The organism is Parapedobacter sp. ISTM3 (assembly GCF_016533505.1).
In the GTDB taxonomy this organism is placed as follows: Bacteria; Bacteroidota; Bacteroidia; order Sphingobacteriales; family Sphingobacteriaceae; genus Parapedobacter; species Parapedobacter luteus.
Genome location: NZ_JAENGN010000003.1, coordinates 1 through 457862 on the forward strand (window position 1 = coordinate 1; position 457862 = coordinate 457862).

Genomic DNA, 457862 nt, shown 5'->3' on the forward strand with positions numbered 1-457862 from the left:
CCTCTTCCCCGTTTTTTTTTGTATTTTGAGCCAAAATAGCAGCAACAGCGTCGAATGTTGGGGTAAAACCAGCGATAAATTATCAATGCTGTTCGGCTTAATTGTTAAACTATTAAATACATACATGATGAGTATGAACGACAACACAAAAATCGTAACAGCCCTGCTGGCCGGACTGGTTGCCGGGGCAGCCGCAGGGCTTTTATTGGCACCAAAAAAGGGATCGGAAACCCGTGATGAATTAAATACTTCGGTAAAGAAGCTCACCAAGGCACTCAAAGAAAGCTCCGCCGAGCAAACCGAACACCTGCGTGAGTTCAAGGAAAAAGCGCTGGCAGCGTTGAAAACCAAGCTCAGCAAGGCCGCAAAACGCGTAGAACAAGACGCGGACGAACCTGCTTCCGTATAATGAGCTGACGGCCCACGGACGTTCCCAGTCCGGCAAAGAGGGCTTCCCAGAAACATATATCGATTGTCGTACAGGCTGCATAGCCTGGCGATGAAAGTTTATTTGTTATTTTTTGGCCATAGGCCAAATCCATTAGCCAAGCACATGCAGAAAGAACAAGCTACAGAAAGCAAATTTCCACTGAAAGGCATATTTCGAAAACTTGCGGATTACCGGGATACCCGTTTAAGGATATTTCGGCTCAAGGCTGTTGAGCGCGCGGCAGGGTTAATCGCCCGTGTGACCATCGATGTGACAAAAGTGGTTTTAAGCGTGTTCGTGCTGTTCTTTCTCAGCTTGGCCTTGGGATACTACATAGGTGAACTATTCGGACGCGTTTCTTTTGGCTTCCTTGCGGTAGCCGGTTTGTATTTGGTCCTGTTGGGCCTTGGGGTTTGCTTTCGAGATCGTATTAAAAACCTATTGACAAACCTTTCCATTAGACGGTTGGCACAAAGGAAGGCTGATGAAATGGATTGAGTACGATTATTCAAAGGACTGCAATGGAGCCCATAGGCTGGATGTAACGATTAAAGAACAAGGATACCGCGGAAGTCAAAGTCTTGTTAATCAGCGGAATTTTTCATAAAGGTTCTTAGTCTGTTACGGCGAACTTCTTTGTCCAGTCTTTTTATTTCGCGAGATTCGAAATCCATCTTGTGGACGGATTGTTCAACCAATTTACCGTTTCTTTTTAGGGGATCATGCAATGCAACAAAAAACACCCAGCAGGATTAAACACAACCTAAACAACATACATGACAGATTTATCATTCGACCGCAAATTATCGGGGTATCCGCTATGTATCTTTGATGCGGTTTCATTGCCGCGGCCGACGATTGTTCCTAAACCAAAGTTAGCCGAAAAACTGTTTTTGGGCAAATGGCCGTCCAAATGTCCTGCCGAACAAATACACCCCTATACCTTTGAAGGATTTTTGGCGATCTCCTGTAATCCTGACCGGTCATAGCCTTCCGCGCCTTTCGGCATCGGTAGTGACCGCTTTGTTTCTTGTTTTTATGTTATTGCTGAACGTATAGGTAAACATGAGCGTAAACGACCGGGTAATGCGTTTCTGGTAGAAATCGTGGGTGAAAAGGCGGTAGGTGGAGAAGCTTTTGTCCCTGAGTGTGTCGAATACGTCGTTCATCGCCAGCTTCAGCATCCCTTTGTCCGCAAATAGATTTTTTTGGACGGACAGGTCCAGGTAATAGATATAGGCAGCTTCAGTAACGTAGTTCTGAAAGCCCGAGTTATAGCTACTGTTAACGTCAATGTACCATTTCTTCGGCAAGGTAAACCGCAGGTACGTGTTGTTGTAAAAGGTAAAGCGGGAGGCTACATGGTCCATATCCGGATAATCGAACGCATTCCGGTATATGCCGTTGGACATATTCATGTACAGCCATTTGCGGAGATCACCGTAGAGGCTGTGTTCTGCACCGGTCATCAGCTCCTTCCCGAAGTTAACTGTCCGGTAATAGGTGACATTTCCTTCGGACTGGTAAATTCCGGCCATGACATCGGTGGTACGGTTTGCATATACGGAAAGCGAATGATTACCTTTCTTGTAAGCAAGTTCAAACCGCTGCGTGTATTGTGGCCGCAGGTAGGGGTTGCCCATGATGTACGAGAAATCATTGTCTTTCCGTACGAATGGGTTAAGGTCGCGGAACGACGGCCGTTGTATGCGTCTGGAATAGGTGGCTGAGAGCACCGATTTGTCTTTCAGTGTGTACCCATAAAACAGACTTGGGAAAAAATCGGTATAGTGCTGGCGGATTTCCTCTCCTGTCATGCGGTTTTCGCCGCGTAGGTATGTGTTCTCCACACGCATCCCCGCACGTACTGAGTGGGCCCTGCCGTATTTCGCGGAGTAGGTGAAATAGCCAGCGAGGATATTCTCCCTGTTACCGAAATCCTCCTGCCCTTCGGGCGTAGGCATCCATGCACCGTTGTCCAGCCGGGCCGTGGTCAACAGGTTGTCCCGGCCTACCGAACCGAATTTAAAGCCTGTGGTAAACTGCCAGTTTCCCTGATAGCGTTGCGACCAATCGCCCTGGAGGGTATAATAGTTGGTAGCGGGAAGGGCGTGGAACCGGAAACTGTTATCCTGCATTTCTTCTCCGAATGTGTACACGGTATTGGACGTATTCAGGTTATTTCCGTTATTGGCGCCAGTCTCGGCAATAAACCGGATAACACTGCCCAGGCTATCTTTTCGGTAAAGGTAATTGAATGCCGTATACCACAGGTCTGTCCCGAAATCTTCCAAAGGTGTGTTGTTACTTATGGAGGACAGCCCGGGAGTGTGCGTGGAAAGCTCGTTGCTGGTGGCGTACAGTCCATCCATGTCGTTGTAATAGGCCTCAAGAGCAAGCTCGTGCTTGTCCGAAGGGTAGTATACCAACCCGCCTTGCAGTGTGAGGTTTTTGCGGTAGCCGTCGAAAAATCCTGTGCTGCGGTTTGTGGTCGAGAGATCCGGAAACACCTGTTCTGTCCTGAAATCCCCGTAGTCGTTGTCGTCGCGGTAGTCAGCCTTACCATATACATTCCATTTGCCTGATCCGTAATTTGCCGAAATCCCGCCCCATCCGGACATGACGTCTTCCCTTCGGTAGGTATAGGAACCCGACACCGTCGAAGTAAATCCCTGCGGGACGCCTTTTAGTACGATGTTCACGACGCCACCGCTATTTGCTGCGTCCGTATCGGCGGATCCCACACTCTGCACCTCGATGCGTGCGATGCGTTTAGGGTCCAGGCTCCGGAAGTAGTTGGTCAGATCCTGGCCGGAGAGATTGAGCCTACGACCGTTGACCATGACCAACGGTGCCTGATTCAGCAGTCGCAGTTCGCCGGCACTGTTCACCTGTAGCCGGGGCGTCCGCGCAAGCACTTCCAGGCCGTTCATGGCATCGGCCAGCGGACTGCGGTCCACATGAAACAGTAACTTATCAAAGTCGTGCTCAATGACGGGGCGGCTTCTTTCCACCGTGACGGTTTCGAGCACATTGGTGTTGTCCACGGTTATCGTGCCGATATCCCTGATTTCGTCGAGGTCAACGGTTACGGCATACAATTCCCTGCCGAGGAAGGCGATACGCAGGACGAGTTCGCCGCCGGCTGCCGTAAGCGCGAAGCTACCGTCTTTTTCGGTAAGGGTATGGGCCATGATGGTGGTATCGTTCAAAAGCTTGATTTCAGCGAACTCCACAGCATCGCCGTTTTGGTCAAGGACTTTACCCTTCAGCGTTGCCTGCTGGGCTATGGAGGTAAATGGTAAGAGTAGATAGTTAAGTAAAAGTAGTCTCGCAATCATGTTGAATAATTAAAGGTTAAGCTTTTGCTTGGCGGCTGCAAACAGATGAAGAGTCCATTGAGCCACACTCAAAATAAAGGAATAGGCACCGTAACGCCAGTTAATGTGCGGTTAAAGACGGGTTAAAGCCCGGTTAATGAGTCGTTAATGAACGGTTAATGGTTTAGGCCTTGCTTTCTCCTTTTATTATATTTGGCATATAGTGAAGGATTTCAAGAAAAAGACCAGGGTGTTACTGATCGGCTGTGTGCTGATGATCCTCGCGGTGGGAGGCATCCAGTATTACCTCATCGGCAACACTTATCGCCTTACCCGCAATGAGTATTTCCGTGATGTAAGGAATGAAATGAACAGTGTGCTTTCCACGCCGGAAGTAAAAAAGCACATTGACAGCTGCCTGCCCGCGCTTAAGGAACACCTGGCCCTCGTGTTGCGCGACAGCTTGGATCGGGAAGCCTCGCTGGAGCGTTTCAGAGGGCAACGTCTTAGCTATCTGTCTATCTATAATAGCGTGCTGGACAGTATCATGCAATACCGTTCATTGCTCAGAGATGTTGCCTTTCAGGTCCGTTTTGACGAAATCATTCTCTATGCGGATGGTACAGTGGACACACTACTGCGACGTGTTGATGCTCCGATCGTCATGCTGGGAACGGATGCGGAAGACAACGGCTCCTTTCAGATCAGCCAGGGCAGGCAGCGTGAAACAGGCCAGATTGTGGGGGAGGGCCGACTGCTGGATTTCGAGGTGGCCGTTTCCACGGGGCAGTATCTTGATATATCCGGTTGGGAAGGCGTTGTCCTTGGCAGAATGGGCTTGGTCTTTGGATTGGCATTACTCATTATGGGCGCTATGATTGTGCTTTTCTATCAGATGATGAGCACAGCCATCCGGCAAAAGAAGATTGCCGATATAAAGACGGATTTTACAAACAATATTACCCATGAGTTAAAGACGCCGCTGTCTTCATTGAAGATCATTACCAAGCGACTGGAAAAAAAGCATGGGAGCGAAGATTTCGGTAGGTTACTGCAAACGCTTGAACGGCAACATAACCGTATAAACGGTATCATTGACCAAGTGTTGGAAAGTTCCATGACAGACCGGACCGACCCGGTGATGAAGGATGTCGACATCGTCATGGAACTCCATAACTATCTGGATAATCTATTTATAGAGAGCCACAGGGTGGTACGTGATATCATGGGGCATGGCGTTATGCTGAATACGGACATGCAGCGACTGGAAACCATCCTTAATAACCTGACAGAGAACGCTGCCAAATACAGCGAAAAGGGAAAGGTTATTACGGTAAGGGGATACCCGGAGGGCAATTTTTATTACATCCAGGTCGTCGATCAGGGCGAGGGTATGGAACGTGAACATGTGAGTCATGCCTTTGATAAATTTTACCGTGTTCCGAAGGAAAACAGGCACGAGGTAAAAGGTCTTGGATTGGGACTGTATTTTTGTAAACAGGCCGCAACGGAGCTCGGGGCGGATTTGAGCGTGTCGAGTAAAGTGGGTGAAGGTAGTTGTTTTACGCTTAAACTGCGGATCAGGCAGGCACGGTACGGTGTTTTGGAACTATGATTTTTAGCGTATGAACAGAATATTGATTATAGAAGACGATGACGATATCAGTATGCAGTTACAGGGGTATCTCCATGATGAAGGCTTTCTGGCCGATGTCGCTTCTAACGGCATTGAAGCAAGGGAACGCCTGCGGCGGGACCGTTATGATGTGCTGGTTGTTGACATCATGATGCCGTATGAAGACGGTTTTACATTTGTGGAAAAGTTAAGACAGACAGAGACGAAAATACCTTTTGTGTTTGTAACGGCGAAAAACCAGAAAGAAGATGTCATTAAAGGATTGATGCTTGGGGCAGACGACTATATCCGGAAACCGTTTGACCCGGATGAGCTTGTGCTTCGCGTCAGGAATCTTCTTGCCCGTACACTGAACCCGACCGGCATAAATAAGGAAGACCGCCAGGTCAGGATTGGTGACTATCTCTTTGATCTGGAAAACCTTAGCCTTACCTACAAAGGAAAGCAAAGCCTGCTCACCGAGAAAGAGGCTAAGCTGCTGGCATATTTATGCCAGAACGAGGGGCGGGTCATCCGAAGGGACGAAATCCTGCAGCGGATATGGAAAGAAAATGATTTTTTTTCGGGAAGGAGCATGGACGTTTTCATGACGCGCTTGCGGAAATACCTTTCGCACGATAAACGCATCCAGATAGAAAGTGTCCGAGGCGTCGGCTTCCGATTTGTCAAGAACCGGAATAATTAAGGGTAATGAACAATCAGGATGCATTTTAACACAATCTTGTCGATCGGGTTGTTAATGAATATTCTTATTTTTGTGCACATATTCAATTGCGCAGCCATAACCCTGGCGCATTCACAACCCTTTACAACTGAAATGGGGGTAGAACGTCAGACATCAAGCAAAATATGAAAAACATAGACTACAAAATTGACGACAAGTTGAATTACAGGCCTTGGGTATGGGGGCTAACAATAGGTATAAACAGCCTCATTGCATTAGCTTTTTTCCTGCCAAACATGGAGAAGCTTCGACATTATGATTTCAGTTATTTGCCGAAAGTAAATGCAGTTTTGAACAGTTTGACGTTCATTGCATTACTACTTTCCCTGTTGGCTATAAAAAACAAGAAGATTACACTTCACAGGAACCTTGTGTTTTTGGCCTTTGGATTTACCTCCATATTTTTGGTTACTTATCTGGTATATCATTTCTCGACCCCGTCGGCGCAATATGGGGGCGAGGGAATCATCCGTTACATTTATTTCTTTGTTTTAATTACGCATATTGTACTTGCGGCCCTTATTGTTCCATTAGCTTTGATTTCTATCGGTCGCGGATTGAATATGGAGGTAACGACCCATCGCAGAATCGCCAGATGGACGATGCCTATTTGGCTTTACGTGAGTCTCACGGGGGTGGTGGTTTATTTTATGATAGCTCCCTATTATTAAGAATAATCATTGCTAAGCAAGGCTTATCAGCCGGATAAATACATACAGCGTGCTTACCATAAGTGGCCGCTAAGTCACGGTGGTTGCATAACCGCAATTATCTGCGTTGCCCGACAGGTCAAATTGAATTGGCTCAGCCCACGGTAATATAACAGGCTCGCGCCAGGTATCACCATCTTCGATTGCCTTCACACCCGAAAGTTACCTAAAAACACTGCTTATCGAAGAATGCAGTTTTCCCACAAAAAATTTGCATCTGAACTTATTATCCTATAAATTTGCTATGCATGCATAATAATTTGATTGCTGGCCAACATGAATGATGATAATACCATTGATTACTATTTAAAGGCAGCATGGCAATCCGCAGCCAATAAATACAACCAGATTGCGGCCCGTTTCGGGATTACCCAGGCGACGGGTTACGTGCTAATCAATATACATAAAGAGGGGACGCCGGTGTCGCAAATTGCTTACCTCTTGGGCGTGAAGACGACAAGTTTATCACGTATCCTCAACAATTTGGAGGCCATGGGGTTGATATACCGAGAGACCAACCGTGCCGACAAGCGCTCGGTAAAGGTTTTTTTAACGGAACTGGGGAAAGCAAAAAGAGAACAAGCTAAGGACGTGGTGCGGAAATTCAATGCATACCTGGATGAGCACCTGTCTCAGGAAGAACGAACGGCTGCCGTCCATTTGTTGAAACGCATCAATCAATTGGCAGCACAATACAAACCAGAAGAATAGATAATCATGAGACGCATCAAAAAAGTAGCGGTACTGGGTTCGGGCGTAATGGGCTCGCGCATCGCCTGCCACTTTGCCAACATCGGTGTAGAAGTATTACTTCTTGACATCGTGCCCCGTGAACTGCTTCCCGTTGAAGAGGCAAAGGGGCGGACGTTGGAAAGTAAAACGGTACGCAACCGCATTGTCAATCAATCGCTCGAAGCGGCTATAAAAGGCAACCCGTCGCCCGTGTTTAGCAAACACCTTATCAAACGGATTACCACCGGAAATTTTGATGATGATATGGCTGCAATTGATACGGCAGACTGGATTATTGAGGTGGTTGTGGAGCGGCTGGATATTAAAAAGCAGGTCTTTGATAGGGTCGAGCAGTACCGCAGGCCCGGCACACTTGTTACTTCTAACACTTCAGGTATCCCTATCCACCTGATGGCTGAAGGGCGAAATGACGATTTCAAAGCCCACTTCTGTGGCACGCATTTCTTCAATCCGCCGCGTTACCTGCGTCTGCTTGAAATCATTCCCACAATGGATACCAAACCGGAGATTGTGGAGTTCCTCATGCATTACGGCGACAAATTCCTTGGTAAAACGACCGTGCTTTGTAAAGATACGCCCGCATTCATCGGTAACCGTATCGGTGTGTATTCCATGCTGGCCCTTACGCACTTGGTTGATCAGCTCGGTCTCACTGTTGAGGAAATAGATAAATTCACCGGCCCGGCGATGGGGCATCCCAAATCTGCGACGTTTCGTACGGCTGACGTTGTCGGGTTGGATACGCTGGTGAACGTAGCCAATGGACTGGCTGAGAATGCAAAAGACGATGAGGCCCGCGGAGTATTCCAGTTGCCAGCTTATATCCGGCAAATGGTGGAAAACCGATGGCTGGGTGAAAAAAGCGGCCAGGGTTTTTATAAAAAAATTAAGGACGACAAAGGAAACAGCGAGATATTGGCGCTGGACCTGAAGACGTTGGAGTATCGCCGGCAGGAGAAGGTAAAGTCTGCCACATTGGAAACGACCAAGCCGGTAGACGACATCCGCAAACGCATGAAAGTATATGAGCAGGGGACGGATAATGCAGGTATGCTTTTCCGTGCTATGCATTACCCGCTGTTTGAATACGTATCACGGCGTGTGCCGGAAATTACAGACCAATTTTTCCGCATAGACGATGCGATGCGTGCTGGTTTCGGGTGGGAGCTCGGTCCGTTTGAGGTATGGGACGCGCTTGGCGTGAAAGAAACGCTTGAAAAAATCAAGGCCGAAGAAAAACGGATACCGGGCCAAAGCGGCGAAGTGGCTACGTGGGTTCATGAGATGCTGGCGGCTGGGCATGAATCGTTTTATAAGACTGAACAGGGGATAAGGCATTACTATGACATCCAAAGCAAGTCGTACAAGCCTATCCCCGGTACAGAGGTTTTCCTGATCTTGGACGATCTCCGCGGGCAAAAGACGGTATGGAAGAACAGTGGGCTGACCATTGTCGATCTGGGCGATGGTATCCTCAATGCAGAGTTTCATACCAAGATGAATACGATAGGCGGGGATGTTATCCAAGGATTGCATAAGGCCATAGCGTTGGCCGAAAAGGATTTCCGGGGCCTGGTCATCGGCAACGATGGTTCCAACTTTTCTGCGGGCGCCAATATCGGTATGATTTTCATGATGGCGGTGGAGCAGGATTATGACGAACTCAATCTTGCCGTGAAAACTTTTCAGGATACGTCCATGCGCTTGCGCTATTCGGCCATTCCGGTAGTCGCCGCACCATTTGCGCTCACGCTGGGCGGGGGGTGCGAATTTTCCATGCATGCCGATTTTGTACAGCTCCATGCCGAAACGTACATGGGCCTCGTAGAGTTCGGTGTGGGCGTCATTCCTGGTGGGGGCGGATCCAAGGAGTTCGCACTTCGAGCGTCTGACGAGTTTAAAGATGGGCAGATTGAGCAGAACGTACTGCGTGAGCGCTTCCTCACGATTGGGCAGGCCAAGGTATCGACCTCGGCGGCAGAGGCAGCCGAACTTGGATACTTACGGGCCGGCCAATATGCCATCAGTATGAACAGAAGCAGGCTGCTCGCTGATGCCAAGGCCAAAGCCATTGAACTGGCTGAGGCAGGTTATACACAGCCTGTACCACGTACGGACATTAAAGTGCTGGGCAAACAGGGGTTGGGCATCGTTTATGTAGGGGCCAATTCGATGCGATCGGGAAATTACATTTCTGAACACGACCAAAAGATTTCTGAAAAATTAGGATGGGTGCTGTGTGGCGGTGACTTGTCGTCACCTACCGAAGTATCCGAGCAATATTTGTTGGATTTGGAGCGCGAAGCATTTCTGTCATTGTGCGGCGAGAAGAAAACGTTGGAGCGGATCCAACATATGTTAACCAAAGGTAAACCATTAAGAAATTAGATATGGAGGCATACATCATAGCAGGGTTTCGTACGGCGGTGGGTAAAGCGCCACGTGGTGTGTTCCGCTTTACGCGGGCGGATGACCTCGCTGCCGATGTGATTAAGCATCTGGTGGCTTCGGTACCCAACCTGGATAAAGAACAGATAGACGACGTCATCGTAGGCAACGCAACGCCGGAAGCAGAACAAGGCCTTAATATCGGCAGGTTAATCTCATTAATGGGCCTGGATACCGACAAAGTACCCGGTATGACGATCAATCGCTACTGCGCTTCTGGTTTAGAGACGATCGCTACGGCTGTCGCTAAAATCAGGACAGGTATGGCCGACGCTATCATTGCGGGTGGCGTAGAGGTGATGTCGGGAATGCCTATGGGTGGCTGGAAGCTGGTGCCCAACCCGGAGGTGGCTAAGCATCACCCCGATTGGTATTGGAATATGGGGCTTACCGCTGAGGCCGTGGCAAAAGCATATCAAGTGAGTCGTGAGGATCAGGATATATTTGCCTTCCAATCACATCAAAAAGCGTTGGCAGCCATCAAGGATGGCAGGCTCAAGGAAGGCGTAGTGCCGATTACTGTTGTGGAGCGCTATCTTGACGATGGAAGCAAAATAAGCAGCCGGCAATATGTCGTAGACACCGACGAAGGTCCCCGGGCGGATACCAGTACCGAAGCGCTGGCTAAGCTGAAGCCGGTTTTTGCGATGGGGGGCAGCGTTACCGCGGGCAATTCTTCCCAGACATCAGACGGTGCGGCATTTGTGCTGGTCGTATCCGAGCGGAAACTGAAGGAATTGGGCGCGCAGCCCATTGCCCGGCTGGTCAGCTATGGCGTGGCCGGTGTGCCACCCCGCATGATGGGTATCGGCCCTATCGTTGCGATCCCGAAAGCGCTTAAAATGGCGGGGATGGCATTAGACGATATCAATCTTATCGAATTGAACGAAGCTTTTGCCTCCCAATCGCTGGCTGTCATCAGGGAGCTTGGCATCAACACGGATACCCTCAACGTCAATGGTGGAGCGATTGCTTTAGGCCACCCGCTGGGATGCACCGGAGCGAAATTGTCGGTACAGTTGTTCCATGAGTTGAAGCGGCGGAACCAACGATATGGCATGGTGACGATGTGTGTGGGTACAGGACAGGGTGCAGCAGGGATTTTTGAGGTGTTTTGAGGGGCTTAGGGAATAAGGAGCAAGGATTTGAGATTGAAGCCAGCCCCGTCCTTGCTCCTTAATTTTTTCATCCTTAATCAATAAAATCACCCTTAATCAATAAAAACATGGAAACGAAAAACGAAACAACCATCAAAGGCGGTGAGTTCATCATCAAAGAAACACCGGCAACGGATATTTTTATACCCGAAGACTTCGACGAAGAACAAATCATGATTCGGCAAACCTGTCAGGATTTTCTTGAAACAGCGATTTTTCCGAATCTTGATCGCATCGATGCACAAGAAGAAGGATTGATGCAAAACCTGCTTGACAAAGCAGGCGAGTTGGGCTTGTTAGGCGTGTCCGTTCCTGAACAATACGGTGGGTTTGGCAAAAATTTCAATACGTCTATGCTTGTCGCTGATGTCATCGGCGCGGGCCACTCCTTTGCTGTGGCCTTCTCTGCGCATACCGGTATCGGCACGCTGCCCATCCTGTATTACGGCGATGCTGTGCAAAAAGAAAAATATATTCCCCGATTAGCGACAGGTCAATGGAAAGCGGCCTATTGCCTGACCGAGCCGAATGCGGGCTCCGACGCTAATTCCGGCCGTACCCGTGCCACACTCAATGCCGAAGGAACGCATTACCTGCTCAATGGGCAAAAGATGTGGATCACCAACGGAGGCTTTGCGGATGTATTCATTGTTTTTGCCAAAATCGACGAAGACAAAAACCACACAGCCTTCATCGTCGAACGGGGATTCGGTGGCATCACCATGAATCCTGAGGAACACAAATTGGGTATCAAGGGATCTTCCACCCGGCAGGTGTTTTTCAACGATTGCCCTGTGCCGGTAGAGAACATGCTGTCGGAACGCGGGAATGGATTCAAGATAGCAGTAAATATCCTCAATGTAGGGCGTATCAAACTTGGAGCTGCAACCATCGGCTCTTCGCGCCGCGTCATTAATCAAGCCATTAACTATGCCAATGAACGTGTGCAATTTGGCTTGCCGATTTCCAAGTTCGGTGCAATTCGCCATAAGCTGGCCGAGATGGCCGCACGTAATTTTGCCGTAGAAAGCGCGGCCTATCGCGCAGGGCAACATATCGATGAGGCCTATGAAGCCTTGATTGCTGACGGTATGGATGGTGTAGGGGCGAAACTGAAAGCTACCGAACAATTTGCCGTTGAATGTGCCATTTTGAAAGTTTGGGGGTCAGAGATGCTGGATTATGTGGTGGATGAAGGTGTGCAAATCTATGGTGGCATGGGGTATTCTGCGGATGCTCCCATGGAGCGCGCGTATCGCGACTCACGCATCAACCGCATTTTTGAAGGAACCAATGAGGTAAACCGCCTCCTTATTGTAGACATGCTGCTCAAGCGTGCGCTTAAGGGCGAGCTCGACCTCCTGGGGCCCGCTCAGGCCGTAGCTGCCGAGCTCTTGGCGATCCCCGATTTGACGGAAGCTGAAACATCTTTTGCGTATGAGAAAAGAATCCTTGCTAACCTAAAAAAAACAGGGTTGCTGGTGGCTGGCGCCGCCGTACAGAAGCTGATGATGACGCTACAGAAAGAACAGGAGATATTGATGAATATTGCTGACATCATCGGATCGATTTACCTGGCTGAATCTGCACTACTGCGAGCTGAAAAACTGGTGAACCAGAAAGGTGAGGAAGCGGTACTCGGCCAGTTGGATATGGCGCGAATATATTTGCATGCGACCATCGACAAGGTATTCCTCGCAGGCAAGGATGCGCTCAACGCTTTTGCTGAGGGCGATGAACTGAAGATGATGCTGATGGGCCTGAAGCGCTTCACTAAAGCCGAGCCTTATAATGCCAAGGACGCGCGGCAACGGGTGGCAAAACAATTGATTGACGCAAATGGGTGGTGTTTTTGATCACTTGCAGTTATCGAGGAGTAGGGTAAACGCCACGTCAAACTGGTCTTTCACTTTGACCAGCCCTCCGACCTTTTTCGGGGGGGTAAGATTGAAATCAGCGAACGAGAATGTGCGGCTGCCTTCAAGCTTATAGCCGGTGTTCGTCTTTGAAAACGCGTACCTGAGATTGAGAGGTTTACGCTGCCCGGCAAGTTCAATAACAACACTGCCGGATATAAAGTCTTCCCCGCCATCGCACAAGGGCATCCGCTCCAGCGACACAAACCGGATGGTCATCTGTGGATGTTCGTCTGCTTTCAAGGTCTTCCGGAGATCGGCATTCAGCATCCGGTTATGACAGTCAAACTGGTTGATGGCGATGGTGATGGCGCCCTTCATGTTCACGCGTTTACCATCTTTTGAAACGCTGCCTTGGAGGCGGTCCGCTTTGAAGGTGCCGGAAGCTTCGCATCCGAATGTGTTGATATTGGAACTGCCGTTGATGGTGATGAAGCTGCTGGGCAGCACGGTCCAGTGCAGTTCGCCGCTAGCGTGTGTAGCATATTGCGGATTAGCGTACTTGAAAGAAACAAACGTACATAACATGCCGATAAGTGGCAAGATAGCGTGTCGTCGGATGTAATTTGTTGCTTCCATCATATGGTGTGTTTCGAATAAATCCAGAAAACCTCAGCAGGGAGGTTTTCTGGACTGCTCCTGCACGTGTTAGAAGCTGATTGCCGCCTCCAGCACAACCCCGTTGAATTTACCGTTGTGGCGGAAGTCGGTATTCGGGAAGTCCTTGTAGCTTTGGGTTACATACTCGGCTTTCACCAAAATATTGCGGCTGATAAACCAGCCCCCGGCCACGGCAAAGCGGTCGATTTTTACATCCTCGATGATGGTACCGTAGGGCATTTCGGCGTTGACTACGTTATAGCGTAAGCCACCGTATAGGTTTTCATTTTTGCCGAAGCGGTACAGTCCTTCTATGGCGTACTGTGTGGCCACCCGGTTTTCGGTTTGGTTTTTCGCATATCCGGTGGCATATTCATACGTGCCGAAGAATTCGAATCCCTGCACCTTGGCAAATCCGTTGATCATCACGGCGTCTATTTTGCCGTTGAAATTAGGGTTAAAACGCCCTGATGAGTACATCGCCGTATACCCCTTGAGTGTACCGTCCGCGGTGTACCCTTGTTCCATCACATTCTGGTAATTGGAACCCGTACGGTCACCGCTATACAGGGTGAGCCCGCTGCCATTGGTGCCGCTGTTGTGATACCAGCTACCGGTCAGACGAAGCCGTACATCTTCGGTTACTTGTTTGTCATATCCGCCTTTTAGGTAGATCGAGGGAGCCCGCTTATCAGTGCCATCTGCGTTGGCGGCGGCGGAGTCTACATGTCCCTTGATCATCCCGTTGCTTATCCCTATCATTCCCAGCCATCCATCTTTCTTCAGGTATACCTCAGCGCCGATTTCGGTAGCAAAGGCATCCATGATGTTGCCTTCCATGAAGGGGCTATAAAATGTCTGGCCACCATCAGGCCTCCTGAAGTGTGCATCGCCATAGTTGATTTCCATGTGGCCCGCTTTGATGGTTATGATTTTACTCAACTCATCCCAAAACTGACCCTCAAAAGGGAATTTATCGATTTGCAGGTATCCGCCTTTGACCCAAAATTCATTATGGTGGCGGGAAGATAGGTAGTTTGTCAGGTTCATCGTGATCCCCTCCAGCAATTGCACATCGAAGTACAAGTTGGCTTGGGACGTCATGAAGCCGGGTTTTAGGGGAAATAGATGGTTGGCCAGCTGACTGTGGTTGTTCAGTGCGCCGGGATTTTCATGTTCGATGGATTGAAACTGCATGGTGAAACCAGCGCCGATATTAATCCGGCGGCCGGTATAGGGTTTGTTGACGTCATCCTTTGTGGTCTCAAAGACGTTAATGCCCTTTTTGTCATAGCTTCTAAAGAAGTCGGGCTTTCCGTATGAAATGATTGGATCGTTGTCATCCTCGCTTGTTTGCGCAAATGTGGTTGCGGGGATGGTCGAGACCATAAATGCAGCTATGGTCGCGAGGGTGGTAAATGTCGTTTTCATGATTGTTGTATTAAAAAAGAAAGTAAAAGACTTGTTGTTCAATTTATTGGGGGGTCAGTTTTAAACTGTAGTCAACGGAAATTTCATCACCCGTTTTAATAGTCCCCATCATGACCGTCGGCGGTTTTACGTTGTATCCGGTCATTTTAAACGCGGTTGCTCCCTTTACGGTGATGCTTTTATCCGTAGGACTGTATTGCCCGGTTGCCGTGATGGTTGTCGGTCTTGTGGTGCCGGCGATGGTGAGGTTGCCGGTAGCCCTTACCTGAAAGGTGTTTTTGCCTGTCGGGGTTAGTGTACCGGACGTCATCGAGAAGCTTATGGTTGCATGCTTGTCGGTAGCCAAAGCCTTATAAGCATTTTTGTCTAACCCACTTTTATCGCTTTTTAGCGATTCGGCGGGTAGGGTAAAGGTCAGTGCGGTAATTCCACTGACCTGGTCGCCTTCGATCGTGAATGTCGCTTTGGTTTGCCCTTTGGCGGATGTCATATTCCAGTCATGCAGGGTGGATGTTCCTTTTATTGTCGTTTGTGTAGCACTTGACTGGTACGTTGTCTGTGCCTTCGCTTGGCTGAAAGAAGCGACAGCGATCATCAGCGCGGTAGCTCTTAAGGATGCCAGATTTATTGTTCTTTTCATGGTCGTTATTTTATTTTGCACTTCGTTTACTTGGGTAATCCTCTTGATTACATCACAAAACTATGGCAAAGCTTTGGCCTGCTACGTGGCCTTAAACAGCCAAAAAAGTAATCTTCGTTAAGTTTTTCCGGTTGATTCCAGGGGGAGTGAATGCGTTTTTTTGCCTATCGACGCGGGTCGTCGTCTTTCTGCCACATCGATTGGTGACATTGATCACATTTGGGTGGACGTGTCATTATGGAAAACGGGGATTGCAAGCATCTATCTTATGGCTTTGGCGGAAAAAGGATCTTGAGCTTTCCCAAACCCGTAAGAATTTGTATGTTTGATACAAGGTAGGCTGATAACGTATTACCTAAGGATAGATTTTACATTGTGCTTGACGAACGGCGTCTTTTGGAAGAATATCGAAAAACGGGGGAATTACAACTTTTAGGCAGGTTGTATGAGCCCTACATGCCGTTGGTTTATGGGTTATGTTTTAAATATTTTAAAGATGAGGCAAAAAGCGAAGACGCTGTCATGCAGATCTTCGAGTCTTTAATCACGAAACTACGCGTACACGAAGTAACCAACTTTAAAAGTTGGTTATATACGTTGGCAAGGAATCATTGCCTGATGGATTTGCGGACTGCCAACCGCGTCAGTACCGTTGATATTGACGACTATATTGTGGAAAGTGATACGTTTTTGCATCAACAACATAGTGGAGAGCAAATCCCGGAAGAACGGCTCGCACTGATGGAGTCATGCTTAAAGGAGCTGAACGAAGAACAGCAGCGCTGCATAAGGTTGTTTTATCTCGAGCAGCGCTGTTATAAAGAGGTCGCGGAACTTACCGGATATGACCCCGGCAAGGTGAAAAGCTATATCCAGAACGGCAAACGTAATCTGAGAATTTGTATGGAGAGAAAGCAAGGATGAACAACAATTACAACATCATACGCATACAACAGTATCTCAACGGTGAGTTAAGCAGCGACGAAATGTATCGGCTCGAACGAGAAGCACTGGACGATCCGTTGCTTCAGGATGCCATTGACGGATACCGAATGCAAAAAGAAGTCAGTCATCGCCAGTTGAGTCTCCTGCAGCAGCGTCTCGCTGCCCGTATTGCGCAGCAGGCTAAAGAGCGAAGTACCTTCTACTTCAGTTGGCAACGACTGGCTATCGCAGCAACCGCCTGTGTATTGATGGTACTGGTGCTGGTGCTATTGTGGATGCGCAACCAATCTTTGCAGCCCAAAACCACCGAGAAAGAAGTGGAAGTAGCGTTGGCACCGGTAGCCGGAGGAGCAGTGCATGTCCGTGCAGAAGCCGTTAATGAAGCTGGCTTCGATGCCCAACCAGAAGGCGGGTGGGAGCAACTTAATGCACACCTCGCCGAAAACGCAGGTAGGATTACAGTAAGCGGCGAGGTGATACTGATGTTTGAGATCGACGCCGAAGGGAAACCAACGGCTATCCAACATGTTGGCAAGGCAGACCCACTATTATTAAATGAAATACGACAGGTATTGACGGAAGGGCCGATTTGGAAAGGTTCGAAGGGAAAGCTGGTGCTGACCCGTGAATAGTCTATGCATAATCTGACGGGTTAATCAATCTTCCCACCTTATTTTTTCGGCCACGGCCTTCCGGTTTGCTTTGCGGGCAGGGTCTTCGTGATAGCCCATGTAGAAGAAGCCAAGACATTCCTCATTGTCCGCTATCTGTAAAAAGCCCCCCATGTGCTTAACGGTTCCGGGGCTGCTCCAATAGCCGCCGATATTTGCAGCGGAAGCCGCAAGCCAAAGGTTTTGCACGGCACAAGCTGTAGCGGCAAGTTCTTCCCATTGCGGCACGGCACCACTGTAGGAGACCAGAATGGCGATGACTGCTCCGGATTGCAAGACTTTTTCGCGTGTGTTTTCGTACTTTTTTTGTAAGAACTGCTCAGCTGGCGTGTGAGCCTTATACAGGCTTGCCAGCTGGTCGGCTAACCGCATAAGGCCTTCTTCCCGAAATACAATGAACCGCCAAGGTTGGGTAAGCTTATGCGTTGGAGCCGCATTGGCGCAATCCAACAATTGCATCAACGTATCTCTGGTTATTTCCCTTTTCACATAACTCGCGGGGAAAATGCTCCTCCGGTGGTGGATGATATGCTGGATGGTATTAAAATCGTTAAAGGACATGGTGTCTAATTTGAATAAACTCACGCTTGTTCTTCCCATAATGCCGCGATGTGCAAGATGGTTCGCACGGCTTTTTCCATATCTTGTACGGATACCCATTCTTGTTTGCCATGGAATGCATGCCCCCCTGCAAAGACATTGGGGCAGGGAAGTCCCATGAAGGAAAGCCGTGAGCCGTCCGTTCCACCCCGTATACTTCGTCGGATAGGCTGCATGCCAGCGCGCTCGATGGCCTCCAAGCCGATAGCCATGACTTGGGGATGTTTGTCGAGCACCTGCTTCATATTGCGGTACTGTTCTTTCACTTCGAAGTGGTAGGTGCATCCCGGATAACGGGATAGGGTTGATTTGACAATGGCTTCCAGTTCGGCTTCGTGTGTATGGAGGCGATCATCGGTAAAGTCCCGCACAATGAATTCGATAACCGCTTGTTCAACATGGCCTGTCAATGATACCGGATGCACAAAGCCTTCCCGTCCTTCCGTGCTTTCCGGCGATAGCCTGTCGGTAGGCAATCCAGCGATAATTTCGGCAGCAATCTTGATTGCACTTTGCAGCTTGCCTTTGGCGAAACCCGGATGTACGCTTACGCCGCTGATGGTTACAGTAACCCCATCGGCGGAAAAGGTCTCGTCTTCAATGGAACCAGCAGTTTCCCCGTCGATAGTATACGCATAGTCAGCCCCCAGCTTGTTCAGATCCACACGATCCACACCACGGCCGATTTCTTCATCGGGCGTGAAGAGTATCTTGATGGTGCCATGCTTGATTTCAGGATGCGTCATCAACAGCTCGGCGGCGGTCATGATTTCAGCTATACCAGCTTTGTCATCTGCACCCAGCAGGGTGGTCCCGCTTGCCGTGATGATATCGTTGCCGACTTGGTTTTTCAGGTCAGCGTGGTCGGTGGGCTTAATCACTATCGAAGGATCGTCAGGAAGAACCAGGTCTTCACCCTGATAATCGCGATGTATGATTGGCTTCACACCCGCTCCCGAGCAATCCGGGGAAGTGTCCATATGCGAACAAAAACAGACAGTCGGTACATGCTTGTCGCTGTTAGCCGGTATGGTCGCAAAGACATAGCCGTGCGCATCGAGATGCGCGTCAGTGATGCCCATTGCTGACAGCTCTTTCACCAGCAGTGTCCCCAAATTTTTTTGTTTTTCAGTGGAGGGGCATGTCTTCGATGCAGGATCCGACTGCGTATCCACTTTCACATATCGGAGGAAGCGTTCTTCAACGCCAAGCACGCGCAATGTATTTATTGTCAACATAAGCGGTTTACCCGGTCGGTTTATTCTTTAGCAGTACGACCGGCACTTCGGCAATGTTGAGTAGTTTTTTGCTAACACTGCCGTGGAAGAGCTTTTCAAAAAAACCGTGATTCCGCGACGCCATAAGAATGAGGTCTATGTGATGTCTCTTGACATAGTCAAATATTCCATCGGCTTTGTCCTTGGGTTCACTGATCACTTCAAATCCTGGGTTTAGCGGTTCCAGCATGCGGAGCACTTGTTGCTTGCCCAAAATTTTTTCAGGGGTTTGTCCCTGTGTCGCCGGGTCGACATGCACGATGTGGGTTTCTGCCCCAAGCTGACCCGCTAAGCGGATAATGCTTGCCGCGGGAGTAATGTATTCCACATCTTTAAGATCCGTGGCATAGACTACTTTTCGTATAGGCTTGAAGACATGATTACGGGGCACAATAAGCAAGGGGGCAGCGCCGGATTTCGCAACATCCATCGTATTCCGGCCGATGAGTGTATTCTCGATATCGGATAGGCCTGCAATACCCATAACAATGAGTGATACGGCATGCTCAGCCACGATCGCTTCTACACCCGCCTTTACCGGCTTGTCATCTGCTATGAAGACAAACTGATCTTTGGGTAGGGCGGCGGGGATGTATAGCTTAGCCGTCATTTTCTCCAGGTGCCGGAGGGTGGCTTGCTCATACGTCGCATGCTCACCATAGCCATCCGAAGGCCTGTGGGCATACGAATGGTAAAATATCAGTTTACTCGCATGAAGGTAAGTAGCCATGTCTACGGCATATTGGGCTGCGGTGTAGGCAACGTCAGAAAAGTCCACCGGTATCAAAAATGTCTTCATATCACAATCTATCCTTTCTGTTTATCAGCGTATCCAAATACTTTCTGCAACAAAGGAGTGGTGCGTGTACCACCCAGGTTGTTCCGTATTTTCAATTCTTCCTGTGCTACTTGGTAAAAGAGACCATCGATGGCTTTCTGAGTAACGTATTTATTCAAATCCGTTTCTATTTTCTCATTAACCAGGGGTATTTGATTATAACGGGTAACCACGGCGTTCCAGTATTGTGCGACGTTATGCTTGCCGAGCGCTCCCTGCACAATCGGGCTGAACCGCTTTGTCAATTCGTTGGTGGTGGTCCGTTTAAAGAAGTCGGTAGCGGCATCCTGCTGGCCACTGAGGAGGATGTTTGTCGCATCCCGGATGGTCAACTGGGAGAGTGAAGACACAAAGACGGGAGCAGCTTCGCTCACGGCACTTTCCGCTGCGCGGTTGAGACTTTGGATGAGGTTGTCACAGAGCGAGCCAAGCCCTATCCCGCGGAGGGCGCTTTCCACTTTTTGGGCCTCGGGCGGCATCAGTATCTTCACGGCGGCATTGCCCAAAAAGCCATCTTGTACGGCCAACGACTTGATGCTGCGATCTAGTCCCTGGCTGAGGGCCTGCTTAATGCCGGAAGCGGCTTCGCCGGCACTTATCGAAGAAGAAGCCGAAGAAGAAGCCGGCTCACTTGTCCGACCGGAGGTGGCCACCTGGTTAAGCGTATCGCATTGTGTAAACAACAGTAGGCACAAGGCCGCAGGAAGTGTTTTCAAACCACTCATCAATAACTAATAATTTTAAAAAACGAATATCGTCCCAAACATAGGCAACTTACCCTGTATATGCAAGTTTTAAGCCATGGCTTTGTTATTGTTGATAACGGACTTCTGCCATTACCGGGAAATGATCGGAAGGCACCTTTCCTTGATAACTGTCTGTGAGTATTCCATAGCGCAGTACCGTAAACGGCTTTGACAGGAAAATATGATCAATACGGCTGTCTCCTGTTTTCTTGATGTCAAAGCCGTTATATGTGCTACTTGGTGCATATTTCAGTGGCGACAACACATACGCATCGGTCACCTCGCCGCTATTATTGAGCACCTCATAACTTTCGTTACGCTGGTCTACATTGAAATCGCCCGTGATAATCATCGGAACGCCACTGCCCAGCTCATGGGCTTTTTTCACAATGAGTTTTGCACTTTCCTTACGTGCTTCGACACCTACATGGTCGAAATGGGCATTGAAGAGGAAAAATTCAAAACCGGTATGTTTGTCCTTGAAAAGCCCCCAAGTACAGATGCGGGGTAATGCAGCATCCCATCCTTTATTGGGCACTTCCGTATTTTCGGCAAGCCAGAAATTGCCTTGTTTGAGCGCCTCAAACTTGGCGGTGTTGTAAAATATCGCAGAATGTTCGCCACCATCCTTGCCGTCATCACGGCCTACCCCAATGTAGGTATAACCGGGTAGATTTTTTTTGATATCCTCCAATTGGTGCTTGAGACCCTCCTGGGTGCCGAAAATATCGAACCCATGAAACCGGATAAGCTGTACCAAGTGGGGGTGCCGGTCTTTCCATAAGTTGCCGACATCGCCGGAAGCATCATACCGGATGTTGTATGAGGCTACGATGAATTGCTGCGCAATGCAGATGGTGAGACTGAAAAAAAGGAGTGTAATGGTGCTTAAAATCCGTTTCATGTGTTATTTTTTTTGTTTTTTGATGACATCAAGTAGCAATGCCGGTTCGTCTGTCGTGATGAACTCTACATGTTGGTTGAGCAGGAGGCGCATTTCGTCTTCGGTATTGACAGTCCATGCGTTGATAACAAGCCCCAAGCTCTTGGCTTCCCTGATCCAGGTCGGGTTTTTCTTGTATACGCTGAAATGATAATCCAGGCCATATAGCCCATCTCGCTTTACTTGCTCGGGATCGATATCTCCATTGAGGTAGTAAACCTTGGCATTGGGGTCACGCTTGATGAATTGTTTGCAGGCGTCGTAGTCAAAGGCGATGTATTCTACCCATGCTTCGGCTCCCAACTTTTTAACTAACTGCACAGCCAGATCGGCAGCGTACAGGGTACGTTCTTTACCCAGCTTAGACGTTTTTAGCTCAAAGATAAGCTTGGTGTTTTGCTGTTTCATACCCGCGCGTAGGTATTCTTCGGCTGTAGGGATGGATTCGCCGTTGGGGTGCTTTTTGTTCAGCAGCTCGGCATAAGTAGCCGTGGCGATATCGATGTCGTAAAATTCAGCGTCGTGATTAACAACCAATACATCATCTTTCGTAAGATGGACGTCGAACTCAGAGCCTGCACATCCCAGTTCAATGGCTCGCTGTAGTGATGCGAGGGAGTTTTGCGGCAGGCCATCGGCCTTCCATGCTCCTCGGTGGGCGATGACTTGATTGTCAATAAACTGCGCAAAAGAAATGTGCGGCATGGCGTATACCGTTAGCATAAAAAAAATCCGTGTCAGTTTGTTCATGTTCTCAATTTTGGCCGCTAGTTAGCCTATTTGTATTAGCGTAATGTTGGTTAAAGGTAGTCATTTTGTTAAAAATGCGATACAAATATCAGTTTTTTAGCGGCCTGCCATCACTGATTTCACTGAGTAAATTGGTATCTTTGCTGAAAACTAATTTGTTATGGCTTATGCTTGGCGGCATGCTGGTAGGACTTTTTGGCTTGCTGGAGCTGAGTTAACTATATTTGTCTGACCAAATGTAACATCATGAACCATCGGTTGTCATATTTTTAATGAGTAGTACGAAAAGCATACTGCGCAGATGGTGGCACGCGCTTCCAATCGAACTGATAAGCTGGATGGCGGCGTTGGTGGTTCTTTATTGTTCGGCCGGGCATGGCCATCATTTTACATTATGCCCATTGGAAAATTTAGGGTTTGAGTGGTGCCCCGGGTGTGGCATCGGACGGGCCATCGGTCTATTTATGCACGGCGAAGTCATGGAATCCTTTCGTATGCATTGGCTTGGTATACCAGCCTTTTTTGTCATTGTTCATCGAATATACACCTTGTCAAAAAGAATTTATTTTAACAGGATAACATATCACCAATATGAGCAACCGCAATATATTAATGACCATTAGGGGCATTTCTCCGGAAGAGTTGATGTACCTCGAACACGCGACGAAGACATTTACTGAGGAGCAAGTGAAGCATTTCGTGTTTATTTATCATAGTAAGCGGAAAAACGCCCAGGATGTCTTGTTGTTTACCTTACTGGGATTTTTGGGTTTTGCAGGTATCCAACGATTTATCCTGAATCAGGTAGCCATGGGCATCATCTATTTCCTTACGGTAGGCTTCTGCTTTATCGGCACGATTGTAGACCTGATTAACCATAAAAGCATGACCGATGAATACAACCAGCGGATGGCCCGCGAGTCGGCTATGATGGTGATGGGCGGATTTTAAGCCCCGTGCCATTCCCGGTAGAACTGCTCCAGGTATTGTTCCATGAAGGCATGCCGTTCCTCCGCAATCTGCTTGGCTTTGGTCGTATTCATTTTGTCCTTTAATAGCAGGAGTTTTTCATAGAAGTGATTGATGGTCGGCGCCGTGCTGTTTTTGTAGGCTTCTTTATCCTGATGGATGTTTGGAGCGACCTCAGGATCGTATAATTCGCGGTTTTTGAATCCGCCGTAGTGGAAGGCTCGCGCGATGCCTATAGCGCCTATCGCATCCAAACGATCGGCGTCCTGCACAATTTCGAGTTCTTTGGAATGAAAGGCGATATGGCCTAAACTGGCTTTGTACGACATATTCAGGATGATCGCTTGCACATGTTCTATGATATCCTGCCGGACCTTGAGGCTTTGCAGGAAGTCGCCGGCAATCTTTGGCCCCAGTGTTTCATCCCCGCCGTGGAATTTGCTGTCTGCGATATCATGCAGCAGGGCAGCCAACTCACAGATAAGGCGGTCGGCCGATTCTTGCTGAAGGATAAGCTTCACGTTGTTCCACACCCGTTGGATGTGCCACCAGTCATGGCCGGCCTCGGCATGGACAAGTCGTTGGCGGACAAAGCCGGCTGTTTGCCGGATCAGCGATTCGTCAGCTTGGCTCATCAGTGGTGTGGCGTTTTGTTCCTGTATATAGTTCATATTCCAGCAGGCGGCAATCCAGCCTGCCGTTGTAAAATTCGATCCGACGCGATGCGCGGAGGCCGATTTTTTTGGCAAGGTCCGGATTGCCGGTAAATACGTAGCCGCGTTTGCCGGCTCCCTGTTGTTTAAGGAAGTCGCCGATACGGCCATATGTTGCTTCAAGCTTACTGTGCGTGCCCATACGGTCTCCATATTCGGGATTGAACACGATTACTCCCGGGCCATCGGGTAGTGGCGTTTCCGCAAAATCGCAGACTTGGAAGTCGATGAGTTGATCGACACCGGCCGTCTTGGCATTCATCCGGGCAATTTCCACGGCTTCTTTTGCAATGTCGGAAGCAATGATTTTGGCCGTCATCTTTTTATCCACCTGCTCTTTAAGTCTCCGCCGTTCCGCAAAAAACACTTGCTCGTCATAACCCAGTATGTGCATGAACCCGTAGTTCATACGGAAAAGGCCCGGTCTGCGGTTGGTGGCAATAAGTGCTGCCTCGATAGCCAATGTGCCGGAACCGCACATGGGATTAATGAATGCCGACTGCCCATCCCACGCAGTGGCGTATACCACCGATGCGGCCAATGCCTCTAACATGGGCGCTTTACCGGGATATTTGCGGTAACCATGTTTGGCAAGCACCTCGCCTGAGGTATCGAGAAAGACTTCGGCTTGGTTGTCCTGCCAGTATAAATGCACAACCGTCTTGTGCAAATCTGGACCGCTATCGGGGCGTAGCCCTTTTTTGCTTTTAATGCGATCAGCAATTGCGTCCTTTACTTTCAGGTTTGCAAACAACGGCGTGGTAATGGTTGGATTATGCACGTTGGATGTGACCGAAATATAGCCATCAAAAGCGATGAGATCTTCCCAAGGAATATCCGATAATGCTTCGTAAAGTTCATCCGGATTACTGGCCCGGAAGGCTTTTAGCGAGTAAAGCACCTGGCTGGCGCAGCGTAAATTGAGGTTGAGCCTGATGCAATCGTTCCCTGTGGCTTGCAGTTCTATGCCGGTAGCAAAGGTACGCTTGGTAGCAAACCCGAGCTCTTGTACTTCGTTTTGCAGGTAGGGCGACAACCGTCGATAACAGGTGATGATGATTTTACTGGGGGTGTTGAAAACTTCCATAAGATTTTGGCAAAGTTAGTTATTATTGTTCGCTAAAAAATATGTAGTTTTACCGTTTTAATAAACGAGGCAAGTAATGGAAATACGAGGAAAAGTACACGAAATTGGTGATGTGCAACAGGTTACCGATACATTCAAGAAAAGAGATCTAATAATCCAATATGCGGAAAACCCTCAATTTGTCGAATATATCCGTTTCGAGGCAACGCAGGATCGGACGACGTTGTTCGACAACCTGAGTGTGGGCGATGAGGTAGAAGTTTCATTCAATCTACGTGGACGTCCCTGGACCAATAAAGACGGGGTAACCAGTTATTTCAACTCACTGGTTGCATGGCGTGTAGCCAAGGTTACCACCACTCCGGTGGCAAACGCGGGCCAAGCAGCTTCCGGTCCTCAGGCATTTGATGCCCCTCCTACGGTAGATATTTCTGCAGATGATGGAAAAGACGACGATTTGCCCTTTTAATCCGAATATAGTTTTAGTTGATAATAAATCAATAAAGGTAGTGCGATGAGTGCTGCCTTTTTTATTTCTTTTTACTCCCAGCGTTTTTTCGGGGTACAGGTCATGTCGGCAATTTTCCGCAGCAGGATCGGCCGCTGGTCATAGCGGTTTTCGAGCACAAGGGAGTCGGCACTATACCGGACAATTTTGAAACGCGGTAGATACTGCCCAGTACGGTGGCACCCGGAGGTTTTCCGGCGCCAGTCCGGCTTGGTATAAAGCCCATCTACCAGAAGGCTATCGCCACGTACCACATACACACCTATGGCGTATTCAGTCCATTGCCCCGCATTGTAGCAAGAATCTGCTACATTCTTGACTTTGGATCTCGTCCGCAGCGTTGCATAAATGGAGTCGCACGTGAATTTTAATTCGTGCAGCGTATATTGTAAAAGCGCATGTTGCATGGGTACGCTGTCCTGTATCCAAAGGCCTTGCAGGTAATCCGCTCCTTCACTTTGTACATCCGGATTGAAGTGGCAACTGCTCATGCTTAGAAAAAGCATACCGGCCAAATGTAGCCGGTATACTATGCTGTGCGATTTATGTCGTACTAGACGGGTCACAACCACGATCTACTTCAGCCCGCCAATCATATCTTCTGGGCGAACCCATTCGTCAAACTGCTCGTTGGTGAGCAAGCCCAATTCCAATGCCGCTTCACGCAAGGACTTGTTTTCCTTATGGGCTTTCTTAGCGATTTTGGCTGCATTTTCGTAGCCAATGTGAGGATTGAGCGCAGTGACGAGCATCAGCGAATTTTCGAGATGTTTCTTGATGCCGTCGTAGTTTGGCTCGATGCCGGTAGCGCAATGCTCATTGAACGAAATGCAAGCGTCGCCAATCAATTGGGCGGATTGCAGAAAGTTGGCCGCCATAACCGGTTTGAAGACGTTAAGTTCGTAATGGCCGTTAGCGCCACCGAAGGAAATGGTTACATCATTGCCAATAACTTGTGCAGCCACCATCGTAAGCGCTTCGCACTGCGTTGGATTTACCTTGCCAGGCATAATGGATGAGCCCGGTTCGTTCTCTGGAATCAGGATTTCGCCAATGCCCGAACGCGGGCCGGAAGCGAGCATACGGATATCATTGGCAATTTTGTGCAGCGATACGGCCAATTGCTTCAATGCGCCATGACTTTCTACAATCGCATCGTGAGCCGCCAACGCCTCAAATTTGTTGGGTGCCGTGCGAAAGGGTAATCCCGTAAAGTCGGCGATATACTTGGCTACGGTTTCTGCATAACCTTTTGGTGTGTTGATGCCGGTGCCAACAGCGGTGCCGCCCAGGGCCAGCTCAGCGAGGTGAGCCAACGTATTTTTAAGCGCTTTCAAGCCATAGTCGAGCTGGGCCACATAGCCCGAAAATTCCTGTCCGAGGGTCAGGGGGGTTGCGTCCATCAAGTGGGTGCGACCTATCTTGACAACATTGGCGAACGCTTCGGCTTTTGCTTTCAGCGTGTCGCGTAGCTTTTCCACGCCGGGGATGGTCACTTCCACTATTTTTTTGTAGGCTGCGATATGCATGGCCGTAGGGTAGGTATCGTTGGATGACTGTGACTTGTTTACATCATCATTGGGGTGAATGAAAGGCTTGCCTTCCCCCAATTTGTTGCCCTGGATGACATGAGCGCGGTTAGATACCACCTCGTTGACGTTCATGTTTGATTGGGTCCCGGATCCGGTTTGCCAAACAACCAGGGGAAATTGATCGGCCAATTGCCCTGCCAGAATTTCATCACACACCTGCGCAATCAGATCACGTTTTTCAGTAGGCAGTATGCCCGCGTCTGCATTGGTGTAAGCCGCGGCCTTCTTGAGGTATGCAAAGGCCTCGATGATTTCCGCGGGCATGGAAGCTGCAGGTCCGATTTTAAAATTGTTGCGCGAGCGTTCGGTCTGGGCGCCCCAATACTTGTCGGCAGGTACTTGCACCTCGCCCATGGTATCGTGTTCTATTCTATATGACATGGAATTGTTGTTTTGATTATGCTTACAAAGTTACGAAGATATGGGAGATGTGGAAATATCGAAAGCATTGAGTCAGCGAAAAGGTAGAAAACCTGTTTGACACCCATTACCTCGCCACCTCGATATCATGAAGATTTCCCGGCCGGGCAGGAATTTCATCGTGCTAGGATATATTATATGCAAAGCCACCCAAAACCAACATGGTATATTGGGTGGCTTTATTTTCGTTGCGCCTCCCGGGGCCTACGGCATGAGGAAAACTCCGCTGTTCTATCGGGTGTCTTCCTACCAGCCGGGATTCTGTATCAGCGCACGGTTTCGGTCGATCTCAGATTGAGGGATCGGCCATAAGTAATGCCGCTCTTGGAATACACGGGTCTCGAATACCGTACGGCGATAGAACTCGGGGTCATCGAAATCTGATACGGGCGCCTCTACGTTCATCCCTTCGAATGGCCCACCGTCTGTTTCCATAGCGATTTTCCATCGTCTGGTATCAAAATAGCGGTGGTTTTCGAATGCTAATTCCACCTGTCTTTCCTGTTGGATGCGCTGACGCATCTCTTCTTGGGTGTATTCGCCCTCAAGTTTTGGGATACCGGCCCGCTCACGTATCAGGTTGATATAACGAAGGATATCCGGATTCCCGGGATCATACTCGTTCAGTGCTTCGGCATAATTGAGATAAACCTCGCCCAGCCGAAACATGACGTACGGCCTCCTGACAAAACGGTTCAGCCGTGGATTACTGTTCGGGTGAATGTTCTTTCGGATTAAATAGCCGGTGCGTGAGAAATCCCAGGTGCCCTCCATGCCGGTATTTCCATAACGATGCATCCCAACCCTGATATCACCTTCGTCGCGATGAATCCAATACGAACCGTTATAGACAATCGATGCATAGAAACGGGGCTCCCGGTTTACATACATGTTATACGTTCCGGCCGTGGTGTACCGCGTATCCGCTGTGGAAAATCCGGTTTCGACATACCCCGAGCCTTCTTCATCAATGGCTTTGCCATTAGCCATAAAATAGGCGTCCACTTGTTTTTGCGTAGCGCCAATACCCGACCATCCGCCACCAAAGCGGGGAGAAGCGTGTCGCTCCCAATCCCCGTCATTCCACGCTGGACGGACAAAAATCTGCTCCCTGTTCCAAGGCTCCAAAACTACGCCGGAATAGGACGCAATGGGCTCAATATTCCCCTCGCTGTCCGTCACCTTATACAGGTCGAAATGATTGAGGTCAATAATCGCTTTTGCCGCATCAGCAGCAAGCTTCCATTTGTTTTCGTCGTAGCTTTGGCTGATCAACGGTGTTCCGCCTTCATTGGTAAACGAGGCGTAGTCGGTATTTCCGTTGTAAAGGGGGCTTGCCGCATACAGCAGCAGACGCGCCTTTACAGCCATGGCCATTGACCTGGTGGCGCGGCCTTCTTCCCTTGCATTGGTCTGCGCAAGTGGCAGGGCTTGTCCTGCTGCATCCAATTCACTGGCGATGTAGCTGACGCATTCATCAAAGGTATTTCTCGGAATCAATAGGTTGTCAAACGGCGTATCGGGTGGAATTACCTCGTCACCCAGCAGAATGACAGGCCCGTATTGCCGCAATAGGCAAAAGTAAAAATAGGCCCGCAAAAACCGGGCTTCCGCCCAATACTGGTCAATCAATGCCTGGCCGTTTGGTAACTTGAGTATTTCCGCATTTCCGCCAATATGCTGCATGAAATAGGTAGCCGATCGGATGCCGCGATAGTAATGTTCCCAGAATTGGAAATATCCGGAGTTCGGGTCCCAAGCGCCCAGATTGATGAAATAGGTGTTATAGCCGCTCCGGGCCCAGGTCATATCCGCTTCATCCGCTACGCCCATCCACGGGTTTTCCGACCATTGGTTATTTTCTTCCCGTATACGGGCGTAGATGTTTGCCAGGTACTGTTCCGATTCCAGGCGCCTATTAAATACTTCCTCAATAGTGATGCGATCATCCGGAACCTGATCAAAGAAATTTTTTTGGCATCCAAAGGTGGTGAGTAAAAGGCACAGTCCACTGACAAGCGCTGTAATGTATGTCTTTTGTTTCATGGTTGACGAAGCTTAAAATGTTAATTGAATACCCAAACTGTATGTCTTGTGCTGCGGGTAATTTGTTCCGCGCCCGTTTCCCATCTCCACATCCCAGATCTTAAATTCCGATAGCGTGAATAAGTTAAATCCTTGGAAGAAAATCGTAGCAGACTCCAGTTGGAATCGATTGGTAAAGCGCTTATTGAGCGTGTAATTCAGGTCCAATGTCTTCAATCGCAGAAACGAACCGTTTTTGACCCACCATGAGCTTGTTCGATAATTCATGTTCTCGTCACCGAACGTCAAGCGGGGGTAGAACGCGTTGAAGTTTTGATTTTCCGCTGTCCAACGGTCTTCGATAATGGTCAATAAATTCCCTCTCGTACCTCCCTGCTGAAATGGTACAAGGCCTTCTCCGTTTAATAGGATGTCTACATTGCCGATTCCCTGAAAGAATGCCGCCATGGAGAATTGCCCCCATCGAAAGCCGGCACGCAGGCCATACACCAGCTGCGGCGTATCGCCGTAACCGATAGGCGCCTCATCATTGGAGTCAATCATTCCATCGCCATTGAGGTCGCGGTACCGGATATCGCCGACGCGCACATCGCCTATCTGCGTCGCGCTGTTTTCGATCTCCTCCTCACTCCTGAATAACCCTTCTGCTATCAAGCCGAAGCGCTGGCCAATACGTTGGCCCTTCCGCTCGCGCCAGGGATAGTTCCAGGGAGGCAGGTCGTCGTCAATCACGACATTCCGGTTGTATGTGACTGTTCCCTGGAAGTTGACACTGAAGTTGCCGGATAATGCTCCGTCATAGGTCAGTGAGGCGTCTAATCCTTTGTTTTCGGTTATTCCCAGGTTGCCATATGGGTTATTCAGCAAGCCCACGAATGCGGGGACAGAACTTCTGCGCAAGAATGAGCCTTCGCGGCGTTCATGAAACAGATCGAATTGTATATTTAACCGATTACCCGGCGCAAAGCGTGTGTCTACGTCGATGCCGATATTCGTTTTGGTCGCCTTTTCCCAGCTGACGTCGACCGCGTATTCGGCGATATCCAATCCGCTGAATGAGTTATTCCAATCCCTGCCGAAGGTGTATCCTCCCGCTCCTTCGCCCACCGTGCCGATATATGCAAAACGGCGGCCACCGATGTCGGCGTTACCGACTTGGCCATGTGAGAAGCGGAATTTGGCCATTGGAAAGACATCGCTTAATGACCCGAAGAATGGTTCATTCGATATAACCCAGCCCAGACCGACCGACGGAAAGAACCCGTATCGGCGGTTGGGTAAGAAATTCTCGGACCCATTGTAGCCAAAGTTTACCTCCAAAAGGTATTTTTCCTTAAAGCCATAAGTGGCGCGTCCTGCAAGGCCACGGAGCCGGTAGGGTAAAGATCCGATGAAGTCTCCGGAGAAATTGTCGATGTAATCGCTTTGATTAAAAAGGAGCATACCCGTTGCCTGGTGATTACCGAACGACCCCGTGTAGTTCAGCGCGCTCTCGGTATAAAAATTACGGTTGCTGGTTTGATTTGTTCTTTCAAACCCCAGATAGGGACTGCCGACATACGTTTGCTCAAAAACCAGCTCGCCGTTTTCATCCCGTTGCGTAGCCAGATATGTGTCGGGCCGTTTTAGTCTTCTGGCAGCTGTTTCGTTATACGAATCGAATGAAAACATCGACGTTAACGATAGGCCGGGGATCAGCATGTGGAGATCCTGAGTGGCTCGGATATTCGAATTGATTCGGTTGCGCCACTCCGTGACATATCCCGTTTGTGTCAGCATAGCATAGGGATTTTGTAATTCACCGCCACGCTGGTCGCCAACATATCCATTGCTGTACAAAACAGGGAATGCGATCGGTGTGGCTTGCATGGCCATCCCGAAAATCCCTCCGGTAGAAGAGCCCGGAAAGTTGCCATCCATGATGTACCCTTGAACACCCAGATCAATTTTTGTTGTAGCGGTTGCCTGCATAGAAAGGTTGGTGGTGAAATTATAGCGGTCCAGCTTGATTTGCGAATTGTAGTTCTGGAGTTCATCACGCTTGAATAGTCCGACCTCACTAAAGTATGCTGTAGAGACATAAAAATTCACACGATCCGATCCGCCCGTCATATTCAAGTTTGCGCGGCGATTATGGCCGAATTTATTGAAAACTTCATCGTACCAGTTGACGTCCGGATAAAGATCAGGGTCTTCGCCGCTGGCTGTTTTCGCAATGATGTCCTCCGAATAACGGGCTGCCTTGCCTCTTGTTGTATGCGCTTCGTTGACGATTCGCATATAGGTGGCCCCATCAACCAGCGACGGGATACGTGTGAATTGGTTGATGGCTTCATTATAACCTGCGGTGATATTGATGCGGCCGGGCTTGCCCTTCCGGGTGTTGATAAGGATGACACCGTTCGCGCCGCGAACACCATAGACCGCCGTTGCCGAGGCGTCCTTTAAAATGGAAAAGCTTTCGATGTCTTCGGGGTCTATATCGGAAAACGGACGTTGCACACCATCAACCAGCACTAAGGGGCTGCTTGACCCCGTTAACGTGGAGACACCCCTGATCCAGACATTTGCGTTATCATATCCCGGTTCGCCGCTCCGTTGGACGGCCACTATTCCCGATAGTCTGCCCGCCAATACCGTTGAAAGATTCCGTACCGGGGTTTTCAGTTCCTCTGGTTTTACCGTGGCCTGAGAGCCAATGTTGGTGATTTTCTTCTGTACGCCAAATCCCACCACGACGACTTCGTCCAGACCGGTATTATCCTCTTGCAAAACCACGTCGAAAACGGATTGCGTTCCAACGGCAATTTCTTGGGTGACATAGCCGACGTAAGAGAAGATTAGGGTGGTAACAGGGCCCGACGGCGCGTCCAATACGAATTTGCCATTGATATCCGTACTGGTGGTCGCCTTCGATTCCTTTACCGCCACCGAAACACCAACCAATGGTGCGCCAAGGCTGTCCGTCACCGTACCCGTAATGGTTCGTTGCCGAGTTACGATTGCCATTTTTTCGGGCTGTATATCCGTTCGTGAGTTGCTCGAACGCTTGATGACAACCGTATTTTCCTGGATATGCCAGTCGAGGTTCTTGTTTGCGAGAATGGCCGTCATCGCATCAGCCAACTCCAATTGTTCGATATTCAAACTGATGCGGGTTGACGCAATCTTATTTCCGATGAAAAAGAACGAAACACCCTGTTGCCGTTGTACACTGTTCATCACTTCTTGTAGCGTTGCATTGCGGACATTCAGCGTGATTTTTTGAGCGTTACTCTCAGCGAAGGATTGCAAAACGAACACCGCAATCAAAAAAGTCGTCAGTTTCATTATTCGTATATATTGGTAGATACAGGAATAGATATCCTTGTTCACACATCGTGAAAAACTCATATATTTGCTTTGTTTGGGTGGTTATAATTTTGGTTATTTCCATGTAGCGATACGTCAGGAGTACTATCCAAACGTATATGCCGGGTGGTGTTGTGAGCATCATCCGGATTTTTCGCTGTAAATGAGGCCTCAACTCATTCGGGTGCTGGTTTTATCATCGCTTTTCAGTTTAATTGGTTATTTAATCGGTCGTGTTTAATTCATGTTATTCGGTACCCACAACGAGCTGAAGTCCGCTCTTTTTAGCGATGACTTCGAAGTCAAGCCCGGCTTCCTCCAATATGCTCAAGAACGCTCCAAGCGACATATTTCGCTCAATCTTTCCATAGAACTCAATCGTATGCAGGTCGTTTCGGTAAACCACTTCGATATCGTACCATCGTGCCAATTGGGCAAAAGCCTCCTGTGGCGAATCGCCGTCGAAATAGAAAAACCCGTCTTTCCATGCGGTGTGCTGGCTGACATCCACCCATTCAACCCGAACGGATGATGTGTCGACAATCCCTTGCTGGCCCGGGCGGAGTGTGAACGGCGCATGCGCGTGATTAATGCGCGAGTTGTCAAGCCCTATCTGCACCTTTCCTTTTACCAACGTGGTTTTCGTTTCGGGCTCGTCTGGGTACGCACTGATGTTGAATTCGGTACCCAGCACGTTGATCGTCTGCCTGCCGGAAATGACCTTAAAAGGTCTGGAGTCTTCCGCAACAACAAAATACCCTTCGCCCGTGATTTCAACAACACGTTCATTACGGTCAAAGGCTGTCGGATACCGTAACGACGAGGATGCGTTTAGCCAGATTTGCGTACCATCTTGCAATACGATTTGGTATGTTCCCCCTCTCGGTGTCGTGAGTATAACATACGGCGGACCGGTGTGGCCTGTCGGTGCAGCTTCGTATTGATCCAGTAGTCTGCTGCCATCAGTATAGGAAATGTTCTGATCTCTGAAAATTATCCCATGTTGTGTTTCATCGAGCGTGATTGTCCGCCCATCAGTGAGTGTTAAGGTAGCCCGGTTTCCACCTGGTTGGATGTTCTCTGCACGTACGATATCCGACCGCGTATGGCCGGGTTGTTTTTCAAGAAACCACCAAGCCAAGGTAGCCGCTGCGATGACCATCGCTGCAACATACGGCAGCCACTTGTTCAACCGACGTTTTGGACGACGTGCGATGGATCGCCGGATATGTTCATTCATGCGTTTGAGACGGACAACACCCACTTCCGTGTCAACGAGGAAAAGCAATGTACGTAGATCTTCCCGGAGCGTTTCTTCGGAATCCAACCGGGCAAGCGTTGCGCGATGTTGGACATCTTCATCTGCCCATTGCTCGATTTGTTGGTTTTCTGTATCGGTGGCAATCCCCTGTAGCCTGCGCACAAGCAATTGCTCGATGTCTTTTCCGGTTCTCAATCTAAGGGTCTTTGGACGCTATTACGATATTTCCAATGAAACCTTTCCGATTATTACAAAAAAACTGTATCCGGAAATGCTCACGTTTTAGGAGCACGACAATTCAAATTGCCGATTCGCTAACGACAAAAAAGCGACGTAGATTAACAGGTCTTTTCCTTTAAATAACTTTTGAAGCCGTGCTAATGCTTTGGAGCGTGCGATGAATACGGCGTTTGAATTCATGCCCAATTCAGCGCCTATTTCTTCCGTGCTCAATCCATCAATGAAAGTGAGTTTAAAAACCCGTTGTTGCGTAGGCGAGAGCCTCTTGATCGCTGCGTAGATGAGTTGTAAGGTTTCCGCATGTATCATCCGTGCGAGCAAGTCGCTGTCTGCCTGTAGCAACTCTTCCTTAAGTTCGCCGGATGCCGCCCGTAGGCGATTTCCAATTCCTTTAAGGTAGTCTATGCAAGCATTGCGGGTGGTTAGGTAGAGGAACGATTTCAGGTGTGCTTCGCTCTCCAACCGTTCACGGGCTTCCCAAAGCTTCAGGAACGCATCCTGGACGAGCTCTTCGGCTATCGAATCGTCACCGACCATACGGTAAGCAAACAGTAAAAGGCCCCGGGCATACCGGTCGAAATACGCGGAAAGTATCCGCTCATCTCCCGACTTGAACTGTTCGAATGACATCTATTTATACCGTTGGTTGCAACAAGTATAGCAAATTTGAACAATACCGCAATTTAAAAAAGCCCCCGGAACCGAAATGGCGCCGGGGGCTGTATGAGGGCTGGGAATACTTCCTTATTTACTTAGGTACATCGACTTTTTGGCGTACATCTCGCGGAAGAACGGATCATCCAGATCTTTGATAAAGCGAATTGCCTCGCCCGTCGATTTCATTTCGGGACCCAGCTGTTTATCCACATCCGGGAATTTGTCAAACGAGAAGACCGGTACTTTGATGGCATAACCCGTAAGCTTGCGTTCGATGTTGAAGTCTTTCAGTTTGTTTACGCCAAGCATGATCTTGGTGGCAATATTGATATAAGGCACGTCATAAGCCTTGGCAATAAAGGGCACGGTGCGTGACGCCCGCGGATTGGCTTCGATGACATACACTTTTTCGTCTTTGATGGCAAATTGTATGTTGAGCAAGCCCTTTACTTTGAGAGCCTTGGCAAGCTTGATGGTGTATTGCTCCATTTGGCGCTGCACGTTTTCAGGCAGGCTGAATGGCGGAAGTACGGCACTTGAATCGCCCGAGTGTATGCCTGCAGGTTCAATGTGTTCCATCATGCCGATGATATGAACGTCTTCACCATCGCAAATAGAATCAGACTCTGCTTCCTCGGCGCGGTCAAGGAAGTGGTCGATAAGAACACGGTTGCCCGGCAAGTTGCGCAATAGTTTTACCACAGCTTTTTCGAGTTCTTCATCGTTGATGACGATGCTCATACGCTCGCCCCCGAGCACGTAGCTTGGGCGTACCAGTACCGGATAACCCACTTCGTTCGCAACCTTGAGTGCCTCCTCGGCACTTTCAGCTACGCCGTACTTCGGATAAGGGATGTCGAGCGATTTCAGTAAATCCGAGAAACGACCGCGATCTTCCGCCAAATCCATATCTTTGAAGGAGGTTCCGATGATTTTGATGCCATTGGCTTCGAGTTTCTCCGCCATCTTCAAGGCAGTTTGACCCCCCAACTGTACGATTACCCCTTCAGGTTTTTCCAATGCTATGATTTCGCGGACGTGTTCCCAATAAACGGGTTCAAAATACAACTTGTCGGCCATATTGAAATCGGTGGACACCGTCTCAGGGTTGCAGTTGATCATGATAGACTCAAATCCGGCCTCCTTGGCTGCCAGCAGGCCATGCACACAGGAGTAGTCAAATTCAATGCCTTGTCCGATACGGTTCGGACCAGAGCCAAGCACGATGATTTTCTTACGGTCGGACACCACCGATTCGGTTTCTTCCTCGAAGGTTGAATAATAGTAGGGAGTTTGTGCCGGAAATTCCGCTGCACACGTATCGACCATTTTATATACCCTTCGGATGCCGAGTTCCGTGCGGCGGTGGTATACATCATCTTCCGTGACGTTGCCCAGCAACCAGGCAATCTGTACATCCGAATAGCCTTTTTGTTTCAATGCGAGGAAAAAGTCGCGCGGGATATTATTCAGTTGATACCGGCGTAGCTCGGCCTCAAGATGCACCAACTCTTGGATTTGTAGAAGAAACCACTTGTCGATGTGCGTCGCTTTCCGGATGGATTCCAACGGAACGCCCAGCTCAAACGCATCTTTGATGTGGAATATGCGGTCGCTGCTTGGGTGTTCGAGGCTGTGCATAATCTCCTCAAGGTTGCGCAGTTGCTTGCCGTCAGCGCCCAGCCCATGGCGTCCGGTCTCCAAGCTTTGGCAAGCTTTCTGCAACGCTTCGATGAAGGTACGGCCAATGGCCATGACTTCGCCTACCGATTTCATTTGTAGGCCCAATTCGCGGTTAGCCCCCTTGAATTTAGCAAAGTTCCAGCGAGGAACTTTCACGATGACATAATCAAGCGTTGGTTCGAAATACGCGGAAGTCGTCTTCGTGATTTGATTTTCGATTTCATCGAGGTTATAGCCGATGGCTAACTTCGATGCAATTTTGGCAATGGGATATCCAGTGGCTTTAGAAGCTAATGCCGACGAGCGAGATACGCGCGGGTTGATTTCGATGGCGATGATTTCCTCGTTTTCCGGATTGACAGAAAATTGCACATTACATCCGCCCGCGAAGTTGCCAATGGCCCGCATCATTTGGATGGCTTGGTTGCGCATCTGTTGGTAGCAACGGTCGCTGAGCGTCATACCGGGTGCTACCGTTATCGAGTCGCCGGTGTGGATACCCATCGGGTCGAAATTTTCAATGGTACAGATGATAATGACATTATCATTGTTGTCGCGAAGCAATTCCAGCTCAAACTCTTTCCAGCCCAATACGGCCTGTTCTACCAATACCTCATGCGTAGGAGAGGCTTGCAGTCCGCGGCTAAGCGCAGCTTCGAAATCTTCTTTCTTGTGTACAAAACCACCGCCCGTGCCACCCAAGGTATAAGACGGCCGGATAACCAGCGGAAAGCCGATTTCCTGGGCAGCTTCTTTCCCTTCGAGGAAGGAGTTGGCGATTTTCGATTTGGCGATACCTACCCCGATGTCAACCATCAGCTTGCGGAATTCTTCGCGGTTTTCCGTCTTTTCAATCGCGGCTACATCCACGCCGATAACCTGGACATTGTATTTTTTCCAAAGGCCGCGCTCATCGGCTTCGATGCAAAGATTGAGCGCTGTCTGCCCACCCATGGTTGGTAGGACGGCATCGATGCGGCGTTCCTGGAGGATTTTTTCAATGCTTTCACACGTCAGCGGAAGCAAGTAAACGTGGTCGGCAATGACCTTATCGGTCATGATGGTCGCGGGGTTCGAGTTAATGATGGATACCTCAATCCCCTCCTCTTTGAGCGACAAAGCCGCCTGCGAGCCGGAATAATCAAATTCGCAGGCCTGTCCAATGACAATGGGGCCTGAACCGATAATCAAAACAGAATTGATGGAAGTGTTTCTGGGCATTATATGGTGAAAAACGTTAACAATGTTTCAACGATACCTGGTGTCAAAACAGCGAGAATGCCTGAGAAAATGAGGTAGGATATTCCGACTGTTTTGTCGGAGTGCAAAGGTATACTTTTTTTGTGGAATAATCCGTGAAATATTTTCATTATCTGATCACGGCGCGGATAGGTTTGTTTTGCGGTATTATTGGCTTATTTTAGGAATTTTTTTCGCTATTGTCATTAATATTTTACCTTTGACGCCGGTAAAAGGATTATTTAAATTCGAGGCCGTTAAGAATAAATTTATTTACAAATGAAACTGTCATGGTTTTTAAAAATCACAAAGTGGAATAATTAAACCATGACAGCTTTATCGCCACTGAAAAAAAATAAAATAGATGAAAATCAGATTGTTATTATCAGCTCTTTTTTCTGTTTGCGTGATGACATCCTTTGCGCAAAGCGAGTATAACCAGTCGGTTGGGTTGCGATTCGGTGCCGGTCATTATGATTGGATAGCCGCGTCTTACAAGATGTTTATTGCCCGGCCTGCGGCCGTGGAATTTAATCTTGGCTTTAGCGGAGCCGATAGGAGATGGGGCGGAAATGACTGGAATTGGTCATCCCTTGCGCTGTCAGGCACATACCAATATCATTTCGATATCCCCGAAGTGCCGGGATTAAAATGGTTTGTCGGTGGCGGACTTTCACTATATACCGCATTTTCGGATTTAGATGATTTTCAAGGCTTCGGCGTGGGTATTTACCCGACGGGTGGGGCAGATTACAAATTTGATAATATTCCTTTAAATCTGTCGGCCGATTTAAGGCCTACCATTTATATCGACGGATTAAAGCAACGGGGGAATTTCTTTCCTAATCTAGGCATCGCTGCGCGGTACACATTTTAGCCGGCTTCAGCTAAAGACTTTTCAAAGGCATTGCCATTAGCTGATGGAGCTGATGGCAATTTTTATTTGTGTTAACTTGGAAATGAGACCAGATAGCAGCCGATTGGTTAAAATAGCAGTGGTAGGGCCCGAGTCTACCGGCAAGTCGACTATAGCCGAACAGTTGGCCAGAGCGTACGGTACCATATGTGTACCGGAATATGCGCGGGAATATTGCAAATACCTTAACCGTGAATATACATTGCAGGACGAATTGAATATGTTTTACGGGCAATTGGCGCTCGAACGCAGCTTGGTGCCGCTTGCAAAAAAAAACCGCTTAATCTGCGATACCATGATACTCACGATTAAGGTCTGGTGCGACCATCTCTTTGGTTATACACCAGCCGTTGTTCTTGAGACACTCCGATCTACGCATTATGATTTTTACTTATTAATGGATATCGATTTGCCGTGGGTGGATGATCCGCTGCGTGATTTCCCGCACCTTCGGGAGCATTTTATGGAAGTGTGGCACCAAGAATTACAGGCAATCCAGGCAAATTACGCGGTAATTTCCGGGCAAGGTGAGGACCGGTTTGCAAACGCCCGGAAAGCCGTGCAAGCCTTCCTCGAAAGGCCGCTTTAAAATGGAAGCGCGAAGACGCCAAGTAAAGGTACTGTGCCGCCCATAGCGTCTCCGTACGGCGAGGAAAATTAATACCGGTAATGATCCGGTTTGTAAGGGCCTTCGACGGGTACACCGATATACCCGGCCTGGTGTTCGTCCAGCGTATCCAGTTCGACGCCAATCTTAGCAAGGTGAAGCCGGGCTACTTTTTCATCGAGATGTTTGGGCAGCGTGTAAACTTTATTTTCGTAGTTCTCGCTGTTGGTCCACAATTCAATCTGTGCGAGCGTCTGGTTTGAAAATGAGTTACTCATCACGAAGGAAGGGTGTCCGGTAGCACAGCCGAGATTGACCAGCCGGCCCTCGGCCAACAGGATGACATCCTTGCCGTCAATGGTGTATTTGTCTACTTGCGGTTTGATTTCCACCTTTGTGTCGCCGTAGTTAGAGTTGAGCCACGCTACATCGATTTCATTGTCGAAATGGCCGATATTGCACACCACAGCCTTATCTTTCATCGTCCTGAAATGTTCTGGGCGGACAATATCCCGGTTGCCGGTGGCCGTTACAATAATATCGGCTTCCTTGACGGCGTTGGCAAATTTCTTTACTTCATAGCCTTCCATCGCTGCTTGCAATGCACAGATGGGGTCGATTTCAGTGACGATGACGCGTACTCCGGCGCTGCGCAATGATTCGGCAGAGCCTTTACCCACATCGCCATACCCCGCTACCACAGCTACTTTGCCGGCCAGCATCAGGTCGGTCGCACGGCGGATAGCGTCGACCAACGATTCGCGGCATCCGTATTTGTTGTCAAATTTGGATTTGGTGACCGAGTCGTTTACATTGATGGCAGGCAGGTGGAGGGTGCCGTTCTTCATGCGCTCATAAAGACGGTGCACGCCCGTAGTGGTTTCTTCGGATAAACCTTTAATGCCACTAATTAACTCAGGGTATTTATCAAACACCATATTAGTGAGATCGCCACCGTCATCCAATATCATATTGAGTGGCTTACGTTCCTCGCCGAAAAATAAGGTCTGTTCGATACACCAGTTGAATTCATCTTCTGTCATGCCTTTCCAGGCGTATACCGGGATGCCTGCTGCGGCAATGGCAGCAGCGGCATGATCCTGGGTGGAGAAGATATTACAGGATGACCATGATACTTCTGCACCCAATTCAATAAGCGTTTCAATCAGTACAGCCGTTTGAATGGTCATGTGCAAGCAACCGGCGATGCGAGCCCCTTTCAACGGTTTGGAGGTGCCGAACTCTTCACGGATCGCCATGAGACCGGGCATTTCGGCTTCTGCCAGCTCGATTTCTTTGCGGCCCCATGATGCGAGGCTGATATCCTTTACTTTGTAGGGTATATAGGAGGTGTCTATTGATGACATATTCGTGCTACTTTAATGTAAATAAAACGGAAACAAAGATACGGTATCCCGATGTGATTTTCAAATCTGGATAAACACAACGCGCTGATAACCCGATGGGCGGTTCTTTTGTAAAAGGAACGACACTGTTTCCTATATTAGAATAGCTTTGAATTTGATATAAAAGTAAACTAAAATTGAGTAATAACGTACGATAATGGTCATTTTATTATAATTTCATCGAATAAAATACGATGGAAATACGATGGATTTACGATGAAATGAAAAAGTAAAGCAGTTATTAAATAAGTTTTAATCCGGTTTCATCGGCCAGCCTTCATGGATATTGTGGCGGTGCATTGGCCACGCCCTTTAGGATGAATTCTGACATTGGGGTGAAAGTGTAGAGTTGTTTAAGGCGAAACGGAGCCGTATCTTTGCAAAGATTTTGTATACGAATTGATTAAATTAAACAATAGAAAGGAATAAACACATGTATCCTGAATACTTAGTAGCGCCGATGCGCAAGGAGCTGACTGACGTTGGCTTTGAAGAACTGAAAACCCCCGAAGAAGTTGATGCGGCCATTAAGCAAGAAGGGACCGTATTTGTGGTGGTAAATTCCGTATGCGGTTGTGCCGCGGCGAATGCCCGTCCGGCAGCGATTGCCGCTGTCAAGCATGAAAAGCATCCCGACAAGACAGTCACGGTATTCGCGGGTATGGAAAAAGACGCGGTAGATAAAGCTCGTTCTTACATGCTGCCTTATCCGCCGTCATCGCCGGCTATGGCATTATTTAAAGATGGCAAACTCGTACACATGATTGAGCGGCATCAGATTGAGGGACGCCCCGCGCAGATGATTGCGGATAATCTGGTGGCCGCATTTGATGAATATTGTTAATGATTGTTGGTGGTTGATAAAAAGGGGCCGTCTTCTATGTGGAAAAACAAGTTTATCGGCGAGTTTTTTTACGTAGAAGGCGGCTTCTTGGTATTAACTATATTTTCTTTTTGGTAAGCTCAGAATTTTGAGCTACTTGTTCCCTCTATCATTGCTCTTTTAGCTTTCTGAACATAGACCATCCTCCGTTTCCGATGTAAGCAAAATCAGTGGGAAAATAGGCGTCAATAGGACTACGTTGCTTTCCTATTTGCACAATCTACAAGAGAGCGGGCGTACCCTGAACCTGCTCCGGTCTGCCAAAGGTACCAGCCGGTTGCAGAAGCCGGAAACTTTTTCACCAATCAGTTTTTCTCGGTTCATTAACCCGTATCTGCGGCCCGATGTCTGCGAATGTACGGACCGTGATGAAAAAACTGTCTAAAAATACTCACTATTGGGTATTCTATTCGACTGGAAACACCGTTAGATTTGTCAAGGTCTATCAAACAGCTTTAATAAAATGAAAAGGAAGATTGCAACAATGAAGACTTTTTTGTCATGGAATAACCTTGCACTGATCACGTTGGTTTTGGTCGTATCGGCCTGTGCGAAAAATGAATTGCCGGAGGTTGACGAAGGTGAGGAGGATGGTTATTATGTGACGATGACCGTCAATGGCAAGCGTGTTGACTATAAGTCGGGTGTAACGGCTGCGCTGAGCAAAGCTCCCGATGAGACTATCGATTACCAGCAGTTCAGTTTGACGGTGGAGGGTAGTGAGGGTATCAGGAGAGGTATCATAGGAAAAGAGGCCCTTTTCCTGAATTGTTTTGTGTACGATACCTGGAAACCAAACAAAAAATACGAAAACACGTTCGAGCCAGACGAAACGACGGGTATCGCTGATAAACAAGATCAAATAAGTGTGCAATACCTTACCGAGGCGCTGGCGAGCCAGTATGTCTATGTGACGAATAGCTCGTTTCAGACCGGTTCGGCTCACGTTATTTTGAAAGAGGTTACCTCAACTTACTTTAAAGGAACATTCCACGGTGTCTTGAGTCAAGCGGTATTGCCTTACATGACGCCCTTAGGCAATATCGTTGAATTGGAAACGCCCCTTGTAATCGACGGGGAATTTTATGCGCGGAGATAAGTAGTATAAAAAATTTACGCCAACACTCCCCGGCTGCTAAACATAATGGCGAGCATCCCCGGAATGAAAATGTTCCGCAGAATACCATCAACCAGAAAACCAAAAAAAACCGGCTCGCATTAAACGAGCCGGTTTTTTTGGATGTTAGTCCGATATCTCTGGCTAACGTCTGTCAGTCCTCAGTACTCAATGGGCACATTCAATTCGACCCGACTGCCCCGTTGCGGTACGCCGACAATGCGGACGATACCCCGCTCGGAATTTGCCAATGCTGCTTCAACATCATCAGCGCTGTTTACCGGTTTACCATTGATATGGGTAATTACCAGGCCGCGCTGTACATTGAAGTAGTCAAAGAGTCCTCCTTGGTGGACTTGCGTGACCACAACACCTGACGAAACGCCCAGTTCTTTCTTCCTGGCGTCGGTAGCAGGAACAAACCCGGCACCTAACTTGTTATAGATCTCCGTGGCACTGCGTTTTGCTTCGCTTTCCGCTCTGCTGCTTTCGGTGGCACGTGTGTCTTCTTTCAATGTAACGGTGACATCACGTTCCTTGCCATCTCGTTTATAGGTCAGTTTCACCTTATCGCCCGGGCGTAACCGGTAAATCCGTTCCTGCAAATCCGAAGACGAGGTAATAACCCGACCGTCGAGCTTGGTAATGATGTCTCCTTTTTTAAGGCCAGCTTCCTCAGCTGCACCCTTGGAGACAATTTCCATGATGTAGAGGCCGTTTACATCGCTAACTTCCAGTTCCTTTGCTGCCGTTGGGTTGAGCTCCCTGAACGTGACGCCTATCAAACCGCGTTTCACCATGCCAAATTTGATGAAGTCATCGGCAATTTTCTTAACCAGGTTGACAGGAACCGCAAAACCATAGCCTGCGTAAGTACCTGTTGGGGTCATGATATTGGAGTTGATGCCAATTAGTTCGCCATTGGCATTGACCAGGGGACCGCCACTGTTTCCTTTATTGATCACGGCGTCGGTTTGGATAAACGATTCAACAGCAGTATTGAGCATGGGCTCGTCGTCTGACTGCGGATAACCTCGCTGTTGATACTGCCGTTGCTGCAATTCGCGGGCGATGATGCCTGTGGAGCGCCCAGTGGCGCTGACGATACCTGCTGTTACCGTTGATTCCAGTCCAAGCGGGTAGCCCACTGCCAATACCCATTCACCGATGCGGACATCATCCGAATCGCCGAACCGCACGAAAGGCAGCCCTTTTTCGTTGATTTTGATCAACGCAAGGTCCGTGTTTGGATCGCGGCCGATGATTTTTGCTTCCACTACACGTTTATCCGTGAGCTGCACCTCAATTTTATTGGCATCTTCTACCACGTGATTATTGGTGACGATATAGCCATCTTCGGAAATAATTACGCCTGAGCCGGTCGCCTGAGCCGGTGGTTGCGAGCGCTGTGGCCGTTGCCTTGGTACACCGAAAAATTCCTCAAACAAGTCAAGCGGAGCCGCGCCACCGGAGCTTCTCGTACGCCCTGGATAAGTCGTGGTGATATGCACAACTGCAGGAGCAACCGTGGCGGCTGCTTGCGTGAAATCTGGATTTCCTGTAGACGAAACTACATTTGGTACCGGGTTATTGGCGTAGTGCAATTGTTGCCGTTCCTCAAAAGACATTTTACTTTCCTGTTTGTTTTCAAACAGTTTATAACCGCCCACAGCTATCAAGCCTCCTACAAGTGCGGTCAATAATGTTAATCCTAATTTTTTCATCATAATTCCAATCGTTATAAGTCGAAATTTTGTTTTTGCAAAAAGCTGTTCAAATGTAATACCATTTCATGATCCAAAGCAAACGAGGGGCGGCACTTTTCTGTTAAATAATGTTAAAGCAAAAAAAGACCGGATTGCAGGAAAACCACCTAAAATCTGCCAGCATATGACTACCTTTGGCTGGTTAAAGGGTATATCATGGAAACACACATATTCTACAAATACCAGGGAGCGGGTAATGACTTTATTATTTTCGATAATAGAAATGAGCTATTCGACCGCGCAAACGTGGATTTGGTGCGAAAGCTTTGCGATAGAAGATTCGGTATCGGAGCTGATGGGTTAATGCTATTGCAGGACGTAGAGGGGCATGATTTCGAAATGATTTATTACAATGCGGATGGTCATGAAGGGAGCATGTGCGGCAATGGCGGTCGGTGCATCGTGGCGTTTGCTCAAGATCTGGGGATTACCGGAAGCCAGACTGACTTTTTGGCAGCTGATGGCGTGCACCATGCCCGGATCCATGCCAATAACGTGGGTTGGATAAGCTTACAGATGATCGATGTCGATGCCGTCCAACAAGACGGCGAAGCCTATATATTAAATACCGGTTCGCCACATTACATCAAAATCGTGCAGCATCTGGATACATTTGCCGTGTTTGAGGAGGGGCGTAAAGTTCGTTATAACGATACCTACCGCGACGAAGGAATCAATGTGAATTTTGTACAAGCTGAGAACGGAGGCTACTACGTGCGCACTTACGAGCGCGGTGTGGAGGATGAAACGTTGGCATGCGGTACGGGCGCTACCGCTGTGGCCTTGGCGATGGCATGGCGCCAAGGGGAGGACGGCGAGTTTGAGACGCCGATTCGCGTAGCGGGAGGGAAACTTACTATCCGTTTTTCCAAGGCAGGTGATCATTTTACGAATGTTTTCTTAGAGGGCCCGGCCGAGTTCGTTTTTAAAGGTGAGATTTCGTGGTAATGGGACTTGGGCGTTTTATCCTGTATTACCATCTCTTCGCATTGTTCGTGGCTTTGCTGGCTTTGGCATTACAACGGCTATTCGGTGAGAGCGACCTGCTGAGCCCTCATTTCTGGTTGCTTTTTGTCGTGGTGTTCACCTTTACCCTGGCTGCTTACCTAATGAGTGATTATGGTATCCGCAAAGGGGGGGAATTGTCCATTTATAGTCTAATAGGCGGGCTTTTTATTAAGCTGTTCGCGTGCTTGGCCGTCGTCGCGTTCTTGATAATAAAATTCCCTGAAAATAAGATGCTTACGGCATTTAACTTTTTTTCATTATATTTATTGTTTACCCTCTTTGAACTTATATGTTTGTTACGTAACTTGCGCGACCAAAATCAGACGTAAAAAATTGGGAATAGATGGATTTTAGGCACTTTTTCGATTCAAAAAAAATAAGCTTTATAGCAATTTTCGCCGTTTTAACGACCTTTTCAGTCGCTAAGGCCACCACCACATACGCTGCATCGGATACCGCTGCAGCAACGGGTTATGAAGCGCATGCTGATGAAGAATTTGAGCCGACCAAAGTAATCATGGAGCATATTAGCGATGCGCATGACTGGCACCTCTGGGGCCACACTTCGATCCCACTTCCGGTTATTTTATATACAGATAAAGGCTTTGAGTTTTTTCTTTCCTCCGCATTTCACCATGGGGAACATGACCACCCCGGCAAACACTACACGTATCGACTGGTCGACAAAAAGAAAATTAAAGTGGTGAACGCTGCGGGGGCAGTGGATGAAGAGGCTTCCAAGAACGTATGGGACTTTTCCATTACGAAAAATGTAGCTTCCATGTTCCTGTCAGTAATCGTCTTGTTGCTGATTTTTACTTCCGTGGCAAGGGCTTACAAACGGCGGGAAGGCAAAGCGCCCAAAGGACTGCAATCCTTTTTGGAGCCGATTATCCTCTTTGTGCGGGATGATATTGCACGGCCGAATATTGGCCATGGCTATGCCCGGTTTATGCCGTTGTTGCTCACCATTTTCTTTTTTATCTGGGTTAATAACCTGCTGGGGCTGATACCGATTTTCCCGGGAGCAGCGAATGTCACCGGGAATATTGCGGTGACGTTTGTGCTGGCGCTTATCGTGTTAATCGTAGTCAATGTCAACGGTAATAAATATTATTGGAAACATATCTTAATGCCCGATGTGCCTTGGTGGTTGTATCCTATCATGATACCGGTGGAATTGGTCGGGGTGATTTCCAAGCCATTTGCGTTGATGATCCGTTTATTTGCCAACATTACGGCAGGGCACATCATCATCCTTAGTTTGATTTCGCTCATTTTTGTGTTCAAATCGCTGGCGATAGCACCGGTATCGCTCGCCTTCGTATTGTTTATGAATGTGCTGGAGCTGCTGGTGGCTGCGTTACAGGCTTTTATATTTACTTTGCTTACCGCGCTGTTCATTGGTATGGCGGTAGAGGAGCATCATTGATTTGCAAATCCTTATATTAAATATACATTAAATTAAATTTGTTATGGTAGGTTCAATTGCGGCAATTGGTGCCGGATTAGCAGTGATCGGTGCCGGACTTGGTATCGGACAAGTAGGCGGTAAGGCAATGGAAGGTATTGCTCGCCAGCCTGAGGCTGCTTCCAAAATTCAGACCGCTATGATTATCGCTGCTGCCCTTATCGAAGGTGCTGCGCTGTTTGCAATCGTAGTGTCTTTGATGGGATTGTAATCCTTCGCAAAGAAGCTGAATTAGAAGCCGGACACCTGACGGTTGGTCTGGTGTCTGGCTTTCATTTAAACGAAACTAAATTTAAAAGGATATATGAGTTTTGATATTGGTAATCCGAGCATCGGATTGGTATTTTGGACACTTATCGCGTTCCTGTTATTGCTGTTGCTTTTGCGGAAATTTGCGTGGAAGCCTATTATGGAGGCTATCGGTGAACGTGAGAAGTCGATCGAGGACGCGCTGACGTCTGCCGAAAAAGCAAAAGCGGAGATGGCTCGCCTGACCAACGAAAATGAACAATTGCTAAAAGCAGCGCGCGCGGAGCGCGACGTTATCCTGAAGGAAGCCAAGGCATTGAAAGACCAAATTGTAGCAGATGCAAAGAATCTCGCGCAAGCCGAGGGGGCCAAACTGATTGAGCAGGCACGGAAGGAAATAGACGATCAGAAAAAAAGGGCATTAGCAGACGTGAAAAACCAAGTTTCATCCCTTTCGCTTGAGATTGCCCGCAAAGTCCTCCAAAAAGAGTTTGAGGATGAACGCAAGCAAGAGGCGTTGGTGACTGATTTGCTTAAAGACGTGAAGTTGAATTAAAGTAGCCCGCAGCTAACCGCATAAGGATATGTCAGAATTTACAGTTGCATCACGGTACGCTAAATCACTCATCGATTTGGCCCAGGAACAAGGGAATCTGGAAACCGTGAAACAAGATATGGAACGTTTTATAACGGTATTGCGAGCCAATAAAGCGTTACAGGCCGTATTGCAGAACCCTATTATAAAGCAGGATAAGAAAAGCGGCATCCTGGACGCGCTATTTAGCGATAAAGTCCATCCAAGTATTACAGCTTTTTTCCATATCATGGTACGGAAAGGCCGCGCCGGTATTTTATACGGGACCGCACAGGAATTTATCCGTGCATACAATGGAGTGAAGGGTATCATCCATGCAAAGGTCACTTCGGCAGCGGCGCTTTCGGCAAAGAACCTGGATGCCTTACGCCAGATAATTGCCGGCGAAGTGAATGCTGAGGTGGTGTTGAAAAACAGCGTGGACCCCTCATTGATTGGCGGCTTTGTGGTGACGGTAGGTGATAGGCAAATTGACACAAGCATCGCAGGCAAGTTGAAGAAATTGGAACTTCACTTCAATTCACAAGTTGTAAAAATATAAGAAACCCCTAATAAGACAGAAATGATAGAGGTAAGACCCGATGAAGTATCGGCAATTTTAAGAGAACAGCTGTCGGGCTTCAAATCAGAAGCCGAGCTTGAAGAAGTGGGTACCGTATTGCAGATTGGCGACGGTATAGCACGGATATATGGTTTAACGAAAGTCCAGTCTGGCGAGCTGGTTGAATTTGAGAATGGCTTGCAAGGCATTGTGTTGAATCTTGAAGAAGACAACGTGGGTGTCGTATTGCTTGGCCAGTCAGATGAGATCAAAGAAGGAGATACTATCAAACGTACCCGCCGTATCGCCTCCATCAAGGTAGGGGAGGGTATGTTGGGCCGTGTGGTAAATACGTTGGGACAACCAATAGATGGCAAAGGCCCCATCCTTGGCGAGACCTACGAAATGCCTATCGAGCGCAAAGCTCCGGGGGTTATTTTCCGCCAGCCGGTAAATGAGCCGCTACAAACCGGTATTAAGGCGATTGACGCGATGATTCCAATCGGCCGTGGCCAGCGTGAGTTGGTTATTGGTGACCGCCAAACTGGAAAAACAGCGGTGTGTATCGATACCATCATCAATCAGAAAGAATTTTACGATGCAGGTGAGCCGGTATATTGCATTTATGTAGCTGTTGGTCAGAAGAATTCAACGGTAGCAAACATCGTGCGCACCTTGGAGGAACATGGTGCAATGCCCTACACGATTGTGGTCTCCGCTTCGGCTGCTGATCCTGCGCCGATGCAGTTCTATGCACCCATGGCCGGGGCGGCCATCGGTGAATTTTTCCGTGATACGGGGCGTCCAGCACTGATTATCTATGATGATTTGTCGAAGCAAGCGGTCGCTTACCGCGAGGTTTCGTTGCTGCTCCGCCGTCCGCCGGGCCGGGAAGCATATCCCGGTGACGTATTTTACCTGCATAGCCGGCTTTTGGAACGTGCGGCAAAAATTAATGCTTCGGATGACATCGCAAGGCAGATGAACGATTTGCCTGACGCCATCCGGCCGTTGGTCAAGGGAGGAGGCTCACTCACGGCGCTTCCTATCATCGAGACCCAGGCGGGTGACGTGTCGGCGTATATTCCTACCAACGTGATATCCATCACAGACGGGCAGATTTTCCTGGAGTCTAACTTGTTTAACGCAGGTGTTCGCCCAGCGATTAACGTCGGCATCTCGGTATCACGTGTAGGTGGTAATGCCCAAATCAAGTCCATGAAGAAAGTAGCCGGTACATTGAAGCTTGACCAAGCGCAGTACCGCGAACTGGAAGCATTCGCTAAGTTCGGTTCGGATCTTGACGCGGCGACGAAGGCAGTATTGGATAAGGGCGTACGTAATGTGGAAATCCTGAAACAAGGACAATTTTCGCCCGTGCCCGTAGAAAAGCAGGTGGCCATCATCTATGCCGGTACAAAAGGACTGTTTCGAAATGTCCCGGTGGACAAGGTGAAAGCGTTTGAAGCCGAATACCTCCAGCAGTTGGAGCTGCGCCACCCGGAAGTGCTGAAAGCACTTAAGGAAGGTAAATTTACGGATGAGCTTACTGGTGTATTAGAAACCGTGGCTAAAGAATTGGCCGGTAAATATTAGCGAGTTTACGATTTGCGATTCAATTTGAAGTCGTAGATCTAAAATCTAAAAGTAGATATGGCAAATTTAAAGGAAGTACGAAACCGAATTACATCGGTCACTTCTACACAGCAAATTACGAAGGCTATGAAAATGGTCTCCGCGGCGAAGCTGAAGCGGGCAACCAATGCCATTGTGCAGTTACGTCCTTATGCGGAGAAGTTGCGGGAGATTCTGGTCAACGTATCTGCCAGTGTGGAAGGCGGAACTTCTCCCTACACGGTGGATCGTAAGCCAAATAGGGTGCTGGTAGTTGTCATCGCTTCCAACAGGGGATTAGCGGGTGCGTTCAATACGAATGCCATCAAAACTGCGAACCAGTTGATTGCCGAACGTTATAGGGAGCAACTGCAGGCGGGTAATGTGCGCATTATCGCTATCGGTAAACGGGCACAGGACTACTACCAGAAACGTAAATATCAGGTTATAGGCGACCACAATGATTTGTTTGCCGCGCTGAATTTCGAAAACACCTCAACGATCGCTGAAACCATTATGAAAGGGTTTGTGGACGGCGAATACGACAGGGTTGAATTGGTATATAACCGGTTTAAAAATGCGGCTGTCCAAATCCTAACAACCGAACAACTGTTGCCGCTGTTGCCGGCTACGGTAGCATCGGACAAGCCAACGGTGGAAGCGGATTATATCATTGAGCCATCTAAGCGCGAGATAATCGAGGAATTGATACCGAAAGCGATAAAAGTACAGCTTTATAAAGCGATATTGGATTCGCATGCTTCTGAACATGGGGCACGGATGACCGCGATGGATAAGGCGACAGACAATGCAGGCGAATTGTTGAAGTCGCTTAAATTATCCTATAATCAAGCGCGTCAGGCTGCTATTACGACTGAACTCACCGAGATTGTGAGCGGAGCAGCCGCGCTGTCCAATGGATAGTCGATCATACAACGTTTGATAAAAAGGGCACTTGTGCCCTTTTTGTTTTTTTGGCGAATGAAGAATACCTATTATTGGGTATATGTTTTGATAAACAATTCGCATACTTTTGTGTTATTAATCCTGAAAGTGGCCAACATACCCTTTGGCAAGGTTATTGAGCGAGTAGCAGGATAGGTGATGGGGGCTTTTGAGGTTAATAATTTGCTATTGTTGTACACATGTTGTAGCAAAAGGTAGATTACACTCGTTGCAATGAGTGAAGGGTGGGAGCGGCTACAATTATCAAGCTTACATGAAAGAACTTATACTTCGCTTCAAAACCGTACCTCGTTGGGCAATATTATTGCTGGATCTTTTGGTTTTAACATGGTCATTCACGCTGTCTTATCTTATTGCTAAGCAATTTAATTTCCATGACATTACCCGGGGGCATTTCTTCGTCCATACGGCGGTTTATAGCGGCCTGGCTTTACCGGTATTTTTCCTTATGCGGATACACACGGGCCTGATCCGTTACTCGGATACGCGGGATATGCTCAAGATTTTCTCCGCCATGCTGATCACTTCTGTGACGTATGTGATCGTCGCCTATTTAATCCTTGCAACGTTGTGGAATATTAAAGACAGCCAATTAGGGCTGGTCTTGTTGATTAATTTCTTTATCGCCACCTCTTTTCTGATCATGCTGCGTATTACGGTGAAGAGCATTTACTTTATGCTGATGCGGAAAGTGCGTGATGTAGACACCGTGAGGGTGCTGATTTACGGTGCTGATCAGAATGCGATTATGGCTAAACAAGCGCTGGAGAACAGTACGGAGTCGAAATTTATTATTATCGGTTTTATCGATACGAATAGAAGCAAATTAAATAGCTATATCGAACGGAAGCGGGTTTATCATGTAAAGGATCTGGCAGCGTTGAAAGACCGGTATGCCATTGACCAGATGATTTTTGTAAAGGACCACTTGGGCAGTAGGGATAAAAAGGTCATTGTAGAACGTTGTTTGCGATTGGGTATCAAGGTATTGACGGTGCCTCCTGCGTCAGAATGGATATCGGGCAGACTGCGATTGCAACAGATAAAGAATCTGCGCATAGAAGACCTTCTCCAGCGGGCGCCTATACGGATAAATAATGATAAAGTTTGCGATGATTTATGTGGCAAGCGCATTTTGATTACCGGTGCTGCTGGTTCCATTGGGTCGGAGATCGTTCGCCAGGTATTACGCTACGAGCCGCAGATGCTTATCCTTTGTGATCAAGCCGAATCGGCTATGCATGACATACAGTTGGAGATCGAGGAGAAATTTCCGTCGAGTAATGTGGTTGTTGCCATAGCGGATATCCGCAATCTGGAACGCATGCATCAGATATTCAACGACTATCGGCCTGAATTGGTGTACCATGCAGCGGCGTATAAACATGTGCCGATGATGGAACGGAATCCTGGGGAGGCCGTCAGCACCAACGTAGGTGGGACAAAGAATGTCGCTGATCTGGCCGTTCTTTTTGGCGTGAAGAAGTTTGTGATGATTTCTACAGATAAGGCGGTCAATCCAACCAATGTGATGGGGGCGTCCAAACGGATTGCAGAGATTTACACGCAAAGTTTGGATAGGGAACAGTCGCTTCAATTGGTAGACACGGCTACCGGAACAACCAAAACAGTAAAAGGAACACGGTTTATCACCACCCGTTTTGGAAATGTATTGGGCTCAAATGGGTCGGTCATTCCACGGTTCCGGGCGCAAATCGAAAAAGGGGGGCCAATCACCGTAACACATCCGGACATTACCCGGTATTTTATGACCATACCGGAAGCCGTCCAATTGGTATTGGAAGCGGGTACCATGGGCAACGGTGGAGAAATCTATGTGTTTGATATGGGCAAACCGGTGAAGATTATCGATCTGGCCCGGAAGATGATTCAACTCGCTGGATTGAAACCCGATAAAGACATTGAGATCATTTATACCGGTTTGCGTAGCGGCGAGAAACTGTATGAAGAGCTGTTAAATGACGGAGAGAAAGTACTGCCAACTCACCATGATAAAATACACATAGCTCGTGTCAATCCGATGGACTACGAACGGGCTAAACGTGTAATTTACGAACTGATCTCAATAAATGAGCGAAAGAACAGCAGCGGTGTCGTTCGAAAGATGAAAGAGATAGTTCCCGAGTTTGTTAGTAAAAATTCACCGTTTGAAGCCTTGGATTCGGTAGGATAACTACGTTGGATAATCACCACCTAATCAGTGCACTTGCCCAGGTGAACCCTGATCCGAAAGCAGCAAGGCATACCAAATCATGTTCCTTGATTTTTCCGGTCTCCCAAGCCTCGCATAGCGCAATAGGTATTGAGGCCGCCGTTGTGTTGCCGTATCGTTGAATATTGTTGAAAACCTGATCATCACGCAACCCCAATTGCCCTTGTATATGCTGGCTGATGCGGAGGTTGGCCTGATGGGGTATGAGTAGATCAATATCTTTTTCCGATAGGTTATTGGCGGCCAAGGCTTCTTTTATTACCGCTGGAAACTTAACCACTGCTTTCTTAAATACAGCGGGTCCATCCATGTAAGGTAGCGCTGCTCCGCTCTCCAATTGCTCCGTGGTGAGGAAAAGCCCGCCAAGTTCCTGATTTGGAAACGGCGGCTTGCCGCTTATCCACTTATTGGCATGAGCACCGGGATAATACATAGCCAGGAGCTCGGCCTCACTGCCATCACTGTGTAAATGCGTACTTAAAATACCTTTGCCACGTTCTTGAGTAGGTTGCAGTACCACTGCACCGGCACCATCCCCAAAAATGACCGAAATATTGCGGCTGCGGGTATGGAAATCCATGGCAAATGAATGTTTCTCACTCCCCACGACAAGTACGTTTTTGTACATGCCTGTCTTGATGAATTGATCCGCTACAGACAAGGCATATACAAATCCTGAACATTGATTCCTTACATCCAATGCGCCGATCTCGCGCATACCCATTTCACGCTGTAGCAGTACACCGCAACCGGGGAAGTAGTAGTCTGGGCTCAATGTGGCAAATACAATAAAATCGATTTCCTGCGCGGTGGTGCCCGCACGTTTGATGGCTATATTAGCCGCCTCGATGGCCATTGTGGTGGTGGTTTCGTTGAAACGGTCGGCAAAGCGGCGTTCCTTGATGCCTGTGCGCTCTTGTATCCATTCGTCGCTTGTATCCATGAAACGGGTTAAATCCTGATTGGTGTAAACCTGTTGGGGGACATAATATCCCATGCCGGCTATTCTTGACTGGTACATAAATCACGCCTTCGTTTTAAACTTACCTAACGCAATTGTACGGAAATTTTTAGAAAAGACGTAATTTCAGCTGTCAGGCCTGTCTTCCTGGCAGATGAGCGATCGATAACTTGCTTTTATATGCAAGTTTAGCTAAGTTTGCAGTCATGACGGTCGAAACGCAAGAAGAAACCTATACGCTTGACGAGGTGTTGGCCGCTATCTCGCCCACCCATCGGCTCATCCTTTGGAATGATGATACCAATACATTTGACCACGTAATCAATTGCCTGGTGAAACACCTGCAATATACCGAGGCAGAGGCCGAAAAAATCGCCTGGAAGGTACACACCGAAGGTAAATGTGCCGTGCTCGAAGGTACGTATACGGAGGTTGATGTGTATCGAAAAATACTCAAGTCAGAGGGGTTAACCGTTAGTATCGAATAAACGCCCCATTAGGTAACAATGTAGGTGAAGCAGCTCCAGAGCTGTAATAATGCGGTTACCATATCCATATCGTTTCGATAAAAGCACAATCTTTGCAGCGGTAATTCCTCAGATACTATATTATTCAGATACTATATTGTACGAACAGATGGATTTGGCGTTTAAAATAAGGAATAGGTATATCGTTCTATTGGCAATTTTTGCTTGGCCTTGGGCCGTGATAGCTCAGGAGAAAAATTCGGTTATAACTGCTGTCGTGATGGATAGTACGTCTAACGAGCCGGTAGGGTTTGCAAGTGCGGCGTTATTGAGACAGGAATCGAAAGCGTATGTGAAAGGCATGCAGACGGTGGATGATGGCAAAGTTCAGTTTGCTGATGTGCCTCCCGGCCGGTATGCCGTACGAATCACCTATGTAGGATACGAGGATTACCTGAAAGAAAACATCGTCGTTGAAACGGGGAAGGACATTAACCTGGGGAACATCTTGTTAAAACCTTCGGGTGAATTATTGGAAGAAGTCGTGGTGCAGGGGACTCCTGCTGCCATGGAATTGGGCATCGACCGGAAAATATTCAACGTGGCCCAGAGTACTATCAGCGTAGGCGGGACAGCATCGGATTTGCTTGCTAATGTGCCATCTTTGCAGGTCGATGTCGATGGAAGTGTGAGTCTACGGGGGTCAAGTAGTGTGCGAATTTTGATCGACGGACGGGAATCTGCCATGGCAGGAAGCGATATAACACAGCTCTTGCAAGCCATGCCCGCCAACTCCATAGAGCGTATTGAAGTGGTAACGAACCCGTCATCGCGATACGACGCGGAGGGCCAGTCGGGTATCATTAATATTGTGTTGAAAAAAGAAGCAAGGGCTGGATTCAATGGGGGAGTAAACGCTTCGGCAGGGTCATATGACAATTATAATGCAGGGTTTAACCTGAATCTGCGGAACGAAAAATTCAATTATTTCGGCAGCTATAACTTTAACCGCCGTAACAACGTAGGCGACGGATTAAACAGTACCCGGCAGTTTTCTAACAACAGCTTGACGGAAAATTGGACCGAAAGCAGGCGACTGGGGTTGAATCACAGTGTCCGGTTGGGGGCCGACTATTACATCACCGAGAAGACAATGGCTGGTTTTTCCGGAAACTTGAGCCTTCGGGGGAATAACCGTAATGAAGATATGTTTTATTCGTATTTCGGCCATCCCGAGTTGACCGGCACGAGTAACCGGTTTTCGCGACAAGATGAAGATGACCTCGGATTTGACCTCAATTTTGATTTGAAGCATGGGTTTGCCCGAGAAGGCGAGGAGCTGGTGGCCAATGTGGCTTTCGGGCGCGATAGTGAAGAAGGCGTAAACGTATTTGACCAAACGTTTACCGATCCGTCGACAGCGCAAGATCTGAGGGTGAATAACACCGGTGAAGACGGCAGAAACCTTAACCTGCAACTGGATTATGTGCGTCCATTAGGTGACGAAAACAAATTCGAAGCGGGCTATCGTTCGATTATCAGAAGGTCTGAAGATACTCAGCGGTCAGAATACCTTGATGTAGGACAAGGCACGATGCTCCCCGACTACGACATTAGCAATGATTTCAGTATGGAAAGCATTGTACATGCGTTATATGCTAATTATCAGCGTAAGCTCACCGAAAAATTGGGCGTCCAAGCGGGGCTTCGTGCAGAACAGGCTTATTTGAATACGGAATACCTTTCGTTTGATCCGGATGTGCCGCCATCGGACCGGACAGCTACCGGACGGCTGGACTATTTTCGGGTGTATCCCAGTATATTCCTGACCCAGGAGTTCGGTGAAGGCAACCAGTTGCAGGCGAGTTATACGAGAAGGGTCAACAGGCCCCGTGGTTGGCAGGTCAATCCGTTTATCGACGTGTCTGACCCCATGAATATCCGGCAGGGTAACCCTAATCTGTTGCCGGAAGATATTCATTCCTTTGAATTGAGCTACGCCAAATTCTGGGACGCCGTGACGTTTACGTCTTCCGCTTATTATCGGCGAATGAACGATGTGGTACAGCCGATTATTACAACAGTCGAAGGAATGGACGGCGTCACATTCTCTCAGTGGCAAAATATCAGCCGTAACGAAGCAGCCGGTTTGGAATTAATTTCGAGGGTTGATTTCAGTAAGAAGGTCGACGCTATGTTTAATGCCAATTTTTTCCATACCCGATTCCACGGCAGTGAGGCATTCAATATTGCGCCGGCAGAGGGTTTCAACTGGAATGCCAATGTCACAGCGAATTACCGGGTTATGCCCGGCCTATCGGCCCAGGCGCGCGCGGAATACCAAGCGCCGAGAGTTATGGCACAAGGAAAAGGCATCGAGCAGTTTGTGGTAGATGCCGGTGTCCGGTGGGATGTTTTGGACCGGAAAGCGAGTGTGATGTTCAATGTACGAGATCTGTTTAACCAGCGGAGATGGGGGGGATACACGCAGACCCACCAGTTTTACCGCTATTTCGAGAACCGCTGGATGCGGCGCATGTTTATGGTCTCAATCAACTACCGATTTGGAAGGCAGGATTTTGAACGTGAGGACCGTCGTCGGAATCGTGGAATGGATGAGGACTTCAATGGGGGCGGTGAGCAGTTCTAATCTGCAGCGGAAGTTTGCGGAAAATCAGAGAAGGGCTTTCAATTCGTCCAATGTGGTTATGCTCTGTTTGACGTCTGTTGGTACCTCATTTTTCTTGGGATTAAAAAATATCGCATCCATACCGACATTCAGCGCGCCCCGGATGTCCGCATCGAGACTATCGCCAATCATCACACTCTGGGGAATCGCTGTCTTGGCATTAGCAACAGCATAATGGAAGATTTGGGGATGAGGCTTGTGGACACCTACTGTTTCAGAGATCACGATGGTCGTGAAGTACTTTTTCAAATTGCACTTCGTCACTTTCGTCTCCGCGGCATCGCCAAAGCCATTTGAGATAAGATGTAAGGTGTATTTCTCCTGCAAATATCCCAGGGTTTCATGAACGTGGGGGAAAAGGTTGGTTTTTTGCGGGCATAGCCGCAGGTAATCGGTTTCGAAGGCTTTCGGAAATAAACGGGGGTCTACGCCCAATTCGCTGAATGTGTCGGCGAAACGGGCTTCCCGGAGTTCAGCTTTGGTTATCTTGCCATGATGATAGCTTGCCCAGAGCCGGTGATTGTTTCGATTGTAAGTTTCGATAAATAACTCAGCCGATCCGAAACCGAACGCACTGAAACGATAGGTGTCAAACAATTCCAGTAAGGTCTCTTCAGCATTTTTTTCAAAGTCCCAGAGGGTGTGGTCTAAATCAAAGAAAATATCCTTTTTGTTCTTGATGCCCATGGCGCAAAGATACGGATTTTGTGCCAGTCGGCGGCTGGAAGCCGGGGGTAAGGCGCCGGAATCGCGGCGAGTTTCGTATTATTGTCATAATGTCTCCCCCAATTTGTGATTAACGGATGTAAATCAATACTTTTGTGTTTTGCTTTTCGAGAGGTTGCTATGCGGAAGCCGTTGGTACTGTTTTATTTTCTTGTTTTTTATGCCACTGCGCAATTGATTTGGTGGGGGGTGTTGCTTATTGAGGCACAACCTAGCCGGAAGATCATGATTATCGGCGAGGGGATTTTTTTTATGCTTATCTTCGTAGTAGGAGCGCTCAAGCTAAAAAAGGCATTTGTCCGCGAGCATAAAATACAACAACAGCAGCAGAACTTCCTGCTGGCAGTTACCCACGAGCTGAAATCGCCGTTGGCAGCTATTAAGCTGGCTATCCAAACGATCATTAAGCGAGATCTCAGTAAAGAACAGCGCGACCAATTCCTCTCCAATTCCCTGAAGGATATTGAACGCTTGGATGATTTGGTCGGCAATGTATTAATTGCAACCAAGCTGGAAGATTTGCGTTACAACTTCCCCAAAGAGCAAATCGACCTTACTGAGCTGGTTAAAAATGTGGCTGGCAGGCTTCAGATTCATTCCTGTACGACGCAGGTCATTAAGACCGAGTTGCAACCGAATATTCGGATTGAAGGCGACCGGTTTGCTATCACCAACGTGGTGACCAACCTCATCGAAAATGCTGTTAAGTATTCACCGCCGTGCGCCCATGTGTTTGTGAAACTGGAGAAAGATAATGGACAGGTTGTGTTCAGCGTGGCCGACCACGGCATTGGGATAGCGGACAATGAGAAAAGACTAATCTTCAATAAATTTTACCGGGTGGGAAATGAAGATACCCGGAAAACCAAGGGTACCGGACTTGGATTATATATTGTAAAAACGGTATTGGAGAAACACCGCGCGCAGATCAAAGTGAAAGATAACACACCGTCGGGAAGTGTTTTCGAAGTTATATTTAGCAACCATTATGCAACAAACTAAGCATCGGATTTTATTGGTGGAAGACGAGGAGCACCTTTTAGACGCCATCAAGCTCAACCTGGAATTGGAAGGGTACCGGGTATCGACAGCGACGGATGGGAAGAAAGCGCTGAAAATATTCAAAGAGGAGCGGTTTAACTTGGTCATACTGGACGTCATGATCCCTGAAATCGATGGATTTCAAGTGGCTGAAACCATCAGGTTACAAAATACGGAGGTGCCTATCATGTTCCTTACGGCCAAAAATAGCAGCGAGGACCGAATTACGGGGCTTCGTAAAGGTGCCGACGATTACCTCGTGAAACCATTTAACCTGGAGGAGCTCATTTTGCGCGTAGGTATATTGGTAAGACGGGGAATGAAGGGCGACGAACTTAAGGAGCTTAACTCGTATACCATAGGGGATAAAACTATTTATTTCAATTCGTTTGAACTACACCATGCGGATGGCACGGTGACGTCTTTGACGAAGAAGGAGACGATGTTGCTCAAACTGCTGATTGAACGGCGTAATGAAGCGGTTTCCCGTGAACAGATATTGGAAACCGTGTGGAACTATGACGTATACCCGTCCACGCGTACCATCGACAACTTCATCCTGACCTTCAGGAAATATTTTGAGCCCGACCAGAAGCACCCGGTGTATTTCCATTCCATCCGCGGCGTAGGCTATAAATTTACCGACAATCCGCAAGCCTCATGATGACATCCAGAGCTCGTGCCGTGGTGTTGGCGCTTGCGTTTTTATTGTTGGTTTGGGCTGTGTATGAGCAAAGTTATCAGCTCGCATCGATGATTGCTGGAGCAATGGGTTACCTGACGTGGAGCCACTACCGTGAAGGCACGGTATTCATTGCTACCCAAGCATTTCAAAACCACGATTACGATAAGGCCAAGCGTTTATTGGCGGACATCAAAAAGCCTCAATACCTCCGTAAAGGACGCCGCAATTACTATGAGTTCATGAGCGGTAATCTCGCTTTGAAAGCGGGGGATTATGAAACGGCTGAACGGCATTTCCAGATTGCTTCACGACTGCCATTCCGGCGACCGAATGACAAAGCAATCATTCTGATAAATTTGGCCAACATCAACCTTCGGAAACGAGATTTCGAACGGGTGAAGGCTTATACCGCCCTCGCAAGGAAACTTGAAGTGACTTCGCGTGTGGCGCAAATCATTAATAAAATCGAAAACGAAATACCCAAGGATTAATTAGTGACACCTGATTTGAAAAACGACTTATTTATACGGGCAGCATTTTCGCAGCCCACTGAGCGGCCTCCCGTGTGGATGATGCGCCAGGCAGGCCGATTTATGAAGGAATATTGGGATATCAAGAACAGATATTCGTTTCTTGAAATGTGTAAGACCCCTGAAATTGCGGCAGATGTGACGATGCTTCCGGTCGATTTGCTTGGAGTGGACGCCGCTATCCTGTTTTCGGATATCCTGGTGACTGCGGAAGCCATGGGCGGACAGCTTAGCTTTGAGCAGGGCGTGGGACCTCAGTTTGCCAACCCGGTGCGTAATCGGGCAGACGCGGAAGCGCTGCAGGTGGACGTAGTGGATAAGCTGCAATACGTGGCGGGAGCCATCCAAGTGATTCAGCAACGTTTGCAGGGACGTATTCCATTGATTGGCTTTGCAGGGGCGCCCTTTACCGTATTGAGTTACCTCGTAGAAGGTGGCTCATCGAAAGATTTCAAACGTACGAAATTGCTGCTCCATAACGAACCCGAGCTTGCCCATATGATCCTCCAGAAAATAGCCGACGTGACCGTCGACTATCTGAATATGCAAATTGCAGCGGGAGTAAATGCACTACAATTGTTTGACAGCTGGGCACTGGCCCTGGCATGGGACGACTACAAGCGGTTTGCCCACCATTACAATGCGTATATTTTCTCGAAGCTCGCAAGGGAGGGGGTGCCCGTAATCTCGTTTTGTAAGGGAAGCTCGGTATTTGCTCCAATCATGGCAGAGGCTGGACCGGATGTCGTTTCAGTGGACTGGAATGCGGATTTGCGTATGGTGAAAGACAGCCTTCCCCAGGGTATGGCGGTACAGGGCAATCTTGACCCGTTTGTACTGTATGCTGATAAAAGGGTAATCAAGGAAAGAATTTTGCACCTGTTTGATCGCATGCGTGGGCAAAATGGCTTCATTTTTAACTTGGGGCACGGCATTATGCCGGATATTCCGTTTGACAACGTGAAGTATGCAATTGAGGTGGTGAAGGAGTTTAGCTATTAGATTTTACGATTTTAGCTTTGCGTATTGTATAGCGACTTGTTTGGGAGTCTCCATATACGCAATACGCAATACGTGATGCCATGTTATATCTTTACGCCAAAGCGGTACACATCATATTCGTCATCACTTGGATGGCGGGATTATTTTACATGGTAAGGTTATTTATCTATCACACCGAAGCGAGGCAAAAGTCCGTGCAGGAATATCAGGTACTGCACAGGCAATTTATGCAGATGGAAAGCAAATTGTGGTGGATTATCACTACACCATCCATGTACTTAGCCATCGCGGCCGGGCTGACCATGCTGTATGTGGTGCCTGGTTTGCTACAAGCTGGCTGGATGCACGTGAAGCTTACTTTCGTCCTTGGGTTGGTCGGCTATCATTTTACCTGCCAGCGCATCATGTTCAAGCTTAGGAGCGAAACGAGCAAATGGACGTCGACGCGCCTTCGGATGTGGAATGAATTGGCCACGGTTATCTTATTTGCTATCGTCTTTGCAGTAGTGTTAAAAAGCGCTGTCAATTGGATATACGGGGTTTTGGGACTGCTCTTACTATCACTTATGCTGATGCTGGCGGTGAAGATATACAAGAAAATCCGGGAGCGTGGTTAGCTTCCAAAGCAAAAGTACTTGATCGCTGTATATTCATCAATGCCGTGTTTGGAGCCTTCGCGGCCGATACCGGATTGCTTGACGCCACCAAAAGGTGCTACAGCATTAGATAGCAATCCGGTGTTGATGCCCACCATACCGGCTTCCAGTTGTTCGGCTACGCGCCAGCAGCGGTTTACATCGTTGCTGTAGAAATAGGAAGCAAGGCCGAACTCCGTGTCATTGGCCATCGCAATGCCGTCTTCTTCAGTGCTGAACCGGAATAATGCGCAAACGGGACCAAATGTTTCTTCGCGAGCAATCAGCGCTGAAGGGCTGACGTCGGCCAAAACGGTCGGTTGAAAGAAAAGCCCTTTCTTCGGTTTACCGCCCGTGAGCAGCTTAGCCCCTTTATCAACGGCATCTTTTACGTGGGTTTTTACCTTTTCCAGCCCTTCTTGGTTGATCAATGGTCCCACTTGTACCCCTTCGTCTAAACCATTGCCAACTTTTAGTTTCTTTACCGCCACAGTCAACTGTTTGGCAAAGCTGTCAAACACACTGTCTTGCACAAAAAAACGGTTGACCGATACACAGGTCTGGCCGGAGTTACGGAATTTGCCAGCGATTGCTCCCTGCACTGCGGCATTGATGTCGGCATCGTCGAAGACAAGGAAAGGGGCGTTGCCCCCAAGCTCGAAAGATACCCGTTTAATGGTCGCTGCCGCTTGCGCCATCAGCGATCGACCTACTTCCGTTGAACCGGTAAAGGAGATTTTGCGAACTTTCTCATTGGTGGCCAATTCCGTGCCCATGCCTTTACTGTCTTTGCCGGTGATGACATTGAGTACGCCCGCTGGGAATCCCGCTTCATGCGCTAATTTGGCTACCGCGAACGCCGTTAACGGCGTCTGCGAGGCAGGCCGGAGCACGACCGTGCATCCGCAGGCCAATGCGGGAGCTACCTTGCGCGTAATCATTGCTAATGGAAAATTCCACGGTGTAATGGCTGCAACCACTCCAACCGGCTGGCGGATAGTAAGCAGTCGTTGACCCGCCTTAGGCGAAGGAATGGTTTCGCCGTAAGCGCGCTGTGCTTCTTCGGCAAACCAGGCTACGAAAGAGGCACCATAGTCCACTTCGGTGAGGCTTTCTGCCAATGGCTTTCCGCTTTCCATGGTCATGATACGGGCAAGCTCCTGCTTATTGGCCATGATGAGGTCGTACCACTTGCGCACAGTGTTTGCGCGTATGGCGGCCGCTGTATCACGCCACGAGGGCCAGGCATCATAAGCATGGTCAATGGTCGTATGGCAGTCGGCTATCGTAAGGTCAGGCACGGCCGCGATGATCTCACCCGTGGCCGGGTTGACGACATTGAAGGATCGACGGCCTTTGACAAATTGGCCGTTGATGTAGGCTTTTTCAACCAGAATCTGTCCGTTCATTAAAAAAACTTTATCTATGGTTACCAACAACCGATGATATTGGTAGGTTTGTTCGAATTGTCAACATTATCGCTAATATGGACAAAATTATTATCTTTCTTGTACTTTTGTGCGATACGTGCAAGAAGGAGTAATCTGGCACCATAAACATTGACGAGCTCTTGGCCACAAATACCATCAAGAAAAATGCGCTGTACAATATTGTCTTATCTGCCAGCCAGGTATTGTTTCCCGTTATCGTGTTTCCATATGTATCGAGGGTGTTGGGGCCAAAGGGAATGGGGAGTATTGGTTTTGTAGAGAGTTTTACGCAGTATTTTATCCTGCTTGCAGCATTGGGGATACCCATTTATGGGGTAAGGGAGATTGCTAAAGTGCGGTCAAATGAGCGCGATCGCTCGGCGATTTTTAGTGAATTGTTATGTATTCACTTGCTTTCAACACTTGTCATCTCGTTGATATTCATCGGATTGTTTTTATTTACGCCTCAGCTATCCGAATATCGCACATTGTTTTGGGTTGGGTTGGGAGTTTTGGTTGGTCAGGTTTTTCTTATTGAATGGCTGTTCCAAGGGTTGGAAGCGTTTAAGTACATTACCTGGCGTTCATTGTTGATTAGGACGATGTCCATTGTGTTGATATTTCTTTTGGTCAAAGATGAAAGTGATACACTGGTTTATTATGGAATATCATTGCTTACGGTTTGGGGAAACTTATGCATGAACGTATTGTATGCTCAGCGGTTCGTCAGTCTACGATTTAAGGGCCTGAAATTAAGCCGTCACTTGAAACCTTTGGTAAATTTCTATGCATTCGGCATCGTTGTCAGTGTGTATACGCTTTTAGATACGGCGATTTTGGGGCTATTCAAGGGCGATTTGGATGTTGGATATTACACAACGGCGGTCAAGCTCAACAAATTGGTCATAACGGTATTGACTGCATTAACCTTGGTAACCATCCCCGCGCTGTCCCAAGCCTACCACCAGTCGGATATGCAGCGTGTCATTGGATTGCTGCATAAGTCTTTTGGGTATATCGTATTGATTGGAGTGCCTGCGTGGGCGGGGATTACAATCTATGCCGAAGAATTCATTACGCTTTTTGCGGGAGAACAATATTTACCAGCGATTCTTTCGCTACAGATTATGGCTCCCACCATATTTGTCGTTGGTTTAAGCAACGTCTTTGGCATGCAAATATTGAATCCGTCTAATCACGAACGATTTTTCCTGAGGGCCGCACTCATTGGCATGTTGGTCAGTGTGACGACGAACTTATTGCTTATTCCTCTTTTCGGCCATTTCGGAACAGCAGCGACTACATTGCTGACTGAACTGGTGGTATTCTTCTTTTTATACCGCTATTCGAAACGAGTGGTGACGTTTGCGCCCGACTGGACATTGATCTTGCAGGCCCTCACATCTGCATTGGCCTTTTTGCCTATTTACTGGACTGTCAAGAGGTTGGATGGCCATCCGCTAATGATACTGTCATTAGGTATTTTGTTTTGTATAATCGGTTATTTTCTAATTCAATATAACTTGTTTAAAAACGTTTTGATAAAGGATTTTGCCACTCAGGTTCGCCGGAAATTCAGTAAACATCCATGAATACGGATTATGAAGAATAAGGTTTATCTGCTCTATTATGATTTTAAGCATACTTCCGGCAATCATGCGGGGATGGCTTACTTTTCGCGGCAATTGGCAAACCAAGTGCCGCAGATCGTATTGGTTAAACATATTAATCAAGAATACAGGGGGGGAAGGTTTGTTGCCTATATTTACGCGATCTGCATTTTCATCTATCTTCTTTTCGTGCTAAAAAAAGGTGACAAGGTAGTGTTTATGGAATATTTGAGCAAATATTTTGCCCATCAAAATGTGATAGCCAATCTACTACGCCGTGTTGGATTGAAGCAACGGTTAGCAGGCCTTGTTCACCTTGGGGGGAAGCACTTATTGTCGTTATATGGAAGTAAACAGGAGATAAAGAAGCAGTTGGCCGTACTGGATCAGGTCATTGTGTTTGGCGGTAGCTTAGCTGAATTTATAAGGGAAGTCGGTTATGAAGGCGAAGTCGTCCAGACATTTCATTATGTAGACACCGCGTTCTATCAGCCGGATATGCGGAAGAAGCAGGATGATAACCGGTTACATGTGCTTTTCATGGGGAGTTTGCTGCGCAATTTTGCACAACTGGAGAAAATAATAGCTGCTTGTTCGGGGCAGGGTATTGTATTCCACATTGGGATGGGGAAGTCAAAGCGTATGCTACTTAGCCACAGCGACCATGTGCGTATTTATGGTTATTTGACAGAGATGGAGATGCTAAAATTGATGCAATGCTGCGACGTTAATTTGTCTGTTTTAGAAGATACGATAGGTAGCAATGTGATCACCAGCACTTTGGCGGCCGGACTGATTCAGGTCGTTACGGAAGTAGGATCCATCAGAGACTATTGCGATGAGCGCGACAGCTTCTTCTGCCGTGAAACGGTTGATTACATCAATGCACTGAATCAATTGGCAAGTTCCTCCCAACTGAGAGAAGAAATGCGGACAGCAGCCATCAATAAAGGAACTTCTTTCGATTTGATGAAATCGATTCAGGCATTTCACCGGCTAATAACGATAGATTAAGCGATGCAAAACAACCGATATCCAGAGATTACGGTTTTGATGCCGGTTTTTAACGCTGAACGATATATCGGTTCGGCCGTTGCGAGCATTCTTAATCAGACGTTTATGGACTTTGAGTTGTTGATTGTTGATGATGGCTCGACAGATGCCACGATGGAGACGCTTAGCAGGTTTGACGATTCAAGGATCAGGATAATCAAAAACGAGGGCAACCGGGGTATTGTGTATTCATTGAACAAAGGCATTTCATTAGCTCAAGGCAAGTTTATTGCTCGCATGGATGCGGACGATATATCTGAGCCAAGCCGCTTGATGTTGCAACATCGTTATCTGACCAATCATCCGCATGTGGATTTATGCGGTAGCGGGATGATTCTCTTCGACGACGAGGGGATAATAGGCAAGGTTTATTATAATCTCGACTGGGATACGTTAAAAGCAGAAACACTTTTTAACAGCCCTTTCCCTCATCCGGGTGTCATGGTGAGACGGGAGGTACTCCTTGCTAACCCTTATCGTGCCGAAGCGCTGCATGCGGAAGATTATGATTTGTGGAGTAGGTTGTTGCGTACCCACCGGGGAGTGAATCTTCCCGGGTTTTTGCTTCATTATCGTATTTCTTCAGACGATATTACGGCCAAGGCGAGCAAACGCATCGACGAGCGTAAGCGGATAATTTCGCGCATACACCAGGATAATTTTGCCTATCTCGGCTACACTCCCACGGTTGACGCGCTCAACATCCACTATCAATTGTCGAGTACAGAAGGAATAAAGCGTATGGAGCTGGGGGACATAAAAATGGAGGTTTTACGTGATCATTTTCATGAGCTACTGAATAGCGTCAGGAACACTGGATATTGCCGCGCAGCATCTTTTTACAGTGTCTGTGGAAAAATATACTTAAAATTGCTGCTGTACCGGGGAAAGGATATGGGCGTGTGGAATTTTATTGTCCTCCTGAGTTCATTTCAGCTATGGATAGGCATAGGAGCGGCCGCATTGTTAAGGGCATCATATTTTTTAAGGAAAGTTCATCAACTAACAGCGCGAGGGTAGGTATGAAGAAATTAGGTTTATTCCTATTTTATTTTTTGTACATCTTTAATTGTTCATTCAATCCCCTGCCTTATTTTTTGCGTACACGAGTCATATTTGGCATTTTAGGACTGGTTTTGATCGTGTTTTTAGGTAACTTTATAAAAGTCAACAAATATATCATTCGCTTATCGGTCGCGTTTTACCTGTTGTTATTGCCCATATTTATTTCCAGTTTATTGAATAGCACATTCGATGTCTGGATGTCCCAATATTTAGTGCTTTTAACACTCCACTTTACCGGCGCTTATTTGGTTGTGTGGTTATCCAAACGCTGCTATCCCATGTTTTCAGTCGAAAAGCTGTTCAAGTATATTTTTGCCGCGATTATCGCGAATAGCGTACTTGCGGTAGCGATGTATTTAATGCCTTCACTCAATGCTTTTATATTTTCCATCCAGAATTTTGATGACCAGGCGGACATGGTCATTGAGGAGGTACTCAATTTGAGGTTGATGGGGATGGGTATAGGCATGTTTTTCATGGGGGGAATTATTTGGGGGCTTGCTTTGCTGTTCGTGGCCTATCTTATACGGGTACATTCGGAGCAGGGGAGGGGGATTTTGGGTTTGACATTTTTGTATTTCTTTATCATGCTGGTGGGTACATTTATAGCGCGTACGACATTAGTTGGTGCGTTATTGGGCTTTGTATATATCTGTTGGCCCAGGGATTGGCGCTTAACACTGAGCAAGCCCGGGCTCAGGCGAATGTTTTTCTTTTACGGTACCTTACTGCTTATTATCGCCATGGCAGTCGCATTCGTATTTTATCGTTACCCACAAGTTTTCGATTCGGAAATCGTAGGGTGGGCATTTGAGATGTTTATCAATGCAAGTGATAACAGTGAAGTGAGTACAGGATCCACGCAACATCTGGGTACGATGTTTATTTGGCCGGATAACGTGAAGACATGGTTGATAGGCGACGGATTATTTAACGTTCAGGATGGCTATTACATGGGCACGGACGTCGGATATTTGCGGCTGATTTTTTATTTTGGCATTTTTGGTGCGATTATTTTTTTTGGGGGGCAATTTTACCTTTTTAAGGTCATCTCCTTGCTGTATAAAACGCCCTTACTGCGGTTGAGCATGTTATTTATGGCTGTTTATGTGCTGGTGCTAAATATTAAGGGCTTTGCCGATGTTAACGCTTTTATATTTTTATTGTTTTGGGTAGCGGTTTTACCAGATAAAACTCATGCCAATCGAAACGAAATGTACACACGATAATGAGTGAGCCGTTGATTACTATTGGCATTCCATTTTACAACAATGAACATACGATTGTAGATACGGTGAAATCTGTCTTTGCGCAGACTTATCAACACTGGGAGTTGATACTCATCAATGATGGTTCAAGCGATCGCTCGGTGGAAGTTTTAGGAGATATCGATGATCCACGGGTACAAATCATTGATGACAGAACGCACCGGGGGCTGGTCTATCGATTGAATCAAATCACCGCTTTAGCAAAGGGAGAATTCATCGCAAGGATGGACGGCGATGACATGATGATGCCAAAGCGATTGGAAAAGCAACTTGCGCTCATTTTGTCTGATAGCCAGATTGACGTTGTTGACACAGCTGCTTATACCATGGATGAACATTGCCAACCCGTAGGCAAGAGAGGTGCGCAGCCGATTAGACGGGGAGCACAAAATGTAGTTACCTCAATGATGTTATTGCATGGTTCTATCCTCGGCCGGAAGAAATGGTTTGCTCAACATCCGTATGATCCGGTTTATGTGCGTGCTGAAGACTATGAACTGTTTTGTAGAACACACGCTGTTTCTGATTTTCAACGCGTGCCTGAATACCTATATATCATCCGAGAGGGTAACGTCAATATAGCTAATTACTTGAAAAGCAAAAAGACGTTAAGAAAAATTTTAAGGGTATATGGAAAGGGGATATTGCCACCTGCGGTGTATTGGAAACAAGTGGCGGACACCTACCTCAAATCATTTTTATATTTGGCTGCGGGCATAGCCAAGCTGCAGCGTCACCTGTCTGCCCGAAGGAATGAACAATTAGACAGCGACGAGCGGAGGCAGCTGTCCGATGTGATTACAGCAATAAAATGTGTTCAATTGCCGCGGCGAATCGGTATGAAATCATGAAAGGAAGGAGAATAGCGTTTTTAGCAAATACTGCCTGGAGTATGTATAATTTCCGGATGAGCACATTGACGATGCTTCAAAAGCTTGGTGCAGAGGTAATCGTCATTGCGCCTCCCGATGATTATTCAGTACGTTTTTCGTCGTTCGGCATCCGATTTGTTCCGCTGTACAGACTGAAGGCCAAAGGTACAAATCCATTAGCTGACTTTAGGTTATATCAGGAGTTTATCGCTGTTTTTAAGCGGATTGAGCCTCATTTGCTGATCTCCTACACCATTAAACCGAATATTTACGGAATTCTGGCTGCCCGATCGTTGCACATTCGTTCCATTGCGGTGATCACAGGATTAGGGTATGGGATCGCGAAAGGCGGGATAATGCGGGCTATGGTCGAGCGGCTTTATCGGTTTTCGCTGAGGCATGCGTCCAGTGTATGGTTTTTGAACAAAGATGATCATGCATATTTCACGGACAGGAGAATGTTGGGGTTGGCCGCCTCAAAAGTTATTCCAGGCGAGGGAATATCCGTGGAACATTTTAAGCGTAAGGTGGCTTATCCCGATGGTGAAACGACTAAATTTATCTACTCCGGCCGGTTATTATATGACAAAGGCGTCGCGGACTTTGTAGAGGCGATTCGTGTTTTAAGAAAGGAAGGTCTGGCTGTAGAAGGTGTGTTGCTGGGCTTCACGGACACCTTAAACCCATCAGCGATTTCATCGGACACCGTTGAGGCATGGGAAAGAGAAGGTGTTATTCGCTATTTAGGTAAGACATCTGATGTTCGCCCGTTTATCGAACAGATACATTGCATGGTATTCCCTTCATATTACAGTGAGGGTATTCCGCGCTGTTTGCTGGAAGCGGCAAGTATGGAGGTGCCTGCCATCACGACTGATCATGTCGGGTGTAGGGAAGTTGTCATTGATAATACTACTGGATTTTTGACGACGCCCAAAGACATTGCATCGTTAGTTGCCGGTATGCGGAGGTTTGCCCAGTTGCCGACAGAAGAACGGGTTAGCATGGGAAAAGCCGCCCGCGATCGGGTAGTTCAACATTACAGGGATCAATTCATACACGCGATTTATGTTCAACAGATTAATGAAATCCTGCAATCGCCGGCCCAATAGGGAATAAATGATTTGGTTATCGTTTTATCCCTTATATTTGAACTCGAATGAAGTACTGACAAGCGTATACGATGATTAATAAACCCATAATATCGCTTATTGCCATAGCGTCATTGTTGGCTGGAATGGCTGATAGTTCCAAGGCGCAAACGATACCCGTCGGAACCCCTTTGCTTGAAGACTATTATCGGAGGCAACAATTGCTGGGGAAACTGGATTCGACCATTTCATTTTCTATTAGACCACTTACGCATGTTGCGTTGCAGCCATCAGGTCAGCTCTTTGCGGTGGAAGAGGAGTCGGATTACAACGGAAAAGAAACGTTGCTTTCCCGGGATAAGTTACGGGTTTCCGTGTTGCCAGTACAGTGGAAGAACCAACTTAATTCTACGTTGCCTGAAGGATGGAATGACGGTGCGATGATACCTTCAGCAGGCTACCAAACCATGATGAGTGCCGGTATTTACGCGGAATATGCGTTTTTAAGCGTGCAATTGAGACCGGAATATGTTTTGGCTCAAAACGGGGATTATCCTGGGTTCAATGGGAAAACGCAGCGCGAATGGTATGAATGGTACCGGCGCATCGGTAACCAGATTGATTTACCGGAGCGATTTGGGGATGGTTGGTATTCGAGATTACTGCCCGGGCAGAGCAGTGTGCGGCTGAACGTTCATCCGGTTTCCATTGGGATTTCTACCGAAAATCTATGGTGGGGACCTGGTATTTATAGTTCGCTGCTCCTGTCCAACACCGCGCCGGGGTTTCCACATTTGACGATAAATACAACGCGGCCCATACGCACACCGATTGGCTCCTTCGAGGGACAAATGGTGGGTGGCCGGCTGGAGGGGTCTGGCTATCCACCCAAGCAAATGGGCAATCCCAATCATTATGACCAGTACTACCGCCGGAAAAGCGATGATTGGCGGTATTTTTCGGGTCTTACGTTTACTTACCAGCCGAAGTGGCTCCCAGGGCTGTCATTGGGGATGGCCCGCTCGTCGATAGCCTATTATGAAGAAGTCAAAGGCAATTTCCGGAATTATTTGCCCTTTCTGGATCCCGTAAGTAAATCGGGCTATTCCAGCGGGTCCGACAGTGCGAATGCTGATGAAGGTTACGGACGCGACGAGTATATTTCGGTGTTCGCAAGGTGGGTAATCAAGGAGGCGAATGCAGAGGCTTATTTCGAATATGGACGAAACGACCATGCATGGGATATGCGCGATTTGTTTGTACAACTGGAGCATTCACGGGCCTATACAGTTGGCTTCAGGAAATTAACGGCGTTAAATTGGTGGGGAAATGACTACCTGAGCGTCAACGTAGAGGTAACACAATCGGAAGGCCCTAAAGACGAAACAATTCGTCCAGGTGGTCCTTGGTATAGGCATCACCAAGTTAGGCATGGATATACACATTTAGGGCAAATGGTGGGATTGGGAATCGGGCCGGGGAGCAATTTGCAGACGTTATCCATCAGTTGGGTTCAAGGGATAAAACAATTGGGGGTTCAATACTATCGCTATGTGCATAACAACGATTTCTTTTATTTCACCTATGGCGATATGAGGCGCAATTGGGTGGATATGTCCATGGCAGTTTTCGGGGAGTGGAACTATAAAAATTTTTTAGCGCACGGTAAGATGGGACTTACCCGGGCATTTAATTACCAATATGAGTTGGAGGAAAAACCTGATTTACAAAATTTCTGGCGTTTTGACGAACAGGATAAGTTTAATTTTCAATTACAACTGGGCGTTTCTTATCGGTTCTGAAGCCACTTAATAACTTATATATGAAGATAAAGTTCGTGTTGGCCACGGCCTTTCTATTATCATCAGTGTTGCATATAACAGGACAGACCCTCCCGTTAGGGACGCCTGTATTGGAACAAAAAATACGTCGGGATCAATTATTGGGCTTGATCGATTCCAATATCTCTTTTACTGTTCGTCCCCTGACTTACGAATCTATCATTCATCCTGATAATCAAGCAAAAAGACCCGATTATTATCTCAACAAAGAAATTATCTCATCGGTAGACAGTGGTTTTTCCCTGCAATTGATGCCGATAGTATGGGAGCATCAGTATAATTCCAAATTGCCGTATGGTTGGAATGACGGAGGCATGATCCCTTCGGTCGGTTACCAAACAATGATTGGCGCAGGAATATATGCCAAGTACAAATGGTTTAGCCTGCAACTCCGTCCGGAACTGGTCTTTGCGGAAAATAAACCCTTTATGGGCTATAATGGCGACAACACCTATGCGTGGGCCGCCTGGTATGAATTTGCAAATAATATCGATATGCCGGAGCGGTTCGGCGATAAGGCCTATACGAAGCTGTTACCCGGCCAAAGTAGCTTCAGGGTCAATTATGGCCCGGCGTCAATCGGAATATCGACCGAGAATCTTTGGTGGGGGCCCGGTATATACAATTCGCTATTGATGACCAACAATGCGCCAGGTTTTCTGCATCTAACACTCAATACTACGCGTCCGATTTCGACACCGATAGGGACTATCGAAGGCCAACTCATTGCAGGCAGGCTAAAGGAATCGGGCTTTACACCGACACTACTTGGGAATCCGGCCCGCTTCGATGAGCATTATGTTCCGAAAAGAGACGACTGGCGGTACATTTCCGGTATTACAGTTTCCTATCAACCCAAATGGCTGCCCGGACTCTTTGTTGGATTGTCTCGAAGTTTTGTCGTGTATAGTGAAGATTTAGGAGGGGGGCTCAAAGGCTACTTACCCTTATTGGGACCGGGTTCAAACGATGTCGTCCGTAGACCTGACGAATTAGAAGGACGGGAAGATAGAATGAATAGAGACGTATACGCATCCGTGTTTGCTCGATGGTTGATGCCGAAAGGCAACGCCGAAATCTATTTTGAATATGGGCGAACCGATCCACCCTGGAACCAACGGGATCTGGTGGTGGAATTAGAGCATTCGCGGGCATATGTATTGGGCTTTCGAAAACTTGTGCCGTTGAATTTGGCTAATGAAGAGCTTTTGCAGGTTGGATTTGAACTTACGCAGCTTGAAAAATCGCGAACAACCACCATACGGACGAGCCCCTCTTGGTACACAGATAGCAGGGTACGCCATGGGTATACGCATCTTGGGCAGGTAATTGGTGCAGGAATCGGTCCGGGGAGCAATGTCCAGCTGCTAAATGTCAGTTGGGTGAAGGGGATTAAAAATATCGGGCTTCAAGTAGAACGACACGTGAAGTTCAACGATTTTTTTTATAGAGCTAGTGTAGATTACAGGCGGATGTGGGTCGATTTGGCTGTAGGAGCAATTGGTGAGTGGGGGTATAAAAATATGGTTTTTAACGGGCGGCTGTTTTACATAAAGTCCCATAACTACCAATACGAGCAAGGCGATACGTCCGGAGACTTTTGGGATTTTACGCCGATTGATAGAAATAATTTTCAATTCAGGTTAGGCGTACTCTATCGGTTTTGAAAAATAGATAAAGAAAAAAACATATTTGCAGATTGAAATGGAAGTGTTAGTGTGATGTATTAAAAGGTTAGGATATAGGTAATGGCAAAAAGATATTTTTATTTCCCGGCAGTTCTTTTTCTTGTTTTGACGAGTCTATTCGGGGGAATGGGATTTGCGCAAAATCTCAACGCTACTGATTTGTCCCAGATTCGTGTCGAGGATTTATCGGACGACCAAATCCGCTCCTATATGCGGCAAGCTGAGGCTTCGGGGTTGTCTGAAGCAGAGATGGAAAGGCTGGCTTTGGAGCGCGGAATGCCGCCTGCCGAAATCGATAAGTTGCGTGAGCGGGTTGAACGGCTGGGGGGAGGAACAACTTCATTGAATAAACCAGGATTATCGGGTAGAAATACCGAGCGTCAATTTTTAGACTCTTCACATGCTGCGGTGGAAGAAAATACCCCACGACTAGATACGGTAAACGAAGCGGAGAAATCCTTTAATGAACTTCGATTGCGGATATATGGAGCGTCCTTGTTTCAAGGTGTTACGCCGGTGTTCGAACCGAGTCTGCAGATTGCAACACCCCGGAATTACGTCATTGGTCCGGGTGACCAGCTGTTAATCGATATATATGGACGGTCAGAAGAAAACCATTCGCTGATGGTCACGCCCGATGGGACGATTAATATTCCTTATGTGGGTGTGCTTGCAGTCGCCGGCATGACCATTGAGCAGGCGACCGAGCGGATTCGTAGCCAAATGGCAACAGTGTATTCCGCTATTCGCACGGGCGCCACAAAGGTCAATGTCGCGTTAGGTAACATTCGCAGCATTAAAGTAACGGTAACGGGTGAAGTTGTGAAGCCAGGTACGTATACCTTGCCTTCCGTAGCGAATGCATTTAACGCATTGTATCATTCCGGTGGGCCGTCGGTAAACGGATCGTTCCGGAACATAAGCGTCATCCGGGATGGAAAAGTTATCGCCTACTTAGATATTTATGATGTATTGGTTAACGGTGCCTTTACGAACAATGTTCGTTTAGAGGATCAAGACATTCTGATGGTCCCTCCGTATGAATCGAGAATTGAATTTAATGGCCGAGTGAAGCGGCCTGCTATATTTGAACTGAAGGAAGGCGAAACGTTTGAGGATTTGCTGCGTTATGCGGGAGGTTTTACAGAGGACGCATATAAGGCCAGGGTAAAAGTCGTGCGATATACGGATAAAGAACGAAGGATTGAAGACGTGCTCCAAAGTCAATTTGGGCATTATTTGCCCCAGACAGGCGATAAATATATTGCAGAACGCGTACTCGATCGATTTGAAAATAGGGTAGCTATCGAAGGTGCGGTGTTCAGGCCGGGTGAATATGAGCTAAGTCCAGGGCTGACACTTTCGATGTTGATTAAAAAAGCAGAGGGGTTAAAAGAGGATGCTTTTTTAAACCGTGGCTATATCGTCCGTTTGAAGGACGATATGCAAACAGAGCAATTGGCGTTTAATGTAGCAGGAGTTATCGCGGGAACAGTACCCGATATCGAACTGAAGCGCGAAGATGTAGTTGCCATATCGTCAATCTTCGATTTGCGTGAAGAATACACGGTAGCTATCGATGGGGAAATCCGCTCACCGGGTCAATTTATTTATGCCGAAGGGATGACGTTGCAAGATTTGATTATGCAGGCCGGTGGTTTTAGGGAAAGTGCGACAGGTACGCGGATCGAAGTGTCAAGACGGGTGAAGAACGCAGACGCATTATCTCAATCCGCTCAAATTGCGGAAGTGTTTCAGGTGGATGCACATAGAGGATTGACTAAAACCGAGCGGGATTTTGTGCTGATGCCATTTGACAAAGTGGTCGTCCGTACGGCTACGGGTTACGAAACGCAGAAGACAGTACGGATCGAAGGGGAAGTGCTCTATCCGGGGATTTATACGATAACACGCAAAGATGAGCGGATTTCGGATCTCGTTAAGCGTGCCGGGGGGTTCACACCGTTTGCGTATGTAGCAGGGGCGTCGCTAAAACGGGGATTGGCTGTAGATGCAACGAAAACCGCCGAAACCACTGCCGAAATGGCAGAAAAGGAACTTCGCTTACAAGAAGAACAAAGCCGGATGCTTGCGCTGAAACAGTTGCAAAGTGATGCTAACATCGTGGGGGATATGAACATCAACAAAAGCATAAACAATGGCTTTGTGGGTATTAATCTGGAGCGGATTATAAAAAGGCCCGGACAACAAGGAGATTTGATCTTGGAAGACGGCGATATTATTCGGGTACCCAAAGAATTGCAGACCGTTAAAATTTCGGGGGAGGTGTTGGCTCCATCAACAGCGGTCTATTCGCCGTCGAAAGGCTTTAAACAATATATTTCTCAAGCAGGTGGCTTTTCTGCTCGTGCGCTGCGAAAGAGTTCGTATGTGTTATACGCCAATGGATCAGTCAAGAGTACCAATCGGTTCTTGTTTTTTAATAATTATCCGCCGATTAAACCGGGGGCCGAGATTTTTGTGCCTCAGAAAGAGGTGAGGCCGCCAATGAGCCCGCAGCAATGGTTGGGACTTGGAACCGGGATAGCCTCGCTTGCGGCGATTATTCTGACAATGATCCGATAACAACTTGTGACGTGTTCTATTTCGTTTGAAAGTAATACTATGGCAGAAAACAAAGTTAGCATCGCTCAACGTCCGCAGCCACAGGATGATGACATTAGCTTGAAAGAATTAATCACAAATGTGAGAGAATGGTTCAGGTATTTCTTAAATAAATGGGCGATTATTTTAATCGTTGGATTACTTGGTGGTGTCGTTGGGCTTGTATATTCAATAGCAAAGCGAACTAATTACACGGCAACGCTTAACTTTGTCATGGAGGAACAGGGGGCGTCGCAAAGCAGTTTAGGTGCGGCGGCAGGTATTGCAGCCCAGCTGGGCTTCAATTTGGGCGGGATTGGTGGTTCTGGCGGTTTCTTCCAAGGAGATAATATCATTGAGTTCCTGAAATCCCGTTCGATGATTGACAAGACCTTGCTTACGGAGGTCGAAATTGAGGGAAAAAAGGATCTGTTGGTAAACCGCTATGTTGAATATAACAATTTTAGAGAAAAGTGGGCCGAAAAGGAGCGATTAAAGGGTTTCCAGTTTGCTGATACTTCAGGTGTTTTTCTACAGGATAGCTTGATGTCTCGATTCTACAAGGCGATTTTGAAAAAAAATCTGGTAATTGACAAACCCGATAAAAAACTGAACATCATCGCCATCAAGATGGAAACCCCCGATGAAGCTTTTTCAAAGGCGTTTGCCGAAACGTTGATCGAAAACGCATCGGATTTTTATATCAAAACGCGTACGCAAAAAGCGGAGGAGAATTTGGCTATTCTTACCCATCAGGTAGACTCCGTACGTAGGGAACTTAATGAGGCGATTGGTGGTGTGGCTGCAGCGGCGGATGCTAACCCGAACCCCAATAGGGCTTTCCAAAGCTTACGCGTGGGGTCACAGCGGCGTACGGTGGATGTACAGGCCAATACGGCGATATTAACAGAGCTGGTTAAAAATCAGGAGCTTGCCAAGATAACGCTCCGCAATGAAAAGCCTGTTATTCAAGTACTGGACAGGCCCATACTCCCGCTTGAAAATGATAAGCTTGGCAAGGTCAAAGCCATCATCATCGGTGGAGTCCTAGGTGGTTTCCTGGCTTGTTTAGTTCTGTTGATCAGGCGGATATACCGTCAGATTATGGAAGCGGATCCTTCATGATCGTATGCCCCATTCTATCCCGTTTAGCCCTTAAATAGCGTTCATTGTACGGATTTGGCTCGATTTCTATAGGGACATTTTCGACGATTTCCAAGCCATAGCCAATCAAGCCAGCTCGCTTGGTGGGGTTATTGCTCATCAAGCGCATTTTGGTGACCCCCAAATCTCTTAGAATTTGTGCGCCGACACCGTAATCCCGGTGGTCTGGTTTGAAGCCCAGTTCAAGGTTGGCGTCTACCGTATCAAGGCCATTTTCTTGCAGGTTGTAGGCGTGTAATTTATTGATAAGCCCGATTCCTCTGCCTTCTTGATTCATGTAAACAACGACCCCTTTTCCCGCTTCTTCAATCATCTGCATCGCCCGGTGAAGCTGCGGTCCGCAATCACAGCGGCACGAGCCGAAAATATCGCCGGTAACGCACGAGCTGTGCACGCGCACGAGAATAGGTTCGTCTGGTGTCCATTCGCCTTTATAGATTGCGATATGTTGCTCTCCGGTGTTTTTTTGCGTGTACGCCATCAAGTTAAATTGGCCCCATTCGGTCGGCAGGTTTACGGATACTTCACGGGTGATGAGCGTATCCTTCGCTAACCGGTATTCAATCAAATCTTTGATGGAAATAATTTTTAAATCAAAATGGTCAGCGACTTGAAGCAGATCGGGCAAGCGAGCCATTTCGCCGTCATCTTTAAGAATCTCCACTAATACGCCTGCTGGCTCGAATCCGGCGAGCCTTGCCAAGTCGACAGCTGCTTCGGTATGCCCCGCACGGCGCAATACACCGCCGTCTTTTGCAATTAAGGGGAAGATATGGCCCGGTCGGCCGAATTCTTCAGGCTTTATAGCCGGATTTATTAATGCTTTAATTGTTTTCGAACGATCTGATGCTGAGATCCCCGTCGTGCAGCCATAACCTTGCAGATCTACGGATACAGTAAAGTTGGTTTCATAAACTGCGGTATTATTCCCGACCATCAGGTTCAAGTTAAGTGCCTTGCATCGTTCTTCACTAAGCGGGACACATACCAAACCCCGGCCATGGGTAGCCATGAAATTAATTATTTCAGGTGTAGCGTTTCGTGCAGCGGTGACGAAATCACCCTCATTTTCGCGATTTTCATCATCGACCACGATAACCACTTTTCCTAGCTTAATATCGCTAATTGCTTCTTCGATTGTATTTAGCCTGATGCTCATTTGGGTCTCCTAATAAACCACACAAAAGTACGTTACTTATGACGATAATGTATAATCGTCATGTAAAGATTTCCGCGCTTGCACGACTTTGCGGCTGCGGGCGCCAAACCTGTTTTTTATCCAGGTTATGGCCTTTTCTGCTTTTAGCCTGTATTGCTCAATATCAAATAACGCAGAATCCGTAGCGGCTTTATAAGCGAGGAAGACGGCAAGGGGAGATAAGGTGAAAATGGCCATCCACATCCCCCAGAAGGTGTCTATATTTCCTTCCTTCGCTGACTTTTCACTTACCGTGGATATGATGTGGTAAATCAAGAAAAAGATGATCGCCATAACGACAGGAAGGCCAAGGCCGCCCTTACGGATGATTGCCCCTAAAGGAGCACCTATACAAAACAACAATAGGCAGGAAACGGCTAACGTGAATTTGCGTTGAAATTCGATATTGTACCGAATGTCCTTGTCGCGATAAAACGTATCCTCGTTGGCTTTAATATTCAGCACATCTTTGATATATCGAACCTGATTCATGGCGCTGTTGATTGCCATGGTACGTTTGTCATTAGGTATAGCCTCTATAAATCCATGCTGGTAAGTAACTACAGGAACGGATGGGGATAAGAGGGTGTCTTTAGCTTTGTAATAGTCATTAAAATGGTAATAGTAGGATTGTACTTCTTTGAATACGGTGCGTCTAAGGCTGTCCATTTGCACGGCATTTGAATCGGTGTACTGCCTTAATTGTTTTAAATTGAGCATCATGTGATGGCTTTTAAACAGGTTTTCGTCAGTACGCTTCATTTGGAATGCCGACATATCAAACTTTTGTTCGGTTTCATCGAAATAAAACCGGGTGAATTGTTGACGGGGATTATATACCTTGGCGTTCCTGGCCCTGCTGTCTTCATAACGCACACCATCTTTAAGTTTTAGAATCATGGTGTTGTTGTCCGGGGAATTATAAATATACCCTTCTTTAGCCAATAGGACATTACTTGCTGTGTTGCTCGACTTATGGTCGTATATCATTAAATCATATAGAATTTTTCCATCTTTGCTTTTGCCTTTTGCCCTGATGGAATATCCGGGAATAGTATTGTTGAAGATGCCGGGCTTGATGAGAAAGTCAGCCTGTTTAATCCGGACATCGTATAGCAAAGCACCCATTTTGAGGTTAACTACAGGTAGTATGTAGTCGCTGAACAGGAAAGCACCCCCACTGAATAGGCCTACCAGAATAAACAGCGGCGTCATGGCTTTTCTAAGCGAAATTCCAGCAGCCTTGATGGCAACCAATTCATAGCTTTCTCCTAAATTGCCAAACGTCATAATGGAAGAAAGTAGCATGGAGAGTGGCATCGCCATGGATATCTGTACGGCAGATTGATAGGCTAATAGTTCAAGGATGACATACCATTCAAATCCTTTTCCAATCAAGTCATCAATATACTTGAAAAGAAAAAGCATCAGCAAGACAAACATCACAATAAAAAAGGTGACGATGAACGGCCGGATAAATGCTTTAAGGATAAGAAGATGGATTTTTTTCATTAACAAGCGCCCCTAAATGACCTCTATACAAAGGTAGTATTTTTTAGGCACCAATTACGCTTTGAAGGTATTCAATTTGGTTATTCCAGATTAGTTTGCGGTCGTTGAGGTTTTCTTCCCGAGCAAAATCCGTGATGGCCAGTGCGACATCATTGGTGAGCTCGTCTTGAACGATTTCCATTTCAAAATGATAGGGTTCGTCGTCCAACCATTTGTATTTAACCAATTTATTTTCTTTAAGACTGATAAGCTTAGCAATGTGTTGTTCATCATCCCAGCTGAATTCGTAGACACCATCTTTGTATGTCACGTCGTCTGCAAACCATTGTGCTAATGCATTGGGTTCATGCAGGAAGGAGAATAGAATTTTTGGTGAAGACTTGATTTCGTATTCCAGCTGGAATTTGATTTTTTCTGTCATGCCAATGGTGATGGTTAAGCGTTTAATTTATCCTATTTATACTTTCTCAACTTTTTTTCTAAAGAAAAGGAAAATAAACTATATTTGCAAACTAATTTTTTGGCGGGGTAGCTCAGATGGTTAGAGCGTAGGATTCATAACCCTAAGGTCGGCAGTTCGATCCTGCTCCCCGCTACCGACAAAAAGGGCCGTAAATCGCGGCCCTTTTGCTTTTTACACAGTTTATGGCTGGGCCCACTTGTTTCAACGCCATGGGATGCCAGCGAGACGTCGCGGCGAAGATACGCTCGAAGAAGTCTGATTACCTGCTGGCCGTCAAGGGCAACCAGGGGGGAGCTGCTGGAGCAGGGGGAGGAGAAAACAGTTAGCATGGTGGATTTTTATAACGATCAAATGGGAAGCGCTCCAGGCGGTAAGCACATTTCGATCTTGATCCGGCCACTTCCCAAAGCTGTTGTAAGGATTCAAAAAGCTGAGGGCAATTACATTACGCTGGTCAATGACCTGGATGAATTTTATACACTGGCACATGAAGTGTCACACACGTGGTGGAACAGAGGCAACCATCACAGCATGGAAAAATGGTTGACTGAATCTTTCGCGGAATACGCTTCGTTGATGTATCTGCGATTTTCGGAAGGGGACGAACCTTTCAATACAAAAATACAGAAGCTGAGGGAGAAAAGTGTGGATTTGCCTTCGTTGCTCCTTTCTGACCGATTCGGAAGATTCGGAAACGACCTTCTGTACGTAAAAGACGGCCTCTTCTTGTTTTTTAAAATTCCTGATGTCATGTCACTTTTCGTTCTTTATCTTGGCGGCACAATAGGATGAGGGACTATGGAATTTAATTTTGAATATAAGAAAGAAATTATTTTATTAAATAGATTGCGTTTAATTTATTATTTTTGTAAGGGTACGCTTGAATTCATTTCATGTCTTTAATTTTAAACGAGGAACATCCTGTTGTAAGGCTAAGAGCCTTTCGGGCTATCGATGATCCTAAAACTTGTGAGCTCTTTTTGAAGGGGCACGAACAAGTATTAACCAATATCGGTGTAAAGAAGGTCACCTCATCCAAAAACGAGTGGATGTTTAATCCGGCGGCTTTCGTGTTGATCGTTGAATCCCTGGATAAGGAACGGGTGTTTGGAGGCGCGCGGATACACGTTGCTGGAGGTAGCCAGCCATTGCCGATTGAAGAAGCGACCGGAAGAATGGATCCGAAAATTTTCGACCTGGTGTGGCAATATGCACAGCAGGGAACTGGTGAAATTTGCGGACTGTGGAACTCGCGTGAAATTGCCGGCTATGGAGTTGGAAGTATTTTCTTGACACGGGCGGCCGTTGCAATCTCTACGCAAATTGGTTTGAAGTCTCTTTTCGCCCTCTGCGCGCCATATACGGTGAAGATGGCTGAGAGTGTTGGGTATATGATAGAACGCAGTGTGGGCAACGACGGGACATTTTATTATCCCAAGCTGGACTTGTTGGCGACGACCATGCTTTTGAAGGATGTGGACGGCTTGGAGCGTGCAGATGAGGAGAACCGCAACGCCATATTCAGCATCCGGCAGCACCTAAACCTGGTCCGAGTCGAACGGCTAAGGCGCAAGGAAATAGAAATACACTACGAAATCCTATTGCCAGAAATGGAAGGATGGGATTTGCAGGAAGTCATACGTAACTATAAGGCTACTCGTCCTAACCATCTGGAAAACAGAGATAATGTGGTTAATGTAATCTAAACAAGATATATCAATCGTAACCTATATGGAACCGGATAAAATGTATCGTCCCGAGTTGTTAAGGCTTGAATCACCAACCGACAGAAAACGCTATAACGAGCTAAGAAACGGTGAAGCATTGTTTGTTTATGATACGGTCATGCATCAATTACAGGAGCTGCATAAGATACGCTACCCATCTGTTGATGTGTCTACCCTGGATCAGCCGCATTTGACTGAACAGTACTTGGATGGTAAAGATTTAACATCGTATGGTGTTTGGGTTTACTATCCTTGGAGTAGGAAATTAGTGCATTTGGTGCCTGATACCGAATTTTATGAGTTAAGAACCAATCGTAATCAGCTCAAGATATCTGCGCAGGAGCAGCTCGTACTGAAAGAGAAGGTGATCGGCATTGTTGGGCTGTCGGTGGGACAATCTATCGCGCTTACGATGGCTATGGAACGCGTTTGCGGGACCTTGCGGCTCGCTGATTTTGACACTGTCGAATTGAGTAACCTGAATCGTATCCGGACCGGCGTACATAATTTAGGCCTAAACAAAGCGATCATCGCAGCGCGCGAAGTTGCCGAACTGGATCCGTTTATAAACGTGGAAGTGTTTTCTGAAGGCTTACATGCGCATAATATGGTGGACTTTTTAACGGCGGGCGGATCTCTTGATCTACTGATTGAAGTATGTGATAATATGGAAGTCAAACTGAAAAGCCGGGTAGAAGCACGAAAATGTAATATGCCCGTTATCATGGAGACCAACGATCGCGGGATGCTGGACATCGAGCGATTTGATCTTGAGCCGGATCGGCCCTTGTTGCATGGGTTTGTGGATGAAAGAGATGCTGAAAACGTTGGGTCTATGGCAAATAGCGAACGGATGAACATCGTCAAAAAAATCGTAAATGCTGAAATGCTTTCTCCGCGAATGAAACAATCATTTGCTGAAATCGGAAAAACGTTGCGGTCATGGCCGCAACTGGCATCATCAGTTGTTTTGGGAGGCGGGGTTGTTACCGATGTTTCGCGTAAAGTGCTGTTGGGCGAACACGTAAAATCAGGCAGGTATTACTTTGATATTGACCAACTATTAGATGGACATTAAATTCATTAGCAGTATTTTTTTTTTGTTTCAGTGCTTACCTTGCCTGTTTGCCCAACCGGTTATACACGTTGCAGACGGCTATTCGGCCAAATACATAGGGCGTGAAGTCGAAATATTTCAGGATACGAGCAATCGGCTTACCGTTGAGGATATTCTTGCTGGCCGAGGGGTTTTTGAAAGAAGCAATTCTGAAGTATTGAACTTTGGTACCAGTGAGGTCAACAATTGGATTCGGTTTACGATTTTCAACGATACAGACTATCCGCAGCTCATACTCAGCATCAGCAATCCGACGATAGAGGAAGTTGCCCTTTTCAAGCTGGCTGGAGCGATAGTGGACAGCGTGCCCATTACTACGGCTACGCCTTATGTAGAAAGGGATTACCATCACCAGTTTTTTGCGCACAACCTGGTGATTCCACGGGGCGACTCGGCCACGTTCTATTTGAGATTAAGAAGCACGACACAATTGCTCGTGCCATTGATGATTAGCGATTCCAGAAGCTTTATTAAGGCGGTAGGCGGATTCGATATACGTTCGGGGATCTACATAGGTGTTATGCTGGCGATGTTACTGTATAACCTTTTCTTATACTTCTCGGCGCGTGATCGGCACTACTTGATCTATGTTCATTATATTTTTTGGGTTACAGCTGCGCAGGTTGCCTTACTGGGTTATTTTGATCGCTTTTTCCAGTGGATTGAGATTCCAAATGGATATGTCGTCACGTTTTTCGGCGCCATGTCTGGTATCGCTTCTGTCTTTTTTGTAAAGTCGTTTTTGAACATAAAAAATTATAGCAAGTATTTTAACGGCTGGTTGAACTTGATTATTATCGGCGATTTAATTGCCATCGCTCTCCTCTTTCTACAGGGACCTTCCGTAGGTTACAGCGCGGTCAATTTGGTTGCGGGTTCAGGATCCTTGATTGTATTGATAATAGCTTATATTACATATAGAAGGGGTAACCGTCCTGCTAAATTGTTTCTGATTGCATGGGGTATTTTCCTTGGTAGTGTAATTACGTTTGTCCTGAAGGATTATGGTATGCTCAGCTATAGCCTGTTGACGGTGCACGCTGTTCAGATTGGATCGCTGGTCGAGGCATTGCTGCTGTCGTTTGCGCTTGGGGACAAGATCAACTTGTATAGAAAAGAAAAAGAAGATTCGCAGGCGAGGGCCCTGCTGATGTCCAAGGAAAACGAAAAGCTGATACGCGAGCAAAATATTATTCTTGAACAGCGGGTTGAAGAACGCACTCATGCCCTGAAAGAATCCAACGAGTCGTTGCAGAAGACGCTGACCTATTTAAAAGAAACCCAGGCCCAACTGGTTGAAGCGGAAAAGATGGCTTCTCTTGGCCAATTGACCGCCGGCGTCGCACACGAAATCAATAATCCAATTAACTTTGTCACCTCTAATGTGGCACCGCTGAGACGGGACATTAATATGATATGGGATACGCTGAGCGAAATTGAACGGATTGCGTGTGCAGACTCGTCGATTGAAGAAAAAAAGCGGTATATCAACACATATAAAGACGAATTGGATTTTGATTACCTTAAAGAAGAAATCGATTTCCTGCTCAAAGGCATGCACGAAGGGGCGAATAGGACGGCGGAAATAGTAAAGAGCTTACGGATTTTCTCGCGGGTCGACGAAGATTCGTTGAAGTTTGCAGACATCAACGAAGGGTTGGAGTCGACGTTAGTGATTTTGAATAGCGTGGTCAAAGAGGGCGTGCATGTCGCTAAACACTATGCCGACCTTCCTCATATTGAATGTTATCCGGGAAAGCTGAATCAGGTGTTTCTCAATATTATAACCAATGCGCTCTACGCGATTAATAAGAAGTTCGAAGGAAGACCGGGTGGCCTTTTAGAAATAAAAACGGAGGTAGATGCCGTGAATGTATACATATCAATCAAGGATAACGGAATAGGAATGCCGGCGGACGTGCAGGAAAAAATATTTGAACCTTTTTTTACCACCAAAGAGGTTGGTGAAGGAACAGGGTTGGGTATGTCGATAGCCTATAACACCATTAAAAAGCATCAAGGCGAGATAAAGATTGAGTCTGAAGTAGGTGAAGGGACAAACTTTATACTAATCATTCCGCTTAGGCAACAAATGCATTAAGTGTTTTTCTTTATTCAAATCATTTATGTTTATTTTTGTTTTTTAGCTTCATTGGCCATATAAACGTTCCAAAGCTTTATGCTCAAGTCCCCGGAAATACTGTACATCGATGACGAGGCCAACAACCTAATCAGTTTCAAAGCTACGTTTAGGTATCGTTACCCCGTATACACGGCAATCAATACCGATGAAGCTCGCGAGATACTGCGTTCAAACCCCAACATTAGAATCATTTTTTGCGACCAGCGGATGCCCGGAGAAATGGGGATTGACTTTTTGCACAAAATAAAGCATGATTTTCCGAGGCCGATCCGGATTCTACTGACGGCATACGCCGATATGGAAACAGTGGTGGACGCTGTGAATAAAGGGCATATTTTCCGATTTGTGCGAAAGCCGTGGGTTGAGGAAGAAATTATATCTTCCATCGAGGAGGCCAACAAGTTTTACATTACTAACTCGATGTTGGATATTAGGAATGAAGAACTTCAGAAAGCATATGATGAACTGGATAAATTCGCCTATAGTGTGAGCCATGATCTTCGGGATCCTTTGACAGGCGTATTGTCTGCTATAAAATTGGCGCTGGAATTTGATTCCGTAGACAGAATTCACGAGATTCTGGCGTTAATGGAAAGTTCTGTGCTAAAGTTAAATTCTTACATAAACAGCCTCCATGATTATTACTTGTTGAAACGTGGAGAACTGACAATTTCCGAAATAAGCTTTGAGTCCTTATTTGAATATTTACAAAATTTTTATAGTATATATACGCGGAACCACAACGTCGAATTCGTGATCAGTAGTGACCAAAAGGAAGTGTTTAAGGGCGACGAAACAGCGTTGAAGCTTATTTTGCATAATTTGTTGTCCAATGCTTTCAAATATCAAAAGCGGGACAACGACCATAAAATGGTGAAGTTGTCTGTTGTTGTCGAAGGCAGCAAAGCTACTATACAAGTGAGTGATACGGGAATCGGTATCGCGGAGCAGGATATCGGGGAGATTTTTAAGTTGTTTTTTAGAGGAAGCGATCAGGCAGAAGGAACAGGTTTTGGGTTATACAATGTGAAAAGTGCGTTGGCTAAACTTCAGGGAGAAATAGCGGTGACCTCTGTAGAGGGCGAAGGAACCACCTTTACGGTCGTTATCCCGAGCAAATAAGCCGGTGCTTATCGGCCATCCTTATAGGTTTGTGTCATGAAAGCAGCTTTTGTCTGAGTAGGAATTCAAGTTGCTCGTTCGTTACTTCAAGTTTCGAAAAAGACTCTTTTATCCGTTCTCTTTCGGCGTAAATTTCATACGCCCGCTGAATGGTATCATCTAATTCTTCTTCGCTCCACGGTTTGCTCAGGTAATGGAAAATTTTGCCCTTATTGACCGCGTCAACCACCGCACTCATATCGGCATATCCTGTAAGGAGTATTCGCATCGGGTCCGGGTTGACTTTGATCACCTCTTCCAGAAATTCAACCCCCGTCATTTGCGGCATCCGTTGGTCGGTGATAATGACGTTAATTGGTCTTTCCTTGATCAGTTGGATAGCTTCTCTACCACTCAAGGCCGTATATACCTTATACTTTAGGCGGAATGTGGCCCGGAAAGAGATTAAGTTGTTCTCCTCATCATCCACATATAAAATTGAAATTTTCCTTTCCATGTTTTCACAGTTTTAATCCAAAGGAATATGCACGAGCTACCTAACACAGCCTGGTATCGAATTTTTTAACTTCACGTTAATAAGGTGTATGCCAATTCAAATTCCAAGTTAGTAAACTTTATTGTTAAAATGGCAATAATAATTAATAAATTGACGCTAGTGTGTGTTAAAACCAATAATGTGCAAAAAGATGGCAATATTTAAGATAAAATTATCCTATTAGTTACTAATTTTATTTGTAGATGGTTTGGCGGAAAGAAAGGTGCAATGAACACCTCCTTATCATGTGAATAATAAGGAGGTGTTTTATTTTGCCCGGCATGAGATGATATAATTTGCGGGGCACTGTGCTGTTAAGCGCCCAGTTGTACCCGTTTAAAAACGGTGACGGTTAATCCTTTGGAGACGCTGTCTAAGAACTGAGCAATGTTCTTGGAAGAATCTTTTACAAACTCTTGATTGAGCAACGTGGATTCTTTGTAGAATTTATTGAGTTTGCCCTGCGCAATTTTTTCAACCATCTCCTCGGGCTTACCTTCGGCCCGAATTTGTTCTTTTGCAATTTCCAATTCACGCTCGATAGTGCGGGCGTCTACATCACCTTTGTCAATGGCAACAGGGTTCATCGCTGCAATTTGCATGGCAACGTCTTTGCCGGCCTCGTCAGCGCCCTCAATAGCTTGATTAAGTCCTACCAATACGCCCAATCGATAATTGCCATGTATATAAGCAACTATTTTTTCGGCTTCGACAGTTTCATACTTGGAGACATCTATTTTTTCTCCAATTTTCCCAGTTTGATCAAGCAGCAAATCGGAAATCTTGATACCATTTATTTCCAATTGTTTTAGCGCGTCCAACGATGCAGGGGCTTGATTTACGGCGACATCTGCGATGCTTTCTGCAAAGGCAATAAAATCGGCATTCTTGGCAACAAAATCCGTTTCGCAATTCAATTCAATAATGACGCCTTTCTTGCCATCGGCTGTTGTTTTCGCAATCACGACACCTTCGTTTGAATCACGATCTTGACGGCTTGCGGCTACTTTAGCACCTTTTTTACGTAAATAATCGATAGCGGCCTCAAAATTACCATTGGCTTCAATGAGTGCCTTCTTGCAATCCATCATGCCCGCGCCGGTCTGTTGGCGCAGCTTATTTACATCCGATGCTGAAATTTGTACTGTGGACATGTTATTTTCCTTGTTTTGTGTATACGTAAATATGTTTTTGACTACTGCAAAGTACCTATAAAAAAGCCGGAAGGCAACCGGTTAACGGAAAAATAATGCTTCCGAAACCTGCTGTTTACCATCCGGCTTCTGTAGAGATTATTCTCCGTCTTGCGTTTCGTCGTCTGTTTCTGCTGAAGCCTCTACTTTTGTTTTACGGGGGCGTTTTCCTGACGCGTCCGCGTCGGCTTTTGAATCTTTAATTTCCGTGTCAGGCTCCTCACCGCTGTCAATTTTGGCTTTAGCGGCAGCGGCTTCCCGCTCAGCTTCTTCCTCTTTGTCGCGTTTCCGCTCTTCAAGACCTTCCTGGATTGCCTTTCCTATAATCTCTGTGATGAGACTAATGGATTTCGTCGCGTCATCATTGGACGGAATAGGAAAGTCGATATTGGTAGGGTCCGAATTGGTATCCACCATGGCGAATGTGGGGATGTTTAGCTTCAGTGCTTCACTTACCGCGATGTGCTCTTTTTTCACATCGATGATAAAGAGCGCTGCTGGCAGGCGGTTCAAATCAGCAATACCACCTAGCAGGTTTTCCAACTTGATCCGCTCGCGCTGTATCATCAGCTTTTCTTTCTTGGACAAGACATCGTAAGTGCCATCTTTGGTCATCTTGTCGATGTTTGACATCTTTTTGATGGATTTACGTACCGTAGCGAAGTTAGTAAGCATTCCGCCTAACCAGCGTTCGGTTACAAAGGGCATGTTTACAGCTTTAGCTTGAGCGGCTACGATGTCTTTGGCTTGTTTCTTAGTTGCTACGAATAAGACTTTCCGGCCAGACTTGACAACTTGTTTAATTGCTGACGCCGCTTCTTCGAGCTTGGTAAGGGTTTTATTTAAGTCAATAATGTGGATGCCATTACGTTCCATGAAAATGTACTTAGCCATTTTCGGATCCCATTTACGGGTAAGGTGGCCAAAGTGCACACCTGCATCCAATAACTCTTGATATGTTGTTCTTGCCATTTTTTGTTCTCCTTAAAATTAACGTTTACTGAATTGGAATCTCCTGCGTGCTTTACGGCGTCCGGGTTTCTTTCGTTCCACCATACGGTCGTCACGAGTTACCAGGCCTTTAGCCCGTAATGCAGGTTTCACCTCGGGATTAAGCTCGATGAGCGCTTTGGCTATTGCCAAACGGACGGCCTCCGCCTGACCTTTGATGCCTCCTCCGGCTACGTTAACTTTTACATCGTAATTACCGGCAGCGCCGGCCACTTCCGTGCTTTGGGTAACGATGTATTGCAATGGCAATGTTGGGAAATATTCTTTATAATCTTTACCATTCACGGTAATATTGCCGCTGCCAGCGGAAAGATAAATGCGGGCAACAGCAGTTTTTCTTCTTCCTGAAGTGTTAGTTGTTGACATTTCTTTTCTCCTTAGAATTTAACAGTTTTTGGATTTTGTGCTGCATGAGGATGCTCGTTGCCTGCGTATACATACAGGTTTTTGAACAACGCGCGTCCCAAACGGTTTTTGGGCAGCATGCCGCGTACGGCTTTTTCCAGAATGCGCTCCGGATGCTTGGCCAACAACTGCTTTGGAGAGGTGAAACGCTGACCGCCTGGGTAACCGGTGTAACGGCTGTACACCTTGTCCTCAAGTTTATTGCCGGTCAGTCTAACTTTGTCTGCGTTGATCACAATTACGTTATCGCCGCAGTCTACGTGTGGGGTGTAAGAAGGCTTGTGCTTTCCCCGGATCACTTTAGCAATCTGAGATGACAAGCGCCCCAAGATCTCGCCCTCAGCGTCAACAACAATCCACTCCTTGTTGACGGTGCTTTTGTTGGCAGAGACAGTTTTGTAACTTAACGTATTCACTTGCTTTGTTTTGAAATAATTAATAAATATATTTAGCCCCTTGTTTAAGGGTCTGCAAAGGTACGATAATAAAATTGATTTTTCAAAGTTATGTGGCAAGTAATAATAAAGGTGCGTTGTTTTGGGCAATTGGTAGCATTCGGATGGTTGATGGTAGCGGGAGGCGCTGTTCAAGCCCAGGATGAAGTTGCTGTACCTAAAGTGCTCAGTGTCGGTGATAGCCTATTGATAAAGGAATTATATTTCAAAGGTATACAGCAAAAGTCATCCGGCCAGCTCGCGGCCGCAGAAAACACCTTTGACAAATTGGTAAACCTGCAGCCGGACAACGATGCGGCTCATTTCGAGTTAGCAAGAATTTATTTTGAGAATGAGGACTTCGCGGCTGCTGAGCGGTCCGCAAAGCGTGCCGCAGCGCTGCATCCTAAAAATGAATGGTACTGGAACCTGCTATTGGATATTTATAAAAAGACGACAAATGTACGGGAAATGCCGATGGTGTTTGATGAGCTTATCAACCTCAATCCTGACAAGCTATCCCATTATCAGGATAAGGCATACACGCTATACCTGGATAAACGGTACAATGATGCGCTTGCGGTATGGGAGACAGTGGCTGAGAAATTTGGAGAAACCGACGATCAGTATTTAGCTAAATATCAGATCTATTTGGCGCAGGGCAATACGGCTTCGGCGATACGGGAATTGGAGCTGCTTGTCGCAAAAAAGCCTGAAGAAAGCAAAAGCTACATATTACTGGCTGAATTGTATACGAATGCAGGAAAATCCAAGAAAGCCTTGGCTTTGCTGGATCGTGCGGCGGATTTGTTTCCGAATGAACCGCTCGTCTTACTTAGTAAGTCGGACACTTATTTGGTTATGGGCAAACAACGGCAGGCATACGATTTTCTCCGTCAGGCCTTCCTAAGTGACCAATTGGACATAGATGCCAAAGCCGGTATATTATATACTGCTATTGGCGAACAAGAACATCCGATCGAGGGCAAGTATGTGGCTGACTTGGCCAACCTGTTGGCTGAGTCTTATCCGGGAGAGGCTAAGGCTCACGCCGTGAGAGGGGATATATATATGCAGCTGCAACAGTTGGAACAGGCGCGCGAAGCGTATCTGGAAGCGTTGGATAAAAATAAATATATCGAAGGTGTCTGGCAACAATTGCTTCAAGTGGAGCTTCAAATGGGACGATATCATGATGTGGAAACGCATGGCAAAGAAGCTTTGCGTTTATTTGCAAACCACCCATTGTTTTTATTTTTTACGGGGCATGGTTTTCTTGGTAACAAAAATTATCAGGAAGCCCGTACTCATTTAGAAGCGGCTCTGAACAATGCCAATGAAACACATATACCCTTGCTGACTCAACTATATAGCAACCTTGGGGATATCTACCATGTGCTGTCGATGCATGCGGAATCCGATGTTGCTTATGAAGAGGCCATCGCATTGGACAGTACAAATGCCTATGCGCTCAATAACTATGCTTATTACCTGGCGATCCGTAATGAGAAATTGGCGCTTGCTGCTGAGATGTCAAAAAAGTCAAACGAAATTATGCCCAATTATGCGTCATACGAGGATACCTATGCCTGGGTACTTTTCCAACAGGGAAAATATGAAGAGGCGTTGATTTGGATAGAACGGGCCATTAAGCACTCGGAGAAGGCTTCCGACACATTACTGGAGCACTACGGTGATATTCTTGCCAAGTTGGGAAATATCGATGGCGCGGTAACGCAATGGAAAAAGGCGCGAGCCATCTCCCAATCCGTTGGCAAGGACATTGATAAATTATCCAAAAAGATCGATGCGAAACAATATATTGATTAAAGGCGCCGTTGTCCTGGTGTTGTTGATAACGGTGCTTTCATGTGCGCCCAAAAAACGATTGGTTACTGATGGAGAAGGAAACGAAAGGCGTTTGTCCGACACCGAACGATTGGATGTCATGAACAGTATCATACAAAATGAGCCGCAGTTCACGACATTTAGCGGACGTGCTAAAAGCCGAATAGTTATCAATAAAGATAATTACGATGTTACCGCGAATGTGCGGATGGAAAGGGGGAAGGCTATCTGGATCTCCGTTACCGCGTTGATGGGCATTGAAGCAGGCCGGATGCTAATTACACCGGACAGTGTCCAAATCATCAATCGTTTGAAAGCCGAATATCTAAAGAAGCCATTTAGCTATATCCACCATTTTACCAACAAAGCGCTGGATTTTACCAATCTGCAGCAACTTTTGGCGGGGCACATCATTGGACAAGCGGTTGAAGGAGATACCAAAGTTTGGGCGGTGGACGGTGGCCATATTCTGCGTGGTCAGACCAATGAATTGGTTTATACAATACACGTGGATGCGGCGTATCGTATGATGAGCACGTTGTTGGATGAAGCAGTACATAATCAACGGCTGGAGGTGCGTTATTCCGCGTATCAGGAATCTGGACGGATGGCATCACCTTACCAGCTAACGATCTCAGCCGTTGCAGACGGATTCAATCTACAGGCCGAGATGAGTTACAGCAGGGTTGCGTATGACGAGGCGTTAGCTATGCCTTTTAGCATTCCTGCACGGTACAAGGAAATCCATTAGCAGTTTGATTATCGGTCTGGTTTTATTACCTTCGCGAACGATATCTGGCTGAATGACACGATTTACAGGTGTAGGAATTTACTGGTGTTCCTACCGCAGACAAAGCAGCATGTTGATGAATTTTATGAGGGTTATTTTAAGTGCATTCGTTGTTTTCCTGGCGTCGGCTACTGGTTTTGCCCAAAGTAGTGCCGAACTTAAAAAGCAGCGGGAACGCCTAAATCGGGAAATAGAGCAGCTAAATCAAAGTCTTAAAACGACATCAAGTGATCGAAGCTTATCCCTTAAGCAGGTGAACGCATTGAATATGCAACTTCGGCTGCGTGAACAGAAAATCAGTACCATTAATAGCGAGATTAGACTGATTAACAGCCAGATTGCTTCGCACAATAAAACCATCCAAAACCTGCGCAACCAACTGGCCAAGCTGCGGAAGGATTATGAAAACATGGTGTTGTTTGCTTTCCGTAATCGAAATGCTTATAATAAGATGATGTTCATCTTTGCGTCGAAGGATTTCAACCAAGCATTCAAACGGGTAAAGTACTTACAGCAGTTTAATGAATCCCGTAAAGAACGTGCGAAAGAGATTGAAGACACGCAGAAAGCGATCGCATTGAAAGTTGCACAATTAGAGGCGAATAAAAAGGAACAGGCAGCCCTACTCGCAGAACAGCAGGAAGAACGTAAGGTGATTGCACAAGAACAAGGAGCCGAATCCAAAATCTTGCAGGCGCTTACTCAACAGGAAAAGCAATTTAAACAAGAACTGCAAAAGAAGCAACAAGAAGATGAACGCTTAGCAAGGGCAATACGGACGGCTATCCAGCGCGAAATCGAAGAACAACGAAGGTTAGAAGAGGAAGCACGTCAAGCGGCCCTGGCATTGGAAGCCGAGCGGACGGGCAAGACCGTAAAAGAAGTGGAGGCTGAAAACCCCGCCGTCCGTAAGAGCGATACCGAAGTATTGGCCAATACACCGGCAGCGGCGAAACTTTCCGCCGACTTTGCGGGCAACCGTGGCCGGCTGCCATGGCCGGTGCAACAAGGGTTTATCACACAAGGGTTTGGACGGCATACTGTCGGAAGAAATGTCACGGTAAATAATTCGGGGATTAAGATTCGGACATCCAATAACGCGCCGGTACAAGCAATTTTTGATGGTACCGTACGAACGGTGGGCAATATGACCGGAGTTTATTTTGTTCTCGTACAGCACGGCAAGTATTTTTCGGTTTACCAAAACTTGGGCAGTTTAGCGGTTAAGCGCGGACAAACCGTTCAACGGGGCCAAACTTTGGGGACGGCTTCGGTGGATCCGACGGATGGGACATCAGAAGTGCATTTTGAGCTTTGGGAGGGCGCAACACCTATCAATCCTGAACCTTGGTTGGCGAAATGATTATCACCACAATGAAACGGCATGAGCGATGCTCTTGAAAAAAGGAGGGAGCGATCTCAATAAGCTTCAAACCATTTGAAAATAAATTGTTCGGATGAAAATATTATATGTACATTTGTAAATCCACTGTGCTTAGGCGGGGTGGAGTAAGTAATTTAAAATGACTATTATGCTTGATTCAGTGTTGTTATTTCTTGGGACACCAGAAATTATATTGATTGTGGTGGCGTTGCTTTTGTTGTTCGGCGGGCGCAAGCTTCCTGAGCTAATGCGTGGGATGGGACGTGGTATCCGGGAATTCAAGGAAGGACAAAAGGAAAGTCCTAAAGAAAAAGTAGAAGAGAATAACTAAGGTAGTATGCCCGATATCAAGCGAGACGTTATGCCAACACATGGGATTTGGCATAAAGCTCCTTCGTTACATGGGCGTCATTGGGCTACAACTTTTATTTTTCAATCGTACAATAAAAAACCTAATCTACACGTTTTTCAACGTAGAATATACTTAACCAATGGTACTTAGTTGTTAACTTGGATAGCTATGAGTATGTCGTGAGAAGGCCTTATGGCATAGATACCTACTAACGAAAACATGAAATTAAAACAGATTTCGGCAGTAGCCGTGAGTAGTGTTTTGTGTGCACAATTGGCATTTTCGAAGAATACCTCCCTGGATTCACTTTCGGACACATTATCGCAAACCGATATTGCCAGCCAAATCAGTGCGCAACTCGATCTAATAGCGGACAGCGTGCATTTTGTTCACCTTGAAGAGGGGTTGGGTACTTCCCCGATTTTAGATTTTGTGCCCGCAACTGTAGAGGGGCGGCTTGCCTATCTTCAGCGAACTGTTCCGCTTACATACAATGCTCAAGTGCAGTCTTATATTGATGTGTACAGTACAGAGCGATACCGGAGATACCTGTCTCGGATGATGGGGCTTGGGCAGTATTACTTTCCGATATACGAGCAGGTTTTTGCAGAGATCGGTGTGCCGGATGAAATTAAATATTTGTCCATTGTCGAGTCGGCGTTAAACCCGCATGCCATATCCCGGGTTGGGGCCACGGGCTTATGGCAATTTATGTATGCTACCGCACGGGTATACAACTTGGCTATGGATAGCTATGTCGATGAACGAAAGGATCCCGTAGCGGCAAGTTACGCAGCTGCAGCGTATTTATTGGATGCTTATAACGAATTCGATGACTGGTTATTGGCTATAGCCTCATACAATTGTGGAAAGGGAAATGTATTGCGGGCGATACAGCGTTCGGGATTAACCAACCCCGATTATTGGGCTATCAGTCCTTATTTACCCCGCGAGACACGTAATTATGTACCAGCATTTATCGCGATGACTTATATGCTGGGTTATCATGAAGAGCATGGTATCATGCCGGATAATTCAGACGATTTGCTATTGACTACGGAAACCGTATGGGTTCAGAAGTTTGTGTCATTTGATAACGTAGCTAACGCGTTAGGTGTTGATGAAGGCATCATTAAGTCACTAAACCCTGCGTATAAAAGGGGGATTGTAAACGGCAGTCCGGAATTCCCGAAAAGACTGATATTGCCGGAGGTGCCGCCGCAAGCCTATTCCGCATTATATGCTGCGCTAAACACCCAAAGCGGGATACCGACCGTAATGAATGCATCCGATAATACAGGAGGGGATAAAACGTTTATCCATCGGGTGCGAAAAGGGGAAACGCTGGGTGGTATAGCCAAACATTACGGTGTTACTGTGCAGGATTTGCGTGCCTGGAACAACATCAAAAAGAATATCATTGTGCCCGGTCAGCGACTAAGCGTCCGGCGGCAAACGGCACCGGCCGCTTCTGGAAAAGAAGCCTCAGGATCGTATATTTCCTATAAGGTAAAACGTGGAGACACGCTATCGGGTATTGCGCAACGTCACCGCGGAGCCAGTGTGTCAGCCATTAAGACCGCGAACGGCTTGACGAACAACAATATAAAGCCAGGTATGACATTGAAAATAAAAGTCGATTGATAGTGTTCTTTATAGGAGCCAAGCTGCGTCTTCCCCTCCATCAAATTCATGGAGTGTGACGGTCACATGCTCTTTTAGGATAGTGGACAATTTCAGGCCGGAGAAGTCGCTAAAAATTGGGAATTTATGATGGCTCCGGTCAATTAATACCGCCGTCCGCATCTTTTTAAGGGGTACATCGAAAAAGACGCCCATTCCGTAAGCCAAGGTGCGGCCACTGTTTAATACATCATCTACCAGGATAACCACCTTGTTCTCCGCTTGTTCTATCGGGACGTCCGTTTTTGCGTCCAGTATGCGGCTTGTCTTATCAAGCGAGACTTTGATGAGTTCGATATTGAGTGAGGAAATTTGTTCAAGCACTGCCTTAATTCGCTGAGCAAATACATACCCCCTGTCGGCTATGCCCACTAATACAAGTGAATCTTCTTCGAAGTTGTCTTCAAGTAGTTGGTAAGCAATACGGATGGTCTTTTTCCGTATTTGCTCCTGGTTGAGAATCAAAACTTTTTTTTCGGACATGCCTGAATTTTTACAGTGAAATGGTTGGTAAAAATAGGGAATATTAACGAAGGCTTCAAGCCCGGAGAGGTGTAAAAATCGATATGGAACACAAATAAAATCCGCTTTCCAATGTTTCAACAGGAATTGATGGACTTTAACGAGACGATGCTGGGCAATTTTACGCGAAGCGCTATATTTAGTTTAATGCTGGTTGCCGGCCGCCGTCTTGTTTATCATCCGCAGTATTTTCAGCTGCCATCGCTGTAAGCATTCGGCCGCCGTTATAATAATAACGTTTCCAGTAAGCTTCATTAAGATCGCTGATCATTACGCCGCGGCTTGAAGACGCATGGGCAAACTTGTCATCGCCAATGTAAACCCCTACATGCGTAATATTGCGGCTCCTGATTTTGAAAAACACCAAATCTCCGGGTTTCAATTCTTCTTTCCGGATGGGATTCACTTGTGTGTAGATGTTACGACTATTGTGGCCCAATGTGGTGTTAAAAACTTTATCGTAGAGCTCGTAAGCAAATTTCGAGCAGTCAACGCCTTTTTTGGTGGTGCCTCCCAGACGGTAAGGCGTGCCTATCCATTCATAGATAAATTGGTAAAGCTTTGTATTCGTGGTCGCTGAAACAGCAACACCCATTATCTGAGAAAAATAGTCTTTTGCTAAATTATCCGGATCGGATGGGTTTGTAGTCGGCTGTTCGGTTAAGGTTTGGGCTTGCGATATGGCAAACATGCAAGCAAATAGTATACACGCTACTGATGTTTTCCTCTTCATTAATTTGCCTTTTTATGGAACATACAGACGTTGATTGTTTATAGCGGGCACAACACGTTATGCCCATTGGTTCGCAAAGCTATGGTAAAAATTTCATTCAGGCAAGAGAAAAATGACGATCGTTTATTTGTTTTGAATTTCTATAAAAATATAGGAATCATAAAAAAACGACTTTTTCCTTGATAATTTGAAAATAAAAACTTTCCTTTGTCGCGGAAATTATAAAACAATGGAAAGATACGTGACCATTACAACATCCATTACATCCACGGGGCGGAAAACCCGGGGGAAGTGATTATATGTTGTAGTTGTTGACAATAGATATAAGCGCCTTCCTCGAATACAGGAAGGCGCTTTTAATTTCAGCGGTTTGAATGCCCAATTGATTTTATGCAAGGAATGAATGCAAATGCTATAGACACTTTATCGTACAAATGAAAATACTCAAGTTTGGCGGTACATCCGTTGGTTCTGTTGATGGCATCCGGGCGGTGCTTGAAATCGTAGGAAAATCTAAAACGTCAGGTGAGCGGCCATTGGTTGTTTTGTCGGCAATGAGTGGAATAACCAATTTGCTGGCCTACCTTGCAGAGGAGGCCGCGGAGGGACGGGACTTCGTTCAGGGTTTACAGGAGATCGAAGGTCGTCATTTTACGGTAGTCAAGCAGTTGATTCCTGTGAAATGCCAAAATCCGGTGTTGACCAAACTGAAGATTTTTTTCAACGAGTTGGAGGATCTTTTACAAGGTGTTTGCAGCTTGCGTGAGCTAAGCCTGCAAAGCAGGGATCTGATATTGAGCTATGGGGAACGGTGCTCGACCTTTTTGGTCAGTAAAGCCGCTGAGCAGCAATTTTCAGAGTCGCTGTTTGTGGATGGAACACAACTTATCCGGACTGACAGCCACTTCGGAGGTGCGCACGTCAATCAAGCGCTATCCGAACAGCTTATACGGGCATTTGTAGCGGCGAACCGGGGACGCTTACTTTTTGTCACAGGTTTTATTGCGTCCAGTGAGCAGGAAAGAGTCACCACGTTGGGTAGGGGAGGCAGCGATTATACCGCTGCAATCATCGGATCGGCCATCGATGCCGAAGCGATTGAAATCTGGACCGATGTCGATGGCATGCTTACCGCCGATCCACGGATTGTAAAGAAAGCATTTTCACTGCCGATACTGTCATACACCGAGGCTATGGAATTATCTTATTTCGGAGCCAAGGTTATTTATCCGCCAACAATGGTTCCGGCTTTTCTAAAGAAAATCCCGATTGTAATCCGCAATACGTTCAATCAAGATTTCGTAGGCACGACCATCCAGCATGACGGCGGTAAGGCGGCACTGCCAATCAAAGGTATTTCCTCCATTCCAACTATCAGTGTCATCAATTTAGTGGGCAGCGGCATGGTTGGCCGTGCCGGCTTCAGCGGCCGGTTATTCACGCTACTCGCAAGGGAGCAAATCAATGTGGTGCTGATTACACAGTCTTCTTCCGAACACAGCATTACATTTGCCATACACCCGGCTGATGCACTGCGTGCTAAATCGCTGATTGAGAGCGAATTTGAATTGGAGTTGAAAGCAAACAAATTGTCGAATCCAGAAATCGAAAATGGGTTATCTGTGTTAGCCATTGTCGGTGAGAACATGAAGCAGACTCCCGGTATGTCAGGCCGGCTTTTTCATGCGTTGGGCCGAAATGGCATTAACGTCCGTGCTATTGCCCAAGGGTCTTCGGAATACAACATCTCGGTTATTATCGCCCAAACCGATCTGGCCAAAGCACTGAATGCTGTACATGATGCTTTCTTTGCCCAGTTAAATAAAACGTTGCATGTTTTCAATGTTGGCACAGGAAACATCGGTTCGACGTTATTCAGGCAGATTCAGGAGCAGTATGGCTTCCTGCTGGACAATAATGATATAGAAATAAAGATAATCGGTCTTAGTAATTCACGGAGGATGCTTTTTAATGCGGATGGAATTGACTTAGCTACATGGGAAGTGCAATTACAGGAATCGGGAGAGCCGGCTGATTTGGATACGTTTGTGGCAAGGATGATGCAGATGAATCTTCCAAACTGTGTGTTTGTAGACAACACGGCGAGTGAGCAGCCTGTCCGTTATTATGAAACCATATTCCGATCTAACATTTCCATTGTCACTTGCAATAAGATAGCCAACTCGGGCAAGTACAGCCAGTATCAGACGTTAAAGGATACTGCCCGCAGGCACGGCGTCGATTTTTTTTATGAAACCAATGTCGGAGCTGGACTACCTATCGTGCGTGTACTGCGGGACTTGATGATGAGTGGGGATCGGATTATACGTGTGGAAGCTATATTGTCAGGCACGATATCCTATATCTTTAATAACTTCAACGGAACAGCTTCCTTTCACGATGTGGTCCAAACCGCGCAACGATTGGGTTATACAGAGCCAGATCCACGTGACGATCTTAAGGGTACGGATTTCATGCGTAAGATGCTGATTTTGGCACGGGATGCCGGATATAAGCTTGAACCCGAAGATGTCCAGTTGGGGGCAATATTGCCGGAAGCCTGCATCCAAGCTGCTTCGGTCGGAGAATTTTACGATGAATTAAAAGCGGCTGACGCGTATTTTGACGATTTGAAGGCAAAAGCTCAACGAGAAAATAAGGTGCTTCGCTATATTGGCAAGTTAGAAGCGGGGCAAGTTTCTATCGCTTTAGAATTGGTCGATGCTAACCATCCCTTTTTTGCACTTTCGGGAAGCGACAATATTATTTCGTTTACCACCGAAAGGTATAAAGAGCGGCCGCTTGTGGTTAAAGGGCCGGGGGCTGGGGCAGAGGTCACGGCTGCAGGTGTTTTTGCGGATTTGGTAAATGTTGGCGCATGAATTTCCTACGACGAGGTAAGCATGTAAATGAAGCCGAGGTGTAATAAATGGTGACACGGCAATTATTATTTACAGCGAGCGCTCATCAGCCACAAAAGATAATAATTAGATGAAAACTATCATGGAACAACAAGAGACCACCAAAACGGGTGTGGCTTCAGGGGAACGGGACAAGGTGCATGTATTTGCGCCAGCCACCGTCGCCAATATGGTTTGTGGTTTTGATGTGTTGGGTTTTGCATTACACGAACCGGGGGATGAGGTGGTCATTCGAAGAGCCGGCGAACCGGGTGTGCGGTTAGTAAACATAACGGGAGATGAAGGCAGGTTGCCTCGCGAGGTGTCGAGGAACACCGTAAGTGCAAGCGTAATATCGTTTTTGCAGTACATCGGGCGGTGCGATATCGGGATTGAAATCGAATTGCATAAGCATATGCCAATCGGTAGTGGTTTGGGATCAAGTGCGGCAAGTACCGTGGCGGGATTATATGCTGTCAACAAGTTGCTAGGCAGTCCACTGTCACGGCGGGAGCTGCTGCCCTTTGCCATGGAAGGTGAGGAACTGGCTTGTGGCCATGGCCACGCGGACAACGTGGCTCCTGCCTTGTTGGGGGGCATTACGTTGATTAGAGGGTATAATCCCTTAGATGTGGTAGCGCTTCCCGCCCCCCCTGCATTGCATGCCTCCGTGGTGTTCCCTCATGTAGACGTTCCAACGCGCGATGCCCGGCAAATGATTCGCACAAAAGTAGCCCTCCAAGATGCGGTGACCCAGTGGGGTAATGTGGCCGGATTGGTGGCAGGGTTGTTTCGCAATGACTACGAGCTGATTGGGCGAAGTATGCAAGATGTGCTTATCGAGCCTACACGGGCAATTCTCATCCCTGAGTTTTATGAGATGCGCCGCTTGGCTATCGACGCTGGAGCGCTGAGTTTTGGTATCTCTGGCTCGGGGCCGTCTGTCTTCGCCTTTGCGCAAAATGCGGAGCAAGCCAACGGTATCACCTCGGTTATTCAGGCACACCTGACAGCGCAGGGGATCGGTAGCCATGGATATATGTCGAAAATAAATATGGAAGGACCGAAAGAAATTACCAATAAACATGCAGTTATATAGCACAAACAACAGCGACTTACGTGTATCGTTTAAAGAGGCGGTTTTTGACAGTCTGCCTGCGGATAAAGGGCTTTATATGCCAGCGTTGATTCCTCAGCTGGACAGTTATTTCATACGGAACCTTCCGCAGTACTCACTACACGATATTGCCTTTTTTGTAGCAACGGCGCTTATTGGCGACGACATCCCGGAAGCAGACCTCCGTAGGATAGTAAGCGATGCGATCAACTTCGAAGCGCCCATCCGTCCGTTGGACAGCGGTTTAGCGGTGCTTGAATTGTTCCATGGTCCCTCATTGGCCTTCAAAGATTTTGGCGCTCGCTTTATGAGCAGGGTAATGGCCTTTCTCTCGGCCGGTGATGATCGTGTATTAGACGTGTTGGTGGCTACTTCGGGTGACACGGGGGGAGCTGTAGCATTGGGATTTCTGGGCGTACCGGGCACACGGGTTACCATTCTCTACCCCAAAGGGAAGGTAAGTCCCGTGCAAGAGCTGCAACTGACCACCCATGGACAAAACATCCGGGCTATCGAGATCGACGGTACCTTTGATGATTGCCAGGCGTTGGTCAAAGAAGCGTTCAATGACCAAACGTTAAAATCGGCATTCCGGCTCACATCGGCTAATTCAATCAACATAGCCAGACTGATCCCCCAGACGTTTTATTATTTTTATGCTTATGCCCAACTGTTGGTGCAAGGCATGGAAGAGGTGGTGTTTTCGGTGCCCAGTGGCAACTTCGGCAATATCGGCGCCGGTCTGCTGGCGCATAAAATGGGGTTGCCTGTCAGGCGTTTTATTGCGGCCACGAATGTGAATGACACGGTTCCACGCTTTCTCGAAACCGGCCGTTTTGAGCCACGGCCGTCTGTACAGACGTTAGCCAACGCAATGGATGTAGGCAACCCAAGTAATTGGGTGCGTATCATGGATTTATTTGGGTATGACAATGCGCTCGTTAAGCAGGCGGTCACTGCTTTCACCTTTACCGATGCAGATACCCGTAGGGCTATCCAGACTATTTTCGATCGGTATCATTACGTGGCATGCCCCCATACAGCTATTGCTTGGTTGTCTGCAGAAGCCTATCGCCGTCAGTACCCGGGTTCGTATGCTACTGTATTTTTGTCGACGGCGCACCCCTGTAAGTTTCCAGACATGTTCGCCCCGGAAATTGCTGCTCGCATTACGATACCGGACCAGGTTAAGCTACTGGCAGGGCGTAATAAAGAGATAACGGCATTAGGTAACGATTTTTCGGCATTTAAAAGTTACCTGTTGGCGAACTCCTGATTTATTGCCATTCAAACCTCATCCAGGCATCTTCATCCCGACCAAACACGAAATACTTTGGATGGATGATTTCAGCCAGTATTTCGGCATCATCAGCGATTAGCGCACCAGGCTGGTGCAAATAATTGCTGTTGTGAACGATATATACCTGGTTGTTGGCTAAGGCGTTAACTTGCCGCCATGCTGGATCGGAAAATGTCGCCGGCAGTTCATCAAGCAACCGCGGCATTGGTTTGTCATTAATGACGATGATAATATCAGGATTCCAGATCGAGGCGGTGATGTCTCCGGGATAACTGATGCCAGCGCAAATTTGAACAAGACTGGCAAGGTATTCGTTATGGGCTATTTTTAAGGGGTGTACATCATACAGGGCGAGCACCCGCGGTTTGTTGTCGTTAGCAATGAATTTGAGCTTGTGGATAATGATATCAATGCGCTCTTCGAGATCTTCAGCCATTTGATTGGCCGGTTGTTGAACGTTCAGTGTCTCCCCGATTTCGCGTATTGCAGCGTAAACGGATTGCGGCGTAACCGCATGGATAAGCTTTTCATATAAAGGAGCCTGCTCAATCAGGGGAGTGCAAGCCGAATCAAGATTCAATGCTGTCAATACACTCTGCAGCGATAAACGTGGATTTTGCATGACAGCAAAGGTACGTAAGTCGCCCCATTATCGCCATAATAGCACCTTAAAAACATTGATGTCCGGCAATGAAATGAATGAGGCATTTAACTGGATACGTTCTTGGATGATTTCGCTGCCTGCTTGCCCCGCTACCAGTATCAAGGCCACAAAAAAAGGAATTATGAGTAGCAGAAAAGGCGAAATGTTGCCAATAAACTTTTTCATTTTCTTAATGTTTATAAAGTTATACAATCACACCGACCCAATGCACGATACAAAGAAACCAATTCCTGATTCCGGATAGAAAAGTTTTAGACCAACGGTCGGATTTTGTAGACCAACGGGAACCGGGGAGTTCATCCGTCGGAACAGGGCGTTGGCCGAGCGAAGCAAGGCGTTTGTCTATCAGCGGAGCGGATATTAATTGGCTAACGTTATATTTGCGATTATGCTTAAAAATAAAGCTATTCTTATCCATGCACTTGTGTGGGCGGTTATGTTGACCGTTTTGTTTTTTGTGAGCGCCAGGGAACATCCTGGGGAGACGGCGGTTTTGATTCTGCTATATGGCGCGTTGAATATGATTATCTTTTACGTCCATTATTTTCTCGTCACCCCGCTTTTTATCGGAGACAACCGTTATAAACGTGCTATATTGTATGTTATTCTTGTGTTGTTAGCATCTATTGCCCTGAAATACGCCATAGCTTTGCACTACGAAGACGTTATCTTAAAATATCGCGATCAAGAGAATACGGAAAAACTATTGACGCCTGTGCAATATACCGTTGCGGCGCTTATCACTGGATTGTTTTTCATGTTATTAAGCACGGCGGCGTATATTATTTCAGCTAATTTCAAGCTCCGTGAACATCGCAAAAGTTTAGAAAACGAGAAATTGAATGCCGAATTGGCGTTTCTGAAATCACAGATTAATCCCCACTTTCTATTTAATTCGCTGAATAATATCTACTCTTTGGCTTACCAAAAGTCCGAAAAGACACCCGAAGCCATCCTCAAATTATCCGAAATCATGCGATACATGCTTTATGAGAGCAATGAAGAGTTTGTATTGCTGGAGGAAGAAATTAACTACCTGAAAAACTATATCGAATTACAGAAATTGCGTTTCAAGGAAAAGGTTTATGTCGATCTTTATGTGGATGTGGATGAGCCCGGCCACCGCATCATGCCATTGTTGCTGATTTCATTCCTCGAAAACGCTTTCAAGCATGGTGTATCTACTAATGCGAGCAAGCCAATCCGTATCGATATCGAAGTGCACCATGGCCGCTTGCACTTTAAGGCTGAAAACGCTAAAAGTCAGCTCAATAAAGACCAAACCAAAGGTGTCGGACTGACCAACCTCAAGCGGCGGCTCCAGCTTGGCTATCCCGGCAGACATACTATTAATATTGTTGAGTCAGAAGATTACTACAGTAGCGAACTTTTCATATATTTATAAGCCCGAATAATGATTCCGCCCATGGTAAGATGTATAGTTGTAGATGATGAACCGCTGGCATTAGATATAATAACGGATTATGTATCTAAGGTGCCAGAATTGAAACTTGTAGGTAGCACTACCAATGCCATAGAAGCACTCACGTTGGTGCAAAATGGAGAAGTCGATCTGGTGTTTTTGGATGTGCAGATGCCTGAACTGACGGGTATACAGTTTCTGAAGATCATCAATGGCAAATGCGATGTCATTCTTACCACGGCCTATCCACAGTATGCCTTGGATGGTTATGAGCTCAATGTGGTCGACTATTTATTGAAACCGATTGCCTTTGACCGGTTTTATCGTTCGGTGCAGAAAGTACTTAATAATAAGCCACCCAAGGTACAACAGGCAACGGCGCAGCCCACGCAAAGCGAGGCTGTAGATTTTATTTTTGTTAAGACGGAACACAAAATTCAGCGGGTCGATCTCGATGACATTTTATATATTGAGGGATTAAAAGACTATATTTCCATTTATACACCCGATGAGCGTATCGTGACACTTCAGAACATGAAGAAAATGGAAGATATCCTACCCGTTAATCGTTTCGTGCGTGTCCACCGGTCGTATATCGTGGCGCTTGATAAAATAGCAAGTATAGAACGAGGGCGAATCTACATCAAAGATAAGATAATCCCTGTAGGTGATACATACCGTGATTCGTTTTATAAGTATATCGGCGATAAAAATGGCTGACGCATTCCGTGCGTTAGATTCGATTTTTATAACTTGCATATAAATACAATTTTATCTAAGTTTGCACCCCCGTTCGGGATGTAGCGTAGCCAGGTATCGCGCCAGCATGGGGTGCTGGAGGTCGTGGGTTCGAATCCCGCCATCCCGACCAATCAAAGAAGCTCTTGCCAAAGCAAGGGCTTTTGTTGTTTTTAAAGTAGGTGGCGGGGCTTCCAGCGATCGGCAGAATGAGCAAAAAGACGGCTGTACGTTAGCGGCGCGGTTAGTCGATTTTTCAGTTTGAGGATGGCGTTAGCACGACCAATAAACACTGCGCCAAGTTTTTGATGATAACAAATAATAATGTAGCTTTGAAGCAAGTTAATGTTCTTTAACCCCCAAAAATCACATCAATATGCAAACTACACAAACGGAAAACATTCAAGGGTATTGGAATAACTTTTTGACGGCAGTCGCCGAATGGGCGCCGAGATTGATATCTGCGGTTATTTCGGCGTTATTGATTTACCTGATTGGTTCGTGGCTCATCAAAGTGCTCAAACGCTTCATGGCGAGGGCTTTTGAGCGCAGGAACTTGGATATTTCTCTTCAGCGGTTTCTCAACAATCTCATCAGCTGGGTGCTGAATATTCTGCTCTTTATCGTGGTGATCACCCAACTGGGTGTGCAAACTTCCGCATTCGTTGCTATCATCGGTGCAGCCGGTCTGGCTATTGGATTGGCATTGCAGGGGTCGTTGGCCAACTTCGCCGGCGGCGTACTGATATTGGTGTTGAAGCCGTTCCGAATCGGTGATTTCATTCAGTCTAGCTCCGGGGTATCAGGTACAGTCAAAGAAATCGATATTTTCAATACCAAATTGAATACTCCCCAGAACCAATTGGTGGTGGTGCCCAATGGCGATTTATCAAACAGTAGTATTACGAATTACACCCAATTGGGTACACGCCGGACCTGGTTTGATATCAGGGTGGCCTATTCCACTGATTTGAGGCAGGCAAAGGAGATTTTACTGGAGGTTGTAAAAAACAATGAATTTGCTTACGCTGATCCGGCGCCGCAGATTGTGGTGACTGAACTTGGAGACAGTGCGGTTAACCTTTCCGTACGGGTGACCACATCCAACGAAAACTTCTGGACCATGCAAGAGCAGTTGATTATCGATTGTAAGGCGGCGCTTGATCGGGCAGGTATTGAAATACCTTTCCCGCAGCGGGATGTGCATCTCTATCAGAAAGGTTAAACTTCCGCGGCTCGAACGATTGTTTTCATAGCAGATGTGCTACGGTGGATTGAACGCCCATTCCAACAAATAGTTGCTTTTGTCAACTATTTGTTGGAGATTTGTCTGCATGGACGGAAAAATAAGCCAAATACGGTTGTTTAATAGGTTTTATACAGCGCAGCTTGGCATACTCAGTAACCGTTTTCTTGATAGCCCATACTCGCTTTCAGAGGTGCGCGTACTTTACGAAATTGGGGAACACGGTTGCATCACCGCTCACAGACTGAGTGAGTTACTTCAGTTGGATAAAGGATACCTCAGTAGAATACTTAAGTTATATAGACGTGATGGCATTATTGAAAAAAAGCCATCTGACGCGGATCGTAGGGCTTACGATATTCGGTTGACGGATAGGGGTAAAGCCCAGTTGGCCGAGCTCCAGCGTAAGCAAGACGAACAAATCAGGCGATTTATCGGCTCACTTCGTTCGGCTGAATGTGATCGGTTGATAAGTGCGATGCAGACGATAAAGCGGCTTGTGTCGATGGCGAGCGATAATAAGGCGCTCGGGGACCGTGTGACCTATCGTGCGGAGTTGTATCCGGGTGATATTGGTTACCTGATTCACTTACACGGGAAACTCTATGCTGAGGAGTCAGGTTATTCGCAAGCGTTTGAGTGCTACGTAGTCAAGACTTTTTACGAGTTTCTTGAACGCTATAAGCCTGATAAAGACAAAGTGTGGTTAGCGCTGTACGACGGTGAAATTGTTGGCTGCATCGCTATCGTGGATCGCCCGGGGAATGAAGCCCAGTTGCGTTGGTTTCTTGTTCATCCGGGGTTCCGCGGCGCAGGTATCGGTAGGAATTTGTTGGAGATGGCTTTAGCACACTGCAGGGAACGGCGATATACATGCGTATATTTATTGACAACGGATATTCAGCAACGGGCTATTGCCATGTATAAGTGCATGGGCTTCCGGCCAACGGCTGCTGTAGAGGTAGTGCAATGGGGTAAGGTGCTTCGCGAGGAGCGTTACGATTTGCTATTGGATTCATCCGAAGAGCGCTAACGTAATTTTGCCGATTCTTTTAGGTGTAACTTTTTAAAATAGTTGTTCTATTCGGAGATAAATAATACTTTTGCTCGGCTATTTTTTAACGGATGGTATGATGACAACGACGGGGTGTAGCGCAGCCCGGTAGCGCGCTTCGTTCGGGACGAAGAGGCCGTGGGTTCGAATCCCGCCACCCCGACTAACTAAAATGAAGCCCTTGCGAAAGCAGGGGTTTTTTATGTAATAGGCCCGCCAAGCTTGCTTGAGCGGGCCTATTACATAAAAAACCAAGGCACGGAGTGCCGGCTTCATTTTAGTTAGACGCCCCACCCCTTCACGGGATGGCTGCGGCAAACGAGCGCGGGGCAGCGGGATGCAGCCAATCCCGCCACCCCGACTAACTAAAATGAAACCCTTGAGAAAGCAGGGGCTTTTTCGTTTAAGGCGAACTAAAGCCCATTTGTGAGAGCCTGAAACGGCAAAAACGGCTGCGCGGTACAACCGGTACGACCTTTGCCCAAGAGTTAACTTCCTCCAGCAAGTTTTTTAAAAAACAAGTTTTTCATCCGGGGAAACGTAAACTTACAGCCAAGAACTTTACCATCGTGCGCCCTCACAAATTCAACAATACCTCCAAAAGCACCCTGAAAGGTATCCCTGCTCTGCGGGGTCAACGTCATGTCGGAGAGGTAGCCGGGTCGTATGACCAGCTGGCCTCCAATTAATTCAAAAGAGTAAGTGGTCGCTGCCTCATCGCTGTAATACTTGCCTGTATACTCAACCAGCTTTAACGTAGACTTGTCCCATGCTGGCTTGGGGTCTTCAACAGCGTTTGCTGGTACAACGGAAACCAGCGCCTGCCTCGTACGCTTCGGTGGGGCATTAAAATAAAGTTCGGCGATTTGTCTGGCTACCGGCCGGGAATAGATGTCGTTCGTATTGGCCAGAACAATTACCGCCAGATCATCGTCCGGAAAAATCCCTACGTGTGCTTTAAAACCACCTGTGGCACCGGAGTGGCCGATTTCAAGGTGTCCCTTATGATCCGACACCATTAGCCCTGGCCCGAACGTCGTTCTGGTTCCATCATTGAGCTTTCCTGGCGTACTCATTTTTGCAACGATGTCTGCATCATCCTTGGGATGAAGCAAATGATTTGCCCAGATCGCCATATCCCGTGCATTGGAAATGATTCCGGTTCCGCCAACCAGACTTCCAAGTACGTACATCTTTTTCGGACCGTCCACGGTCCGGTCATAACTGTCTGCAACCCCTGGCAGGATCATCGACTGATCGTCCTGGACCGTACTTGCATTCATTCCAAGCGGATCGAATATATTTTCCTTCACAAACCTTGAGTACGACTTTCCTGACACCCGCTGTATGACCTCGGCGAGCAGCACGCAGCCCGTATTGCTATAATCGCAATTCTCACCTGGTATAAAATTCAGATCATGCTGCCGGGCAAGCATTTTAAAAAACATCTCTCTGGTATCGATCTCATATCTGGCCATACCGCGCAGAGCTGCATAATCACGCATACCACTGCTGTGCTCAGCAAGGTGACGAAGACTGATCTTGTATCCGAAATCGGGCACTTCAGGTACATACTTACGAATGTCATCATCCAGTTTTAACTTTCCCTGCTTTTCCAGCAGGAAAATGCAGTAGTTGGTAAAGGATTTAGTAACTGAGGCAACATGAAGGGGAGTAGTTGCCCGTAAAGGAATGCCGTGCTCAAGGTTGGCCATGCCGTAGCCTTTCTCAAAGAGCAACCGGCCACCGCTAACAACGGCCACCGACGCGCCGGGTGACTGGTTACTATCAAAGGCTGCCATCAATTCGTCAATCTTTCCTTCCGGCTGCACAGCTTTCGGGCTGACCCTGTCAAGAGTTAACTCATAACTGGCATGCTCTCGGTCAGTTGATTGCGCCTGAATTTCAAGTATATATATGCCTTTGCCGGAAGAGTAGAGTGCCGCGCTTTCAGGGCCGCTCGTGTAGTTAGGACTATCAAAATCACCGGCTATTTTGCCATTTGCGTCATAGGTGACTACTTTGACATCGACTCCTTTTTGTAGGATATTGAGGTGAGCGAACCGGTCCTTTTCCAGGGTGATTTGATAAAGATGCTTTTCTCCGGCGGAAATTTCTGCAGTCACAGTTTTCCCCTGAATCAGGATGCCCATTTGCCGCTGGGCAAAAAGCGGAAGACTCAGCGTTAAATTAAGCGCTACGCTCGACACGGTATTTAAACATTTTCCCATAGCCTAATCATTTGATGGCCAAAGATGAGTATACCGGTGCTGCAAAAATAGTACGGGATTAGCCATCCTGAATAGCGGATAAAAACCGCAAATGTTTAGGCAGCATGCCCGTACCTGCCTTGAATGATTTAATGAAATGACTTTGGTCAAAAAAGCCGCAGGCACAGGCGACGGAAGTCAGCGAGCTATTACCCGAAGCAATAAGTTCAACGGCGCGCTCGAGTTTGATTCGTCTCCTATAATCACCCAGACCACAACCAAAATACCGGTGAAAGCTTTTTGATATCGTGACCGGGTGTACGCCCGCAGCTTCAGACAGCTGCTGCAAGCTAAGTTCCTTGTCCCAATTGACATTCAGCAGGTCGCGAAGGATAACCACCCAGCTTGGCGGCGCAACTTTGCTTAGTTTGTTTCGATCTTGCAGGAGACTGAGTACCAGGAAGTCGATGTGGTCGGTGAAGCACGGATTAGCTTTTTGTAATTCATTGTAAAAACGAAGCATCATGAGCATGGCCCCCGGCGACCGGGCCATTTGCGTCACATGGCACTCGTTAAGATCGTATCTTCTCAGAAAAGCGGGTTCTATTTCCAGGTTGATATTTTTCCCGCTCGAAGTACCAAGACGGGTCTGATGCTGTTCGCCCGATTGTATATAGGAAAACCGTTCAGCGGCGGTTTGAAGCCCCGAGTGCCGTTTGCGCCCGACAACCATCGTTCCCTTAAGCACAAGGCTGAAATGAGCATTTTCATGCGCATGCAAGGGAGAGTGACTTTGACCGGAACGGTAATCCGTTATGCCGATAATCAAACCGCCGGCCGCAATGGATTTGCTTACAGATCCCAGATATTCGCCTTTTGTTAGATTCAACATTTGTCCTCCTCTCCGCGAAGTTACCCATTTTTAGTTATTTAGACGCTTCGGATGACTTGCAAAGATCGGCAATAAAATCATCCACCTGGTTTTCCGGTGTGGGCCATGAAGTGATAAGTAGCAGGGCAGCGTTGTTTTCATCTATTTTCTTCCATACGGAAAACGAATATTTCTTTTCTAACTCACTGATAACCGGTACGGGTGGTACAGAGAACAACTGGTTACTTTCCGGCAGATATAAAAAATCATACCCGCGATGGCAGCGGCAATCAGCGCTGCCTGTGCGTTACCTTGGGGCTGTCAGCCTGGTATAAAGATAATTTTTAAAAAGCGTCAGAAACTGTATTCCCAATAACCTGACTTTAGCTATAAGCGCGCCTTTTTGCTTGATGATGTAGTCCAAATGCAGGTCTGCTGATGGTCGGGGCACCACGATGGCCTCCCCGAGTATAGCCCCGCACTTTGTCCAGCCTGGCGCCGTCCAGAAGCAACAAGAGGTTTTTGTCGCGGCAATAATAATCCGATAAGTTATGTAATTCTGAGGCGCGGTAAAACGTACCCGGTTTCGGTAGAAATAGAAATACATGCCAAACGCGGCCTTACCACATGCGGACGCATGCTATGTGCAGCAATCACTGGCTTCGCGGTTCAGCTTCCCGTCCGGGGTGTCCAGTGCCAGCACCTTATGTCCGGTGCTGGCACTGATGATAGCTTCATGGGGTCTGAGGAGCCCCGAAATTACAATCAGGTTGGCTTGCGTTCCCCCGGCAAGTAATGCTTTCAGTCTATCTTTCCATACCTCAAACGGAGAATGAACGCGGTTCTTCTAACGTATTCGTCGGAATGAGAAGGCCGGAAGCAGGGGGGACGGTCGGCTGGGAGGGATAGGGATTATTCAGCTCGTCAAATTTTATAGGAGCGCACATGAAATGATGGTGGTTGACACAATCCGCCAGGATTAATTTAGAGGCAGCTCTGCGGCTCAATGCCGAACCACTCAACAAATCCTCTTCTAGAGCCATAGCGTTCAAGCATGAGATCAACGCTGAACCGGCGACCTGACTGCTATCTTGGAGGATAGCTCCTTGGCCCTGCCGCCCCAGCGGGCAATTTCGCGAAGCACGGGGGCCAGGCTCTTGCCAAATTCTGTTAAGGAATACTCTACCATCAAGGGAGGCTTGGTTGTATACACTTTTCTGTCGATAAGGCCGTCGGCTTCAAGCTGCTTAAGTTGTAAGCCCAGCGTACGTTCTGTGATCGTGGGCATCAGCTTTCTGAGCTCGTTGTAACGCTTGCTTCCATCAACAAGATAGATTAAAATCACCGCTTTCCATTTTCCTCCGATGAACCGCATCGTCACACTCGTGCGGCATGGGTACTCCTTGTCGTCTATAATATACATCATACTATCCTTTTTGACCGTTATTGCATAACCGGATAACACTACTTAGTTTTGCAACTATCAAATGTATAGTTTAAAATTAAACAACGCAACATAAACATGAGCAATTTTCTGAAAAAGATGCAACAGCGGTATACCGTAAAGCAATATAAGTCCGACGGTGAGCTGCCGCAGACCGTGCTTGACGAGCTGAAGGCAATCCTTCAACTTAGCCCGTCATCCATCAATAGCCAACCTTGGAAATTCACTTTCGTCACGGATAAGGAAACTAAAACGCGGCTGGCTCCATTCTCCTACCATAACAAGCAGCGTGTGCTGGATAGCAGCTGCGTCGTGGTATTTCAGGTGATAAAGGACGTGGCCGCTTTTGAACAGCAGATTAAGGGTCATTTGCCTGAAGGAGCGGTTAACTACTATTACAATATGATCAAGCCCAGCGGTGATGAGGAAATCAGCCGGTGGCTGGTCAACCAGGTGTACATCGCGCTCGGCGTGTTGCTTTCAGCCTGCGCACAGATGGATATCGGCTCTACACCGATGGAGGGTATCGAGCCTGACAAATACGACGGTATCTTAGGTGACGACAAGTACAGAAGCCTCTTCGCTGTGGCGCTGGGCGTGCAAGACGAAAACGATACGAACCATCCCGACAGGAGACCTAAGTTACGCCTCGATCGTGAAAAAATTGTTCAGGACATCTGATCTGGGCTGTCTATTTAGGAATAAATTATCGATAAATCGAAAACGAGATGAATATGTCAGAAACAATAACAACGGCGGCTAAAGCCTTCGGTACACGGGAGGCCTCGGCTCCTTTACAGCCTTTGACCATTGAGCGTCGCACACCTACCCCACGTGATGTGGAGATAGATATTTTATATTGTGGGGTATGTCATTCCGACCTGCACACTGCCCGCAACGAGTGGCACGGAACGGTGTATCCCTGTGTCCCTGGGCATGAAATAATCGGAAGAGTCATCAGTGTCGGTGCGCATGTCGCTAAGTTCAAAGTGGGCGATATGGTAGGTGTGGGCTGCATGGTAGATTCCTGCCAGGACTGTGAGCACTGTAAGCAAGGCCTGGAGCAGTATTGCGAAGCCGGAAACATCCAGACCTACAACTCGCCGGACAAGCATCTCAGCATACAGACATTCGGAGGATATTCGGAGCGCGTAGTGGTTGATGAGAATTTTGTGTTGCGTATACCCGAAAATCTGGACCCTGCCGCAGCAGCGCCGCTACTGTGTGCGGGCATTACCACCTACTCGCCATTACGTCATTGGAAGGTCGGCCCCGGCAAAAAGATCGGAGTCGTTGGAATCGGCGGATTGGGCCACATGGCTATCAAACTTGCCCACGCCATGGGCGCCCACGTTACCGTTTTTACAACGTCTGAAAGAAAGAAAGAAAGCAGACGCCCTGCGGTTAGGGGCGGACGAAGTGGTTCTGTCGACGGATATCGAACAGATGAAGCTATCGCGTAAGCTGGACTTTGTTTTAGACGCCGTGTCGGCAGATCACGATATCAATGCTTACCTGCATCATGTGAAGACAGATGGGACGTTAGCATTGGTCGGCGCTCCTGAGAAGCCGCTACCGGTAGCTGCATTCTCATTGATCCCGGGGAGAAAGAACTTCGCCGGTTCGATGATCGGCGGTATTGCCGAAACACAGGAGATGTTGGACTTCTGTGGCGAGCATCAGATTACCTCGGATGTGGAGATTATCAATATCCAGGAAATAAATCAAGCCTACGAGCGTATGTTAAAAGGCGATGTGAAATATCGCTTCGTTATCGATATGATGTCACTGAAAGATGCTTAAATCCAAGAGCAAGCTCCTCGGGAAGGCTGTTTGCTTAGACAGACCCCTACCAAGGTTACGCTGGATAAAGGCGTATCCATTGAAACGGTGAACCACATCATCGGACACGGCGATCGCCCGGGCAACGCAGCTTTGTTTTAAAGTCAAAGTCAAAAAAGTAGCCTTTTAGTGTTCACTTTTTGCTGACGATTTATGTAATTGTGATCGGAATTTTTTAGTTTTGGGTGTGGCTAATTAGGGGAAGATTGCCATATCATTCCCTTGGCGGAGGAACATTTGGAAAAGCTCAGGAATACGGACGAACAATGATATTGAAGGAAAGGAACGGCTATAGCTACCTGAAATACCTGCTTACCGGGGTCTTTTCAGCCTTGCTGGCTATGGGGTATGCACAAGAAAAGGAGGAACAGCAGGAAGATATACGGCAATCCAGTGAGCGGCGGGACGAAAGGCAACCTACGCTTATGGACTCCATCGATGTTGTACGTGATTACCGGCCGATGCTGGCCGATGCCGTAAAGATCCGCCGGAGTCCCGATATGCGTATCGACCGGGAAGCGCTTGAGATCGAGCTGCGCCAGATCGCCGCGGCCACGTATTTTGCAAAGAACGAATTCAAACAAGCTTATTACGGTAGGTTGCTGGAACGGCATCCGGACGCTTCACGCAGCAATATCGATAATTACCGGATCGGTTTCCTGGCCTACCAAGCAGGCGAATACGAAAGAGCAACCGCTATTCTGGAGAAGTTGGCGGCTTCGGATGCCTTTTATCAGAGCTCGATAATCGCTTTAGGCCATATTGCCCTAGAAACCGGTGATAAGCAACGTGCACGGAGTGCATTTGTCAACGCGTCCAGACTGGATTTTGATCAGGCGTTGAAAGCGGATGGGCTGTTTAACTATGCCAAAATCTTATATGAATTGGATTCCGCCCAGATAGCCCTGAAAGTCGCCCAGGAATATATCGCTCAGCAATATGGGGATAGTAATCCGGATGCAAGTAACACAGAGAATCCGGAAACACTGTTGGCGGAGATCTTGTTGGGCACGAGCAATTTTCACGCAGCGGTAAATATGCTGGAATCGTTCAACAACAGGGAGCGGAAAGCCGATATGGCTTATCAAAAGGTAACGTATTACCGCGGACTGGAGTTTTATAACGAGCGCGCTTTCGAAAACAGCATATCCATGTTCATGCGATCGGAAAAATTTCCGATCGATGCGGAAATGGCGGCATTGGCCACGTATTGGAAAGCGGAGGCGATGTATGAGGTGCGCAAGTACAGGGAGGCGGTGGAAAACTTTTCCCGGTTCCTCCAGTTGCCCGCAGCGCGAAACACCGATGTATACAGTTATGCGAACTATGCCTTGGCTTATGCGGCGTTCCGCAGCAACAGCTTTGGCGTGGCTGCCGATTATTTTGAACGTTTTTTGGCTAGCGAGGGAAGTTCGATGGAGGAAGATGTACGTCATGACGTAATCGCACGTTTGGGCGATTCGTATTTGTCCATGCGCGATTACGGCCGAGCCAACCAATATTATGACCAGCTGATCAACAGCGAGGCTCCCAATGAGGACTATGCGTTGTTCCAGCGCGGTATTATCCATGGATTGCAGGGCGACAATGAAACCAAGCTCAGCACCCTGCGATCCGTTGCTGAACAATTCCCGGGTTCGAACTATGCAGATGACGTGGCCTTTGAGATTCCATACACGTATTTCACTGCCGGGGATTACGAGACGGCCATCGAAGGGCTGCAGCAGATGATCGAACAATACCCCCGCAGCAGCTATGTCCCACGGGCGTTGATGACCATCGGGCTTGTCCAGTACAATAAAGACGACACCGAAGCAGCGAAAGCCACCTTCCAGAAGGTGGTGGAGGAACATGCCACAACCGACGAGGCTCGGCAAGCGATGCGTTCCATTGAAAACATCTACCTGGATCAAGGGGATGCTTCGAGTTATATTAATTACGCGACCAGCACCAATATTGGTGATCTGAGTGCCGCAGAGCAGGATAACCTGGCTTTCCAGGCGGCCCATTCCTTGTTTGCCAGAGGGCAATACGGACCGGCTGTGGAAGCAATCAATGCATATTTTGATAAATTTCCGAAACCCATACAGGAAAAGCATGCCCGTTATATCCGCGGGGTGAGCTTGTACCGTACCGGGCACCCGAAGGAAGCGCTGCACGACTTGAACATTATCCTGAACGACTGGACGAGCCAATATACGGAGAACACCTTGTTGACCGTGGCCGCGTTATACTTGAGCTTAGAGGAATACAACGAGGCCATCGTTCACCTCAAAAAACTGGAGCTCACTTCTGAGCATAAAGAAAACTATGGCTACGCGATAACTAACCTGATGATTTGTTATTTCCAAATCGGTGACTTGGAGCAGGTGGCCAAGTATGCGAAGTTGATAAAGAATTACGATCGGTCATCTGAGGAGGACATTGCCAAGGCACACTTGTACGGTGCGCGGGCCATGCTGCGGCAAGGAAAAGTGGAGCCCGCCATGAAGGAACTGAATCTGGCGGCGCTGAAGAGCCAAACGGCAGTCGGCGCAGAGGCAAGGTACCGCGTGGGGCAACTGCAGTACGAAAACAAGGAATACGACAAAGCCCAGGAAACGGCGTTTGATGTAATCAACAATATGGGGTCACATGACTATTGGGTGGCCAAGAGCTTCATCCTGCTTGCGGATGCCTATGCAGGCAAAGGCGATGACTTCCAGGCGAAGAGCACGTTGGCAAGTGTGATCGAAAATTATGAAGAAGAAGATGACGTCGTCCCTTCCGCGAAAGAGCGTTTACAGAAATTGACCAAAAAGTAGCAGGAGTTTTTTAGCTGCGATCATGCCAAAATCAATGCACAATAAGTATTCAATATCTGCGAATGCTGGGGATTTATTTTAAGGTTCACAAGATAAAACCAACCTTATGAACCTTAAAAATGAAGCACATCGTATTGATTTCGGATCGAAACGCCGTTCCTGAGACTACGGTCGAGGTATGCGCCACGGGTGCGACAAAGCTTGCGCCTGGTAGGCAGTTGTTAGCTAAAGCCAAATATTAAAGGAAATATGAAGGTGACAACGATTGTCCATAAACAGTAAATAGGCAGGTAAAAGGAGATGGCATTTCCAATTTGAGCTACATTGGCCTTCTTGGAAAGCACCCTGAAAAGCTGCACGGCTACGGATAGGAGGTTCGCTAAAATCAGAACGTTGGCACCTAAGACCGCAGCTCTATTCGGCGTAATTCCCCATTCCGAAATCCGGAACAAAATAGCAGAAAGCGCAATGCCATTCACAATGATGGTTGTAATTGCCAATAAAAAGAGGATCCATAGTTCAGCACGGCTTTTAGTCATCCCCGATGTTTCTGCGATAGAAAAGAAAATGATAGCCATAACGCCAACCAGGAGCACATTGAAAATGAGCAAAAATTCTCGGTCATTATAGGGATTTTTGCCTGAATAAATGATGGCAATAAGATAGGCGATTTGCATTGCCAAGACTATCGGGCTGAACAGTTTAGCAATTACGGGGGAAACCTTACTGACCAGCTGTGGGTTAGTTTGTGTGAGATGAGTTGCCACAATCGGGGCAGCGGCAAGCCCGACAACTCCGATATGCTGAAAATAAAATTGCGCTATATGGAAGCCTATCAGGGAGAAGAGTCCGATGGTTATGCCGGTCAGGACGACACCGGCTATAACGATCAGCGTAGTCATGACGATCAGGTCGCCGTTATATTTTAAAAAGCCAAGCCGTTTTTCATTGTCATTCTCTTTTTTTCCGACAAAAGCTAACCCAAGTAAGGACCATAGCAATAGGGGTAGGTGAAGACACGATAACGTTAAGGTGTCGCTCTTGTTTACATCAGGAAAGGAATTGATGAAAACCAAACTTGCAATGCTCGCACCTGCGAGGAACAGAATGCTGCCCCGCGATGGCTTATTTTTGCATGCAAAATACGTCGTTAACAACGGAAAAATGACAAAGCCGATGTTTCTGGAATAAAAAAACTCTTCATCTATTGCTAGAATGGCTGGCAACTTAGCGATAATTCCGGCAAGCAAAGAGGCCGTTATGACGAATAGAAGCTCGCTGTTTGTGCCTCGATTAATCTCTTCGTTTTCGTAGTTCAATCTTTCGTTCCAGTAATCAGCAAGTGTATTGCCTTTCAGCTGCGGAAGCAGTGCATTGAACGCCTGTTTAAATGAAGACTTATTGGCCCTATACAACTTCTCAAGTTGCCGGGGGTCGTTCAGATGGGTCAGTATTTCGTCTTTCATGAGTTTATCTTATTAAGCATTTTTTAATTTGGATGTTGTTTGAGTAGCGTCTTAATTCCACCAAGTGCCATCCAGTCCCAAAACGGTGCCGAGCCAGAGCACGATGACATAAACCACCAAGCTCAATAGATTCGCTGATAGCTTTTTCCAGCCACCCCGGTAGCGCATGGGGTTCATAACGTAATAAAATATACCGCCCATTGCGCCGGCAGAAGGAACGATCAGGAGCGGCCGGACCATCCATAGCTTTCCCCAATCCGGATTTGGATCGCCAGCGGCAAACAAGAAAAGCGAAATCAGGATTAGCGCAATACCTGCGCCCCATAACATACATTTAGCTAACGCGGTAGCACGAATTGGCTGTGTTGTTAATTTTTTTTGCTGTACCATGAGAAAATTATAATTTTTAAATGTCGAGCTTTGTTGTGAATTAAAAGTGCTTTGCTTTTCAAAGTTAATAGGTAAAAAAATACGCGGTGCTGTTTCTGTGTTTATTACTTCTGTGATTTGATGAGTTGTTCTAATGCTCTTAAGTGATTATCGAAAGCTTTTTTGCCTTCTTTGGTTATGAAATATTTTGTGTTTGGTTTTCTCCCGACAAATGATTTTTCCAGGCTTATAAAGGCCTCTTTTTCCAGTGCTTTGAGATGACTCGCCAAATTGCCGTCGGTCACTCCCAGAAATTCTTTCAGTGAATTAAAATCAAGCGTATCATTGACCGCTAAGGCCGACATGATGCCCAGTCTGATTCTGCTTTCGAACGCTTTATATAATCCGTCGATTGATACTTTCACTGTTCGTACTTGTAATGAATGTAAATGCCGTAAATGATGTGAAGTACCCCAAAACCTATCGCCCAGCATAGCAGTCCAGTACCGGTGAAGTATGCGCCGATCAGACCAAGTCCAATCTCGATAAGACCCAATACTCGAACTTCTCCATAGGTGAATTTGCCTGCGTTATACAACGCTAAGCCATAGAATAGAAGCGTGAATGGTGCAATCAAGTCAAGTAAGGCCTTCGAGATTAGTATTAAGGTCAGCACTCCGCCTGTTACGAGCGGAATGGCCATGTTTACCAGTAATCGTCTCGAGGTAGGATTCCACAATTTTTCGTTCCGCTTATTTGCTTTATTGTAAGAAAAGAAAATAGCCGTTCCTATCGCCAGTATCAGCACAGATAGCGCCAGGCTGAAAACGTTCGTGAAATTGTCCGGCCAACTTCCTGGCGTTGTCGAGGTATACGCTGTTTCCCCGGGATTGAAATGGAAAAGTTTATGTGCAATGTAGACACCTATGATTGCATAAATGCCGGCCATGACACCCGCCCAACCAGAAAGTGACAGAAATTTTGAGGAGCGCTCCATCATGGAGCGGATCTCCGCGATATCCCGAATATAGTCCTTTTCCTTTTTCATTTAAAAGTACTTTTTTTTTCAAAGTTAAATAGAATTTTTAAATTTGCAAGGACTCATAAAATTTATTTATGAAATCACCGTGGCATGGAAGATAAAACTGAGGGGATAGCAAGGCAGGGAAAGCTTACAACGTATTTTGTGAGCAAAGATTCTATAGTCCGCAGAATTTGGGGAAACGGCGATACCATTCTACTGATTTTTGCAGGGGCATCAGCAGAGTTTGCTCTGAACAAGGCGGTTGACTGGCTTTATTTCACGGGACGTCTTCCTTCCGAGCCACTTAAGCGGCTGTTCTCGACAGTTTCCTATGCGCGTCAGATTGTATTTGCTGAGCAGGAGAATGCGATGTGTGCCATCGATAAAATTTCTGCCATCCATAAGGAGGTGGAAGATAAACGTGGCCAAAATATTCCAGATTGGGCTTATCGAGATGTATTGTCAATGTTGATCGATTATTCAATTCGATCGTATGAACTGTTGGAAAGAAAGTTAAGCATAAGCGAAAAAGAAGAGATATACCATGTGTTTAAACGGGTCGGTGCGCGCATGCGACTTAAGGAATTGCCAGCTGATTACGACCATTGGTTACTTATGAGGGCATCAGGCTTGCACGAAAACATGACGAATGGTCCGTTCACCGGTGATCTTTACCGACAATACCGGCGGCATTTGGGCTGGTTTAGGTTTCTCATTTTAAAGCACGTCCAAACAATTTTGGTTCCAGAAAAAGTAAATGAATTGCTGGGCCTCCGGAAAAGTCCTTTTGCAACTGCGATGCTGGGTATATATAAATTCAGCGGGGTCATTGGGGTAAAATCATGGCTTAAAAATGCAATATTACCGTCAGCTTACAGAAAGGAGGTTAACGCGCTGGATGGCTATTCTCACAGATCGTCGTAAAACGCTACCAGGAGTGTACGTTATATTTCGCCGGATTATCCAGCATCGGGTGGTTGGTTGCTGATGTTCAAGCAACAACGCATTAGTGCATGAGCCAATGTAACAGCAAAATTTATTGGATATTACTGGTATTTGTAGTAGGTTAGCGTCCCATGCGAGTAACGAATAGTTTAATAACGATTAATGTCTTTTTTATCTTGATATCCTATTGCTTTTTTAGTTGTTCAGGCGAGGGGAGAGGTGACGAGGATCCAAGAAAACCGTCCTTTGTCCCGATCGTGGGTATCGATTTTTATGAAGTGCGGCGTTCGTTTGACAACGGACTGGCTTACGATTCTATCGGTTTTGTGCAAGAACCGGAATGGCATATCAAGTTTACCCGTGAAGATGCTGTTCAGATTTATGTGCCGGGAAGCGATTCGTCCTTCAATTTTCAGATTACGCATGATCATGACTCCTTTTTCCATTTCGCGCGCGAGAGCTGGAAGGTAATTGATCTGCATCCGGACAGCATGATGCTCCAGCGCCTCAGTCTCGATGGCTTAAAGGTAAATAAGATTCGTTCGAACGTATACATGCGCTTTTATTCCAAGGACTACCTCAACCAACTGGCTACGCCCTTGGCCGAGCTACGTAAACCACGTAAGTACGACAGTCTATTTGTACGGAAGATGGTACAACGAGCCAACAACAATCCAGCCAATGTGGATAGTTCATTCTCTTCTAAGAATTATCCTAAGCTGGTGAGCAAAAGCCCATTGTTGGAAATCAAGCGCAGGCGGTACGATAGCCTTGAAGTGATGGGGCGATCGCCGGCTTATGCGTATCTATATCCGGAATACGATATTGTTATCCACAGAGCATATAAAGATTTCGACTATACGTTCTCGATGTTGGTCGGTCCCGATGGAAAGCTTCGTTTGGGTAAATTTTTTGTCATGCCTGAATTTGAAGAATCACGAAGGCGAGTATTGTCTGGTATCATCGATGTGTATCTTCAAAACCTTTTGGATGTCACGCCGGCTACCACGTTGGGCCTGCCGCATAATAGTGTGGTTTACCTCAGGGTGCAGGGAAAGGCATCATAAACGATAGAGAGATTATGCATACGATTAAGTATGGGATACTTTTTGCATTAGCCATCTTTTTGTGGGTGGTGATTGAATGGTTGGTAGGCCTCCACGATCGGTATATCCGCTACCACGAGTATTTGTCTTATTTTTTTGCTGTACCGTCGGTTTATATCCTGTACCGTGGAATACGGGGCGGTGCAGACCAACCTAATGGCCGGTTGAGTTTTCGGAGGGTATTTGCAAAAGGGTTGGGTATCAGTTTGGTGGCCACATGTTTATGCCCCCTGGTATGGTATGTGTACTGTGTGGTGATAAATCCTGCCTTTTTAGAACATATGACACGATTTTCAATTGAGGTCAAGGAGGTAGACAGTCATCTGGCCAGCGAGCGTTTTTCGCTGCCTGTTTACTTGTCTACAACTACCGTCTCCACGGCATTGACCAATGTCATTACATGCTTCGTCATTGCTGTCGTTGTCGCAGAACGGAAAAGATAAAAACAAAGTTTGCCTTATTCTCGTTTCCTTTAGAAGCGCGGTGTCTTCCGTATTTATATTTACATAAGATTCCGTATTTTTAGGGCCATAAATTAGATTAAGATGTTTGATAAACTGTTGGAAGCCCGGCAGAAAGCCGAGGAGATCAAAAAACGATTGGATAATATCATCGTGACGGGAGAAGCTGAAGGGGGACTTATTAAAATAACTGCAACGGCGAATAAGGAAGTTACGGAAGTGAGTATTGATCAGGTATTTCTATCCAATGCGAATAAGGAAGAGCTGGAAGAGTTGCTTGCCGTAGCCATGAACCATGCAATGCGGCAGGCTGATAACATCAGCCAGACGGAAATGCAAGCCGCGACCAAGGATATGCTGGGCGGACTTGGCGGATTGTTTGGCCAATCGTAGTACATTTTATTGAATTTATAATCGAGAATAGCCATGAAAGCAATTTATTACGGACATTCCAGTGTAGCACTTCATTTGGAGGGGGCGACGGCATTGTTCGATCCCTTTATCAGTCCTAATCCAAATGCGCGCCACATTGACATTAACAGTCTGAAACCCGACTATATTATCCTAAGCCATGCTCACGACGACCACGTAGCCGATGTGGCGGCTATACAGAAAAACAGCGGGGCCAAAGTGTTGGCGGTAGTGGAAACAGCTATGTGGGCCAGCCGTCAGGATATTCCGGAGTCGGATATTGTTCCGTTCAATTTTGGCGGCACCGTCCAGACCACGTTTGGAAGCGTCAAGATGGTGTATGCTTTACATACAAACATCGCCCCCGACGGGCAGTATGCGGGCGTTCCGGCGGGGTATGTGCTGCAGAGCGGTGGAAAGAAAATATATTTTGCGGGGGATACGGGATTAACTATGGAGATGAAACTGCTGGCACATGTAGGACTTGACTGGGCCTTTTTGCCAATAGGAGGACACTTTACCATGGATGTAGACGACGCCATCATAGCCAGTCAGTTTATTAACTGTAAAAATATCATCGGTATTCACTACGATACATTTCCGCCTATTACCATTGATAGGGAGGCAGCCAAGCAGAAATTCGCGGATGCAGGTCTCAATCTGCACCTATTGGCAATTGGCGATGAGCTCGTATTATAGGTCCCTTACCGGCGGTACCTATGTGCGTTGCGCTTGCGGCGGGTAAGGTGGTTGTACAAAGAAGGCTGTCCACACTGTGTATTTTCAGCCTTCTTCGTTTTAAGATATCTTTCGTGCTTATCGAACGGACTTATTGATGTGATACTGCACTAAGTCATCTATCGGTGAACGTACGATTCTGCCCACCTTCATGCCGTATTGGATAGCTGTCTCCTCCAGTACATTTCGGAAATTGTATCCAACGGAGCCGATACAATTAAATGTGTAGCTTTGATAATCGGGGTAGCGAGACACCAGATTGCGGAAAAAGTCATCAAAGGATGCTTGTACGATGCCGCGCGAATAGTTGATATTCACCGTAACATCATACACAAATTTACTGAAACTGGCACAAAAACGGTTGGCTAATGGTTTGGTATATACGGCATCCATGACATCATCGGGGGTTAATTTATAGGTTTCCCAAAAAATTTCCCGGACGTCTTCGGGCATATACCCTCGGATGTAATCAGTAAGCAATTTTTTGCCGATATAACAACCACTGCCTTCATCGCCTAAAATGTAAGCTGCCGAATCGATATTATGGATGATTTCCTCGCCATTGTATACACAGGTATTGGTACCTGTACCCAAGATAGCCGCAAATCCCGCTTTATCACCGAGCAGCGCCCGGGCAGCGGCCAACAGATCATGCCCGACAAACACATGAGAATTAACGAACACTTGTTTAAGTGCTTCGACGACAACGCTGGCCTTTTCTTCGTTGTGTACGCCAGCGCCATAGTAATTTACTTCGGCGATTTGGTCATACGGCAAGTCTTTAGGGAGGCCCTTTTTTAGTGAATTTACAATATACTCACTATTTACAAAATACGGGTTATAGCCTTCAGTGTTGAAATACACCTTTTTTCCAGCGTTATCCAGCAAGCACCAATTGGTTTTGGTTGATCCTCCGTCTGCAATAATAATCATTTGTTGGGTCTTAGTTTGTTGGTGTTTTAGTTAATGATATCCATCCAAATTATATGCGCCGAAAATACAGTTTTCCCCGAAAAAAAAAACATTATCGCCCCGCTTATTTGAAAATCTTTTTCCGCCCGCCTGCAGCTGCCTTACTAATGGCCACCCTCTGCATTGATGTTTTCAATGTCGTGTCCCTGTTTTTTGAGGATATCCGAGACTTTCCAGGCAAAGAATGCAAGATACGCGAAGCACACCACCGGTACCCAATATGATAAGTGGATATCATGTAAAACGTCGGCAATGCTTCCCTGCAAAGGAGGGATTATAGCACCGCCTAAAATCATCATGATAAGCAACGCCGAGCCTTGGCTGGTATATTTTCCCAGGCCGGTAATACTTAGCGCAAAAATACTTGGCCACATGATGGAGCAGACGAGCCCTCCGCTGATGAAGGCAAATATTCCTATTTCTCCGTCAGTATACAGCCCAATCAGCATGGCTACTACCCCCAATATGCCCAACGCCATCAATAATTTGGCTGGTTTTGCCTGCGCCCAGAAATTAGCCCCTATCATCACAGCAATGCAGACCGCGTAGATGTATAAATCAGACACATCGCGACCGCTGATACGGTTTACAGCCAAAATTACCCCAAACGCCAGATAAGGAACGGCTACACTCAACAACATACGCATGCGCTTGCTCATTTTAAAAACGGTGACCGCTCCCATCCAACGGCCAATCATTAAACTTCCCCAGTAAAGGGAAATGAAATGCGAAATTTGGGATTCATCGTATCCGCCAAATTCGGGTGTTTTTAATAAAGCGCCTAAATTGCTTTGTATGGTTACTTCCACGCCTACGTAAACGAAAATTGCCAGCATGCCTAACGTAAGCTGAGGATATTTCATTGCACCCCAGCCACTACCATCCTTTTGTGCGGCACTGTTCGAAAAGAATAATATTATAACCACCGATAATAGCGCTATGATAAGCAATGCTAAGGTGCTGTTATGTCCGAAGTGTTCAGGAAGCGTGAAGCCGATAATTATCAGTGCCAATAGCGACACGGTAATGGCCAACAAAGCTCTGGTGAGTTTACTGCTGTGTTCGGGCTCTTCATCAGAAGTAACCCTGGGCATATCCTTGATGGCAAAAAATGCGGCGACCAACAAGAATACACCGGCCAATATGATATATAAAATATTAATCGAGCTGATGGGCGCATTAGCCACCTGTTCAGGTGTTGCTACGACGGTACCAAACAGGATCAGTGTAATAATGATAGGGCCGATCGTGGTGCCAAACGAATTAATCCCACCAGCTAAACTTAAGCGGTGCGCTCCGGTAGCTGGATCGCCCAATGCAACAGCAAACGGATTTGCTGCGGTCTGTTGCAGGGAAAATCCCAAAGCAATCACAAAAAACGCCATCAATATGAAGATATATTGCGAGCTATTTACTGCTGGAATCATGCATACTGCGCCAATCACCGATATCAATAATCCATAAATGATACCCTTTTTATAGCCGATTCTATTCAGGAAATCGTATCCTACACGGCTTGAGTAAAGATATAACAACAGGGAGCCAATGTAATAGGCACCGTAAAACGATGAATCGATTAACTGAGACTCGAATTGGGTAAGATCGAAATGTGATTTACAGAACGGAATAAATACGCCGTTGGCTCCAGCCAAAAATCCCCAAAAGAAAAATACCATCGTCAACGAATACAGTGCTGACGCATAGCTTTTATTGGATGCAGTAGTCATATCAAATACAGGTAAACCAAAAAATTTTGACTAACATAGGGCTTTTACAGGCAATTATTCAAACTTTTTCGGTATTTTTACGTTGTTCCTTTTAATAAATCGTTTTACCTGATTGATAGACAGCTCGTTACTTTTGAATGATAGGCTTAGTAAGAATTGGACGGCATACAGGATAATTTTATTCCCGGAATAGGCGTTTTTTATTTTAAAATATTTTTTTGAAAATCCAAATGTATTCCTTTACTTTGCGCAGTATTCTCAAAATTTATCCTAACACTTCATCGAAAATCTTTGATTTCTGAAGACCAAAATGCTGAATCATTGTTATTTAAAGATGTGTGGCTGGGCAAAGTGGATAATTTTCTGTGTAAAACAGCAAAACCCTTTTTTATTAAAAAATCCTTATATTATATAATAATAGTTGATGAATATTAATGAATTAAACGCGAAGCTCGTGTCCGAGCTACGTGAGATAGCGAGGCTAATTGGCATCCCCGATGCGGATAAACTTCGAAAGCAAGAGTTGGTTAGGAAGATTGTAGAAACAGGCGAGGAGGAAGCGAGGAAGGCGGCAAAGGAAGAAGTTAGTACGGGCAATGATGAAAAAGAGGCCGATGACAGGCCGCGGAAACGGGTACGCACCGTAAAGGCTGCCGAACCTGTAAGTGTCAGAAGCACTAAAGAGGAGTCCTTAAGCGATGAGCGGGAAACCGCGGCGCCTGTGGCGAGTGAATCTCGGACTGATCAATCTCCGGTGCAGAAACCGGCCAACGGAAGCAAGATTGAAGGACCTACAACTAGCCTCGACTTTGATAATGTCATCGTTAATGAGGGCGTGTTGGAAATCATGCCAGATGGTTATGGTTTTCTCCGTTCATCGGATTATAATTACCTGACTTCGCCTGACGATATTTATGTCTCCCAATCTCAGATTAAACTTTTTGGACTAAAAACAGGTGATACCGTGCGGGGGAGCATTCGCCCGCCGAAAGAAGGAGAGAAATATTTTCCACTGGTAAGAGTTGAGGCCATTAACGGGCAAAACCCGGCAGATGTACGTGATCGTGTACCGTTTGATTTTCTTACACCGTTATTTCCGACAGAACGGTTAAAGCTGTTTACGGGACCGGGTAATTACTCCACCCGAATCATGGACTTATTCACGCCCATTGGTAAAGGGCAACGCGGTCTCATTGTGGCGCAGCCTAAAACAGGTAAAACCATGTTGTTGAAGGATGTGGCAAATGCCATCGCTAAAAACCATCCTGAAGTCTACTTGATTATTCTCTTGATTGACGAACGTCCCGAGGAAGTTACCGACATGGCACGGAGTGTCCGCGCCGAAGTGGTCTCCTCCACCTTCGATGAGCCTGCGGAGAGGCATGTGAAAATTGCTAATATTGTGTTGGAAAAAGCAAAACGGATGGTTGAATGTGGGCATGACGTGGTTATTTTGCTGGATTCGATCACCCGTTTAGCGCGGGCTTATAACACGGTGGCGCCAGCTTCTGGAAAAATCCTGTCGGGTGGTGTAGACGCCAACGCGCTTCACAAACCGAAACGCTTCTTTGGCGCAGCGCGTAATATTGAGCATGGCGGATCATTAACGATATTGGCGACAGCGCTGATTGATACCGGCTCCAAGATGGATGAGGTTATCTTCGAAGAATTCAAAGGTACAGGCAACATGGAGCTGCAATTGGATCGTAAGCTGTCTAACAAGCGGATATTCCCTGCCATTGATCTTATCGCATCGAGCACGCGTAGGGACGACTTGCTTAATGACCGTGAAACCCTTCAGCGGATATGGGTGCTACGCAACCACCTTGCGGATATGAACTCAACCGAAGCGATGGAATTCCTCTTGGCTCAAATGCGGGGGACTAAATCCAATGAAGAGTTCTTGATTAGTATGAATAGCTAAATAGCTCAATGGCTGTAGCACCATGGCATGTTACAGCCATCCACTATGAAGAAACACTTACCCAATTCTATTACCTGCCTGAACCTTTTCAGCGGTTGTGTTGGGGTTACGTTCGCTTTGGACGGCCGGCCTGATGTGGCAGCGTATTGTGTTTTACTATCCGGGGTTTTCGATTTTTTTGATGGGTTAGTAGCGCGAGCGTTGCATGTGCGGTCGGCCGTAGGCAAAGAGCTGGATTCGTTGGCCGATGTCGTGAGCTTCGGCCTTGTGCCCGGTTCAGTGCTTTATTATATGCTCGGTGTAGCACTTCCTACCGCCGAATACCTGCCTTACCTGGGATTTCTTGTTACCCTGTTTTCGGCAATCCGCTTAGCCAAATTTAACGTTGATGAACGCCAGTCGACAGATTTTATTGGACTTAACACACCAATGAATGCCTTTTATGTGGTGTCGCTGCCATTCATCGGAGAGGCTTACAGCGGTAGCGTTTATCACCCGTTGTTTTTGCTGGGTAGCATCGTTGTAACGAGTGCGCTACTTGTGAGCAATATCAGGCTGTTTTCATTAAAATTGGAGTCCTTGTCTTGGCGGAAAAATCGCTGGAAATTCATTTTTATAATTTTGAGCGCAGTATTGGTTGGTTTATTTAACTTTGCGGCTATTCCGGCAGTGCTGGTATTGTATTTTTTGTTTTCTTATATTCATTTTAAGCAAATGGCATGAAATACCCGCGGCAGGTCATGTTGCGCGGGTCATCGTAGCCTTCAAAATTATTTAGTCTATGAATTTTTTGGCAGAGATCAATGTGATGCCCTTAAAGGAAATTTTGGATCCTCAAGGAAAAGCGGTGACCGGAAGTATGAAAAACTTAGGATTGACCGAAATAAGTAATATAAGAATTGGTAAACGCATCACATTGGAAGTGGAGGCGCCAGATGAGGACACCGCTCGCCAAAAAGTAGATGAGGCATGCAAAAAACTGTTAGCAAACTTGATTATGGAAAGTTACGACTTTGAAATCAAGGCAATTTAGTCACTCTAAGGTTTCCAGATACGTTTTCAATTCCTGATAGAGCGTTTCCAGCCTAGGTAGTAATGCGTTAAATTTTTCGGGTATTAAGTCGAGGCCTTGCCTGTTTTTGGCAAGGTTTTCTATTTCCTGCAATTCCTGGCGCATGCCGTTTGCACCGACATAAGCTAGCGTGGGCTTAATATGGTGGGCCTGTCTGTATACCTTTTCCCAGTCGTTCTGTTGGATATATGAAGAAAGGAGTTCAATGTCGGGCGGCGTCTGTTTGATGAAAAGCTCAAGGATTTCTTTGATAAGTTGCGTATTGCCTCCGGATAGATCCTCCAGATAGTCCATGTTGGCTTGTTCAAAGTTCATGTTGTTCATATGTATCTATTGTTTATAAAGATGTACGGGTAATCGGTCAGGGGAATCGTTCAGCATTTCGGTGACCGTTTTTTTTGATGCAGGGTGAATCAGTGAAGGGGCAATTTCTTGCAGTGGGATTAATGCGAACCTTCGGTCTGGGAGGTGCATGTGAGGTACTTGCAAATTAACCTCGTCTATAAGTTGGTCCGCATACCATAAAATGTCGATATCTATCGGTCTTGATTCCCATTTCTTAACGCGTTGCCTGCCCAATTTTTTCTCAATTGCATTTATTTTTTCCAACAATGGATGCGGTTGCAGTGGCGTAGTCACAAGTACGACTTGATTAAGGAAGTTCGGTTGGTCCTCATTGCCCCAGGCTGCGGTTTCATATATCGAAGACATTTTTGCAATACTCCCTATTTCTTGGGCAATTTCATTACGGGCTTGCTGCAAAAGCAATATTCTGTTGCCCATATTTGTGCCCAATAAAAGATATGTGTCTGCGTCAACCGGCATTGGCATGTTCTAAAAACTGATGTTGTTAGGCCCTATCCGGCAAAAATAATGAAAAGATCAGCAATTGTAACTATCTTTCCGTTGCATGGTCAAATCCAAGGGCTTACTGAACAGGTATGTTTGTATATCCGGTCAAGTTTGGCTAAGTTTGACACAAGAATTTCAAAGCATGAGAGCATTTTTTAAGTACGTATTGGCTACGGTGACAGGGATTATCCTATCATTTGTCTTATTGTTTATTATTGGTTTGATCATCATTGGGGGGATGATAAGTAGTGTGGGGGCCGACAGAGAGGTGAAGATTCCCAACAACTCACTACTCATTATAAATTTGAATCATGAGATTACTGAGCGTACAATGCCGGATCCGTTCGATGGATTCAATGTGCCCGGATTTATTTTTACAAAAAACTTAGGGTTGGATGACATTCTGAAACGGATTGAGGCGGCCAAAAGCGATGATCGCATCAAAGGCATCTATTTAGATATTTCCGTGGTATCGGCTAGTTTCGCATCGTTGCAAGAGATTCGGGATGCGTTGTTGGATTTTAAGGAGTCGGGTAAATTTATCATAGCCTACAGCGAACTTTATACGCAGCGGGCGTATTACTTGGCATCGACTGCTGATCGGATTTATGTTAATCCGGAAGGGACGATTGATTTCCGAGGGCTTGCTTCCCAGACGATGTTCCTGAAGGGGATGTTCGATAAACTCGGTATTGAGGCGCAAGTGGTCAAGGTGGGTTCCTTTAAGAGTGCGGTAGAACCGTATACATTGGATAGGATGAGCACCGCAAACCGCGAGCAGGTCGAGTCGTTTATAGGCAGCATCTACGATCATTTCCTTGGTGAAATAGCGGAGAGCCGAAAGCTGAGCCCCGATTCATTGCGTGCCATTGCCGACCAGTACGCTGTTCGCAATGCGGATGACGCGATAACGCGTCGATTGGCCGACGGCAAAAAATACAAAGACGAAATACTAAGTGAGTTGAAGGTATTGTTGGACATCAGTGAAGACGCAGACATCAGCGCGGTTTCGCTTACAAAATACAAACCCAAACCGCAGGTGGCGAGCGCATCAATACGGGATCGCATAGCCGTGGTTTATGCTGTCGGTGAAATTGTTTCCGGCGAAGGGGGAGATGAAATCATCGGTTCAGAACGGATTTCTCGTGAACTGCGCAAAGTGCGCCGCGACGACAAAGTGAAGGCTGTTGTGTTTCGCATTAATTCACCGGGAGGCAGTGCATTGGCGTCGGACGTGATTTGGAGGGAGGTCGAACTGTTGAGACAGGAAAAACCGATTATTGTTTCGATGGGGGATGTAGCCGCGTCGGGTGGATATTATATCGCTGCTGCTGCCGATTCGATTTTTGCGCAGCCCAACACGATTACAGGATCTATCGGGGTCTTTGGTCTGATACCTAATTTACAGGGACTGTATAACGACAAATTGGGTATAACCTATGATAAAGTCAAAACGAGTAAATATGCCGATATGCTGACCACGTTTGATCGGCCACTCTCCAACGATGAATTCAATATTCTTCAACGGGAAGTTGAACGGATATACGACACTTTTCTTCAACGGGTGGCCGACGGCAGGGGCTTATCCAAAGCGCGGGTAGACAGTATCGGACAGGGCCGGGTGTGGAGCGGACAGCAAGCATTGGCCATTGGGTTGGTAGACCGTTTGGGAAGTATTGACGATGCCATCGCTGCTGCGGCTAACAAAGCAGGGCTAAATGATTTCCGGATAGTCACTTATCCGGCCATTAAGCAGCCCTTTGAATCCTTGTTAGGCAACACTACGGATCGAATCGGTGCATGGTTCGCCCGGCACCAACTTGGTGAGCAATATCGGTTTTATGAGCAAGTGAAGTCAGCACTTCAGCTGCGGGGTATACAAGCCCGGCTACCGTTTGAACTAGAAATTTACTGATGAAAAACATTGCGATAACGGAGTGCCCGCGCGATGCAATGCAGGGAATACACCGCTTTATTCCAACATCGGTGAAGGCAACGTATATACAATTGCTGCTGAATGTGGGGTTCGAACGATTGGATTTCGGTAGTTTCGTTTCGCCGAAGGCCATCCCACAACTGCGTGATACCGCGAAGGTACTTAGCCTGCTGGATACCACCGGCAGTACGACTGACCTGTTGGCTATAGTGGCCAATATACGGGGGGCCGAAGCAGCTGTTAGCCATGATGCGGTTGGTCTGTTGGGATTCCCTTTTTCGGTGTCCGAAACATTTCAGCTTCGCAATACGAATAGCACCATTGTTCAGGCATTGTCAGTCGTAAAACAGGTTGTAGCGATTTGTCACGTCAATGGTAAAACTCCACTGATATACCTTTCCATGGGATTTGGCAATCCATATGGGGATGCCTGGAGCCCCGCTATTGTAGCCGATTACACGGACCAACTGGTAGCGTTGGGGGTGAGGCACTTTGCGCTTGCCGATACAATTGGCAATTCTACGCCGGCCAGCATCGCTGCTTTATACACCTATATCGCCGAGGCATTTCCGGGCGTGCAACTGGGATTGCATTTACACAGTACACCGGATACCAGTCGTGACAAGCTTCGGGCTGCGCTGGATGTCGGGTGTAGACGTTTTGATACGGCATTGCGTGGATTCGGAGGGTGTCCAATGGCCGAAGACAAGCTTACAGGTAACATCGCCACGGAGACTTTGCTGGAAGTGCTATACGAGCGAGGTATAGCCACCCAGTTGGATATGGACGCCTGGGCCCAAGCGATACAATATAGCACGAACGTGTTTGCATAGGTGGCGGATTTAAGAGCGCAGAAACAAAAACTCGCAATTTCTTGAATTTTTGCCGATACTTATATTAGCTTTGTTAGCCCAAATACTTTGAACGATTAATATGAAAACCATAGACAATTTAGATTTCTCCGGCAAGAAGGCATTGATACGGGTGGATTTTAATGTTCCCCTAGATGAGCAGTACAACATTACTGACGACAACCGCATTCAAGGGGCGGTGCCCACGATTAAGAAGATTTTAAACGACGGCGGTGCAGCCATCCTGATGTCTCATCTTGGTAGGCCTAAGGATGGCCCTTCGGAGAAATTCTCTTTGAAGCATATTGTTGGCCACCTCTCACATGTATTGGGGGTGGATGTACAATTTGTTAATGATTGCATCGGTGCGGAAGCTTACTCAAAGGCGGAGGGACTAAAGCCTGGAGAAGTACTGCTTCTTGAGAATCTTCGTTTCTACAAAGAAGAGGAAAAGGGCGATGCGGCCTTTGCTGAAAAGCTGGCGAAGCTCGGTGATGTTTATGTAAACGACGCATTTGGTACCGCTCATCGCGCCCATGCCTCCACGGCGGTAATTGCACAGTTTTTTCCCGAAGCTAAATATTTTGGATATTTAATGGCCGCCGAGATTGGCAACGCCGAAAAAGTATTGAATGACCCAAAACGTCCATTTACAGCCATCATGGGAGGCGCAAAGGTGTCCGATAAGCTAGAGCTTATTGAGGCATTGCTGGAAAAAGTCGACAACCTGATTATTGGCGGAGGCATGGCGTATACTTTCGTGAAGGCCCGCGGTGGAGAGATTGGGAAATCATTAGTCGAACTGGATAAACTGGATCTAGCAAATGATTTGGTAAAAAAAGCCAAAGAAAAAGGTGTTAATCTGGTGTTGCCCACCGATTCGCAGATTGCTGACGAATTTTCACCCGATTCGCCGGCTTACGATGGCCGGAATGACCGGATTCCTGCGGACAAAATGGGGCTGGATATCGGTAAGGAATCGGCAGAACATTTTGCCCAGGTTATTCAGGCCTCCAACACCATATTGTGGAACGGTCCAATGGGTGTGTTTGAAATGGATAAGTTTGCGAAAGGTACCAAGGCCGTGGCTGACGCGGTGGTGGCAGCTACAGAGCGAGGGGCTTTTTCGCTTATCGGTGGTGGGGATTCTGCTGCCGCCGTGAGCAAGTTTGGGATGACGGAGCATGTCAGCTATGTAAGTACCGGCGGCGGTGCGTTGCTGGAATACATGGAGGGTAAAGAGCTCCCGGGAGTAAAGGCAATAAACGAATAACTGAAGCGGCGCAAGCCGCTTTTTTAGTAACTATATCCGATGCCATACGTTGCAAAAACACGTCGCCTCGGATTTGGTTCATTGGCATAGACCAGTTTAATGCCAATGTCAAAATTTGGCAGGTAGTAGCGCAATAAATTCATATCCGATCGGAATTCAATGCCAAACGTACGAGGCTGGAATGCGTTTCCGGCCCGTACATTTTGGAAATCGGCAAAGAAGCCGCCCTTGAAACGTTTGATATAAGCCAAGGGACCGATAGACCAGTCCGGGTAAGCTATCGGAAATCGATAGCTTACCAATAACGTGTTGTCCACCGGTAGCGGGCGTAATTGGTCATAGCCGCTTACCAACGGAATATCATTAGCCATTTGGTACGTCCCATTTCGTTGCTGGTAATTAAATCGAGCCAGTAGCGAGTGATTGCGCCAAAGTCCAGGAAAGTAAAACGCCGTGCGCAAAGACAGAAGCTGCCCTGAAACCCGGTTGTCAAAAGGGAAATGCCGATAAGTAATGCTGAGATGTTGCCCCCAGCGAGGAGCGAGGTCCAGCATGCTCTGTCTGGTGCTATGATTGAAATACACTTGATAGTGCATCGGGAATTGGATGCGATCGATAAAGCGGTTCTCAAATTGCGGTTCGTTTAGGTTGTAGCGTTGTGTATAAGAGGTGGCGGTGCTGAAGCCGGAGGCGATTACATGGTTGCGTTGGTAGAAAACGAACGGAATATCCATGGTCAGTGTTGCCGTATTTTCGCGCCACCGCAGGCCGATCACATCTTCCTGGCCGCCCGAGGTAATCCTCGCTGCACCTACCTGTCCCCGATTGAGGTATTCCAACGAGAACTTCGGAAAGAAGCGTTGGTAGGTCACCGAAGCAAGGTACTCACTGCTGCGGATATCACCATCGTAAACATAACCCAACCGGAGTTGTGTAGTATTCAGCAAATCATCGGAAAGCCAGTAAACACCGGGCTTCATGTCATCGAGGTTGTCGAAATTGTCATTGTCTACCGAGAGACTATGAAAGTTGAATATACTTTTCAGCCCTTTATAGGGCTTTGAAGCCCATTTCTCAAAGTAGGTGGTGTCATTGTCCGTGTAGGTGTGGTTTGGCTGCGCTAGCGGCTTAAAATCGCTATATTTCGAGGTAATTGGCTCCACTTGGCTAATCCGGTACCCGTCGAGTTGGTAATTGTTGAACAATATTCGGTTGCTCGAGGTATCGACAGACGGATTAAAAGCCCCGAATCGGGCGTTTGTAAGTTGGTAAATCGTATTGGCCGCGGTATCGAGGGCATAGAGGTTATCAATGCCGTTGTAGTGCGCCTTGAAGATAATCCGGTTGTCTGCGTAGGTTGGCCGTTCGATCTGCTGGGCTTGCCAGGGGAGCGCCATGCGGTATGAGCCGGAAGGCAGGTCCAGCTCAATCAAGGCTGCGCCCTGCCGGGATACGCCCGTGACAATAACCTTGGTGCCTGTTTGGTCGAAAGCTGGTGTCTGTAGTTGGATGTTTTCAGGTGATGGAAACCGAGCGATTCTCTGGCCGCTTTCGGTGTCCAGGAGGACGAGGCTTATGGCATTATCCTCATCTACCGAGACTGCGATCAGCTGCTTTGCATCAGGGCGCAGGGCGGGCGAGAAATAACGGCTTTTTCGTGTAAGCTGTTTGTACGACCGCGCCTCAAGGTCATAAAGATTAATGACGTTATAGGTACGTTTGCCATAACGCTTGTCGCGCCTGAGTTCATCCCAGACGACCTTTCCGGAAGCATACGAAAAATGAGGGTCCGTCTGCCGGCCGGTTTTTGCGACTTCATCCTGCCGCCCGGCGGTGTCCAGTATGACGATGGCTGGCACCCGGTGTACATCCTGATGGAGGGCTATGACGCGGCCATCAGCTAACCTTCGGGGCAGCAGCCAGCTTGCTGGTTTGCCTGCTTGCTTGTCGGGAAATACGGGGTAATCCTCGGGAGCATTTTCGATTAGTTGTTGTTCCCATCGTTGGGTCAGTTCCTCTCTTGTTTTTTCGTGCCACTGCCTGGTGTTATAGCCCGTGTATTTCTTAAGTGAACTGCTGAAATTATATGGGCGGATGGGAAGCTTGGCGGTACGGGTGATCAGGCTGTCGAGTATATCGGCACCATACGCTTTTTCAAGTTGCCAGGTAAGGAAATAACCAAGCTCGTAGAAACCCGGCGTGATATTCTTCAACGATCCCAGATAGTCCTTCTGATAGCTGTATTTTTTGCCGCTCAGCAGATTTGTCCGGAAGGGCATTTCCCAAGAGGGCAGGCGTCCCCGGCCGGCAAGGGAAAGCTTGGTCTCGGTTAGGACGGCATCGCCTTCAAAAAACCAAGCTGGTAAGTTGGCACCGTAAATGGCAAGTGCGAGTTGCTCAAAAAAAGGTGCGCGCAGGTAGCCTGTCAATTTGTCAAATTGCGCAACGTGTCGAAGCTCGTGGATAGCCAAATTATTGAGCCAATCTTGGAAGTCGCTATGCTGGGGAGGGGTCGTGTAAAACTCCGAACGGCGGGGGGCTAGCTGGACGTTTCCGTTGGATTCTACAGTTTGGTTCTGCAAGATGATGGAAATTTTCCGGGGTTTTACTCCCAACGATTCGCTTACCCGTTCTCGAAGAATTTCCAAGTCATTAGCCAACCGTTGGGCGCCAGCTTCGAAAATGGACGGATATATCACTTGGAAGTTTTCGGTATTGATTTGCCTCCACTTTACACTTGGTGGGTATTGGTCGGCGTTAAAAACCTGAGGAAAACCATTATGTGAATAAAAACATAATGTTAATAAACATAAGATATTGATTGTAAATACGTACTGGTGATTTTTCATTGGATTTATTGCGGGTTGCTAATTTTTTTGGTATAAATGATTGTTGAGCTAGTGTTCGTAATTAATTTATTTCTTTATATAGTTTTAGTTAAATACTGATTAATAGTTGTTAATGCTGGCTATCATATTTGCAATATTATCGTTTTTCATGTATGTAAACAACGAAGAAAATCCCCCAAAACCGATGCCTGAAGCTCTGTGGGCTACATGATGTGGAGGACATGCTAATCTACACTATCTTTTCGAGTAAGTGGTCAAAATTTTTAACGGTGTGCCGGTGCAAGCGGGGAGATTGCCGATAGGTGTTGATACATTGAGCAGCCGCTTAAGCAGCACCTGCGGGTGTTGCCCTGTAATTATAAGTGGGTGGCGTCGCCGGTTTGCCGCAGGTTATTTGGGACTTTTGCCCAAGGCCGCAAAGGCTCACTAAATGCATTTAAAGCTCACTCGATATCGGGGCGATTCGTGCTGACACTTTGTCTTGTTCGCGGTTGTTTTTTTATATTTTAATCATTGGATTTCGGGCGTTTTTTTAACGTCCACTTGTTCGTTCTTTTCATTTAAAAAGACGACTTTTGCAAGCAAAATCATTCACCGATGTAGAATACCGTTAACTTAGGAGGGCCCATGGACGAATTGGATACGCTGGTAGAACAAACCGAATTGCTTTTGGCCGAAGGCAACGAACAACAGCTCAAAGAACACCTTGATGGGTTAAATATTTCGGAGGTGGAAGCGTTGATAGATGAGCTGCCGGAATATGGTCCAACGTTCATTGAAACATTGAGTATCAACCGGGCGGTAAACGTATTCCGTATCCTCGATTTTCCTACCCAAGAACGCATTCTTAAGAAGCTTTCCGGTCCTAAGATTTCGGAGATCATTAACGAGATGCCGCCGGATGACCGAACGGCTTTTTTTAGTGAGCTGAAAGGCGATGTGGTGAAGCAGCTAATCATCCTTCTTCCACCAGCTGATCGCAAAGAGGCACTGGCGTTATTGGGCTATCCGGAGGACAGCGTCGGACGGCTGATGACGCCGGATTATATCACCGTAAAGCAGCATTGGGACATCACCCGCGTATTACACCATATACGCAAGTACGGGAAGGCATCCGAGACCATCGACGTGCTCTATGTCATTGATAAGGACGGCAAACTCCTTGATGATATCCGGATTAAAGACATTTTATTAGCAGACCCTGCAACCACGGTCGAAGATCTAATTGATAATCGGCTTATTGCGCTCAATGCGAATGATCCGCAAGAAGAAGCTATCAATGTATTCCGGATGAATAACCGGGTGGCGCTTCCTGTTATCGACGAACAGGGGATCATGTTGGGTATAGTCACGGTAGACGATATTCTTTGGGTGGCTAACGAAGAATATACCGAAGACATGCAGCGGATAGGGGGTACTGAGGCGCTGGATGAGCCTTACCTGGACGTGTCTATTTTACACCTGGTGAAAAAGCGGGCTGGGTGGTTGATTGTACTGTTTCTTGGGCAATTACTTACGGCAACCGTGCTCGAGCATTACGAGAGTCAATTGGCAAGCGCGGTATTGATTTTGTTTATGCCGTTGATTCTTTCCAGTGGTGGCAATAGTGGTTCGCAAGCTTCCACATTGATTATTCAAGCGATGGCCTTGGGCGAAGTGACTTTGCTTGATTGGTGGCAGGTCATGCGACGCGAAATCCTCTCTGGCTTGTTGCTTGGCTTGATACTTGGTGCGTTGGGCTTTATTCGGATATGTACTTGGCAAGCGTTTTCTCAGGAATACGGCGAATATTGGTTGCTCGTAGGCACAGTTGTGAGCTTGTCGCTCGTTGGTGTCGTGCTGTGGGGCTCTTTGGTTGGTTCGATGTTGCCTTTTATTCTCCGCAAACTCGGGGCTGATCCGGCATCTTCATCGGCGCCGTTCGTGTCTACACTTGTGGATGTGACCGGCTTAATTATCTATTTCACCGTGGCTACGCTTGTCCTTACAGGTGTTTTATTATGATTTGCTTCACCAAGTACCGAATAGGATGGGCGTGGTTGCTGTTTTTTATAAGCGAGCTCTCTGCCCAGGAAAAATCGCCTGTTTTCTTGGAGTTGGAAGGCGGGGTCGAAAGGTTCAGCGATGCACCCCTGCGATCGGTATTCCCTGGGGGGATAAATTTGACGCTCGGTCCGGCATTCTCCGTGGCGGATCAGGGGCGGCTTCGGCTACGGCCACAGACCGGGATAAAGCTGTTCTTTAACGAATTGGATGAGTGGACTACCGAGCATTTGCGTGTCATACGCTTAGGCGGTCAAGCAAGTTACGATGTGTTTTTTGTCGGCCAAACAACCTTTTTCCCTTATTTTGCTATCGACTTCAACTGGGTGGCAAATTACGATGCTGAAAGCGCGGCTGCTGGCGATGGAGAACGTGTATCTTTTTCGGATAATTACCTGAAAGGTTCAGGCATTTCACAAGCGCTGGGGCTACGGATGCAGTATCGGGAGTTTTACGTAAAGCTGGGCTACGAGTTTTTTTATCCCCGGCTAAAGGTTGAAAAAAAGGTCATGAATGACGATGTGGCTGCTGGTTATATCACGCCGACTTCGTATCCCTTCAATTTCAATGTTATTAACCTTTCTTTGGGCATAATTCTGGAGTTATGATAAGCTCAGGTAAAACGATTGGGATAGGTTTCTTGGTGGCGTCCTTGCTGTTTAGCTGTAAAGGCGACGGTACATTGTTGGGATTGTATCCTGCAGAGCCTACTGTGAACCCGGACGTCCGCGCGTTGATACAGGGTAATCGTATAGTCTATGCATGTTTGGATGAACGTAACCAAATCCGAGGAATCACGGAAAAGGGCAGTTTTTCGACAAGCAATAGATTCAAGTCGTTTAGTTTCAATCCGTCTTCATGGCTGTGGGACGCGCATACGGCAGCGTTTGGGGAAGGTTTGCTTGTGTATGCCGCGGCGGAAGGCACATCGGTTGTGTTGCGTCATTCAAGTGATATGGGGGCTACATGGCAAGTGCATGAGATGTCCATTGGCGAGGGTGACGATTTGATATCAGGAACATTTTCTGTTGTCCAACTGGTCGTTGGTCCCGATGGCGCTTTATGGGTCTTGGCCGAGTACCGTGCAGGAATGGATATACGGATGTTACTTTACCATGTAAACTTGGATGAAGCGAGCCATGAATTGGTGTTGAAACGCAATAATGCTATCGCGCTTGCCATTGATTTCGCGGATTATCACAGCGGTTGGTTGCTCTACAGGGAACGGTATGGACCGCACGATGCAGTTCGTGTACTGAAGACGGTAAACGGAGGGCAGGCTTGGTCGGAGGGAGCGGTATTAGGTCATCTTAATCAACCAGCCATCGAAGCCATAGCCAGTGATGTGCTATTGGTATACCCTCAAACCGGACAGCCGCTTTATTCAACCGACGGTGGCGATTCGTTTGTACCTGTGCCAATTGGCGAAAACGGCATCAAGATGTGCTACGCCGCATCCCCGCGCGTGGTGTATGCCTTACTGGCCGATGGGGTAGCCAAGAGTACCGACGCAGGCCAAACATGGATCCGCTTGGAGGGTCGTACCCACGGGATTGACGTGTCGGGGATGGCGATGGATTTTTATAACGAAAGGCGAGGGATAATTTATGACTGGAATAAGCTGTTCATTACGGATGATGGTGGGGAAAGCTGGGATATACTTGTTTATCCTTATGATTATCTGTTTGAGTAGCTGTAGGGAAGCCGTATTGATAGTTAGTGAGTTGCGGATTTTTTAAAATATTTTTTGTTTATTCGGTAGAAAGTTCCGAATATTGCAGTCCCGAAAACGGGGATATAAAAACACTCCTCAGTAGCTCAGCAGGTTAGAGCATCTGACTGTTAATCAGAGGGTCGCTGGTTCGAGCCCAGCCTGAGGAGCGGAAACTTAAAAGGCCTTTCTAAAAAGAGGCCTTTTTTGCGTATACGCGTAGTCCGTCCGTCTTTCCGTCCTTTTCCAAATCGGGCTTTTCTATTCCTTTCGGGCCTTACCAAAAACGTTGTCAGATAGCTTCCGGCAGTGGCTATTGCATGTTGGCAGTGCATATTAAGAAAAAGAAATCGACGAATTTTTTTTGCGATGTGGGATTTCGGCACAAAAAATGCTTATCCTTGTGACGTTAATACATTTTCTACCCTCTAACACAAATATTAAATGGAAAAGTACAGTGAACTGAAATCGCTAATTGCATCCATCGAGGAAGATGCGGTTAAATTTTTTGAAAAAGGAAACAACGCAGCCGGCACGCGTGTGCGTACAGGTTTGCAAAAAGTAAAGGCGTTAGCTCAGGAAATCCGTAACGCAGTGACCGAAGCTAAGAACACAAAGTAGTTTCGGGTATCCGAATACATTTTGAAGCCCCGGAGCCAAGATAGGTTCCGGGGCTTTTCGCTGATTAGATTTTATCCGTGTTTTTATCGTTCTCCGGATTTAGCGAAGATTGATTCAACGTCTTTGCCAGGTCTTTCTTGTCCTTCTTATTTCGCCGGAGCAGCCAGCCTATCAATATGATGACTGCTAATAATACCAGCGCCACGATCCAAAAGCTCATCATCGTCGTTATTATACTCATTCATGCTTGAATATCAATAGGGGTAGGCGGGTGTGATGAGCCAGCTTCTTGGTCACACTTTTGTGAAACAGGTTGTCGAAAAAACCATATCGTTTAGGAACAGTCATCACCAGATCCGCTTGCTGGGTTTCGGCAAAGTTCATGATTCCTTCAACAACGTCATTGTATTCAACATAGTGATATTCAGGGTTGAGCCGGTCCAACAATCCATGGAGCTTGTACTGTTCGGGGATGATACCCGGATCGAATCCCGCTTCGGGTTTTACAATATTAAGCACCAACAGTTTAAACGCAAGGGTGTCGGCAAGTTGTGCCAAAGTTCCGACAGGCATGGTATCGTCGACCTTGTCAAGATCGCAGGCAAATACAGCCTTCGCGATTGGTTTGAATTCAACTTGCTCGGGCACCACCAATACGGGAGCGGTGCATGCATCGGCTATGGCTATCGTATTGCTGCCAATCAGAAATTTTTCCAAATTACTTTTTCCTGTTATTCCGGTGACGACCAATCCGACTCGTCGTTCATCCAATAAACGTTGGATGCCGACGACAATCGGAAGTTCGTTGGCTATAATTTCTACGGATGTATGTTTGCTGATAAACGGCTGCATCTTGGCTTCGGTCGCTTCTAATGCGGTTAAACTGCTTTCATGCGCCAGCGCGGCATCTTTAGACTCCGGCAACGGGATTTCGGTAGCTTGGGGCGCTGAGTCATAGGAGTGGTAGAGAATGATGGTATGGACACGCAGCGGCCCACTCAAATAAGCTGCATATAGAGCAGCATTGGTCGCTGATTCCGAAAAGTCGGTAGCAATGATAATTGTTTCCATTAGCGGGATTACTTCGTATTGATATAAAGATATGGATACTCCTTACTAGCGAACCATGGCGATAGCATTTTCATGTTATAGTAACAGGCATTCCCCCTGTTTTGTTCGGTTACTTATCTCATCGGCATGAATGATAGCAAGCAAAAAACGCCATGGAATCCACGGCGTTTTATGATAAGAAGATGTTGTTGCCGGTAGGCTATTTGTTGACACTTAGTGTCCTGCCGGCTATATCTTCCCAGCGGTAATACTGAAACGTTTTGTCGTCACTCATGGCCACGAAGAGTCCATGTTTGAAATCTGCATTTAGCGGGATAGAGACTACGTCCGAGCCATCGCTTTGATTGGTCGAGGTTTTTATATCGGCAATCAGGCTATGGGTGTGGGGGTTTTCGGCGGTGCCTTCGCGGCTGTACACCTTAAACCGGTTGGCCGATTGGTCGGAGACGAGGATATACCCTGTACTGTCTGAGGTTTTGTAGATGCTGATGCCTTCATGGTCATCTTTAAATCCTTCGGTAGCAAACAGGGCCAGCTCTTCATTGCCTTTTTGGGGGTCGGCATAATATTTCCGTACGCCTACCTGTTCATCGGAATAATAGACAAAGCCAAGCTCGTTATCCACGGCTATAGCCTCGATTTCCTTCCGCCCGCTGAAATGACCGAACTTGCGTACCAACGTAGCCTTTACCTGGCCTTTGCCATCGTCTTCCAATAGGTATTGCCATAGGTAAGTGCCGTCGGTGGGACCGTTTTTGCGGCCCACAATGGCATAAATGGCACCCGTAGGGGCCTTGTAGAGTGCAATGCCCATCAGGTCGCGGTACTCTGGGCCTGTTTGACCGGCAAAAACCGGTATACCTCCGTTATCCACGGGTTTCATATGCGGCAAGGTAAAGATGCGAAGGCTGTGGGTCATCCGTTCCGTAATTACGGCGATGTCCACGGTGGTGTCCCCCAACAAAAGGCCGTAGGCTACGTCCACATTGTTAGGCCGTTTTAAGCCTTTAACCGTCTTGTCGTGGATGATCTGGCCTTTAAGGTCAAATACATAAAGGGCACCGTCTTCGTTTTTGTCGGTACCAATGACGAGAGACTCTGCCGGGTTTGCCGAGTTAACCCAGATTGCCGGGTCATCCGTATCATGTGCTACGCGTTCGGTAACGTACAAGGGCTTTACACCGTCATGGCTTGTGCAACCTGCCAGCAGAGCCAATGCCAGTGGCACACTTAAAAGATGAAGGGTTTTGTTCATGTTGTGAAGTTGGTTAATGATTTTTTATTTTCCACTGCTGCTTACCATACACCAATGGGCCGGAAACCAATGTTACCCAAAGTCCGGGCCAGCGGTGTGCCAATGTGCAATATAAGTTTAAAGACTATAAATCCAATTTTACCCCAATGTTGAACCGGGGGCGATAATATTCTGCCTGCATGGTACGTGAACGAACGCCTTGATAATACCGCAATGGCTGATTGGTCAGGTTATTTGCCTCGGCAAAGATCCGCATGTTTCGTTGTACCTTGTAGGAGGCGTTGACATCCAGGAAAAACTGCTCATCGTAATATGCGTCATCAAAACTGGTAGCAGCCAGTTCGTCCAGATAAGCGGCTGTATAATGAGCGGATGCCCTCAGGGAAAAGCGGCTATTCTCCCACGAGATTGAACCATTGAGCATGTGTGGAGCCGTTCCCGGCAAACTGATATCGTCCCTTTCGTTGCCGTCTTCGTCGGTCACACCTTTTGCGTTGGAAGCTACATACGTATAGTTGGCGTAAATGCCAAGCCCGCGGAAAAATTTGCCGGGAAGAAAATCGAGCTGCCGCTGGAAAGCCACCTCAAACCCATACAAGTTTACCGTACTGCCGTTTCGCATCTGGGTAAACTGCCATGTTTCGCCGGGTGCGATTGGATTGCTTTCCGAAGGGAAATCCGCTGCAAACTTATCGGTGGTGTATTGCTGGTCCACAAACGTGTAGATGAAATCATTGAGACGCTTGTAGAATATCCCGCCAGACACCAAGCCGATCGATTTAAAATAGTTTTCGATCATTAAATCGCCGTTATACGCATACGTTGCATTCAGGTCTGGATTTCCGGCGTATATCTCGGCGTCTGACCCCGGAATGACGCTAAGGTACGGTGCGAGCGCATAATAGTTGGGCCTCGCTAGTGCAGTGGTGAATGCCCCCCGCAAGACGAGCGACTCGGCAGGCGTGTATTTGAACGTCAGATTGGGAAAGATATTGGTGTAGCTGTTTTGTATGGTGCGTGTGCCCAGAAGATCCTCTTCATCTTCGATAACATTACCTGTGTATTTAATTCCGGTGTGTTCCAGCCGGGCACCCACTATCACCGAAAACTGGTTGCTAAAGTCCTGATCCCAGCGGAGATAACCCGCATAAATGCGCTCGCTGGCATCATAATTCTCCATCAAGTAGTCGTCGGGGATGGCCTCTTCTTCAAACTGTGAAGCGTCGGTCAGGGCGAGTCCGCCGAGAAACTGGGGAGCCATGAAGGTGCCGGGTACAAATGCATCGCCCATGAGAAGTGGCTTGGCAAAAGTCACCGTTTGCACATTGCCGATAGAAGCAAACGCACTTTCGTCAATAGGCTCATACTCGTAAGCGACATCATCGCGGATTTTAGTTTTCAGGCGCAACCGGCCACCAAAACGCAACCGACCTTTTTGATCGTCGATGACCGAAAGCGGCACTCTGAAATTCAGTTTGGCACCGAACTCCTTTTCCCGGGTAAAACCATTTCCTTCCGTTATTTCATTGAATCCAAGCCCCATTTGGTCGCCGCTAACGCTATACAACGGAAAATTGTTGTCGCCATTAAATGAAACCGGAAATCCGCCGCTTCTGAATAAGGCGTAGCGCTCATTAGGTTTTTTTTCTGATGCGGTAGAAAAACTGGTTGCCCAATCCATATCGATTGAGGAGCCAAGCAGGTGATCCCCTCGCAGGGAATAGTTTTGTACCTGCTGCGTTTCCAGGCGCCTGTTCTTGTTCCTGCCGGAAGCACCGCCCTTAAGCTCACGGCCTACGCGTCCAGTATATCCGACTATTTGCGTTGGGTTGCTTTCACTATATGTTGGGCTGACGTTGTCTACCCGAAACCGAAAACGGTTTTCCAGGTCATCACGCCAATTGTACATGGCGTTGGCTGTGAGGGTATGGTTTTCGCTGAGGCGGAAGTCGAACGCACCGGAAAGGCTCCTGCGGATACGTTGCACATCATATTTGCGGATATCCTGTTGCCTGACGTAGGTATTCCCGTGGCTATCTTGTACCCAGGTAGCCTCGATGTTGTCAGAGCCATAGTCATTATTGTTATAAGAGCCGCTGAGCACTATGCCAATGGCGTCGTTAGCAAAGCGATTGCCGTAGACGAAGCCGCCTGTATATAACGCTTTTTCCCTAATGGGATTATAACCACCAGATAACGTCGCTGATATACGCTGGCCGTTAGGGGAGGCCCGTGTAATCAGATCGACCGAACCGCCGATCGCATCTGCATCCATATCCGGGGTGAGCGTCTTGTTGACTACAATGGTCTGGATCATATCCGCCGGGATGAGGTCCATTTGCACGCGGCGGTTATCGCCTTCAGCAGATGGGATGCGATCCCCGTTCAGCGTGACGGAGTTGAGTTCGGGAGCTAAGCCACGGATGATGATGTCCCGCGCTTCACCTTGGTCATTTTGCATGGCGATACCAGGTACCCGCTTGAGTGCATCGCCGATATTGGCGTCTGGAAACCGTCCAACCTGATCTGAACTAATCACGTTGGATATGTTTGCATTGTTTTTCTGCTGATTGAGAGCACTGGCTTGGCTGCGCAGACGGTCACCCATGATGATCACTTCGCTAAGTTGGGTATCGCTGGGATCCAGCTGAAAATCAATCCTGGAGTTTTCTCCGGCTGCTACAGTGACGGTTTTTGTCTGCGAGGGATAGCCCAGATAGTTTACCAATACCTCGTAGGTGCCGGCGGGCACACCGAGAAATTCGTATTCACCGGTTTGCGAAGAAACCGTGTACCGGTTGCCTACATTGACCCGGAGGGTGGCTCCCGGTAAGGACAAGCGGGTAGCGCCATCTATCACTTTGCCGGAAATCACGCCATTTTGCTGGGCAAATGCCGTTATCGAAATCAATAAAACCAGCGGTAGTGTAAAGCATACCTGTCTCATCATCCCGCGAATAGCTGTCATTTCCAAGGGGAGGGTGATTGGGCATGCAAAAAATAGCAATCGTTTTTGTTTCATAAAAATTGTTTTTTGTTTCCGGTACAAAGATTGGTGATAGCCGATTAGGCATCCAACGATGGTGTGTTAACAAAAGGTATACAGGCGTCTGCTGAGCATAGACAGGAAAGCAACAGGTTGTGCTTTTTGTTGCCTAATAGTCTGTTTGTCAGTTGATTGTGTTCCTGATTTATGGCTATTAAGTTTCTGTTAACCTCATGTTACCAGTATTTTATTGCAAGGTCATAACCTTACAGGCGCTGGATGAAAGCGCTGAGGTTTTCACCGTCTTCAAGGTTCAGTTTTTTCCGCAGTCGATAGCGGGATATACGTAAGCTGTTTTGGGAAATCCCCAGCATCGTGGCGATGTCTGCTGAGGTGAGGTTCATTTTCAGTAGCGCCGCCAGGCGCAGGTCGGTCGAGGTGAGTGCATCGCTGTGCTTTTTCAGGCTGTCGAAGAAATGTTCGTGCACCCGCTCGAATACTGTTCGGAAGTCTTCCCAGTTTTTGTCATGGTTACTGTTCAGGTTGATGAGGCTCAGGAGTTGCTTAAGTTCCTTGCGTTGGTCGCGCTTATCGTCCTTGACCATGTGAGTGAGTTTTTCGCGCAGCTCTTCGAGGAGCTGATTCTTCTGAATGAGGTGCAAAGTATGGCTGGTAAGCTCTTTGCTCTTTAGCTCGAGTTCGCCGCGCAGATTTTCCTCCCGGAGTTGTTTGTTGTGCAGATCGGTTTCAAGAGCCTTTTTCTGGGCCTCATAGAGCATGCTGTTCTGCACGTTGAGCTGCTGTTGGTTTTTTAGCTTCAGACGCTGGCGGCTGATGATGCTGATGCCGAGGCTGACGAGTAACACAGTGATGACAATGGCGCCTGCGGTAAACAGGCCGTATATGCGGCGATCTTTATGAAACTGGTTGATAGCATCATCTTTTTGTTCCAGCTCAAAAAGAGTCTGTAGGATGGTGAGCTGCTTCTTGCTGTCTTCGGAAAAAATGTCAAGGAAAATATCCCGACCGGCTTCACTATAATAATATGCACTATCATAGCGCCCCATCAAATCGAACGTCCTGGATAGGTCGCGATATGCAGAAGCCAACTGGTAATGCTCGTTTAGGGTATCGGCCAAGCGCGCTGCCTGGCGGGTATACCCGAGAGCCGCTTCGTACTGCCCGGTTTTTCGGTACACATCACCAAGATTGTTGATTACCTCGATCTGCGCCATCTGATTGCCATGCTGCCTATTAAGCTCCAAGGCCATTGTAAAATAATGCAGGGCCGAGTCGAGCTGCAGTTTGTCCTCATAGATACTGCCGATATTTTCATAGATCTTGGCGACGCCAACGGGGTCATCCTCCTGCTTAAGCTGTTTCAGGGCCAGGTTTTGGTACTTGGTGGCCTCCTCATAGCGTTGGCTTTTCTCGTACGCCTGGCCGATATGGCCATAGGCATCGGCCATGCCCCGATGGTTGTCCAAATCCGAATAGATGGTCAGTGCTTCCTGAAAAATTTCCAGCGCTGCGGGATATTGACGGTTGTAATAATGTGTTTCGCCAACCTTGATAAGTGTATTGGCCAATTCTGCTGCATGTTTTTCTTGCCGGAAAAACTTGATGGCTTTGTGATAATTGTCCAACGCCTGCGAATACGCCGCCTGATAATAGTATACTTCACCTATTTGCTCGTAGCACATGGCCGCGATGTAATTATCTTGCTCCTCCAGTGCCTCATTGAGTATCCGTTTGATCTGCAGGAACGCTGCGTCCGGATTTTGCTTAATCAGGGTGCGTGTATGTTCTAATTGATTACGATTATTTTTCTGGGCATTGGCTACTAATGGAAAAATCACCCAAAGTAGCAGGCATATCTTTGGGAAAAAAGGTGACATACGTCCCAATATCACTAATTTTAAATGCTGATTAAAAACGGTTAAAAATAAAATGCCAATGTTAATAACGTGTTAAGTTTGGGTTTCATTCGTGTGTTGTTAGAAGTAAATATCTTTAATCAATATTTTATATCCCCTTGAAAACCCATACCTTTGCGCCCAAATTTGATAAAAAGAATTATGAGTTTAGTCATCATCGGAACCATCGCGTACGACGCAATAGAGACGCCTTTCGGCAAAACAGATAAAATTGTAGGCGGTGCGGCCACTTTCGCAGGGCTGGCTGCGGCTTATTTGTATAATCAGGTGAAATTGGTTGGTGTCGTTGGAGAGGACTTTGGTGATGACAACCTGGATGTTTTACGATCGAAGGGTATAAACCTTGATGGTGTTCAGGTCAGGAAAGGCGAAAAGACTTTTTTTTGGGCGGGAAGATATCATAATGACATGAATAGCCGGGACACCTTGGTGACGGATCTCAACGTCTTAGCCGATTTTGACCCGATCGTACCGGATAGCTATCAAGATTGCCAATACCTACTTCTCGGAAATCTTACTCCCCAAGTTCAGCTTACGATGCTCAACCGGTTGCAGCGCAAGCCCAAGTTGGTGGTACTGGATACCATGAATTTCTGGATGGACACCGCATGGGAAGATTTATTGACGGTATTAAAAAGTGTTGATGTACTTACCATCAACGACGCAGAGGCCAGGCAACTGGCCGGGGAATATAGTTTGGTGAAAGCCGCGGAAAAAATTTTGAAGCTCGGCCCCAAATACCTCGTTATCAAAAAAGGTGAGCACGGTGCGTTATTATTCGGCGACGGACAGATTTTTTCCGCGCCTGCGCTTCCGCTTGCAGAGGTTTATGATCCAACCGGGGCAGGGGATACCTTTGCGGGAGGTTTTATCGGCTATTTAGCGCAGGTTGGAACGTTGACATTCCACAATATGAAGAACGCCGTCATTTTCGGGTCGGCTTTGGCCTCCTTCTGTGTGGAAAAATTCGGTGCTGAACGTTTAAGGGAATTAGACAGCGCATCGATAAGTGAACGTCTTCGTCTTTTTACTGAGCTTACCAAATTTGATATTGCAAATTGATTTGCGGCGGTCTTTGTTAGGTTAGATCAGTGTCCCGATAATCTTAAATCGTGAAAACACCGTATCGGTATGCGGCGCATCCGCCAGTTCGTCCGTAAGGTCCTGCCCAGCCCAATGCTCATAATGCGTGCCGCCAAACCATAAGCGACTCTCGGAAACATCATAGATGTAACCATTGCAAGCTATCCATATTTCGGGTTTGTCCTGGCCGTTTCTTAGCGCCAATTGTGCTTTTGAATATGAGGGGAGATTTTGTGGTATACTATGCCCGCTCATATTTATAAGCATTCAGTGCTTTTTTCATAATCCGCCGGGCTACATGGATACGTGTTTTTACGGTACCGATAGGGATGCGCAAGTGATCGGAAATCTCATGGTATTTATAGCCTTCAAAATACATACTGAAAGGGACATAATATTCGTCGGCCAGGCCGGTCATTGCCTCTTTGATATCTTCCATCACAAACTTGCTTTCGCCAGCATTTGTTGTGGCGCTATGGGCCAAGTATGCATTGGGGATTTCGGTTGATTGAGAAACCAGTGTGCTCGTTTTTACAAACCGCCTATAGTTGTTGATAAACGTGTTTTTCATGATGGTATAGAGCCAGCCTTTCAAGTTGGTTCCTTCTTTAAACCGACCATGGTAAGTGACTGCTTTGAGTACGGTGTCCTGTACGAGGTCATTGGCATCATCGTCGTCACGGGTAAAATGCAGCGCATACCCTCTTAACGATTCGGTATGCTGTACCACTAATGTGTTAAATTCAAATCTCGTCATCTTTTTACGGTTTAAGGGGGTCCAGGTTTATAGCCTGAATCTCCGAGTTAAACATTTTATGAGTATAAATGAGCGTATGCTTTTACGTAATGAAAAACCTGACGTTTTGCTTTTTTAGTTTATTAGTGTCACGGTGAGTGCCGCAAGTATCGTGCTAAAAGACTAATTGGTCGTTTACTAAGAAGCTAATATATGATAATTTCTTGATAATTTCATATAATATTCACTTCTCGTTCCAGGGTGATGCCGAACCGCTCATTTACGTCTTGGATGATTTGTTCGGAAAGATTGTATATGTCTGATCCTGAAGCGTTATGATGATTTACGAGCACCAAGGCTTGGTTTTTCCATGTCCCAGCATCGCCTACTCGCTTTCCCTTCCATCCGCATTGTTCGATAAGCCAGCCCGCGGCAATTTTGACCCAATTGTCGTCAAGTTGATAATACACAAAATTCATGTCCGGTAAAGTGGACTGTAGCTGCTTTAAATGTTGTGTGGATACGATTGGGTTTTTGAAAAAACTGCCTGAATTGCCGATTGTTGAGGGGTCGGGCAGTTTTTCGGTGCGGATGGCCGACACGACCTCTGCAATATCTTTTATCGTCGGTTGCGCGATGTTCCGCCTTGATAGTTCGGCGTTGATTGCTCCATAGGATGTGTTGATGTTTGGTTTTAAGGACAGCTGCAGCGTTACTGACGTAATGATATAACGGCCTTTCGCTTCGTTTTTAAATATGCTTTCTCGGTACGAAAAGCGGCAGGCGGCGTTATCGAATGTAGAAATTTCTCCACGTATTGTATCAAATGCTCGACAGCTAAGCAACACATCCTTAAGCTCTGCGCCATAAGCTCCGATGTTTTGGACGGGTGCGGCTCCGGCCGTTCCCGGAATAAGCGCCATATTCTCCAGGCCCCAAAAATGGCGATCCACGCAGTACCATACCAAATCATTCCACACGACGCCGGCGCCCGCCACTACGATGGCGCTTGTTTCAGCGACGGTATGGATTATGCCACCGATATTCATCTTGATGACCAACCCCTCAAAGTCTTTGGTGAACAGGATATTGCTCCCGCCTCCCAAAATGAGAATAGGCTGCTTGACGATTGGTTGGCTAAATAGATGGATAAGTTCGTCTTCGGTATGGATTTCCACAAATTGACGTGCAAACGCGTCTACACCAAACGTATTGTACTCCTTTAGTGAAAAATGTTCCTTTACCGAAAGTTTCATAAAATTTGACCGATGTTTTCAATTATTCAAACAAATGTATAACTTTAACGTATTAACTTTAGCGCCAAATATAATGATTGACCTGACAGCATCATTAAATTGATTGTATGATTAATGCAGATAAAAAGCGCACGCAAATATTGGAGGCAGCCACCCGGCGGTTTGCCCATTTTGGTTTAGCTAAGACGACCATGTCGGAGATTGCACAAGATCTTTCGTTTTCCAAGGCCTTGTTGTATTACTATTTCCCGGACAAAAATACCTTGTATGCGGCTGTGCTCGAACATGTAATCAACCAGTCGTTCGAGGAAATTGAAGAAGCGTTGCCTTCCTTCAATGGCTGCCATGAAACGATAATGTTCGTCTTGGACAGGCGAATTGCGTTTATTACAAAATACTACAACCTGCTGGAGCATTCGATATCCGCCGTACAACAAACACCCAATGAAATGGCTTCCGTAATGGCGGATTCAAAAGTAAAGGAAAAAGCTATTATCAGCAAAATACTGCAAAGAGGTGTAGATACCGGTGAGCTTTATGTCGAACACATGGAAGAAACGGCCGAAATCATGTTGTTTGCACTCGCTGGCATGCGATTTAGTATCTTAAAAGACCTAAACGGCGTTTTGTTCCCCACGAAAGAAGAGTTTGACCGGATACTGAGCTTACAGAAAAAAATGGCAACCATCTTTCTACGCGGGTTGGAGGTGCGGAGCGCCTCAGACCCTCAGCGATAGCAAAACAACAATTTAACAAAATACCGGCGTAGCCTTTTCACCGCTCTATTTCAAGGATCCGCTTGACAATTTGCGTGGCGTGCACACGGGAGTTTTCAATAAACCAAAGGTGTGTGTTCATGCCTCCACAAACCACACCGGCGAGAAAAAGGCCTGGAATGTTGGTTTCCATCGTCTCTGGATTATGGTATGGTTCTCGTGACGGAGCGTCAGCCAAAGTTATCCCGATCTTTTCCAAAAAAGCAAAGTTGGGCTGATAGCCTGTCAGGGCGAGTACGAAATCATTTTCAATCGTAATTGGGCCATCCGGCGTAAGGATATCCACTTCCGTGGGCCGGATGGCCGTCAGTGTGCTGCTGAATAGCGCCCGTATTTCCCCTGCGGCGATGCGGTTTTCGATATCGGGACGGACCCAATATTTTACCCGCGGACCGATACACGCCCCACGGACGACCAACGTGACTTCGGCTCCCTTGCGATACGTTTCCAATGCTGCGTCCACCGACGAATTGCTGGCGCCCACAACCAGCACTTTTTGTCCGGCATAGTAATGCGGATCGTTGTAGTAATGGCTCACCTTAGCTAAATTTTCGCCGGAGATATTCATTAAGCAAGGAATATCATAAAAACCTGTAGCCACCACCACATATCGGGCGCGATATGATGATTTTGAGGTCGTGATCTCGAAACCGTCCGTTCTGCGGTATACCATGGTCACCTCTTCGAACAAACGAATGTTCAATTCAAATTTCTGCTGTATGCGGCGATAATACTCGAGGGCTTCCGCCCGCCTGGGCTTGGTATTCGTAGACATAAAAGGTACATCGCCGATCTCCAAGCGTTCAGATGTCGAAAAGAACGTCATGTTTTGCGGATAGTGGTATAAAGAGTTGACCAGGCATCCTTTTTCGACGATGAGATAAGACAACCCTGCTTCTTGAGCCGCAATGCCGCAGGCCAATCCGATAGGACCTCCGCCTATAATGAGCACATCATATTGAGTCTTGAGAATTTCCATGTGATACAAAGATACAAAGACGGCGGCGCCCGATAGCAAGCAGTCACGGATTTTACGGCGAATTGACCTTTTCCGGTTGGTGCTGGTTTATCAATCGCTCGCAGATTTTATGCAGGTCTACCACGATGCGGTTAAGAAAATGAAGCTGCTCGGTGATCAGCCGGGATTCTTCCGAGTCGATATTGTTGCTATCCAGGTCATGCGGTACGCCTATATCTACTTCCTGGAATTCATCAGCCCCTTCTTCGGATTCAAAGAGCTTGATGGTTTGCGCAAGCGAGAACAAGGTTTTCCTGATGACACGCACATGTTCTCCAGTCAGGGAGGCTTTATCGGCGCCCCTTACATTGTTGAGCAGCGTTACGGAGTACGAAGACAGGATGTGATTGAATACGACAAATTTATTTACCTCCTTCGCATCTTTTTGTTTGCTTTTGGGTTCCGTGATCATCCGCTGGAAAGCGGAAGCCATATTAGCGGTGGTGATGTATACTTCTTTACGGGCAAGCTTATAGTCGGTTACACTTAAGGGATGACCCGCTATGATTTTCAATGCTTGGGCGATATAATGATAATTGGCAATGAGCAATTTCCGCATTGCACCCTGCACCTGCATGCTTTCCCAATTGGGTAATATGATGTAATTGGAAAAAAAGGCCAAACCAGATCCGATAAGTGTATCGATGATGCGTTCTCTAAGAATAGACAAGGTGTTCATGTCAAGAAAGCTAAACATGATCAATATATATGGCGTCATAAACATGACGCTGACAATGTAATTAATACGAATGAGGCTGTAAGTTGCAACCATAAACAGCAGCAGGAGTATAAAGAGGGCGGTTTCGTCTGTGACCAATATCAAAATGAGCGCTCCCCCGATGCCGCCGATGATTGTGCCGATAAGCCGTTGGAAATTCCGCTGTTTGGTCAGGCTGAATCCAGGCTTGAGGATAACCATGATCGTCAGCAGTATCCAATAGCTATGGTTGCCCACATTGATAGCCAATGACAAAAGATATCCAATACCCATTACGATTGCCATCCGTACCGCATGTCTGAATAAGGTGGATTTCAGTGTAAGGTTTTCGCGTAATTGCTTGAAGTCAATTTCCTTATGGTCGACGAATCGGCTATGGTCCGGCTCTTCTTTTCTGAACGAATTTTTGGGCTCCATGCCGAAATACCCATAGATGTTATTGATATGTTGGATGAGGTTACGTACGTTGATTAAGATCTTTTTCAGGGCAAGCGTATTGATATGGTGGGTCTTTTCTACGTTGTCGATTGCAGCCCGTATCCGTTCCAAATCGGTTTTGAAGTTATATAAAGAATGGGGTCTTTTATTCGCATTGATTTGATAGGCGAGGTGGTCAAGTTCGTTACTTATTCGCTGTATGGTCAAGTTAAAATGCTGTAAAACGCCCGTGGCGCCAAATTGCTCTTTGATCGAGTCGTAGTCATAGTGAGTCGCCATGCTTTGTTCGAAAAGATCTACGATATCCGTGAAGATCAAAATCAGCAGCCGCCCGATCTTTGTCGTGTCTTTAATGATTTTCTTACTTCTAAACAGCTGATCCCGTACGTTGTCTTGATGTTCGCTCACGATGATTTGCTGTTCAATCAAATCTCGGTAGTTTTTGTCTGTATCGGATTTGATGTCATAGAATCTGGCCTTGATACGGATATAATCGGCCACGTTGTGGATAGATTCTGCCAACTCCTGCTGAGCTTGCCGATACGGCCTTACTTGGTAAAGCGACAGGCTCAACAGCATATACCACACGCACCCCGCCAAGATATAAGATAGGTGTGCCACGACATCCGAAGCGGTGTGATCTGCCGTATCGATGTTGAGTACCATGATGAGAATGCCCAGCGTCCCCACCGAGGAAGCGCGGGCGCCGTATACAGCAAACATGGAGAAAAAGAAGCTCAATAAGACGATGGTCAGCGTGAGCAACAGCGGCACACTATTGACCAAATTCGTGATAAGTGCTGAAACCAATACCACTGCCGTGCACATCAGCATTCCGTTTCTTCGGTGACTCAATGGCCCTGGTGTGTCCGACAAACCAACGACCATCGCCCCCAAGGAAACGGTAATGCCTAACTGGAGATTCCCAAACCACGAGAAAACAAGGGCGGGAATTACCGTGCCAAATGTAATGCGCAAGCCATCGGTAAAATACTGGCTATATAAAAAATTCTGGATTTCTTTCGCCTTGTTCATGCACAGTAGGATGGTAAACAAAGATACATAAAAGAATGTGATCCAAATGAATGAAACCGCGAGAATCCGTAGCATACACTTTCTAAAAAATACCCACAAGTGAGTATTTGAAGGCAAACGTTCCGTCGTTAGGTTTGTGCTGTCAATGACAATCAACTGATTTTTAAAAAACAAGCAGTTTTATCGTGTACATTTTTAAGTTTATTTACCATGAAGCAACAGCTACTATGCATCCTCGCTGTCTTTGCAGCGATCACGTCGGCAACTACACTGCCCCTTTATGGCCAAAAGGCCAAAGATCGGACTATCACTATCAATACGGAGAGTGGGTCAAACATGTATGTAGATGGCAGTCAAGTGACCGCTCCTGCCAAAATCAAAATCCCTAAACATGCCACGGTAAATGTGCGCGTAGAGAAAGTAGGGTTTGTGACCGAAATCCGCAATTACGAAAACAACGGTATTACTATCATTCCTAAAACGGATTTTATTCAGTTGACAAAAGACGAAGCTTACGAGAACTCTTTTGTGACGAATTTGGCCAATCAGGATATCGATATCAGACCGTCCCGAAGCGCTGACGAGTCCTGGATATTACTTAACCGCATTGTAACGGGCTCATTTGATGTTATTGCCATTATGGATAAGTCCACCGGTTACATGGCAACGGCTTGGTCCGCAAAATCATTCAATTCGGGCGTGGTACGTACGCGCTTGATTGTGAAGACAAGCAATACCGATCCCCTGGAATACAAAGCAAAGCTGGTGTCCGAAATTGCGCCTCCCGGTACCAGCGTCAATGCGGATGAATCGTTCCGTAGGTGGGACCGTATTTTACGTACTTACGAAAATGTTGTGCCTGATTTGCAAAGTCGGCTGGGTGTTAATTAACGGATATTAAATATGAAAGTCATTAAATATTGCATAGCGGTATATCTGGTGTTTGCAGTGGCCGGTGCCCATGGCCAGGCAGCTTCGGTGGTTGGTCAAGGTTATGATGAATCCGATTTTGGCAAACTCTACCTAAGGCTCGGGGTTAACCTTCCGCAAGGACATTTCAGTAACCAATTTGACCCCAATATACCGATATTTGAAAATATCGGAACGAATGGCGGGATGCAAGCTGGTACCGGTTTTAATTTTGAACTGGGCAGGTACTTTTTCTTTCATTCAGAACCCATCAATGATTTATTCAAAGTAGGGCTGGACGCAACATTCCTTTCGCTCGGGTATAATACGTTTGAATGGCCGGGCTTATCGAGCTCTTCCGGCTCGGGTAAGTATGACCTGACCACCATAGCCATGAAGTTCGGTCCGGTCATTTCATTCAATGTACTGGAAGATGTTTACGCCGATGTGTTCGCAAAGGTCGCGCCTACCGTCGTATCGTCGTTTGAAGCCCCTGAATTTTATATAGAAGACAATGACGGGAATTACGCGGAATTTAGTTTTTATGACGAAGAACCGGTTATCTTTGGTTGGAAAAGCGATTTTGGCGTAAACCTGCGTTACAAAAAAGGCACGCTTACATTGGGCTATGAATCGGGTTCCTTCAATAGTAAATCGTATTATTATATCTCCAACGAGGGGATGACAGAAGGTGGCACCGTCGAACAGAAAATACCAATGGGCGTGTTCCAGATAAAACTGGGGATACAGTTTTAAATTTTTTAATAGCTTTTCTTCGATACAGCAATTAGCACCGTTTAACAATTATAAGATCATTTAAATAAGGTGCGCGGCGTCAATGCCTCGCGCCTTTTTGTAAATTGATAGTTCAAACAGACACGTATCGTCAAAAAAATATAGCAACATGCAACCCCCTAAATCTCGTAAAATCGTCGCATGTGGTTCTGAAAAGCTTGTTTTTGTGCTTATTTTGGTCAACATGGCTTTTTATACATGCTTTGGCCAAGCAAATGACAAAAAAGTTGTAGTTGACAGTTTGAGCAAGCTTATACAAAAAGAGCGGAATCCCAGTACTCGTGTGCGATTGCTGCTTGAGCGGGCAATCCAACTGCCTTCGAGCAATTATGATCAAGCGATCCATGACGCGACAAGCGCCTTGGATCATTACCGTGCCGAATATGATGAGAAAGGTATGGTCAACGCGTATGTAGCATTGGGAAGCATCAACCACCAGCAGAAGGCCTATCGCAATGCACTTTACTACGATTCTTTAGCCATGGCACTGGCGGAAAAGGTCAACTTTTCTGAAGGCAAAGTGTTGGCATATCGAAATCTTGGACGTGAATACGCCGCTATCGGTAACATCCTCGACGCAAAGTCAAGTTATGAAAAGGCGCTCGAATTAGAGCTTGCCTTGAAGAATAAAGATCTAGTGCGCTTGATTTCCAACTATAATCAATTAGGGATAGTCAGTCGTATTGTTGGTAAGTTCGAAGAATCAGTAGCATACTTAAGTGAAGGAATACAATTAGCGGAAAAGAATGGCCAAATTCGTATGTTAGCCCAAATGTATATGAATCTGGGTAATACTTATAATGAAACATCGAACTACCAAGAGGCCGCAAATATGCATTTAAAAAGCGTGAAAATCAAGGAGCGCCTTGACGACCGCCTGGGACTTGGTCAGTCTTTTACCAATCTTTCAATTGTTTTTTTAGCTGCAAAGGAGTTTGATAAAGCCATTTCGTATTTACGCAAAAGCCAGCAAATCAATGCCGCCTTTAAAAACTACAAAGGACTAGGACTTAACGCCTCCAACCTCGCTATCATTTATATCGAAAAAGGAGAAGTGGACTCTGTATCGCTTTTTTTTAAAGAGGCCATAGCGAATTTTAGTCGCGCGTCTGACAACCGAGGCCTCGCATTGGCTTTCCACAACTTTGGTAAGTTTCTGTTTGATATAAACAAGCTGGATACCGCTGAGGTAATGATGGAAAAAGCCTTGCGATTGCGAACAGCTGCAGGCTCAAATACCGAGATCTGCACCACATTAGCAAATCTGGGTCAACTTGAAATCAGGCGGGGTAATTTCTCTAAAGCAGAGAATTACTTACTTGAGGCACAAAGGTATATCGACACGACGAAGACAACCCGAGCCCTTTCGGATTTATATACCTACTTGAGTGATTTATACAGCCAAAAACGGAACTACGGAAAAGCGCTGACATACCTGAAAAAAGTACTAGACCTTGAACGAAATAGTTTTACAGAGAACGAGCGGATAGCTTTGTTGAAAGCTGAATCCAAATATGAACTGGAAAAACGTGATCTTGAGTTGGCGTTGGAGCGGGAAAGGCAGCGTGAGCATCAAGTTAAGACGTTCTTAATTGGCGTGTTAGTTGTTTTGGCATTCATCGCGATAATAAGCGTTCTGTGGATTCGCCGCAAGCAAGTCAAAGAGCGCCATCAGGCGCAATTGCAACAACTTACCCAGGAGCACCTGATAGCGACGACGCAAGCGTTGCGGGGAGCTGAGGAAGCAGAACGGAAAAAGATAGCTAATAAGTTGCACGACGAAGTAGGTGCGTTGCTTTCCATAGCCAAACTTAATGTAGACCAACTGGAGGCCGATGTCTTTGCGATAGACAGCGAGGCGATGATAAAACTTCAGACTGCGAAAAAACTGTTGGGAGAAATGGGGGAGACCGTCAGAGCTATAAGCCACTCGCTTGCACCCGTAGCGTTAGAAAAATACGGCCTAAAACCAGCTATCCTTGACTTGATAAATGCGGTAAACGCCTCTGGTAAAATTAGTGTAGAAACCATCATCGAAGGGCTAGAGGGTGCGGACAGCTGGAACAATGAATTCAGGTTTGGCTTATACCGTATTCTGCAAGAAGTGCTCAACAACATCATCAAACATGCACAAGCCACACATGTGCTGGTTCAGGTCGTGGAGTTGGAGCGCTCGATTACTATCTATGTCGAGGACAACGGCAAGGGGTTCGATACGACTACAACGAGCGGCGGTGCTGGCCTTAATCTATTGAAACACAACGTCGCATATTTTAATGGAATTATCGAGGTCAATGGACGCAAAAACCAAGGGACATTTGTGTTGATCGAGTTGCCGTTAGCCGGGAGTTCGGCTTACGAAACCAATCATGAAGATTGGCCATAGGTGGCGGCTTCCTTTCAAGTGACGGAAATTGCGGTATTTGCAAAAAAATATTAGTATTGTAGACCGATACGAACACTGCCAGTCTTTCATACCATGAAAACACGCATAATTATAGCCGATGACCATCCGGTCGTTATACAAGGCGTTAAAGACATTTTAGAAAAAAACGGTGCGTTTGATGTGATGGCGACATTCCGCGATGGCAAATCGTTGTTGCAATCGCCGTTATTGGCAAGGGTCGATGTGTTGCTGCTTGATTTGAATATGCCTGACATCGATGGATTGCAAACGCTTGACAAATTAAGGAAGCTAGGTGCATCTTTCAAAATCATCGTTATTACGAGTTATTTGTCTCCCCTGCTTGCCGAGCAATGCAAAGCAGCGGGCGTGCATGGGTATTTAGTCAAATCTGATGACTTATATCTACTCGTCAAGCGCATACAAGATGTATTGGCTGGCGAATCAGTTTTCCCGGATTTTTCCCAATCGGATCAACCTACAGGAACCGATTTTTCGTACTTTGACGAGTTCCTGAAGAAATATAAGCTTACCAAACGTGAAGTGGAGATCGTTCGAATGGTCTGCAATGACTACAGCTCCAAAGAAATCGCAGATAAATTATGCCTTTCTACGTTTACCATCCAAACCCACCGGCGCAATATTATCAGAAAATTAGGCCTGGACGACTCAAAAATCGCTTTGTATCGGTTTGCGGTCGATAACGGCGTCATTTAACGCAGGCGCAACGGTAGCATAACGATTGCTTGTTTTTCAATTTTTTATTGAAATTGTTGTTATAATTTCAATAATTAGCGTGTTTTTTAATGGATAATTTATATATTTGGCGCTCTTGTCGTGAATAGGCAATAAATCCTATATTCGTTTCTTTATTTCCGTCACATGAAATTAAGTAAAAAACAAGCAGTCTTTGAAAATGAAGTGCTCATGCGCTTTGAATTGTTCAACAGTCTGTTTATGACTTTGCCGTTTTACCAAGTGAAGCATACCGGTACGTTGTTGCCTTTTTTCACAACGCATTGTGAGCGCGGTGTTGCCGAAAAACTTGATCCGGAAGCGACCATCGAGAGTTTCTTCGAGCAATATGAACAGTACATCGGCGAGTCGGACCGAATAGACTTACTCTTTCGCATCATTCAATATATTGAGCGGCAGGTGGTGCTGTTCGACGCCGTGGAAGATGCCGCTTTCCGCAAAACCGGCCGGTCGGATGAGGCGGGGTTATTGGATTCGGTTTTCAAACAAACCGAAAGCAACAAGGAACTTCGGAGCAAGCTGGTAAAAAAGCTGAACGACTTTTCGTTAAGGCTGGTTTTGACCGCCCACCCGACACAGTTTTATCCAGGGCCTGTTTTGGCGATCATTACTGACCTCACGGAAGCATTGAAAAAGAATGACATACACAATATTCACCTGTTGTTGCAGCAATTGGGCAAAACGCCCTTCATGAAGAAAAATAAGCCAACGCCGGTTGATGAAGCGAATAGCTTAGTGTGGTTTCTGGAGAATGTGTTCTATCCGGTGGCATCGGCCATTCAATCCAAAATCGACGATGAGTTTGACCTGCCGATTGACGAGAATAAGCAATTGATTGAACTGGGATTTTGGCCCGGAGGCGATCGGGATGGCAATCCCAATGTGACCGTAGACAGCACCCGGCGCGTAGCGCTGTTGCTTCGCACGATCCTCTTCCGCTGTTATTACCGGGATTTCCGGATGCTCAAAAGGCGGATTACATTCTCTGGTGTCGAGAAGTATATGGATGTTTTGCAGGATCTGTTTTACGAAAACAGCTTCAATCCTTCTGATAATCCAGAAAACGAAAAGCCCGCAATCATACATAACTTAAAGGAAATCAAGCGCGTGCTGGTCGAATACCATGACGGGCTATTCGTCGAGTTGGTGGATGACCTGCTTCGTAAGGTAAAGACGTTCGGTTGTTTTTTCGCAACGTTGGATATCCGGCAGGATAGCAGTATCATCCGGCAGACACATGCTTACCTTCGTGAAAAACATGTAAGCGCCATCGGCATTGCAGCTGATTTCGAACAATTAAGCGAAGCCGCGAAACAGCAGGCTTTCAAATTCGAAGCGCATGACTTGTCATACGATGAAAGCGCCGCAGCATTGGTTGCGGACACCCTTGATGTCATCCGGTCAATTAAAGACATTCAACGGTTTGGGGGCGAACGTGCCGCCCACCGGTTCATCATTAGCAATTGCCAGCAAGCTTCCGATATCTTTGAGCTGATGGAACTGTTCTTGTGGAGTGGTTGGGATTCGGGGTCGTTGTTTATCGACTTTGTACCCCTTTTTGAAACCGTTGACGACCTCACCCGGGCCGCAGATGTCATGCAGGCGTTATATACCCACCCGTATTATACGGCGCACCTCAAGCGCCGGGGCAATCAGCAGACCATCATGCTTGGGTTTTCAGACAGTACCAAGGATGGCGGGTATTTGATGGCTAATTGGTCGATTTACAAGGCCAAAATAGAATTGACGGCCATTGCGCGCCAGCACGATATTGATTTGGTCTTCTTTGACGGCCGGGGTGGCCCACCTGCGCGCGGCGGAGGCAAGACGCAACGCTTTTATGCATCGATGGGACAGGAGATTGCCAACGATCACATCCAATTGACCATACAAGGTCAAACCATCAGCAGCCAGTACGGTTCGCTGGATTCGGCCCGCTACAATATTGAGCAGTTGCTTCATGCCGGCCTCACCTCGCACATCGGGCGGAAGGATGGCGATACGCTGTCGGTGGAAAAGAAGCAGTTGATAGAATACATGGCCCACGTCAGCCATGAGCAGTTTTTGGCGTTGCGGCACGATCCGTTATTCCTCAAATACCTCGAACGGTTCAGCCCGCTTAAGCTCCTGTCACAGATCAATATCAGCAGCAGGCCCGTAAAGCGAAATTCGGATAAAGAACTCCGCTTGGAAGATCTGCGCGCGATTAGCTTCGTAACCTCCTGGAGTCAATTAAAGCAAAATATACCCGGATTTTACGGCGTGGGATCAGCGCTTAAGAAAGCCGAAGATACCGGCAAATGGGAGCAAGTAAAGGAACTTTACGAAACGTCAGGAATGTTTAAAACCGTCATCGACAACTGCATGATGTCAATGTCAAAATCAAATTTTGACCTGACCTCTTATATTCAACATGACGAGGTATTTGGCGGCTTCTGGAAAAAAATGCGTGAGGAGTATGAGCGTACGAAGCAATATGTGCTGAAACTGAGTGGAAGCAAGGTACTGATGGAAAATTACCCGGTAGAACGTGAGTCCATCGCCATGCGCGAAAAGATAGTGCTTCCCCTTTTAATCATTCAGCACTATGCCATAAGAAAACTGCAAAAAGGGGGCTTGGAAGAACATGACCGTGAAGTGTTTGCCAAGTTGGTGACACGCACGATTTACGGTGTGGTCAACGCCGGACGGAATTTGGCCTAATGGGGGCTTGATGTGACAAAATTGTTGGTAGGCGTCACATTTTTTAGCTATGTTTGTTGCTTCAAATAAACAAATAGTGTAGCCTTTTAAAAATTTATAGTGTATGAACTTTAAACACATTTCCAGGATTGCGGGGTTGTCTTTAGTTGTAGCAATAAGTTCCTGTACAAGGCATGCGGGGGAACCTGTCAGCCGGGCAGTGCTTTACAACAATGAAACGGACGTCGATACGGATGGATACGTCTTTTTTAAGTTGTTACATGAAAAGGCCAAGTTTGAAACTCAATTGGCCACGTATGTGCAATCGGCGCCCGCTTCCTCAGCAGCGAAGGAATTGGCGGCAAAGGTTATTGAAACCTATGAAGGGATGATTCCGGAGTTGGAAAGCCTTGCCGAAGCTCATTTTGTGGTGCTGCCGGATCCGGGGATGCCTGGTTTTTCGGTGCCACATCATTTTTCAACTGACAGTTTGGGAAGTTTCAGCAGCGAAGCCTACATTGCGCATGTTCAGCATGAGCAAGGTACTATTTTAGAGCAATTGAGGCGAGCCGAACGGAATACCGCTAAAACGTTGAGGACATACGCCCACGAGAAGTTACCAGCGGTAGAAGAGGTTTTTGCACTTTCGGGCGGCAAAGCTGATCACGGGGCTCACCACTGATAAACAAGTATTGCCATGTCAAAAAAAAGCATTGTCACCGGTATTTTGTCTTATGGGATGTCGGGGAGAGTCTTTCATGCGCCATTCATTCACGAAAAATCGCGGTTTGAATTGCGAGCTGTGGTGGAGCGGCATGAAAAACGGGCACATCAACGATATCCGTCCGTTATCAGTTACAATTCGGTAGAAGAATTGCTCAATGATGAAAAGATAGAGCTTGTCATCGTTAATACGCCCAACGACACCCATGTAGACTATGCGACACAAGCATTAAAGGCAGGAAAGCATATCTTGGTAGAAAAGCCATTCGCCCCCAACAGCGATGATGCTAGACGGCTGTTCAACTTAAGTAAGGAAGTAGGCAAGCATGTGATGGTTTTCCAAAACCGTCGTTGGGATAGCGACTTTAAATTGCTTAAACGTGTGGTTGAACGCCAGACATTGGGAGAGTTGATCGAATTGCATGTGCGGTTCGATCGATACCGTATGGAGAAAAGTCCCAAAACCTTCAAAGAACAAAAGATTCCAGGGAGCGGAGTTTTATATGACTTAGGCCCCCACCTGCTTGATCAAGTGATTAGCTTGTTCGGAAAGCCGGAAAAGAGCATAAAAATAGTGTCCAGTCATCGCCCAGGTTCGGAGGTGGATGATTTTTCCACGCTTGTGCTTACCTACCCCAAAGGATTTACCGTATTTATCCACGCCAGTCTATTGGTGGCCAATCCCTTGCCAGCGTATGTACTACATGGCACGAAAGGTTCGTTCCAAAAAGTACGGGCAGATGTGCAGGAAGATCAGTTGCAAGGGGGGATTTCCCCGAAAGATCCGGGGTACGGGATAGAGCCTCCGGGAAAAGAGGGATTGATTACCCTTATTAAACCGAACGGCGACCGCGAAATGCGCTATCGGGAAGCATTGAAAGGCGATTATAATGATCTGTTCAATGCCGTATATGCACAAATACGGAAAGGAGAGCCCTTCCCGGTCAAACCAGAGGAAATCCTTTGGCAAATGGAAATCCTGGAGCAGCCGGCCTGGAACGGGTGACAGTAGCGAATGAAATCAAGTATAGTAAATTCCGCCGTCAAAAACGTGAAGCCTATTATCAATACGATGTTTGGTCATGGTGAATTAACACACGATTAACACTAACAAAACTTTGCATTGTTATTATTGGCCCATTCACTTAAGACGGCCGTATGTTAACAGTTGTGAAGCGAAAATTCCCCCTAATAAACCGAGAGCTAAGTTGGTTGTATTTCAACGAGCGGGTGCTGCAGGAGGCTGCAGACAAGACAGTTCCGTTGATAGAACGGCTCCGGTTTTTGGCTATTTTTTCTTCCAATCTGGATGAGTTCTACCGCGTAAGGGTGGCAACGCTTAACCGCCTGGTAGATATAAACAACAAAACCAAGACCATGCTCGGGTTCAACCCGAAGAAAATCTTAAACGATATTAAAAATATCGTGGTCCGGCTCGAGAAGCGGTTTGACTACCTCTACGAACAGGAAATTATCAAAGAGCTGGAAGCACAGAAGATTTTCATCATCAATGAACAACAGCTGAATGTCGCACGGGGTAGTTATGTGCGGGAATATTTTCGACGGCATGTATTGCCCACGCTTGTTCCCATTATGCTGGAAACCGACAATGCGACAAAGCCGTTTCCCGAATTGAAAGATAGGCACATTTACTTTATCGTAAAGCTGACCTTCCGTAAAAAAATCAGGTATGCGCTCGTCGAAATACCCACCACGATCATGTCGCGCTTCCTGATATTGCCCGAAAACAAGGGGCTGAAGTTTATTATCTTGCTGGATGATATTATCCGATACTGCTTGGATGACCTGTTTTTCATCTTTGAGTACGACACCATAGAGGCGTACAGCATACAGCTTACGCGCGATGCCGAGTTGGACATTGATGCCAACATGAGCGAAAAATTTGTAGACGCCTTGTTGCACAGCCTGCAACGGCGGGACAAAGGGCGGCCTATGCGGTTGCTGTACGACAGCGACATACCGTTGGATGCACTTAATTATTTGGTTTCTCGTATGCTATTGGACCCGGAAGCACTCATTCCGGGCGGCCGGTACCACAACTTTAAAGATTTTGTCGATTTTCCAAATGTAGGCGGTCCATTATTGGAATACCCGCCCATGCCCCAATTGCGTGTCAGCAACATGGATTTGGGCCGAAGCATATTTAGCCAAATGGCGCAACGTGATTACTTGGTGAGCCTGCCCTACCAATCTTTCGACTATATCGTCCATTTCTTGCGGGAGGCAGCGATAGATCCCAAGGTTAAGGAAATCAATATCTGTCTGTACCGGTTGGCCGAAAACTCCAGTGTCATCAATGCACTCATCAATGCTGCACAAAATGGTAAAAAGGTCAACTGTTTACTGGAGCTGAAGGCCCGTTTTGATGAAGAGGCAAATATCTATTGGCGTAATCGGCTGGAGGAGGGAGGCGTGAATGTAAATATTGGCGTCGTCCAGTATAAGGTGCACGCGAAGATCTGCCTCGTTGCGCGCCGTGAAAAGCGTGGATTGGTCTATTATGCCAACCTGGCTACGGGCAATTTCAACGAGAAAACAGCCAAGATCTACTGCGATCACAGTTTGTTTACCGTCAACCCGTTGATTACAAAAGATTTGAGACGTCTTTTCAAGGGGCTGGAAAAGCAGACGTTCCATCGCGGGTATAAGACCATCATCACCTCGCCTTTGGAAACCCGCCAGCGATTGTATCAACTGATCGCCAACGAAATAACAATAGCGAAATCCGGAAAACGGGGTTACATGATTTTAAAGATGAACAGCTTGTCCGATGAAGGAGTGATTGAGAAGCTTTATGAAGCCAATAACGCGGGGGTGACCATTCAGCTCATCGTACGAGGCATGTGCTGCCTGGTGCCTGGGCAAGCTGGTTTTAGCGAGCGTATCACCGTGAGGAGCATTGTAGACCGTTATCTGGAGCATGCACGCGTATGGATATTTGGCAATGGGGGAGAGGAGTTGATTTACCTGTCGTCTGCTGATATGATGACCCGCAACATCGATCGCCGGGTAGAGGTGGCGTTTCCGATTGTCGACGCACGTGTCCGAAAAGAAATTCGCGACATCATCGACATCCAACTGAAAGACAATAGCAAAGCCCGTGAAATAAACCAACTGAATAATAACCGATACATCGGTGCCAAAAGCAAAATCAGGCATCGCGCACAGGAGGACATTTACAATTATCTGAAATATAAATCATAATCAATCGTGAGGTACGCAGCTATAGACATCGGATCGAATGCAGTGAGGCTATTGATAGCCGATATTATTCAAAACAATGACATCGTATCATTCAAAAAAAACACCTTGGTGCGGGTGCCATTGCGCCTTGGCGACGACGCTTTTATCGACCGTAAGATATCTGAGCCAAAAGCGGTGGATTTGGTGAAGACGATGTCGGCATTTCGCAATCTGATGGATGTATATCGAGTAAGTGAATACATGGCCTGTGCCACCTCGGCCATGCGCGAAGCTGAAAACGGCGGCGTTTTGGTCAACGAAATCAAGGATACCGGGATTGACCTGCAAATTATCGATGGGAGCGAAGAAGCGCGGATTATTTACAGTAGTCACATCGAGCAGCACCTCGGAAACAAAAAAGCATATTTGTATATCGATGTGGGCGGAGGCAGCACGGAGCTGTCGGTCTTTGCCGATACCAAACTCGTCGCTTCTGCATCGTTCAACATCGGTACCATCCGTATCTTAGACAACCAAGATAAAGAGGAAACCTGGGAAGAAATGAAAACCTGGGTAAATACGCATACCCGTATGTTTAAAGCGGTTTATGGCATCGGCACTGGCGGCAACATCAACAAGCTATCAAGGCTGGCGAGTGATAAGGAGGACAAGCCTATTTCTTATGCCAAATTGAAATCGCTGCATGAGTACCTCAGTTCGTTTTCGCTAAAAGACCGAATCAATGTATTAGGCTTAAACAATGACCGTGCAGATGTCATCATTCCCGCATGCGAGATTTTCCTTACCTTGATGAAGTACGGCCACTTACGGCAGATTATTGTGCCCAGGGTGGGGCTGGTAGATGGAATTATCCAAACATTGATTGACAAACACCTTTTGCCGACTTTGCAAGAGACAGCAATTAGCCGATAAATTGCGTTTTTCTCAACCGGCAAACCTGCCTTTTGGCGGCAGATAAGCGAACGGCAAAATTGTTTTATATGCAGTTTCTTTAAACTTGCATATCAATACAATTTTATCTAAGTTTGCGCCAGTAAAAAATCCTCTGCGGAAGTGGCGAAATTGGTAGACGCACCATCTTGAGGGGGTGGCGCCCTACGGGCGTGGCAGTTCGAATCTGCTCTTCCGCACAACGAAGAACACCGCTGCGAAAGCAGGGGTGTTCTTCGATTTTATGCAACTTAGAATTCTTTTTCGCCAAACTCACTTCCGGGAAGCCTGAGCTGACGGGTCAGCCTGTTTAGGTTAAACGAGAGGTTGAGCATAATCACGTCAGTCTCATAAATGTAATTTGTTGTCGTGTAGAAATCAGGTGCCCAGGTCGTAATCCGTTGTTCGTTGCTAGGCAAGAGTCCCATCCCGATGTTCTGCCATTGCACAAGCGCAGTGAGGGCGCCGTCGAAAAACGTGTGTTTCAACGATAGATTGGGCGAAAGGAACCGGGAATCTTCCCCTTGCACCGTTGGCCGGGCAGATAAATAGTTTACATTGCCCTGGATACTGAACTGCTGAGTTAGCTGGAAGTTTGCATTTCCGTTGATGGCATATACCCACGCTTGGTTCTCCATTTCGTCGGCGTAATCGAGCACTACCCCACGCGTTGTACTCCGGTATGCGTTGGATCCAAGGTAAAGTTGGGCCCATTTTACCGGATTGTAATTGATGCCAAGCTCTACACCTGCCCGGACCGCCCTATCGGCGTTGGTGAAAACGCGATTCAGGATGGTGTCGGCAAACACACTGTTGACGCGCTGGATAGGATTTTGGATATCCTGGAAATAAACGGTGGTAAAGACAGAGCCGCCCTTAAAATCCCGCACGATGCCCAGTTCAGCCAGGTATATAAATTCAGGCAGTAGGTTTGCATCGCCCTGCTCGAGCGTTTCAGAATGTTCCCGTTCGGGAATTGGGTTTAGCTCAAAATTACTGGTCCGTTGCACCCGGCGGCTTAGCCCACCTTTGACTTTCCAGCGGTCGTCAATCGTGTACAAGACGCTTGCTGAAGGGAAAAGGTTATGTAGGTTCAGCACATAGTCGTCGTCGCCCAGTGAGCGGACCCGCAAATCCCGGTTTGCATACTCATAGCGCAGACCGCCCATGTATGCCAGCTTACCACTGTTGCCCGAATATTGCGTATAGACGGAGTGAATCTGGTTGACCGCGACGACATCGCCACTGAATTCCGGTACGGCTGCGAAACCCAAGTCGCCCGCTTCCTTAACCTCGTAGATAAACCTGCCATCTTGCGCATCCCGTCGGTATTGATAGCCGGTTTCCCATACGCCATTCCAGGCAGGGGTAGAAAAGTCGATTTTGCTACGGATCCCGTCAAGCGGATTCCGGTAGGTGCTTACCGTATTTTGGACGGTATCAGACAACTCAATATTGCGGTTCAGGGTTGATCCGTACAGATTGGCCCGTTCATAAAGCGTGGAGAAACTTAATGACGAACCGTCCCCAAAGCTGTGGGTATAATCAAAATTACCCAGCATGAAATTGCCCTGCTTACGTTGAAGGTTGGCATTGAAGTATTGCCTTTGGCCGATGGTTGCACCCGTTATTAGGTCTGTAGTGACGTTGTTGTAATTGATATCAGCCGTCCGATCTTGAAATTTATGGCCGGCGAAAAAGCCCAAGGAAAATTGGTTGCGTTTATCGGGCGTGTAGCTTACATTGAACCGGCCGCCGTAGTTGTATTTGTCAAAGCTGCGCTCTCCGTAGGACGGAAATGACGTCTTCCGATCGCCGATCACCGTGTATACATCACCGTCTCGGAGGCCCGCATTATCGTTGCGTAGGTAGTTAGCGCTTGCCGATATATCCCACTCGCGTTTCCGGTAATTGACTGTCACATCCGCACCGTAGCGCTGTTGGCTTTCCGGGTTCCCATAGTCTTCTATGGAAGGCAGGCCTCCCTGTAGGTTCGCCAAAAGTGCAAATCCGTCGTCAACCCCTTTTTTAGTGGTGATGTTAATGATGCCGCCCCTGCCATCGGGGTCATATTTGGCTGAAGGGGAGGTAATCAATTCGATGTGCTCTACCTGGTTTGCCGGTAGTTGACTCAGCATCGTGGCGGCATCCGTCTGTACGGGCTTGCCATTAATCAATACCAGAAACCCTTGCGCACCACGGAGTGTAATCTGGCCCTGTCCGTCCACCGAGACTGCGGGCATGTTACGGATTACATCGATGGCTGAGCCTCCTTTGGCAGCCTGGAATTGTTCGGCTTTATAAACCTGCTTATCTATCTTATTTATACTTTGCAACTGCTGTCCGGTTACCTCCACTTCATTGAGGAGCAGCGGGTTCGCTTCCAATCCAATCCGGCCCAGCTCGATGTGCTGGTTGCCGGTCACGGTTACCTGCGCAGATTCAGTCGGATTGTAGCCCAGAAACTGCAGGCGAACGAAGTAACTGCCCTGTTTCAGCCGGTCAAACTTGAAGGTGCCTGTTGTATCGGAGAGTTGCCCGTCGACCAGCGCCGAGTCACCAGCTTGATGCAATGACACGCTGACAAACCCCAGCGGCGTCCCCGCCGTCTGGTCAAATGCGACTCCCGCAATGGATCCCGTTTGCGCAAATGCCGGTACCGTTGCCAGCGAAAATAAGAAGCCGGCTAATGCCACATCGAACGTCAGACGGGTGAGGGCTGCCCGGAGCATATTTCCGGTATTCAGCATCAATTTCATAGTGAATCGTATTTTTTCCGCCGCAAAGATAAGTGCCTTGTGCTCCGCGAATGCGGTCGATTTGAAAATAGCACGGTATAAAACGATACACTAAATGATTAGCCGGTACGGCGGAAAGCATGCGGTGTCATACCGGTATGCCGCTTAAAATATTTGATAAAATGCGAGTTATCCCCGAAGTCCAGCTGAGCAGCTATTTCGCCCAAGGTCATGTCCGTGTAAAGCAGCAGGCGTTTGGCTTCATTCACGATATGCCGAGCCAATACGGAAGTTGCAGAATCACCGACCGCCTTCCGGCAAGCGGTATTGAGGTTTTGCGGCGTTGTGTTCAACAGCTCGGCGTAATGCGCCACGCTGTTTTGTAACGTTTCGGTCTCGCCAAGAAGCGCCTCGAAACGCTGGAAGGTGTCAACGGCGTTTATGTGCCTCGGTCGTTCCGACGGGGCTTGTTGAAGTATTTTGGCCAGCAGTGCTTTCAGCAAGCCTTCCATGATTTCGCCGCCGAGGGAAACTGTCGGTCCGTACTGCCACTCAACAAGCAGCAAGTCGAAAAGTGAAACCAAGCTATCCGGCATGGTTATCGGTATACGCACATGCCCACTTAGCCTTAAAAGCAGGGCCTTCAAAGCCCTATCCGGGCTGTTGTCGACGTACGGTTGCTTAATAATCATGACGTAGCCTTCAGGCTCGCCCTCCAGCGCCCAGTGATGCACTTCTTCTTGGCGAACGATAAACAGCACCGGCGGTGTCACGTTGTAGTGTCTCCCGTCGATGGTGTGGATGCCGCCACCTTTCGTGAGAAATATGAATTCCATATAACTGTTGTGCCTATGCGGTGCAGTGCGGCGGATATCTTTCTTAAATCTCGCGATTTTGATATATTGATAACCTTCGATTTTGTTTTTTACTTCAAGCATGGCGAGTTGAAATTCTGTGTTGTGTATGTCGGTGCCTATATGCCGGCAACCATCCGATTTTTAGTCAGTTAGAAAGGCATGTAGAAAAGCAAACTCCATTGTCTCTTTTGCGAAACAACGTTTTTGCAGGTTTGTTAGTATCTTAATTGAAAGGTAAAAAAAACAAAGGAGAAACATTATGGCTATTGTAAAAGTAATTGAGGTTATCGCCTCTTCAGATTCCAGTTTCGACGACGCCATCCGTAGCGCGGTAAAGGAGGTGTCAGCGACCGTGAAAAATATTGACTCGGTATACGTTAAAGATTTCAAAGTACATGTAAAGGATGGTGAAATCACATCCTATGGTGCTATATGCAAAGTTTCGTTCCGGGTCGACCGAAGTGAAACGCATTAAGGGTTATCCCGTTTAGGAATTTTTATCTCCGCGCGCTGCTTGGGGGTCAGTTCCTTGAATTTAGCATACGTATCCATAATATACAGGCGTAGATCAGATTCGTCTGCCGCAGCTAAAAATTCGACGGTGGGCCGGTACTTGGTCATGTACAATTCCAGCTCCTCGCCTTTAAGGGGGGTGACAGCCATGACCGCCTCCGGGGTGAAGCGGGCATCGATTTTGCGACGTTCCTGCTCAGCGAGCAACAACCGGTAGCGTAGCCGGGCCTGCCGGCCTTCCTGCCCCAGCCAGCGAGATGGCGAGAGACGCAGTCCACCCCGGTGTTGGGACGTTTCGGCAACCTGCCCTTCTTTCCGGGCACGTTCGATTTCCGTTGCCAGGCGGCTGTCGGTCATCGCCTGTATCTGTACCTCGTCAATCTGGATTGCACTGCCATCGGGAGTCATATATACCCGCTTTATATCAAATTCAATGACCACAAGCGTATCTGTACGGTAGCCGGGGTACTCAAATTGCAATCGCTCATTTTTCTTGACGGGAATAGTGAACTTTCCATCCGCCGAGCTTTCTGCCAGTTTCCCGGTGTTCAGGTTTTTGATTTCTACGTAGGGGAGGGGTTCTCCACTGTTTAGTTCCAGTACATAACCGGTGAGCACAGTGTCCTGTGCTGCTACGGTATGCGCGATGATCGCCATGAGTATGATATGCAGTGCCCTGATTAAGAGCCTGGCCATATGGAATCTGAGTCTTAATTTCGAGCACTGCATAGTGGGCAATTTGTCTATTATCTATTTCTATTTTATCTATTGTGCGTTAGGGGCTTCCCAACGGTTGTTATCCGGATTATGGTCAGGATACACTTTGTCCGGATCCAGTTGTACGGCGGTTACCTCTTCGGTGGTTGGGTATCTGAAGGTCCATGTCGCGTTGCGCTCCCATACTTCCACAGGCAATTTCACGCGGTGCGTAGTTCCGCTCTTCGTGGTGATATCCGCTACGATGGGCATGGGCAGTTTTTCGAGGTTATCAACGGTGATAAGCACGCCCTTGCTGGGGTCATTGTCATAATATACCACATTGCGTACCGCTTGGTCAAACCGCCAGTTGTACTGGAACCATCCACGCCAGAACCAGTTGAGGTTTTCGCCCGCCACGTTTTCGATGGTGCGGAAAAAATCATCCGGTGTGGGGTGCTTGTATGCCCAACGGTGAAGATAGGCTTTAAACGCACGGTCAAATCGCTCGGGGCCAAGGATCTCATTGCGGAGCAACCGCAGGCCATAGCCGGGCTTAAGGTAGGCCAACATGCCGATGTTGCGCTCCTGCATATTCTGCGGGGCGCTCATTACCGGCTCAAGATCGGGCCGAGTAAGCGCCTGTGCCAACCGATTGGCATCGCCCATGGGGCGGTAATATTCACCGTTGTTGAACGCTTCGGTAGACAAATCGTTGATAAACGTATTGAAGCCTTCATCCATCCACGCATGTAAGCGCTCGTTGCTACCCACAATCATCGGAAACCAGATATGGCCAAATTCATGATCAGTCACCCCCCAGAGCCCTGCGCCCTTGGATTTGAAGCTGCAAAAAACGATGCCCGGATATTCCATGCCGCCGATATCTGCCGCCACGTTTACGGCCACCGGATAGGGATATTCCATCAGTATTTTTGAGTAAAATTCGATGGACGCCTTGGTGTATTCCGTAGAACGCTCCCAGGCATTGCCACCGTTGCTTTCTACCGGATAGGCCGATAGCGCCAACGAGCTGTTGCCGCTGGGGAGATTGATTTTCGCGCCATCTACGATAAACGCAGGCGACGATGCCCACGCTACGTCATGCGACTTATCGAGCCTGAACTTCCAGGTCAGCTCCTTTTTGCCCTGCGGACGGGAAGCCGGTTGTGTCACTTCCTCTGCCGAGCGGATGATCACAGTTTTGTCGCTCTTTTTCGCCTGTTCCAGCCGCTTTACCTGTTCGGCGGTGTAAACTTCTGCAGCGTTGAGAAGCTCGCCACCCATAACGACGATGTGGTTGGCCGGAGCGGTGATATCCACTTCATAGTTGCCGTATTCGAGGTAGAATTCACCAGGGCCCGTATAAGGCTGCACATTCCAACCGAGGATGTCATCGTATACCGCTACCCTTGGAAACCACTGCGCGATAGCGAAAATTTTGCCGTTCTGTGTTTCCAATACGCCCGTGCGGTCTGCACCGTGCGTGGGTACCACATAAGAATAATCAATGCAGATGGTTGTTTTGCCGCCATTGGGTTGCAATGGTTCCGGTAGCAGTACCTGCATGCGCGTATCGGTGATGAGGTGCTCGGCATCATTGCCATTGCCGAATTTAACGGATTTGATGTCGTAACCGCCATCGAAATCCGATTGGGCATCGCCATACCGGCTTCTGGTCAGTGGGACAATGAGGTGTCCGCGGCCTTCCTGCGAAAACATATTTTGATCGAGCTGCAACCAGATAAATTCCAGTTCATCCGGACTATTGTTGGTATATTCCATGGTCACGGTCGCTGTGATTTCATGGGTGTTGTCATCCAGTTTGGCTGAAATTTTGTAATCAACGGCGTTCTGCCAGTATTTGGGTCCCGGCATTCCACTTGCTGAGCGGTACTCATTGCCATTGTTTTTGTAGAAAAAAGGATTAAAGGCCTCTTTGTAATCGTATTTGCTTTCCACGGCCTGCGAATGCACCGTTGACGGCAATACGGCCGCCAGCAATGCTGCGCCGATAATACTCGATATAACCGATTTATTCATATGTGTTGAGTTTGTTATGGACTATTTTAGTTTGGCGTTGTACTCCGTTTCGTCAAACCCCAAAATGATACCCTTCGGGCTTTCGATGACGGGCCGCTTGATGACACTGGTTTTGGTGCGCATGAGCTGATTGGCGGAGGCAGCATCAACGACGGCGCTTTGTTCCGCTGGCGAAAGCTGCCGCCATGTGGTTCCCCGTTTATTCACCAAGCGTTCCCAGCCGGTCTGTTCTTCCCAGGCATGGAGTTTCGCTTCTGAAACGCCTTCTTTCTTGAAATCGTGGAAGGTATAGGGGATATTGTTTTCTTCCAGCCACGATAGGGCTTTTTTTACCGTATTGCAATTTTTAATTCCGTAAACGTGCATAATTGAACTATATGCTAGCAAACTTAAAATTTATATCCAAAATTCCCGAAAAAAAGCCAGTTTAATTTCCACCTTGCTGGCCACCGCCGGCCGAGTCGTCATTTTTGATGCCGCGCCGGTTTTTCCGTATCTCATCTTTCAACCGGCCGAAGCGGTAGGAGAGGCTCATGTTGAAAGAACGGTAGTAATTCTGCGAAAATGACGATTGCGTGAAGCTGGGCCCGGCCATGTCATTGATGTAGTTGCGGAATTTGTTAAATGGATTGGATATCGAACCCGAGAGGCTCAGTTTTTCCTTGATCAAATCCTTGGAAGCACTGATCCCATAGTACGGAAAGGCATTGCTTTGCCCTTGCAGCATGATGTAGGGCGTGCTGTAGCTAAAATTGCCATTGAGGCGCCATCCATCGTCAAGCATGTAGCTCAACCCTCCATAGATATATCCGCGCATGCCTGAGTTGCGCGTCTCCTCGCCGTCAACGATACCTTCCAGCCAAATGTAGCTCATATCGCCGCTTACATTTAAATTGAGCTTTTTGGTAATGGGGTAATTGATGCTGATGTTTGTGCCGAGCGATCGGTCTTTGCCGATATTCTCAAATGTGAATCGCGAGACGCCGGTTTCGGCGTTGTAGTTGATAAGCCGCTGAATGGTGTTGTTGGCGAAGGAGTAGTTCAGGCCAATGTTGATGCTGGCTTTACCGAAGCTGCTGTAGCGCAGGTTAAAGTTGTTATTCAGCACGGGCCTTAGGTCAGGGTTCCCCGAATACTCAAAGTTGGGGTTTGAGCGGTCGACAAACGGATTAAGGTTCCATATGCCCGGGCGCTGTACCCGCTGGGTATAGCCCAGGTTCAAGGTCTTGCCTTGCTTGAGTATGTGATTGATGGCTATTGAAGGGATGAAATTGAAATAATTCTGGTCGACATTGGAATGGCTCGAAATAAAATCCGCTTTGACGATAGTCTGCTCGGCACGCAGGCCGGCACTGAATCCCCATTTTTCCAGCTTGTACTGGTAGGAGTTGTACGCACTGAGGATGTATTGGTTGTTTTCATACGTATTTGTCTGCGTGGGGTCCTCAACGAACGAACCGGTCGCCTCATCAAAATTTGCCGAACGGAAGTCGCTGTTGTTCAATCGGAAAATACCTTTGACGCCGCCCTCGATATTCAGCTTGCTGACGGGATGCACGTAATCAAGCTGGACGGTATGTTCGTCTTGCGTGCCATCGTTTGTTTGGTTGTAATCCGGTATCTGGTAGTTGAACCTTTCCGTGATACGCATGCGGTTGTCTTGTGCATCTGTGTAGCTGCTAAACCGGTAGGAAAAGGTAAGTAGTTGGTCCTTATTTTGTTTAAAGCCCTTTTGATAGTTAAGTCCGCCATGATACCCTCCCCAACGGCTTTTTCCCCTGTTGTAGAGGTTGAATTCTTGAATGGGTGCCCCGTCAAAGGTACTGGTGTTGGAGAATTGGCTCAAATCGTTGCCGAACTGGCCCAGGTTTACGCCGATTTCTCCCGTGATGAGGTTTAGGCTGTCGATATCATAGCTGAGCTCGGTACCCAGGTAAGTAAAATTGCTGGTTCCTTCGTTGAAGCCGTTCTGAAGCAAAATATTGGGTTGGCCTATGTGGGTTGTCCGCTCATAGTTGCTTTGGGTCTGTGGGCGCTGCGATAGGCTACCTCCGAAGTAGGCCGATGCGCCGAATTTGCCCTGTTTGATGGTTACCGACCCGCCAACTCCCGGTCCACCTGCTGGCGCACGGTAATTGAGGTTGACCGATCCGCGGTAGCCGTTGTCGACGTTTTTGTTGGTGATGATGTTGATGATCCCTGCCAGCCCTTCGCTTTCATACCTCGCCGGAGGTGTGGTAATGACTTCAATTTTTTCTATGGACTCCGCGGGCATCGCCTTTAGCACCTCTTTTGGATTGCGGGCGATCATGTCGGACGGTTTGTTATTGATGAAAATCCGGTAGTTGCCATTACCTTGCAGCAAGACATTCTCGTCGCCATCCACCGAGAGCAGGGGTACCTTTCGCATCAGATCCAACGCGGTGAGTATTTTGCTTTCCGGGTCAGCCTGCACATCGTATGTCAGCCGGTCTATATCCTGCTTGACAATCGGACGGGTCGCCGTGATGACCACCTCGTCGAGCGTCTCCGCTTCAGACGAGAGTTCGATTTTGCCCAAATCCAATTCTGGCATGTCGGCAGTCAGCTCAATCGGAAGTTCTCTCGATTTATAGCCCACGGCTACAAAAGCGGCTACATATTTCCCCCGCGCCAGGCCGGGTAGCTCAAATTTGCCTGAGGCATCGGTCAGGATGGTTTTGATTGCTGCACTATCCGTACGAATATTGACCGTCACGTATTCCAGGGCCTGATTACCGGCCGAATCCACAACTGTGCCGCGCAAAACGGCCGTTTTCTGCTGGGCCATCGATGTGAAGAAAGTAACAAGTAGGAGTAAGCCGATAACGGATAGCGATCTGTGTGCCATGGTAGCCATCTGATGAAGTATGAATGTTGTTTTAGTCTATATTTTAGCAAAGAAAGCAGTTTAAGTGATTATAAGTTGTTAATAAACGTTAAATGATGGTTAACAGATTGGCTTACCGCTACGATATAGCCGTTGGCCAATAGGCGTTTTGTTGCATCTATTTTTTTGTTTGGTGAGTGAAAGTTTGTATCATTGTGAGAGTAAAAACCAATTAATTCCCATTTATACCTCCATGGCGAAGGAAAAAGACCGTATCCGATTAAGGCAGCTAAAGGCAGGTGACGAGTCTGTGTTCTCCGAGATATACGACGCGCATTGGGAGTCGTTGTTTAAATACGTCATCCGGATTTTGCCGGATCAGGATGATGCGGCAGACATCGTCCAAGAGACGTTTGTGACATTTTGGGAACTTCGCAGGCAATTGGATGGCGTAAAGACGGTCAAAGCGTATTTATTTGTCATGGCGCGGAATCTTGCTTTCAGGCGATTCCGGGATTACGTAAAACGGACGGAGGTGGAGGATAAGCTCGCCCAGTTTTATGGAGATCCCGTGGTAAATTTAGAACAGTTGGTTGGAGCTAAGGAGTTAGCCAATCTCTTGGATGCCGAAATCGAAAAACTTCCAAAGCGCATGCGTGAAGTATTTGTGTTGAGCCGTAAAGAACACCTATCCTACAAAGAAATCGCAGAACGGCTCCATATTTCTGACCAGACCGTCAAAAAACAAATCAATAACTCATTGAAGTATTTACGTCTTAAGATTGACGAGGAATACATTCCATATTTAATGTTGCTCGTCATCATCGATAAACTGACGTGAGTACCATCTTTGTCAAATAATAGCGGATGGTCTGTATGTTTCGAGCTAAATCCCTATCTTCGTACCGATGGATAATTTTATCGTTTCGGCCCGTAAATACCGTCCAGCTACGTTTGACACCGTAGTTGGTCAACAGCATATAACGGTTACCCTCAAAAACGCCATAAAAAACAACCAACTCGCGCAGGCCTTTTTGTTCTGTGGTCCGCGGGGCGTTGGAAAGACCACCTGTGCACGCATTCTGGCGAAGACCATTAATTGCGGCCATTTGTCGGATGACACTGAAGCCTGCGGTGAATGCGACAGCTGCAAGTCGTTTCAAAACGGCAACTCCTTCAGCATACACGAACTGGATGCCGCGTCTAATAACTCGGTAGACGACATCCGGAATCTGATTGACCAGGTGCGGATTCCGCCTCAGACCGGTAAGTATAAGATATACATCATCGATGAGGTGCATATGTTGTCGCAGGCTGCATTCAATGCGTTCCTGAAGACACTCGAAGAGCCGCCTTCCTATGCTATTTTTATTTTAGCCACTACGGAGAAGCATAAGATTCTGCCCACTATCCTTTCGCGGTGCCAGATCTTTGATTTCAACCGCATCAAGGTAGCGGATATGGCCAATCACTTGGCTTCCATCGCTGCCAAAGAAGGGGTGTCGTATGACGCTGACGGATTGCATGTCATCGCACAGAAAGCCGATGGCGGTCTGCGGGATGCGCTATCCATGTTCGATCAGATCGTCAGTTTCTCTAACAAGCAGGTGACCTACCAAGCGGTTATTGACAACCTTAATATCCTCGATTATGATTACTATTTCCGGCTTACTGACGCGGTTATTGGGGAGGACTCTCCGGCTGCATTGCTTATACTCGATGAGATATTGTCCCGCGGCTTCGATGGCAGCCATTTTATCGGTGGGTTAGGGTCACATTTCCGGGATTTACTGGTGGCGAAAGAGCCCTCCACGCTGAAGCTGTTGGATACCAGTGATACTATCCGCCAACGATATTTGCAACAATCCCAGCAGGTGTCTTCGGGTTTGCTGCTTTCGGCATTGAATATCGCAAATCAATGCGAAATCAATTACCGCACCAGCAAAAACCAACGGCTCCAGGTGGAATTAGCGTTGCTGAAAATGTGCCATATCGCCTCGGCCATCCAGTTGGCAAAAAACGGAGCCGCGTCGGTAGCGGTTGAAAAAAAAAAGCCCAGTGAGTCTGTAACACCCACCAATGGCGCACCCACCAATGGTACGCCCGTCAATGGCATGGTGCAGGCTGCGACCGCTCCAGTGCAGGCCGTTCCCGCACCGGCTTCAGCCGTCGCAAGCACCGTCCACAGTGCACCGGTCGCCGATCCGCAGCCGCCGGTCACCGACCGCCCGTCGCCAGACTCTCAAAAAAAGCGGTCCTGGGGAGCGGTGAAGCTCAGTAATGTGATTCCCGATCTGAATACCATCTTTGACGACAAACAAGCGGCCGCGCAAACAGATGAGCCCGAGCTGCTGACAGGTGATGAGCGTGAGCCGTTCAGCCATGACGAGTTGCTGAAACACTGGCATGCCTTCGCTGATAAGCTGAAAGCCGAAAACAAAATTAACCTGTTTACACTGATGACGGCCAATCCCCCGCAGTTGTTGCCCGATTTTCAGGTAGGCGTAGTTGTGGAAAATCCCATCCAGCTGGATTTATTGAATGCTTCAAAAATCGATATCCTCAACGAGCTCCGTTTCAAGTTGCGAAATTTCGCCGTTGATTTGATACCCAAGCACGTTGTCAATGACTCCACGCGCAAGCCCTATACCGCGCAGGAAAAATACCAGGCCATGGCGGCCAAGAATCCGGCACTTGATACCTTACGGAAAGCCTTTAATCTGGGGTTGGAATAAATCGATTACCCTTATCCGCCGTATAGTGGTGTGATCGCGCCACTAAAGTCATGCGCGTTTAAGTTTCCGCTCACCCAATAGCCAGGCTGCTTTTCTCGGCGGCTCCAGCTTGATACTGGGCGAGCCTTCCGCATGTTTCCGGATATGGGCTACCACCTCGTCTACCGAATCGGTAAAGAGCAGGAGGTCCATGTCTTCGGGGCTGATGGTCTCTTCCTCCATCATGCGCTGTACATGGGCGATGATTTCCTTATGGAACCCAACCCCCATCACCACAATCGGAAACCGCTGGATTTTGCCGGTCTGGATGAGCGTTAGCGTTTCAAAAAATTCGTCCAGCGTGCCGAAGCCGCCGGGCAGGACCACGAAGGCGAAGGAGTATTTACGCAAAAGTTCTTTGCGGACAAAGAAATATTCCATGGTCACAAACCGGTCGAGGTAGGGATTGTGTTTTTGCTCATGTGGGAGCAGGATATTGCACCCTACAGAAAGTGCCCCCACATCTTTGGCGCCGCGGTTTGCCGCCTCCATGATGCCGGGGCCACCGCCGGTCATGATGGCAAAACCCAGTTTACCGATTTCGGCCGACACCTTACGGGCCAGTTCATAATAGGGGTGGTCTTCTTTAAAACGGGCGGAGCCGAATACGGTGACGCATGGACCGATGAAATGCAGCCCTCTGAAGCCCTTGAGAAACTGCATGACCACCCCGCCAACATATTTAAATTCCTTCCAGCGGGCGCGTGCGCCCTCCATAAATTTCTTTTCTTCCCTAAAAAACGCATTGCTCATCGTGTCATGTGTTATAATGGTTTACCAATTCAGTAGCTTCTTGTATGATTCTTCTCTTTTTCCGCGGCCCGCAGTCCAATGTTTCCAGGTGTGTTTTATCCGCAAGCAAATCTTTTACCAAGATGCAACTACGTGCCAGCAGCTGGTCTTTTTCGATTTTGTTGATGGTCGTCAGGCACGTGACTGGGTATAAGCCGGCGTTATCCACCCGGCGTTTGATGCTTTTATCCTCAGGATAATCCCAAGCGAGGAGATTCAGCCCATAGTATTGCGCAAAACGGATGGAATCGCTTGTCATATACGCGTTGGTGACCAGCCAGCCTGCTGTAAATCGGAGTTGCCTGCCAAAGAAAGAAAATTCGCGGCTGTCGAAATCCTTTACCCGCGATAAGAAATACATCGGGGTCGTAACCGTGATTTTCGCGTCCTCCGTATTACGGAATTTACATTCCACCAATAGCAACTCATCATCTTTTTGCGCCACCACATCCACCTCGTGGGTTACGGCGTTGCCGACCAGCAATTGGCTGGTTAAGGTTTGGTAATGAGCGTGTTCAAAAAGGCGCGCTACCCATTGTTCAAAATAATAACCCGCCGGTCCCAGGTTTTTGAGTGCCCGTTTAAGGCTATAGCGGGCAGCGAAAGAATCGGCCTCTCTTTTTAATAAGCGGAAAGCAAGTTTGTAAAGTTCACCGGTGCTCATCCCATCGTAAACCATCGTTTTCATCCTATCCCAGACCCCGTTTACGACATCTGGCGCTGCCCCAGATTTGGACAGCGAGCCTTTTAAACGATTGACGTCAAACGCAACCAATTCGCCTGAATATTTCTTGACACGCATAGCCGGAGATTTTCAACGGCGGCAATATGCATATTTTTTAGACGGATGCCAAATTTTGAAGGCGTGCAGCGAGCGTTATGGGGTGCGTTTTTCCACTAAGCCAGGCCACGGATCGCGGGCTGTTGGGGCTGCCACCTTTCCAGCAAGGCAGGCAGTTGGCCGAAATCGCCGATTTCGGCATCCGATATCTCCAGCTCATCGATCCCCCACTCTTCCCAGCCCATGACATTGAGCCAAATGGTCTTGCAGCCAACAGCCTTTGAAGGCAAGATATCCCGGTTGTAAGAGTCGCCCACAGCTACACACTCTTCAGGTGAATACCCGAGCCGGCTGACCCCTTTTTCGTATATCTCAGTATTGAAATGCATCGCCGATGTACTGGATTCCACAACATCTGCAAAATATTGTTTAATGCCGAATTCGGTGAGCACGGCATTTAGGTTGCCGTAGAAATTGGAAACAAGGACGATGGGGAATGTGCTCGATAAACGCTCCAAGATACGTTTTGTGCCCCTTAGCGTGCGCAGCGCTAAGTTATTGCATTCTTTGGCGATAGTCTGTACATTGTTGTAATCCAATTGATAGCCCTGCGCGGTTAAGTAGTCGAATTGCTGGGTGATTTTATGTACCAGTACATCCAGGAAGATATGGCTCGGTTTGATGACATCCTCGGAAGCTAATACCTGTTCGGAGTAGGTATACGCCCTGTTGAACACGGACTTGTCCAAGCCGATGATGTGCTTTTGAAATTTATGCCACAGGATGGCTCCCCAATGCTGCCCATTTGTATCAATGGTGCCCTCATAATTTAATAGAATCCCTCTGGTTTGCATGTTGTGAAGTTATTTGATCCAACAATCGACTGTTTGACTTTTTGTTTTTATTAGTCAAAAGTATAAATATTTTTTATCGTTTAATCCAACTTTTTTAGGTAGACGATAATAATGACTAATAAATTACAATTTGAATTTGATATTTTTATAAAGTGCTGTTTTTTAACTTTTTTTGCGGTAATTGAGGATTGCCCATCCGTTGAGAACGACGGCAAACCCCAGCATAGCACCCAGGTGCGGGAATACGTCGGCCCAGCCGCTCCCTTTAAGTACGATCATGCGCATGACTTCAACGAGGTAGCTGACCGGATTCAGGCGGGATACCGCCTTAGCCCACGGGGGCATGCTATCGATGGAGGTAAACAGTCCGCCCATCAGGATGAATATCATCATGAAGAAAAACATGATAAACATGGCTTGCTGCTGCGTATCGGTATAGGTGGATATCAGTAAACCGAAACCCAGTACAGCCAGCAGGTAAATGCTTATGAAGCCATACATTGCCGGTATGCTGCCCTTGGGGAAAATGCCGTAAATCACCCATGAAACCAATAAGCCCACGGTAAAAACCACATTGCCCAATACCCAGAAGGGAATGAGTTTGCCGAGAATGAAATGGTGTTTTTTAATGGGCGTCACATTGATTTGTTCGATGGTGCCGATTTCTTTTTCCTTAACAATATTCAGCGCAGAAAGGAATCCGCCCACCATGGTCAGCAAAATGGCCAGGATGCCCGGCACCATGAAAAACTGGTAGCTCAGCAAGGGATTAAAGCGGTTGGCCGGAATGACCTCGATGGTGGCCGCCGGCCGGAAGCGCGTAGGCGCTATCCATTCCATACGGATACCGTCGTTGTAATCGCGCAGGATGCTGGATAGGTAAGCACTTCCCAAACCGGCCTTTGTGCCGTTGATGGCGTTGACGGCGATGAACAATTGCTGGTGTCCGTTGCGGATCAGATCGCGCTCGAAACCGCGCGGTATTTCCAGCACGAGGTCGGCTTTATCCTGCTCAATAAGCCGGTAGGCCTCCTTGAAGGAAGCATGGTATCCCTGCAACCTGAAATAGCCCGAGGCGGTAATTTTCGCAACCAGTTGCTGCGCATAAGGCGAATGGTCGTGGTCCACCACCGAAAGGTTGATGTTTTTGACCTCGTAATCGGCCGCAAGCGGCAGGATGATAAGCTGCATCACAGGCATCACGATGATAAGCGCGAGAATGGCCCGATTCCTGAAAATCTGGCGAAACTCCTTTTGCAATAAAAATTTAACCGTTCTCATTCCAACCGTATCTTAAAACTCTTTAAGCTGATGACGAAGAAAAATAGCGTGATACCGCACAGTATCAATGTCTCCCTCCAGATCCCTTCCAAGCCTACCCCTTTGATCATGATGGATTTCACGATGATGTAAAACCATTTGGCGGGGACGATGTTGGCGAAGATTTGCAAGGGCACGGGCATGTTTTCAATCGGAAACATGAAACCGCTGAACATCATGGTGGGCAGCAGCATACCCATCAACGAAATAAGCATGGCTACCTGCTGTGATTTGGCCCTGATGGAGATGAAGATGCCCAATGTAAGACAAGTGATGATGAATAACGTACTTTCGGCAAAAAGCAACAGCCAGCTGCCCGCCACGGGGAGATCCAATACCCATACACTCATCGACAAGATGGACAGCACATTGACCAACGACAGCAACAAGTAGGGGACCGCTTTGGCGAGGATGACCCACATCGGCTTGAATGGCGAGACCAGCAAGACTTCCATGGTGCCCGTTTCCTTTTCACGTACGATGGAAATGGCAGTCATCATCACCGATACGAGCATCAGCACCAGCGCCATCACACCCGGTACAAAATTGGGTGCTCCTTTCAGCTGCGGGTTGTACAGCATCCGGACTTCGGGCGTGATCCGGTAAGGCAGCCCGTTGCCTTCATTCAGTTCCGTTTGGTAGTCCTGGATGATGGAGGAGACATAGCCGGTCAGCGTCGTTGCCCCGTTGGGGTCGGATGCATCCGCAATGACTTGTATTTGCGCGTGGTTTTGGTGGTTGAGGTCGCTCTGGAACCGGGCAGGGAATACAACGGCCAGTTTGATATGGCCTTCCTTGAATGCGGCTTCCATCCGACTTTTGTCCATCACGTTTTCCCGGACCTCAAAGTAGCTGCTTGCCGCAAGGCGGTTGATGATGTGCCTGGAGGCATCATCCCTGGCGTGGTCAATAACGACCACCTGAGCATTTTTGATCTCATTGGTGAGTGCAAAGCCAAAGATGAGGATCTGTGCGAGTGGCATACCGAAGAGTATAAGCAACGTTCTCCGGTCGCGCAGCACATGAAAAAATTCTTTTTTGACAAACGCGATAAACTGCCTCATGTTAGTCTCCTCTCTTTGCTCCGCGGGCCAATTGATAGAACACACCGTCCATCGAAGGCTCGCCGAATTGTTGTTTCAGTTCGCTTGGGGTACCCAAGGCGTTGATGCGGCCATCCACCATGATGGAGACGCGATTGCAATATTCAGCCTCATCCATGTAGTGGGTCGTCACGAACACGGTGATGCCGCTGGCGGCGGCCTCATGAATCAACGCCCAGAACTGCCTGCGCGTCACGGGGTCGACCCCGCCGGTAGGCTCATCCAGAAACACGATACGCGGCTCATGCAATATCGATACGGAAAATGCCAGCTTCTGTTTCCAGCCCAACGGCAGTTCGCCTACCAGCTTCCCGCGTTCGGCCTGCAGCCCCAGGCGCTCAATCAGCGCTTTGCTTTTGGATTGAAGCTGATGGTTGCTCAGGCCGTATATTCCGCCGAAAAAACGGATATTTTCGGCTACCGTAAGGTCTTCATACAACGAAAACTTTTGGCTCATGTAGCCGATGTGGCGCTTGATCTGCTCGGTCTGCCGGTAGATGTCAAATCCGGCAACAGTGGCCCGGCCAGATGAGGGGACGGACAGGCCGCATAGCATGCGCATGGCCGTCGTTTTGCCGGCGCCGTTGGCTCCCAAAAACCCGAATATTTCTCCTTTGTATACGTCGAATGTAATCGCGTTGGTTGCGATGAAATCACCAAACCGTTTGGTTAGGTTTTCGACAGTGATGACCGGTTCCCTAAGTGTCATGGCGTACAAGCATGTTAATGAAACAATCTTCGATGGTCGGTGCAATCGGCTTTACTTCAATATCGGCGAAACCTTCGGCCGTAAGGAATTGCGTCAGTTTGTCCGGCAGGTTATACCCACTCATGCCCCGTGTATCCAAATGGATAACTTCGCCGAATAAATAGCTATGCATATGCGGGTAATACGTGGATAATACGTGGATGAGACGTGGGATATCCGTGGCTTTAACGGCATATAAGCTGTTGGGGTAGGCGGCCGCGATCCCCTGCGGCGTGTCAATCGAGAGGATGCGCCCGTGTTGGATAAGCGCAATACGGTCACATAACGAGGCCTCGTCCATATAGGGCGTCGAAACCAGTATCGTGATGCCCTGCTGCCGGAGTCGCTTAAGCATCTCCCAAAACTCCCGGCGCGATACAGGGTCTACACCGGTAGTGGGTTCGTCGAGGAACAAAACGGTGGGCTTGTGTATCAACGCGCAGCAAAGGGCCAGTTTTTGTTTCATGCCGCCCGAAAGCCGGCCCGCGCGGCGCTTGTGAAAAGGGGCGATCTGTACGTAAATATCTTCAATGAGGTGGTAGTTTTCCTTGACCGTGGTATTGAATACCGTTGCAAAGAAATCAAGGTTTTCCTCGATGCTGAGGTCGGGGTAGAGCGAAAAGCGGCCCGGCATATAACCCACCTTGCTGCGTATCAGCTTGTAATCGTTCACGATGTCATGCCCGGCTACGGTAGCCGATCCCTTGTCGGGTATCAAGAGTGTGGCGAGCATGCGGAAGATGCTGCTTTTGCCTGCACCGTCCGGCCCGATGAGACCAAACAATTCACCTTTTTCTACCGAAAAAGAGACGTCATCCACCGCCTTGACCGTGCCGTGGGTATACGTTTTCGTAATATTCTTTAAACTAACCATATGTTCCTGTCATGTACGTTATCTTCTGTCGCCGGCAGTTATCACCGGCCACTATCAAACCGCATTTCGCCATACATGCCGATTTTTAGCAAACCATCGTTCTTCACACGGATTTTCGTCGCGTACACCAAGTGCTCACGTTCGTCCTTCGTTTGGATGGTTTTGGGTGTAAACTCCGCTTTATCACTTATCCATTCCACCAGGCCTTCATATTCGCGGTAGCCGCCGTCTGCACCATCCACCAGTACGGTCACCGGTTGATTCAGTTTGAGCTGGGCAAATTGGGGAGCGGTCACATATGCCCGGAGGATGATGGTGGAGAGGTCTGCGATTTTATAAAGCGGTTTGCCGGTTGCAGCCACTTCGTTTACTTCAGCATATTTCACGAGTACCGTGCCTTCCACGGGATTAACGATACGGCTTTTGGCCAATCGGTCTTCCAATTGCGCGATCTGGATTTCGAGCGGCAAGGCCTCCTGCGTGATGCTTGCAGTAGTAATGCCGAGCGACGATTGCTGCGCTGCGATCTGTTTCGTGATGATGGCCACCTGTGCATCGGCATCATCCAGCTGTTTGCGTGTAGCGGCGTCGGCTTTCACCAGGCCGGCTATCCGCTGCTGTTCGCGTATTGCTTGTCTCAGTTGCTCTTGCAGCGCAGCCACTTGAGCCTGGATGTCCGGCCGTTTGCTAAGCATTGCAGCGATTTGCGATTGAAGCTGGCTTTTTTGCAGGTGCAGTTGTGTACTATCCACATAACCCACGGCCTGCCCGGCATGGAGGTGCTGGCCTTCTACGACGTTCAATTCTTTGATGGCGCCGTTAGCTTCTGCCGATACGATGGTTTCCACCGCTTCGAATGTGCCAGCCGCATCGTAGTGATGTTGCTCCGGAGCGCACGCCGCCAATAAGAGGGAGGCGATGGTTATTGTTTTTGCGCTATTGATACGTTTCATTTTGATGTACATGGTGTTTGCTGTTTCAATCATGATGAGGTGTGATGTCCGTAACTTATAGATTCCCTGCTGTATATTGGCGATCGTATTGTGCTTTTAATAACTCGATTTCGTGCTGGATTTTGGCCAGTCTGGCATGATCTTCAGCATTGACTTCGCGCAAATAATCGGCGGTGTTGATGATGCCGTTTTCCAGCTGCGCAAGCGCAGCCGCTTTCACCGATGATCGGAGGGCGATGATTTTGTCGTCGCGCGCCAATAATTTTGCATATTTGGCTATTTCGGTGTTTTGTTGTTTCATGGCGAGGTCGGTATTGAATAGAAAAACATCCTTTTGCACATCGATGATCTTTTTCCGGATGTCCAGCGTTGCCTTTTCTTTCTTTAAGGTATAGAAGCCAGACAATGGAATGGCCAGCCGGATACCGCCGTAGTAATAGGCTTCAAAATCATTGCTCAGCATATTGAGTGCCGGACGGCCCAATCCGCCCTGCATGAATAAGCCAAGCCGGGGCCTGTTTTTCGCTGTCAGCAGTTTGCGATCCACGTCTATGCTACTTTGCTGCTGTGCATACCATCCCAATTCGGGGCGGTTGATCGCCGCCGTTGATGGGGCAGCCTCCGGCCGTTCCAAAACGGTATCTTCATCCAACTGCTGGTTGATGAATAAACCAAGCATGTGCAAATAAGCGGTTCGCGTGGTTTGCAACGCTATATTGTGCTGTTCGGCCTTGAGCAATTCGGCTTCCAGTAAACTTCCGCTGCTTTTCAGTGCCGTGCCATTGGCAATGGCAGCCCCGGTTTTTGCCATGCCTGCCTGGATATCGTTTATCAACAGTCCGGTTTGTGCCAATTGGGCATCCAGCAAAAGCACGCCAAAAAACAACTGGGTGACACGCTCCTTTATTTGATACTGTGCTACGTTCACCGCTTGTTGCTCTACCTCAGCCGCAGCCTCGATGGCCGCTTTTTGCAGTTTAATGCGGCCACCGTCATAGAGGCTTTGGTTAACTTCGCCAAAGAGCTTGTATTGATCATTGCTCAAGGAGGGGACATCCGCACCCGGCAGTTGTATCGGAAGTTGGGTTACCGCCGACTGATAGGTGGCTTGCCCATTGACATTGATTTGTGGCAGGTAGCCGGTATGTGCTTGCTCGGTAGCATATTTAGCGCTTTGGGCTATTAAGTCATATTGCTTCACCAAGGGATAGTTTGCCGTGGCTAATGAACAGGTTTCCCGTAGCGTAAGCGATCGCGTCTGTGCGCGGAGCGGTGGCTGAAAGAGCAGCAGGCACCAGCAGATGGATAGGGCAGTGTGTTTAATCATTTTGTTTATTCTTTTGAATTAATCATTTGATTAATATTTGGGTAAAAAAATAGGACGGCATGATGCCGTCACGGTGTTTCCAGCATGGCCTGAAACCATATTTTTATTAATTTTTTCCGTTCATTTATCAGGGTGATTGCCCGTTCGGACGTGATTCCGGTAATCAGCTGCAGCAGCGGCTTGCCGATAAACGGAAAGATAATCAAGCCCAGCATGTTGAATATGAAGTGCAAAGGATCGATATCGGGGCGTCTTGCTGCCAGTTGTTTGAAGAATGCAGAATCAACGATTTTTGTTTTGGTCTTGATTAAGTTGGCAAACTTGTCCGGGTTGTTCTTGATTTCGGCCAGTACGAACAAGGGGAGATCCGGATTGGATAAGAGGGTGTTGATGTAATGCTCGGATACTTCGGCTACCTTTTCTTCGATGGTGGTTTTTTCGTTTGCCAGGACAGGGCCTATCTTACCCAGCAGCAGCTGCATTTTTTCCATGATGACGATTTCAAAGAGCTTTTCCTTGCTGCGGAAATAGTAGTTCAGCAATGCCAGGTTAATGCCCGCTTCTTCGGCGATATCGCGTGTACGCGTAGCAGCATAACCTTTTTGAGTAAATACCTTGCGGGCGGCTTCCTTGATTTTTTCCTCGGTGCTCAAATCGCCCGGAATGTCCTTCTTCTTTGCCATGTATCGTTCTTGTACGCGGCAAAACTAAAACGAAATTTTGGTTTAACCAAATATTTTAATCATTTGATTAATATTATTAGTAAGTATGCAGCTGATGCAACCGTGCGCGCCGTATCAAATGACTTTGCTGGTTGCCACTCCTACCCACACAAGCGCGATGCCGAGCAGGACACTGAGTAAGGTATAAGCAACCGCGGCAAGCGTTTGCTGCTGCTCAATGAGGAGTAAATTTTCGTTGGCAAACGCCGAAAAAGTCGTGTAACCGCCGCAAAACCCGGTGATGAGCAGCAAGCGGAGGCTGCTGTTGGCATAAGGAGGCTGGCTGAAGGTGCCCGCCAGCAAGCCGATGAGGAAACAACCTGAGAGATTGACCAATAGTGTGGCAATAGGGAACGCCCCCTGTGCCCATCTGCTGGTCAATACCGATACGAGAAACCGAAGCATGCTGCCCACTGCCCCGCCGATGCCTACTGCGATAAGTTGTTTGAACATGACAGGAAATTATAGGTTATCAATTGGCTTACGCAGGTTGATACCGAGGCTTTTGAACTGCGAAGGGGTAAGGCCGGTGATTTTTTTGAATTGCGCAGACAGGTAAGCCACGCTGCTATACCCCAGCCGATAGGCGATTTCGCTCAGTGTCAGCTCGTTGTAGGAGAGTAATTCCTTGACCTTTTCCATGCGTTGCAAGATGACATAGTGTTCGATCGTGACGCCCTCTTTTTCCGAAAAAAGCTTGCTTAGCTGGGAATATTCTTTATGAAGTTCGTTCTGCAAGACACTGGTAAATGGAAATTGATTGTCTTCCCGTTGGTGTACATGCTGGATAATGATGGATTTGATTTTTTCGACCAATTGCTGTTGCTGGTCGTCCAATAATTCAAAACCTAACATTTCCAACTGGCGCTGCAGCTCCACGTATTGCGTTTCCGTCAGCGGTTGGCTGATGATCACTTCACCGAGCCGCACGTCCAATGGCGTGATACCCATAGCGGCAAATACCTGCGAAACGGCCTGGATGCACCGTGGACATACCATGTTCTTGATGGCGATTTTCATAAAGACAAAGATAGGCTTTTTGCTTTAGGTTCATTTCAAAACAACTCCCTGCTTAGGATATAGATGCCCATGGTGAGTACGCACCAGCCGAAGCCGGAGCGCAGCCGGTAGCCGGGTATGTGGCGGCTCATGGCACTGCCGATGATAACGCCGCAAATCGTAATGCCTAAAATCCTGAAAAGAAACGGCCAGTCGATATAAACATGCCCAATATCACCGATAAAACCCACCATTGAATTGATGGTGATGATGAACAATGAAGTACCAATAGCTTCTTTTATCGGGATATGCATCAGCAATACCAAGGCTGGAATAATCAGAAAGCCACCGCCGGCACCCAAAAGCCCGGTAACCAAACCGATGCCGAACCCAAAACCGAGTAGCTTAGGCAGGGTGGTCTGCGGAGCCGGGGCTGCCACTTCGCGGTGTCCAAGAATCATCGATACGGACGCCGCAAGCATTAGCGCCGCAAAGAATACCATCAGTGCATTGGATTTGGTAATGACAATGGTTTCCCATTGGAAGAGCGTATCCGGAATTGCAGGTAAGGCATATTTGCGGACCATGAAAACGGTTGCCACCGAAATAAGGCCAAACGACAAGGCGGCCCTGATATTGACGCATCCCTTGGTATGTTGGTAGATCGTGCCCGCAAGGCTCGTAAATCCCACAATGAATAGCGAGTACGACGTAGCAACTGCAGGTTCAAAATGAAACAAATAGACCAATACCGGCACCGTAAGGATCGAACCACCACCGCCTATGAGGCCCAGGGAAATGCCAATAAATACGGACAAGATGTAGCCGACAATTTCCATCGGGTGCTTCAAGAATTGGTCTTGGGGGGCAAAGTACGTTTAATTTAGCAACGATACCAAACGCGCCACAAAATATCGTTGCCGTTTTCGGGAAAAATCCCGGCTTTGCTTAGGTTTCCTAAAACCAAATGCGTTACCGGTTGTTTCTATAGCAGTTAACAAAAATAAGTTTATCAAGAGATAGGATAGAAGGTATGAATACCAAGACCAAAGAAGTACTGGATGACGTAAAAGAACGGCTCCAGGAGGCCAGCGAACACCGCAACATAGCCAATTCCGAGCGATTACTGTCTGTAGGCGCGGGAGCTTTCGTGCTTTATACCGGCATTACCCGTATGTTTAGATCACCGTTGGCGTCCCTTGCCGAAGTCGTGCTGGGAGGTGCGCTGATTCTTCGCGGAGCCACAGGCTACTGCCCAGTGAAAGATTCGGTATGCCCTGATCGGGACGTCGCGCTCGCCGAGCGGATTGTCGAAGAATAAGGCCGGGGTATTTTGGCCGGTCGGTGTTTTTGCCGATATTAGTTGGCTGAATATGTACCCCAGGACTACTGCACCAACTGACAGGACAACGGAAACGTCGGGTCGGGCCAAACGGATTTTTTCAGGCTCTGCGTGGGGTATCTTAGCAAAAACCCTTGACGCACTGGCCAAGTTCGTCACCATTCCCATGCTCGTGGGCTTTTATGGCCGGGCAGATTATGGCCTTATCGCATTGGCTTTTTCCCTCAATGCTTATTTGCGGCTGATGGATTTGGGCTTCAACGTGGGGGCGGTACGCTATTTCTCCATGTGGACGGCCAGCGGCGAATGGAGCAAAATCGGCGATGTATCCCGTTCCAGTATCGTGTTTTATGGGATAATCGGTTTGGTCAATGCCTTCATATTCTTGGGCATGTCTGCCTATGGGCAGCAACTTTTCAACCTCACCGAAGCACAGGTGCCGTTATACCGCCAAATCATGTACATCCTGGCATGTTCCACCGTCCTCAATTGGCTTTCCAGCGTCGTTATCCAGTTGCTCAGTGCCAAGGACGAGCTGGGGTATGTCAACCGCGTAACCGTCATCAGCAGCGTCCTGAATTTTCTGGTCGCCCTGCTGGCTATACAAATGCAATGGGCACTGATTACTTATTTTATTTATTATACGCTTTCCACGCTCGTGCCGATACCGTTTTATATTGCCCGCCTGCGGGTCTTTCCGGTAGCCCGGAAGTCCTTGCTGACGCCGCGATGGCATGGTCAGGCATTCAAAGAAATACTGACCTACAGCCTCGCCATATTTGTCATGGGATTATTCCAACTGACGGCGAACAACCTGCGGCCGCTGCTGCTCGGCAAATTTGCTGACGGCACCGAGGTGCTTACCGATTACCGTGTCATCCAGACCATCGCCATGCTCATCGTGGCGTTCGGGGGGGTGTTCATGCAGGTATTGTTGCCATCGGCTTCCAAAGCCTATGCCGAGGGCAATCAAGAACGCATTGCGCGCATGATATTTGAGGCGACCAAGTATATCTCCGTTTTTTTGGGATTCATGGTCTTTGTGCTGATCCTGAATGCCGAAGATATCCTGCTATTGTACATGGGCGAAGGGTATGGCCACCTGTCGATTTGGCTGTCGATTTGGTTACTCACGGTGTTGCTTTCCATGCACAATACGCCCGTAGCCAGCCTGGTGCTTTCCACCGGCAGGACACGTTTTCTAGTTTATTCTTCGGCTGTCGCCTGTATCGTGTCATTGCCCATCACGGTGATTTTCGCCGGTACACTGCAGGTGGGGGCGGCCGTTGTGGGCTATTTGGTGTATATGGTGCTGCAAATTGGCTTTTTTTATGTATATTACATACCGAAGGTACTGCACCTGGATGGGCGGCGGCTGTTTGCGCGCGCTTTTCTGCCGGCGGCAATCGGCGGCGGATTAGCCTTGCTCGTCAGCCAGTATATAACCACCAAACTGGTTTTTCCCGATGGCTATGGCACGGTAATCGCCAATACGATCATATTTACATTGGTATATGGATTATATCTGCTGGTTTTTGTCGTCAAACCGGCAGACATCCGGCAGTTGAAAAAAACGCTTATGGAGAAAGGGAAGGGCAATGCCTAAATTTTCGGTTTGCATACCGGCTTACAAAAGCCGGTTTCTCAAGGAATGCATCGAGAGCGTTCTCGCGCAATCCTTCGCCGATTTTGAATTGATTATCCTTAATGATAGCTCGCCGGAGCCCGTCGCGCAAATCGCGGCGGAATTTTCAGATAGCCGCATCCGGTATTATGAAAACGAGCATAATGTCGGGGCGGTGCGGCTTACGGACAACTGGAACAAATGCCTGGCCCTGGCCGGCGGGGAATACCTCGTGATGATGGGCGATGATGATCGCATGGAGCCCGACTTCCTGCGTGAATTCTCGGCATTGATCGCCGCCTATCCGGAGCTGGATGTCTACCACTGCCGGAGCCTCATCATCGACGATGAGGGGCAGCCGCGGCAGCTGACGCCCGCCTGCCCGGAATACGAACGGGTATGCGATTCGATATGGCACCGCCTCAGCCAATGGCGGTCGCAATACATCTCTGATTTTGTGTACCGTACGGAGGCATTGAGGCAACTGGGCGGGTTCTACTCCCTGCCCCTGGCTTGGGGCTCGGATGATATCACCGCTTATATCGCCACCAACGGAAAAGGCGTCGCGCATACCAACAAGCCGGTATTCAACTACCGGAGCAACAGCCTGTCCATTTCCTCGTCGGGCAATGACTTGGAAAAAATGCGGGCCAACTTGGGCTATGCCGAGTGGTTGCGGGCTTTTCTCGCAAGCCACACGCCCGATGCGTCAGAGCAGGTAGTCTATCGCAACCTGTGCGAGCAGCAAGCGCTGTTCATGCAACAGCGTAAACGATACACGATGGCATTGTCTATGCGGCACGGTTTGGTCAGCAAGCTTTGGTTATGGATTCGCCACCGCGGGGAATTTGGCTTGCGGCTCAGCGATATCGCCATCGCCGCTGTAAAATCAAGAGGACTACGGAGGCGGTTAGCGGATTGACAAAGGCTATGGATATCATCTTCAACCCACCGGTCAACAAGGAAAACCAGTATATCCAGTTACTGGTCGGTGAATTGCGCGGCAGGGGATACCGCATACATCCATTGGATACCATCTTTTCGGGTATGAAGCATTTCCGATCCATCAAGTTGGTCCACCTCAACTGGTTCGAAAACGTAGACGACAGCGGTTTTTTCGTGGCTTTTCGAAGCTTCATGCGAAAAATGGCTGTTTTGGCCATCATCCGACTGAGCGGGAAACCGCTTGTATGGACCATGCACAACCGCACGTCACACGAAAAAGGCCTGGCTTTTTTCAGCCGTACCCTCACGCGTCTCCTGATGCGGTGGTCGCACCGTATCGTCATCCACTCCCGGCAGTCGATGTCCGTCTTGGCGGAGCACGGCGAGGGCGTACGGCGCAAATCGGTGTATATTCCCCATCCCCACTTCATCGGTGTATACGGGGCGGTTCGCGATGCTGCAAACAACCATGGCCATGTGCTGCACTTGCTATTTACGGGTATGGTAAAACCCTATAAAAACCTGGAGCTGCTCATCGATACGGTGGGTGCCTTCGGTGCCAGTATACGGTTGACAATAGCTGGCAAAGCCATCGACCAACGGTATCAACAGCAAATCGAAAAACAGGCGGCAACGGCCGGCAATGTGCAGTTTTTTCCGTATTTCGTGCCCGATGACCAACTGGCGGCGTTGCTTGGTGAGGCCGACGCCTTGGTGTTGCCTTATGACATGTCGAGCAGCCTCAACTCGGGGACGGTAATCCTGGCATTTTCCTATAAGCGTACGGTCATCTGTCCGGATATCGGTACAATAGCGGATCTGGGCACACATCGCCAACAGGTATTCCATTACAGCTATGCAACGGCCGCAGAGCATCGGGCGGCGTTGAATGAGCAGATAACGCGGGCCGTTGCCATGAAGCAGCAGGACTCCGAGGCCCTGGCCCGGATGGGTGAGCTATTGTACGGCTATGTGGCAGCGGCCTATGACCCGCGCAATGTAGGGGCTGCCTTAGAACAGGTGTATCATCAACTTTTGCGGAGGAACGGATGAAGATCTTGTACATTAATGCATTGTACTCGCCTTATATCGCCGGAGGCGCAGAAATTTCACTCAAGCTCATCGTTGAGGGGATGCAAGCCAAGGGCCATGAGGTCGTTGTACTGAGCATGGCGCCCGGGGAGGGGCTGCGCAAGGAGCAGGTGGATGAGGTGCAGGTATACCGCGCTGGGTTGAAAAATCGGTATTGGCCGTTTTCAAATGAGCGGCCCGGCAAATTCAGCCGGCTAGCCTGGCATCTCCGCGACTGGTATAACCCGGCGATGGGAGCGTATGTCAAAGAGGTGATCCGTCTTGAGCAACCATCCGCCGTATCATGCCACAACCTCGTCGGCTGGTCAATCGCAGCCTGGGATGCGATCAGGGAGGCAGGCATTCCGGTTGTGCAGGTTTTGCATGATATGTACCTGTTGAGCCCGGATAGCACGATGTTCAAAAACGGCAAGCCGCGCAACAGCCAGGGGCTGATAAATTGGCTGCTGCGCTACAGGCACCGGCAACAGTCGGCCAAACTCGGCGCCGTAGTGGGTATTAGCCACAGTATTTTGCAACGGTTTGTCGCGCATCGGTATTTCCAGGGCATCCGCCAATATGTGATTCACAATGCCCGCCGCATCCCCGAGGCCAGGGCGCTGCGCCTCCGTGCGGAAGGGCAGCCCTTGGCGGTAGGTTATATCGGTACTTTATCCGGTGTCAAAGGAGTGGAGTGGCTCATCGAGCAATTCAAGGGATCGGGCATTGACGGCCAGCTGCATATTGCCGGCCGGGGCAAGTCCGAAGACGAGCAGCACTTCCGCGAGCTGGCAGGTGATGACACGCGTATCATCTTCCGCGGATACGTAGATCCCGCTCAGTTTTATCCCGATATCGATGTGCTTGTCGTCCCCTCGCTGTGGGAAGAGCCGCTCGGCATGGTAGCCGTCGAAGGTTTGGCAAACCATTTGCCGGTTATAGCGAGCAATCGCGGTGGCTTGCGGGAAAGTGTTGAAGATGGCCGGAATGGCATCCTTTGTGATCCGGATGTGCCGGAGTCTCTTGGAAGGGCGATCGCCGCACTTTGGCGGGATGTGGCGCATTACAACCGGTTGGCAGGCGAGGCAAGGCCATCCGTACGCGAATACCTTGATATAACACGCATGGTAAATGAGTACGAACAGGTACTCCAAACGATAACGGCCAATGATACAACATACTAAAACCATAACAGCTGTGCATCGCGCCGCACTTTGTGAAGTGTTGTTCTGTATGGCCCTGCTGGCGGTTTTCGTGCCGGTAAAGGGGTATCCCCTGGTATTTTTGCTGGCATCATTGTCATTTTTCGTTGATACCCCGGCGCTGCTCCGCCATGCTTGGGTGTGGTTTCTGCTCGTCTTCACAGGCTACGCCTCGTTTATTTTTTTCATGAACATGCCTGCGGGCCAACGGGAGATGACCAACTTCCTTAAGTTGCCTGTCAATTTTACCTACCTGTATTTCGCGGTAGGATGGGTGATACAGCGGGACAATAGTCGCCTGTTGCGTTGGGTGGATATCACGCTTCACATCGCGCTTGGCCTTTCGTTGTTGCAGCTGATAAGCTATCATTACGCTGCGGATTTCCGCTGGATTGGCGGGGCACCCACTTCGGCTCATGGGAGCGCCCTATATCGGCCCTCGCACTATTTCTGGGGGCTGGATGATAAGAACATGTTCGGTGCGCGCATTGCCTTGATCGGCTTTGTCTACATATTGTTGCCTGTAGCGAGGCAACGGACCATCGTATGGTGGCGCATTGCGGCCGTGCTGGTGCTTGCCTGGCTCTCGCTTTCGCGCACGCCGGTGGTGGCCTTGTTTCTGGGTGTATTTTGCCTGCTGTGGGCCGCGGCGGCGGTAAGGTGGCGGATGGTGCTCGCCCTGGCCGCCCTGTCGGTTCTGCCGTTTGTTGCAGAAAAGGTTGTCCGCATCGATAATATTACCGCCTCTAACGACGGCATGGGTGTACGGCTGGTCTACTGGAAGGCGTTTTTCCAGCATTTCACCGCTATTTCACCGTTGGGCAATGGGTTTATGGCCGGTAGCACATTCCTTGGCCGCCATGCCGAATTTTACCACGGCGAACCGCACATCCACAACACTTTCCTGAGCTGTTATCTTGACTTTGGCGTCATCGGATTTTTTTCGTACGTGTTGTTTTTGGGATGTTTTTTCCATTTCTGTCACCGGCAGCAGCCCAACCGGGTGTTCTGGTGGGTGGCCTGGCTGCCGCTGCTGGCTATTATGATGATCCTGTATTCCGGTTATGACAATGACATCATCCTATACCTTGTGCTGGTGTGCCTATTGGGGTGCAGCCGGCCGATTGATATGAAGCAATTGAATTGGAGGGCCGTATGATGCAGACACGCGTATTGATTGACAGCCGGTGGGATGGCGATACAGGTATCGGCAAGTTGTATCGTGAAGTAATGGCCCGTATGCCCGCCAGTGTATCTCCCGTTTTCGTACAAAGCCAGATGGGGCTGGGCAACCTGTTTACGCCGTTGATGCTGGCACGAGCGATCAGCAGCGCCAAGGCAGACGTGTTTTATAGCCCCTCATTTATGCCTCCGTTGTACAGCCGTATCCCCTATGTGTTCACCATCCATGATCTGATGCATTTTTTTTATTATACCCCCCTGCATCGGCTGTATTACCAGCAGGTACTGGCGCGGCTTGCAAGACGGGCGAGAAAAATCATTACCGTTTCGCATTTCAGCAAACGGCAATTGGTTGAGTTGCTGGGCATCGACGAGCAGCGTATCGCCGTGGTATACAATGGCGTAGATATGCGGTATCATGAAAATACCCGGTCGTTCGTCTCAGAGCGGCCGTACTTCCTGTATGTGGGCAACCGTCGCAAAAATAAGAATATCCCCACCATGCTGTCGGCATTCGCGCGGGCGCGTATACCGCAGGAGTTTATGTTTTACCTCTCGGGCCATCCTGATGAAGAGTTGACCCGGCATATCAGCCAGCTCGGGCTGGAAGGCCGGGTGCGTTTCCTGGGGTTTGTCGCCGAGGAAGACATGCCAGCCTTATACAAGGGCGCATATGCCACCCTGTTTGTCTCGCTGATGGAAGGGTTTGGTTTGCCGGTGATTGAATCTATGGCCTCGGGCACGCCTGTGATCACCTCGTCAGTGAGCGCCCTGCCCGAGATAGCGGGCGATGCAGGAGTGTGCGTCGATCCTAGCTCGCCTGAAGCCATTGCAATAGCGATAGAGCAGCTTGCGGCGGATGCGGACAGGCATCACCAGTTGCGCAACCGGGGGATTGAGCGTGCCGCACAGTTTTCGTGGGATAAAACAGCGGCGGAAACATGGTCGATACTATTGGAAAATCAATGATAAGGATATGCATCATAAAAGTCTTTCGCTGAAAACGGCATTTGCGGCAATCATCGTTTGCACCGGTATCTTTCTGGCGGGTTGCGGGCAGGAGAAGCCCGCAGGGGAGGAGCAGCCAGGGCTGGGCCGGCGGCTGGATGTGCGTAGCTTCGGCGCCCGGGGCAACGGCAAAGCAGACGATTCGAAGGCCATCCAGGCGGTTATCGATGAAGCTGCGCCGGGCGATACGGTTTATTTGCCCAAAGGCGACTACCTGGTCCGCACACTTCGCCTCGCCCCTAATGTACATTTCGTAGCTGAGGGCGTGCTGCGGCAACCGAAGGCCCTGTCCGATTCATTTTCGGTTGAAAAGCAGCATTCAGACGCCCCCTTGTTCCGGGCGCATCGGGTATCCAATATCTACCTTTCTTTTCGTGCCGAGACCGTCAATGAAGCGATATATGCTTCACAATGCAGCAATATCACGATTGCCAACAGCCATATCGCGGGCGATTCCACCAACAGGCGTTCGTTCCCCGGTATCCTGTGGTACAGCTGCTCAGCCTGCCGCGTTGTCGGCAGCACGGTCAGCCACTACGGTATTGCCCGTAAATCGGCAAAATCCTACAATCCCGGCACAGCGATACGCGTGCTGTCCAGCAGAGGGGTGACGGTGTCCGGCAATGAGCTGCATCACAACGGCGAAAACGGCATCTTCGTCCACGATAGCGGCGACATCGAGATAGACGGCAATTACATCCACCACAATGGCATGAGCGGCATACAGGTTGCCTTCAACTCGGCTGAGCTCGTCACAAATTACCGGATTACGAACAACCGGCTCGAGTATAATGCCGCCGATGCGATTGATATCAACAACCGTGCGCATGGCGTGGTGATGCCGGTGCGGGCGCTCATCGCCGGCAATTACAGTTGGAAAAATGGTTTCGTGAGCGGTGAGTCTACACCGGATGGGTCGGGCATCGGCACACTTATCGGTATTTCTGACGTGACCCTGAGCGGCAACCGGGCTTTTGGCAACAACCGGCCGGCCCTCTATGTCGAAGGATGCGGAACGATTACCGCCAACCGGAACCTTACCGACGGCGCATTCGAACTGGTGGGCCGGTGGGACAGTATACGCATGGAAGGCAATACCTTCCCGACGCTGCGATTATTGGCCAATGCCGATGGCCGTGTGCTCCACCTCAAGACAAACCGGGTCACCCGTGCCCTGCTGCCCAACGATATCCGTATTGATTCACTGCTGTTGGAGGAAAACGAAATCGAGAGCGGGCCGGTAAACATCAACATGGAAGGAAATTTGAGGTTCGAAGGCAATACCCTCATCAGCGGGCATGACGCGGGGGCGCTGCTGCTCGTAAAGGTCGGCAGTGCGTTCCTGAAAGGCAACCGCATCACCAACAAAAAAAACGCAGCCATTGCCATTGGCAAAACAGCCCACCAGGTCGTGATAGACAGTAATTTCGTGTCTTCCGGCGGAGCAGCGCTGCATGATGCCGGTTCACCGGGCCTCCAGCTGACGCGCAATGCGCTTGACGAACAGGTAACACAACCATAGGTATCCATGAACGTGAATCTATACATACCGACATTGAATGCCGGGTCCCGTTTTGCCACCCTGCTGGATGCCCTCGCGCGGCAGACCTATCCCATAGCGACACGGGTACTGGTCGACTCCGGTTCGGACGATCGGACGGTCGAGCTCGCGCGGGAAAAAGGTTTTCAGGTCATTGGCCTTGGCCCGGAAGGGTTTGACCACGGCGGTACCCGCCAATGGGCCATCGCCAATTTTCCGGATGCCGATATCTATGTATTCCTCACGCAGGATGCGATTCCGGCCCATCCGGATATGCTGGCCAATATCGTGGCGGCGTTTGCCGATCCGCAGATAGGCATGGCCTATGGCCGGCAGCTCCCCCATGCAGGGGCCACACTTATGGAGGCGCATGCCCGGTTGTTTAATTATCCCGCCGAAAGCCAGGTACGGGCGCTCGCCGACGCCCCGAAATATGGCATTAAAACGATATCCTGCTCCAATTCTTTTGCTGCCTACCGGCGCACTGCTTTTGAAGCGGTAGGCGGGTTCCCGTTAGGCACTATCATGGGCGAAGACGTTATCATAGCCGGGAGGCTATTGCTGCAGGGATGGAAGATGGCGTATGTGGGCGATGCCTGTGTATACCATTCGCATGACTACCGCATCGGCGAGGAATTTGAGCGGTACTTCGATATCGGCGTGTTCCACAGCGACAACCGTTGGATCTTCGAGTCATTCGGCCGCGCCGGTGGCGAAGGATTCCGCTACGCGAAGTCCGAAATCCGTTATATAGGCCGCCGCAATCCATTTCTGCTCCCTAAGGTTTGCTGCTCTTTCGCAGCCAAGTGGCTGGGCTATAAGCTTGGCCTTGGTTACCGGAGGCTGCCAAAAGCTTGGCGGCGGGCCTTCTCCATGTATAAAGGCTATTGGCATTAGCTGGGGATACCCATACCCAGATTTGTAGAATTTTTCCCCACTTCTATCGACGGTTCCACAGCTGAAGCTGCGTTAGATGCCCGAAAAGGCCGTATTTGCTGGTTTTGGAAAAGATGGCACTCAATTCGCATCTATACCAATGTTGATTAAAAGATAAAGCGATGGTAAGAGAGAATCAAATTCAGCAGATAGCATATAAAGTCGATAACAGTCTATACGAGTTGATAACGTATCAGCCGACTTTCCGAATAGACCTGCAGGGTGTAAAGAGAAAGCTATTGGTTTATCAGGAAACCATTTTCCTTAAACGAGTATTCGATATCCTTTTTTCCTCAGTTGTGCTGGTTGCCGGATTACCCGTATTTGTGGTGTTGATGCTGATTACAAAAGCAACCTCCAGGGGGCCGGTATTTTACCGCCAGGTGCGTATCGGTAAGGACGAAAAGCCCTTTTATATTTACAAATTCAGGAGCATGCGTGTCGACGCCGAAAAGGATGGCCGGCCGCAGTTATCTTCGGATGACGATCCGCGGATCACGAAGTGGGGGAAGTTTATGCGCAAAACGCACCTTGATGAGTTGCCCCAGTTTTGGAACGTGCTGAAAGGTGATATGGCCATCGTTGGCCCGCGGCCCGAACGCCGCCATTTTATTGACGAAATCAAAGAAAGGAAGCCCGAATACATGCAACTTTTCCGGCTGAAGCCCGGTATCACGTCCATCGGACAGGTGCATTACGGTTATGCCGAAAACGTAAATCAAATGTGCGAACGGGTTAATTACGATTTGAAATACCTGTCTACCATGAGCATAAAAACAGATATCGGTATTATCTTGGAGACGGTAAAAGCCATGGCACAAGGGAAAGGGAAATAACACCGACAATAATCATTAAGTTTGTGCCGATGAAAACACCAGAATCGGCAACACGCTTTACCCCTTATCAAACCCTGGTAGTCATTATCTTGGCTATCACACAGTTTACCATCATTCTTGATTTCATGATTATGTCTCCATTGGGAGACATTTTGATGAAATCAATGCATTTGAGCCCTTCGGAGTTTGGCTTGGCGGTATCTGCCTACGCGTTCAGTGCCGGTATCTCGGGATTCCTTACCGCCGGTTTCTCAGATAGGTTTGATCGCAAAAAGCTGCTGCTGTTTTTTTACGCCGGATTTGTCATCGGCACGTTGTTGTGCGGGATAGCCCACACGTACCTGTTCTTGGTGGCTGCCCGCATCTTTACCGGTCTTTTCGGTGGGGTCATTGGCTCCATATCCATGGCCATCGTGGCTGATTTATTTGTGTTACAGCAGCGTGGCCGCGTGATGGCCTTTATACAAATGGCTTTCGGCGTAAGCCAGGTATTGGGCATACCCATTGGACTCTACATAGCAAATGGCTGGGGGTGGGAGGCCCCTTTCCTGATGGTAGCCGTTTTAGGTGTCATCATTGCCATTGTCATTGTGTTTTACCTGAAGCCAGTCGCGGCGCATTTGGGAGTCAAGAACGAACGATCTGCCTTCGCGCATTTATGGCATACTTTTGCACAGCGGGATTACCGGATAGGATTCATGGCCACCGCCTTGCTGTCCGTGGGCGGCTTTATGATGATGCCCTTCGGTAGTGCTTTTGCGGTAAACAACCTGCACATCACGGAGTATCAATTGCCAATCCTTTTTATGGTGTCTGGCCTCAGTACACTGGTGGTCATGCCTTTCATCGGTCGCATCAGCGATAAAGTAGACAAGTACAAGTTGTTTGTCATGGCTTCACTTTGGATGATGGCTATGTGTATCTGGTATACCCACCTTTCGGTCACACCGCTGTGGATAGCCATTGCCATCAACGTACTGATGATGGCGGGGGTGATGGGGCGGATGGTGCCCTCTTCCGCGCTGACCAGCGCCGTGCCCGAGTTGAAAGACCGGGGTGCGTTCATGAGCATCAACGCGTCGTTACAGCAATTGGCTGGCGGTATAGCCGCTGCGGTGGCCGGCAAAATCGTTATCCAGGAAAGCAGTTTCAGCCCGCTCGAAAATTACGATACACTCGGTTATGTGGTGGTGGTGATCTCGGTATTGAGCTTGTTTCTCATGTATCGGGTAGATCGCGTGGTCAAACGAGGCCCGACAACGCTTCAACCTGTCGAGCGTCAGCAGTAGGCGATCCGTTAAAAGGAAAAAACTTATTATCGGCTGTTTAGATTTCGAAATTTTGAATATCTTTGCATCCCCGTTCCCGTAGTTCAATGGATAGAATTTCAGATTCCGGTTCTGAAGATAGGGGTTCGAATCCCTTCGGGAACACTAGAAAGCCATCTGCGAAGATGGCTTTTTCGTATTTACAAGGGATGAGAACGAAGGGTCGGCCGGGGGTTCGAACTTGCTCGCTGCGGAAACGAGAGCGGGGCAGCGGGACGCAGCAAATCCCTTCGGGAACACTAAAAAGGCCTTAAATGGCCTTTTTTCGTTATATCGTTGTCGGTTTTGTTGTCGGTTTGATTAATGGCGGGTATTTCCGGCGATAATTCCGTATCTTTGATGTATGGCCGTGAGGCTGTAAATTTTAACCGAAAAAAATCCCGTCCGGCTGGATGGGGTTTCGACGTCTTATTGACCGGACGTAGGATTACACCTCTATCGAAATCTTCACCTTACCACCGAGCCCTTTCTCAACGATGTCGTATAGGGTTTTCAATGTAAGATTGCTCCCGTTGTTCTCGATCCTCGAAATATATTCTCTTTTACGGTTCACCAAATCGGCAAGTTCCGCCTGGGTGAGGTGTTTATCTTCCCTCGCCTTCCTGAGCAACAAGCCGATCTTGAACCCCTCGAAATCCCTTTCCAGCGTGTCCCTCCTTTCGGTACCCTTGGCACCGTAAACACTATCCTTGATGTCTTTCCAGCTCTTAGTTTCCATCATTTGCTCCTTTTCTGTTTGTAATATTCAGCCATCAATCTCAATGCCCTATCAATTTCTTTCTTCGGTGTCTTCTGTGTTTTCTTCTGGAAACCGTTCAGCAATATGACTAACCGGTCACCGTCAAAGAAACAGAACACTCGCCAGATGTTTGAGCCCAGTTGTATCCTTGCCTCGTATAGCCCATCTGTTCCGGTCATGGCCTTCAGGTAATTCGACGGCACACGCTCCAGCGTCTCAATAGCCTCGATAATCTTGAAAATCTTGTCCTGCACCTTTTGTGGCTGGCCCTTGAGGAAATCCTCAAAGTAGTTCCTGAATGCAATGACTTCCCTGACTTTCACGACACAAAGGTAACTTATAAGTTACTGCTATGCAAATTATTTCGAGTGCCGGTTATCCTTATGCTGGTGATTTTTGTTTTGGAGGAAAGGACTGAAATCCTTGTGTCGACCAAAAAAAGCAATTCCGTCGTTGAGTTGATGGGGTTTATTATTTCGCAGCATAGGTTTTAATCCTGTTGTATATTACTTAGAGTGTAACCTATCGACGGCTTCCCCCCTGCGTTATACAAATTAAATGGTTTTATTGATAGCTTGGGTATTAGGTTCCGAATTTTTTTGCCGTTACGATAATGTGGAAGGCTACCACTTCTCACCTTTTTGTAAACATTGTCCGGCGTACACCTTAGGCATTCGGCGGCCTCCTGAACATCCATGGTGACGTCAGGCTAGTATCCTTCCGGCGTGGCCAACTTTTCTGACACAATCGCTTTCAATTCAGCTATTTCCTGCCTCGGTAATGCTACCTCATTGGGCAGGTCGTCAAATGGTATTCTTTCCATGAGTTCACTTTTACAATCTAAACGCTTTAATGAGCTTGGTATTTCGGAAGCTAGTTGTGCAAATGCTATTTTATGTGGTGTCAAGGCTGATCAATGCCACAACAGGCTGATAAAAAGGTATTTGTTTTTCAACAAATATACTTGTGCATCAAAAATGTCTAACGCATAAATATCTTGAATTAGTGCGCATATTTTTTGCGTAGAAGTGTGTTTTCCAAAACGCGAAAAAATATTCCACTTTTTCAACTAAAATTATTCCAGTGGGGTATAATCGCCCCTTAGCCAAAGTTCAAATACCGACCTGTCAATACGGTACCTGTTCTCGACCATGAAAGCCTGTAAGGTGCATGAATAGATATGGTTACGGATGTTATAGACAATTCGGCCCGTACAAGCCTTGCCTTTTATAGAAACACCTAAATTACCGATGTGCCTTTTGTGGACGGTTAAACCTCTTTCCGTTTGATAGGAATGGAATCCCATCCCGGCAAGTTGCCTGTTGATTTGAGGATCGATACCCTGATGTTGATTGGTTGTGGGATTCGCAGCCCCATTGGTTAGATGACATTTTTCCATGTCTAAATAGATTTAAAGACGCCCGGTCGCTGCGAACTAGTCTCGAAGAGAGAAAGTTCGGTACTTGCAACCGATCGCCGGGCTTATCGTTAGTAAATAAAACGAAGGGTCGGCCGGGGGTTCGAACTTACTCGCTGCGGAAACGAGAGTGGGGCAGCGGGACGCAGCAAATCCCTTCAGGAACACACAAAAAGCACCGTTAAGGTGCTTTTTGTGTGTTTAAGATTGAGAACAGCAGCGATGGCCGGGTTTGAACTACCTCGCTGTGGCGGGGGCTATCATATCAGTTGCCGATGGTGATTTCCCGTTCCAGGTATCCACCCCTTGTAGACAAAAGTTTGACGGTCGCTTTCACAGGTTGCTGCTGTTTCAGCTGTACCTTGAAGGAGGCCGTCTTGGATTCCCCGGCGCCGGTGTAGCCCGCATAGATGGTCTTGTCGCGCGTCTCAGGGCTAACAATCATCACTGCCGCTTCGTCGCTGCCGCTTAAGAGCTTTCGGTCCATTTCAAGGATGACGCGGTCTTCCTGTACGATTTTCACCAGCTTAGCCTGCTCCAGCGCGACGGGCAATTTCCCCGTGTTGGTCCACGATACGGTCACCTCGTACTCGTTGTTGGCCAGCGCTTTTACCGCAACGTCGTCAAACTGGAGCTGAGGCAGCTCAAGCGCCATGGCCAGGTTGAACAGCGCCTGATTTTTCGCCCATTTTTCCAGCACACTGGGCGGCGCATTCTGGGAAAAGAACTTGGGGTGGGCACCGCCTATTTCCACCTCACCCAAGTCCGGATGCATGAATTTGGTCCACGGCTTATAACCCCTGCCGCCATTATGTTGCTGGTCCCACAAGTATCCATCATAAGCATCGATTTCTCCATCGCCATTCAGGTCCTCATGGCGCCCGCCGTTCCACAGTTCGTCGCCATACCATATGGCACCGTAATAGAAATACCCGAAGTCCGGCCCATGGCCGAATAGGGGATTAGGCTTGGGCGGATCCCCGGCGCCGCCAACGTTGCGCGTAGCGTAAGTCTCGTAGACATCGCCCGCCCATGGATAGCCCGTGAATGACAAGCCCAGGCTGTCCATGTGTTTATAGATTGCCAAGTCTTCCGGAAACATGCTTTCGGCACTCTTTGAAGTAGAAGGCGGTCTCAAATGCATGGGCACACTGGTATCCATCGAGTTGACCACCGAAACATTGGGGTGGGAGAGCAGCCACAGCACAACCGATCGGGTTTCTATTTCGCTCAACGGGAATGGCCCCGCGCCGCGTTGGGTGTAGCCACGGCCTGTGGCATCCATTCCGGGTTCGGGACGCCAGTTTTCAGGGTAATTGCGGTGCAGGTCCAATCCGCCGATGCCGTCTTCGTTGTACCGGCCATCCTTATCGTTATCGATGCCTTCGGTATAGACAAGGTATTCGCCTTCCCCTTCGGGGACACGTTTCATCAGCTGGCCTGTCGCATCCCGGTCATCGATGACGTAGTTTGCGCGTTTCAGCTCGTCGCCCACGGCTTTTTTCCGCATTTGGTAGATGACGCCGTCGCCATCCAAATCTTCTTCCGGATCCTCGTCAAAAAGCCCATCGCCGTCATTGTCGTCAGGCCGTGTCGTGCTCCGGTTGCGCTGAGCGGTGTGCATGTACATATTGACGCCGTCGGGATTGTTTACCGGCCTCAGGTAGATGGTTTTCGTGTCGATCAATTCGGTGATTTGCGGATCCTTGCCATAGTTTTCAATGAGGTGCTTGGTAAGCCACAGCACACTTTCGCTGCTGGTGATTTCGCCGCTATGCCTCACGCCCTCAAAGAAAGCCGCCGGCTTATCGGTATCCTTACCGGTTTTCTTGTTGGTGAGCGTCATTTGGTAGATGGGCCTGCCCTCAAAGCTGCGGGCCACTTCATAAAAATCAATCAGGTCCGGATACTGATCCGCCCACTTTTTATACCAATGGTAAATGACATCAGGCGTGTGGAATTTATCAAATGTCAATGTCTCCTTGGGGACATACTCCACTTCCTCAAATTGATGTTTTTTAAAATAGCTGATGCCTGATCGTTCGCCTTTGACGGTGTAGAAGGTAGTGGTGGTGTCTGATTCAGGCCATACCTCCACGAGTGAACGCTGGCCCTTGGTCAAAAATGAGAAAAAGACCAAGAGAAATAAAGTAATCGCTGTACTTTTCATGGTTAGTTAATAAAATGTTTGTGTTGTTTCCGCTGTTGAGGGGCAAATTCGAGTTTGCTCACTGCGTAATAGCCGTCATCCGGCCATTTGCCTTGCAATCTTATCGCATTTTGGTTGATATCGCAATAAAAACAATGAAAGCAAACAGGATTGTTACGAAGCGGAAGTGCCGGGCCCGCTATACGTTGAAGCGGAAGTGCATGATGTCGCCATCCTGCACGATATAGGTCTTGCCTTCAACGGCCAGTTTCCCCGCTTCTTTTACCGCTGCTTCCGAGCCGTAGGCGACGAAATCGTCGTATTTGATGACTTCGGCGCGGATGAAGCCCTTCTCAAAGTCTGTGTGGATGACGCCTGCCGCCTGTGGCGCTGTAAAGCCGTTTTCGATGGTCCATGCCCGTACTTCCTGCACGCCGGCGGTAAAATATGTGGCCAGGTTCAGGAGCTTGTACGCCGCCCGGATAAGTTTGTTTACGCCCGATTCGGTGAGGCCGAGGTCTTCTAAAAAGAGCTGGCGTTCATCATAGCTTTCCAACTGGGCGATTTCCGATTCAATCTGGGCAGAGATGATGAGTACTTCGGCATCTTCGTCTTTGACGGCTTCGCGTACGCGGTCTACATGTGCATTCCCAGTGTTGACTGACGCCTCGTCTACGTTGCATACATATAGGACCGGCTTTACCGTCAGCAGCGAGAGGTCGCTGATAAACTCAAAATCTTCTTTGGCAATCGGGGCCGTGCGGGCGGATTTGCCAGATTCCAGGTGGCTTTTGACGGCAGACAGGATTTCATATGTGCGCTTTGCTTCTTTATCGCCGCCCGTCTTGGCCTGTTTTTCAACCCGCTGGATGCGCTTCACCACCGTGTCCAAATCTTTCAGCTGCAACTCGGTATCGATGATTTCCTTATCGCGCACCGGATCGACCGACCCATCCACATGCACCACGTTGCCATCATCAAAGCAGCGCAATACGTGGATAATCGCATCGGTGTTGCGGATGTTGGCCAGGAATTGGTTGCCGAGGCCCTCGCCCTTGCTGGCACCTTTCACCAGTCCGGCGATGTCCACGATTTCGATGGTGTTGGGCACTATCCGCTGCGGTTTTACCAGTTCGGCCAGTTTATTCAGCCGCTCATCCGGCACGGTAATGACCCCTACATTGGGCTCAATGGTGCAAAAAGGGAAGTTAGCTGCCTGCGCCTTAGCGTTTGAAAGGCAGTTGAATAACGTGGATTTGCCTACATTGGGAAGGCCTACGATGCCGCACTGTAATGCCATGAACTGTCAATTTTAAAAAACGGTGCAAAGATAAGAATAAGTATGAGTGTACGCATACAAGATTTGAATAAGGGCACGAGCAATCTTGATCCCGGGGGATGATGGCGCTTGCTTGATCGAGGCGAACAAATACATCTCCACGGAGGTGTAATGATTTTTTAAATTTAGCCACTAACTAACGAAAAGAACAGTTTTCAATGCCAGAGCAAAGAACGTGAGCAACGATTTTTACCGGACGTCGATTTTACCCTATGCGGCAGTCATCATCAAGATCTGCAGGGCTTATGCGGCCTCGCAGGAAGATTTCGAAGATTATTACCAGGAAGTCTGCCTGCAAATCTGGCGGAGCAGAGCTAATTTCCGCGGGCAGTGCAGTTGGTCTACGTGGGTTTACCGTGTTGCGTTGAATGTATGCCTGACGCTGCTCAGAAGGAAGAAAAGCAAGGGACATACTTATTTTTCATCCGATGCGTTGCCCGATGTGGTGACAGTCGAAAACGGGGCCTTTGCAGATGAGCAGCTCAACCAATTGTACGTCGCCGTCAGGCATTTGTCGGAAGTGGACCGGGCGTTGATCCTGCTGTATCTGGAAGAAAAATCGTACGGGGAAATAGCCGAGGTGCTCGGGACAAATGTCAACAACATCGGTGTCCGAATAAACAGAATCAAAGAACGCTTAAAGAAAATAATCAATGAACGATTCAATTGAAACAATTTGGAAGGAGGGCTTTTTACATGAAAAGAGCTTAGTTGCGCCCAGTGTCAACGACCTGTACAACCGGAAATCCATACACCTGGTCGATCGGATAAAAAGGAGATTCCAGGTCAACTTGGTGATGATCGTCGTCATGGTGGTCCTTTTACCGGTGATTTGCTATTTCATGCAGGTGATCTGGCAGGGCGTTGCAGCAGCTATACTGCTTCTTCTTACCGCATGGTACAACAAGCGGCAAATCGATGGCATCAAATCGCTGGACCAGGGAGCCACCAGTTTTGAATACCTCCGGTCGTTCGACCGATGGCTTAGGGATGTACTCGCGCGGAGTGTCAAGGTAGCGCGATTTTCGTACCCCCTGTACTTTCTGATTGCCGTCAGTACGGGATGGTCGGCGTGGAATAGGCAGGGAGGGGGCGATATGCCGTTAATTGCGGGCATCATCGTGGCCGCGGCAACCTTGGCCGTTTTTTACTTTTCGGATAAAATCTACCGATGGGATGTCCGCTTGATGTATGGCCGTGTGTTCAACAAGCTGGAAAGAACAATTGCCGAGATGGAAACACTGAAACAAGGATAATTATGGCAACTTATCAAGCAAAATCGACTAACGGACTGTCTTTTGAGGTAAGAAAAGACGGCGGCATCATCGGGAGCCTTTTGTACCGTAGTTGGTATAAATTCAATGCAGTCATTACCATGGCCGATGCAACCTACGCCGTTGAGCCAAAAGGTTTCTGGGAAACATTGGTTGAAATCCGGGACGGAGATGACGTATTGCTCTCATTCAGCATGGGCTGGAAAGGCAAGATCGTCCTGCGGACCTATTTCAATGGTGACGAGCAAGGCTATGTTTTTGACCATCGCGGATTATTCAAGGAATCTTTTGCATTGTCAGATCACGAAGGTAAGGAACTGTTGGTGATGAAGCCGCACCTGAAATGGCTTAAAATGAATTACGACTACGAGATTGTCACAACAGGCAGTTTTGAGACACTAAAGAGCAAACAAATCCTATTGTTGGCTGCATTGCACTGCGCAAATTACTACCTGTCCATGACGATGGCCACGCTGTCCATGTAATTAAGCGTTATCCTGAGCGTATGCTTCTTGGAGATAGTATCTCTTGCTTTGGGTTTTCGACTCTCATAATGAGTCTATTATGACTCCAACTTAATTTTGTACACACTGTGTACAAAATCTTCTCCTCAGGGTATGTGGCATAGAATTTTCGAAAACCATACAAAGCGGTTTGAGAGTAGCAGTTGCCGTATTTCGCCGTCAAAGCATCAGAAAGTTTTTTGATTATAGCTTTCCCATATTCAGCGCGTTCTTGGCCTTGTAATTCTTCTTCTGCGATGCGTTTACCCGTAAGCCAATATGCTTCCACCATACTTGTGTTTACGGCATTAATCGCTTTTTCTGCGGCCTTCCTCGATAATGGCTATGACATCGGCTACAACAGTTTCCATAGATTTAGGTTTTGCATTACTTGCCGCCCTTCAACTTTTTCACTTCTTCCGCCAGGTCCAGCACCGCTTTGCTCAACGTAGCGATGGATTCCGTTTTGGCACGGTCTTCTTCGATGAACTTTTCAAGCAAATCGGCGATTTTGTCGGCGGCGTCATGGGTGATGGTCGGTTAATTATTTATTCCTGCTGATCCGGGTCTACTTGCGGTTTTGTGTTCCTGGTGCTACCTACGGGTAGTAGCTGCCTCTGGCAGTGCCGTTTTTGTTGTATAGAAACTCAAGTCTATTCATTCGTCTTTACACCCAAAATCAAACAATAGATGAAGCAAATTTTACGCTTAAGGGGCTTCTATTGCCTAAAGCGAATAAAACTAATCACCATATGCACCGGCAAAATGCGCCTGATAAGCGGAATATTTATGCAGAAAGCTTGCGAACACATCCTGCTTTTCTCCATACTTTCTTTTGCCATTTTCCTGCCGTTATCCGGGAATTTATCGGGCGGTATACGGGCGGTATGTGGGAAAACCACGGATACAGCTCGGATGAAGCCCGGATACCGTACGGAAGATCGCAGAACACGGGCAGAAGAAGGTCGGACACCGATGCGCTTAATCTTCGGAAAGCTAAGCCAGCGCCGTGCTTAAGCCCACCTTCCCCTACCCTTCCTTCGGCTCCAATCCGCCTATGCCCCGCATATACTTCGGTAAAAGTGCCCCAAAGCGGCGTTTTAGCGAAGTATATGCGGCAATACAGCGGCACAAGTGCAAATATAGACAGGCACGGGATGAGGTGGGCTTGTGTTAGAACCTGCTCGGAGACGGCTACCGAGCTTGAAGCAAGCTCAGAGCCAGCTCCTACTGGACTCGTACTGGCCGCGCCAGTACCAGTCCAGTTCAAGTCCAGTAGGAGTGCAGTACAAGTCCGGTCTGAGCTCCGAAGCCGTCACCGGAAAAACTTACTATGTGCAGACCTTTGCGCAGGCCCTCGCCCTCCCCGGGCAGGGCCGCGCATTTGGGGTATTGGTGCTTTTGCTTTTTTCTGTAACAAATACCGAAACGCCTCGCTTACGGAGTTTGTGGCCGCTGAAATAGGCCGGTGGCAGGGGATAGAAGTCAGAAGTACCATCTGCATCCCCGATAGCTTGACCATCACGGCATCGGTTTCTTATCAAATGCCCGTGGACGAAATCTACGCGCATATCCGGCAGGCAGGTGCGATATTTCATGAGCGCGATGGCATGATCAGTTTCTGCGGGCCTGAATTTGATCCGGGGGATATGCCGGGGCCGGAGAAACTGCCGGCCCCACGGGAGCGGGCTGAACCGCTGGAATGGCTGCATGGGCGATGGTTGCTGGCACTGCGGTAAATAAGTTGCGTGTGGCCCCTGCGGGCGATAGCCGCTCAAGTATACTGCTCCAATCAAATATACTGCTTCAAACTACGCTGAATGGCGCCAAGATAAGACGCTCCAAACAGGTTGAGATGTACCAGCAGGGGATAGAGGTTCCACAAATTCACACGGGCTTCCCATCCTGCCTGCAAAGGGTATGCCTCGTGGTATGCTGCATAAAAATCGGTGGAAAATCCGCCGAACAGCTTGGTCATCGCGATATCGGCCTCCCGGTGGCCGTAATAAACGGCGGGGTCTATCAATGCCGGCTGGCCTGCCGCGTCCACGAGGTAATTGCCGCCCCATAGGTCGCCATGCAGCAACGAAGGGGGCTCTTGGGGGTATAGCGATTCCAGGCGGGCAAACAGCTGGTCGAATGACGCCTGCAGGCCGGCTTCGCCGTAGGTATGCTGGGCGATGTCCAGCTGCTTTTGCAGGCGCTGGCCGATGAAAAATGCCGCCCAATCTGCCGAAGGTGTGTTGGCCTGGGGCAACCGGCCGATAAAATTGCCGTGGTCAAGCCCGAACGTCTCGCGATGCTGGCGGTGCAGGGCGGCCAGCATGCGGCCTAATGCCGCTTGCCCGGCTTCGCTGTGCTTGCCCGCTGCATCTATCCATTCCATGAGCAGGAAAGCATCGCGATGCGCCTGACCGGCCATGAACGGCTGCGGGGCGCGGATACCGACGGTCTGCCGCAGCATGGCCAGGCCTGTAGACTCTGCCACGAACATTTGGGGGGCCTGTGGGGCATCATTTACTTTGGCGAAGTACCGGCCCGATTTCGTCTGCAGCTGGTACGCGCGGTTGATGTCGCCGCCGGATACGGGCACGACCCGCTGGATGCGGAAATCGCCGGGCGCCGTGGCTTTGATTGCCGCTTCCAAAGCTTGAAAGAGTGACTCGGATAAAAACACGAGCCAAGATACGAAACCCCGATGACTTTTGCCTGAGTTGATGCGTTGGGTAATTTTCCCGACCTTTGATGTGACATGCAAAATGCCTATCATATCGTCAATGGTATCACCTACTATCGCCTGGTAGCCGCGCCGGTATTGCTGCTTTTTATCTTAACCGGGCAGCAGGATGTGTTTAAATGGCTGCTCGCATTGAGCTTTTTTACCGATGCGATTGACGGCTACCTCGCCCGGAGGTATAAGGTGGTGAGCGTGATGGGGGCAAAGCTGGATTCCATCGCGGATGACCTGACGGTCTTGATGGCCATCGTGGGGCTCTTGGTGTGGCACTGGCCATTCATTGTACAGGAGTATGCCTGGGTGCTGCTCCTGCTGTTGCTTTTTTTGGTTCAGCTCTCGCTCGCTTTTATTAAATATGGCAGGGCCACCAGCTTCCATACCTACCTGGCCAAAGTTGCGGCCGTCTTTCAGGGCATCTTTTTGGTGCTTGCATTCTTCCAGCCTTCGCCTTCTCAGGGGTTATTTTATGTCGCGGTGGCCGTTACCGCGCTGGATATCATTGAGGAGACCATCATGGTCTTGCTGTTGCCAACATGGCAGGCCGATGTAAAAGGGCTCCATGAGGCATGGAAGCGGAGGCGGGAATGACGCGGGAGCGCCACGGGATATTTTTTACATAATCTTTTTTGATTAATCAAATATTTGTTATATTTGATATCCTCGGTAAGAAGAGCAAAATTGCCGGGTAGGGACCGAAAACCTTATTAAGGAGTTATAAACCACAGGGTAAACTTAAATTTTAAGCCATGGAGACTTTAAAATTTATGACAGACATCGATTCTCCTAAGGAGTTCAGCCGCATCAAGTCCATGCTGGACAGGTTTTCAGAAATCAAGGAATGGGAGCTTGATTTTGATTCCATTTACAATTTGTTGGTTGTGAAGGCAATTAACCTGAAAAGCTCAGTAATAGCGGATGCATTGAGTGCCTTGGGGTACAACGCTACGCTGTTGTACGAAGAGTAGCTGCCATTGCGGTCTAAGGAATCTGAAAACGCATATTGGAAATAGCCGAGCCGGATAGCGAGCAAACTGCCGATTGCGTGCAGCGGTTCTGGCTTTTTTTTGCCCATTGCGGGCGCAACACCGTAAGTGCCTAACGAAACATTTAAAGCTGATAGATAATGAGCAACATCACGTTCTTTTCGCTAATCCTTGCTTTTACAGGTTTTATGGGTTTTAAATCTACCCAACTTAAACCTGCGCCCACGCCGGAGGTTGGGATGTTCAAAGTGGAGATATTTTATCCAAATGGGGAAGGTAAGACCTTTGACATGGATTATTATGAAAAAAAGCACATGCCCATGGTGGCTGCGTTATTAGGCGAAAACTTGGAATTTTATGAAATTAATAAGGGCGTTGCTGGCCGTACGCCGAATGATCAGGCACCCTTTGTAGCCATAGGGTGTTTTTACATTACGGATGTCGCAGCATATAGCAATGCCGTAGCGCAAAACAGGGATGTAATCGTCGCTGACTTTAAAAATTACACCAATATTCAGCCAGTGATTCAGATAAGTAAAATTGAACATGTGGGATATCCGGGCAAAAAATAGGACTTTCTCGTACCCAGGGCCGGATTTTGAAAGATGGCTTTGGTCTTTCCTCCCCATAGAGCGGCTTGTAACTTGTCAGTCTATATTGTAACTTACGCTCCTTATGCCGAATCTTTACATCATAGCTGGCTGCAACGGGGCGGGGAAGACCACGGCCAGTTATACCATATTGCCGGAAATACTGGATTGCAGGGAGTTTGTAAACGCCGATAACATTGCAGCAGGCCTTTCTCCTTTCAATCCCGAAAGCGTGGCGTTGGAAGCGGGCCGGATTATGCTTGCGCGTATTCGTGAACTTATAGATGAATACGTGGATTTTGCCTTTGAGACTACCTTAGCTACACGTAGCTATGTGTCATTGATCAAAGGAGCCAAAAAGAAAGGCTACAGCATTATACTTGTGTTTTTTTGGCTGGATTCACCCGGTCAAGCCATAAAAAGGGTGGCTATGCGGGTGTCAGAGGGAGGCCACGACGTCCCCGACGATGTGGTGACGAGACGGTACCACCGAGGGCTTTACAATTTGGTGCATTTGTATATTCCGTATTGCGATAAATGGATGGTAGTGGATAATATGGATTTGGTTCCGGAAATCATCGCCCAAAATGATGGATTTGGAAAAGTAATCTTTAATGACGAAATTTGGTCTGTTATACAGCGGAAGAGCAATGGCACTTGACGATATCAATACATCCTCATTTTCACCCAATACCTCCTTTGGGGAGCGGATACTTTATGGCGTACAGAAGGCATTGCGTAAACTTGCCGAGGAAACCGCCATGAAAGGAGGCAGTCTCGTGGTGAAAATTGACGGGGAAATTAAAGAGGTTCCTGCCAAGGAACTGTTGAAAACCTTACCCGAACAAGGGGGTTAGTTCTAACAGACCGATTTAACATTCGTCACCATCATCATTGAAAGTAGTGCACAAAACACAACCCCGCCATATACAGCAGGGCCTTGTTAGCGTTTAATCCTATTCAGTAGGACACGGTAAATACACGGATTATAGTTTAGCTGATTTTTAGATAAAAGTGTCACACTTTTTGACACACTTTTTTAAAAGGCTGAAAATAAAAAAGCTAACACGTTCATTAAAGACATGTTAGCTTCTTAATACAACTCTTGGTTGTACCCAGGGCCGGGATCGAACCGGCATGGGTCGCCCCACTGGTGTTTGAGACCAGCGCGTCTACCAATTCCGCCACCTGGGCTTATTGTAAAGTACGATTCCCCGATTCGGGGATGCAAATGTATCTATTAATCCGTATTCCGCAAAATGTTTTTCAAATTTCCTGTCTTTTGCGCTAATTGTGCTGTTTTCGCAGCCGGAGGCTGGCTACGCATGTCCAAAGTTGTCACGATCGCCCCTTATGATTGGCTCGTTTTCCCTTCACAGCGTGCGGCGATATCGCCTACCTTTGTGTCGTTAGAACGGCACAATTTCTAAATTAATAACCCCGGTATGGGACAACTAAAAACAAATAATAAACAGATGAAACTCAATCCTTATTTGAATTTTGATGGCAATGCGGAAGAGGCGTTCCGCTTTTATCAGTCGGTTTTCGGCGGCGAATTGTTTGTCCAGCGCATGGGCGATGCCCCCGGAGGGGATCAGCTGCCGGATAATGAGAAGGGCAGGGCCATGCACGTATCCATACCCATCGGTGATGGCCAGTACCTGATGGCCTCGGATTGCCTGCCGTCTGCCGGGCACGTCTTGCAGGTAGGCAACAACAATTACATTTCCGTCACACCGGATAGTAGGGAGGAGGCCGATAGGTTATTTAATGGGCTTTCTGCCGGAGGTAAAGTCGAAATGCCCATGGAAGATATGTTTTGGGGCGATTACTTCGGATCGTTCCAAGACAAATTTGGCGTGTATTGGATGATCAACTTCCCCACGCAGGCCCAGTAAGAAGATAGCCTAGCCGATGGCCCTTGTGGGCTCGGCTGGGCTTCCTTTGGTTTTCATCAGGCGTTGTGCCGCAAACACGGCTGCAAAACCGATGCCGGTGACCACCGCCATGCACCCCGCAATGGATGCGTTGAGCCAGTAGGCCGTCCAATAGCCGGTAAACGCGATGAAAATACCCAACGCGGCGGTGATGGCCAACATGTATTTCAGGTCGTGCGTAAGCAGGTATGCGGTGGCTGGCGGGCCGATGAGGAAGGCGATCACCAAAATAGCACCGACTGACTCGAAGGAACTGACGGTAGCCAGGGATACCGCGGCCATGAGCAGGTAATGCCAAAGGGCCGTGGAAATGCCCAGCGCCGAGGCAAAGGCGGGGTCAAAAGACGTCAGCTTGAGCTCTTTATAGCCTATTTTGATAAACAGGGCTACTACGAGCAGCACGGCAGACAGGATATATACCGGACGGGGGCCCAAGATAAGGCCGCCTTCCGTAACCCATAGGTCGATGGGGACGTAAGCGATTTCGCCGTACAATACGCAATCTTGGTCAAGGTCTACCTGGCCGGCGTATGCGCTGATGAGGATGATGCCCACGGCAAACAGGAATGTAAACGTGACGCCGATGGCGGCGTCGGTCTGTAGGTTGGCCCGCCGGTGGAAATACTCAATGAGAAACGTGGCCAGCATGCCCGTGGCGCCTGCCCCCAGCAGCATGGGCAGCGTCTCACGGCTTCCGCTCAGCAAAAAAGCAATCACAATGCCCGGCAATACGGCGTGGCTGATCGCATCGCCCACCATACTCATTTTTCGGAGAATCAAAAAACATCCCAATAGTCCACAGGTGATGGCTACCAATGCGCCCGTAAGTATAATCCAAAAAGCTATCATGATAAATCCGTGTCAGTTCGTTTAATTGGTGTCATCTGCGTTCATTGCGTTACGTCTTGGGAATCTTCGTATCATGCGGGTCCTTATCGGGGTACCCCAGTTGATGTTCAAGCTCCCGCTCCAGTTCGGGCGTAAGGATGTGCTCAATCGTCTCGGCATCGTCATGCACGTGATCGGAAGCGATATCCATGTATTTGGTCAGGTACAGTTCCCACAGGCGGTGCAGCCGTACCACCCGCATTGCTTTTTGATAGCCCGCGGCTGTCAGCGCCCATTGGTTGGCCCGGACGACCAACAGCCCCTTGGCGACCAGCCGTCGAAGCGCTGTCTTAAGCAGTGTTTTGTTGACTTCACGGGTGCTGGCCAGCTCCTCGAGGCTTCTCTGCCCGTCAAAGTGGCTGTTTCGCTCGCCGAGGTGGTAAAACATTTTCAGCGTGTTTTCTTCGGTAATCACTTGCCGGTTTTTGTGCTGCGTATACAGGCGCGGCACAATGCCTTTCCGGGGGGCCAAGAAGAATGAAAAAAAGGCAATGGTGGATGAGACCACCACCATCCACGGACCGGTAGGCATGGCCGGGGCAACGTAAGAGATATAAGCACCTGCAAAGCCGGCGAATACACCGAAGGCTACGGAAATACCTACCATACGCCGGATGTTGTCCGTCCAATACCGAGCGGCCGCCGCCGGGGTGACCAGCATCGCTGCCATGAGCACGACGCCCACGGCGGTAATGCCGGTGACTACCGCCAGTACGGTAAGGCTCGTCAGCAGCAAATCGAGCCTGCGTACGGGATAACCCAGCGCCTCGGCATACGGCCTGTCGAACGCGACCAGTGCAAACGCTTTGAAGAATATCCCCACGACAAGGAGCAGTACTGCGGCAAGGACACTGAAGACCAGGAGGTCGGTACCGACGAGCGTGGCAGCATTGCCGAAGATGAAGTGATCAAGGCCGCTTTGCGCGGCATTGCCGGACTGCTGGATGTAGGTCATCATCACCATGCCTGCGCCGAAGAATACCGACAATACCAGGCCGATGGCGGCATCTTTCTTGATTTTTGATTTTGCGGCGATATAGTCAATGGTGATCAGCGCCAGCCAGCCCGTGGCAAAGGCACCCACCAGCATGAGCGCCGTATTTTTGCTGCCTGAAAAGAGGAACGCCGTGCAGACACCCGGCAAGACGGCGTGCGACACGGCGTCGCCGACCAGCGCTTTTTTCTGAAGCAGGATGAAAGCACCCACCATGGCCGCACTGGCTGACAACAGGATGTTGCCGAGCACGACATATCGCACATTGGGGTCGGAAAATGAGAAAAAATCGGTTATATCTTGCATGGCTTCCTCCATATTAATCTTCCCGGCTGGGGAAGGCTCGTTTTTCCATCACATCACTCACCTGTGACAACAGGCTCAGCCGCCCGCCGTAGGCTTGCTGCATCATCTCCTCGGTGAAGACCTGCTCGGTAGGGCCGGCCGCCACCAGGTGCATATTGAGCAGCACCAACCAGTCGAAATAGGCGCGCACAGATTGGAGGTCGTGATGTACGACGACGATGGTTTTCTTGGCGGCCGCCATCTCACGCAGCAATTTGATGATGGCCTGTTCGGTGGCGGCATCCACGCCGGCAAAGGGTTCGTCCATCAAATACAGGTCTGCCTCCTGGGCCAATGCCCGGGCGAGGAAAACCCGTTGCTGCTGGCCGCCGGAAAGCTGCGAAATCTGCCGTTTGGCGAATGCGGCCATCCCCACCTTATCCAGGCAATCCTGTGCAATGGCCCGGTCGCGTGCGCCTGTGTTGCGGAAAAGGCCTACTTTGCCATAGCGGCCCATGAGTACCACATCCAGGACCGATACGGGAAAATCCCAGTCGACCGACTCGCGCTGGGGCACATAACTTACCCGGTGCCGCACCTCGTCTAAGGGATGGTCAAATAACCTCACGTAACCGCTCGACACGGGGATTAAGCCCATGATGCTCTTAAGCAGGGTGGACTTGCCTGCACCGTTTGGTCCCACAATGCCGGCGATGCAGCCGGCGGGTAAGGTGAAGTCTACCCCCCAAAGCACGGGCTTGCGTGCATACGTTACCGTGAGGTCATGGACTTCAAGTACGGGCGTTTGTGCATGTATAATCATAAGGTGCTGTTATTTGGTAATCCTGGCCGCCGCTCCGTCGAACGGTGCTTCTATTATTCGCCGGCCAGTGCTTTTACAATTGTATTTACATTATGCTTGACCATGCCGATATAGGTGCCCTCAGGCGTACCGGGTGCCCCCATGGCATCCGAAAACAGGCTGCCCCCGATGTGTACCGTCCGTCCGCGCTGCTGCACGCCGGCCAGTACGGCCTTCAAGGACCGGTCGGACACCGAGCTTTCGACGAAGACGGCCGGTATCTGATGGTCGACGATGTAGTCCACCAGCGCAGAGACATCCTGTAAGCCGAATTCTGAAAGGGTGGAAATGCCCTGCAATCCGCGTACTTCCACGCCATAGGCCCGGCCAAAGTAACTGAACGCATCATGGGCCGTGATCAATACCCGGCGGCGTGGTTGAATTGTGTTTATTTGCGCGTGTACCCATGCATCCAACGTATCGAGCTGGCTGATATAATCCTGGGCATTGGCTCTGTAGTATGCGGCGTTGCTGCTATCGAGCGCTGCCAGCTGCTGCATGGCATGGCGGGTGGCCGCCTTCCAGAGCGATACGTCAAACCAAATATGGGGGTCATACGTGCTTTCATTGATCGAAATCAGGCCCGGCAGACCCTCGCCCACGGCAATGACCGGTTTCACTCGCTTTTGCTTAGCCAAAATGCTGCCTAACTTCCCTTCCAGGTGCAGGCCGTTGTAAAAAATGAAGTCGGCATCCAGCAATTTGCGCAGATCGCCCTGACTTGCCTTGTAAAGATGCGGGTCTACACCGGGATGCATCAACGCTTCCACATCTGCCGAATCGCCGGCAATGTGCTGCATCATATCGGCTATCATGCCGGTAGTTGCCAGGATATAAGGCTTTGTGCGGCCGGCATTGCGGTCTGTAGTGCGCTGGCAAGACCAGCACGCCCATATCCCAAGTAACGCTGCGAAAACGATATGTATACTCCTCATACCGAAACAAAAATACAAAATTTAGATTAATCTAACATTTGTTGCAGGTTGATTTAAATTGCAAGAAGAAAAAACATCTCCGGACAAATTTGTGATTGGGCGGATGTTTCCAGTGTGTATTTTGTAAATTAGCACCTGTAAACGATTGTCATGATGCAAAACGTCTATATTGTCTCGGCGGTGCGGACACCCATCGGAAGTTTCGGCGGGGGATTATCCGCATTGTCGGCCACGCAGTTGGGGGGTGTTGCCATCCGCGCGGCAGTGGAGCGTGCGGGGCTTTCAGCTGCGCAAATACAGGAGGCATTCATCGGCAATGTGCTATCGGCAAGTCTGGGGCAGGCACCTGCTACCCAGGCTATTAAGTTTGCCGGGCTGCCTGATATACCGGCTACGACGGTAAACAAGGTATGTGCATCCGGAGCCAAATCCATCATGCTGGCGGCGCAGAGCATTGCGCTTGGTATCAATGATATTGTGGTGGCCGGCGGCATGGAAAGCATGAGCAATGTGCCTTACTATATGGAAAAGGCGCGTACGGGCTACCGGTTGGGACATGGGCAGGTGACGGATGGCTTGGTCAAGGACGGCCTCTGGGATGTATACAACGACTTTCATATGGGACTGGCGGCGGAGCTTTGCGCCTCCGCATGCCATATCAGTAGGGAAGAGCAGGATGCGTATGCCATTGAGTCCTATAAGCGGGCGCAGGCGGCGCAGGCGGCCGGCAAATTCAGTGATGAAATCGTCGCCGTGGAGGTGCCGGGCCGGAAAGGGGAAGTGACGCTGGTGGATGAAGACGAGGAAATCCACACGGCTGTCTTCGAAAAAATACCGGCGTTGAAGCCGGTATTCAAAAAGGATGGAACGGTGACCGCGGCCAACGCTTCCACGCTAAATGACGGGGCTGCGGCGTTGGTGCTGGTAAGCGAGACGAAACTCCGTGAGCTCAACGTGCAGCCGCTGGCCCGCATACGCGGTTATGCGGATGCACAGCAGGCGCCTGAATGGTTTACAACGGCACCCGCCAAAGCTATACCGCGGGCGTTGCAGCATGCTGGTCTCCGCGCCGAGGAAGTAGACTTTTATGAAATAAATGAGGCGTTTTCGGTGGTGTCCATCGCCAACAACCGCGAACTCGGCTTGCATGCCGACCGGGTAAATGTCAATGGGGGTGCCGTATCACTCGGCCATCCGTTGGGTGCATCGGGGGCGCGCATTGTCGTGACCTTGCTCTCGGTATTGGCACAGCATGATGGCCGGATAGGGGCCGCCGGTATCTGCAATGGCGGGGGCGGAGCGAGCGCTTTGGTTGTGGAACGAGTTTGATTTTTTGGATGACGAATGGGCGACGTGGTGATGAAGCGGTTTCTTTTGTTGATGATAGGCCTCAACTGCTGGGCAGTTCAGGCGTGGTGCCAGCCCGGCAGCCGCGGCGAACTCGTGGCATTGCAGGATAGCCTCGCAAAACTCGGGTACATCATGTACAACGAGCCCAGCGAGCCCGACCGGCTGGACGCAAATTTCACCTTCGTCAAAACGTTGGTGTCTGCCCTGAAGATTCCGCATTCTTATTCGTTCGGGTTCGATTCGCTCAACATGGTGTCTATACTTACTGCGCCGGATGATCGGTTCCGGATATTCTCCTGGCATATCCAGCTGAACGATGGATCGTACCTGTATTATGGCGCTATCCAGCTGAACACGCCGGACGGTACCCTGAAGCTATATCCATTGCTGGATAAGACGTACGAAATCGAAAATCCCGAGGAATCCGTTACCTCGGCGGATAATTGGTATGGTGCGCAGTACTACCGCATGATACCGCTCGGAAAGGATTACATTTTGCTGGGCTGGAAAGGGCATACCCCTGGTTTGACGCAGAAGGTCATCGATGTACTCCAACTGACGGATGGCGGCGCGCGGCTGGGCAAAGCTGTTTTCGGCAGCACGGAAACGCAGCGGCATACGCGCATGATTTACCGGTATAGCAAGCAAGCGAGCATGTACATGGATTTCGACAGCGCTGAGCACCGCATCGTTTTGGACCACCTGGCCCCGGCAGAGGTGCAATATGAGCAGCAATACGAACACTATGGGCCGGATATGACCTATGATGCGTGGCAGTTGGGCGAGGGCCGCCTGGAGTTTGTTTCGGATATTCCGTTGATCAATCCGCCGAGTCCTCTTGATGATGGGTACAACGACCCGAAAAACATCAAGAGCCATCCCAAAAGTGGCTTTGCGGGCCAGTAAGGTCGGGGGGCTGCCGCCAATATTTTTCTTTTATTCCCTGTAAATCGCAAAAACTTTATTTTATTTGCAGTCCATGCCAGCAGAATATGGCGAATGAGTAATACCTAACATCACATTATGCAACAATTACAGCAAGATGAACAACTAAATAACCACCTCATTAAGAACGGTGTCAATACGAAGATGGTGTTTGGGCATCCGGTAGGCCTGTTTGTGCTATTCTTCACCGAAATGTGGGAACGGTTTAGCTACTATGGGATGCGTGCGCTATTGACGCTTTTCTTGATATCTGAGCTGGCCAACGGGGGCTGGGCGTGGTCAAGGGAAAGTGCCATGGAACTGTATGCGTGGTATACCGGCTTGGTCTATTTGACCCCGTTGATTGGCGGGTTTATCGCGGATCGGCTGACGGGATACCGCAAGGCTGTCATCATCGGGGCGGTGTTGATGACACTGGGCCACGCCTCCATGGCTTTGGAAGGCACTGGTTCGAGCTTCTTCTACTTGGGATTGTTGCTGATTATTCTGGGCAACGGCCTGTTCAAGCCGAATATTTCGTCTATCGTAGGCCAGCTGTATCCGGATAACAGTGCAAAGAAAGATTCGGCCTACACCATTTTTTACATGGGCATCAATGCGGGGGCTTTCCTCGGCATGCTGCTCTGCGGCTACATCGGCGAAAAAATCGGTTGGCATTATGGGTTTGGTTTGGCAGGGATTTTCATGTTTTTTGGCATGTTGCAGTTTTATTACGCGCAGCGGATTTTTGGTTTGCTGGGCAACCGCCAGAAAGATACCCCCGAGGCGGATCAGATAGCTGAAACAGGGGTCGCCGGTGAGCAACCGGCCGAAAAGGTGTCGAAGCGTGTGGTGCGCGACAGGCTGATCGTCATCGTTGTCCTGTGCTTGTCGAGTATCTTTTTTTGGATGGCGTTTGAGCAGGCGGGGGGCTCGATGAGCATCTTTGCGAAAGATTATACCCAGCGTGTGCTGGGCGGCAATGCGGCATTGACGTTCAAATGGGTAGATGCTATCCTGACGATTTTTCCGCTGCTTATCGTGACGTTGGTACTGTTTTCGTTGGCAAAGAAGATTTTTGCGGAGTATCCGATATCGATTTTTTTTACGGCATTGAGCTTTGCCGTTATCTGGTGCCTGGGTATCTGGAAAGTGCAGCGGGAATTCAATGCGGTGGAAACGGAAGTGGCGGCCTCCTGGTTCCAAATCCTCAATTCGTTTTTTATCATCACATTGGCTACGCCTTTCAGCAGGATGTGGGAGCGGGTATTCAACCCGAACGGGCCGGTAAAGTTTGCCATTGGATTGGTGCTCCTCGGAATCGGCTTTGCGGCCCTCGCTTATGGAAGCCGGGATATCCCGCAGGGTGCAGCCACGGCCCAGGTGAGCATGGTGTGGCTGGTGCTGGCCTACTTTTTCCATACTTCGGGCGAATTGTGCATCTCGCCCGTCGGGCTGTCGTATATGAGCAAGCTGTCTCCTAAGAGTTTTGCCGGATTCATTTTCGGCCTGTGGTTTGGTTGCACCGCTGTCGCCAATTGGCTGGCCGGTATGTCTGGAAGTTTGATCGACCGTATCAGCGAGGCATATTCGCTGTCGACATTTTTCCTCATTTTTGCGGTGATTCCGGGGGTGGCCGGGTTGATACTGGTGCTATTCTCGCCGTTGCTGAAACGGATGATGCACGGCATCCATTAGCCCCGGTATCGCCGCTTAAGTTTACCGTTACCTTGCCCGGCAAGGTAACGGTATTTTTGTGTTCAACCTTTTGCCGATAATCGTTACCTTTATCGCCAAATTTCAGTCGATAGTGTCAGATAGCGTAGTCATTATTCCTACATATAACGAAAAAGAGAACATTGAAAGGCTCATTCGCAAAGTGTTTTCGCTTGAGGTGGCTTTTCATATCTTGGTCGTGGATGATGGCTCGCCTGATGGGACGGGGGCGATTGTCAAGCATTTACAAGCGGAGTTTCCCGAACGGCTGTTTTTGGAGGAGCGGGATGGAAAGTCTGGCTTGGGTACGGCTTATATTCATGGCTTCCGCTGGTGTATTGCAAGGGCGTATTCGTACATCTTTGAAATGGATGCCGACTTTTCGCACAATCCCGAGGATCTGCCCCGGCTTCGGCAGGCGTGCGTATCGGGCGCCGATATGGCCATCGGATCGCGGTATATTAAGGGCGTCAACGTGGTCAATTGGCCGATGAGCAGGGTGTTGATGTCTTATTTTGCCTCGGGCTACGTACGGCTGATTACGGGTATATCCGTGCGCGATGCGACAGCCGGTTTTGTGTGCTATAAACGGGAGGTGCTGGAGACTATCTCGCTCGACCGGATTAAGTTTGTAGGCTATGCCTTCCAGATAGAAATGAAGTTCACGGCTATAAAGTATGGGTTTAAGGTCGTGGAGATACCGATTATTTTTACCGACCGCACGGAAGGTGTTTCCAAGATGAGCACGCGCATCTTCCGCGAGGCTTTTTTTGGTGTCATCCAGATGAAGATGCAGAGTTGGTTTAGGACGTATAAGCGATAGGCGACAGGCGGGGAGCTTAAGGCATGCAGCCTACAGCTATACAGCACATAAAAAAGATGAACGAGCATTTGGATCCAAATCCTGATAGGTTGTCAAATTCGGAGCGCGAACTGGAAAAGGTGTTGCGCCCGCAGGCCTTTGAAGATTTTACTGGCCAGCAGAAAATATTGGAAAACCTTAAGGTGTTTGTACAGGCGGCTAAACTGCGGGGTGAGGCGCTTGACCATGTGTTGCTCCATGGCCCGCCGGGGCTGGGGAAAACCACCCTTTCGCATATCATCGCCAACGAAATGGGCGTGGGCATCAAAATTACATCAGGTCCGGTACTGGATAAGCCGGGCGATCTTGCCGGCCTGCTGACCAACCTTGAAGAAGGGGATATCCTTTTCATTGACGAAATACACCGGTTAAGCCCGTTGGTGGAGGAATACCTCTATTCGGCCATGGAGGATTTCCGGATAGATATCATGCTCGAAAGCGGCCCGAATGCACGTTCTGTACAGATTACCCTAAACCCGTTTACCTTGGTAGGCGCTACTACGCGTTCGGGGTTGCTCACGGCTCCGCTCAGGGCAAGATTCGGCATCAATGCCCGATTGGAATACTACGATGCCAAGTTGCTGACGACCATTGTGCTCCGTTCGGCCAGCATCCTCCGTACACCCATTACCGAAGAAGGTGCCTATGAAATCGCCCGCAGGAGCCGAGGTACGCCACGGATAGCCAATGCGCTGCTGAGGCGTACGCGTGACTTCGCCCAGATAAAGGGGGATGGCAGAATCGATACGCCTATTGCGCAATATGCGCTCAATGCGCTCAATGTGGATGAGCATGGCCTGGATGAGATGGATAACCGTATCCTAATCACCATCATTGATAAATTCAAGGGTGGGCCGGTGGGCCTTAAAACCATAGCAACTGCGGTGGGCGAAGATGAGGGAACCATTGAAGAGGTCTACGAGCCTTTTCTTATCCAGGAAGGGTACTTGATGCGTACTTCCAGGGGGCGCGAATGTACAGAAATAGCCTATAGACACCTGGGGAGAATACATCACACAAAAGGGAATACGCTTTTCTGATGAGACTTATATGCATTGCCCTGCCAAGGCAAGTATCACTGCCGCTAAAAAACAAATTATTGGGATGAAAATTTGAACATGATGAAAAGTAGGCCTATCTTTAGTGGCTTAAAACGAAAAATTCCTTTACCTTTACTATGATATATGAAACTACCTGGAATCACACTTTTCTTATTTACATGTTGTTTTATCATCGGAACGGGGTCTGCCCAAGCTCAGTTTGGGGATGAGTCGCCCGTGCCTTATTTCAGATATGCGCTGTCTGCCGGGGGAGGGCCCGCGATGATTTCGGGCGATCTGCAAAGTAGGTTGCTGGGCGGAGGCATTTTTGTCAGGGGCGACTATTTTCTGCACCACGGGATAAGTGTCAGCATCGAAGCGCAGGAAGGGATGCTGCGAAGTGGGGACCAAGGCGATGGCATCAGCCCCTATCCGGTGACGTTGTTGTTTTTCACCGGATTGGCAAGTGTCCGTTTCCACCCGCTCATGTTTATCCAGAATGATCACGACCGGAGGATCATGTACCGGAAGTCATACCTCCAAAAGGCAATCAATACCGCATATATCGGGGCGGGATTTGGCGGCATGTATAATTTCACCCGGAGCACAGCGGTGGAAACGTATACGAACGGCTCGCGTTTTGGATACGTTTACCATGCAGACATTGGCCTGGATTTCCCGTTAAGCAGAATGGCTCCTTATTTAATGGACACCTTCATGTGGTACATCAACGTAAATGGCCAGCTGAACATAGCGGCGGACCAAGGTATGGATGGTTTCCCCAACGAGCGGGACAGCTACGGCCTGTTGACGGTGGGCATAAAATTAAAGCTTTGATGGCCTGCTCAGCTTGGCTAATATTTTTTTGCCCCGGCTTTGTAAGGCTGCTGAGCCGTCCTTCATGAGAAAGGCGGTTTGCTGTGCCAGTTCTTCCGCGATCCACTCAAACTCGTTGCGCATGTTGAAGAGTATGTCCATGCAATTAACCTGCACAGCTACCGGCGTGCGGGGGGCTATGAGCCAGCTGAAGATGGTGTCTACTACTTGCTCTCCGTTTATTGTGCCGCGGGCTTCCTGATAAAGTGCGGGAGCGTCCGGGCGGGTGACATGCATTAATATTTTGGTGAAATGACGCTGGCAACTGTGGTTTTGCTGTTCGGGCAAACGGGACATGAATGTGCCGAATACGGGCATAAACCGCTCGGGATGATGGGTCGCTATATATTCCAGTACCCAAGCCGCCCGGAAGGCAATGGTTCCATGCTTCCGATCATAACATATATCGTGCAGGGTTTCCACCGAGAGGGTTTTGTCTTGCGCCAAGGCGACCAGATTGGGTACTTTGATGTTCACCTTCATCGCAGCTAAGCTGTCGAAGAGATGGTGCGGATGCGGCATGCTATGTTGTGTTCATCAATTGGTGATCCCGTGCGTACCGGGATTAGGTAATCGGTGGTCGGTGATCAGCAACACGGACCACCGACCACTGTTGGCTAAATAAACCGGTTTATCAGGTTTTCGTAAAACTCCTGCCTGCCGCTGATGGTTTCGGGCTCGCCGGATGCCGCCGCAAGATTGCGGAGGTCGGTGAGAGTCAGTTTGCCTTCCTCGAAATCCTTGCCTTTTCCGGTGTCGAAGGAAGCGTAGCGTTCGGCGCGAAGTTTCCGGTAGTCGGATTGCTGTAAAATGTTGTCTGCCACAATGAGCGCACGCGCAAACGTATCTGCACCACCGATGTGTGCATGGAATAAGTCTGCCCGATCCGTGGAGTTGCGGCGTACCTTCGCGTCGAAGTTAATGCCCCCGCCGGCAAAGCCTCCTGCCTCAAGGATGATAAGCATGCATTCGGTAAGCTCGTTGATGTTGTTTGGGAATTGGTCGGTATCCCAACCGTTTTGGTAATCGCCGCGGTTGGCATCGATTGAGCCGAGCAGCCCCGCGTCAGCGGCTACCTGCAATTCATGCTGGAAGGTGTGTCCGGCCAATGTGGCATGGTTGACCTCGAGGTTCAGCTTGAAATCGCCGAGCAGATCATATTGCCGTAGGAAGCTGATAACCGTAGCGGCATCATAATCGTATTGGTGCTTGGTGGGCTCGCATGGTTTGGGTTCAATGAAAAATGTGCCTTTGAACCCTTGGCTGCGGGCATAATCCTTTGCAAGGTGAAGCACGCGGGCGAGGTGTTCCTGCTCGCGTTTCATATCCGTGTTGAGCAGCGTCATGTAACCCTCGCGGCCGCCCCAGAATACATAGTTTTCACCATTTAAGGCGATGGTTGCATCTAATGCCGCTTTAATTTGGGCACCGGCATGTGCAACCACGGCGAAATCCGGGTTGGTCGCAGCCCCGTTCATATACCGCCTGTGCGAAAACAGGTTGGCGGTACCCCATAGTAGCTTTACGCCGCTGGCTGCCTGCTTTTCCTTCGCATAGCTGACCAGCGTCTGGAGCCGCTCCTCGTTCTCAGCCACATTATCGCCGTAGTCGACCATATCGACATCGTGGAAGCAATAATAGGGCATGCCGATTTTGGTGATAAACTCAAAAGCAGCATCCATTTTGTCTTTTGCGCGTTGGATGACATCGCTGTTTTCATCCCAGGGAAAAAATAGTGTAGGTCCGCCGAAGGGGTCGCTGCCATTGCCATTGAATGAGTGCCAATAGGCTACGGCAAACCGAAGGTGTTCTTCCATGGTTTTGCCGGCAATAACTTTGCCCGCGTCATACCACCGGTATGCCAATGGGTTGTCTGATGCGGGGCCTTCATATTGGATCTTGCCAATACCTTTGAAATATTCTTTTTCGCCGATAAGTACGTTTGACATGTTTTTATTATTAATAGTTAATCGTTAATGATGAGTTGGTTCTCCTAATTCCTTGGCCAGCTGGTCATCCAGCAACTGCTTCCACTCCTGGTAAAATTCTTCGTAGTGGGGCGACGCTTGCGGCTCTACAGTTTTGATGGCCTTCAGCTTGCTGAATGCTTCTTCCGCCGAAGCGAAGATGCCCGAGCCAATGCCTGCACCCAGGGCTGCGCCCACGCTGCCGTCGTTTTCGTATAACTCTACCGGTACACGGGTCACATCCACGAATATCTCGGCAAATAGTTCGCTGAGAAACATATTGGTCTGTCCCGCCCGGATGATGGCCGGATTCATGCCGTTTTCGCGGATGATGTCCAATCCATAGCGAAAGGCATAGGCAATGCCTTCCTGTGCGGCACGGAAGACCTGCGACCGCCCGTGGGCATTGAAATCGAGGTCAATAAACCGCGCGCCAAGTATTTTGTTATGCAGTATCCGTTCGGCACCGTTGCCAAACGGCAGGATCTTCAAGCCATTGCTGCCGGGGTTTACTGCTTTGCCGAGTGCATTCATCTGCTGGTAGTCGAGTCCGTGCCCGAAATGCTCTTTTACCCAGCGGTTGAGTATGCCGGTACCGTTTATGCAGAGCAATACGCCTGTCCGCGGCGTTTCCGGCGTATAGTTGACATGGGCAAAGGTATTCACACGCGAAGCATGGTCGTAAACTAACTGGTCGCTGACCGCGTAGATAACCCCCGAGGTGCCCGCCGTCGCCGCGACTTCCCCCGGTTGCAGTACATTGAGGGATAATGCATTGTTTGGCTGGTCGCCGGCCTTATAGGATACGGGGATACCCGGCCTGAGGCCCAATTGCGCAGCCACTTCGCTGCGCAGGGTGCCATGCTCGCCAAACAGGGGTTTGATGATTGGGAAGATCGATTCGTCAAACCCGAAGTACCGAACAATGTCTTCGGATATCCGATTGAGTTGGAAGTCCCAAAAGACGCCCTCAGATAGGGCCGAGATGCTGGTGGTGGCTTCGCCCGTCAATTTGAGGGCAATGTAGTCGCCGGGTAGCATGATCTGGTGGGCCCGGGCATAGGTGTCCGGCTCGTTTGCCTTCACCCACGCCCATTTTGACGCCGTGAAGTTGCCCGGCGAATTGAGCAGGTGCTCAAGGGCGTGCTGGTGGCCGATCTTGGCGAACGCTTTGTCGCCGATAGCTACGGCTCGGCTGTCGCACCAGATAATGGAGTTGCGTAGCGCATCGCCGTTTTTGTCTACAATGACCAGACCGTGCATTTGGTAGGCAATGCCAATAGCACCAATGTCATGCGCATTGAATGACGCATTGGTGGTAAGTTTTTTGATGGCCAGCGATACCTGTTCCCACCACATATCGGGAGATTGCTCCGCCCACCCGGGGATGACCGAAAGGATGTGGTTTTCATGGTCGTCTGGATAACGGGTAGACGCAATGCTTGTCTGGGTTTCGGCATCCACCACTGATACTTTAATGGATGAGGTGCCAATATCAATGCCTAATAGTAACATGGCAAATTTATACTAGGTTTCATGGATAATGCTAACGTTGGCATAAAGATAGGGTATTCCTTTAGAATTCCAAAATCTATCACTACTTTTGTTTAGTTGCAAAACGATTTATTAGCCATTTAACCCGGTTCAGCTTGAAAAGAATTACGATTTTAGATATCGCGAAAGAACTTAACATTACGTTTTCCACGGTAGCACGTGCGCTCAATGACCACCCGGCCATCAGCGCCGCCACGAAACAGGCGGTACGTGAGACGGCCGATCGGTTGGGATACCGCCCCAATCGTGTGGCTTCTTCATTGCGCTCCGGCAAAACAAAAATCATCGGGGTGCTCGTACCCCGCTTGGATGTGAGTTTCTTCAGTTCGGTATTGCATGGCATCGAGGGGGTGATGAACGAAAATGGCTATACCATATTGCTTTTTCAATCGCAGGAGTCCATCAAACAGGAAGCCCGCGGTATCGAAACGTTCCTTCGCTCGCGCGTGGATGGCATCATCGCTTCGATTTCCTTGGAGACGGAAGGCAATGGCAGTTATAGTGAGGTCAGGGACCGGAATATACCGTTGGCTTTTTTTGATCGCGTACCGCAGGGGCTTGATGTGCCTTCGGTCACTATCGATGATTACCAAGGTGGGTTTATGGCTACCGAGCATCTGATTAAGGCGGGCTACCGCCGGATTGTGCATATCAACCAATACCGCGATATCAATATTTTCAACGAACGTTTGCGTGGCTACTTGGACGCTTTGAAACAATATGGACTCCCTATCGACGAAAATTTGATCATCAAAGGAGACTTTTCCCTGGAATTTGGGCGCCAATGCGTGCGTGAATTGATGGCTGCGCACATTGATTTCGATGCGATATTTACGTTAGAAGACTTCACAGCAATGGGGGTGGTGCAGGAATTAAAGGCTGCTGGCAAACGTATTCCCACGGATGTCGGTGTCGTCGGCTTCGCCAACGAAGCATTTACTAACCTGGTGAGCCCTACGATATCCACTGTCGATCAGTGCACGGTGGAAATGGGAGAGGAGGTGGCGCGCTTATTCCTTAAACTGCTTAAAAAAGGCGACTATTACAAGCATAAACCAGAAAAAATCGTCCTGAAGCCGCACTTGCTTGTCCGTGAAAGCTCGTCCCGCTGAGCACGCATCAGGTAGCTATTTATCATTCGTAAAATCTTTTTTGGCACGGATTTATGCTGGTTGCTTACGGGTGCCACTTCCCTCGGGGTCGCTGTGATGATGGCGATGCGCTCGTCTTCTTCTTTTCCCCCACTTGCGGTTGTACCAGATGAAGAAACCGGTTATCGGTAGGGAGGCACAGATTAGCGAAGCCAGGAAAGCCAGGATTTTGCCGGGCATGCCCATGAACGAACCTACGTGCAGGTCAAAATTCATCGCGCGTACTTTTTCGGCAGTGTTGAGGTCGTCGGTGCCATAACTGTACAGCAATTGTGCCGAATTGCGATCATAGTATGACCATTCGAAATGATATGTTCGGCTTTTTACCTTCCGGATCTGGAAATCGTAAGGTGCTTCCGGATTTTCATTGAACCGGATGGAAATCATATCGGCCGATGTGTGCTTTTGCAGGACATCGACCAGCGCGCAATCGAGTGGTACCGGAGATGGCGTAAGCTGGTGGGCAGATTTGGGGATGTTACGTGCCACCTTGGTCTGACCGCCGCTGAATAGAAAATACAGGGACTGGTCTACCCAGGTGAAGGAAAACACCAGTCCCGTAATCGCCAGTGCCAACGCCGGGATAAGCACGTAAAACCCGAGGACATTGTGCATATCATAGTTTACCCGCTTGAATGACGCTTTCCATTTGACGTTGAGTCCTTGCAGAAGTACTTTTTTGGTCCACTTTTTCGGCCACCACAAGATGAGCCCGCTAATGAGCATATAGCCAAAAATCAGTACGGAATAACTCACAATCGGGTGGCCAATCTTTTGCCCGAGCAGCAGGCGCATATGGGCATCCAGTATCAGCTGAAAGAACTCGGTAGTTGCATCTTCTACATGGATGACCTCTCCGCTGTAGGGGTTGACATATATCCGGTAGTAATAGCGGTAATAACCCCGATGGCCGATGCCATCGGGGTTAGTCTCCAGTGCGCGGAAAACCCACGAACGGTTTGATGCCGGATGGATATCAAGCCGGCTAATCCGGTATGCAGGGCCCAGGGACTGCTTGGCGTTGGCCAACATCTCGGATAGGGGTTTTACAGGCTGTCCCGTCGGTTCCACGAACAACCGCTCCTTGTAAAAGGTTGCTTTGAGCTCGTCGACAAAGACATAGACGCAGCCAGTAATGCTGACGATAAAGACAACCAGGCCGGTAATCAAGCCGAGCCATAGATGCAACCACCCGTTCAATCTACTGAGCATAATTAAAAAGAATAGCTGATATTCAAGCTGGCCTTGGCACCATTGCCCATGTAATATTGCTCATCGCGCGCGTTGTACTGGCTGTAAAATGGGAAGTAAGCGTTATTGAACAAGTTTTCCACGCCCAAGCTTGCCCGCAGCGCCCGGTTGAATCGATAAGATGCATTCAGATTGAACAGGTTGACAGCTTTTGTCGGGCCTTCCGCCGAGCGGTAAGTGCCATTATCCAACGGTTCAAACCGGTCGCGGTTGCCGGTGTGTACCCAAAATAGCTGTAGGTTCAGTCGGTCGACGGGTGCATAATATACATAGGCTGTTGCCTTGGGCGGGGCAATACGCGATCCGGTGAGGTACTGCTTTGTGCCGTCTTCCAATTCGGCTTTCCCTTCGACGTAAGCGTAGGTAGCGCCTATGGTTAGATTTGGCAGTAAATATGCATCGGCCGTCAATTCATAACCATACACACGTTCGGGTGCACGCTGGGGCATCATATAGCCGTCTCCGCGGTCAACCAGGTTGGCCCCCAGCTTGGAAGTGCTGATGTAATAGGCCGCGGTAAGGTGGACAAGACCGAATCGGCTACTTACCCCGGCTTCGTAGTTGTTGGTGATGATAGGGTCGGTCTGCAGTTGTGTGAGGGTGCTTTCCTGCGAACTGCGGACGATACGGCCCAGCTCGTTGAGCCCAAAACCTTGTGAGAAACTGATGAAGGGGTTGAATGCATCGAATCTGGTATAGCGGAGGCCGGCATTAAACATGGTTGCATTGTACGAAAGCGTTGCTCCGGTCACAGGAATGCTGCCTTCGCCGTTGGGTCCCGTGGCCAATGTATAGAAGTCTGCTATCTTCACCTTGGCGTTTTCATAGCGAGCACCGCCTTTAAAAATAAGGTATTCTGCAATGTCTACCTTCAATTGAGCGTACGGAGCAAAGTTGGTCATGTCCATGTCTGGAATATAGATACGGCCATCCAACAGTGGTTGGCTGGTGACATCACCAAGCAAATCCAATCCATAGACGACGTTGCCTTTAATAAGACTGCTTCCCCAAGGGGTATTGAGGTTTAGCCGCAGGCCGCTTTTCTTGGAGCTGATTTGGGTCTGGCCGGGCCCGTACCAGCCGTTGGCGCGCTCCACATAACGGTTGGTGGAAAGAAAACGCTGGAAATACCCCGTAAGCTCCAAAAACGTATTCAACGGCAATGCATCGTTTCGGTAAGTAATGAATGCGTTGTGATTCTGTGGGGTACCCGCCGGAGCGCCCGGATTTTCGCCCGGGATCCCGATAGAAGGTTGCTGGCCATAGACACCGTTTTGATTGATGTAGTCGCTCTCCTGCAGGCTCCTAAACATATTGTATGAGAGCGTCAGGTTGCTCGATGGATTGAACTGGTAGGCTGCCTTTGCAAAGATATTGTAGGAATACGTTTGGCTCAGGCCATCGTCTTGCGCCAGTACGTTGCCTTCGGCATCCTTGAATACGCCGTTGTAATTGTAAGTGCCCCCCGCTACATACGAAAACTGGTTGATGGTACCATGCAGTACCTGCGAGAGGCGGTAGCCGACCGTGTTGGCAAGGTGGCCGGGATGCCCGTTGGTACCCACGGTGGTCTGGCCGCTGATTTTCTTGTTGCCGTCGGGCTTTTTGGTGATGTAATTGATGATGCCACCACCAGAGCCATTTCCATAGATGGATGTAGCGCCTTTGATGATTTCTACCCGCTCGATAACGGCCGGATCGATGGAGCGTATATCGCGTGCGCCGTTCATCAAAGGTGTCGACTGCGGGATGCCGTCAATCAACACCAGCACACTGCGGCCGCGGAGTGTCTGGCCCGAGTTGGTTGCTTTGTTGGTCGAAGGGCCCAAGCCGGGGACCGTAAAGCCCAGGATTTCGCTGATGGAGTTATTGATGTTGGCTTGCTGCTCAATTTGTGCGGCATTGAGGATGGTTACAGACGAGGGCACTTCATCGATGCTTTCCTGTACCCGGCTGGCTGTGACGACGACCTCCGAGAGTTGGCCTGTCTGCTGGAGTGTAAACGTAATGTCGGCGGTTTGGTTGGCATCCACGACGATGTCCTGCACGGTGGAACTGTAGCCAACGGCGCTCGCGTTGATTTTTTGACGGCCTGGTTCAATGCCTTGCAAGGTGAAGCGCCCCTGCTCGTCTGTTCGCGTATTAGGGTACCCTTGGATACCTACCGTCGCGTACGAGGCGGGTTTGCCATCGGCCGTCTGTACCAGGCCGGTGACCTTGCCTTTACCCGATGAGGCTTGTATCGTAATCCGGTTGCCTTCCACTAACAGTTTACTGAAATCCTTGCCCAGCAGCTCGCCGAGGATCTCGCCGAGCGGGGTACCATTGGCCATGACAGAGACTTTACGCTGGGTATCGAGCTGGGTGGTGGAATAAGCAATAAAAGCACCGGCTTCCTTACCCACGGCCGAGAGGGCTTCGGCTAAAGCTACGTTGGAGAGCTGTAATGTCACCGGCCTGGAAAGGATGTTTTCCTGAGCCCGCGCGCTGTGGGTTAGAGACATACCGAAGAAGATGGCGGTGGTTATGGCGAGGGCGTAGTTCAACCCGAGTTTATCCGCCCAATATTTAAAGATGTTTTTCTGGTAACTTGCTACCGTTTGCATATTTTTGTTGGTGGTATAATTAATAATTCACGTTATTGATGATACTTGCCCAGCACAACGTTTGGCGATGGGGTGCTGGGCTTCCTTAATATCGATCGGTCAGGGCGGGGATTGGTCGTCTATCATTTTCAATTTGTTAAGGTGTAATGGTCACGTCGGAACCATTGATTTGATACTGGAATCGGATGGCGAATGCCAGACTTTTTAATATGTTTTGAAGCGAAGAGTTGTCAAATTCGCCCGTGTAGCGCTGTCTGCCCAGCGCGGGCGATGCGACGGATATCTGCACCCCATACCAACGCTCCAGTGTGTGGGCAATTTCGTCCAGTGATTGGTCGTCGAATATCAATCGATTATCTTTCCAGGCTGTATGGGTATCTGTTGATACCGGTTGCTGCTGGAGTGTGCTTGTCCTATCAAGCCTGCCCAACTGATTTGCCGTGAGCGTAAGCTGTAGGTGGCGCTCGTGCTTTGAGGAAAAATTCACCCGGCCTTCCGTTACCACAACGGTGGTTACGCTGTCATTATCATACTCCCTGAGGTTGAATGCCGTGCCCAGTACCCGCGTAATGCTGCGCCCGGTTTCGATGACGAACGGCTTGGCGGCATCCCGCGCCACTTCAAAAAACGCTTCGCCTGAAAATGTTATCAAACGGACGCTGTCACCAAAACGTTCGGGATAACGGACCGTGCTTCCACTGTTGAGGTGTATGCGGGTACCGTCCGATAGCGTAACGGTGGCTTTCTTTCCCCCCGGGACGGAATAAGCGTAGTACTTGAGTGTGTCGGCTTTCTGGCGCAGGCGAGGCTGGAGATAAAGAAAAAGTATGCCGGCTAGCAGCAGGGTGGCAGCTATGGCGACCGTCCGCCGTATAGACCAGGTAGGTCTTTGTGCCTGACCTCGGACCTCCGGATGCCGCGTTTCGAAGGAAGCCCAGCCGCGATTTTCGAGATGTTGCATCGCTCCATGCGGAGGCAAAGCCGTTGCCGTTTCCTCGTCTTCGGACAACCACTGTTCTATGGCTTCTTTCTCCTGGGGGCTACACTGGCCGAGGTAATACTTATCTAATAGCTCCTGCGTGATCTTCATGTAATAGTTCGCGAACTGTCTTTTTAAGCGTCCGTCATTAACATCACGTCCTAAGTCGGGTATTTTCCTCAACCGGATCGGAGATCTTTTTGGTTTTTTTGATTTGCAGGATGGTTGTATAATGAATCAGTGGATTCGTCGCAATCGCTCGCGAAGGTAGCCCAGGGCTTTGTAGAGGTGGTACTCCACATTCTTTTCAGATATGGCCATCGAAGCCGCGATGCCCCGTTTGTCCAGCCCATCTTCATGAAGGAGGTATACTTCCCGGCTCTTCGCCGGGAGGGTGGAGGCCAAGCTTGCAACGGTACGCGTCAACTCGCGGAAGAAGACATCGTCCTCCGTGTTGTTTGTCGCGCCTGAAAGCGTACACGAGTGCATTTCCAGCAACTGCTTTCTATGGGAGGCATGACGGCAGTGGGATTGTGCTTCCAACTTGGCAGCTCGGCAAAGGTATTTGCCGATATCGGATCCGGCAACAAGCATGCTCCGTTTTCGCCACGCCAGCTCAAATACGTGCTGGGCAAGGTCTGCTGCCGAATCCACATCGCGAACATAACGGTAACAGACTGCAAAGACCGCTTTCCAATGTGCACGGTACAACTGCTCAAACTCCTCAGCACCGATGCCTTTAGGGGTTGCATGTGGCGTAGTATGATCTTCGGGACGTGACATTGTCCCGCAAAGTTAAATTTATTTAGAATGATTCGAAATTATTTTTACAATATTCTACATGGCGGGCCGTAAGCCCTTAATTGCGGTGATAGACGCGTGATAAAGTTGGTTGCTGCTCGTCAAGGATGACATGCATCCATTAATTATGGCGACTACTATTACTTGGAGGCGTTGCTCCGGCTGCGTAAGCGATCGGTCCAGCTTTCGGGTGGCCCCAGATAGCTCGGCTGTTCGCCCCCGAGGTCGATGACCACCCGTTGCAATACCACACCCGGGTCGATGAACCATACCTTTAGCGCATGTTCGCCGCTATTGGCCAAAGCATGGTGAGAGACGATGCGTTTGATGTTGTTGGCGACTCCTTCGCTCCATGCATTTTCAGATTCATCTTCGTTGATGTTGATCACCAGCGGCGCCTGCCCATCTATGGACACCGCCAGCCTCAGGTGGTTTTCACCACTGAAGTTGAGGGTAGGCGACACGTGCAGCGTCACTTTGGCATCGCCGGTGTTGTGGTTACGGAAGCGATAGACAAGATGCGGACTTCCTTCGGACAAAGGCAAGGAAGCCGCTGTGACGGGCATCGCCGTGACGGCTGACTCCGTGCGCCCGTAGTCCGGCAGTACCTGCCAATGGATACCATTAGCGTTGACCGCTTGGCTGTAATGATGTGCCTCCATGGCAATGTAACCGCTGTTTTCGATAAAGGTATTGGCATGTGTGGCCGTAGGGAGTGTGTAATGGTGTATCCGGATGGTCACGCGTTTTTCTTGTCCTGCCCCTTTGATGTGGATAGTCGCGGCATGGTTGCCCATAGGGGCGTTTGCCCAGTCGATATGCGCCCATAATCGGAGCTCATCGCTGATCGTGCCACTTGTTTCAGACAGCCGTACCCAATCGGCTGAAGACGCCGCCTGGAAGAAGAAGGCGTCTGCTCCTTGGTTGAAAATTTCGATGTAGGCACTGTCGCGGAAATAGGGGTCCAGCTCGGGCAAAACCTGTTCCTGCCGTTCGTGGAGCTCTTGCCCTTCGGCATGGACGCCCATTCGGGCTTCGGCAGGCAACGTGAGGCGTTGCACCTCCGGCAGCACATTTTTTTCGGGTTGCTGCCAATAGGTGTATCCGATGTGCGTCTGGTCCATCATATGGCTCCATTTGCCGCCGGCCATCACATTGTTGTACTGGTGGGTAAGCAGCGAATCCCGCGCGAACAGCACCTCGGCCCGTTCGGCCACCGTGTTGGTTGCCGCGCGTCGCTGGGAGGCGTAAAACGTATTCTTGGCCACGGTATAATAGAGCTCGTAAAGGTTGGCACAGGCGAGGATGGGAAAAAGAACTAACTGATAATAAGCATCGCGGTATTCCGGAGCCAGCTGGTCGTTGACCGCTTGGGCGCGGTTGGCCAAGATATTGTAGTCGGCCGCCACACGCTCCCATTCACGGTAATGGTGGAGGCTGTAAGTACCGGCATCGAGCAGCTCCGGTTTGCGGCGACCATTAAATTTGGTGTATTGCGCAAGGAAATCCGCGATATCCTGCGCATGGGTACCGCCGAATTGCTTGCGGGCCCATGCTACGGTGTATTCCTGTAATTGTGTTGCGTCCCAGCGTTGGGGCGACCAGGCCATATCAAGGAAAAATTCCGTGGGAAACTCCATGGGTTTGATGTCGCCAACATTCACAATCCACAGTTGGGTGGCGCCATATTGGTAAGCGAGGTTCATCTGTTCCCATACTTTGGTGATGGGATTTGTGTTCAGCCATTTGTAGTTGCGAGGACCGCCGACATAGTCAAAATGGTAATAGATGCCATAGCCACCGGATCGCGGCGGATCGGACAGCTTGGGTAGCTTGCGGATGTTGCCCCAGTTGTCGTCACAGAGTAGTAGGGTCACGTCATCCGGCACCCGCATGCCATGGTCATAGTAGTCCTGCACTTCTTTATACAGCGCCCATACCTGAGGTACTGCCGTTGCTTTTTTTTCCGTTACTTCTTCGATAATTTGGCGCTGGTCGGCCACGATGGTTTCCAGCAGCTCGATGGCTGTACCTTCGGTCATGGGTTCATCTCCATCGCCCCGCATACCGATAGTAACCAGGTTTTCGTGGGCGCCCATCCGCCGTATCCCTTCTTTCCAGAATACTTGGAGCGCATGTTTATTGGTTTGGTAGTCCCACGGTCCGGCGCCATAGCGCCGCCATTCATCGTGCGCACGCACCATGGGTTCATGGTGGGAAGTGCCCAGTACGATACCATATTGGCTGGCCAGCACGGGGTTCAGCGGGTCATCATCATTGAATGCCCGGCCCCACATGGCGGGCCACAGGAAGTTGCCCCTGAGGCGCAGGATAAGCTCAAAAACTTTTTCGTAGAAAGTGTGGGTGAAGCCGCCATGGTACTTCTCCGCCCAGCCCGCCAGTGCGGGAGCCCCATCGTTGATGAAAATGCCCCGGTATTTGACGGCGGGGGAGTGGCGGATCGCCCTTTCGGTGTTGAAGAACAGCTCATCGCTTTTTTTTACGGGTACATCAGCCCAAAAATGCCACGGCGATACCCCTATTTGGTAGGAGATGTCATAGATTCCGAAGATGGTACCCCGGTTGTCACTGCCGGCAATGACCAGTGCTTGGGCAATATCGGGAGTGGGGTTGTCTACCACTTCGATGAGCGTGCTTTCCCATTGGTCCACGATGTCTGCTACATTGATGGCGCCGGAGTGTATCAGTTTATCAATGATACGCGATTTTCCGACAGTGCCGATGATGATCGCGGTGGAGGTATGTTTGCCATTGAGTGTAGGTCGTACCGAACTGACGCGCTCGATGTCCAGCTGCAGATCCCCTGCTGCCCGGAGTACACTACGGTGCTCACTGCTGTCGACCATGATGTTGGCTGCCACGTGGTTGCTTACAAGGGGAAATCCCGGGTTGGCGGCATGGGCTGCCAGGGCTATCCAAGTGTATCCGATAAGCAAGATGATACGGTACATGTCTTCTATTTTCTATCAGTTTGCTGAATTGTAATGGTTGTCTCTGCTGTGGTTAATCCCGTTGATGTGGCCGTGACGGTGATTTGACCGGTAGCACCCGGTTTTGCCTTTACGATAGCAAGGGCAAGTCCGTTGAACGCCTTCCGTTGGGTTGTAGGGAATGCGGTCATGTCGGCCGGATTGCCATTGTCCGTGGCAACGATCATTCCCGAACCTGACAGCTCGAATTGTACAGTGTTGTCGGCACGCGGTACCGGAAGACCGTCCTTGTCGACAACTTGTAAGGTCAGGAAAACCAAATCTTTTCCGTCAGGGATGATATGGGATTTATCCGCGATAAGTCGCATCCCCTTGGCGTCGTCCGCTGTTTTCACGGTGTCGCCGGCCCATGGTTGTCCGTTTTTATAGGTTACTACACGGAGTTCGCCGGGATGATAAACAACATCATCCCAACGGAAACGGTATTCATAACGCCCTCTCTTTTTCCGGCCGAGTGATTTGTCGTTCAGGAACAGTTCTGCTTCATCGGCCGCCGAAAAAACGTGCACAGGAGTAATCTTTCCTACACGCTCGGGCCATGTCCAATGCGGCAAAATGTGAGCCATTTTATGGTCAGGCCGCCAGCGGGCTTGGTACAGATAGAAGCGGTCTTTCTTGAAGCCTGCTAAATCAATGATCCCCGAGTACGAACTTCGGGCGGAATAGTAGGGGGTAGGCTCGCCAAGGTAATCCCAGCCGGTCCAGACAAACTCGCCCGCCACGTAAGGATGTTCGTCTTGGGAGGAGAACACCTTATCGGGTGAGGCGCCGAATGCGGCTGTATAAAGTTCATAAGCGCTGACTTGAAGGGATACCGGATCGCCACCAACGCTGTCGCTCACGGGCGCATTTAGGCCATCGAAAACAGGAAAGATATACGTGCCACGTGTGCTGAGGGTGGAGGCCGTCTCGCTGCTGACAATCAGCTTGTCGGGAAACTGTTGGTGGAACGCCGGATAGAGTGGCGAGGTCTTGATACCCGACAGGTGAGCATACGCTGGCGCATCCCGTATGCCCTCGCCCTGATAGTTGAGGCTGATGATATCCATGGCTTTTGCAAAGGGCATGTCCGGTTTGGCAAAATTCATCGATGCGGTGGTTGGCCGTGAGGGATCCTCTTCTTTCACAATGTTGTGCAATTTTTTTGCAATAGCGGCACCTTCTTCCCCGGTATATTGTTCGCCCACTTCATTGCCGAAGCTCCATGCGATAATGGAAGGGTGGTTGCGGTCCCGGCGAACAAAGGCCCGTATATCGGGTTCGTGCCAATCAGGAAAGATCAGGTGGAAATCCAAGGGCGTTTTTTTTCGTTCCCAGCTATCGAATATTTCATCGATTACCAGGAATCCCATACGATCCGTAAGGTCCAGCAATTCCGGTGCGGGTGGGTTGTGTGCCATTCGGATGGCATTGCAGCCGAGCTCCTGAAGCATTTCTAATTGTCGCTCCGCTGCCCGAATATTGAACGCAGCCCCCAACGCACCTAAGTCATGGTGCTGATTGACGCCCTGTATACGTACGGGCTTACCATTTACCAAGAGGCCCTTTATAGGATGGAAATCCAGCGATCGGATGCCAAAACGCGTTTCATATTCGTCTATCAGTTTACCTCCGCTATATAATCGTGTAATGGCTACATAAAGGTTGGGCCTTTGTGTGGGAGGCGGCCCCCATAACTTTGGATTTTTCAGGAAGAGCGACTGCTCAATTATCACCTTTTCTCCTTTTGGTGCGGTGATGGTTGAACGTGGAAACGTGCCAACACTATTCTCTGCGCGGTTCGAAAGGCTATTTAACACATATACTTCCGTAACTGATTCGACCTGCTGATCGGATATTGATTTATTTTCAATTTGTAAGGAAAGGTTCAGCGTAGCCGACGAGGTCGATACCGCTTCGGTGGTGATGAACGTGCCCCATTGGCCTACGTGTACTGGATTTACTTTGGTTAGCCATACGTTGCGGTAAATGCCACCCCCCGGATACCAACGTGAGGAGTGCGGAGGATTGTCCAACCGTATTGCCAGTTGATTTTCTCCGCCGGGATTGAGGTATGGTGTGAGATCCAAACGGAATGAATTATAACCATACGGCCATCCTCCTACCAAATGTCCATTAAGCCAAACCATCGCATATGACATGGCTCCATCTACATCGAGATACATGGATTTGCCCTTGTCAGTGACGGGAATGTCCAATTTTTTACGGTACCAGGCAACACCATGCACCGGCAGACGTCCCATTCCCCCGCCGATTACGGGGTTGGCTTCGGTATAAAATGGACCACTGATGGCCCAGTCATGGGGTAGGTCGACCGACTCCCAAGCCTGGTCATTGAAATCATATTGCACGAAAGGAAAGCCCCTTCCGGGATCACCTGGCGGGCGTTGATGCTTTTTCGCTGGGTCGCTGATGAAATCATTTGCAGTGGGTAAAATCCATTTTTTAAGCACATCGTCCGACGCATTTGTGGCTATGGCTTCCGTAGGTTTGGTGTCTGCCACAACGTTGTCATTATGTTCAGTGATTTCTAGGCGAGTATCGTACGCTAATGAGTCAGGATTGGCATCGTACCGCATAAACCGCCAATCTGCATTGAGACCAATGCGCTGCCTCGGCAATTCTTGGCTGTTGGAATTTTTGCAGGGGGCAAACAAAAACAAGCCTGCAAAGATAACTGCATAAATTAGGCTTCTTAATCCGTATGTTATCGGGGGAAACTGCATCATTTTTATTTTTAGGGTCATACAATTGACAAAGGGCGCCGTTGATTGTCCGAAGACTATATCCCCGGCACAAAATGGAACTGCAAATTCTCGTAATATTCCAGTGGATGTTCCGGCCGTTCCAATCCATCAGGGATGGGCATGCCCGAAAACTGCTGGAAATACAGCACGCAGGCATCGCGCCACAGCATGGCCTCCTCGTGCTGGATGGCCAGTAAATCGCTGACTTCTTCGAAAACGGTGTCGTTTACTTTTCCTTTTTGTGCTTTCCACACCGCCCGCATGCCGGCTACTTCCTCCACACCACTGTAGTAGTGATGGCAGAGTGCTTCCCAGAGCGTTTCGCCGGATTTCATCCGGAAATCCCACGGGAGGTGGTGGAACCAAAGGAGGTATTCATCAGGGCAGGTCTGCGGGTCTTCAAACTGGGCCTGTACTTCGGGCGCATATTGGCTCAGGGCGTCACTGCCTGAGGCTGTACGATTGAAGCCAATGCCATCCTTGTTGGCTTGGTGATAATAGACCGATGTCCAGTCAGCCCGTTGCTTGTCCTTGATCCAGGGACCGGGGCCATAGTGGTGGCTCCATCCCATCAGGTGGTGGAGGCCAAGGGGAGTCATGTAATTGACGATGGTTTCGCGCGATTGCATCATCATCGGCAGCAAGGCGCCGATAAGGGAAGCGTCGTTGCCGAACGTGCGGCGTAGCCAATCGTCGGCAATTGCACTGGCATCGGTATCGGGGTCCCAGGCCAATTTTCCATAGGCAAACCAGTTGGCTTGTGCAAAAGGGTGCCCTGTCCAGTTGACGGCTGTGCCGGTGTTGGCTACGCCCGCCATGGCTGTGAGCTTTTGCCCGGTTAATGAGCCATCAATTATGCGCGCGACGGTCGAATGTGGGCCATGAGCATATGTATCGGCCAGCAGCGTTTCACTGAACAGTGTACCCAAGTAGGCCAGATTGGTGGCAAAACCGAGGTATTCTTGCGTAATTTGAAATTCCATCATCAGCGGCGTGCCGGGCATGGCGCCGAAGAGCGGATGAAATGGCTCGCGCGGCTGGAAGTCGATGGCGCCGTTCTTGACTTGGACGATGACGTTTTCACGAAATTGGCCATCGAGTGGTTTAAATTCGTTGTAAGCCTGCTTGGCACGATCTTCGGGCTCCGTATCTTCATAGACAAATGCCCGCCACATGACCACGCCGCCGTGGGGATTCAGGGCGTCGGCTAACATATTGGCTCCCTCGGCATGGCTGCGTCCATAGTTTTGGGGGCCGGGTTGCCCTTCAGAATTGGCCTTCACGAGGAAGCCGCCAAAATCGGGAATATAGCGGTAAATCTCGGCTACTTTGTCGTTCCACCATTGCTGCACTTCGGGGTTGAGCGGGTCGGCGTCAGCAAGGCCACCCAGTTCAATGGGTGCGCTGAAACGCGCCGACAGGTATACCTTGATACCATAGGGCCGAAAGATGTCGGCTAGCGCGGCCGCTTTTTCGAGGTAAGGTGCCGTGAGCATGAGCGCGTTGGCATTCACATTATTGAGCACGGTACCGTTGATGCCGATGGAGGCGTTAGCCCGTGCATAGTCTGTATAACGCGGATCGCGGTACCCGGGCAGACGATGCCAGTCCCACAGGGAGAAGCCTGCATAGCCGCGCTCCACGGTGCGGTCGAGGTTGTCCCAATGATTGAGCAGGCGCAAAGCAATCTTGGGCTGGGTAGTGGTGGCAAGCTGCGAAATGTCCTCGCCGCGTTGCAAAACTCCAAGAAATGCGTAGACGCCGTATAATATGCCGCTGCTTGTATTGGCAAAGATGACCGTCGTAGGCTTGCCTTTGATGGCTGTATAATGGATACCATATCCCTCGTCGCCGATGTGCTGGAGATGCCCCGCGATGGCTTCACCGGCCAGCCAGGGGAGCGTGGCGGGTGTGCCTATGACCAACGTGCCGAATTCCTGGAGCGTGTCGACCGATTTCAGCCCTTCCCCCAGCAAGCCGTTCACCGCGGTGAGCAGCTCCTGTCTGGCAATACTATCTGTTCGATTTGCCACCGGGAAAAGTAAGGTCTTAAGCTGCCGTTTGTAGTCGGCAGCCGTTTCGGTGGGCAGTGGTTTGAAATCCAGCCACAGCCGATAACCGGATTGGGCCGCAATGGGGAGATTGAGGCAGCAAACATAGGCAAGAAACAGTAAAATGCGAATTGTGATGTTCATAATCGGTTTATTTCATGACTAATTTAATTATTCTCGTTGGGTAGAATCCCGTATTATCAATTCATGGCGCAGCACGATGGTTGCCGCGGTATGTTGTTCGCTGCTTCCATTTAGCAGATTGATGAGTGTTTTAGCTGCCATTTCTCCCATTTCGTGCCCTCGATAATTGACCGTGGTGAGGTTGGGCTCAACGACTGTCGCGATCGGATCGTTGTTGAACCCGGCGACGAGCATATCTTTCGGAACGTGTACACCATTACGTTTCAATTCCTGCATACAAGCCACCGCACAGGTATCGTTGGCTACAAAGATGGCATCAGGCCGTTCCGTCAATGCGCAGATATGTTTGGCGGTATGTATGCCATCTTCTGCGCTCAGGTTTTTGACCATGAGCCAATCTTCCTGAAATTGAATGCCATTATCAGATAAGGCATCCTTGTATCCCTTGAAGCGCTGGCTGTAGACGTTCCGGTTGAGATTGCCTGCAATATGCATGATACGCTTTGCGCCTTGGTGGATAAGGTAAGACGTGAGTTCGTAAGCGGCCTTATGATTATTGATAACAATATTCGGACAGTTGGGATGTTCAAAGACGCGGTCAAAGAAAATCAACGGGATATTCTTGTCCATGAAACGTTTGAAATGATCAATACCGGTCGTTGTGTAGGCCAAGGATACCAAAAGGCCGTCTACCCGATTGTTGAACATCGTGACTGCGTTTTTCATTTCCTTTTCCATGGTCTCCAGTGATTGGCTGATGATTAATTCATAGCCTGCTTCATTCGAAACTTTTTCCATACCTGCGATGACATCAGACATAAACATGCTATTCAATCGTGGTACAATGACACCGATTGTATAGGTGCGTTTTGTCCGGAGGTTGCGGGCAAATGTATTGAAGCGATATCCCATGCGCTCGGCCTGGGCAAAAATCTTGTCTTTCGTAGCCTGTTTTACGGCCGGATGGTTCTTGAGTCCCCGGCTTACTGTGGCGGCCGATATATGCAGGGCCTCCGCAATGTCGTAAATGGTTACTTCTTTTCTCTCGTTGGACGTACTCATTTGTTTGTAAATACGGTTCATTAAATGGTTCGGCTAAAATAAGAAAAAAATATTTTTTTGCAATCGGTTGCATTAATTAATTTTTATTTCTACCTTTACTCCCAGAAAGAATAACCAAGGGTCCAGGAGGACATATAAACCTTATCCATATGATTAGCTTTTCAGTGGTGGGGTCATTTTAAAAGATTCGCATGCCAACGTTTGATTTTTGCGTTTGGGAAAACGGCTAAAACAAATTCTAAAAAGCAATTTAACTAATTTATTTAACCAATAATCCTACAGTATGATAAGCGTATACAAATCGGGATTGCGGCGGTGGCGGGGAAAAGCCATCAGAGCCGCCTGTCTATTATTGTTTTTGTTTTCTTATTCCACGTACGTCATGGCGCAGGCTGGAAACATCAGTGTGTCCGGGAGCGTTGTAAATGAGGCCGGGGAAGCATTGGGTGGGGTTTCCATCCACTCCGATGATGGTGCAGCAAGTACGTCCTCAGACGATAGCGGTCGATTCACCATCCGTGTGCCAGCAAACAGTGTATTGGTATTCAGTTATATTGGATATGCGACGCAAGAAGTGAAGGTTGGACAGACTGGCCAAGAACTGATGGTGACATTGCTGGAAGAGTCAAGTGCCTTAGAAGAAGTGGTTGTCGTGGGGTACGGTACACAGCGCAAAGAGTCGGTAACTGGCTCGGTCGCTTCGATTGGCGGGGAAAGTTTGCGTGAAGTCCCTTCAGCCAATATCACACAAGCCCTTCAAGGGCGCTTACCGGGGATAGAATTGTCGCAGACGTCTACAAAGCCGGGCGCGGCGATGCAGATCCGCGTACGGGGTACGCGCTCGCTTAACGCCAGCAACGATCCGCTTATTGTGCTTGATGGAATCCCGTTTGCAGGTTCCATTCAGGATATCAGCCCAAACGATATCAAAAGTATCGACATCCTCAAGGATGCTTCTGCAACGGCTATTTATGGGTCAAGGGGAGCCAATGGCGTAATTATGGTCACTACGAATAAGGGCGGTGCGGGCCAGGAGGCGCGCGTTTCTTATTCTGGGTTTCAGGGGCTGAAAAATATTTTTGGCAAGTACCCCATGATGGATGGACCGGAATTTGTGAAGCTGCGTGCAGATGCGGGAGTATATACAACACATGGGTTGGATGAATCCGAAGATGTAAATGTCGACTATCAGGATCTATTATATCGAGACGGCTACACGGGCAGCCACGACCTTAATGTGTTGGGCGGTACAGCGACCGGGAGCTACAAGCTCAATGTCGGTTATTTCAAGGATCAGTCAGTACTGCCTGGCCAATACTTCGATCGGGTATCATTGAATGCGGCTATAGACCAGCAAATTGGCAATTACATCAAAATCGGATTTACAACTAATAGTAATTATTCGGTAAATAATGGTGATAACCTTGGTGTTTATGGTGCATTAAACTCCTCACCTATTGCCAACCCTTACAATGAGGACGGATCCTGGAAACGGGTGATCCGCATGCCGATGGAAGATCAATGGGTGTACTCAAGGGATATTATCGAAGGTTTGGGCGATGCCTGGATTGACCAAACACGCGCATTGGGTACCTACAATACCATTTATACCGAGGTGCAGATTCCGAAGGTTGAGGGATTGAAATACCGTATCAATGTAGGCTTGAATTACCGGCAAAGCAAGGGCGGCTCGTACACAGGAGAAGGGGTGTTCCAATCGTTGGCTACTACCCCTTCATCGGCCACATTGAGCAATGCAAACACCACACATTGGATTGTTGAGAACTTACTGACTTATGATCGCAGTTTCGGAAAGCATAACATTAACCTGACGGGATTGTATGCTGCAGAGGAAAACCTGTACACGCGGTCTTTTGTCCAAGCGCGGGACATCCCTGCGGATGCATTCCAATTCTATAACCTTGGCCGTGCAAACGAACAACCCATTATCAATCCTGATGAGCAACATTATTCAAAAAGCGGCCTGATATCTGGCATGGGTCGTGTCATGTATTCTTATGATGACAGGTACATGATGACGGCTAGCTTTCGCTACGATGGTTCGTCACGGCTTGCCCCTGGGCACAAGTGGGTGTCTTACCCCGCTGTTTCCGTCGGATGGAACCTGCATAACGAGTCGTTTCTGACTGGTTCCCCTATTGTCAACCAATTGAAAATTCGCTTGGGTTATGGCGTTACGTCTAACCAGTCAATAAACCCGTATTCAACCCTCGGACTTTTATCGACCCGGCCTTATAACTTCGGTGAAACATTTGATACGGGCTTATATGTGTCTGAATTGCCGAATGCCGGATTAGGTTGGGAGTTTTCAGCCACAACAAATTATGCAATAGATTTCGGTCTATGGGGCAACCGCCTGTCGGGTACTCTCGAATATTATCATACGAAGACCGACGATTTACTGTTCAGGGTAGGTTTGCCCCAAACGTCTGGTGTAGGCAGCTACATGGCTAACGTGGGCAAATCCGAGAATAAAGGGTTTGAAGCAGCATTGAATGGTGTCATTCTGGATAACCACAATGGATGGTCATGGGATGTCGGGGTGAATTTTTACCTCAATCGCAATGAATTGACGTCACTTGCTTCTGGCCAGACGAGGGACGAAGGCAACTGGTGGTTTGTAGGATACCCCATCGACGTAATTTTTGACTACGAAGCCGTCGGACTATGGCAGGAAGGAGATCCTTTTTTGGAACAATACGAACCTGGTGGAAACGTCGGGATGGTGAAAGTGAAGTACAACGGGGAATTTAATGCGGATGGTTCTCCTACCCGTATCATCGGTCCGGACGACCGGCAAATCATGAGTATGCAACCGGATTTTCAAGGAGGCTTTAATACCCGGGTTGCCTATAAAGGGCTAGATTTAAGTGTGGTGGGTATGTTCAAAAGTGGTGGGCTGTTGATCGCTACACCTTATGGTGCAAACGGTTATTTGAATATTCTTACAGGAAGAAGAGGCAACATTAAGGCGGATTACTGGACACCAGAAAATACGGGTGCACGATTCCCAAAGCCAGGTGGGATTGGCGGTGATCAACCAAAGTACCTGAATTCGCTGTCCTATTTTGATGCATCGTTCCTGAAAATCCGTACCATTTCGCTAGGTTATAATTTTGACAGCAGCAAATGGTTAGATAAGGTCGGTGTTGATAACTTGCGGGTTTATTTCACAGCTCAAAATCCTTTTGTCATGTTTTCGCCCTACCACGATTTGTCGGGTATGGATCCGGAAACGAACTCTTTCGGCAACGAGAATGCTGCTGTTCCGTTATCATGGAACTTAAGAAGGTTGCTGACAATCGGTACCAATACACCGACTACGCGCAATTACTTGGTTGGTATTAACTTAACATTTTAAGAAAGGAACAGGACATGAAACGTTTTCATATAAATTTCTTCGGCCGGATAGGGCTCGTATTGTTGGTCGCTGTGGCAGGGTGTACTAAGGTATTGGACGAGGTGCCACGCAGTATTTATACTCCTGATTATTTTAAAACGGAAAAAGGGGTAATGGGGGGACTGACGGCGATGTATGCCCACCTTCGATACATCTATGGCCACGGTTATTATTACGCGGGTATCCAGTCCGGTACCGATGAGGCTACTTGGGGACAGAACGTCAATGCCGATTCGAGAAATGCGGATTTTTCAGGTGTCGGGGTCATTTCGCCTACCAACAACCCCTATGGTGTCATTTGGGGGGTGTTTTCCAACATCAACACCGCAAGTGGTATTATCGAAAATGCAGCTGAGGTAGGTACTATTTCTGCTGAGCTGATTGCTGAAGCACGTTTTTTCCGGGCATTTGACTATTTTTTGTTGGTGCAAACATTCGGCGGGGTACCGCTGGATTTAGGGGCAGGTGAATTGATGTTCAATACATCCACTTCCCGTACCTCCGTCCGTAATACGGTGCCGGAAGTGTACACCAGGGCCATTTTTCCCGATTTGGTGCAGGCGGTAGCCGATTTGCCCGATGCACCCCGGTTGACGGGGACGGTCACCAAGACCGTGGCGCGGCTGTACTTGGCTAAAGCATACCTGACCTACGGCTGGTGGCTGGAAAACCCCCAAAATATTCCGACTTACCCGGCAGCGGATCGTGTAGATCCGGACGGGCAGACTGCGCAGTGGTACTTTCAGCAAGCCTATGATATGGCAGTGGAGGCAATTGATAATCCCGGGCCATATGCACTTCAGCCGTATTTCTATGATGTGAATTTGGGCTCGAACGATCGCAACAGCGAGATGTTGTTATATGCCGACCATACAGAAAAAAGCGACCTGTATAATGGGGATAATGTTACAGGTTGGGGTGCTGGAAACTCACCAGGAAGCTTCGCTCCCTGGTTTCCGACATGGAACTATACAGATCTGAGGAGCTCTACGAGCAGCAGTTCGTTTGCAGCGATGAGTTCCGTTCAGCGTGAAGCAGTACAGCCGCTGGGACGCCCATGGACAGGCGTGGCTCCCACGCATGAGCTCATCATCGATATGTTTGCAGACAAAATCAATGACTCCCGTTATGATGGTACGTTCACCACGGTGTATCGTGGCAATTGGCATAAGAATCCGAATGATGCACACCACACCGTGGTGTATAACGCTAATAACTTGCCTGTTGGTCAGGGCGAGCCGATATTGACCTTCCTGGATGAGGACCCCGGAACGATTACGTATCCCAGTGGTGCGGGCGACAATAACGTCGGTGCGGGCGTGATACCGGGCCGATCCGATTGGGTGATTGCACCGGAGGGAATCAGTAGGATTGTATATCCCAATCTCTGGAAGCTTGGACCTTATCGGACAGACAATGGAAACGGATTGGGCGAGATGAATGTAACGTATACCCGTCCATTCCCCGTTGCCAAGTTTTCAGAACTTTACCTGGTGGCTGCTGAAGCGGCGGTGAAAGGTGCAGCAACCGTGGGGGGCAAAAGTGCCCGTGATCTGGTTAACGTGCTCCGTGCCCGGGCGGGCAAATGGCGGTGGCATAACAACAACGCAGTGGAAAAGAACGAGGATAACAGTGCTGCGATGACGGCAGCGACACCGGCAACCATCACGATTGACTATATACTCGATGAACGGGCACGTGAATATTTCGGTGAAGGTGTTCGATGGTACGATCTGGCGCGCACGCAGACTTGGCATACCAGGGCTGCCACCTATACCATTTGCGGCACCGATAAAGGCGATCATACGCCACAAACGATTACGCGCAATATCCAGCCGAAGGATTACTTGCGCCCGATTCCGATAGGCCAGCTGGATGGCATGGAAATGACAGACGCCGAGAAGAAAGCCTATCAAAATCCGGGATATGATTAGCGGTCCTGGTGGGTGTGGATGCCGATCGAATGGGGCTATCCAATTAATGGATAGCCTCTTTTAGTTTTCTGACCCTGCCGCAATTACGCGGTAAAACGCAGCCTTGGGTTTAAACTGTCTGTCGAATAATAACGGGCAATTGGCCCGTCCCACAGCTTATTATACTACGAATGACGTTTAGCGACGCTTTTCACGCGGAGAGATTGGGCGCCCGTGACTAATGGGGCGCCCGTGCGTGATGTCTTTATTGCGTACTCAACTCACCATACGGGTGAATGGTCACGATCTTTCCATCGCCATCATACCGGAGTTCAGTGGCCTTGATATTGCGGAGATGGGTTTTGCCACCGGATAGTGCTAATAGCTTGCCTGTCGCCAGGGTAAGCCGATATAGACCTTTCTGGATGAGGACCCGGAACGATTACTTATCCCATGGTACGGGCGACAATAACGTTGGTGCGGGCGTGTAATGCGGATAGCCTCTTTTAGTTTACTGACCCTGCCGCAATTACGCGGTAAAACGCAGCCTTGGGTTTAAACTGTCTGTCGAATAATAACGGGTAATTGGTCCGTCCACGAACAGGCCAGTTATTCAACCAGGACTGACCATCGCTAACACCCCAAAAGGTGATTCGGCTGATGCTATCCCGGTATTTGATAAATAGCTGAAAAAGGGATTCATACGCAAGGGCTTGCACGTGTTGGATGGAATCGGGCAGGCCGCCCGGATAGGGATCCATTTCGGCACGGTATGCCGCCTTCCGACCAATATCGGCTATATTGCTATCCCACGGATTGGGTAATACGCTTAAATCGAGCTCCGTAAACATCACTTCGATACCCAATGCACTGAACTCCTTTATACTCTCTTCGATATCTTCCATTGGAACATCATCGGCCCGCCAATGCCCCTGTATCCCGACACCGTCGATCCGCACACCGGCAGCTTGTATCGATTTGATTAGTGAAATAGCCCCTGCACGTTTTTGGGGCTGTTCGATATTATAGTCGTTATAATATAATTTAGTGTTTGGTGCCGCCTTTTGAGCAAGCCGGAAGGCTTCAATGATGTAATTTTTACCGAGCTTTTCAAGAAAAATAGAATTCCGCAGGGTACCATCTTCATTCAGTGCTTCGTTGACGACATCCCATGATTCGATCAGGCCGTCGTAGCGGCTGGCGACCGTTTCGATATGGTTTACGAAATACTGCCGAACAGAGTCGACATCATTTATCTGACGTATGTAGTCCGGCAATTGGCTATGCCATATCAAGGTGTGTCCATTCACTTTCAAGCGATGCTTGGCGGCATAGGCCACCAGCTTGTCAGCGAGTTCAAAATCAAATCGATTCCAAGCAGGATGAAGGATGTGAGCCTTCATGATATTCTCCGGCGTAATGGCGTTGAACTGTCGCTCGATCAAGTTGGACTCGGCACTGTCTTTGCCTGCTATTTGGCTCGTGTTCAGGCAGGTGCCTATTAAAAAGTCATCTTGGAATACGGTTTTAAGTGATGGAATCCTGTCGGTCTGTACGGCTTGACAACGTGCGGCGTAAGTGTTAAATACGAGGCTTCCTAAACATAGGAGAAAACGGAGATGGACTGTCTTCATTTTTTTTAATTATTCAACCGATTGCATTACTGATGTAAAAATACTATTTATTAATTGTATTTTTAACACCAATTAAATTTGTGCTTTTATATTAATCAATAATGACCAATTTAAACAAATGTTCCTTATTTTTTTTGCTGATTTGGTGCGGATTTTTACCCTTACGGCTTGCGGCACAGGAGGTGGCACGCAACCCAATCATGTATGCTGATGTTCCCGATGTGTCGATGATTCGCGTAGGCAATTGCTATTATATGAGCAGCACGACCATGCATTTGAGTCCAGGCGTACCGATAATGAAATCAGGTGACTTAGTCAACTGGAAAATCATTGGATACGCTTATGATACGTTAGCCAATATTGACGATCTAAAGCTGGCGAATGGAAAAAATGCCTATGGTAGAGGTTCGTGGGCAAGTAGCCTACGATACCATGATGATACGTATTATGTGTCTACATTCTCGCAGACTACTGGAAAAACCTATATTTTCTCGACCACGGATATCGCAGCAAGGCAATGGAAACGATCGTCATTCGCGCCAAGCTACCATGACAATTCCTTGTTTTTCGATGACGATGGCCGGGTGTATATGGTCTACGGGGGCGGAGAAATCCGTTTGCTGGAATTGAACGAAGACCTTTCGGGACTGAAGCGGGGTACCAGTGAGCGTGTCATCATCGAAAATGCAACCGCGCCGTCCGGCCCCAATGTCATGCTGCCTGCAGAAGGGTCGCAGCTTTTCAAGGTGGAGGGGAAATATTACCTGTTCAATATCAGTTGGCCCCAAGGTGGGATGCGTACTGTGATCATTCACCGGGCAGAACAATTGACCGGTCCTTGGGAGGGGCGGGTGGTTTTACAGGATAAGGGCGTTGCCCAAGGTGGCTTGATCAGTACGCCGGAAGGGGCGTGGTATGCTTATTTATTCCGCGACTACGGTGCAGTTGGGCGCATCCCATACCTCGTTCCGGTGCGATGGGAAGATGGGTGGCCTGTTTTGGGTGTGGATGGGAAAGTGCCTGAGACACTGGATCTCCCTGCCTCGAAAGGGCTAATGCCCGGTATTGTGGCTTCGGACGAGTTTGAGCGGACAGTGGGTGAACCACCCCTGCCGTTAGCATGGCAATGGAATCATAATCCGGATAATGACCTGTGGTCGGTGACGGAGCGCCCGGGTTACCTTCGGCTAACCACCGGACGGCTGGATACTACCATTTTACAGGCAAGGAATACCTTAACACAGCGTACATTTGGACCGAAATCTTCCGCGGAAACTGCCATTGATATCTCCCATATGAAAGATGGCGACGCGGCTGGGTTGGCGCTGCTTCAGCGTAAATATGGCTGGGTTGGAGTGGTATCGGAAAATGGCGTCAAGTCGATTGTCATGGTCAGTGGAGAATCGGAACGGCCTGTAGAAAAGATGCGTGTCCCGCTGCGCCAGCCGATGGTATACTTCAAGGCCGTAGGTGATTTCAAAGACCGAGTGGATACCGGCTATTTCTATTATAGTTTAGACGGGAAACAATGGATTGCTATCGGGTCGCCTATTAAGATGGAATATACGTTACCTCATTTTATGGGATATCGCTACGGTGTGTTCAACTATGCCACAAAAGCAACCGGCGGATTCGTGGATGTCGATTACGTGCGATTTTCAGACGGAATGTAACATATTCGAGTGTTTACGAAACATAGCCTTAAGTAAGCGACGACATTTCCTCGTTAGTTTTGCGTCCCGCGATTCATCGCTTTGGGTCTACGCTAATGGGTATTTGATAAATTTAATGACTAAATTGGTTGATGAATACATGAAAAACGTATGGGTATTTTTAGGGTCGTTGATAGTGTTTTCGGCGACGTTATTACGGTATGAGACTTCTTTCGCGCAACAAAAGGATGCTAGTAAAGTAGTAGTCTTCAAGAATTTTAACTATCGCGGAGACGATCAGGTATACAAAGAACATCCGCTAGAACCCGATGAGTTTTACTCGCCGATACTCCAGGGTACCTATCCTGACCCCAGCATCACCCGTAAAGGAGGTGATTACTACCTCGTGTGTTCGTCGTTTGCCTTTTTTCCCGGTGTACCAATCTTCCATTCCACCGATCTGGTTAACTGGACGCAAATCGGCCATGTGCTGGATAGGACTTCACAGCTTAAGGTCGACTCCGCAGGTATGAGCATGGGCGTCTATGCACCCGCTATCCGATACAATCCTGTCAACGAGACCTTTTATATGATAACCACCCAATTTGCCGGTGGATTCGGTAACATCGTGGTGAAAACGAAGAACCCCCATCAGGGATGGAGCGATCCCATTAAACTCGCCTTCGATGGGATAGACCCATCGCTTTTCTTCGACGATGACGGCAAAGCTTACGTGGTACACAATGATGCGCCGGACAAGGGAAAGGAGCAGTACCAGGGGCATCGGGTCATCAAGATCTGGGATTACGATTTGGAAAAAGATCAGGTTGTGCCGGGTACGGATAAAATCATCGTAGATGGTGGAGTGGATATCAGCAAAAAGCCCATCTGGATCGAGGCACCGCATATTTACAAGAAGAACGGCCGCTACTACCTCATGTGTGCGGAGGGCGGTACGGGCGACAACCACAGCGAAGTCATTTTCTCCAGCGACCAACCGCGGGGACCGTACGTCCCGGCGGCCGAAAACCCGATATTATCGCAACGCCACCTGCCGAAAGACAGGCCGTACAAGGTAGACTGGGCGGGACATGCCGATTTGGTGGAAGGACCGGACGGACGGTACTACGGGGTGTTTCTGGGTATCCGGCCGAATGAAAAGGGCAGAGTGAATACGGGGCGGGAGACGTTTATACTGCCCGTCGACTGGACCGGGGAATTTCCGGTTTTCAAGGAAGGCATGCAACCGTTGTCACCTAAGCTGAAAATGCCCGCAGGTGTAAAAAACAAGACCGGCGAGCATGGTTACTTCCCTAACGGTAACTTCATCTTCGAAGAGGACTTTAAGGGTGATGTGCTGGACCTCCGGTGGTTTGGTTTAAGGGGGCCTCGCGAGCGGTTTATCCGTTTGACCAAAGAGGGCTTGCGCATCACGCCGTTTGCTACAAGTATCGACGAAATCAAACCGACTTCGACATTATTTTACCGCCAACAGCACAACGCCTTTACCGCAACGACCACGTTGGATTATGCGCCCGCGTCCGAAAAAGATCTGGCCGGACTGGTATGTTTACAGAAAGAGACTTACCACTACGTGTTCGGTGTGACGAAAATGGGAGACGACCACTACATTGTGCTGCAGCGTACCGAAGATGGTAACGCTGCCGTACTGGCCAGCGAAGTGGTAGATTTGGACAAACCGATACGGCTGCAGGTAACCGCTGAAGGCAATGATTATCGGTTCAACTACGCCGAGGGCGGAGGCGGCTTCAGAAACCTGGGCGGCACCGTTTCGGGAGATATTTTATCGACGAATGTGGCGGGCGGATTTACCGGTGCGCTGATCGGATTGTACGCGACTTCGGTAAATGACATTCTGCCCAATAAGTGAACGTGTTGAAGAGGAGCCTTATATACCTGTTATTATTGTTGGTTTGCTTGTGCCGTCCGGCGTTCGGCCAAGACAGTTTCTATCGGAGAACTTTTCCCTTGGAGCGTGTCAAGCTGCTGGACGGCCCTTTTAAACAGGCTTGCGAGCTGAATACCCGGGTACTACTTGCGTATGATGTCGACCGGCTGCTTGCTCCTTACTTCAAGGAAGCGGGATTGACCCCGAAAGGTGAGAGCTTCCCGAACTGGCTTGGTTTGGACGGTCACGTGGGCGGCCATTACCTGTCTGCGCTGGCAATCCACTATGCTGCGACAGGCGACACAGCGTGTAAACAACGCATGGAGTACATGATATCGGAGCTGTCCAAGTGCCAAGAGCATAACGGCGATGGTTATGTGGGCGGTGTACCCAACGGAAAGGAGGCGTGGGCCGAAATCCGCAGCGGCAATACCGCGGTCGTCTGGCAATTCTGGGTGCCCTGGTATAACCTGCACAAGACCTATGCGGGTCTACGGGATGCGTGGATCTACGCTGGCAATGAGACGGCCAAAGCGATGTTTCTGGAGTTATGCGACTGGGGGGTGGAGCTCATCGATCACCTTGATGACCAGCAAATGGAAGCGATGCTAGCCAATGAGTTCGGCGGCATGAATGAGGTGTATGCCGATGCGTACGGCATTACCGGGGACAGGAGATACCTTGAAGCCGCCAAACGGTTTTCGCACCGCGAAATCTTGGATAGCATGGCCGCGGGCATAGACAACTTGGATAACAAACACGCGAATACGCAAGTGCCCAAAGCCGTCGGTTACCAACGGGTAGCTGAGCTTGGTGGGGAACCAGCGTATGGCGAAGCAGCGAAGTTCTTCTGGCAGACAGTGGCCTATAATCGCTCGCTGGCCTTGGGGGGCAATAGCCGCCGCGAGCATTTTCCTTCGAAAGATGATGCCATCAGCTACGTATATGAACGCGAAGGTCCCGAATCGTGCAACACGAACAATATGCTGAGGCTTACCGCCGGACTATTCCGGATGGATCACGAGGCGGAATACATGGATTTCTACGAGCGGGCGCTGTATAACCACATCTTATCAACACAACATCCCGTGCATGGGGGCTATGTGTATTTTACACCTGCACGTCCGGCGCATTACCGCGTTTATTCGGCTCCGAACAGCGCTATGTGGTGCTGCGTGGGTACGGGGATGGAAAACCACGGTAAATACGGGGAAATGATATATGGTTATACGGGTGATTCGTTGCTGGTCAATCTCTTTATCGCATCTGAACTGAACTGGGAAGAACAGGGGCTGCGGCTTATCCAGGATACGCGGTTTCCGGATGAAGAGACCAGTAGGATGACAGTAAGGGTAGATAAACCTATGCACCTTACTGTATTAGTGCGGTATCCGCGATGGGTCGGCGCCGGGAAAATGCAGGTCAATGTGGGAGGACGAAACTATGCATCGGGTGCTTCTCCTGCATCTTACGTTGCCATAACCCGAGAGTGGCACGATGGGGACGTGATTGAGATGGCTATGCCCATGGAGATGGCCGTTGAGGAATTGCCGGATGTGCCGGATTACGTGGCCATTATGCGGGGCCCCATCTTGTTGGGAGCGCGGGTGGGCGACCACCGACTTGACGGGTTGATCGCCGACGATCACCGTTGGGCACACATCGCCCACGGTCCGTTGGTCTCATTGTTTGAAGCCCCAGCCTTGATTGCCGACCGCGAAACTTTGCTGAAAGCACTTAGGGCGATGCAACCGATGGTGGGTAAGCCGATGAGCTATACCGTACCGAAGTTTTTGCAACGCGAAAACGACAGCAGTTTGGTCCTGGAGCCGTTTTACCGTATCCACGACAGTCGTTATATGATGTATTGGCTGGCCGTAACACCTGAGCGCTATGCCGAAATCGTGGCCGAGAAGAAAGCGGAAGAAGAGCGGCGTTTGGCACTTGACCGACGAACCATCGATGCGGTTACGCCGGGAGAACAGCAGCCTGAGGTAGACCATGCGATGAAGACACACCAATCCCATACGGGCAGGCATCGCTACGCTTCGTGGCGGAGTGCACGCGACGGGGGGTATTTCCAATATGAGCTGGAAACGAAAGGTAGGCAGGACCTGGTATTGATGGTGAGATATTGGGGGGCTGAACCCGAAGGCCGAACCGTTGATATACTGATCGATGGCCAACGGTTGGGCGTGGAAGACATAACCGGTGAGCGGGACGAACAACGATTCAGGGATGTCGTATATCCCATCCCGAATACGCTGGTTAAGAATAAAGCATACATCACGGTGCGGTTTCAGTCGGCAGCAGGCCGAGAGACCGGGCGCGTGTTCCATATACGTTTGATGGAAAGTAAGTGATGGCCGCTTAGATACCGAGCCGTAAAGCTAAGGCTTAAATAAAAGCTGGCTAAACCGAAATAAATCCTTTTTCCACACGGCAAAGTCATGTTTGCCGCCCGCTTCCACATGATAGACGTGGGGTATCCCGTTTGTGTCGAGGTATTCGTGCAACTGCTGGCTGATCCGGATGAGATTGTCCTGGCCGCCGCACGACACCCAAAGCAGGCTTAGCGCTTTGCCGGCAGCTTTTGGATCGGGAATCAATTCGACCGGCGGTTTGGTGTTCGGGGCGGAAGAAAAGCCGCCTACCCAAGCGAACTTATCGAGGTTACCCAACCCAATGTTCAGCGATTGTCCACCGCCCATAGATAGCCCCGCGATTGCGCGGTGTTCGCGGTCCATGTAAACCGGGTAGTTGGCTTCGATGTACGGGATGAGGTCCGTAAGCAGATCCTTTTCGAATGCTGCGAATGCTGCCACCTTTTCCCGGTCGAAGATATTACCCTCGGCGCGGTCATTTTTCATGGCCCTGCCGTTGGGAAGGACAACCAGCATCGGAGCCAGTTTTTCCCCGGCGTAGAGATTGTCCAGAATGACATGAGGTTGGCCGTTGGTTAACCATTCAAACTCATCCCCTCCTATGCCGTGCAAGAGATACAGTACGGAATATTTGGCATCCTTGGTAAATCCCGGAGGGGTGTAAACCAACGCTGTCCGGTCGTTTCCGACCGTTTTGGATGGATAGTGAATCGTGTCGACCTTCCCTTTCATAATGTCCGCTGTGACAACGTCAAAGTAGTCGGGGATAGTGGGTAGGATTTCTTGGGACTGCGCTTGGCTTAGCCCAAGGGAAACGTACAGCAAGAAGGCAATTTTCTTTTCCATGGTTTGATGATATTTATTGTGGTTTATACATTTAATCGCAGACAGCCTGACTGGTTGTTTGGCAACAGACAATTACAAACCTACATACTAATCTTGAATCGTACAACCCGATTGCCGACAATCAATGATTTTTAGATTTGATTTATATTGCTGATTTTCTGTTGTTTGTGTGGTAATGTAACATGCCCGATGATTTATGTAACATGTTTTTTTTGCTTTCTTTTTTTGCTGTGTTATCATTGCGTCTCAGTTTCAAAATCACAGGCTGAAGATTATTAACCAAGTATTATTAACCTTTTATTCGACTTTGATTATGAGAGCTTGCCGTTTTGTTCCCGTTTAAAAAAGTGTTTTAATAACATTTATAAAGGTGGCCCGTGTGAGCTAACGCTTGGTGCTACAGATAGTGCTACCTGAATTTTTGGACCATATAAACCAATGAAGTGATGTTAAAACCTAATTGATACCTAAAGGGTAATTGAACCGCTAATACACACCGTTTACCTAGAGTGTCTTGATGCTGCACTCCATGGAAACGAATGACCTGACATTGACTAACTTAATTGAATAAACATGATCATAAATTTTTATCCGATTAAATGCTGGAAAGATTTATGGAGGTATACGCATCGAAAAGGGGGGTGGCTGTTGCCCTTTTTGGTGATGATTTATCTCCAGCTTTCAGCACAAGATTACCGGCAGGTACAGGGAATCGTAATGGATGCCGCTGAGACGCCGATAGCAGGAGCATCGGTAGCCGTGAAGGGAACAAGTATCGCTGTGGCGACGGACAATAACGGCCGTTTCGTTTTGCGCATACCCAGTGGAAAGCAGGTATTGGTGGTCTCCCATTTGGGGTCGGAACGGCTGGAACTGGCTGTCGAAAATGAAACGGACATCAAAGTGGTATTGAGCAGTGCGGATATTATGCTGGAAGAAACGGTAGTGGTGGGCTATGGCCAGCAAAAGCGTGAAACGGTGGTTGGCGCCATCACCCAAACAACCGGCAAGGTATTGGAGCGAACGGGCGGGGTTTCCAGTCTCGGGGCTGCGTTGACCGGTAATTTGCCGGGTTTGGTCACGCATGCGAGCACCGGGATGCCTGGCGAGGAAAACCCTCGTATTGTTATCCGGGGGCAAAACAGCTGGAACGGCAACGACCCATTGATATTGGTGGATGGCGTGGAGCGACCGGAGTTTTTCAGTCAGATGGATATTTTGTCGGTCGAATCTATATCGGTGCTTAAAGATGCGTCGGCGACAGCGGTGTTCGGTTCCCGGGGCGCCAACGGTGTCATCATCGTGACCACCAAGCGGGGGGCTGAGGGTAGAGCGGAGATCACTGGGCGGGTAAACACTACGTCCAAATTTGTTTCGCAGCTACCCGGTAAGATGGATGCTTATGATGCAATAGGTGTTCGCAATCGGGCTATCGAATATGAGCTTTCATTGAACCCAGCCAGTTGGAACGATATCATCCCTTATGATATTCGGTATAAATACCGTTCGCCGCTTAATCAGGAAGAAGCCGAACGATACCCTAACGTCGACTGGCAGGATCTGATGTTTAAGGATTATGCGATGGCATATAATGCCAACGTTGCTATCCGGGGAGGCACGAGGGTCACCAAATATTTCTCGAGCGTCGATTACCAAAAGGAAGGCGATTTGTTCCGGCAATTTGAAAATAATCGCGGATACACACCTGGCTACGATTACAATCGGTTGAACTTACGAAGTAATTTGGATTTCCAGTTAACACCGTCCACCAAACTGCAATCCAGTCTTAGTGGTACATACGGCGTTCGAAAAAGTCCATGGGGTGGAGGGAATGAATACGGATTCTGGATCGCCGCCTACCAGAATCCACCCGATGCATTGATTCCACGGTATTCAGACGGAACGTGGGGCTATTATCAACCGAATGAGCAGGCAGCCCTGAATTCCATAAGAATACTGTCGCTCGGGGGAGTATCCTATACCACCACCGCCCAATTGTCCACCAATTTCGTGCTCGACCAACAATTGGATATGCTGCTGAAAGGCTTGAATTTCAAAGGGACGCTGGCGGTAGACAATCGTTTCGTGGAAACGGGGAGGGGTGTAAATGACCTTTACAACAGTTTTCAGCAAAAATGGATCAATCCGCGGACCGGTCAGGTCATTTTTAAGGAGGCTTTCGACAGCCAAACCGGCTTTGATTATTATGACCAGGGGGCCGCTTGGTCGCCTACCGGCGGAAGCGTAAGCGGCGGGCAGACACAGCGTAGGCTATTCTACCAGTTGCAGTTGAACTATGCGGGTACAGTTGCCAATGACCACAATTACACGGCGATGGGCTTGATGAGCCGTCAGGAGGAAGCTACCGGAAGCATGGTGCCGCGCTACCGCGAAGATTGGGTGTTCCGGGGAACCTATAACTTCCGCAACAAGTACATGGTCGAATATAACGGAGCCTACAATGGCTCGGAACAGTTTGCCCCCGAATATCGGTTCGGATTTTTTTCATCCGGCGGAGTGGGGTGGAACATTTCCGAAGAGCCGTTTATGAAGAAGGTAAAGGGCCTCGACCTGTTGAAGATCAGCGCATCTTACGGGGAAGTCGGTGCCGATAATATCGGTCCGGATCGCTTTCTGTTCATGAACCAGTGGGCATATGGCGATGCGTCTCAATTGGGCGTGGTTGGTGAAGCCGGAGAATTCAGCCCATACACTTGGTACCGCGAAACGATGGTGGGCAATCCTGCAGTTCGGTGGGAAACTGCCTATAAATACAATCTTGCCCTTGATTTCGGTTTCCTTGATGGCCTCATCGGTGGAAGGTTGGACTATTTCCAGGATAACCGCAAAGATATCCTAATGGCAGGCGATCGATCGGTACCGAGCTATTACGGCACGGACGCCCCCGCGGCGAACCTGGGCCGCATGCGGACCAAAGGTTTTGAACTGACGCTTAACTTCAACCATACGTTTAGCAACGGCATCCGCATATGGGCCGATTTTGCCATGACGCACGCCAAGGATGAAGTGCTTTTCCGCGATGATCCGCAGCTGCTGCACGATTACCAGAAACAGCAGGGGTATCAGCTCGGCCAAGCACGCACGCACATCGGCCATGGGTATTACAACTCTTGGGATGAGCTTTATGCCAGCACGCCGCACAATACTAACGATGCCAATAAATTGCCCGGAAACTACCATATCCTCGACATCAACGGGGATGGCATAATCGATGCATTTGATTCGGCTCCGTACGGGTATTCAGGTATACCGCAGAATACGTACAACACCAATCTCGGGTTCGAATGGAAGGGCTTCAACGTATTCCTCCAATTCTACGGCGTTAACAACGTTTACAGGCAAGTCGTATTCAACAGTTTGACAGGCCAGGTAAACCGGGTTTACGAAGAGGGAACCTATTGGTCGAAGGATAATATCCATGCGGACGTTCCCATGCTGCGGTGGCAGACACTGACCGCCGGGTTCAACGCCGGACACCGCTATTTCTACGATGGCTCTTACCTGCGGCTGAAAAATGCCGAAATCGGCTACCGTTTCCAACCTGAGTGGACGCGACGGCTTGGCGTAGCCAATTTCCGCGTATTCGTCAGTGGCAACAACTTGTTGTTGTGGACGGATATGCCCGACGACCGGGAATCTAACTTCGCCGGCACGGGCTGGGCTTCGCAAGGGGCGTACCCCACCGTGAGGCGGTTGAACCTGGGCTGCAATGTTACCTTTTAATACAGATGGTTATGATAATGAATATAAAATCCAAGTTTATACGTAGCCTGCTGGTGCCGGCAGTGCTGGTAGTGTCCTCCTGTGAGCATTATCTGGAACGGACACCGGAGTCAATTATTTCAGAGGAAATTGCTTTCCAGAATTTTGTCAATTTCCAGGGATTTACCGAAGAGTTGTACCATTGTGTGCCCAATTTTGCAACCAGCTACTGGACCACTTCCTTCAACTGGGGCGACGATGAAATCCAATCCACAGCAAACAACTTCCATTTCGGCGTGAAAATCGAAAACGGTGATTTCTGGGGATGGCAGGTCGAACATGATGGGTGGGGAGCCGGTTGGATGGACAAAAGCTATGTGCGTACATCCTACAATTCGGGTAGTGTAGACCAGGATCGCATCGACAAGGGACTTTGGATACTAGCGTGGTATGGAATCCGTAAAACCAACCTGGGGTTGGAAAACCTGCATATGCTGACCGACGGTACACAGGAGGAGCGTAACTTGATTGAGGGGCAACTGCTTTTTTTCAGAGGATGGTTTCATTTTCAGTTGATCCAATATTTCGGAGGGCTTCCCTACATTGACAGGGTACTCCCGGCGGACGAACCGTTTCGTGAACCTCGCCTGAGCTACCACGAATGTGCGGAAAAAGCCGCGGCGGATTTCAGGCGGGCGGCGGACTTGCTACCCATCAATTGGGACGATACCGAGGCAGGCAGACGAACCCTTGGCAAGAATGCGTTGCGCGCCAACAAGATCATGGCGTTGGGCTACCTGGGCAAGAATCTGCTTTGGGCAGGTAGCCCATTGATGAATTATGAGTCTACGGGCAGCCGAACCTACAATACAGATTATTGCCGGCGGGCAGCGGACGCTTTCGGCGAACTGCTTCAATTGGTGGAAAGCGGGCAGACGCAATATGCATTGATGCCATTTGCGAACTATCACATGAATTTTTACACCTATGGTCAGAACTGGGCCATACCTGGTGGCACAGAAGCTATTTTCCGTCCACCTTACCACCGGGGCAACCATACAAACTGGGGCGCATCAAAACAGTATTTGCCAGCGCACATTGGCGACGGTGACATCAAGTTCCTGCCCACTGCCAACTATGTAAATTTTTACGGTATGGCCAATGGGCTGCCGCTTCCGGATGACATTACCAAGCCCGACCCGGAGTCCGGCTACGACCCGGAATTTCCCTGGCGTGGGCGTGATCCGCGGTTTTATAACAACATACTTTTTGATGGCGTGAAAGTGGTGCAAGGCTCCATACCGGCAAACATGGCGGGAGAACGGTATGCCAACCTATTCACCGGAGGAAGTTACCGCAACGTCAGTACGGGAAGCCGAACGGGCTACGTGAACCGGAAGTTCATTCCGATTACGGCCAACAACATCGACAGGGGATTCGACTATGGATATGCGCTCCATATCATGATTCCTTATATGCGGTTGGCCGACATCTACCTGATGTATGCAGAGTCGGTAGCAGTCGGGTACAGCTCGCCATCGGGGCAGTCTTCGACTTTTGCCAAGACGGCTGAGGATGCGGTGAATGTCATCCGCCAGCGCGCTGGTGTTGAACCGGTGCATGCCAGATTTTTAGGGTCAACCGAGGCCTTTTTGCCCGAATTGCGCCGCGAGCGCGCCGTTGAGCTGGCGATGGAAAGCCATCGGTTCAACGACCTGAGAAGGTGGTTGCTTTTGATTGAGCGGCCATACACCATCAAGACATCCATTGAATTTGATAGGGCCGGGGAGTTCAATACGGAAGATCCAGCAGAGAACCGGGTGGTAAACCTGAGGGAAGCAGTGATTTTGGAGCGTAATTTCAGCGAAAAGCATTATTGGTTGCCGCTGAAGGTCGCTGATGTAACGTTGTACCCGGAGTTTCACCAGAATCCGGGTTGGTAATGGCATGCTGAAAATTAAATGGAGAAATGACAATGAAAGATATACGATTAGCGATGGTGTGTAGTGTCACCATGACGCTGTTTTCGGCGACATTGCAAGCACAGGACACCATCAAAGCGAATATAGGTGATTCCGTCCAGGTGGCCTTCCGGACAGTCGAATCCCACGAGTTGACGGGAGGAGTGGCCTATGTGGGCGTCCCGCAACTGCTGGACAAAAATTATTTTACCTACTCCCTGTCGGAAATGGAAGCTTTTGCTGCAGGCTTTCACGGCAACCTGTGGGGGAATAATTCGTTTCTGGTGCTGGTAGACGGCGTGCCGCGCGATGCAGGCAGTGTAATGCCCACGGAAATCGAACAGGTAACCTTTTTGAAGGGCGTTGCGGCCGTAGCGCTTTATGGCAGCCGCGCGGCAAAGGGAGTTGTGATGATCACAACTAAACGAGGACGGGCCGCTGAGCAGACTGTTGAGGTACGGGCAAATGCAGGCCTGCATACCGTAAGACGCTATCCGCAATACCTGGGGTCTGCGGAATACATGACGCTATATAACGAAGCGCGGTTGAACGATGGTTTGGGTGCGCTATATTCAGCAGAAGATATTTATCACCATGCTGCGGGCGCCAACCCGTACCGGTATCCCAATGTGGACTATTATTCGCCCGAATACCTGAAGAATACCTACAATCGCTATGACGCCACTGTGGAAATAGCGGGAGGGAACCAGCGGGCAGCATATTACACCAACTTCGGATACTGGTCAGAGGGCACGCTCCTGAACTTCGGGCAGGCTGCTGACAACAAAAATGAGCGGTTTAATATCCGTGGCAATGTAGATATGAACATCAACCAGTTTATTGATGCCAAGGTAGACGCAGCCGCAATTTTTTACAATGGAAAAGGGGTGAATACCGATTACTGGAACGGTGCTGCAACCCTAAGGCCGCACAGGTTCGCACCGCTGATTCCAATAAGCATGATTGAAGCGGACGATGAGGAGTCGATGAGGTTGGTGGGGCTCAGCAGTAATCTGATCGATGGAAGGTACCTTCTCGGTGGAACGCAACTGGATCAGACGAATCCGTTTGCTGATATCTATGCAGGTGGTTCGAACACCTACACCAGCCGTCAATTCCAGTTCAATACCGCGGTAGACTTTGACCTCCGGAATGTACTGCCCGGGTTGTCGTTCAGCTCGATGTTCGGAATGGACTACGCAACATCCTATAATCAATCGTTCAACCATGAGTACGCAGTATACGAGCCTGTATGGAATAATTATGCAGGGGACGACCTGATCGGCAGCCTGACCCGCTATGGCCAGGATGCCAGTTCGCGCACCCAGAATGTCAGCAACAGTGCATTCAGGCAGACAATCGCCGCATCAGGCCAGCTCAACTACCGGCGGCAGTTCGATAGCCGGCACAATGTTTCGGCCACGCTGCTGGCCGGAGGCTTCCAACAGACTACTTCCGGTGTTTACCACAAGACGAGCAATGCAAACCTTGGTTTACATGCAGGATATAACTACCAGGGTACCTACTATGCCGAATTCAATGGTGCTTTGGTCCACTCAGCCCGGCTTCCCGAACGCAACCGGCAAGCCTTTAACCCAACTGCTACGATTGGATGGCGGATCAGCAACGAGCCTTTTATCGCTGGCTCATCGGCGATAGACAACCTGATGGTGTCGGTATCAGGCGGGATCCTGCATACCGATTTGGATATTGCCGACTATTACCTGTATGAGGCCATTTACGCGAACGCCGGGGATGAAGGTGGCGCATGGTATGGCTGGCGAGACATGTCGGCGGGCGAACGGACAACGGACTCCAGGCGTGGCGCGAACCCCAACCTGACTTTTCCCAAACGGGAAGAGGTCAGCGTAAACCTGAATGCATCCTTTTTCAACCAACTGGTATCCTTCAACGCGTCGTGGTTCGCAAGCCGGATGAAGGGATTGGTTGTCCAGAACGGAAACTTATTTCCGAGTTATTTTACCACGGGCTGGCCGGTGTCTTCTTTCATTCCTTATGTGAATTATGACGAAGATGAGCGTTCCGGTTTTGATTTCGATTTGCAACTGAATAAAAAAGTCGGCAATGCGGATTTGAGTTTGGGTTTGACCGGTACGTACTACAAAGCGATAGCAACCCGAAGGGCTGATATTTTTGAGGACAGCTATCAGAACAGGATAGGCAGGGAACTGGATGCAATCTGGGGATTGCAGGCGGAAGGATTTTTCAGCAGCGTCGAGGAGATTGAAAATTCGCCTACGCAGGCATTCGGCCAGGTGCGGCCCGGTGACATTAAATACAAGGACCAAAATAACGACGGTGTCATCAATGATCAAGACGCGGTCTATCTCGGTCGGGGTGGCTGGTTCGGCGCACCGTTTACCGCAGGGATACACCTGACTGCAAAATACCGCAACCTTACCGTATTTGTACTGGGAATGGCCAGGACAGGAGCTTATGCCCTGCGCGACAACTCCTATTTCTGGATTGCAGGCGAAAACAAGTATTCGGAGGTGGTGAGAGGGCGTTGGACCCCGGAAACCAGCGGCCAGGCGACCTATCCGCGGTTGACTACACTGAATGGAAATAACAATTTCAGATCATCCGACTTTTGGCTTTACAGTACGGACCGGTTTGATCTGGCCAGGGTACAGGTCTCCTACACGTTGCCAAAGCGTATCATCGGTGATGGCTTTTTCAACGAGCTTGGGGTATATATAAACGGGGCAAACCTGCTGACCATTTCCCCCAACCGGAAAATCATGGAGTTGAATATTGGAAGTGCACCCCAAACACGGTTTTTTAACGTTGGCGCGAAGGTGCTGTTTTAGTTAGCTACAAAAAATGAAAAGCGATGAATAAGAAACTTGTATATGTAGTTGTGGTGCTTGTCGCGGCATCGGGTTGTTCCGATCTTTTTGAACCGGCCATCCGGAACAACCGGGATTTGAGTGACATCCACGATGAGCCAAAGTACGCTGCCGGATTGTTGTACAATGGCTATACACGGCTCCCTACGAATGGCTGGTCTTTCAGCGATATGGCCACGGATAATGCCGTTTCCAATGACGAAGCCAATGCATATTATACAGTAGCCACAGGGCAATGGGCTTCAAACAACAACCCTCTGAATCAATGGACAAATTCACTGGCGGCTATCCAATACCTCAATGTGATGCTGAGGGAGGTTGATATGGTGAAATTTTCCGATGATCCGGTAATCAATCAGCTCTTTGTTGAGCGCACGAAAGGGGAAGCTTACGGACTGCGGGCGCTGTTCATGTATCATTTGCTCCAGGCACATGGCGGCGACGCCAATGGCGAATTGTTGGGTGTGCCAATCGTGCTGGAACCGGAAGACCCGTCTTCCGACTTTAATCAGCCGAGAGCTACGTTCGAGGCCTGTATGCAGCAGCTGTACAGTGATGTGGAGACAGCACTTGGCTTGCTGCCCCATGATTATGAAGATGTCAGCAACGTGTCAGCAATACCGGCCAAATACACCTCGCTCGGTATTGGGATCAGCGAATATAACCGGGTGTTCGGACAAGTGATGCGTTTGCGGCTGTCGGGGCGTATCCTGCGGGCGGTACGCGCACAGGCGGCATTGCTGGCGGCAAGCCCGGCATTCAGCCACGGGAACACCACCACTTGGGCCGATGCCGCGAACTATGCGGCCGAAGTGATCGATCTAAACGGCGGGATTACCGGACTGGCACCCAACGGGGTTACGTGGTACGACAACCGCAACGAAATCGATGGGCTTGGGTCTGGAGTAAACCCGCGCGAAATCCTCTGGCGTACAAACATCGAAGGAACAAGCAGCACTCTGGAGGCGCAGCATTTCCCGCCCACGCTATATGGAGCCGGATTGCTGAACCCAACCCAAAACCTGGTCGATGCATTTCCGATGGCCAACGGCTATCCCATTACTGCGGAACAGGCACAATATAATGATAACACACCCTATGCAAACCGGGATCCCCGGCTACAGCAATTTATTATTGTCAATGGAAGTACAGCAGGGGCCAACAATACGGCCATTTACACAGCAGTAGACGGAGGCACCAATGACGGGCTGAACCGGGTAGAGACATCCACACGTACCGGCTATTATATGCGTAAGCTGCTGCGGGGCGATGTTAACCTCAATCCAACCAGTGTTAACGCCCAACGGCACATCAAACCGCATATCCGGTATACCGAAATTTACCTGATTTATGCCGAAGCGGCTAATGAAGCATGGGGGCCGACTGCTACCGGTGGCAATAACTATTCCGCCTATGACGTAATCAAAGCTATCCGTCAACGGGCAGGGATTGGCCTCGACAATGGTGATGCCTATTTAGAGTCGGTCAAAGCAGATCAGGCAGCCATGCGGGAGTTAATCCGTAATGAGCGCAGGTTGGAACTCTGCTTTGAGGGATTCCGTTTTTGGGATCTGCGCCGTTGGAAGGCCAACCTTACCGAGACAGCAAAGGGCGACCACATCGAAAACGGAAATCACCGAATTATCGATGTAGAAGATCGGGTGTACCGGGATTTTATGATTTACGGTCCAATACCGTATAGCGAAATATTGAAATTCAGTGCATTACGGCAAAATAACGGGTGGTAAGTACTGCGGAGTCAATTGGAGGTTGTTTTAGAAGATAAATCATTTAGACATGAAACATATAGTTTATATCAGCGTAATACTTGTCACGTGCTTCACATCGTGTAAGAATGACGACTGGGAGTTCCCGGACTTTGACTACCAGACTGTGTATTTTGCCTATCAGTACCCGGTGCGTACCATTACGTTAGGGGAGGATATTTTTGATACGACGCTCGATAACGAGGGCAAATTTCGGATCATGGCCACCACGGGAGGCGTGTATACCACACGAAAGGATATCATTATTGATTTCGTGGTGGATGATGCGCTATGCCAGGGGTTGTTATTCGGAGGGGGCGACGGCGATGTGGTACCGATGCCGTCAAACTACTATGCATTGGCTTCTGATCGCATGGTCATTCCAGCTGGGGAAATCGCGGGTGGCGTGGAAGTACAGCTGACAGACGCTTTTTTTGCCGATCCTTTGGCGCTGAAGCGGACGTATGTGGTACCGGTACGGATGACGGGCGTCAATGGCGCAGACTCTATTCTGTCTGGAGTTCCGTTAGTCGCTAATCCGCAGCGGAGTGTCCCCGCGCATTGGGAGGTGGCACCCAAAGACTTTACCTTATACGCGGTGAAATATATCAACCCGTGGCATGGCTTTTACCTGAGAAGGGGCAAAGACGTCATTACCGGAAAGAACGGAAATGCTTCCCTGACCCGCACGGTTATTCGGCATGCCGAATTTATAGAGAACGACGAAGTCAATCAGTTGGTTACCCGATCCCGGGGCGAAGTGGAGTTCCCATTGGCATTTCCGGATGTCGACGGCGTCAATGTCACAGCTGATATTCTGCTGACGTTTGACGAGGATGGCAACTGCAACGTGACTTCGGCGGCGGCCGGATACACCGCATCGGGCAGCGGTAAGTTTGTAAAGCGTGGGGAAAAGAACAGTTGGGGAGCGCAGGACCGCGACGCGATTTACCTGGAATACGAGATCGATTTACCCCAGATGCATATTGCCGCAACGGATACACTGGTCGTCCGCAACAGGGGGGTATCAATGGAAACATTTACCCCCGTATTAAAGTAAATCTAACCATTTAGCAAAAGTAAGATGAACCAACTATGTAAAATGGGCTTACCGGCAATAGCGTTGTTCATGGCAGCCGCTTGTAATGAGTATGAGCCACTTGCCTTCCATGCAGTTAAGCCCGAGAGCGTGGTCCTGCAGGAGGATATTGATTCATACGATGCGCTAAAGTCGTATATCGATAGAAGCGTCCACAACCAGTTCAAATTAGGGGGGGCGACTTCCCTTTCCAGCTATGTCCAAAAAGGGGTGATGTACCGGTTGATGAACAGAAATTTTGACGAGATAACCCTGGGCTATGCAATGAAACACGGCGCAGTGGTACAGGCCGACGGCAGCCTCATCCTGTCTGACGTGGCTGGTTTCTTGGCGATGGCCAACGCGGCAGCCTTATCCGTATATGGCCATACGCTGTGCTGGCATGTCAATCAAAATGCCGCTTACCTCAATAAGCTGATAGAACCAACGGTCATTCCCGGGACAGCCGAGTCGGGCGGCGGAGGAGATGCCGGCTATGCGTATACATTTACCAATCAGTCTGCGGTAAACTTCTGGGAAGCACAGGTAGCATATGATTTGCCGAATTTGGAAAACAATCAGGAATACGTGCTGAAGTTTGCCGTAAAGGCCACGGAAGCAGGGACTATACGTGCTGAAGTCCAGTCTACGTCGGATTATTCGTCCAATAGCTTCGGCACTTTCGCGGTAAGTCCGGCATGGCACGAATATGAATTTACGACTACTACAACCAAAGGCGACCGCAACCGGCTTGTAATCAGTTTTGGAGACTATGTGGGTACGGTGTATATCGACAATGTTTCGCTAACCGTTAAAAACAGTGCTTCAAATTTGATTGCAAACGGTGATTTTGAGAGCGGGACCGACCAAGGATGGGCGGGATGGGGGAATGGGTCGACCAGAGGCGTGTCAGCGTACGGAGAAGGCTTCGGTGGAGTGGGCGATCAAATCATTGAAAAGACCCCCGAGGAAAAGAAGGAGATTTTGACAACGGCTTTGGAAACCTGGATAGCGGGCATGATGGAAGTCGCGAAGGACCATGTACACGCATGGGATGTGGTCAATGAGCCCATGTCAGACTGGCCGGCTCCTTATCAGTTGAAAACAGGCCTGGGAAAAACGGACATGGCCAGCGACGAGTTTTATTGGCAGGACTATTTAGGAGCGGATTATGCCGTAGTAGCTTTTAAGTTGGCGGAGCAGTATGGCAAGCCGGGTGACCTGCTGTTCATCAACGACTACGGCCTGGAATCAAGCCTGGATAAGTGCAAGGGCCTGATTGAATATGCAAAATACATCGAAAGTCAGGGAGCACGGGTAGATGGAATAGGTACGCAGATGCATATCAGCACATCCAATGACAAGGAGCGGATAGCAGAGATGTTCGAACTGTTGGCCGCTACAGGGAAGTTGATAAAAATATCGGAACTTGACATTGGTGTGGGCGTGCCGACAGCCCAGGCGACCGAGCAAGATTATCAAGCACAGGCGGAGATGTACCGATACGTGGTCGAAAAGTATTTTGAGCTGATTCCTCCGGCACAGCGTTACGGCATTACGGTCTGGAGTCCGCTGGATAGTCCCCAAGGTTCAAGCTGGCGGGCGGGTGAGCCGATTGGATTGTGGACGGAAGGGTATGTCAGGAAGCCGGCTTATGCAGCTTTTGCCGAAGCGTTAACCGGCCAATAAAATAACGCACGTGTGTATGACAAAACAGGTGCTTAGACTCTTTTTGCTTTTGGTAGTAGTGACAGGTTATGCTGCTGCGCAAGAACGATCACTGACGCTATGGTACGATGCCCCTGCGGGCGACGACTGGCTGCGTGCGCTACCCATTGGCAATGGCTTCCAGGGGGCCATGGTATATGGCAACGTGGAAAAGGACGAAATCCAACTCAATGAGGGTACGGTATGGACAGGAAGCCCAAATCGGAACGATAGTCCGACGGCACTGGCCGCATTACCGGAAATTAGGAAGCTGATTTTTGAAGGCAAGCACCGCGAAGCGCAAACACTTGCGGACCAAACCATGATGGCCGGGAAGTCGAACGGTCAAGCATTTCAGCCCGTGGGCAGTTTGCACCTAATCTTTCCGGACCATCAGGAGCCTACTTCCTACCGGCGCGAACTGGATATCGAGCGGGCCATAGCGGCGACAGAATATGAGATAGATGGGATTACTTACCGCCGGGAATATTTCGCGTCAAATCCGGCGCGCCTGATCATTATCCGGTTGACGGCCAGTAAGCGCGGGTCGCTGCGTTTTGATGTTGCGTTGTCTACGCCGCAGCCGGAAGCAACTGTCGAATGCAGCGGTAACATATGTAGTATTAGCGGGGCCACCGGGGGTTTTGAATCCGTGCCGGGCGGGGCACTTCGGTTTCAGTGCTTGGCCCAAGTGCGAGTCAGCGGAGGGAAACTGACTGCCACAAACGGGCGCCTCCATGTTACGGATGCAAATGCTGCCACAATTTTCGTCAGCATAGGCACCAATCATATCCATTACGCTGATTTAGGGGGCGACGAAGCAAAAAGGGCAAAAAACTACCTCATCAATGCGCGCGGCAAATCCTATAAGCGCTTGGTGGATGAACATGTCAAACAATATCAGCCGCTATTCAACCGGGTTGCCTTACAAATCGGCGAACCGTCTCCCTCGTCGAAGCCAACGGACGAACGATTGGCAGCGTTCCGGCAGGGGATGGACCTTGATATGGTCAATCTGTATTTTCAATACGGCCGTTACCTGTTGATCGCTTCTTCCCAACCGGGCGGGCAACCCGCCAACCTTCAAGGGATTTGGAATAAGGAAATGAGTCCGCCCTGGGACAGCAAATACACGATTAATATCAATACGCAGATGAATTATTGGCCAGCGGAGCGGACCAATCTGCCGGAAACTCATCAACCACTATTTGACCTCATTAAGGATATTTCTGATACCGGAAAGGAAACTGCGCGGGTGATGTATGGAAGCGGAGGATGGGTTGCCCACCACAATACAGATCTGTGGCGTATTACTGGGCCGGTAGACGGTGTATTCTGGGGTATGTGGCCCATGGGCGGTGCTTGGCTTTCGCAACATTTATGGGAACATTATCTGTACCATGGGGATTTGGAATTTTTGCGGCATGTTTATCCGGTTTTAAAAGGAAGCGCGGCATTTTTTGTCGATTACCTTATACCGGAACCCACGCATGGCTGGCTGTTGGTGTCGCCCAGTATCTCTCCCGAAAACGCACCCCAAAGCCGCCCAGGAGTGTCGATTGACGCCGGTACGACCATGGATAACCAATTGGTTTTTGATGTATTTGATGCGACCATCCGGGCGGCCGATGTGTTGGGCACTGATGAGGCGTTTGCAACCTTGTTGAAGGAAAAGCAGGCCTTGTTGCCGCCGATGCAGGTCGGCAGGCATGGTCAGCTACAGGAATGGTTGGCCGATTTGGATGATCCGGAGGATAAACATCGGCATATTTCGCACCTGTACGGACTGTTTCCGTCCCGGCAAATATCGCCGTTTCGGACACCCGGCCTTTTTGCGGCGGCGCGGGTGACCTTGGAACAGCGCGGCGATGTCAGCACCGGTTGGAGTATGGGGTGGAAAGTAAATTGGTGGGCGCGTATGTTGGACGGAAACCGTGCGTGGAAGCTGATCCGGGAGCAGTTAAGCCCGGTGGGAACAAACAAGGACGGAGGCGGTAGCTATCCGAACCTCCTTGATGCCCACCCTCCATTTCAAATTGACGGTAATTTCGGCTGTACCTCAGGAATTGCCGAAATGCTTCTGCAAAGCCACGATGGGGCTATTCACCTATTACCTGCCCTGCCTGATGATTGGAAACCAAGTGGATCGGTAAGTGGTTTGCGCGCGCTTGGCGGCTTTGTTATCGAACACTTAGCATGGAAGAATGGCCGGATTACCCGGCTCACTATACGCTCTGAACTTGGCGGAAACCTCCGGTTGCGATTGGGCGCGCCGATGCCATATGCTAACCTGAAGGCGGCATCGGATGGTGCAAACTTAAATCCATTCTTTTATGTGCCGGCAATAAACCAGCACATAGACAAACAATTAGTATATCCCGATGGGGTGTCTGATGTGTTTGAATATGATATAGCTACACAAAAAGGCAAGACTTATCATGTTTTATAAGGTATTCGGTTGATAGTTGTCGAATAAACACTTAAATTCGCAGAACGCCATTTATATACCAAAAACGTAAGTTATGTTCCGATACATTTTCTTTTTATCAGCCGCATTGCTATGTTCGAGGTGTGCGTCTGCCCAATCAGGTAAACTCTTTACTGTAGACTCGGAACTTTCCAGCAGCATGGTCACGGACGTCCATCAGGGACGGAGTGGCTACGTATGGATTGCAACCGAAGATGGGTTAAATAGATTCGACGGTATCAAATTCAAGGTGTATAGGCACAACGAGCACGACCCTCATTCCGTGCTGAACGATATGGCGTTGGTTCTTGCCGAGGATAAGCAAGGGCAGATGTACGTAGGTTACATTAATGGTGTTCAATACTACGATGCCGCGAGCGATTCGTTTCACCATATCCCGCTTAAACTTCAGAATGGTCAGGAAATAGCTGCCCATGTCTTGACCATCGTCCAACGAAAAAACGGCCAGATGCTTGTTGGAACGTCGGGCCACGGCATATTTGAACTGCAACAGAGGGCTGGCCGGTGGGAGGGTACTAAGCTTGAAGGGCTGGTGCCAAGCAATATGATCATCCGGATATTCGAAGACCATAAAGAAAATCTTTGGATTGCGACGGAAGACAACGGGTTATTCAGGTTCGGCGACGGAAAACTAACGGATTACTTTGCAGCTAAAAAAGTCCAGAATAATGTGGTATCCAGTATATGCGAAGACAAATACGGTACGATCTTCGTCGGCAATATGAGCGGTGGACTATTCCGATACAACACGATTGACGATGCGTTTGTTCGGGTACATTATAGTGGCGGAGGGGATCTTGCCGTGGCAGATTTGCTGGTCAGTTCGCGGAATGAGTTGTACATAGCTACCAACGGAGCGGGGATGAAACTATACGATGAGGAATCAGGCGTGGTTAAGGACATGGACCTGACGATGACGACGTTCGATTTCAATACAACAAAAATAAACTCGATCCTCGAAGACAATGCTGGAAACATCTGGATGGGTATGTACCAACGCGGAGTATTTTTGCTGCCCACGCATAAAAACAGCTTTGGCTATATCGGGTATAAATCGGTAAACCGTAATTTGATTGGTTCAAATTGCGTGATGTCGATATTTGAGGATAGTAAGGGCACGTTTTGGATTGGCACTGATAACGACGGACTATATGCCCTGGGTCCAGATGGCGGTTCGAGCAGGCATTACGGGTGCCGCGGTGGAGTACGGTCGGTACCTTCCACTATTATGTCCATTTATGAAGACTCATATGGAGATCTCTGGATTGGCTCCTATTCGGATGGTTTAGCAAAGTTTAACCCGCACACCGGTCAAAGCACCTACTTAACGGAGCTTGTGGATAAAAACGGAGATAACGTACAGCGCATATACGGGCTACGGGAGGATAAGGAACAGCGCCTTTGGATAGCCTCCATGGGATCTGGACTGTTCTGTCTCGATTTGAAATCCGGTACCATCCGTAATTTTAGCGCCGTTGACGGCACGGTATACCGTCCGGATAGCAACTATCTACCCAACGATTGGATCAATTGTCTACTGTTATCGAGAAATAATAAGCTTTATATCGGCACTTTTGATGGGTTAGCCTGTTTGGATTTGGAAAATGAAAATTTTGTGACGGCGTTTGGGACCAACCGGTTGCTCAGTAACACGGTGGTGTATTCACTTCATGACGACGATAAAGGGCATTTGTGGGCGGGTACTTCCCGGGGACTGGTATGCCTCAATATTGCTACCCTTGAAATGAATATCTTTGATATGGATAACGGCCTGCCCAGCAACCTCATCTGTGCTGTGGAGGGAGGCCCAAACGGGGATATCTGGGTAAGTACGAACCGCGGAATCGCAAAAATGGACGTATCGGAATCCCGATTTTTAAATTTTTATGCCGGGGATGGACTTCAGGGCAACGAGTTTATGACCAAGGTTTCGCTCGCGGCGAAAAACGGGGATTTATATTTTGGAGGAATACACGGCGTCACTTACTTCAGACCAGGCGAAATCCACATTCAAAATAAAAAACGGATCGTGAACATTGTTGATTTTTACGTGCGTGATAAGGCGGTGAGAAAAGGTATGAAATCCGGGCGCTATGCGATTGTGGATACCGCGGTAAACCATGCGCAAACATTCCATTTGGACTACCGTGACAATTCATTCAGTGTGGAATTTTCCACGATGGACTTCAACGACTCCGAAAGGGTTTCATACGTGTATTCACTAAATAACAACGAATGGCTTGCTTTGCGACCGGGCAACAATCGCCTGGCGTTCGACAACCTGGAGGCCGGTGAATATCGCTTGCGCATCCGTGCCCGATCAAACGATACATTTTCCGATATTAAGGAGGCCCGGATTATCATTCACCCTGTTTGGTTCCAGTCTACATTGGCCAAATGGATGTATGCGCTGGTAACGATTATGATTTCGGTTGCCATTGCAAAGGCCTATCGAAACCGGCGACGCATACAGCAACAAATGCAGGTCCATCAGCAAGCCGAAGCGGTCAACGAGGCCAAGCTGCAGTTTTTTATCAACATTGCACATGAGATCCGGACCCCGCTGACCTTAATTGTAAGTCCGTTGAAAAAGCTCATGGGAGACAAAAGCGACGATAAGCGGACTCGTTTATATACCATTATGGATCGCAATGTACGTCGGATACTCGATTTGGTCAACCAACTGATGGATATCCGGAAGATTGAAAAACGTCAGATGACACTGCGATTTGAGCGTGTGGAGATGAATCAGTTTACCAGGGCCGTCTGCTTATTATTTGAAGAACAGCTGGATGCAAAAGACATCCGACTGGAGATAGATTGCCCAGAAAGTGAATTGTTTGCCATTATTGATCCGCGTCATTTTGATAAGATATTGATCAATATCCTTTCAAATGCCTGCAAGTTTACACCTTTGGGGGGGACTATTCGCGTTTCATTGCGATCAGAGTTCATTGGAATGGATGCAACGGAATATCTGACTATCGCAATAACAGACTCGGGTCAGTTTATCAATGAGGACGAAAAGGAACGGATTTTTGAATGTTTCTATCAATCACCGCACCATCGGGATCACCATCCAAATGGTACGGGCATCGGCCTTTACCTTGCGAAGCAATTAATGGAAATGCATAGCGGTACCATCGGCGTCGAAAATGTAGCGGGGGAAGGTTGCCGCTTCCAATTACAGTTGCCTATTGGCGATGTATCCCAGATCCCGGTATTCAGTCCTACCCACTTTGGAACGACCGATCGAATTCGAATCACACCAATAGCTGACAGCGACCAGGACGAGATGAAACATAGGAAATCATCCAAAGTTGTAATCGTCGACGATGACTTGGAAATTTGCGACTACATACGAAGCGAATTTGAATCGTTTTATACCGTGGTCACATATCATAATGGAGAAGACGCCTACAAAGGAATATTGAAAGATACACCGGACTTGATAGTAAGCGACGTGATGATGCCTGGCATGGATGGAATGACGCTCTGTGGTCGGATAAAATCCTGTCCGCTTGTCAGACACGTACCTATCATTCTGCTGACGGCCAAAGCGGAAGAGTCGGATACCGAAGACGGCTTTGATGCAGGAGCCGATGCTTATCTCGTCAAACCATTCTATATGACCGTTCTACTGAAAACCGCGAAAAGCTTAATCCGGAACCGTGAGCTGGTCAAAAACAGTGAGCGCGAAGCGCAGTTTCAAGGTGAATTTATTTCCAAAGTCAAGCTGAAAAGTTCCGACGAAAAGTTGTTGGAAAAGGTTCACCGTATTATTGACCGGAATCTTAACGAATCGCGATTAAGTGTCGAAATGATCGCTAATGAAATCGGCATTAGTCGGGTACATCTTCATCGTAAATTGAAGGAATTGACCGGACTAACCACCCGGGATTTGATCCGAAATATCCGATTGAAGCAGGCCGCTGAATTGATTACCCATAAGGGTTTGAGTGTTTCTGAGGTGGCATATGCTGTCGGCTATGCCGATGCGAACACCTTCTCCGTCGCATTCAAACAGCTGTATGGCGTATCTCCCACAGCTTATTATACTACGAATGACGTTTAGCGACGCTTTTCACGCAAAGAGATTGGGCGCCCGTGACTAATGGGGCGCCCGTGCGTGATGTCTTTATTGCGTACTCAACTCACCATACGGGTGAATCGTCACGATCTTTCCATCGCCATCATACCGCAGTTCGGTGGCCTTGATATTGCGGAGATGGGTTTTGCCACCCGATAGTTGGGTGTCATGGTAGAACAGCCACCACCTGCCGCCATGCTCTACAATCGAATGATGGGTGGTCCAGCCGATTACCGGAGTCATAATGACGCCTTGATAAGTAAAGGGCCCGTAGGGGCTGTCGCCAGTAGCGTATACCAATTGATGGGTATCGCCTGTCGAATACGACAGGTAGTATTTGCCTTGGTATTTGTGTACCCAGGAGCCTTCGAAGAAGCGCCTGTCATGGTCGCCCGTCAGCAACGGTCGTCCGTTTTCGTCCAAAATAACGATATCCCGTACGGCTTCAGCAAATTGCAGCATATCGTCTGTCAGTCGGGCCATTTTTGGTGTCAAGGCGGGCAGGCTATCGTTTTCGAGGTCTGTCGATGAGCCCTGCGGATCATATTCGCCTGAAGCCCAGCGTTGCAATTGTCCTCCCCATATGCCACCAAAGTATAGGTAGGATGTGCCATCGGTATCTGTAAATACGGCCGGATCCATGCTGAAACTACCCTTGATGGGCTCAGGTTCGGCGACAAAAGGGCCATAAGGTTTGTCGGACGTAGCCACGCCGATGCGGAAGATATCCTGCTTGTCTTTGGCAGGGAAATAAAAGTAATATTTCCCGTTTTTGTATGCTGCATCGGGCGCCCATAGCTGCCTCCCCGCCCAGGGTATGTCTTCCAATTTCAATGCAACGCCGTGGTCCGTGACTTCGCCGCCCACGCTGTCCATGGAAAACACATGGTAATCCCGCATGTCAAAGTGGTCGCCATTGTCGTTTTCGGGCGTGCCGGCATCGATGTCATGCGATGGGTAGACGTAAATTTTACCTTCGAAGACATGGGCCGAGGGGTCAGCGGTATAAATATGCGATACCAAGGGTTGGGATATGGCTCCCTCAAAAAGCGGGTCGCTGTCGGTTGATTGGGCGGGTCGCTGTTGTTGTTGGCATGTGGCCAATAGGAGCGAGCAACCAGCGGAGGCTGCCAACACTGAAAAATAGGTTTTTTTCTTCATCATGACTAAGGTCAAATGGTTAATAATCAAGGTGCATCTTTTCCTAAGAATGCAACCGATTGCAATATTACCGAATTTTCCGTATACTTGCCAAGTAACCAGTGTGTTTAACCAAATTTTATTAAAACCATCATGAGCAGTACAGGAGCGTCAAACATGTTATTAGCGAATGTCATTCGCGCCGCTGCATTGTCTATTTTTTTTCAGGTGATATTTTGCTCGTTTATTTTGGCCGACGTCACGCTTCCCCGTTTAATCAGCGACGGGATGGTATTGCAGCGCGAGACAGCGCTCAAGATATGGGGTTGGGCATCACGAGACGAATACATTCGTGTAGATTTTGCAGGCAAAACATATGATGCGGTCGCCGATGCCGACGGAAAATGGCATGTTTTACTCCCGCCCCTTGACGCAGGGGGGCCGTACACGATGACCATAACGGGCGGCAATGAAGTGACGGTAAATGATGTCTTAGTTGGCGATGTATGGTTTTGCTCGGGGCAATCCAACATGGTGCATATGCTGAACATCCACGATGTAACATACGCAACGGATATCGCGGAAGCCAATTATCAGGAGATCCGGCAATTTCTGGTGCCAACCGCCGCCGATTTGCTGGCACCGCAAAACGATTTTCCGTCGGGCTCTTGGACGAGGGCCATGGGGGAGGATGTGCGGTCATTTTCAGCGGTCGCATATTTTTTTGCCAAGAAAATATACGATACTCATAGGGTACCCATTGGTATCATCAATGCCAGTGTAGGCGGCACGCCCATAGAAGCTTGGATTAGTGAAGAGCGGCTGCGCGTATTTCCAGCTCTCAACGGCACCATACAGCAAAATAAAGATACCGCATATGTACAATCCGTCAACCGTGCCGCGGCACAAGCAGCAAGGCGCAAGTCCTTTGTCCCGTCCGCAGGTGGATGGCGCAACATTAACGTGCCCGGTTATTGGGAAGATCAGGGAATCAGGGATTTGGATGGTGTCGTATGGTACCGGAAAGAAGTGGACATTCCGGCCGCAATGGCGGGTAAACCCGCAGGGGTCTTTCTCGGCCGGATTGTAGATGAAGACGTTTTAACGATCAATGGCATTGAGGTGGGCCGGACGACCTATATGTATCCGCAGCGCAGGTATAAGGTCCCTGGCGGCGTATTGAAGGCGGGGAAAAATAGTTTTCTCGTCAAGGTAACCAACCATGGTGGTAAGGGCGGTTTCGTGCCGGATAAGCCGTATTGCATTTTTGCTGGCCAGGACACTGTTGATTTAAAAGGCACCTGGCAGTATAAAGTCGGGGAGGTATTCGACTATCACCATGCAACGGTGCCCAGCATCAACATCCAGAACCAACCGGCTGCGCTGTTCAATGGTATGGTAGCTCCGGCAATTGACTATGCCTTGAAAGGCGTGCTGTGGTACCAGGGCGAAAGCAATGTAGGCCAGCACGCCGACTATGTGCTGCGCCTACCCGCGTTGATAAACGACTGGCGCACGAAATGGGGCAACCAAATGCTACCGTTTTTGTATGTGCAGCTTCCCGGCTTCATGGAGTACAATTACCTGCCGTCCGAGAGTAGTTGGGCAGCGTTGCGCGAATCCCAACGCAAGGCGCTGGCTGTCCCCCAAACGGCGATGGCGGTTGCGATTGATCTGGGGGAATGGAATGACATCCATCCTGATAGGAAAAAGGAAGTCGGCGAACGCTTAGCCCTGCTTGCCCGGAAGCTTGTTTACGGCGAAGACCTGGTTGCCTCCGGTCCGATGTATCAGTCGTACCAGAAAGACGGGCATAAAGTGTCACTTTCATTCGACCATGTAGGTAGTGGATTGGTTGCCCGAGATGGGGGGGCACTAAGCGAATTTGCCATCGCTGGGCCGGATAGGAAGTTTGTTTGGGCCAAGGCAGAAATAAGAGGAGACCGGGTAGTGGTATGGAGCGAGAAAGTCGGTGATCCGATGTATGTCCGCTACGCCTGGGCCGATAATCCCGTAAATCCCAACCTGTATAATAAAGAAGGACTGCCAGCTTCGCCGTTTGAAATCCAAATCAACTAATATCAAACCCACATGGCGCGTGGTGCGTAAACTATAGCCCATTGGCCCTTGCCGTAATTTCGGCAACGTCGAGAACCTGGGTATCCTGTTCTTTTTCCTTGCTTTTGATACCGTCGCGCAGCATGATCATGCAAAACGGGCAGGCTGCGGCAATGATTTCAGGTTGGGTTTCCAACGCTTCCTCGGTGCGTTCGATGTTGATGTCTTTCGTTCCCCTTTCAGGTTCCTTGAATAGCTGCGCGCCTCCCGCGCCGCAGCATAGGCCGTTGCTGCGGCAACGTTTCATTTCGACGAGTTGGGCGTCGAGGTGTTCCAAAGCTTTGCGCGGGGCTTCATAGACATTGTTGCCGCGTCCCAGGTAGCAAGGGTCGTGGTAGGTGATCCGCCGCCCCCGGAAAGACTCACCGCCCTCAGCCTTCAGCTTCCCTTCGTCTATTAGCTGCTGGATAAGTTGTGTATGATGAATGACCTCATAATGACCGCCCAAGTCGGGGTATTCATTTTTGAGTGTATTAAAACAATGCGGACAAGCGGTGACAATTTTCTTAACCTCATACCCATTGAGAATTTGGATATTCGTCAAGGCCTGCATTTGGAACAGAAATTCGTTGCCCGCACGTTTGGCCGGATCACCCGTGCAGTTTTCCTCGGTGCCGAGGATGGCGTATTTGATGCCGACATGATGCAAGATTTTGCAGATATCACGGGTTATGCGCTGGGCGCGTTCATCAAAGCTGCCCGCACAGCCCACCCAAAATAAAATATCGGCGGTCTCGCCGTTTGCCGTCAATTCGGCCATCGTTGGTATTTCGAGTTCATTCATTTGCTTTATACTTTAAGCTACAAGCTTTGAGCTTTGTGCTTATTGCCTACAGCTACCAGCTTATTGCCTACCGCCTACCGTTAACTGCCTTTCACCCAATTGGCCCGGTCAGCCTGTGCATACTTCCATGGTGCACCATTATTTTCTACGTTGCCGAACATGGTGTTGAGACTGGCAGGGGCTTGGGATTCCTCCATGACCATGTAGCGTCTGAGTTCCATAATGATTTCCAGCGGATTGATGTTTACCGGGCAGGCCTCCACACAGGCATTGCACGTGGTACAGGCCCAGATTTCCTCGCGCGTGATGTAATCATCCAACAGCGACTTACCATCGTCCTTTTGTTCGTTATTTTTACTTTTACGGATATTGTTGCCCACTTCTACCATGCGATCACGCGTATCCATCATGATCTTGCGGGGCGAAAGCAGCTTCCCCGTCATGTTGGCCGGACACACGGCCGTACACCGTCCGCACTCGGTACAGGTGTAAGCTTCGAGCAAATTTTTCCAGGTGAGATCTTGAATATCTTTCGCGCCGAAGTGGAGTGGCGTAGCTGCGGCCTCCGGCGTATAGGAGGGGTCGAGCATCGCTTTGACTTCGTTGGTCACACTACCCATATTGGAAAAGCGTCCCTTGGGGTTCAGGTTTGAAAAATAGGTGTTCGGAAAAGCCAACAGGATGTGCAAGTGCTTGGAGTAGGGGAGGTAGTTGAGGAAAATAAGCACGCCGATGATATGAAACCACCAGCAAAAGCGCTCAATGCCGACAAGCGTCGGGATCGTGTCCGGCAATAAAGGAAGCAACCATCCGCTCACCGGAAATGCGCCGGCACGCACATAATTTGGTGCCCCCAGCAGTTGCAATTTATAATCAGCCGCATTCATGGTCAGAAATGCTGCCATTAAGGCTATTTCAGCGATTAGGATGAGGTTGGCATCTGTCCGGGGCCAAGGGGTCATCTCTATGCCGAAAAAGCGCTTTAGCCGGGAAATATTCCGCCGCGTGAGGAATAGGACACAGCCTATAAGCACGCTCAATGCCAGCCATTCAAAAGCGCCGATGAGAAAAGCGTAAAAACCGCCCAAGCGAGAAAATACGCGGTGCGTGCCAAACAGCCCATCAATGATGATTTCGAGCATCTCAATGTTGATGATGCAGAATCCAAGATACACAAAAAGATGCAGCAGTGCAGGGAAAGGCCGCTTAAACATTTTTTTCTGACCAAAAGCAACAAGGAGCATGGCTTTCCACCGTTTCGCCGGTTGGTCCGTCCGCCGTTCATCCTGTCCCAACTGGATGTTCCGGAAGATGTTCCTGGCGTTGTAAATAGCCAGAGCCATCGCCCCAATGAATAGTACTCCGAAAATAAGCTGGCCTATCATATAGGATTATATAGCACAGGGTAATCTAATCATTACGAAAATACGGAATTTAAAATGCTATGCAAGCATAATAAATTATTTAGATGAATTTTAAGATTGCCGAGGGGGATAACGTAAAAAAAGCGGAGTGCCCGCCGGGCGCTCCGCTTTCTGATATTGTGTTAGTATATATTCGCTTACTGATTAGACGGTGTGGCTGCAGGCGTCGAGCTTGTGATTCCCAATTTGGTTTTGACATCATTAGTCAAATCGTCGCCACCAGCGAAATAAGGAATGGCAGCTGCCGCGATGTCAAAGACATAGGCATACCCTTTTTCTTTGGCTACGGCTTGTACCGCTGTATTGGCCTTCTGGAAGATTGGCGCAAATAGTTCTTCGCGCTTTTGCTCCAATTCCTGCTGGGCTACTTGTTGAAACTCTTGGATCCTCCGGTCGATATCTTGTAATTCTACACCAAGCGTCTGTAGCTTCGCGTCGATGGAATCCCGGTTGGCTTCGCTGCGGTTGCGTTGCAGTTCCTGCGCGGAGGTCACCTTCTTTTGGTATTCTGCACCCATCTGTTGCAGCTCACCCTCTTTGCTTTTTGAAAGGTTTTCAAACTCCGCGTTTGCGGTTTTGAACTCGGGCATTGCCTGGATGATCTCATTGGAATTGACGTGGCCAATCTTTTGTTGTGCACTTACGAGTCCGGTTGATAAAAACAGCAGCCCTACCACCACTACACCTTTAAACAAATTTTTCATGCTATCCATTTTGATTTTACTTGTTGTTGGGGGTTATTATCACATACCCCTTTGTCTGTGATTATACGTTATTTACTTATTACTTTCTTAAAACTCCGCAATGATACGAAACGGATTAATTTTCCGCAAGCGACGGATCAGGTTTATATCCTAACCGGGTAATCACATCGTTGCTTTTATCCAATTTGGGGTTGGCGTACAGAAATGTAACCTCACTGCCCTTATCCAAGATAATATCCAGACTTTGGTCGGTAGCGATTGTTTGGATAGCTTGGGCCACTCGGTCTTGGATGGGTTTTACCAACTTGATTCGCTCTTGGAAAAGATCGCCTTCGAAACCGAATTTCTGCCGTTGGAACTCCCGTGCTTCTCGTTCTTTGAGTACAATTTCGTCTTCCCGTTTCCTACGCATCTCCTCACTGAGTAATACTTGGTCTTCCTGGTAGGCTTTGTAAAGCTTTTCGATTTCAGCAAACCGGTTATCTACCTCTTCTTGCCATTGTACGGATAGTGCGTCCAGCTGCTTCTGCGCAGCAAGGTACTCGGGGATATGTTTTAGGATATATTCCGAATCGACATAGGCAAATCGCTGGGCCAAAGCCGCAGACGAAGTAACGACCATTAAGACAACGACCCCTATTATTTTTTTTATGCTCATAACTGTATGACTTTGGTGTTGGAACATCACTGCAAAAGTAATTCCATTTTTGTTATCAAATTTCTATTAATTAAAACCGCCCATCTGTTGCATGATGCTGAACGTGAAATTCTGCCGCCATGTGCTCGAGGGGACACCCGGTATCGGATCAAATGCATGGCCGTAATCGATGCCCAGCAACCCGAATATCGGCAGGAAGATACGCGCACCGACACCGACCGAACGGCGTACTTTGAAAGGGTTGAAGTCCCGGAAATTATTCCACGTATTGCCCCCTTCGGCGAAAGCCAAGACGAATACCGTCGCCTGATCATTCAACATCACGGGGTGCCGCAATTCCAGTTGGTATTTATTGTAGATGGGGCTACCCGAGTTGCGCGCGATATTCACATCTGCTCCGTCAGGGATTACCATCCCGTTTGCATATCCCCGCATCGCGATGATTTCCGAGCCTTGCAAAAAGTCAAAGCCCATCATCCCATCGCCACCGAGCTTAAACCGCTCAAATGCCGATTGGCCCGTCACGCTGCTGTATGTGCCCAAAAAGCCAAACTGCGCTTGCGCCTTGAGTACTAACTTGCCGGTTATGCGGGTGAACCACTGGGAGTCAAATTTCCATTTGTGGTATTCTGTCCATTTATACCGCTCATCATTCGGCGCAGTGGGATAGTTAATGTTGTTGAACCTTGAGTACGGAGGGGTGACCTGAATGGTCAACCGCAGATGCGAACCGGATGTCGGATATATCGGCGCATCCACCGAATTACGACTGATTTCCTGCGTAAGGTTAATGTTGTACGATGTGCCATTTTCAAACAAAAAGCCCGGATAATTCTGCAGCTTGTATTGCTGGAAACCCAATGAATAATTCAGCTGAAAATAGTTGTCCGGCCATTGGAGGCGTTTACCCAAGCTCACGGTGACCCCGTTCATCCAGATTCGGTTCAAATCTGCGTCGCCTACGATTTGCCGCCCCGTCCAGTAGTCAAAGCCTCCAAAGGACGATGATGAGGTAAACGCACTGACCCCAAAATAGATCGGCTTCTTACCGCCCAGCCAAGGTTCGGAAAATGAGAAGCTGTAAGACTGATAGCGTTTGCCACTGGTTTGGCCGCGTAGACTCAGCCGTTGGCCATCACCTCTGGGTAGGGGCTTCCAGGCACTTTTGTCAAAAATATTCCGGGTAGAAAAGTTGTTGAAGTTAAGCCCCAAGGTACCGATGACCTGTCCTGCACCAAAACCGCCCGACAGTTCAACCTGATCCGATGGTTTTTCCGCTACGTTGTATTCGATGTCCACCGTCCCTTCAGCGTGGTTGAGGTTGGTGGGCACCGGGTTGGTTTTTTGCTCGTCAAAGTTGCCTAATTGGGCAATTTCACGGGTACTGCGCATGAGCAGCTCCTTGGAAAACTTTTGGCCCGGCTTGGTGTATATGGACCGGAGCAATACGCGGTCGTTGGTCACGTCATTACCCTTGAGGATAATGTTGTTGACCGTGAACTGCGCTCCTTCATAGATGCGGAGATCCAAATCGATGGTGTCGTTATATATCCGGGTTTGGACCGGATCTACCGTAAAGGTGAGGTAGCCATCATTCATATACAGCGAAAGGATGTCGTCGCTGTTTCGGGTGGGCCCCATCAACTTGGTGTTCAGCTTTTCTTCGCTGAATACTTCACCCTTTTCGATACCCAAGATAACATTCAGCACCGAATCCGAATATTTGGCATTTCCCTGCCAGGTGATGTTACCGAAATAATATTTAGGGCCTTCATAGAGATCGATGTCTACAATGACATTGCGGTTGTTGTATTTATAGAACGTATCCCTGAGAATTTCAGCATCGCGATAACCGCGATCATGTAGCTTGGCAATCAGGTTTTCTTTTGCTTCCTTGTATTTCTCTGCTTTGAACTTGCCCGGCCCCGTGATGCGCCACCACGTGCGCTGCCTTACCCCCTTGAAAAACTTGCGGAGCTGGCGTTGTGAAAATTCTTCATTGCCTGTGAAATTGATGCGATGTGCACGTACCTTACGGTTACGATCTACATTTACCACGAGGATTTGGTTGTTTGCTTGGGTAGAATCCTTCACCGGTGCCATCGTGATCTCGGGGTATAAATATCCCTTTTCACTCAGGTATCGGGTAATGGTATTTCGCGTCGTATTCATCAGGTTTTGATTGACGATTTTGCCTGTGTTTTCGTTGAGTTGCTTCCGGACGTCTTCTGTTTGGGTTTTGCTGAGCCCTTCAATATCGATTCGCGTGAGGCGGGGGCGTTCGACGACATGTATATTGAAAAAAATGGAGTCGCCTTTTACGGCGTCTGCATACAGTTCCACGTTGTCAAACAGGCCCTGGTTCATCAAGTTTTTTACCACATTCGACGTAGCGTCGCTCGGCACTTCAATACGGGATCCGACCACCAGCTTGGAGATGGTGATAAGCACATCGTTGTCAAGGTATTCCGTACCACTTACCGATATTCCCCCAATGATGTAATTCTGTGGGTTAAGGTAGCTAAATTCATCTGAATTACCCACGGGTATTCCGCGTTGCTGGGCAATGGAAGTCTCTGCCGCCAATAGGGTAATAAGTACAAAAAAGAGTATCCGCTTCATCTATCTAATTTATCGCCGCTAAAGTACGTCAAACAGTTGTTAATTTTTGTTAAAAGGTTATTTTTTGAGTTAATTGACGACCATCCCTACTCTGCCAATTGCTCGCTGGTCTTTCCGAAACGCCTTTCGCGTTTTTGATAGGCAACAATGGCTTCAAATAAGTCCATCCTCCGGAATTCAGGCCACATTTTGTCAATAAAGTACAGTTCGGCATACGCTAATTGCCATAGCAGGTAATTGCTGATACGCTGTTCGCCGCTTGTACGTACCATGAGCTCCGGATCAGGCATGGTCCGGGTGGCAAGGTGTTGGGCGAATAAATTTTCGTCAATATCGTCGGGACTGATTTGTCCCGACTGGACTTGGCGGGCCAACTGTTTTGCAGCTTCGGTGATTTCCCAGCGCGCGCTGTAGCTTAGTGCCAAAGTCAGCGTGCAATTGGTGTTGGCAGCTGTTTTTTCCATCGCCTCTTGTAGCTGGCGGCGGCATTTAGCAGGCAGCTTTGTTAAATCGCCGATGGCATTGAGCCGTACACCATTATCCATAAGGGTTTTGGTTTCTTTATTTATGGTGTTGACAAGGAGCTCCATCAGTGCAGACACTTCCAGTTTAGGCCGGTTCCAGTTTTCGGTGGAAAAAGCATAAAGCGTCAGGTACTTAACCCCGATTTCGACAGCGCCCTCCACGGTATCGCGGACAGCCGCCACGCCATTTTGATGGCCGAAGACGCGTAGCTTGCCGCGCTCTTTCGCCCATCGCCCATTGCCGTCCATGATGATGGCGATATGTTGGGGGAGACGAGCCTTATCTATCGTTTCTTTGATATCCATCAGTTAATTTGGCGCAAAGTTAATATAATTTTTCGAACGGGATCATCGCCATTCCGGACAGCCGCCCTTGAAGAAGGTGTATGACAGGGTGATGCCTACCGTCATGAACGAATCATAGGGGCGTCCGTCACCGCGTTGGGAACCTATAGGTGCGTTGCTGGGGTTGGCGATCAGCGTCCAATCGGCGCGTGGAACCGGCGCATAACTGCCCAAATCGTCATAATCGAAATATTCCCCACTCACATCGTCCAGGTAGTCTGTAAGTGCCAGCCGGTATCCAAGCTCGACTCCGATAGACCATGGGCCCCGGAGGTTGTATTTGAAGCCCGCACCGAATGGGATGGTGACCGCCCGATTCTGATAGATCATGCCCTCGGTATAATAGTGCCGCAATTTGACGTCATTTCCCGATGCGTTCCGCCACTTCGGCTCGAACAGAATACCACCGATGCCCGCGAAAATGTAAGGCGTATATACAATTCTGCCCCGTTGCGGCAGCCATTTGAAAAAATTGAAATCTACCAATAACGAAGCCTCTTTGACCGCGCCGAAAAAACCGAGGTATCGATTTTGCCGCTGTTGGACGTTAGAATAAGCATCGTGTGCAAATAAGTTGGCATAAGCGAAATTACCGCGAAGGCCCCACGTATGATCGAAGTTATATTTGATAAACACACCGGCCGACCAATCGTTGAAGGCCAGCGGATTTTCCGGATTAAGGTCGCCCATATACCCCGAAGCACCGCCTTGCAGGCCAGCTTCCCATTCCTGCGCATGGGCTACCGCAGCATGGGCAAAAAAGATGAGTATCAGCAATCGTTGAAGCACAATTCAGCAGGGTATATATGTGGGGGGTAAAGATATTAATAATTCCGTGCATCAAGACCCCAAAGCAATTTATTGCGTAAGTTGGCGAAATAGCTGTAGTTTTTCAGTCTGATCAGGTTGACCTGGTAGTGCGCCTTACTGATTTTGAGCTTCACATCGGTGGATATGGAGGTAGTTTTGGAATCGCATGACAACAGGAACTTGCCACTCCGGCTTTCGATTTCCAAATCCAGCTCCATGTCGTCCGATATGACCACAGGCCTGACGTTGAGGTTATGCGGTGAAATCGGTGTGATGACGAAGTTGCCGCTACCGGGCGTAATAATAGGGCCGCCGCAACTCAGCGAATAGGCGGTCGAGCCGGTGGGCGTGGCTACGATAATGCCGTCTGCCCAATAGGCATTCAGGAGTTCTCCGTTGAGGTAAGCACTTACCGTAATCATCGCCGAGCTGTCAGACTTGAAAAGCGTGATGTCATTCAGTGCAAAATGACTTCCTCCAAACAGCTCCATCTGGTCGGATTGTACGGACAGCAACGTCCGTTTTTGGATATTGTATTCGCCAATCAGGATAGCTTCAAGCGAGGGGTCGATATCATCCTTACTGATGTCAGCCAAAAAGCCCAGTCTGCCAAAATTGATGCCCGCTACCGGGATGCCCGAATCGGCTACGATAGCGACCGCAGCCAGCATCGTACCATCGCCGCCCAGGCTCAGCATAAAACCAACGTCTTGGGGCAACTCGTCATATGTGGCATACGTATATAATTTTTGCGGGCAATTGACCTGCTGCTCCAGAAAGTCGCGAAAATCCTTGTATATCCACAACTCGGTATCTCTGGCGATTAGGGAATCAAATAAATGCTGCACATAAGGAACGACCGATGGATGGAATTCTCTCCCATAAACCGCTATCTTCATAATTACATATTGATATAGTTCATCAGTTGCTCGTAGCGGTCGCGGGAGTTGTCGCGGCTATTTTCATCATTGTAGGAGGCTTTAACGGTATAGTCATGCCGCAGAAAAGCAGCGATTATCGAAGAGATGTCCGATTTATTGACTTTTATGGTGACTTCCAAGCGGGACGAATCCGAAAACGTATGGACATAGGAGTTCAATATCTGTGCGTTGTCCGATTCCACAATGTGAGCGATATGTGACAACGCATTATCCCGGGTTCCCATTTCCAAGACGATAATCCCCCCGGGCTGCTGGATAGACATGGCTTGGCTTAGGGTATTGATCAAATCAAGTGCAGTCACCGCCCCCAGATAAATGTGCTGTTCATCAATGACCGGCAACACATCCAGCTGATGGATTTGGAAGAAAAGCATGGCGTCATAGATGTGCTGGGTATCATAGATGTGTACCTGTTGGTATGCGATATCAGTCTGCTGGATGCTGTTATTGAGTTTGGCGAGCCCTGCCAACGACTCGTAGGATATCAAGCCAAGAAAAAGGTCGCCTTTTACCAACGGCAACTGTGCCAATCGGAGATCGGCCATTTTGTCCAGCGTATAGCGTACGCTATCCGATGGGCTCACCGCGTAGTCGCGGTCTATGATGACTTGACCTATATTCATGGTTTTGTTATACTCCTTTTTTAGTTAAACGAATAAAACCGCCAATCGTTTAAATTATCCGTTGTTGTTTGTCAAAATTAATCGTTTTGCTGACAACAACGATTATTTTACTTTTTTTTTCGCTTTTAAGTGGTTGCCACACGTGAATTACCGGGCAACGGCATTTAAAACTATCAGCGGATTAGCTCTCCGTAAGACGTCGTTCAAAGCAGGCTTTTCCGCCATCCTGCGGACTTGGATGCGAAATCCCGTAGGCGGCCTAACTTCAGGCAGGTGCCAGCATGCGTGTCCGTCAGGAACGACATGTTACAGAGCAGGTGCCTAGCGCGCCGCAGAACATCAGTATATGTTCAATGCGGTTTCCCCTGGTGAATTAAACAAAGGAATGACAATACCAGAACTTTTACTACTTTTGGCTGCTAATCACTTCGGCAGCCACCGTTGTGGCGATTGCGCATCGAAAATTTGTACTGAATATCGTTTTGGAAGACAAGGACAAATATATTGTTATCAGGGAGGTTATCCGTAAGAAAAACCCGGCATTGCTCAGGTGGATGCCCAGGTTTGTGCTGCGTTACATCGAGCGGGTGGTCCATGAAGAGGATATCAATCACATTATGGCCAAGATCGGGCATCTACATGGCTTGGCTTTTGTAGATGCACTGATAGCGGAGCTGGGGGTTGTTGTTGAATTAACGGGCGAAACGTATATCCCCAAGACGGGCGGCGTGATTTTCGCCTCGAATCACCCGCTTGGCGGGTTGGACGGAATTGCTTTTATGCACGCATTGGGCAGGTACCGGCAAGATATCAAGTTTCTGGTCAATGATATCCTGCTAAACATAAAGAATCTCGAGCCTTTGTTTATAGGGGTCAATAAGCACGGCGCGCAGGGGCGGCAGGGCATTGCACAGATCGAGGAAGCCTATGCGCAGGAACACGCATTGCTGGTGTTCCCTGCCGGACTGGTGTCGCGGAAGCAACAAGGGAAGATTGAAGATCTGGAATGGAAGAAAAGCTTCATCAGCAAAGCAAAAAGATATCGGAAAGACATCGTGCCGGTTTACATCGATGGGAAAAATTCCAGTTTTTTTTATAATTTCGCCCGTTTCAGGGAATCCATTGGTATTAAAGCCAACGTTGAAATGTTTTACCTTGCGGATGAAATGTTTGCGCAGCGAAACAAAAAAGTAACCATATGTATAGGAAAACCAATTTCTTATACCTATTTTGACAGCTCCAAAAGTGAAAAGGAGTGGGCTGCAGATGTTAAACGAACGGTTTACAACTTAGCCCCTGAAAACTAACTATATGCAAGAAATAATAGCACCTGTTGAACGGAACTCCATAAAGAAGGAGCTTACTCAGGAGGTATTTGTCCGTTATACCAACAATGGAAATAACGAAATTTATTTGATAAATCACCACAATGCGCCCCATACCGTGAGGGAAATCGGGCGGCTGCGGGAATTGACGTTCAGAGCCGCTGGCGGCGGTACCGGCATGGCGCTGGATTTGGACTACAACGACACCTGTCTTGGCGCTTACGATCAACTCATTGCCTGGAATCCCGAAGACGAGGAAATCATTGCAGGCTACCGGTTGATAAAGTGCAAGGATGTAGGGGTAAACAGTGATGGGGAAATCAATCTGTCAACAGCGCATTATTTTCATTTTTCGCCGAAGTTTATCCAGGAATATCTGCCTTATACCATTGAATTGGGACGCTCATTTGTACAACCCAAATACCAACCTGGCAAAGACAACCGTAAAGGGTTGTTTTCGTTGGACAATCTGTGGGATGGGCTTGGGGCGGTCGTGAAACTCAATCCGGATGTCAAATACCTGTTTGGCAAGGTGACCATGTATCCGCATTACAACAGGGAGGCCCGCGACCTGTTGATCTATTTCATGCACCATTATTTTCCTGACCATGAACGGCTGGTGTGGCCGATTAATCCGCTGGGTTATGTCGGCGATCCCGCGCCCTACAAACAACTTTTTGACGGATTGGAGTATAAAGACGGGTACAAGGTCCTAAACAGCAGGGTAAGGGCGCTTGGCGAAAATATACCGCCCTTAATCAACACGTATATGAACCTTTCCTCTACCATGAAGACATTTGGTACGGCCGTCAATGACGAATTTGGCACGGTTGAAGAGACGGGAATTATGATTACCATAGACGACATCTTCGAGAGCAAAAAAGAACGCCACATCTCGACGTACGAACGAGACAAGGAAATCGGAAGCCGGAAGGTGATGTAGTAATGTATTCAGCTTTCGGCTGTTAGTTGATTTGATTGCCGACAGCCGAAAGCTGGTTGCTTAGGGCTAATTTCCGGCCAAAAGGGCTTTCGCGATTTCGGCTATCGTCTTTCCATCGGCTTCGCCGGCAAGTTGCTGATTGGCCAGTCCCATTACTTTGCCCATGTCTTTCGGACTGGAAGCTCCGGATTCTGCAATGATCTGCTTGACGGCACGCTCAATTTCTTCGCGGGAGCGTTGTTTGGGCAGGTAGCTTTCAATCACGGCGAGTTCTTCCATTTCGATCTGATAGAGGTCATCACGGCTTTGCTGTTGATAGATTTCAGCAGACTCCTTGCGTTGTTTGGCCAGTTTTTGCAACACCCTGGTTTCCGTATCTTGGGTAAGTGTCTCCGCGGGCCCTTTTTCTGTTTTCGCAAGCAATATAGCCGCTTTGATAGCCCGGAGGCCCCGAAGCCGTGCGTTATCTTTGGCCAGTATGGCCAATTTGATGTCTTGATCGATTTTATCCTGTAAAGCCATTTGTCACGCAATTGATGAAAGGCAAAGGTAACAAATACCTCCGTCAATCGGAATTATTAGGCCAATCATTATGACCGTTCGGTTTTTTTTGTAATTTTGGCGCAAACTGTTATTTACATGGCAACGACATTAGAAAAAACACCACCGAGGAAGACCGATAATGAAGCGAATCAGACCCGTCATTATGTAACGTTGGCTATTGCAGTGGCCATAGGACTTGCAGGAACGTTTTTCCGGTTTGTTCAGGATTCGTTTCTGATCTCTACCATATCGAATATTTTGCTGGCCCTTGGCTGGTTCATCGTATTCCGTGTGGTATTCCGGATCATGAAATAACTTGTTGCTTTTTCAGCTATTGATATAACTTTCCAATTGGTTGATGGTCTGGCGTTGGTCTTCGATGATGTATTTCACGAGGTCTCCGATAGACAGCATACCGATGACCATATTATCTTCCACCACGGGCAGATGCCTGTAGTGGTTGTGGGTCATGAGCTGCATGCAGCGTTCGATCGCCTCGTGTTGCGTGATGGTATGCGGTTCCCTTGTCATGACGTCCCGGATTGGCGTGTCTTTCGAAGATTTACCTTGTAAAATGATCTTGCGCGCGTAATCGCGTTCCGTAAAAATGCCTTGTAGGCGCCCGTTTTCAATAACCAATAATGCGCTGATGTTTTTTTCCATCATGATTTTCAGCGCTTCCAGCACCGAAACGTCTTGAGATACCGAATAAACGGCAGCAGGCTTGTTGTTGAGAATGTGCTTAACGGTTTTCATGATTCCAATAATTTAATGATGCGAAAGCTCTTCGGGTAGATGAAGATTAAAACAGGGGTACACAAAACATGGATAAACCTATGCGCGGCTATCGTATATAATTGGTGTTCGGCAAGTACGGAGATAAAGATAGGAAGATTTTCGAAATAAAAAAACCCAACGTGTGGCTGTTACGTTAGGTTTTGCAATATATGTTTGGTCGCTTGGCGGTCGCCGTTATATCCGCGGCCAAACGTGCCAAGGAATGCGGGACAGGACGAGGACAAGTGCGATGAGGTAAAATGCCAATACGGTGGCATTTTGCTTTTTGGCAGGCACCTGCCGCTTAGCCCGGGAATAGCCAACGGTAATGAGTGCGATGGCTATCAGCATGATGAGCGGATGTTCGAGAAAATAGAGGCGGGCAATACCATCTTTCATCGCTGCTCCAGAGGCGTTCTTGATGCCATAAGGCGAAACGAAGTACATAATCAGTCCCACAACGAATTGCAGGTGTGCGCATATCAGTCCCAGGAGCGCCATTTTCCGGTTATATGGTTTGTTTCGCAGGTATGCAAAGAGGACATAAAGGATTGAAATAATTAATCCAGCCAATAATACATAGGCGAGTGTTGAGTGCAAGTGTCTGATTCCTGTATACATAGTTGTTGTTGTTTAATGTCTCAAGTCTTTTATCTGTTTAACTAATCCGAAGTCTCCTGCTTGGTATCTCCCGATCCCGGGGTCTCCGTTCCCTGCTAAAACCTGGCGTCTCCGATTGCCTTAAATTCCGAGCCTGTTTTCCATTTCGGGAAGGTTCTTTCCTGGCTTAAGCTGTAGCCAATATCAAACACGAGGCGGATGTCGGCTATCATGCCGCTGACGTCCCAGGTTTCGTCGTATTCATCGCTTACATCATGGTAGCGTTTACCGAACGCATCCTGCAATGCGGCGACCTCCGTGCTGTCTTTATCGATCACGTTCTTGCCGCTACCTGTATACAGCGCCGGCACGCCTACCTTGGCAAAGTTGAAATGGTCAGAACGGAAGAAACTGCCGGCTGAAGGATTTCCGCCCGGCACAACCTCCCGGTTCTGCCGTGCTGCGGCACGGCGGGCATAGTCGTCCATATCAGACTGGCCAAGTCCGACGACGGCTACATCACTGGTTTGCCCTATGGGGCTCAATGCATCGATATTGATGTTGGCAACGGTTTTGCCGAGGGGATATACCGGGTTGGCGGCGTAGTAGGCCGATCCAAGAAGGCCTTGTTCCTCGGCGGTTACCGCGAGAAATAGGATGGAGCGCTCCGGAGGTACGGCGGCGCCTTTGAAGGCTTTGGCCAGTTCAAAAAGTGCGGCTACGCCGCTGGCATTGTCAATGGCGCCGTTGTAGATGGAGTCGCCATCGATAGGTTCGCCGACGCCGAGGTGGTCCCAATGAGCGCTGTAGATGATATATTCGTCAGGATACTTGCTGCCGGACAATTTACCCAACACGTTGTTGGATGCCGATTTCCTGAACTCGTTTTTCAATGAAATGCCCGTTTTTATGCCCAGCTCCACGGGCTTGAATCCAGGTTTCTTTGCCTGGCTAATCAGACTGTCCGCGCCTCCCGCGAGTTCAAATAATTTTTCGGTAGCTTCCGCTGTAAGCCAACCTTCAAAGGCAGCTCTTGACGCACCGTTGTCTGGCGTGACCAAGCTCAGTTGCGGGCCGGCCCATCCGCTCCGCACCACGTTCCATCCGTAGCTGGCTGCGTCTGTATCATGGATAATCAAGACGCCGGTAGCGCCCTGCCGCGCCGCTTCTTCAAATTTATATGTCCAGCGGCCGTAATAGGTCATCGTGTCGCCTTTGAACAATGTTTTGTCATAAAATCCGGGGTCATTCACCATGACAACCACGGTCTTCCCTTTGGCGTCAAGCCCCGCGTAGTCGTTCCAACCGTATTCCGGGGCGACGATGCCAAAGCCGGCAAATACGACGTCGGTTTCAGGAACATTGACCTGTGCAGTTAATCGCTTGCTCCCGATAACGAAATCGTCAAGATGATCCAAGCTAAACTGGCTGTTGCCCTTGCTGAATGTGAGCGGTGTGGTGGGGGTAGACATAATTTCTACCATAGGAACCGCCTGGAAATAGTGTTCGCCATTGCCCGGCTCCAATCCGATACGCTCAAATTCTTCGGCAATGTAAGTCACGGCCAGCGTGTCGCCCTTCGTGAAGGGCTTACGTCCGAGAAATTCATCAGCTGACAAATCCTTTACATATTGGATGAAACTTTCCGCTTCAATACGGTTCAGTGCCGCAGTGTCAAGGGCTTCTGAAGTCGTATTGCCGGGATGGTTTCCGCAGGACGCTAGCATCATGATGGCTATCAGGATGATTGGGTCGAATCGTTTCATATGTGTTTTTTATGCGCTAAAAATACGGAATTAATTTAAATACTTGTCATCAGCTAGTCGGTGATCGGTGAAAGTTGCCGATTAGCGAACAAACACTTCAGCTATGGGGCTGAAGAGATACACCCGTTGGGTCTTTACCTCTATACAGCGGTATCGTTTCCTGATTTTTTCTTTCTTTTGGAAAACCCTGCCATTTTTAAGTACGAATACGGTATTTTCAGGCAGTTGTTCTACGGTCTGGATATCATCTTTGTTGGCGTCATAGCGCTGCAGCACCCGAAACAAATTCAAGTCCGAACAGCTGGAGGCTGCCGGATTGTTCATGTAATTCGAAATGGCCATCTGGATGTCCTGCGGAAAGACAGCAGCTTGCAGGAACGGTTGCATGAGCTGCCTATAACAGGCTTTCCATTCTTGGCCATGCGGCTTTACACGGTTTTTGTATGTATTCCATGTTTTGAGATGCGCAAATTCATGCACCGTGGTGATAAGGAATGCATAGGGGTTGAGGTTGTGGTTTACCGAAATGCGATGCCCGTGACCGCCATGCGGCGGGCGGTAATCGCCAAACTTGGATGTACGGCTCCGGCTGACGCGAAATTGGCACTTGCTGTCGTTGATCCAGCGCGAAATCACCGGAGCAGCCGGGGCGGGCATGTATTTGCTAAGTTGAACGCTGTAGTCTTGCACCCTGCAAACTTAAAACAATGGCATAAGTATTCATAAAATTAACAACATAAATTATTTCGTCCATTATCTATATCTTTGGGCATGATTCAACGATTGGGATTCTTGGCGGGCATACTGCTGCTGGGTGCATGGGCTGTCACTGCACAAGCTCAGGATTTGAACGCACGTGTACAAATTCTTTCGCCCCAAGTGCAAAATACCAATAAGCGGGCACTGGAAGTACTGCAGAAAGCGATATCCGACTTTCTTAATAACCGTTCGTGGAGCGCTAATCAAATACAGCCCCAGGAACGAATCGATTGCAGTTTCGTCATCACCATCAACGCATGGGATGGCTCTTCCAATTTCACGGCACAGGCGCAAATCATTTCCACAAGGCCGGTGTTCAATACTTCTTATAACAGTCCGGTGCTGAGTATTTCAGACAATCACTTCGATTTCAGCTACACGGAAGGACAATTGATGGATTATTCCGACCAACAGTACATGAATAACCTCACCTCCTTGCTTGCCTACTATGCATACATCATCGTGGGGTTAGATGCGGATACCTTCGAGCACAATGGCGGCACACCGTTTTATTCCGCGGCGCAGAATATCGTAAACTACGCGCAGAATACCGGTTTTGCGGGCTGGCGTTCCATGGAAGCCATGAACAACCGGTTCTGGCTGGTCAACAACCTGCTTGATCGGCGATACCAGCCCTTGCGTGATTTTTTGTATAGTTTTTATCGAGAAGGTTTGGACACCATGTCTGAAAATGCGCAGGCGGCCCGCAAGTCTATTCTGGCGTTATTGCCATCATTGCAAAAGGTCGACCGGCTGGCCCAGGGGGCCGTATTCAACCAAGTATTTTTTACGGCAAAGTCCGATGAATTTGTTGGTATATTTAGCGGAATGGGCCCCTCGGAGCGCGTGCAAGCTTTCAATGTGCTGGCTGAAGTAGATCCAGCCAATGCGAATAAATATGAATCCTTACGAAATTCGAGGTAACGAACTACGACCACTACAACATTATGCTTAGTCGTCTATCTATTCAAAATTATGCGCTGATTGATTCCCTGGACATCCGCTTTGACAGCGGGTTGAACATCCTGACCGGAGAAACGGGAGCAGGCAAATCCATTATCATGGGTGGGTTATCGCTCATCTTGGGGCAGCGTGTAGAGAGCCGCTATTTTTTCAACCAGCACAAAAAGTGTATTATCGAAGGGTATTTCGATGTATCGGATTACCAATTGGAGCCGTTTTTCATCGAGCAGGATTTGGATTATGAGCAAGAAACGATCCTAAGGCGCGAAATCAGCGTCGATGGTAAGTCCCGCGCATTCGTAAACGACACCCCGGTAACGCTCGCTGTACTGAAGGCACTGGCTGAAAAATTGATTGACATCCACTCGCAGCATGCAACACTTCAGCTTAATACCGAAGCCTTCCAGTTGCTGACGTTGGACAGTGTTGCCCAAAGTCAGCACCTACGAGGCCGGTACACAGCGGCTTACCAGACGTATAAAACCACACAAGCGCGGCTAAACCAGCTAAAAGAAGAGGCACAGCAAACCCGCGCGGAGGCCGATTACCACCAGTTTCTATATGACGAGCTTGCCAAGGCCAATCTGGATGCCGATGAACAAGGCCTGTTAGAAGCCGAACAACAGCAGCTCGAACATGCCGAAGAGATCAAACGGAATCTGTTTGGCGTAGTCTATGCGCTGCAAGAACAGGAATTAAATGCGCTGGCATTGCTCAAGGAAGCCGTGCAACAGCTCCAGCAGGCCGAACGGTATATGGCCGCACTTGCTCCGCAGGCCGAACGGCTGCAGAGCAGCTTTATCGAACTGAAAGATTTAGCCGACGAAATCAGCCGTACCGAACAAGGAATTGTGCTGGATGAAGCGCGTTTGGCTGAAGTCAATGAGCGGCTTAGCCTGCTGTATACCTTGCAACAAAAACATCGCGTGGATAGTGTTGCCGAACTCATTGCATTGCGCGAGGAACTACGCGGACGGCTGGACGCTTTATCGTCCGACGAAGCGGAAATCGGCAGGCTGGAAAAGGACGTCGCCCGGCTAAAGGCTGAAACCCTCGCGTTGGCTGCGGAACTCAGTGCGCTTCGGCAAGCCGCTATTCCGACCGTGCAGGACGAAGTAAGTCGGATACTGCACGAGGTCGGAATGCCCCAGAGCCGGCTGCACATTGTGCTGAGCCAGGTCGACGCCGATCAGATAAGAAGCAGCGGGCAGGATAAAGCGGAGTTTCTGTTCACCGCCAATAAAGGGCAGGATCCGCAGCCTATCGGCAAGGTGGCGTCAGGGGGCGAGCTCTCACGGTTGATGCTGGCAATTAAATCATTGATAGCCAAGACGTCATCGCTGCCCACCATCATTTTTGACGAGATCGATACGGGGATATCCGGAGAAGTAGCCCTGAAGGTGGGGAATATCATGGAACGATTAGCGGACCATATGCAGGTTATCGCCATCACACACTTACCGCAGATAGCTTCCAAAGGGAAAACACATTTCAGGGTCTACAAAAAGGAGTCGACGGATAAGACCGCTACGAGCATCGTCCAATTGGAACAGCCGGAGCGGATTCAGGAAATCGCGCAGATGCTGAGCGGGGCCAATCCGGGCGAAGCGGCCTTACAACACGCGGCGGAGTTGTTGGCGAATTAAAAAAAAGCATTATTTTTACCCACTTTATATTTCGTTGACTTTATAAAACAAGGAACTATGTCCCATAACCTACTGAAAGGAAAGAAAGGAATTATTTTTGGCGCGTTGGACGAGAAATCTATCGCTTGGAAGACTGCTCAACGCTGTGTGCAGGAAGGCGCAGAGATTGTGTTGACAAACGCACCGGTTGCGTTACGGATGGGCACCATCAAGCAGTTGGCAGAGGAGTGCAATGGAGCACCCGTTATTCCTGCTGATGTGACCAGCAGTGAGGACATTGAAAACCTGTTTGACCAGACATTGGAGCACTTCGGCGGGGGCGTGGATTTTATCCTGCACTCAGTAGGGATGAGCATCAACGTACGTAAGGGAATCCATTACACCGAAAACAATTACGATTTCATGCACAAAGCGTTTGACATATCAGCAATCAGCCTGCACCGCGTGCTGGCTACAGCCATGAAGAAGGATGCCCTCAATGAATGGGGATCCGTGGTGGCGCTTACGTACATTGCGGCGCAGCGTGTGTTCCCAGATTACAACGATATGGCCGATGCCAAAGCGCTACTGGAGAGCATCACCCGTAATTTCGGATACCAGTACGGTGTTCGCAAAAAGGTGCGGGTGAATACCATCAGCCAGTCACCTACGCAGACGACGGCCGGCTCAGGGGTGAAGGGGTTCGGGGATTTTATCTCGTATGCCGATAAGATGTCGCCATTGGGCAACGCCACGGCCGACCAATGCGCAGATTACACGGTTACGTTATTTTCAGATCTGACGAAGATGGTGACCATGCAAAACCTCTTCCACGATGGAGGCTTTTCGTTTACGGGCGTGAGCGAAGCGGTGATCGAGGGAATGGGGGAGAAGTAACGGCAGGATGACTGTATAACCCATAAAAAAAGCGGCTTTTGCCGCTTTTTTTATGGGAGTTGTCGCCGTTACAATTCGCGTATGAAATCGGACTCGGAGAGTACAACCTTAACTACCGCGGGACTGGGTAAGTCAATTTCTATACCCGGTTCTGCTAACGGATCTTCAGCGTATATCGTAATGGAACCCACTGTGTAGTTTACAGAATAAGCGATACCATTGAACGTGGTTGGCAAAATATCGTAGCTGCTTTCACCGTCGAAACTTATTGCCACACTGACATTTCCTTCCAGTAAATAGTATTCTGTTAGTTCCGGAAGGGATTTGGTATGGAAGACCTGATGACTGACGCCTGATTCCCATTGCCATGCGTTCGTACCGATAGCGTAGACATACGTGCTATTGGGGTTGGGATTTACGACGTCGTAATATTCTTTTTTGCAAGATGATATGCCGAGGACGACTAAAAATCCAACGGCTAAGGTAAGGTAATGCTTCATATGCGTTAGCTTTGGGTAAATAATTTTTGTTTTTTGTTCCTGTATGTATGACGGCAAATGACGTTGAAAAGTTTAACGCAATAATTGCTCCAAGATTGACTACACCAAGGATGTTACAAAAAAAGCGCCGCTTATTTTTATAAACGGCGCTTTGTATTTGAAATAAGCGGGATGCTTATTACTCATCTTCCTTCTTCTCTTCGGCGAAATCCGAAGGTCTGGATGAACCGCTGTCGGCTGCTTGCACGTTCACGACGATTTCCTGTTTGTCTTTGTCGTAGTCAACTTCAAGCGTATTGCCCTCAGCTACCACACCTTTGAGGATTTCTTCCGCGATGGGGTCTTCCAGGTATTTCTGGATGGCCCGTTTGAGCGGACGGGCACCGAAGTTGCTGTCGAAACCTTTTTCGGCAATAAACTCCTTGGCTCCGTCTGTCAGTTTGATGCGGTAGCCTAAGGCCTCGATGCGAACGAAAAGCGATTTCAACTCGATGTCGATGATTTTGAAAATGTGCTCTTTATCCAACGAGTTGAATACAATCACATCGTCGATACGGTTGAGGAATTCCGGCGCAAAGGCACGCTTTAATGCATTTTCGATGACACTGCGCGAATGCGATTCGGCCTGTTCAGCCTTCGCCGAGGTCGTAAAGCCTACGCCTTGTCCGAAGTCCTTCAGCTGGCGTGCCCCAATGTTGGATGTCATGATCAGAATCGTATTGCGGAAATCCACGCGACGGCCAAGGCTGTCGGTCAATTGTCCTTCATCCAGCACCTGCAGTAGCAAATTGAATACATCGGGGTGTGCTTTCTCGATTTCGTCAAGCAATACCACAGCGTAGGGTTTGCGGCGTACCTTTTCCGTCAGTTGTCCACCTTCCTCATAGCCTACATATCCCGGAGGCGCACCTACCAAGCGGGAGATCGCAAATTTCTCCATGTACTCACTCATGTCAATCTGAATGAGCGAATCCTCACTGTCAAACATGAAGCGGGCAAGCTCTTTGGCCAGCTCTGTCTTACCTACACCTGTAGGGCCAAGGAAGATAAACGAACCAATCGGCTTTTTGGGATCCTTTAATCCAGCACGTGTACGTTGGATCGCCTTTACTAATTTTTTCACCGCTTCGTCCTGTCCAATGATGCGCCCCTTCATGGATTCGGCCATGTTCAGCAGCTTTTGGCTATCCGATTGCCCTACCCGTTGTACCGGGATGCCGGTCATCATTGATACCACCTCCGCTACATTGTCCTCCGTCACGGTGTACCGTTTGGTCTTGGTTTCTGCTTCCCAGGCAGCTTTTTCATGCTCAAGTTCCTCGAGCAGTTTTTTCTCCGTGTCTCGCAGTTTTGCAGCCTCCTCATATTTTTGGCTCCGCACGACCTTGTTCTTCTCGACTTTTATTTCCTCAATTTTCTGCTCTATGTCAATGATGCTTTGCGGCACATGGATATTGGTAAGGTGTACCCTTGATCCGGCCTCGTCCAGTGCGTCGATGGCTTTATCCGGCAGAAAACGGTCGGTAATGTAGCGAGTGGTCAAGGTAACACACGCTTCTATGGCTTCCGGCGTGTAGTTAACGTTGTGATGCTCTTCGTATTTTTCTTTAATACGATTCAGTATCTCCACCGTTTCGTCGTGCGTGGCCGGCTCAATCATGACCTTTTGAAACCTGCGATCCAGGGCGCCATCTTTCTCAATGTATTGCCGGTATTCATCCAGCGTGGTCGCACCAATGCATTGGATTTCACCACGGGCCAGTGCCGGTTTGAACATATTTGAGGCGTCTAGCGAACCTGATGCACCGCCGGCACCCACGATGGTGTGGATCTCATCGATAAAGAGGATGACGTCCGGCGATTTTTCCAGCTCATTCATCACAGCCTTCATGCGTTCCTCAAACTGGCCACGGTACTTTGTTCCGGCTACCAACGAGGCCAGATCCAACGTGACCACGCGTTTGTTAAACAATACCCGGGACACCTTGCGTTGGATAATACGCAGGGCCAGCCCCTCTGCAATGGCTGATTTGCCCACGCCGGGTTCGCCGATGAGTATTGGGTTGTTCTTTTTGCGCCGCGATAAGATCTGTGAGACGCGTTCGATTTCCTTCTCACGGCCTACAATCGGATCCAAGCGGCCTTCTTCGGCAGCCCGTGTCAAATCGCGGCCGAAATTGTCCAATACCGGGGTCTTTGACTTAATGTCCGATACCTTTTTGGGCTGGCTAAAATGATCTTCATCTTTAAAATCATCGTCGCCGGCCGTCGATCCGGATGCTTGATCCGTGATGCCTGCTTTGTGCTGTTCTACATCAGCTTTGAAGACATCGTAATTGATGTCGTATTGCTGCAAGATTTGCGAGGCGATGTTGTCTTCATCGCGTAGGATGGATAATAACAGGTGTTCGGTACCGATAATGTCGCTTTTGAAGATTTTTGCTTCAAGATAAGTGATCTTCAGTACCTTTTCCGCTTGTTTGGTAAGCGGCATATTGCCAATCGGAGCGCGGGACATTGATGATCCCTTGACAGCGTCCTCAATGGATTTGCGTAGCTCGGTGGTGTCGATCCCTGCATGTTTCAATATCTTGATAGCCATGCCGTCTCCTTCACGGATCAGCCCAAGCAACAAGTGCTCCGTACCGATATAATCATGTTTCAACCTGATGGCTTCTTCCCTGCTGTATGAAATCACATCCTTTACGCGAGGCGAAAATTTTGCTTCCATGAATGTTTTACCTTTCTTTTTTTTATGCTAAGGATGCGATAAATGTAGAAAAAAATTATCGCTTATGCCCTTACTATTTGTGTAACATTTATCAACAATTAAGCCATTGAGACAAATATAGCATTTTGTCAGTTTCCATAAAAGGATTATTACATCAATCTGACTATGTTTTCGGTAAGTATGTTTTTCGTTGACGTACGCGAAAACGATAGCTTACCGCTGTTGCATATGAAGGGCAAGTTATCTAAGTTTGCACTTCCTATTAGTTTTACAACGCTTGAAATAATCATAACATGTCTGACGAGAAGATTATATTTTCAATGGCGGGGGTAAACAAAGTGTACCCGCCTCAGAAACAAGTCCTGAAAAATATCTACCTCTCCTTTTTTTACGGAGCTAAGATAGGTGTCATTGGCCTTAACGGTTCGGGAAAGTCCTCATTGCTGCGGATTATCGCCGGATTGGACAAATCCTACCAGGGGGAGGTTGTTTTTTCTCCAGGGTATACGGTGGGGTATCTGGCTCAGGAGCCTGAGCTTGATCCTCAAAAAACGGTCCGCGAAGTAGTCGAAGAAGGGGTCGCCGAAATTTCGGCGGTCTTAAAGGAATACGAAGAAATCAACGAAAAATTTGGTCTGCCGGAAGTGTATGAAAATCCGGACGAAATGGATAGGTTGCTGGCTAGGCAAGGCGAATTACAGGACAAAATCGATGCTACGGGTGCCTGGGAGATCGATAGCAAATTGGAGCGGGCTATGGATGCGCTGCGTTGCCCCGAGCCTGATCGGCGAGTAGACACATTGTCAGGAGGTGAGCGCCGCCGGGTGGCACTATGTCGTTTGTTGCTGCAAGAGCCGGATGTGCTCCTGTTGGATGAGCCCACCAACCACCTGGATGCGGAGTCTATCGACTGGCTTGAGCAACACCTGCAGCAATACAGGGGCACCGTTATCGCGGTCACGCACGATCGGTATTTCCTGGATAATGTGGCGGGTTGGATATTGGAGCTTGATCGTGGCGAAGGCATCCCCTGGAAAGGAAACTATTCGTCCTGGCTCGATCAAAAAGCTAAGCGGCTTGCCCAAGAGGAAAAAACCGAAAGCAAACGGCAGAAAACGCTGGAGCGCGAGCTGGAATGGGTGCGGATGGCCCCCAAGGCCCGCCATGCGAAGTCGAAGGCCCGCCTGCATAACTACGAGAAGCTGGCGTCTGAAGAAACCAAGGAGCGGGAAGAGAAGCTGGAGCTCTTCATCCCGCCGGGGCCGCGGTTGGGCAATGTGGTTATTGAAGCGCAGCAGGTGAGCAAAGCATACGGCGATAAAATACTGTTTGAAAACCTCAGTTTTTCGTTGCCGCCGGCAGGTATCGTCGGCATTATCGGTCCCAACGGCGCAGGGAAAACAACATTATTCCGGCTTATCACCGGGCAGGAGCTGCCGGATAGCGGCACATTCCGGGTAGGGGAGACGGTAGCATTGGGCTATGTCGACCAGTTGCATGACGATCTCAATCCGGAAAAGACCGTATGGGAAAACATTACTGGCGGCCATGAAAATATTCAGCTGGGCAACCGTCTTGTCAATTCCAGGGCTTATGTCTCCAAATTTAATTTCAACGGTGCTGACCAGCAAAAGAAGGTGGGGGTACTTTCGGGGGGCGAGCGCAACCGGGTGCACCTGGCCATTACCTTAAAAAAGGGGGCTAACGTACTGCTGCTCGACGAGCCCACAAATGATATCGACGTCAATACATTACGGGCACTGGAAGAAGGGCTGGAAAATTTTGGTGGATGCGCCGTCGTCATCTCGCACGACCGTTGGTTCCTCGATCGCATCTGTACCCATATCCTTGCTTTCGAAGGAAATTCGCAGGTGTACTTCTTCGAAGGGAATTATACCGAATACGAAGAAAATCGCAAAAAACGCTTAGGAGACATTGGTCCACAACGCATCAAGTACAAAAAACTGGTCAAGGGCTGATGGATACCGCCAAGTTACTCAAAGCGATTATCGACAATGCAATCGATGGGATCATCACCATTGATTGGAATGGCATTGTCGAATCCATCAACCCGGCGGCATTGCAGCTTTTCGGATATGACGCGTCTGAGGTTGTCGGACGGAATATATCCATGCTGATGCCGGAACCCGACCGCAGCAACCATGATGGGTATATCGAAAACTATCGTCGTACCGGACAGAGGAAGATCATTGGCATCGGCCGCGAAGTGAGGGGGAGGCGCAAAGACGGCAGCACCTTTCCGTTCCGTCTCGCCGTCAGCGAGGTGCATTACGAAAACAAGACCGCTTTTACCGGCTTTGTGCATGACTTATCCAAAGAAAAGGAAGCTGAGGAAAAACTCCTGCATCATATGGAAGAATTGGAGGCGACCGTAAGCAACCGTACGAAAGACCTCATCAAGCTGGTGTCTGAGCTGGAGAAAACCAAGTCCGAAGTGAGCCAATCCTTGGAGAAAGAAAAGGAGCTTAACCAGCTGAAATCCAGATTTGTTTCGATGGCCTCGCATGAGTTTCGTACGCCGCTGAGTGCCGTGCAGCTGTCGGCCTCACTGATCGAAAAATATATTGAAAAGCCCGACAAGGCCAACGTGCTTAAGCATACTGGCCGCATTAAAAATTCCGTACAGTTGCTCACAAGTATCCTGAATGATTTTCTATCGCTCGAGCGGCTGGAGGCCGGCAAGGTATCGGCAAGCAAACAGGAAATAAACCTGGTGCAGCTTGGAGAAGAAATCACCGAAGAAATGCAGATGATTTGCAAAGCCAACCAGCATATTGTATATCAGCATACGGGCTCCACCGGAAAAGTCGAGCTCGACGCCAACTTGTTGAAAAACTGTATTATCAACCTGATCTCCAACGCAATAAAATATTCCGGTGAAAATACATTCATTGAGTTCAATACCGAGGTCAACGATGATACCTGCACCATTGTCATCAAGGATGACGGGATAGGCATACCCGAGGAAGATCAGAAAAATTTATTCGAACCGTTCTTCCGTGCCCATAATACCGGCAACATCCCCGGCACGGGCTTGGGGCTCAATATTGTGAAAAGATACGTATCTTTGATGGGCGGCCAGGTGGCATGCCAAAGTGCCCAGCATAAAGGTACCGTTTTTACGCTTACCTTCAATAACACCATACCGCAGGAACCAAATGACAACTAAGCAAATCAACGTATTGATCATCGAAGACAACGATGATATCCGCGAAGGGACCAAAGAAATCCTCGAGCTTACCGGCTATCACGTATATACGGCGCCCGAGGGCAAAACGGGGGTAGACATGGCCTTGAAACATTTGCCGGATATCATTCTGTGTGACATCATGATGCCCGAGCTGGACGGCTTTGGTGTGTTGTATATGCTTTCAAAACATCCTGAGGCCGCCACAATACCGTTTATTTTCCTGACGGCGAAGGCCGAACGCGCGGATATGCGCAAGGCCATGGAGATGGGGGCCGACGATTACCTGACCAAGCCCTTCGATGATATCGAACTGCTGAACGCCATTGAAACCCGGCTCAAAAAGCGCAAGCAATTGGGAACGGACGGCGGCATCCGGAAAAACCTGTACTTAAGCGATGAAGAGCAAGAGACGCTCCTGAAAGAACTGGTGCAGGGAGCCCGGGTAAAGACCTATCGGAAAAAGCAGTTTATCTACCAGGAGCGTGATATGCCGTTATACGTATATTACGTAAAAAAGGGGAAGGTGCGCAACTTCTTGTATTACCTGGACGGCCGCGAACTGTCAACGGATATTCATGTGCCCGACTCGTTTTTCGGCTATGAATCGCTTTTGCTGCAACAGCACTACAACGACAATGCCGAAACACTGGAAGAAACCGAGTTGGCATTGATTGATAAAGAGCAGTTCTTTGAATTGCTCTACCGGAAACCGGGGATTGCCACCAAATTCATCAAATGGTTGTCGGGAACCATACGCGGCAAAGAAGACCAGCTGCTTGCATTTGCTTACGATTCCGTACGTAAGCGGGTCGCCAATGCGCTGATCAATGTAGCTGAAAAGACGGTGTCCGGTATCCATGAAGATGAATGCCTCATTCGCATATCACGGGATGATCTGGCATCATTGGCCGGCACGGCAAACGAAACCATCAGCCGGATGCTGGCCGATTTTAAAGACGAAAAATTGATTGCCAAAGAAGGGAATGCCATCCGCATTTTATCCATTCACAAATTAAGGAATATCAAGCAATAGCCCCCCGTTTGTCTTCCTTTTTTTCGAAAATGTGATCGATATCATTTTTTAGCTTGATAGGTCACATCATCCGCCATAGGCCGTGCCCGTAATTTTGTGGAACAATGAACGCATTAGAAAATCATTTTCCCACGGACACGGACAGACGGATGAAAGCAATTGCTTATAGTATAAAGCCTCAGGAAAAGGAGCATTTGGCACTTGCCAACGGCAAGCGCCACGACCTGACGTTGATCTCCAACGAATTGAATGCCAAGACGGTGTCCTATGCACAGGGAAAAGAGGTTGTCATTGTTTCCACGTATGATATATTGGATCGTGATATGCTTTGGGAGCTCAAGAATGCAGGCGTGAAGAAAATCATTACCCGATCCAAAATCACCACGCATATCGACCTGCGCGAGGCTACCCGCATGGGATTAAAAGTAGCCAATGCGCCTGATGAAGACCAATCCGTTGAAAGCATCGCCAAGCAGACTATCCGCAATCTGAATGCCTGGGACGCCGGGAAATGCGTCGGCAAGGCCTGCTGCTGCCAGAAGGTGTGCACAATGGATGATACCGTTACATCCTACTTATATGGAAATGGCAAGAAATAAAATGCTGGCGTTGGTCCAGCGTTATGACGTAGCTGCACCGCGCTATACCAGTTACCCCACGGTGCCTTGCTGGGATGAGGAGACCTGGAGTCCGGAAAAATGGATTCAGCATATTCGTTTGCAATGGGCACAGTCGTCATCGCAGGGGATTAGCCTTTATATTCATCTCCCGTTTTGCGAAAGTTTGTGCACCTATTGCGGTTGCAACACGCGCATCACCAAAAACCATGGCGTGGAAGCGCCCTACATCGATGCCGTATTAGCCGAGTGGGCGATTTACCGGCGTCACCTCGGCGAAAGCAGCCTGCCTATCGGCGAATTGCACCTGGGCGGCGGCACACCTACATTTTTCAGCCCGTCTCAGCTCCGCAGGTTGGTCGATGGCCTGTTGGATGGCAACCAAGTGCTTCCCGGAGCATCGTTTTCCTTTGAAGCACATCCCGCAAATACCACCCATGAACACCTTCAGACATTATTTGGTGCCGGTTTTAGGCGGCTGAGCTTGGGAATACAAGATTTTGATCATGGGGTGCAGTTACTTATCAACCGAAAGCAGACCGAAGCCGACGTATGGCGGGTGATGATAGATGCCCGCCAAATCGGCTACACTTCCATCAACTTCGATCTGATTTATGGGCTGCCGCTGCAAACCTTGGAAAGCGTAGGGGACACGGTTGAGAAAGCGCTGGCCATGCGGCCCGATCGCATTTCGTTTTACAGCTACGCGCATGTTCCCTGGATGCGGCCCGGGCAGCGGCGCTATACAGAAGACGATTTACCCAAGGGAAAGGACAAGCTTGACCTCTACCTCCTCGGCCAATCAATCATCAAACAGGCGGGTTACCGCGACGTAGGCATGGATCATTTTGCGCTGCCCGATGATGCGCTTTGCCGGGCCGCTGATGGCGGAGCTTTGCACCGCAACTTTATGGGATATACCGATCGGTACACGCCGTTGCTTATCGGGCTTGGCGTATCGTCCATCAGCGATTCATGGACGGCGTTTGCCCAAAACGTAAAAACTGTAGAAGCATACAAAGCGTGGGTAAACGCCGGGGTGCTACCGGTTTTCAAAGGCCACGTGCTATCAGCCGGAGATATGCAGATCAGGAAGCATATCCTGGATATCATGTGCCGCGGTACAGCGGTATTGGATGGGCCGGCGGCGCAATCGGCAATCGTACTCCGCCGGCTTGCACCGCTATTTGGCGATGGCCTTGTCTCCTGGGATGGCACTCGCGTGAAGGTTACCAAGAAAGGCTTTTCCTTTTTGCGTAACATCTGCATGGCCTTCGACGAACGGTTGCATAAGAAACATGTTAGCCAGCCTTTGTTCAGTAAGGCCGTATGATAATCGCTGAGGCATGAAGATAGGGACAAAGACATCGAACAGTACGAAATGCTACCACTGTGGTGATACCTTAGCCGGTACCGTATATGAGGCAGATGGACACGTGTTCTGCTGCGTAGGCTGCCAGAGCGTATACCGCATCTTGAGCAGCAACAATATGCAGCAATATTATCGGTACAACACCCATCCCGGCAAAAAGCTGCGTGAGCGGTCCGAGCGGTACGAGTACCTGGATGAACCAACCATTGCAGATAAGCTCATTGATTTCAAGAATGATGAAATCACCATGGCCACATTTTATATCCCGTCCATCCACTGCAGTTCATGCATATGGCTGCTCGAGCACCTCTACAAGCTCCATCCTGCCGTTGTGGCATCACAAAGTGATTTCCTGAAAAAGCAGGTAAATGTTACATTCAAACATCCGGACCTATCGTTGCGGGAGCTGGTGGAGTTGCTGGCCAACGTTGGTTACGAACCCAAGATTACCTTGCAGGATGTGGTCAAGGCAGGTCGGAAATTTTCCCAAAAGGGTTTGATAGCCAAGATTGCCGTAGCCGGATTCTGTTTCGGCAATTCGATGATGCTGAGCTTCCCCGAATACTTCGGCATGGCGGCATTCGAGGCCAAGTATTCCATGTTTTTCGGGTGGATGAACCTTGGGTTTGCGCTTCCCGTATTGCTTTACAGCGGACGGGACTATTTCCAATCCGCCTGGCACAGCCTGCGGCACCGGCAACTTAACCTTGACGTGCCCCTGGCGCTGGGCATCTTGGTGTTGTTTGTCCGCACCGCGTGGGAAATACTTTCGGCTACAGGGCCGGGTTTTGCCGATACACTCTGCGGATTGGTCTTTTTTCTGCTCGTTGGCCGGTGGGTACAACAGCGAACCTACCATCACCTGTCTTTCGAACGGGATTACCGCTCCTATTTTCCGGTCGCGGTGACACGCCTCGGCGCCGCAAACGCCAAGCCCGTGCCTTTAGCCGAAATCAGCGTCGGAGATCGGCTCCTCATCCGCAGCAACGAGGTTATCCCGGCCGATGCAATTCTCTTAAAAGGGCAAGCCGCCATAGACTTCAGTTTCGTTACCGGCGAGTCGGAGCCGGTGGAGAAGGTACTTGGCGAGATCATCTATGCGGGGGGGCGGCAGTTGGGCGAAGCGATTGAGCTGGAAGTTGTCAAACCGGTATCGCAGAGCTATCTGACCAAGCTTTGGAACAACGATGCATTTAAGCAATATGAGAAGCGATTTCGTACCTTCAGCAACGTGGTCAGTCAATATTTTACCTTGGTGCTCCTGGCGATAGCCATCACCGCCATGGCTTATTGGTTTCTCCGTGATGACCCGGCCAAGGCGTGGGGCGCCTTCACGGCGGTATTAATCATCGCTTGCCCCTGTGCCCTGGCCTTGAGCACGCCCTTTACGCTCTCGGTAGCATTGCGTGTTTTTGATAGGCATGGCTTTTATGTAAAAAATACAGCGGCTGTCGAGCAATTGGCGGCAGTGGATTGCCTCGTTTTTGACAAGACGGGTACGATATCTTCCCCCAGTGCCGCCCGGATGCGCTTTGAAGGCCAGCTGCAGGCCGGCGAGCTGGCTATGGTGGTGTCCGTGTGCCAAAATTCCAATCACCCGCTGAGCCGCGAACTGGTCAAGTGGGCGGGGCCGATGGAGCTTATGCCTATCGGCAATTACCAGGAAACCGGTGGGAAAGGCATCGAAGCCGAGGTCCATTCAAACCGGGTACGGATCGGGAGCGCCGCTTTCACGGGCGCACGGGATGCAGCGGGCGCTTCGTCAACTGGCAGCCGCATCTACATCGCTATCAACAACGAGGTAAAAGGGTTTTTTATCGTCGAGCAGCCCTGGCGGGAGGGCCTTCGGGAAGTTATGGGCGAATTGGCCAAGCCCTATGACTTGCACCTGGTTTCCGGCGACAATGCCAAGGAAAGAAAGCGTCTTCGCGAAATCTTTCCGCCCGATGCCGATCTGCTGTTCGGTAAGCTGCCAGCCCAAAAATTGGAATACATCAATAAGCTGCAACATACCGGCAGCAAGGTGTGCATGTTTGGCGATGGGCTCAATGATGCCGGTGCATTGCGGCAAGCAGACTTGGGCATTGCAGTAAGCGACGATATCAATAATTTTTCACCTGGATGCGATGCCATTCTTGATGGGCGGTCTTTTGTCCTCTTGCCGCGCTTTCTGCGGTTCGCTAAGGATGCCGTGAAGGTTATCCATATGAGTTTTGGTATTTCGCTGACTTACAATGTCATTGGATTGAGCTTTGCCGTGATGGGTACCATGTCGCCACTGTTTGCCGCCGTATTGATGCCGCTGAGCACCGTCACCATCATTGGCTTCACCACCGTGGTTGCACATGCCTATGCGGCCAAAAACCAGTTAAACAACATCCGATCATGAGTGCGATATTCTTTCTCATCGGCTGCAGTGTATTTATTGCACTTATCTTTTTAGCGGCTTTCTTCTGGGCCAATAAAACGGGGCAGCATGAAGATACGTATACGCCCTCCATACGTATACTGTTTGACGATGAGCCGCCGCAAGTGCCCGAAGGCGAAGAAGAAACGTTGGACGTACGGACACCTGAATGAAGCCAGGCCGATAAGATGCCGGGCGAAGGCAAAACCCACTACAGGTCAAAGCAGCCGTTTGACCAATGCCCGCCATTCCTCCTCCAATGTCGTTGCCGGCCGTTGCTGGCCTGCACGGCGGTACCAGTAGTCGGCATTCGAGAGGTCGCCTTCTTTGCGGTGCAGGTAGGCGTGTACATGGGCAGATTGGTTGTCGGTCAAATCATTGATCAAATCGTGGGCCTTTTCCCATTGGCCTTTGCCGTCATACCATAAGGCTTCAAGCTGTACCGTTAGGCTGATGGGGGGCACTTCGTGCTCCAGCGATGAGTTGAACGCTTCAAAGTCCATAAGCAATTGTCGGGTTAATGCTGTCAAACTTAGCTAAAGTTGCTTTGATATGCAAACCACCGAATCAGCAAATAGTGACTACCATTACTTTTAAACCCAATCGGCGTCATTCGCCTGACACTTTGATGACAGTAATTTTACCGCCGGAACCTGCATGAGATCGTGCTCAACAAATGGATCGAGACGGCTCATGCAAGTTTCATCACCGATAAGGAACAAGTTAAAGATGAAAAAACAATTACAGCAATGCAGCTAACTAAATTTAATTACGACAACAAAATTGTTAGGGATTTCGGCATCGCCACCATCGTATGGGGCATTGTCGGGATGTCCGTTGGCTTATTGGTGGCCGTCCAACTGATATGGCCCTTTATGAACTTCGAACTCCAATACACAACCTTCGGTAGGGTGCGTCCGCTGCATACCAATGCCGTAATTTTTGCATTCGTGGGCAATGCCATCTTCATGGGGGTGTATTATTCGTTACAGCGGTTGCTGAAGGCGCGGATGTTCAGTGACGTTCTGAGCCGTATCCACTTTTGGGGCTGGCAGCTAATTATTCTTGCAGCCGCTATTACATTGCCGCTGGGCATCACCACATCCCACGAATATGCAGAGCTGGAATTGCCGATAGACATAGGCATCACCATCATCTGGGTCGTATTCGGAATCAATATGTTCGGCACCATCATTAAGCGTCGCGAGCGGCACATGTATGTGGCTATCTGGTTTTACATTGCCACGTTTGTTACCGTGGCCGTGCTGCATATCGTCAATTCGGTGCAGCTTCCCATCTCCATGTGGAAGAGTTATTACTTGTATGCCGGCGTGCAGGACGCGCTGGTGCAATGGTGGTACGGGCACAATGCCGTTGCATTTTTCTTGACTACGCCTTACCTCGGCATGATGTACTATTTCCTGCCCAAGATGGCCAACCGGCCGATTTACTCCTATAAGCTGAGCATCCTGCACTTTTGGTCGTTGATTTTTATTTACATCTGGGCGGGGCCGCACCACCTGCTGTATACGTCGTTGCCCGGCTGGGTGCAGTCGCTCGGCGTGGTATTTTCGATCATGCTCATCGCTCCCAGTTGGGGCGGTATGATCAACGGGTTGCTCACGTTGCGGGGAGCCTGGGACAAAGTACGTACGGAGCCGACGTTGAAGTTTATGGTGGTGGCGCTTACTGCATACGGTATGGCCACGTTTGAAGGGCCGATGCTCTCGTTGAAGCAAGTCAATGCCATTGCACACTTTACCGATTGGATTGTCGCGCACGTACATGTTGGCGCATTGGGTTGGAATGGTTTTATGACCTTCGCCATTCTCTACTGGTTAATCCCCCGCATCTATAAAACGGAGCTGTATTCCACAAAGCTCGCGTCGGTGCACTTTTGGATAGGCACATTAGGCATCCTGTTTTATGCGATTCCGATGTATTGGGCAGCCGTGGTGCAAGGCTTGATGTGGAAAGAGTTTACGCCGGAGGGTGTATTGAAATATCCAAACTTCCTTGCTACAACCCTTCAGATTATCCCGATGCACATGCTCCGCGCCGTAGGGGGGACACTGTACCTCGCCGGGGCTATCCTGATGACCTACAACCTGGCAAAAACGATGAAGAAGGGAAGGCTGCTGGCCAATGAGCCGGCCGAAGCGCCCGAGCTGACACCGGTAATGGTCAACGAACGCTCCAGGCATCGCCGGTTGGAACGCAAGCCCGTTCTGTTCATGGTCGTGGCTTTGATCACCATCTTGATTGGGGGGCTGGTACAGATGATGCCTACATTCATGATTTCATCGAACGTGCCGACGATTGCCAGCGTAAAACCCTATACGGCCCTGGAGTTACAGGGCCGCGATTTATACATCCGCGAAGGGTGTGTCAACTGCCATTCGCAGACTATCCGGCCGTTCCGGTCGGAGACCGCCCGCTATGGCGACTATAGCAAAGCCGGCGAGTTTGTCTACGATCACCCATTTCTATGGGGCTCCAAACGGACCGGGCCCGATTTGCACCGCATAGGCAAGAAATACCCCAATAAATGGCATTTCGATCACATGCTTGATCCCACCATCACCTCGCCCGGCAGCATCATGCCGCCTTATCCCTGGCTGATTGAGCAGCCACTGGATACCACCACTACCAAGGCCAAGTTGAATGCCATGCGGATATTGGGCGTGCCCTACACCGATGCGGATATCGACGCCGCAAATGCCCACCTCAGTCAGCAGGCCGAAACCATCGCGGCAGATTTGGGCGACCAAGGTGTGACCGTACGGCCTGATCGGGAAATCATTGCCCTGATTGCTTATCTGCAACGGCTCGGGACGGATATCAAGGCTACGGAACAGACCGCCGTGGCAAAAACAGAAGATTAACGCATTAAAGACAATAGGCAATGTTTAAGCAAATAACAGACTTGAGCGGCAATGAGTGGTATCTCATTGCCTCGCTGTGGATTTTTCTCATCTTCTTCATTGTGGTAGCCATCATGCTGGTTCGCATGCGGAAGGACTATGTCGATTACATGAAGGAAATCCCGATGAATGACGTGGAGGAGCAGGAAAACAGTATATTACACTAAACAACATAAGCCATGCAATTAATATTTTTACAGTTACATGCGGTTGACAAAGCTGCTACGGCGCCCGGTTTATTCGGCAGCGGGAATGTCAACAACGATATCCTCATCATCGCGCTTATTGTGGTCATGTCGGTGGTGCTTGTCGCCGCCGTGGTGGTGCTGCGGGCCATGCGGGTCATGCTTCGGCTCACTATGCCACACGTGATAGAAGATGAGCAGGCAGCAACAGCGCGGGCAAAAGCCAGCCGCAGGGCCCGGCGCGCCGCTTGGTGGAATAAGCTCATGGGGCTGCGGCCGCTGGCGGAGGAAAAAGATCTAATCATCGATCATGCCTATGACGGCATCAAAGAACTGGACAATCCCGTGCCCGCTTGGTTCAACGGTTTGTTTTATGCGTCCGTCGTGTTTGCCGTCGTATACCTGTGTGTGTACCATGTATTCGGCTGGGGGCCAAACCAGGACCAAGAGTACGAACGTGAAATGGCTAAAGCGGAAGAAGCGCGGCAGGAATGGCTGGCGCAGGCTGCCAACAACATCGACGAAAATTCAGTGACGGTGGACGCACGGCCTGAAACCATAGCCTCCGGGCAGGTTATTTATACACAAAACTGTGCGGCATGCCATGGCAATGCAGGGGAGGGGGGCATCGGTCCCAATCTCACGGATGATTACTGGTTGCATGGCGGTAGCATACAAGATGTGTTTAAAACCATAAAATATGGCGTGCTCGACAAAGGCATGGTACCGTGGGAGCAGAGCCTGACGCCAGCACAGATTGCCGAAGTAAGCAACTACATCCTTAGCCTGCGGGGCACGGATCCACCAAACGCAAAAGAACCACAGGGAGAAAAAGTGGAGTACACACCGGCACACGATACCAAAGGAGTGGAAACGGCGCGTGTTGGCGACGGCGACAGATCGGTAATATAAATCAACATTCATGGATATCATCGCAGGGAAGGCGGTAGACGGGACGAAACCCAGGCGGGAATGGATTTATGCCAAGAAGCCCGGCGGCCGGTTATTCAACTATCGGCAGTTGCTGGGGTACACGCTGTTACTGGTGCTGATAGGCGCGCCGTTTGTCAAAATAGCGGGCGAGCCGTTCTTGATGTTCAATATTGTTGAACGCAAATTTGTCCTGTTCGGCAACGTCTTCTGGCCGCAAGATTTGCATATTTTCGTTTTTGGGATGCTTATCGCCATGGTGTGCATCGTGTTGTTTACGGTGGTCTATGGGCGTGTATGGTGTGGGTGGGCGTGTCCGCAAACGATTTTTATGGAGCTTGTGTTCCGCCGCATTGAGTACTGGATAGAAGGAGATTGGCAACAGCAAAAGAAGCTGGACCACGCGCCGAAGACATGGGCCAGGCAATCCAAAAAAATAGCCAAGCACGCCGTTTTCCTGGTTGTATCATTTTTGATTGCTAATACCTTTCTGGCCTACATCATCGGGGTAGACGAACTTTGGAAAATCATGCGCGATCCCGTAAGCCAACACCTTGCGGGATTTGTCTCGCTCATGGTTTTTACCTTGGTTTTTTACGGTGTCTTTGCCTACGTGCGTGAAATTGTTTGTACGACGATATGCCCTTATGGGCGGTTGCAGGGGGTGCTGCTGGATGACCAGAGCATCACCGTTGCCTATGACCACCGGCGGGGTGAGCCCCGAGGTCACCGCAAAAAGCATGCGCAACAAGCGGTGGGCGACTGCGTGGATTGCAGGCTGTGCGTGCATGTATGCCCTACCGGCATAGACATCCGTAATGGTCTGCAGATGGAATGCGTGAGCTGTACCGCCTGCATCGACGCGTGCGATGCGGTCATGGAGAAGTTAGATCGGCCCACGAAGCTCATTGGCTTTTATTCCACCGCGGAGATTGGTGGTGAGCGAAAAAAAAAGGGCAATACCCGGGCGGTAGCTTATACGGTGGTACTGGCGGTTTTGATGGCAGTTTTTGGATGGCTGGTGTTCAGCCGGTCGCAGGTCGACGGCACGTTGCTGCGGGCAAAGGGCAGCACTTACCAAATCCGTCCGGACGGCACGGTGAGCAACCTGTATAGCGTAGCGCTGATCAACAAAACCCACCAGGATATGCCTTTCAGACTGGTGGCCGCGGAAGAAAACTTCACCGTGCATGTCGTCAATAAAATCGACGAACTAAAGGGCGGAGGCACGGCGCAATTGAGCTTTTTCTTAATCAGTCCGCAACGAGCGATACAGTCGTACAAAACCAATGTAAAAGTGAACGTCGTGGTAGCGGGGAAGGTGGTGGAAACGATGAAAACCACCTTTGTAGCGCCGCCGGGAGGATAAGTGGGGCCGCGGGCTGCGAGCGGTAAGCAGCAGGCCAGAAAATAAAGCATAAAACAAAAAATGAACTGGGGATTAAAGATAGTGATTTCGCTGGCGTTATTCGTGGCGCTGATTGTTTCTTTCGGGGTTTACATGGTAAGTAAAGATACCGATTCGCTGGTTGCACCGGATTATTACGAGCGGGGGTTGAACTATGACGAGCTCCGCCGTGCCGATTCGTTGCAGGGCTTAGCAGATACGCTGCAAGCCGTTAAGCAGCCCTAAATCGGCAATAACAAAAAAATGAGTTATCACGTATTGGCATTTTTTATGGGGCTACTGGGCAGTCTCCACTGTGCGGTGATGTGCGGGCCGCTGGTGTTGGCCGTGCCGGGGCCGCGATCGAGGTGGAAACGCCTGTCCAACACGCTGATGTATCAGTCGGGCCGGACAATGACCTATGCGCTCCTGGGACTCATGATGGGCGTTGTCGGCCATTCAATCGAAGTAGCCGGATGGCAGCAGAGCATTAGCATTGCCACAGGCATTCTGCTTGTCGGCATGGCTCTTTTTTCGCTTTGGGGCAGGCGGCTGCGGCAGGTTGTGCACTGGCAGCAAACGTTTGTCCACCCGGTGGTCAAATGGATAGGTTATTGGCTGCAGCGGCCGGGCGGCCACTTCATGGTCGGCATGCTCAACGGCCTCTTGCCATGTGGCATGGTGTATATGGCACTGGCAGCCTCGTTAAGCGCCGACACGTTACAGGGCAGTGGGGTGTTCATGCTGTCCTTTGGGCTCGGCACATGGCCTACCATGCTGGCGGTCTCCCTCATCGGAAGTGCGGTGAAGCGGCGGATGCGATTCAATGCCGCATTTTGGCTCCCCATGATAAGTTTGTTGATGGGCGGATGGTTTCTGCTGCGCGGAGCCGGGTTGGATATTCCGTACCTCAGCCCGTTGATTTACCCGGATGGGGCGGTTACCTGTGCGGGTGCGCAATGAGTTGATAAATCGTGCAGCCGGCCACGGATGCCCATTCGTAACGATATGCGAAACGGAATCCTGTGGCATTCGTCAGGCATCAAGCATCATCCGCCGATTTCAAATCCCTCCCTGCATCGCCTCTTTGATGATTTGGCGGATGATGCCCGACTGCTCGGGGTCGCCTTTCATCAGCGCCTGGGTAAATCGGCGCCAGGTTTTGAAGTCGATGTGTGACGGAATGATGGGCACATTGGGGTCTACCACCACATCCAGCACCGTGGGAATGCTGGCGTTGATGAGTTCATCGAGCGCGGCGTCGATGTGTTCCGGCTGCTCCACCCGGATGCCTTTAAGGCCTATCAGGTTCGCAAACGCCGCATAGTTGACATCCGGGATGTCCTGGGAGGCTTCAAACTTAGGTTCGCCCGAAAGCATGCGCTGTTCCCAGGTAACCATATTCAGATCTCGGTTATTCAGCACGATGACCAGCAGCCGCGGGTCTTGCCACGATTGCCAGTACTTGGCGATGGTGATGAGCTCATTCATGCCCAGCATCTGCATGGCACCGTCTCCCGAGATGGCCACGGCCATGCGGTCCGGAAAGGCAAATTTTGCGGCTATCGCATAAGGTATGGCAGGGCACATCGTAGCCAGATTGCCCGATAATGAGGCCAGCATGCCTTTCCGTATCCGGAGGTTGCGGGCATACCAGAAGGCCGCTGTACCCGAGTCGGCCGTGATGACCGCGTAGTCCGGCAATTTCGACGATAGCCTTTGGATGACCTGCTGTGGATTGATGGGATCCGCCTCCTGCTCCGATCGCTTTTCGACGGTTTCCCACCAGGCCGCCACGTTGGCCGTAACCTGCTCAAACCAGCTGCGGTCTTCCTTATATGCGATCAGTGGCAACAGTTCCTGGAGGGTGTCCTGGCTATCGCCCAGGAGGTTCACGTCCATCGGGTAGCGCAGGCTGAGCATACTTCCATCCACATCGATCTGTACACCGCGCGCCTTGCCCGGTTCGGGCAGGTACTCGGCATAGGGAAACCCGCTGCCGATCATGAGCAACGTGTCGCAGTTGTCCATCAGCTCCCAGCTCGGTTTGGTGCCGAGCATGCCGATAGACCCGGTCACGTAAGGCAGGTCATCCGGCAGGGCCGATTTTCCCAATAGTGCTTTCGCTACCCCTGCCCCTAATTTTTCGGCCAAAGCTTCGATTTCCGTGGCCGCTCCCATGGCCCCGGCGCCGACCAGTATTGCTACCCGCTTGCCGGCGTTGAGGATGCCGGCAGCTTTCATCAGATCTGCCTGTTGCGGTACCAGGCGTGCATGGGGGAAACCGGTGCCGGTAGCCATATAGCCGTGTTCGCGGGGTGGTTCCTTGATGGCGGGCTCCTCTTGCAGGTCGCTGGGAATGATCACCGCCGTCACGGTCCGTTTGGCAACGGCAATCCGTATCGCACGGTCAATCACCAGCCTCACCTGGGCCGGGTGGGTGAGCATCTGCACGTAATCGCCCGCAACGTCTTTAAATAACGACATGAGGTCCACCTCCTGCTGGTAGTTGCCTCCCAGCGCGGTACGCCGTTGCTGGCCGACGATAGCAACAACAGGCTGGTGGTCCAGTTTGGCATCATACAACCCGTTGAGCAGGTGGATGGCCCCCGGGCCGGAGGTGGCCAGGCAAACACCCACCGTTCGGGTGAATTTGGCGTGGGCGCAAGCCATGAAGGCCGACATTTCCTCATGGCGCGTTTGGATAAACGCAAGGTCGCCGTTGCGATTAAGTGCGCCCAGCAGTCCGTTTATGCCGTCGCCCGGGTAGCCGAAGATTCGATTAATACCCCATGCCTGGAGTCGGTCGATCAAAAAGTCACTTACATTCATAGCTTCGTTTGTTTGTCTACAGATGCAGCCCACCGCCGGAAGCGTGCAACAGGCTGTAGCCGTTACGTCTTCTCATATTAACGGGATTAGGCGCTATCGGTTTGGAATAATCTCGCTGCGTATGATGAGGTCTCCGCGGGGGCCGTCAGCGCATGTTTGCAAAATATATTAATTAACTTTGTAACATGTCGGTAGCTAATTTATGCAGGTAATGTTCGATCCATTGAAAACCCACATCAATAAGTTTGCGCAGATCAGTGATGATGAGTTCCAACGTATTTCAACATATTTTCAGCATCGCATTCTGAAAAAAAAGGAAAATTTATTGGTTGAAGGTCAGGTTTGTAGAGTAAATTATTTTGTTTTGAATGGCATACTGAGAAAGTTTTTCATCAACGATAAAGGTGTAGAGCAAACCACCGAGTTTGCCATTGAAAATTGGTGGATGACCGAAACTTTCTCCTACCTGAATAAAGAGCCGACGCCGTTCTATATTCAAGCGGTGCAGCAAACAGACGTATTGGCTATTCAGCAGGCAGGATATGATAACTTGCTCCAGGAACATCCGGTTATGGAGCGGTATTTCCGTTGCATCTACCAGAAGGCCTACGCTGCTGCGCAAATGCGCATCAAGTTCATCTATGAGCATTCCAGAGAGGAATTATATCACCATTTCCGAAAAAACCAGCCCGAATTTCTTCAACGAGTGCCGCAGTATCTTGTTGCGTCTTATTTGGGTTTTACGCCCGAATATTTAAGCGAAATTCGTAAAAAGAAGTTTTCTTAAACCCGTTTAAGTTTTTTCTGTTCCCGGTTTTCAACATTTGTACGGTTAAATCAAAAAATCAGAACAATGGAAAATCGTATTGACATCCACACAACAGAACCCTTGGCATTCAAAGCAATGATGGGATTGGAAAGCTATCTTGCAAACGCTGACATATCCAAAACCTTAAAAGAACTCATAAAAATCCGTGCCTCTCAGCTTAACCATTGTGCTTACTGTATAGCTATGCATGCTAAAGATGCCATCAAAAACGGCGAAAATACGCAGCGCATTCTCTTACTGAGTGCCTGGAGGGAGGCTACCAAATTTTTTACCGAGGAAGAACAAGTAGTGCTGGAAATGACTGAAGAAATTACGCTCATTCATCAGCACGGATTAAAAGAGGAGACCTACCGGAAAGCATCCGAGATTTTCACGGAAAGTCAAATTGCGCAGATTATTATGGTTATTGTAACCATAAATGCCTGGAACAGGATAGCCGTAAGTACCCATAAACAAATCGAATAAAACCGGATGCCTCCTGCAATGCCTCCCCATGATTTAAATCAATGATTGCCGCGAGGCTTGCGCCGCGATAATGTCCCATCAACTTTTTTGAGGCATTCGGTTGGTCTTTGGTAAACAGAATATTATATTTGTTTCACGTCCACTGGTTAGGGCGTCCAATACCAATTTTATAAACACGTACTCAAATCTTGGTTGCTGTGCGTTACGCTTGGATAGGCATTCAGCTCGTTGCTCTCAATTTTTCCGCCTCAGACGTGAGGGGGCAAACCGGAAAACTTTTTACCGTCGGTTCCGAGCTGTCGAGTAGCATGGTGATAGATATCCACCAGGATCGAAGCGGTTACATCTGGATTGCAACCGAAGATGGGTTGAATAAGTTCGATGGAACCAATTTTACGATATATAAGCAGAACCCGCAGGAAGCGAATTCGATGCTGAATAACATCGTACGTGTCATTTCCGAAGATGCTTATGGCAAAATGTATATCGGCTACATAAACGGGCTGCAATATCACGATCCGGCGACTAAGGAGTTTCATACCATTCCGTTCATCCTGCAAGGAGGCATCACCATTGATGCTCACGTGATGACCATATGCCAGCGTAAAAACGGGCAGTTGCTGGTGGGGACGTCCGGATACGGGTTGTTTGAAGTTTTGTTTGACCAGGGGCGGTGGTATTGCAGCCAGGTTGCCGTGGGGATTCCCAGTGACATGATCATTAAGATCGTTGAAGATACCAAGGAGCGGCTTTGGGTATCCACCGAGGATCAAGGGCTTTTCCTGTTGGAGGGCAACACTTCCAAAAACTACTTTGCGTCAAAAGAAGTACAGAACAATGTCATCTCGAGCATCGTGGAGGATGAACACGGAGGCCTGTGGGTGGGCAGTCTCAACAATGGCCTGTTCAAATACGATGCGTCGGCCGACACCTTTTGCCGGACGCCAAGCTGTGATGATGCAGATCTGCCCATTTCGGATTTAATCGTCAGTGCAGCAAACACGATATACGTGGCTACCGATGGACGGGGCGTGAAATATGTTGACCCGGCGGTAGGGGAGTTGGTAGACTTAGACCTTCCCATCGCTACATTCAACCACGCAAAATCGAAAATGAAATCGATTCTGGAAGACCGCGATGGTAATATCTGGATGGGGCTGTACCAGAAAGGGGTCTTCATGATGCCGGCTCATAAACACCGTTTCGGTTATATCGGTTACAAATCGATAAACAAAAACCTCATCGGTAGCAACAGCGTCATGGCTATATGGGAAGACCGGCGGGGCGAACTTTGGGTGGGCAGCGACAACGACGGTTTGTACCGGGTCGGTCCCGGCCTCACAACCAGCAAGCACTACGCAAACGAAGGTCAGGCTCCCGGTACAATCATGGCCATTTTCGAAGATTCCAAGGGGCATCTTTGGGTGGGGTCTTACCTTGAAGGGTTGGCCAGGTTTGACCGTGAATCCGGACGGTTTAGTTATCCTGTGATACTAAAAGACAAAAAGAACGCGAATGTACAGCGGGTTTTCCGCATCGCTGAGGATGCCTACCAACGGCTCTGGCTTGCGACGATGGGGTCCGGATTATTCCGACTGGATCTCCATTCTTACGAAGTGAAGCGCTATGCCACGGAAGAGAAAACAAAGTTCAAACCCCAAAGCAACTGTATACCCAATGACTGGATAAACTGCGTGTCGGTATCTCGTGACAACAAATTGTATTTTGGTACCTATGATGGGCTGGGGTGTCTGGATTTGGAAACCGAAAGTTTTGTGTCGGTATTCGGGAGAAACCGACTCTTCGGCGACGTTGTCATCTATGCGTTGTACGACGATGACCAAGGAAACCTTTGGTTGGGCACGTCTAAAGGGTTAAAGCGATTGAAAATACCCTCCCTGGAGGTTTCGGAGTTTGGTGTGGAGGATGGCCTCCCGAGCAATATCGTCTGGTCTGTCGAAGGCGACCGGCACGGCGACATCTGGCTGAGCACCAATCGGGGCATAAGCAAGTTGGATGTACGCCGAAAGCAGTTTCTGAATTTTCATGCTGGCGATGGCCTGCAAGGCGATGAGTTTATGCGGGGCGTATCGTTGAAAAGCAGCGATGGAAAACTATTTTTCGGCGGGCTGCATGGCATCAGTTATTTTAATCCAGATGAGATCCATATTCAGCGCAAGGTGCTGGCCGTACAGGTAGTCGATCTGTACATTCATGGCAAAGCAGTGCGAAAAGGAATGAAATCAGGTCGATTCAATATCATTGACACGGCTATCAACCAGGCATCTGCGTTTCACCTGGCGCATCACGACAATTCGTTTACTATCGAGTTTTCGACGATGGATTTCAGCGATTCCGAACGGGTTGTTTTCCAGTATTCGATGAATGGCAATGCATGGATATCGTTACCAACTTCCAGCAATCGAATCACGTTTGACAACCTCATGTCAGGCACACACCGCCTGCTTGTGCGGGCAACCGCTGCAAACGCGAGTTCGGACATCAAAGCGGTCACCCTTGTCATACACCCCGTCTGGTACTTGTCGGCATCCGCTAAGGCATGTTACATCGTCCTTGCCTTGTTGCTGGGATATGGTATCCTCACGGCGGTGAAGAGCCGGAGACGTATTCGCCACCAAATGCGGGCCCACCGGCGGAAAGAAGAAATCAACGAAGCGAAACTGCAGCTGTTTGTCAATATCGCACATGAAATCCGTACACCATTGACCCTGATCGCCAGTCCGTTGAAACGGTTAAAACACATGGACAGCCATCCGGAAGGCGGGTATCTTTACCGGATTATGGACCGGAATGTGCGTCGCATGCTGGATTTGGTCAACCAGATGCTGGACGTTCAAAAAATCGAAAAGGGTTTGATGACGTTGAAGTGTACGCAGATAGACATGGTCCGGTACACCCAGGAAGTATGCGCGTTGTTTGAGGAAGAGTTTTCGGCCAAAGCGATTCACTTCTCGATAAAACTGCCGGACCAAGCCTGTTTTGCCCGTATCGATCCGCGAAATTTTGATAAGGTGCTGGTCAATGTGCTTTCCAATGCTTGCCGGTTTACGCCCTCCGGTGGTTGGATAGCCGTTGAGCTCTGCCGGACGGGGCATGACCGATCCGGAGAGCTGCTGACCCTCTCGGTGGCGGATTCCGGTCCGCAGATTAATGAGCAAGATATTGATCGGATTTTTGACTGTTTTTACCAATCAGACACCCATCGCGATCATAACAATAGCGGTACCGGTATTGGATTGTATCTGGCCAAACAGTTGATAGCGCTGCACGGCGGAACTATCCGGGCAGAAAATTTAAAAGAAGGCGGTTGCAGGTTTGTCATCACGATGCCCTTGGCCAAATCGGGGGAGGTGCTCAACGATGGGCTTGCCCAAGTATCAAGAAAACTAACAGAACCGTATATAGCGCCGGTGGCGCCCGCGCCGCCCCGTTTGAAGAACGGGAAGCCAAAACGTGTGCTGGTCGTGGATGACGATTCGGATATCGTGGCGTACCTCACCAAGTCGCTTTCGCATGCCTTTGCTGTGTCTGCTTATTCCGATGGCCTGTCGGCCTACAAGCACATTCTGTCGGAGCCGCCAGATCTGGTCATAAGCGACGTCATGATGCCGGAGCTGGACGGGTTCTCGTTATGCGAAAAAATAAGGAACAATCCGAATATCAGCCATATACCAATCATCCTGCTTACCGCCAAGGCCCAAGAGGCGGACAACTTGGACGGTCTTGAACGAGGGGCGGACGCCTACATGACCAAGCCGTTCAATACGGAGCTCTTGCTAAAAGCAATAACGTCAATCATAAAAAACCGAGAGCTTATCCGCAAAAGCGAACGCGAGCAGCGCTTCCAGGAGGAGTATATCCCGGCGTTGTCCATAAAGAGCGCCGATGAAAAACTACTAGAAAAAATACACCAGCTGATCGAACATAATCTCAATAATCCGTTGCTCAGTGTGGAGATGATTTCTGCTGAAATCGGCATCAGCAGGGTACATCTTCATCGGAAGCTGAAGCAACTGACCAACATGACCACGCGCGATCTGGTCCGAAATATCCGGCTGAAGCAAGCCGCCCGATTGATTGAAAAAAAAGGCTTGTCAGTTTCCGAGGTAGCCTATGCCGTCGGCTATTCAGATTTAAGCAACTTCTCATTATCCTTCAAGCAAATGTACGGTGTTTCGCCCACGGCTTACGCCGCCCAGAAAACCGGAAAATAGATTGACGGACACAACGACCTGCTCCCCATTTTTTGTCCGCAAAATTAGCCGGATCGCCGTGGCCGGCACTGGGCATTTGTTTCATAAGCTTATTCCTATGTTACATGCATACGGATATTGATGAGGATCCATGTACATTCGTTGCAAACGAGCATATTATAAACCAATAAAGTTATTGCACGATGTTTTGGAGTAAAGGACCTTCACCTGGTTTGCGTACCGCGATATGCTGTCGGATTCCGAAGGGAATCCGTACGGTCGAACCACCATAACATAGCCAACCCGCACAGCAATTATTAAACTAACAATCCATAAATCTAGAAATGATATGATCAAAAAAATGAAACGCTTAAGGTTTTTTATCCTCAATGCAATATTGGTCTCTGTAATGCCAACGATGGCACAACAACGCCATGTCGTTGGTGTGGTCACCGATTCCCAGACCCATGCACCTATAGAGGGTGCCGCGGTCAAAGTATTGGATACCCAACTGGGTACTTCTACAGACGCTGAAGGCCGTTTTGTCTTGCCGAACGTTCCCAATGGTGCGACGCTCGAAATTAGCTCCGTCGGATTTATTCCCAAGCAGGTATCCGTTCCCCCGGCCGGAGAATTGGCCATCAGCCTGGAAGCGGCCGTCGACCAGCTGGAAGAAGTGGTCGTGGTAGGCTACGGCACCCAAAAGCGTGCTACGGTGACCGGCGCCGTAAGTTCGATTCAAGGAGACGATATTGCCCAGATACCGGCTCCGAATGTTTCGCATTCCATTGCCGGGCGCCTGCCGGGTGTCAGTATGCGCCCCAACGGTGGCCAGCCCGGTTCGGACGATCCGGACATCCATATCCGGGGTATCGTTACCACCGGTGCGAATCAACCACTGATCGTCGTAGACGGCGTCAGGCGCGACAACATCAGGCAGATAGACCCTGCGGCTATCGAGTCCGTCACGATTCTGAAAGATGCCGCTGCCGTGGCCCCCTTCGGGATAGGTGGTGCAAACGGCGTCATCATGATTACAACAAAAAAAGGGCGCACAGGAAAGCCCACCATTCATTTAGGTACGTCGTACGGATTCCAAAATCCGACCTATTTGCCCGATATGTTGGACGCCCGGGATTACATGGCTTTGCAGAATGAAGCCTATTACAGCCAAACGCCAAATGGCACAAGCCCACCTTTTGACCCCGATTTTGTAAATAACTATCATGCTTTGCATCAGGAGAATCCCTGGCAATACCCCAACTCCAATTTCCTGGAGCTGTTCAATAAGAACACACCTGTACAAAGCCATAATCTCGACTTAAGTGGCGGCACGGAGCATGTTACGTACCGGGCCGGGTTAGGGTATTTTGATCAGCAAGGGTTATTTGACAAGGTAAGTTATCGCCGATACAATTACAATGTCAATCTCGAATCCAACGTGACGCCAACGACAAAAGTGGGCTTGGGTATCCACGGATCAGTAGAACGCACCAATGATTTGGATGCAGACGCACAAACCTCCGGCCAGCTATTTCGTTCGTTCTACAAATATTTGCCAACGCAAAGTCTCACCTATCCAGGAACAGATTATTGGGGGGAGTCGTCTGCCAACACGCCGGTGGGCGTATTGCGATCGGATGGATATGACCGCAGGGATCTGAATACGCTGCTGGGTTCGTTTTTCGTCGAACAGCAGATTGTCGATGGGCTGAGCGTAAAAGGGGTATTCAGTTACGATCCCAGCCAGACGAATGTCAAATCCTTTCATGTACCTTTCAAATACCACGTAATCAACTTAAATACGTCGCCGTACACGTATACCGAAGCCGTCTCCCTGCAAGAAGGTACCGGAAGGCCTTATACCTGGTTGGGGTTGGAAAACAGACGGCGTACCAATTACACCTACCAAGGGTTTATCAACTACGATAGGGCGTTTGGCGATCATCAACTTACCGGCTTGTTGGTAGCCGAGGCACGGAATTATACCGAAAACTGGTTTACCGCCCGGCGGAATAATTTCAGCCTCCAAATCGATGAGCTCGGCTTGGGCAGTTCCAACCGGATGGATTTCGAGAACGACGGTTTGTCCGCCACCGGCAGCGAGATCGGATACGTTTATCGGGTAGGTTACTCGTACAAGCAGCGGTATATTGTTGAAGCAGCCGGAAGATACGACGGCCATTATTATTTCGCGCCGGGCAGAAGATGGGGGTACTTCCCGTCATTTTCGGGCGCCTGGCGGATTTCCGAAGAACAATTCTTCGAACCCTTGAAGGGATGGCTGAGCGAATTCAAGTTGCGCGGGTCTTGGGGCAAGGCCGGTATGCTTGCCGGAGAGGCATTCCAGTACCTCACCGGATACAGCTTGCGCGGCAATGCCTACGCGTTCGGTAGCGGTTCATTGGTACAGGGGTCGAGTGCCATCCGCGAAGCAAACCCCAATATTACCTGGGAAGTCTCGACGAAGTCCAACATTGGTTTTGATGCGTTGCTGTGGAATGGGACCGTCAATGTCGAGTTCGACTATTTTACCGAACAACGAACCGGCATGCTGCTGGCCCCGCAGGTTACGCTGCCGGTAGAATATGGCTTAAGCCTGTCCGAAGAAAATAAGGGCGAAATGGCCAATAGAGGGTTCGAAATCAATGCCGGTATCCGTAGGCAGCCTTCGGCTTCCTTTGGTTGGTCGCTTTCGGGGAATGCCAGTTTCGCCCGGAATCGCATGATTGAAGTCTTTCAGACCGACGCCGAACGTGATAATCCCAATAGGACCCGGGTCGGCCGTCCGTTTGGAACCCCCTACGGTTACAAATCATTGGGACTGTTCAGTACACAGGACGACATCAACGGCGATGGGATCATTGACGAGGCAGATGGCTACAATGTCCGCCAGTTTGGCGTATTGCGCCCCGGCGACATCCGTTATGCCGATCTCAGCGGCCCTGACGGGGTGCCCGATGGCGTAATTGATAACCACGATCTCACCGTGATCGGCTACCCTGTATATCCCCAATGGACATTTGGGCTTATGCCTTCCGCCAATTGGAAGGGTGTCGACCTGTCGTTGTTTTTTCAGGGATCGGCCAACTCCAGTGTCAATTTACGCCAGTTTATGACCGTACCTTTTGAAAATAACGGCAGCAATACCGGATATGAATATTTCAACAACCGTTGGACACCCGACAATCAAGCAGCAAAGTATCCGCGTGCCACACCGTCGCCTCAATCCAATAATGTCCAAGATTCGGACTTCTGGTTGGTAAATTCCAGTTACCTGCGGTTAAAGACCTTGACGTTGGGCTACACATTGCCTGATCGGGCAAGGCAGTGGTTGGGCGGAGGGGGCCTGCGCGTGTATCTGGTGTCCAATAATCTGTTGACATTCAGTAAAATCAAGCATATTGACCCCGAACTGGGCTACGATGACCGTGAAACCGCGTATCCTGTCATCAAATCAACCACGTTCGGATTGGAGCTGACCTTCTAACTTATAGCATAAGGAAATTATGAAAACTAGGAATTTAATCTGGAGTATGTTGATGGTTGTGTTTTATGGATGCAGTCAGCAGGATTTTCTTGAGAACGAAAACAAAGCCAATTTAACAGACGAAACCCAATGGGCATCGGAAGGGAATGCCGATATTTTTCTTAACGATTGCTACAGCGAGATACCGTTGAAGTGGAATTTTGCCGAAAACCTCGATTATTATTCTGATGATTACAACATCAGCCATTATTACACCGCTTCCAACTGGCGGCAAGGCATCTGCCTGGTGCCCGGAGAAAGTACGACAAACGAATGGGGGGGCACCCATGGGCCTACCTATGGTTATACCTGGGCCTCATTTTTCACCAAAATACGGAAGCTCAATACGTTCATCCAAAAAGTGACCGAGAACCGAGCAAATTTTTCGGAAGACTATGCGAATCAACGGATCGACGAAGCCCGGTTTTTACGGGCATTTTTCTACAGCGAATATTTCATGCATGTTGGCGGCTTACCGATCATTACCGAGCCGCTGGATAGGAATACGATGAGCCAGGAAGAACTCCAGCGGCCACGAGCGACCTTTGAAGAGACATTCTTGTTTATCACAAACGAGCTGGAACAGGTCGTGAACAACGGTTTCCTTGCGATCAAATATGGAAAAAGCGATCCGGATGCGGGAAGGGCGACACTCGGGGCGGCATTGGCCCTGAAAGGATGGATAGAACTTTTTGCAGCAAGCCCATTGTTCAATACGGCGGCGCCGTATTTGCCCGATCCTGGCCGGGTCGTTCATTTCGGCAACCACGATCCAACCAGGTGGGCGGTAGCCGCCGCTACCAATCGGCAGTTTATTGAACGGTTCGGTGCCGCCGGGCCTTATGGGCTGTTCGGCGATTTGCCAAACCTGTGGCGGGAAGCCAATGAGTATAATGAAGAAGTGATCTGGGATCGGCAGGTCGTCGCGAACGTTCCGGGGTTGGGCTCAAACTACGAACGCCGGGGTGGCCCCACCTACGTACTTGGCGAATACATGACCTGGGGCAATTACAACCCTACCCAGGAGCTGGTTGATCAATTCAGCATGGCCAACGGGCTGCCGATTTCGGCACCTGGTTCAGGATACGATCCGCAAAATCCGTACGTCAACAGGGAAAAGCGATTCTATGACTTTATTGTATACGATGGTGCACCATACAAGCTCGACTGGATGCCAGAGGAAGACATCATCTATACCCGTATCGATTTGACCCATCCCAACCCCGATCGGTCAAATCAGATCGACCTGGCCGGCAACACGGATATCGGAGACTCCGGGTATTACCAGAAGAAAAAGCTCAACCCCGATGCGCCCCCTGGCGATGATATGAGCGGGCAAAACTATGTTTTTTACCGATACGCCGAGGTGCTCCTCAATTATGCCGAGGCACAAAATGAAGCCTTCGGTCCGGACCAATCGGTATATGACGCTATCAATCAAGTCAGGCAGCGGTCAGACCTTTCGGCATTGCAACCTGGGCTTTCCCAAACGCAGATGCGTGAGGTTATCCACCGCGAGCGGCGGGTGGAGTTGTGCTTCGAGGATAAACGGTATTTCGACAATAAACGGTTGGCACAGGGTCCGGAGACGATGGGGAAACCCCGGCACAATATGGTTATCCGTAATACGGTGCCCTCAAACAATTCGGGCACCTGGGTATACAATGTCGAAGTTGAGCGAAAATACACGGTCCGGTTTGAGCCGAAACAATATATGAGCCCGATTCCACAGAACGTCATTGATCAAAATCCCAAAATCACACAGAACCCCGGCTATTAAAGCCGGTTTTATGACCTCGCATGGGTATGTACATCACGCTTTGTTTCCATCGCAAAGCACCAGCACATCTCGCCCGGCGTTTATCTACACCCCTCCGGGTATGGAAAAGCAGCCGGGCGATACCCCGTGCTGTATTTGCAGCACGGTCCAATCGAAGCCCGTCGCCGGCCAAGACACGATCAGTTAAACAACTGCCGGCATTCCGAAGGCGAAAGGCGGGTCTCGTTTTTAAATGATCTGGCCATGCGCGGAAAACTGGTCCGGCTAAGGTATCCGCTCAGACTTCATGGCTGTGCTTGCTATATCCGTGAACGCCGTTAAAGCTGTCGATTTGGGGATATCATTCCGATAAATCAAATAGGTCTCCATTATGCCGAACGCTTTGGGTAACGGAAAGGTTCTGATTTTTCTATCGCGATAAAAGGTAGACACAATTTCCCGGGGCAAAAAGCTGAAGCCGATGCCTGATGCTATAAAGTTGATAACCCCTTCTATGGAATTCATCACTGTCTTGTGGTAATTGGAAATCCCGTTAAAAACCAGCCAGTTCTCCAGTCTCGATCTGAATACGCAGCCCTGGTCAAAGACAATCGCTTTTAGCGGTGTTTGCGATAAGATGCCATTTAAGTCAGGGCAGCTGTCAGGCCCTACGGCAACGATTTCTTCCTCCTTAACCCGTATTTGCGCTAACTCAGGATGATTCAGCGGTGCGGGCACAAATGCGGCATCCAATCTATAGTTAAGCACATCATTTACCAACACGTCTTTCATCGCTGACTTGAATTCCAAATCTACAAACGGATAGCGATTTGCCAGCTCATTCACCAGTTCAGGACCTTTGACAACCAACATGGTCTCCAGAAAACCTACTTTAATCAGACCTTTAACCGTTTCCTTTTCGCCAAGCCGCTCTTTGGCCTCTTCGATGAGGCGGTTAATCTGTTTGCTATATCGCAGCAGTGTTTCTCCCGCACCGGTCAATTTCACATTCCTTGAGGTCCGGCTGAAGAGCGCCGCGCCAAATTCCTCCTCGAGCTTTTTTATTCGCGCCGTTACGTTCGATTGCACGGTAAACATCTCTGCTGCGGCCTTGGTGAAACTTTCGTGAAATGCTACCGCTTCAAACAATTTCAGATCATTATCGCTCATAAATCATCATTTATGATTATTTGTATAAGTATAAATCATTTATAGCAATCAAATTTACGCTTTATATTTGAATAATCTCACAAAACTAATGCGTTATGACACATTCAAACACAAGAAATCCAAGCGCCGTCCACCATCGGTCCGTGCAGTTAAACGGCCTGGATATTTTTTACAGAGAAAGCGGTCCGGCAGACGCTCCCGTACTTTTATTGTTGCACGGTTATCCCACTTCATCGCACATGTTCCGCAACCTGATTCCGTTATTAAACGGGCGGTATCGTATCATTGCTCCGGACCTTCCCGGGTTCGGCTATTCGAGCGCTCCAAGCCACAAAACGTTCACCTATACCTTTGATCGTTTGGCGTCAGTCATGCAGGATTTTATTGAGCACCTTGAGTTGACGAAGTTTGCTATTTACGTATTTGATTACGGTGCGCCGACGGGGTATCGTTTGGCCATGTCCAATCCGGAGAAGATAACGGCCATTATTTCACAAAACGGAAATGCGTATGAAGAAGGGCTGGGCGAAGGATGGAAACCCATACAAGCATACTGGAAACACGATACGCAAGAAAACCGGGATGCATTACGAGGGTTCGTCACCTTAGCGGGCACCAAGTTCCAGTATTATACAGGCGTCCCTGACGAATCGCTGATCGCCCCGGAAGTAATTACGATGGATCAGTATTTTCTGGACCGCCCCGGATCGGACGAAATCCAGTTAGATCTTTTGCGGGATTATAAAAACAACGTGTTGCTGTACCCGAAATTTCAAGCCTATTTCAGCACATGGAAGCCCCGTCTGCTGGCCGTCTGGGGAAATAAGGATCCGTTTTTTCTGCCACCCGGCGCAGAAGCTTACAAACGTGACATTCCTGACGCCATTGTAAAATTTTATGATACCGGCCACTTTGCGCTGGAAACACATGCGGCAGAAATAGGCGCTGATATCTTAAAATTCCTGGATTCGTTGTCCTGATTTGCGATCGCCTAACGGTACAGGAAACTGAATGCTGCATTTCGAAGTGTGTTGTTTTATTTTTATTTAGAACGATTGTTCCAAATATGTAGATTTGCGGAACGTTCGTTCCAGAATGAAGGAGCATTTATTAATTCAAAAAAAAAAGCAAAAATGAGCAAACTAAAAGACAAAGTCGCAGTTGTAACAGGCGGCAGTTCAGGAATTGGCTACGCGGCCGCAAAAGAACTCGTCGCACAAGGCGCAAAGGTGGTGATTACCGGCCGCAATCAGGCCGCCATTGACCGAGCGGTGCAGGAGTTGGGCAGCCAAACCATCGGTATCCGCGCTGATGCCGCAAGTATAACCGATACGGAAAAACTGGTCGAGCAAGTAGCCACCCGTTTCGGTAAGGTTGATGTGCTATTCGTAAACGCCGGTGTCGCTTTGCAAGAGCCGATAGGGCAGATTTCGGCGCCCATCTTTGACGAACTCGTCGGCATCAATTTCAAAGGAGCCGTTTTCACAACCGAGAAGTTTATTCCCGTCATGAAAGACGGAGGGTCCATTATTCACATGACTTCGGTCAGTGCATTTACTTTTGCATATGGCACAGCCATATATTCCGCTACCAAAGCTGCACTTACGGTGTATAGCAAGTCTGCTTCCGTAGAGCTGGCAGACCGGAAAATCAGGGTGAATACCGTTGCCCCTGCGATGACGGAAACCCCCGCGATTCACAAGGGGCAATTTGCGGATGATGAGATTCACGCGCTTATTAAAAGCAAGTTTCCCTTCAAGCGTTACGGAACGCCCGAAGAAGTTGCCAAATTGGTTGCCTTCCTTGCATCCGATGACGCTTCTTTTATTTCAGGTGGTGAATTTACAGTTGACGGCGCAGCTTCCGTAAACACATTCCGGATATAAATTTTTTTGCCTATATTTGGAATGAACGTTCCGTAATTATATCTTTGTGAGGCAATTAATTGCCTCACAAAGATTTTTTTATGGCACGAACGAAAGTATTTGATCAGGATGTCATTTTAGAAAAAGCGATGCATGTCTTTTGGCAGAAAGGCTACAACGCTACCTCCGCCCAGGATTTGGTGGACAATCTGGGCATTAGCCGCTCAAGTTTGTATGACACCTTCGGCGACAAGCATTCGCTTTTTATAAAGGCGTTGCAGCGCTATCGCAAAGAACGCATAGACCCCGTTATAAAAGGATTGGATACAGCCGAAGACATAGAAGCTTACGTCAAATACATTTTCGAGACCGTAAAAGTCGAGGCTGTCGGCACAAGCCGGTCAAAGGGGTGCTTTATGGTCAATTCCGCGGTTGAGTTGGCCCCCGTTGACAGCGAGGTAGGGGCAATAGCCAATTCAATCATGCATGACACGGAGGAAGCGCTCTGCAAGGCGATAAAGAAGGGGCAGGACCGGGGCGTCTTTACAACAAAGTATCCCGCACGTTCAATGGCACGGTTTGTCTTCAATTCATTAAACGGATTCCGCGTAACCATGAAGTTTGATGGCAGCAAAAAAATGTTCGATGATATTGTCAATGTTTGCCTTTCGTTTTTGAAAAGCTGACGGTTATTGCGGCGTCATATCCCGGCGCAAAAGCGCGTGCTCCGCACATTTGTGCCGTTCTAAGCATCATTGAAAAACCTCCAATTCATATATGGAGTAGCCGACTTTCCCTGTCGCCCGCTGTTTCATGTCCAGCCTGATAAACCGTGCCTGCATGGGGCGGGGCATCACGATCGTTTCCAATGCTCCCGAACCAATGGTGGTTTGATGGCCACTATACCAGTTTTTGCCATCGGCAGACAGCATGATGTTATATGCTGCCGCATAGGAGGCCTCCCAAAGGATATTGATTTTGGTCAGCGGGTAAGTTTTCCGCAGATCCAGTGTCAGTGAAGCTTCCGCACCGGGTTTACTGGACCACCGGGTAGTGAGGTCACCGTCTATGATGTTGCGCGGGCCGAGCAGGCCGCTTTCATTCTCGGCCGCGGAGCCATCAATGGAATTGCCGTAGTAAGCGGCGATATTCCCGGAGCCGTCCTCGACAACCTGCAACACCATTTCCTTTTCAGTGACCAACCCTTTTTCGTTTTGTATAGCAACGGTGAAACGGGCGGTACCGGTGTCGCCATCCAGTGCCAGATCCAGGTGTTCTCCGTTGCGCTTCCCAAGTTTGAATAGGGTAGAAGGGTTTTCGATCCTATGAACGGAAACGCCGCCCCCCGCCAGGATTGATGCCGTAGGAGAGGTCAGGAAGCGCTCGTACTGCAGCGTCCTGTTTGAAATGGGCGGTATTGCCATCTGGTATATCAATGGGTAGCCGGTGAGCCATCGCACACCGTTTTTCAGCAATTCCTGATAGCCGGGATTACTTTTGGCGGTGGCATCATGACCGAGGGTGAGGCTCATGATCTTGCCACGCTTAAACGGGCGCCACCACATTACCGGGTGGTTCTCAGCTCTGGCAATCACGTCGATGTCAGGAGTGCTGGGCTGAAAAAAATACAGCTCATCCGTGATGTCGAAATCGCCGACAGACAGGGATATCGGATGCGGGCGGGATGCCCTGAAGGAATACGGATATCCCCAGAATTCATGGTTCGCCGTATGTACGCGGAATGTTTTCGGTTCGGCCGATGGCCCTCCGATGAAGATTCCCCCGATGAACTCCTCATACTTTTCCCAATTGAGGAAACTGAGGATGCCGCAATGAAGGGTGAGGAATGATTTGCCGTTTGCGACAAAGTCGTGGATTGCATCCAGCCCATCCGCATCCGGTGCCAAAAATAAAGAATTGCTTATCAATACGTCATACTGCGTTAAGTTTTCCGCATTCAGGTCGCTGAGTTCGGCTGTGCTGTCGATGTCTACGATACCGTCGAGGATTTCAATCACCTGGTCATTCTGGAACTCATGGACCCAGGGAGGATAATTCTCCTGGAGTTCGGGCATGTTCCCGTTACCGGTCAGCAACAATGCCTTGGGAAGCTGCTGTCCGGAAGTCATCGAAACGGAAAAGACGGCGGATAGTGCCGTGATAAGGCAACGCGACAGGTTGCCTATGGGCGTGTGGGCAATTGTCGCTACTATCCGTTTGGACACATCGTGTTTCATCGGTTAAATCCTTTTCATTGTGATGTCTTATTCTGTTGCAGCGAATTCCTTTTTCGCTCGTTGTAGCGCATCATCTTGTCCGTGGAGCCGCAGTATTGAGGGTTGCACCACCTGCGGCGCCCGTTCTTTGTTTCATCCAGAAACACCCATCCGCACCTGGGGCACTCCTTTATCCGTTCCAGCCCATGTTGCGTGAGCAGGTCGGCCAGCGAACGGATGGTTTTCCAGACCGGGGCGAGTAAGTCGTCGGGGGCTTCCGATTGATCCAGCACAAACCGGTCGCCGGTGTACAGCAGGCGCTGCTTGGACGAGCCCTCGGCCAGCAGCCGGTTCACGGCAGGCAGGAGGTTTGCTTGCTCCTCCTCGTCTTGCCGGGCGACCGCCGATATGAATCCATGCAATAAGCCCCGGATTTCCTTGATTTGGTGTAAGGCCCGCTCCGCTTCACCCGGTTGTTCAAGGGCCAGCCGGTTCAATACGTCCAGCCGTTCCGGACTGGATACTTCCAGTTTCCTGCACCAATCCAGGAAGTCGCCGTAACTTCCCAGATAGTCGTGCCGATCTGCCCTGGTCCAGTAGCTGACCGTATTCACGAAGTTGCAGCACAGGACAGAGCTGTCAATCGTCAGTGTCGCTATCGTTCTCTTTCTTGCCATGGTATGCTTATTCTAGGTTTATCCGGCCGCACCGGTAATTCCTCATCTCATCATTCGTTGTTCCAAGGTTATCAAATATACCGGAGCCATAGGTTCTGCCGGTGTTCCTCCTTGTAGCGGCTGTACCACCGGCATAGGGGGTACATTACGCACACGACCCCCATCCACACCAGGTACACCCCGGCCAGCGGCAACCCGCTCGGCGCCTCGGGCCGGCCGAACCGGAAACCGAACAAGAAGTCAGCGGTGCTGAATCCCTGGATAAAAAGCACGGCAAACAACGCCAGGTGGATCACGTACCAGTGCAACAGGTAATAGAACAGCGGTACTTTCCCGTAAACCATGACTATCCTGGGGATAAGGCCCTTCATACGTTCTGCCGCGCTGAGCAGCAGAAACATGATACCGAGCATCAACAGGTCAAACTGTAACGAGGGTGGGTACTTAGACACGTTCAAAAACGACATCACGCTGAACAATGCATCTTGCTGTGTGCTCCAGGGCGCCGGGTCGCCGTAGCCATTGACAGACCGCAGTGCGGTGAAGGCCAGCAGGCAGATGGCCCCCAGTTTCAACAGCAGCCCTGCCCGGTCTTCCGTTTTCTGCAGCAACGTTCCGAACCCATAGCCCATCAGCATGATCGCCAGCCAAGGAACCGGCGGGTAGCCGATCAGCAGCGTGGTATCCGTTCCCAACGGGATGGCGTTTACCGAAAACAAGGGAACGTTCGGCGGAAGGAGGTTATGGAGGCAGGCAATGGCGAGGCCAGCCACGCCCAGCACCCCTGCCGGTACGCGGATGGCGAGCCCCAGCACGACGAGCCCGATGCCGATGGCCGCGATGACCTGAAACAGCAGTACGCCGAAGCGGATGTCAAACCATATCCCGAAATTGACAACCGTAAATTCGAGGATCAGCAGCCAGACGCCCCGTGAAATCAGGAAACGGCGGCTTGCCTGGGTATCCCCGCTCCTTGCGGCCGATAGGAATGCCGACGTGCCGGCAAGAAAGACAAAAATCGGTGCGCAGAGGTGCGTGATCCACCGGGTGAAGAAAATGGCGGGCGTTGTTGTGCCCAGGTCCGTCGGATCCTGCGTCAGCGAATCCACGTGGATCAGCTCACGGACATGATCAAGGGCCATGATCACCATGACCAGGCCCCTCACAATGTCTATGGAAGCAATCCGGGAAAATTGCAACGGCGTTGTTTGCATACTGCTTGATGCTTATTTCACAAAAATATTTAATTTACCATCAAAATAAAAATAAAAGGTAAATTTATAGTCAAGATGGCGTCAGGTCCGTTGCCGTCGAACACACCGCTGTCTCTTCCACCCCCTTAGCTTGTCTCCTTTTCCCAGCCTCATTGCCAGATAGCCGTGGTATCTTTGCATAAACGACCATTAAAACAACGCAGCATGGGAAAACTAATTGCAGGAATCAATATGACGCTTGACGGGTTTTGCGACCACACGTACGGGATTGCAGACGATGAATTGCATCAGCATTACAGCGAACTACTGAGCAGTGCCGGTGCCGTTCTATACGGAAGGATAACCTACCAGCTGATGGAGTACTGGCCACCTATCGCAAAAAATCCTACCGGTAACCGAGCAATTGATGAATTCGCCGTGATCATGGACAGCATTCCCAAGATTGTCTTTTCCCGGACGCTGAAAAAAGTGGATTGGGCAAGTGCGCGGGTCGCAACGCGAAGTTTCGAAGAAGAAGTGTTGGCACTCATGCAACAATCGGATAAAGATATTTTGGTGGGCAGTCCAAGTTTGATTGTAGCCGCTACCGAACTCAACTTAGTTGACCAGTACCAACTCTGTGTACATCCCATTATTGCAGGGAAAGGCTTACCGTTATTTAAAAATATAAGCGATAAGAAGCCTCTGAAGCTCGCAAAGACCAAAACGTTAGGTTCCGGCGCCATCGTGCTGTACTACGACCCCGGCAAATGAAGCAGGTAGTGGTGTAGGGCATGGATAGATAGATTATCGGATATCTGCCTGCCTATATGTTCCGGCGCATCTCCAAAATCTACTTCCACGTTGAGTTTTTTGGAGAGTAGCTTTCCCACAAACAGCGATATATTATAAATTTCTTTTGTTGCTTTCAATCGCAATGAACTCAGGTAAATAATCGGGCGTACACCCTTTTGACACCATCTCACCTTTATAAAGCCCCGTTTTCTCCCCAATTCCAATACATCGTATCCGGTGTTTTTTATCAAAAACCCCGATCCAGCCTGCGGTGAAATTCATAGCCCATTGTACTTCAGGTTCTTCGTTTTCTATTTGCTTTTCAATGGCCGATAGCAATTCTTCAGTATTAGGCGGAGGCGTTTGTCCCAGCCAACGCAAGCGAGCCTGGTAATACCAAAAAATTCGTCTCTGAAGTGAAGAAGGGCTGTTCCGCCACGATTCCATCAGCGTTACCGTTTTCTTGTCTTTCGATAGCTGGTTTGCCATCAACCAGTCCATGAGTTGATTGCGCTCATCGAGTGGGTGATCCTGCATGTCCTTGCTCAGCTTATTAATCAAATCCTGTGAAAGAAGTTTGTTGTCCATAATTAAGATCGCCAATAGCCTGGGCAAAAGTTCCCCGGATGACCATAGTTCCATGGCCAGGTTGTGGTCCTTTTTGACATCCTTAGCAATTTTCCGTAAGTCACCCAGCTTAGTTTTGCTATTGATTTGATCCAGGATGCTTTCTGCTTTTGAAGAGCGTTCCATATCAATCTTTCGGTTTATTTATTCGAGACAAACAAATAATTCTGTTCGGGCCAAGGCAGCACGATTGGTATCGATAAAATTAAGAACGAATATAATGAAATCCAAACTATCATTGGATGCTTTTTTGATTTTATCTACCTATAGTATCATGTCGCCGAGCCCCGGTCACATTCCATTGGCTAACAAGCCAATTATTTCAAATCTATCTGGAAAAGGAGAACTCCCGTTAAGGTACAATGTCATAAGTTGTCTTGTCATCGTAGCGAAAAATCGCTGACTGTATTTTTGCTCCTAAATTGTTATCTCGTCAATAGTCGCATTTATTTCAATTGCCGAAAAAAGAGCCATACAGGCAAACAGATCGAGCCATACAGGCAAATTGCCGATCGCTTTTTTCCACATCTTTGTATCATGAAAACAATTGTTATGACAGGCGCAACATCCGGTATTGGCAAGGAGGCCGTTCAGCGGCTTGCGCAACAGCCCGGTACACGAATTATCGTCGGTGCGCGCGGACGCGGACGCATTGTACCGGAAGGGACAGAAGTCTTTCCGTTGGACCTCACGTCGCTGGAAAGCGTCCGATCCTTTGCGGCCAGCGTGAAAAAGCAGCTCGGAGACACCACGATTGACGTGCTGGTGCTCAACGCAGCGGTACAAGCAAAAGACAACCAACAGCAGAGTGCAGACGGTTTTGAATTGATGTTTGCCGTCAATCACCTGTCACATTACCTGCTTGCAAGATTGCTCTGGCCCCACATGACCGCTAGTGGCGTCATCGTCTTCACCACCAGCGACACGCATGACCCCGCACTCATCCCGTTCGCGCCCAAGACGCTAGACCCACACGGGCTCGCCAACCCCCAAAAGAAAGAATGGGGCATGCGCGCGTATGCCGCATCCAAGCTGTGCAACCTGTTGACGGCCCGTTCTTTTGCTGCAATCAGCACGAAGGAGGGGAGAGATATCAGCATTATCGCCTACAACCCCGGTCTAACCGGTGGCACCTCGCTGACCGGCAAGCCTTCCCGGTTCATGCGAATATTGCTGCCCTTGGTGCTCCGCCCGCTGTCGCGCGTGGTGAGCCTGTTCAGACCTCCGTTTTTCGTCGGTACGCCGGAACGTGCCGGCGGTGTATTAGCAGACCTGGCGTCTGGAGAAATCCGGTTGCCAGAGGGGCGGGTGTATGCTTCATTGGTTAGAGGAAAGGTTACATTTCCCGATCCTTCGCAGCTCGCCCAGCGCGACGAAGTAAAGGACTTGCTATGGCGGGCGAGTGCCAAGATGGTCGGGTTGTCCGAACGATAATATCCCGTATCTTTATCCTGATGAAGTATTCTACCGAGATAGTACCCGGCCGCATGGTCTATTCGCTCAATACAGAAAAAGAACGAATACGGGACGGCCTCATCCCGGAAAGCTTGCTGGTACTGCAGATTTCCGGACAGTTGATGTTTGAAACGTCCGGCGAGAAAATCCTGACCCAGGCCGGAGACATGCTGCTCATCCGGAAAAACCAGTTGGCCAAAGCCACCAAAATACCAGGTGAAGACGGTGCGTACCAAACGATACTAATCCTGCTGAACGGCGATACGCTGAGAAAATACGCGCTGGAGCATCAGGTAGAAATCACGCAGAAATACAAAGGACCCCCCAATATATTTATACCCCAGAATGAGTTCCTGAAGGGCTTCTTCAAATCGATCATACCCTATGCCAATAACCCCAAAGCAGCCGCAGCACGCCGGTTGGGTAGACTGAAAATCCGGGAAGCCGTGGAGCTCTTGCTGGATATCCTGCCAGACCTGAAGTACTTTCTGTTTGACTTCTCCGAGCCGTATAAAATTGATTTGGAAAGTTTCATGTTCCAGCATTTTCAATTTAATGTTCCACTGGAGAAATTCGCCCGGCTGACAGGCCGGAGCATTTCCAGCTTTAAACGCGACTTTCACAAAGCATTCGGTGTGCCCCCAAGGCAGTGGCTGCAGGAAAGACGTCTGGAGGAGGCACGCCGTCAGCTTGAACAACAGGGAAAGAAGCCTTCCGAAATCTACGTGAACCTGGGCTTTGAAAGCCTGCATCACTTTTCGAATGCGTTTAAACGTCGGTTCGGGGCGTCGCCAACGAGGTATAACAGGGTGTGACGTTCTTCACCGCAGATTTGCTTTCCCTAACGGGGCACAGCTCCGGCTGGTGTAGCCGGAGGAGGGGGCGTTAAGATAGTGGTGAATTAGGCCTTTTTTGGAGGCAAATCGAAGGCTATGGCCTCATGCTCGAAGTGCCCGTTATGTGATCCATCGCAAAAAGGCTTATTTTTTGAAAGCCCGCAACGGCAAATAGACAGTACCGTTCTCCCTTGTAAGCCATAGGCATTACCATTTCTGTCTACGATTTCAAAATCGCCTTCGATTCTCACTGATCCGTTGTTATTAATAGTTAGTTTAGTCTTAGCCATTTAATTCCTTTTTGCTGTCAAAAATAGCGCATAGAAATGATCAATAGACATCTACTTATAGTTTAGAAACATTATACTGTATTACAAGTACCGGCTTACTTCAACGATTTGCTTTATAAGGAATCGCGTACTATCCGTCCCAGTTTTCATGCATTGAGCTGTCATGGTGAAGCCTTTAACGATGTATCCGCGTAGCCGCGCCGTTGCCCACAATCGCGGGTCTTTACCCAGATGATTGCCGGCTATCTTGGATATTTTCCGAAGTGATGGTTTTTATCGCGTCCTTTTCCTAATTTTATATCATGAAAATCGCATTGGCTTCACCGCCGATTTGTCCGGATAAAGAACAAAAAAAGGCATGGCTGGACCAACTTACTGAGGCAGCCAAATCCACAGGTGCATCGATCGTTTGCTTTCCCGAATCATTCCTGCCCGGCTATCCGGGCATGGGCTATCCAAGCAGCGACAGAACGCCCGAGGCCCTGGAAAAGGCATTGGCGGAAGCGCAGTCCATCGCTGCCCGACACCGTATTGCTATTATCTTGCCGATGGATTGGTTCATCGGCGATAAGCTGTACAACGTGGCGCAGGTCATCGATGCCGATGGCCAAATCTTGGGTTATCAAGCGAAGGTACAACTTGATCCCTCCGAGGATGAATGGTGGACACCGGGCGATACGCGGCAGCTATTCGAAGTGAATGGGCTGGTCTTCGGTATTGCCATCTGCCACGAAGGGTTCCGTTACCCGGAAACCGTACGGTGGGCAGCGCGCCAGGGCGCGAAGGTGGTTTTCCACCCGCATTTCTCAGGCGGCAATACGGAGGGCGTCGTACTTCAGGAGTGGGGCCACAAGGACAATCCCTACTATGAAAAGGCCATGCAAATGCGCGCATTGGAAAATACAATCTATTTTGCCAGCGTGAATTATGCCACCACTTACCAAGAGTCCGGTTCCGCCATCATCGCTCCGGACGGCACATGCCTGGTTCATCAGCAATATGGCCAGCCGGGAATTACCTTCAGTGACATCAACTTGGCAAAGGCCACCGGATTGTTGGCAAACCGGTTTAAGCCTATAAAATGACGTGAGGCCCCGCATTCGAGATAACCACCTAAAGAGGCAAAACTAAGAAAGGAGAAAAAAGCTGGGAGTAACGCTCCTTTTCTTAAGTAATTACTATGTTGGCGGTTCGGTACTATTTATTCAATTGTACGTCAAGATATTTTTCTAATGTCGTAGGAAGTTTTATCGTGTCGTTTGGCCGTTCGGGAACGGTTTTGTTGTCAATAACGGCTTGTGTCATATCGGATAGGTTGTTTGCCGTGTTTTCAGTAAAGCCGACAGATATAAGCGTTTCTTTCCACTTGTCTTGCGGAATGGATTGCACCGATACATTTTTATTAAGCAATCTAGAAAACGCATTGGCAACGTCAAGCGAACTGTATTTTTGCCCTGTTAGTTCATATATTCTTTTCATTTCCGATGATGTGCCGGTCATTATTTGGGCAATAAATTTTGCCAAGTCAATAGGCGAATTCATTTCGATTTTCAAATCCTTGGGAAAAAAGGTTGGCAAAACCCCGTATTGTTCAATGGTTTCCAAATATCCCAACCAATTACTAAAGTAATAGGACGGTCTGATATATACTTTTTCTATTTCCATATCGGCTAACGCCAGTTCCAAAATCCGCGACATCAAAACATTGCCTGTATTGCTTTCAATGTGTGCGCCTACACAAGATAAGGCAACAACCTTTTTTATTCCTGTTGCCTGAATAGCTTTTTTGTAGTTTTCAATTATTCGTTTGGTGTCTTCAATGATATCGTTTGAGGTTGGGTTTTCGGGAGTCAAGACAAAAACAGTCGTTCCGCCTTTAAACGCTTCCGTAAGTTGTTCTTCATTAAACAAATCCGCAGTTCGGGTTTCAATGGTTTTGTCAGAAAGTTTGTCGGGATTTCTCACGACAGCCCTTACAGGAAAGCCGTTGTTTTTTAGTTCGCTGATAAGATTTGAGCCTACTTGTCCTGTTGCTCCTACAATTATATTCATAGATTTTCTTTTTTGTTGATGATACGGCAAAATTAAACAGGGGTGGTGACAACTGTATGTCAGGGGTAGGCAAAAAAGTCAATCCGTATTTCGTGCTGGCCAAAATGAAAAAGAGACCGACCAAAAAGGCAGTCTCTTAATCCTAATCACGATTCCACGGCAGTCTTTCGGCAATCACATACCCGTTTGGTTCAGGTCAATGACCATAAAATTATTGGCCTCCCTACTGGCCAATAATAATTGGTCGCCATCCACAGCTATACCATAAACCCTGCGCAACAAGCGGTCTTGGAGGTAGCTGATCACGTGTGGTGTCCCGGGCGCTGAAATGTCGATGATGCCCACCGAGTGGTTTGAAGAGTTCAACACAAAAGCTTTGTCTTTCCAGATGGCTATCCGGCCAGGTCCCCGCATATGCACATCGCTGATGTGCGAACGCACCTGTGGGTGTAGCGGGTCGGAAATGTCAAACGACCAAAACGTATGTGCATTATAAGCCGCCACAAAGAGATAGTCTCCAGCTATGGCGATGGCACACGTACCTTTTAGCAAGGTGGGGTCATATGTACGATCCGTAATGACGGGATTGCGTTTATCCCGAATATCAACCGTGATAAGCGAGGACCCGGGGCCGTAGCCGGCCAAATACAAGATATCCCCTTGGGTGATGGCGGCAAATGCCCCATCACCGGTATGGAATGAGCTGATGATGGTTGGCTTTTCGGGCTCATGGAGGTCCAGGATATAGACCTTGCTTTCCGAACTGTGTGTCACATAGGCATAGTCACCGTCAATCCAAATCTTTCGGAGCCGGGTGTAGTTAGATTGGTAGTGGGGCAGGAAACTGCCCTCTCCGCCTACGGTCAACGCATGAACCTTTCTTGGGTGGTAGGGGTCGTCAATATCGTAGACACTAATCCGGCAGTTTGTCATCGATAATACGTAGAGGTAATGACCTTTGATGGCCACACCGAACGCATCGAGGATATCCGGATCGCGTAGACTATACGCCAACACCGGGGCTTTGGCATCCTTATAGTCGATGATGGCCACGTTGTTGCCGTCCCGGCAGGGGATGTAGGCAAATTTTTTGTGAATGAGGATATCTTCCGGCTCGTTGATTTCCTTGACATCGCTCACCATACCCACCATCGTCTGCGCAATCGGTGTTCGGAGGTGGTTAGGAATGTTATCTGGGCCGTTGTGTACTCGTTGGAGGGTATTGTGCAGGAAATCTTTGGCAAAAGCCGCCCGCAGCACAAAGCCCTTGTTGGTAGCAAACAGGGTGATGACCGAGTCGGTCGTTTCCACCCTTATCCCATGGTCCATCCAGTCTCCTGCTACGGTGGGTAGGGCGCCGAGACTCCACCAATTACGCCCATAATCCAGTGTCAGGAATACTTCCTTTGCGCCGGTATACGTACCGTAGTAAGCGGCACCGTAGCCAATGTTGACGAAATCGTCTGCCGACCCTGCTAACGTCGCGCATCGCTCCCACTTATACCCCAGGTTGGCGCTGTGGTACACATTGCCATCCTGATCCGCCTGGAGCACGTGAGCCATCCCCAAGTATTCGGTGGCGAACAATGCCGCATCGGTCAGTTTCTCCATGCGGTTCCAGGTTAGGCCATCGTCCGTACTTTTATACACTGTGCCATCCCATCCGTTGACGATGATGCCATTTCCAACTTTTTCCAACCGATACAATGCATTCTTCGAGATGGCGCCGAGGTCTGTCCATGTGTCGCCTTTATCGGTAGAGCGATAGATGTGGCCACCCTCGGAATTCGTATCCGTGACCAGCAGCGTGCCGTTGGTGGTATACATGATGGCATAGGCAGCCGCATAGTTTTCGGTGTTTTTATTGGTCGTAAGTTGCTTCAATAGCGTCCATGACTGGCCACCATCGCGGGTGCGGTATACCTCAGCATGGCTGGTGAGGATGTAAAACTCTTGCTTACGACCTGTTTCAGCGATGCAAGTGATGTCATGTGGCGTGGGATTGGCTACAAAATACCAGCTAGCCCCTTGGTCATCGCTGAGGTAGATTTTACCTTTTTGCGCACCGCGGGTAGCCAAGGCGATGGTTTGCGCATCCAGCTGCCGTATGGCGTCAATTCGTCCGCCGGCAACCACTTCCTGCACCGACCATTTGGTAAACTCGGGAACGATTTGGGTGGCTATAGAAAGGCTATCCATGGTAGCTTGCCCGTACGTGACCAGCAGCCAACAGTTGGCGATTAAGATTCCGGCTATTTTTTTAATGTTCATCACAACGTGTCTAGTTTTGCCACCACATTTTACTGTTCATATCATCGCCGCCGATGCGCTGCGAGGCCTCGCGATAGTTGTTTTGATTGAGCGATTGTTCCGATAAAGGATACGGGAGCCGCGAGGGTATCCGGCCATTGTTGACATTGGTCGGGCCGGGCACGAGGCGGGGGTAGCCCGTCCTTCTGTAATCGCTCCACGCTTCAATGCCCGTGAAAAACAGGCTAAAGTACTTCTGGAGGTATACCTTGGGCAATGTGCCATCGAAGGCTACACTGGGGTGAGCGAGGTAGTCATCGTTGAACGGGGCACCCCAATAGTCAAATGAATGTTTGATGCCATCGTGGTAGGCTTGTTGCGCGTCACCTTGGTAAAAACCTCGGATGGCAGCCTCTGCCTTCAGGAAAAATACCTCCGAAGCGGTCATCCAGATGGCTGCTTCACGATCCGATTGGAAGCGTGTACCCAGGTACGATTGGAAATTATATCCACCGTTGTAATTTGCAGATTCAGTAACCGGCAGGGCGTTTGGCAAGCCTACGTAAACCGGATTGGCCGTGTTGGCCGAGGCGTTGGTCGGGCGGGCGAATTGGTAAAGCCTCGTATCCCCGAATTTGGTCAAAGAATCGACCACAAATGCACTGACCGATTTATATTTGAAGTCAAAATCACGCACGTAGCTTGGCGCAAGGGGGAATACATCGGGGAAGCTCCCTTGGTACCGATAAAGGAAGTTGTCGGCGTTGCTTTCCATCACCGGGTACTGAGCGGGATCGGACAGGATCTGGCCAATCAGCGCACTGGCTTCCGCTGGTTGCCGCTCGGCGGTGCGCATGAGTAGGCGGAGCAACAGGCTGTTGCCGAATTTTTTCCATTTGAGCATATCGCCCTGATAAATGAGGTCGCCACCGAAATCCAAACCGGCAGTGACGTCTATCAGCTGGCTATACCGCTGTAACTCGTCAATCAGGCCTTTGTAAATGAACTCTTGCGTATCGTACTTCGGTGTAAACACGTTGGCCGCAGTGGCCTTACCGGCCTCGCTATAGGGCACGTCGCCAAAGGCGTCCGTTATCATGGAGAGGATGAAGACCCTGATCATACCCGATATGGCCGCGTAGTTGCCATGCCCGGTACCGTTTTCAACCATGCTGTTGATATCATTGAGGTCGCGCAAGCGATTGTATAAATTCCATACCTGATTGGAATTTGATGGCTGCAGCTTGAATCGCTGCACCTCCGTAAACGTATTATTCATGCAGGTATACTGAATCAATTCGTTGTTGATTTCAAAGGCGCTATGCGTGAGCGTATTGGAAATGCTGTACAGCACTTGTGGCAATACAACACCCGGGTTAACGGCCGAGGGCACGTTAGGGTTGGTGTTGTCTATTTTTTCGCAGCCTCCGGCAGTTAGGAGGATGATGGCGCATATCATGGTTATTTTGATATTCATGGCTATAGTGTTAAAGTGAAAGTTTGATGTCGAATCCGAAGCTCCGTGTGGAGGGAATTTGTGCATTTTCGATACCGGGCACAATGGTGCCGCCAGACACGAATGAAGTTTCGGGGTCGATATGCGGCGCTTTTGCAAAGAGGAGCAGGTTTCTACCTACGAGGTTCAGTTGCACGGATTTGAGCGGTGTTTTCTTGATGAGTTTGTTAGGTAGCCGGTAACCGAGGGTCAATTCACGCAGTTTGATGAATGATGCGTCAAAGGAATTGGACTCTACGTTTGGCCGGCGGTAAAAGCCGCGGTAATACGCATAGGCCGATACCCGCTCGGTATTGGGTGAGTAAGTGCCATCATCGTTGAGGACCACACCGTCTCCAATGATGCCTTCTTCGCGTCCGGGCAGCGTATTCGACAAGCTACCAGCTTCGGTGCCCGTCACATGGGTAAACGAATAGATGGTACCGCCCAGTCGCCCGTCAAATAGAAAGCCCAACGACCACGTTTTGTAGTTGAGGGTGTTTTTTATGCCGGCAATCAAGTCGGGGTTGTAGTTGCCGATTTTCATCGTATTGCTGGTAAATACGGGTACGCCACCCCGGTAAATAATTTGGCCGGCTTCGTTTCGTTGGAGGCCGATGCCATAGATATCGCCCATGCGGCCACCTACCCGTGCTTCTACCGTGGCGCCTTGGGCCGATGCCATGACGTAGCTCTCCACGCCATCTGCAAGTTCAACCACTCGGCTTCGGTTAGCCGCGGCGGTCAAGGTAATATCCCAGGTCAACTGATTTTTGATCGGTGTGACGGTCACCAGTGCTTCCCAGCCACGGTTGTTGATTTTTCCTGCATTCATGATTTTATCGGTGTACCCCGTGCTGATCGATAAGGGGCTGCGCAAAATCTGGTTTTTACTTTGGGACGTATACCAAGTGAAATCCACGTGTAGCCTGTTGGCAAACAATCTAAATTCGGTGCCCACCTCAAAAGACGAGGTAATTTCGGGCTTTAAGTTGAAATTGGGCATGGTTGCTGGTAAGCCTACAGAGCCAGGAAGCGTGCTGTATTCATAGTATGCGGCAGTCTGGTAGGGGTCCGTGTCGTTGCCTACTTGGGCAAATGAGCTTCTTAGTTTCCAAAAGTTCATCCAAGTAGACCGGATGCCGAGCAAATCGGAAAGGATTGCACTGGTCGAGATCGATGGATAGAAATACGAATTATTGCCTTCGGGCAGTGTACTGGACCAGTCATTGCGTCCGGTCAGTTGCACAAATAGCTGGTTTTTATAGCCTAGGTCGGCAAAGGCATATAAGCTGTTTACACGTTTTACGGTATTGACCTCACTAATCGCAGGCCGGGTACTGGCATTACCCAAATTGTACACGCCGGGGATGGTGAGGCCGTTGGCGGTTGCTGTGTTTTGGGCGGTGTTTATTTGGAGATTGTTTCCCCCAATGTTTGCAGACCAATGGACGCTCCCCGTTCCTTTGCCTTGGTACGTCACCAAGAAATCAGAATTGCGCTCCAAGTAGGTCAGATCCTGGCGGCGATACAACCCGTTTGTATTGACTACTGAACTGTAGGGGCGCTGTGAGCTGCGCATCTCGCCGGAGTAATCGATGCCGGTGCGGACCATCGCTTTCAACTGAGGCAGGATCTGATAGTCAACCGCCGCATTACCAAACACTCGGTTACGCTTCATCCCGTTCAGTTGCTCGTACATCGTAAAGTAAGGGTTATCGCCCCATGTGAAGTAATAATCTTGCTTGACGTGTTCCTGCCCGGGTACCCAATACCGCTTAAACCAATTGATGTCCGCGTTGCGTTCAAACCAGATGAAATTGTAGGTGGGGGATGAACCTCCGTATCCGACAATCGGTAAATTTTCGCTGTAGCTATTGATGTAGTTCATATTGGCCCTTACCGATACCTTAGATGAGATGTTTGCCGTGGAGTTCAGGTTAAACTGATTACGCTTCAATTCGGTGTTAGGCATGACGCCTGTTTGGGCATAGTTGTTATAGGAAGCCCTGAAGTCGCCCAGTTCCCCGGATTTAGACACCGATACACTATTGATCAATGTGCGACCCAGTTCGTAGAAATCCCTGACGTTGTTTGGGTGTGCCTCCCATGGGATTGCCACTCGGTTTCCGTCGGCATCAAGTGGTGAGCCGAATTGGATGAAGCGCTGTCCCTTGAAAGGCGCACCCCAGTTATGGCCGGAGTTGCTGGTATTGGGGCCGTCGGGGCCATCCCCATAGGAATAGTACGTGAGCCCGCTGCCGGTGCCTCCACCGTATTCATTCTGGAAATCAGGCAGCTTCAGTACTTGGTCAAATGTGGTATTCGAATTGACACTCACGCCCATGGTGGCTGATTTTGATGCACTTTTTGTGGTGATGATAACGGCGCCATTTGCTGCTCTGGAACCATAAAGCGCGGCTGCGTTGGCCCCTTTCAGTACGCTGATCGATTCGATGTCGTCCGGATTGATCTCGGCTCCGCCACTGCCGTAATCAACCGAGAGGTCACTGCTGCTACCGGTGCCATTGTTGTTGTTGATGGGGACACCATCAACCACGACCAGGGCGGCATTTTTATTGATGTTCAACGAAGACTCACCGCGCAGTACGATGCGCGACGAGCTGGCCATACCACCGGATGTCATGGTCATGTTCATGCCGGCCACCTTGCCCTGCAGCGCCGTCAATGCGTTTCCGCTTTTTGCTGTGTTGATGTCATCGCCCTTGATCTCCTGGATGGACGTTCCGATACGCCGCTTCGCACTTGTCAGTCCCAGTGAGGTCACCACCACTTCCTCCAATGCGTCTGTTGTACTTTTCAAGGTGATGTCGAGCGTCTTGGGCAGATCGGCGCTGACCGTGATAGCGTCTAGCTGCGCACTTTCATAGGAAATGTAACTTACGCGGATGGTGTAAGTGCCTGGCGCTATTGCGATTTCATACTTGCCGTTTCGGTCCGTCTGCACGGAGCGCCCATTTTCCTTTACCGTGATTGTTGCCCCTTCCAGGGGAGCCCTGTTTTCATCAACAACGCGGCCTGTTATCCGCGCGGTTTGCCTTGGTGGTAGCACGGCTATCGCGTGGGTTTTGGCGACCTTTTTTCCGCTGTCCTTTTTGATGGTGACGATTTTGTTTGCGATGGTGTACGTGTAAGCCGATTCAGCGAAACAGCGATCCAAGACCTGGTTTATCGTTGCATTTTTGATATCCAGGCTGATCGCATCGGCATCGGTAAATAGGTCAGCATCGTAAAAGAAATCATAGGAGGCCTGCTGACGGATATCTTCGAGAATTTCCTGTATGGTTGCGTTTGCTTTTTTGATGGATAGGGTTTGCCCCAGTGTGGTAGCGCTCACATGAAGCAGGCAACACAGGGTCAGTAGCATAGTTATTTTCATAACACGCATGATTTGATAATATTTCATATTTTTGTTTTACTGTTAAAAGATAAAATGTTGGTCGAACAATATTTACGCAAGCTTTTGACAACCGAGCAGGAGGTGCTTCCGACACCTTCTGCTTTTTATTGAAATGCTTGCCGGGCGAAGTGTTGCTTGTTTTATTCCTTGACGATAATCCTCCTTTCTTTTACTTCAAGTTTCACCTGTTCTGTAGCGGCAATCATGTCGAGGATAGCCGATAGGGGTTGTTTCCTGGATACCATGCCGTTGAACCTGATTTTACCCAGGTGTTCGGGGCAGGACACCTCCACGTCATACCAGCGGATTACTTCCTCAAGAATGTCTGATAAGCGTTCGTTACGGAAAATGAAGTCACCGTTTTTCCAGGCGATCGCTCGTGCCACATCCGCGTTTTCGACGTGGATGCGGGCACCGACCTGGGCTTGCATGTGCGGGCTTAGCACTTCGTAATCTCCTGTAGTGCGCGAAATGACCTTTACCTTTCCCGTTACCAAGGTAGTGCGCTCGGTAGGGTAGCTGGTATAGCTGTTTACATTGAATTGCGTGCCCAGTACCTGTATGGTTTGGCGATCGGTTTCAACCAAGAAGGGCACCCGTTCGTCACTTTGCCCGGGTACGGCTACGCGAGATTCGGCAATGTCAAAATAGACTTCGCCCGTCATGCGTACCCGGCGTTCGTGGTTGCTGAATACTGTGGGGTACGAAAGGGACGAAGCCGCGTTTAGCCAGGCTTTAGAGCCATCGGGAAGGACGATCTGATAGCTACCGCCGCGCGGGGTGGCCAAGGTATTGGTCTGCAGCGTGCTGGCATGGTCTTGCGATGTGGTGCGGTATTCAAGTACTCCCTGCCTATTTTTCGATATGGTGACGCCATTGTCGTTGGAAATAACCCCTTCTTGTATGCCGTCCAACGCAATGCGGGTCCCGTCGGCTAGTGTGAGGATTGCCTTGTCGCTGCCCGGCAAAATGATGTCGCTTGTTGGGCTATCGGAGCGTTCTCCAAGAGTTTGACGGTAGATGAATATGGAGATCGCCAGTACGAAAAACAGCGAAGCGGCAATGGCGGTGTATCGGCGTAGGGAAAGCCACAACGGTCTGCGGCTGCCGGTCTTCGCGGCATGGAACCTGGGCGAACGTTTAATCGCTGTCAACATGGTGTGGACGGTGTGTTCGTCGGGTTCTTTTCCAGGCTGGTCCTTTGCGATTTCTTCGTACCAGGCTTCAAGACGTCGGATCTCTTCATCCGTACATTCGTTACGGTGATACTTATCAAGCAGTGCAGCTAGTTTCTTTTCCATACACATCGAGGGCGCCATTTGTGCCCTGTTATGAGTATAGTAACCGAAAGGAAAGTTTTTGCTATTCTAAAAAGCACATTTAAAGATTTCTTAATCGACTTAACGATATGTTAACCTTTAAATGGTGCGTGCCCTTCAGAAAAACAGGAAATAGGAGGTGTTTTTCAACGCAGCTACAAAGCGTTTGCGGATCACTTTGAGTTGGTTGTAAACCGTGTGAGGAGAGGTGGCGAGCATATCGGCTATTTCCGAAACGGTTTTGTTGCGTTCGTAACGCAAGGTATACACTTGCTTCATGCGGGGCGGGAGCTCCGTGATGGCGATGTCAAGCAGGGATTCCAATTCCTCATTGTGCGCCTGTTTGAACGCGATTGACAATTCATCCGTATCGGCGATCTCTTCAGGTAAGTTATCCCAAATGGTTACGAAATGCGGCAGGTGTTTGTTTTTCCGATAGTAATTCAGTACCCGATTGATGGCCATACCGTAAAGGTAAGGGTATATCTCTCCTTGGGGCTGTATGGTATCCCGCTTTTCCCATAGCGATAAAAAAAGGTCTTGTATGAGGTCGGCCACAGCGGATTGGTCATTGATGCGCTTGCTGATTTCTTTGTACAGCAGACGGACATAGCGTTGGTAGATGCGGTCAAAAGCACCTTCGTTTCCTTGCTTTAGGGAATTCCAAAGTTCGTTATCTGTTTCTAAAACGTCGCTGCCGAATTGCATGTTGTACGATCCCACTTGGCTAGATCGGGCTTCTAGCAGCCAAAGTTAGGAACTCTGTTCTATCGGAATTATTATGTTTATGTTAAGCTGGTGTGAATGTAAGCTTCCCGGAAGAAAAAAGACTGTTAGAGAGTAGAAACTGATCATAATTCAAAAATTCAATTAATTGAAATTTGAAAATTTGTCCTCAAGGTTATTTAGCCATTTCACCGCTTTTCTTGGCTCACGCTTTTTACGGATGTAAAACTTATCCAATGGAGATTTTTATAGCCCATTGTTTTACGCTGTCGATGAATCCTTTGGTTGTTGCGGGCATTATATCCAACACGATTACTGTTCTCATTTTTTACTGTTTTATTACAGCAAAGTTGAGAACACAGTAAGGTGTGTAGCGATAACAATTGTTAATAAATGAGGTTATCTTCTATTTCTGATTCGGCTCAAAGAAACGGAAGTAATGCCCAGGTAAGAAGCGATGTGATGCTGCGGCACACGTTGTACGATGTGCGGATACTTGGTGATTAATTCTTCATACCGTTGTTGCGGTGAATTTTTACAGGACCTGTCTGGTTTCCCGAAGGGTTCGGTTTTATTTCGCCCAACATTTCCATTGTTCTTTTTTCTTTGTCGGATATGGCTTTTAGCAGGCCAGATGCTTGTTGGATGTATTTAAAGTCTTTCGTTTCACTTACTTTTTCAAATAATTGCGAAACCAAGGTCCAGCGTTCTGCAATCTCTACAAATGCTTCGTGTCCTGCTTTTAATTCGTCGATTTTCAGCAAGTCGTAACTTTCTTTCAAAAAATCACGGTATAGATTTCGGAATAATGCGCCACCGGTTCCCGCTTTTTCCATCATCATTGCAGATGTCTTAAACTCGTTTTCAATGTCGTTGCTACTATTAAACCATTTGACTATTTCTCTGCTTGCTTTTACAATACCTTTATAGCCTATGTTCGTTATCGGTGGGTTTAGATAGTCACTCACATTATTTCTAATTGCCTTAATAATCGAGGTTTCTAAATTCGTTTTCTTATCAGTCTTACTCAGCGTATAATACAAATTTCTTGAAGACATGGGGCCTTTTTCGGCTCTTGCCAATGCCAAACTTTTCAAGCTCGTCTTTACTTGACCGCCTTGTTGCTTTGTGTCCACCAAAAAGGCGTTTTCGTTATCATATCCATAGATTGCTGCATAGTGCCCTGCAAAATGAAATGGCCGTGAAAAATATTCTAAATGAAAACAGTCTAATTTCAGTCCAACCGTTTGCCCGCGGTCAAGCAGTTCTTTTACATTTTTCCATGCTTTTTGCTTCGATGTAGTTTCTTTAACGGTTAATTCAAGGTTTAGATTTCTCGCTATATTCCGAGTTAGAAGATCAGTTTTGATTCGCCCACCTATAAAAGGGAAACTCATTGTTTTCATATTCCAAAAAATGAAACCCAGTCCTTCACCAAGCCCAAAAAGCATAGGCTCGGAAAGTTCAATGCCGAGTTGTCTTAACAGCGTTCCTGTCGCTGTCGTCTCGCAATGTTGTCCGTCAAACGCTTTTATATTTTTTATTTTCATTGGTTACTGCGATGTTGTTTTTGGCTTCATATTTTTTCACTCATGAAGCCACTAAGGTATAAGTTTTTACTAACAGATAATTGCCCCGATTTTGCCGAAATACAAAATTTTAATTGGAGTCTCCTCCCGTTAAGTATAAATTTCCGGCTTGTTCACAAACGATTTTGTGACTTTACCTTATTGATTATGGCCATAATTCGTTGCACATCCAGGCTGCCGGAGTAACTGACCACGCCAGCTTCATCGAGTAAGACCACCTGAGGGAAGGCATCGATTCCGTATTCCCTATTGATATTCGCGTCGGTTCCCCAAAGCACGTCGAACGTTACCTTGTTGCGCAGCATGAAGGATCTGACCATATTTTCGCTATCTATGGTATTAATGCCCAAAACAACCAGTTTGTCCGGATCGTTCCGCACGGCGAGTTCGTTCAGTATCGGTACGGCCTCAATGCAATAGCCACAGTTCGTCATCCAGAATTCCAGCAACACCATCCGACCGCGGTAGTCTGTTAGTGTTTTCCGGCTCCCCGTGCGTAAATCAATCAGGTCAATTTCAGGAGCCTTTTCGCCTACCTCGACAATGGATAGAGAGCTGCGTGTCTCCGGCTCATAGTCTGTCAAGTACGTGGAGTAATACCACGAATTCTCGGCTGGGGCCGGTGGGTCGGTATTCACGTCATCGAAGACTGTCCGGCTCCTGTCGCGGCTGCCGTGCCTGGTCTGTAGTAAAGACAGGGGTAGCAGTGTTGCACTATCCACGAGCAGTTGGTAGTTGATGGTGATATCGCCCTTGGACTTTGTAAATCCGGTACCCAGGTAATCGGCAAAGGCGTTCCGAACCTCAAACGTTAAACAGTGGGCTGGCGCACCGCCGATCACCGTATCGGCCATTGATTTTACAATACCGCTGTCCGCTATAATGAACGGCAAGAGGTTGCGAAGGGTTACGATGGAGTTGAACAGTTCAGAGCGGCGGTTCAATGCAACCGATGTTACCCTATTTTCGGTTGTTATCGTTCTGCGTCCCGTGTTGACGTCAACGATTGCCGTATTATTAAAAATAGAGAGCCCGCCGGCATGCGAAAACTGATACCTGAATCCTGTACGGTCGTTCTCTTCGGCAAAATCCATATACATGCTACCGGTCATCGTTGAGTGGATAGCCTCGGCAGGGTAGTCAAGTTCCCTCACGTATTGGTAACTGATCGTCTTAAGCGAAAGGAGCTTTTCCGCTACTTTTCTGAATAACGGTATTGTCTCGCCAGCTGTTTCTGAGGGCGGTTGTGCGGACGTCGATGAGATTATTATCGAAAGGCATACTCCCAAGATAGTTTGTAGCGTCTTCATATCTATTTGTCGCGGTGAACGTTAAAATGTTGCTTGTCGTTTTAACACATCTTGTTCCTTCCGTGGCGGGGCTATGCTTTTAGAGTACGGGCCACTGGAGCTCGGCTGATTTTCGGAAAGTTGCCTTTTCGTATCTGCAGGGCTATCCCATGCAGAACTTTTAATATCCCATGGGTTGGATTTTCTGTTGCTTTTGGCGTAAAGCCTAAGAGATAAACTGCTCCTATTGAAAAATTAAAATTTGCATCTGTTATCATAAATTTAGTTTTATGATTTTTGTGTATGACGAATAACAACTTAGAGCAGGATAAATCTGCATTGCTTATTATAGATATGCAGTACGATTTTGCAAGTCCTCAAGGCCAAGCCTATGTCCATGGAACAGAAGAAATAATTCCCCACCTTGTTTCTCTAACACGTATATTCAGGAAATACGGCAGACCTGTGTTCCATATTATGCGCCTATATTATCCAGACGGAAGTAATGCTGAACTATGCCGTAGAGCGCTTATTTCGTCCGGTAAACAGATAGTAGCTCCCGATAGTCAGGGTGCGGAAATCATTGATGAATTACTGCCTGAAACCGATAGCCCCTACGCTCATGACGAGCTTCTTAAGGGAAAGGTCATCCGGTGTGGTGATAATGACTACATCTTGTACAAACCGAGGTGGGGTGCATTTTACAACACGACATTACATGATGTGCTGCAATCAAACGGAATAACTTCGCTCTTTGTTGCCGGTTGTAATTTCCCGAATTGTCCACGCACAACCATGTACGAAGCCAGCGAACGGGATTACAAGCTTGCAATGATCCCATCTGCAATATCGGGTGTCTACGATAGAGGCTTAGAAGAAATGCAGAATATCGGTATTCATATCTTCGACGATCTCGCCCTCGTAGATTTCTTTTTCAAAAGTGGAACACTAATCACCGATTATCACCCGGTCTATAAAGACGCTTTCAAGACATTGAATATGGCGTGGCTAAATCAGTATTTCGATATAGAACCGGTTGACGAATACGTATTGTCCAATCCGGAAGAGGCTATACTCAAAAATGGTGGCAAAATCCTGTTCGCCTTAAAAGGCGGGCAACCTATCGGTACGGCTGCCTTGAAAAAAATGGATGACGGTCGTTTGGAATTGACCAAGATGACCGTACATGAGAATCACCGAGGGTGTGGAATCGGCAAAATGCTCTGCACTCAGGCGATATCCGTATCCAAACGTCTTGGAGTGAAAGAGCTGGTACTTTTCTCACATACACGTTTAGCGGATGCCCTGAATATATATCGGAAATTAGGTTTCAACGAAACGGAGATAGATAAAACAAAATACAAAAGAGCCGATGTCATGATGAAGTTGACCTTTTAAATGCCCGGATTTAGGTATTTTTTGGTCGAAGAACGGCGAATAAGCGAGCAGAGTTGGCCGATCAGTACAGATGCACACAGATGGAATTATTTAGTAAATATTTAGAAACAGCGAACAATGGATGTAAGATACCCAATCGGACAGTTTGAGAGACCTAACCTTATCGGCAAACAGGAGCTTTCGGGATGGATAAGGATTATAGCCGAATTCCCGAAAGAAATTGCCCGGGAGGTTTTATCTTTAACGGATGCACAGCTGGATACTCCCTACAGAGATGGCGGCTGGACGGTAAGACAGGTTGTCCACCATTGTGCAGATAGCCATATGAATGCCTTTATACGTTTTAAGTTGGCGCTTACCGAAACTAATCCGATTATCAAGCCTTATCATGAAGCGTTATGGGCCGAATTGCCTGACAGTAGAATTCGTTTGGAACCCTCGCTAAACCTTTTAAAAGGATTACACGAACGATGGAGTAGAATACTTGAAAGCCTTGGAGACGAAGATCTAAAAAGGACATACATTCATCCTGAACAAGGGCGGCCAGTTCCTTTGGACGAAGTTGTTGGCATGTATGCATGGCATTGCAAGCATCACTTGGCTCATATTAGGTTAGTGACCGCAACGGGCCAGGAAAAGTAGAAGCATATTTACGATATACTCAATAACTATCAAACAAATTCCAACGTTTCGCAAAGCTACCAAGCATTTCTAGATCGCGTTCCAATCGCTCGTTCCATAACAATCCGTAATTTAATCGGAGGCAATTTTCGTATTGATTTTGCAGGGTGAAAATTCTGCCCGGTGCAAAACTGATTTTATGTCGCAGGCATTGCTCATATAATGCGATGGTATCAACGGCTTTAGGTAGTTCCACCCAAATAACGAACCCGCCCTGCGGTCTGCTGGCCATTGTTCCGTCAGGAAAATAATCCGAAATGGCCCGTGAAAATTTGAGTAGATTGCCGTGGAGTGTATGCCTTAGTTTGCGAAGGTGGTTCTCATACCGGCCTGTTTCAAGAAACCCGGCAATAACTTCCTGAGTGATAGAAGTCGATGAAATATTGTGGTAGCGTTTCATACGCCTTACCTCATCTTTGAACTTTCCCGGAGCAACCCATCCCACCCGATAGCCGGGAGCGAGCGTTTTTGATACCGAACCGCACCACAATACCAGGCCGCTTTCATCGTAGGTCTTGCAGGATTTGGGACGTTGCTGGCCAAAATATACGTCACCATTGAGATCATTCTCAATCAGCGGAACATGATATTTTTCAAGGAGGCGCACCGTCTGTTTCTTGTTTTCATCGGGCATGCAGCTGCCCAGCGGATTGCTGAAATTGCTGATAAAGAGACATACATTTATCTTATTTTCTCTTAACGCATCTTCCAATGCGTTCAAATCAACACCATGCTGAGGATCAGACGGCAATTCCAATACTTTGACACCTAATACCTGAGCGAGTTGTAACATGCCGAACGAAACAGGACTTTCCATTGCTACCGTATCTCCTTTTTTGGTCAATGCCATCAAACAATATGACAGCGCGTTCAGGCAGCCGCTCGTGGTGATGATCTCATCATGCTTCAAATTACACTCCATTGCAAAAGACCATCGGGCAATCTGACGGCGTAACCGCTCATTTCCCTCCGTTTTGTCGTACATAACGCCGCTCCCTTTCAGCTCCCTTGTTGCCATCATAAGACCTTTGTTGAGCTTTGCTATGGGCAACAACTCATTTGCCGGGGTCCCCAGGGCAAGCGGTAAATGACCATCTTCCCCCAAGCTATCATAAATCTTACGTACCAACAATTCACTGTCGGCATAATTCGCTTCGGCTTCGGGAGTGGTAAGCTGGGGAAGCGCCGGAATTTTCGTTTTTGAATACCGCACATAATATCCCGACTGAGGTCGGGTCTCAATCAACATTTTACACTCTAAATAATAATACGCACTTAATGCCGTATTTTGGCTTACACCATATTCACGGCATATAGTCCGTAGCGAAGGGAGCTTATCACCGGTACGCAACGTCCCGTTCAGGATTTGTTGCTCAATAATTTTAGCGATACGCATATAAGCGAACTCCGACTTGTTTTGTGTTTTCTTCATTCCGTATTTTCAGACTGCTGCCAACAAAAATAACAAAACTGCATCTGCTACCATGAGAATATATTGCCGAATTTTGTTTGACAGTATCGCAAACATGTAAAAAACAGTTAATAATGAACTTCTACCATAAACACCTATTTATCGTAGGTTCAGGGGCTATTGGCAAAGCACTCGCCGTTTTCCTTTCTCAAGCGGGCAGAAAAGTTACCATGATCAGAGGAAGCGTAGATGACGGTCGTACAACAATCCGCCGTTTCGCTGTCGAAATGGAGAAGGGCGTTCTACACGAGGCGGACGTGGAGGTTGCAACACTGAATTCCCTTGCCGAAATTGACGGTATTGTTGTTGTTGCAACCAAATCTTTTGGGAATGAAAAACTGGCTTGCACATTAAAGTCAAAAATAGGCGACTCACCCCTAGTACTCCTACAAAACGGCTTGGGCATTGAGCAACCGTTTTTGGAGCATGGATACCAGCACGTGTACCGCTGTGTTCTCTTTGTGACAAGTCAGTCGATCGATGAAGTTGCCGTGCGGTTTAAGCCTGTGGCAACTTGCCCTGTGGGAATAGAGCATGGTGATAAAGAGCAACTCAACAATATCGTCGCCCATCTAAATACCCCAAATTTCGGATTTAAGCGTGAAGTACATATTCAGCATATAGTATGGAAAAAAGCGATCATCAATTGCGTGTTCAATTCGGTTTGCCCGTTATTGGAAATTGACAATGGTATCTTCCACAGAAATCCTGGAGCGTTGAAAATTGCCCGTAGAGTCATCGCTGAATGCACAACTATTGCTCATGCAAAAGGAATAGCAATGCAGCCTGATGACGTAGAGCGTGGTTTGGTTCAAATAAGCCGGTTGTCCGATGGACAAGCGATATCGACCTTACAAGACATATGGCGCAATAAAAGAACCGAAATAGAAACGTTAAACGCTGAAATAGTGAGGATAGCCGAACAGATACATCAGCAGGACGCCGTCCGGGAGACAAGGCTATTAGGTGAACTCACGAAAATAAAATCTGAGCGCGCGTTAAAAAGCACTTGAAACGTGTACTCAACCAGGCATTTTTATAAAAACAAAATAGTATAGTTTTTCAACAAGGAGACTTCTTGTTTGTCCCCGCTTTTGTAGCACATCGGTTTGTCGAGTTTTCAGCAGACTTTATCACTTGGGTCTTTTTTTTTATAAAGTAGTTATGCTGTGATTAACTGGTAATAAGTTTAAAAAGCTTATGATATTGATTATCAACCCAAAGTAGCACTGATGAATGCCGGGTTTTTGATTTTTGTGCGTAGCGGAAGTCTGGGAAGATTGCAAATTAATCAATAGATGCTTTGCAATTTCATCAATATCTGGCGGACGGCAACCTAGAGCTCCATGGCTAATCCATGATTGCTTTTTTTGATGATAATTATATCACCTTTTCAAGCTATTTTTGGCGAAATCTGGGTTGATGCAATGAATAACCATGCAAAAGGAGTGCTCATGGCACTGTCAGCGGCAATATTGTGGGGTATATCCGGCACGTCCGGTCAGTTTCTGTTCCAGCAACGCGCCATGAGCGTGGAATGGCTGATGGCAGTGCGGATGCTCGGAGCCGGCATTCTGTTATTAATCCTGGCGCTTATACAGAAAGATGTCCATATCTGGGCAATATGGCGCAACAAGAGCGACCGGCGGCGTCTGCTGGTTTTTGGTGTCGTGGGTATGTTGACTGTACAATACACCTATTTTGCCGCAATAAAGCACTCCAATGCCGCTACCGCAACCATCTTGCAGTTCTCGGCACCGGTATTGATCGCTATTTACCTTGCAGTACGTTTCCGCACGCGGCTAAGCCTCAGGGGCTATTTTGCGATTTCATTGGCCATTTTAGGCACGTTTCTCTTGGTCACCCACGGGGATATCGGCTCGTTGAATATTTCACCGCTGGCTTTTGCGTTCGGTATAGCTTCTGCCGTGAGTTTAGCGCTTTACACCTTAATGCCCGGGAAGCTACTTGCCAGATACAGTGCAACGACGGTTATCGGTTGGGGGTTGTTCGTGGGTGGTGTGGCTATATCGTTGATCAAACCGCCGTGGGAGGTGGATGGTATCTGGGACGGGTATACCTACGCCAATAGCCTATTTGTAGTATTTTTCGGAACATTGATACCGTTTTACATGTACCTGAAGGCCGTACAACTCATCGGCGGCCAGACTGCCAGCGTGCTGACGTCTGCTGAGCCGCTTTCCGCTACGCTGATCGCTGTGCTATGGCTAGACGTTTCGTTCCTAGCTATGGATTGGTTGGGGGCTTCATCAATCATTTTGACCGTATTTCTGCTGTCCCGCCGATCCTGACTAAATTAAGATCAACTATGTTAATTATCACCTATTGCTGCCGGCAATCTTGCACAATCAGATAAAAACTTAACGTATGCAAACCCATGTTTTGGACAACCTTCTTCGGGATCATTCCTGTCATATTTGTAGGGGGCCTGTACGGAGACCGGGTCAAAAGGCTTCATGGCGGGGGCAGAAATAGTACCACTCGATAACTCCGATACGGCTGCGCGTTACGTATACGAGCAAGCCGTTATGTGGCGTAAACAATAAGTGAGATGTTCTTGATATCAACCATGATTGATATCAACTAATAAGTGCAAAAATGAAAACAAATATTTTTTTTATTCAACTTATTAGTTGTATGTTTGTGTTCACATAAACGATGGAAAACCGCCTATCGATTTGTATCGTGAGGATTAGGGATTTTTAACATGTGGGAAACTTGTCACGGATAAGTTGTTTCTTGCGAAGAGATGGGGGGAATGTTTGATGTATCCATTTAATTCCGTATTGCCGTGGCCACAAAAGACGACGTTTCCCATTTCCTGCAAGAGTTCTTTGCCAAGTGCAGCGTATTTGGCATCATTTTCAGAGATAGCAGACCAAAGAATGCGCAGACGCTGTTGGATTTGGAGATTACGCCAGTCAAGCGAGGTGAAATCGTGGAGTCGCTCACGGTTACTGATTATAGCGAAGGCCCGCTGGATGATAGGCTATATGGCATAGCCAGCATGTGGGTATTCGGCAAAAGATATAAGAACAACGAACTATATATAAAAGTATCAATGGGGACAACAAGCAATCCGGTCATTTGCATATCATTCCATCCGGCGGAGCACCCCATCAACTATCCTTTTAAAAAGGAGAAAACATGAACAGCCCGATCACAGGAAAACCAATGAAACTGGTCCGCGAAGCGGACACCCTTACGTTCCGCAAGGAAACGTTTAACATCGTGTACCATTATTATTTGTGTGAGGATAGCGGCGAGCGGTTTACCGATGGCCGATTGGACACGCTCAACACGGTTCAGGCCACCAACCAATACCGGGAGAAATACGGTATCCCTTTTCCGGAGGAAATCCGGCAGATCCGCGAGCAGTATGGCGTATCTGCCGCCAAGATGTCGGAGATATTGGGGCTGGGGGCCAATACCTATCGGCTGTATGAAGCGGGAGAAATGCCCACAGTCGCCAACGGTCGGCTTATCCTGTCCGTACGGGAGCCGGAGGAGTTCATCCGGCAGGTAGCTGCCAGCAGTCATTTTTTGGACGAACGCGAAGTAAATAAGTTTATCGCCAAGGCGCAGTCATTAATCGACCAGCGCAACGATGTCTTATATGACCTCGAACTTTCGCAAATCATGTTGCGTGAAGATCCGCCCAATTCGTATAACGGCTATCGGCGGCTGAGCCTGTCACGTATTGCACAAACAATAGCCTATTTTGAACAGCATATCGGCAACCTGTATAAGACCAAGCTCAATAAACTGCTCTTCTATACCGATTTCCTGGCATATAAGGCTCACGGGTATTCCATTACCGGTTTGCAATACCGTGCCATCCCATACGGTCCTGTACCCGCCGAATATGGACGGCTGTACCTGCGGCTACAGGATGACGGGAAGGTTTTGGTTGACGAACGGAACGGCAAGGATGACCAGTACTTGGAGGTTTACTACCCCAATATGTCTTTCGATGGACACGAATTTACGGAAGGGGAGCTGCACATCCTCGAATTCGTCGCCCGGGTGTTCAGGGGGAGAAGTACCGGTGAGATAGTGCATCTCAGCCATGAGGAGCCGGCTTGGAAGGATAACCATGGTGACAGGCAACTTATCGATTATCAGCGATATGCGTTTGGAGTGGGGGAGCGTATTGGTTTGTTGGATTAACAATCGACTAAATCGGGCAACGGGTTGAAATTGATAGCCGATGAACTGAAGGGCTATCCCAAAATAGAATTCAAATGGTTTGAGCGTGGCGGGTTACAATTCCAGGTGCAGTTTGTCAATAAAGATTATGTAGCGCAGCACGAGTTACAGCAGGAGTTACAACAGAAAACCTGATATGGTCGCCTATTGCCAACACAATGTTAGCAGTTCGGGCTTTTGTCATTCTTTAGTAGCTCGGTGTAAGGGTCGCCTGTCAGCCCAAGTGCCAATGCAAATGCTGGTTCCGTCTTCCTTCCTTGCCGTTTGAGTTCAATAATTTGTTGTCTGAATTTTTCTCCGTGTTTGTTTAGCAAATTATGTTCAACTATTAGATGTCTGTATGCAAATTGTTGTCTTGTCGGAATACGTTGTCCAAAAATCTCAATTTCAAAACCGTCCAAAAAGAAATTGGCAACAATAGCCAGGGTGTCTAAACTTGGCTGCTCCCTGATCGGGCCAGGCTCAAATGCAAAGATGGATCGATCAGGCACGTATTGATCAGCTCCAATGTCCTGAGGAAGGACGGTAAGTTCGTACACACAAGATGCTTTACCAAGGACGTCACATCAATCGTCGAAGAGGAGAAGAGAAGGAATAGCTTACTGCTTCAACTGGAACAAAGCGAAGCAAGGTTAAGGATGGCCATAACGTCCACCAACCTTGGTACGTGGGACTGGGACACCCAAACAGCGAATATCTACTTATCAGAGGAGGGTAAAAGGATATGCGGATTACCTTCGGAAGAACCGGTTTCTTTTGAAAAGCTCTCAGATCTCATCCATCCGGATGACCGGCGACAGGTAGACCAGGAGGTAAAACGCTCGACCGAATTGGGCATCGACGGCCTTTACGATATAATATTTAGAATCCACCGGTTTGATGACCAAAGGCTATGCTGGGTAAGGGTACAGGGCGCTGTTTACGTCGACGCCAAAAAGGATTCAACGCGGTTCACCGGCATGATGCTGGATATTACCGACATTAAACAGGCGGAAGAAAAAAGTGCTCAGTTGGCAGCCATTATCAGGACTTCCAATGACGCTATTATTAGCATAACTTTGGACGGAATCGTCACCAGCTGGAACGCTTCAGCACAGCGGATGTTCGGTTATACCGCTAAAGAAATGGTCTGCCAGACAATTTTGAAAATAGTGCCCGAAGACCGGCAGGACGAGGAAGCGCATATTCTTTCACGGCTAAGGAGCGGCTTGGAGGTGGAGCATTTCGATACAAAACGCCTGACGAAGAAAGGAAACCTTTTGGACGTGTCCCTCACCCTATCACCCATCAAGGATGCGGGGGGAAATATCATCGGCATATCCAAAATAACCAGGGATATAACCGGAAAAAAACAGGAGGAACGGCGAAAGAATGATTTTGTAGCGATGGCCAGCCACGAACTGAAAACGCCATTGACCGCTATCACCGGGTTTGCGCAGATATTGATGAACCATTCCAAAAAGGCTGGTGATGATTTCAGTTGGCGTGTGATGTCAAGAATCGAGGCGCAGGCAAAAAAAATGGGTTCGATGATTCAGGGCTTTCTCAGTTTGGCGAGAATCGAAGGAGGGAAAATCGAGCTCCGGAAGGAGGTTTTCGAATTGGATGCATTGGTGAGCGAAATTGTGGATGATGCCAAATTGTTAGGCACAAAACACTTTTTCAAGTGACAGGCAGTGAACCCGCGACCCTATACGCCGATCGCGAAAAAATAGGACAGGTGCTGATGAACCTGGTCAGCAATGCGATCAAGTACTCTCCAGCCGGAAGCACCATAACCATTGGCTCCGAAAAAATGGCCGGAAAAGTTATCATATCCGTACGTGACGAAGGTATAGGGATCAGTGCTGCAGATCAAAAAAGATTGTTTGAACGTTTCTATCGTGTAAATAACGAAAAAATAAAAAACACAACCGGCTTCGGTATAGGACTTTACCTTGTTTCAGAAATCCTGCGCTACCATAATAGCAATATTCTGGTCGAAAGCGAGGAAGGCAGGGGTTCGATATTCTATTTTGAAATAGACGTTCCGAGCTGCCACATCGAAGAACACTTGCCATAGCAAAAGGACACCTCCGGCGTATTATTTTATTGAAATATAAATATCAACTTCTGCATTGTCCCAGTTTTGGCTTCTTTCGTCATAGACCTCAAAATCAAAAGCAAATTTTCGTTTAATGTCTGAATTCCATATTCCTTTCCAAGTGTCAGTGATACAAGCCGTCATTTTACCCCTCGCTGTAAACTTTGTGTAGGTTTGACTAGGGATTACAAGTACTTCAAGTCCGTTGGGAGTAGCAACATGATCAGGTACTTTACAACCTATAAAGTATGAAAAAGGGGCTGTCTCATCCTTTTCATAATCAAAATAAACAGCAAACACTTCATTAGACAATTTTTCCGGAATAAGGTCGAAAACTTTATCAGCTTCAAATTTTTGCCACAAATTGCCGCAATCTTTGCTGGATTGGTTATTTTGATTAGTTGTCTTACCATTTAGTCTTAGTCCGACTAATTTAAAAGCGTCTTTTTTTTCTGCCATAATTCATGCTGTTTATTGATTTTGTTTGATGCAGCCGGTTTACAATGACCGCCAATCGTCCGTTTGTTGGGGCGTCCGCTATGCTTGCACATAACGGTCCGTCAGCCCGCCTGACGCCAAAGCTTAAAATTTAAAGTAGCCGTCATAAGATCACGCCAGTATCTTCTCGTAAGCCCTTCTTGGACTCCCCCTGAAATACACTTCTCCGCAATAGACATATCCCAACTTTTCAAACGTCTTCATCATCGCCATATTATCGAAGTTGGTATCCGCCTTGACACTGCGAATATGGTTGTCAATCGCATAATCTTCAACGAATGCAAGAATCCTTTTGGCCAAACCTTTTCCTACATAGTTTTCTGCAATAGCTATACGGTGAACAACAACGAATTCGCCGTCCGTTAACCATTTACCTTCGATCTTTGCATATTCGGGTTCATCATTCACCAGTATTGCAACGTAACCGATAATCGTACTTTTGTCCATCAGAACAAATCCAGCCCCCCGCTCAATATCTTTTTGTATTACACCAGGATTGGGATAACCATCCTGCCATTGGTTACTGCCTTCCTGTTTTCTCCGGATAATAGCCTGCTGCAGTATATCCCAAACCGGTTGCAAATCTGTAATCTCCGCCTTTCTAAATGTATATTCCATATTTGAACAATTAAAATGTATGTAATTATACGACTCATAGCATCGTATCGAAGTCAACGTGAAGCTGGGTTGAGCCATAATCATCTCGGCAGTTCAGTTTTTCATATCCAACCGAAGTTGAGCTCGTTTTAGGCCCGGGTCACTCAGGTCGGGTTAAATATAATAACTAATTAGTAAAAGCCCAATCCGAAAGAGGAGTTCGCAATGCTTTTACCAATTACTAGGAGCAACATGCCCCGCAACGAAATTCGTTCGAGAAATCTCATGGGGTCAGTACCCGCGGTCAACCAAGCGATTTTAGACGCCAACAGATTCTTTGTTTGATCTGGGGTTGTCTTCAGCAGCTCGTCGTTCATGGTGAAGCCTTTGACGATGTATTCGCGCAGCCGCGTATTGTTCTCGTGACAAAGTCTGACAGATTTACATTTTTGGTTGACAAAATTAAAAATATAATTACTTTTGTAAACCTTCTCGCGATTTGTTTGTCAAACTAACCGAAGGAGTATGATAGCTATGAACCAACTATTTGGAGAACGATTTAAATCAGCCCGCCTACTGAACGGATTTTCTTTGCAGGGACTTGCCGATGCCTTGGGTAACAAAGTGACCAAACAGGCATTACATAAGTATGAGAAAGGAGAGGTGGTGCCGGATAGTGAAAAACTATCGCTGATAAGCGATGCGCTTAATGTGCGTCCGGATTATTTTTTCAGACCGATGGCGGTAGAGCTTGGTCCGATCGAATACCGTAAGCTTAAGCGCATGCCCGCCAAAGAGGAACAGAAGATCATCGAACAAACCCGAGAATACCTATCGCGGTATTTGGAGCTGGAGGAACTGTTAGGTATCAGATACGAGTTTAAAGATCCATTGAAGGATTTTCCCGTAATACGTGAATTTAAGCAAATCGATGAAGCCGCACTCAAGCTCCGTAAGGCTTGGAACCTGGGATTGGGGCCGATTTTTAATATTCCTGAATTGTTGGAAGACAAGCACATCAAGGTTGTCGAAATCGATGCTGATATTTCATTTGACGGTTTGCAAACCAAGGTAAATGGTAATATCCCGGTTATTGCTTATAACAGGAATATTGCTGATAAACTTGATCGCGTACGTTTCACCTTGCTGCATGAGCTTGGTCATTTGCTGTTGAAGTTCGATCCGCAACTAACCGACAATCAGCGAGAGAAATTATGCCACCAGTTTGCAGGAGCAATGCTTCTGCCAGAACAGACTATCCGCGAAGAGCTAGGTGCTCACCGAAACCGGCTTTCAGTTACTGAGCTCGGTCATATAAAAAGTCAATATGGGATATCCATGCAAGCATTGGTTTATCGGGCCAATTTGCTTAATATTGTCAATGACAATTATAAAAACCAATTTTTTAATATGATGAAACAGATGGGGTGGCGCAATGAAGAACCAACTGTTTATGTCGGTGTTGAAAAAGCAACCCGGTTTGACCAATTGCTCTATCGGGCAATCGCCGAAGAGTTGATTTCAATAAGCAAAGGAGCAGCACTTAAGAATATGAAACTCTCCGACTTCAGGAGCCAATCGTTGGTTATGTAAGATAGGTAATGAAGCTTGCTATCACCGACGCCTGTATTTTTATCGATCTTCACCTATTGGACTTAGTGGTGCCGTTTTTCGAATTGGATATTGAGGTACACACCTCACTTGATGTATTCAATGAACTTAATGAAGAGCAGCGTCAACTATTGTCGGCATACCGATCCATGGATAAACTTACCGTACATATCCTTCAGCAATCGGATCGTGAAGCAATGCGTGGATTTGGTTTTCCACGCTCATTATCGGAGATGGATTGCACTGTGCTATATTTAGCTGAGCGTCTCGATGCTATGGTATTAAGCAGTGATAAGGTGGTGCGTAATTTTGCTAAAAGGAAGTCGATCGATTATCATGGTATGTTATGGATTTTTGACGAACTGGTCAGGCAGGAGCGTATTGGGGCGGCTCTTACTGACACATTTGAAATCTCCTGCTTCACGGTCAATTCAATTCGTTATGAGCGGGTTTTGTAAGAGCCCGCCTTGCAGGCAGGAATTTTTACCGCTGAACGGTTTGTTGTTTATTCCTTCCGCTTATAATGCAGTTGCGTCAATCCTGTTTCAAATGTTTTGACTGTGATAAATTCAAGTGTTTGTTCAGGTCTTCCGTCTTTAAAAAGCCGTGTTCCATTGCCTAATAAAACGGGGATGACCGAAATTATAAGCTCGTCAATTAAGTCGTGTTTCAACAATTCATTTATTACTTCAGCTCCACCGTCACAATATATATTTTTTCCTTCTTCAGATTTTAACCTTTTGACTAACTCGGCTATGTCTCCGGTATAGAAAAACGTTCTGCCTACTTGAGGTCTTTCAGTTCTTGTTATGACATAAACATCCCGCTGTCCGTTGTCGTAATGAGATGGGCCGATTTCTTTAAGCACATAGTCATAGGTTCTTCTGCCAACGATTAATGTGTCAATTGTGTCTGTAAATTCGGCATACCCGTAGTCTTCACCTTCTTTTTCAACGAGTTTCAGGAAACTGAGGTCGTCATTGGGTTTTGCAATGTAGCCGTCTAAACTTGTGGCAATGAAAAGCGCTATTTTTCGCATTTGTCTTAAATTTTAATGTTTGTGCAAAGTTACCTCTGGACAACTACTTGCACTTTGTAAAAATGCGACAAATTAAAGCTGCGATGGGGAAAGTCCTGTGTTCCGTTTTATTTCATTGGTAAGGTGGGAATGGTCGTAATAACCACATTCAAAGGCAATTCCCAATAAACTCCGATTTCTATCTGGGTTTTTGATTAACTCCAACGCATGCTGAAAACGGATAATGTTTGAATATTCTTTTGGGGATAGTCCAATGAACTTTTTAAAATTTCGCTCCAACTGCCTCACCGTTGTGAAATTTCGTTTTGATAGCTCGTACATACCGATTTGTCCGTTTGTTGCGTGTATATCGTTGATAACCGATTGTAGCTGGTTGCTTTTGCTTTTTATTCGATCTGAAAAGAAACAGTCAAAATAATTGAATGGATTGTCAAACGTTTTATCCACGTCAAACGAATTGGATTTTTCAAATTCAACGGTGTCGTTAGTCAACTCATTTTGTGGGGCATAGCTATAGAAATTTGCAAAAGCTGCGGGTTTTAGGCACACACCTATTAAATGTGTATCGGTATCAATAAAGCTGTCTTTGAATGAAGTCATTGCACCAACCACATAAGTTTTTCCAAACTCCATTGAAAACGAGCCGTTGTCAGTCAAACAAGTATCTCCCAAATTCATTACTATACCGGCACATCCATCCGGAAAAACCCGTTCCCACTGTCTCTCCAGCTCGTTTCCTTTCAGCTCCCAATAGAAATGGATAAAGGGCTCTAGTGCTTTGTGAGGTTTTACTTTTTTGTACTTCATTGGTTTCTGTGGTGTCGTTCGTTACAATGACCGCCAACTAGTAAATACATGCGTCCAAATCAACATTAATTTATTGTTGCCTTTAATCAAGAAATCCACTTACTTCAGACCCCCCCAAGGTCACGATTGGTTTCAATGCCGGGTGATACGTAAATGCCACCACCCGTTTATAAAGGATATGATGAAACAAACTTCCGATATGCTCCCTGCCTCGTAGGTATTGGTTGGTGTCAAATCCGATGATGGGTAAATTCCTTTTTTCAAGAAGGAATGTTTGTGTCAACGTTGGTACCAATTCATTGATCCAATATGTAGTTTTTCCCGCTCGATACGTTTCAATCGGAGCCTCCCAGCCTTCGGCGCTCCGCATATATTTCAAATCATCGCGCAACGTACGCACACTGATGCCGCCATGGCTGGGGTTGATTTCAACAAGCCGTTCATTGCAGGCCTCCAGCAGGTCATCAAAGGTATATTTCCGATGTGTATTTGCTAGGCACATATCCAGTACCTTATAACGGATTGCGGCTTGTTTATTGGTTGCCATAGTTTATGAATATTGATAGACGAAGATACATAAACCTGTGCGGATACACTGCACACCCAACCGCTATAATTGCGCAGTGATTTTAACAATCAAACCTTTTTACGTGATTTGCATCATAAAAAGACAACATTGCAGCGAATGGGACAGCCACATATCTTTACACAAGATGAAATCGAAAAAATAGGTAATACCCTTATCTATTTTGCAGAACGGGTGTATTAGAAGGCCTTCTGGCCAAAAAAGATTATGACCACCGACCACCAAATCGATTTCAGTACCCTGTTGGATGAAGAAAAAAAACAACGTTATGCGGATCATATTGAATATCTCGATATATCCAAATCGCTGAAGTAAACCATTGCATTTGCCCATTAACCAACCCTACACCATGTTTCAGCCCGGTACCCTTATTTATTTCAATCCGTTTTATTTTAAAAATGGAGCGGCCAGTAAATCCAAGTACTTCATTATGTTAAAAGAAATAGACGACCAGTACATATTAGCTTCTTTGTCTTGGATATTTTTTCTTTTTCATCCGCTTGGCAAACCGTTATTGCCGAGCAACCGGGGGTGGCACTCCCGTAAACCAAACAGCCGTTTACCTGTTGGTAAGATAGCACACCCCCTGTTTAATTATGGCAAAAAAGAAGATAGCCACCAGCGCCCGGATGGAAGAGGCACGGCAACTGGAAAAAGCAGGTAAGCATGCCGAGGCGCTGAAGCTGTACCGCACACTTACCCGCGGTAAGCGCCTGAACGCTGATGCCTATAACCGCATGATGGTTATCCTGCGGAAGCAAAAGCAATACAAGACCGAATTGGAGGTTATCCGCCGGGCCATTGCTGCGGCTGAGGCCGCGGTGGCCGCCAACCGGAAGGCCATCGGCGAGCGGGACCAGGATTCGGCTGCGCTGAGCCGCAAGCTGGCTGATTCACTGGGGTTGCTGAATGATGAAGGGCTGCCGGTATATGAAGACCCGCAAGTGACCGCCTGGCGCAAACGGGAGGCCGTGGTAGAAAAGCGGATCCGTTCGGCAGGTTCCCGCCGTTGAACCACGGCGTTGACGGCCCGTCCGGACGGGTTGCTCCGTATGCCTATACAGTAGCGCCACAAAAAAAATTGAAGTCAGGAAGTTTGGTGGATTGCTAAATCGCATGCAAAAGGGTGATACACTAATTGTATCCGAATTGTCTCGGCTAGGACGAAACCTTATGCAGATTAAATTTTGCACGATTGCATGGAGCGCGGTGTTCACCGAAACACCGTAGCTACTTTTGTGAGAGAAAATCCGACAGAAATGCGTCTTATTCGCTGATTTTTCCTGAGGACCAAATTTGCCTTTTGGTCCTCAGTTTTCTCTTTCCATTGAAATTCATATCTTTACCTCAACTAACTGCTTTTACCTTTTGCTGCCATCCAGAATATCCATATCACCCATTAACCGAGCAATAGAAACCGGTGGAAGCAGGCCTGTTGTGGTGATGGCAGATGACTTTGAGGAGTATATTTGTAAGTACGACTCTAATGGCAAATTGATTAATGAGTATTGTTCACTCTGTTTTCTTCATGCTTGGGGTATTCCCCACCTACCAGGAGCGTTAGTGACCATACTGCCTGAACATATTAATCACGAAGTAATTTCAAACAGGACGCAACCTCACCATTTCGATAAGCCAACCTTTGGCCTGCGTTATCAGAAAGAAACGGTAGACGTATCCAACATGTTGGTCGGCCTCAAGGGCAATTATCACGAACTAGGCAAGTATCAGAGCAGGAATACATTGTTGAAGATTGCGTTGTTTGATTTATGGCTGGCTAACACCGATAGGAGCACAAACAACTATAACCTATTGGTGCAATCTTTAGGCGATGTATTTCAGATTATCCCAATAGACCATTCCGACGTTTTCGATGGTTGCCGATTAGGGCAGGAGCTGGCTCAACTCACGGCGGAAGACAGTATCTTATATGCTGATTTGGCGCACGTTTTGCTGTATAATCCAAAGAAAATAGCCAAGGAGGCCAATGCTATTTTGGATAACTTTCCTACCTTTGTATTAAATTGCGGTAATGTGTTGCCCGATATTGTTGCAGGGATGCCTGATGAATGGTGTTCTAATAAACAGCAATTGGAACAGCAGATCCGCGATGCGGTTATCGAAAACGACACTTGGTTGAATAATACCGAGGCCAACTTCAGAGAATTGGTGGCGCCGCTAACAAAAGGAGCATGATGAAGACGTTTTATTCCATCCTGTATTGCAGTATTCGTCCGAATCAGGATGAACGCATTACTATTGGCTTATTTATGGCTGATGGTGTTCAATGTCATTTTTCCTATTCAGCTGATAAGCTGAACGTTATTAAGGATTTGCTACCTGATGGCGGATATCAGCTCGTTAAATCAAATTTACGCGCTATCGAGCAACTTGCCGCATCATGCCAGTCTGATCTGTTAAAGGTGCATAAAGGCCAGCGCTTTTTAAGCGAGAGCTATTTAGAATATCTTTCCGTTTATGCAAACAACTTGCTTGCTTTCTCCAAGCCTGTACCGCTGAATGTTGCGCTTGATGAGAACACATTCGATAAGCTTTTCGAAAAATTCGTGTTCACTTTGCCTAGGCAGCAAGAGCGCGAGCGGGATCCCGTTGCCCATGCAAAGCAACGGTTGGTAAAGTCAATCGGCGATCGTGTAAACTTTGATGTCGAGCTTACTGACAATGATGTTGCAGGCCTAATTGTTCCGTCAAGAGTGTCATTTATCGGAAGGAATGACGTAAAGGTGGTAGGGGAAATGAGTGATTTCGGTAAAGCCCTTCATGCACTTAAGCTTCAGGTTCGAGCACACCTTTTTTTGGTTGACACCATTAGACGACATGAGAAAGGTGCTAAATTTTTCTTTGTAGGCGATGAACCTTCCAAAAAACTGAACGACCATCACGATATTTGGCAAAGCTTAAAAAATTACAAGCCTATTCAATGGGTGCCGACTGATGAGGTACAACAAATAGAGGAGTACGTCGCTGAACATCAGGTCTTACCCTATTTTGATATAGTTGAATAATCGAAACGTAACTAACTTAACTGCTTCTTTCTCTTATTCAGATTTTTCGGAATGACGAAGAGCTTGCAACCGATTCCTGATGGCAGACTTTTTAAAATAATATATATTTTCTTCTTCTGGCAAAAGGTCAAAGTCAGTCGGCTCAATTATCCAATTACGTTCATCTCCTTCGTCTTGATTAGTCACCACGAAAACTCTTGTCTTATTGTCTGAAAAAATGTCTTTTAGTTTCATTTCTGTCTATCGTTTAGCCTTGCACATAACGGGCCGCGTATTGGCGATGGGCGGGATTTTGCACTAAAGTTCAATCGAAGAACAATGTTGGCTGGGCTTTTATTTATACAGTTCATTCAAAAAGTCAAAGCAAAGTTTGTCTTCTTTTTCTCTTATTTCGTCGGCTTTTTTATTTTTATATTCCCACTTACCTAAGTAATTTTTATTAATCAAATTTTTGATTATATCACTTTTGTACATTTCAAAAAGTGATGGATATTCGTCTTCAACTTCTAAACATTTAGTAACTTCTTCTGGAACGGAAAAATCGGCAGTACTCATATTAACACCGTCTTTTCTTATTTCGACAATTTCAATATACATATTGTAGTCCCTTAAAAATGTTTCTACACTCTTTCCTGCAAATTTATCTTTGTCAGAATAATCTACCTGCCAATATCCAATACGTGGCGATGAAAGTGGGTCAGTTTCAATACACCTGTGTTTTTTATAGTAATTGTTATCTCCGTAAATTTTTGCTTTGTAACCGTAATTGTGTAAGCTTCCCTGAAAAAAAGACTGTTAGAGAATAGAAAAATGATTGATAACTTTAACGGTGTATTATGAAAGGGAAACGATTCAAACCGGAGCAGATCAGCAGGATCCTTAAGGAGTTCGAGGCAGGAAAAAGCGTTCAGGAACTCACGCGAGAACATGGTGTTAGTGCCGCCTCATTTTACAAATGGCGGCAGCGATACGGCGGGCTTGACGGCAGCGAGCTGAAACGTGTGAAAGAACTTGAGGAAGAAAACCGTAAGCTTAAGCGTATGTATGCAGAGCTTGCCCTGGATTTAGAGGCGGCCAGGGAAGTGATTGCAAAAAAGCTTTGAAGCCCTGCCAGAAAAAACAGATTGCCCAGGAATTGATGGAGTCAGGGAAAGGCATCAGCAGGGCGTGCCGGGTGTTGGGATTGAGCAAGACGTGTTACTATTATAACAGTATACGTGACGATAGCGATGTGGAATCAGCCCTACGTCAGAAAGCGGAGGATTTCCCGCGTGAAGGTTTCTGGAAAGCGTTCAGGAGATTACGCCGGGAGGGCCATTGCTGGAACCACAAGCGCGTCCACCGGGTATACAGGCTCATTGGACTGAACATCAGGAGGAAAGCAAAGCGGCGGTTGCCGCAAAGGATAAAGCAGCCGCTTGTTAAACCCATATCGCCCAACGACACCTGGTCTATGGACTTTATGAGCGACGCACTAAGCAATGGCCGACGGTTCCGTTCTTTCAACGTAATGGATGATTTCAACAGGGAAGCGCTGCATATCGAAGTGGACTATTCCCTGCGCAGTTCCCGGGTCGTCTGGGTATTGAACCACCTGATCAAACGCAGGGGTAAGCCGGGGAAAATCAGGATGGACAACGGCCCGGAGTTCATATCCCAGCTTTTAACGGAATGGAGTATGGTCAACGGCATTGAGTTTATCTACATTCAGCCCGGCAAGCCCACGCAGAACGGTTTTGTGGAAAGATTGAACGGGACCTACCGCGATAATGTGCTGGACTGTTACCTGTTTGACACCCTGGATGAAGTGAGGGAAATTACCTGGCAATGGATGGATGACTACAACAATCACAGACCGCACGACAGCCTGGGTAATATGTCGCCAACGGAATATGCTACTCTTTCGGCTTTTGAAGGCGATAAACAGGCGTGTTAGGGCAGTTAGGTTTAGGTTAATTTGATGAGAATTTTGTAAAATTACGCAGTCTTAATTGGGGGAAGCCGACAAGTTTATCTCATTTACAATGTTATTTCTTGTTTTGTCGGCAAATGAGTCAAAATAATTTCCTGTGTAAAGTTTCATTGTTTCGGTGTCGTTTTAAAAATAGCCTATAACTAGTAAATACACGCAATTCTCCCTGTTTAGTCTTATTTTGTATAGGTTGTTAATCAGTGTGTTGGGTTATTTTCTATATTGCGAGTTTATATTGTTTAACACGTTACGGTTATCAAAAATGCGCAATGCGTGTTTTGAATAACCATAATTGCCCAATAATCCAGAATGCGCATGTCCAAACCAATATTTATCTGTTGTCACTTTTTAACCAAAAAATCCACTTACTTCAGGCCCAGGCTGCACTATTGGTTTCGTTAAAATTAAAAACTAATATAATAAAATCCAAACTTTAAATAGGGGAGTGGCTACGCGCCTGCTATTTCCCTAAATCAATAATGCCGATGGCTCATTAGCCAATTTTTAAAATAGTCGTATTGCATGCAACCAAACGCCAATCCAAAGGTTGTGATTTTTTAATGATGTTACATTACGGTTTACCGTAATGGCTTGGAAGCCGTCGTATGGCGCTAATTGGGCGGAAATGGTCGGATGAGTTTTGAGGTTAGCGAGGTAATTCTTATCTTCGTCCTAGGTTTAGGTTGATAGCCCCTAATCCCATTGGGGCGGATTCCCGTTATCTTACGAGGTAACGGGTTTCTTTTTTTATCACTTCCGGCACAGGATCGACGTCGCGTACACGCCTGTCAGTACTAAGCATCTCACACCACTGGTCCAGCAATACCACCTTTTTATACTGATCCTTTTTATTCGCAGTAAGCCAATGTGTTACCCCGCCAAAGACCGCCCTTCACTTGCTAATACAAACAGATATAACGAATATTGCAAACTAAAATAATTAGTAATACAGCGATAAGAATGGGGCGTCACGTGGTACATTGCGATCTGGATACGTTCTTCGTATCAGTGGAGCGGCTGCTGAACAGCAGCTTGGTGGGCAGGCCGGTGTTGATAGGGGGCGGCAGCGATAGGGGGGTAGTGGCTTCGTGCAGTTACGAGGCCCGGCGGTTCGGCATCCACAGCGCCATGCCCATGCGGCTGGCCCTGCGGCTGTGCCCCGAGGCGGTGGTGGTGCGGGGCGACCACGACCTGTACAGCCAGTACTCGGGCATCGTCACCGAAATCATCGAGGAGGTCACCCCGGTGGTCGAGAAGGACAGCATCGACGAGCACTACCTCGATATCACCGGCATGGACCGCTACTTCGGCTGCTGGAAATGGACACAGGAATTGCGGCAACGCATCATCAAAGAAACCGGGCTGCCCATCTCGTTCGGCCTGTCGGTCAACAAAACGGTGAGCAAGATTGCCACCGGCGAGGCCAAGCCCTGCGGCGAAAGGGAAGTGCAGGGCGGTGCCGAGCGGCCCTTCCTCGCCCCGCTGTCCATCCGCAAAATACCCATGGTGGGCGAAAAGTCCTATACGCTACTGCGCAACATGGGCATCCACCGCATCGGCACGGTGCAGCAAATGGAAGCGTCCACCATGCGGCGTGTGCTCGGCGAAAACGGCGTCACCATCTGGCGCAAGGCCAACGGGCTGGACGATGCACCCGTGGTGCCCTTCCGCGAGCAGAAGTCCATGAGCAAAGAGACCACCTTCCAGCAGGACACCATCGACGTGGATATGCTGCGGCGGGTGCTCGCCGGCATGGTCGATGCCCTCGCGTTCGAGCTGCGGTGCGAAAAGAAGCTCACCGGCTGCGTCACCCTCAAGATACGGTATAGCAATTTCGACACCCACACCCAGCAGCTGCGCATCCCGTACACCAATTCCGACCGCACGCTTACCGCCAGGGTGGGCGAGCTGTTCAAAAAGCTTTACAGCCGCCGCATGCTCATCCGGCTCATCGGGGTCAGGTTCTCGCACCTCATCCACGGTGCCTACCAGGTAGACCTGTTCAACGATACGCTCGAAGAGGTGAGCCTCATGCAGGCGATGGACCGCATCCGGCTGCGCTATGGCACGGAGGCCATCGTCAAGGGCATCTGCCTTCCCGACGGGATGCCGGCCAAACCGACGAAAGGAGGGCGCCGTGCTGCTCAACGTCCATAGTTACTATTCGCTCCGGTACGGCACGCTCTCGCTGGATGACCTCATCCACGGCATGATGCACCACGGATACGACACCGCCGTGCTCACCGACATCAACACCACCACCGGGTCGCTGGATTTCCTGAGAAAGGCCCGCGCCGCCGGACTGTCCGCCTTGGCGGGGATGGAATTCCGCAACGGCGACGCGCTGCTGTACATCGGCATAGCGCGCAGCAACGACGGCTTCCGTGCGCTCAACGAATTCCGTACACGTCACAACCGCGATGGAAGGCCGCTGCCCACGCGGCCTCCCGAACTCGGCGATACCTTCGTCGTGTACCCCTACGGGGCGGTGCCACCCGCAGACCTCCGCGATAACGAATACATCGGCATCCGCACGCAGGAGCGCAACCGCATCCGCATGGAGCCCGCCGCCCACCTGGAGCGGTATGTCATCCTCGCACCCGTCACCTTCGCCCCGCAGGATTACAAGCTGCACCGGCAGCTGCGCGCCATCGACCACAACCTGCTCTATTCGCAGCTGGAGCCGCAGATGGTCGCCCCGGAAGACGAGGTGTTCATTCCCCGTACGCAGCTCATGGCGCTGTACCGCGATTTTCCGCAGCTCATCCGCAATACCAACCGGCTGCTGGGGCAGTGCAGCTTCGAGTTCGACTTCCGTACGATGAAAAACAAGCAGACCTTCACCGGCAACCGCTACAACGACCGGCAGCTGCTCATCAAGTACACCAACGACGGCCTGGCCCGCCGGTACGGAAAAAACGACAGGGAAGCCCATGCACGCGTAGCGCGCGAGCTGGAAATCATCGAGCAGCTCAATTTTTTCAGCTACTTCCTCATCACGGATGATATCTGCCGGTACGCCCGCGGCCGCGATTTCCACTACGTAGGGCGGGGCAGCGGCGCCAATAGCGCTGTGGCCTATTGCCTAGGCATCACCGATGTCGATCCCATCGCGCTGCACCTGCCCTTCGAGCGCTTCCTCAACCCCAAGCGGCAGTCGCCTCCCGATTTCGATATCGACTTCAGCTGGAACGAGCGCGACGAGATGTACGACTACATCTTCAACCGCTACCAGTCGGGCCACACCGCCCTGATGGGTGCCATGGGCACGTTCCGCAGCCGCAGCATCCTGCGCGAGCTGGGCAAGGTGTACGGCCTGCCCAAGGGCGATATCGATAGGCTTGTCAACGAGCCCGAACACCTGCTCAACAAGAACGAGGTCACCAACACCATCCTGTCGGTATACAACCGCATGGCCGACTTCCCCAACCAGCGCACCATCCACGCCAGCGGCGTGCTCATTTCCGAGCTGCCGCTCACCCACTATTCGGCCTTGGACTACCCGCCCAAGGGGCTGCCCACCATGCAGTTCGACATGTACGTGGCCGAAGATATCGGTTTCGAGAAGTTCGACATCCTCAGCCAGCGGGGCATCGGCCACATCAAGGACTGCCGCGAGATCGTGCAGCAGAACCGCGGCGAGACCATCAGCACCGACAACCCCAAACGGTTCTTCACCGACCCGCGGATCGCCGCCCAGCTGCGCAGCGCCAACACCATCGGCTGCTTCTACATCGAGAGCCCCGCCATGCGGCAGCTGCTCACCAAGCTGCGGTGCGACGATTACCTCACGCTGGTGGCCGCCTCGTCCATCATCCGGCCCGGCGTGGCCAGCAGCGGCATGATGGCTGAGTACATCCGCCGCCACCACGACCCCGCCACGGTCACCTACCCGCACCCCGTGTTCCGGGAGCAGCTGGCGGAAACCTATGGCGTGATGGTGTACCAGGAAGACGTGATGAAAATCGCCAACGCCTACGGCGGGCTCGATATGGCCGATGCTGACGTCTTAAGGCGCATGATGAGCGGCAAGTACCGCAGCCGCGACCACCTTGTTGAGATCGAGGATAAGTTTTTCAGCAACTGCCGGGCGCGCGGCTACGACGAGCAGGTCAGCCGCGAAATCTGGCGGCAGATGGAAAGCTTCGCCGGCTACAGCTTCAACAAGGCCCACTCGGCCAGCTTCGCCGTGGAGAGTTACCAGAGTCTTTACCTCAAAACCTATTTCCCCAAGGAGTTCATGGTGGCCGTGCTCAACAACTACGGCGGCTTCTACAACCGCAAGGTGTACGTCAACGAGGCCAAAAGGGCAGGGGCGAAGGTTCACCTGCCCTGCGTAAACAGCAGCGGCTACCAGGCCACCATCTGCGGCAGCGACATCCACCTCGGCTTCGACTGCCTCCTCAATCTGGAGGAACGGCTGGCCCGCACCATCCCCGAAGAGCGGCAGCGGAATGGCGACTACACCGGCCTGGAGAATTTCACCCGGCGCACCGGCGCCATGCTGGAGCAGCTCGTCATCCTCATCCGTACGGGTGCGCTGCGTTTCACCGGTACGGGCAAGAAAGAGCTGCTGTGGGAAGCCCACCTGCTGCTGTCGTCCGATAAGCGCGCGGCCCGGGCGGCCGGCCCGGCATTGTTCGAGTCGTTCAGCACCAAGCCCGTCCTGCCCCCGCTGGAGACCTCACCGGTGGAGGACCTCTACGACGAGATGGAGCTCATCGGCTTTGCCGTATCGGGCAGCCTGTTTGACCTGGCCCGGAGCGACTACCGCGGCGACGTCATGGCGGCCGATCTCCTGCAGCACGAGGGCAAAACGGTGCGCATGGTGGGCGATTTCGTGGCCGAGAAGACCGTCAAGACCAAGCGCGGCGACTTCATGAAGTTCGGCACTTTCTTCGATGCCGAAGGGGCGTTCTTCGATACGGTGCACTTCCCGCAGACGCTGCAGCGCTATGCCCTGCGCGGCGCGGGGCTGTACCTCATCGAGGGCCGGGTCGTCGTTGAGTTCGGCTGCCCCTCGCTGGAAGTGACTCGCTGCGGCAGGATGCCGCTGAAGAATGATCCACGGAGTGAATGATGCTTTGTTCTGTTTCGCCAATCAGCTCTGCTGGCTTCCATTTGATTGGTTCTGCTAATTCGATGTCCTCTATTTTGTATAGCTCAATATCCCTGATCGTTGAAAATGTCATCCGCACGTGAAGGCGTGTATTGGAGAAATAGTAATATCCGGCCACTGGCGTTGCTTTGCTTTTAGCTAAGTCTCTTAACTCCTCGGAGTTTTGCGTTATTTCAAGCTTTTAATCTCTTTATAATCTGGTCGAAAAGGTTCCGCTAATTGCTTTTTCAATTGCCCTTCTAAATCCAAAAAGTTTTCTGTTCGGATTGGTCTTCAAAAATGTCTGGGCGTTCTGTTTCATTAAATCTTGTTAAAAATTCAAACAGAACCAAAGCTTCGTCTTTTGTGATAGTCAGGTTTACGCCTCTGCCCAAGTTTACAATCAACTTAATTTCTTTACAATGGATTCTTATTAACTGTCCATTTTCAAAAAAGTATAGAATGTCATCACCATCATTTGGCTTTGGTTGTGGAACAATGCTGTCATTTATTTCTCTTGCGGTCGATGGGAAAAATGTGATTTCTCCTAAACGACCGTCGTCTTCATAAGTACTTTTTTCATCTTGGTCAATTGTGTTGTCCTAAAGTGGCATATAACGTTTTGAAAATTGTGCAGAAAGCATTGCTTGATTGGGAAATAGACTTTTTCCTTTTCTTTATATTTCATCCTTAACTCATTATTCCTTTCCCCCGATCTTATATCCCACCATCTCCCTGTCCGGCAGTAACGGCGGCCGTTTGATTTTATCGTTCAATTCATCAAGGTACTGAAATACTAGTTCGATGTTTTTATTTTGGTTATCCAGTGAGCGTTTTATTTTTTCTATTTCCAAGCGTAGCTCCGTATTGTCGGTAAGCATTTGCCTGATACGGGTAAAAACACGCATGATTTGAATGTTGACAGCTACCGCCCTTTCGCTATTCAGAATACTGGACAGCATAGCCACTCCCTGCTCGGTAAAGGCAAAGGGGGTGGCAGGACTGAATTTGACTCCTTCAGGTAGGTTATCACAAATTGTGATAAGCTCCTGCCATTCATCCTTGGTAAGCTGAAACATAAAATCATCCGGGAACCTGTTTTGTTTCCTTTTCACTGCTTGTTTGAGTATGCGATTTTCCACTTCGTACAATGCAGCAAGATGAAAATCCAACATCACTTTCTGTCCTCTGATGTTGAAAATTTGATTCATTACAGATTCAGTAGCTATCACTATCTCGTCGTTATCTAGTTCGGTTTTTGTCATAAGTTGGTCGTTTAGCCTTGAGGTCACAAATTGTGACCTCAAGATGGATAGTCTACTTGAGGTAAGTATAGGTGTTTAGTTTTTGACGTCCAATAATATAGATAAAAAATGCTAAAAATTTTACTTTTTTGATTTTAAGTGATAATAATTTCGAGAAGCTCGACCAGCTCAGCGATATACCAATGAAGTGCCAATACTATCGATCTTGGTTAATTTTAACTCTCTAGTCCCTGCGTCATCACGATGCCGGCGCTGCGCGAAATCGTGACTAACATGGTGGTTCATCGTGATTACATGAATAGCGGTGATTCATCGGTAAAAATCTTTGACAATTGTATCGAGTTTTTCAACCCCGGCCATTTGCCGGATACAATTTCCATCGAGCAATTATTTGGAAAGCAAGTTGAATGCTTTGTGAAGCACGGAGCTGCCTATTTATAATAGCGAGTGAAGATAATCCGCTGTGTTTTTCAAACCGTTTTTTCTAAGGTTTTCCAATACCCGGTATTCATCCATAGCCGGATTTCTCCTATTTACCACCATGCGCCTGAAGGCTTCCACTGCTCGATCGTGGTTTAAATCTACGATATCAGCAAGGAAATCATCAGCAGACCTTGCCGTTAAGCCGAATGACGCCAGATAGTCCTTTGGAAAGTCTTTTAGGTTGTTGGTTACGATAATATTGGCATTTACTTTAATGGCTGCCGCTAATACATGGCGATCTTTTTCGTCCGGCAGATCAATGGTGCTTATCAACGATTCATAGTTGGTTACAAGTGCGTCAGGAAACGCCTGGTTGGCAATGTTAGATCTTCTTTTTGCTTCCTGTTCACTTATTCCTTTCCTCGCCATTACCTCTTCCCATTCGTCGAAAATATGCTTGCTCCATTTGGGCGTAAACAATTCAAAGTGCGCAAACCAAAACAAGAGATCCCTGATTTCTATTGGGTAAATCACATTGGTATCAAGCACGCATGTAAACCGCACACTATGCACCATAGAGGCCGAGTTCTTCGTCAGACTTCATCATTTCCGTCAGCAAATCTTCCCTTTTCTTTTGCGATTCCCTCTTGTATCCCATCACGTCTTCAAACCGCACCCTTCTGTGCCTACCTATCATTGTGAAGGGTATTTGGCCCTCTTCGAGCAATTTGACCAGGTGGGGCCGGGAACATCCCAGCAATTCGGCTGCCGCCTGTGTGGTCATTTCTGTAGCAATGGGTACCAAGGAGACAGATTTTCCCTGGCTGGTGGCTTTGAGAATCTCGGCCAGCAATTTAAGTGCTTTCAATGGTACCTTTATCTTTTCGGCAGTTTCTTCGATTTCGATTTCAGGATTTTCCGTACGGAGCCTTTCCAAAGTAGCAGCAAGCGTACCGTAAGATTGCATTGCTGCCAGTTGTTCTGCTTTGTTAGGTCTTTCGATATCTGCTAAGTATTCCATGTCTTCATTTTTATTGTATGCAAATATAAACGAAATATTCGAAACAAACAAAATAAAAGAAATACAAGTGTTTTCAGTTTCGATCATAGCTGATTCAGGGAAGTCTAGGAATAACGAAGTTATGTTTCTCCAGAAATAACTTTAGCGAGACATTTTAATTGATTAGAACGAGGTAATTTTAGGGTGGTAAGTGTGCTCTGCAGTTAACGCCATCTGATGGTTAACGAAAAAATTTAGTTATATAGGAGATTACAATTATACCTTGGTGGCTATTTTGGAAAAAAGACCATTCTGTTGTTATTTTGTGTTATGGATAACACTAACAAGCAATCGTCATTTTGGGAATTTTTGCCGCTTAGAGGCTTAGGGCCGATAGAGTTTTTAGATGATAGATCAGTAATACAGACTTATCAGAGCGAACTCGGTTTGGTCACAGCGGAAAGAAGCGAGAGTTTGGAGGAGCAAAAACAAAATCTACTCGAGACATTTAAGCTTTTAAGAGAATTTCTTAGTGAGGAGGATATAAAAAATACGATGGAAGGACTGGATACTTTCGGGGATAGTCGGGAAAATGTTTCTAGAGTGTTTATGGATTCTGGAATATCGCTGGAATATGAGGAGAATCAATTGCTGGAAATTTTCGCCGATGACAGAGCGAGTTAATGGTGTTGACTTGGCAGAGTACCATCCCTTAAACCTGATTTAAGCTGAAAGAGTGATGTAGGTGTTATGGATGGTAACGAGTACGGTTTGGTAACATCCTGAAATTGCTTACATATAATAGCCACTACTTGATCTGACAGTCAGGGGTTCAAAAAACTGTCAGATTAAGTCGTGACTAATTCAATCAAATTTAGTGAGATAATTCTTATCTTCGTCTTAGGTTTAGGTTGATAGCCCCTAATCCCATTGGGGCGGATTCCCGTTATCTTTCAGGTAACGGGTTTCTTTTTGTCACGTTATTGTTTTTTTAACATATCTTAACAATCCCGCTGTAACAAAGCGGGGCCGGGGTGCGTTATATAGTCAGTTAGTAAGATTTGTCTTTTCATAATTTAGGTTTATAATTGGTTAGTTAGCAAGCCCCGATTCTCCCCGTTTCGGGGCTTTGCTTTTAAGGGCTTACCTTATTTGCATTAGTATAAGGTTGGCTAAGATGCGAAGCGAGCAACGTTACAAGTATTGTTTGTTTACTCATATCAATTATAGGCCTTTCATCCGTATAGTGAGGCAACTTAAAAATATACTTAGATAACAAATTATGGCCTGGTGCTCTAATATTCGAGAAATCGTGCGCATCAATCACTTTTACAAAAGTCCTCGGATAACTTCCTTATAACGGCTAAGTAATGGATATTCGTGTTAGATTTGCATAAAAAATGCAAATAACTATTTTATTTCCTATTTTTATTTTTATTTTCTACCTTTGTATGTATAAAGATGAAGACATGTTAATATCATTTGCAGTTACGAATTTCAGGTCAATAAAAGAACGGATGGCGCTGGATATGGTTAAGACAGGCTTGAAAGGATTGGATTCCAATTTTTTTGGAGCTCCCACGAATAAGCGGTTGCTCAAGTCTGCAGTTATATATGGTCCAAATGCTTCGGGAAAAAGTGGTTTTCTATATGCGTTTAGGGCGTTAGATTATCTTGTTAATCGGTCCTCCGGATTTAAGCCGGAAGAAGGTTTAGCTCCGTATGAGCCGCACCGGTTGGATAAGTCATGTATAGATGCTCCGATTACGCTGGAGATATCCTTTGCATCCGAAGATATCCGATACGATTATACAGTATCATACAACAAGAAAAGAATCGAACTGGAAGAGCTTTACTATTATCCCCACAGTTCCCGGACACTTCTCTTTACCCGGAAAGCCGAACAAGAAACCAAATTTGGGGATTACTACAGGGGGCCGAAAAAGGTGCTCGATCGACTACTGGGCCCAAATCAGTTGCTCCTTTCAAAGGCAGCGGAAAACAATGTGGAGATGCTGCTGCCAGCATACCAATTTTTCGCTAATGAACTAACCGTCTATCCCTTCATGGCCGATAGGCACGAAAGCAGCGTTGCCAGGCTTTATGCCAGGCGATTAGCCGAAGATGGGCAATCCACTTTTTCCAAACGGTTCAATGCGTTAATTTGTGCATTGGATACCGGTATACAACAGGTTACGGCAGAGGAAGTGGATTGGAGTAAGTATGAGTTTCCGGGGAGTATTTCCGAAGAGGTCAAAAAGCAAATACAGGATGAATACAAATATGATATAAAAACGCGACATCCGGTCTTTCATGATGGTAAAGAAGTGGGTTTTGAAAAGTTTGATGTCGAAATTGAGTCCACCGGAACTAGGAGCCTTTTCGTTATAGGAGGTATTGTATTAGACGCGTTAGAGGAGGGTAAGTTGCTTATCGTAGATGAATTCGAAAAGAACCTACACCCTGTAATCACCGAGTATCTAATCAAATTATTTCATAACGACATCACCAATCCAAAAAACGCCCAATTAGTTTTCGCAACGCATGACGTGACGCAACTTTCAAATGATAATTTCCGTAGGGACCAGATATGGTTCACACAGAAAGACGAATATGGTGCTACTGAGTTGTTCCGTGCTTCCGATATCGGGGGTATAAGGCTCAACACGCCGCTAGATAAATGGTACGTATCTGGCCGTTTTGGCGCTACGCCGGTCATCGACGATTCGGATTTCTTAATCGCTATGCAGGAGGGCGATAGTGAGGAAGGTTAACAAACGCATATTGATACTCTGCGAAGGCGTAACCGAGAGCCTATACGCCAAGGCACTCCGGGCGGAGCTGCCCAAACCGTTGCAGCGATCAGTTGCGATTGAAATCGATTTTAGTAATAAGAATGATCCGTGGCACTTGGCTAACGAAGCCGTCAAGCGTGCAAGAAAAGCTAAAAAGGAGCGAAATCCCTACGATGCGGTTTGGTTGTTTTTTGATCATGACAACAGTCCGCATTTACAGCGGGTTTTTGAGTTGGTGAAAAAAGAGCAATATCATATCGCTTTCACGGCCATTTGTTTTGAGCATTGGCTCATTCTGCATTATGAGAATTGTGGGCGGGCGTTTCAAAATGCCGATGAGGCGATTAAATACCTCCGGAAGTTTTGGCCGGAATACCACAAGACCAAGTCCAAAGCTTTTGAAGAATTGCGTGACAAATTGAAAGTAGCTATTAAGCGGGCAGATGTGTTGGTGAGAAATCAGGAAGCCGGAACGCCGGTGTATATGCAGAATCCGCATTTTACGATTCCGGCATTGGTGCGGTATTTTGATGGTCTAAAGGCAGAACACGGTGGTTAATGTTAATAATTAGAAATATAAACAAATCTGTAAGTTGTTAATGGCGAACTTATTAAATGATGGTTTGTGAATGTGTTTTGATGGATGTGAATAATTCTACACCTGTGGATAACAATTGCTACCGTTCTGCTCTAATAAGTGAGATATTTGTACTAAAATAATTGGGATACATTGAAAGAAGAAAATTATGAATATGAATAGCAGTTGATAAGAGAACGGGAATTTCATAAAAAAGGCCCTAGGAATTGTCGAGGCTCCTAAGGCTCTAGTTTGTGAATCATCCTGCATCCGAGGAAATTTGAACGAGAATGACCTTTTATTCTTATTAAATAACGACGCAAAACTAAAATTTGTTTTGTACAATCAAAGTAAAATTTTAGTAACCAAAAGCCAATTCTCTTTCCTTGTATGCCACACAGTAGGAGGCAAAAACCCAAAGTTCGCGTAATACAGACAGGCTCGTCGTCCCTTTTCACTCGACTACTCGTTTTTTTTATGATAGGTTTGTTTATCTATATGTTGGCTACCTGCGGGGGTAACGGTGCCGATTGGTATCGGGGAAAGCCGATGCATATGCGATAGAACGGTCGAAAACTGTACGTATTACATAAGCTTATGCGCGGCTAGTGCAAAAAGACGCTCGGCCAAAATTCATTTATACATAATATGGAATACGAGCTGAATCCGCATCTTTTTATTAAATCGTAGATGATGACCTCTCGTATTGCCTTGCTTTTATTTGTCGTCTATTTATTAGCATCTTGTTTGCCGTCTGCCCGAAAACCTGTCACTGATGAAGCAAAAGTTGACTCGCTACTCGCTTTCCATTCGAGGACACTTTTTGAAGACTTGGCTGAAGATTTTAGCTTAGACTATAGACCAATGCCAGTTAGCGCGAAACCATACAGCCAAGCGCCAGAGGGGTGCTACGATGCTATTTTAGAATCGCTCGATAAGTTGGGGATCAAAGAGTTGGATACGCTGTCTTGGGCCATTGAAATGAAGCGGCGTACCGAATGGGATTCGCTCTTTTTTGGAGACAAGTTCAAGCTTGTTCCAGATGATACCATCCGCAGTATATTTGCCGATGACAGCCGTTGGTGGGGTTATTTCAATGAGCACATTGGTCCAGGCTTTTTGAGGTTTTCGTTACCCATATTCTTTAATGATTACCATTACGCGTTAGTTTATGCCAGTGAAAATTGTGGTGGATTATGTGGATATGGTGCATGGATGATTATGAGAAGGGAAGAGAAGCATTGGGTGAAAGTAGACGAGCATTGCTTTTGGATTAGTTGACTAGCATAAGGAGTATTGGAGCTTACGGGCATCATCATTTGCCCGAGCGAGGTGAAGGTGTTGTTGCGAAGGGGCGCATAGATGCGCTGGTAGGTGATCTTAACCGCGTTCTCCACCGATGGCTTATCCTTCGGCTTTGCCGGACGCGAGGCCAACAGGGCGATGTTATTATGGTTTGCACACTGCTGGAGCATATCGGTGAACTTCGGTTCATAGCGGCTGATACGCGACACCCACTGCTTCATGTTGTCCGATTTGGCCGACAGCGGGGACCCGCCGAAATGGTCCAGGCAATTGTTAAGCGCCCGCAGCACCTGCGGTAATGAGGCGTTGGGGAGCGCTTCCACATAGCCATAGCCGCTGAAGGGAAATACGGCCACCAGTACAGGGCAGGCCACAAGCTCGCCGCTTACGGTGTCCGCATAGTGCATCATGTCACCGGCGAAGTCCACCTGGAGCACCCTGCCGGGTTCATGCTCGAAGTGCATGGTGGCACCCCGGGAGAGGATATGTTCCTGCAGCAGTTCGCAGAACCGCGAGTATCCGAACCCCCCGGGATAATCCCTGATGTACTCCTGCCACAGAAGCAGGCGCGTAACACCGACTTTGCGCAGCTCGGATAGCATATAGGGGAATAGTGCTTCCAGTTCAGAGCGCCTGGGGTCTGGCTGCTCACGGGGTGGTTTATCGGCATTCAGGTAAACCTCCAGTTCGCTGTCGTCAAAAAGCAGGAGTTCGCGGAAGCTGAATCCGCTCTCCCCGAACCGCTTCAGGTAACCGGCAATCGTACGTCTGTTGATCCCGGTTTCCTTCTCTATGGCCCGCTGGGAAAAGCCACGGTCAAGAAATAATAATAATTGTCTTATCCTGTGCATACTAATGGGGTTGTTTGCCATATCGTTAGAGTCTTGTCGACGCCTAACTTAGCAATCCTTAAACTCCCCGTGGTGCACTTGCAGCGGAATTATTGGTGTACTTTGTGCCGGAATGGCAGTTCCTGAAAATCAATCAGAAAACCAACCTAATCCTAAACAACCCTTACAGACTGGTGTACTTTGCCCCGGAATCGGTGGTATATATTGGAGCGGAATAGTGGTGTACTTTGGGGTTCTGCCCCACTTTTGGTGGTTAAGAAGGAGTAAGGATCAATCTTCTTTCTAAAAGATCGAGCGAGCCGCGGCCGTACATCTGTCTTTTGATGGTCTTCAGGCGGTTCACATTCCCTTCCACGGGACCATTGCTCCATTTGGTGTCGAAGGCATTTTTTACCGCCTGGTAATCCTGCAACAGCCCGTTGGCAAACCCCGCAACTTCATTGATGCCCGAGTCGTTCGCCGCGTCAATCCATCCATCCAGCTCCCTGCTGCTTCTTTCTTTCAGCATCATATGCCTGAAGTCACGGACCAACCCGAAGGTTTTATCCAACTGGATAGATTTACTGCGTAGGTCCGCCAGGAACTTCTGCTGTGGTAAAGGTAATTTATCGGAATCCTGGAAGAATAGAGCCACGGCCTTGGAAGGCCGCCAGAATACGCTATCGGCCGGAAGCACCTTTTTCATTCGTTGCTTTTTCCCGCACCGGAGTCCGAATTGGGCCAATCCATCCGATAATGTACTGTACGCGCCCCGATAACCGCGCGTCTGCAATTCAGCAAGCAGTTGCTTCAACTGCAGGTCTGGCTCGGCGGCCAATCTTTCACTGATGAATTCCAGATGCTTACCCAGCCCCGAACTGAGCGTGCAATGCCTGCGCGGCAATTCATCGCAGTCCCGGTATTTCCTGATGGTTATCCGGCTCATTTTGGTCACCCTTGCGATTTCCCGGACCGGAATGTTCCGGGCCAGCATATCCTTCACCTGCCTGAACTTCTCATGCTGGCGGGGTGAGGCGAGGCTTCGGATCCGGGCTTTCTGCGCACCGGCCGATACCGCCTGGCTTTCCCGGGCCTTGCGCATGGCCACATGTTCACGCTCCAACATTTTGCGGACAGCCTCGCCAAGGTTTTTAAGCAGGTGCCACCGGTCGGCAACCTGAATGGCCCGCGGGGCACCGCAGCTCACGGCACGCCGGTAGTTTCCATAACGGTCACGCGATACGGTCCGGATCCCCGGGTGCGCTTTCAGCCATCCCGAAAGCGTATCTTCCTCCCGGTCCGGTAATAATCCGATGGGTTTGTTGGTCGAAAGGTCAACCAGGATGCTGCCATAGCGGTCCCGTTTCTTCATCGCCCAGTCATCCACCCCCAATTCAGTTACATTTGGGCGTTCGGGCATCGGAGCGGAATGCACCAGGCGCAATAATGTGTTATCGCTGGCCGGCATGGATAACAGGTTGCATAAACGCTCGCCAGGCCTGCCCCCGTTCTGTATGGCTAGATTGTACAATGCCTTTGCTAGCCTTTCTGTCTTCCGCTTATAAGCACTGAAGTGGTCGCCGAAACGTTCCGTGAATATCTTTACCGGACATTCATCCGTCCTGCACCGGAATTTCCTGGCTTTCAGGAACAGCGTACAGGGGCTGCCGAATGCGGGTAGGTCCGAAAATCGACGGGTATAGTAACTGTGGACTTTACCGGCAGGAAGGCAGCAATTCGGGCATAGGCATTGAGCTTGGACACTTTCGACATAGATATTGATACAATCGCGCAGCCTATCAACCGATACGACACGGTAGTGGTCTTCCGTATCCAAGATTATTTTTTCGGCATTCATCTGCCCTTTTTAACGAAGGTTTTAATGGATCAGGTATGGCGTCAGCACCAAAAGTGGGGCAGAACCACTTTGGCTCGGAATATCCAACTTATTTTCTCCAGGTCGGGAAAACCCACAGACAATCCGTATATTGAGTCCTTTAACGGGAGCTTCCGGGACGAGTGCCTCAACACAAACTGGTTCCTGTCGCTGGAGGATGCAAGGGAGAAAATCGAAGCCTGGAGGGTGGAATACAATACCTTCAGGCCGCACAGTTATCTGGGGGGACATGACCCCCGAAATGTTCATAGAACGTCAGGTCAAGAAAGCTGAATCCTCTACTTTAGGATGACTCGGAATTCGGGAGGAGGTCAATTCATATAGTCATCAATTAAAAATAGAGAGGGAGGGTCCGTTTCTTGCTACTGAATGTCCAAGTTCTCAGTTAAATTGATTTTGGCTAGCAAATAGTCTAAACTAGCGTTACTATAGCTTCGTGCCTCGTAATCATTTTGGATATATTTAAAACAGTTGGCTAGTTCGTTCCCTTCTTCGCTTCGTTCTAGTCTCGAAGAGATAGGTGTGCTTGGACCGCTTTCGCCGTTTACTTTTACAAGTTCAATTCTCTCTTCGTAATCGTGACCATTATTATAGAACCATAATAACAAGGCTTGCGAATAAACTAGGTTTCGGCCAATACTCTTTTTTAGATTGTTTGGGAACAAATCTGAAAACGCGTCACTTAATTGTTGTAGGTCAAGTTTGTTGCCCTCAATTTTTTCGTACAAATCACTTTTGAGAGTCTTAAGATAAACTAGTATAAAAAGTAGAGGGGGAAAAATGTATTGATTTGAACTAAATGATGATAGTATTAAACGTGTTACTCCAAACACCTTTTCTGCTTGTCGGAGTGAAGCGTCTGATTCATTGAATAATATTTCAGCTGTAGCTAAAAATGATGGAGCATCCTGGCGAAAGACAGAGTGCTTTTTCCGTCCTTCGGAAGAAAAGAAGTTTTCGAAAGCAAAATAACCGAAAAGATATTTGCAATAATTAACTCTTGACGGCCTTGGGATCTGGTATTCCAGATCAATAAACCGCCTAAGGTATTCATCTGTGTCTATTTGTTCGCTGCCGTAAAATCCTCGAACAGCACTCGCTAAATGCGCTTTGTCGATTGACAATACGAATATTATTCCCGGAACGGAAAAAAAATGCTTCAGTTGTTCAAGAACTTCTACCGCGTAGTTTGGACGACAACGATCCAATTCATCGATAATAAAAATCAAAGGTTTATCATTATCGGTCTTTTTGACGAACTTTTCCAATTCCTGCCGAAACTCAATGATAGTTTTCTTTTTTGAAGCGTATTCTTTTATTTCCGCTTCAAATATGTCGGCAACGCCTTTTGCAGTATTTTCGATGGCATTTACTACAACTTCAGTGTCTATATAGCGTTTTGCTAAAGCTTTCAAAAGTGCTGGAGCTACATTTCTCACTAAAACCGCCCCTTTCTCGACAACGGATTTGAAAGCCGCTTCGTTACCCGAACTGGTCAAGCTTTTCAGCTCAGACATTATCGCAATCAATGGGTTACTGTCAAAGTCGTTTTCCCAGGCGTTGAAGTAGACAGTTTGAAAATGCTCATTCTTCAAATGTTGCTGCCACATTTTCACAAAGGTCGTCTTGCCCGTGCCCCATTTATTGTTAATAGCCAGCACAAATCCATCCGCATACGTACTTACGATATTAGTCAATATAGAAGCATAGGGTTTCCGGGACAATTGACAGTTTTTGAACGGGTCATCTTCTGGTATATCTAACTCGTGGTGTTTGATTTTCATAAAAATATTTTAGTTAGTTTGCGAGTGAAGATAACATTTATTTTCTCCTCCTCAACCCCACCTCATAATACCCTTCCAGTTTCTTATGAAACTCCTCCGCGCGCTCAAGCTCGCGGCGCAAGCGTTCCAACGATTCAGCGATGCCAAGCTCCGGCGATCGGGCCACAAAACGGCCAAAATTGTAATCGGTAATCAGCACCGACCACTTGGTTTTAAATTCCTCCGGCGTGTACCATTTATCTTCAAGCCGGTCGTAGATCCATTGCTGTTTATTCCACGCATCAAGCATCAGCTGCTTTACAGCCTTGGGTATCGATTCCATCTTCTTTCCAATATGCCTTATCACGAAAGCAAATATACCGCTAAAAATATTAGCTTGTCAAATTAGGAAAGAAAGTTTTTTCGTGAGGCCCGGTGTTGCCATCTGGGGCCATCCATTTTGCAAACTGGGCGATTTATAATGCCGTAGATCTTGAGCATAGCGAATGGTTGAGGCTCTATTTAGTACGATGCTTCAACAACAATCCCTGCCATTGGCCGGGGATTGAGTAGCAGTTTTCGGATCTGCAGACGTATTGGTATTTTTCTACATTTTTACGTTCTTGACTGGTTGGGTGCCGTTTTACAATGCCCGCCAACGTTTTGCGGCTTGGCGTAGTGGCGGATTTTTAGCACAAAAGTTCAATCGAAGAACTGCACTTGAAACTAGCACAAAACTGTCATACGAAGCACTGAACCCGCCATTACGCCAAACCGCTGTTGAACTAAACCTCCGGTAGCCTTTATTTCGCCTATAAACCATAGTTTTATAATTCACTAAAAAATAATAGATATGGTAACGAAAAAAAAGAACCGGAGGAACTAAGGTACAACAAATACCTTCATCGCGCCTGCCGTGAAGTTACGGGATTTGAATTGTTATTACAACGTTTTGAGCGTAATATTTCCGTCTTAGGTCGTAGCAAGCGCACGTTTGAATGCTACAGTCGACATGTTGCTGCACTTGCCTTACATTTTCAGTGTTTGCCAACTGAACTGGAAGCTGAACAAGTTCAAGATTACCTTTACGAACTCCAACAACGGAGTAAAACACCTTCTCAAACCTATTTCAAGCATACGGTTTATGGTCTACGTTTTTTGCTGAAAACAGAAGGTCTTGCTTATGATTACCTGAAGTTACCTGAGATCAAACGAGAGAAGAAGCTCCCTGTTATCCTGAGCCGGGAAGAGATCTGGCGTATGCTTCAAAGTGCGACCTTGTTAAAACACAAGCTATTGATCGGCTTACTTTATGGCTGTGGTATGCGGTGTATGGAAGTTCGTAATCTGGAGTTGCGTCATTTGGATTTTGATCGAAAGCTTGTTCATATTGTACAGAGTAAGGGTAATAAAGATCGCTACGTTCCCTTGAGTGATCACTTGATCCGAGGTCTTATTACCTACATTTCGGCAGAACGACCTAAGACGTATTTATTTGAAGGCAAGGGTAATGGGGAAGGTAAAGATTTTGATAGTCGTTATAGCCAACGAGGAGTACAATGGGTTGTGAAAAGTGTGAGCAAGGCGGCAGGTATTTTGAAAGAAGTTCACACGCATATGCTTCGTCATAGCTATGCAACGCATTTATTGGAAGATGGAGTTAATATCATTACCGTGCAAAAGCTTTTGGGTCATGCCAACATCGAAAGTACGATGGTGTATCTGCATGTTTGTCAGACACCCGATGAGTTACCTGTTAGTCCATTAGATAAGGTTTTCAGGGTATGCAGCCGCAGTTCGAAGTAGCGGACGTACTTCGACATGTCGATTTAACACAACACTCTTTCAACGTTCATCAGCAGAAGACGCTTCGGGCTTTGCGGGATTGTCGGACTTCAGCATTAGGTGGTCATGTGGACTCCTGTGATAGCTGTGGCAATCTCAGTATCAGTTACAATAGCTGTCGCAATCGTCATTGTCCGAAGTGTCAAGGACACAAGCGTATGGAGTGGATACAAGCTCGTGAGCAGGATCTTTTAGCCTGCAGCTATTACCACGTTGTGTTTACGCTTCCGCACGAACTCCATGGCTTGTCATTGCACAATCCAGGATTAATTTACAAATGCTTATTTGAAGCGACTTGGGCTACTATAAATCAATTTGGAAAGCGGGAGGCATCTCAGCTTGGTATGATTGCTATCTTACATACCTGGGGTCAAAACCTAAGTCTTCATCCCCATTTACATTGTATTATTCCGGGCGGTGGAGTTGACAAAAAAGGTACTTGGAAAACTAAGCTCAAAAGTGATAAGTACTTGTTTTCGGTGAAGGCATTGAGTAAGGTTTTCCGTGCCAAGTATGTTAGTTTATTGCGAGCGAATGGGATTACTGATCAGCATCTTTTGGACAGTCTTTTTTCGAAGCAATGGGTTGTCTATGCTAAACGTCCGTTTGGAGGTCCTGGGCAAGTGATCGAGTATCTGGGGAGGTATACCCACAAGGTAGCCATCAGCAATCACCGGATCAAATCAGTTACCAATCGTGATACGACCTTTAGTTATAAGGATTATCGTTCTGGAGGGATTCGGAAGGAGATGAGTCTGAGCAACAGTGAATTTGTACGCCGCTTCAGTATGCATATCCTGCCACGTAGATTTGTCCGCATTCGGCATTATGGCATCTTGAGCAGCAGTTGGAAACGGGAGAAATTACCGCGATTGCAGTCATCTTTGTGTGTTGAGCGTCCGGTCAATGCTCCAAAGACTTTACATCGCCGATGCCCTTGTTGTAAAGAAGGTACTTTGATTACGATAGAGCTTCTGCCCAAGCGTGGTCCACCAAAGTTGGATTTACGGGTGGCACGAACTTTCCCTGCGATGTAATCATTGTGGGTAGGGGAACTAGTGTGCCCATGGTACCGAACTACTTGTAAAAATCATGTCTTGCGAACAGATCAAAGTCTTAAATGACAAAAGCAGGCTCTCCACCTGCTTGTATATCTTCTAAACCCAAAATGACATCCCCATAAGTGTAGGTATCCGGTTCCGTTCAACAGGGTTTTCATTGTTGGCCTTGCAGGCCCAACGAAAACTTAGTTATTAGGTGCTGGTGTTCTTTTCTTGTCAATTGAATTGTCATTCAAAAAGGTTTGTCTGTATTGCAGGTTTACTATTCTTTTTTGACTTTACTTTTTTAATAAGTTCTTCCAAGCTCTTTTGAGTTAGAATTGTAATGTCCCGTTGTTCAGAAATTAATTGTCTATTCAAGTCAAACATTGGATTGTTGCTGTCAAGAGTTTGGTCATACATAACCGCTCTTGGAATGTTATAATCTTTTGCAAAACCCATAGCTAGTCTTGCACCACTGTCTAATTTTTGGTCAAAAAGTTTCCATCGTTGTGCAGAATCTTGAGCATAACTTGCTGCCAATATTATTGCATCACAGTATAGTGCTTGTAATCTGTCTCTGTCTTTATAACGGCTACTTAAATCCATAGCAGATTTGTGTTCATCAAAATATTCTGATAATAATAATCCGCCTTCTTCGACTATCTCAAATGCTAAACTTCTGTTTTTTGCTGGTAGTATATTATTTAGCGGACTTGGCAGAATTGCTATTGTCTTACCACCGTTTAATGCTTGTTTATGTGCGATACTATCACAACCAAATGCTAAACCACTAACTATTGTAATATCATATTTTACAATTTCTGCTACTATCTTTTGTTCTCTCTGTTCTATGGCTTCATCAGGATTGAGCAAACCAATAACTGTTATGTTGCAATTGTCTGTGTCCAATAAGTCTAAATTACCTTTGTAAAATAGAAATATTGGTTGTTCACTTTCTTTTACATTGCCCCTATATTTTGGAAAATTCTTGTCACCTATTGCAACAATGCCGTCACAAAATTCTTCAAGTTTGTAAAGTTGATTTATAATTTTGGTCTTACTGAATTCAAAATCATCAAAAGTTACTTCATCATCTTGTTTTGAATTTTTGTTTATTAGTGAAACAATTGTATCAGGACTTTCATTTCCTTTTAAGTTCTTGTTTATCCAAGCTCTACCAATGTTTTTGAACGACTTTGCAGCTATGATATTTATTGCGTTGTCTGTATATCTCATCTTTTTACTTTTTAGTTAAACTCCAAGTTTGGCACCAATTGAATAGAAAATTACTGAATTTGCTCCTTTGTCAAAGAGTGCCTGAATAGCATCTTCGTCAATATTTACAGAATTCGTGTAAAGGTCATCAATAAGTAGAATGTCTTTGCCCTTTACATTTAATGAAAAATTGCAAGTATCTAAAGTAATACTCGGATATGGCATATCACCATTCCCACCGTGACCTGACCTTGCTCTATGTGTGGTTTTTGTGTCTTTTACTCGCTTTATATATTCCGAGCCGTCTATGAACCCTGGTAGTTGACTTGCAACTTTACTAATTGTTTTTTTAAAATAAAGCTGATTGGGGTTGTAGTTTACCTTAGCTCTTGGAACTACACAGACAACAAGGCTGTTTTTACCAGATAATTTTAACACTTGGGGCAAATCTGTTTTCAAAATGTTTTCCAATTGACCACAGACGTTTTGAAGCACAATTTCTGCATAAGGAGTAATGTCGTTTTTAAGCGTGCAAATAATATTTTCTATTGACCCTTTTACTTGCCATTGTCCTGCACCACTTGAATATTTTGAATGAAAATATGCTTGAACTTCTCTCTTCAAGTAATAATTGCCTTTATGGTCTTTTGTCGGTGTGATTGTAAATTTCCACATAGTTAAACTGATATTATATTTTCAATAGGGATACCTGCTTTAACAGCTTCATCAATTTCAAATTGTTCATTTTCGAATGCAATTATCATTTGAGGTTCTAATTCAAGAGTTTTTAGTGCGTTTTCAAATTTATTAATGTGTTGGTCTTTAGCAATTGACTTACGAAATATTTTATGTTTGAATTTGTCAGTCAAGCCGTGCTGGTTTAGTGTCATAATTGCTCTGTCTTCTCTACAATTTGTCACCAAAATTGTTGTATTGAATTCAAAGAACCTATCCAAAATTTCATTTGCATAGGGAAGTAGCTTTGTCTGCCCGATATTTTCAGAGTAAAAGCTTTCTTTTAGTCGTATTATTTCTTGATACTCATTGTCTTTAAGATTTGGAAATTCTCTTTGTAAAATTGTCCGGTTAAACCTTTCATTAGGATTGAATGGAAGAAATTGTTTAGGGTTTATTACAGACTGAATAGCCATTTTAAACGATAGATAGTTTGCATAGTCCGTGTCAACCAATGTTCCATCCATATCAAAGAATAGGACTTTGTCCTGCGTGATAATTTTGCTTATGTCCTGTTTATTGTCTTCCATTTTTCTACGGTCTGTCTGTTACACTTGCACCTAACTAGTAAATACACGCAATTCTCTCTGTTTGATTGTGTCTTATATAGTGTTGTTAATCAGTATGTTGGGTTGTTTTCTATATTGCGAGTTTATATTGTTTAACACGTTGCGGTTATCCAAAGTGCGCAATGCGTGTTTTGGACAACTTACTGCCGTCATCAATAAGTTGCCCAATAACCCGGAATACACACCCCAAACCAATATTTAGTCTGTTGTCACTTTTTAACCAAAAAATCCAACTTACTTCAGGCCCAGGCTGCACGATTGGTTTCGTTAAAATTAAAAACTAATATAATAAAATCCAAACCTTAAATAGGGGAGATGGCCACGTACCCACCATTGCTCTAAATCAATAATGCCGATGGCTCATTAGCCAGTTTTTAAAATCATCGTTTTGCATGAAAAACAAACCCAAATCCAAAGGTTATAATTTTAAATAATGTTACATTACGGTTTACCGTAATGGCTCAGAAGCTATCGTATGGCGCTAATTATGTGGAAATGGTTGGATGGGTTTTGATAATTTACGTGTTCCGCTCGACCTGCCTCTTTAAATGCTTGCTCATTGCTTGAAATAGTATCCTTTTGTGCTTGTTGATTTGTTTCAAAATAGCGGGTTCATCCATGATCTGGCTGGCTCGGTGGGCATAGGAAAGATAATTGCTGCTATGTTTCGCCGGGCGTCGTTTTGTTTGGAAATAGTATTCTCCCATGTCGTTTTGAGCCCAAAATTTTGATTTCGTCCGAAGCTTGTCTGCGGAGAGTGGATATCTTGCGTAAAGCCTGTATAATTGATTTCTATATATTTTTAACGGCTGTCCAGGGGTTTTCTTAGCTGCCTGTACTGCCCGCCGCGCCTTGGTCTTTGTAGAAATGATCATCCGCCTATAAAACTTCGCTAGATTGGCCGACTTGATTAGTGTTTTACTTCCATGAAATTCGAATCCCAGATAGGTGAATGGATAACCGATACGCAATGGCTTGTCTTCTTCCATTTTACACGATACAAGCACCCTTTCTCCATTGTTCAATGGTCTCCAGGTGAAGAGGAATTTTTCTGTTTTTTCACGACTGATGTCGACGTTAAAATTTTGAATTGCATCATACATATAGTTTTCAATGAAGTGTGCATCTTCAGGCTTGCATAGCACAATGATGTCGTCAGAATATCTACGGTAAAACGCTTCGTAACGGTTAACAATATCGGTTAGAATGTTCTCATCGAATTTAAGCAAGTAAAGGTTAGCCAAAGTAGCACTAATAGGAAGGCCTTGCGGAAAGCCGACGGGTTTTCCGTTTTTTCGAAACGGAAATCTGTGTAGCTTCAGGTCACCTGATTTGACCGCGTCGCGGAACTCTTTTGGAGATTCAAAAAAAGCGTGGATCCTTTTCTTTCGAAGTCTGGCGAGCTTACGCTCATCGAATCCGGAACGACGGCCATAGTGTTTTTTATCAATCCTGAAATCGTCGCGCATCACATAAGAAAATCGGGTTACTGCTTTAAAGACGTTGTAGTGATCATTGGGTAATCTGGTTTCTCCAAGAATTTCAGCCCATTGGGATTTTAGTATATCGTGGTCGATCTCATTAAAAAAGTTTCTAATGTCAAACTTGAGGGCTACACACTCTTGTTGGAGCGATCGTTCTTTTATTTCATTAAAAGCATCGTTAGCAAAATGTATGGTGCTTTTGTTCTTGTTGTCTATTCCGGTGGGAATGCGGCGATAGGCCGTAACGCAGTCTGCTAGTCCCGTAATGCTCTTCAGATAGGCCTCATACTTGCCAAGGATAATTTCTGAGTAATGTCCGAATATTGCTGCGTCCAGGTGCGTCGCATAGTGCAGTGGCCTGTTCTTTGCATTCGATCTCACTGTTCCATCATTTCTTTTGTAAGAGTGCGATTTTCCTTGTTCCGGTAACTCAGAGCTCCGCTTAAATCGTCTCTCTTTGATAATGGCATGTATTAAAGGGAAAAAGGCATACTTGGCAACGAAATCTTTATTCTGGATCATCTCCAAAATTTTCTTCTTGTCCCGTGCGAGGTCAAGTTGGTTAGTAATGTGTAAATATCCACGGTTTCTCAGCCACGGATACTGCGGTTTAAGTCTTTCCATTGAAAAATATCAAAAGGCTCTACAGGTAAATTTACCGTGCGGCGGGCTTACTTTAAGACATAACGCCAACGAATTGGCTAAGGCCATTTCCCAGATACTCTGAGTCGCACTATTATTTGATTCGACAATCAAGAGAAATCACCATATGCAAAGTAATCAAAGAAAATTAACTACCTTAGCGGTGACCCTGCTCGACTGGGTGATAGGCTTGCACCTCTCAACGGTAAACCCGCTAATTGGGTTCTTTATCATGGCCTTGTGGGCTATGATGAAAGTCTGGTTGAAAGACATCGCCATCACTGATTTTAAACCTTATCTATCAAGCTCTATGACTTACGACAAGTAACTTACATGTTTAAGTTTCCGGCCCATTCTAGCTGTCATTACCCTAATAAATTTCCTGCAGAGCGTTGTCCAAAAATAATAAATACATTATATTTCGCAAAAAATTAAATTATGCTATGACCGTAATACCTAACCTTGGCGATATTGTCGCAGTAAACGCGCATCCCTATTTTAAAGAAATTTATAATGTCAGAATCGCAGGAGAACCCACCAACGTTCTCCCGCTCATGGTTGTCGTTGAAATCCACGAGGAGGTAAAGACGATGTATCATGAACAAACGGGGGAACTTTTAACGGAAAAGGGAAAAGGTAAATGCAAATGCGTTTGGTTTTCTTTAAAAACGAACTCCTTCTCTGAATCCTGGTTTCACTTTGATTCCATTAAGATCATTAAAAGTAGAAGTGCGGATCACCTCGCTTCGTCCAACCTTACTGAGGACAGCGAGGAGTTTAGGGAAATTAGAAAAAAATGGAAAAATAAAAGTGTCAACTTTATTACGAGTAGATTAGAGCTTAAAAAAGTTAAAGAGACAAAAGCGTTCGAAAAGGACGTCGATAAATTATCTTCTTACTCGTCGTTGTTAAGCTTTGTTTGCCCGCCATTGGAGGTTATCGAAGTTAAGTAAACGAGCATTAAAGTGCAGTCTGTATTCGACACCAAAACAGGCAAGAGAAAGCATCATCATCCAAAAGTCGATTTTAAGGTAAGGTATTATAACGCTGCGAGTGACAAATGGAGCGTGAGTATGCTGCCACTGGAATGTTTTGAGCCTATAGAGGATGTATCAGAACAAGTAGCAATTTTGTCTTCTGATATCGAGAAAGGGGTTACATATCAAGTGGACGTTTCTTTACTTGAACCGATATTGCAAAGCCAGTTTTCTGAACCATTCGCGTTGTTGGAGCCCAGAGAGGTTTCATATATAAATGGGAGCTATACCCTAAAAGCTTATGACTGGATTCAGAACAAAACCCTAGTGTTGGACATACCGCTTCCTGATTTCGCCGCGCAAATTTCCAAGGACAATCTGTTTCTTGGCGACGCGTTTCCTGACTTCGATTTCACAGAAGGAAGTAGGGCCCCTGCATGGGAAGGCTTATTCACAGAATTCAATGACTTTATAGCGAAATATTCGGACGAAAAGAACTATTTGGTTTTAACATATATTAACCGCGCTGGCAACGTAACAACAAGAACCATAAAAGACTATTTTGTCGTCCCTAAGTCGACAAAAACGTCATCCGATTATTTACAGGCCTATTGCTGTAAGAAGAAGGAAAGACGGAGTTTCAGATATGATAGAATACAAAGCATAAAGGTGCTAAACCTGAAGGTCTGAACCGTTGAACAGACGGAGGCTGGTCACGTAAACGGGAGTCAGGTGTTGAATTAAATTAAAAAAATGCGTTTTGCATTCGTTGATAATGGAAAGGTTGAAGCCAGTTCGGGTCCGAGTGATGGCGACTCAGGCCCAGGTCACGATTGGTTTCGTTAAAATTAAAAACTAATATAATAAAATCCCAAACTTTAAATAGGGGAGATGGTCATGCGCCTGCTATCCCCCTTAAATCGTTAATGAATCAACGGCTAATTAGCCAGTTTTAAAATAATTGCATGCAGCAAAACGCCAATCCAAAGGTTGTGATTTTAAATGGTGTTACATTACGGTTTTCCGTAATGGCCAAGAAGCTATCGTATGGCGCTGATTGGGTGGAAATGGTCGGATGGGTTTTGAGTTTGGTGAGATAATTCTTATCTTCGTCTCAGGTTTAGGTTGATAGCCCCTAATCCCATTGGGGCGGATTCCCGTTATCTTTTAGGTAACGGGTTTCTTTTTATCACTTCATTGTCTTTTTAACATATCTTAACAATCCTGCTGTAACAAAGCGGGGCCAGGGTGCGTTATATAGTCAGTTAGTAAGATTTTGTCTTTTCATAATTTAGGTTTATAATTGGTTAGTTAGCAAGCCCCTGTCGGCTATAATACTCCCCAAAAATTGGACAGCTGCTTAAATGTTTAACTTAGCAGTTGAAAAATGAAAAAAGAACGGAGAAAATTCAGTGCAGGCTTTAAGGCTAAAGTAGCCATCGAAGCGATCAAGGAGCAGCAGACGGTGCATGAGCTGGCCGCCAAATACCAGATTCATCCTACACAGATCAACACCTGGAAGCGGGAGTTTTTGGATAAAGCTGAATCGGTATTCAGTAAGGATCATGCTTCGGCCAAAGATGAATCCAAGGAGAAGGAACTGTATTCAAAGATCGGGGAATTGCAGATACAGGTGGATTTCTTAAAAAAAGTATTGGGCAAATGAGTTTGGAAGAAAAGCGCAGGCTTGTTTGCCCACCTTATAAAAAGTTGAGTGTTTACCAGCAATGCAGTGTCATCGAGCTGCCGCGTAGCAGTTATTATTTCAAGCCCAAAGGGGAATCCCTGTACAACCAGCGGGTGATGAAAGCAATTGACCGGAAGTTCCTGGACTGTCCGTTCTATGGGGTGGAGCGGATGACCGCATACCTGAAAATGGACCTGGGTTATTCTGTAGGGGAAAAGCGCATCAGGCGATTGTATAAGGTTATGAACCTGAAGGCCATTCATCCCAAGAAGAATCTCAGCAAGGCAAACAAGGGGGATTATAAATTCCCCTACCTGCTCAGGAACCTGAAGATCGACCGGGCAAACCAGGTCTGGCAGGCGGATATCACCTACATCCCCATGTTCCGTGGATTCATGTATATGTTTGCCATCATCGATGTATACAGCCGTAAAATTATGGGCTGGGACATTTCCAATACGATGAGTGCCGAATGGTGCCGGGATGTCATGCTGGGTGCCATGGAAAGGCACGGGAAACCGGAAATCTTCAACACCGATCAAGGATCCCAATTCACATCCTCGGTATTCATCGAAGCACTTAAAAAGCATGAGGTGAAAATATCCATGGACGGTAAGGGCCGGGCTTTGGACAATATCTACATCGAACGGTTCTGGGGTTCGCTCAAAAGGGAGAAAATCTATCTGAATCCACCAAACGGTGGGGTCGATCTATATCGGCAGGTAAAGGATTATGTATGCTTCTACAATACCGAGAGAAGGCATAAATCGATCGGCCGGATAACACCCGACGAAAGGTTCTATCAGATAATCAAAAATGTGTCGTGATTATATCTTAAATTAGTGCAAAAGTTGTCCAGCAAATAGGGAGTATCATAGATTGAACGGGACTTACCGTGATAATGTATTGGACTGCTACCTGTTTGACACCCTTGATGAGGTAAGGGAAGTTACCTGGCAATGGATGGATGATTATAACAATCACAGACCGCACGACAGTCTTGGCAATATGCCTCCAACCGAATATGCCGCTTTATCCGCTTTTGAAGGCGATAGACAGGCGTGTTAGGGTATTTAGGTTTAGGTTAATTTGAAGAGAATTTTGTAAAATTACGCAGTCTTAATTCGGGGAAGTCGACAAGTTCATAGGGCGGATACAGATTATTGGCCTCTTCACTGGTGTACTTTCATCCGGAACGGGTGGTGTACTTTCCCCGGAATATTCAGATTTTACGTGTCGTTGTCCATTTACTTTTCTGTCTGTCTGTGTCGGTTAGTGCGATGGCGTGTTTTAATTTTTTTCTAAAAGCGGGGGAGAAAAAATTTTGAAATTCTTCTTGGGTTGGGGCAGGCACACTCTTACCGCATTTTTGGTCTGTGCGTTGGCTTGTGCGAATGCGGTATGTGTGTGACTGCTGCATGGGCTATGCTATCGTTTTATTAATGTATTCTGAAAATCTAGAAACTATTTTGTCTGGACAACCAATTGCTTTGTTTAAAACTTCTTTCAGGTCTTCCTTTCTCATTTTAAGTCGTCTGATACCAATTGCAAGTAAAAATTCCATTAATGCTTCCCCGTCTGCTGAATTGTATTTGTCAATTATACTCAACAGGAATTCTTTCATTTGTAAACTAAGTTCGCTGTCAAGGTCATAGGCGAAATATTCAGTTTTGCCGCTTCTTAGCAGTGATGCTTGAATAATTCCGTCATTAAATCGGTGAAAGTTTCTCGGACTTAGCATATTTCTCACATAGTTCGTCTGTTTAAGTGATGGATGAGAATTGATTTGCTTTTGTTCAAGGTTTGAAATGATTGTCGATATGGTAAAGTAAACTTCTGATTGAGCTATTTCATTTTCTTTATAGTCAAAGGAAGTCCAGAACGCAAAATTCTTCCTTAATCGTAAATCCTGCTTACCAACAGTTTTCAGAAAAACATCATTGCTAAAGCCACGAAGTTTTTTGTTGTCAAGTAGTATTGAAAGTCTTTCATTTACATAGCTGTAAACTTCAGGTTCTTTGTCTTCATCAAGTGAACCTATGAAGTCTTCAAGAAAGACTTTTTCCAGTTCCCAAGAAGTTTCGGTTTGCTGTATTGAACAGTAAATTGTTTCGACTGCGACAAATGGCCTTTCATCGCTTTTGTCTTTTCCTTTCTTTAAATCACTAATTAGGTCAGTTGAGAACTTATCGTTTACTGGTCGGTAAATGCCAACGAAATAAACCAAATTCAACTTCTCCATATTTCGCATTAAGCGACTTATCTGTAATAGTTTTTTTCCGGTGGTAATACAGGAAGCAACAATCACAACAGTTCCCGATTCTTCTGTGATTTTACTTGTAAAATCTGAATCGAGTTTAATTAACTCAGGTTTTATGCTTGATGGAATTTTAGTAAGAATATGCTTCGCAAGTTCTTCTGAACCAATGTCAGGGAGATGCAAAAGATATTTGGTGTTTGCAGGTATATATTTATCAATGTGTCTATTTAGTGCTGCGTCAAACCTTTTAAACTTGGTTAAGTTCTTTAGCAGATAGACAATATCAAAATATACTTCGTAGTTAGCATCAGGAAAATTGTCTTTGTAATAGACTTTTATTACTCCTTCGTTTGGTAATCCGCTTTTGTAGTTTTCAGCAAATGTTGCGATACTCTTTGCGAAATATTCAGGTTTTATTGTTAGAAGATGCCTTTCAACTTTTGGTTGAACTGTAAGAAATACGTCTCCACGAATATTTATTGGTCGTGAATGGTTCTTACATAGTTTACAATCTTCAGGGTTATTATAAGTTTCAAATTCTTCCTCTCCTAATTGAAATTCAGAATCCTTTGTCAGGTTGCAAATAATATTAGCACTGTGGTTTAAGAATTTGTCATTTGGCCCTAAAAAGTAAACAACCTGAATCTGTTCCTTATCGGCTCTTTTTTCCTTTAATAGCCTGTCAATGATATTGCCTGATGTAGAGGATGAAATTAATACTAACGATTCAGGGGAAAAACTATCAGTGCTTTTTTCAAATACATCATATGATTCAAAACTGTGAACAATAGGGCAATCAAACTCAATTTTAAACCTTCTTCTCAATTCAAAAACCGAATATGGCAAAACATTGATTGATGAAGTATCGCAGTATATAATGTTTCTATCCTTCGTATGTTTCAAAAGTTGGACAGCGAGGAAAAATATTTCTGACTGATTTATCAGAACATTTCCTGTTCGTATAAACTTAGAACAGTGTTTATTGCTTGGGAAAACAAAGTGATGGTCAGGAGTTGATTCAACCAAACCACCATTGTTTTTGAAAATTACTGTTGAACCGCTTCTTAGCAGATGTGAAATGAACTTAGACTCATGTTTTGGTTTCTTGCCTTCAATCAAAGTAAAACTGCCGTCAGCATCATACTCATAAATAATTAGACACTTATCAAAATAGTCTGCCGATTTACCCGGAACCCTTTGAAATGTTGTTTCTCTGCCTGATTTGAAAAATTCTAAAGATGAAGCATCAAGATAGTTTGGAACAAGAACCACCAATTTGTCGGTAATACTGTGTTCTTGAAAAAAATTATTTAGTTCTTGAGCTAATTCATTCTGAGAACCGATTTTCGTTTGGTGAATAAACAATACCGTAACTCTCAGTTTTCCTGTTGAAGAAACTACGTCTTCATATTGGTATATAAAGTAGTTTCTCATGGTTGATTAAATTCTAAAGGATAAAAAATAGAAAGTAATGTGCCTTCTGCTGCTGGATATACAGTAAAATTGCTTTTGCTGTTATTCTGAAAATCATTTAACTGAATTTCACTTGCATTGTCATGATGGTGATAGCGATTGTTTCTCATGTCACGAAAAACATCTGCCCGTCCAGTTTTTATTCTTACAAAGCCTTTTCCGTCTAGTGTTTGCAGAACTCTGTCGAGTCCAATTCCTTTAATTTCACCTCTGAATCCGTCAGCAGAAGTGTTATGCCTGTATAAACATTGCTTGATAATTTCTACCTCTTCGGCTATGTTCAAATTGTAATCGCTTATCCTTTTGTATCGTTTCACAAAGCCAGGCCCACTATCCAAAATTGAAATTTCTAAGAGATACAAATCACCTTGTGGATTAACATTAAATCCTGAATTGAAATATTGAACAAGACCTGCATAATCTTGAAACTGTTCAACGAATTTGTTAATCGGCTTCTTGTGAAATTTCAATTGTAATGCACGAATATTTGGATATAGATTATAGCCAAGTTCATTCGTCTTTGCGTGTTCGTGTGTATTCGTAAAAAGTTCGTGGATTATTGCTATAAAGTCATCATAATGACCTTTTACACCTGTTCTAAACACACCTTTGTTGAAGTCTCCAACTTTTTTAAAGGCATTGAAAAGATTAAAACCTAGAGTGGTTTCATTAACCAGTTCTCTGAAATTCTTGTAAAGGTGGCGTGAAAGTCCTCTATTTGATTTGTCATGGTCGAAGCAATAAATAGGAACGGAATTTCCTTTTAAGTCGAAAAAATCCATGCGGTTAAAGTATTCCTTGCTCGGATTCTTCAATTCTCCTTTTATGTTTTCTCCATTCGCATTTACAATTTCTTTCTCCCAAGCCAAAACGATGGATGGATAAACAAACTCATTGTTATCCAAATATTCAATTGCTTCTTCCGTGTTGTTAACTGGTAGATACAATTTGCCTGAACGATTATTTCTTACCCAAGTGGACAAAAACTGTAAATAGGAAAAGAGTAAACCGAAATCCAGTTTTTCTATTTTCTTAGGTAAATGCACATCAATCACAGCATCATTAGATGAAGCGAGTTCAGAATATAGATTCTGAATTTTTGTAAGTGATATTGTGCCATGTATTTTAATCATCACTAATTCCTTATTTGACTGTTTGTGCTACCTTGATTAGATACTCAATTGATTGTTGCAATTCTGCACCGTTGAAACTAACTGCTTGCATTGTCTTATTCTCAGGATGGTGAATTTTGTTTCTTATGAATACTGGTAGCGTGACATTTTTTGAGGCTTGAGGCACTCCCGCTTTTTCAGGTATCCATGCCCTGTCCTTGGGGATTCCAAATTTCTGCTCCAGTAAATCGTCCATGTCTTTTTCAAAAAAGCATTGAGTTTTTTCTTGTATGAATCCATAAAGTTCATCATGAAACTCAATGGTCACGTAGTTGTAAGCTAGATAGTTTATTTCTCCCCAAGAAGGACTCCAAGGAAATAAACCATTAGCAAAAGACATTTCATTGACTAAAATCTTATTTGTCTTTACTTCTCTGTTCGTTACAAACGTTTTTACACCACTTTTACCAACACAGTTTTTAAAAAATACAGGCGAATGAGTTGTTACGAAAATTTGATGCCCGTCTTTTCTTGATGAAATGTTCCATAGATAGTCAGCTAATTGTTCCTGCAATCGTGGATGTAAATGCAATTCAGGTTCATCAATAAGAATCAACAGTTTTTCTTTTGACATAGAAGCCAGTGTCTCCAAAAACAAAAGCGAAATAATCATTTCTATTCCTGAGCCAAGATATTTTATTGGTAAGTCTAAAACATCTTTCTTCGATGATAGAAAAGCTGATTCATACGGAGCTATTGAATCTAAAATCGCAAGGTTGATTTCCTCAATTCCAAATGCTTTTGTTCGATTGTTGAACTCCTTGAAAATTTCATATTTATTGAACTCTACTTTATCTGCAATTTCACTGGTTAATGATGGAATCTTATTGAGTATTTCGGCAGGCTTTCCAGTCTCCTCAGATTCTTTTCTAACACTTCTTGAAAATCGCCAATTTAAATCGTCAATAATTGTTGAAAACGAACTATTGTAACCTTTTTGAAGTTGCCTGTCCCTTTCTTTACCATAGAAAAAGCTTCTTGGTAATTCATTGGTTGATATTTGCGATAATGACAATGAACGTTCTGTAAAAGTAAAGTCACTGCCGCTTTTTCTTTTTACTGCATATCCTTTTTCGCCTCTTGGAATATCAGGAACAACAATATGGTCTAATGTAACTAGGTCGGAAAATATTTTCCCTGCTGTCTTTTTATCTCTTTTTTTTATTCCTAAAAATACTTTGTTACAGGTTACAGTTTGCTCGGTGTAACCGTCAGGAAGATTCACATTTATACTATTTTCTAATTCTATTAAAACTTTTATCGGGTTGTCGTTTCCGTTTGGAAAATCGGTGTGTTTAATTCTCCCAGATAAGAAGTTTGGCGAAAAGCAAAAATGGATTGCTTCAAGGGTTGAAGTTTTTGAAGTTCCATTGTCGCCAATGAAAATATTGAAGCGGTCAACTTCTAAGTCGTTGACTTCTTCAATGCCTCTAAAGTTCTTTATAGATAGTTTCTTAATCATTTCCCATATTTTACCTGCGGCTCGGCTGCCATTGATACCGTAAACTGGTTGACGGCTAAAAATTCGTTGTTCTCTGGGCTTTCAAAATCAACGATATAAATTTTCTCGCCACGAATGCCGCTTTCGGTTCGCATTTCTACATCTACGCCATCTGTGAGGTAGCGGTGAAAGTTTTCGTTGTTGATTAGAGCATTGGGGCTTTCGGTACGCAATACTTTTTTTAGGGCATCTTCTTTGGCATCTTGCGAAATCTTGGGGTTGAGTTTGTCAATGGCATCACGCAAACGGGTAACCAACACCACTTCGTTGTATTGCCTTTCGGGGTGCTCGCCATCGGGAGATATATTTACTCCGTTCAGGTATTCATAGCCTAAACTTTGTAAATAACCTAATGCAATTTCTTCTATTTGGTTTTCGGTGATGCTTGCCATATCTTCATATTCTTCTATGAGGTTTGAATCTCAACTGGGACTTCAATCATAGTTTTGACTGTTGTATATAGTTCAACGTCTTGGGCAGGGGTTTCAATCGAAATAATCAAGGAATAACGTGTTTTATTTTCTACTTTTCCTAAGTGCTTCCGCTCACGCCACCATCCAATAACCGGATAAACGGCAATGTGATTACAAGTTGATAAATCTGCCGCTGTACCTTCCCAAAAGTCAGAATGAATTGAACCGCTACTACGGTTATTAGTCCCTATTACCCAACGATTACTTCCTGCATTTCCATTTACTTCTTCATCTTCTTCTCTGGCTGCTTTATTTATTCGCTTTCTAAAATCATCCTCATTTTCACCAATATTGTTTACATCAAAGCGTAAACCGTGCGATTGATAACGATATTTGTCTTTCCAACCGATTTCGCCTGCCCCCGGTTCTATAAAATAGGAAAGGGTAATCCGCAATTTAACAGGTATTTGCCCCATTTCCAATAATAAATCGCTTGGCCAGGGAAGGTCGAAAAAGTGAATTTCGTTCGTTTCGGTATCACTACTACTTCCTTCTTTGTAACTAAAGGGTTGAATGGTTTCCTGCGCAATAAATGTCAATGCACTCTCCTGACTGTACAAAGCCTTGTCTAAATTGGGGACTCCAAAACCAAAAGTTCGTAGTAGATTTGTAATATCTCTTTTATTGTTTTGCTTTTCGTGCTGATTGCGCATCGCATTATTCCAATCGGCAGAATGAATCATTAAACCTCTGATGGTTTCTGCCCAAGCATTCGGATATTCAAAGGCTACTTTTGCTGCAAACCAAGATGCTTGTGCAGCGGCTGCACTTGTAGCATTCACAGTATCAAATGGCTTAATTTGTATAGATTTTGAAGTGGAGAGCAATTCCAAGTCTTCGTGAGACGTGATGTTGTTATCAGGTGCTTTCAGTAAATTTCCTCCCTCAAATACAACATCGGGCTTTACTGGCCATCTTTTTTCCCATATTAATGAAGTCGAACTATAAGGAGAAAGCTCACCCTCATTGGCAACAGGAGAATGGTTTTGAAAATTAGGGTCAGTTACTTGTACTTTTTCGGTGTGTGCTCCTGCCACGACAGCATTCCATGCCTGCGCGGGGTTTTGAACAGAAGAGGTAAAATTTGAATAAGGATAATTTTGCCACGATTCATCATCACGGATATTCCCGGCGGAGACAATTATCAATCGCTGATTCTCACCGTCGCCATAAGCTAAGTTGTCTACTGCTCCAGACCAAGAGGAAGGTCTCCCAAAATTTACATCTTCTGTTGAAGTAACGGACATACAATAAACCAAAACCATATTGGGATTTTGAATTTCTGCTCTTGCAATTGCCTGTGCAGTTATATCACCCCATAATTCTTTTGGTGTTCCATTTTGATGGGGGCGTGGAAGAATTTTTACGGAACAAAGCCTATGTGTAAGCGGAACTTGATTTTGTGAAACAAGCACCTGTTCCATTTTTCCATAAGCCGCGACACCCGCCATCAATGTTCCGTGTCCTGCTCCTGATTCGTGGTCGTCTGTTCCCCAGACATTATCAACAGTCAGTGTATTAGCATCATCAATCAGTGGTTGCAACAATTGATGCCCATTGTTTACACCTGAATCTAATAAACAAACTTTTACATTGCTATCGACAAGCTCTATTCTTCCTAATAAATCATTTACCCAATTCTGTTGCTCCACATTACTTTCATTTACCCAAAATCCTGCAGGTTCTTGCCCTGCCCGAAATTCTGCCAACAAGTCACTTTGCAACATCAGTTCAATTAACTGTGCACGGTTTGCATTGACGAGTAAAACGGCTCTTTCGGGGAAAATAATACTGTTGTGTTTATATGCTATTCCAATGTTTTCAAGCGTAGTTAGAAATTGTGCAATTTGTTCTTGCTCTTGGTTTTCTTTTGTGTTTACATTCAACCACGCTTCACACCACTTAGTATTTTCTTCAGGAATAAGTTGTGGATTATCTGTCCACAAACCTTCTAATAGTGCTATGCTTACGTCTTCGATACTATTTACTAAAGGAGCATTTTTAGGTTCTCCTTTAGCCGTTTCTTCTTGCTGATATTTTTGGATTTTGGAAATGAAATGTCCTTCTTTTCCATTAGGAACATACACTGTTGCCCGTATCTGAGTTTGGTTTTCACCAACAGGGATCTCTTTGATATTCAATAAGCGGATACCTTTTCTAAGGTCTTCCAGACTTTTGGTAATCAAGTCGTGGTCAGCAGCACTGGTAAACGAAATGTAGGTTCCCTCTCTGGTTGCTATTTGTTCAGCCCCACGCTGTCGTTGCAATTGTTCTTTTGCTTGCCAGATTGCATCAAGCTGATTTAAAAGTTTTTGGCTGTGAGCTACTCTATTACGAGCAGGAATATTTGATTCCCCTCTGCCTCTTTGTGGAGTTTTAAATTTTTCACTATTTACATTTCCTGTAATAAAAATGTGTTTATATGATGCCATTCGTCCAAATTATTTATGATATGCTGCATTACGGTCTTTGATTGCCCTGAGAATTAATTCATTGTTCATTGGCTGCTTGTCATTCAAAATGGTTTCTTTAATGGCATCTATGCAGGCAAGTGATATTTCGGCGTGGCTCAAACCGTTAATATTGGGCAGCAAGTCTTTAAATTTGATTTTCTTGGCAAATTGAGCAAGTCTGTTTTTAAGTAATTCTTCTTTTTCTTCCAGACTTGGCAGGTTGTATAAAATAACATCATCAAACCTGCGGAAAAGGGCTTGGTCTAATAGTTCTTTATTGTTGGTAATCGCTATAATAAGACTGTCAGAATTGTCCCGTTCGATGAATTGGAGAAAAGAGTTTAATACTCTCCGCATTTCACCCACATCATTGTCACGGCTTCGTTCACCACCAATCGCATCAAATTCATCAAACAGATAAACGCCTTGTCGTTGCTCAATCAAATCAAACACCTGACGAAGTTTGGCACTCGTTTCGCCCATAAATTTCGTTACCATCTTATCCATTAAAATGGTATAAAGCGGTAACCTCAATTCATTGGCAAGGATAGAAGCCGTCAGAGTCTTTCCTGTTCCGGGAGGACCCGAAAGCAAAATTTTCCTGCGGTTTTCCAAATCGTGTTTACGAAGTTTGTCTCGTTGTACAAACTCTGATATAATGCGATTGACTTTTGATTTAATGTCATCGGAAGCAATCATATCTGAAAGATTTACCGCAGGAACGTTTTCCTGTATCAACCCTTGTAAATCGGGAGCAAACGTTTTGGTTTTATGTTTGGTTTCCTTTGCCTTGTCAATAATCGTTTTAATCTCGTTGGCTACGATATTATGCCCGAGTTTTGCTTCGTGGGCAGCTATCTGCAATGCAATAGTGGTGAACCTTTCAGGTTCATTATTGTAATGCGATTTAATTAACGATATGATGTAGTCTGCCTTTGCCATATAATGCAAATTTACACATTAATTTATGATGTTTTTTTTCTATATTCCATTTTCTTACAGCAAATTAAATATTGTTTGTGCGTCTGCTGTACTTCTTAGCTCTACTTCTTTACAAAAGGTAAAATCACCTTTAATATTTTTTCTAAACCATTTATTGAAACTTCATCCTTGTTGTCAAAATGAATACTTGCCTGTTGTCCAAAATATTTTTTTACCAATTCTTCTTTGATTGCTTCTTTTTTTGCCTCTGGGAGCAATTCAATAAATGGACCTATAGAAGCTAACTCTAATTCCAAATTCCTATTGTGGGTTTCCAAATTTCGATGCTTAGTAGATTCTCTTGATGCGTAGATAGCGGGGTACGTTAGTACCGATGGCTTGGTGGCTCTTTTGCAAAACTTGGCTTTAGCGTGGGCTGGTGCGGTTTTGCAAATGTGCCACCAATAGCGTGGGCTTATTCTTCTTTTTTGTCTCCATTTTTTACCAAGTCTTCTGCTAACATTTTAGCCTGTGTAATAACCGTGTCTACCGCTTTTTCTTGTAAGTCTGGCGGATAACCGTGTAATCTTAAAATTCGTCTGATGTTTCGTCTTAGTGCAGATTGAACACTTTCTTTAATTGTCCAATCTATAGTCGTGCTGTTGCGGACGGTTTTTAAAAGCTCTTGGGCAATGTGTCGAAGAATGTCGTCACCCAAAACGGCTACTGCACTGTTGTTCACTTCCAAGGCGGTGTAAAAAGCATATTCTCTGTAATCTAATCCTAATTTGTCGCCACGCTTGTCGGCTTCTTTCATTTGCTCGGCAAATGGGATTAGCACTTTTTCCAAAAACTCCACCGTGTCTATCATTCCGTTGTGGTAGCGTTTGATAGCATCTTCCAACATTTCTGAAAATTTCTTGCTCTCCACTAAGTTGATTTTTGTCCGCTTCTTGATTTCGTCTTTGAGTAGTTTTTTCAACAACTCAACGGCTAAATTCTTTTGTGGCAAGTCTTTCAGCTCTTGCAAAAAGCGTTCGTCAAGAATTTCTATGTTGGGCTTTTTAAGTCCTGCGGCATCAAAAATGTCAATCACATTGTCGGCTGTGATGGCTTCTGAAATGATTTGCTTGATGGCCGTTTCCATTTCTTCGTCCGTCCTGCCGCCTTCGTTTCGGTCTGATATTTTTACCAACCTTGATTTGATGGCTTGAAACAATGCCACATCATCACGGATTGCCATTGCCCGCTCGTGGGGAACGGAAATCGCAAAGGCTTTCAGCAGATTTTTCGTGTTTTCGGTAAAACTCTGTTCTCCGTTTTCCTGACTGAAAATGTAATCCACGATAACGGGAATAAATTTCAGTTTTTCTTCGGGTGTAAGCGTGAAGAATTTACGCCAATCAAAATGCCTTAACTGGTAATCTATGGCTTCGTGTAGTTCCAACATTTTGGCAACTGCCAATTCTTGGTCGAGTGTCGGTTTGCCTTCGCCACCACTTGCGGTGTAGTCTGCTAAGGCAGTTTTCAGTTCTTGTGCAATGCCCAAATAGTCCACCACCAAACCGCCTTCTTTGCCTTCGGTAAATACTCGGTTTACCCTTGCAATGGCTTGCATCAGGTTGTGTCCACGCATTGGCTTGTCCACATACAGCGTATGCAAACAAGGGGCATCAAAACCTGTGAGCCACATATCTCGAACAATGACCAACTTTAATGGGTCGTTCGGATTTTTCAAGCGGTCGCCAATGGCTTTTCTTCTGGGTTTGTTGCGAATGTGGGCTTGCATATTCAGGGCATCACTGCTGCTTCCTGTCATAATCACTTTTATTGTGCCTTTGTCGTCATCATCTGAATGCCACAAAGGACGGATTTTGATGATGGCTTCATAGAGTTCCACACAAATTCTGCGGCTCATACACACTATCATTGCTTTGCCGTCTAAAACAGCATTGCGTTGCTCGAAGTGATAGACCAAATCTTCTGCAATCTTCTGCAAGCGGTTGGGGTTGCCTACAATGGCTTCCAAGCGTGTCCACTTTGCCCGCATCTGTTGGCGGTTGCTCAGTTCTTCACCTTCGGTGAGTTCTTCAAACTGTTCGTCAATCGTTACTTTTTCATCTTCTGCAAAGTGGACTTTTGCCAATCGGCTTTCATAGAAAATAGGAACGGTGGCTTTATCGTTTACGGCTTGCTGAATGTCATAGATGTCCACATAGTTACCGAAAACGGCTTGGGTGTTTTTGTCGGTGGTTTCAATGGGTGTGCCTGTGAAACCAATAAAAGTGGCATTGGGCAAGGCATCACGCAAATGTTTGGCAAAGCCATCAATAAAATCGTATTGGCTTCTGTGGGCTTCATCTGCTATGACTACAATATTTTTTCGTTCACTGAGTGCCTGTATATCTGCACCGATATATTCCACACTTGGCTCGTTTACTCCATTTTCATTTTCGGGCTGCACAATGTCACTTTTCGTTGGCATAAACTTTTGAATGGTGGTAAACACTATACCACCTGATGCCACTTGCAACAACTGGCGTAATTCTCTGCGACTTTCTGCTTTTTGTGGTTCTTGCCGTAAAAGTTGCTGGCAATTGGTAAAGGTTTCGTGCAATTGCTCGTCTAAGTCGTTTCTATCGGTCAGGATGACCAAAGTGGGATTTTCCATTCTTGGCTCAATGATGAGCTTGCCAGAAAAGAAAACCATACTCAAACTTTTGCCGCTTCCTTGTGTGTGCCAAATCACACCGCCACGCCTGTCGCCATTGTTTCCGCTGGCGGTTACGGTGCTTTCTACGGCTTTGTTTACGGCATAATACTGATGATAGGCGGCTACTTTTTTGAGTGTTTTGCTATCGCTTTTTTCAAAGACTATAAAATGGCGGATTAAATCCAACAGCGTTTGTTTGTTCAACATTCCGTGAAACAACACTTCCATTTGGGGTTGCAAATGGTCGGCTGTGGTTTGCCCGTCTTTGGTTTTCCAAGTCATAAACCTGCCGTAATCGCTGGTAATGGTGCCACAACGGGCATCCCAACCATCACTGATGATGAGTAAACTATTGTAAGTGAAAAGCGAAGGAATGGCTTGTTTGTAGGTTTGCAGTTGGTTGAATGCCGATTTCAGGTTGGCGTTTTCATCCACGGCATTTTTGAGTTCTATTACAACCAAAGGCAAACCGTTTACAAACAGAATTATATCGGGGCGTTTGTTTTGGTTGCCTTCTATTACCGTAAACTGGTTGACGGCTAAAAACTTGTTGTTTTCGGGGTTTTCAAAATCAACTATATAGATTTTCTCGCCACGAATGCCGCTTTCGGTTCTCATTTCCACATCCACGCCATCAGTCAGGTAGCGGTGAAAAGTTTCGTTGTTGATTAAGGCATTGGGGCTTTCGGTACGCAATACTTTTTTCAGGGCCTCTTCTTTGGCATCTTGCGAAATGTTGGGATTGAGTTTATCAATGGCATCACGCAAACGGGTAACCAACACCACTTCGTTGTATTGCCTTTCGGGGTGCTCACCATCAGGGGAAATATCCGTACCCAAAATATAGGAATAGCCTAAATTCTGGAGATAGCTAAGGGCGATTTCTTCTATTTCGTTTTCGGTGATGCTATTCTTCATTTCTTTCTAAATTGACTATCATAGGTACATTTGAGCGGATGGCTTTTCCTGTAACTATTGCGTGATACCGTTTCAAATTTGGTAAAGATTGTACCAAGTCTTTACCGATATAATTTCCTAAAAATGTAAAACTTGTTTCATCAAATGCTTGATAACATATAATCGTATTACATTGAGTTAGAACCGTTTTAGATACATTGGCGGTGCGCTGCGCTATAACCAATAAGCCAACTCCATACTTGCGACCTTGTAAAGCTACTTGCCCCATCTTATTGACCACTGCTTTGCTATCCCAATCATTCACACCAAGAAAAGTCCCTTCAGGAACTATAGTATGTGCTTCTTCAAGCACTAAACAAATTCTTAAAGGCGTATCTGCTTCGTAGGCTTCTTTTGCCTTTGAAAATATTAGACTTATAAAATTTTCTGTGGATTGAATAACGCCAACAGTATTGCTTACTGTTGGTAGCTCAACTAAACCAATCGAATTATCTTGGGCAGCCAAAAAAGTGTCCAAGTTGTCTCTATTCAGTGACGTAAGCTGCTCTCTCTTTTTCCATTCTCCGGTAAAATCGATACAAATGATTTTCGTATCACTTCGTAATTGGTTAATTAACTCTCTTGCAAGAAATGATTTACCCGAACCTGTAACACCAATTAACGCTGTATGATGACTTACAGCTTCGTGCAAATTAATAACAGATGGTAATTGTGTATTAGGAATTGTACCCAACTTGAAATCAGGATAAGTATATTCTTGAACTTGAATATTACCTGTATCAGCTTTAAAAATAGGAGTGTTAATGGCTGGAACCCATCCAAATTTTTGGAAGGAAAGTAAATCATTTTGCCATTCGCCTAATTGAATTGCTTCGCCTTCAATAAATCCTGTTTCATTTTTGCTCTCTAATTTTTCATACTCAGTTGAGCCGCTTATCACCTGATAAAACAATCTACGCTTGCCAATTATAAGTTCTAATAAATCACCTTCTTGAATGTCATCTGTTTTCTTAGAATACTCGAATTTGATAGTGCCAATTGTTGATTTTTCGATAACAACACCAACAAAATTTTCAACATTAAGTGTTTTCGTCAAGCCTTGAACTTCTTCCCTTTCAGTTACTTTATAGACTATGTTTTTACTGTAATTAACCAAATCCTTCTCGGCAGTTCCTAACTGTAAAACTTTAACCCATTTTTCCTGATTAAGCAAGTACGTGTCAAACACAATTCCTGCAATAGCATACTCATCAGAATCCTGCATTGAGTATTTGAATTTTACTATATCGAATCTTTTAATGCTTTTACTTTTGTCTTCAAACAGCTTGACTAAAAATATTTTCTTGGACTGTACTCCGAATATTTCACCTATTGCATTTGACTGTAGCTTTTTCTTTTCTCTTCTAAATGAATTGTGAAGGGATTGTGAATCTATGATTAAAACGAAGCCCCACAGAATAACCATTGTAAACAAATAGGTGTCGCTTATTTCTGTTAAGATTTCGGCTTTATATAGTATCAAAACAGAGATGAAAACAAAAGAGTAAATGATTTTACCACGACCAAAGAATACCGCAATGTTTTTTAATGTGGCTGATATCTTGTTTCTTGTAGAATCGGGACTTTCGTTATCTGAACTGATTGCAATGGCAACAATTGACACAATTAATAACAAGCCAATAATTGAAATAGTGGTAACCCACAATCCATTGTGAGTAAATGATTCTTTTACAGAAACATAAACCAACAATAAAGGAATAGAATTAGTGATTACATTTTTTGGTGATGAATAGTAAGGCTCGATGAAAAGAATTGAAAAAAAGAGCATAAAAAGCCCTGAATAAAACCAAATATTCTTTGTTGATGTATCGGGCAAAATTGAACTTGTAAAAAGGTAATGAATACCAACAAACAAAATCACGCTTATAATAAGCAGGATAAAACGATTGGTTATATAGAATTTCAATTTATCCATTATGCGTTCATTACTGCTATATTTCCGCTCATTAACTTGGGTAGAAGTGTATCACGGGTTTGGGTTAATGATTCAATTTGCAATTCATTCTCAAGGATTTTATTGTAGAATGATTTTATAGTTAAATAGAACTTCTGTGATGTTTCTAAATCAGGTAAAATTATTTCAGTACTATAAATTAGAGCAGGAGATATATTTGCTTGCCCCCCTGAACTGGTAGCACTTGAAATGAAGTAGTTCTGAAATTCAATAGATGAAAGCAATATTGTTAAATAGTATTTCAAATGTGAATAATCAGGAGTTAAATCAATCACAGAAACCCTTTGGTTTAAAAGATATTCTCCTTGCCTTTGGAAAAGTGCAACCTTACCGACCCAAGTATCAGGTGTTCCATTCATTCGGTTGCCCGACATTGTAATTAATATATCATCTTGATTTATTACGTATTTAATGGCTTTGTCCGCTACTTCTCTACTCACATAGCTAAGGTCATTTAATAGTATTTTGTTAGGCTTAACGTTTTTTATTTTTATCACTGGAACACCTTCATTAATAAAGTCTGTTCCCTTAAAAGCATAGCCATTTTTTACTTTAGCAATCTCATCCAAGGTTATTTTGCTCCACCCCTTCGGCAGTCCATCCACCAACTCGCCATCAAATCCGGGAAAGTTGAAATTGACAAACCACTCTTTGAAAATGGCTTGAGCCATAGCTTCCAAAGTTTGGTTCATTTGCAGGTTGAGTTCTATTTTGTCGTCCAATGAAGAAAGGATTTGGGCGATTTGTTTTTGGGTTGGTAGGTCAGGCAAATTCCATTCCGATTTTTCAAGTTGTTTCCAATCCGCTCTTGGCATACGTGTACCTGAACTTCCTGAATTTGCAATATTTGTAAATTCTTCCGTTGCCACGAGATAAAAAAGATAATCCTTGTCAACAAGTTTCTTGTTTCTTATTACATAAATATCGGTTGAGCAAACACCTTCAAATTTTGGTTTATAGACTTTCCTAAAATAAGGTCGCAACTTTCCATATAAAATATCACCGCTGTAAAACTTGAATTTGTTACTGATTACACTATTTGAGCTACCCACACCATTCAACCTTAGGCTTTGTTGCTCAATATGTTCTAAACCAATATAAGGCTGTTCTTTTCCGTTAGGAATTATCTGCTCCTTTCGCAATTCAGCAAACTCGCCTAACTTATATGTTTTCCATTCGCTCATAATTATCTTACTCTTTTTCTGCTTGCTGCAACATAGATTTCAGGAATATCATCATCTAAAATGTCAAAATCATAACCACGTCTATCAAGTATTTCTAAAAACCTTACTATGTGTGCTTCATCAGGAATTAATTGACCATTTTCTTCTCTTACCACAACACCAATTCGAGTGCATTTTTCAATTAATTTTTCTTGCGAAGTTCTTTCTAAATCATCTCTTGATTTAATTGATGCGATAAGTTTAGCCGCGGTTTTGGAATGACCGACAAAATCTGCCAAATAATTAAAATTCACAAACTGGATCCTAACCGATAACTGTCTTGTAGCGTCAGCAGCAGAGCGTAAAATTTCATCTTCAATGTTGGCAATGAAATTGAAACCTGTTGGGTGTAATATGTCAATGTTGTTTTCGTTAATAATAAAATCAAAATCGTTATCGAGTTTGAAAATATTATCAGGCAGCACCTGCAGAGTGTCGTCAATTAAATGAATCAATTTTTTTCGAAGAAGTCCTTTAAATTGAGAAGGTCTCTTTATTGCAATTTGCTTTGCACCATTTCTGTGCCTGAAAATCGCAAAATAATAAGTTATTGAATTTGCAATTTCACCCAAAGCAATATTCGCTATTGGTATATTGTTTTGGTTGTACAATTCTCTAAGTGAAGAAAGGTGTTCATTGTTTAAAGGAATAATGAGCTTTTCAGTTGCCCCATATTTCTCACTTGCTTGATATTGTTCAGGTTCACCTTCTATAGCAAAATATGTATTGTAGAATTCTTCGTGCATTTCATAGAGCATAGTTCTAACTGAATCATCAATAGGGATTCTAACAATTGCTTGCTGCCCTTCTATAATGGTGCAAATTCCGAATTCTATATGGCTAAAATCTTCAATTGGCATAATCGTATTTTTTTATTTCGATAAAAACAGTGTTGCTAAGTCTGTGAACTTTCATTTCATTCAAGTTTTTTGGAATGGTTGACCTTGTTGTAAGTAGGATTGCAGAATCAAAGCTTTCAATTGTAAAAACCCTGTATCCTTGCAATGCAAAAAGGATATTTACAAAATGTAGATTCATATTCCATAAAACAAAAATGACGAAACAGATAGCGAAAATCATTGCACCGAATTCTCTTTTGTCGCTTATTGAAACGCTGTATAAAGGCAGCAAAACGGTAAAAAGGTAGGTGAACAAATATTCCTTATTATTCTTTGTTTCCGAAACATCAAGCACATAAACATCATTGCTTTTTACTGCAAAATGAATCCTTAGTTTAATTATTATAAATGGAATGATTAATAGTAATAGGACAGCAATCCACAAATGGTTCTCACTCACCACAGCTTCCATTCCCCGAATACCAACAAGTAGAAACAACGGAGCCATACTACTTAGGAGCATCATAAATTTTACTAATGGTAAGCCTTCATTTGTTTTCATAATATTCAATTTACTTTAATCATATCAATTCAATATCGTAAGTGGTTTCAATAATGTCTTTTGTTTCTTCGTCTGCAAGTTTCGTTTGTGCCAATACCACCTGTTGTTTTTTCTCCTTTGCTTCGGTGAAGTGGATTTTGATTTCAGAGTTGATGATGATGTATTCATCTTCTTCATCAGTTGGTGGCATCCGCTCAACCAACGTGCAGGGGTTTTCAATTATAAAATTCTCAATCTTGAAATTTGAGCCGTTAATGGCTATTTCCGTTTTTACCTTCAACTGGTCAAACAGATAATCCCTGAAATAATCCTTGTCGGCAAAATCGTGAATGGCTCGTTCTTCAATGTAGTTGCCGTAATCTCGTTTGAGTTCGGCTATCACATTGTTTTTGTCTTTTTCAATTTTGATGTGTCTGTTCCATTTCTCTTTGAAGTCGTCCAAACAGTTTTCTTTGTAGTCGCCATCTTTTGAAAGGAAAATCACTTTGTCATATTCCAATACCGTTTCAAAATGCATAAGGGTTTCCCAAATGATACCATCCTTGAAACCTGCATCTTTGTATGGTCCTGAAATGGCAAAAGGCGAAAGAGGCTTATCCGTATTTACTACCTTTTGAACCATATTGTTCAAAATGGAAGAAGCGTGTTCTTCTTTGTAAACCAAAGTATTGATGTTATTTGCTGCTATGTACGCTGCTGCGTTTTGCTCTATGAAAGCACCACAATCAAAGTCTTCATCAGGTATTGGAATTGAGCCTTCTGGAATATGTGGCAAGCCTTCAAGTCGTTTTACGATTTCTTTCAGGTTGGCAATATCTTGTTTGTATGCTCGTTTCTTTTGGTTTTTGAGTTCTTCAATGACCATAGTGGAAACGGAAAGTTTTACATATTCTTCCAATCCGTTTTCCTTGATGAAAGTATCGAGTTCATTGTAAGACTTACCAAAAGTGAATGAATTATACACGACTTCTTTGCCCAACATATCACGCAATACGTTGGTGTCAAATACAATCAATGTTTTTATTCTATAAGCCATAGCCGATTTTCGCAAGGTTTTGTTTTATCGCTTCATCCAATTCATTCGCTTTTTGCATTTGCTCTGAAAGGGTAGCAGTGAGTATTTTCATTTTCTCGTCAAATGCTTGTCCGTCTTCTTCTACTTGCTTAAAGTCAATGTATCGCCCTGGGGTCAGGACATAATTGTTTTTGCGGATTTCCTGAATGTTAGCCGATTTGCAAAAGCCCGGCACATCTTTGTATTTCTCTTGATATTCTTTGCCTCTCCAGTTGTGATAGGTGTCAGAGATTTTTGCAATGTCTTTGTCGGTGAGTTCTCTTTGCTTACGGCTTATCATGCTGCCCAATTCTCGTGCATCAATAAAAAGCACTTCGTTGGTGCGGTTTCTGAATTTGGTGGTTTCGGTTTTGTTGCGCGCCAAAAACCACAAACATGCCGGAATTTGGGTATTGTAAAACAATTGAGAAGGCAATGCCACCATACAATCCACCAAGTCGGCCTCAATCATGGCTTTTCTGATTTCGCCTTCGGTGGCTATTTCAGAACTCATACTGCCGTTTGCCAAAACAATACCTGCCGTGCCATAAGGAGCTAACTTGCTCACAAAATGTTGCAACCAAGCGTAGTTGGCATTTCCTGAGGGTGGTATGCCATATTTCCATTTATGCGTTTCGGCTTTGTTGATGTTGTAATCGCTTACGTTAAATGGTGGATTAGCTAAAATGTAATCCACTTTTAAATCAGGAAACTTGTCATTCATCAAAGTGTCTCCTAATTCAATTTTGGCATCAATCCCACGGATGGCCAAATTCATTTTTGCCAACTTGTAAGTTGTTGGGTTGCTCTCCTGTCCGAAAATGGATATTTTGCCTTTGCGGTGTTCGTGCAGTTCTATGAATTTTTCACTTTGCACAAACATTCCACCGCTACCACAACAACCGTCATACACTCGTTTTTCTGCTTCGGGGGCAAGCATTTCTACCAAGAGTTTTACAATGCTGGCAGGCGTGTAAAACTGTCCGCCCTTTTTGCCTTCGGCATCTGCAAACCGCCCCAAGAAATACTCAAACACAAAGCCCAAAACGTCTTTGCCTTTTCCGTTTCCAGCTTTGCTCAATGTGATTGAGCCAATCAGGTCAATCAATTCACCAAGTCTTTGTTTGTCGAGTGCAGGTCGGGCATAGTCTTTTGGCAAAACACCTTTTAGTGCAGCATTGTCCCTTTCAATGCTGTCCATTGCTTCGTCAATGTCTTTTCCGATTGTCGGTAGTTTGGCTCTGCCTTGCAGCCATTTCCAACGTGCTTGTGGTGGCACATAAAAAACTCTTTCGGCTGTGTATTCGTCCTTGTCTTCGGGGTCTGCTCCCGTTTCGTGTTTGGTTGCTTCTAATTGGTTGTAAAGTTCATCAAAAGCATCTGAAATATATTTCAAGAAAATCAAACCCAATACAACGTGTTTGTATTCAGCCGCATCCATATTGTTGCGTAGTTTGTCGGCTGCTTGCCAAAGGGTTTTTTCTAATTCTAAATTCTCACTCATTTGTTGTCTGTTATGCTAAATTTTAATTGTCAAAGTTAGTTTTTTAAATGCCTTGTCGTTCTGTCGAACCGTGATAGTTGTCCCATGGTGCGTTGGGGTAAAAGCAAATGTGCTGCATTGCGTTGGCTATGAGCGTGGGGATGCAGCTCTTTTGATTTTGCTGAAGCGTTGGCATTTTGTCTTTCATTTTTCTGTTCGTTTTCTGTCGGTCGTGTTGTCTTTTAGGGTTGCACACAACGGATTAGGTATTTGCGATGGTGCGGCAATAGCATTACGTCAGCCGAGTTTTGCACTAAAGTTAAATAGAATTACCGAAGTTGAGCACTTAACGTCGAGCCGCACTATTGCAAATACCATGTTATAGCCAGTGCTATTTGCTTTCTTCATTTGTCTTACTCACAATTTCAAACTTAACATTTGTCAAGTCTGGTTTAAACAAGGGCGAGTCGGAAGCATACGGAACTCGTCCTGATGGAACAAATCGAGAAGAGTCTTTAAGATGTACATCTTGGTCGTCAAAGAAAATATGAGCACCGAAAGCCTTTAAAACTTTGTCTTTGGTCAGTCCGCCAAGAAAATAGGCTTCATCAACATATACTCCCCATTTTCTCAATGTCTTAATTACTCTCATGTGTGAAGGTGCGTTTCTTGCGGTTACAATAGCTAACCTCAATGGTGATAACTCAATAGTCGTTGGTAGTTCTTCTTGAATCTTTGATAACTTTATCAATAGTTTGGCAAATGGTCCTTCACCTAAAGCGTCATTCTCATGTTCCTGTTCATACTTGTGAAACGCCTCTATTCCTTCGGTTTTGTACCTATGTTCAGATTCGTCAGAGAATAGTACAGCATCAGCGTCAAAAGCAATTTTAACACGATTGTCCAAGGGTTTAAATTCTGTTGGTGGTGCATAAATGTATGCGGCTGCACAACTTTTTGAATCAATTACAGCTTGTACATCTTTTACGTCCTTGCTTAAAAATAAGTCAATATCAAAAGCGTCTATGTAGGGTGATAAAGGTTCGCCACCACTAAATGCCATTCTTGTTATGTCGAGTCCGTGTTCTCGAACAGAGTTCATTATTCTAACTCCTGTTTCAGGACTATTACGTGACATAACAACAACTTCAACAATTCGCTTTTTTGCATCCGTGTTCAAATGAAGTAGGCTTTGAACTAAGTGAAATGCAGTTCCAGGTGTCAATAACTCATTTTCATGCTCTTGTTGGTATTTCCTGTAGCCTGATATACCTTCTTTATTAAAAATTTCATTTTCAGCTTCTAAGTCGAATAATGCTCGACTCGAAACCCCAACTACTAAAATGTCTGATAAGTCTAACGGCATTGTCTAATTCGGTTTGGTGTCACTTTGCATTGGCTATAACGTGCCGGCGGCTTTGCGAAGTTTCGGTCAGAGCGCAGCTCTAGGACCGGAATTTTGCAAAACCGCTTGATGTACGAAGTCCGCGCAGCGACTGAGTGCATCAGGCGGTGAAAGCCGCCGGCACGATGTGACGCAAGGAGCGTAGCGGATTGCGTCACATCTAGTAAATACACGTAATTCTCTCTGTTTGATTGTGTCTTGTATAGTGTTGTTAATCAGTGTGTTGGGTTGTTTCCTATATTGCAAGTTTATATTGTTTAACACGTTACGGTTATCCAAAATGCGCAATGCGTGTTTTGGATAACCGTAATTGCCCAATAATCCGGAATGCGCATGTCCAAACCAATATTCAATTTATTGCTTTGCTTTAACCAAAAAATCCACTTACTTCAGGCCCAAGTCACGATTGGTTTCGCTAAAGTTAAAAACTAATATAATAAAATCCAAACTTTAAATAGGGGAAGCGGCTACACATCCGATATTCCCCCTAAATCAACAACATCAACGGCTCATTAGCCAATTTTAAATAGTCGTATTCCAAGGAGCGAAGCCCAAATCCAAAGGTTATGATTTTAAATAGTGTTACATTACGGTTTTCCGTAATGGCTTGGAAGCCATCGTATGGCGCTGATTGGGCGGAAATGGTCGGATGGGTTTTGAGTTTGGTGAGATAATTCTTATCTTCGTCCTAGGTTTAGGTTGATAGCCCCTAACCCCATTGGGGCGGATTCCCGTTATCTTTCAGGTAACGGGTTTCTTTTTATCACGCTATTGTCTTTTTAACATATCTTAACAGTCCTGCTGTAACAAAGCGGGGCGAGAATGCGTTATATAGTCAGTTAGTAATATTTGTCTTTTCATAATTTAGGTTTATAATTGGTTAGTTAGCAAGCCCCGATTCTCCCCGTTTCGGGGCTTTGCATTTTGCCGCTTTTATGCGTATACCGCAACGTTGGATTTTCAATTGTGCGCGTAGCTGAATTCAGGGAAGATTACAAAATGACGCCCCCCCCTGAAAACTGGATCATTCAGAATTAGAGATTCGGGGATTAAATCACTAATTTTAAACGGGAGGAGTATCCATGAAGAAATCGAAGTTCACCGAGGCGCAGATCGCCTTTGCGATCAAGCAGAGCGAGACGGGCACGAAGGTGGAGGAGGTATGCCGGAAGATGGGCATCAGCGAGGCGACGCTCTACAACTGGAAGAAGAAATGTTCATAGAAAATCAGGTCAATAGGGCCGAGTTCTCTACTTTAGCATGACTCGGAAATTGGGAGGAGGTCACTTAAGCCTCGTTTATTCATGTTGTTGAATTGTTATAATAGTTGGCGGTCGATAATTTTCTGTCTCCGTATTCGGAATGGAATGAAGAATACTATTTATTTTTCCTCGAATATACATTAGTGCCACCTTTAGTTGGGTGCGGTTCCGACACTATAAGATTGCTCATTTGCTTCAAGGCATTTGAAATTGAAGAACTTTTAAACTTCCAGCCAGCCTTTTCAAATATCTTACTGATCTGCTTGACTTCAAGGGCATCGTTTTTGAACTCTGGGGCTTCCAATAGCTGAAATTCTATTGCGTAGGGTATCGTCGGATTAGCTAATAGCGGCGTTAGGTATTCGGTATTGTTTTTGTGAATGTCTATTAATAAACTCCGCAAATTCTTTGGTATGGTCAATGACTTCGATGTAATAGAGTTAAAAGACCGATTAAAGAATTTTGCAGCTCTTTCGATTTCTTCAATTTTAAAATCGTATTTGCCACTCTTTATGTAGCGAAGCCACCTTAACGATATACTCAAAATATTCGAAAATTGTTCGTCCGTTAGTCCACTATAGTATAATAAAAGAAATATATTTTCTCTTGTCAATTCCTTGTTAAACTCTTTCATGTGCCTAAAGTGGCAGCATAAATGATTTTGAAAAGTGCAAATAGTTGCATTTTTAAGAACTATTTTATATGTTTGCATTGTTGTTATACAGTTGATTGCGAACAGTTGCTATTCGACTATTTATTACGGCATTAATAAAGCCTTGCAGCTCCAATCTCAGGTCGTCTCTGCAAGAAGCAGAATCAATGCCCCAACACTTACAGATTTATGTCTACTTTTGCACATATACTGATAAGTGTGGGGTTCTGCTTAAACTCGTAGAGACGTAAGACCTGAGAAATCTATGGAGCTACGGGATGCAGGCCCCACACCTATTTTTGGAGTCTCACCTAAGCAAGGCTTGTTGAATAGACAGGCCAATGAAACCAAAGAAAAGAACGATAGAGTCTGACCCCATCCAACGTATTCGAGATAGGGGGGATAATGGTTGTTTGGTGTCCAAAGCGTGGGAGATTTCCACGTCTAACCTTTTTAAAAATATTGCGAAAAACCCCGTTTGAGTTGGTGTTAAGAATGGATCAATTCAATTTCTTCTTACACCCAGATCAAACAAAAAATGAAGCAAAAACCATGCGTAAGGGGTAGTTATGCCCTTTTCGAAACCAACAATAAACAACATAGACGAAAGCAATTTGGTGTTAAATGGCCCCGGATGCCGTTCGACAGGAACCGCCTTCGCGCCTGTTTGGAGACTTACGGGGACCACAGTGCAACCTTGGGAGAGCCTCACTCAAGGCGTGTGTCGGCCAACAAAAATGAGCAAACCTTTTTTGAGCTCCGTGGTAAGGTAGATGAAGGCTTGGAGTGGAAAGAGTGCAGCCGAAGAAATCCCGAAGAATCATGTGTTTGTACCCTTGCGAAGGCCCCAGCCCGCTACGGGCTGGGCCTCGCTTTGGGGATGGCGGTACTGTTATGGTCGGCGGGTTTATGTTTGCAGGTCCGCGGGCAGGCGCCCGGTACTAAGCCGGGTCCTGCTACGGCAGTAGCAGACATTAAGCCACTTCAAATCGGCGATACCATCCCCGAATCCCTCTGGCACCTGCCGCTGCAGGTGGTAAACCACCCCGAAGGGAAGGACACCACCACGCTCAATGATTACCGGGGCAAGCTGATTATCCTCGATTTTTGGGCTACATGGTGCAGCGCTTGCCTGAAAGCTTTTCCAAAATTGGATTCACTTCGTCAATCTATACCGGAGCTGGAGGTCATCAGGGTCACCGAGGAACATATCAAGCCGTCAGCCATTTCATGGCCATCCGTTGTGAAAGATAGTTTGCTCGCAACCTATTTTCCCCACCGGTTAATCCCGCATTATGTTTGGATTAATCCCGGCGGCAGCGTGTACGCATTTACCAGTACGGACCAGCTCACTGCGGCAAACATCTACGCTGCGCTGGCTGACGTGGAGGTAGATATGGCTCAAAAAAGGGATTTGGACGTCAGCAAACCCTTATTTCTCGCGGATGACTTCCAGATGCAGGGGCTACAGTATTACGCCGTCCTCCACCGGGGGCGCTACTACGGCATCGGCAGCGAAAGCTTGTACCGCAGAACCGATGGGGTGCTCACCGGCCGGGCGCTTACCAACCGCTCGCTTTACAGCTTATTTACAAGCGCTGCCAGGCCGTTGCTTGAGCAAGCCGGGCAAACCTATACGTCAAACCGCGTTGTCCTTGACGTAAGGGACTCGGCAGGCCTTGTTATTGATTCGGATAAACCGGGCCATGTTGATGACACCTACTCGTATGACATCAATGTGCTACCCGAAAGGGCAGGGGCATTGTACCGGTTGATGCTGGATGACCTCAACAGGCATACGGATTTTCATGGCAGCATCGAAGACCGCACCATGGACTGCCTCGTATTGCGGCGCACCGGCATCGTAGACAGGCTGGCCACCAAAGGCGCACGTCCGGAAGGGCAGTTGAAGGTCGGCGCACCCATACGATTGACCAACCGTCCGTTGAAGGCGCTGGTTGTTTTCCTCAATGCCTTTGACCAGCTGCACCATGTGGTGCTTGACGAGACGGGCTATGCCGCGCCGGTGGATATCGAGTTGCCCGCGCTGGTGTCCGTCGAAACGTTGAACGAGCACTTGGGCCGCTACGGTCTGGTTCTCGAAAAAGCCAGGCGTACGATACCGATGTTTATCATCCGAGACCATTCACCTAACCATTAATCTACACTTAAATGAAACGTTTTTTATTCTTTGTGCTTACCATACCTGTATTCTCTACGCTGTATGCACAACAGCGCCTTTCAGGCGTTGTGCAATCGGCCTCCGGAAATTTGCCACTCGAAGGCGCGTCCGTGAAACTGGTGCCCGGCGGTGGAGCGACGACCACCGACCGTGAGGGCCGTTTTTCCCTGTTGGTGGCGGGCAATGCTTCGTTCCTGGTCGCCAGCTACATGGGATACCTCACGGACAGCGTCGCAATCACCAATTCGGACGCTGAGGCTATCGTGATAGCTCTGCAGCCCATTGAGCAAACCATAGATGAGGTACTTGTATCCACCGGATACGAGCGCATCCCGAAGGAACGCAGCACAGGTGCTTTCTCCCATATCGACCACACAACGTTCAACCGGCAGGTCAGCACGGACGTGCTCAGCCGGCTGGAGGCCGTCACGAGCGGATACATGGTCGAAAGAAGGGGTGGCCGTGCGGCACAGCCGTTGATACGTGGCCTGGGTACGCTTAGCGGACCTACCGAGCCGCTTATCATCGTGGATAATTTTCCTTATGAGGGAGACCTCAATAATATCAATCCAAACGATGTGGAGGATATTACGGTGCTCAAAGATGCCGCGGCGGCTTCCATCTGGGGCGCGCGGGCGGCAAATGGCGTCGTCGTGATACGTACCAGACAGGGCCGGTACGGTCAGCCCGTCCGCATCGGTGTGCAGGCTAACGCCACCGTTGGTCATAAGCCTGATCTTTCCTATGTGCCGCAGATGGCATCTGCCGATTTCATCGATGTGGAGCGAATGCTATTTCAGCAGGGGTATTACAACGGCAGTATCAATTCAAACGCCAAACCGGCACTTTCGCCGGTGGTGGAGCTCTTGATTAAGCGTGAAAGCGCCAGCACGGCGGAAGCGGCTGAGATAGACGGCCGGATCAACGCGTTGGGGCGGCTGGACGTACGGGACGATTTTTCGCGCTACGTCTACCGGCCAATGGTCAACCAGCAGTACGCCCTGAACTTCGAAGGGGGTACCGGACAAGTGGCCTGGGTGGCCACGGCGGGCTTTGATCGCAATAGGGACAACCTTTCGGCCGATTATCAGCGGGTGAATCTCCGCCTACAGAACCGGTACAGACCCGCTGCATGGTTTGAGATAACGACCGGACTGCGCTACACGCTGGCAGAAAATAAGCGGGGAAGGGATGGACTGGGCGACGTTACCGTGCTGGACGGCAGGATGTACCCCTATGCGCAGCTTGCAGACCAACATGGCAACCCACTGCCGCTCACCAAGCAGTACCGCCAGCTGTTTATTGATGAAACGAACGCCGCTGGGCAATTGCTCGATTGGAGCTATTACCCGCTTGAAGAATACAAGCACATAGACAATACGTCCGCCCTGAGCGACGTTGTGGCCACCACCCAGCTGTCTTTCAACATCACGCCATGGCTTGCTTCGGAAATCGAATACCAGTATGAGCAGCAGGATAATGACGGACGCACCTTGTATGGGCTGGAAAGTTACTACACCCGCAATATGATCAACTACGTTTCGCAAATAGACGCTGAAGGCCAGGTGCAACGGCCTATTCCTCTGGGCGATATCTTGGACCTGTCTACCAGCGGGCTGCGATCGCACCAGGCTAGGGGAAAAGTACGGGTCAACCATGGCTGGCGGGATCATCAGGTCTCGGCACTTGCCGGGACCGAGATACGGCATGCGGGCACCGAGGGCAATGCCTACCGCACGTACGGGTATAATGATGATATCTTGACGTTCGGAACGGTTGATTACCGGCTGACCTACCCCAACTACGTAAACGGTTCGCCCACGTTCATTCACAATCCCGGATACTTCAGCAGGCGGGTTACGCGCTTCATTTCGGCATTTGCAAACGGGGCATATATTTTCAAAGACCGATACACGCTGTCGGCAAGTGCCAGGCGTGATGCCTCCAACCTGTTCGGGTTATCAACGAATGATCAATGGAACCTCTTTTGGTCGGTAGGCGGTGCGTGGAACGTATCCGGTGAGCCGTTCTACACCCTGGCTTGGCTGCCGCACCTGCGCTTGCGTGGTACGTACGGCCGTTCGGGCAATATTGATCCGGCTATGGTAGCGACCACGACAATCGCCTATAGCGGCCAGGATGTAACGACCCTGGCACCGACGGCTCGGTTTGACAATTATTACAACCCGCAGCTACGCTGGGAAACCTCTGCCATGCTCAACGTCGGCCTGGATTTCGCGACGGCCAGCCGCAGGCTAAGCGGCTCATTCGAATATTTCGAAAAGAAAGGAACCGACTTGTTCGGCAGGGCATTGGTGGACTATACGGCAGGAGTGGGGCGTACCGTCACCAAAAATGTGAGCAGCATGGTGGGACGTGGGTTTGACTTGCAGCTCAGCAGCCTTAATATCGATGCGGCCGTCCGGTGGCAAAGCGATTTGAAACTCAGCTATTATCAGGATAAAGTGGTCAGCAACATTCCGGCCACCACGTCGGTGGGTTCCATTGTGAGTGCTGTAGGTGGTACTACCGGCGTACTGGCCGTAGAAGGCAGGCCGGTAAACGCCATCTTTTCGTACCGCTGGGCTGGCCTCGATGCCGAGACAGGGGATCCCATGGGGTATGTCGATGGTGAGCCGAGCAAAAGCTACAACCTCCTGACCGGAAGCGCTGCGTCCGTGGATGATCTGGTATACCACGGCTCGGCCATCCCAACGTGGTTCGGTAACTTTACGAACACGTTATCCTATAGGCAGTTTTCCGTCAATTTCAGCTTGGTGTACAAATTCGGTTATTTCTTCCGTCGGCCGTCGATAAGGTATTCCACGTTGTTTTCGAATTGGCAAAACGCCCATCGTGACTTTGCGCAGCGATGGCAGCAGCCCGGTGATGAAATGCACACCAACGTCCCCTCGATGGTTTATCCGGCCAACAGCTCGCGGGACTTGTTTTATCTCGGCTCGGAACCCCTTATCGAGCGGGGAGATCATGTCCGGCTGCAATACATACAGGCCGCTTACCGGCTACGCTTTTCAAAGGGGCAGCAAAGCAGGTTGCACATAAATGATGCGCAGTTGTATTTCAATGTGAATAACGTGGGCATACTCTGGCGGGCAAACGGCGAGGGATTGGATCCGGACTTCGTGGGCATGAATGCCTTGGTCACACCCACATCATATGCTTTGGGCGTGCGTTTATCAATCAATTAAAACAAAAGCGATATGAAGAACTTAAATTGTATACAAAAAATTTTCCCGGTGCTGATGGGCCTTGTTTTCATGGGGTGCGATTCATTTCTGGAAGAGAAATCAGATGGCACGTTGGTCGTTCCCGGCACATTGGCAGATTTGCAGGCCCTGCTGGATAATCCCACCTACCGGAACAACAGTTACTGTGCGTCGGGCGAGGTTTCGGCTGATGATTACGTATTGACGCGGGAGGTGTATCACTCGCTTGCGGAGGATTTGCGGCGTATGCATACCTGGCAGCCGGACTATATTTTCGCGCCTACGGGAAATAATGATTGGTTGGTTACGTATCAGGGGATTTACCATTGCTCTTCGGTGCTGCAATTCCTTGAAGGCATTCCCCGGACACCGGCAAACCAGCAGACGTGGGACAATGTCAAAGGACAGGCGCTGGCGCTCCGTGCATTCCGTTACCTGGAGGGGGTATCGCTTTGGGGAGTGGCATACGACGAGGGGAGTGCAAATGCAGAACTCGGAATACCGTTGCGGACAAATCCTGATTTCAATGAGCCTACTGTGCGTGCCACCCTTTCGGAAACCTACCAGCGGATTTTAGTAGACGCAAAGTTAGCCGCTTCGCTGCTCCCCATTACAAACATCAATGCTGCGCGCCCCACAAAAGCGATGGCGTACGGGTTGCTGGCCAGAACGTACCTGTACATGAGGGACTACCCAATGGCAGGCCTATACGCAGATTCGTGCTTGCAGCTCCAGCATCGGTTAATTAATTACAGTGAATTGGATGCAACGGCGGCGCTTCCGTTTCCCTGGCCATTAAACGATGAAATTATCTTTCTGGCGATAGCCGCACCTAATACGATGATCAGGACCCAGGCCCGTGTAGCCGGTGAATGGTATGAACGCTATGCGGATAATGACTTGCGGAAACAGGTTTTTTTCGCTCAGGAGCCCGATGGAACCATCAGCTTTAAAGGGAATTATTCGGGCTTGCAGACCATCTTCAATGGGTTGGCAGTTGATGAGATGTACCTGATAAAAGCGGAATGTTTGATTAGGCAGGGCATGCTGGACGAGGGAATGGATGTGCTCAATGCCTTGCTGATCACCCGTTGGAAACCCGGAGAATACAAGCCGATCACGGCCGAAAATCCACAGGGAGCGCTGGAAACTGTGCTGACCGAACGAAGGAAAGAATTGATAAGGCGCGGCCTGCGTTGGCAGGATATCAAACGGTTAAATCAGGAGGGGGCGGAGATCGTATTGGAACGGGTATACGGTGACGAGATCTTCAGGCTACCTCCGAACGACCCGCGGTATGCACTTGCCATTCCGGAAGATGTCATCGCACTTTCGGGGATCCCCCAGAACAGGCGCTAACATTAAAAAGGGATTGTCGGGTATCCCCGGCAATCCCATCCCAACACAACCTTCCTGCGACCTATGATGATTTCCCGCTTGCTATCTCAAAGATCTCTTCTTCTGGATAGTCGTCCAGAATCTGCTGCAGCTGTGTCCTGTCTGCGGCATTGACATTGTTCATCTGGCAGGGAAGAACGGGGGCGCCATCACATGTTGATGGAGATTCCCCTGGCTCCCAGTTTTCAGCCTGATTGAATTGAAGTGGATCATTGCTGCCCGTATAATGCCAGGTGTTCTGTGCAGCGGGCCGGAATGTAAATGCAAAAGATGCGGTCAGGATGCTCAGTCCCAACACGAAGGACAAAGCAAGGATAACTTGTTTGCGCATGATTTTAAGTTTTAGAGTAAATAAAAATGTACTGTAGATTCGGGGCGTTTCGGGCCGGTGTCCCGTTCCGGCGCGGCCGTATGCGGCCTTGCCGCATGCCAAGCCTTCGGCTATTATCATTTCTGTTTTCGCAACCTCCTTCCGTGAATATCATAAAAAAGGCCATGATGGTCAGTATTAGTAAACCGCTGTTCAACAGCAGCAACTGCCACCACTTCATATGTTCAAACCAACCGATGCAGGCGCAGGGCCGATAGCCGAATGCGCTGAGAAGGGCCAGCTCTGAATAGACGGCATATCCGGCGAGGGTAATGACGGCCAGCATAAGGCTGTAAGGAAGCAGCGCCTTCCGGAATAAGCCGGCAGATAGCAGTAAGCCAACGGTGAGCAGTAAATAGGTATTGGCGGCGGTGATGACGGGTGCCCAGCTCTCCGGGAAAAACTGCTCCCTCATCTTGGTCACTTCCGAGCTGTAATTGCGGATACCCATCCAGCCCCGCCAGAGAAACGCCAGCGCCAATAACCCTACGATGGCATGGCCTACTATCTTTTTGGTCGTTCTTCCTGTTGCTTCCATATGCACAAAAGTATCGCCCATGCTCCGCTTATGAAGTCTCACCTGGTGAGACAAAATGCCGGAGGTACTTGGCCTTTGCCCGGTAAAACGAGGCCCGGCTCATGCGCAGGAGCTGCCATTGGGGCGCATCGGGCAACCTTATCGCCTGGCTTCCATATTGCGCCATGTACACGCAGTAGCGGGCATAGCACGTGTCTTCGCTGTCCAGCGCAATGAGCAGCTCCAGGAAATTGATTTTGCGCTGCTTCATCACCTGCACCAGCTCGGCAAAAGCGGGGAGGCGCAGCTGGGCTTCGCGCGCTTCGGCTACCGGAAGCAGCAGCAGCTCCGTCTTTTCAAGCGCAGTGTATTCCGCCTGGCGCAGCCGCGGGGTAAAGGGGTGCTTCGTGCCGGTGAAGTAGTCCATCGGCTGCATGAGCTCGCACAGCAGGGGGCTGCCATGGCTGTTTCTGCGGTAGCCGGCTACGAGGCCGGAGAGCACGATGCAGAAGAAAGGAAAGCGCTCGGTCTCCAGCTTGATGACCTGCTGTTTGGCGTACCGCCTTACCTTCGAACGGTCCCGGACGAGCGATCGGGTGTCTGCTCCTAAGGCAGGGCAATGCTTGGTCCAATAGGTAAATAGCCGCTCCATAAGGTTGTTTGACGGCGGGGAAATTAAACGTCGATTGCATACCCGTCAAGAGACAGCGGGTGACATGCCGGCGCCGGGTGTGCTGAGGGCAGGGGAGAAGGGCCTGTACCCCCGCTCCGGGGAGCCAATACGCAACGAAAAACGAGTGACTCCGGATGACATGCCGCGGAAAAAAAAGGCAAGAAAAGTCAATTTCGTGGTTAGAAACGTGTCGTTTACGAAAAAAATCGTCGTAGATGGACATTTTTATACAGGTTTACGGCACGATTCGGCGATATCCTTTGGCCAAAGGGACAGGCAGAAGCCGGGGCCTGCACAATAGACAAATCCGGCGATGTAGCATAGAAAATAAGAATCAACGATGGACTTAATTCAACTGTTAATCGAGCTTGCGCAGATGCTGGTAGCCAACATCCTGCCGTTTTTCAACCTGAATGATCTGTTCAGCCTCACGGCTGGCGACCCGCCGCCGGTCGATAAGTGCGATATCTTTATCATTTAACGGAGAGGTCATGAATCCCCTCAATAAATACAAATACCTTGACTATCCGCAGGCCGTGGAGGCCATCACCAACGATACCATGGCCTTCAATCCGTTTGCGCACGAACGCGGGAGCCGGCTTTTTGCGTTCTTCACGGCCAACCTGGCCAATTTTCTCCCCGATATTCCGTACGCGAGCCATTTGCCCTTATTGCGCGAGTGGGTACGCAACCAATGGCTCGCCTGGCTGGAGCAGGGTTATTTTGCCGGCCAGCTGCCCATACGGATAGTAGGGTGGGAGGAGGCGCTCGTAGCACGGATACGGGAGCAGCCGGGTATCGTATGTACCATGCATACGGGATCGTACCGGCTGCCCAGTTACCTGCTGGGGCATGCACGGATACCGTTTGCCCTGGCCGTATCACGGCAGGTGGTACGCAAGCAAGGCGCTGCCTTCCGCAGCTTGCACAAACGCCTGCGGTTGCCCGGCAAGGCGCGGATGCATATCGTGGAGGCCGATAGCCCGGGGGGCGTACTGGCCATGGCCAGGCTGCTGAAGCAGGGCTATCAAGTGCTCATCTACATCGACGGTGATTTGGGGGCATCACCCGTGGAGGCGGGCAATCTGACGCCGACGCCGTTTTTGGGGCGGCAGCTGCTGGTGCGCAGGGGCGTGCCGTTCCTTTCGGCCCGGCTGGGCGTCCCCATCCATCCGCTGCTCTGCTTCAGGCGGGAGCAAAACGAATGCTTGGAGGTGATAGCGCCTCCGCCCATAGTGGCAGACGGCGGGCCGACGGAAGGCTACATGGCCTCGGCGACCGCCGCCATCTATGGTGCGTTGGCCGAGCAACTGCGGTACCGCCCTGCGCAGTGGGAAAATTGGCCTTACCTCCACCGTGTCACGGCCGCTATGCCGGACGACGAACAGTTTGCCGGGCCGCCTGATGTGCAGGCTGCGCTCAGCCAACTGACGCCCGCGCACTATGCGTTATTTGCGGCGCAAGGGAAATACTACCTCATCCGTAAAGTCGGCTATAAAACTGTTGTGATTGATAAGGTGCTGTATGACAGTTTGATGGAATACTGGTATGGGGTGCCCGTGGATGCCTGACTTGCCGGTTTAGCTTTTGTTTTGTACCTTACGACAACCGAAGCTAAACTGTCCTATGAGTAAAAAACAGAAACTAATCGTTTGCCTGGCGCAATTGGGTTATTGGGCCAGCTATTTAATGGCAATGTTATTTTACAACAGTGAATTTTATCCTCATCGGCGCACACGTGATGTCGTGGCGGTGGTCTTGGTCATTATCCTATCGTTTTACGTGCTTGTTGCATTGTTTTACCGGTTGTCCAGGGTGCGGGCCTCACAGCTGTTGAAGGTCGTGCAATGGGGGGCAATAGCCGTGCTGGCTGTCGTTTTGCTGGTGGGGGTTGGCTATAAGTTTGCGCACCAGTGGGCAACGGCGTGGCTGGATATCCAGTTTGTGCGCGACGGCGTGGAGGCGGGGTTCAGGCGTTTTGTGCTGGCCATGCTGCCTACGTACCACCATTGGCTGTTGCATGCCGTGCTTATCGTCGTGATTATCCGGCTGCTGCAAAGCGGCAGGCGGCACAAGCTGACACAGGAAGAAAAGCACCAGGCGGAGATCGCCCGGATGAAAGCCCAGCAGGAAAGTGAGCTTAATGAATACCGCTTCCTGTCGGGCCATCTTAGCTCCCATACGCTTTTCAACGTGCTGAACGGATTGTATGCCGATGCGCTGAACTATTCTGCCTCGATGGCGGAGGCTATCCGCTGCCTTTCTAAAGTGCTGCAGTACTCGGCAATGTGTGCACGCAAGCAGGTAAAACGAGTACTCATGCGCACCGAACTGGAGGAACTGGCTGCCTATATCCAGCTGCAGCAGTACCGGTTTCCGGGTGTCGAGGCGGTAGCATTGCGGATTGAAGGCTCGCCGGGCGGGCACGTGATATCACCGATGGCTACCATCTCGCTGCTCGAAAATGCGTTCAAGCATGGGAAACAAGGGGAGACGGTGCGGGTAAACGTCCGGTATCATCCGGATAGTGTATCGCTCACCTGCATAAACCGGCTGAGGGAGCGCGGATCGCCCGCACCGTCATGGGGCACCGGTCTGGAACACCTCAGGCGGCGGCTCGAACTGGCTTTTCCCAACGCCCACCGGCTTGAAACGCGGGTGGCCGACGGTTGTTTTTTTTCCACCATAACCATTATGCAATAGCCTATGGAACGTTTGAAATGCATGGTCATAGACGATGAGGATAAGGCGATAGCGCTGATGCGGAGGTACATCCAGGGGCGGCCCGATTTGCTGCTGGTGCATGCTACCACCGATGCGGAAGGCATCGCCGCGCTTGTGAAGCGATACGGCGTATCGCTCCTTTTTCTGGATTTGGAGATGCCGGGCATCAGCGGCATGGAGCTCCTGGCGCAGCTCGGCGAGCGTGTACACGTGGTGGTGTGTACGGCTTATGCCGATAGGGGCTCGGAATGTATCGATGCCGGTGCGGTGGATTTCCTGGCAAAACCGTTTGACCGGGCTCGCTTCGGCAGGGCGGTGGACCGCGCGAAGTGGAAAGACGCGCTGGGCATGGAGCAGGCGCAGCTCGATGATGGGCGGCTGGTACTGCCCGGCATCGGCAAGGGACGGTTTATCCAGCTGCTGCTTGATGATATCGATTACATCGAAGCTGAGGAGCATAACGTGGCGATACATACCGTCGAAGCGACGTTCCAGGGCGGCATAACCATCAGCGAATTGGAAAAATTACTGCCCCCGAATAAGTTTTTGAGGATACATAAGAGTTATATCGTAGCGCTCGACCGGATGCGGCGCGTGGAGCATGATAGGCTGCACGGCATGCGGTTGCAATCCAATATAGGCCTGCCGGTGGGGCGTACCTATAAGGCGGCCCTGTTTCATTACCTCAACAGGCGGATGCCGGGCGGCCCAGGCGATAGGAGTACGGATGGCTAAGCCGATGCGGACGACGGCGGCGCTCGCCGATGGGGTGGAACGGCTGCTCAGCTTGCTGGACAGCCTGAACGAAGCGCGTTGGATGCGGGAGGTCGACCCCTGGCTGTCATTCAATGCGCAGGTACAGGCGCTGCTGGACGACTGGGATGGCCAGCAGCAGCGTTGCCGGCAACAGCTGATAGCAAGGGCGGCCTTGCATGGTATGGTTGGCCAAGCCGAGTTTCCCAGTGCGGGAGCGGCGGGTATGTATCACGAAGACCAGCGGCAGTGGTACCGGCACTTTCTGGGCGAGTTGCAGCAGTATGTCATCGGTGGCGCCGAAGAACGTTGCTTGCGGGTGTCTGTCACGGTGGTGGAAGTATTATTTCTGCTGAGGCTTTTCGTGGAAGAGGGCGTGATAGAGGTACGGCAGCTCAAACCGGTATTCAAAGCACTGAGCCGGTACATGGCCACGCCGCATCAGGAACGGCTCTCCTATGAAAGTATCCGGAAGAAATACAGCACCGCCCCGGGCGAAGCGCGGGTGAAAGTAAGCCGGCTGCTTGAACGATTGCTAAACCGGGCAAAAGCGGATTTGCCCAACAACTGACAACACCGAACCGGATCATTTACCAAACCATAAAGGAAACATGTCTTTTTTAACTTTTAAAAAACGGAGGTCTTTATGCCAAGGAATCCTTACTTATCTGCACCGTCTTCATTCGGGGGCGGGTTGGCCAATGAAATCGTACCACTGCTTCACCTGCTGGCCGAGTTGCTGAAAAGGCTGCTCGCCGGTCTGGGCAATCCGGCGCACCGCCATGGGCTGCTGCTGCCTGAAGAAGTCTGCATGATGCTGCGCATCAGCGATCGCACATTGAGACGGCATACCGAGCAGGGTATATTGAAGCCCCTGCGCATCGGCGGGATGCGCTACTACCTGATGGATGATATCATCCAGTCCGGAAGAGACGGCAGCGTTACCTGACGCTTGTTTTCCGTCGCAACACCCCGCCGCTCATCCGGTGGCGGCGGCGGTTGTTGCACGACCGGCCACTTACCGGCCGGTTACCTTTTTTTTACCGCTTGTATACCCCTTCCTTACTACTGGCTTACCCTTTCCATACCCCTGGCTTACCCATTCCATACCGATTCTTTACCGATTCTTTACCCATTCCATACCCATTCCATACCCATTCCATACCGATTCTTTACCCTTTGCTTACCCCTCAGGTAAGCGAAGGGTAGGGAAGGGGTAAGGGAGGTGTAAGGCAACAGCGGCCAATCCCTGCATGCTGCGGCCACCGCCGGCCAATACCGGCCACGGCCTTCCGGCCGGCGGATTAGCCCGCTATGTTTGCCCGTGGAAACGGACAGGTACCGGTACAGAATGGAGTAAATCACGTCGGCAGCATCGCCGTTTCCCGCTGCCGGCAGGTTTTTTAACGATTAATTTTTAAGGCTTCCGGCTACAAGGTAGTGCGGAGACCTTGATTATTCGTTGTGCTTCCAACCAATCACCTTGGTATTACTGCGTACCAGCGCTTGATCACCCCCGTAGATAAGATGCTTATTGACATTCGCAGGTTGGGCGATATCCGAAAAACGCTGTAAGCCCTTGAACAATTCGCTGGTCAGTGTTTGTGTAGCCTTAATTTCATAAACATCAAAGGCCTGTGCCGTTTTAAGGAGGAGGTCTACCTCCAGGCCATTATGATCCTGCCAGAAATAGTATTGCCGATGTTGGTAGTGATGCTCATTGATTTTCTGGAAATTGGAAATGATGAGGTTTTCAAAGATATTCCCTTTTAGCCGATTGGTTTGTAACGCTGGTTTTTCCCGGATTTCCAACAGGTAACTTATCAGACCGGTATCATAAAAATATAGTTTCGGTGTCTTGACCAACCGTTTCACGTTGGACTTCATCAAGTATCACATGTTCAGCATAGAGCTGAAGAAAACCATTTGGATCGTCTTCGGCAAAAGAACGATTGTCTGGGTTTTCCAGTGATACATAGGTGTAATCCGGAAAAAGTGACTTTAATAGGGTTGTTTTACCGGATTGGCGTGGGCCAGTAACCGCTAAAATCGGGAACTTATCCTTACGTTTGCTAATTTCATACGATAAGCTTCTTGGGATTAATTCGTTCATTCACTGTCTCGTTAATACACAAATATCGGTTTATTTTGAAATTTATAATAATTAAATTTGAAATTTCTGGTAATCAAGTTTGAAATTTATAACAATTAAGTTTGAAATTTTGTAGTTCCATAAATGGTCGGTTACAAACCTTGAATAATTCCCTCTCCAGGCCTGTTCGATCTAATAAATTGATTCAGTGATCGAAATCAATCAACACTAAAAAAGGATTGTACTTTGCCGTTATTTCCTTGATTAAATGCTGTTGCCTAGAAGTGATCATCATCTCAAAGGTAATCAAATCATCTAAAGAATTTAAATGGCGGAGATGGCAACAGCGGCCAATCCCTGCATGCTGCGGCCACCGGCGGCCAATACCGGCCACGGCCTTCCGGCCGGCGGATTAGCCCGCTATGTTTGCCCTTGGAAACGGACAGGTACCGGTACAGAATGGAGTAAATCACGTCGGCAGCATCGCCGTTTCCCGCTGCCGGCAGGTTTTTTAACGATTAATTTTTTTAAGATCATGGGAAGTTTCAGAAAGGGAATCCAAGGCGGATTCTCCGGTAAAGTCGGCAATGTGGTAGGCGCCCACTGGCGCGGCATCGATTACATGCGCAGCTTGCCACGGGTATCCAAGGGCAGGGTTGTCACCGAGGACCAGCTGGTGCATCGCGTACGGTTTGCCTGTGCGGTCAACTTTGCCAAACCGATCAGCTTCGTGTTTAACGCAGGGTATGGCAAGCTGGCTAAGCAAAACCTGAGCGGGTACAACCTGGCCGTGCGGCAGATTTTCAAGCAGGCCATCGTGGGGGAGTATCCCGACTTCGAGGTAGACCCGGCCTTGGTACGCATCAGCGAGGGCGACCTCGTACGGCCGCGTAACCCGATGGTGGAGGTGCTGTCCGGTCAGTTGCTGCGCTTCACCTGGGCAGACCATACCCGCCGGGGGATCAAGGCCGACCACAGCGATCGTGCCATCGTGGTCGTATACAACCCCGCCAAGGCGGAATACCAGTATGATACCCAGGGTGCGGAGCGCCTCGACGAGGAGCTGCTGCTGGAGCTGCCGGATTATTTTGCCGGTGACGAAGTGCATGTCTATCTCGGCATGGTGAGCAAGACGGGTGGCAACGCCTGCAATAGTCTCTACCTGGGCACGGTGACGGTAGACGGAGGTGAGGCCTCCGCTCCGGAGCCTGAGGAGGAAGACGAGCCTTAAAGGCTCTCGGGGCGCTTAGCCCAAGGCAGCGGGGCGGGGACGGCCCCGTTGCCTTTTTCCATCGCGGAGGCGTATTGCGCTTGCTGCAAATCAACAAATCGGTAACAAATGGAACCAATCAGAATCATCCGCGTGGCGCAGGGAAAGAACAGTACCCTCAGCCACCTCTATATCGGCGGCCTGTTTGCCTGCTACCTGCTGGAAGACAGCGTCCGGCCGGAAAAAATCCCCGGCATCACCTGCATCCCCGAGGGGGAGTACGGCCTCTCGCTCAATCCCTGGGCGGGAATGAATGCCCGGTACGCGCCGAAGTACCCGAAGCTGCACCGGGGCATGGTGGAAATCACCGAAATCCCCAATTACCAGCTGGTCTTCATCCACATCGGCAACTACCACACGCAGACGGCGGGCTGCCCGCTCACCGGCTCGTACTGGCAGCTGCTGGATGGCGACTACCAGGTGCTGCACTCGGCGGCGGCATATAAGTACGTGTATCCGCTGCTGGTGGGGGAGATGGAGAAAGGGAATAATAGGGTGGTGGTGGAGAATAGGTTTTAGCCCGTTGCTCCACGTCTGGATCCGGTTCGCTTTGCTGCCGTCTCCTAGGTCGTGTCTGCAACGGGCGTAAAACCTGTGTAGGGTGGAAGTTGATGGGTGGGAGAATCGGTTTTAGCCCGTTGCTCGCCAGCTGGGATCTCCGGCGCTTCGCTTGGACCTCCAAGGCTGGCTCCGCAGCAGGCCTAAAACCTGAATGGGGTAGGGTTTTTAATTCCCCCTCCCAGCTGCATAGCAAACCCAAGAGAAACCTAGTGGCGTGAGCAAAGCGAGGGTCACAGTTTCGTTGGGCTTGCTAACAGCACCCCATCCCAGCACCCCTTCTTTGTATCACCGAAAAACAAAAAACAATAAGAAAATGAAAGAAAACCAAGAGACAGTCGGGCAACCCGCAGCGGGAAAACCGACACGATACGAACGGATTAAGGAAACGCTGGCCCTGGCCAGCCAACTGGTAATTGCAGCACCGGTAAAGCTGCCGCCCAAGGTGCTGACCGTGGCCAAGTACGTGGCGCTGGCACTCGGCATGCTGGAAGCGGTGGAAGGTGCGGCAAAAAAGCAGGAGGATGGCGATGATGAAAGCTAACCAACAGCTCGGCATCGGTATCACGGGCGGTACGCTGCTGAGCGTTTTTGGCCAGCTGGGCCTGCACGACGTGCTGAAGACCGCCGTGCTCGCCGCCATCGGTGCCACGGTAAGCTTCGTGGTAAGCTGGTTGCTGCAGCGATGGGGCAAAAAGCAACGGTAAGCGTTCGCGGAAACGCGGTGAGGGCAGCATGAAGCATGAGAACCCTCAAAAAGAGGTTGCAACAGGGCAACCTCTTTTGGTATGCGTCCCGCATCAGGAAGAAGCGGATGTAATCAGCGCCGCTCCCGGTGTTTATTTAACGCAAGGTATATCGCAGCGGTAGCCAAGCCGCCAAGCGTATAATACAACACCGTCATCGCCTTGGTCCGGGTACTCCGGTTCACAGGGGTATCATCCAACCCCAAAGGCGCGGTGGCGGTAAGCGCGCCCACGCCAGCGACGAGACCGAATAGCAATCCTTTTGTCCATGTCTCGGTCTTTGACTTGCCGGCTACCATACGGTAGTAAGCCGTATTAGCTATCAAATCGCCGGCCATCGCCATGGCATAACGCTTCTTTTCCGTCGGTGGTTTCTCACCCACCTTCTTATACACGTTGGCGATGGCTTCCTCGCCGATTTTGTTGATTTCGGGTGCTTTTTCCACCCGGTTTCTGGCGAGTTCGTGAACGAGGTTAAGTACGAGCGAGCCAGCTAACGGCGGAAGGGTTTTTTTGAATAGATTCATGATGCTTTGATTTTGATTCCGATAGGAGCCGGTTTGCCAGCAGCTCCGTCGAATACAACAGGCCGCTTAGGGAAATTGTTTCGAATCCAGCCGGGGCGATTTGCCGGGACAGCCCTTAAGTCAATCTTCTCGAAACGTTCAATTTTGTCGATCGGTTTCATTTGCACATTAACAGGCTATTTTTTATCTTGCATCGTAAAATTAATCAAGTTCCGTCCGTAAGCCGGTTTCACCATGAAAAAAGCCACTTTCTTTTTGTTACTGCTCGCTTTTGCGGTATCGGGCACGTGCCAATCACGGCGCTCAAATCCAACGTATAACCTGGATTTTGAACAGGTAGTCGCCGGTAGCCCGATAGGCTGGGTGGGCAACGGCAATAAGGACTATCGGCGATCGCTTGACTCGGTTGTCACTAAGAGCGGCAACTATTCGGCGGTGCTCGAATTTATCGGGGAGCAACCGACCTTCGACACATGGACATTCGTGCTGCCAGAAAATTATCCTGGCAAGAAAATCACCCTTTCCGGATACATCAAGACAGAAAACGTGGAAGGGTATGCGGGTTTATGGATGCGGATCGACCCGCAAATCGCCTTCAATAATATGCAGCAGGAGCAGATTTCGGGTACCACGGATTGGAAACGCTATGAGTTTACGCTGGATATGGCCCCTGAACGAACGGAACGGATCGTGTTGGGAGCGCTGTTGACGGGAAAGGGTAAGCTATGGGTGGACGGGCTTGCGGTGACCATCGATGGCAAAGATATTGCAACCGTGGCGCCACTGGAGAAAGCGGCCGCAAAGCGGGATACAGCGTTTGACACGGGGTCTACCATCAACCTGCCCGATTTGAGCGGAAAGCAAGCGCAGGACCTGAAGGCGCTGGGGTTGATCTGGGGCTTTGTGAAATATTACCACCCCACGGTGGGCAGCGGCGCGGTAAATTGGGATTACGAGCTGTTTCGCATATTACCAACTGTATTGGCGGCTCAAAATAATACGGAAAGGGATGATGCACTGGTGGAATGGATACAGAAACTGGGGCCGGTAGAAAAGGGCGGTGACGAGCCAGCCGTAACGGCGAAGCTGCAACCGGACCTGGATTGGATAACGACATCCGGATTTTCGAATGCGCTGACGGCCTTGCTGACGGATATCCGGCAGGCCAAACGTACGGGCAGCCATTACTACGTTGGCATGATGCCGAATGTGGGCAATCCCGATTTCAAGAATGAGACGGCCTATGAGCGGATGGTGCCGGCCGATGATGGCATGCGCCTGCTGGCCTTATACCGGTATTGGAACATGATTCAGTATTTTTTTCCCTATAAAAATCTCATCGAAGAAGATTGGAAAGATGTGCTGGGCGAGTTCGTGCCGAAATTTGCGACGGCGGGTGATATGGAGGGATACGTGCTGACATTGCTTGAATTGATCGGCCGGGTACACGATACGCATGCTTCGATACGGAACCATCCGGTACTGAATAGGTTCTTCGGCGAGCGGCATGCGCCGGTGGATGTGCATTTTGTAGAAGAACAGGCCGTGGTAACCGGATACCGGCACGACGAATGGGGTAAGGCTACGGGGCTGGAAGTGGGCGATGTGATCACGGCCGTGAACGGCAAGCGCGTGGCCGACCGTACGGAAGAACTGCTGAAGTATGTACCGGCTTCGAACTACGCGCGGAAACTGAGCGACATCGGTCCGATGCTGCTGCGCAGTAACGACTCGACCATCCGGATAGACGTCACGAGGGACGGCCGGCGGTTTTCCAAGGTGCTGAAGACGTACGCGCCCGGTGAGCTGAAATTCAACAACCTGTTCTACGTGGAGGATATGGATTTCAAGGTCATGGGTGATGATGTCGCCTATATCAACAACGGCTCGTTTAACGCAAAGGACCTTCCGCTGTACTGGAACCGGCTAAAAGATAAGAAAGGACTGATCATCGATGCCCGAAATTATCCAAGGCATTTCATCATCCACCAATTGAGTGCGTACTTGATGCCCCATCCCATTCCGTTTGTGGCGATTAGCAGGGGAAGTGTGCAGCAGCCGGGCCTTTTTGTAATAGATCCGCCGATGAGTGTAGGTGCCGTAAATGGCAAACGATACGACGGAAAGGTGGTTATCCTGGTCAACGAAATGTCGCTGAGCTCGGCAGAATACCACGCCATGGCCTACCGAGTACACCCCAATGCGATCGTGATGGGCTCAGCAACGGCAGGCGCCGACGGCAATATATCGCCGATTGTGCTCCCTGGCGGTATCCGTACGGTAATCAGCGGCATTGGCATATACTATCCGGACGGCGGCGAAACCCAACGGTTCGGTATCGTACCGGATATCGAGGTGAAGCCCACCATCCAGGGCATTAAAGAAGGGCGCGATGAGGTGTTGGAGCGAGCAATTGCGCTGATTAAAGCGGAGTAAGGTCTTTAAGTAAAAAACACCTGATAACGCCATGAGAAGAGCAGTTCGATGTTTTACGGAAGACTTCCGGAAATTTCTGAGAAATTCCCAGGAAATTGTGGATAGTCCTTAACGTAACCGGGCGCTGAAAATAGCCGTTTACGGATCTAGCGTGCTCTTTGCGCTGGTTCACATGGGCATTACGACAACTACGAAGTATTGTTTTATTTAACGGCTATTGAATGGTAAAGAGCAGAAGAAAAAAGTTAAAAGGAAATATTTTGTTATCTTTGGGTGTTTAATCCGGTGAACATGGGGCAGCTTCAGCTTTTGGAAAAAGTAAAAAAGATTCCTCCCGCTTATCAGCAAGAAGTGGAAGATTTCGTGGATTTTATCTTGAGTAAGAAACTACGCAGTGCCGATAAAGATGCGGTGAAAAGAAGGGTGGGGCTACTCAAAGGTAAACTTTGGATGAGCGATGATTTTGACGAGCCCGCGCCGATTTCATCCTTGAACTCACCATCAGCCATGCAGTGATATTTTTTTCCGTTGCCTTCCTTCCAGTTTGAATCCAAGCATGAATGCGTTTGATTTACTATTTTTGGTGCCAATCAGTTCAGCACTTACATTTAATAACGATGATGACTCACGTCCTGTACAGCTTTGCGATAACAATTTCCTCCTGGACCGTGGGATTGATCGTCAATGCCGTGTTGAGCAAACTGCCGTATTACAAAAACCTGTCAACGCTGAATTTACTGAAAGACGAAACGCTGAATAAACGCATTGGCCTTGGAACTTTTAAGTGGATCGTCAAAAACACGTTTTTCAAATACTTCAATCAAAAAATCCACCTGAAAAATAAATGTGCGGCGACCGATTTAAACGAGCTGCGGAAAGAGATGACGATCTCCGAAATAAGTCATTTGGTGGGCTTTGTCTTCGTCGTCATCATTGCATTGATGAAATTCATCGCGGGCAACGTCCAATTTGGACTTCTATTGATGCTTGTCAATGTCGCACTGAATCTATACCCGTCTCTGTTGCAACAAGCGAATAAAAGACGAATCGATAAATTGATGGCATAACGTTTCTTTTCCGTCGGTGGGGGCGCTGTTCGGGCTGGGATCGTATCTTACATGATACGATTTTGTCTTGTTTTTGTATCGCAGGTGATACGTTTGGCATTGGCTAATGGACAGCCCAACAAAGGGAATCTAAGGGAAACCTTCTTTTATACGCAGCTAGTGGGTGCTGGCCATCGAATTACCTATCCCAAAACAGGCGATTTTCTTATTGAAGGGGCCAAATCGAAAAGGTATCGGATGCTTTGTACGAATGCGAGGGGAGCAAGGACGGCGTGAGCAAACGCACCATGGTGCCTAACCCTCAGCCAGAAGCTCAACGGCCGCTATGTTGCCTTGCTGGACGGCCAGGTCAAGGGCGGTAAGCCCACGGACCTCACGCACCGTTTTGTCGGCACCGTGATGCAGCATCAGCTTGACGAGCTCATTGCGGCCGAATAGGGCCGCAAACATCAGCGCTGTGCCGCCATTGCCATGCCGGAGGTTGACGTCGGCGCCGCGCCGGATCAATAGCTCCGCGATTTGCGGATAACCCTTGAAGCATACGCCCATCAGCGCCGTATTGCCGCCATAATCTTGGGCATTTACATCGGCACCAGCGTCGAGCAGCGCTTCTGTCGCCTCAAGGTGGCCGTTGTACGCAGCGATGATCAATGGGGTATAGCCGCGCGGATCCCGCTCATCAACGTGCCGCAACCGATGGGCATGCGCCCGGATGAATGCAGCATCGCCCGTACGGGCCGCATCAAATAGTTTGTCGACCGGCAGTGTTTCCGTTGTCATAGCTCAAACCTATTAATAAGCCGCTGCATCCTTTCCTTTTGCTTCGGCTTGCTTGACGGCCTTATCTGCAGCAGCTGAAGCTCCGCCCGTGCCTTCCATCATCTCGCTCGCCTGTCGGATCCCTTCTTTTACCCGGTGGCCGTACTCTTCATCGCAGGCGTAAAACATTTCAACCATTTTGTTCTGGATGTGCGCAGGGCATCGCGATAGCGCATCCGAGAGGTTGAAGATCAGCTCTTCGCGTTCCCATTCCTCGAAACCGCGATACGTTTCGCCGGCCTGTTTGAAGTTGTTTTGGCGGTCTATCTTTTCACGCACCAAAGCGGCGTTGTAGTGCGGTGTATGATCTTTGCCGGGCCGTGGCGCTTCCTGAAGGCCGCCCAGTGTGGAGGGCTCATAGTTGACGTGCGGGTTCATGCCGTCTACAATATCCTGATGGTAGGCCATCTGCCCGTCGCGCTGGTTGGTGGCCACATGCTTGCGCGGCGCGTTGATGGGAAGTTGCAGGTAGTTGGTACCTACGCGGTAGCGTTGGGTATCGGAGTAGGAAAACGTTCGCCCTTGCAGCATCTTGTCGTCCGAGAAATCCAAGCCGTCTACCAATACGCCGGTGCCGAAGGCCGACTGCTCCACTTCGGCGAAGTAATTGACGGGATTCCGGTTTAATGTCATGCGGCCGACGGGGAGCCAGGGAAACTGGTCTTTCGGCCATATTTTGGTGTCATCCAACGGGTCGAAATCCAGCTCGGGATGATCGTCGTCACGCAGCAGCTGCACATAAAGCTCCCACTGCGGGTAGTCGCCGCGCTCGATGGCTTCATAGAGGTCTTGCGTGGCGTGGTTGAAATTGTTGGCCTGGATTTCTTGCGCCGCCTTCGTAGTGAGGTTTTTGATACCCTGGAGCGGCTCCCAATGATATTTGACCAGCACCGCTTCGCCGGCTTCATTGACCCACTTATACGTATTGACGCCCGACCCCTGCATCTGGCGGTAATTGGCCGGAATGCCCCACGGCGAAAACAGAAAGGTGATCATATGCATGGCTTCCGGTGTATTGCTGATGAAGTCGAACTGCCGCACCGGATCCTGCCTGTTTGTCACCGGATCGGGTTTGAACGCATGGATGAAGTCCGGAAACTTCAGCGCGTCGCGGATAAAGAAGATTTTGAGGTTATTGCCCACGAGATCCCAGTTGCCGTCTTCGGTATACATCTTTACGGCAAACCCGCGTGGGTCGCGGAGCGTTTCGGGTGAGTGCCCGCCATGGATGACGGTGGAGAAGCGGACAAACAGCGGTGTAATCTTCCCCTTTTCCTGGAAGAGCTTTGCCCGCGTATAACGGGCGATGGGCTCGTCGCCGACCGTTCCGTAGGCTTCGAAGATGCCGTGCGCACCGGCGCCCCGCGCATGTACGACGCGCTCAGGTACACGCTCCCGGTCGAAATGCGACATCTTTTCCAGAAACTGGTAGTTCTCCAATGTTGCGGGGCCTCGATTGCCCACGGTCCGCAAGCTTTGATTGTCGTAGACGGGATGGCCTTGCCGGGTGGTGAGGATGTTGGATGTTTCTTGCCCAGTACTCCGCATGGTTGATTGCTTGGCTTCTGCGCTTTCATTTGAGGTGGCGTTGGGTCGGTTATCCTGCTCCATGATGTGTCGATTTTTTGCTGTTATCTTTCGCGGGAGCTTAATTCAATGGCACTCCCTTAGGACACAACAATCCGGCGGGGGAAATTGTTGCTTGTTTTTGCAATTTGCCGGCAAACCGGCAAGTTTGCGAATAAAAAAAAACTTTCCATTTGGGTAGGTAAGTATGGCGTTCCGATTGCTATATTTGCCGCCGTTTGTTACAAACGATATACGAAAAACAAAATAGTTACTATAGGCGAAATTTTTACATCTACCACTCATGCGTTATTCTACAATTGTACCAATACTTCAGCTAGGTATTGGCACTAATAGCCAGCTTATTGAAAAGTTGCTATTGCCATCGACCATAATCCGTTCACATTAATTATCCCAAGCTTAAGATACTACCTATGTTTAGTCTTATTTGCCGTTCAACCGGCCTTGAATCACTGAAATATTACGTGATTAATGCCCTCGTTGCATTTTTTATGGTGATTCCGTTTACCGAAGCTACACCGCTGGTGTTACTCAACGGTACCAACGACTGCACGCCACCTGTTGTGGAAGTAATCAACACCACGTTGACCGTAGCGGCCAATTCCAATTCCAATATTTTTGTCAGCGCCTCAGGAACTGAACTAAGTTATCAGTGGCAGGTCAGTACAGATAACGGAAATACCTTTACTGACTTAAGTGATGGCGGTAGTTATAGCGGGGTAAACACCAGCAAGCTTTCACTGAATGGAATCAACCAGATTTTAGCGGGAAATCAATATCGTTGTGTAGTCAGTTCGGCTGATTGTGAGGCCTTGTCAGGTGTAACGACATTAAGCATTAGTTCAAGTCCGTTGTGCCAATCATATCCGGAGCAATTTTGCTGTGAATATGTATCATCAGTAACTTTGAATGGCGTGACCTTCGCTGGAAACACGGATTTTACAGGGCCCGGTTATTACGATTATACGACGGAATCGATACCGAGCGTAACCGCTGGGACGGCAATTCCGGTGAGCATTACCGTAAAGACAAACAATACATACCGAGAATTTGTTAAAATCTGGATTGACTTTGACCGTGACGGTGTACCTGGCAGTACATCCGGGGAGCTGGTTTTCGATCAGGTTCATACGTTCAATGGCACGCATACCTACACGGGAGAAATTGCCGTCCCAGAAGACGCTTACAACGGCAATCTCTATGCCCGGTTGATTATGCAGTACGACGGGTCACCCAACGTTTGTGGGACATATGACTATGGAAACACCATGGACTTCCGTATTCCCGTCGTCAATGGCCGGGAGCCGATTATATTGAACGTAGGGGTAGATAAAGAACTATCTGCAAATGGAACGGTGACAAGCGACCCCGCCGGTATCAACTCGGCAACCAATGCGTTTGAAAGTTTTTTTGATCCGAATACGACGGTCACATTGACCGCTACTCCCAATGCGGGTTCTTCATTCATTGGATGGTTTGGGGATATCGTCAGCACAGATAATCCATTAACCGTGACAATGGATGTGAGCAAGGATTTGGTAGCAAGATTTGAGCTAACACCGACCGTTTCGATACCAACCGTAACGACAACGGCAGCAGCTACCATAGGAACTGTCTCAGCGACCCTGGGAGGAAACGTAACTGCCGACGGAGATGCTGAAATCACCGCGAGAGGCGTGGAATACAGTGCTACCGAAGGGTTTGCTCAGGGGTCGGGTGTACAGGTTGCTGCGGCTACCGCAAGCACAGGCGCATTTACCGTTGCGGTAAGCGGTCTTACGGCCTCAACTACCTATTATGTTCGCGCATATGCCGTAAACAGTGAGGGAACAGCATACGGAAGTGAAGTCAGCTTTACCACGAATGCTCCGCCGTCGGCCCCTTCTGCACCGGATTTGGATCCGGCGAGCGATACCGGTATATCCGATTCAGATAACATAACGAATGAAACCATATTGACGGTTTCCGGCAGTGGTGCCGTGGCGAGCGCGACTGTCAGACTGTATGCCGACGGAGTCGAAATCGGATCTGTTTTGGCAGATGAATCGGGCAATTGGACGATTACTTCGACAACATTAGAAGAGGGAAGTTATACGCTGACGGCGCGTGTTGAGAGTGCCGATGGAGTACTAGGAGAAGCTTCCGCCGGGTTATCGGTCACCATTGACAAGACCGCACCGGTGGTGACGGGCGTTGCAGATGGGGGATACTACAACGAGGAT

394 protein-coding genes, 7 tRNA genes and 6 pseudogenes are annotated in these 457862 nt (G+C 48.1%); 224 read left to right on the forward strand and 183 right to left on the reverse strand.

What is annotated here, in order from left to right:
- The first annotated feature begins 133 nt into the window (after window positions 1–133).
- On the forward strand, window positions 134–409 hold the full coding sequence (locus tag JHJ32_RS04930) for a YtxH domain-containing protein (protein WP_079716546.1): 276 nt from the start codon (window positions 134–136) through the stop codon (window positions 407–409).
- Between the two features lie 144 nt (window positions 410–553).
- A complete protein-coding gene (locus tag JHJ32_RS04935) occupies window positions 554–928 on the forward strand; it encodes a hypothetical protein (protein WP_200120201.1) in 375 nt (124 codons plus the stop codon).
- 485 nt (window positions 929–1413) lie between these two features.
- Here JHJ32_RS04935 and JHJ32_RS04940 read toward each other — a convergent pair whose 3' ends face one another.
- A complete protein-coding gene (locus JHJ32_RS04940; protein ID WP_200120202.1) occupies window positions 1414–3771 on the reverse strand; it encodes an outer membrane beta-barrel protein in 2358 nt (785 codons plus the stop codon).
- 202 nt (window positions 3772–3973) lie between these two features.
- Between JHJ32_RS04940 and JHJ32_RS23110 the strand changes: the two genes are divergently transcribed.
- From JHJ32_RS23110 to JHJ32_RS04975, 7 genes are all read left to right on the forward strand, one after another.
- Window positions 3974–5365 carry a HAMP domain-containing sensor histidine kinase gene (locus JHJ32_RS23110; protein WP_200120203.1) on the forward strand — a complete coding sequence of 464 codons (1392 nt, stop codon included), beginning with the start codon at window positions 3974–3976 and terminating at the stop codon, window positions 5363–5365.
- Window positions 5366–5375: 10 nt separating this feature from the next.
- Complete coding sequence (locus JHJ32_RS04950; protein ID WP_200120204.1) at window positions 5376–6071, forward strand: response regulator transcription factor; 696 nt, start codon at window positions 5376–5378, stop codon at window positions 6069–6071.
- A 164-nt stretch (window positions 6072–6235) separates the two neighbouring features.
- The gene (locus JHJ32_RS04955) at window positions 6236–6781 is read left to right on the forward strand and encodes a DUF420 domain-containing protein (protein WP_200120205.1); all 546 of its coding nucleotides are present in this window, start codon (window positions 6236–6238) and stop codon (window positions 6779–6781) included.
- A 315-nt stretch (window positions 6782–7096) separates the two neighbouring features.
- The gene (locus JHJ32_RS04960) at window positions 7097–7531 is read left to right on the forward strand and encodes a MarR family winged helix-turn-helix transcriptional regulator (protein WP_079716344.1); all 435 of its coding nucleotides are present in this window, start codon (window positions 7097–7099) and stop codon (window positions 7529–7531) included.
- Between the two features lie 6 nt (window positions 7532–7537).
- The gene (locus tag JHJ32_RS04965; RefSeq protein WP_233632490.1) at window positions 7538–9961 is read left to right on the forward strand and encodes a 3-hydroxyacyl-CoA dehydrogenase/enoyl-CoA hydratase family protein; all 2424 of its coding nucleotides are present in this window, start codon (window positions 7538–7540) and stop codon (window positions 9959–9961) included.
- Between the two features lie 2 nt (window positions 9962–9963).
- Window positions 9964–11139 carry an acetyl-CoA C-acyltransferase gene (locus JHJ32_RS04970; protein WP_079716342.1) on the forward strand — a complete coding sequence of 392 codons (1176 nt, stop codon included), beginning with the start codon at window positions 9964–9966 and terminating at the stop codon, window positions 11137–11139.
- 107 nt (window positions 11140–11246) lie between these two features.
- Window positions 11247–13034 carry an acyl-CoA dehydrogenase family protein gene (locus JHJ32_RS04975; RefSeq protein ID WP_200120206.1) on the forward strand — a complete coding sequence of 596 codons (1788 nt, stop codon included), beginning with the start codon at window positions 11247–11249 and terminating at the stop codon, window positions 13032–13034.
- Here JHJ32_RS04975 and JHJ32_RS04980 read toward each other — a convergent pair whose 3' ends face one another.
- From JHJ32_RS04980 to JHJ32_RS04990, 3 genes are all read right to left on the reverse strand, one after another.
- A complete protein-coding gene (locus tag JHJ32_RS04980; protein WP_200120207.1) occupies window positions 13035–13676 on the reverse strand; it encodes a YceI family protein in 642 nt (213 codons plus the stop codon).
- Between the two features lie 66 nt (window positions 13677–13742).
- Window positions 13743–15125 carry a hypothetical protein gene (locus JHJ32_RS04985; protein ID WP_200120208.1) on the reverse strand — a complete coding sequence of 461 codons (1383 nt, stop codon included), beginning with the start codon at window positions 15123–15125 and terminating at the stop codon, window positions 13743–13745.
- A gap of 43 nt (window positions 15126–15168) precedes the next feature.
- Entirely contained in the window at window positions 15169–15765 is a 597-nt protein-coding gene (locus tag JHJ32_RS04990) for a YceI family protein (RefSeq protein WP_200120209.1), read from the reverse strand.
- A gap of 456 nt (window positions 15766–16221) precedes the next feature.
- Between JHJ32_RS04990 and JHJ32_RS04995 the strand changes: the two genes are divergently transcribed.
- Both JHJ32_RS04995 and JHJ32_RS05000 read left to right on the forward strand, forming a co-directional pair.
- Complete coding sequence (locus JHJ32_RS04995) at window positions 16222–16689, forward strand: RNA polymerase sigma factor (RefSeq protein ID WP_079716545.1); 468 nt, start codon at window positions 16222–16224, stop codon at window positions 16687–16689.
- Window positions 16686–17342, forward strand: coding sequence for a hypothetical protein (locus JHJ32_RS05000; RefSeq protein ID WP_079716337.1), 657 nt, complete (start codon window positions 16686–16688; stop codon window positions 17340–17342). Before JHJ32_RS04995 ends, JHJ32_RS05000 begins: the two co-directional genes overlap by 4 nt.
- Window positions 17343–17366: 24 nt before the next feature.
- Here the strand turns inward: JHJ32_RS05000 and JHJ32_RS05005 are convergent, their stop codons facing one another.
- The 6 genes from JHJ32_RS05005 to JHJ32_RS05030 form a co-directional block, all read right to left on the reverse strand.
- Complete coding sequence (locus tag JHJ32_RS05005; protein ID WP_233632492.1) at window positions 17367–17981, reverse strand: nitroreductase; 615 nt, start codon at window positions 17979–17981, stop codon at window positions 17367–17369.
- On the reverse strand, window positions 17963–19219 hold the full coding sequence (pepT, locus tag JHJ32_RS05010) for a peptidase T (RefSeq protein ID WP_200120210.1): 1257 nt from the start codon (window positions 19217–19219) through the stop codon (window positions 17963–17965). Before pepT ends, JHJ32_RS05005 begins: the two co-directional genes overlap by 19 nt.
- 7 nt (window positions 19220–19226) lie before the next feature.
- Entirely contained in the window at window positions 19227–20057 is an 831-nt protein-coding gene (locus JHJ32_RS05015) for a universal stress protein (protein ID WP_079716334.1), read from the reverse strand.
- Between the two features lie 8 nt (window positions 20058–20065).
- The gene (locus tag JHJ32_RS05020; RefSeq protein WP_079716333.1) at window positions 20066–20821 is read right to left on the reverse strand and encodes a DUF4197 domain-containing protein; all 756 of its coding nucleotides are present in this window, start codon (window positions 20819–20821) and stop codon (window positions 20066–20068) included.
- A gap of 85 nt (window positions 20822–20906) precedes the next feature.
- On the reverse strand, window positions 20907–21746 hold the full coding sequence (locus tag JHJ32_RS05025; protein WP_079716332.1) for an endonuclease/exonuclease/phosphatase family protein: 840 nt from the start codon (window positions 21744–21746) through the stop codon (window positions 20907–20909).
- Between the two features lie 3 nt (window positions 21747–21749).
- The gene (locus JHJ32_RS05030) at window positions 21750–22535 is read right to left on the reverse strand and encodes a glycerophosphodiester phosphodiesterase family protein (protein WP_079716331.1); all 786 of its coding nucleotides are present in this window, start codon (window positions 22533–22535) and stop codon (window positions 21750–21752) included.
- Window positions 22536–22873: 338 nt separating this feature from the next.
- On the opposite strand from JHJ32_RS05030, the gene JHJ32_RS05035 reads away from it, so the two are divergent.
- The gene (locus JHJ32_RS05035; RefSeq protein WP_233632521.1) at window positions 22874–23158 is read left to right on the forward strand and encodes a DUF2752 domain-containing protein; all 285 of its coding nucleotides are present in this window, start codon (window positions 22874–22876) and stop codon (window positions 23156–23158) included.
- Window positions 23127–23486: a TM2 domain-containing protein gene (locus tag JHJ32_RS05040; protein ID WP_200120212.1), complete on the forward strand. Its 360-nt coding sequence runs from the start codon at window positions 23127–23129 to the stop codon at window positions 23484–23486. The genes JHJ32_RS05035 and JHJ32_RS05040 overlap by 32 nt, the downstream gene beginning before the upstream one ends.
- On the opposite strand, the gene JHJ32_RS05045 is transcribed toward JHJ32_RS05040, so the two are convergent.
- Window positions 23483–24175 (reverse strand): HD domain-containing protein, encoded by a 693-nt coding sequence (locus tag JHJ32_RS05045; protein ID WP_233632493.1) that lies wholly within the window; start codon window positions 24173–24175, stop codon window positions 23483–23485. The genes JHJ32_RS05040 and JHJ32_RS05045 overlap by 4 nt on opposite strands.
- On the reverse strand, window positions 24126–25304 hold the full coding sequence (locus tag JHJ32_RS05050; protein ID WP_200120213.1) for a class I SAM-dependent RNA methyltransferase: 1179 nt from the start codon (window positions 25302–25304) through the stop codon (window positions 24126–24128). The genes JHJ32_RS05045 and JHJ32_RS05050 overlap by 50 nt, the downstream gene beginning before the upstream one ends.
- 76 nt (window positions 25305–25380) lie before the next feature.
- Between JHJ32_RS05050 and JHJ32_RS05055 the strand changes: the two genes are divergently transcribed.
- Window positions 25381–25773, forward strand: a complete 393-nt coding sequence (locus JHJ32_RS05055; protein ID WP_079716327.1) for a DUF3127 domain-containing protein — start codon at window positions 25381–25383, stop codon at window positions 25771–25773.
- 71 nt (window positions 25774–25844) lie between these two features.
- On the opposite strand, the gene JHJ32_RS05060 is transcribed toward JHJ32_RS05055, so the two are convergent.
- From JHJ32_RS05060 to carB, 7 genes are all read right to left on the reverse strand, one after another.
- Entirely contained in the window at window positions 25845–26318 is a 474-nt protein-coding gene (locus tag JHJ32_RS05060; RefSeq protein ID WP_200120214.1) for a fumarate hydratase, read from the reverse strand.
- 69 nt (window positions 26319–26387) lie between these two features.
- On the reverse strand, window positions 26388–27785 hold the full coding sequence (gene fumC, locus JHJ32_RS05065; protein ID WP_079716325.1) for a class II fumarate hydratase: 1398 nt from the start codon (window positions 27783–27785) through the stop codon (window positions 26388–26390).
- A 285-nt stretch (window positions 27786–28070) separates the two neighbouring features.
- Window positions 28071–29870 (reverse strand): RagB/SusD family nutrient uptake outer membrane protein, encoded by a 1800-nt coding sequence (locus JHJ32_RS05070; RefSeq protein WP_200120215.1) that lies wholly within the window; start codon window positions 29868–29870, stop codon window positions 28071–28073.
- Between the two features lie 12 nt (window positions 29871–29882).
- Window positions 29883–33200, reverse strand: a complete 3318-nt coding sequence (locus JHJ32_RS05075) for a TonB-dependent receptor (protein ID WP_200120216.1) — start codon at window positions 33198–33200, stop codon at window positions 29883–29885.
- Window positions 33201–33468: 268 nt separating this feature from the next.
- Window positions 33469–34677, reverse strand: a complete 1209-nt coding sequence (locus JHJ32_RS05080) for a FecR family protein (RefSeq protein WP_200120217.1) — start codon at window positions 34675–34677, stop codon at window positions 33469–33471.
- 87 nt (window positions 34678–34764) lie between these two features.
- Window positions 34765–35352, reverse strand: coding sequence for an RNA polymerase sigma factor (locus tag JHJ32_RS05085; protein WP_079716321.1), 588 nt, complete (start codon window positions 35350–35352; stop codon window positions 34765–34767).
- A 114-nt stretch (window positions 35353–35466) separates the two neighbouring features.
- On the reverse strand, window positions 35467–38283 hold the full coding sequence (gene carB, locus JHJ32_RS05090; RefSeq protein ID WP_079716312.1) for a carbamoyl-phosphate synthase large subunit: 2817 nt from the start codon (window positions 38281–38283) through the stop codon (window positions 35467–35469).
- A gap of 382 nt (window positions 38284–38665) precedes the next feature.
- Between carB and JHJ32_RS05095 the strand changes: the two genes are divergently transcribed.
- A complete protein-coding gene (locus JHJ32_RS05095; protein WP_079716310.1) occupies window positions 38666–39178 on the forward strand; it encodes a hypothetical protein in 513 nt (170 codons plus the stop codon).
- 82 nt (window positions 39179–39260) lie between these two features.
- Window positions 39261–39806, forward strand: coding sequence for an AAA family ATPase (locus JHJ32_RS05100; protein ID WP_200120218.1), 546 nt, complete (start codon window positions 39261–39263; stop codon window positions 39804–39806).
- 68 nt (window positions 39807–39874) lie between these two features.
- Here JHJ32_RS05100 and ahcY read toward each other — a convergent pair whose 3' ends face one another.
- Window positions 39875–41191, reverse strand: a complete 1317-nt coding sequence (gene ahcY / locus JHJ32_RS05105; RefSeq protein WP_079716309.1) for an adenosylhomocysteinase — start codon at window positions 41189–41191, stop codon at window positions 39875–39877.
- 472 nt (window positions 41192–41663) lie between these two features.
- Here ahcY and JHJ32_RS05110 point away from each other — a divergent pair, with 472 nt between their 5' ends.
- Window positions 41664–42074 (forward strand): BrxA/BrxB family bacilliredoxin, encoded by a 411-nt coding sequence (locus JHJ32_RS05110; RefSeq protein WP_079716308.1) that lies wholly within the window; start codon window positions 41664–41666, stop codon window positions 42072–42074.
- A 502-nt stretch (window positions 42075–42576) separates the two neighbouring features.
- Window positions 42577–43212, forward strand: coding sequence for a hypothetical protein (locus JHJ32_RS05115; RefSeq protein WP_200120219.1), 636 nt, complete (start codon window positions 42577–42579; stop codon window positions 43210–43212).
- Between the two features lie 179 nt (window positions 43213–43391).
- Here JHJ32_RS05115 and JHJ32_RS05120 read toward each other — a convergent pair whose 3' ends face one another.
- Window positions 43392–44954 (reverse strand): Do family serine endopeptidase, encoded by a 1563-nt coding sequence (locus tag JHJ32_RS05120; protein ID WP_200120436.1) that lies wholly within the window; start codon window positions 44952–44954, stop codon window positions 43392–43394.
- A gap of 198 nt (window positions 44955–45152) precedes the next feature.
- Between JHJ32_RS05120 and dapF the strand changes: the two genes are divergently transcribed.
- The 9 genes from dapF (at window position 45153) to JHJ32_RS05165 (ending at window position 53634) form a co-directional block, all read left to right on the forward strand.
- Window positions 45153–45944 (forward strand): diaminopimelate epimerase, encoded by a 792-nt coding sequence (dapF, locus tag JHJ32_RS05125; RefSeq protein ID WP_200120220.1) that lies wholly within the window; start codon window positions 45153–45155, stop codon window positions 45942–45944.
- Complete coding sequence (locus JHJ32_RS05130) at window positions 45938–46333, forward strand: hypothetical protein (protein ID WP_200120221.1); 396 nt, start codon at window positions 45938–45940, stop codon at window positions 46331–46333. The genes dapF and JHJ32_RS05130 overlap by 7 nt, the downstream gene beginning before the upstream one ends.
- 14 nt (window positions 46334–46347) lie before the next feature.
- Complete coding sequence (gene atpB, locus JHJ32_RS05135; RefSeq protein ID WP_200120222.1) at window positions 46348–47436, forward strand: F0F1 ATP synthase subunit A; 1089 nt, start codon at window positions 46348–46350, stop codon at window positions 47434–47436.
- Window positions 47437–47479: 43 nt separating this feature from the next.
- Window positions 47480–47686, forward strand: coding sequence for an ATP synthase F0 subunit C (atpE, locus tag JHJ32_RS05140; protein ID WP_079716302.1), 207 nt, complete (start codon window positions 47480–47482; stop codon window positions 47684–47686).
- Between the two features lie 93 nt (window positions 47687–47779).
- Entirely contained in the window at window positions 47780–48280 is a 501-nt protein-coding gene (locus JHJ32_RS05145; protein WP_079716301.1) for a F0F1 ATP synthase subunit B, read from the forward strand.
- Window positions 48281–48308: 28 nt separating this feature from the next.
- A complete protein-coding gene (gene atpH, locus JHJ32_RS05150) occupies window positions 48309–48860 on the forward strand; it encodes an ATP synthase F1 subunit delta (protein ID WP_200120223.1) in 552 nt (183 codons plus the stop codon).
- A gap of 21 nt (window positions 48861–48881) precedes the next feature.
- Window positions 48882–50456: a F0F1 ATP synthase subunit alpha gene (gene atpA, locus JHJ32_RS05155; RefSeq protein WP_079716298.1), complete on the forward strand. Its 1575-nt coding sequence runs from the start codon at window positions 48882–48884 to the stop codon at window positions 50454–50456.
- Between the two features lie 57 nt (window positions 50457–50513).
- On the forward strand, window positions 50514–51398 hold the full coding sequence (atpG, locus tag JHJ32_RS05160) for an ATP synthase F1 subunit gamma (protein ID WP_079716297.1): 885 nt from the start codon (window positions 50514–50516) through the stop codon (window positions 51396–51398).
- Between the two features lie 295 nt (window positions 51399–51693).
- Complete coding sequence (locus JHJ32_RS05165) at window positions 51694–53634, forward strand: nucleoside-diphosphate sugar epimerase/dehydratase (RefSeq protein WP_200120224.1); 1941 nt, start codon at window positions 51694–51696, stop codon at window positions 53632–53634.
- A 13-nt stretch (window positions 53635–53647) separates the two neighbouring features.
- On the opposite strand, the gene JHJ32_RS05170 is transcribed toward JHJ32_RS05165, so the two are convergent.
- Window positions 53648–54694, reverse strand: coding sequence for a 3-oxoacyl-ACP synthase III family protein (locus JHJ32_RS05170; protein WP_200120225.1), 1047 nt, complete (start codon window positions 54692–54694; stop codon window positions 53648–53650).
- A gap of 146 nt (window positions 54695–54840) precedes the next feature.
- Here JHJ32_RS05170 and JHJ32_RS05175 point away from each other — a divergent pair, with 146 nt between their 5' ends.
- The gene (locus JHJ32_RS05175; protein WP_079716295.1) at window positions 54841–55122 is read left to right on the forward strand and encodes an ATP-dependent Clp protease adaptor ClpS; all 282 of its coding nucleotides are present in this window, start codon (window positions 54841–54843) and stop codon (window positions 55120–55122) included.
- A gap of 217 nt (window positions 55123–55339) precedes the next feature.
- Window positions 55340–57751, forward strand: a complete 2412-nt coding sequence (locus JHJ32_RS05180) for a TonB-dependent receptor domain-containing protein (protein ID WP_370584481.1) — start codon at window positions 55340–55342, stop codon at window positions 57749–57751.
- 24 nt (window positions 57752–57775) lie between these two features.
- On the opposite strand, the gene JHJ32_RS05185 is transcribed toward JHJ32_RS05180, so the two are convergent.
- A complete protein-coding gene (locus tag JHJ32_RS05185; protein ID WP_079716293.1) occupies window positions 57776–58477 on the reverse strand; it encodes a YjjG family noncanonical pyrimidine nucleotidase in 702 nt (233 codons plus the stop codon).
- Window positions 58478–58636: 159 nt separating this feature from the next.
- Between JHJ32_RS05185 and JHJ32_RS05190 the strand changes: the two genes are divergently transcribed.
- From JHJ32_RS05190 to JHJ32_RS05210, 5 genes are all read left to right on the forward strand, one after another.
- Complete coding sequence (locus tag JHJ32_RS05190) at window positions 58637–59518, forward strand: sensor histidine kinase KdpD (RefSeq protein WP_079716291.1); 882 nt, start codon at window positions 58637–58639, stop codon at window positions 59516–59518.
- The gene (locus tag JHJ32_RS05195; RefSeq protein ID WP_079716290.1) at window positions 59505–60221 is read left to right on the forward strand and encodes a response regulator transcription factor; all 717 of its coding nucleotides are present in this window, start codon (window positions 59505–59507) and stop codon (window positions 60219–60221) included. The genes JHJ32_RS05190 and JHJ32_RS05195 overlap by 14 nt, the downstream gene beginning before the upstream one ends.
- Window positions 60218–60733 carry a hypothetical protein gene (locus JHJ32_RS05200; protein WP_233632495.1) on the forward strand — a complete coding sequence of 172 codons (516 nt, stop codon included), beginning with the start codon at window positions 60218–60220 and terminating at the stop codon, window positions 60731–60733. Before JHJ32_RS05195 ends, JHJ32_RS05200 begins: the two co-directional genes overlap by 4 nt.
- Window positions 60734–60748: 15 nt before the next feature.
- The gene (hemE, locus tag JHJ32_RS05205; protein WP_200120227.1) at window positions 60749–61774 is read left to right on the forward strand and encodes a uroporphyrinogen decarboxylase; all 1026 of its coding nucleotides are present in this window, start codon (window positions 60749–60751) and stop codon (window positions 61772–61774) included.
- An 80-nt stretch (window positions 61775–61854) separates the two neighbouring features.
- Window positions 61855–62391, forward strand: a complete 537-nt coding sequence (locus JHJ32_RS05210) for a CopD family protein (RefSeq protein WP_200120228.1) — start codon at window positions 61855–61857, stop codon at window positions 62389–62391.
- On the opposite strand, the gene JHJ32_RS05215 is transcribed toward JHJ32_RS05210, so the two are convergent.
- Window positions 62388–63818, reverse strand: coding sequence for an NAD-dependent succinate-semialdehyde dehydrogenase (locus tag JHJ32_RS05215; protein WP_200120229.1), 1431 nt, complete (start codon window positions 63816–63818; stop codon window positions 62388–62390). The two genes, JHJ32_RS05210 and JHJ32_RS05215, sit on opposite strands and share 4 nt — an antisense overlap.
- A 161-nt stretch (window positions 63819–63979) precedes the next feature.
- On the opposite strand from JHJ32_RS05215, the gene JHJ32_RS05220 reads away from it, so the two are divergent.
- From JHJ32_RS05220 to JHJ32_RS05265, 10 genes are all read left to right on the forward strand, one after another.
- Complete coding sequence (locus tag JHJ32_RS05220) at window positions 63980–65431, forward strand: flippase (RefSeq protein WP_200120230.1); 1452 nt, start codon at window positions 63980–63982, stop codon at window positions 65429–65431.
- Between the two features lie 9 nt (window positions 65432–65440).
- Window positions 65441–66463, forward strand: coding sequence for a hypothetical protein (locus JHJ32_RS05225; protein WP_200120231.1), 1023 nt, complete (start codon window positions 65441–65443; stop codon window positions 66461–66463).
- 3 nt (window positions 66464–66466) lie between these two features.
- Window positions 66467–67522, forward strand: a complete 1056-nt coding sequence (locus tag JHJ32_RS05230) for a glycosyltransferase (RefSeq protein ID WP_079716284.1) — start codon at window positions 66467–66469, stop codon at window positions 67520–67522.
- Window positions 67523–67845: 323 nt separating this feature from the next.
- Entirely contained in the window at window positions 67846–68796 is a 951-nt protein-coding gene (locus tag JHJ32_RS05235; RefSeq protein ID WP_200120232.1) for a hypothetical protein, read from the forward strand.
- A complete protein-coding gene (locus JHJ32_RS05240) occupies window positions 68796–69686 on the forward strand; it encodes a glycosyltransferase family 2 protein (protein ID WP_079716282.1) in 891 nt (296 codons plus the stop codon). Before JHJ32_RS05235 ends, JHJ32_RS05240 begins: the two co-directional genes overlap by 1 nt.
- Window positions 69683–70819 carry a glycosyltransferase family 4 protein gene (locus tag JHJ32_RS05245; RefSeq protein WP_200120233.1) on the forward strand — a complete coding sequence of 379 codons (1137 nt, stop codon included), beginning with the start codon at window positions 69683–69685 and terminating at the stop codon, window positions 70817–70819. Before JHJ32_RS05240 ends, JHJ32_RS05245 begins: the two co-directional genes overlap by 4 nt.
- Window positions 70820–70890: 71 nt before the next feature.
- Complete coding sequence (locus tag JHJ32_RS05250) at window positions 70891–72600, forward strand: capsule assembly Wzi family protein (protein ID WP_200120234.1); 1710 nt, start codon at window positions 70891–70893, stop codon at window positions 72598–72600.
- A gap of 20 nt (window positions 72601–72620) precedes the next feature.
- Window positions 72621–74306, forward strand: coding sequence for a capsule assembly Wzi family protein (locus JHJ32_RS05255; RefSeq protein WP_200120235.1), 1686 nt, complete (start codon window positions 72621–72623; stop codon window positions 74304–74306).
- Window positions 74307–74387: 81 nt separating this feature from the next.
- The gene (locus tag JHJ32_RS05260) at window positions 74388–76913 is read left to right on the forward strand and encodes an SLBB domain-containing protein (protein WP_200120236.1); all 2526 of its coding nucleotides are present in this window, start codon (window positions 74388–74390) and stop codon (window positions 76911–76913) included.
- A gap of 39 nt (window positions 76914–76952) precedes the next feature.
- Complete coding sequence (locus tag JHJ32_RS05265) at window positions 76953–78056, forward strand: lipopolysaccharide biosynthesis protein (RefSeq protein WP_079716277.1); 1104 nt, start codon at window positions 76953–76955, stop codon at window positions 78054–78056.
- Here JHJ32_RS05265 and JHJ32_RS05270 read toward each other — a convergent pair.
- The 3 genes from JHJ32_RS05270 to JHJ32_RS05280 are packed head-to-tail and all read right to left on the reverse strand — an operon-like array spanning window position 78034 to window position 81226.
- Window positions 78034–79254, reverse strand: a complete 1221-nt coding sequence (locus JHJ32_RS05270; protein WP_200120237.1) for a bifunctional 3,4-dihydroxy-2-butanone-4-phosphate synthase/GTP cyclohydrolase II — start codon at window positions 79252–79254, stop codon at window positions 78034–78036. The two genes, JHJ32_RS05265 and JHJ32_RS05270, sit on opposite strands and share 23 nt — an antisense overlap.
- Before the next feature lie 36 nt (window positions 79255–79290).
- Window positions 79291–80805, reverse strand: coding sequence for an LptF/LptG family permease (locus JHJ32_RS05275; RefSeq protein WP_079716274.1), 1515 nt, complete (start codon window positions 80803–80805; stop codon window positions 79291–79293).
- A gap of 43 nt (window positions 80806–80848) precedes the next feature.
- Window positions 80849–81226: an START-like domain-containing protein gene (locus JHJ32_RS05280; protein ID WP_079716273.1), complete on the reverse strand. Its 378-nt coding sequence runs from the start codon at window positions 81224–81226 to the stop codon at window positions 80849–80851.
- A 101-nt stretch (window positions 81227–81327) separates the two neighbouring features.
- Here JHJ32_RS05280 and JHJ32_RS05285 point away from each other — a divergent pair.
- The 7 genes from JHJ32_RS05285 to JHJ32_RS05315 all read left to right on the forward strand — a co-directional run bounded on the left by JHJ32_RS05285 (window position 81328) and on the right by JHJ32_RS05315 (window position 87377).
- Window positions 81328–81401 (forward strand) — tRNA-Met (locus JHJ32_RS05285).
- A gap of 49 nt (window positions 81402–81450) precedes the next feature.
- Complete coding sequence (locus tag JHJ32_RS22790) at window positions 81451–81594, forward strand: hypothetical protein (protein ID WP_217698119.1); 144 nt, start codon at window positions 81451–81453, stop codon at window positions 81592–81594.
- 1 nt (window position 81595) lies between these two features.
- Complete coding sequence (locus JHJ32_RS05295) at window positions 81596–82060, forward strand: hypothetical protein (protein WP_079716272.1); 465 nt, start codon at window positions 81596–81598, stop codon at window positions 82058–82060.
- Window positions 82061–82161: 101 nt separating this feature from the next.
- Window positions 82162–82974: a hypothetical protein gene (locus JHJ32_RS05300; protein ID WP_200120238.1), complete on the forward strand. Its 813-nt coding sequence runs from the start codon at window positions 82162–82164 to the stop codon at window positions 82972–82974.
- 25 nt (window positions 82975–82999) lie between these two features.
- Window positions 83000–84073 (forward strand): ThiF family adenylyltransferase, encoded by a 1074-nt coding sequence (locus JHJ32_RS05305; RefSeq protein ID WP_200120239.1) that lies wholly within the window; start codon window positions 83000–83002, stop codon window positions 84071–84073.
- Window positions 84063–86213 carry a 7TM diverse intracellular signaling domain-containing protein gene (locus tag JHJ32_RS05310; protein WP_200120240.1) on the forward strand — a complete coding sequence of 717 codons (2151 nt, stop codon included), beginning with the start codon at window positions 84063–84065 and terminating at the stop codon, window positions 86211–86213. Before JHJ32_RS05305 ends, JHJ32_RS05310 begins: the two co-directional genes overlap by 11 nt.
- A gap of 78 nt (window positions 86214–86291) precedes the next feature.
- A complete protein-coding gene (locus JHJ32_RS05315; protein WP_079716267.1) occupies window positions 86292–87377 on the forward strand; it encodes a hybrid sensor histidine kinase/response regulator in 1086 nt (361 codons plus the stop codon).
- Window positions 87378–87411: 34 nt separating this feature from the next.
- On the opposite strand, the gene JHJ32_RS05320 is transcribed toward JHJ32_RS05315, so the two are convergent.
- The 5 genes from JHJ32_RS05320 to rplM form a co-directional block, all read right to left on the reverse strand.
- Entirely contained in the window at window positions 87412–87873 is a 462-nt protein-coding gene (locus tag JHJ32_RS05320) for a response regulator (protein WP_079716266.1), read from the reverse strand.
- A 353-nt stretch (window positions 87874–88226) separates the two neighbouring features.
- Window positions 88227–89066 (reverse strand): translation elongation factor Ts, encoded by an 840-nt coding sequence (gene tsf / locus JHJ32_RS05325; RefSeq protein WP_079716265.1) that lies wholly within the window; start codon window positions 89064–89066, stop codon window positions 88227–88229.
- Window positions 89067–89204: 138 nt separating this feature from the next.
- Window positions 89205–90077, reverse strand: a complete 873-nt coding sequence (rpsB, locus tag JHJ32_RS05330) for a 30S ribosomal protein S2 (protein WP_200120241.1) — start codon at window positions 90075–90077, stop codon at window positions 89205–89207.
- An 18-nt stretch (window positions 90078–90095) separates the two neighbouring features.
- Window positions 90096–90482, reverse strand: coding sequence for a 30S ribosomal protein S9 (gene rpsI, locus JHJ32_RS05335; RefSeq protein WP_079716263.1), 387 nt, complete (start codon window positions 90480–90482; stop codon window positions 90096–90098).
- 11 nt (window positions 90483–90493) lie between these two features.
- Entirely contained in the window at window positions 90494–90937 is a 444-nt protein-coding gene (gene rplM, locus JHJ32_RS05340; RefSeq protein ID WP_079716262.1) for a 50S ribosomal protein L13, read from the reverse strand.
- Window positions 90938–91027: 90 nt separating this feature from the next.
- Between rplM and JHJ32_RS05345 the strand changes: the two genes are divergently transcribed.
- From JHJ32_RS05345 to JHJ32_RS05365, 5 genes are all read left to right on the forward strand, one after another.
- On the forward strand, window positions 91028–92785 hold the full coding sequence (locus JHJ32_RS05345) for a tetratricopeptide repeat protein (protein ID WP_200120242.1): 1758 nt from the start codon (window positions 91028–91030) through the stop codon (window positions 92783–92785).
- Window positions 92763–93554 (forward strand): DUF4292 domain-containing protein, encoded by a 792-nt coding sequence (locus tag JHJ32_RS05350; RefSeq protein WP_200120243.1) that lies wholly within the window; start codon window positions 92763–92765, stop codon window positions 93552–93554. The genes JHJ32_RS05345 and JHJ32_RS05350 overlap by 23 nt, the downstream gene beginning before the upstream one ends.
- A 115-nt stretch (window positions 93555–93669) precedes the next feature.
- A complete protein-coding gene (locus JHJ32_RS05355; protein WP_200120244.1) occupies window positions 93670–94956 on the forward strand; it encodes a murein hydrolase activator EnvC in 1287 nt (428 codons plus the stop codon).
- Between the two features lie 169 nt (window positions 94957–95125).
- Complete coding sequence (gene tatA, locus JHJ32_RS05360) at window positions 95126–95308, forward strand: twin-arginine translocase TatA/TatE family subunit (protein WP_079716537.1); 183 nt, start codon at window positions 95126–95128, stop codon at window positions 95306–95308.
- Window positions 95309–95548: 240 nt separating this feature from the next.
- A complete protein-coding gene (locus JHJ32_RS05365; RefSeq protein ID WP_079716259.1) occupies window positions 95549–96973 on the forward strand; it encodes a LysM peptidoglycan-binding domain-containing protein in 1425 nt (474 codons plus the stop codon).
- A 9-nt stretch (window positions 96974–96982) separates the two neighbouring features.
- Here the strand turns inward: JHJ32_RS05365 and JHJ32_RS05370 are convergent, their stop codons facing one another.
- Window positions 96983–97495 carry a phosphoribosyltransferase family protein gene (locus tag JHJ32_RS05370; protein WP_079716258.1) on the reverse strand — a complete coding sequence of 171 codons (513 nt, stop codon included), beginning with the start codon at window positions 97493–97495 and terminating at the stop codon, window positions 96983–96985.
- Window positions 97496–97673: 178 nt separating this feature from the next.
- Window positions 97674–98267 (reverse strand): C40 family peptidase, encoded by a 594-nt coding sequence (locus JHJ32_RS05375; RefSeq protein WP_079716257.1) that lies wholly within the window; start codon window positions 98265–98267, stop codon window positions 97674–97676.
- 434 nt (window positions 98268–98701) lie between these two features.
- On the opposite strand from JHJ32_RS05375, the gene thrA reads away from it, so the two are divergent.
- From thrA to thrC, 3 genes are all read left to right on the forward strand, one after another.
- Window positions 98702–101149 carry a bifunctional aspartate kinase/homoserine dehydrogenase I gene (thrA, locus tag JHJ32_RS05380; protein WP_200120245.1) on the forward strand — a complete coding sequence of 816 codons (2448 nt, stop codon included), beginning with the start codon at window positions 98702–98704 and terminating at the stop codon, window positions 101147–101149.
- Between the two features lie 109 nt (window positions 101150–101258).
- Window positions 101259–102266, forward strand: coding sequence for a homoserine kinase (locus tag JHJ32_RS05385; protein ID WP_233632496.1), 1008 nt, complete (start codon window positions 101259–101261; stop codon window positions 102264–102266).
- Window positions 102253–103560, forward strand: coding sequence for a threonine synthase (thrC, locus tag JHJ32_RS05390; protein WP_200120246.1), 1308 nt, complete (start codon window positions 102253–102255; stop codon window positions 103558–103560). The genes JHJ32_RS05385 and thrC overlap by 14 nt, the downstream gene beginning before the upstream one ends.
- A gap of 1 nt (window position 103561) precedes the next feature.
- On the opposite strand, the gene JHJ32_RS05395 is transcribed toward thrC, so the two are convergent.
- Together JHJ32_RS05395 and JHJ32_RS05400 are read right to left on the reverse strand one after the other, a co-directional pair.
- Complete coding sequence (locus JHJ32_RS05395) at window positions 103562–104206, reverse strand: ABC transporter substrate-binding protein (protein ID WP_079716254.1); 645 nt, start codon at window positions 104204–104206, stop codon at window positions 103562–103564.
- Window positions 104207–104233: 27 nt separating this feature from the next.
- Window positions 104234–104413: a hypothetical protein gene (locus JHJ32_RS05400; RefSeq protein WP_139378590.1), complete on the reverse strand. Its 180-nt coding sequence runs from the start codon at window positions 104411–104413 to the stop codon at window positions 104234–104236.
- A gap of 223 nt (window positions 104414–104636) precedes the next feature.
- Between JHJ32_RS05400 and JHJ32_RS05405 the strand changes: the two genes are divergently transcribed.
- From JHJ32_RS05405 to JHJ32_RS05430, 6 genes are all read left to right on the forward strand, one after another.
- Window positions 104637–105653, forward strand: coding sequence for a sensor histidine kinase (locus JHJ32_RS05405; RefSeq protein WP_079716252.1), 1017 nt, complete (start codon window positions 104637–104639; stop codon window positions 105651–105653).
- A gap of 21 nt (window positions 105654–105674) precedes the next feature.
- Window positions 105675–106391: a LytTR family DNA-binding domain-containing protein gene (locus JHJ32_RS05410; RefSeq protein WP_200120247.1), complete on the forward strand. Its 717-nt coding sequence runs from the start codon at window positions 105675–105677 to the stop codon at window positions 106389–106391.
- 74 nt (window positions 106392–106465) lie between these two features.
- Window positions 106466–106542: transfer RNA gene (locus JHJ32_RS05415), tRNA-Pro, on the forward strand.
- Window positions 106543–106785: 243 nt separating this feature from the next.
- Window positions 106786–107634, forward strand: a complete 849-nt coding sequence (locus JHJ32_RS05420) for a mechanosensitive ion channel family protein (RefSeq protein WP_200120248.1) — start codon at window positions 106786–106788, stop codon at window positions 107632–107634.
- Window positions 107635–107743: 109 nt separating this feature from the next.
- Window positions 107744–108688, forward strand: coding sequence for a bifunctional helix-turn-helix transcriptional regulator/GNAT family N-acetyltransferase (locus tag JHJ32_RS05425; RefSeq protein WP_200120249.1), 945 nt, complete (start codon window positions 107744–107746; stop codon window positions 108686–108688).
- A 110-nt stretch (window positions 108689–108798) separates the two neighbouring features.
- Window positions 108799–108872 (forward strand) — tRNA-Pro (locus tag JHJ32_RS05430).
- Between the two features lie 325 nt (window positions 108873–109197).
- Here the strand turns inward: JHJ32_RS05430 and JHJ32_RS05435 are convergent.
- The 4 genes from JHJ32_RS05435 to JHJ32_RS05450 form a co-directional block, all read right to left on the reverse strand.
- A complete protein-coding gene (locus tag JHJ32_RS05435; protein WP_200120250.1) occupies window positions 109198–110940 on the reverse strand; it encodes a serine hydrolase in 1743 nt (580 codons plus the stop codon).
- A 58-nt stretch (window positions 110941–110998) separates the two neighbouring features.
- Window positions 110999–111811 carry a helix-turn-helix domain-containing protein gene (locus JHJ32_RS05440; RefSeq protein ID WP_200120251.1) on the reverse strand — a complete coding sequence of 271 codons (813 nt, stop codon included), beginning with the start codon at window positions 111809–111811 and terminating at the stop codon, window positions 110999–111001.
- Window positions 111812–111845: 34 nt separating this feature from the next.
- The gene (locus tag JHJ32_RS05445; protein WP_079716246.1) at window positions 111846–112028 is read right to left on the reverse strand and encodes a hypothetical protein; all 183 of its coding nucleotides are present in this window, start codon (window positions 112026–112028) and stop codon (window positions 111846–111848) included.
- Window positions 112029–112850: 822 nt separating this feature from the next.
- On the reverse strand, window positions 112851–113216 hold the full coding sequence (locus JHJ32_RS05450; protein WP_233632497.1) for a helix-turn-helix domain-containing protein: 366 nt from the start codon (window positions 113214–113216) through the stop codon (window positions 112851–112853).
- A gap of 96 nt (window positions 113217–113312) precedes the next feature.
- Between JHJ32_RS05450 and JHJ32_RS05455 the strand changes: the two genes are divergently transcribed.
- The 4 genes from JHJ32_RS05455 (at window position 113313) to JHJ32_RS05465 (ending at window position 117880) form a co-directional block, all read left to right on the forward strand.
- A complete protein-coding gene (locus JHJ32_RS05455; protein ID WP_200120252.1) occupies window positions 113313–113915 on the forward strand; it encodes a nitroreductase family protein in 603 nt (200 codons plus the stop codon).
- Between the two features lie 53 nt (window positions 113916–113968).
- Window positions 113969–114697 (forward strand): alcohol dehydrogenase catalytic domain-containing protein, encoded by a 729-nt coding sequence (locus JHJ32_RS05460; RefSeq protein ID WP_370584476.1) that lies wholly within the window; start codon window positions 113969–113971, stop codon window positions 114695–114697.
- On the forward strand, window positions 114654–115037 hold the full coding sequence (locus JHJ32_RS23115) for a zinc-binding dehydrogenase (RefSeq protein WP_370584477.1): 384 nt from the start codon (window positions 114654–114656) through the stop codon (window positions 115035–115037). The genes JHJ32_RS05460 and JHJ32_RS23115 overlap by 44 nt, the downstream gene beginning before the upstream one ends.
- 305 nt (window positions 115038–115342) lie before the next feature.
- Window positions 115343–117880: a tetratricopeptide repeat protein gene (locus tag JHJ32_RS05465; RefSeq protein ID WP_200120253.1), complete on the forward strand. Its 2538-nt coding sequence runs from the start codon at window positions 115343–115345 to the stop codon at window positions 117878–117880.
- 221 nt (window positions 117881–118101) lie between these two features.
- Here JHJ32_RS05465 and JHJ32_RS05470 read toward each other — a convergent pair whose 3' ends face one another.
- From JHJ32_RS05470 to JHJ32_RS05485, 4 genes are all read right to left on the reverse strand, one after another.
- Window positions 118102–119346, reverse strand: a complete 1245-nt coding sequence (locus tag JHJ32_RS05470; protein ID WP_200120254.1) for a hypothetical protein — start codon at window positions 119344–119346, stop codon at window positions 118102–118104.
- Between the two features lie 51 nt (window positions 119347–119397).
- A complete protein-coding gene (locus tag JHJ32_RS05475) occupies window positions 119398–119676 on the reverse strand; it encodes a hypothetical protein (RefSeq protein ID WP_200120255.1) in 279 nt (92 codons plus the stop codon).
- 164 nt (window positions 119677–119840) lie between these two features.
- Window positions 119841–120140: a transcriptional regulator gene (locus JHJ32_RS05480; protein ID WP_079716240.1), complete on the reverse strand. Its 300-nt coding sequence runs from the start codon at window positions 120138–120140 to the stop codon at window positions 119841–119843.
- Window positions 120137–120763: a hypothetical protein gene (locus JHJ32_RS05485; RefSeq protein WP_200120256.1), complete on the reverse strand. Its 627-nt coding sequence runs from the start codon at window positions 120761–120763 to the stop codon at window positions 120137–120139. Before JHJ32_RS05485 ends, JHJ32_RS05480 begins: the two co-directional genes overlap by 4 nt.
- 84 nt (window positions 120764–120847) lie before the next feature.
- Here JHJ32_RS05485 and JHJ32_RS05490 point away from each other — a divergent pair, with 84 nt between their 5' ends.
- The 5 genes from JHJ32_RS05490 to JHJ32_RS05510 all read left to right on the forward strand — a co-directional run bounded on the left by JHJ32_RS05490 (window position 120848) and on the right by JHJ32_RS05510 (window position 124361).
- Window positions 120848–121663 carry an oxygenase MpaB family protein gene (locus tag JHJ32_RS05490; protein WP_200120257.1) on the forward strand — a complete coding sequence of 272 codons (816 nt, stop codon included), beginning with the start codon at window positions 120848–120850 and terminating at the stop codon, window positions 121661–121663.
- Window positions 121664–121815: 152 nt separating this feature from the next.
- Window positions 121816–122751, forward strand: coding sequence for a hypothetical protein (locus tag JHJ32_RS05495; RefSeq protein ID WP_200120258.1), 936 nt, complete (start codon window positions 121816–121818; stop codon window positions 122749–122751).
- Between the two features lie 14 nt (window positions 122752–122765).
- Window positions 122766–123233: a DUF4199 domain-containing protein gene (locus tag JHJ32_RS05500; protein WP_079716236.1), complete on the forward strand. Its 468-nt coding sequence runs from the start codon at window positions 122766–122768 to the stop codon at window positions 123231–123233.
- A gap of 102 nt (window positions 123234–123335) precedes the next feature.
- Complete coding sequence (locus JHJ32_RS05505) at window positions 123336–123644, forward strand: YbaB/EbfC family nucleoid-associated protein (protein ID WP_200120259.1); 309 nt, start codon at window positions 123336–123338, stop codon at window positions 123642–123644.
- 33 nt (window positions 123645–123677) lie between these two features.
- Window positions 123678–124361, forward strand: coding sequence for a metal-dependent hydrolase (locus JHJ32_RS05510; RefSeq protein WP_079716233.1), 684 nt, complete (start codon window positions 123678–123680; stop codon window positions 124359–124361).
- A 117-nt stretch (window positions 124362–124478) separates the two neighbouring features.
- On the opposite strand, the gene JHJ32_RS05515 is transcribed toward JHJ32_RS05510, so the two are convergent.
- Both JHJ32_RS05515 and JHJ32_RS05520 read right to left on the reverse strand, forming a co-directional pair.
- On the reverse strand, window positions 124479–125333 hold the full coding sequence (locus JHJ32_RS05515; RefSeq protein ID WP_200120260.1) for an N-acetylglucosamine kinase: 855 nt from the start codon (window positions 125331–125333) through the stop codon (window positions 124479–124481).
- 143 nt (window positions 125334–125476) lie between these two features.
- Entirely contained in the window at window positions 125477–127099 is a 1623-nt protein-coding gene (locus JHJ32_RS05520) for an MFS transporter (RefSeq protein WP_200120261.1), read from the reverse strand.
- Window positions 127100–127523: 424 nt separating this feature from the next.
- Here JHJ32_RS05520 and rho point away from each other — a divergent pair, with 424 nt between their 5' ends.
- From rho to purS, 3 genes are read left to right on the forward strand one after another with little or no spacing between them, the layout of a single operon-like run.
- A complete protein-coding gene (gene rho, locus JHJ32_RS05525) occupies window positions 127524–129023 on the forward strand; it encodes a transcription termination factor Rho (protein ID WP_079716229.1) in 1500 nt (499 codons plus the stop codon).
- A gap of 45 nt (window positions 129024–129068) precedes the next feature.
- Window positions 129069–129746 carry a CDP-diacylglycerol--serine O-phosphatidyltransferase gene (pssA, locus tag JHJ32_RS05530; protein WP_079716228.1) on the forward strand — a complete coding sequence of 226 codons (678 nt, stop codon included), beginning with the start codon at window positions 129069–129071 and terminating at the stop codon, window positions 129744–129746.
- A gap of 58 nt (window positions 129747–129804) precedes the next feature.
- Complete coding sequence (gene purS, locus JHJ32_RS05535) at window positions 129805–130056, forward strand: phosphoribosylformylglycinamidine synthase subunit PurS (RefSeq protein ID WP_079716226.1); 252 nt, start codon at window positions 129805–129807, stop codon at window positions 130054–130056.
- Here purS and JHJ32_RS05540 read toward each other — a convergent pair whose 3' ends face one another.
- On the reverse strand, window positions 130057–130419 hold the full coding sequence (locus tag JHJ32_RS05540) for an Hpt domain-containing protein (RefSeq protein ID WP_079716225.1): 363 nt from the start codon (window positions 130417–130419) through the stop codon (window positions 130057–130059). It lies immediately after the preceding gene.
- A gap of 6 nt (window positions 130420–130425) precedes the next feature.
- Complete coding sequence (folK, locus tag JHJ32_RS05545) at window positions 130426–130926, reverse strand: 2-amino-4-hydroxy-6-hydroxymethyldihydropteridine diphosphokinase (RefSeq protein WP_200120262.1); 501 nt, start codon at window positions 130924–130926, stop codon at window positions 130426–130428.
- Window positions 130927–131089: 163 nt separating this feature from the next.
- On the opposite strand from folK, the gene sppA reads away from it, so the two are divergent.
- The 3 genes from sppA to pgk all read left to right on the forward strand — a co-directional run bounded on the left by sppA (window position 131090) and on the right by pgk (window position 135007).
- Window positions 131090–132862, forward strand: a complete 1773-nt coding sequence (gene sppA / locus JHJ32_RS05550; protein WP_079716224.1) for a signal peptide peptidase SppA — start codon at window positions 131090–131092, stop codon at window positions 132860–132862.
- Window positions 132862–133716: a hydroxymethylglutaryl-CoA lyase gene (locus JHJ32_RS05555; protein WP_079716223.1), complete on the forward strand. Its 855-nt coding sequence runs from the start codon at window positions 132862–132864 to the stop codon at window positions 133714–133716. The genes sppA and JHJ32_RS05555 overlap by 1 nt, the downstream gene beginning before the upstream one ends.
- Before the next feature lie 100 nt (window positions 133717–133816).
- A complete protein-coding gene (gene pgk, locus JHJ32_RS05560) occupies window positions 133817–135007 on the forward strand; it encodes a phosphoglycerate kinase (protein WP_079716222.1) in 1191 nt (396 codons plus the stop codon).
- A 23-nt stretch (window positions 135008–135030) separates the two neighbouring features.
- On the opposite strand, the gene JHJ32_RS05565 is transcribed toward pgk, so the two are convergent.
- Window positions 135031–137706: a hypothetical protein gene (locus JHJ32_RS05565; protein ID WP_200120263.1), complete on the reverse strand. Its 2676-nt coding sequence runs from the start codon at window positions 137704–137706 to the stop codon at window positions 135031–135033.
- Window positions 137707–138483: 777 nt separating this feature from the next.
- Between JHJ32_RS05565 and mgtE the strand changes: the two genes are divergently transcribed.
- The 5 genes from mgtE to JHJ32_RS05590 all read left to right on the forward strand — a co-directional run bounded on the left by mgtE (window position 138484) and on the right by JHJ32_RS05590 (window position 142231).
- Window positions 138484–139860: a magnesium transporter gene (gene mgtE, locus JHJ32_RS05570; RefSeq protein ID WP_200120264.1), complete on the forward strand. Its 1377-nt coding sequence runs from the start codon at window positions 138484–138486 to the stop codon at window positions 139858–139860.
- Entirely contained in the window at window positions 139857–140507 is a 651-nt protein-coding gene (locus tag JHJ32_RS05575; RefSeq protein ID WP_200120265.1) for a hypothetical protein, read from the forward strand. The genes mgtE and JHJ32_RS05575 overlap by 4 nt, the downstream gene beginning before the upstream one ends.
- Complete coding sequence (locus tag JHJ32_RS05580; RefSeq protein WP_200120266.1) at window positions 140504–141592, forward strand: hypothetical protein; 1089 nt, start codon at window positions 140504–140506, stop codon at window positions 141590–141592. Before JHJ32_RS05575 ends, JHJ32_RS05580 begins: the two co-directional genes overlap by 4 nt.
- A gap of 114 nt (window positions 141593–141706) precedes the next feature.
- Window positions 141707–141780, forward strand: a tRNA-Asn gene (locus tag JHJ32_RS05585).
- A 274-nt stretch (window positions 141781–142054) separates the two neighbouring features.
- Window positions 142055–142231, forward strand: coding sequence for a histone H1 (locus JHJ32_RS05590; RefSeq protein ID WP_079716217.1), 177 nt, complete (start codon window positions 142055–142057; stop codon window positions 142229–142231).
- A 64-nt stretch (window positions 142232–142295) separates the two neighbouring features.
- On the opposite strand, the gene JHJ32_RS05595 is transcribed toward JHJ32_RS05590, so the two are convergent.
- From JHJ32_RS05595 to JHJ32_RS05615, 5 genes are all read right to left on the reverse strand, one after another.
- Window positions 142296–142472, reverse strand: coding sequence for a hypothetical protein (locus tag JHJ32_RS05595; RefSeq protein WP_200120267.1), 177 nt, complete (start codon window positions 142470–142472; stop codon window positions 142296–142298).
- Complete coding sequence (locus JHJ32_RS05600; RefSeq protein WP_200120268.1) at window positions 142469–143302, reverse strand: universal stress protein; 834 nt, start codon at window positions 143300–143302, stop codon at window positions 142469–142471. The genes JHJ32_RS05595 and JHJ32_RS05600 overlap by 4 nt, the downstream gene beginning before the upstream one ends.
- 199 nt (window positions 143303–143501) lie before the next feature.
- Entirely contained in the window at window positions 143502–144557 is a 1056-nt protein-coding gene (locus tag JHJ32_RS05605) for a phytase (RefSeq protein WP_200120269.1), read from the reverse strand.
- 124 nt (window positions 144558–144681) lie between these two features.
- A complete protein-coding gene (locus JHJ32_RS05610; protein WP_233632499.1) occupies window positions 144682–147579 on the reverse strand; it encodes a TonB-dependent receptor in 2898 nt (965 codons plus the stop codon).
- A gap of 230 nt (window positions 147580–147809) precedes the next feature.
- The gene (locus JHJ32_RS05615) at window positions 147810–149441 is read right to left on the reverse strand and encodes a tetratricopeptide repeat protein (RefSeq protein ID WP_200120270.1); all 1632 of its coding nucleotides are present in this window, start codon (window positions 149439–149441) and stop codon (window positions 147810–147812) included.
- A 180-nt stretch (window positions 149442–149621) separates the two neighbouring features.
- On the opposite strand from JHJ32_RS05615, the gene JHJ32_RS05620 reads away from it, so the two are divergent.
- The gene (locus JHJ32_RS05620) at window positions 149622–150542 is read left to right on the forward strand and encodes a PfkB family carbohydrate kinase (protein ID WP_200120271.1); all 921 of its coding nucleotides are present in this window, start codon (window positions 149622–149624) and stop codon (window positions 150540–150542) included.
- A gap of 21 nt (window positions 150543–150563) precedes the next feature.
- On the opposite strand, the gene JHJ32_RS05625 is transcribed toward JHJ32_RS05620, so the two are convergent.
- The 3 genes from JHJ32_RS05625 to murB all read right to left on the reverse strand — a co-directional run bounded on the left by JHJ32_RS05625 (window position 150564) and on the right by murB (window position 152555).
- Window positions 150564–150818, reverse strand: coding sequence for a cytochrome b5 domain-containing protein (locus JHJ32_RS05625; RefSeq protein WP_200120272.1), 255 nt, complete (start codon window positions 150816–150818; stop codon window positions 150564–150566).
- Entirely contained in the window at window positions 150805–151320 is a 516-nt protein-coding gene (locus tag JHJ32_RS05630; RefSeq protein ID WP_079716212.1) for an RNA polymerase sigma factor, read from the reverse strand. Before JHJ32_RS05630 ends, JHJ32_RS05625 begins: the two co-directional genes overlap by 14 nt.
- Window positions 151321–151532: 212 nt before the next feature.
- A complete protein-coding gene (gene murB / locus JHJ32_RS05635) occupies window positions 151533–152555 on the reverse strand; it encodes a UDP-N-acetylmuramate dehydrogenase (protein ID WP_200120273.1) in 1023 nt (340 codons plus the stop codon).
- A 107-nt stretch (window positions 152556–152662) separates the two neighbouring features.
- Here murB and JHJ32_RS05640 point away from each other — a divergent pair, with 107 nt between their 5' ends.
- The gene (locus JHJ32_RS05640; RefSeq protein ID WP_079716210.1) at window positions 152663–153292 is read left to right on the forward strand and encodes a TetR/AcrR family transcriptional regulator; all 630 of its coding nucleotides are present in this window, start codon (window positions 152663–152665) and stop codon (window positions 153290–153292) included.
- 37 nt (window positions 153293–153329) lie between these two features.
- On the opposite strand, the gene JHJ32_RS05645 is transcribed toward JHJ32_RS05640, so the two are convergent.
- Both JHJ32_RS05645 and JHJ32_RS05650 read right to left on the reverse strand, forming a co-directional pair.
- On the reverse strand, window positions 153330–154310 hold the full coding sequence (locus JHJ32_RS05645) for a YpdA family putative bacillithiol disulfide reductase (RefSeq protein ID WP_200120274.1): 981 nt from the start codon (window positions 154308–154310) through the stop codon (window positions 153330–153332).
- Window positions 154311–154362: 52 nt separating this feature from the next.
- Window positions 154363–156540, reverse strand: a complete 2178-nt coding sequence (locus tag JHJ32_RS05650) for an FUSC family membrane protein (protein WP_200120275.1) — start codon at window positions 156538–156540, stop codon at window positions 154363–154365.
- A gap of 210 nt (window positions 156541–156750) precedes the next feature.
- Between JHJ32_RS05650 and JHJ32_RS05655 the strand changes: the two genes are divergently transcribed.
- The 10 genes from JHJ32_RS05655 (at window position 156751) to JHJ32_RS05700 (ending at window position 169164) form a co-directional block, all read left to right on the forward strand.
- Complete coding sequence (locus JHJ32_RS05655; protein WP_079716207.1) at window positions 156751–157431, forward strand: hypothetical protein; 681 nt, start codon at window positions 156751–156753, stop codon at window positions 157429–157431.
- Window positions 157432–157443: 12 nt separating this feature from the next.
- Window positions 157444–158205 carry a hypothetical protein gene (locus tag JHJ32_RS05660; RefSeq protein WP_200120276.1) on the forward strand — a complete coding sequence of 254 codons (762 nt, stop codon included), beginning with the start codon at window positions 157444–157446 and terminating at the stop codon, window positions 158203–158205.
- Between the two features lie 148 nt (window positions 158206–158353).
- Window positions 158354–160630, forward strand: a complete 2277-nt coding sequence (locus JHJ32_RS05665; RefSeq protein ID WP_200120277.1) for a tetratricopeptide repeat protein — start codon at window positions 158354–158356, stop codon at window positions 160628–160630.
- A 93-nt stretch (window positions 160631–160723) separates the two neighbouring features.
- On the forward strand, window positions 160724–161365 hold the full coding sequence (locus tag JHJ32_RS05670; protein ID WP_079716204.1) for a response regulator transcription factor: 642 nt from the start codon (window positions 160724–160726) through the stop codon (window positions 161363–161365).
- A gap of 165 nt (window positions 161366–161530) precedes the next feature.
- Window positions 161531–164107 carry a phosphoenolpyruvate carboxylase gene (locus JHJ32_RS05675; protein WP_200120278.1) on the forward strand — a complete coding sequence of 859 codons (2577 nt, stop codon included), beginning with the start codon at window positions 161531–161533 and terminating at the stop codon, window positions 164105–164107.
- Between the two features lie 103 nt (window positions 164108–164210).
- Window positions 164211–164768 carry a hypothetical protein gene (locus JHJ32_RS05680; RefSeq protein ID WP_200120279.1) on the forward strand — a complete coding sequence of 186 codons (558 nt, stop codon included), beginning with the start codon at window positions 164211–164213 and terminating at the stop codon, window positions 164766–164768.
- Window positions 164769–164783: 15 nt separating this feature from the next.
- The gene (locus JHJ32_RS05685; protein WP_079716201.1) at window positions 164784–165815 is read left to right on the forward strand and encodes a Gfo/Idh/MocA family oxidoreductase; all 1032 of its coding nucleotides are present in this window, start codon (window positions 164784–164786) and stop codon (window positions 165813–165815) included.
- 152 nt (window positions 165816–165967) lie between these two features.
- Window positions 165968–168034 (forward strand): polyphosphate kinase 1, encoded by a 2067-nt coding sequence (ppk1, locus tag JHJ32_RS05690; RefSeq protein WP_200120280.1) that lies wholly within the window; start codon window positions 165968–165970, stop codon window positions 168032–168034.
- 6 nt (window positions 168035–168040) lie between these two features.
- The gene (locus JHJ32_RS05695; RefSeq protein WP_200120281.1) at window positions 168041–168946 is read left to right on the forward strand and encodes an exopolyphosphatase; all 906 of its coding nucleotides are present in this window, start codon (window positions 168041–168043) and stop codon (window positions 168944–168946) included.
- 135 nt (window positions 168947–169081) lie between these two features.
- Window positions 169082–169164, forward strand: a tRNA-Leu gene (locus JHJ32_RS05700).
- A gap of 51 nt (window positions 169165–169215) precedes the next feature.
- On the opposite strand, the gene JHJ32_RS05705 is transcribed toward JHJ32_RS05700, so the two are convergent.
- Window positions 169216–171723 carry a TonB-dependent receptor domain-containing protein gene (locus JHJ32_RS05705; protein WP_200120282.1) on the reverse strand — a complete coding sequence of 836 codons (2508 nt, stop codon included), beginning with the start codon at window positions 171721–171723 and terminating at the stop codon, window positions 169216–169218.
- Window positions 171724–171821: 98 nt separating this feature from the next.
- Window positions 171822–172640, reverse strand: coding sequence for an AraC family transcriptional regulator (locus JHJ32_RS05710; RefSeq protein WP_255539717.1), 819 nt, complete (start codon window positions 172638–172640; stop codon window positions 171822–171824).
- Window positions 172641–172818: 178 nt separating this feature from the next.
- On the opposite strand from JHJ32_RS05710, the gene JHJ32_RS05715 reads away from it, so the two are divergent.
- The gene (locus JHJ32_RS05715) at window positions 172819–173034 is read left to right on the forward strand and encodes a dodecin family protein (RefSeq protein WP_079716196.1); all 216 of its coding nucleotides are present in this window, start codon (window positions 172819–172821) and stop codon (window positions 173032–173034) included.
- Here the strand turns inward: JHJ32_RS05715 and JHJ32_RS05720 are convergent.
- From JHJ32_RS05720 to JHJ32_RS05735, 4 genes are all read right to left on the reverse strand, one after another.
- Window positions 173031–173768 (reverse strand): carboxypeptidase-like regulatory domain-containing protein, encoded by a 738-nt coding sequence (locus JHJ32_RS05720; protein ID WP_079716195.1) that lies wholly within the window; start codon window positions 173766–173768, stop codon window positions 173031–173033. The genes JHJ32_RS05715 and JHJ32_RS05720 overlap by 4 nt on opposite strands.
- Before the next feature lie 69 nt (window positions 173769–173837).
- A complete protein-coding gene (locus tag JHJ32_RS05725) occupies window positions 173838–175811 on the reverse strand; it encodes a M1 family metallopeptidase (RefSeq protein ID WP_200120284.1) in 1974 nt (657 codons plus the stop codon).
- Window positions 175812–175832: 21 nt separating this feature from the next.
- Window positions 175833–176177 carry an ArsC family reductase gene (locus JHJ32_RS05730; RefSeq protein WP_079716193.1) on the reverse strand — a complete coding sequence of 115 codons (345 nt, stop codon included), beginning with the start codon at window positions 176175–176177 and terminating at the stop codon, window positions 175833–175835.
- Between the two features lie 61 nt (window positions 176178–176238).
- Window positions 176239–178680, reverse strand: coding sequence for an outer membrane beta-barrel protein (locus JHJ32_RS05735; protein ID WP_200120285.1), 2442 nt, complete (start codon window positions 178678–178680; stop codon window positions 176239–176241).
- A 232-nt stretch (window positions 178681–178912) separates the two neighbouring features.
- Between JHJ32_RS05735 and JHJ32_RS05740 the strand changes: the two genes are divergently transcribed.
- Window positions 178913–179500, forward strand: a complete 588-nt coding sequence (locus tag JHJ32_RS05740) for an RNA polymerase sigma factor (protein WP_200120286.1) — start codon at window positions 178913–178915, stop codon at window positions 179498–179500.
- 67 nt (window positions 179501–179567) lie between these two features.
- Entirely contained in the window at window positions 179568–181394 is a 1827-nt protein-coding gene (locus JHJ32_RS05745; protein WP_200120287.1) for a DNA polymerase III subunit gamma/tau, read from the forward strand.
- Window positions 181395–181442: 48 nt separating this feature from the next.
- Here JHJ32_RS05745 and JHJ32_RS05750 read toward each other — a convergent pair whose 3' ends face one another.
- The 13 genes from JHJ32_RS05750 to JHJ32_RS05810 all read right to left on the reverse strand — a co-directional run bounded on the left by JHJ32_RS05750 (window position 181443) and on the right by JHJ32_RS05810 (window position 192757).
- The gene (locus tag JHJ32_RS05750) at window positions 181443–182186 is read right to left on the reverse strand and encodes a TIGR00730 family Rossman fold protein (RefSeq protein ID WP_079716189.1); all 744 of its coding nucleotides are present in this window, start codon (window positions 182184–182186) and stop codon (window positions 181443–181445) included.
- 4 nt (window positions 182187–182190) lie between these two features.
- Window positions 182191–183027: a restriction endonuclease gene (locus JHJ32_RS05755; RefSeq protein WP_200120288.1), complete on the reverse strand. Its 837-nt coding sequence runs from the start codon at window positions 183025–183027 to the stop codon at window positions 182191–182193.
- A 95-nt stretch (window positions 183028–183122) separates the two neighbouring features.
- Window positions 183123–183860, reverse strand: a complete 738-nt coding sequence (locus tag JHJ32_RS05760; RefSeq protein WP_079716187.1) for an HAD family hydrolase — start codon at window positions 183858–183860, stop codon at window positions 183123–183125.
- Window positions 183861–184022: 162 nt separating this feature from the next.
- The gene (locus JHJ32_RS05765; RefSeq protein ID WP_200120289.1) at window positions 184023–185141 is read right to left on the reverse strand and encodes an ABC transporter permease; all 1119 of its coding nucleotides are present in this window, start codon (window positions 185139–185141) and stop codon (window positions 184023–184025) included.
- The gene (locus JHJ32_RS05770) at window positions 185138–186244 is read right to left on the reverse strand and encodes an ABC transporter permease (protein ID WP_200120290.1); all 1107 of its coding nucleotides are present in this window, start codon (window positions 186242–186244) and stop codon (window positions 185138–185140) included. The genes JHJ32_RS05765 and JHJ32_RS05770 overlap by 4 nt, the downstream gene beginning before the upstream one ends.
- A gap of 1 nt (window position 186245) precedes the next feature.
- A complete protein-coding gene (locus tag JHJ32_RS05775) occupies window positions 186246–186992 on the reverse strand; it encodes an ABC transporter ATP-binding protein (protein ID WP_079716184.1) in 747 nt (248 codons plus the stop codon).
- Complete coding sequence (locus tag JHJ32_RS05780) at window positions 186982–187905, reverse strand: ABC transporter ATP-binding protein (protein WP_200120291.1); 924 nt, start codon at window positions 187903–187905, stop codon at window positions 186982–186984. The genes JHJ32_RS05775 and JHJ32_RS05780 overlap by 11 nt, the downstream gene beginning before the upstream one ends.
- A 41-nt stretch (window positions 187906–187946) precedes the next feature.
- Window positions 187947–188891: an HlyD family secretion protein gene (locus tag JHJ32_RS05785; RefSeq protein WP_233632500.1), complete on the reverse strand. Its 945-nt coding sequence runs from the start codon at window positions 188889–188891 to the stop codon at window positions 187947–187949.
- A 22-nt stretch (window positions 188892–188913) separates the two neighbouring features.
- Window positions 188914–190185 carry a TolC family protein gene (locus JHJ32_RS05790; protein WP_200120292.1) on the reverse strand — a complete coding sequence of 424 codons (1272 nt, stop codon included), beginning with the start codon at window positions 190183–190185 and terminating at the stop codon, window positions 188914–188916.
- Between the two features lie 68 nt (window positions 190186–190253).
- The gene (locus JHJ32_RS05795) at window positions 190254–190868 is read right to left on the reverse strand and encodes a TetR/AcrR family transcriptional regulator (protein WP_079716182.1); all 615 of its coding nucleotides are present in this window, start codon (window positions 190866–190868) and stop codon (window positions 190254–190256) included.
- Between the two features lie 114 nt (window positions 190869–190982).
- Complete coding sequence (gene crcB, locus JHJ32_RS05800) at window positions 190983–191360, reverse strand: fluoride efflux transporter CrcB (RefSeq protein ID WP_200120293.1); 378 nt, start codon at window positions 191358–191360, stop codon at window positions 190983–190985.
- Between the two features lie 9 nt (window positions 191361–191369).
- Window positions 191370–191927, reverse strand: coding sequence for an AraC family transcriptional regulator (locus tag JHJ32_RS05805; RefSeq protein WP_200120294.1), 558 nt, complete (start codon window positions 191925–191927; stop codon window positions 191370–191372).
- A gap of 35 nt (window positions 191928–191962) precedes the next feature.
- The gene (locus tag JHJ32_RS05810; protein WP_233632501.1) at window positions 191963–192757 is read right to left on the reverse strand and encodes a sulfite exporter TauE/SafE family protein; all 795 of its coding nucleotides are present in this window, start codon (window positions 192755–192757) and stop codon (window positions 191963–191965) included.
- Window positions 192758–192939: 182 nt separating this feature from the next.
- Between JHJ32_RS05810 and JHJ32_RS05815 the strand changes: the two genes are divergently transcribed.
- From JHJ32_RS05815 to JHJ32_RS05870, 12 genes are all read left to right on the forward strand, one after another.
- Window positions 192940–193227, forward strand: a complete 288-nt coding sequence (locus tag JHJ32_RS05815) for a DUF2892 domain-containing protein (RefSeq protein WP_079716179.1) — start codon at window positions 192940–192942, stop codon at window positions 193225–193227.
- A gap of 52 nt (window positions 193228–193279) precedes the next feature.
- Window positions 193280–194854, forward strand: coding sequence for a lipopolysaccharide biosynthesis protein (locus JHJ32_RS05820; RefSeq protein WP_200120296.1), 1575 nt, complete (start codon window positions 193280–193282; stop codon window positions 194852–194854).
- Entirely contained in the window at window positions 194847–195794 is a 948-nt protein-coding gene (locus JHJ32_RS05825) for a glycosyltransferase (protein ID WP_200120297.1), read from the forward strand. The genes JHJ32_RS05820 and JHJ32_RS05825 overlap by 8 nt, the downstream gene beginning before the upstream one ends.
- An 8-nt stretch (window positions 195795–195802) precedes the next feature.
- Window positions 195803–196870 (forward strand): glycosyltransferase family 4 protein, encoded by a 1068-nt coding sequence (locus JHJ32_RS05830; RefSeq protein WP_200120298.1) that lies wholly within the window; start codon window positions 195803–195805, stop codon window positions 196868–196870.
- A complete protein-coding gene (locus tag JHJ32_RS05835) occupies window positions 196867–198072 on the forward strand; it encodes a glycosyltransferase family 4 protein (RefSeq protein ID WP_200120299.1) in 1206 nt (401 codons plus the stop codon). Before JHJ32_RS05830 ends, JHJ32_RS05835 begins: the two co-directional genes overlap by 4 nt.
- Window positions 198056–199249 (forward strand): O-antigen ligase, encoded by a 1194-nt coding sequence (locus JHJ32_RS05840; RefSeq protein ID WP_200120300.1) that lies wholly within the window; start codon window positions 198056–198058, stop codon window positions 199247–199249. The genes JHJ32_RS05835 and JHJ32_RS05840 overlap by 17 nt, the downstream gene beginning before the upstream one ends.
- Window positions 199246–200241 carry a glycosyltransferase family 1 protein gene (locus tag JHJ32_RS05845; RefSeq protein WP_233632502.1) on the forward strand — a complete coding sequence of 332 codons (996 nt, stop codon included), beginning with the start codon at window positions 199246–199248 and terminating at the stop codon, window positions 200239–200241. Before JHJ32_RS05840 ends, JHJ32_RS05845 begins: the two co-directional genes overlap by 4 nt.
- Before the next feature lie 7 nt (window positions 200242–200248).
- A complete protein-coding gene (locus JHJ32_RS05850) occupies window positions 200249–201802 on the forward strand; it encodes a right-handed parallel beta-helix repeat-containing protein (protein WP_200120301.1) in 1554 nt (517 codons plus the stop codon).
- 6 nt (window positions 201803–201808) lie between these two features.
- Complete coding sequence (locus JHJ32_RS05855) at window positions 201809–202717, forward strand: glycosyltransferase family 2 protein (RefSeq protein WP_200120302.1); 909 nt, start codon at window positions 201809–201811, stop codon at window positions 202715–202717.
- 161 nt (window positions 202718–202878) lie between these two features.
- A complete protein-coding gene (locus tag JHJ32_RS05860; protein WP_079716170.1) occupies window positions 202879–203592 on the forward strand; it encodes a sugar transferase in 714 nt (237 codons plus the stop codon).
- Window positions 203593–203621: 29 nt separating this feature from the next.
- Window positions 203622–204881 (forward strand): MFS transporter, encoded by a 1260-nt coding sequence (locus tag JHJ32_RS05865; RefSeq protein WP_200120303.1) that lies wholly within the window; start codon window positions 203622–203624, stop codon window positions 204879–204881.
- A gap of 72 nt (window positions 204882–204953) precedes the next feature.
- Window positions 204954–205025: transfer RNA gene (locus tag JHJ32_RS05870), tRNA-Arg, on the forward strand.
- Between the two features lie 322 nt (window positions 205026–205347).
- On the opposite strand, the gene JHJ32_RS05875 is transcribed toward JHJ32_RS05870, so the two are convergent.
- The 6 genes from JHJ32_RS05875 to ychF form a co-directional block, all read right to left on the reverse strand.
- The gene (locus tag JHJ32_RS05875; protein WP_233632503.1) at window positions 205348–205641 is read right to left on the reverse strand and encodes a helix-turn-helix domain-containing protein; all 294 of its coding nucleotides are present in this window, start codon (window positions 205639–205641) and stop codon (window positions 205348–205350) included.
- Window positions 205638–205982, reverse strand: a complete 345-nt coding sequence (locus JHJ32_RS05880) for a type II toxin-antitoxin system RelE/ParE family toxin (RefSeq protein WP_200120304.1) — start codon at window positions 205980–205982, stop codon at window positions 205638–205640. The genes JHJ32_RS05875 and JHJ32_RS05880 overlap by 4 nt, the downstream gene beginning before the upstream one ends.
- 167 nt (window positions 205983–206149) lie before the next feature.
- Window positions 206150–206356: a helix-turn-helix domain-containing protein gene (locus JHJ32_RS23120; RefSeq protein ID WP_200120305.1), complete on the reverse strand. Its 207-nt coding sequence runs from the start codon at window positions 206354–206356 to the stop codon at window positions 206150–206152.
- A gap of 378 nt (window positions 206357–206734) precedes the next feature.
- On the reverse strand, window positions 206735–207058 hold the full coding sequence (locus JHJ32_RS05890) for a hypothetical protein (RefSeq protein ID WP_200120306.1): 324 nt from the start codon (window positions 207056–207058) through the stop codon (window positions 206735–206737).
- A 283-nt stretch (window positions 207059–207341) separates the two neighbouring features.
- Window positions 207342–209246 carry a M14 family metallopeptidase gene (locus JHJ32_RS05895; RefSeq protein WP_200120307.1) on the reverse strand — a complete coding sequence of 635 codons (1905 nt, stop codon included), beginning with the start codon at window positions 209244–209246 and terminating at the stop codon, window positions 207342–207344.
- A gap of 178 nt (window positions 209247–209424) precedes the next feature.
- Window positions 209425–210525 carry a redox-regulated ATPase YchF gene (ychF, locus tag JHJ32_RS05900; protein WP_200120308.1) on the reverse strand — a complete coding sequence of 367 codons (1101 nt, stop codon included), beginning with the start codon at window positions 210523–210525 and terminating at the stop codon, window positions 209425–209427.
- Window positions 210526–210739: 214 nt separating this feature from the next.
- On the opposite strand from ychF, the gene JHJ32_RS05905 reads away from it, so the two are divergent.
- Genes JHJ32_RS05905 through JHJ32_RS05915 form a run of 3 tightly spaced genes read left to right on the forward strand, consistent with a single transcriptional unit; the run spans window position 210740 to window position 212323 of the window.
- Window positions 210740–211234 (forward strand): sigma-70 family RNA polymerase sigma factor, encoded by a 495-nt coding sequence (locus tag JHJ32_RS05905; RefSeq protein WP_200120309.1) that lies wholly within the window; start codon window positions 210740–210742, stop codon window positions 211232–211234.
- The gene (locus tag JHJ32_RS05910; protein WP_079716158.1) at window positions 211218–211820 is read left to right on the forward strand and encodes a hypothetical protein; all 603 of its coding nucleotides are present in this window, start codon (window positions 211218–211220) and stop codon (window positions 211818–211820) included. The genes JHJ32_RS05905 and JHJ32_RS05910 overlap by 17 nt, the downstream gene beginning before the upstream one ends.
- 2 nt (window positions 211821–211822) lie before the next feature.
- Window positions 211823–212323 carry a hypothetical protein gene (locus JHJ32_RS05915; protein WP_200120310.1) on the forward strand — a complete coding sequence of 167 codons (501 nt, stop codon included), beginning with the start codon at window positions 211823–211825 and terminating at the stop codon, window positions 212321–212323.
- A gap of 7 nt (window positions 212324–212330) precedes the next feature.
- Here JHJ32_RS05915 and JHJ32_RS05920 read toward each other — a convergent pair.
- Window positions 212331–212663: pseudogene (locus tag JHJ32_RS05920) on the reverse strand (DUF1016 N-terminal domain-containing protein); the annotation flags it as partial.
- A gap of 430 nt (window positions 212664–213093) precedes the next feature.
- On the opposite strand from JHJ32_RS05920, the gene JHJ32_RS05925 reads away from it, so the two are divergent.
- A complete protein-coding gene (locus JHJ32_RS05925; RefSeq protein ID WP_200120311.1) occupies window positions 213094–214080 on the forward strand; it encodes a hypothetical protein in 987 nt (328 codons plus the stop codon).
- A 53-nt stretch (window positions 214081–214133) separates the two neighbouring features.
- On the opposite strand, the gene JHJ32_RS05930 is transcribed toward JHJ32_RS05925, so the two are convergent.
- On the reverse strand, window positions 214134–215111 hold the full coding sequence (locus tag JHJ32_RS05930; protein WP_200120312.1) for a fructosamine kinase family protein: 978 nt from the start codon (window positions 215109–215111) through the stop codon (window positions 214134–214136).
- On the opposite strand from JHJ32_RS05930, the gene JHJ32_RS05935 reads away from it, so the two are divergent.
- The 5 genes from JHJ32_RS05935 (at window position 215094) to JHJ32_RS05955 (ending at window position 217508) form a co-directional block, all read left to right on the forward strand.
- Window positions 215094–215666, forward strand: coding sequence for a CDP-alcohol phosphatidyltransferase family protein (locus JHJ32_RS05935; protein ID WP_233632504.1), 573 nt, complete (start codon window positions 215094–215096; stop codon window positions 215664–215666). The two genes, JHJ32_RS05930 and JHJ32_RS05935, sit on opposite strands and share 18 nt — an antisense overlap.
- Before the next feature lie 158 nt (window positions 215667–215824).
- Entirely contained in the window at window positions 215825–216043 is a 219-nt protein-coding gene (locus tag JHJ32_RS05940; protein ID WP_079716152.1) for a hypothetical protein, read from the forward strand.
- A 158-nt stretch (window positions 216044–216201) separates the two neighbouring features.
- Window positions 216202–216633, forward strand: a complete 432-nt coding sequence (locus JHJ32_RS05945) for an EthD family reductase (protein WP_139378582.1) — start codon at window positions 216202–216204, stop codon at window positions 216631–216633.
- Window positions 216634–216736: 103 nt separating this feature from the next.
- Window positions 216737–217312: a zeta toxin family protein gene (locus tag JHJ32_RS05950; RefSeq protein WP_200120313.1), complete on the forward strand. Its 576-nt coding sequence runs from the start codon at window positions 216737–216739 to the stop codon at window positions 217310–217312.
- Window positions 217302–217508 carry a hypothetical protein gene (locus tag JHJ32_RS05955; RefSeq protein ID WP_079716150.1) on the forward strand — a complete coding sequence of 69 codons (207 nt, stop codon included), beginning with the start codon at window positions 217302–217304 and terminating at the stop codon, window positions 217506–217508. Before JHJ32_RS05950 ends, JHJ32_RS05955 begins: the two co-directional genes overlap by 11 nt.
- Window positions 217509–217763: 255 nt before the next feature.
- Here JHJ32_RS05955 and JHJ32_RS05960 read toward each other — a convergent pair.
- Window positions 217764–217845: transfer RNA gene (locus tag JHJ32_RS05960), tRNA-Leu, on the reverse strand.
- A 281-nt stretch (window positions 217846–218126) separates the two neighbouring features.
- On the opposite strand from JHJ32_RS05960, the gene JHJ32_RS05965 reads away from it, so the two are divergent.
- Window positions 218127–218549, forward strand: coding sequence for a VOC family protein (locus JHJ32_RS05965; RefSeq protein WP_079716522.1), 423 nt, complete (start codon window positions 218127–218129; stop codon window positions 218547–218549).
- Window positions 218550–218558: 9 nt separating this feature from the next.
- Here JHJ32_RS05965 and JHJ32_RS05970 read toward each other — a convergent pair whose 3' ends face one another.
- From JHJ32_RS05970 to JHJ32_RS05985, 4 genes are read right to left on the reverse strand one after another with little or no spacing between them, the layout of a single operon-like run.
- A complete protein-coding gene (locus JHJ32_RS05970; RefSeq protein WP_200120314.1) occupies window positions 218559–219437 on the reverse strand; it encodes a metal ABC transporter permease in 879 nt (292 codons plus the stop codon).
- Window positions 219438–219486: 49 nt separating this feature from the next.
- Window positions 219487–220776 carry an iron chelate uptake ABC transporter family permease subunit gene (locus tag JHJ32_RS05975; RefSeq protein WP_200120315.1) on the reverse strand — a complete coding sequence of 430 codons (1290 nt, stop codon included), beginning with the start codon at window positions 220774–220776 and terminating at the stop codon, window positions 219487–219489.
- A gap of 13 nt (window positions 220777–220789) precedes the next feature.
- A complete protein-coding gene (locus JHJ32_RS05980; protein WP_079716148.1) occupies window positions 220790–221578 on the reverse strand; it encodes a metal ABC transporter ATP-binding protein in 789 nt (262 codons plus the stop codon).
- A 53-nt stretch (window positions 221579–221631) separates the two neighbouring features.
- Window positions 221632–222552, reverse strand: coding sequence for a metal ABC transporter solute-binding protein, Zn/Mn family (locus JHJ32_RS05985; RefSeq protein ID WP_079716147.1), 921 nt, complete (start codon window positions 222550–222552; stop codon window positions 221632–221634).
- 153 nt (window positions 222553–222705) lie between these two features.
- Between JHJ32_RS05985 and JHJ32_RS05990 the strand changes: the two genes are divergently transcribed.
- The 6 genes from JHJ32_RS05990 to JHJ32_RS06015 all read left to right on the forward strand — a co-directional run bounded on the left by JHJ32_RS05990 (window position 222706) and on the right by JHJ32_RS06015 (window position 229281).
- Window positions 222706–223881: an acetyl-CoA C-acyltransferase gene (locus tag JHJ32_RS05990; RefSeq protein ID WP_079716520.1), complete on the forward strand. Its 1176-nt coding sequence runs from the start codon at window positions 222706–222708 to the stop codon at window positions 223879–223881.
- A gap of 30 nt (window positions 223882–223911) precedes the next feature.
- Entirely contained in the window at window positions 223912–224808 is an 897-nt protein-coding gene (locus tag JHJ32_RS05995) for a hypothetical protein (protein WP_233632505.1), read from the forward strand.
- Between the two features lie 117 nt (window positions 224809–224925).
- Window positions 224926–226524: a peptide MFS transporter gene (locus tag JHJ32_RS06000; RefSeq protein ID WP_200120317.1), complete on the forward strand. Its 1599-nt coding sequence runs from the start codon at window positions 224926–224928 to the stop codon at window positions 226522–226524.
- Between the two features lie 112 nt (window positions 226525–226636).
- Complete coding sequence (locus JHJ32_RS06005) at window positions 226637–227365, forward strand: polyprenol monophosphomannose synthase (protein ID WP_079716518.1); 729 nt, start codon at window positions 226637–226639, stop codon at window positions 227363–227365.
- Between the two features lie 56 nt (window positions 227366–227421).
- Entirely contained in the window at window positions 227422–228444 is a 1023-nt protein-coding gene (gene ruvB, locus JHJ32_RS06010; RefSeq protein ID WP_079716517.1) for a Holliday junction branch migration DNA helicase RuvB, read from the forward strand.
- A 144-nt stretch (window positions 228445–228588) separates the two neighbouring features.
- The gene (locus JHJ32_RS06015; protein WP_200120318.1) at window positions 228589–229281 is read left to right on the forward strand and encodes a hypothetical protein; all 693 of its coding nucleotides are present in this window, start codon (window positions 228589–228591) and stop codon (window positions 229279–229281) included.
- Here the strand turns inward: JHJ32_RS06015 and JHJ32_RS06020 are convergent.
- The 3 genes from JHJ32_RS06020 to JHJ32_RS06030 all read right to left on the reverse strand — a co-directional run bounded on the left by JHJ32_RS06020 (window position 229270) and on the right by JHJ32_RS06030 (window position 232802).
- The gene (locus tag JHJ32_RS06020) at window positions 229270–229842 is read right to left on the reverse strand and encodes a hypothetical protein (RefSeq protein WP_200120319.1); all 573 of its coding nucleotides are present in this window, start codon (window positions 229840–229842) and stop codon (window positions 229270–229272) included. The genes JHJ32_RS06015 and JHJ32_RS06020 overlap by 12 nt on opposite strands.
- 95 nt (window positions 229843–229937) lie before the next feature.
- Complete coding sequence (gene xylA / locus JHJ32_RS06025) at window positions 229938–231269, reverse strand: xylose isomerase (protein ID WP_200120320.1); 1332 nt, start codon at window positions 231267–231269, stop codon at window positions 229938–229940.
- Window positions 231270–231293: 24 nt separating this feature from the next.
- A complete protein-coding gene (locus JHJ32_RS06030) occupies window positions 231294–232802 on the reverse strand; it encodes a xylulokinase (protein WP_200120321.1) in 1509 nt (502 codons plus the stop codon).
- Between the two features lie 134 nt (window positions 232803–232936).
- On the opposite strand from JHJ32_RS06030, the gene JHJ32_RS06035 reads away from it, so the two are divergent.
- Window positions 232937–233953, forward strand: a complete 1017-nt coding sequence (locus JHJ32_RS06035; protein ID WP_200120322.1) for a LacI family DNA-binding transcriptional regulator — start codon at window positions 232937–232939, stop codon at window positions 233951–233953.
- Window positions 233954–234004: 51 nt separating this feature from the next.
- Here the strand turns inward: JHJ32_RS06035 and JHJ32_RS06040 are convergent, their stop codons facing one another.
- From JHJ32_RS06040 to JHJ32_RS06075, 8 genes are all read right to left on the reverse strand, one after another.
- Window positions 234005–235204: a PepSY domain-containing protein gene (locus tag JHJ32_RS06040; protein ID WP_200120323.1), complete on the reverse strand. Its 1200-nt coding sequence runs from the start codon at window positions 235202–235204 to the stop codon at window positions 234005–234007.
- Between the two features lie 2 nt (window positions 235205–235206).
- Entirely contained in the window at window positions 235207–237849 is a 2643-nt protein-coding gene (locus tag JHJ32_RS06045; protein WP_233632506.1) for a TonB-dependent receptor, read from the reverse strand.
- A 136-nt stretch (window positions 237850–237985) separates the two neighbouring features.
- On the reverse strand, window positions 237986–238939 hold the full coding sequence (locus JHJ32_RS06050; RefSeq protein ID WP_200120324.1) for a FecR family protein: 954 nt from the start codon (window positions 238937–238939) through the stop codon (window positions 237986–237988).
- Between the two features lie 126 nt (window positions 238940–239065).
- Entirely contained in the window at window positions 239066–239611 is a 546-nt protein-coding gene (locus tag JHJ32_RS06055) for an RNA polymerase sigma factor (protein ID WP_200120325.1), read from the reverse strand.
- Window positions 239612–239769: 158 nt separating this feature from the next.
- Window positions 239770–242601, reverse strand: a complete 2832-nt coding sequence (locus JHJ32_RS06060; protein WP_200120326.1) for a glycosyl hydrolase 115 family protein — start codon at window positions 242599–242601, stop codon at window positions 239770–239772.
- Window positions 242602–242606: 5 nt separating this feature from the next.
- Complete coding sequence (gene galB, locus JHJ32_RS06065) at window positions 242607–245369, reverse strand: beta-galactosidase GalB (RefSeq protein ID WP_233632507.1); 2763 nt, start codon at window positions 245367–245369, stop codon at window positions 242607–242609.
- Window positions 245370–245422: 53 nt separating this feature from the next.
- Window positions 245423–247582, reverse strand: coding sequence for an alpha-glucuronidase family glycosyl hydrolase (locus JHJ32_RS06070; RefSeq protein ID WP_200120328.1), 2160 nt, complete (start codon window positions 247580–247582; stop codon window positions 245423–245425).
- 27 nt (window positions 247583–247609) lie between these two features.
- Window positions 247610–248644 (reverse strand): LacI family DNA-binding transcriptional regulator, encoded by a 1035-nt coding sequence (locus tag JHJ32_RS06075; protein WP_200120329.1) that lies wholly within the window; start codon window positions 248642–248644, stop codon window positions 247610–247612.
- A 283-nt stretch (window positions 248645–248927) separates the two neighbouring features.
- Here JHJ32_RS06075 and JHJ32_RS06080 point away from each other — a divergent pair, with 283 nt between their 5' ends.
- The 3 genes and pseudogenes from JHJ32_RS06080 to JHJ32_RS06085 all read left to right on the forward strand — a co-directional run bounded on the left by JHJ32_RS06080 (window position 248928) and on the right by JHJ32_RS06085 (window position 253999).
- Entirely contained in the window at window positions 248928–252026 is a 3099-nt protein-coding gene (locus tag JHJ32_RS06080) for a TonB-dependent receptor (RefSeq protein ID WP_200120330.1), read from the forward strand.
- A gap of 247 nt (window positions 252027–252273) precedes the next feature.
- A pseudogene (locus JHJ32_RS23125) lies at window positions 252274–252357 on the forward strand (hypothetical protein); the annotation flags it as partial.
- Window positions 252332–253999 (forward strand): RagB/SusD family nutrient uptake outer membrane protein, encoded by a 1668-nt coding sequence (locus JHJ32_RS06085; protein ID WP_370584482.1) that lies wholly within the window; start codon window positions 252332–252334, stop codon window positions 253997–253999. The pseudogene JHJ32_RS23125 and the gene JHJ32_RS06085, both read left to right, overlap by 26 nt.
- A 485-nt stretch (window positions 254000–254484) precedes the next feature.
- On the opposite strand, the gene JHJ32_RS06090 is transcribed toward JHJ32_RS06085, so the two are convergent.
- Window positions 254485–255612 (reverse strand): endo-1,4-beta-xylanase, encoded by a 1128-nt coding sequence (locus tag JHJ32_RS06090; protein ID WP_200120332.1) that lies wholly within the window; start codon window positions 255610–255612, stop codon window positions 254485–254487.
- A 101-nt stretch (window positions 255613–255713) separates the two neighbouring features.
- Here JHJ32_RS06090 and JHJ32_RS06095 point away from each other — a divergent pair, with 101 nt between their 5' ends.
- The 3 genes from JHJ32_RS06095 to JHJ32_RS06105 all read left to right on the forward strand — a co-directional run bounded on the left by JHJ32_RS06095 (window position 255714) and on the right by JHJ32_RS06105 (window position 261536).
- Window positions 255714–257285 carry a glycoside hydrolase 43 family protein gene (locus tag JHJ32_RS06095; RefSeq protein WP_200120333.1) on the forward strand — a complete coding sequence of 524 codons (1572 nt, stop codon included), beginning with the start codon at window positions 255714–255716 and terminating at the stop codon, window positions 257283–257285.
- A 115-nt stretch (window positions 257286–257400) separates the two neighbouring features.
- On the forward strand, window positions 257401–259155 hold the full coding sequence (locus tag JHJ32_RS06100) for a glycoside hydrolase family 43 protein (protein WP_079716131.1): 1755 nt from the start codon (window positions 257401–257403) through the stop codon (window positions 259153–259155).
- Between the two features lie 5 nt (window positions 259156–259160).
- On the forward strand, window positions 259161–261536 hold the full coding sequence (locus tag JHJ32_RS06105) for a glycoside hydrolase family 127 protein (protein ID WP_200120334.1): 2376 nt from the start codon (window positions 259161–259163) through the stop codon (window positions 261534–261536).
- Between the two features lie 27 nt (window positions 261537–261563).
- Here JHJ32_RS06105 and JHJ32_RS06110 read toward each other — a convergent pair whose 3' ends face one another.
- Window positions 261564–262403 carry an esterase family protein gene (locus JHJ32_RS06110; RefSeq protein ID WP_090974278.1) on the reverse strand — a complete coding sequence of 280 codons (840 nt, stop codon included), beginning with the start codon at window positions 262401–262403 and terminating at the stop codon, window positions 261564–261566.
- Between the two features lie 573 nt (window positions 262404–262976).
- Between JHJ32_RS06110 and JHJ32_RS06115 the strand changes: the two genes are divergently transcribed.
- The 8 genes from JHJ32_RS06115 (at window position 262977) to JHJ32_RS06150 (ending at window position 282071) form a co-directional block, all read left to right on the forward strand.
- Window positions 262977–266147 carry a TonB-dependent receptor gene (locus JHJ32_RS06115; RefSeq protein ID WP_200120335.1) on the forward strand — a complete coding sequence of 1057 codons (3171 nt, stop codon included), beginning with the start codon at window positions 262977–262979 and terminating at the stop codon, window positions 266145–266147.
- Window positions 266148–266158: 11 nt separating this feature from the next.
- The gene (locus JHJ32_RS06120) at window positions 266159–268069 is read left to right on the forward strand and encodes a RagB/SusD family nutrient uptake outer membrane protein (protein WP_090974310.1); all 1911 of its coding nucleotides are present in this window, start codon (window positions 266159–266161) and stop codon (window positions 268067–268069) included.
- 32 nt (window positions 268070–268101) lie between these two features.
- Window positions 268102–270918 (forward strand): SusC/RagA family TonB-linked outer membrane protein, encoded by a 2817-nt coding sequence (locus JHJ32_RS06125; RefSeq protein WP_200120336.1) that lies wholly within the window; start codon window positions 268102–268104, stop codon window positions 270916–270918.
- Window positions 270919–270941: 23 nt separating this feature from the next.
- Window positions 270942–272705 (forward strand): RagB/SusD family nutrient uptake outer membrane protein, encoded by a 1764-nt coding sequence (locus JHJ32_RS06130; protein WP_079716127.1) that lies wholly within the window; start codon window positions 270942–270944, stop codon window positions 272703–272705.
- A 49-nt stretch (window positions 272706–272754) separates the two neighbouring features.
- Window positions 272755–273783 carry a DUF5627 domain-containing protein gene (locus tag JHJ32_RS06135; protein WP_079716126.1) on the forward strand — a complete coding sequence of 343 codons (1029 nt, stop codon included), beginning with the start codon at window positions 272755–272757 and terminating at the stop codon, window positions 273781–273783.
- A 24-nt stretch (window positions 273784–273807) separates the two neighbouring features.
- Complete coding sequence (locus JHJ32_RS06140; RefSeq protein ID WP_200120337.1) at window positions 273808–275490, forward strand: endo-1,4-beta-xylanase; 1683 nt, start codon at window positions 273808–273810, stop codon at window positions 275488–275490.
- Between the two features lie 16 nt (window positions 275491–275506).
- Entirely contained in the window at window positions 275507–277957 is a 2451-nt protein-coding gene (locus JHJ32_RS06145; RefSeq protein ID WP_200120338.1) for a glycoside hydrolase N-terminal domain-containing protein, read from the forward strand.
- Between the two features lie 73 nt (window positions 277958–278030).
- Complete coding sequence (locus tag JHJ32_RS06150; RefSeq protein ID WP_200120339.1) at window positions 278031–282071, forward strand: two-component regulator propeller domain-containing protein; 4041 nt, start codon at window positions 278031–278033, stop codon at window positions 282069–282071.
- A gap of 63 nt (window positions 282072–282134) precedes the next feature.
- On the opposite strand, the gene JHJ32_RS06155 is transcribed toward JHJ32_RS06150, so the two are convergent.
- The gene (locus JHJ32_RS06155) at window positions 282135–283250 is read right to left on the reverse strand and encodes a glycoside hydrolase family 43 protein (RefSeq protein ID WP_233632508.1); all 1116 of its coding nucleotides are present in this window, start codon (window positions 283248–283250) and stop codon (window positions 282135–282137) included.
- A gap of 129 nt (window positions 283251–283379) precedes the next feature.
- Between JHJ32_RS06155 and JHJ32_RS06160 the strand changes: the two genes are divergently transcribed.
- Entirely contained in the window at window positions 283380–285305 is a 1926-nt protein-coding gene (locus tag JHJ32_RS06160) for a sialate O-acetylesterase (protein ID WP_233632509.1), read from the forward strand.
- Window positions 285306–285336: 31 nt separating this feature from the next.
- Here the strand turns inward: JHJ32_RS06160 and JHJ32_RS06165 are convergent, their stop codons facing one another.
- The 9 genes from JHJ32_RS06165 to JHJ32_RS06205 all read right to left on the reverse strand — a co-directional run bounded on the left by JHJ32_RS06165 (window position 285337) and on the right by JHJ32_RS06205 (window position 294779).
- Window positions 285337–286128 carry a (Fe-S)-binding protein gene (locus JHJ32_RS06165; RefSeq protein WP_200120340.1) on the reverse strand — a complete coding sequence of 264 codons (792 nt, stop codon included), beginning with the start codon at window positions 286126–286128 and terminating at the stop codon, window positions 285337–285339.
- 80 nt (window positions 286129–286208) lie between these two features.
- Window positions 286209–287513 carry a (Fe-S)-binding protein gene (locus JHJ32_RS06170; protein ID WP_200120341.1) on the reverse strand — a complete coding sequence of 435 codons (1305 nt, stop codon included), beginning with the start codon at window positions 287511–287513 and terminating at the stop codon, window positions 286209–286211.
- A gap of 176 nt (window positions 287514–287689) precedes the next feature.
- Window positions 287690–288256 carry an OmpH family outer membrane protein gene (locus JHJ32_RS06175; RefSeq protein ID WP_079716514.1) on the reverse strand — a complete coding sequence of 189 codons (567 nt, stop codon included), beginning with the start codon at window positions 288254–288256 and terminating at the stop codon, window positions 287690–287692.
- A 115-nt stretch (window positions 288257–288371) separates the two neighbouring features.
- Window positions 288372–288908 carry an OmpH family outer membrane protein gene (locus JHJ32_RS06180; protein ID WP_079716513.1) on the reverse strand — a complete coding sequence of 179 codons (537 nt, stop codon included), beginning with the start codon at window positions 288906–288908 and terminating at the stop codon, window positions 288372–288374.
- A gap of 72 nt (window positions 288909–288980) precedes the next feature.
- A complete protein-coding gene (gene bamA / locus JHJ32_RS06185) occupies window positions 288981–291536 on the reverse strand; it encodes an outer membrane protein assembly factor BamA (protein WP_200120342.1) in 2556 nt (851 codons plus the stop codon).
- A gap of 86 nt (window positions 291537–291622) precedes the next feature.
- Window positions 291623–292366 (reverse strand): isoprenyl transferase, encoded by a 744-nt coding sequence (locus JHJ32_RS06190; RefSeq protein ID WP_079716117.1) that lies wholly within the window; start codon window positions 292364–292366, stop codon window positions 291623–291625.
- A gap of 42 nt (window positions 292367–292408) precedes the next feature.
- Window positions 292409–293194: a DUF6089 family protein gene (locus JHJ32_RS06195; protein WP_176146121.1), complete on the reverse strand. Its 786-nt coding sequence runs from the start codon at window positions 293192–293194 to the stop codon at window positions 292409–292411.
- A gap of 35 nt (window positions 293195–293229) precedes the next feature.
- Entirely contained in the window at window positions 293230–294114 is an 885-nt protein-coding gene (locus JHJ32_RS06200) for an NAD kinase (RefSeq protein ID WP_079716115.1), read from the reverse strand.
- Window positions 294115–294116: 2 nt separating this feature from the next.
- On the reverse strand, window positions 294117–294779 hold the full coding sequence (locus JHJ32_RS06205; protein ID WP_079716114.1) for a CBS domain-containing protein: 663 nt from the start codon (window positions 294777–294779) through the stop codon (window positions 294117–294119).
- A gap of 482 nt (window positions 294780–295261) precedes the next feature.
- Between JHJ32_RS06205 and JHJ32_RS06210 the strand changes: the two genes are divergently transcribed.
- Both JHJ32_RS06210 and JHJ32_RS06215 read left to right on the forward strand, forming a co-directional pair.
- Window positions 295262–296086: a 1-acyl-sn-glycerol-3-phosphate acyltransferase gene (locus tag JHJ32_RS06210; protein WP_233632511.1), complete on the forward strand. Its 825-nt coding sequence runs from the start codon at window positions 295262–295264 to the stop codon at window positions 296084–296086.
- Between the two features lie 4 nt (window positions 296087–296090).
- The gene (locus JHJ32_RS06215; protein WP_200120343.1) at window positions 296091–297047 is read left to right on the forward strand and encodes a GNAT family N-acetyltransferase; all 957 of its coding nucleotides are present in this window, start codon (window positions 296091–296093) and stop codon (window positions 297045–297047) included.
- 66 nt (window positions 297048–297113) lie between these two features.
- On the opposite strand, the gene JHJ32_RS06220 is transcribed toward JHJ32_RS06215, so the two are convergent.
- Entirely contained in the window at window positions 297114–297569 is a 456-nt protein-coding gene (locus JHJ32_RS06220; RefSeq protein WP_200120344.1) for a GatB/YqeY domain-containing protein, read from the reverse strand.
- 117 nt (window positions 297570–297686) lie between these two features.
- Here JHJ32_RS06220 and JHJ32_RS06225 point away from each other — a divergent pair, with 117 nt between their 5' ends.
- The gene (locus JHJ32_RS06225; protein WP_079716111.1) at window positions 297687–297905 is read left to right on the forward strand and encodes a hypothetical protein; all 219 of its coding nucleotides are present in this window, start codon (window positions 297687–297689) and stop codon (window positions 297903–297905) included.
- Window positions 297906–297917: 12 nt separating this feature from the next.
- On the opposite strand, the gene JHJ32_RS06230 is transcribed toward JHJ32_RS06225, so the two are convergent.
- The 4 genes from JHJ32_RS06230 to JHJ32_RS06245 all read right to left on the reverse strand — a co-directional run bounded on the left by JHJ32_RS06230 (window position 297918) and on the right by JHJ32_RS06245 (window position 301423).
- Entirely contained in the window at window positions 297918–298346 is a 429-nt protein-coding gene (locus tag JHJ32_RS06230; protein WP_079716110.1) for a CBS domain-containing protein, read from the reverse strand.
- A 216-nt stretch (window positions 298347–298562) separates the two neighbouring features.
- Complete coding sequence (locus tag JHJ32_RS06235; protein ID WP_176146120.1) at window positions 298563–298988, reverse strand: hypothetical protein; 426 nt, start codon at window positions 298986–298988, stop codon at window positions 298563–298565.
- 95 nt (window positions 298989–299083) lie between these two features.
- A complete protein-coding gene (locus JHJ32_RS06240) occupies window positions 299084–300733 on the reverse strand; it encodes a M28 family metallopeptidase (protein WP_200120345.1) in 1650 nt (549 codons plus the stop codon).
- An 81-nt stretch (window positions 300734–300814) separates the two neighbouring features.
- Window positions 300815–301423 carry a SprT-like domain-containing protein gene (locus JHJ32_RS06245; RefSeq protein WP_079716108.1) on the reverse strand — a complete coding sequence of 203 codons (609 nt, stop codon included), beginning with the start codon at window positions 301421–301423 and terminating at the stop codon, window positions 300815–300817.
- Between the two features lie 81 nt (window positions 301424–301504).
- Here JHJ32_RS06245 and JHJ32_RS06250 point away from each other — a divergent pair, with 81 nt between their 5' ends.
- Genes JHJ32_RS06250 through JHJ32_RS06260 form a run of 3 tightly spaced genes read left to right on the forward strand, consistent with a single transcriptional unit; the run spans window position 301505 to window position 304977 of the window.
- On the forward strand, window positions 301505–302416 hold the full coding sequence (locus JHJ32_RS06250) for a DUF4835 family protein (RefSeq protein ID WP_079716107.1): 912 nt from the start codon (window positions 301505–301507) through the stop codon (window positions 302414–302416).
- A 23-nt stretch (window positions 302417–302439) separates the two neighbouring features.
- The gene (gene recN, locus JHJ32_RS06255) at window positions 302440–304101 is read left to right on the forward strand and encodes a DNA repair protein RecN (protein ID WP_200120346.1); all 1662 of its coding nucleotides are present in this window, start codon (window positions 302440–302442) and stop codon (window positions 304099–304101) included.
- 57 nt (window positions 304102–304158) lie between these two features.
- Window positions 304159–304977, forward strand: coding sequence for an enoyl-ACP reductase (locus JHJ32_RS06260; RefSeq protein WP_079716105.1), 819 nt, complete (start codon window positions 304159–304161; stop codon window positions 304975–304977).
- Window positions 304978–305045: 68 nt separating this feature from the next.
- Here the strand turns inward: JHJ32_RS06260 and JHJ32_RS06265 are convergent, their stop codons facing one another.
- Together JHJ32_RS06265 and JHJ32_RS06270 are read right to left on the reverse strand one after the other, a co-directional pair.
- Window positions 305046–305477 carry a hypothetical protein gene (locus tag JHJ32_RS06265; RefSeq protein WP_079716104.1) on the reverse strand — a complete coding sequence of 144 codons (432 nt, stop codon included), beginning with the start codon at window positions 305475–305477 and terminating at the stop codon, window positions 305046–305048.
- Window positions 305478–305655: 178 nt separating this feature from the next.
- Window positions 305656–308208 carry an ATP-dependent Clp protease ATP-binding subunit gene (locus JHJ32_RS06270; RefSeq protein ID WP_079716103.1) on the reverse strand — a complete coding sequence of 851 codons (2553 nt, stop codon included), beginning with the start codon at window positions 308206–308208 and terminating at the stop codon, window positions 305656–305658.
- A 293-nt stretch (window positions 308209–308501) separates the two neighbouring features.
- Here JHJ32_RS06270 and ettA point away from each other — a divergent pair, with 293 nt between their 5' ends.
- The 7 genes from ettA (at window position 308502) to ccoS (ending at window position 317021) form a co-directional block, all read left to right on the forward strand.
- Window positions 308502–310187: an energy-dependent translational throttle protein EttA gene (gene ettA / locus JHJ32_RS06275; RefSeq protein ID WP_079716102.1), complete on the forward strand. Its 1686-nt coding sequence runs from the start codon at window positions 308502–308504 to the stop codon at window positions 310185–310187.
- Complete coding sequence (locus JHJ32_RS06280; protein WP_200120347.1) at window positions 310187–311398, forward strand: PAS domain-containing sensor histidine kinase; 1212 nt, start codon at window positions 310187–310189, stop codon at window positions 311396–311398. The genes ettA and JHJ32_RS06280 overlap by 1 nt, the downstream gene beginning before the upstream one ends.
- Window positions 311388–312452, forward strand: a complete 1065-nt coding sequence (locus JHJ32_RS06285; protein ID WP_079716100.1) for a response regulator — start codon at window positions 311388–311390, stop codon at window positions 312450–312452. Before JHJ32_RS06280 ends, JHJ32_RS06285 begins: the two co-directional genes overlap by 11 nt.
- Before the next feature lie 104 nt (window positions 312453–312556).
- Window positions 312557–313051 carry a lactate dehydrogenase gene (locus tag JHJ32_RS06290; RefSeq protein ID WP_233632512.1) on the forward strand — a complete coding sequence of 165 codons (495 nt, stop codon included), beginning with the start codon at window positions 312557–312559 and terminating at the stop codon, window positions 313049–313051.
- Window positions 313038–314402, forward strand: a complete 1365-nt coding sequence (gene hemN / locus JHJ32_RS06295) for an oxygen-independent coproporphyrinogen III oxidase (RefSeq protein WP_233632513.1) — start codon at window positions 313038–313040, stop codon at window positions 314400–314402. Before JHJ32_RS06290 ends, hemN begins: the two co-directional genes overlap by 14 nt.
- A gap of 13 nt (window positions 314403–314415) precedes the next feature.
- The gene (locus tag JHJ32_RS06300) at window positions 314416–316830 is read left to right on the forward strand and encodes a heavy metal translocating P-type ATPase metal-binding domain-containing protein (RefSeq protein WP_200120348.1); all 2415 of its coding nucleotides are present in this window, start codon (window positions 314416–314418) and stop codon (window positions 316828–316830) included.
- Complete coding sequence (ccoS, locus tag JHJ32_RS06305) at window positions 316827–317021, forward strand: cbb3-type cytochrome oxidase assembly protein CcoS (RefSeq protein ID WP_079716098.1); 195 nt, start codon at window positions 316827–316829, stop codon at window positions 317019–317021. Before JHJ32_RS06300 ends, ccoS begins: the two co-directional genes overlap by 4 nt.
- Before the next feature lie 45 nt (window positions 317022–317066).
- On the opposite strand, the gene JHJ32_RS06310 is transcribed toward ccoS, so the two are convergent.
- Window positions 317067–317351, reverse strand: a complete 285-nt coding sequence (locus JHJ32_RS06310) for a hypothetical protein (RefSeq protein WP_200120349.1) — start codon at window positions 317349–317351, stop codon at window positions 317067–317069.
- 246 nt (window positions 317352–317597) lie between these two features.
- On the opposite strand from JHJ32_RS06310, the gene ccoN reads away from it, so the two are divergent.
- The 6 genes from ccoN to JHJ32_RS06340 are packed head-to-tail and all read left to right on the forward strand — an operon-like array spanning window position 317598 to window position 323237.
- The gene (ccoN, locus tag JHJ32_RS06315) at window positions 317598–319733 is read left to right on the forward strand and encodes a cytochrome-c oxidase, cbb3-type subunit I (RefSeq protein WP_079716508.1); all 2136 of its coding nucleotides are present in this window, start codon (window positions 317598–317600) and stop codon (window positions 319731–319733) included.
- Between the two features lie 20 nt (window positions 319734–319753).
- Window positions 319754–319939, forward strand: a complete 186-nt coding sequence (locus tag JHJ32_RS06320; protein WP_079716096.1) for a hypothetical protein — start codon at window positions 319754–319756, stop codon at window positions 319937–319939.
- A gap of 12 nt (window positions 319940–319951) precedes the next feature.
- Window positions 319952–320869 (forward strand): cbb3-type cytochrome c oxidase N-terminal domain-containing protein, encoded by a 918-nt coding sequence (locus JHJ32_RS06325; RefSeq protein WP_200120350.1) that lies wholly within the window; start codon window positions 319952–319954, stop codon window positions 320867–320869.
- 10 nt (window positions 320870–320879) lie between these two features.
- Window positions 320880–322256 carry a cytochrome c oxidase accessory protein CcoG gene (gene ccoG, locus JHJ32_RS06330; protein ID WP_200120351.1) on the forward strand — a complete coding sequence of 459 codons (1377 nt, stop codon included), beginning with the start codon at window positions 320880–320882 and terminating at the stop codon, window positions 322254–322256.
- A gap of 60 nt (window positions 322257–322316) precedes the next feature.
- A complete protein-coding gene (locus JHJ32_RS06335; protein WP_200120352.1) occupies window positions 322317–322520 on the forward strand; it encodes a FixH family protein in 204 nt (67 codons plus the stop codon).
- Window positions 322521–322538: 18 nt separating this feature from the next.
- Entirely contained in the window at window positions 322539–323237 is a 699-nt protein-coding gene (locus tag JHJ32_RS06340; protein WP_200120353.1) for a sulfite exporter TauE/SafE family protein, read from the forward strand.
- Window positions 323238–323336: 99 nt separating this feature from the next.
- Here the strand turns inward: JHJ32_RS06340 and JHJ32_RS06345 are convergent, their stop codons facing one another.
- Window positions 323337–325106: a thiamine pyrophosphate-requiring protein gene (locus JHJ32_RS06345; protein ID WP_200120354.1), complete on the reverse strand. Its 1770-nt coding sequence runs from the start codon at window positions 325104–325106 to the stop codon at window positions 323337–323339.
- A 211-nt stretch (window positions 325107–325317) separates the two neighbouring features.
- On the opposite strand from JHJ32_RS06345, the gene JHJ32_RS06350 reads away from it, so the two are divergent.
- From JHJ32_RS06350 to JHJ32_RS06370, 5 genes are all read left to right on the forward strand, one after another.
- Complete coding sequence (locus tag JHJ32_RS06350) at window positions 325318–325893, forward strand: Crp/Fnr family transcriptional regulator (protein WP_200120355.1); 576 nt, start codon at window positions 325318–325320, stop codon at window positions 325891–325893.
- A gap of 66 nt (window positions 325894–325959) precedes the next feature.
- Window positions 325960–326400 carry a carboxymuconolactone decarboxylase family protein gene (locus JHJ32_RS06355; protein ID WP_079716090.1) on the forward strand — a complete coding sequence of 147 codons (441 nt, stop codon included), beginning with the start codon at window positions 325960–325962 and terminating at the stop codon, window positions 326398–326400.
- Between the two features lie 197 nt (window positions 326401–326597).
- On the forward strand, window positions 326598–330635 hold the full coding sequence (locus tag JHJ32_RS06360; RefSeq protein ID WP_200120356.1) for a two-component regulator propeller domain-containing protein: 4038 nt from the start codon (window positions 326598–326600) through the stop codon (window positions 330633–330635).
- A gap of 340 nt (window positions 330636–330975) precedes the next feature.
- Window positions 330976–334104, forward strand: a complete 3129-nt coding sequence (locus JHJ32_RS06365) for a TonB-dependent receptor (RefSeq protein WP_200120357.1) — start codon at window positions 330976–330978, stop codon at window positions 334102–334104.
- 19 nt (window positions 334105–334123) lie between these two features.
- A complete protein-coding gene (locus JHJ32_RS06370; protein WP_200120358.1) occupies window positions 334124–335923 on the forward strand; it encodes a RagB/SusD family nutrient uptake outer membrane protein in 1800 nt (599 codons plus the stop codon).
- A 264-nt stretch (window positions 335924–336187) separates the two neighbouring features.
- On the opposite strand, the gene JHJ32_RS06375 is transcribed toward JHJ32_RS06370, so the two are convergent.
- Window positions 336188–337072 (reverse strand): LysR family transcriptional regulator, encoded by an 885-nt coding sequence (locus JHJ32_RS06375; protein ID WP_200120359.1) that lies wholly within the window; start codon window positions 337070–337072, stop codon window positions 336188–336190.
- Between the two features lie 95 nt (window positions 337073–337167).
- Here JHJ32_RS06375 and JHJ32_RS06380 point away from each other — a divergent pair, with 95 nt between their 5' ends.
- The 3 genes from JHJ32_RS06380 (at window position 337168) to JHJ32_RS06390 (ending at window position 339623) form a co-directional block, all read left to right on the forward strand.
- Window positions 337168–338052 carry an alpha/beta fold hydrolase gene (locus JHJ32_RS06380; RefSeq protein ID WP_200120360.1) on the forward strand — a complete coding sequence of 295 codons (885 nt, stop codon included), beginning with the start codon at window positions 337168–337170 and terminating at the stop codon, window positions 338050–338052.
- Window positions 338053–338205: 153 nt separating this feature from the next.
- Window positions 338206–338958, forward strand: coding sequence for an SDR family NAD(P)-dependent oxidoreductase (locus JHJ32_RS06385; protein ID WP_200120361.1), 753 nt, complete (start codon window positions 338206–338208; stop codon window positions 338956–338958).
- Window positions 338959–339038: 80 nt separating this feature from the next.
- On the forward strand, window positions 339039–339623 hold the full coding sequence (locus JHJ32_RS06390) for a TetR/AcrR family transcriptional regulator (protein ID WP_079716087.1): 585 nt from the start codon (window positions 339039–339041) through the stop codon (window positions 339621–339623).
- Window positions 339624–339689: 66 nt separating this feature from the next.
- Here the strand turns inward: JHJ32_RS06390 and JHJ32_RS06395 are convergent, their stop codons facing one another.
- The 3 genes from JHJ32_RS06395 to JHJ32_RS06405 form a co-directional block, all read right to left on the reverse strand.
- Window positions 339690–341174, reverse strand: coding sequence for a ThuA domain-containing protein (locus tag JHJ32_RS06395; protein WP_200120362.1), 1485 nt, complete (start codon window positions 341172–341174; stop codon window positions 339690–339692).
- Window positions 341175–341188: 14 nt separating this feature from the next.
- Window positions 341189–341830 carry an ABATE domain-containing protein gene (locus JHJ32_RS06400; RefSeq protein ID WP_200120363.1) on the reverse strand — a complete coding sequence of 214 codons (642 nt, stop codon included), beginning with the start codon at window positions 341828–341830 and terminating at the stop codon, window positions 341189–341191.
- Between the two features lie 71 nt (window positions 341831–341901).
- Window positions 341902–343044, reverse strand: a complete 1143-nt coding sequence (locus JHJ32_RS06405) for a DUF1624 domain-containing protein (protein ID WP_200120364.1) — start codon at window positions 343042–343044, stop codon at window positions 341902–341904.
- Window positions 343045–343248: 204 nt separating this feature from the next.
- On the opposite strand from JHJ32_RS06405, the gene JHJ32_RS06410 reads away from it, so the two are divergent.
- Window positions 343249–343797, forward strand: a complete 549-nt coding sequence (locus JHJ32_RS06410; protein WP_200120365.1) for a dihydrofolate reductase family protein — start codon at window positions 343249–343251, stop codon at window positions 343795–343797.
- A gap of 132 nt (window positions 343798–343929) precedes the next feature.
- Here the strand turns inward: JHJ32_RS06410 and JHJ32_RS06415 are convergent, their stop codons facing one another.
- Window positions 343930–344571, reverse strand: a complete 642-nt coding sequence (locus tag JHJ32_RS06415; RefSeq protein ID WP_200120366.1) for a DNA alkylation repair protein — start codon at window positions 344569–344571, stop codon at window positions 343930–343932.
- 411 nt (window positions 344572–344982) lie between these two features.
- On the opposite strand from JHJ32_RS06415, the gene JHJ32_RS06420 reads away from it, so the two are divergent.
- Both JHJ32_RS06420 and JHJ32_RS06425 read left to right on the forward strand, forming a co-directional pair.
- Window positions 344983–345879 carry an SDR family NAD(P)-dependent oxidoreductase gene (locus tag JHJ32_RS06420; RefSeq protein ID WP_200120367.1) on the forward strand — a complete coding sequence of 299 codons (897 nt, stop codon included), beginning with the start codon at window positions 344983–344985 and terminating at the stop codon, window positions 345877–345879.
- A gap of 20 nt (window positions 345880–345899) precedes the next feature.
- Window positions 345900–346715, forward strand: a complete 816-nt coding sequence (locus JHJ32_RS06425) for an AraC family transcriptional regulator (protein WP_200120368.1) — start codon at window positions 345900–345902, stop codon at window positions 346713–346715.
- An 86-nt stretch (window positions 346716–346801) separates the two neighbouring features.
- Here JHJ32_RS06425 and JHJ32_RS06430 read toward each other — a convergent pair whose 3' ends face one another.
- Window positions 346802–347026, reverse strand: coding sequence for a CDGSH iron-sulfur domain-containing protein (locus JHJ32_RS06430; RefSeq protein ID WP_200120369.1), 225 nt, complete (start codon window positions 347024–347026; stop codon window positions 346802–346804).
- Between the two features lie 302 nt (window positions 347027–347328).
- Here JHJ32_RS06430 and JHJ32_RS06435 point away from each other — a divergent pair, with 302 nt between their 5' ends.
- Complete coding sequence (locus JHJ32_RS06435; protein ID WP_200120370.1) at window positions 347329–348111, forward strand: carbon-nitrogen hydrolase family protein; 783 nt, start codon at window positions 347329–347331, stop codon at window positions 348109–348111.
- 112 nt (window positions 348112–348223) lie between these two features.
- Here JHJ32_RS06435 and JHJ32_RS06440 read toward each other — a convergent pair whose 3' ends face one another.
- The 9 genes from JHJ32_RS06440 to JHJ32_RS06480 form a co-directional block, all read right to left on the reverse strand.
- Window positions 348224–349078: an NmrA family NAD(P)-binding protein gene (locus tag JHJ32_RS06440; protein WP_200120371.1), complete on the reverse strand. Its 855-nt coding sequence runs from the start codon at window positions 349076–349078 to the stop codon at window positions 348224–348226.
- 174 nt (window positions 349079–349252) lie between these two features.
- Window positions 349253–351349, reverse strand: a complete 2097-nt coding sequence (locus JHJ32_RS06445) for a hypothetical protein (protein WP_200120372.1) — start codon at window positions 351347–351349, stop codon at window positions 349253–349255.
- Window positions 351350–351359: 10 nt separating this feature from the next.
- Window positions 351360–352805 (reverse strand): SusD/RagB family nutrient-binding outer membrane lipoprotein, encoded by a 1446-nt coding sequence (locus JHJ32_RS06450; RefSeq protein ID WP_200120373.1) that lies wholly within the window; start codon window positions 352803–352805, stop codon window positions 351360–351362.
- A gap of 10 nt (window positions 352806–352815) precedes the next feature.
- Entirely contained in the window at window positions 352816–356223 is a 3408-nt protein-coding gene (locus JHJ32_RS06455; RefSeq protein ID WP_200120374.1) for a SusC/RagA family TonB-linked outer membrane protein, read from the reverse strand.
- Window positions 356224–356384: 161 nt separating this feature from the next.
- Window positions 356385–357545 carry a FecR family protein gene (locus JHJ32_RS06460; RefSeq protein WP_200120375.1) on the reverse strand — a complete coding sequence of 387 codons (1161 nt, stop codon included), beginning with the start codon at window positions 357543–357545 and terminating at the stop codon, window positions 356385–356387.
- Window positions 357546–357680: 135 nt separating this feature from the next.
- On the reverse strand, window positions 357681–358271 hold the full coding sequence (locus JHJ32_RS06465; RefSeq protein WP_200120376.1) for an RNA polymerase sigma factor: 591 nt from the start codon (window positions 358269–358271) through the stop codon (window positions 357681–357683).
- A 521-nt stretch (window positions 358272–358792) separates the two neighbouring features.
- Window positions 358793–359839, reverse strand: coding sequence for a BtrH N-terminal domain-containing protein (locus JHJ32_RS06470; protein ID WP_200120377.1), 1047 nt, complete (start codon window positions 359837–359839; stop codon window positions 358793–358795).
- A gap of 152 nt (window positions 359840–359991) precedes the next feature.
- Window positions 359992–361188: a TlpA disulfide reductase family protein gene (locus tag JHJ32_RS06475; protein WP_200120378.1), complete on the reverse strand. Its 1197-nt coding sequence runs from the start codon at window positions 361186–361188 to the stop codon at window positions 359992–359994.
- 71 nt (window positions 361189–361259) lie between these two features.
- Complete coding sequence (locus tag JHJ32_RS06480) at window positions 361260–361445, reverse strand: hypothetical protein (protein WP_200120379.1); 186 nt, start codon at window positions 361443–361445, stop codon at window positions 361260–361262.
- Window positions 361446–361470: 25 nt separating this feature from the next.
- Here JHJ32_RS06480 and JHJ32_RS06485 point away from each other — a divergent pair, with 25 nt between their 5' ends.
- Together JHJ32_RS06485 and JHJ32_RS06490 are read left to right on the forward strand one after the other, a co-directional pair.
- Window positions 361471–362565, forward strand: a complete 1095-nt coding sequence (locus JHJ32_RS06485; protein WP_200120380.1) for an isochorismatase family protein — start codon at window positions 361471–361473, stop codon at window positions 362563–362565.
- A gap of 117 nt (window positions 362566–362682) precedes the next feature.
- Window positions 362683–363207 carry a YfiT family bacillithiol transferase gene (locus JHJ32_RS06490; protein WP_079716077.1) on the forward strand — a complete coding sequence of 175 codons (525 nt, stop codon included), beginning with the start codon at window positions 362683–362685 and terminating at the stop codon, window positions 363205–363207.
- A gap of 19 nt (window positions 363208–363226) precedes the next feature.
- On the opposite strand, the gene JHJ32_RS06495 is transcribed toward JHJ32_RS06490, so the two are convergent.
- Window positions 363227–364678: a PLP-dependent aminotransferase family protein gene (locus tag JHJ32_RS06495; RefSeq protein ID WP_079716076.1), complete on the reverse strand. Its 1452-nt coding sequence runs from the start codon at window positions 364676–364678 to the stop codon at window positions 363227–363229.
- 113 nt (window positions 364679–364791) lie between these two features.
- Between JHJ32_RS06495 and JHJ32_RS06500 the strand changes: the two genes are divergently transcribed.
- The 5 genes from JHJ32_RS06500 (at window position 364792) to JHJ32_RS06520 (ending at window position 369082) form a co-directional block, all read left to right on the forward strand.
- The gene (locus JHJ32_RS06500) at window positions 364792–365730 is read left to right on the forward strand and encodes a ketopantoate reductase family protein (RefSeq protein WP_200120381.1); all 939 of its coding nucleotides are present in this window, start codon (window positions 364792–364794) and stop codon (window positions 365728–365730) included.
- A gap of 414 nt (window positions 365731–366144) precedes the next feature.
- A complete protein-coding gene (locus tag JHJ32_RS06505; protein WP_200120382.1) occupies window positions 366145–367029 on the forward strand; it encodes a DMT family transporter in 885 nt (294 codons plus the stop codon).
- 500 nt (window positions 367030–367529) lie between these two features.
- A complete protein-coding gene (locus JHJ32_RS06510; RefSeq protein ID WP_200120383.1) occupies window positions 367530–367889 on the forward strand; it encodes a hypothetical protein in 360 nt (119 codons plus the stop codon).
- Window positions 367886–368908 carry a type II toxin-antitoxin system antitoxin SocA domain-containing protein gene (locus JHJ32_RS06515; protein ID WP_200120384.1) on the forward strand — a complete coding sequence of 341 codons (1023 nt, stop codon included), beginning with the start codon at window positions 367886–367888 and terminating at the stop codon, window positions 368906–368908. Before JHJ32_RS06510 ends, JHJ32_RS06515 begins: the two co-directional genes overlap by 4 nt.
- Before the next feature lie 24 nt (window positions 368909–368932).
- Window positions 368933–369082, forward strand: coding sequence for a hypothetical protein (locus JHJ32_RS06520; RefSeq protein WP_176146118.1), 150 nt, complete (start codon window positions 368933–368935; stop codon window positions 369080–369082).
- 26 nt (window positions 369083–369108) lie between these two features.
- Here the strand turns inward: JHJ32_RS06520 and JHJ32_RS22795 are convergent, their stop codons facing one another.
- Window positions 369109–369486 (reverse strand): DUF4269 domain-containing protein, encoded by a 378-nt coding sequence (locus JHJ32_RS22795; RefSeq protein ID WP_200120385.1) that lies wholly within the window; start codon window positions 369484–369486, stop codon window positions 369109–369111.
- Between JHJ32_RS22795 and JHJ32_RS06530 the strand changes: the two genes are divergently transcribed.
- Together JHJ32_RS06530 and JHJ32_RS06535 are read left to right on the forward strand one after the other, a co-directional pair.
- Window positions 369442–370617, forward strand: coding sequence for a PAS domain S-box protein (locus tag JHJ32_RS06530; protein WP_255539719.1), 1176 nt, complete (start codon window positions 369442–369444; stop codon window positions 370615–370617). The two genes, JHJ32_RS22795 and JHJ32_RS06530, sit on opposite strands and share 45 nt — an antisense overlap.
- Entirely contained in the window at window positions 370614–371009 is a 396-nt protein-coding gene (locus JHJ32_RS06535; RefSeq protein ID WP_079716070.1) for a cell wall metabolism sensor histidine kinase WalK, read from the forward strand. Before JHJ32_RS06530 ends, JHJ32_RS06535 begins: the two co-directional genes overlap by 4 nt.
- Window positions 371010–371030: 21 nt before the next feature.
- On the opposite strand, the gene JHJ32_RS06540 is transcribed toward JHJ32_RS06535, so the two are convergent.
- On the reverse strand, window positions 371031–371489 hold the full coding sequence (locus JHJ32_RS06540) for a GyrI-like domain-containing protein (RefSeq protein WP_079716069.1): 459 nt from the start codon (window positions 371487–371489) through the stop codon (window positions 371031–371033).
- A gap of 150 nt (window positions 371490–371639) precedes the next feature.
- The gene (locus JHJ32_RS06545; protein WP_079716068.1) at window positions 371640–372146 is read right to left on the reverse strand and encodes a GNAT family N-acetyltransferase; all 507 of its coding nucleotides are present in this window, start codon (window positions 372144–372146) and stop codon (window positions 371640–371642) included.
- Window positions 372147–372650: 504 nt separating this feature from the next.
- Here JHJ32_RS06545 and JHJ32_RS06550 point away from each other — a divergent pair.
- Both JHJ32_RS06550 and JHJ32_RS06555 read left to right on the forward strand, forming a co-directional pair.
- The gene (locus JHJ32_RS06550) at window positions 372651–373718 is read left to right on the forward strand and encodes an ImmA/IrrE family metallo-endopeptidase (protein ID WP_233632514.1); all 1068 of its coding nucleotides are present in this window, start codon (window positions 372651–372653) and stop codon (window positions 373716–373718) included.
- A gap of 8 nt (window positions 373719–373726) precedes the next feature.
- Window positions 373727–374194, forward strand: a complete 468-nt coding sequence (locus JHJ32_RS06555; RefSeq protein WP_079716066.1) for a hypothetical protein — start codon at window positions 373727–373729, stop codon at window positions 374192–374194.
- A 47-nt stretch (window positions 374195–374241) separates the two neighbouring features.
- Here JHJ32_RS06555 and JHJ32_RS06560 read toward each other — a convergent pair whose 3' ends face one another.
- The 3 genes from JHJ32_RS06560 to JHJ32_RS06570 all read right to left on the reverse strand — a co-directional run bounded on the left by JHJ32_RS06560 (window position 374242) and on the right by JHJ32_RS06570 (window position 376129).
- Window positions 374242–374775, reverse strand: coding sequence for a dihydrofolate reductase family protein (locus JHJ32_RS06560; RefSeq protein ID WP_079716065.1), 534 nt, complete (start codon window positions 374773–374775; stop codon window positions 374242–374244).
- 72 nt (window positions 374776–374847) lie between these two features.
- On the reverse strand, window positions 374848–375582 hold the full coding sequence (locus JHJ32_RS06565) for a helix-turn-helix domain-containing protein (RefSeq protein WP_079716064.1): 735 nt from the start codon (window positions 375580–375582) through the stop codon (window positions 374848–374850).
- An 82-nt stretch (window positions 375583–375664) separates the two neighbouring features.
- Window positions 375665–376129 carry a hypothetical protein gene (locus JHJ32_RS06570; RefSeq protein WP_079716063.1) on the reverse strand — a complete coding sequence of 155 codons (465 nt, stop codon included), beginning with the start codon at window positions 376127–376129 and terminating at the stop codon, window positions 375665–375667.
- 635 nt (window positions 376130–376764) lie between these two features.
- Between JHJ32_RS06570 and JHJ32_RS06575 the strand changes: the two genes are divergently transcribed.
- The 4 genes and pseudogenes from JHJ32_RS06575 (at window position 376765) to JHJ32_RS06590 (ending at window position 379194) form a co-directional block, all read left to right on the forward strand.
- Window positions 376765–377181 carry a hypothetical protein gene (locus JHJ32_RS06575; protein ID WP_139378573.1) on the forward strand — a complete coding sequence of 139 codons (417 nt, stop codon included), beginning with the start codon at window positions 376765–376767 and terminating at the stop codon, window positions 377179–377181.
- Window positions 377182–377245: 64 nt separating this feature from the next.
- Window positions 377246–377398, forward strand: a pseudogene (locus JHJ32_RS23130) (hypothetical protein); the annotation flags it as partial.
- Window positions 377399–377536: 138 nt separating this feature from the next.
- Entirely contained in the window at window positions 377537–378364 is an 828-nt protein-coding gene (locus tag JHJ32_RS06585) for a HipA family kinase (protein WP_139378572.1), read from the forward strand.
- On the forward strand, window positions 378361–379194 hold the full coding sequence (locus JHJ32_RS06590) for a hypothetical protein (protein ID WP_200120388.1): 834 nt from the start codon (window positions 378361–378363) through the stop codon (window positions 379192–379194). Before JHJ32_RS06585 ends, JHJ32_RS06590 begins: the two co-directional genes overlap by 4 nt.
- A gap of 33 nt (window positions 379195–379227) precedes the next feature.
- On the opposite strand, the gene JHJ32_RS06595 is transcribed toward JHJ32_RS06590, so the two are convergent.
- Both JHJ32_RS06595 and JHJ32_RS06600 read right to left on the reverse strand, forming a co-directional pair.
- Window positions 379228–379428 (reverse strand): hypothetical protein, encoded by a 201-nt coding sequence (locus tag JHJ32_RS06595; RefSeq protein ID WP_200120389.1) that lies wholly within the window; start codon window positions 379426–379428, stop codon window positions 379228–379230.
- Window positions 379429–379527: 99 nt separating this feature from the next.
- The gene (locus JHJ32_RS06600) at window positions 379528–379791 is read right to left on the reverse strand and encodes a hypothetical protein (RefSeq protein WP_079716057.1); all 264 of its coding nucleotides are present in this window, start codon (window positions 379789–379791) and stop codon (window positions 379528–379530) included.
- A 239-nt stretch (window positions 379792–380030) separates the two neighbouring features.
- Between JHJ32_RS06600 and JHJ32_RS06605 the strand changes: the two genes are divergently transcribed.
- The 3 genes from JHJ32_RS06605 (at window position 380031) to JHJ32_RS06615 (ending at window position 386246) form a co-directional block, all read left to right on the forward strand.
- Window positions 380031–381130 (forward strand): IS3 family transposase gene (locus JHJ32_RS06605; RefSeq protein WP_139378560.1). Its coding sequence is split into 2 segments (ribosomal slippage): window positions 380031–380283 and window positions 380283–381130, totalling 1101 coding nucleotides; the frame shifts between segments, so codons are not numbered across the junction.
- A gap of 996 nt (window positions 381131–382126) precedes the next feature.
- The gene (gene dinB / locus JHJ32_RS06610) at window positions 382127–383323 is read left to right on the forward strand and encodes a DNA polymerase IV (protein WP_079718771.1); all 1197 of its coding nucleotides are present in this window, start codon (window positions 382127–382129) and stop codon (window positions 383321–383323) included.
- Entirely contained in the window at window positions 383304–386246 is a 2943-nt protein-coding gene (locus JHJ32_RS06615; RefSeq protein WP_200120390.1) for a DNA polymerase III subunit alpha, read from the forward strand. Before dinB ends, JHJ32_RS06615 begins: the two co-directional genes overlap by 20 nt.
- A gap of 716 nt (window positions 386247–386962) precedes the next feature.
- On the opposite strand, the gene JHJ32_RS06620 is transcribed toward JHJ32_RS06615, so the two are convergent.
- From JHJ32_RS06620 to JHJ32_RS06630, 3 genes are all read right to left on the reverse strand, one after another.
- On the reverse strand, window positions 386963–387529 hold the full coding sequence (locus JHJ32_RS06620) for an ORF6N domain-containing protein (RefSeq protein ID WP_079718770.1): 567 nt from the start codon (window positions 387527–387529) through the stop codon (window positions 386963–386965).
- Window positions 387530–387964: 435 nt separating this feature from the next.
- A complete protein-coding gene (locus tag JHJ32_RS06625) occupies window positions 387965–388528 on the reverse strand; it encodes a putative toxin-antitoxin system toxin component, PIN family (protein ID WP_079718768.1) in 564 nt (187 codons plus the stop codon).
- A complete protein-coding gene (locus JHJ32_RS06630) occupies window positions 388518–388973 on the reverse strand; it encodes a helix-turn-helix domain-containing protein (RefSeq protein WP_079718773.1) in 456 nt (151 codons plus the stop codon). The genes JHJ32_RS06625 and JHJ32_RS06630 overlap by 11 nt, the downstream gene beginning before the upstream one ends.
- A 309-nt stretch (window positions 388974–389282) precedes the next feature.
- Here JHJ32_RS06630 and JHJ32_RS06635 point away from each other — a divergent pair, with 309 nt between their 5' ends.
- The 4 genes from JHJ32_RS06635 (at window position 389283) to JHJ32_RS06650 (ending at window position 393605) form a co-directional block, all read left to right on the forward strand.
- The gene (locus JHJ32_RS06635; protein WP_079718767.1) at window positions 389283–389636 is read left to right on the forward strand and encodes a hypothetical protein; all 354 of its coding nucleotides are present in this window, start codon (window positions 389283–389285) and stop codon (window positions 389634–389636) included.
- Between the two features lie 785 nt (window positions 389637–390421).
- Window positions 390422–391726, forward strand: a complete 1305-nt coding sequence (locus JHJ32_RS06640; RefSeq protein ID WP_176146285.1) for an ATP/GTP-binding protein — start codon at window positions 390422–390424, stop codon at window positions 391724–391726.
- Between the two features lie 10 nt (window positions 391727–391736).
- Complete coding sequence (locus JHJ32_RS06645; protein WP_200120391.1) at window positions 391737–392306, forward strand: RloB family protein; 570 nt, start codon at window positions 391737–391739, stop codon at window positions 392304–392306.
- 708 nt (window positions 392307–393014) lie between these two features.
- The gene (locus JHJ32_RS06650; protein ID WP_200120392.1) at window positions 393015–393605 is read left to right on the forward strand and encodes a hypothetical protein; all 591 of its coding nucleotides are present in this window, start codon (window positions 393015–393017) and stop codon (window positions 393603–393605) included.
- Here the strand turns inward: JHJ32_RS06650 and istA are convergent.
- Both istA and JHJ32_RS06660 read right to left on the reverse strand, forming a co-directional pair.
- Window positions 393494–394480 (reverse strand): IS21 family transposase, encoded by a 987-nt coding sequence (gene istA, locus JHJ32_RS06655; RefSeq protein WP_200120393.1) that lies wholly within the window; start codon window positions 394478–394480, stop codon window positions 393494–393496. The genes JHJ32_RS06650 and istA overlap by 112 nt on opposite strands.
- A gap of 253 nt (window positions 394481–394733) precedes the next feature.
- Window positions 394734–396317 (reverse strand): ISL3 family transposase, encoded by a 1584-nt coding sequence (locus tag JHJ32_RS06660; RefSeq protein WP_200120394.1) that lies wholly within the window; start codon window positions 396315–396317, stop codon window positions 394734–394736.
- Window positions 396318–396404: 87 nt separating this feature from the next.
- Between JHJ32_RS06660 and JHJ32_RS06665 the strand changes: the two are divergent.
- Window positions 396405–396629: pseudogene (locus tag JHJ32_RS06665) on the forward strand (transposase); the annotation flags it as partial.
- Between the two features lie 89 nt (window positions 396630–396718).
- Here JHJ32_RS06665 and JHJ32_RS06670 read toward each other — a convergent pair.
- Both JHJ32_RS06670 and JHJ32_RS06675 read right to left on the reverse strand, forming a co-directional pair.
- A complete protein-coding gene (locus tag JHJ32_RS06670) occupies window positions 396719–398140 on the reverse strand; it encodes a P-loop NTPase fold protein (protein ID WP_200120395.1) in 1422 nt (473 codons plus the stop codon).
- A gap of 37 nt (window positions 398141–398177) precedes the next feature.
- The gene (locus tag JHJ32_RS06675) at window positions 398178–398462 is read right to left on the reverse strand and encodes a hypothetical protein (RefSeq protein ID WP_200120396.1); all 285 of its coding nucleotides are present in this window, start codon (window positions 398460–398462) and stop codon (window positions 398178–398180) included.
- 593 nt (window positions 398463–399055) lie between these two features.
- Between JHJ32_RS06675 and JHJ32_RS06680 the strand changes: the two genes are divergently transcribed.
- On the forward strand, window positions 399056–399925 hold the full coding sequence (locus JHJ32_RS06680) for a tyrosine-type recombinase/integrase (protein ID WP_200120397.1): 870 nt from the start codon (window positions 399056–399058) through the stop codon (window positions 399923–399925).
- Window positions 399904–401001 (forward strand): IS91 family transposase, encoded by a 1098-nt coding sequence (locus tag JHJ32_RS06685; protein ID WP_200120398.1) that lies wholly within the window; start codon window positions 399904–399906, stop codon window positions 400999–401001. The genes JHJ32_RS06680 and JHJ32_RS06685 overlap by 22 nt, the downstream gene beginning before the upstream one ends.
- Before the next feature lie 252 nt (window positions 401002–401253).
- Here the strand turns inward: JHJ32_RS06685 and JHJ32_RS06690 are convergent, their stop codons facing one another.
- The 4 genes from JHJ32_RS06690 to JHJ32_RS06705 all read right to left on the reverse strand — a co-directional run bounded on the left by JHJ32_RS06690 (window position 401254) and on the right by JHJ32_RS06705 (window position 405634).
- Window positions 401254–402243 (reverse strand): DNA-processing protein DprA, encoded by a 990-nt coding sequence (locus tag JHJ32_RS06690; RefSeq protein ID WP_200120399.1) that lies wholly within the window; start codon window positions 402241–402243, stop codon window positions 401254–401256.
- Between the two features lie 15 nt (window positions 402244–402258).
- Window positions 402259–402897, reverse strand: a complete 639-nt coding sequence (locus tag JHJ32_RS06695) for a phosphoribosyltransferase (RefSeq protein ID WP_079206259.1) — start codon at window positions 402895–402897, stop codon at window positions 402259–402261.
- 2 nt (window positions 402898–402899) lie between these two features.
- Window positions 402900–403487, reverse strand: a complete 588-nt coding sequence (locus JHJ32_RS06700) for an HAD family hydrolase (protein ID WP_200120400.1) — start codon at window positions 403485–403487, stop codon at window positions 402900–402902.
- A 557-nt stretch (window positions 403488–404044) separates the two neighbouring features.
- Window positions 404045–405634 (reverse strand): reverse transcriptase domain-containing protein, encoded by a 1590-nt coding sequence (locus JHJ32_RS06705; protein ID WP_200120401.1) that lies wholly within the window; start codon window positions 405632–405634, stop codon window positions 404045–404047.
- 461 nt (window positions 405635–406095) lie between these two features.
- Between JHJ32_RS06705 and JHJ32_RS06710 the strand changes: the two genes are divergently transcribed.
- From JHJ32_RS06710 to JHJ32_RS06730, 5 genes and pseudogenes are all read left to right on the forward strand, one after another.
- Entirely contained in the window at window positions 406096–406605 is a 510-nt protein-coding gene (locus JHJ32_RS06710; RefSeq protein WP_200120402.1) for a hypothetical protein, read from the forward strand.
- 12 nt (window positions 406606–406617) lie between these two features.
- The gene (locus tag JHJ32_RS06715; protein ID WP_370584480.1) at window positions 406618–407319 is read left to right on the forward strand and encodes a WYL domain-containing protein; all 702 of its coding nucleotides are present in this window, start codon (window positions 406618–406620) and stop codon (window positions 407317–407319) included.
- Between the two features lie 697 nt (window positions 407320–408016).
- The gene (locus tag JHJ32_RS06720; protein ID WP_090975119.1) at window positions 408017–408295 is read left to right on the forward strand and encodes a transposase; all 279 of its coding nucleotides are present in this window, start codon (window positions 408017–408019) and stop codon (window positions 408293–408295) included.
- Window positions 408292–409143 carry an IS3 family transposase gene (locus tag JHJ32_RS06725; RefSeq protein ID WP_090975118.1) on the forward strand — a complete coding sequence of 284 codons (852 nt, stop codon included), beginning with the start codon at window positions 408292–408294 and terminating at the stop codon, window positions 409141–409143. The genes JHJ32_RS06720 and JHJ32_RS06725 overlap by 4 nt, the downstream gene beginning before the upstream one ends.
- A gap of 34 nt (window positions 409144–409177) precedes the next feature.
- A pseudogene (locus JHJ32_RS06730) lies at window positions 409178–409384 on the forward strand (transposase); the annotation flags it as partial.
- 355 nt (window positions 409385–409739) lie between these two features.
- Here JHJ32_RS06730 and JHJ32_RS06735 read toward each other — a convergent pair.
- The 15 genes from JHJ32_RS06735 to JHJ32_RS06805 form a co-directional block, all read right to left on the reverse strand.
- A complete protein-coding gene (locus tag JHJ32_RS06735; protein WP_200120405.1) occupies window positions 409740–412010 on the reverse strand; it encodes a hypothetical protein in 2271 nt (756 codons plus the stop codon).
- Window positions 412007–413182: a hypothetical protein gene (locus tag JHJ32_RS06740; protein WP_200120406.1), complete on the reverse strand. Its 1176-nt coding sequence runs from the start codon at window positions 413180–413182 to the stop codon at window positions 412007–412009. The genes JHJ32_RS06735 and JHJ32_RS06740 overlap by 4 nt, the downstream gene beginning before the upstream one ends.
- Before the next feature lie 10 nt (window positions 413183–413192).
- Window positions 413193–414683: an ATP-dependent endonuclease gene (locus JHJ32_RS06745; protein WP_200120407.1), complete on the reverse strand. Its 1491-nt coding sequence runs from the start codon at window positions 414681–414683 to the stop codon at window positions 413193–413195.
- Window positions 414680–415114, reverse strand: a complete 435-nt coding sequence (locus JHJ32_RS06750) for a type I restriction endonuclease (protein WP_233632515.1) — start codon at window positions 415112–415114, stop codon at window positions 414680–414682. The genes JHJ32_RS06745 and JHJ32_RS06750 overlap by 4 nt, the downstream gene beginning before the upstream one ends.
- 14 nt (window positions 415115–415128) lie before the next feature.
- Window positions 415129–417627: a S8 family peptidase gene (locus JHJ32_RS06755; protein WP_200120408.1), complete on the reverse strand. Its 2499-nt coding sequence runs from the start codon at window positions 417625–417627 to the stop codon at window positions 415129–415131.
- A 9-nt stretch (window positions 417628–417636) separates the two neighbouring features.
- Window positions 417637–418590, reverse strand: coding sequence for an AAA family ATPase (locus JHJ32_RS06760; RefSeq protein WP_200120409.1), 954 nt, complete (start codon window positions 418588–418590; stop codon window positions 417637–417639).
- Window positions 418591–418691: 101 nt separating this feature from the next.
- Window positions 418692–418886: a hypothetical protein gene (locus JHJ32_RS06765; protein ID WP_200120410.1), complete on the reverse strand. Its 195-nt coding sequence runs from the start codon at window positions 418884–418886 to the stop codon at window positions 418692–418694.
- A 158-nt stretch (window positions 418887–419044) separates the two neighbouring features.
- Window positions 419045–422200: a type I restriction endonuclease subunit R gene (locus JHJ32_RS06770; RefSeq protein WP_200120411.1), complete on the reverse strand. Its 3156-nt coding sequence runs from the start codon at window positions 422198–422200 to the stop codon at window positions 419045–419047.
- Window positions 422190–424175, reverse strand: a complete 1986-nt coding sequence (locus tag JHJ32_RS06775) for an ATP-binding protein (protein ID WP_200120412.1) — start codon at window positions 424173–424175, stop codon at window positions 422190–422192. Before JHJ32_RS06775 ends, JHJ32_RS06770 begins: the two co-directional genes overlap by 11 nt.
- Window positions 424175–425398: a restriction endonuclease subunit S gene (locus tag JHJ32_RS06780; protein ID WP_200120413.1), complete on the reverse strand. Its 1224-nt coding sequence runs from the start codon at window positions 425396–425398 to the stop codon at window positions 424175–424177. Before JHJ32_RS06780 ends, JHJ32_RS06775 begins: the two co-directional genes overlap by 1 nt.
- A 2-nt stretch (window positions 425399–425400) precedes the next feature.
- The gene (locus JHJ32_RS06785; RefSeq protein ID WP_200120414.1) at window positions 425401–426297 is read right to left on the reverse strand and encodes a Kiwa anti-phage protein KwaB-like domain-containing protein; all 897 of its coding nucleotides are present in this window, start codon (window positions 426295–426297) and stop codon (window positions 425401–425403) included.
- Window positions 426287–426838, reverse strand: coding sequence for a hypothetical protein (locus JHJ32_RS06790; protein ID WP_200120415.1), 552 nt, complete (start codon window positions 426836–426838; stop codon window positions 426287–426289). Before JHJ32_RS06790 ends, JHJ32_RS06785 begins: the two co-directional genes overlap by 11 nt.
- A 19-nt stretch (window positions 426839–426857) precedes the next feature.
- A complete protein-coding gene (locus JHJ32_RS06795; protein ID WP_200120416.1) occupies window positions 426858–427874 on the reverse strand; it encodes a PIN domain-containing protein in 1017 nt (338 codons plus the stop codon).
- Window positions 427864–429396 (reverse strand): class I SAM-dependent DNA methyltransferase, encoded by a 1533-nt coding sequence (locus JHJ32_RS06800; RefSeq protein WP_200120417.1) that lies wholly within the window; start codon window positions 429394–429396, stop codon window positions 427864–427866. Before JHJ32_RS06800 ends, JHJ32_RS06795 begins: the two co-directional genes overlap by 11 nt.
- A gap of 370 nt (window positions 429397–429766) precedes the next feature.
- Window positions 429767–430741, reverse strand: coding sequence for a 5'-nucleotidase (locus tag JHJ32_RS06805; protein ID WP_200120418.1), 975 nt, complete (start codon window positions 430739–430741; stop codon window positions 429767–429769).
- A gap of 1121 nt (window positions 430742–431862) precedes the next feature.
- On the opposite strand from JHJ32_RS06805, the pseudogene JHJ32_RS06810 reads away from it, so the two are divergent.
- A pseudogene (locus JHJ32_RS06810) lies at window positions 431863–431994 on the forward strand (transposase); the annotation flags it as partial.
- A gap of 163 nt (window positions 431995–432157) precedes the next feature.
- Here the strand turns inward: JHJ32_RS06810 and JHJ32_RS06815 are convergent.
- Window positions 432158–432676, reverse strand: coding sequence for a hypothetical protein (locus JHJ32_RS06815; RefSeq protein ID WP_200120419.1), 519 nt, complete (start codon window positions 432674–432676; stop codon window positions 432158–432160).
- A 652-nt stretch (window positions 432677–433328) separates the two neighbouring features.
- On the opposite strand from JHJ32_RS06815, the gene JHJ32_RS06820 reads away from it, so the two are divergent.
- Genes JHJ32_RS06820 through JHJ32_RS06830 form a run of 3 tightly spaced genes read left to right on the forward strand, consistent with a single transcriptional unit; the run spans window position 433329 to window position 439462 of the window.
- Entirely contained in the window at window positions 433329–434855 is a 1527-nt protein-coding gene (locus tag JHJ32_RS06820; protein ID WP_200120420.1) for a TlpA disulfide reductase family protein, read from the forward strand.
- A gap of 11 nt (window positions 434856–434866) precedes the next feature.
- Window positions 434867–438085, forward strand: a complete 3219-nt coding sequence (locus JHJ32_RS06825; protein WP_200120421.1) for a SusC/RagA family TonB-linked outer membrane protein — start codon at window positions 434867–434869, stop codon at window positions 438083–438085.
- A gap of 12 nt (window positions 438086–438097) precedes the next feature.
- Entirely contained in the window at window positions 438098–439462 is a 1365-nt protein-coding gene (locus JHJ32_RS06830; protein WP_200120422.1) for a RagB/SusD family nutrient uptake outer membrane protein, read from the forward strand.
- 61 nt (window positions 439463–439523) lie between these two features.
- On the opposite strand, the gene JHJ32_RS06835 is transcribed toward JHJ32_RS06830, so the two are convergent.
- From JHJ32_RS06835 to JHJ32_RS23135, 3 genes are read right to left on the reverse strand one after another with little or no spacing between them, the layout of a single operon-like run.
- Window positions 439524–439832 (reverse strand): hypothetical protein, encoded by a 309-nt coding sequence (locus tag JHJ32_RS06835; RefSeq protein ID WP_200120423.1) that lies wholly within the window; start codon window positions 439830–439832, stop codon window positions 439524–439526.
- Window positions 439833–439836: 4 nt separating this feature from the next.
- Window positions 439837–440409: a MauE/DoxX family redox-associated membrane protein gene (locus tag JHJ32_RS06840; protein ID WP_200120424.1), complete on the reverse strand. Its 573-nt coding sequence runs from the start codon at window positions 440407–440409 to the stop codon at window positions 439837–439839.
- Window positions 440410–440437: 28 nt separating this feature from the next.
- Complete coding sequence (locus tag JHJ32_RS23135) at window positions 440438–441040, reverse strand: cyclic nucleotide-binding domain-containing protein (RefSeq protein ID WP_200120425.1); 603 nt, start codon at window positions 441038–441040, stop codon at window positions 440438–440440.
- 34 nt (window positions 441041–441074) lie between these two features.
- On the opposite strand from JHJ32_RS23135, the gene JHJ32_RS06850 reads away from it, so the two are divergent.
- The 7 genes from JHJ32_RS06850 to JHJ32_RS06880 all read left to right on the forward strand — a co-directional run bounded on the left by JHJ32_RS06850 (window position 441075) and on the right by JHJ32_RS06880 (window position 445487).
- Window positions 441075–441362, forward strand: coding sequence for a hypothetical protein (locus JHJ32_RS06850; RefSeq protein ID WP_200120426.1), 288 nt, complete (start codon window positions 441075–441077; stop codon window positions 441360–441362).
- Window positions 441363–441401: 39 nt separating this feature from the next.
- Complete coding sequence (locus JHJ32_RS06855) at window positions 441402–441542, forward strand: hypothetical protein (protein WP_176146169.1); 141 nt, start codon at window positions 441402–441404, stop codon at window positions 441540–441542.
- 10 nt (window positions 441543–441552) lie between these two features.
- The gene (locus JHJ32_RS06860; RefSeq protein WP_200120427.1) at window positions 441553–442632 is read left to right on the forward strand and encodes a hypothetical protein; all 1080 of its coding nucleotides are present in this window, start codon (window positions 441553–441555) and stop codon (window positions 442630–442632) included.
- A gap of 55 nt (window positions 442633–442687) precedes the next feature.
- Complete coding sequence (locus tag JHJ32_RS06865) at window positions 442688–443764, forward strand: sensor histidine kinase (RefSeq protein WP_200120428.1); 1077 nt, start codon at window positions 442688–442690, stop codon at window positions 443762–443764.
- A 3-nt stretch (window positions 443765–443767) separates the two neighbouring features.
- Window positions 443768–444520 (forward strand): LytTR family DNA-binding domain-containing protein, encoded by a 753-nt coding sequence (locus JHJ32_RS06870; RefSeq protein ID WP_079716936.1) that lies wholly within the window; start codon window positions 443768–443770, stop codon window positions 444518–444520.
- Window positions 444513–445109: a hypothetical protein gene (locus JHJ32_RS06875; protein ID WP_200120429.1), complete on the forward strand. Its 597-nt coding sequence runs from the start codon at window positions 444513–444515 to the stop codon at window positions 445107–445109. The genes JHJ32_RS06870 and JHJ32_RS06875 overlap by 8 nt, the downstream gene beginning before the upstream one ends.
- Before the next feature lie 75 nt (window positions 445110–445184).
- Window positions 445185–445487, forward strand: coding sequence for a helix-turn-helix domain-containing protein (locus tag JHJ32_RS06880; protein WP_079716934.1), 303 nt, complete (start codon window positions 445185–445187; stop codon window positions 445485–445487).
- Between the two features lie 179 nt (window positions 445488–445666).
- On the opposite strand, the gene JHJ32_RS06885 is transcribed toward JHJ32_RS06880, so the two are convergent.
- From JHJ32_RS06885 to JHJ32_RS22805, 3 genes are all read right to left on the reverse strand, one after another.
- Window positions 445667–445903, reverse strand: coding sequence for a hypothetical protein (locus tag JHJ32_RS06885; protein ID WP_200120430.1), 237 nt, complete (start codon window positions 445901–445903; stop codon window positions 445667–445669).
- A gap of 90 nt (window positions 445904–445993) precedes the next feature.
- Complete coding sequence (locus JHJ32_RS06890) at window positions 445994–446425, reverse strand: DUF4143 domain-containing protein (protein ID WP_233632517.1); 432 nt, start codon at window positions 446423–446425, stop codon at window positions 445994–445996.
- Window positions 446373–446651 carry an AAA family ATPase gene (locus JHJ32_RS22805; RefSeq protein ID WP_233632518.1) on the reverse strand — a complete coding sequence of 93 codons (279 nt, stop codon included), beginning with the start codon at window positions 446649–446651 and terminating at the stop codon, window positions 446373–446375. Before JHJ32_RS22805 ends, JHJ32_RS06890 begins: the two co-directional genes overlap by 53 nt.
- Window positions 446652–446967: 316 nt before the next feature.
- On the opposite strand from JHJ32_RS22805, the gene JHJ32_RS06895 reads away from it, so the two are divergent.
- The 4 genes from JHJ32_RS06895 to JHJ32_RS06910 all read left to right on the forward strand — a co-directional run bounded on the left by JHJ32_RS06895 (window position 446968) and on the right by JHJ32_RS06910 (window position 449165).
- Window positions 446968–447861, forward strand: a complete 894-nt coding sequence (locus JHJ32_RS06895; RefSeq protein WP_139378644.1) for a DUF6266 family protein — start codon at window positions 446968–446970, stop codon at window positions 447859–447861.
- Window positions 447862–447969: 108 nt separating this feature from the next.
- Window positions 447970–448419 carry a DUF5675 family protein gene (locus JHJ32_RS06900; RefSeq protein ID WP_079716931.1) on the forward strand — a complete coding sequence of 150 codons (450 nt, stop codon included), beginning with the start codon at window positions 447970–447972 and terminating at the stop codon, window positions 448417–448419.
- Between the two features lie 355 nt (window positions 448420–448774).
- Window positions 448775–449002 (forward strand): hypothetical protein, encoded by a 228-nt coding sequence (locus tag JHJ32_RS06905; protein WP_079716930.1) that lies wholly within the window; start codon window positions 448775–448777, stop codon window positions 449000–449002.
- Window positions 448989–449165, forward strand: coding sequence for a hypothetical protein (locus JHJ32_RS06910; RefSeq protein ID WP_176146168.1), 177 nt, complete (start codon window positions 448989–448991; stop codon window positions 449163–449165). The genes JHJ32_RS06905 and JHJ32_RS06910 overlap by 14 nt, the downstream gene beginning before the upstream one ends.
- Window positions 449166–449278: 113 nt before the next feature.
- Here the strand turns inward: JHJ32_RS06910 and JHJ32_RS06915 are convergent, their stop codons facing one another.
- Window positions 449279–449731 (reverse strand): hypothetical protein, encoded by a 453-nt coding sequence (locus JHJ32_RS06915; protein WP_079716929.1) that lies wholly within the window; start codon window positions 449729–449731, stop codon window positions 449279–449281.
- A gap of 234 nt (window positions 449732–449965) precedes the next feature.
- Here JHJ32_RS06915 and JHJ32_RS06920 point away from each other — a divergent pair, with 234 nt between their 5' ends.
- The 3 genes from JHJ32_RS06920 to JHJ32_RS06930 all read left to right on the forward strand — a co-directional run bounded on the left by JHJ32_RS06920 (window position 449966) and on the right by JHJ32_RS06930 (window position 453234).
- Window positions 449966–452167 carry a S41 family peptidase gene (locus JHJ32_RS06920; RefSeq protein ID WP_079716928.1) on the forward strand — a complete coding sequence of 734 codons (2202 nt, stop codon included), beginning with the start codon at window positions 449966–449968 and terminating at the stop codon, window positions 452165–452167.
- A gap of 291 nt (window positions 452168–452458) precedes the next feature.
- Window positions 452459–452683, forward strand: coding sequence for a DUF2281 domain-containing protein (locus JHJ32_RS06925; RefSeq protein ID WP_079716927.1), 225 nt, complete (start codon window positions 452459–452461; stop codon window positions 452681–452683).
- 101 nt (window positions 452684–452784) lie between these two features.
- Window positions 452785–453234 (forward strand): hypothetical protein, encoded by a 450-nt coding sequence (locus tag JHJ32_RS06930; protein WP_200120431.1) that lies wholly within the window; start codon window positions 452785–452787, stop codon window positions 453232–453234.
- A gap of 294 nt (window positions 453235–453528) precedes the next feature.
- Here JHJ32_RS06930 and JHJ32_RS06935 read toward each other — a convergent pair whose 3' ends face one another.
- Together JHJ32_RS06935 and JHJ32_RS06940 are read right to left on the reverse strand one after the other, a co-directional pair.
- Complete coding sequence (locus tag JHJ32_RS06935; RefSeq protein WP_200120432.1) at window positions 453529–454014, reverse strand: ankyrin repeat domain-containing protein; 486 nt, start codon at window positions 454012–454014, stop codon at window positions 453529–453531.
- A 12-nt stretch (window positions 454015–454026) separates the two neighbouring features.
- The gene (locus JHJ32_RS06940) at window positions 454027–455664 is read right to left on the reverse strand and encodes a catalase (RefSeq protein ID WP_233632519.1); all 1638 of its coding nucleotides are present in this window, start codon (window positions 455662–455664) and stop codon (window positions 454027–454029) included.
- A 389-nt stretch (window positions 455665–456053) separates the two neighbouring features.
- On the opposite strand from JHJ32_RS06940, the gene JHJ32_RS06945 reads away from it, so the two are divergent.
- On the forward strand, window positions 456054–457862 hold a 1809-nt coding region (locus JHJ32_RS06945), incomplete at its 3' end, for an Ig-like domain-containing protein (protein WP_200120433.1).

Excerpts from the sequence above, each read along its gene's own strand:
- JHJ32_RS04930 (WP_079716546.1), top strand. The coding sequence starts at position 134 with ATGAACGACAACACAAAAATCGTAACAGCCCTGCTGGCCGGACTGGTT.
- JHJ32_RS04935 (WP_200120201.1), top strand. The coding sequence starts at position 554 with ATGCAGAAAGAACAAGCTACAGAAAGCAAATTTCCACTGAAAGGCATA.
- JHJ32_RS04940 (WP_200120202.1), bottom strand. The coding sequence starts at position 3,771 with ATGATTGCGAGACTACTTTTACTTAACTATCTACTCTTACCATTTACC.
- JHJ32_RS04950 (WP_200120204.1), top strand. The coding sequence starts at position 5,376 with ATGAACAGAATATTGATTATAGAAGACGATGACGATATCAGTATGCAG.
- JHJ32_RS04955 (WP_200120205.1), top strand. The coding sequence starts at position 6,236 with ATGAAAAACATAGACTACAAAATTGACGACAAGTTGAATTACAGGCCT.
- JHJ32_RS04960 (WP_079716344.1), top strand. The coding sequence starts at position 7,097 with ATGAATGATGATAATACCATTGATTACTATTTAAAGGCAGCATGGCAA.
- JHJ32_RS04965 (WP_233632490.1), top strand. The coding sequence starts at position 7,538 with ATGAGACGCATCAAAAAAGTAGCGGTACTGGGTTCGGGCGTAATGGGC.
- JHJ32_RS04970 (WP_079716342.1), top strand. The coding sequence starts at position 9,964 with ATGGAGGCATACATCATAGCAGGGTTTCGTACGGCGGTGGGTAAAGCG.
- JHJ32_RS04975 (WP_200120206.1), top strand. The coding sequence starts at position 11,247 with ATGGAAACGAAAAACGAAACAACCATCAAAGGCGGTGAGTTCATCATC.
- JHJ32_RS04980 (WP_200120207.1), bottom strand. The coding sequence starts at position 13,676 with ATGATGGAAGCAACAAATTACATCCGACGACACGCTATCTTGCCACTT.
- JHJ32_RS04985 (WP_200120208.1), bottom strand. The coding sequence starts at position 15,125 with ATGAAAACGACATTTACCACCCTCGCGACCATAGCTGCATTTATGGTC.
- JHJ32_RS04990 (WP_200120209.1), bottom strand. The coding sequence starts at position 15,765 with ATGAAAAGAACAATAAATCTGGCATCCTTAAGAGCTACCGCGCTGATG.
- JHJ32_RS04995 (WP_079716545.1), top strand. The coding sequence starts at position 16,222 with ATGCCGTTGGTTTATGGGTTATGTTTTAAATATTTTAAAGATGAGGCA.
- JHJ32_RS05000 (WP_079716337.1), top strand. The coding sequence starts at position 16,686 with ATGAACAACAATTACAACATCATACGCATACAACAGTATCTCAACGGT.
- JHJ32_RS05005 (WP_233632492.1), bottom strand. The coding sequence starts at position 17,981 with ATGGGAAGAACAAGCGTGAGTTTATTCAAATTAGACACCATGTCCTTT.
- pepT (WP_200120210.1), bottom strand. The coding sequence starts at position 19,219 with ATGTTGACAATAAATACATTGCGCGTGCTTGGCGTTGAAGAACGCTTC.
- JHJ32_RS05015 (WP_079716334.1), bottom strand. The coding sequence starts at position 20,057 with ATGAAGACATTTTTGATACCGGTGGACTTTTCTGACGTTGCCTACACC.
- JHJ32_RS05020 (WP_079716333.1), bottom strand. The coding sequence starts at position 20,821 with ATGAGTGGTTTGAAAACACTTCCTGCGGCCTTGTGCCTACTGTTGTTT.
- JHJ32_RS05025 (WP_079716332.1), bottom strand. The coding sequence starts at position 21,746 with ATGAAACGGATTTTAAGCACCATTACACTCCTTTTTTTCAGTCTCACC.
- JHJ32_RS05030 (WP_079716331.1), bottom strand. The coding sequence starts at position 22,535 with ATGAACAAACTGACACGGATTTTTTTTATGCTAACGGTATACGCCATG.
- JHJ32_RS05035 (WP_233632521.1), top strand. The coding sequence starts at position 22,874 with ATGGCGGCGTTGGTGGTTCTTTATTGTTCGGCCGGGCATGGCCATCAT.
- JHJ32_RS05040 (WP_200120212.1), top strand. The coding sequence starts at position 23,127 with ATGAGCAACCGCAATATATTAATGACCATTAGGGGCATTTCTCCGGAA.
- JHJ32_RS05045 (WP_233632493.1), bottom strand. The coding sequence starts at position 24,175 with ATGAACTATATACAGGAACAAAACGCCACACCACTGATGAGCCAAGCT.
- JHJ32_RS05050 (WP_200120213.1), bottom strand. The coding sequence starts at position 25,304 with ATGGAAGTTTTCAACACCCCCAGTAAAATCATCATCACCTGTTATCGA.
- JHJ32_RS05055 (WP_079716327.1), top strand. The coding sequence starts at position 25,381 with ATGGAAATACGAGGAAAAGTACACGAAATTGGTGATGTGCAACAGGTT.
- JHJ32_RS05060 (WP_200120214.1), bottom strand. The coding sequence starts at position 26,318 with ATGCTTTTTCTAAGCATGAGCAGTTGCCACTTCAATCCGGATGTACAA.
- fumC (WP_079716325.1), bottom strand. The coding sequence starts at position 27,785 with ATGTCATATAGAATAGAACACGATACCATGGGCGAGGTGCAAGTACCT.
- JHJ32_RS05070 (WP_200120215.1), bottom strand. The coding sequence starts at position 29,870 with ATGAAACAAAAGACATACATTACAGCGCTTGTCAGTGGACTGTGCCTT.
- JHJ32_RS05075 (WP_200120216.1), bottom strand. The coding sequence starts at position 33,200 with ATGAAACTGACGACTTTTTTGATTGCGGTGTTCGTTTTGCAATCCTTC.
- JHJ32_RS05085 (WP_079716321.1), bottom strand. The coding sequence starts at position 35,352 with ATGTCATTCGAACAGTTCAAGTCGGGAGATGAGCGGATACTTTCCGCG.
- carB (WP_079716312.1), bottom strand. The coding sequence starts at position 38,283 with ATGCCCAGAAACACTTCCATCAATTCTGTTTTGATTATCGGTTCAGGC.
- JHJ32_RS05095 (WP_079716310.1), top strand. The coding sequence starts at position 38,666 with ATGAAAATCAGATTGTTATTATCAGCTCTTTTTTCTGTTTGCGTGATG.
- JHJ32_RS05100 (WP_200120218.1), top strand. The coding sequence starts at position 39,261 with ATGAGACCAGATAGCAGCCGATTGGTTAAAATAGCAGTGGTAGGGCCC.
- ahcY (WP_079716309.1), bottom strand. The coding sequence starts at position 41,191 with ATGTCATCAATAGACACCTCCTATATACCCTACAAAGTAAAGGATATC.
- JHJ32_RS05110 (WP_079716308.1), top strand. The coding sequence starts at position 41,664 with ATGTATCCTGAATACTTAGTAGCGCCGATGCGCAAGGAGCTGACTGAC.
- JHJ32_RS05115 (WP_200120219.1), top strand. The coding sequence starts at position 42,577 with ATGAAAAGGAAGATTGCAACAATGAAGACTTTTTTGTCATGGAATAAC.
- JHJ32_RS05120 (WP_200120436.1), bottom strand. The coding sequence starts at position 44,954 with ATGAAAAAATTAGGATTAACATTATTGACCGCACTTGTAGGAGGCTTG.
- dapF (WP_200120220.1), top strand. The coding sequence starts at position 45,153 with ATGGAAACACACATATTCTACAAATACCAGGGAGCGGGTAATGACTTT.
- atpB (WP_200120222.1), top strand. The coding sequence starts at position 46,348 with ATGGATTTTAGGCACTTTTTCGATTCAAAAAAAATAAGCTTTATAGCA.
- atpE (WP_079716302.1), top strand. The coding sequence starts at position 47,480 with ATGGTAGGTTCAATTGCGGCAATTGGTGCCGGATTAGCAGTGATCGGT.
- JHJ32_RS05145 (WP_079716301.1), top strand. The coding sequence starts at position 47,780 with ATGAGTTTTGATATTGGTAATCCGAGCATCGGATTGGTATTTTGGACA.
- atpH (WP_200120223.1), top strand. The coding sequence starts at position 48,309 with ATGTCAGAATTTACAGTTGCATCACGGTACGCTAAATCACTCATCGAT.
- atpA (WP_079716298.1), top strand. The coding sequence starts at position 48,882 with ATGATAGAGGTAAGACCCGATGAAGTATCGGCAATTTTAAGAGAACAG.
- atpG (WP_079716297.1), top strand. The coding sequence starts at position 50,514 with ATGGCAAATTTAAAGGAAGTACGAAACCGAATTACATCGGTCACTTCT.
- JHJ32_RS05165 (WP_200120224.1), top strand. The coding sequence starts at position 51,694 with ATGAAAGAACTTATACTTCGCTTCAAAACCGTACCTCGTTGGGCAATA.
- JHJ32_RS05170 (WP_200120225.1), bottom strand. The coding sequence starts at position 54,694 with ATGTACCAGTCAAGAATAGCCGGCATGGGATATTATGTCCCCCAACAG.
- JHJ32_RS05175 (WP_079716295.1), top strand. The coding sequence starts at position 54,841 with ATGACGGTCGAAACGCAAGAAGAAACCTATACGCTTGACGAGGTGTTG.
- JHJ32_RS05185 (WP_079716293.1), bottom strand. The coding sequence starts at position 58,477 with ATGGGCATCAAGAACAAAAAGGATATTTTCTTTGATTTAGACCACACC.
- JHJ32_RS05190 (WP_079716291.1), top strand. The coding sequence starts at position 58,637 with ATGCGGAAGCCGTTGGTACTGTTTTATTTTCTTGTTTTTTATGCCACT.
- JHJ32_RS05195 (WP_079716290.1), top strand. The coding sequence starts at position 59,505 with ATGCAACAAACTAAGCATCGGATTTTATTGGTGGAAGACGAGGAGCAC.
- JHJ32_RS05200 (WP_233632495.1), top strand. The coding sequence starts at position 60,218 with ATGATGACATCCAGAGCTCGTGCCGTGGTGTTGGCGCTTGCGTTTTTA.
- JHJ32_RS05210 (WP_200120228.1), top strand. The coding sequence starts at position 61,855 with ATGTTATATCTTTACGCCAAAGCGGTACACATCATATTCGTCATCACT.
- JHJ32_RS05215 (WP_200120229.1), bottom strand. The coding sequence starts at position 63,818 with ATGAACGGACAGATTCTGGTTGAAAAAGCCTACATCAACGGCCAATTT.
- JHJ32_RS05225 (WP_200120231.1), top strand. The coding sequence starts at position 65,441 with ATGAAGAATAAGGTTTATCTGCTCTATTATGATTTTAAGCATACTTCC.
- JHJ32_RS05230 (WP_079716284.1), top strand. The coding sequence starts at position 66,467 with ATGCAAAACAACCGATATCCAGAGATTACGGTTTTGATGCCGGTTTTT.
- JHJ32_RS05235 (WP_200120232.1), top strand. The coding sequence starts at position 67,846 with ATGTTTTCAGTCGAAAAGCTGTTCAAGTATATTTTTGCCGCGATTATC.
- JHJ32_RS05240 (WP_079716282.1), top strand. The coding sequence starts at position 68,796 with ATGAGTGAGCCGTTGATTACTATTGGCATTCCATTTTACAACAATGAA.
- JHJ32_RS05245 (WP_200120233.1), top strand. The coding sequence starts at position 69,683 with ATGAAAGGAAGGAGAATAGCGTTTTTAGCAAATACTGCCTGGAGTATG.
- JHJ32_RS05250 (WP_200120234.1), top strand. The coding sequence starts at position 70,891 with ATGATTAATAAACCCATAATATCGCTTATTGCCATAGCGTCATTGTTG.
- JHJ32_RS05255 (WP_200120235.1), top strand. The coding sequence starts at position 72,621 with ATGAAGATAAAGTTCGTGTTGGCCACGGCCTTTCTATTATCATCAGTG.
- JHJ32_RS05260 (WP_200120236.1), top strand. The coding sequence starts at position 74,388 with ATGGCAAAAAGATATTTTTATTTCCCGGCAGTTCTTTTTCTTGTTTTG.
- JHJ32_RS05265 (WP_079716277.1), top strand. The coding sequence starts at position 76,953 with ATGGCAGAAAACAAAGTTAGCATCGCTCAACGTCCGCAGCCACAGGAT.
- JHJ32_RS05270 (WP_200120237.1), bottom strand. The coding sequence starts at position 79,254 with ATGAGCATCAGGCTAAATACAATCGAAGAAGCAATTAGCGATATTAAG.
- JHJ32_RS05275 (WP_079716274.1), bottom strand. The coding sequence starts at position 80,805 with ATGAAAAAAATCCATCTTCTTATCCTTAAAGCATTTATCCGGCCGTTC.
- JHJ32_RS05280 (WP_079716273.1), bottom strand. The coding sequence starts at position 81,226 with ATGACAGAAAAAATCAAATTCCAGCTGGAATACGAAATCAAGTCTTCA.
- JHJ32_RS22790 (WP_217698119.1), top strand. The coding sequence starts at position 81,451 with ATGGCTGGGCCCACTTGTTTCAACGCCATGGGATGCCAGCGAGACGTC.
- JHJ32_RS05295 (WP_079716272.1), top strand. The coding sequence starts at position 81,596 with ATGGTGGATTTTTATAACGATCAAATGGGAAGCGCTCCAGGCGGTAAG.
- JHJ32_RS05300 (WP_200120238.1), top strand. The coding sequence starts at position 82,162 with ATGTCTTTAATTTTAAACGAGGAACATCCTGTTGTAAGGCTAAGAGCC.
- JHJ32_RS05305 (WP_200120239.1), top strand. The coding sequence starts at position 83,000 with ATGGAACCGGATAAAATGTATCGTCCCGAGTTGTTAAGGCTTGAATCA.
- JHJ32_RS05310 (WP_200120240.1), top strand. The coding sequence starts at position 84,063 with ATGGACATTAAATTCATTAGCAGTATTTTTTTTTTGTTTCAGTGCTTA.
- JHJ32_RS05315 (WP_079716267.1), top strand. The coding sequence starts at position 86,292 with ATGCTCAAGTCCCCGGAAATACTGTACATCGATGACGAGGCCAACAAC.
- JHJ32_RS05320 (WP_079716266.1), bottom strand. The coding sequence starts at position 87,873 with ATGGAAAGGAAAATTTCAATTTTATATGTGGATGATGAGGAGAACAAC.
- tsf (WP_079716265.1), bottom strand. The coding sequence starts at position 89,066 with ATGTCCACAGTACAAATTTCAGCATCGGATGTAAATAAGCTGCGCCAA.
- rpsB (WP_200120241.1), bottom strand. The coding sequence starts at position 90,077 with ATGGCAAGAACAACATATCAAGAGTTATTGGATGCAGGTGTGCACTTT.
- rpsI (WP_079716263.1), bottom strand. The coding sequence starts at position 90,482 with ATGTCAACAACTAACACTTCAGGAAGAAGAAAAACTGCTGTTGCCCGC.
- JHJ32_RS05345 (WP_200120242.1), top strand. The coding sequence starts at position 91,028 with ATGTGGCAAGTAATAATAAAGGTGCGTTGTTTTGGGCAATTGGTAGCA.
- JHJ32_RS05350 (WP_200120243.1), top strand. The coding sequence starts at position 92,763 with ATGCGAAACAATATATTGATTAAAGGCGCCGTTGTCCTGGTGTTGTTG.
- JHJ32_RS05355 (WP_200120244.1), top strand. The coding sequence starts at position 93,670 with ATGAATTTTATGAGGGTTATTTTAAGTGCATTCGTTGTTTTCCTGGCG.
- tatA (WP_079716537.1), top strand. The coding sequence starts at position 95,126 with ATGCTTGATTCAGTGTTGTTATTTCTTGGGACACCAGAAATTATATTG.
- JHJ32_RS05365 (WP_079716259.1), top strand. The coding sequence starts at position 95,549 with ATGAAATTAAAACAGATTTCGGCAGTAGCCGTGAGTAGTGTTTTGTGT.
- JHJ32_RS05370 (WP_079716258.1), bottom strand. The coding sequence starts at position 97,495 with ATGTCCGAAAAAAAAGTTTTGATTCTCAACCAGGAGCAAATACGGAAA.
- JHJ32_RS05375 (WP_079716257.1), bottom strand. The coding sequence starts at position 98,267 with ATGAAGAGGAAAACATCAGTAGCGTGTATACTATTTGCTTGCATGTTT.
- thrA (WP_200120245.1), top strand. The coding sequence starts at position 98,702 with ATGAAAATACTCAAGTTTGGCGGTACATCCGTTGGTTCTGTTGATGGC.
- JHJ32_RS05385 (WP_233632496.1), top strand. The coding sequence starts at position 101,259 with ATGAAAACTATCATGGAACAACAAGAGACCACCAAAACGGGTGTGGCT.
- thrC (WP_200120246.1), top strand. The coding sequence starts at position 102,253 with ATGCAGTTATATAGCACAAACAACAGCGACTTACGTGTATCGTTTAAA.
- JHJ32_RS05395 (WP_079716254.1), bottom strand. The coding sequence starts at position 104,206 with ATGCAAAATCCACGTTTATCGCTGCAGAGTGTATTGACAGCATTGAAT.
- JHJ32_RS05400 (WP_139378590.1), bottom strand. The coding sequence starts at position 104,413 with ATGAAAAAGTTTATTGGCAACATTTCGCCTTTTCTGCTACTCATAATT.
- JHJ32_RS05405 (WP_079716252.1), top strand. The coding sequence starts at position 104,637 with ATGCTTAAAAATAAAGCTATTCTTATCCATGCACTTGTGTGGGCGGTT.
- JHJ32_RS05410 (WP_200120247.1), top strand. The coding sequence starts at position 105,675 with ATGGTAAGATGTATAGTTGTAGATGATGAACCGCTGGCATTAGATATA.
- JHJ32_RS05420 (WP_200120248.1), top strand. The coding sequence starts at position 106,786 with ATGCAAACTACACAAACGGAAAACATTCAAGGGTATTGGAATAACTTT.
- JHJ32_RS05425 (WP_200120249.1), top strand. The coding sequence starts at position 107,744 with ATGGACGGAAAAATAAGCCAAATACGGTTGTTTAATAGGTTTTATACA.
- JHJ32_RS05435 (WP_200120250.1), bottom strand. The coding sequence starts at position 110,940 with ATGGGAAAATGTTTAAATACCGTGTCGAGCGTAGCGCTTAATTTAACG.
- JHJ32_RS05440 (WP_200120251.1), bottom strand. The coding sequence starts at position 111,811 with ATGTTGAATCTAACAAAAGGCGAATATCTGGGATCTGTAAGCAAATCC.
- JHJ32_RS05450 (WP_233632497.1), bottom strand. The coding sequence starts at position 113,216 with ATGATGTATATTATAGACGACAAGGAGTACCCATGCCGCACGAGTGTG.
- JHJ32_RS05455 (WP_200120252.1), top strand. The coding sequence starts at position 113,313 with ATGAGCAATTTTCTGAAAAAGATGCAACAGCGGTATACCGTAAAGCAA.
- JHJ32_RS05460 (WP_370584476.1), top strand. The coding sequence starts at position 113,969 with ATGTCAGAAACAATAACAACGGCGGCTAAAGCCTTCGGTACACGGGAG.
- JHJ32_RS05465 (WP_200120253.1), top strand. The coding sequence starts at position 115,343 with ATGATATTGAAGGAAAGGAACGGCTATAGCTACCTGAAATACCTGCTT.
- JHJ32_RS05470 (WP_200120254.1), bottom strand. The coding sequence starts at position 119,346 with ATGAAAGACGAAATACTGACCCATCTGAACGACCCCCGGCAACTTGAG.
- JHJ32_RS05475 (WP_200120255.1), bottom strand. The coding sequence starts at position 119,676 with ATGTTATGGGGCGCAGGTATTGCGCTAATCCTGATTTCGCTTTTCTTG.
- JHJ32_RS05485 (WP_200120256.1), bottom strand. The coding sequence starts at position 120,763 with ATGAAAAAGGAAAAGGACTATATTCGGGATATCGCGGAGATCCGCTCC.
- JHJ32_RS05490 (WP_200120257.1), top strand. The coding sequence starts at position 120,848 with ATGGAAGATAAAACTGAGGGGATAGCAAGGCAGGGAAAGCTTACAACG.
- JHJ32_RS05495 (WP_200120258.1), top strand. The coding sequence starts at position 121,816 with ATGCGAGTAACGAATAGTTTAATAACGATTAATGTCTTTTTTATCTTG.
- JHJ32_RS05500 (WP_079716236.1), top strand. The coding sequence starts at position 122,766 with ATGCATACGATTAAGTATGGGATACTTTTTGCATTAGCCATCTTTTTG.
- JHJ32_RS05505 (WP_200120259.1), top strand. The coding sequence starts at position 123,336 with ATGTTTGATAAACTGTTGGAAGCCCGGCAGAAAGCCGAGGAGATCAAA.
- JHJ32_RS05510 (WP_079716233.1), top strand. The coding sequence starts at position 123,678 with ATGAAAGCAATTTATTACGGACATTCCAGTGTAGCACTTCATTTGGAG.
- JHJ32_RS05515 (WP_200120260.1), bottom strand. The coding sequence starts at position 125,333 with ATGATTATTATTGCAGACGGAGGATCAACCAAAACCAATTGGTGCTTG.
- JHJ32_RS05520 (WP_200120261.1), bottom strand. The coding sequence starts at position 127,099 with ATGACTACTGCATCCAATAAAAGCTATGCGTCAGCACTGTATTCGTTG.
- rho (WP_079716229.1), top strand. The coding sequence starts at position 127,524 with ATGAATATTAATGAATTAAACGCGAAGCTCGTGTCCGAGCTACGTGAG.
- pssA (WP_079716228.1), top strand. The coding sequence starts at position 129,069 with ATGAAGAAACACTTACCCAATTCTATTACCTGCCTGAACCTTTTCAGC.
- purS (WP_079716226.1), top strand. The coding sequence starts at position 129,805 with ATGAATTTTTTGGCAGAGATCAATGTGATGCCCTTAAAGGAAATTTTG.
- JHJ32_RS05540 (WP_079716225.1), bottom strand. The coding sequence starts at position 130,419 with ATGAACAACATGAACTTTGAACAAGCCAACATGGACTATCTGGAGGAT.
- folK (WP_200120262.1), bottom strand. The coding sequence starts at position 130,926 with ATGCCAATGCCGGTTGACGCAGACACATATCTTTTATTGGGCACAAAT.
- sppA (WP_079716224.1), top strand. The coding sequence starts at position 131,090 with ATGAGAGCATTTTTTAAGTACGTATTGGCTACGGTGACAGGGATTATC.
- JHJ32_RS05555 (WP_079716223.1), top strand. The coding sequence starts at position 132,862 with ATGAAAAACATTGCGATAACGGAGTGCCCGCGCGATGCAATGCAGGGA.
- pgk (WP_079716222.1), top strand. The coding sequence starts at position 133,817 with ATGAAAACCATAGACAATTTAGATTTCTCCGGCAAGAAGGCATTGATA.
- mgtE (WP_200120264.1), top strand. The coding sequence starts at position 138,484 with ATGGACGAATTGGATACGCTGGTAGAACAAACCGAATTGCTTTTGGCC.
- JHJ32_RS05575 (WP_200120265.1), top strand. The coding sequence starts at position 139,857 with ATGATTTGCTTCACCAAGTACCGAATAGGATGGGCGTGGTTGCTGTTT.
- JHJ32_RS05580 (WP_200120266.1), top strand. The coding sequence starts at position 140,504 with ATGATAAGCTCAGGTAAAACGATTGGGATAGGTTTCTTGGTGGCGTCC.
- JHJ32_RS05590 (WP_079716217.1), top strand. The coding sequence starts at position 142,055 with ATGGAAAAGTACAGTGAACTGAAATCGCTAATTGCATCCATCGAGGAA.
- JHJ32_RS05595 (WP_200120267.1), bottom strand. The coding sequence starts at position 142,472 with ATGAGTATAATAACGACGATGATGAGCTTTTGGATCGTGGCGCTGGTA.
- JHJ32_RS05600 (WP_200120268.1), bottom strand. The coding sequence starts at position 143,302 with ATGGAAACAATTATCATTGCTACCGACTTTTCGGAATCAGCGACCAAT.
- JHJ32_RS05605 (WP_200120269.1), bottom strand. The coding sequence starts at position 144,557 with ATGAACAAAACCCTTCATCTTTTAAGTGTGCCACTGGCATTGGCTCTG.
- JHJ32_RS05610 (WP_233632499.1), bottom strand. The coding sequence starts at position 147,579 with ATGAAACAAAAACGATTGCTATTTTTTGCATGCCCAATCACCCTCCCC.
- JHJ32_RS05615 (WP_200120270.1), bottom strand. The coding sequence starts at position 149,441 with ATGTCACCTTTTTTCCCAAAGATATGCCTGCTACTTTGGGTGATTTTT.
- JHJ32_RS05620 (WP_200120271.1), top strand. The coding sequence starts at position 149,622 with ATGAGTTTAGTCATCATCGGAACCATCGCGTACGACGCAATAGAGACG.
- JHJ32_RS05625 (WP_200120272.1), bottom strand. The coding sequence starts at position 150,818 with ATGAGCGGGCATAGTATACCACAAAATCTCCCCTCATATTCAAAAGCA.
- JHJ32_RS05630 (WP_079716212.1), bottom strand. The coding sequence starts at position 151,320 with ATGACGAGATTTGAATTTAACACATTAGTGGTACAGCATACCGAATCG.
- murB (WP_200120273.1), bottom strand. The coding sequence starts at position 152,555 with ATGAAACTTTCGGTAAAGGAACATTTTTCACTAAAGGAGTACAATACG.
- JHJ32_RS05640 (WP_079716210.1), top strand. The coding sequence starts at position 152,663 with ATGATTAATGCAGATAAAAAGCGCACGCAAATATTGGAGGCAGCCACC.
- JHJ32_RS05645 (WP_200120274.1), bottom strand. The coding sequence starts at position 154,310 with ATGGAAATTCTCAAGACTCAATATGATGTGCTCATTATAGGCGGAGGT.
- JHJ32_RS05650 (WP_200120275.1), bottom strand. The coding sequence starts at position 156,540 with ATGAACAAGGCGAAAGAAATCCAGAATTTTTTATATAGCCAGTATTTT.
- JHJ32_RS05655 (WP_079716207.1), top strand. The coding sequence starts at position 156,751 with ATGAAGCAACAGCTACTATGCATCCTCGCTGTCTTTGCAGCGATCACG.
- JHJ32_RS05660 (WP_200120276.1), top strand. The coding sequence starts at position 157,444 with ATGAAAGTCATTAAATATTGCATAGCGGTATATCTGGTGTTTGCAGTG.
- JHJ32_RS05665 (WP_200120277.1), top strand. The coding sequence starts at position 158,354 with ATGCAACCCCCTAAATCTCGTAAAATCGTCGCATGTGGTTCTGAAAAG.
- JHJ32_RS05670 (WP_079716204.1), top strand. The coding sequence starts at position 160,724 with ATGAAAACACGCATAATTATAGCCGATGACCATCCGGTCGTTATACAA.
- JHJ32_RS05675 (WP_200120278.1), top strand. The coding sequence starts at position 161,531 with ATGAAATTAAGTAAAAAACAAGCAGTCTTTGAAAATGAAGTGCTCATG.
- JHJ32_RS05680 (WP_200120279.1), top strand. The coding sequence starts at position 164,211 with ATGAACTTTAAACACATTTCCAGGATTGCGGGGTTGTCTTTAGTTGTA.
- JHJ32_RS05685 (WP_079716201.1), top strand. The coding sequence starts at position 164,784 with ATGTCAAAAAAAAGCATTGTCACCGGTATTTTGTCTTATGGGATGTCG.
- ppk1 (WP_200120280.1), top strand. The coding sequence starts at position 165,968 with ATGTTAACAGTTGTGAAGCGAAAATTCCCCCTAATAAACCGAGAGCTA.
- JHJ32_RS05705 (WP_200120282.1), bottom strand. The coding sequence starts at position 171,723 with ATGAAATTGATGCTGAATACCGGAAATATGCTCCGGGCAGCCCTCACC.
- JHJ32_RS05710 (WP_255539717.1), bottom strand. The coding sequence starts at position 172,640 with ATGCTTGAAGTAAAAAACAAAATCGAAGGTTATCAATATATCAAAATC.
- JHJ32_RS05715 (WP_079716196.1), top strand. The coding sequence starts at position 172,819 with ATGGCTATTGTAAAAGTAATTGAGGTTATCGCCTCTTCAGATTCCAGT.
- JHJ32_RS05720 (WP_079716195.1), bottom strand. The coding sequence starts at position 173,768 with ATGGCCAGGCTCTTAATCAGGGCACTGCATATCATACTCATGGCGATC.
- JHJ32_RS05725 (WP_200120284.1), bottom strand. The coding sequence starts at position 175,811 with ATGAATAAATCGGTTATATCGAGTATTATCGGCGCAGCATTGCTGGCG.
- JHJ32_RS05730 (WP_079716193.1), bottom strand. The coding sequence starts at position 176,177 with ATGCACGTTTACGGAATTAAAAATTGCAATACGGTAAAAAAAGCCCTA.
- JHJ32_RS05735 (WP_200120285.1), bottom strand. The coding sequence starts at position 178,680 with ATGGCACACAGATCGCTATCCGTTATCGGCTTACTCCTACTTGTTACT.
- JHJ32_RS05740 (WP_200120286.1), top strand. The coding sequence starts at position 178,913 with ATGGCGAAGGAAAAAGACCGTATCCGATTAAGGCAGCTAAAGGCAGGT.
- JHJ32_RS05745 (WP_200120287.1), top strand. The coding sequence starts at position 179,568 with ATGGATAATTTTATCGTTTCGGCCCGTAAATACCGTCCAGCTACGTTT.
- JHJ32_RS05750 (WP_079716189.1), bottom strand. The coding sequence starts at position 182,186 with ATGAGCAATGCGTTTTTTAGGGAAGAAAAGAAATTTATGGAGGGCGCA.
- JHJ32_RS05755 (WP_200120288.1), bottom strand. The coding sequence starts at position 183,027 with ATGCGTGTCAAGAAATATTCAGGCGAATTGGTTGCGTTTGACGTCAAT.
- JHJ32_RS05760 (WP_079716187.1), bottom strand. The coding sequence starts at position 183,860 with ATGCAAACCAGAGGGATTCTATTAAATTATGAGGGCACCATTGATACA.
- JHJ32_RS05765 (WP_200120289.1), bottom strand. The coding sequence starts at position 185,141 with ATGAGAACGGTTAAATTTTTATTGCAAAAGGAGTTTCGCCAGATTTTC.
- JHJ32_RS05770 (WP_200120290.1), bottom strand. The coding sequence starts at position 186,244 with ATGAGGCAGTTTATCGCGTTTGTCAAAAAAGAATTTTTTCATGTGCTG.
- JHJ32_RS05775 (WP_079716184.1), bottom strand. The coding sequence starts at position 186,992 with ATGACACTTAGGGAACCGGTCATCACTGTCGAAAACCTAACCAAACGG.
- JHJ32_RS05780 (WP_200120291.1), bottom strand. The coding sequence starts at position 187,905 with ATGGTTAGTTTAAAGAATATTACGAAAACGTATACCCACGGCACGGTC.
- JHJ32_RS05785 (WP_233632500.1), bottom strand. The coding sequence starts at position 188,891 with ATGATTGAAACAGCAAACACCATGTACATCAAAATGAAACGTATCAAT.
- JHJ32_RS05790 (WP_200120292.1), bottom strand. The coding sequence starts at position 190,185 with ATGATTAAACACACTGCCCTATCCATCTGCTGGTGCCTGCTGCTCTTT.
- JHJ32_RS05795 (WP_079716182.1), bottom strand. The coding sequence starts at position 190,868 with ATGGCAAAGAAGAAGGACATTCCGGGCGATTTGAGCACCGAGGAAAAA.
- crcB (WP_200120293.1), bottom strand. The coding sequence starts at position 191,360 with ATGTTCAAACAACTTATCGCAGTAGGCATCGGCGGGGCAGTGGGCAGC.
- JHJ32_RS05805 (WP_200120294.1), bottom strand. The coding sequence starts at position 191,927 with ATGAAAATCGCCATCAAGAACATGGTATGTCCACGGTGCATCCAGGCC.
- JHJ32_RS05815 (WP_079716179.1), top strand. The coding sequence starts at position 192,940 with ATGAATACCAAGACCAAAGAAGTACTGGATGACGTAAAAGAACGGCTC.
- JHJ32_RS05820 (WP_200120296.1), top strand. The coding sequence starts at position 193,280 with ATGTACCCCAGGACTACTGCACCAACTGACAGGACAACGGAAACGTCG.
- JHJ32_RS05825 (WP_200120297.1), top strand. The coding sequence starts at position 194,847 with ATGCCTAAATTTTCGGTTTGCATACCGGCTTACAAAAGCCGGTTTCTC.
- JHJ32_RS05830 (WP_200120298.1), top strand. The coding sequence starts at position 195,803 with ATGGATATCATCTTCAACCCACCGGTCAACAAGGAAAACCAGTATATC.
- JHJ32_RS05835 (WP_200120299.1), top strand. The coding sequence starts at position 196,867 with ATGAAGATCTTGTACATTAATGCATTGTACTCGCCTTATATCGCCGGA.
- JHJ32_RS05840 (WP_200120300.1), top strand. The coding sequence starts at position 198,056 with ATGATACAACATACTAAAACCATAACAGCTGTGCATCGCGCCGCACTT.
- JHJ32_RS05845 (WP_233632502.1), top strand. The coding sequence starts at position 199,246 with ATGATGCAGACACGCGTATTGATTGACAGCCGGTGGGATGGCGATACA.
- JHJ32_RS05850 (WP_200120301.1), top strand. The coding sequence starts at position 200,249 with ATGCATCATAAAAGTCTTTCGCTGAAAACGGCATTTGCGGCAATCATC.
- JHJ32_RS05855 (WP_200120302.1), top strand. The coding sequence starts at position 201,809 with ATGAACGTGAATCTATACATACCGACATTGAATGCCGGGTCCCGTTTT.
- JHJ32_RS05860 (WP_079716170.1), top strand. The coding sequence starts at position 202,879 with ATGGTAAGAGAGAATCAAATTCAGCAGATAGCATATAAAGTCGATAAC.
- JHJ32_RS05865 (WP_200120303.1), top strand. The coding sequence starts at position 203,622 with ATGAAAACACCAGAATCGGCAACACGCTTTACCCCTTATCAAACCCTG.
- JHJ32_RS05875 (WP_233632503.1), bottom strand. The coding sequence starts at position 205,641 with ATGATGGAAACTAAGAGCTGGAAAGACATCAAGGATAGTGTTTACGGT.
- JHJ32_RS23120 (WP_200120305.1), bottom strand. The coding sequence starts at position 206,356 with ATGGATGTTCAGGAGGCCGCCGAATGCCTAAGGTGTACGCCGGACAAT.
- JHJ32_RS05890 (WP_200120306.1), bottom strand. The coding sequence starts at position 207,058 with ATGGAAAAATGTCATCTAACCAATGGGGCTGCGAATCCCACAACCAAT.
- JHJ32_RS05895 (WP_200120307.1), bottom strand. The coding sequence starts at position 209,246 with ATGAAAAGTACAGCGATTACTTTATTTCTCTTGGTCTTTTTCTCATTT.
- ychF (WP_200120308.1), bottom strand. The coding sequence starts at position 210,525 with ATGGCATTACAGTGCGGCATCGTAGGCCTTCCCAATGTAGGCAAATCC.
- JHJ32_RS05910 (WP_079716158.1), top strand. The coding sequence starts at position 211,218 with ATGAACGATTCAATTGAAACAATTTGGAAGGAGGGCTTTTTACATGAA.
- JHJ32_RS05915 (WP_200120310.1), top strand. The coding sequence starts at position 211,823 with ATGGCAACTTATCAAGCAAAATCGACTAACGGACTGTCTTTTGAGGTA.
- JHJ32_RS05925 (WP_200120311.1), top strand. The coding sequence starts at position 213,094 with ATGCACCGGCAAAATGCGCCTGATAAGCGGAATATTTATGCAGAAAGC.
- JHJ32_RS05935 (WP_233632504.1), top strand. The coding sequence starts at position 215,094 with ATGCAAAATGCCTATCATATCGTCAATGGTATCACCTACTATCGCCTG.
- JHJ32_RS05930 (WP_200120312.1), bottom strand. The coding sequence starts at position 215,111 with ATGATAGGCATTTTGCATGTCACATCAAAGGTCGGGAAAATTACCCAA.
- JHJ32_RS05940 (WP_079716152.1), top strand. The coding sequence starts at position 215,825 with ATGGAGACTTTAAAATTTATGACAGACATCGATTCTCCTAAGGAGTTC.
- JHJ32_RS05945 (WP_139378582.1), top strand. The coding sequence starts at position 216,202 with ATGAGCAACATCACGTTCTTTTCGCTAATCCTTGCTTTTACAGGTTTT.
- JHJ32_RS05950 (WP_200120313.1), top strand. The coding sequence starts at position 216,737 with ATGCCGAATCTTTACATCATAGCTGGCTGCAACGGGGCGGGGAAGACC.
- JHJ32_RS05955 (WP_079716150.1), top strand. The coding sequence starts at position 217,302 with ATGGCACTTGACGATATCAATACATCCTCATTTTCACCCAATACCTCC.
- JHJ32_RS05965 (WP_079716522.1), top strand. The coding sequence starts at position 218,127 with ATGAAACTCAATCCTTATTTGAATTTTGATGGCAATGCGGAAGAGGCG.
- JHJ32_RS05970 (WP_200120314.1), bottom strand. The coding sequence starts at position 219,437 with ATGATAGCTTTTTGGATTATACTTACGGGCGCATTGGTAGCCATCACC.
- JHJ32_RS05975 (WP_200120315.1), bottom strand. The coding sequence starts at position 220,776 with ATGCAAGATATAACCGATTTTTTCTCATTTTCCGACCCCAATGTGCGA.
- JHJ32_RS05980 (WP_079716148.1), bottom strand. The coding sequence starts at position 221,578 with ATGATTATACATGCACAAACGCCCGTACTTGAAGTCCATGACCTCACG.
- JHJ32_RS05985 (WP_079716147.1), bottom strand. The coding sequence starts at position 222,552 with ATGAGGAGTATACATATCGTTTTCGCAGCGTTACTTGGGATATGGGCG.
- JHJ32_RS05990 (WP_079716520.1), top strand. The coding sequence starts at position 222,706 with ATGCAAAACGTCTATATTGTCTCGGCGGTGCGGACACCCATCGGAAGT.
- JHJ32_RS05995 (WP_233632505.1), top strand. The coding sequence starts at position 223,912 with ATGAAGCGGTTTCTTTTGTTGATGATAGGCCTCAACTGCTGGGCAGTT.
- JHJ32_RS06000 (WP_200120317.1), top strand. The coding sequence starts at position 224,926 with ATGCAACAATTACAGCAAGATGAACAACTAAATAACCACCTCATTAAG.
- ruvB (WP_079716517.1), top strand. The coding sequence starts at position 227,422 with ATGAACGAGCATTTGGATCCAAATCCTGATAGGTTGTCAAATTCGGAG.
- JHJ32_RS06015 (WP_200120318.1), top strand. The coding sequence starts at position 228,589 with ATGAAACTACCTGGAATCACACTTTTCTTATTTACATGTTGTTTTATC.
- JHJ32_RS06020 (WP_200120319.1), bottom strand. The coding sequence starts at position 229,842 with ATGCCGCATCCGCACCATCTCTTCGACAGCTTAGCTGCGATGAAGGTG.
- xylA (WP_200120320.1), bottom strand. The coding sequence starts at position 231,269 with ATGTCAAACGTACTTATCGGCGAAAAAGAATATTTCAAAGGTATTGGC.
- JHJ32_RS06030 (WP_200120321.1), bottom strand. The coding sequence starts at position 232,802 with ATGTTACTATTAGGCATTGATATTGGCACCTCATCCATTAAAGTATCA.
- JHJ32_RS06040 (WP_200120323.1), bottom strand. The coding sequence starts at position 235,204 with ATGCTCAGTAGATTGAACGGGTGGTTGCATCTATGGCTCGGCTTGATT.
- JHJ32_RS06045 (WP_233632506.1), bottom strand. The coding sequence starts at position 237,849 with ATGCAAACGGTAGCAAGTTACCAGAAAAACATCTTTAAATATTGGGCG.
- JHJ32_RS06050 (WP_200120324.1), bottom strand. The coding sequence starts at position 238,939 with ATGAAGATCACGCAGGAGCTATTAGATAAGTATTACCTCGGCCAGTGT.
- JHJ32_RS06055 (WP_200120325.1), bottom strand. The coding sequence starts at position 239,611 with ATGTCACGTCCCGAAGATCATACTACGCCACATGCAACCCCTAAAGGC.
- JHJ32_RS06060 (WP_200120326.1), bottom strand. The coding sequence starts at position 242,601 with ATGTACCGTATCATCTTGCTTATCGGATACACTTGGATAGCCCTGGCA.
- galB (WP_233632507.1), bottom strand. The coding sequence starts at position 245,369 with ATGATGCAGTTTCCCCCGATAACATACGGATTAAGAAGCCTAATTTAT.
- JHJ32_RS06070 (WP_200120328.1), bottom strand. The coding sequence starts at position 247,582 with ATGAACATCACAATTCGCATTTTACTGTTTCTTGCCTATGTTTGCTGC.
- JHJ32_RS06075 (WP_200120329.1), bottom strand. The coding sequence starts at position 248,644 with ATGAGTACGTCCAACGAGAGAAAAGAAGTAACCATTTACGACATTGCG.
- JHJ32_RS06080 (WP_200120330.1), top strand. The coding sequence starts at position 248,928 with ATGATAAGCGTATACAAATCGGGATTGCGGCGGTGGCGGGGAAAAGCC.
- JHJ32_RS06090 (WP_200120332.1), bottom strand. The coding sequence starts at position 255,612 with ATGAAGACAGTCCATCTCCGTTTTCTCCTATGTTTAGGAAGCCTCGTA.
- JHJ32_RS06095 (WP_200120333.1), top strand. The coding sequence starts at position 255,714 with ATGACCAATTTAAACAAATGTTCCTTATTTTTTTTGCTGATTTGGTGC.
- JHJ32_RS06100 (WP_079716131.1), top strand. The coding sequence starts at position 257,401 with ATGACTAAATTGGTTGATGAATACATGAAAAACGTATGGGTATTTTTA.
- JHJ32_RS06110 (WP_090974278.1), bottom strand. The coding sequence starts at position 262,403 with ATGGAAAAGAAAATTGCCTTCTTGCTGTACGTTTCCCTTGGGCTAAGC.
- JHJ32_RS06115 (WP_200120335.1), top strand. The coding sequence starts at position 262,977 with ATGATCATAAATTTTTATCCGATTAAATGCTGGAAAGATTTATGGAGG.
- JHJ32_RS06120 (WP_090974310.1), top strand. The coding sequence starts at position 266,159 with ATGATAATGAATATAAAATCCAAGTTTATACGTAGCCTGCTGGTGCCG.
- JHJ32_RS06125 (WP_200120336.1), top strand. The coding sequence starts at position 268,102 with ATGAAAGATATACGATTAGCGATGGTGTGTAGTGTCACCATGACGCTG.
- JHJ32_RS06130 (WP_079716127.1), top strand. The coding sequence starts at position 270,942 with ATGAATAAGAAACTTGTATATGTAGTTGTGGTGCTTGTCGCGGCATCG.
- JHJ32_RS06135 (WP_079716126.1), top strand. The coding sequence starts at position 272,755 with ATGAAACATATAGTTTATATCAGCGTAATACTTGTCACGTGCTTCACA.
- JHJ32_RS06140 (WP_200120337.1), top strand. The coding sequence starts at position 273,808 with ATGAACCAACTATGTAAAATGGGCTTACCGGCAATAGCGTTGTTCATG.
- JHJ32_RS06145 (WP_200120338.1), top strand. The coding sequence starts at position 275,507 with ATGACAAAACAGGTGCTTAGACTCTTTTTGCTTTTGGTAGTAGTGACA.
- JHJ32_RS06150 (WP_200120339.1), top strand. The coding sequence starts at position 278,031 with ATGTTCCGATACATTTTCTTTTTATCAGCCGCATTGCTATGTTCGAGG.
- JHJ32_RS06155 (WP_233632508.1), bottom strand. The coding sequence starts at position 283,250 with ATGATGAAGAAAAAAACCTATTTTTCAGTGTTGGCAGCCTCCGCTGGT.
- JHJ32_RS06160 (WP_233632509.1), top strand. The coding sequence starts at position 283,380 with ATGAGCAGTACAGGAGCGTCAAACATGTTATTAGCGAATGTCATTCGC.
- JHJ32_RS06165 (WP_200120340.1), bottom strand. The coding sequence starts at position 286,128 with ATGAATGAACTCGAAATACCAACGATGGCCGAATTGACGGCAAACGGC.
- JHJ32_RS06170 (WP_200120341.1), bottom strand. The coding sequence starts at position 287,513 with ATGATAGGCCAGCTTATTTTCGGAGTACTATTCATTGGGGCGATGGCT.
- JHJ32_RS06175 (WP_079716514.1), bottom strand. The coding sequence starts at position 288,256 with ATGAAAAATTTGTTTAAAGGTGTAGTGGTGGTAGGGCTGCTGTTTTTA.
- bamA (WP_200120342.1), bottom strand. The coding sequence starts at position 291,536 with ATGAAGCGGATACTCTTTTTTGTACTTATTACCCTATTGGCGGCAGAG.
- JHJ32_RS06190 (WP_079716117.1), bottom strand. The coding sequence starts at position 292,366 with ATGGATATCAAAGAAACGATAGATAAGGCTCGTCTCCCCCAACATATC.
- JHJ32_RS06200 (WP_079716115.1), bottom strand. The coding sequence starts at position 294,114 with ATGAAGATAGCGGTTTATGGGAGAGAATTCCATCCATCGGTCGTTCCT.
- JHJ32_RS06205 (WP_079716114.1), bottom strand. The coding sequence starts at position 294,779 with ATGAATATAGGTCAAGTCATCATAGACCGCGACTACGCGGTGAGCCCA.
- JHJ32_RS06215 (WP_200120343.1), top strand. The coding sequence starts at position 296,091 with ATGCAAGAAATAATAGCACCTGTTGAACGGAACTCCATAAAGAAGGAG.
- JHJ32_RS06220 (WP_200120344.1), bottom strand. The coding sequence starts at position 297,569 with ATGGCTTTACAGGATAAAATCGATCAAGACATCAAATTGGCCATACTG.
- JHJ32_RS06225 (WP_079716111.1), top strand. The coding sequence starts at position 297,687 with ATGGCAACGACATTAGAAAAAACACCACCGAGGAAGACCGATAATGAA.
- JHJ32_RS06230 (WP_079716110.1), bottom strand. The coding sequence starts at position 298,346 with ATGAAAACCGTTAAGCACATTCTCAACAACAAGCCTGCTGCCGTTTAT.
- JHJ32_RS06235 (WP_176146120.1), bottom strand. The coding sequence starts at position 298,988 with ATGTATACAGGAATCAGACACTTGCACTCAACACTCGCCTATGTATTA.
- JHJ32_RS06240 (WP_200120345.1), bottom strand. The coding sequence starts at position 300,733 with ATGAAACGATTCGACCCAATCATCCTGATAGCCATCATGATGCTAGCG.
- JHJ32_RS06250 (WP_079716107.1), top strand. The coding sequence starts at position 301,505 with ATGATTCAACGATTGGGATTCTTGGCGGGCATACTGCTGCTGGGTGCA.
- recN (WP_200120346.1), top strand. The coding sequence starts at position 302,440 with ATGCTTAGTCGTCTATCTATTCAAAATTATGCGCTGATTGATTCCCTG.
- JHJ32_RS06260 (WP_079716105.1), top strand. The coding sequence starts at position 304,159 with ATGTCCCATAACCTACTGAAAGGAAAGAAAGGAATTATTTTTGGCGCG.
- JHJ32_RS06265 (WP_079716104.1), bottom strand. The coding sequence starts at position 305,477 with ATGAAGCATTACCTTACCTTAGCCGTTGGATTTTTAGTCGTCCTCGGC.
- JHJ32_RS06270 (WP_079716103.1), bottom strand. The coding sequence starts at position 308,208 with ATGGAAGCAAAATTTTCGCCTCGCGTAAAGGATGTGATTTCATACAGC.
- ettA (WP_079716102.1), top strand. The coding sequence starts at position 308,502 with ATGTCTGACGAGAAGATTATATTTTCAATGGCGGGGGTAAACAAAGTG.
- JHJ32_RS06280 (WP_200120347.1), top strand. The coding sequence starts at position 310,187 with ATGGATACCGCCAAGTTACTCAAAGCGATTATCGACAATGCAATCGAT.
- JHJ32_RS06285 (WP_079716100.1), top strand. The coding sequence starts at position 311,388 with ATGACAACTAAGCAAATCAACGTATTGATCATCGAAGACAACGATGAT.
- JHJ32_RS06290 (WP_233632512.1), top strand. The coding sequence starts at position 312,557 with ATGAACGCATTAGAAAATCATTTTCCCACGGACACGGACAGACGGATG.
- hemN (WP_233632513.1), top strand. The coding sequence starts at position 313,038 with ATGGCAAGAAATAAAATGCTGGCGTTGGTCCAGCGTTATGACGTAGCT.
- JHJ32_RS06300 (WP_200120348.1), top strand. The coding sequence starts at position 314,416 with ATGAAGATAGGGACAAAGACATCGAACAGTACGAAATGCTACCACTGT.
- ccoS (WP_079716098.1), top strand. The coding sequence starts at position 316,827 with ATGAGTGCGATATTCTTTCTCATCGGCTGCAGTGTATTTATTGCACTT.
- JHJ32_RS06310 (WP_200120349.1), bottom strand. The coding sequence starts at position 317,351 with ATGGACTTTGAAGCGTTCAACTCATCGCTGGAGCACGAAGTGCCCCCC.
- ccoN (WP_079716508.1), top strand. The coding sequence starts at position 317,598 with ATGCAGCTAACTAAATTTAATTACGACAACAAAATTGTTAGGGATTTC.
- JHJ32_RS06320 (WP_079716096.1), top strand. The coding sequence starts at position 319,754 with ATGTTTAAGCAAATAACAGACTTGAGCGGCAATGAGTGGTATCTCATT.
- JHJ32_RS06325 (WP_200120350.1), top strand. The coding sequence starts at position 319,952 with ATGCAATTAATATTTTTACAGTTACATGCGGTTGACAAAGCTGCTACG.
- ccoG (WP_200120351.1), top strand. The coding sequence starts at position 320,880 with ATGGATATCATCGCAGGGAAGGCGGTAGACGGGACGAAACCCAGGCGG.
- JHJ32_RS06335 (WP_200120352.1), top strand. The coding sequence starts at position 322,317 with ATGAACTGGGGATTAAAGATAGTGATTTCGCTGGCGTTATTCGTGGCG.
- JHJ32_RS06340 (WP_200120353.1), top strand. The coding sequence starts at position 322,539 with ATGAGTTATCACGTATTGGCATTTTTTATGGGGCTACTGGGCAGTCTC.
- JHJ32_RS06345 (WP_200120354.1), bottom strand. The coding sequence starts at position 325,106 with ATGAATGTAAGTGACTTTTTGATCGACCGACTCCAGGCATGGGGTATT.
- JHJ32_RS06350 (WP_200120355.1), top strand. The coding sequence starts at position 325,318 with ATGTTCGATCCATTGAAAACCCACATCAATAAGTTTGCGCAGATCAGT.
- JHJ32_RS06355 (WP_079716090.1), top strand. The coding sequence starts at position 325,960 with ATGGAAAATCGTATTGACATCCACACAACAGAACCCTTGGCATTCAAA.
- JHJ32_RS06365 (WP_200120357.1), top strand. The coding sequence starts at position 330,976 with ATGAAACGCTTAAGGTTTTTTATCCTCAATGCAATATTGGTCTCTGTA.
- JHJ32_RS06370 (WP_200120358.1), top strand. The coding sequence starts at position 334,124 with ATGAAAACTAGGAATTTAATCTGGAGTATGTTGATGGTTGTGTTTTAT.
- JHJ32_RS06375 (WP_200120359.1), bottom strand. The coding sequence starts at position 337,072 with ATGAGCGATAATGATCTGAAATTGTTTGAAGCGGTAGCATTTCACGAA.
- JHJ32_RS06380 (WP_200120360.1), top strand. The coding sequence starts at position 337,168 with ATGACACATTCAAACACAAGAAATCCAAGCGCCGTCCACCATCGGTCC.
- JHJ32_RS06385 (WP_200120361.1), top strand. The coding sequence starts at position 338,206 with ATGAGCAAACTAAAAGACAAAGTCGCAGTTGTAACAGGCGGCAGTTCA.
- JHJ32_RS06390 (WP_079716087.1), top strand. The coding sequence starts at position 339,039 with ATGGCACGAACGAAAGTATTTGATCAGGATGTCATTTTAGAAAAAGCG.
- JHJ32_RS06395 (WP_200120362.1), bottom strand. The coding sequence starts at position 341,174 with ATGAAACACGATGTGTCCAAACGGATAGTAGCGACAATTGCCCACACG.
- JHJ32_RS06400 (WP_200120363.1), bottom strand. The coding sequence starts at position 341,830 with ATGGCAAGAAAGAGAACGATAGCGACACTGACGATTGACAGCTCTGTC.
- JHJ32_RS06405 (WP_200120364.1), bottom strand. The coding sequence starts at position 343,044 with ATGCAAACAACGCCGTTGCAATTTTCCCGGATTGCTTCCATAGACATT.
- JHJ32_RS06410 (WP_200120365.1), top strand. The coding sequence starts at position 343,249 with ATGGGAAAACTAATTGCAGGAATCAATATGACGCTTGACGGGTTTTGC.
- JHJ32_RS06415 (WP_200120366.1), bottom strand. The coding sequence starts at position 344,571 with ATGGAACGCTCTTCAAAAGCAGAAAGCATCCTGGATCAAATCAATAGC.
- JHJ32_RS06420 (WP_200120367.1), top strand. The coding sequence starts at position 344,983 with ATGAAAACAATTGTTATGACAGGCGCAACATCCGGTATTGGCAAGGAG.
- JHJ32_RS06425 (WP_200120368.1), top strand. The coding sequence starts at position 345,900 with ATGAAGTATTCTACCGAGATAGTACCCGGCCGCATGGTCTATTCGCTC.
- JHJ32_RS06430 (WP_200120369.1), bottom strand. The coding sequence starts at position 347,026 with ATGGCTAAGACTAAACTAACTATTAATAACAACGGATCAGTGAGAATC.
- JHJ32_RS06435 (WP_200120370.1), top strand. The coding sequence starts at position 347,329 with ATGAAAATCGCATTGGCTTCACCGCCGATTTGTCCGGATAAAGAACAA.
- JHJ32_RS06440 (WP_200120371.1), bottom strand. The coding sequence starts at position 349,078 with ATGAATATAATTGTAGGAGCAACAGGACAAGTAGGCTCAAATCTTATC.
- JHJ32_RS06445 (WP_200120372.1), bottom strand. The coding sequence starts at position 351,349 with ATGAACATTAAAAAAATAGCCGGAATCTTAATCGCCAACTGTTGGCTG.
- JHJ32_RS06450 (WP_200120373.1), bottom strand. The coding sequence starts at position 352,805 with ATGAATATCAAAATAACCATGATATGCGCCATCATCCTCCTAACTGCC.
- JHJ32_RS06455 (WP_200120374.1), bottom strand. The coding sequence starts at position 356,223 with ATGAAAATAACTATGCTACTGACCCTGTGTTGCCTGCTTCATGTGAGC.
- JHJ32_RS06460 (WP_200120375.1), bottom strand. The coding sequence starts at position 357,545 with ATGGAAAAGAAACTAGCTGCACTGCTTGATAAGTATCACCGTAACGAA.
- JHJ32_RS06465 (WP_200120376.1), bottom strand. The coding sequence starts at position 358,271 with ATGCAATTCGGCAGCGACGTTTTAGAAACAGATAACGAACTTTGGAAT.
- JHJ32_RS06470 (WP_200120377.1), bottom strand. The coding sequence starts at position 359,839 with ATGAAAATAAAAAATATAAAAGCGTTTGACGGACAACATTGCGAGACG.
- JHJ32_RS06475 (WP_200120378.1), bottom strand. The coding sequence starts at position 361,188 with ATGAAGACGCTACAAACTATCTTGGGAGTATGCCTTTCGATAATAATC.
- JHJ32_RS06480 (WP_200120379.1), bottom strand. The coding sequence starts at position 361,445 with ATGATAACAGATGCAAATTTTAATTTTTCAATAGGAGCAGTTTATCTC.
- JHJ32_RS06485 (WP_200120380.1), top strand. The coding sequence starts at position 361,471 with ATGACGAATAACAACTTAGAGCAGGATAAATCTGCATTGCTTATTATA.
- JHJ32_RS06490 (WP_079716077.1), top strand. The coding sequence starts at position 362,683 with ATGGATGTAAGATACCCAATCGGACAGTTTGAGAGACCTAACCTTATC.
- JHJ32_RS06495 (WP_079716076.1), bottom strand. The coding sequence starts at position 364,678 with ATGAAGAAAACACAAAACAAGTCGGAGTTCGCTTATATGCGTATCGCT.
- JHJ32_RS06500 (WP_200120381.1), top strand. The coding sequence starts at position 364,792 with ATGAACTTCTACCATAAACACCTATTTATCGTAGGTTCAGGGGCTATT.
- JHJ32_RS06505 (WP_200120382.1), top strand. The coding sequence starts at position 366,145 with ATGAATAACCATGCAAAAGGAGTGCTCATGGCACTGTCAGCGGCAATA.
- JHJ32_RS06515 (WP_200120384.1), top strand. The coding sequence starts at position 367,886 with ATGAACAGCCCGATCACAGGAAAACCAATGAAACTGGTCCGCGAAGCG.
- JHJ32_RS06540 (WP_079716069.1), bottom strand. The coding sequence starts at position 371,489 with ATGGCAGAAAAAAAAGACGCTTTTAAATTAGTCGGACTAAGACTAAAT.
- JHJ32_RS06545 (WP_079716068.1), bottom strand. The coding sequence starts at position 372,146 with ATGGAATATACATTTAGAAAGGCGGAGATTACAGATTTGCAACCGGTT.
- JHJ32_RS06550 (WP_233632514.1), top strand. The coding sequence starts at position 372,651 with ATGATAGCTATGAACCAACTATTTGGAGAACGATTTAAATCAGCCCGC.
- JHJ32_RS06555 (WP_079716066.1), top strand. The coding sequence starts at position 373,727 with ATGAAGCTTGCTATCACCGACGCCTGTATTTTTATCGATCTTCACCTA.
- JHJ32_RS06560 (WP_079716065.1), bottom strand. The coding sequence starts at position 374,775 with ATGCGAAAAATAGCGCTTTTCATTGCCACAAGTTTAGACGGCTACATT.
- JHJ32_RS06565 (WP_079716064.1), bottom strand. The coding sequence starts at position 375,582 with ATGAAGTACAAAAAAGTAAAACCTCACAAAGCACTAGAGCCCTTTATC.
- JHJ32_RS06570 (WP_079716063.1), bottom strand. The coding sequence starts at position 376,129 with ATGGCAACCAATAAACAAGCCGCAATCCGTTATAAGGTACTGGATATG.
- JHJ32_RS06575 (WP_139378573.1), top strand. The coding sequence starts at position 376,765 with ATGGCAAAAAAGAAGATAGCCACCAGCGCCCGGATGGAAGAGGCACGG.
- JHJ32_RS06590 (WP_200120388.1), top strand. The coding sequence starts at position 378,361 with ATGATGAAGACGTTTTATTCCATCCTGTATTGCAGTATTCGTCCGAAT.
- JHJ32_RS06595 (WP_200120389.1), bottom strand. The coding sequence starts at position 379,428 with ATGAAACTAAAAGACATTTTTTCAGACAATAAGACAAGAGTTTTCGTG.
- JHJ32_RS06600 (WP_079716057.1), bottom strand. The coding sequence starts at position 379,791 with ATGTATATTGAAATTGTCGAAATAAGAAAAGACGGTGTTAATATGAGT.
- dinB (WP_079718771.1), top strand. The coding sequence starts at position 382,127 with ATGGGGCGTCACGTGGTACATTGCGATCTGGATACGTTCTTCGTATCA.
- JHJ32_RS06620 (WP_079718770.1), bottom strand. The coding sequence starts at position 387,529 with ATGACAAAAACCGAACTAGATAACGACGAGATAGTGATAGCTACTGAA.
- JHJ32_RS06625 (WP_079718768.1), bottom strand. The coding sequence starts at position 388,528 with ATGGTGCATAGTGTGCGGTTTACATGCGTGCTTGATACCAATGTGATT.
- JHJ32_RS06630 (WP_079718773.1), bottom strand. The coding sequence starts at position 388,973 with ATGGAATACTTAGCAGATATCGAAAGACCTAACAAAGCAGAACAACTG.
- JHJ32_RS06635 (WP_079718767.1), top strand. The coding sequence starts at position 389,283 with ATGGATAACACTAACAAGCAATCGTCATTTTGGGAATTTTTGCCGCTT.
- JHJ32_RS06640 (WP_176146285.1), top strand. The coding sequence starts at position 390,422 with ATGTTAATATCATTTGCAGTTACGAATTTCAGGTCAATAAAAGAACGG.
- JHJ32_RS06650 (WP_200120392.1), top strand. The coding sequence starts at position 393,015 with ATGATGACCTCTCGTATTGCCTTGCTTTTATTTGTCGTCTATTTATTA.
- istA (WP_200120393.1), bottom strand. The coding sequence starts at position 394,480 with ATGCACAGGATAAGACAATTATTATTATTTCTTGACCGTGGCTTTTCC.
- JHJ32_RS06660 (WP_200120394.1), bottom strand. The coding sequence starts at position 396,317 with ATGAATGCCGAAAAAATAATCTTGGATACGGAAGACCACTACCGTGTC.
- JHJ32_RS06670 (WP_200120395.1), bottom strand. The coding sequence starts at position 398,140 with ATGAAAATCAAACACCACGAGTTAGATATACCAGAAGATGACCCGTTC.
- JHJ32_RS06675 (WP_200120396.1), bottom strand. The coding sequence starts at position 398,462 with ATGGAATCGATACCCAAGGCTGTAAAGCAGCTGATGCTTGATGCGTGG.
- JHJ32_RS06685 (WP_200120398.1), top strand. The coding sequence starts at position 399,904 with ATGCAGCCGCAGTTCGAAGTAGCGGACGTACTTCGACATGTCGATTTA.
- JHJ32_RS06690 (WP_200120399.1), bottom strand. The coding sequence starts at position 402,243 with ATGAGATATACAGACAACGCAATAAATATCATAGCTGCAAAGTCGTTC.
- JHJ32_RS06695 (WP_079206259.1), bottom strand. The coding sequence starts at position 402,897 with ATGTGGAAATTTACAATCACACCGACAAAAGACCATAAAGGCAATTAT.
- JHJ32_RS06700 (WP_200120400.1), bottom strand. The coding sequence starts at position 403,487 with ATGGAAGACAATAAACAGGACATAAGCAAAATTATCACGCAGGACAAA.
- JHJ32_RS06705 (WP_200120401.1), bottom strand. The coding sequence starts at position 405,634 with ATGGAAAGACTTAAACCGCAGTATCCGTGGCTGAGAAACCGTGGATAT.
- JHJ32_RS06710 (WP_200120402.1), top strand. The coding sequence starts at position 406,096 with ATGACCGTAATACCTAACCTTGGCGATATTGTCGCAGTAAACGCGCAT.
- JHJ32_RS06720 (WP_090975119.1), top strand. The coding sequence starts at position 408,017 with ATGAAAAAAGAACGGAGAAAATTCAGTGCAGGCTTTAAGGCTAAAGTA.
- JHJ32_RS06725 (WP_090975118.1), top strand. The coding sequence starts at position 408,292 with ATGAGTTTGGAAGAAAAGCGCAGGCTTGTTTGCCCACCTTATAAAAAG.
- JHJ32_RS06735 (WP_200120405.1), bottom strand. The coding sequence starts at position 412,010 with ATGAGAAACTACTTTATATACCAATATGAAGACGTAGTTTCTTCAACA.
- JHJ32_RS06740 (WP_200120406.1), bottom strand. The coding sequence starts at position 413,182 with ATGATTAAAATACATGGCACAATATCACTTACAAAAATTCAGAATCTA.
- JHJ32_RS06745 (WP_200120407.1), bottom strand. The coding sequence starts at position 414,683 with ATGATTAAGAAACTATCTATAAAGAACTTTAGAGGCATTGAAGAAGTC.
- JHJ32_RS06750 (WP_233632515.1), bottom strand. The coding sequence starts at position 415,114 with ATGGCAAGCATCACCGAAAACCAAATAGAAGAAATTGCATTAGGTTAT.
- JHJ32_RS06755 (WP_200120408.1), bottom strand. The coding sequence starts at position 417,627 with ATGGCATCATATAAACACATTTTTATTACAGGAAATGTAAATAGTGAA.
- JHJ32_RS06760 (WP_200120409.1), bottom strand. The coding sequence starts at position 418,590 with ATGGCAAAGGCAGACTACATCATATCGTTAATTAAATCGCATTACAAT.
- JHJ32_RS06770 (WP_200120411.1), bottom strand. The coding sequence starts at position 422,200 with ATGAAGAATAGCATCACCGAAAACGAAATAGAAGAAATCGCCCTTAGC.
- JHJ32_RS06775 (WP_200120412.1), bottom strand. The coding sequence starts at position 424,175 with ATGGATAAATTGAAATTCTATATAACCAATCGTTTTATCCTGCTTATT.
- JHJ32_RS06780 (WP_200120413.1), bottom strand. The coding sequence starts at position 425,398 with ATGAGCGAATGGAAAACATATAAGTTAGGCGAGTTTGCTGAATTGCGA.
- JHJ32_RS06785 (WP_200120414.1), bottom strand. The coding sequence starts at position 426,297 with ATGCCAATTGAAGATTTTAGCCATATAGAATTCGGAATTTGCACCATT.
- JHJ32_RS06790 (WP_200120415.1), bottom strand. The coding sequence starts at position 426,838 with ATGAAAACAAATGAAGGCTTACCATTAGTAAAATTTATGATGCTCCTA.
- JHJ32_RS06795 (WP_200120416.1), bottom strand. The coding sequence starts at position 427,874 with ATGGCTTATAGAATAAAAACATTGATTGTATTTGACACCAACGTATTG.
- JHJ32_RS06800 (WP_200120417.1), bottom strand. The coding sequence starts at position 429,396 with ATGAGTGAGAATTTAGAATTAGAAAAAACCCTTTGGCAAGCAGCCGAC.
- JHJ32_RS06805 (WP_200120418.1), bottom strand. The coding sequence starts at position 430,741 with ATGCCGTTAGACTTATCAGACATTTTAGTAGTTGGGGTTTCGAGTCGA.
- JHJ32_RS06815 (WP_200120419.1), bottom strand. The coding sequence starts at position 432,676 with ATGAAAGAGTTTAACAAGGAATTGACAAGAGAAAATATATTTCTTTTA.
- JHJ32_RS06820 (WP_200120420.1), top strand. The coding sequence starts at position 433,329 with ATGCCGTTCGACAGGAACCGCCTTCGCGCCTGTTTGGAGACTTACGGG.
- JHJ32_RS06825 (WP_200120421.1), top strand. The coding sequence starts at position 434,867 with ATGAAACGTTTTTTATTCTTTGTGCTTACCATACCTGTATTCTCTACG.
- JHJ32_RS06830 (WP_200120422.1), top strand. The coding sequence starts at position 438,098 with ATGAAGAACTTAAATTGTATACAAAAAATTTTCCCGGTGCTGATGGGC.
- JHJ32_RS06835 (WP_200120423.1), bottom strand. The coding sequence starts at position 439,832 with ATGCGCAAACAAGTTATCCTTGCTTTGTCCTTCGTGTTGGGACTGAGC.
- JHJ32_RS06840 (WP_200120424.1), bottom strand. The coding sequence starts at position 440,409 with ATGGAAGCAACAGGAAGAACGACCAAAAAGATAGTAGGCCATGCCATC.
- JHJ32_RS23135 (WP_200120425.1), bottom strand. The coding sequence starts at position 441,040 with ATGGAGCGGCTATTTACCTATTGGACCAAGCATTGCCCTGCCTTAGGA.
- JHJ32_RS06855 (WP_176146169.1), top strand. The coding sequence starts at position 441,402 with ATGGACTTAATTCAACTGTTAATCGAGCTTGCGCAGATGCTGGTAGCC.
- JHJ32_RS06860 (WP_200120427.1), top strand. The coding sequence starts at position 441,553 with ATGAATCCCCTCAATAAATACAAATACCTTGACTATCCGCAGGCCGTG.
- JHJ32_RS06865 (WP_200120428.1), top strand. The coding sequence starts at position 442,688 with ATGAGTAAAAAACAGAAACTAATCGTTTGCCTGGCGCAATTGGGTTAT.
- JHJ32_RS06870 (WP_079716936.1), top strand. The coding sequence starts at position 443,768 with ATGGAACGTTTGAAATGCATGGTCATAGACGATGAGGATAAGGCGATA.
- JHJ32_RS06875 (WP_200120429.1), top strand. The coding sequence starts at position 444,513 with ATGGCTAAGCCGATGCGGACGACGGCGGCGCTCGCCGATGGGGTGGAA.
- JHJ32_RS06880 (WP_079716934.1), top strand. The coding sequence starts at position 445,185 with ATGCCAAGGAATCCTTACTTATCTGCACCGTCTTCATTCGGGGGCGGG.
- JHJ32_RS06890 (WP_233632517.1), bottom strand. The coding sequence starts at position 446,425 with ATGAAGTCCAACGTGAAACGGTTGGTCAAGACACCGAAACTATATTTT.
- JHJ32_RS22805 (WP_233632518.1), bottom strand. The coding sequence starts at position 446,651 with ATGAACGAATTAATCCCAAGAAGCTTATCGTATGAAATTAGCAAACGT.
- JHJ32_RS06895 (WP_139378644.1), top strand. The coding sequence starts at position 446,968 with ATGGCAACAGCGGCCAATCCCTGCATGCTGCGGCCACCGGCGGCCAAT.
- JHJ32_RS06900 (WP_079716931.1), top strand. The coding sequence starts at position 447,970 with ATGGAACCAATCAGAATCATCCGCGTGGCGCAGGGAAAGAACAGTACC.
- JHJ32_RS06905 (WP_079716930.1), top strand. The coding sequence starts at position 448,775 with ATGAAAGAAAACCAAGAGACAGTCGGGCAACCCGCAGCGGGAAAACCG.
- JHJ32_RS06910 (WP_176146168.1), top strand. The coding sequence starts at position 448,989 with ATGATGAAAGCTAACCAACAGCTCGGCATCGGTATCACGGGCGGTACG.
- JHJ32_RS06915 (WP_079716929.1), bottom strand. The coding sequence starts at position 449,731 with ATGAATCTATTCAAAAAAACCCTTCCGCCGTTAGCTGGCTCGCTCGTA.
- JHJ32_RS06920 (WP_079716928.1), top strand. The coding sequence starts at position 449,966 with ATGAAAAAAGCCACTTTCTTTTTGTTACTGCTCGCTTTTGCGGTATCG.
- JHJ32_RS06925 (WP_079716927.1), top strand. The coding sequence starts at position 452,459 with ATGGGGCAGCTTCAGCTTTTGGAAAAAGTAAAAAAGATTCCTCCCGCT.
- JHJ32_RS06930 (WP_200120431.1), top strand. The coding sequence starts at position 452,785 with ATGATGACTCACGTCCTGTACAGCTTTGCGATAACAATTTCCTCCTGG.
- JHJ32_RS06935 (WP_200120432.1), bottom strand. The coding sequence starts at position 454,014 with ATGACAACGGAAACACTGCCGGTCGACAAACTATTTGATGCGGCCCGT.
- JHJ32_RS06940 (WP_233632519.1), bottom strand. The coding sequence starts at position 455,664 with ATGGAGCAGGATAACCGACCCAACGCCACCTCAAATGAAAGCGCAGAA.